A 461,373-nucleotide genomic window follows, 5' to 3' on the forward strand; every position below is an offset into this window, starting at 1 on the left:
TTTGTTTCGCAGACTGTGTGCCGCTATATTTTATAGCTCCGAATTACCACTGTATTGGTCTTGCTCATGCAGGATGGCGTGGTACAGTTGGAAACATTGCAGGAGAGATGATTTCCGCTTTTAAAAGTGAAGGAATACGAGAGAGTGAGATTTTTGTTACTATCGGACCATCAATTGGCGAATGTTGCTATATTGTAAATGATGAAGTTATTGATTTAGTAAAAACGGTGCTAGATGATAGGTCAGGAAGTGCGTATAATGAAGTTGAAAAAGGTCAGTATACGCTGAACTTGCAAAAAGTGAACAAGCATTTGCTTTTACAAGCAGGAATTGCAGAAGAAAATATTCTTCTTTCCTCACGCTGTACAAGCTGTGAAAGTGAAACATTTTTTTCACATCGCCGTGATGAAGGAAAAACAGGAAGAATGTTTAGTTTTATTGGATATAAGGAGAGTGTCAACCTGTGAACGTTGCACAAAATGCCGCACATATACATAGCAAAATAAAGGCAGCGTGTGAGCGCGCTAACCGTAACATTGACGAAGTAAAACTCGTTGCTGTGACAAAGTATGTTTCAAAAGAAACAGCTCAAAAAGCGTTAGACGCTGGCGTGGTTCATTTAGGAGAAAACCGCAATGAAGGATTTCTAGACAAATATGAAACGCTTGGTGAAGAAGCTGTTTGGCACTTTATTGGTTCCCTGCAGACGCGTAAAGTGAAAGATGTTATTGATAAAATCGACTATCTTCACTCTTTGGATCGTTTGTCTCTTGCAAAAGAAATAGAGAAACGAGCGGAACACCCTGTAAAATGTTTTATTCAAGTCAATGTATCGAATGAGGAAACAAAGCACGGTTTAAAAAAAGAAGAGGTTATTCCATTCGTGCAAAAGCTGTCAGACTTTCAGAAAATTGAAGTGATAGGCCTCATGACAATGGCTCCGCACATTGAAGATCAAGAGAAGCTAAGACACTACTTTTATGAACTTCGACTGTTAAAAGAAAAAATTACAGCTCTAAATCTTCCATCCGCACCTTGCACAGAGTTATCAATGGGCATGAGCAATGACTATGAGATAGCTGTTGAAGAAGGCGCAACTTTTGTTCGTATCGGAACCTCGCTTGTTGGAAAAGAATTTTAAGAAGGAGAGGTAGAACAATGGGAATGAAAAGTAAGTTCAAAAACTTTTTTGCTCTTGAAGAAGATGAATATGTAGAGGAAGAATATGAGCAAAGAAGATATGAGGAAGAACCAAGGGAGCAAGAGCCAAGAGAGATGAAACAGCAAACGCAAAACCAAAATCAAAATGTTATCAGTCTTCAAAGCGTACAAAAATCTTCAAAAGTGGTGCTTTTTGAGCCACGAATGTATGCGGAAGCACAGGATATTACAGATCATTTAAAAAACCGAAAAGCAGTTGTAGTAAATTTGCAGCGCATTTCCCGCGATCAAGGCGTGCGCATTGTAGACTTTTTAAGTGGAACAGTTTATGCATTAGGCGGAGATATTCAAAAAGTAGGAACGAATATTTTCCTATGTACACCAGACAACGTTGACGTTACAGGAGCCATTAGTGACGTAGGTGAAGAACAAGTAACCAATAATAAGAGGTGGTAGCTCTGTTAATATTAAATATTTTAGATAATGTGATTCAAATCTACACATGGGCCTTAATCATTTATGTATTAATGTCATGGGTTCCTAATTTGAGAGAAAATGCTGTTGGTCAGTTTTTAGGGCGCATTTGTGAGCCATATTTGGAAGTGTTTAGACGTATCATTCCACCGCTTGGAATGATCGATATTTCACCAATTGTAGCGTTTTTCGTTCTAAATTTGGCTCGCATTGGATTGCACCAAGTGTTTATGATGTTTTTATAAATTTTAAAGCAAGCAGAGTGGTATAATGACAGAACTTTATCAGCATTTCAGAAAAGAAGAGCACGAGTTCGTTGACGCTGTGTTAGAGTGGCAAGGGCAAGTATTAAATCAATATAGCCCAAAGCTCACAGACTTTTTAGATCCCCGTGAACAGGATATTGTGCATACAATTATCGGAAGTGAAGGGGACGTAAAAGTTTCTTTTTTTGGTGGCTATGAAGGGGCAGAAAGAAAGCGTGCGCTTTTATTTCCAAGCTATTATGAGCCAAGTGAAGAAGACTATGAGCTTGAACTTTTTGAAGTCAAGTACGCGTCAAAGTTTGTCACACTAGAGCATCGACACGTACTTGGCACTCTAATGTCTGTTGGACTTAGACGTTCAAAGTATGGAGATATTATTGCTGGAGAAGAGCGGATTCAGTTTATTGTAGCTCGGGAGATGTCTTCCTTTGTGAAAATGAACATTTCAAAAATGGGAAAAACGTCTGTATCGTTACAAACCAAACCGCTAAACAGCGTAATGGACAACAAAGAAGAATTAGAACTGAAAGAAACGACGGTTTCATCACTTCGTCTTGATGCTGTTCTCTCTTCCATCCACAACATATCTCGGCAAAAAGTTCAAACTCTTATTAATGGTGGACATGCTAAAGTGAACTGGAAAACGCTTGAACAACCTTCTTTTGAATGTAATGAAGGAGATACTCTTTCTTTAAAAGGGCATGGACGAGCTCGTGTTGTTAGCATTAACGGAAAGACAAAGAAAGAAAAATGGCGAATAACGGTTGGTAAACTAAAATAATTGTTAAATAAGGCAGGAATGTGATGTAAAATGTTGAATATGACAATGTGTAGTTTAGATAGCCTTATTTGGTAACAGCGAAAACGCTGTAGTGAAATATACAAATTTAACTATGAACTTAATTGATGGAGGTGGCTCTTGTGCCTTTAACACCTTTAGATATTCACAATAAAGAATTCAACAGAGGATTTCGTGGATATGATGAAGATGAAGTAAACGAATTTTTAGATCAAATTATTAAAGACTATGAGCAAGTTATTCGAGAGAAAAAAGAAATTGAAGAACGAGTTCATGAACTAACAGAAAAGCTTGGTCATTTTACAAACATTGAAGAAACGCTAAACAAATCAATTTTAATTGCGCAGGAAACAGCAGAAGACGTTAAACGCAATGCTCAAAAAGAAGGAAAGCTTATCATTAAAGAAGCAGAGAAAAATGCGGATCGTATTATTAATGAGTCTCTTGCTAAATCTCGCAAAATTATGCTTGATATTGAAGAACTGAAAAAGCAATCAAAAGTATATCGTACAAGATTCCGTATGCTTATTGAAGCACAGCTTGAGATGTTGGATAATGATGACTGGGATCATATGATGGATTATCAAATGGTTGCAGCTGGTGAGGATGTTGACGGAGAGAAAGGCGAATAACGCCCTTTCTTATGAAGAAATCTTGACATCTCAAGGAGAATTATCATATAATACTCAATAAAATGCTCGATTACCCTACAGACGAAGAAAGGGACAGTAATTTCTTTTCAATTATGATCAAGCGAGTCAGGGATGGTGCAAGCCTGATATCAAAAAAGAAATGAACATCACCCTGGAGTTCCATGTTGAACTTATAGTAAACAATGGCGTTTCATTCGCGTTAAGAATGTGAAAGAGGATGAGCTGACTTTTTTCTATCGTCAACGAATCAATTAGGGTGGTACCGCGGGAAACCTTCTCGCCCCTTCATGGGGATGAGTTGGTTTCTTTTTTTATGCCGTAACGAGCGTTTATAGGAAATGACTAGAAGGTGGAGGTAAGGAAATGGAATATAAACAAACGCTTTTAATGCCGAAAACAGAGTTTCCAATGCGTGGTAATCTTCCAAAGCGAGAGCCGGAAATGCAGAAGAAATGGGAAGAAATGAGTATTTACGAAAAAGTACAGGAACGCACAAAAGGTCGTCCGTTCTTCGTTTTACATGATGGACCTCCATATGCAAACGGAGATATTCATATGGGGCATGCGTTAAATAAAGTATTAAAAGACTTTATTGTACGTTATAAATCAATGGCTGGTTTCCACGCTCCATACGTACCTGGTTGGGATACGCACGGTTTACCTATTGAGACAGCTTTAACGAAAAAAGGTGTAAAGCGTAAAGAGATGAGCATTGCTGAGTTCCGCAAGCTTTGTGAAGAATACGCTTGGCAGCAAATTGATGGACAGCGCGAACAATTTAAAGCACTTGGGGTTCGCGGTGATTGGGAAAATCCATATGTAACGCTTGAGCCGCAGTATGAAGCACAGCAAATTCGTGTTTTTGGGGAAATGGCGAAAAAAGGCTACATTTATAAAGGTCTTAAACCTGTATACTGGTCTCCTTCAAGTGAATCAGCACTAGCAGAAGCAGAAATCGAATATCAAGACAAACGTTCACCATCTATCTATGTCGCTTTTGATGTAAAAGACGGAAAAGGCGTTCTAACAGATGAGAAGTTTGTCATCTGGACAACAACTCCTTGGACAATGCCAGCTAACCTTGGAATTTCGGTTCACCCAGCGCTTGAGTACAGCATTGTTGAAGCAAACGGGAGCAAATATGTTATTGCTTCAGACCTTGTTGAATCGTTTACAAAAGAAGTAGAGTGGGATGAGTACAAAGTTGTTCGCACTCTAAAAGGAACAGAGCTTGAAAACATCACTGCTTCACATCCGCTATACGGCCGTGATTCCCTAATCATGTTAGGTGAGCACGTTACAACTGATGCTGGTACTGGATGCGTTCATACAGCACCAGGACACGGGGAAGATGACTTTATCGTAAGTCAAAAATACGGACTTGAAGTACTATGCCCTGTTGATGCAAAAGGGGTTATGACAGAAGAAGCAGGCGAGTTTGCTGGATTATTCTATGATAAAGCGAACAAACCAATTGTTGATAAACTTGAAGAAGTTGGAGCACTCGTAAAATTATCGTTCATTACTCACTCATATCCGCATGACTGGCGTACGAAGAAACCAACAATCTTTAGAGCAACGGCACAATGGTTTGCATCAATTAAAGACTTCCGCAGCGAATTACTAGATGCAATTAAAGAAACAGAATGGACGCCAAAATGGGGAGAAACTCGTCTTCATAACATGGTACGTGACCGTGGTGACTGGTGTATTTCTCGTCAGCGTGCATGGGGTGTTCCAATTCCTGTGTTCTACGCAGAAAACGGCGACTCTATTATTACAGATGAAACAATTGAACACGTATCAAGCTTATTTAGAGAACATGGTTCAAATGTATGGTTTGAACGTACTGCAAAAGAACTTCTGCCAGAAGGATTTACACACCCAGGAAGCCCGAACGGTGAATTTACAAAAGAACAAGATATTATGGACGTTTGGTTTGACTCAGGTTCATCACATCAAGCTGTTCTTGAAGAAAGAGAAGACCTTGTGCGTCCAGCAGACCTTTACTTAGAAGGCTCTGACCAGTATCGCGGTTGGTTCAACTCATCTCTTTCAACAGCTGTTGCTGTAACAGGAAAAGCTCCATATAAAGGCGTATTAAGCCACGGATTTGCTCTAGATGGTCAAGGACGTAAAATGAGTAAATCAATCGGAAACGTTGTTGTACCTGCAAAAGTCATGAAGCAGCTTGGAGCAGATATTCTCCGCCTATGGGTTGCATCTGTTGACTATCAAGCAGACGTGCGCGTTTCAGATGAAATTTTAAAACAAGTTGCTGAAGTATATCGTAAAATCCGCAATACGTTCCGCTTCCTTTTAGGAAACTTAGCAGACTTTAACCCAAGTGAACATCGCGTTGAGATGGAAAACTTGCGTGAAGTTGATCGCTACATGATGGCTAAATTAAATGAGCTCATCAAAAACGTAAAAGCAGGCTACGATAATTATGAATTTGCTTCTGTTTACCAAGCTGTTCATAACTTCTGCACAATTGATATGAGCTCATTCTACCTAGATTTTGCAAAAGATATTCTTTATATTGAAGAAGAAAGCAGCCATGATCGTCGTGCAATTCAAACCGTTCTGTATGATTCTCTTGTTGCCCTAACAAAACTTGTATCTCCAATTTTAGCTCATACAGCTGACGAAGTGTGGGCACATATCCCAGCGGTGGAAGAAGAAAGCGTACAGCTAACAGATATGCCAGAAGAGTTTGTTGTACAAGGTGCAGAGGAGCTTTTAACAAAATGGAGCAGTTTCTTAACGCTTCGTGATGATGTGTTAAAAGCACTTGAAGTAGCTCGTAATGAAAAAGTGATTGGTAAATCATTAACAGCTAAAGTAACACTATATCCAAGTGAAACAACAAAAGAGCTTCTTTCTTCTATTAAAGAAGACTTGAAACAAATTTTCATCGTTTCAGATCTTGAGATTGCTGGGAATAAAGACGAAGCTCCTGAAAATGCAGCTCGTTTTGATGAAGTAGCAATCACAGTAGAAAAAGCCGAAGGTGAAACATGCGAACGCTGCTGGACAGTGACAAAAGAGGTTGGAGAAAACAAGAATCATCCAACACTTTGCACACGCTGCGCAAGCATTGTAGGCAATATGGAAATTAAAGAAGCATAATGTTAAAAAACCTCCGTTTCTATGCGGAGGTTTTTTTATGGATAAAAGGCTTTTTTTACTGTCTTTAAGGAAAAAGTTGTGTTGCACATTTTACGTCCCAACCGGTCACACTATAACTACTCTTAACAACGACTTTAACAGCAGGGATGGGGGATAGCATGTATGAGAGCATTAGACATGAATTACTTGTAATGCGTGATGAGCTTAGGCAGAGTTTATACCGAAATACCGCTAGTACGAACCCACAAGTTAGACAATATATCCAAGATGATTTAGATGATGTTGAACGAGCGCTTTTAAAGTTGGAAATTGGTGTTTTTGGTGTTGATGAGAGCACAGGGGCACAAATTCCTTATCATAAGCTTTCAGCTCTGCCAACAGCCCGCACAGAAGAAGAAATTATATATCATTAAAATGGCGATAAAAGAGTTAGAAGTAGCACTTAAGCTTCTAACTTTTTTTAATGGGTTAAAAAAGGACACTTTTAAATTTGAATTTCAAATAGAGGCCAACTTGTGCTAAAATTCATAATGGTAATAAATTCGTCAAAATACTGGCAGAGAAACGCCTTTTCCTTTTTCCCTATCGTTTGAAGTAGGGTTCTTCTTATTTTTAGGAAGGGTGAAAAGGTAACTAGAGAAGGAGGAGCGGCTGTGTGGTACTATTTGATTGCTCTATTTGTTATTGCGCTTGATCAATTAACAAAATGGATTGTCGTTCAAAAAATGGAGTATGGAGAAAGCATTACGGTAATTGAAAATTTCTTTTACATTACATCCCATCGCAACAGAGGAGCGGCATGGGGAATACTAGAAGGGAAGATGTGGTTTTTTTACCTCATCACGATTATCGTGATTGGAGCAATCATTGTTTATATACAAAAACTAGGCAAAAAAGAAGCGCGTCTTAAAGTAGCACTTGCTTTTATGCTTGGGGGAGCTATTGGAAATTTTATCGACCGTGTCGTACGTAAAGAAGTTGTCGATTTTATTGATACATACATTTTTTCTTACAACTATCCAATCTTCAACATTGCAGATTCTGCACTTGTGATAGGAGTTATTCTTGTATGTGTGTTTACTTTATTTGATGGAAAAAAGGAGTCAAAATAAATGGAAGTTATTACGTTAAGTATGGAAGAAAGTCAAGCAGGACAAAGGCTTGATAAAGTACTTTCTTCTTCGATTGAAGGATCAAGAACGCAAATTCAGCAGTGGATTAAAGATGGAAACGTCAAAGTAAATGAAAGCAAGGCTAAAGGAAACTACAAAGTAAAAGTAAATGATACGATTGTTATTGAAATTCCAGAGCCAGAGCCGCTTGATGTTGTTCCGGAAGAAATGGATTTAGACATTTATTATGAAGATGAAGACGTGCTTGTTGTAAATAAACCGCGTGGCATGGTTGTACATCCTGCGCCTGGTCATGTATCAGGAACGCTTGTAAATGGGCTTATGGCTCATTGTAAAGACCTTTCAGGTATTAATGGCGTTATGCGCCCAGGTATCGTTCATCGCATTGATAAAGATACGTCAGGCCTTTTAATGGTTGCTAAAAATGATTTAGCACACGAATCATTAGTAAGTCAGCTTGTTGCTAAAACGGTAACAAGACGATATAAAGCAATTGTCCATGGAGAAATTGCTCATGAAAACGGCACAATTGACGCACCAATTGGCCGTGATAAGAAAGATCGTCAAAGCATGACAGTTACAAATGAAAACAGCCGTGATGCTGTTACACATTTCAAAGTGCTCGAAAGATTTAAAGATTTCACTTTTGTAGAATGTCAGCTTGAAACAGGTCGTACACATCAAATTCGTGTTCATATGAAATATATTGGCTTCCCACTTGCTGGAGATCCAAAATATGGACCAAAAAAGACTCTTGATATTGACGGACAAGCGTTACATGCGGGCATTTTAGGATTTGATCATCCGCGTACAGGAGAATACAAAGAGTTTGAAGCGCCGCTTCCTGAAGAGTTCAGCGACTTACTTGATTTATTAGCAAAAAGAAGTTGACAAACTCTTATAATGGTGACATAATCTTAAGTAGTTAAATAAGACCCTTTAACATCAGTCCTGTGAGGCTGAGAAGGAAACGGACCGCAGATGCAGCAGGCGTCTGCAAGCTTACTATACCCGGCATCCTCTCAGTCACGGACAAAGAGGATGCTTTTTTTATGGAATGAAGAAGTGAGGTGAACGCAGGTGGGAATTAAAGCAAACGTACTAGATGAGCAAGCAATCAGAAGAGCTTTGACACGTATTGCTCATGAAATTATTGAAAGAAACAAAGGCATTCAAGAATGCGTTCTTGTTGGCATTAAAACACGAGGCATTTACCTTGCAAATAGGCTTGCTGAACGAATAGAACAAATCGAAGGAAAGCCAATTCCAGTAGGAGAGCTTGATATTACTCTTTACCGTGATGATTTATCAAAAGCAACAGAAACAAATGAACCGCTTGTAAAAGGTTCTGACATTCCTGTAGAGGTATCAAACAAGACTGTCGTTGTTGTAGACGATGTCCTTTATACAGGTCGAACAGTAAGAGCTGCAATGGATGCACTTGTGGATATTGGTCGACCATCTCAAATTCAACTTGCTGTGCTTGCTGATCGAGGCCATAGAGAGCTTCCGATTCGCGCTGACTATGTTGGAAAGAACATTCCAACATCTAAGAGTGAAAAAGTAACGGTCAAGCTGAAAGAAGTAGACGAACTTGATGAAGTAACAATTATGGAAAAATAATAAACGTAAAAAACCTCCTTTTAAACGGAGTCCTGTGAGGCTCATAAAGGTGGTGTGATAGGATACGTCTATCATCGCCTCTTTATGCCCTCCGGTGTAAAGAGGTTTTTTATTTAAGGAGAGAAAAAGATGAAAAAACAAACGATTGGTGTACAGGAAAAGCCACCTTTAAGCAAATGGTTGCCCCTCAGCTTACAGCATTTGTTTGCTATGTTTGGATCAACGGTACTTGTACCATTCCTTGTTGGGCTAAGTCCTTCAATAGCGCTGATCTCAAGCGGAATTGGAACACTGACATTTTTGCTTATCACAAAAGGGCAAGTTCCCGCATATCTTGGTTCATCGTTTGCCTTTATCGCGCCTCTCATTGCGGCTCAAGCAAGCGATGGGATTCAAGGAGCGATGTTTGGGACATTTTTAGCTGGTGTGATTTATGCTATTGTTGCTCTTCTTATTAAAAAAACAGGCGTAAATTGGATTATGAAGCTTTTACCACCTGTTGTTGTTGGTCCAGTAATTATGGTAATCGGTCTTAGCTTAGCTGGCTCGGCGGTGAACATGGCAATGAATGATAGCGATGGAAACTACAACGGCAAGTTTTTACTTGTAGCACTTGTGACGTTAGGAGTTACAGTCATTGCTTCAACATACTTTAAAGGCTTTCTTGGCTTAATCCCAGTTCTTATCGGACTTATTGTCGGCTACGTCTTCGCTTTAGCGCAAGGACTTGTTGATTTTAAACAAGTACAAGAAGCAAGTTGGATTGCGAGGCCTGAATTTTCCGTCCCATTTCTGTCATATACGCCATCATTTTCTTGGCACGTAGCACTCATCATGATTCCGATTGCAGTTGTGACACTTTCAGAACATATTGGTCACTTGTTTGTACTGAACAAAGTAGTTGAAAAAGACTTTATCAAAAAGCCTGGTCTTCATCGATCAATCTTAGGAGATGGAGTGGCAACAATGATTGCTGGGTTAATTGGCGGACCTCCAAACACAACATATGGAGAAAATATCGGCGTGCTAGCTATTACAAAAGTATTTAGCGTGTTCGTTATCGGCGGAGCAGCTGTGATTGCAATCTTGTTCGGATTCGTTGGAAAGGTTTCAGCTCTTATCTCAAGCATTCCATCACCAGTAATGGGAGGCGTATCAATTTTACTCTTTGGAATTATCGCTTCATCTGGATTGCAAATGATGATTGATAAGAAAGTTGATTTAAGTGATAAGCGTAACCTTGTGATTTCATCCATCATCCTTGTAATCGGAGTTGGAGGCACAACGCTTAAAATTACACATCAGCTTGAACTTGATGGGATGACGCTTGCAGCAATCATCGGAGTTGTTTTAAACCTTGTATTACCAAAAGAGAAAAAAAAGCAAGAAGCACAACAAGCAGAAGTTATTGAAATCGAAAAAAACATTGTATAAAGTTACACCTTTTAAACTAAAGTCCTGTGAGACTTAAAAGGGTGTGTAGGTTTGCTATAGCCTAAAAACACCCTTTCCTTACACACAACTTGTGAATGGAGAGGGTTTTTTGTTAGCAAACCTCCTCACCTCCAAAAGAATAGGAGGAGAAACATGAAGAATTTAGTATCAATGGCTGATTTATCAGTTGAGGAAATTTTAGATCTTCTTGAAAATGCAGAAAAAATGAAACACGGTAAGTATGCAACGCAGCTTCAAAAGCAAACGTTCGTTGCAAATTTATTTTTTGAACCAAGCACGCGCACAAAATCAAGCTTTGAAGTAGCAGAAAGAAGACTAGGACTCGACGTTATTCCATTTGATGTAACAACGTCAAGCGTTCAAAAAGGTGAAACTCTCTATGACACTGTGCAAACTTTATCATCTATCGGAGTAGAAGCAGTTGTCATTCGTCATACAGAAGATGAGTATTACAAAGATCTCATCGGAAAGATTTCAATTCCGGTCATAAATGCAGGAGACGGATGTGGTCAGCATCCAACCCAATGTTTGCTTGATCTTATGACAATTAAAGAAGAGTTTGGCGTTTTTGAAGGACTGAACGTAGCCATCATAGGTGACTTACGTCATAGCCGGGTTGCAAGAAGCAATGTCGAAATATTAGGAAAGCTAGGAGCGAATATTCTTTTAGCAGGGCCTGACGAGTGGAAAGATTCTTCACTAGAAGGCACATATGTAACAGTAGATGAAGCAGTTGAAAAAGCGGATGTTGTTATGCTTCTGCGCATTCAGCTTGAAAGACATGAAGAGGACGAAGACCTACGTGCTTATCATGAACAATACGGGCTAACAATCGAGCGAGAAAAGAACATGAAAAAAGGAAGCATTATTATGCATCCAGCTCCAGTGAATAGAGGGGTTGAAATCGCCGATAAGCTTGTGGAATGTTCGCGCTCACGTATTTTTAAACAAATGGAAAACGGCGTCTATATTCGAATGAGCGTGCTTGCGCGTTCTTTACAAATGACTGAAAGGGGAATGAAATATGCAATTGCTCATTAAAAACGTAAAGGTACTAACAAATAACGGTCAACTAGAGGAAAAAGAAGTTCTCATTGAAGAAAACAAAATTGTTAAGGTGAGCAAAAGTATTTCAAGCGAAGCTGCTGAAATTATAGATGGAAAAGGCCAGCTTCTTTTACCGGGGTTCATTGATGCTCATATCCACCTTCGTGAGCCAGGCGGCGAGCATAAAGAAACGATTGAGACAGGAACGCTTGCAGCAGCAAGAGGAGGCTTCACAACTGTTGCAGCAATGCCAAATACAAGACCTGTTCCAGATACAAAAGAAGGAATGACATGGCTTGTTAATCGTATTGAAGAAAAAGGACATGTGCGTGTTTTACCGTACGGATCCATTACAATTCGCCAAGCTGGAAAAGAACTAACAGATTTTGAAGGACTAAAAGAAGCAGGTGCATTTGCGCTAACAGATGACGGAGTTGGCGTTCAATCTGCAGGTATGATGTATGAAGCAATGAAAAAAGCAGCAGCAATCAACATTCCAATCGTTGCACACTGTGAAGATAATACATTGATTTATAAAGGCTCTGTTCATGATGGGAAATACTCTCGTGAGCAAGGATTAAACGGAATTCCATCCGTTTGTGAAGCCGTACATATTGCAAGGGACGTTCTTCTTGCAGAAGCGGCGGGTTGTCATTATCACGTTTGTCATGTAAGTACAAAAGAATCTGTTCGCGTTATCCGAGATGCAAAAAAAGCAGGAATTAACGTAACAGCAGAAGTTACGCCACATCATCTTCTTCTAAGTGAAGACGATATTAAAGGACAAGACACATCATTTAAAATGAACCCACCACTACGAGCAAAAGAAGATCAACAAGCTCTTATTGAAGGACTTTTAGATGGAACAATTGATTTCATCGCAACAGATCATGCACCACATACAGAAGAAGAAAAGAGCGTTGGAATGGAACGTGCACCATTTGGTATTGTAGGCCTTGAAACAGCATTCCCGCTTCTTTATACAAACCTTGTTGAAAAAAATGTTTTAACATTAGCACATCTTGTTGAGTTTTTGACGGAAAAAGTTGCTTCAATCTTTAACTTACCGTATGGAACATTAGAAGAAGGCGCAATAGCAGATCTTACGCTTGTGAACTTAACAGAAGAAGAAAAGATTGATCCAAATGAGTTTTTATCAAAGGGTCGCAATACACCATTCAAAGATTGGACATGTAAAGGGTGGCCTGTTATGACAATTGCAAATGGAAAACGCGTATGGGAAAAAGGGAGTGTAACAGTATGAAACGTCAGTTGATTTTAGAAGATGGAACAGTATTTATTGGAGAAGGATTTGGTAGCACTAAAGAAATGATGGGGGAAGTTGTATTTAACACAGGAATGACAGGCTATCAAGAAGTTCTTTCAGATCCTTCTTACTGTGACCAAATCGTTACAATGACATATCCATTGATCGGAAACTATGGAATTAACCGAGATGATTTTGAGTCCATTACACCAGCTGTGAAAGGATTTATCGTTAAAGAAACATGCGATTTTCCATCAAATTTCCGCAGTGAATACTCACTTCATACGTTCCTAGAAGAGAAAGGAATTCCAGGACTTTCTGGTATTGATACAAGAAAGCTTACACGTAAGATTCGTACGGTTGGAGCAATGAAAGGGAAAATTTGTGGAATGGATGAAAATCCAGAAGAAGTAGCGGCAGCGCTTCGCGGCACAGATTTTGCCACGGATCAAGTGAGTCGAGTTTCTACAATGAAACCATATCCAAGCCCTGGTCGCGGTTTTAAAGTAGTTGTTGTCGATTTTGGAATGAAGCACGGCATTTTAAGAGAGCTAACAGAGCGTCACTGTGATGTTATCGTTGTACCGTACAACACAACAGCAGAAGAAATTTTACGCTTAAATCCCGACGGCATTATGCTAACAAATGGACCTGGAGATCCAAAAGATGTACCAGAAGCACAGGAAATGATTAAAGGAGTACTTGGGAAAATTCCTTTGTTTGGAATATGTCTTGGACATCAGCTTTTCGCTTTAACATGTGGAGCAGATACCGAAAAAATGAAATTCGGTCACCGTGGTGCGAACCACCCAGTGCAAAATGTTGAAACAAAGCAAGTGATGATTACTTCTCAAAACCACGGCTATGCAGTTCGAGAAGAAAGTGTAGAGAATACAGATCTTGAGATTACACATATTGCACTAAACGATGATAGTGTAGAAGGATTAAAACATACGAAATACCGTGCTTTTACAGTTCAGTTCCACCCAGAAGCGTCTCCAGGACCTGAAGATGCAAACAGCTTATTTGAACAATTTATCACAATGATGGAAGAAGAAAAGAAAGCGGGGAATCTTACATGCCAAAACGCGTAGACATTCAAACAATCTTAGTAATCGGATCAGGACCAATCATCATCGGGCAAGCAGCAGAATTTGACTATGCGGGAGCACAGGCGTGTTTAGCTCTAAAAGAAGAAGGCTATAACGTTATTCTTGTGAACTCGAATCCAGCAACAATTATGACAGATACAGAAATGGCTGACAAAGTATACTTAGAGCCGCTTACATTTGACTTTCTAGCATCCATTTTACGTAAAGAACGCCCAGATGCTATTCTCCCAACGCTTGGAGGACAGACAGGTTTAAACCTTGCAATGGAATTATCAAAAGCAGGAATTCTAGAAGAACTTGATGTTGAAGTGCTTGGAACGAACTTACAGGCAATTGAACAAGCGGAAGATCGTGAGCAATTCCGTTCTCTTATGAACGAGCTTGGTGAACCTGTACCAGATAGTGAGATTATTCACACACTGGAAGAAGCGCGTACGTTTGTTGAAAGCGTAGGTTTCCCTGTTATTGTGCGTCCAGCATACACGCTTGGTGGAACAGGCGGAGGGATTTGTAATAATGAAGAAGAACTAAACGAAATTGTCACAAGCGGATTGAAGTTAAGTCCTGTTACTCAGTGTCTTCTTGAGAAAAGTATTGCAGGCTTTAAAGAAGTAGAGTATGAAGTAATGCGTGACAGCAACGATAATGCAATTGTTGTTTGTAACATGGAAAACATAGATCCTGTGGGAATTCATACAGGAGACTCTATTGTAGTAGCACCAAGTCAAACATTAAGCGATAGAGAATACCAGCTTCTAAGAAATGCTTCTCTAAAAATTATTCGTGCTTTAAAAATTGAAGGAGGCTGTAACGTTCAGCTTGCGCTTGATCCATATAGCTTCAACTATTACATCATTGAAGTAAACCCGCGGGTAAGCCGTTCGTCTGCCCTAGCGTCTAAAGCGACAGGTTATCCGATTGCAAAACTTGCAGCAAAAATTGCTGTGGGGTTAACGCTTGCTGAAATGAAAAACCCTGTAACAGGAAGAACATATGCATGCTTTGAACCAGCACTAGACTATATTGTAACGAAAATTCCTCGCTTTCCATTTGATAAGTTCGAATCAGCAAACCGTAAGCTTGGCACACAAATGAAAGCAACTGGTGAAGTAATGTCAATTGGTCGTACATTTGAAGAATCATTGCTAAAAGCTGTGCGTTCACTTGAATCAAATGTTTATCATCTTACATTAAATGAAGCAGAAAGCATTGACAATGAACTGTTAGAAAAACGTATTTGTACGGCAGGTGATGAGCGCTTGTTCTACGTTGGAGAAGCTCTTCGCCGCGGCTACACAATCGATCAAATTCATGAGTTTAGCATGATAGATCTTTTCTTCTTAAAGAAAATGGAGAACATTATCAAGTTCGAAAAAGAAGTACAAGAAAACGAAAAAGACTATACAGTATTGAAAAAAGCAAAAGAAATGGGCTTTAGTGATAAAGAAATTGCGAAGCTTTGGGACATGAGTGAGCGTGACGTCTACGAGTTCCGCAAAGAAAACAAGCTTTTCCCAGTCTATAAAACAGTAGACACATGTGCAGCAGAATTTGAATCACAAACACCATACTTCTACGGTACGTATGAAGACGAAAATGAGTCAGAAATAACGGAAAAAGAAAGTATTGTTGTGCTTGGATCAGGACCAATCCGTATCGGACAAGGAATCGAATTCGACTATGCAACAGTGCACTCTGTGTGGGCTATCCAAGAAGCAGGATATGAAGCAATTATCGTCAATAACAACCCAGAAACGGTCTCAACAGACTTTAGTACATCTGACAAGCTGTATTTTGAACCACTAACAGTTGAGGATGTTATGCACGTTATTGAACATGAAAAACCAAAAGGTGTTGTTGTTCAGTTTGGTGGACAAACAGCGATTAACCTTGCAGAAGAGCTTGAAGCACGTGGTGTTAAGATTCTAGGAACATCCCTTGAGAGCTTAGACACAGCGGAAGACCGCGATAAGTTCGAAAAAGCACTAGCACGTCTTGGTGTACCACAGCCGCTTGGCAAAACGGCAACATCAACAGAGCAAGCTGTAAATATTGCTCGTGAAATCGGCTATCCGGTGCTTGTTCGTCCTTCGTACGTTCTTGGTGGAAGAGCAATGGAAATTGTATATAAAGAAGAAGAACTTTTATACTACATGGAAAATGCGGTGAAAGCACATCCGGATCATCCAGTGTTAATTGATCGCTATTTAACAGGTCAAGAAATCGAAGTTGACGCAATTTCTGATGGAGAAACAGTAGTCATCCCAGGAATTATGGAACACGTAGAGCGTGCAGGCGTTCACTCAGGGGACTCAATTGCTGTATATCCGCCGCAAACATTACCACAGGACATCCAAGATAAAATTGTAGACTATACGATTCGCCTTGCAAAAGGATTAAACATTGTCGGTCTATTAAACATTCAGTTTGTCTACTCAAAAGGTGATGTGTATGTGTTAGAAGTCAATCCACGCTCAAGCCGTACAGTTCCATTCTTAAGCAAAATTACGAATGTACCAATGGCAAACATTGCAACAAAAGTTGTTGTTGGAGCTTCATTAAAAGAGCTTGGTTATGAGTCAGGATTATGCCCTGTAAAACAAGGAGTTTACGTGAAAGTTCCCGTCTTCTCCTTCGCTAAACTGCGTCGCGTTGACATTACGCTTGGACCTGAGATGAAATCAACAGGAGAAGTAATGGGGAAAGACTTAACGTTTGAAAAGGCTCTTTATAAAGGATTTATTGCAGCGGGAATGAATATCCAACAGCATGGATCGGTGCTTATGACAGTATCTGACGGTGATAAAGAAGAAGCACTAGAGCTTGCTCGCCGTTTCCATGCGCTTGGCTATAAAATTTATGCAACAGAAGGAACAGCAGAAAACATTAAAAATGCAAATATTCCAGTTGAAGCTGTGAAGAAAATCAGCCAGTCACATGAGGAAAACCTGCTTGGCCTTATTCGTAGCGGTGAAGCAAAAATTGTTGTTAATACTCTTACAAAAGGTAAACAACCAGCACGTGATGGCTTCCGCATTCGCCGTGAAGCAGTTGAAAATGGCATTCCATGTTTAACATCACTTGATACAGCGAAAGCTATTTTAAGAGTACTAGAATCAATGGGATTTCAAACAGCACCAATGAACAAAAATGAAAAAGCACAGGAGGCTGTTCTTTCATGAATAAAAAAGGTGATATGACGATTGTTTCACAGCGTAATATAGCTAAAAACATCTTTGAACTAACGCTAAAAGGAGATCTTGTCCGTAACATGAACGAACCTGGACAGTTCGTTCATGTTCGGGTAAACAATTCCTACCTTCCTTTATTACGCCGTCCAATCAGCATTTCATCTATTAATAAAGAAAAAAACGAATGTACGCTAATTTATCGGGCAGAAGGAATGGGAACAGAGCTTCTTTCTAAAAAAATGGTTGGTGAAACGCTTGATGTATTAGGGCCTCTTGGTAATGGTTTTAAAATTAAAGAAATGGCTTTGAAGAAAACAGCCTTGCTTGTTGGCGGTGGCATTGGTGTTCCACCACTTTATCAGCTTTCAAAAGAATTAAAAGCAAAAGGAATAAATGTTATCCATGTTCTTGGTTTCCAAGATAGAGAAACGGTGTTTTATGAAAGCGAATTTGCAGAGCTTGGAACAACGTATATTGCAACAGCTGATGGATCCTACGGTGAAAAGGGATTTGTTACAGACGTTATTAGAAAGTACAATTTAGATTTCGATCATCTCTTCTCATGCGGGCCAACAATGATGTTAAAAGCCTTGCAAGAGGAGCATGGTCACAAAGATGTGTATCTTTCACTTGAGGAAAGAATGGGCTGTGGCATTGGAGCTTGTTTTGCATGTGTTTGTCGAGTAAGTGAAAACTCTACAGATTATAAAAAAGTGTGCAGTGATGGTCCGGTCTTTAAAGGGGGAGAGATTTTACTATGAACATGCTTTCAACAAAATTGCCAGGTTTAGATTTAAAAAATCCTATTATGCCTGCTTCAGGTTGCTTTGGATTTGGAGAAGAGTATGCAGGACTATATGATTTAAGTCAGCTTGGTGCGATTATGATTAAAGCAACAACACCCCAAGCGAGATTTGGAAATCCGACCCCGCGTGTTGCTGAAACACCTGCTGGGATGTTAAACGCCATCGGTTTGCAAAATCCAGGGCTCGAGCAAGTGATCGAAAAGAAAGTAAAATGGCTTGAACAGTACGATGTACCTCTTATTGCAAACGTAGCAGGAGCAACAGAAGAAGATTATGTGATTGTTGCAAGAGAAATTTCTAAAGCTCAAAATGTTCATGCGTTAGAGCTTAATATTTCTTGTCCAAATGTGAAAGCAGGAGGTATTACATTCGGTGTTGATCCAACTCTTGCAGCTGAGTTAACAAGAAAAGTAAAAGAAGTGTCAGAAGTTCCTGTTTATGTAAAACTTTCTCCAAACGTGACGAACATCGTTGAAATGGCTTTAGCTGTTGAAAACGCAGGAGCTGATGGATTAACAATGATCAACACGCTGCTTGGCATGCGACTAGATTTAAAAACAGGACAACCGATTTTAGCGAACAAAACAGGTGGCCTCTCTGGTCCTTCCATTAAGCCTGTTGCAATTCGCATGGTGTATGAAGTGAGTCAGAGAGTTGAGATTCCAATTATCGGTATGGGCGGTGTGACAAACGCAAGCGACGTTTTAGAATTTTTATACGCTGGAGCAAGTGCAGTAGCGGTCGGAACAGCCAACTTTGTTGATCCATACGTTTGTCCACAAATTATTGAAGAATTGCCTGAAGTACTTTCAGAGTATGGATTTTCACATATTGAAGAATGCATCGGAAGGAGTTGGAAGAAACGTGGAGGATTCGCTCATCTTAGCTCTTGATTTTCCAAACAAAGAAGAAGTTCATACGTTTTTAACTCCTTTTGGGGATGAAAAACTGTTTGTAAAAGTTGGAATGGAGCTTTTTTATAAAGAAGGACCAAAAATGATTGAAGAAATTAAAAGTATGGGGCACCATATTTTTCTAGACTTAAAACTTCATGATATTCCAGTAACCGTCAAAAGAGCAATGAGTTCTCTTGCTTCTCTTGAAGTTGATCTAGTCAATGTTCACGCACTAGGTGGAAAAGCAATGATGGAAGGAGCGCTTGAAGGGCTTGAAGCTGGGACAAGAAGTGGTAAAGCTCGTCCAAAATGTATTGCTGTAACCCAGCTTACAAGCTCAACAGAGGAGATGGTCAGAACTGAACAGCTTGGTTCTGTCTCACTGCAGCAAAGTGTTGAACATTTAGCAGGTCTAACGAATGAAGCAGGCCTTGATGGAGTTGTTTGCTCTGTTCACGAAGTAGAGAGAATTCATGAGCTTGTTCGCCCTGATTTTCTTACGGTAACGCCTGGTATTCGTCTTTTAGGAGACAATGCTCATGATCAGCATCGCGTTGCAACACCAGCTATTGCACGTGAAAAAGGCTCAAACTTTATCGTTGTAGGACGTTCGATTACAAGAGCAGAAAATCCTGTTGAAGCATATGGAAAAGTTCAAAAAGAGTGGAGAGGGATAACATCATGAAAAAGAAAATTGCACAACATTTATTAACAATTGAAGCTGTATGTCTACAACCTAACGACCCATTTACATGGGCATCAGGGATTAAGTCACCGATTTACTGCGACAACCGCCTCACTCTTTCATATCCTGAAGTGCGTCAGGATATTGCGCAAGGGCTTGCAAGTCTCATTCGAGAAAATTTCAAAGAAGTAGACGTTATTGCAGGTACGGCAACAGCAGGCATTCCACATGCAGCATTTGTTAGCGATGTGCTTAGCCTACCAATGTGCTATGTTCGTAGCAAAGCAAAAGAACACGGCCGTGGGAATCAAATTGAAGGACGAGTGACAAAAGGAGATAAAGTTGTTGTTGTAGAAGATTTAATTTCAACAGGTGGAAGCGTACTGAAAGTTGTGAAAGCATTAGAAGAGCAAGGCTGTGAAGTACTTGGAGTTGTTTCTATCTTCACTTACGAGCTTTCAAAAGCAGAAGAAGCTTTCAAAGAAGCGAACGTTACGTTAAAATCACTTTCTAACTATTCTACGCTAATCGGAGTAGCACGTGAAAAAGGTAGTATCACAGAAACGGATTTAGAAAAACTGAAAGAGTGGAAGAAAGATCCTTCTTCAACAGAATGGCTTTCGCTTGTATAAAGGGGATAAAAAGAGTCAACTAGGAATCTAGTTGGCTTTTTATATTTGAAAAAAGGAACATTACAACAAAAAGACCGTTCGTCAATAAAAGTGATGAACGGTCTTTTTAAAAAGTCTTATTTTCTTAGTTTTAAAACAAGTTCTTCGCTTGGCGTCACAAACACAGTTTGCTGCTGCTCATAAATCACAAACCCTGGTTTCGAACCACTAGGCTTTTTAACATGTCGAACTTTTGTATAATCAACAGGAACAGAACTTGATTGTTTTGCTTTGCTAAAATATGCTGCTAAATGGGCAGCTTCTCTAATCGCTTCTTCTGAAGGATTTGTATCGCGAATCACAACGTGCGAGCCTGGAATATCTTTCGTATGAAACCAAAGCTCATCTCGTCCTGCTACTCGATTTGTTAAATAGTCATTTTGTTTATTATTTTTGCCGACGAGAATGGAATACCCGTCGCTTGATTCGTATGCTTCAAGCTGCGGTGTCTGATTCTTTTGTTTTTTAGACACTTTCGTTTCTTTCTTTTTCTTCAAATAGCCTTCCTCTGTTAGCTCCTGTCGAATTTCAGCAATATCTCTATGTGTGGCAGATTCCATTTGTTGAATCAGCGTTTCAAAGTATTGAATTTCTTCTGTTGCTTTTTGAATTTGTTCCTGTACAACAGTAACCGAGTTTTTCGCTTTTTGATAGCGATGGAAATAATGCTGTGCATTTTGAGATGGCGTCTTTTGCGGATCAAGCTCAATTGTCACTGTGCCCGCATTTTCATCATAGTAGTTGATAACTTCTGCTTTCCCATCTCCTTGCTTAATCGCAAAAAGGTTTGATGTTAGAAGTTCGCCGTACAATTGAAACTTCTTCGCTTTTTCAGCATCATCAAGCGTTGTTTTGAGCTTTTTGATTTTCTTTTCATTTTTCTTTTTCTCTGTGTTCATAAATTGCAGGAGGTCATGTGCTTGCTGCTTTACACGATCTCGTTCTGCTTTTCCATAGTAAAAACGGTCAAGCGCTTCACTTAACAAAGAAAAGGTAGAAACTTCACCTTCTATATGTGTAAGAGGAATCATATAAAACGCTTCTTTTCCTTCATTTCTAATAATCTGCGGAGTGAACTCTTTCTCTTTAATCTTAGCCATAAGCTCAACAAAAGCTTTCGGTACTGTTGTGCGATTAGCAAGACCAGATGTGTGAATAATTTCTCTCGCTAAAAGAGGCGAAACTCCTTCAAATGTACTAACAAGCTGACCGTCTAGTTTACCGCTGTTGAAGTCCACTTTTCGTAACACTGTTTCCTCGTCTGCTTGGAATGGATTTTCCTTATTTTGAGCAGGTGGAAAAACGTAAGAATGACCAGGTAGAACAGTACGATGGCTGTTCACAGATGGTGAAAGGTGCTTAATGCTGTCAATAATCGTCTCTTTTTTATGATCAACTAAAATAATGTTACTATGGCGGTTCATAATTTCAATATAAAGAGCTTTATGCGTAACATCACCAAGTTCGTCACGGCCTCGCACTTCAATTTTTAAAATGCGATCAAGCTCAATTTGTTCAATAGAATCAATAATACCGCCTTCTAAATGTTTGCGAAGCAACATGCAAAACATCGGTGGCGTACTTGGGTTTTCATAACTTTCATTTGTTAAGTGAACGCGCGCGTAGCTTGGGTGCGCAGAGAGAAGAAGTTTATAGTTCGTTCCTCCCGCACGTACGCCAAGAATGAGCTCATTTGTAAAAGGCTGATACACTTTTGTTATGCGGCCGCTTTGTAACTTCTCTACTAATTCTTCTTTCATTGCATATGTAAACATTCCGTCAAATGACATTTTAACACTTCCTTAACCCCTATTTAAAAAACTTTCGTCTCTTTCTTTCTAATGTAAAGTATAGCATTTTTTTGGACGAGTCTGAATAAGCTTACCTTAGAAGAGATTAAAAGGCAAAGGGTGTGAACGTGTGTCATGAAGTGGCATGAAATGAGTGAGAATACTGTCCTGCACACAGCACAAACAAACAGAGAAAAAGGACTAGATGAAAAAGAAGCAAAAGGTCGAATAAGAGAACACGGCTACAATGAGTTAAAAGAAGCGTCCAAACCGTCTGCATTGCTTGTGTTTCTTGCTCAGTTTAAAGATTTTATGGTCCTTGTTTTACTAGGAGCAACTCTTGTTTCAGGTTTCTTAGGTGAATATATTGATGCTATCGCTATTATTGCCATCGTTTTGATTAACGGTGTCTTAGGTTTCTTTCAAGAACGTAAAGCCGAAAAGTCACTTGATGCTTTAAAAGAACTTTCAGCACCAAAAGTAAATGTGTTACGAAATGAAAAATGGAGTAAAGTGCCCTCAAAAGAACTTGTGAGAGGAGATATCATTAAATTTTCGACAGGAGATAGAATAGGAGCTGATATACGAATTATTGAAGCGAAAGCACTTGAGATTGAAGAATCTGCTTTAACAGGAGAGTCTGTTCCTGCTGTAAAGGAGACGAACCCGCTTCATGATGAAAATCTTCCCCTTGGTGATCAAACAAACATGGCCTTTATGGGAACGCTTGTGACAAGAGGGAGTGGGATCGGCGTTGTTGTTGGAACTGGAATGAATACTGCAATGGGACAAATTGCAGATCTTCTTCAAAATGCTGAAACAGTAACAACTCCGCTGCAGCGAAAGCTTGCACAGCTTGGAAAAATTTTAATTATCATTGCGCTTATTTTAACAGCGCTTGTTGTATTTGTTGGTGTATTGCAAGGTCATGACGTATACAGCATGTTTTTAGCTGGTGTAAGCTTAGCTGTTGCAGCCATTCCAGAGGGATTACCTGCTATTGTAACCGTTGCGCTATCGCTCGGTGTACAGCGAATGATTAGAAAAAAAGCAATTGTTCGTAAACTTCCAGCAGTGGAAACGCTAGGGTGCGCCTCAGTTATCTGTTCAGACAAAACAGGGACGCTTACGCAAAATAAAATGACGGTAACTAATGTTTGGGCAGGAGGAACAACATGGGGAGTCACAGGGACAGGATATGCACCAGAGGGGAAATTCAGGCTTGATGATCGCGATGTGAATCCTCAAAAATCAAGAGAGCTTTCTCAAGTTCTTCTTTTCGGATTGTTGTGTAACAACACAAACATTTTGCAGAGGAAAAAAGAGTATGTTCTTGATGGAGATCCAACTGAGGCAGCTCTTGTTGTAGCAGCTCGAAAAGCTGGATTAGAAAGAGAAGAGATGCTAAAGCAGTTTACAATTGTAGAAGAATTCCCATTTGATTCAACTCGTAAAATGATGAGCGTTATTATTCAAGACAAAGAAGGCAAGCGCTATGTTGTTACAAAAGGGGCTCCTGATGTTTTATTAACAACAAGCTCTCAAATATTATGGAAAGAACGTCTTGAATCGCTTTCTGTTTCTCGCTACAACGAAGTACACAAAGCTGTTGAAGATTTAGCAGCGCGAGCTCTTCGTACAATTGCAATTGCTTATAAGCCACTTTCAAATCATAATAAACTAACCGAAAAAGAAGCGGAATCAAATCTTACCTTTCTTGGCTTGCAAGGAATGATTGATCCCCCTCGCACAGAAGTAAAAGAAGCTGTGAAAGAATGTAAAGAAGCAGGGATTAAAACAGTGATGATTACAGGTGATCATGTTATTACAGCTCAAGCAATTGCAAAAGAGCTTGGTATTTTAACAAAAAACGGAAAAGTTCTTCAAGGAACAGACATTACGTCAATGTCAAAAGAAGAACTTGAAGAGATTGTAGAAGATGTGGACGTCTATGCTCGTGTCTCTCCAGAGCATAAGCTGAAAATCGTAAAAGCATTGCAAGCAAAAGGGCATGTTGTCGCAATGACAGGAGACGGAGTGAACGATGCTCCTGCCATTAAATCAGCGGACATCGGGATTGCTATGGGAATTACGGGAACAGACGTCGCCAAAGAAGCGTCATCTCTTGTTCTTCTTGATGATAACTTTGCCACAATTAAGTCGGCTATTAAAGAGGGGCGTAACATCTATGAAAATATCCGGAAATTTGTACGCTATCTGCTTGCTTCGAACGTTGGCGAAATTCTAGTTATGCTCTTTGCAATGCTTTTAGCGCTTCCACTTCCGCTCGTTCCGATTCAAATTTTATGGGTAAACCTTGTGACAGACGGACTTCCAGCAATGGCCCTTGGACTTGATAAACCAGAAGATGATGTGATGAAAAGAGGACCAAGACATCCAAAAGAAGGGATATTTTCTAGAGGCCTTGGATGGAAAGTAATCAGTCGAGGGTTTTTAATCGGAATTGCGACACTATTAGCGTTTATTATTGTATACGACGAGCAAACAGGGAACTTGGCTTACGCTCAAACAGTTGCTTTTGCAACGCTCGTGCTTGCTCAGCTTATTCATGTCTTTGATTGCCGAAGCGAGAAATCTATTTTTGATCGAAATCCATTCGGAAACATGTACCTTATCGGAGCAGTATTATCTTCTATTCTGCTTATGGCAATTGTAATTTATGTTGAACCGCTTCAAGCGATTTTCCACACGGTGCCAATCATTGGACGCGATTGGTTGCTCATCATCGCAATGGCGAGCATCCCAACATTCTTACTTGCAGGCTCATTTTTAACAAGGAAGAAGAAGTAAAAAAGGAAAGAAAAGACACGACAAAACAGGGGAGTTATTGTTTTGTCGTGTCTTTTTTTATGGTATAATGCAAAGGGTTATAAAGGAAGATTTCCTTTTATAATAAAGTGTTTTATAATGAATAATTAAATAATTTAACGAAAAAGTTACGTAGTAATGCTTAAAACATGAAAAGCACATATGCAAGGTTTTAAGATAAAGGGAAGCAATGGATGTGATAACATGGTAGTTAGTATGACTGGTTTCGGGAGAGGAAAAGCCGAAAGTGAAAAAAATGCGGTAACAGTTGAGATGAAGTCTGTTAACCACCGATTTTGTGAAGTGATGGTTCGTATGCCAAGACAGCTTGTTGATGTTGAAGACAAGCTTAAGAAAATTGTTGGCGAATCTATTAAAAGAGGAAGAATTGAAGTATTTGTCACGGTCTCTGGAGAGCGTTCGAGTACAAAAAGTCTTCAAACTGATTATTCACTTCTTCAACAATACGTTGAAGCGTTAAAAACGATTGAGAAAGAGCAAAATTTACCTCCTCAATCTCTTTCATTTCAAGACATCTTAGGAATGGAAGGTGTTTTCACAACGCATGATGAAGAAGGAGACAATGCAGAAGTTAAAGAACTTGTACAAGAGGCGGCAAGAAGAGCGGTTTCAGAACTTTATAAAATGCGTCAAAATGAAGGAGAACGGCTAAAAGAAGATTTGATGAACCGTATTTGTCAAATTGAAAAGAGCTGCGAGGAAATCGCGAAGCTTGCTCCAACTGTTTCAGAACAGTACCGAGAGCGGATTCAGAAAAAGCTTCAGGAGCATCTTGGTGACTCATTTGACGAGCAGCGTGTGCTGACAGAAGTTGCGATGTTTGCAGAGAAAGCAGACATCAGTGAAGAGATTACGCGCATTAATAGCCATATTAGAGAATTTAAGGAAACGCTTGAAAGCGGTACTCAAATGGGACGTAAACTTGACTTTCTTGTCCAAGAATTAAACAGGGAAGGCAACACGATAGGAGCAAAAGCTCATAGCAGCAGCATTGCTAGTTTAGTTATTGATATAAAGACAAATCTAGAACGAATTAAAGAGCAAGTGCAAAATATTGAATAGCCCCTTGTCAAAAGTACAGCGTTCATATATAAATGAAGCAGGGACTTTTGATACATAGGGTTTAAAACAAGAAAAAAAGTCTACAATGTTATCATTCATAAATGGTGAAAAATAGAGTGTGGAAGCTGAGGAGGCTTGTTGATGAACAGCAAGTTTATTAATGTTGGTTTTGGAAATTTTGTATCATCAGGGCGAATTATTTCTGTTGTGCACCCTGAATCAGCCCCAATTAAAAGAATGATTCAAGATGCAAAAGAAAGAAGTACACTTATTGATGCAACGCTTGGTCGGAAAACACGATCAGTTATTATTATGGACAGTGAACATGTTATTTTAGCTCCTGTTCAACCAGAAACCATTTCACAACGACTTGAATCAAAAGGTGAACAACTGACGGAAGGGTAAGGTGTAGCAATTATAATGAAAGAAAAAGGAATTTTAATCGTCCTTTCAGGACCATCAGGTGTTGGAAAAGGTACGGTACGCAAAGCATTATTTTCGGAGGAAGAGCTTTCTCTTCAATATTCTATTTCAGCAACAACTCGTAAGCCACGTGAAGGAGAAGTGCATGGCGTGGATTACTTGTTCAAAGAGCGCGTAGAATTTGAAGAAATGATCAAAAATGATCAACTGCTTGAATGGGCAGAATACGTAGGAAACTATTACGGAACGCCTGTTGAATATGTTCAAAAAACGCTTGATGAAGGAAAAGACGTATTTTTAGAAATTGAAGTACAAGGGGCAATGCAAGTTAAGAAAGCATTTCCTGAAGGGCTTTTCATCTTTTTAGCTCCACCAAGCCTTTCAGAGCTTCGCAATCGTATTGTAACAAGAGGAACTGAGTCTGAAGACCTTATTCATAACCGCTTAACAGCTGCAAAAGAAGAAATCGAAATGATGGATTCTTATGATTATGTAGTCGAAAATGACAAAGTCGAGCATGCTTGTGATAAAATTAAAGCAATCGTAACGGCAGAACATTGCAAACGTTCACGAGTAGCTCCTCGCTATAAAAAATTACTGGAGGTTGAATGATGTTATATCCATCAATTGACACACTTATGACAAAGCTTGATTCAAAATATACGCTTGTAACAGTTGCAGCAAAACGTGCTCGCAGCTTACAGGAATATAACGACCTTATGGTTGAAAATCCAGTATCAGACAAGTTTGTAGGATGTGCGCTTGAAGAAATCAATGCAGGTGTTCTACATTTTGAAAAATCGGAAAACTAAAATGAACGTAGAATAACAACCTATTATGATTAGGTTGTTATTTTTTTAAAAGATAAATGTAAAAGGTGGGAGAAGAACGTTGGAAGGAAAACGTATTGTATTAGGAGTAAGCGGAGGAATTGCCGCTTATAAAGCAGCTGCTTTAACAAGTAAGCTCATTCAGAGTGGAGCAGAAGTAAGAGTGATAATGACAGAATCAGCAACAAAGTTTATTACACCCCTCACATTTCAGGCACTGTCACGAAATCACGTTTATACAGATACTTTTTTAGAAAAAGATCCAACCGTTATTTCACACATTGATGTTGCAGATTGGGCAGACTTGATTATTGTAGCTCCAGCAACAGCTAATACGATCGGAAAGTTAGCGAATGGGCTTGGAGATGATATGCTTACAACAACACTTTTAGCTACAACGGCTCCTGTTTGGATTGCTCCTGCGATGAACGTGCATATGTATGATAACAAAGCTGTTCAGCGTAATATTATGACGCTTTATAATGATGGCTATCGCTTTATTGAACCATCAGCAGGGTATCTTGCCTGCGGGTATATTGGTAGAGGAAGACTTGAAGAGCCAGAGAAAATTGTCGAGCTTGTAAAAGAGCACTTTGCGCCGAAAAAAGAACAGCTTCTCGGTGGAGAAAAAATTGTGATTACGGCAGGGCCAACGCGTGAAAACATAGACCCCGTGCGCTTTTTTTCAAACCGTTCAACAGGTAAAATGGGCTACGCTTTAGCGCAGGCTGCTAAAGATCTTGGAGCGGACGTTACCCTTATTAGCGGCCCGACAAACTTAACGCCTCCAACAGGTGTTACATTTGTGGAAGTTGAAAGTGCTGCAAACATGCTTGACGCCGTTATGAACGTTTTTAACGATGCTTCTGTTGTCATTAAATCAGCTGCTGTAGCTGATTATCATCCAAAAGTAACTTTTGGACAGAAGATGAAGAAGAAAGACGGAGATTTAGCGATCGAAATGGAACGAACAACAGATATTTTAAAAACGCTTGGACAAAAGAAAGATGGTCAGTTGTTAGTTGGATTCGCAGCAGAAACAGAGCATGTTGAAGAATATGCTATGAAAAAGCTTCAAACAAAAAATGCTGACCTTATTGTCGCTAATAATGTTTCAACAGAAGGTGCAGGCTTTGGGGGAGATACAAATATAGTGACGCTCTTCTATAAAGATGGACATCATCAAGACCTTCCACTGCTTTCGAAAAAAGATGTGAGCGAAAGAATTATGAATGAAGTTGTGAACTTATTAAAGGAACGGTCAAAATGAAAGTAGCAAGTATTATTGTAGATGTTTTAGCAAAAGGAACGGATCGCCCTTTTGACTACATTATTCCACAAAGTCTAGAAGACATTGTTGTAAAAGGAATGCGTGTTATTGTTCCATTCGGTCCTCGTAAAATTCAAGGTTTTGTGATTAATATAAAAGAAAGTTCAGATGTTGCTCGCTTAAAAGAAATTGACGAGATGGTTGATCTTCAGCCTGTTTTAACAGAGGAGCTGCTTAGTCTTGGGAAATGGTTGACAGAAGAAACACTATGTTATGCAATGTCAGCTTTTCAAGCGATGCTTCCTGCAGCAATGAAAGCAAAGTACGATAAAGAAATCTCACTTCCTTCTGAAGAGGTAAAGCAACAACTTCATGAAAGTGTGCGGCCTCTTTTTTCAAAAGGAAGCATTAGGTTTAGCGATGTGAAAAACCATCCTGCCGCTCCTTATCTTTTAAAAGACATAAGTAAGAACTTTTTAGATGTCACGTATATTGTTAAAAATAGAGTGAATAAAAAAATGATGAGAGGCGTTATGCTCTCGTCTTCTATGAAACAAGAAGACATTGAAAAGTATAGGGATGGACTGGGCAAAAAAGGTGAAAAGCAAAAGGTTGTTCTTCAATATATGCTCGCCCAAAAGGAAAAGATGAGCGTAAAGCACTTGAAAGACGAGCTTGGGATTACAGATGCTCCTATTAAGTCACTTATCTCAAAAGGTTTCCTAGAAAAGATTGAGATTGAGCTGTATAGAAATCCATTTGCAGAAAGAGAGTTTCAAAAAACAAGCGCCCTTCCTCTTACAGAAGAGCAAAGCAAAGTTATTAAACCTATTCATACAAGTATTGAAGAAGATAAGCATAACGTATTTCTTTTGTATGGGGTAACAGGAAGCGGAAAGACAGAGGTATACCTTCAATCTATTCAGCGTGTTCTTGAAAAAGGAGAAGAAGCGATTGTTCTTGTTCCTGAAATTTCGCTCACACCTCAAATGGTCACAAGATTTAAAGGGCGATTTGGTTCAAAGGTCGCTGTCCTCCACAGTGGACTTTCAGCAGGAGAAAAATACGATGAGTGGCGCAAAATTCAGCGAGGAGAAGTGTCAGTTGTTGTTGGAGCTCGTTCTGCTATCTTTGCACCATTTAAAAACTTGGGCATTATTATTATTGATGAAGAACATGAATCAAGCTATAAGCAGGAAGAAAACCCGCGCTATCATGCAAGAGATGTTGCCATTTATCGAGGGAAGTATCACAATTGTCCTGTTGTTCTCGGAAGTGCAACGCCAACGCTTGAATCATTTGCGAGAGGAAGCAAAGGGAATTATAGACTTTTAACACTTTCTAAGCGTATGAATAATGCCCAAATGCCCGGAGTTGAAAAAGTGGATATGAGAGAAGAACTTCGTAATGGCAACCGTTCTATGTTCTCGACCGTTCTGTTTGAAAAAATGAAGGATCGATTAGCAAAAGGAGAGCAAATTGTGCTTATGTTAAATAAGCGCGGTCATTCTTCTTTTATCATGTGCAGAGACTGTGGTTTTGTGCCTACTTGTCCACATTGTGAAATTTCGTTAACATATCATAGACATCAGAACTTAATGAAATGCCATTATTGTGGACATCAAGAGCAACTTGCAATAAAATGCCCTGAATGTGAAAGTGATCATATCCGCTATTTTGGAACAGGTACTCAAAAAGTGGAAGAAGAGCTTACTAAGGTGATTCCAGAGGCATCTGTTGTGAGAATGGATGTTGATACAACGAGCCGCAAAGGCTCACATGAAAAGCTGCTTGCTAAATTTGAAAGTGGCCAAGCCCAAATCTTACTTGGTACCCAAATGATTGCAAAGGGCCTTGATTTTGAAAATGTAACACTTGTTGGTGTTCTCTCAGCAGATACAATGCTTCACCTTCCAGACTTCAGAGCATCTGAAAAAACATTTCAGCTTCTGACTCAAGTAAGCGGTAGAGCAGGGCGCCACTCTCTGCCAGGAGAGGTTGTTATTCAGACGTATACGCCTGAACATTACAGCATTGATCTTGCGAGTCATCATGACTATGATGCTTTTTATAAAAAAGAGATGATAATGCGAAAGATGCTGAAGTATCCGCCTTTTTATTATTTGGCACTTGTGACAGTAGCACATGAAAATATGGCTGTTGCAATGGGAGAAACGGATAAAATCGCATCCTTCTTACAAAACAAGCTGTCTTCTAATGCTATCATTCTTGGCGCTGTGCCATCTCCCATTGCAAAAATTAAGGATAGATATCGTTATCAATGCATGATAAAATATAGAAACGAACCAGACCTTTTTTCTTCTCTGCACTTTTTATTAGAGCAGTATAAAGGAAAAATGCAAAAGCAAAATTTAACAATAAACGTTGATTTGAACCCTTACGTTATGATGTAAAGGGAAAAATAGATAAAAAAATAGATATGAAAGGTTCAAAGAGCTATTTTAGTTTTTTGGACCTTTTTATTTGTTTTATAAAAGTGGTACAATGTAGTAATGAAAATAAGCGGATGCGGAGTTAAGTGCGAACAAAAGAAAGGCAGTGAACGAATTGACAAAAGTCGTATTTATGGGCACACCGGATTTTTCAGTGCCGGTATTAAAAACATTAATAGAAGAAAAATATAACGTTGTAGCGGTTGTAACACAGCCTGATCGACCAAAAGGGAGAAAGCGTGTTTTAACGCCACCTCCTGTAAAAGTAGAGGCAGAAAAACACGGTATTCCAGTGCTTCAACCCGAAAAGATTAGCGGTGAAGAAGAATACAAGAAAGTACTTTCGTATGAACCAGATTTAATTGTAACAGCAGCATTTGGCCAAATCTTGCCTTCTTCAATTTTAGATGCGCCAAAGTATGGCTGCATTAATGTACATGCTTCACTTTTACCAGAGCTGCGTGGTGGAGCGCCAATTCATTATGCTATTCTTCAAGGGAAAAAGAAGACTGGTGTAACAATTATGTATATGGTGCCAAAGCTTGATGCAGGAGATATCTTAACAAAAGTGGAAGTAGCCATTGAAGAAAAAGACCATGTTGGCACACTTCATGACAAATTGAGTGAAGCAGGAGCATCTCTTTTAAAGGAAACTATTCCACAGCTTTTAAACGGGGAATTAACACCTATTGCTCAAGACGACAGCCAAGCAACATTTGCTTCAAATATTAAGCGAGAGCAGGAAAAAATCGTCTGGACAAAAGACGGGGAAGAAATTTATAACCATATTCGCGGTTTACATCCTTGGCCTGTTGCTTATACAACGCTACATGGTGACGTGTTAAAAGTGTGGTGGGGAGAAAAAGTGGAGTCAGAGAAAAACGAAGCTCCTGGTACGGTTATTAAAATTGAAAAAGACGGTTTTATTGTAGCGACAGGAAACAGTACAGCTATTAAAATAACAGAACTTCAGCCTGCAGGGAAAAAACGTATGACGGCTGCTCAAGTTCTTCAAGGATCACTAATTGAGACTGGAATAAAGCTAGGGGACGATTATGAGTAACTACAACGTGAGACAAATTGCGCTTGATGTATTAATTGCAATTGAACAAAACCAAGCGTACAGCAACTTAACTTTAAATCATCAAATTAAACATCATAAGCTTTCAAATCTTGATGCAGGTCTTTTAACTGAGATCGTATATGGAACAGTGCAACGCAAGTTGACAATTGATTATTATCTATCGCCATTTCTAAAAAAACCGAAAAAAATGCAAACATGGGTTATTGTATTGCTGCGTTTATCGGCTTACCAAATGATCTATCTTGATCGTATTCCGTCACATGCTATTATTCATGAAGCAGTTGAAATTGCCAAAAAACGCGGTCATCGCGGTATTTCTTCAATGGTGAATGCGGTGCTTCGTAACCTTCAGCGTGAAGGTTTAGCATCAACGGAAGAGATTGATCATAAGTTGGACAGACTTGCTACTGAGACAAGTCATCCAAAATGGCTTGTGAAAAGGTGGAGCGATCAGTTTGGGTTTGATAAAGCAAAAGCCATTTGTGAAGCAAACCTACAGCCGCCAAAACAAACGATTCGTGTAAATACAAAATACTATAAGCGTGATGAAGTGCTTTTGCGTTTAAAAGAACAGGGTATTGAAGCTGAAAAATCTGATTTGCTTGCCGAAGCAGCAGAAGTGAAAAAAGGAAATGCTGCAAATACTCAAGCTTTCAAGGACGGACTCTTCACTGTGCAAGATGAAAGTTCAATGCTTGTTGCACATGCTCTAGATCCACAAGATGGTGACCATATTTTAGATAGCTGTGCAGCACCAGGTGGAAAGACTACACACATTGCTCAAATGATTCAAAACGGCAAAGTGACGGCTCTTGATATTCATAATCATAAAGCACTGCTTATTGAAGGACAGGCCGAACGTCTTCGCTTAGAAAATGTGGATGCAAAAGTATGTGATGCAAGAAAAGCGGGGAGCTTATTTGAAAGAGAGAGCTTTAATCGCATTCTTGTTGATGCACCATGTTCTGGCTTCGGTGTTATTAGAAGAAAACCGGACATCAAATATACTAAAACAGAAGAAGATGTAATGAAACTTCAGCAGATTCAGATTGAAATTTTATCAGCTGTTGCTCCACTTTTGAAAAAAGACGGTGTTTTAGTATACAGCACATGTACAATTGATCGTGAGGAAAATGGAGATGTTGTTCAAGCGTTTTTAGAAGCTCATGAAGATTTTGAGCTTCATCCACAGTTTAAAGATAGAATGCCTGCTAAAGTAGCTGGTAAAATAGAAAATGGGACACTGCAAATTTTGCCAAGTGATTTTGGTACAGATGGGTTTTATATAGCTTGTTTTCGCAAGAAAGTGTAAAATATGGGAAGTAGCATAAAGTGATTTTCTAAAAAAGGAGCTAGATTCCTTTTTTAGAAAATCATCAAGAGCTATGAAAATGAACTGAGGTGGAACTATGGGAGCCGTTTATTTAACAGACCAAGGTAAAGTTCGTCTTCATAACGAAGATTCTGGAGGCGTTTTTGAAAATAAGCATGGAGAGAAAATTGCGGTGATTGCCGACGGGATGGGAGGCCATCGTGCAGGCGACATTGCTAGTTCAATGACAGTTGAACAGCTCCATACTTTTTGGGAAGATAAAGCACCTTTTCATTCACCAGCAGAAGCTGAACAATGGTTCTTAGATACAATACATAAAGTTAACAAACAGCTTCTTCTATATGCCGAAAATCATGAAGAGTGTAAAGGAATGGGAACCACTTTTGTTGGAGCGCTTTGCACATCTTCTTTTTGTACAGTCGCTCATGTTGGAGACAGCCGATGCTATCTTTTAAACGAAAGCGGTTTTTCACAACTTACAGAAGATCATTCTCTTGTCAACGAGCTTGTTCGTAACGGTCAGATTTCAAAGGAAGATGCCGAGCATCATCCAAGAAAAAATATTCTTCTCAGAGCTTTAGGTACTGAGAAAAATATTGAAATAGATGTTAAAACTGTTGAAGTAGAAAAAGGAGATTTTTTACTTTTATGTTCTGATGGATTATCAAATAAACTATCAGATGAGCAGCTAAAAGAGGTTCTTACAAGTGAAACAAGCATTGAAGCTAAAGCAAAATCTCTTGTTGATGTAGCAAATGAATTAGGTGGAGAAGATAACATTACGCTAATCATTGTAGAGTTTGAGCATGAAAGCGAGTGATTCCAATGCTTATAGGTAGAAGATTAGGCGGGCGATACAAAATCCTAAACCCTATTGGCGGGGGAGGGATGGCTAATGTTTATTTAGCGCGCGACGTCATTTTAGAAAGAGATGTCGCGATTAAAGTGCTGCGCTTTGACTATGCAAACGATGAATCATTCATTAAACGCTTTCATCGAGAGGCCCAGTCAGCAGCAAGCATAGATCATCCAAATATCGTAAGTATTTATGATGTTGACGAAGAAGACGAAATTTATTACATTGTCATGGAATATGTACCAGGTCAAACATTAAAAGAATATATTGGGGAACATAGTCCACTTCATATTGAAAAAGCTCTTGATATTATGAAACAAATTACATCTGCTATTGCTCACGCTCATGAATTCGGCATTATACATAGAGACCTAAAACCTCAAAATATCTTAATTGATCATGATGATCGTGTAAAAGTAACGGATTTTGGAATTGCGCTTGCACTTAGTTCATCAACAACGATTACTCAAACAAATTCTGTACTAGGCACTGTTCATTACTTGTCTCCAGAACAAGCAAGAGGAGGACTTGCTACTAAGAAATCAGATATATATTCACTCGGTATTTTACTTTTTGAGCTTTTGACAGGAAGGGTTCCTTTTTCAGGAGAATCTGCTGTTTCCGTTGCGCTGAAACATTTACAAACAAATACGCCATCACCTAAGCGATGGAATCCTTATATCCCGCAGAGTGTTGAAAATATTGTATTAAAGGCAACTGCTAAAGATCCTTTTTATCGCTATGATTCTGTAGAGGAAATGGAATATGCTCTGTCTGTTGCATTAAATCCAGACAAGCTCAACGAAGAAAAATTTCAAGTTCCAGATGATGATGAAGTTACAAAAGCGATTCCAATCATCAAAGAAGATGATATAGAAGAGGATGAGCATACGCTTGTTCATCACAAAGAAAGCACGCAAGCGCCGACTGAAAACGTTCCCCAGGACAAGAAGAAACCTAAAAAGCGAAAGGGTAAAATCTTTCTTATTACATTTCTAACACTGCTTTTTCTAGCTGGAGCAGGACTCGCTGCAATAACGCTTGTGCCATCATTTTTAGCTCCAAAAGATGTTAAGATTCCTGAAGTTGCGGGGAAAGAATATGAAGAAGCGTTAAAGCTCCTTATTTCAAAAGGATTTGACGTAAGTTCTCCAATTGCTCAATCAAGTGAAACAATTGAAGAAGGAAAGATTATTCGTACAGACCCAAAGGAAGGCAGCACTGTTAAAGAAGGTGACCAAATTACTCTATATCAAAGTTCTGGAAAGAAGAAAACAGTCTTCGATGACTATACAGGACGAGACGTTGATGAAGTAAAGAAATTATTAGAGCAGCGTGGATTTAAAAATATTAATGTTGAAGAAGAAGAAAGTGAAGAACCAAAAGGTACCGTTATTGAACACGATCCAGATGAAAACGATGAGGTTATTGCGGAAGATACTGAAGTAAACTTAAAAGTGAGCAGCGGACCTCCTGCTATCGTTTTACAAAACTACGAAGGTTGGCAGGAAAAGAGTGTTCGTGACTTTGCTACAGCAAATGGATTAAAAGTATCCACCAAAGAAGAGTATTCAGACGAAACAGCAAAAGGACTTGTTGTGTCTCAAACACCAACTCCTGGTACTCAAGTTGAGCAAGGAACAACAATTAATATCGTCGTTTCTAAAGGAGAAGAGCCTAAACCTCCGAAGGAACATACGGTGGAAGTTACAATTCCTTACGAACCTTCTGAACCTGAGCCTGGAAATGAAGTGAATCCAAATCTTCAACAACTTCCACAAAAAGTCGATGTATATATTGATGATGCAAATCATGATAGCAATGTTCCATTTGAATCATTCACAATCATAGAGGATACAGTTAAAACGTATACCCTTACAGTGAAACAAGGTGAGACAGCAAGCTATAAAATTGTGAGAGACGATAAAGTTCTTCAAGAGGAGACCGTTCCTTACGAAGATGATGAATAAACAAGGAGTGACGTTATGCCAGAAGGCAAAATTATTAAAGCACTTAGCGGGTTTTACTACGTTTTAAGTGGGGATGAAACGATTCAGTGTCGAGGGAGAGGAGTATTTCGCAAACAAAAAGTAACTCCTCTTGTTGGAGATGAGGTAACGTTTCAAGCTGAAAATGATAAAGAGGGATATGTGCTCGGGCTAGAGGAACGCAAGAACTCACTTGTTCGCCCTCCTATTGCTAATGTAGATCAAGCTATTCTAGTCTTTTCAGCTGTTGAGCCAACGTTCAGTACTACATTGCTTGATCGTTTTTTAGTGCTTGTTGAGTCACATGACATCGAGCCAATTATCTGTATTACAAAACTTGATTTACTTTTAGAAGAGCAGAAAAAAGAGCTTGATGTTTTTGTTTCAGATTACCGTGAAATAGGATATGAAGTTCTTTTAACATCAACGTTAGATGAAAATAGTGTTCAGATGCTTCTTCCATATTTAAAAGATAAAGTAACGGTTGTAGCAGGACAGTCTGGCGTTGGTAAATCTTCTTTATTAAATGTGTTAGATCCAAGCCTTTCCTTAAAAACGGATGATATTTCAACATCGCTTGGGCGTGGAAAACATACAACAAGACATGTTGAACTCCTATCTATTGGAGGAGGATTTGTGGCGGATACACCTGGTTTTAGCTCTCTTGAATTTACTGAGCTTGAAGCAGAGGAATTACCATATTGCTTCCCTGAAATGGTTCAGGTGAGCGAAGGATGTAAGTTTAGAGGTTGCTTACATGTGAAAGAACCAAAGTGTGCCGTTAAGGAAGCAGTAGAAAACGGAGAAATTCCGTCTTATCGCTACGATCACTATTTAAGCTTTTTAGATGAAATTAAACAGAGAAAGCCGAGGTATTAAAATGATGAAAATTGCACCTTCTATTTTATCTGCTAATTTTAGTGAACTAGGAAAAGAAATTAAAGAAGTGGAAACAGCGGGAGCTGACTATATCCATGTTGACGTTATGGACGGGAAATTCGTTCCTAATATTACGATTGGTCCGCTTGTTGTTGAAGCAATTCGTCCAATTACAAGCTTGCCGCTTGATGTACATTTAATGATTGAAAATCCAGATCAATACATTCCTGCCTTTGCAAGAGCAGGTGCTGACATTATTTCTGTTCATGTAGAAGCATGTCCACACTTGCATCGTACAATTAGCCTTATTAAAGAACAAGGAGTAAAAGCTGGTGTTGTACTAAACCCTGCAACACCAATTGATTCTATTAAGCATATTCTTGAAGAAATTGATCTTGTTCTTTTAATGACGGTGAATCCTGGATTTGGAGGCCAAACATTCATTAAGAGCGTTCTTCCGAAAATTGAGCAGATTGCCCAACTGATTGAAATTCGAGGTTTAGATATTGAAATTGAAGTTGATGGGGGAGTCAATACACAAACTGCAAAGCTTTGTAGAGAGGCAGGAGCAAATGTTCTTGTAGCTGGTTCCGCGATTTATAATGAAGAAGATCGTGCAGGAGCTATCAATGTACTTCGGGAGAGTTACTAAAAGATCAAACTTTTGTTTGGTCTTTTTTTATAAAGAAAGGGGAGTCAACATGAAAATTAATATATTAGCAGGAGCTCCACAGGCAACAATACCGCCCCTTCAAGACAGTGAAACAAAATGGATTGGTGTTGACCGCGGTGTATATACATTAATGGAGCAAGGCATCATGCCTATCCAAGCGTTCGGAGATTTTGATTCATTAACAGAGCTGGAGCTTAAACATATTCAAGATGTTTTTCCTGAACTGAAAGTGTATCCAGCTGAAAAAGATGAAACAGATTTAGAAATTGCGATGAATTGGGCTCTTAACCAAGAAATTGAAGAAATTGATATATACGGGGCAACAGGTGGTCGTCTTGATCATATGTTTGGTGGAATTAGCCTTATTTATAAAGCTCTTCAGAAGAATGTACGTGTTCGTCTTATCGATAAACAAAATACTTTAACAATGTATAAGGAAGGAACATATAACATTAAAGCTCATTCCCTCTATAAATATATTTCCTTCGTCCCCTTTTCCCTTGAGGTTGAAAACCTGACATTAAAGGGGTTTAAGTATCCATTACATAAAAGATGTGTTCCCGTCGGTTCGACGCTTTGTATTAGCAATGAACTTATTCAACAAAACGGTACTTTTTCGTTTACAAAGGGCATATTAATGATGATAAGAAGCAATGATTAAGTTGCTTAGCTAGTGTCATAATAGAGCTCATAATGAATAGAATATACGGTTGTTGAATCTTATTTCGTCTCGCGGTGACGAGTAGGAGGGGAAAAAATGAAATTTTATACAATCAAACTTCCGAAGTTTCTTGGAGGAATTGTGAAGGCGATGCTCAATTCGATGAAAAAAGGGGAATAAAAAAAGCACCATTATATGGTGCTTTTTTTATTAAACGCGCTCAACTTTACCAGATTTAAGAGCACGAGCAGAAACGTAAACACGCTTTGGTTTACCGTCAACTAAAATACGAACTTTTTGAAGGTTAGCACCCCAAGTACGCTTATTAGCATTCATAGCGTGAGAACGTGCATTACCTGTACGAGTTTTACGACCAGTGATTACACATTTACGAGCCATATTGAGTTCCTCCTTACATAACTAACATCATTGACAATTATCAAAAATACTATATTACTTTACCATACGTCCTTTTATAATGCAATAGTGCGAGCTTAACCTTTCAAGAAAAATTCCTTGACAGTCCTATAAAAACAGGAAATAAGTCTAAGTTGCCGAAATGATAAAGAAAGCGATTAATAACACAATAGGAGTTAAACTTTCAAAAAGACTTCATGTATAGTAAAATAGCGTTAATCTAACGGAAGAAGGGAGACCCAATACTATGTCCATTGAAATGAAAACACAGTATGGTCAAATTGATATTTCAACAGATGTTGTTGCAACGATTGCTGGTGGGGCTGCTGTAGATTGTTACGGTATTATTGGAATGGCATCTAAAAATCAAATCAAAGATGGGATTTCTGAAATCTTAAGAAAAGAAAACTTTACAAGAGGTGTTGTTGTAAGACAGCTCGAAGATGAAATTCATATTGATATGTACATTATTGTGAGCTATGGAACTAAAATTTCTGAAATCGCTCATAATGTTCAAACAAAGGTGAAATATACGTTAGAACAAACAGTAGGTTTAACAGTAGAATCTGTTAATATTTATGTTCAAGGCGTTCGAGTAGTTAACGTGTAAGTTAGGAGGAAATGTTGTGTCAATAACAACGTTAGACGGAAAGCGTTTTGCAAGGATGATTCAGAGTGGTGCTCAAAATCTACAAAATAATGTAGAGTTTGTGGATGCTCTGAACGTATTTCCTGTGCCAGATAGTGATACAGGAACAAACATGAACTTATCTATGAGTTCAGGAGCTAAGGAGGTTGGCGCAAAAGAAACTGAAAATATCGGTGAAGTTGGACAACTTCTTGCTCGTGGCTTATTGATGGGGGCGAGAGGGAATTCAGGTGTTATCTTATCTCAGCTTTTCCGAGGATTCGCAAAATCAATTGAAGGAAAAACGGTGGTAGATAGCGAAGAATTTGCTTCTGCATTTCAAGATGGAGTTGAGACAGCTTATAAGGCAGTTATGAAACCAATTGAAGGAACAATTTTAACAGTTGCAAAAGAAGCAGCCGAAAACGCGCTTAATATTGCAAAGACGGAGAAAGATGTAACGCTGGTAATGAAGGCTGTTTTAGAAGAAGCAAAAGCTTCTTTAAAACGAACACCAGATCTTCTTCCAGTCCTAAAGGAAGTAGGGGTTGTTGATAGTGGTGGACAAGGTCTTGTCATTATTTATGAAGGATTTTTAGCTTCGCTTGAAGGAAAAAACTTGCCAAATGTGACGGAAGTTCAGCCATCTATGAACGAACTTGTGAATGCTGAGCACCATAAAAGTGCACAAGGACATATGAATACGGAAGATATTAAATTTGGCTACTGTACAGAATTTATGGTGAAATTTGATGATAATAAGCTAGCATCGTCTCCATTCTCTGAAGAAGCATTTCGCAATGATTTAAGTGAATTTGGAGATTCCCTCCTTGTTGTAGCAGATGATGATCTTGTGAAAGTTCATATTCACGCCGAACAGCCTGGTGAAGTTCTTACATATGGACAGCGCTATGGAAGCTTGATTAACCTGAAAATCGAGAATATGCGCGAACAGCACAGCACAATTATTCAAAAAACAGAAAAGCCTTCTTTACAAAAGAAACAAAAAGAGTACGGCATTGTAACGGTTGCAATGGGACAAGGAGTGTCAGCTCTTCTAGAGAGCATTGGCGCAACAGTAGTACTTCAAGGTGGGCAAACAATGAATCCAAGTACGGAAGACCTTGTTAAAGCGATTGAAGATACAAATGCTAAAAAAGTCATTATCTTACCAAATAATAGCAATATCGTAATGACAGCTGAACAAGCAGCAGAGGTCGTAGGAAAGGATGTAGTTGTTGTTCCCTCTAAAACAGTGCCACAAGGAATGACAGCACTGCTCTCTTTTAATGCTGAGCGTAATTTAGCTCAAAATAAACAAGAGATGACAAATGCTTTAGAACATGTAAAATCAGGACAGGTCACATATGCAGTTCGTAATACGACGATTGACGGCATTGAAGTGAAGAAGGACGATTTTATTGGTATCTCTGAAGGGAAAATTGTGACAAAAGCACATAGCTCTTTGGAAGCTCTTCAGCTTTTATTAGCTAAAATGATTGACGAAGATGATGAAATTCTAACTGTTCTTTACGGAGCGGATGTAAATAAGGAAGACATTGAAAAGCTTGAGCAACATGTCGAGGAAAACTTTGAAGATGCAGAGCTTGAAATTCATGAAGGAAAGCAGCCTGTATACCATTATGTTGTAGCTGTAGAATAAAGAGGGTACTCAACATTTTTGTTGAGTGCTTTTATTTGTGTGGAAAAATTTTTTTTTTTGCTAAAAAAGCGTAATAGGGGTTGTAGTGTCAGTATATCTGAGGTACATTATTGTTGCTTGCATCCCCTTTTTCTAAGTGCGTAATCATTTACGAATCTTGGCTAAGTTTGTTATATATAGTATAGTAATTTGATTTTCAGCTTAGAGAGGGATTACTATGAATATTTTAATTGGAACAATGTTACTAATTGTTGTTCTTGTGTTTTTTACGGTATTTAGCTATAAAGCACCATATGGAATGAAAGCGATGGGTGCTTTAGCAAATGCAGCGGTAACATCGTATTTACTAGAAGCTTTTCAGAAATATATTGGTGGCGATATTTTTGGAATTTCGTTTCTTGGTGAATTAGGACATCTTGCAGATGGAATGGCAGGAGTAGCAGCTGCTTCACTCGTTTGTTTGGCTCTTGGTGTTTCTCCCGTATATTCTTTAATGATGGGCGTAGCTTGTGCTGAAATGGGACTTCTTCCAGGTTTTTTTGCTGGATATATGATTGCTTTTTTAGTAAAAGTAATCGAAAAACGCTTTCCGGCTGGACTTGATTTATTAGGTTCAGTTATTATTGCTGCACCGCTTGCTCGGTTTATTGCAGTAGGGGTTACCCCGTTAGTAGACGCTACGCTTCTTAAAATTGGTGGCATTATTGACCAAGTAACATCATCAAGTCCTCTTTTAATGGGGGTTATACTAGGGGGAATTATTACAGTTGTCGCAACTTCTCCTTTAAGCTCAATGGCTCTAACAGCCATGCTTGGATTAGTTGGTCTCCCAATGGGAATTTCAGCGGTTGCTATTGTTGGGTCAGCTTTTTTAAATTATGTCCTGTTTGATCGACTTAAGTTTGGTTCGAAAAGAACAACCATTGCGATGACCATTGAACCATTAACACAGGCGGACCTTGTTGCTGCAAACCCTGTTCCTATTTATGTAACAAATTTTGTTGGAGGAGCTATATCAGGGGCTGTTGTTGCCATGTTTGGCCTTATTAATAATGCAACAGGAACCGCAACTGTTGTAGCAGGATTTGTTGTTATGTATGGATTTAATGACCCCGTTAAAGTAACAATTTGCGTGTTAATCTGCGGAGCGATTGGCATTATATGTGGATTTCTCGGTTCATATGTATTTAGAAACTTTAAAATTACACGCGAAGAAGAAGTCCGCGGAACAAAACATGAAGCAGCGTAGAGAAGCAATCAGGCAGCATATAGTACTATATGCTGTCTCTTTTTGAGAAATAAAAAAACTTCAGTATGCAGAGGAGAGAGTTTATGAGATTTAAATCTGTATTCGATATTATTGGTCCTGTGATGATTGGTCCATCTAGTTCCCATACGGCAGGTGCAGCCCGCATTGGAAGAGTAGCACGTACCATTTTTGGTGTTCAACCTGAGAGCGTTATCATTTCATTATACGGTTCTTTTGCCGAAACATATAAAGGCCATGGCACAGATGTAGCACTTGTTGGTGGCTTGCTTGATTTTGATACGTCAGATACTCGTATTCCGCTGAGCTTAAACTTGGCTAAAGCAGCTAAAATGGATGTTATGTTCATTGAAGAAGAAGCAATAAGCGATCATCCGAACACCGCTCGATTGCAATTAAAAGCAGGTGAAAAGGAAATGGAGATTGTAGGTATTTCTATTGGCGGTGGGACGATTCAAATTGTTGAATTGAACGGTTTTAAACTCAATTTATCTGGAATGAATCCAGCGATTCTTGTGGTACACAACGATCGTTATGGTTCTATTGCAGGAGTTACAAATTTACTTACCAAATATCATGTCAATATTGGCCATATGGAAGTATCGCGCAAAGAAAAAGGAAAAGTAGCGCTAATGGCCATTGAGACAGATGAAAATATTAGTGATGAAGTGATCGAAGAAATTAAAGGACTTCCGAACGTGTTACAAGTTACAAGAATGATGGATTAAAGAAATGGGGGAAACGACATGTTTCGTAATGTAGCAGAATTAGTGGAACTTGCTGAAACACAAGGTAAAAAGATTTCACACATTATGCTTGAACAAGAATGTGAAGTAACAGGATTAACAAAAGAAGAAATTTTAGAAAAGATGAGTCGCAATTTAACAGTGATGGAAGAAGCGGTTGAGCGTGGCTTAAATGGTGTTCAATCTGTTACAGGTTTAACTGGAGGAGACGCTGTTCTTCTACAAAAATATATTAAAACAGGGAAATCACTTGCAGGGGACCTTTTGCTTGATGCTGTAAGCAAGGCCGTTGCGACAAATGAAGTGAATGCTGCAATGGGAACAATTTGTGCAACACCAACGGCAGGAAGTGCGGGTGTTGTGCCTGGTACACTTTTTGCGGTTCAAAACAAACTCCATCCCTCTCGAGAAGAAATGGTTGAGTTTCTTCTTACAGCAGGGGCATTCGGATTTGTTGTAGCTAACAATGCTTCTATTTCAGGAGCGGCAGGAGGGTGTCAAGCAGAGGTTGGTTCTGCAAGTGGGATGGCAGCTGCTGCTATTGTAGAGATGGCAGGTGGAACACCCCAACAATCAGCTGAAGCAATGGCGATTACACTGAAAAATATGTTAGGCTTAGTATGTGACCCTGTTGCAGGTCTAGTTGAAGTACCGTGTGTTAAACGCAATGCAATGGGAGCTAGCAACGCGATGGTGGCAGCGGATATGGCGCTTGCTGGAATTACAAGCCGAATTCCTTGTGATGAGGTCATTGAAGCTATGTTCAAAATAGGTCAAACAATGCCTGTCGCGCTAAAAGAAACTGCGCAAGGAGGGTTGGCGGCAACACCAACAGGTCGCAAACTTCAAGAAAAGATCTTTGGTAGTTCGCTTACGAAAAGTGAATAAATTACAGCAATTATCTATTACAGCTTTAAAAGGGATCGGAGCAGAAACGAATGCATCGCTAAATTCGCTTGGTATTCTATCTGTAGGTGATCTTATTGAATATTTTCCGTATCGTTATGAAGATTACCGTCTTCGTGATTTAGCGGAAGTTAAACATGAAGAAACGGTAACAGTAGAAGGGATAGTACATGGCCCCCCAAATGTGATGTTTTATGGAAAGAAAAAATCACGATTAACTTTTCGCATGCTTGTCGGAAGATATGCCGTAAACGTAACCGCGTTCAATCGCGGTTTTTTGAAAAATAAATTACAGCTAAATGAAACGGTAACAGTAACGGGGAAGTGGGATAAAAATCGTCAAACAATCTCATTAAAAGAATTAAAAGTGGGTCCATTTAAAGCGCAGCAAGAAATCGAGCCCGTCTACTCTGTAAAAGGAAACTTAACTGTTAAGGCACTTCGACGTTTTGTTCGTCAAGCACTTAGCGAATATGGCGAAGAAGTAGCTGAGCTTTTACCAAAATCCCTTTTAGACAAATATCGTCTCCTAGAGCGTGAAGAGGCATTAAAAGTGATTCACCTTCCGAAAACGCACGAGGAACTTAAATATGCAAGACGACGCTTTGTATATGAGGAATTTCTTCTCTTTCAACTGAAAATGCAGGTGCTTAGAAAAAGAGAACGAGAAGGTACAAAAGGAATGAGTCAACATATTCAAGCAAAGGATATTGTAGAGTTTACAAAACAGCTTCCGTTTCCCTTAACAGGAGCACAAAAGCGTGTTGTAAATGAAATATTTGCTGATATGAAGTCACCGTACAGAATGAACAGACTTCTTCAAGGTGATGTTGGATCAGGAAAAACCGTTGTAGCGGCTATTGCGCTTTTCGGTACAGTAAAAGCAGGGCATCAAGGAGCGCTTATGGTACCAACCGAAATATTAGCTGAACAGCATGTTTCATCGTTAAAAGACCTCTTAGGTCGTGTAGGGATTACAGTGGAACTTTTAACAAGCTCTGTCAAAGGGAAACGTCGTCGTGAGCTCTTAGAAAAGGTAGAAAGCGGCGAAGTGGATGTTTTAGTTGGAACACATGCACTTATTCAGGGTGAAGTAATGTTTAAAAAGCTTGGGCTTGTTATTACAGATGAGCAGCATCGATTTGGTGTAAACCAACGTCGAACATTGCGCGAAAAAGGTGAATTTCCAGACGTTTTATTTATGACAGCAACTCCAATTCCTAGAACGCTTGCAATTACGGCTTTTGGAGAAATGGACGTCTCTGTTATTGACGAGATGCCTGCAGGAAGAAAAGCAATTGAAACGTATTGGGTAAAGCATGATATGCTTGAAAGAATTTTGCAGTTCGTGCAAAAAGAGCTTGTGAAAGGCAGACAGGCATATGTAATTTGCCCGCTCATTGAAGAATCAGAAAAGCTCGATGTACAAAATGCTATTGACGTTCATGCAACACTTCAGCAGTATTTTGGGGACAAATGGAATGTAGGTCTTATGCACGGAAAGCTTCATCCAGATGAAAAAGACGAAGTAATGCGGGAGTTTAGCGAAAATAAGACTCAAATTCTAGTTTCAACAACTGTTGTTGAAGTAGGAGTAAACGTTCCGAACGCTACAATGATGGTTATTTATGATGCAGAACGATTTGGCCTTTCTCAGCTTCACCAGCTCCGCGGCCGTGTCGGAAGGGGAAGTGAGCAGTCATACTGTGTATTGCTTGCGGATCCAAAATCGGAAGTTGGAAAAGAAAGAATGAAAATTATGACGGAAACGAACGATGGATTTGTTCTTTCTGAGAAAGACTTAGAACTTCGTGGTCCTGGTGACTTTTTTGGAAAGAAACAAAGCGGTCTTCCTGATTTTAAGGTAGCTGATATGGTACACGATTATAGAGCACTTGAAACAGCTCGTGATGATGCAACAAGGATTGTTAACAGTGAACAACTTTGGAAAGATAAGGAATTCACTCCGTTGTTAATGCATCTTGAAGAAACAGGTGCTTTAACAACAGAAAAGCTAGATTAATAGAATAAAGCTAGAGCTGTTCAAGACGGACAGCTCTTTTCTTCACGGAAAAAAGGTTGCAAAGCCTATCATTTGATTATATACTGCTATTAGTACCTAGTATTAAAAAGCGGATGGTGGAGCATGAGATTAAATAAAAAGGAACGGAAAAAGCAGTTACAAGAAACAATTGATCAAAACCCGTTTGTAACGGATGAAGAGTTAGCTGAACGTTTCTCTGTTAGCGTACAAACCATTCGGTTAGATCGCTTGGAATTGTCGATTCCTGAACTTCGTGAACGTATTCGGCATGTTGCCTCAACACAGCTAGAAAATAAAGTCCGTTCTTTACCAATTGAAGAGGTTATTGGTGAAGTAATTGACTTAAATCTTGATCAATCAGCAATTTCTATTTTTGATGTAAAAGAAGAACACGTTTTTAAGCGTAATCATATTGCACGTGGCCATCACCTTTTTGCACAGGCCAATTCACTTGCTGTTGCTGTTATCAATGATGAACTGGCGTTGACGGCTAATTCATCCATTCAGTTCCATCAGCCTGTTAAGCTAGCGGAACGTGTTGTAGCAAAAGCAAAAGTGAAAGAAAAAAGTGCAAAAAAGGAACGAACAACTGTTGAAGTATTAAGCTATGTTGGACAAACGCTAGTATTTTCCGGCCTATTTGAGATGTATCATTCAAATAGAGCAGGAGAGGGGGATCACAATGAAAATCACAATTGATGCTATGGGCGGTGATCATGCCCCAAAAGCGATAATTGAAGGGGCAGAGCGAGCGATTGCTCATTTCCCTGATTTACATATCATGTTAGTTGGGGATGAAAACCTTATTCATCCACATTTGAAAAATAAAGAACGAATTACAGTCTTACATACGGAAGAAGTTATTGAAGCAACGGACGAACCTGTTCGAGCAGTACGTCGTAAGAAAAAAGCTTCAATGGTGCTCGCTGCTCAACAAATTGCGGACGGAGAAGCAGATGCTTGTATTTCAGCAGGAAATACAGGTGCTCTTATGGCAGCAGGTTTGTTTATTATCGGGCGAATTCAAGGGATTGAACGTCCTGCTTTAGCTCCAACACTACCGACTCGTACAGGAAATGGATTTTTACTATTAGATGCAGGCGCAAATCCAGATGCAAAGCCAAATCATCTTCTTCAATATGCTATTATGGGAAGCATTTATGCTAAAAGTGTATTTGGTATTGAGTCTCCTCGCGTTGGGCTGTTAAATGTAGGAACAGAGGAGAAAAAAGGGAGCGACTTAACAAAGCAAGCATTTCCACTTCTTCAAGGTGCCGATATTAACTTCATTGGAAACATTGAGGGAAGAGACTTATTAGAAGGTGTTGCAGATGTTGTTGTAACAGATGGTTTTACAGGAAACATTGCGTTAAAATCAATTGAAGGAACAGCGCTTTCTATATTTTCAATGCTGAAAGAGACGCTAACAAGTTCATTTAAAAGTAAGGTCGCAGCAGGGATTCTAAAGCCGCAATTAAAAAAGCTTAAAACGCAAATGGACTATACGGAGTATGGTGGAGCCGGTCTTTTTGGACTTAAGGCACCTGTTATTAAAGCTCACGGTTCTTCAGACGATAATGCTATTTTTAATGCTGTGAGACAAGCGGTATTAATGGTAGAACAAAGCGTGCCTAAAACAATTGCTGAGCAAATCGCTGCCCAGAATAAAAAACAAGAACAAACCATAGAAAGTGAAAGGAAGGAATAAGCATGAGCAAAATTGCATTTGTTTTTCCAGGACAAGGCTCACAAGCTGTTGGGATGTTAAAAGATGTATACGCGGCATCAGAAGACGCGAAAAAGATGATTGATGAAGGAAATGAGGCGCTTGGCTTCTCACTATCAAACTTAATGTTTGAAGGACCAGCAGAAGACCTAACGTTAACATATCATGCACAGCCTGCTTTATTAACAGCAAGCGCAGTGCTTTTAAATGAATTAACAAAAGAAGGAATCAAGCCAGACTATGTAGCAGGACATAGTCTAGGAGAATACAGTGCCCTTGTTGCAGCAGGCTCTATTTCGTACATTGACGGAGTAAAAACGGTTCATACACGTGGTCAATTGATGAATAAAGCAGTTCCAGCTGGTGAAGGAACAATGGCAGCTGTGCTTGGTCTTGATGCAGAAGAACTTGAAAAAGTAACAGCTGAGATTAGCGAGAATGGTGATGTTGTACAACTTGCAAATATTAACTGTCCAGGACAAATTGTTATTTCAGGTACTGTTGCAGGAGTTGAAAAAGCAGGAGCACTCGCAAAAGAACGCGGAGCAAAACGTGTATTGCCTCTTAACGTAAGCGGTCCATTCCATTCTGCTCTTATGAAGCCAGCAGCAGAAGAATTTCAAAATGTGTTAGCTAACATTACAATTTCAAATGCGAGCGTTCCTATTGTAGCAAATGTAACAGCAGAACCAATGACAGAGGCAAAAGAAATTAGCGAGCGTCTAGTTGAACAGCTTTATTCACCTGTTCGCTTCCATGAATCAGTTGAAAGAATGCTGAATGACGGTGTTGATACATTTATTGAAATTGGGGCAGGAAAAGTACTGTCTGGATTAGTGAAAAAAGTGAATCGTCGTGCAACCGTTCATGCGGTATACGATATGGAATCATTACAAAAAACAGTTCAATCTTTGAAAGATGGTGAATGAGGATGTTAAAAGATAAAGTAGCTCTTATTACGGGTGGCTCTCGCGGTATTGGTCGTGCAACAGCGCTTGAACTTGCTTCATTAGGAGCAAAAGTTGCTGTAAACTATGCAGGAAGCGAAGGAAAAGCTCAAGAAGTAGTTGAAGAAATCAAAGCTATGGGTGGCGAAGCTATCAAAATCAAAGCAGACGTAGCTAACAGCGAAGAAGTTCAAGCTATGATCAAAGAAGTGATTGGAACATTTGGTTCTTTAGATATTCTTGTGAACAATGCGGGCATTACACGTGATAATTTATTAATGAGGATGAAAGAAGATGAATGGGATAGCGTAATTGCGACAAACTTAAAAGGAGTATTTCTATGCACAAAAGCTGTTTCTCGCCAGATGATGAAGCAGCGCAGCGGTCGCATTATTAATATTTCTTCTATTGTAGGTGTAAGCGGAAATGCTGGACAAGCAAACTACGTAGCTGCAAAGGCAGGCGTAATCGGATTAACAAAAACGAGTGCGCAGGAATTAGCAGCTCGAGGAATTACGGTTAACGCTGTTGCACCAGGCTTTATTGCAACAGATATGACAGACGAGCTTTCTGAAGAGGTGAAGAACGGTATTCTATCACAAGTACCACTTGCAAAGTTTGGCGAAGTTGCAGATGTTGCCAAAGTTGTTGCATTCCTAGCATCAGAAGGAAGTAAATATATGACAGGCCAAACGCTCCATGTTGATGGCGGAATGGTAATGTAAAAGAGCTTTTGAATTTTCTTTCTGAAGTTCTAGTAATTTGTTGAGGAATCCACTATAATGACTTGAGGGGAGGTGATAGTATGTCAGACGTATTAGAGCGCGTAACGAGTATCATCGTTGATCGCCTTGGCGTAAAGGAAGAGGAAGTGAAACTTGAGGCTTCTTTCAAAGAGGACCTTGGCGCTGATTCCCTTGACGTAGTTGAACTAGTTATGGAACTTGAAGATGAGTTCGAATTAGAAATTTCAGATGAAGATGCTGAGAAAATTGCGACAGTTGGTGACGCTGTTACTTACATACAGAACAAGCAATAAGCTGTCCTTACTTTTAGAAGAGTCCCGTTTATATAACGGGGCTTTCTCTACTTTTATCGAACATCTTCTCCATCATACCTTTAAGTTTTTGATTCACTGCGAAAATTTAAAGATGTGAAAGGGCTTCAGTACAATTGGAGACAACTTATTATGACGAAAACCTCCCTTTCTGGAGAAAGAGATGGAAAATTGAAAACGGAAGAAACCATTGGAGGTATTTATGGCAAGACATCGTTATTACCCTAAAAATCAAAAATTACAAGAAAAAATTAAAAAACAGTTTCAGGAACTTCAAGAGAAAATGGGTATTTTATTTGACAACGAAAAGCTGTTAACACAAGCATTTACTCATTCTTCATATGTAAATGAACATCGCAAAAAACCGTATGAAGATAATGAACGTTTGGAGTTTTTAGGTGATGCTGTTCTTGAGCTGACAGTATCAAAATTTTTATTTAACAAATATCCAGCAATGAGCGAAGGGGAACTTACGAAGCTTCGTGCTGCTGTTGTATGTGAACCATCTCTTGTTAAGTTTGCAAACGAGCTTGAGTTTGGCAATTACGTTTTGCTTGGAAAAGGTGAAGAGATGACAGGCGGACGCCAAAGACCTGCTCTTTTAGCCGACGTGTTTGAAGCATTTATCGGTGCTCTTTATCTTGATCAAGGTCTTGAGGTGGTCGAAAAATTGCTAGCACAAACTGTGTTTCCTAAAATTGACGATGGTAATTTTACGTATGCAATGGATTTTAAAAGTCAGCTGCAGGAGCTTGTTCAGCGCGACAGTCAAGGGCTTTTACAATATCAAATTCTTCAAGAAAAAGGCCCAGCACATAACCGTGAGTTTATTTCACGAGTGCTTCTAAACGGATCAGAGCTTGGTACTGGTATTGGCAGGTCAAAAAAAGAAGCAGAGCAAAAAGCTGCACAAGTAGCTATTACTGCTTTAACACTTTTGAAAGAACAATAAATCTATGATATACAACTTTAACAAAAGTAAGGAGGAAGTAAGATGTTCCTCAAACGACTAGACGTGGCGGGATTTAAGTCTTTTGCCGACAAAATTTCCGTTGATTTTGTTCAAGGAATGACAGCTGTAGTCGGACCGAATGGAAGCGGAAAAAGCAATATCACAGATAGCATTAGATGGGTGCTTGGAGAACAATCTGCCCGCTCTTTGCGCGGTGCAAAGATGGAAGATGTTATTTTTGCTGGCAGTGATACGAGAAAAGCATTAAACGTAGCGGAAGTAACGTTAACGCTTGAGAACAGCGAACAGTTTCTTCCTATTGATTATCACGAGGTAAGCATTACAAGACGTGTCTTTCGCTCAGGAGAAAGTGAATTCTTTATTAATAATCAGCATTGTCGTTTAAAAGACATTATTGATTTATTTATGGACTCCGGTCTAGGGCGGGAATCATTTTCTATCATCGGCCAAGGGCGCGTTGAGGAAGTGCTCAGCTCAAAATCTGATGAACGAAGAAAGATTTTTGAGGAAGCAGCAGGTGTTTTAAAGTATAAGCTACGTAAGAAGAAAGCAGAGCTTAAGCTTGTTGAAACGCAGGATAATTTAAACCGTGTGAGTGACATTTTATATGAGATTGAGTCAGGACTTGAACCTTTAAAAATACAAGCTTCTATGGCGAAAGACTATTTAGAGAAAAAGGCAGAGCTGAAAAATTACGATATCTCTTTGACTGTTTATGAAATTGAAGAACTTCATAAAAAATGGGAGAAATTAAAGCTTGAACACGATCATCATAAACAACTTTCTAGAACGTTAAGTGAGTCTATTACTAAGAAAGAAAGTCATATCGATGAAGCTCAGAAAAATATGAATGTGCTAGAGCAATCCCTAGAAGAGTTGCAAACGGTTTTATTAAACGTTAGTGAAGAGCTTGAGAAAATTCAAGGGCGGAAGCAAGTGCTGATTGAAAGAAAGAAACATGCTTCGAAAACGCAAGACGAGCTTGAGGAAAGTACAGAACACCTTGAGGAACAAGTAGCTTTCTTAGCTAAAAGTAAAGAGGAAGCATCAGAACTTCTAAAAACATATGAACAAAATGTTCATAGATTAAAAAAAGAGCTTTCAGAAAAGCAGGCTCTTTTTGAAAGTTATAGTGAAGATCTGGATGAAAAGCTCGAAAATTTAAAAAGTGACTATTTCGAAAAAGCACAGCAAGAAACGGCACTTCGCAATGAACGTCAATTTTTATTGAAACAAATCGAGCAAAATAGTGAAAGACAAAATCGTTTAAAAGAAGCGAACAAAGAGCTATTTAGCGAACATCAGAAACTTGAAGGAGAACATAAAAGTCTTGATGGAGAAGTTTCTACTGCGAAAGAGGAATTTGATCAAGCAGTTAATGAAAACCTAACATTAAAACGAGATGTTGAAGCTTTAACAGAAAAATATAGAAAAAAAGAATCGCTTCTATATCAAGCATATCAATATGTTGAACAAACAAAGTCAAAGCGCAGCATGATGGAAGATATGCAAGATGGATATACAGGCTATTTTCAAGGTGTAAAAGAAGTGTTAAAAGCTCGCGAAAGCGCCTTAACAGGAATTGAAGGGGCTGTGGCAGAGCTTATTACAGTTCCAAAAGAGGTAGAAACAGCGCTTGAAACAGCGCTTGGCGGGGCAATGCAGCATATAGTTGTTTCAGCAGAGGAACAAGCAAGAAAAGCGATTGCTTATTTAAAGAAGCGAGGTAGCGGTCGTGCCACATTTTTACCTCTTTCTACGATTAAAGGCAAAAGTATTCCTCATTCTGCTATTGAAACTATGCAAGGATCTCCTTCTTTCGTTGGAGTAGCCCGTGATCTTATTTCATATGAGCAAAAGTATGAAAACATTGTTTCAAACTTGCTTGGGACCGTCATTGTGACCAAAGATTTACGAGGAGCTAATGAGCTTGCTCGTCTTGTTTCACATCGCTATCGATTTGTAACATTAGAAGGAGACGTTGTAAATCCGGGGGGATCAATGAGCGGGGGAGCTTCTAAGAAAAACAGCTCATCTCTTATAGTGAGAAAGCGTGAGCTAGAAGACCTTGTTGCAAAGCTTGCTGAAATGGAAGAAAAAACAGGATTGCTTGAAGCAGAGGTTAAGGAACTTAAAACCTCACTTGCTCAGGCTGAAAAACAGTCCTTTGCACAAGGAGAGAAAGTTCAAACATTAAAAGAAAAGTACGAAGCTTTAAATGCCAAAATGAGCGAGCTTCTGTTAACTGAAAAAAATACAAAACGACGTCTTGAAATGTACAATAGTGACATGACACCGCTTTTTGAAGAGCAAGAACGCTTTAAGCAACGAGAAGCAGAGTTAAGGGAATCATTACAAGCTTCTCAGGAGGACATGAAGCATCTTGATGAAGAAATTCAGCTTGTTACAGAGCAGAAAAACTCGGAAAAAAGTTCAAAAGAAACTGTTCAAGGGGAGCTTACAAATCTGAAAATTGCCCTTGCAGAAGCGAGTGAGCGTCTTGTTTATCAGCGTGAAAAAGTAGAGCGTGCGGAACAGGATTTATACTCTTCTTCTACAGCTCTTTCTAAACAAAAAGATCAGCTTTCATTCTTAAAAGAACAGATGAAAGAAGGTTTTACGAGTCAGCATGATTTAGAAGATACGCTCTTAGCTAGAACAAACGATAAAGAAGAAACGGCTAAGCTTATTAGCGAACGCCGCAAGCAGCGCACAGAGCTTCAAGAAGAGCTTGAGACGTTCATAGCTGAACAAAAGGAACTTAAGCGTCAGCAAGAACAGATGATGGAAGCTTTGAAGGATGAAGAAGTGCAGATTAATCGCTTTGATGTTGAGCTTGATCAATATTTAAATATGCTGAGAGAAGAGTATATGCTGAGCTTTGAAGCTGCGAAACAGCAATATCCTCTTACTCTATCCCCTGAGGAAACGCGCAAAAAAATCAGACTTATTAAACTTGCTTTAGACGAACTTGGTACAGTTAATATAGGCGCAATTGAAGAGTATGAGCGAGTATCTGAGCGATATACGTTTTTAAGTGAACAAAAGGAAGACCTTGTTGAAGCAAAAGATACACTTCATCAGCTTATTGAAGAGATGGATACGGAAATGAAGAAAAGGTTCAGTGAAACGTTCACAAGTGTGAGAGAGCATTTTAAAGAAGTGTTTACAAAGCTCTTTGGTGGTGGACGAGCGGATTTAAAGCTCACTGATCAAGAAGATCTTCTAAATACAGGTATTGATATTGTGGCACAGCCACCAGGTAAGAAGCTGCAGAACCTTGCTCTTCTTTCGGGTGGAGAGCGTTCGTTAACAGCTATTGCGCTTCTCTTTGCTATTTTAAAAGTACGTCCTGTACCGTTCTGTGTGCTCGATGAAGTAGAAGCAGCACTTGATGAAGCAAATGTACAGCGTTTCGCGAAGTTCATCAAGACATTCAGTGAGAAAACACAATTTATTGTTATTACACATCGCAAAGGGACAATGGAAGAAGCAGACGTTCTTTATGGGGTCACGATGCAGGAATCTGGTGTATCTAAGCTCGTATCTGTCAAACTTGAAGAAGAAAAGCAGTATGTTTAAGAAAGGTGTGAAACGTTCACATGAGTTTTTTTAAGAAACTAAAACAAAAGTTTTCAGGAACTGAAGTAGAGCAAGAAGAAACAAAGAAATATGAAAAAGGGATGGAGAAAACAAGGAAGTCGTTCACAGGACGTCTTAATGACCTTGTTGCTCGCTATCGTAAAGTTGACGAAGATTTCTTTGAAGAATTAGAAGAAATTCTAATTAGCGCTGATGTTGGTGTTAGTACTGTAATGGACTTAATTGACGAGTTGAAAATGGAAGTAAAACGCCGTAATATCAAAGATTCAACAGAAATTAAAGACGTTATTTCAGAGAAACTTGTTGATATTTATTCAGGAGGAGAAGAACAGTTCTCTTCTCTGAATATTCAACAATCAGGCCTAAGCATTATTCTATTTGTTGGAGTAAACGGCGTTGGAAAAACAACAACAATTGGAAAGCTTGCTCATCAGCTTAAGCAAGAAGGTAAAAAAGTGATGCTTGCAGCAGGGGATACGTTCCGAGCAGGAGCAATTGAACAGCTTGAAGTATGGGGAGAACGCGTTGGTGTGGATGTTATTAAACAAGCGGCAGGATCAGATCCAGCTGCTGTAATGTATGATGCAGTTCAGTCAGCTCGTTCACGAGGAGCGGATGTATTGCTTTGTGATACAGCAGGACGCCTTCAAAATAAAGTGAACTTAATGAATGAGCTTGAAAAAGTAAAGCGCGTCATTTCTCGTGAAGTTCCTGATGCCCCTCATGAAGTATTACTTGTTCTTGATGCAACAACAGGACAAAATGCAATGAGCCAAGCTAAAACGTTCTCAGCGGCAACAGACGTGTCAGGCATTGTCTTAACAAAGCTTGATGGGACTGCAAAAGGTGGAATTGTTCTGGCGATCCGTAACGAATTGAGTATTCCAGTTAAATTCGTAGGCCTTGGTGAAAAGGTAGAAGATCTTCAGGAGTTTGATCCAGAGAAATATGTATACGGCCTTTTTGCAGGGCTTATGGAAGAAGACGAAGAAGAATAAAAAGACTGTTAAGAAAAAAACTTGACATTTGTTTTTAAAATAAGTACACTATTTGAGTGTAAAGGTTTTTCACTTAACAAGGGCGTGATTGGTTGTGCTTGAAAAAACAACAAGGATAAACTATCTGTATGATTTTTATCAATCATTATTAACTTCAAAACAGAAAAGTTATATGTCGCTTTATTATTTAGATGATTATTCGCTTGGAGAAATCGCTGAAGAATATGGCGTGAGTCGACAAGCTGTTTATGATAATATAAAACGTACAGAACAAATGCTTGAGCAGTATGAAGAAAAGCTCGGCTTGTTTCAGCGATTTCGTCAAAGAAAGCAGCTTTTACAAGATCTTCAAAAAGCTGTAAAACAGCATGATGAAGAGCAGACGCTTTCTCTTATTGATTCGCTTGAGAAATTAGATTAGGGGGCGGCATAGTATGGCATTTGAAGGATTAGCCGACCGTTTGCAAAGCACAATTCAAAAGATTAAAGGCAAAGGTAAAGTTTCAGAAGCAGACGTAAAAGCAATGATGCGTGAAGTTCGCCTTGCCTTACTTGAAGCAGACGTTAACTTTAAAGTTGTTAAAGAATTCGTCAAAAACGTGAATGAACGCGCTGTTGGGCAAGAGGTTATGAAAAGCTTAACGCCTGGACAGCAAGTTATCAAAGTTGTTAAAGAAGAGTTAACAAAGCTAATGGGTGGAGAAGAAAGCAAAATTGCTGCTTCAAACCGTCCGCCAACCGTTGTTATGATGGTTGGTCTGCAGGGGGCCGGTAAAACGACCACAACAGGAAAATTAGCAAATCTTCTTCGCAAAAAATACAATCGTAAACCTCTGCTAGCTGCTGCGGATATTTATCGTCCTGCAGCAATTCAACAGCTTGAAACGTTAGGAAAACAGCTCAGCATGCCCGTGTTCTCACTTGGTGATCAGGTAAGCCCTGTTGAAATTGCACGTAAGGCCATTGAGCATGCAAAAGAAGAGCATCATGACTACGTTTTAATTGATACAGCAGGTCGTCTTCATGTTGATGAGACGTTAATGGACGAGCTTAAAAAAGTAAAAGAAGTGGCACAGCCAGATGAAATTTTACTTGTTGTAGATGCGATGACAGGCCAAGACGCTGTAAATGTGGCAGAGAGTTTTAACGAACAATTAGGATTAACAGGTGTTGTTCTTACAAAACTTGATGGAGATACGCGCGGTGGTGCGGCTCTCTCTATCCGTTCTGTAACGGAAACACCGATTAAATTTGTCGGGATGGGTGAAAAACTAGATGCTTTAGAAACTTTCCATCCTGAGCGTATGGCGTCTCGTATTCTTGGAATGGGTGACGTGCTAACGCTTATCGAGAAGGCACAAGTGTCTGTTGACGAGGACAAAGCGCGCGAACTTGAACAAAAGTTACGTACGCAATCTTTCACATTTGATGATTTTCTAGAACAGCTTGGACAAGTGCGACAGATGGGACCGCTTGATGAAATTCTTGGAATGCTTCCAGGAGCAAACAAGATGAAAGGCTTGAAAAACGTTCAAGTAGATGATAAGCAAATTGGTCATATTGAAGCGATTATTCGTTCAATGACAAAGCTTGAAAAAGAACAGCCTGAAGTCATCAATGCAAGCCGTAAAAAGCGTATTGCCAGAGGTAGTGGTAGATCTGTTCAAGAGGTCAATAGACTTCTTAAGCAGTTTGATGAAATGAAGAAGATGATGAAGCAAATGACAAACATGTCAAAAGGCAAGAAAAAAGGATTTAAACTTCCTTTTATGTAGTGTTAAGAAAAAACACTTTACAAACAAATGCAGGATTGATAATATATTATCCTGTGTGAAACAATTTCGGAGGTGCTTTAATAATGGCAGTAAAAATTCGTTTAAAACGTATGGGATCTAAAAAGTCTCCATTCTATCGTATCGTAGTAGCTGATTCTCGTTCACCACGTGATGGACGTTTCATCGAAACAGTTGGAACTTACAATCCACTTGAGCAACCAGCAGCAGTTAAAATCAATGAAGAGCTTGCTCTTAAATGGTTAACAGACGGTGCTAAACCATCTGATACAGTACGTAACCTTTTCTCTAAAGAAGGTATCATGGAGAAATTCCACAACTCAAAATTAAGCAAGTAATGAAAAAAGGGGAGGGATAACCTCCCCTTTTTTTTACTTCTTTTATATAATAAAGATAAGAGGAGGGAGTGCGGGTGAAAGTTGTCCAAAAAGTGATTGTGAAACAAGTATTAACTGAACAAAGCAAGGAAAAGTTAAGGAATAAGTTTATTCTTGAACAAAAAGGGCTGCAAAATGAAATTGAGCAGTTGCGCTTTCAGTTGAAAAAGATTGAAAATATGAAAAAGCCATCAGCGGCATCGCTTGAAAAACAATTCGAAAAGGAACAAAAAACCCGTTTAGAAAAACTCCGCATTATCGATTTTCAGCTAGAACAGCTTAACTTGCTCCCCATTGGTAGTGAGCTTGAAGAAACAAAGCTAGATGCTATTGTGGAAGTAAAAGAAGGCGACAGCTGGGAAGAATTCAAAAGTTTACAAACGATTCTTGTTAAAGATGGAATTGTGATTGAAATTCGATAGAGGTGAAAAGCAATGGAAAAGTGGTTGAACGTAGGGAAAATTGTGAACACGCACGGAGTTCGCGGTGAAGTCCGCGTTATCTCTCGCACAGATTTTCCAGAAGAACGTTATAAGGTTGGAAATGAGTTATACATATTCAAGGGCAACGAAGAAATCAAAGTTGTTGTAGCAAGTCACCGTCAGCATAAAAATTTTGATCTTCTTACATTTGAAGAGTATCATAATATCAATCAAGTGGAGGCGTTCAAAAACTGTCTCCTTAAGGTACCATCTTCAGACCTTGTTGAATTAGAAGAAGGTGAATATTACTTTCACGAAATTGTAGGTTGTGAAGTATACACAGAGGAAGGAAATCTTGTTGGCACAATCAAAGAAATTTTAGCAACAGGAGCGAACGATGTTTGGGTCGTAAAAGCATCTGGAAGAAAAGACGTCCTTATCCCGTATATTGAAGATGTTGTAGCAGACATTAACGTCGAAGAGAAAAGAGTAATCATCAACGAAATGGAAGGGTTATTAGACTAATGAAAATTGATGTTTTGTCACTGTTTCCTGAGATGTTTCATGGTGTTCTTGAAAGCTCCATTTTAAAAAAGGCGCGTGATAAAGGAGCGGTTGATGTAGCTGTTACAGATTTTAGAGAGTACGCAGACAATAAGCATAAGACAGTTGATGACTACCCATATGGCGGTGGTGCTGGTATGGTATTAAAGCCACAACCTATTTTTGATGCTGTTGCTGATCTCAATAAAGAAGGCTCAAAAGCTCGCGTTGTTCTTCTTTGTCCACAGGGTGAACGCTATACCCAAAAAAAAGCAGAGGAGCTTTCAAAAGAAGAGCACCTTATCTTTGTTTGTGGTCACTATGAAGGATATGATGAGCGAATTCGTGAACACGTTGTAACAGATGAGATTTCAATTGGAGACTTTGTGTTGACGGGAGGGGAACTTGGGGCTCTTGTAATCATTGACAGCGTCGTACGACTTCTTCCTGACGTTTTAGGGAACAAAGCATCTGCTGTTGAAGATTCATTTAGTACAGGTCTTCTAGAGCATCCTCACTATACTCGGCCATCAGATTTTAGAGGGATGAAGGTGCCAGACGTCCTTACATCTGGGGATCATAAACGTATAGCGGAGTGGAGAGAAGAAGAATCACTGCGTAGAACATTCCTAAGAAGGCCTGATCTGCTCGAAAACTATGAGCTTTCAGAAAGCCAAAAGAAGATGCTGAATCAGATTGAAAAAACGCATCGTTCAGATGTTTAAAAGATATTGCATCTAGTGATGGGATGTGCTAAGATAATGTTTGTGGCTTTGGGCAGTGATGTCCAAGCTTTGAAAACGATGTTCCGCTGCAATGATGCGAAAGCATTGATAAGAGCATCTGTTGGAAGGAGATGAAATCATGCAACAATTAATCCAAGATATCACAAAAGAACAATTAAAAGGTGACTTACCTGCTTTCCGTTCTGGAGATACAGTTCGCGTACACGTTAAAGTTGTTGAGGGTACTCGTGAACGTATTCAGGTGTTCGAAGGTGTTGTAATCAAACGCCGTGGTGGTGGAATTAGCGAAACTTTCACAGTTCGTAAAATTTCTTACGGTGTTGGTGTTGAACGTGCATTCCCACTTCATTCACCAAAAATCGCTAAGCTTGAAGTTGTACGTCGTGGTAAAGTACGTCGTGCGAAACTTTACTACCTACGTAACCTTCGTGGTAAAGCAGCTCGTATTAAAGAAATTCGATAATCCAAAAAGGAGCTTGTCTGACAAGCTCCTTTTTTCAAATTTCTAAACTATTTTCTAAACTATTTAAGGCGAGTTTCGCCGATTTTTACATAAAGGTTGAATAATCATTATTTTTTTATGTATAGTAGAGAGGTACATTTTAGCTGTTTGGAGGATAAACTATGGCTCGTAAAAAAAATGAAACAGTAGAATGGATCAAGGCCATTTCGATTGCCGTCATTATTGCGGCAATTATTCGATTCTTCTTCTTCACTCCAATTGTTGTAGATGGAGAATCAATGATGCCAACTCTACATGATCAAAACCGCATGATTGTAAACAAGATATCTTATAAAATTGGTGGGCCTGATCGATTTGATGTTGTTGTCTTTCATGCTCCAGGTGGCAAAGATTACATTAAACGCGTGATTGGTTTACCAGGAGATCACGTGGAGTACAAAAACGATACGCTTTATATTAATGGAAAGGCGTACGAAGAACCGTATCTTGATCAATATAAAAGCGAACTTGACGACGGTATGCCGCTTACGGAAGATTTTAAATTAGAAGATACTCCCGGTGGCGATAAGGTCGTTCCAGAAGGCGAAATTTTCGTTATGGGAGATAACCGACGCAATAGCCGAGATAGTCGCGCGATTGGACCGGTTTCCTTGAAAAAAGTAGTTGGCACAACAAGCATTGTGTACTGGCCTTTTAATGAAATTAGAACGGTTGATTAAAAGTAGGTGAATAATAATGACCATTCAATGGTTTCCAGGACATATGGCGAAAGCTCGTCGCCAAGTTACCGAGAAATTAAAACTAATTGATATTGTTTTTGTGCTTGTTGACGCACGCATCCCTCAATCTTCACAAAACCCAATGATTGATGAGCTTATTGCAAATAAGCCGCGAATCATGCTGTTAAATAAAGCGGATAAAGCTGATCCAAAAGTGACGGAACAGTGGATTCAGTACTATGATGAAAAAGGGATTCCAGCTCTTGCTATTAACTCACAGAATGGCAAAGGAATGGACCGTATTGTCTCACTTTCTAAAACCCTTCTAAAAGAAAAATTTGATCGTATGAGACAAAAAGGAATTAAAAATCCACGTGCAATGCGAGCGATGATTGTTGGAATTCCAAATGTAGGAAAATCGACACTTATCAATCGCTTAGCAGGAAAAAATATTGCTAAAACAGGAGATCGTCCTGGAGTGACACAAGCACAGCAGTGGATTAAAGTAGGAAAAGAGCTCGAGCTTCTAGATACGCCTGGGATTCTCTGGCCGAAATTTGAGGACGAGCTTGTGGGATTAAAGCTTGCTACAACAGGGGCTATTAAAGATACAATTTTAAATTTGCAAGATGTAGCAGTTTATGCACTGCGCTTTTTGCAAGAGCGTTACGAAGCACGTTTAGAAGATCGTTATGGTGTTACAGAGCGTTATGAGGAGATTGTAGACCTGTTTGACTTTATCGGTACTAAACGGGGCTGTTTAATGGGTGGAGGTATTGTGGACTACGACAAGACAGCTGAGCTTGTATTGCGTGAAATTCGCGCAGATCGTCTTGGTCCCCTTACATTTGACTATCCTGAGGAACTCCATGAAAGTGAAGAGGAATAAATGAAAAGGATGCTTAAAAAGCATCCTTTTTTAATAGAAAAAAAAGAAAAAAGGACGATATAAAAGATGAGTGAAAGCATTAAAGAAATTAAAGCAAAGTTAGAAAAGGTAACGTCTAAAAGTGATCCATTTCTATTGCAGTGTGCAACAGACGAGCGTAAAGGTGTTCAAAAGCTAGTCCTGCAGAAAGAAAAGTGGTTTAAAAAACAAGAAGTGTTAGAAGAGCAATTTCTAGAGATGATGAAATATGAAAATACGCTTTATGCAAAAGGTATAGATTTAATCGCAGGTATTGATGAAGTTGGCAGGGGACCTCTTGCAGGTCCGGTCGTTTCAGCAGCTGTTATTCTTCCTCATGATTTCCATGCACTTGGTTTAACAGATTCCAAAAAGCTTTCTGAGAAAAAACGGGAAAGTTACTATGAGCACATTTTAGAGAATGCTCTTGCAGTTGGTGTAGGGATTATTGGACGAGAAGCTATTGATTCATTGAATATTTATCAGGCAACACGAAAAGCAATGGAAAGTGCTATTAGGGAGCTTGAGAGAGAGCCTGACTATTTGCTTATCGATGCAATGAAGCTTCCGAACGTTTCTATTCCTCAGCTTGATATTATCAGTGGAGATGCGAAAAGTATTTCAATTGCAGCTGCTTCGATTGTAGCTAAGGTTACACGTGATCGGTTGATGAAAAAACTCGGTGAAAAATTTCCTGAGTATGGGTTTGAAAAACATATGGGGTATGGAACGAAAGAGCACCTAGAGGCAATTGAAAAGCATGGGATTATTGATGAACACAGACGTTCCTTTTCACCAATTAAAGAGTATGTTGAAAGCTAGAGGTGAATTATGAATATTTCTTTTTGGCGCTCTTCGCTGTTAGAAGGAATTCAACATTCCACAGTGCTACCTCTTAGAGATGGAAGCATCGTGAAAGGAACCATTCAAAAGTTTTTTAAAGGAGACATAGCGCTTGTTTCTGTAAATGGCCAAAGTATTGTAGCTAAATTAGAGCGTTCTTTATCTGTTTTGCGTCCCTATTATTTTGAAATAGATATTAAAGACGATTTGCCAAGCTTAAAAGTCGTTGGAGAAGAGTCGGGGGATAAAAAAATGCAAAACATATTGCAAACACTAGGAACAGAAGGAAAGAAGGAAGAGAGTTTAGCCTCTTTTTTGCTTTCTAAAAATATTCCTTTTTCAAAAGAGTTTTTAACGACTATCGCTAAGGAAACATCACCTTCTTTTCCATCCCCTGAAAAAAAAGCCATAGAGATGATGATTGCGCGGAACTTTACGCCATCTAAATCTATTTTCCAAGCTTTAAAATCGCTAGGAGACGCTTCTCTTGCTCCACTTTTTAATGAACTCACAGCTCTCGCCGATCGTGAAGGGTATGGTGAAGAACTTGTTAAGTTTAAAGGTGCTTTTAGGCTAACAAAAGGAAGAGAAGTTCTATTACATTTAGTAAAGGGCTGGTTAGAAGGAAATATCCCTTTTCGTATTCTGCAACAGACAGGGGCAATTGAAAAAGGGGTTTTGGAACAGCAGGCATTAGTGAGCTTATCTCCTAAACAAGAAGAAGCAGAAGAAATTACCGCTATGAAAAAAACGCTTCTGAACAATTTGCCAACCATTGAAAAAATGCCGTTCTTTCACAAAATGGTAGAGAGCATTGAAAAAAGTCCTAACTTAAGAGGAAAGCTTACTCAAGAAGGAACCTCCTTGTTCATAAACGAAGAAGGAAAAGAAATTTTAATAGAGGTGAACAAGCTTCTGCAAACTTCTTTTCAATCTAGGGAGTTTCAACGTATATTATCAACCTTGTTTTCGTCTTTAGGTCTTACATATGAGAGTGAGCTAAAAGGAGAAAGCTCTGGAGAAGGATTAAAAGGAGCTCTTTTGAAAATGCTTGAGCAACCCCTACCACCTTTTTTAAGAGAACGAGCAGAAGAGATGCTGCATAAATTGACCGCTCTTCAGCTCTTGTCTTCTGACGAAGGACAAGGGCCTATTACTTCTCTGTACGTGCAGTTTCCACTCTACGTAAGGGAAAAGCTAACAGAAGTCTCCCTTCAGTGGAAAGGAAAGAAGAGAGAGGATGGAACAATTGATCCAAATTACTGTCATATTCTTTTTCACTTAGAGCTTTCTTATTTACAAGAAACGGTAGTCAGCGTCCGTGTTCAAAATCGAGTGATTATCATAGATATTATAAATGAGCATCAGGATATTAAACCTATTATGGAATCTTTAAAACCATCACTTCGTCTCGGTCTGAGCAAGCTTGACTATTATCTATCAGACGTAAAAGTTTTTGCAAGTAAAGATAAAACATCAAGTTTAGCTCAAGTATCGCATAGTGGATATAAAGGAGTGGATCTTAAGATTTGATGAAAAAAAAATCATACTCTAAAAAAGCGGTAGCTCTTGCCTATTTGAAACATGAGAAAGCACCAAAGATAGTGGCAAAAGGAGGAGGAGATGTTGCTCGGGATATCATTGAAAAGGCAAAAGAAAACAATGTTCCAATTCAAGAAGATCCGTCTCTTGTAAACTTGCTTCATAATTTAGAATTGAACGAGCGTATCCCAGAAGAGCTTTATGAGTCAGTAGCAGAAATTTTTGCTTTTATCTACAAAATGGATGAAAAAGCAAAAAAATAGAACAAATTTCTAAAGAAAACGCCATCATTTCTGAATCTTTTATAAATTTCGCAAGAATAGTAGACAAGTAGACTTCCATTTTATACAATGAAAGCGCAGTCTATTTTTTTGAAATGATGTTAGGAGGATGGGATATGAATATTCATGAGTATCAAGGAAAAGAGCTCCTTAGAAAATATGGGGTAGCTGTTCCAAACGGCCGCGTAGCGTTTACGGTAGAAGAAGCGGTAGAAGCAGCAAAAGAGCTAGGAACAGATGTTTCTGTTGTAAAAGCACAGATTCATGCAGGTGGCCGCGGTAAAGCCGGAGGGGTAAAAGTTGCGAAAAACTTGGATGAAGTTCGTACATATGCCGATGAGATACTTGGAAAAACGCTCGTAACTCATCAAACAGGTCCACAAGGGAAAGAAGTAAAGCGTTTACTTATTGAGGAAGGCTGCGATATCCAAAAAGAATATTATGTTGGAATCGTATTAGATCGTGCTTCTTCACGCGTGGTGCTTATGGCTTCTGAAGAAGGTGGCACAGAAATTGAAGAAGTAGCTGAAAAAACACCTGAGAAAATCTTTAAGGAATATATCGATCCAGCGGTTGGGTTACAGGGGTTCCAAGCGCGTCGATTAGCGTTTAATATTAATATTCCAAAAGAGTTAGTAGGTCAAGCTGTAAAATTTATGGCTGGTTTATATAAAGTATTTGTTGAAAAAGATTGCTCAATCGCTGAGATTAATCCACTTGTAACAACAGGTGATGGAAAAGTAATGGCGCTTGATGCAAAACTTAATTTTGATTCAAACGCTCTTTATCGTCAAAAAGATGTGTTAGAGCTTCGCGATTTAGAAGAAGAAGATGTAAAAGAAATTGAAGCATCAAAATACGACTTAAGCTACATTGCGCTTGACGGTAATATCGGCTGCATGGTAAATGGAGCAGGTCTTGCAATGGCGACAATGGACATTATTAAATATTCAGGCGGAGAGCCGGCAAACTTCCTTGACGTAGGGGGCGGTGCAACGGCTGAGAAAGTAACGGAAGCGTTCAAGATTATTATCTCCGATCAAAATGTAAAAGGGATTTTTGTTAACATTTTTGGTGGCATTATGAGATGTGATGTTATTGCTGAAGGTGTTGTTGAAGCAACAAAACAAGTAGGGTTAGATTTGCCACTTGTTGTTCGCTTAGAAGGCACAAACGTTGAGCTTGGCAAAAAGATTTTGAAAGAATCAGGTCTTAATATTACAGCTGCAGAGTCAATGGCTGACGGCGCTGAAAAAATTGTTGCACTTGTGAAATAAAGAACAGGAGGGGTAAAAATGAGCGTATTTATTAACAAGGATACAAAAGTTATTGTACAGGGGATTACAGGAGCAACAGGTTTGTTTCATACAAAACAAGCAATTGAATATGGAACAAAAATTGTTGGGGGCGTAACTCCAGGAAAAGGCGGCACAACAATCGAAGGAGTACCTGTTTTCAACACTGTTGAAGACGCAAAAAAAGCAACAGGTGCAAACGCGTCAGTTGTGTATGTTCCACCTGCTTTTGCAGCAGATGCAATTATGGAAGCAGTTGATGCAGACCTTGACTTAGTTATCACAATTACAGAGGGTATTCCAGTAATTGATATGGTGAAAGTAAAGCGTTATATGGAAGGAAAACGCACAAGACTTGTTGGACCAAACTGCCCAGGTGTTATCACACCAGAAGAATGTAAAATTGGTATTATGCCAGGATATATTCATAAAAAAGGTCATGTTGGCGTTGTGTCACGCTCTGGAACACTCACATATGAAGCTGTTCATCAACTTTCACAAGCAGGAATTGGCCAGTCAACAGCAGTAGGAATTGGTGGGGACCCTGTTAATGGCACGGACTTCATTGATGTGTTAAAAGCCTTTAATGAAGATGAAGACACATATGCTGTTATTATGATTGGTGAAATCGGGGGTACGGCAGAAGAAGAAGCAGCACAATGGGTGAAAGAAAATATGACAAAACCTGTTGTTGGCTTTATTGGAGGTCAAACAGCTCCAGCAGGCAAGCGTATGGGCCACGCTGGTGCGATTATCTCAGGTGGTAAGGGTACGGCAAGCGAGAAGATTAAAACGCTTAACGCATGCGGTATTAGCGTTGCTGAAACCCCTTCTGTTATGGGAGAAACGCTTATTAAAGTGCTAAAGGACGAAGGAATTTACGATAAGTGTAAAACGCACGATATTCCCGTAAGTTCATCACAGTCTTAAAATAGGAAGTTCAACCGTTACCATTTAGGTAACGGTTGGTTTTTATGGCGATTTTTAGAACAATTAAAGAGGTGAATTATGAGAGAAAAGTTAATTTTATTATCACACTGCAGAAGGATTGGATGGAAATCCATACTCAAACTTCTTCAGTATGATTCCTCCCTATCTTTTCTAAGAGAAGCTTCTCCTGCTCTTCTTCAAACCATTCTTCAACTTCCAAGTTCTTCAACTGAAATTGTCTATAAAGATTTGCAAACTATTCCAATACAAGATATTCTAAAGAAATATAGTGCTCAAAATATTCGTTGTATAACAATTACGGATCCTGAGTATCCTGCATTATTAAAGAATATTTATGACCCTCCATGGGTTCTTTATACAAAAGGAGATCACCGATTATTAAATAACAAATCCGTTAGCATCGTTGGAACGAGGACGCCAACAAGCTACGGTATAAAGGCTACAAAGGTTTTGTGCAAACCTCTCGTGGAAGAAGGCTGGACAATTGTAAGCGGTCTTGCAAAAGGGGTGGATGCGCTTGCACATAAAGAAGCTATTCTTCATGGAGGCAAAACTGTTGCTGTATTAGGAAGCGGGTTTTATAACATTTATCCAAAAGAAAATTGTTATTTAGCAAGTGACATCGCTAACGATCATCTGTTATTATCGGAATACAACCCTTTTATAAAACCGCATCGAGCGCATTTTCCGCTACGGAACCGTATTATTAGCGGTTTATCGTTTGGAACGATTGTCATTCAAGCGAAGGAAAGAAGCGGTTCTTTTATTACAGCTGACCAAGCGCTCTCTCAAGGAAGAGAGGTTTTTGCTGTACCTGGCTCAATCTTTGAGGAATGTTCAAAAGGAACAAATAAGCTTATTCAGCTTGGTGCAAAACTAGTATGTAGTGCTAAAGATATAACAAGCGAAATTCATTTCCAAGTAAAAAATGAACAAGAGGTTTGACAAAGTGCATATAAGTATTTAATAATAATGAAGATTTTATTCTACCTCTTTAAGGGAGGACAATAGTATGTCGGACTATTTAGTTATTGTAGAGTCGCCAGCGAAGGCGAAAACAATTGAAAAATATTTAGGGAAAAAATACAAAGTAAAAGCATCAATGGGACACGTTCGAGATCTTCCAAAAAGCCAAATGGGAATTGATACTGAACATGATTACGACCCAAAATACATCACTATTCGTGGAAAAGGGCCTGTTTTAAAAGAACTTAAGACAGCAGCTAAAAAAGCAAAAAAGATTTTCCTAGCGGCCGATCCGGATCGTGAGGGGGAAGCAATTGCTTGGCATTTAGCTCATAGTCTTGGCGTTGATACATCGTCAGACTGCCGTGTAGTATTTAATGAAATTACAAAAGATGCAATTAAAGCTTCTTTTAAACATCCAAGATCTATTAATATGGATCTTGTTAATTCTCAACAAGCTCGTCGTATTCTTGATCGTTTAGTAGGGTATAACATTAGCCCACTTCTTTGGAAAAAAGTGAAAAAGGGATTAAGCGCTGGACGCGTTCAATCTGTTGCAGTTCGATTAATTATTGAACGGGAGCAGGAAATCTCACGCTTTCAACCTGAAGAATATTGGTCAATTAACGCGAACTTCTTAAAAAGTGAAAAAGAATTTCAAGCATCTTTCACTGAAATGGATGGCAAAAAAATAAAGCTTTCATCAAAAGAAGATGTTGAAAAAGTTCTAGCCCGACTTGACGGCAATGAATTTTCAATTCAAAAAGTAGCAAAGAAAGAGCGCAAGCGAAATCCGGCGCTTCCTTTTACAACATCTTCCCTTCAACAGGAAGCAGCTCGTAAACTAAACTTTAGAGCGAAGAAGACAATGATGCTTGCTCAACAGCTTTACGAAGGAATTGATTTAGGGAAAAAAGAAGGAACAGTTGGTTTAATTACGTACATGCGTACAGATTCAACTCGTATTTCAGAAACGGCTCAAACAGAGTCTTATGAATATGTAAAAGATACGTTTGGTGAAGAATTTCTTTCAAAAGAAAAGCGGAAAGAAAAGAAGAATGCTAATACTCAAGATGCTCATGAGGCAATTCGCCCAACATCTATTCTGCGTTCACCTTCTGAGATTAAACAGTATGTATCAAGAGATCAACATCGCTTATACAAACTGATTTGGGAACGATTTCTTGCAAGCCAAATGGCACCAGCTATTATGGATACGATGGCTGTTGATTTAGTAAACAATGGTGTAACATTTAGAGCGAACGGCTCAAAAATTAAGTTTCCTGGCTTTATGAAAGTGTACGTAGAAGGAAATGATGATAAAGTGGAAGAAAAGGAAAAAATTCTTCCAGATATGATAGAAGGAGAACAAGCGTACTCAAAAGATATCGAACAAAATCAGCATTTCACTCAGCCGCCGCCTCGCTATACGGAAGCACGTCTTGTGAAAACGATGGAAGAGTTAGGTATTGGAAGACCTTCTACATATGCTCCAACGCTTGATACTATTCAACGCAGAGGATATGTTGCACTTGATAACAAAAGATTTGTTCCAACAGAGCTTGGTGAAATTGTACTGGAACTTATCCTTGAGTTCTTTCCTGAAACAATTGATGTGGAATTTACAGCCAAAATGGAAACAGACCTTGATGAAATAGAGGAAGGTAAAGTACAATGGGTATCGGTTATCGATGAATTTTACCGCGACTTCGAAATACGTTTAGAAAAAGCGGAAAAAGAAATGCGCGAAGTCGAGATTAAAGACGAACCTGCTGGAGAAGATTGTGAACTGTGTGGTTCACCTATGGTCTTTAAAATGGGCCGCTATGGAAAATTTATGGCATGCTCAAACTTTCCTGACTGTCGTAACACAAAGCCGATTGTAAAAGAAATTGGCGTTGATTGTCCGAAATGTGAAGACGGTCAAGTTGTGGAACGAAAATCAAAGAAAAAACGCCTTTTCTATGGCTGCACAAATTATCCAAGCTGTGACTTCTTATCTTGGGACAAACCAATTGCAAGAAAATGTCCAAAATGTGAAAGTCTCCTTGTTGAGAAAAAGCAGAAAAAAGGTGTTCAAGTTACGTGCACTGAATGTGATTACAAAGAAGAAACGCAAAGCTAGACCTTTTTCGTGGTGAGCACAACGTTGTGCTCACCACTTTATCTGTTACGGAGAAAAGAAATTACATCTGGAGGGAAACAAATGTCTGAAAAAATCGTTAATGTAATAGGAGCTGGACTTGCTGGAAGTGAAGCAGCTTGGCAGCTTGCTAAAAGAGGAATTAAGGTGCATCTTTACGAAATGCGTCCTGTTCGTCAAACAGCAGCACATCATACAGATAAATTTGCAGAGCTTGTATGCAGTAACTCGCTTCGTGCCAACACGCTTACAAATGCTGTTGGAGTACTGAAAGAGGAGATGCGTCATTTAGATTCTGTTATTATTTCCTCAGCTGATGCTTGTTCTGTTCCAGCAGGAGGAGCACTAGCTGTTGACCGACATGAATTTGCGGCACATGTAACAGAGCGTGTGAAGCATCATGAAAATGTAACGGTATTTAATGAAGAAATCACAGAAATCCCAAGCGGACCTACTATTATTGCAACAGGTCCATTAACGTCTCAAGCATTAGCTGAACAGCTTAGAAGTTTAACGGGAGAAGAGTATCTCTATTTCTATGATGCAGCAGCTCCAATTCTTGAAAAAGACAGCATTGATATGGATAAGGTATACTTGAAGTCTCGCTATGATAAAGGAGAAGCAGCATATTTGAACTGTCCAATGACAGAAGAAGAATTTGATCGTTTCTATAATGCGCTTATTGAGGCAGAAGTTGTACCGCTAAAAGAATTTGAAAAAGAAGTATATTTTGAAGGTTGCATGCCAATTGAGGTGATGGCTTCAAGAGGAAAGAAAACAATGCTTTTCGGTCCATTAAAACCAGTAGGTCTTGAAGATCCGAAAACAGGAAAACGTCCGTATGCCGTTGTACAACTTCGTCAAGATGATGCAGCAGGAACACTTTACAATATCGTTGGTTTCCAAACACATATTAAATGGGGACCTCAAAAAGATATCGTTCGCTTAATTCCTGGGCTTGAAAATGCAGAAATCGTTCGTTACGGTGTTATGCATCGAAATACATTTATTAATTCACCAAAACTTCTAAAACCAACATATCAATACAAAGATCGTGAAGATTTATTCTTTGCAGGACAAATGACAGGTGTTGAAGGTTACGTAGAATCAGCTGCAAGCGGACTTTTAGCAGGACTAAACGCAGCTCGCTATGTGTTAGGTGAAGAGCTTTTAGTTTTCCCTCAAGAAACGGCTCTTGGAAGCATGGCTCACTATATTACACATACAAGTGATAAAAACTTCCAACCGATGAATGCAAACTTTGGAATATTCAAGGATCTCCCAGTTCGCATTAAAAAGAAACAAGAGCGCAATGAACAGTATGCTAAGCGTGCACTTGAAATAGTTCAAAATTTTGTGAAAAATATATAAATTATTTGCGCGGGTTACTTAAAGTGTGATAATATTTAGTAGCCTTTGCGAGGTGAAGCAATGATAAATGTGAAAGAATCTTTAAATTGCTATCTTGAATATTTACAAATTGAGAAAAATTACTCACAATATACAACGCTGTGTTACGAGAAAGACATTTTATTGTTTATGGAATTTCTAGAGGAAGAAGGAATTAAAAGATTAGAGGACGTTACATATAGCAACGTTCGTATCTTTTTAACCAAGCTTCACGAACACAGCTATTCTAAGCGATCGATTGCCCGTAAAGTATCAGCTTTGCGAAGTTTTTATCGCTTTTTATCGCGCGAGCATACGGTAAAAGAAAATCCGTTTACAATGGTATCCCTCCCAAAGCGTTCGCACCGCAACCCTTCGTTCTTATATAAGGAAGAACTTGAACTACTTTTTGAAGTAAGCGATGTTTCTACACCGCTTGGTCAAAGAGATCAAGCAATCTTAGAACTTTTATATGCAACGGGAATAAGGGTAAGTGAGTGTGCTTCAATTATGTTGAGTGATATCGATATGTCAATGAAAACTCTTTTGGTTTATGGAAAGGGAAAGAAGCAACGTTATGTACCTTTTGGGAATTTCTCATATGAAGCCATAAAAAAATATAGAGATGAAGGTCGTCTAAAATTGCTCCCAAAGAGTAATATTGATTGTAAGGCACTCTTTGTGAATCATAGAGGTCAGCCTTTAACAGCTAGAGGCATTCGCTATATTTTAAACCGTATTGTTAAGAAAACGGCAGAGAACATTCATATTACTCCTCATTCTTTGCGTCATACTTTTGCAACGCATATGTTAAATGAAGGTGCTGACATGAGAACTGTTCAAGAACTTCTAGGACATGAAAATTTGTCAACAACTCAAATTTATACACATGTGACAAAAGATCGCCTTCGTTCTATTTATATGAATCATCATCCAAGAGCGTAAGCGACATAAAAGGATAATATGAAAAAAGAACACAAGAACATATGCTGAAGGAGAGATGTATATTATGGGTGACTTTCATGCTACAACGATTTTTGCGATTCAACACAAAGGCGGTTGCGCAATGGCAGGAGATGGACAAGTAACGTTCGGAAATGCTGTAGTAATGAAACATACAGCAAAAAAAGTACGTCGTCTTTTTCATGGAAAAGTGCTAGCAGGGTTTGCTGGATCTGTAGCAGATGCGTTTACTCTTTTTGAAATGTTTGAAAATCGTCTTGAAGAGTACAACGGTAATTTGCAGCGTGCAGCTGTTGAACTTGCAAAAGAGTGGCGCAGCGATAAAGTGTTACGCAAGCTAGAAGCAATGCTTATCGTAGCAAACGAAGAGCATATGCTACTTATTTCAGGTACAGGTGAGGTTATTGAACCAGATGATGGAATTTTAGCTATTGGTTCTGGTGGGAACTATGCGCTATCTGCAGGTCGTGCGCTCAAACGATATTCAGGTGAAAACATGTCAGCACGAGATATTGCTAAGGCCTCTCTAGAGATTGCAGGAGATATTTGTGTTTATACGAACGATCAAATTATTGTAGAGGAACTTTAAGGAGGGAAGAACAGAATGTATACAGAACTTACACCGCGTCAAATTGTTGAAAAACTTGATCAATATATTGTTGGACAAAAGGAAGCAAAAAAGGCCGTTGCCGTTGCACTTCGCAACCGTTATCGCCGCAGTAAGCTAAGCGAATCACTACGAGATGAAGTTGTGCCGAAGAACATTTTAATGATTGGGCCTACTGGAGTAGGGAAAACAGAGATTGCTCGTCGACTAGCAAAATTAGTTGGAGCTCCTTTTATTAAAGTTGAAGCAACGAAGTTCACGGAAGTCGGTTATGTTGGGCGTGATGTAGAATCAATGGTACGAGACCTTGTGGAAACTTCTGTTCGACTTGTGAAAGAAGAAAAAACAAACGAAGTACGCGGGCAAGCAGAACAAAATGCAAACCAACGCATTGTTGATCTTCTCGTTCCTTCTAAACGTAAAAATACTCAATATAAAAACCCATTTGAAATGCTTTTTGGTGGTCAAGCTGAAGGGGAAAAACCTCAGCAAGAAACATCAAACGACGATGCATCAAGCGAAATGGAACGTAAGAGAATGGCTCATAAGCTTGCACTTGGAGAACTTGAAGAGCATTATGTAACAGTTGAAGTAGAAGAACAGCAAGCTTCTATGTTTGATATGCTTCAAGGTTCGGGTATGGAGCAAATGGGAATGAATATTCAAGATGCGCTAGGTAATTTCATGCCAAAGAAAAAGAAAAAGCGTCGGTTAACAGTACGCGAAGCTCGCAAAGTGTTAACAAATGAAGAAGCACAGAAGCTAATTGATATGGATGAAGTAACGCAACAAGCAACAGAGCGTGCCGAACAGTTTGGAATTATTTTTATTGATGAAATCGATAAAATTGCTCGTAAAAGCAGCCAATCTTCATCAGGAGATGTGTCACGTGAAGGAGTACAGCGTGATATCTTGCCAATCGTTGAGGGTTCAACAATTATAACAAAGTATGGTCCTGTAAAAACAGACCACGTATTGTTTATTTCAGCAGGTGCTTTTCACGTTTCAAAACCATCTGATCTTATTCCAGAGCTTCAAGGAAGATTTCCAATTCGCGTTGAGCTTGGCAAATTATCAGTAGATGACTTTGTCCGTATTTTAGTTGAGCCTGATAATGCTATTATTAAACAATATACAGCATTATTGGAAACTGAAGGTATAAAAATTGAATTTTCTGACGAAGCTATTAAAAAGCTAGCTCAAGTAGCATTCGATGTAAACCAGGATACGGATAATATCGGAGCTCGTCGTTTACATACAATTATGGAAAGACTTTTGGAAGATCTTTCATTTGAAGCACCAGATGTAACGATGGAGAAGATTGAAATTACTCCACAGTATGTGGAAGAGAAACTTGGCTCAATTGCTAAAAACAAAGACTTAAGTCAGTTTATTTTATAAAGTCAGCCTTTTGGGGAAAGGGAACGCTTCTTAAAAGAAGAGGCGGATAGACTTTACAGGGAACAGAATTATTTACAATTTTCAGGAGGCAAAATCATAATGAATTTATTAGATAAAACAAGAAAAATTAATGCAATGTTACAGAAAGCAGCAGGAAAACCTGTTAACTTCAAAGAGATGGCTGAAACACTTCGCGAAGTAATCGAAGCAAACATTTATGTTGTAAGTCGTCGCGGAAAGCTTTTGGGCGTTGCAATTAATCAGCAAATTGAAAATGAGCGTATGAAAGAAATGTTTGAAACACGCCAATTTCCAGAAGAGTACACTAAAAACCTTTTCAATATTAGAGAAACATCTTCTAATCTAGATGTAAACAGCGAGTATAGCGCTTTTCCTAATGAAAACAAAGACTTATTTACGAGCGGTTTAACAACAATCGTACCAATTAACGGTGGAGGAGATCGCCTAGGAACTCTTGTATTAGCACGTTTAGAAGAGAAGTTCACAGATGATGATCTTATTTTAGCTGAATATGGGGCAACAGTTGTTGGCATGGAGATTCTACATGAGAAAGCTGAAGAAATTGAAGAAGAAGCTCGTAGCAAAGCGGTTGTTCAAATGGCAATTAGCTCACTATCTTACAGTGAATTAGAAGCGATTGAACATATCTTTGATGAGTTAAATGGAAACGAAGGCCTTCTTGTAGCAAGTAAGATTGCAGACCGTGTTGGTATTACGCGTTCAGTAATTGTAAATGCGCTTCGTAAACTTGAGAGTGCAGGTGTAATTGAGTCTCGTTCACTAGGTATGAAAGGAACGTACATCAAAGTTCTAAACAACAAGTTCTTACTTGAGCTTTCAAAACTAAAAGCAAACTAAGTAATAGTTATAAAGACTTAGGTCAATAAGCCTTTATTAGAAATAGCACTTACTAAAGTGCTATTTTTTTGTGCTTTAATCGTATCATTTTTTGTCGAAAGATCTTATAATGTTAAAGAAAAGTAGTATAACTAATTTTAGTATAACAAACAATTATTTATATTTTTAACAAATATTAATATTTTGCATATAAATTGTTAATTTCTTTTAAAGATTTCAAAAAAAAAAGTAAAGAAACTCAAGAAATTATAGACATATTATGTCCTTTTTCCTAAAATGGATAATATCGGTACGAAAAAAATGTCGAAAAGAGGTAAAGAGAGAAAACTATGGAACTTTTTTCACAGACAATGAGTTCAATCCAAACTGGATTAAACTATGCTTCGTTGAAACAGAAAACAATTTCAAACAATATTGCTAACGTAGATACTCCTGGATATAAAGCAAAAACGGTATCTTTTAAAAGTATGCTTCAAGCTGAGCAAGATAATCTTCTGAAAGCTACTCGCACGGACCCTCGTCATTTTGAATTTTCAACGTCCTCTTCTTCTCTAGGAGTTACAACTGGACATAATGCTTATCAATCAAACGGCAATGGAGTTGACGTTGATAAGGAGATGACAGATATGGCTCAAAATCAGCTTTATTATCAAGCTTTAGTAGACAGAATGAGCGGAAAATTTAACTCACTTAATACCGTCTTAAGAGGAGGAAATTAATTTTGTCAATTTTTAGTGGACTAAATGCCAGCGCCTCAGCCTTAACAGCAAATCGCTTAAGAATGGATGTTACGGCTTCAAATATCGCTAATGCGAATACAACAAGAGCGCAATATGTAAACGGAGAATGGCAACCATATCGACGTAAGATGGTAAATATAGCACCGGATAGTGAGAAACAGTTTTCAATCGTTTTTCAAAAAGCTTTAAATACAAATAGTACAGGTGTAAAAGTCACAGGAATTGAGGAAGATTCTGAACCTTTTAAACTTGTATATGAGCCAAGTCACCCAGATGCTAATGATCAGGGATATGTACAGCTACCAAATGTTGATCCATTAAAGGAAATGACAGACCTTATGAGTGCTTCTCGTTCGTACGAAGCAAACGTTACAGCACTTAATGCAACAAAAGGGATGCTAGTAAAAGCATTAGAGATTGGAAAGTAGGGTGTAACGATGATTAATGGAATTACAAACATATCATTGCAGAGTGAGGCGCTTCAGCCTAAAAATGAATCGGCTAGCACAAACCAGAGTTTTTCTAACTTTTTAAAAGACGCAGTAAATAAAGTTAATGAAGCTCAAAATGAGTCAGATGCTATGACAACAAAACTTGTGAACGGGGAAGATGTAGATTTACATAATGTGATGATTTCGTCTCAAAAAGCAAGCGTTGCCTTGCAGGCTGCTATTCAATTCCGCAATAAAGGAATTGAAGCTTACCAAGAAATCATGAGAATGCAGATCTAAATTTATTTTCCAAAGTTTAGCGGTTATTGGACTCTAAATAAATAGACAAGAAACATAACCGGGGGAAGAAAATGAAAGAAAGATTAACAAGAATTAAAGAGTGGAGTACTGGATTTTGGAGAGAGCGAAGTAAAAAGCAAAGATGGTTCTTGATTGCAGGATTAGTCATTATTTTAATGGCGATTATTGTTGGGTCTATGCTTGCTACCCGTGAAAAATTTGTTCCTCTTTATAGTAATCTTTCAGCTCAAGAAGCTGGACAAATTAAAACGGAGCTCGATGCAAAAGGGGTGTCCTCAGAGTTAAGTAACGGGGGGACAACCATTTCTGTCCCAAAAGAAAATGTAGATCCATTGAAAGTAGAACTTGCGTCTCAAGGCATTCCGAAAAGCGGAAGCATTGATTATTCCTTTTTTAGTGAGAGCTCAGGATTTGGAATGACAGATAACGAGTTTAGCGTCCTAAAGGTAGATGCAATGCAAACGGAGCTTGCAAATCTTATTAAAGAAATTGACGGAGTACAAGATGCAAGCGTAATGATTTCTTTACCAAAAGATAGCGTATGGGTGAGCGATAAAGGCGAAGAAGCTCAAGCTTCTATTGTTCTTACAACAAAGCCTGGCTATCAATTTGACGATCAGCAGATTCAGGCTCTCTATCATCTTGTATCTAAAAGCGTTCCGAATTTGCCAACAGATAATATCGCTATTATGAATCAATATTTTGAGTACTATGATCTGGCAAATAACACTGGGGAAAATCCTGAGGGTGGGGTCGCTTCTATACAGTCTCAGTATGCGATGAAAAAGCAGGTTGAACGAGATATACAAAGAGAAGTTCAAAAAATGCTTGGCGCGATGATTGGTCAAGATAAAGTCGTTGTCTCTGTTTCGACCGATATTGATTTCACTCAAGAAACAAGAGAAGAAAATCTTGTGGAACCCGTTGATAAAGAGAATATGGAAGGAATTGCGGTAAGTGCTGAACGTTTAACAGAAACATATACAGGAGAGAATGCTGCGCAAGGGGGAACTGCTGGGACCGGAGACGGTGAAGTTCCTAACTATGAGAGCAGTGAAGAAAATAGAAACGGTGACTATGAACGAAAAGAAGAAAAAATCAATAATGAAGTGAACCGTGTCCGTCGTCAGATTGTGGAAAGTCCTTATAAGGTAAAGGATCTTGGTATTCAAGTTATGGTGGAACCACCAAAGAAAAATGATCCAAATTCGCTTCCAAGTGGAAGTGTTGATGATATTCAACAAATTCTTGGCACAATTGTTAAAACAACAATTCAACAAGATGATGATGAACAAGCATTAACAGATGAACAAATCGAAGACAAAATTGCTGTATCTGTTCAACCTTTTAATGGAAAAACGGCTGTGGCCCAAGAAGCATCCCCTTCTATTCCACTATGGATGTACATTGCTGGGGGAATATTGCTTCTAGCTGTTATTATTCTAGCTTTCCTACTCATTCGTAGAAGAAAAGAACCAGAGTGGGAAGAGGAAGAATGGGAAGCAGCATATACATTAGAAGAAGAGGAAGAGGAAGAACAGCCTCTAACAGAAGAACAGCAAAGAAGACAGCGACTTGAAGACTTAGCACAGAGCAAACCTGATGAGTTTGTCAAACTTCTACGTTCGTGGTTAACAGAAGATTAGGAGGAAGACATTGTGGCAAGAGGGGAACAAAAAGGTGCGTTAACAGGAAAGCAGAAGGCAGCCATCCTTTTAATTACGCTTGGACCAGACGTTTCAGCATCGGTTTATAAACATTTAACAGAAGAAGAGATTGAAAGTTTAACATTAGAAATCTCAGCTCTTAAAAAAGTGAATTTAGAAACAAAAGATAAAGTGTTAGAAGAATTTGAACGTCTAGCTGTTGCTCAAGATTATATTTCTCAAGGCGGAATTGGCTATGCCAAAACCGTTCTTGAGAAGGCACTTGGAGCAGATCAAGCTGCGCTTATTATTAAGCGGTTGACATCGTCTCTACAAGTCCGCCCATTTGATTTTGCACGTAAAGCAAACCCAACTCAAATCTTCAATTTTATCCAAAATGAACATCCGCAAACAATTGCCCTTGTTCTTTCTTATTTGGAGCCCTCACAAGCAGGCCAGGTCTTATCTTCACTTCCACAAGAACAGCAGGCAGATATTGCAAGAAGAATGGCTGTTATGGATAGCACATCACCTGAGGTTATTAATGAAGTTGAGAAAGTCCTCGAAAGAAAGCTTTCTACAACAGTTACTCAAGATTATACCCAAACAGGCGGGGTTGAAGCTGTTGTGGAAGTGCTCAATGGTGTTGATCGTTCAACAGAGAGAACAATTTTAGATACGCTCGAAATTCAAGATCCAGAACTTGCAGAAGAAATTAAAAAACGAATGTTTGTTTTCGAAGATATCGTTATTTTGGACAACAGAGCAATTCAGCGTATTATTCGAGAAGTTGGTAACGAAGACTTGCTTCTTAGCTTAAAAGTATCAAGTGACGAAGTAAAAGAAGTTGTGTATCGAAATATGTCACAGCGTATGGTTGCTACTTTTAAAGAAGAAATGGAATTCATGGGACCTGTTCGATTAAAAGACGTAGAAGAAGCACAATCAAGAATTGTAGGAGTCATTCGTCAGCTCGAAGAATCAGAAGAAATTGTGATCGCGCGCGGCGGAGGAGATGATATGATTGTCTAATATTATTAAAAAGCATCATGGATTCCAACATGCTCAAGATGGAAAAAAGATAGGGATACAGCCTGTTCAATTCAAGATTGAAACCGTAGAAGAATTTGAAATTCAAAAGCAGCGAATGCGAGAGCAAGCTGAAAGTGAAGTTCAGCAAGCTCAAACAGAGGCAGAAAGAATACGTTTTAGAGCACAAAAACTGCTTCAAGAAGCAGAAAAAACGGTTGAAGAAAAGCGTAAAGAATGGCAAGTAGAATATGAACAGCTTTTGGAAAGAGCAAAGCAAGAAGGTTTTGAAAAAGGTTTTTTTCAAGGAAAGCAGGAAGCTGAAAATCAATATAAAGAGCTTTTAAAGGAAGCAGAAGCAACGGTTCATCATGTTCAAGACTCTTATTATCAATATATTGAACAATCAGAGATGGTGATTTTAGAGCTTGGGATGAAGGTTGCGAAGAAGATTTTGAATAATGAGCTTGAGGAAAATGAAGAGAAGTATATTCATGTTGTTCAAAAAGCAGTTAAAGAAGTTCGTGATCATAAGAATATTCATATATACATCTCGCCCAAATACTATACGCTTGTCTCTCAGCGAAAAGAGGAGCTTAGTCTGCTTTTAAGCTCTGATACTTCCTTGTTCTTTTATCCAAGTGAGGATCTTGGTGAAACAGATTGTATGATTGAATCTTCATTTGGGAAAGTAAATGCAAGCATCGACAGCCAGCTTACTGAAATTAAGAAAAGCCTCGTCGAAATGATAAAAGATGAGGAAACGATATGAAAGTAAAAGAAATTTTAGATAGGATAGAAGACATTTCTTCATTCAAACGATATGGAAAAGTTACGAGAGTAGTAGGGTTAATGATTGAAGCAAGAGGGCCAAGCACTTCTATTGGAGACATATGCTACATCCACTTACGCAATGGAACAGTACATATTAAAGCAGAAGTAGTAGGTTTCAAAGAAGAGTTTGTTATTCTTATGCCTTACAAAGATGTACGCGATATTTCGCCAGGCTGTATTGTTGAAACAACATCAAAGCCACTCCAAATCAAAGTTGGAGAAGCTCTTATTGGACGTGTGTTAGATTCGCTTGGTCAGCCGTTAAATGGTGAAGAACTTCCAAAAGGTCTTTTCAACGTTTCAGCTGAAAAAGATCCACCAAATCCACTTGAGCGCCCAACAATTCGCGAACCAATTGAAGTTGGAGTTAAAACAATTGATACACTATTAACTGTTGGAAACGGTCAGCGGCTAGGAATTTTTGCAGGAAGCGGAGTTGGAAAAAGTACCCTTATGGGAATGATTGCCCGAAATACTAACGCAGATTTAAACGTCATAGCGTTAATTGGTGAACGAGGTCGAGAAGTTCGCGAATTTATTGAACATGATTTAGGTGAAGAAGGATTAAAAAATTCCATCGTCATTGTTGCTACATCAGATCAACCTGCCCTAATGCGTATTAAAGGAGCTTATACAGCAACATCTATTGCAGAATATTTTAGGAATCAAGGAAAGAACGTTATGTTTATGATGGACTCTGTAACTCGTGTTGCAATGGCACAGCGTGAGATTGGGCTTGCGGTTGGTGAGCCTCCAACAACAAAAGGTTATACTCCCTCTGTGTTCGCTACCCTTCCAAGACTTTTAGAGAGAACAGGAAGAAACAAAAGGGGATCTATTACAGCTTTTTATACAGTTCTTGTCGATGGAGATGACATGAACGAGCCTATTGCTGATACAGTAAGAGGGATTGTAGACGGTCATATCGTGCTTGACCGAGCTCTTGCCAATAAAGGGCAGTATCCAGCTATCAATGTTTTAAAAAGTATAAGTCGGGTGATGAGCAACATCGTTACCGAAGAACATAAAGAGAAAGCGAATCGATTAAGAGATCTTCTCTCAACATATTTAGAAGCGGAAGACTTAATAAATATAGGGGCGTACAAAAGAGGATCTTCTCAGAAAATCGATGAAGCAATGACTTTATATCCTGAAATTATTAGTTTCTTAAAACAAGGAACAGATGAAAAAATACATTTAGAAGAAAGCATTGAAGAGCTGAACAACCTAGTATAAAAGGAATGAAAAATGTGAGCTTTCAGTTTAAATTTTCTAAAGTTATGGCAATTAAACAATCTGAAAAAGATCGGATGCTGAATGAATACAATGAAGCTGTTATTCAGTTTGAAGAAGTTGGTCAGCGTCTTTATCAATGTTTGAAACATAAAGAGAATTTTATTGATGAATATAATGAAGAAATGAGTATAGGTGTTTCTGTTGAGAAGTTAAAACAGTCTCAAAACTATATGGATTATTTAGAACGTGAAATTGAAGTTCTTCAACAAAAAATGAACATCGCTCGACAGACAATGAGAATTAAAGAAGTTAAGCTACGTGAGAAAAACATTGAAGTGAAAAAGTACGAAAAGATGGAAACAAAAGCGCTTATCCATTATCAAAACCTCCAACGAGAGAGCGAAGCAAAACAAATGGATGAAGTATCTATTCAGCAATACTTATTGAAAGGAATTAGGTGAGGGAAAGCTTATGAAAAAACAAAAGGCGGAGACAGAAAAAGAGCCAAAGCATAAAAAAGGGCCTCTCCTTTTTATCGTTTTCTTACTCTTTCTTTTTATTATAGGTGGAGCAGGGTACTTTCTGTTAAGCGCTAGTGGAGTTGATGTTAAAGGAAAAGTATTCTCAGCCCTTCCTTTCTTAAATGAAGAAAGCGACCAAGAGGCATCATCTCAGTCAATGAACTCATCTAACATGCAAAATCAGGAAACGGAAGCATTGCAAAAAAAGATAAAAGAGAAAGATCTTGAAATTGAAAATCTTCAAGTGAAGCTTGAGCGTGCAAAAGCAGAAACGCCAACTGAGGAAAATAGTGAAGAAACAAAAGCAAGCAAAGGGGAAGAGGAAGGCTATCAAACAGCGGAGATGAAGAACCTTGTTCGTTCATATGAATCAATGTCACCTAAAAATGCTGCCCTTATTATAAGCGAATTGAAAGAAGATCAAGCTCTAGATTTACTAGGACAACTAAAAACAGAAGCGCTCGCAAACATTTTATCAAAAATGGAGCCTGACGTGGCTGCTAAGTATACTGAACTTTTGGCAGAAGAAGCGAACGTTCAATAAGGAGAAAAGGAATGAAACTTACTACACCCGAAATAGCACCACTACATTCTTTAAAAACATCTCTTGAAAAAGAGCAGAAGATGACTTCTCCTCTTTTTCAAGGTTTGCTTCTTCAAGCAGGTATAGAACAGGGGCAACAAAGTCGTCAACATCTAGAAGAAAAAGAAAGCATAAACGATGATAATACAGCGGCATCAGAAGATTTAATAAGTCTTCTTTTTTATCAACATATAACGTCAGAGTCCGCAGTAGATAACCCTTTAGAATCAAGGATGCAAAAACTTGAGAAAATCTTCACAAAGAAGAGGGGATTAAATAATCACTTTCCTATTGATGAAAAGGGAACAGGCAAAGAGATTCAAGAAATACTGCAGATTGTTCAAATGCTTCAAAAAGAATTAATTCAGGGGAGCGCCCATGATGAATTGGTTTTTTTAATGCAAAAAAGCCCTTTATTTGCAAATATGAAGGAGACATTAACAAACGATGAAATGAAAGCTTTAAAAGTTTTTTCAAAGCTGTTGGAGGTTGTTCCAACAAACGTGAAAGATGAGATTTTAAAGGGATCATTTAAACTACCTTCAAGAGAAGAATTAGAGCTCATGCTTTCTCATATGGATCAGAAATTAACTACTCTTTCTCAGAAGAAAGAGTTCTCTTCTCCGTTTGCTTCTTTTCTTTTTCCCTCCTTTAAAAGAGGAGAAGAAGGAAAGGGAATATTAGATACTCAACATAACTTTTTGTCTACTATTCCAAGTGGGGCAATGAGTAAAGTCCACCAGCTTGTTTTTTATATTGGAAATAACGGTTCTTCACAGGAAGATGGGCTTGTACGGCAGCTTCAGCAAGCTTTTCAGCGCAGCTCTCTCTTTGTTCATGGAAATCAAACAAAGCTTCTCATTAAGCTTAATCCAGAAGAGCTTGGTACTATAACCGTTCAGCTTGTAAAACAACGGAATAAGCTCACTGCTACAATTGTAACAAGCACAGCGGCTACAAAGGAAATGCTTGAACACCATCTTCATCATTTGAAAAGTGCTCTAGCCCATCAAGGCGTACAGGTTGAAAAAATGGAAGTGCTTCAACAGTTTTCAGCCTCTGAGGGTTCAGATGCTGAGTTAAAAAGAGATTCTCGTGATGAAGAAGGAAAACAAAAAGAACAACAACCAAAAGAGCAAAAAGAAAAGAATCGCTTTGAAGATATTTTAAAAGAGCTTGAAATGATAGAAGAAATGTAGGTGCTAAAAGTGGAAATAAATAATCGCTTTTCTTATGAAATAATGCAAGCTGAGAAGGGGAAAACGTCTTCTTCAGGAAGCGAACTTGGAAAAGATGATTTTCTAAATATTTTAATGACTCAACTTCAAAACCAAGATCCATCAAATCCTGTTGATGATAAAGAGTTCATTGCTCAATTGGCGACTTTTTCGACGGTTGAACAAATCACAAATTTGAATACAACTGTTCAAAGTTTTATTGAAGAACAAAAACCGAACACGCTTTTACAACTACAGAGTTTAATAGATCAAAATGTGACATGGAGCTCAACAGAAGAGAACGGTCAAACAAAAAAAGAGCAAACAGGCATCATTAAAAGTGTTTATATGGATGATAATCAAATGATGTTCGAAACAACTGAAGGATTAAAAGGGAACACAGCGGACCTTAATAAAATAGGGGTGCAAAATGCTGATATTTTAGGAAATGCAAGCAATCTTATTGGACGAACAATAGGGTGGCAGGAAGATGGGTCTGAAAAAGAAGCTGCTGTTAAATCCGTTTCTTTAAAAAATGGAATTCTTCTTTTTGAAATGGAGAATGGAAATACGATTAAACAAAGTCAAATTACAAGAGTTTTATCATAAAAGTTTAGGAGGAGAATGTATATGTTACGTTCTATGTATTCTGGGATTAGTGGAATGAAAAACTTCCAAACAAAGCTTGATGTGATTGGGAATAACGTTGCTAATGTAAACACGGCTGGTTTCAAAAAAGGAAGAGTTCTTTTTAAAGATATGATAAGTCAGCAAGTTGGAAGCGCAAATGCTCCAACGAACCAAAATGGAGTGAATTTAGGCGGGATAAATGCAAAACAAATTGGTTTAGGTTCACAAATTCAGTCTATTGATACTCTTCATACAGAAGGAAGCACACAGTCAACAGGTCGAACGCTTGATTTGTCTATTGCTGGAAATGGATATTTCCGCGTTCAATCAGGAAATGGTGAAGAATTTTATACGAGAGCAGGCAGCTTTTATGTAGATGCTAGTGGCACCCTTGTTAACGGAGACGGCTATAAAGTTTTAAATACGAATAACCAAGCCATTACGATTGGAACAAATGCTGAAAATATCGCTATTGATACTTCAGGAAGAATCAATGTGAAAGTAAACGGTAACTGGAACGTTGTAGCAACACTAGGACTTACTCGTTTTTCTAATCCAGAAGGATTAGAGAAAGCAGGAGGATCATTATTCCAAACTTCTGCGAACTCAGGAACACCTTTGAATGGTACACCTGGCGCAGAGGGATATGGTGAAGTAATGTCAGGAACTCTTGAAATGTCAAATGTTGACTTGTCAGAGGAATTTACGGATATGATTGTAGCCCAGCGTGGTTTTCAAGCTAATACAAAAGTAATTACAACATCTGATGAAGTATTGCAAGAGCTATTAAACCTTAAACGATAGAATCATAGGAGTTGAGCATTTAGAATGATTATGCTGACGCGTCTAAATGGCAAAGAATTTACTTTGAATGCTTTATATATTGAACAGGTGGAAGCATTTCCAGATACAACGATTACGTTAACAAATGGTAAGAAGTTTGTTGTAAGAGAAACGGTCGAATCTGTTTCCGCTAAAGTGAGCGCTTTTTACGGAGAAGTTCATATTTTAGGTAAAAAGAACGTGCAGGGAGAAAAAGATTGATGGGTAAAAAAGTGAAAATCATAACGATTATTATTTTTCTTTTACTGCTTGCTGGAGGCAGTACTTGGTTTTTCCTGTTTAAAAAAGAAGGAAAAGCAGAAGAAGTGAAAGAGCCGTCTATTGATGAAGTTGTGGAGGCTTCTGTGGATATTGGTGACGTTACAACGAACTTATCAAGTGAAAATTATATAAAGATGTCATTTACTCTTCAAACGAACAGTAAGGAAGCAAAAGAAGAGCTAACAAAACGCGAATTTCAAGTAAGAGATATTATGATTAAACAGCTTTCAAATATGAAAGTAGAACAATTTCAAGGAACAGAAGGGATTTCTTCACTTGAACAAATATTGAAAAAAGAGATTAATAGTTTGATGCAAAAAGGAAAAGTTGTAAAAATTTATACAACCTCCAAAATAATACAATAAATGACAAAGCGTCTTAAGGAGGTGGGTATAGCTTGTCAAATGAAGTATTATCTCAAAGTGAAATAGATGCCCTACTTTCAGCTATTTCAGCTGGTGAGATGGATGCGGAACAACTTCGCAAAGAAGATCGTGCTAAAAAAGTAAAAGTATATGATTTCAAACGAGCGCTTCGCTTTTCAAAAGATCAAATTCGAAGCTTAACGCGCATTCACGAAAACTTTGCTCGCCTTTTAACAACGCATCTTTCAGCACAGCTACGTACATATGTACAAATTTCAGTAGCATCTGTTGATCAAATTCCATATGAAGAATTTATACGGTCAATCCCTAATATGACATTTTTGAACATTATTGAAGTTCCTCCTCTTGCTGGGAGAGTGCTTTTTGAATTAAATCCACAGGTTGCCTATGCAATGCTTGATAGACGTTTAGGTGGGACGGGCTCTAGTGTAAACAAAGTTGACACACTAACAGAAATTGAAACAAAGTTAATTACAGATCTTGTAGAGAAATCGCTAGATTCATTTGAAGAAGCTTGGAGCAGCGTGGCTAAAATGAAACCACAGCTTTCTGATTTTGAAGTAAACCCTCAATTCCTTCAAATGGTTTCTCCGAATGAAACAGTTGTCGTTGTTTCGCTTACAACTCAAATTGGGGATGTAAAGGGAATGATTAACATTTGTTTACCACACGTTGTACTTGAACCTATCGTCTCAAAGCTTTCCATGCACTATTGGATGCAGTCAACAAAAAAAGAGCCAACTTCTGAAGAAACAGAGCTCCTAAAAAAACGTGTGTATACCGCAGAGCTTCCTATTGTAGCAGAGCTCGGTCGAGCGAAAATTACAATTGAAGACTTTTTATCACTTGGAAATGAAGATGTAATTTGTTTGGACCAATCGATTGGTCAACCGTTAACAATTAAAGTAAATCATATACCTAAATTTAAAGCGCAGGCAGGAAAAATAGGACGAAAAATGGCTGTGCAAGTTTTAGAAAAATTGACGGGAGGGGAAAGTGATGAACAATGACAACATGCTTTCACAAGATGAAATAGATGCTCTCCTTCAGGGAAGTGACGATGACTATGAGAGCCTAGAGCAGGAAAACGTTGATCAGCTCTTAACAGAAGAGGAACGCGATATTTTAGGGGAAATTGGAAATATCTCTTTTGGGAGCTCTGCCACTACTTTGTCTACTTTATTAAATCAAAAAGTAGAGATTACAACACCTGGTATTTCCCTTATATATCATCATGATTTAGCAAAAGAATTTCCACATCCTTGTGTAGCTCTTCAAGTGGAGTATATAAACGGATTAAGCGGAGTGAACTTATTTATTATTTCCCAGAAGGATGCCACAATTATTGCTGATCTTATGCTTGGAGGAACAGGGAAAGATGCTGCCCCTGAGCTAAACGATATCCAGACAAGTGCTGTTGAAGAAGCAATGAATCAGATGATGGGAACATCTGCGACATCTATGTCAAAAGTATTTCAGAAAAAGATAGATATTTCTCCTCCAAGTCTAGAGCTATTAAATATCATGGAAGGAGAAGGTACAAAAGTCGTACCACCAGAAGAAACGCTTGTAAAAGTGGCCTTCAAACTTAAAATTGGCGAGCTTATGGACTCAGACATTATGCAGCTTATGCCTCTTCGTGTTGCAAAGCAAATGGTTGGAAGTTTGATCCATCGAGATATGGCACATAAAAATGATTCAAATGAATCGATAAAAATAACAGAAGAAAAAATGGCAGAGGAACAGAAAATAATGAAGGATGAAAAACAATACTTTGATTATGAGCAAGACCGTTCGATGAATACAGAAAAGCAAGATACTCCTTACGAGTCCCGTCCTTCGCAAACAGATGTTCAGCAGGCTACTTTTTCTGAATTTGAGCCATCTTCAATTCAAAAAACGGATACGAAAAACTTAGATATGTTATTGGATGTTCCTTTAGATGTAACAGTTGAGCTTGGAAGAACAAGAAGGTCTGTTAGAGAAATTTTAACTCTTTCATCAGGATCTATTATTGAGCTTGATAAATTAGCAGGTGAGCCTGTTGATATATTAGTAAATAACAAGCTTGTAGCTCAAGGCGAAGTTGTTGTTATTGATGAAAACTTTGGGGTGCGTGTTACAGATATCGTAAGTCAACGAGATCGTTTAAACAAATTAAGATAAGAAAATAAGATTGATGAGGGGGCAAGGGAATGTCGAAGCGGATTTTAGTTGTTGATGATGCTGCGTTTATGAGAATGATGATTAAAGATATTTTAACGAAGAATGACTACGAAGTTGTAGCTGAAGCTGCAGATGGACTGCAGGCTATTGAACAATATAAAGAGCATAAACCAGATCTTGTAACAATGGATATTACAATGCCTGAAATGGACGGCATTCACTCGCTGAAGGAAATTAAGAAAGTGAATCCAACTGCTAAGGTAATTATGTGCTCAGCAATGGGACAGCAAGCGATGGTTATCGATGCTATCCAAGCTGGTGCAAAGGACTTTATTGTTAAACCATTTCAAGCAGATCGAGTTATTGAAGCAATTTCTAAAACATTAGGATAAGATATGGAGCCAAGGTGTTCTCTGCACCTTGGCTATGAAATTTCATAGAAGAGGTGGCTTTTGTTGAAAGTGTTAAAAACGATAGCTGGTATTATTTGCGTGTTGTTTTTATTATCTCCATCCATAGCATTTGCAGCCAGCGAGCCATCTGTTAGTGATTGTCTAGAAAACAAGGAAAAGTGTGGGGAAACGGCTCAAACAACCAAAGATTCTAAAGATCAAAGTGAGAGCGCACATGATTTTGTGTCCGCTTGGGACTACGTCAAAGTAGTAATAGCTTTTATTTTTGTTATTGCTCTTTTATATGGAGTTTTAAAATTTGTAAACAAGCGGAACCATGGACTTCAAGCACATAAACTTGTTCAAAATTTAGGTGGAACAAACTTAGGAAACAATCGCTCTGTACAGGTGGTCAAAGTAGGAGAAAGAGTACTTGTGGTAGGAGTGGGACAAAACGTTGAACTTTTAACCCAAATTACGGATAACGAAGAAAGAGAAAAGCTTTTACGCGAATACAATGAGCTTGGAAGTAGCGAAACATATAAAACGCTTCTTCCTACTTTTTTGGAAAAACGCAAAAGAACACAAAAGGATTTTAAGACTGAATTTCAATCTCGTTTACAAGAAATGAAAAATGAAAGATCGGAGCTTTTAAATAAGATGGAAAGGAAAAACGGCGACAATGAGTGAGTTTGTAAATCTTTTCACCACGACAGACACAGAATCTGTATCAACAACAATAAAACTGCTTTTGTTGCTGACCGTTTTTTCTTTAGCACCAGGCATTTTAATTTTAATGACGTGCTTTACAAGAGTTGTTGTTGTACTCGCTTTTTTAAGAACAGCACTTGGAACTCAGCAAACACCTCCAACGCAGGTGCTTATTGGGCTCGCTTTATTCATTAGCTTTTTTGTCATGGCACCAACGTTTTCAGAAGTGAATAAAGAAGCGCTACAGCCATTATTTAACAACGAAATTAGTTTAGATGAGGCTTATGATAAAGCAGCACTGCCTATGAAGGAATTTATGACCAAGTACACAAGAGAGAAAGATCTTGCTCTTTTTTTAAACTATGAAGGAGCAGAAAAGCCTGAGTCGATGGAAGAAATTCCAATGCGTGCTCTTGTGCCTGCTTTTGCGATTAGCGAATTAAAGACGGCTTTTCAAATTGGTTTTATGATTTTTGTCCCGTTTTTAGTTATCGATATGATTGTCTCAAGCATTTTGATGTCAATGGGGATGATGATGCTTCCGCCTGTCATGATTTCTTTACCATTTAAAATTTTACTTTTTGTTCTTGTAGATGGCTGGAACCTTGTTATTAAATCCTTACTCTTAAGTTTTCAATAGGTGGTTACTATGAATAGTGAATTTATTATCTCGTTAGCAGAGCGCGGAATATGGACCATTCTTCTTGTAAGTGGACCATTGCTTTTACTCGCGCTCGTTGTTGGTTTGCTTGTTAGTATTTTTCAAGCAACAACACAAATTCAAGAGCAGACACTCGCTTTTATTCCCAAAATTGTGGCCGTGTTCCTTGGAATGATTTTATTTGGCCCATGGATGCTGTCTACAATGGTTGAGTTTACATATCAACTTTTCAGTAACTTGCATCATTATATAGGGTGATTGAAATGGAGCATTTACTTTCTATTCTCCCAACTTTTTTGCTAGTGCTTGTTCGCATATCAACGTTCTTTATTGTGGTTCCATTTTTCTCTTACAGGACGATTCCTTCATCGCACAAAATAGGATTTTCAGCTTTGCTCGCTATTGTATTAACAAGCACTATCGGAGCTGAAGCTATTCCAATTGACGGGCGATTTTTGCTTTTGAGTCTAAAGGAATGCATTGTTGGCATTAGTCTTGGTCTTATTGCTTATATTGCTTTTAGTGCTATTCAAACAGCAGGAAGTTTTATTGATTTTCAAATGGGCTTTGCAATTGCTAGTGTTATTGACCCTCAGACAGGAGCTCAAAGTCCACTTGTTGGACAATACTTATCTATTTTTGCCATGTTATTTTTATTATCAGTTGATGGTCATCATTTATTAATTAATGGTCTTTATGAAAGTTTTCAGCTTATGCCGCTTAGTCAACTATCACTTCACTTTGGAGAAGAGTCGTTTATTAAGACGGTCATTTATGGGTTTTCGTCTATGTTCGCTATTGCCCTTCAGTTATCGCTTCCGATTGTAGCTGCAATCTTCCTTGTTGATGTAGCTTTAGGGATAGTAGCCCGTACAGTACCACAGCTGAACATTTTTGTTGTTGGATTTCCTGTAAAGATTATGGTTACGTTTTTACTATTAATTATCGTCATTGGCAGCTTGTTTTCAGTTATGAAGGAAGTGTTTGATTTAATGCTTGAAGTAATGATGCAGCTCGCAGATCGCCTAGGAGGGGAATAATGTTAAAGCTTGATCTCCAGTTTTTTGCGGGAGAAAAGACGGAAAAAGCGACTCCAAAGAAAAGGCAAGATTCAAGAAAAAAAGGACAAGTAGTCAAAAGTCAGGATATCAATGCAGCCTTTGTTTTCTTGTTTTTATTTCTTTATTTTTCGTTTGGAGCCAAGTTTATACTAGAACAGTTTTTAGATATTTTAGCAGAAGGATTCTCACGTAATCTGCTCTTCGATATTACAGAACAAAACGTCATGAAAGTATTTATGGACCTTCTTCCTAAAATCGCATTCGCTGTTCTTCCTATTATGGCAGTGGCTCTTGTTGGCGGGCTTTTGACAAACTATGCTCAAATAGGGCTCTTGTTCTCTACTGAAACATTAAAATTTGATCTAAAAAAAATTAATCCCATTACGGGCGCTAAGCGAATTTTTGCCATGCGTGCCCTTGTGGAACTTTTTAAGTCTGTATTAAAAATTTTATGCATTGGGCTTGTCACTTTTTTTATTTTATGGGCGAACTTAAAAGAAGTTCTTCTGTTAGCACAAAAAGGTGTTCAAGATGCTATGACGACAATTGGAAAACTTATTTTTCAAATGGGGATTGCAGCGTCACTTGTGCTGCTTTTTATTGCGATTTTGGATTATGTTTATCAGCGCTACGACTATGAAAAAAATATTCGAATGTCCAAGCAAGATATTAAAGACGAGCATAAAAACACGGAAGGAGACCCGCAGATTCGTTCAAAAATTAAGCAGAAACAGCGGGCAGTGGCCATGTCACGTATGATGCAAGATGTACCTACAGCAGATGTTATTATTACAAATCCAACACACTATGCTGTTGCTTTAAAATACGATGAACAAAAAGCAGATGCGCCTTACATTGTGGCAAGCGGAGTTGATTTTGTTGCTCAAAAGATCAAAGGAGTTGCCGGACAACATGATATTACAATGATTGAAAATCGACCGCTTGCCAGAGGGTTATATGAGCAAGCTGAAGTAGGACAAGCCATTCCTGAAGAATTTTTTAAAGCAGTGGCTGAACTTTTAGCTTATGTATACCGGATTCAAAAAAGGATTTAGTATTCTAAACGAAGGAGGAAAGAAAAACGTGACAGCAAGAGATCTACCAATTATATTAGGCGTTGTTTTAATTATCGTTATGCTCGTTATTCCGCTTCCAACGTGGTTATTGAGTGTCCTGATCATGGTCAACATTTCCCTTTCACTTCTTGTTCTCCTTATGGCGATGAATATGAGAGAGGCATTAGAAATGTCCGTGTTTCCATCACTTCTTCTTGTACTAACGCTTTTTCGGTTAGGTTTAAACGTTTCGACAACTCGTTCTATTTTAGGTCAAGGGGAAGCTGGGGGAGTAGTTGAAACGTTTGGGGATTTTGTTGTAGGGGGAAACCCTCTTGTTGGATTTGTTGTTTTTATCATCTTAATTATTATTCAATTTGTGGTTATTACAAAAGGATCGGAGCGTGTTTCCGAGGTAGCGGCCCGTTTTACACTTGACGCGATGCCAGGGAAGCAAATGAGTATTGATGCTGACTTAAATGCTGGCATGATTTCGGAGCGTGAAGCTGTTGAACGCCGCGAAAAAATTCAGCGCGAAGCAGATTTTTATGGAGCAATGGATGGAGGAAGTAAGTTTGTAAAAGGAGATGCTATTGCAGGAGTGATTATTACAATCATTAATATTATCGTTGGAATGATTGTGGGAATGATGCAGCTTGGCATGTCTCTTTCCGAAGCTTCGACAACGTATACGCTCTTAACCGTTGGGGACGGGCTTGTGAGTCAAATTCCTGCCTTAATGCTTTCCACAGCAACAGGAATTATTGTTACAAGAGCAGCGTCTGACGGAAACTTAAGTCAAGATATTACAAAGCAGCTTTTTAGGCTACCTCCTGTTTTGTATATTACAGGCGGCACGATTATTTTCTTGGGGCTCGTTACGCCGATAAGCGATGTATTAACACTTCCTCTCGGTGGATTGATTGCTTTTGGAGGATATATGATCTCAAAACAGCAGGGCAAGGAAGAAGAAACAGAAGATGAGCTTGCTCGTGAAGAAATGCAGCTTGATGAGATGAAAAGTCCTGAAAGTGTTGTGAGCTTATTAAATGTAGATCCAATTGAGTTTGAATTTGGCTATGGGTTGATTCCTCTTGCGGATACGAACCAAGGAGGCGATCTTCTAGATCGAGTTATTATGATTAGAAGACAGCTTGCACTTGAACTTGGTCTTGTAATCCCTGTTGTCAGAATAAGAGATAACATTCAACTACAACCAAATGAGTATCGCTTGAAAATAAAGGGGAACGAGCTTGCGAAAGGAGAGCTTCTTCTTGATCATTACTTGGCAATAAGTCCTGGTGAGGAAGAGGAAGGAATTGAAGGGATTGATACAGTGGAGCCTGCCTTTGGCATGAAGGCAAAATGGGTAAATGAAGAGATGAAGGAAAGAGCGGAAATGTACGGTTACACAGTCGTTGATCCCCCTTCTGTTGTTTCAACACACATTACAGAAATCATTAGACAAAACGCTCATGAACTGCTTGGACGTCAAGAAACAAAACAGCTTATTGATCATGTGAAAGAAACATATCCAATTTTAGTCGAAGAAATTACGCCTGCGATTTTAAGCGTTGGTGATATTCAAAAAGTACTTTCTAAACTACTGAAGGAGAACGTTTCTATTCGGAACTTGCCCGTTATTTTCGAAACGCTAGCAGATTACGGGAAAACTTCCTCAGATCCTGATTTGCTTACAGAGTATGTACGTCAATCACTATCTCGTCAAATTACTTCTCAGCATTCAAATGAGAATAATGGGCTAAAGGTAATTACTCTGTCTGGAAAAGTGGAAAAAACAATGGCAGAAGGAGTACATCAAACAGAGCATGGAAACTATTTGTCACTTGATCCGACTGTTTCCCAAACAATCGTTCAAAATATTGCTCACGAAGTTGAACAGTCTTCACTTTACGAACATCATGCTGTTATTTTATGTTCACCAGCCGTTCGTATGTATGTACGTCAGCTTATTGAACGCTACATTCCCCAAATAGCGGTTCTATCGTATAACGAGCTTGAGCCCTCAGTTGAAGTGCAGAGTATTGGAGTGGTAAATATCTAATGAAAGTAAAAAAGTATAGAGTTAAAACAATGAAAGAGGCGATGGACAGAATTCGCGGGGAACTTGGAAGAGAAGCGGTTATTTTAAACTCAAAAGCAGTGAAGACGGGCGGATTTCTCGGGCTTTTTAAAACTAAAAAGCTTGAGGTCATTGCTGCCGTTGAGAGAGGAATTCAATCTGCCACTTCCGTAAAAAAAAGAGAAGAGAAGCTAAAACAACAAGCTGCTCCATCTCTTCAATACGAAGAGCTTTTATTAGAAATTAAGTCATTAAAGGAAGCTGTTTCGTCCTCTTCTGCGGAGAAAAAGTTTTCGAGCTACCCAGAGGCAGTCAAAGAAGTTTTTGTACATTTAGAGAATCAGGGAATACAAGAATCAATTATAGATGAGATGATGCCATTGCTTCTTGAAAAGTATTTTCTTGGAGAAGCAAACGTAGTAAAGGAAGCAAAACATTATATAAAAGATCTTATGATCCCGCTTTATACCGAAAAAAAAGCTAAAAAATGTATTAATCTTGTAGGACCAACAGGAGTCGGGAAAACAACAACTCTTGCTAAACTTGCGGCAAAGTATATTTTACAAGATGGAAAAAGCGTTGCATTTATTACAACAGACACGTACAGAGTATCCGCCATATCGCAGCTGAAAACATATGCTGATATTTTAAATGTTCCTCTTCTTGTTTGTTATAACAGAGGAGAATTTGAAAAAGCGCTCGAAAAATTTGTTTCTTATGACCATATCATTATCGATACAGCAGGACGAAATTACAGAGATGAACAGTATGTAAAAGCATTGCAAAGCTTCATTCCCTTTCAAAATAATATGGATACCCATTTAGTCCTAGCCTTAACAGCAAAGCAAAACGATATGGAACAGATTGTGTCTCGCTTTTCTTCATTGCCTATTCAGTCTTTTCTTTTCACAAAAAGTGATGAAACCTCGTCATTAGGAGCAATTATTAATATGATGCACAAGTATAAAAAACCAGTTTACTATATAACAAATGGCCAAGATGTGCCTGATGATTTACTTTCGGTTACAGAAAATAATATTGCAAATTTTTTATTTGAGGAAGAGTGATGATGAAAGATCAGGCAGAACATCTTAGACTAAAAATGCAAGGAATTAAAAAAACGAAAGCATTAGCTGTATTAAGTGGAAAAGGAGGAGTAGGAAAATCACATTTTTCCATTAACTTTGCTCTTTCTCTTCATAAACTTGGCTATAAAGTGCTTTTGTTTGATATGGATGTTGGGATGGGTAACGTAGAAATTTTAATGGGGATATCAACACAGTATACAATTGCAGATGTTCTACATGGAAATGTATCAGTACAAGAAGCTGTGTCAAAAAGTAGCTACGGCATTGATATCCTTTCAGGAGGAACAGGATTAAATACACTCGTTGAAATGGATGAGGGAGACATAACTCATTTACTTGCACAATTTGACGTCTCTTTTGTGCAGTATGATTATGTTATTTTTGACATGGGAGCAGGAATGTCAAAGAGCGTTTTATCTTTCTTAAAGGCTGCTGACGAAATTGTTGTGCTCATAACGCCAGAGCCAACGTCATTAATGGATGGATATGCTTCTGTGAAGTTTATGATGATGGAGTCCCTAGAAGGTCCTTATAATGTTGTAATCAACAAAACTTCTTCCTCACGAGAAGGAGAAATTGTTTTTGGACGAATAAATAAAGTGACTGAAAAATTTTTAAATGGTCAACTGAGCTATTTAGGGCGAATTCCGACCGATTCTGCAGTCACAAAAGCAGCGATGAAACAAGTACCATTTTCTATTCTCTATCCAAATGGAAAAGCGACAAAAGCAGTGGAAGAGCTTGCAGCATCTTTTGTAAACCCTTCTTCTACAAAATTTTTAAAAGATGGGTTTCTAGCTCGGTTAAAACATCAGTTTCTTGAAAAAAGAGAAAGATTATAAAAAAATACGTTTCTCGAAGTAGCTTGTAATTTAGAAAGTATTGAGGTGGACAGCATGGAGATGAATCAATATTTGGATATTTTTATTGATGAAAGCAAACAGCATCTTCAAAATATGTATGATTATCTTCTAAAAGTAGAGAACGGTACGCGAGAAGACGGAGTTGTGCACGAAATTTTTAGATCTGCTCATACGCTAAAGGGAATGGCGGCAACAATGGGCTATGAACATGTAACAGAGCTTACACATGGATTAGAAAATATTCTCGATGAACTTAGAAATGAAAAGATAGATTGGTCTAATGATCTCATAGATTTAATGTTTCAAGCGGTAGAAGAGCTTAGTGAATCCATAGATAAAATTATGAAAGGGGAAGGAGCCCCATTATTTAAAACAGATACGCTAACAGAACTTCATGAATTTCTATCTTACCCATCCCTTTCTAAAGAAGGAGAAGAAAAACCTCTCTCGTCTCTTTCTACAGATGATGATAGTATAATCAAAATCCAGCTTGCTGAAGATTGCTTATTAAAGGGAGCACGTGCTTATATGGTACTTCAGAAAATCAAAGAATATGCTACTGTTATTAAAACTTCTCCAAGCTTTGAAGAGATTAAAGAAGGTAATTTCACAGAACATTTTATAATTCATATAAGATCAGAGGAGCCCTTTTCACTTATTCAAAAAGAAGTGATGCACATGACCGATGTGAAAAACGTTGAGCTTCATATAAGAGAGAACAAAAAAGAAGATGTAGTCTCTTCTGATCACACGTCAGCTTCTGAAACCGTTCGAGTGAAGCTTGATGACTTGAATGTACTTATGAACTTAGTAGAAGAACTTGTAATTGATAGAACGCGTATTCAGCAAATGATTCAGCCTTTTTCAGATCATGATCTTGACGACACAGTTAAACATCTTTTTCGATTAACAAATGACTTGCAGCAAGTTGTCATTAACATGCGAATGGTTCCTATTGAAACTGCGTTTAAACGTTTTCCCCCAATGGTTCGAAACTTAGCTAGAACGCTTGGAAAGAAAATTCGTGTGAAATTGACAGGACAAGAGACAGCGCTTGATCGAACAATTGTTGAGAAAATTGGGGATCCTCTCGTTCATCTTATTCGAAATTCTATAGATCACGGAATTGAGCAGCCAGAACAAAGAAAAGAAAATGGAAAAGAACTAGAAGGAACAATAGAGCTTAGCGCCCGATATAAAGGAAGTCGTATTTTAATCGAGATTAAAGATGATGGAAGTGGAATAAATCGCCAGAGTGTATTAGCTAAGGCTATTAGTAAAAACATTGTTTCAAATCAAAAAGCAAACTCAATGCATGATGAGGATGTTTACCAACTTTTATTTACACCAGGCTTTTCTACAGCAGATGAAGTTTCCAACTTATCAGGCCGTGGTGTTGGGCTTGACGTAGTGCGAAACAGTATTGAAGCATTAGGTGGAACAACAAGTGTTACTTCTAATAGTGGACAAGGAACAGTGTTTTCAATTGATATTCCTGCTACGCTCTCTATTGTGTGCGCGATGCTCATTAAAATGAAAGAAGATATTTGGGCTGTTCCTATTTCTTCAATTGCAGAAACGCTTTTTATTGAAAAAGAAGAGATTTTACATATTGGAGAAGAACATGCTATCCATTTTCGAAATAAAGTGATCCCGCTTTTTTTCTTAAGTGAGCTTTTTGAATATAATGAGGAACAAAAGGAACGTCTTCATCACTATGTTGTTATTCTAGAAAAAGGGAAAAAATACGTAGCTCTTGTTGTAGACGGGTTTCTTCATCAACAAGATATTGTTGTCAAACCACTTAGTTCTTATTTAAAACATATTAGTCTTGTTTCCGGAACTACGATTTTGGGAGATGGCAAGGTAGCTCTCATTCTAAATCACAATGAGCTTTTTAAAGACAGAGTAAAGGGGGGAGATGGATGAAAATGCTTCAATTTAACGTAGGAAACAATGCCTATATCTTGCCGGTTTCACATATTCGTTCCATTGAAAAAATGCATACTATCACACACGTTCCACGAACATTTCCCTACATTAAAGGAGTAACAAACTTAAGAGGAGTTGTTACGCCACTTATCGACCTTCGTCTAAGGTTTGGAATGAAAGAAAAGGAATATGATAGTGCAACACGGATTGTTGTCGTAAAAGGTGAAGAAGGAGAAGTTGGGCTTATTGTAGATGAAGCTGTTGATATTTTAGATCTTGATGAACAAGGAATAGCTTCTCCTGCTGATGGAAGTTCCTATTATGTGAATGGAGCTGTGAAAAGGGACGACCAGTTTTTATTAGTTCTTGATATTAATAAAGTTTTAGAACAGTAGACTTTAAATGAGATAGAATGAATTGCAGTCTTTCCCTTATTGAAAAAGAAGAACAGGAAGCATATGATGAAAAAAATAGAGAGTTTGGTTTGAAATTTCTCTCTTACAAGGAGCATTTCAAGTGAGAAATAATCGAAAAGACGCGGTAAAGGTAGGCATTGCGGAAATGGGATTTGTCCGTGCACCATCCTGTATTTATACCGTCGGCCTTGGCTCCTGTGTAGGGGTCGTCATTTATGATCAAAAAGAAAAGATGGCTGCAATGGTACACGTGATGCTGCCTTATGCAGAAAAAAGCGGAGATAGAAATTTTAATAGAGCAAAATATGCTGATACAGCTGTGTACGCTTTGTGCGAAACACTGTTACAAAACGGTGGAAAGTTAGGAAATTTTCGAGCAAAAATTGCAGGTGGTGCCCAAATGTTTCAACATTACTCAACAGAGCATGATATGAGGATTGGGCCAAGAAATATTGAGGCTCTTAAACGATTCTTACAAGAAGTCAATGTCCCTCTCCTTTCGAAGGACGTTGGGGCCGAAGGGGAAGAACGATTAAATTTGATCCTGTAAGCGAAGTTCTTTTCATTTGAAGCGCCAACACAAATGTTAGAGAAATATAAATCTATGAGCGATGAACATTATTAAATTTTTGAAGCGGTAGTTTAGCATAACAGAATTCATTTAAAAATATAAGGTATTGAATTAAAGCTGTTTGCATGACGAGGAGGAGTCGAATGGCACAACCATCTCTAGAAGAACAATATTGGCTAAAATGGACACATTCACGAGACCCTCATGCCGGAAACATGTTGGTTCGTAAATATATGTCGCTCGTCCATTACCATGTTCAACGCATTTTAATTGGTATTCCAAAAAGTGTAAGTAAAGAGGACTTGTTCAGCCTTGGCCTTACAGGGTTGTATGATGCACTTGAAAAGTTTGATTATAAACGTGATTTGAAATTTGATACATATGCATCATTTCGCGTGCGTGGTGCTATTATAGATGGATTAAGAAAAGAAGATTGGCTTTCAAGAGGAGCGAGAGAAAGAGCTAAAAAGATTGAATCAAAAATTGAAGAGCTTGAGCAAGAATATTTACGTACGGTCGCTCCTAAAGAGATAGCAGCAAGTCTAGATGTAACAGAAGAAGAAGTGTTGCAAACAATGAATGAAGGTTTTTTCGCTAATATATTATCAATGGATGAATATATGAAAGAATCTGAAGACAAAGAACAACAAACATATTCTATTCGTGATGATAAAGCAGTTCTTCCTGAAGAAGAGCTTCTGAAGGAAGAAATGTATGAAAATCTTGCTAAAGTTATTGAAGGTTTAAACGAAAAAGAACAGCTTGTTGTGTCTCTTTTTTATAAAGAAGATTTAACATTTACAGAAATTGGTCATGTGATGTCTTTATCAACATCGCGCATTTCTCAAATTCATTCAAAGGCATTATATAAAATGCGTCACATGCTTACAAAGATAATGGAGCAGGCCTAAAGAAGACGAGCTCTTAATGCTCGTCTTTTTCTATGAAAAGGAAGGAGGAGAAAAATGGCGTTCTTTATTGTGATTTCTCTCATTTTACACGTCATATCATTCTTTTGTATTACGCTTCTTTATATGAAAAGAGGTGAAATGAAGAGAATAGAGCAAGAACAAAAACGCTCAGCAAAAGAACTCGAAGAAGCAATGGCTGCTTATTTACTTGAGCTTCAAGAAGAGCATCATAATCTCATTAAGAGTTTAAAAAAGTCGAGAGAAAATAATACAAAAAAACCAAACCGCACAGAATTTAATGCAGTTAGCAAACCTGAAGATCTCTCTGATCTTCTTCCAGCTTTTCAAATGCAAGAAGACACTGTTGAAATATATCTTTCAAAACTAAAGATAGAGGAGCTGGAAGGGGAGCAGTTGCGGAAAACAGTTTATTTTTTACATGATAGAGGTTTAACAAGTGAAGAAATTGCTAAACATCTACATAGAGGGGATGCGGAAATTCGCCTATTCTTACAATTTCGACAAGAAAATAGAATTTGAACTTGCTTGTGAATAGTGAATGTGCTATATTTATTTCTGGTGTTAATACACACGCTTAAAGATTTAGATAACGGTGCTGGCTCAACGTCAGTTTTATCTAAAGATGACTTAAGCGGAGGAACCCAAAAACCGTTAGGAGGAAAAATTAATGTCAGTAATTTCAATGAAACAATTACTTGAAGCAGGTGTTCACTTCGGTCACCAAACTCGCCGTTGGAACCCAAAAATGAAGAAATACATTTTCACAGAGCGTAACGGGATCTACATCATCGATCTTCAAAAAACTGTGAAAAAAGTTGACGAAGCATTCCACTTCGTTAAAGATGTAGCAGCAGAAGGTGGAAAAATCCTTTTCGTTGGTACTAAAAAACAAGCACAAGATTCTGTTAAAGAAGAAGCAGCACGTGCTGGTATGTACTTCGTTAACCAACGTTGGTTAGGTGGTACTTTAACAAACTTCCAAACAATCCAAAAACGCGTTAAGCGTCTTAAAGACATCGAGCGTATGGCAGAAGACGGAACTTTCGAAGTTCTTCCTAAGAAAGAAGTTGTAGGCTTACGTAAAGAGCTTGAGCGTCTTGAAAAATTCCTAGGCGGAATCAAAGACATGAAGCAACTTCCAGATGCACTATTCATCATCGACCCTCGTAAAGAGCGTATCGCAGTGGCTGAAGCAAGAAAATTAAATATTCCGATCGTTGGTATCGTAGATACAAACTGTGATCCAGACGAAATCGACTATGTTATCCCTGCAAACGATGATGCAATCCGCGCTGTTAAACTTCTAACTTCTAAAATGGCTGATGCTGTTCTTGAAGCTAAACAAGGTGAAGAAGCAGCAACTGAAACTGAAACAACAACTGCTTAATGAAGGAAAGGTGATAAAGGGGTAGCCTTTTATCACCTTTTTTTACAGATGATTACTTGATACATACCAAAACTAAGGAGGCAATATTATGGCGATTACAGCACAAATGGTAAAAGAACTACGTGAAAAAACAGGCGCAGGTATGATGGACTGCAAGAAAGCACTAACTCAAACTGAAGGGGATATGGAAAAAGCAATTGATTTCCTTCGTGAAAAAGGGATCGCAAAAGCTGCTAAAAAAGCTGACCGTATCGCTGCTGAAGGTCTAACACAAATCGAGGTTCAAGGTAATGAAGCTGTTATTATCGAAGTGAACTCTGAAACTGATTTCGTTGCGAAAAACGAAGGTTTCCAAAACCTTACTAAAGAAATTAGTGCACACCTTTTAGCTGCTAAACCAGCTAATCTTGAAGAAGCATTAGAAAGCAAAATGGAGAACGGTGAAACTCTTCAAGGTCATATCAACAATGCTATTGCTAAAATTGGTGAAAAACTTTCTCTTCGTCGTTTCGCTCTTAAAACAAAAGGCGACAATGATGCATTTGGTGCTTACCTTCATATGGGTGGACGCATTGGTGTATTAACAGTTCTTGAAGGAACTACTGACGAAGCTGTTGCAAAAGACGTTGCTATGCACATTGCTGCAATCAACCCTAAATACATCTCTCGTGACGCTGTTTCTGAAGAAGAAGTAGCTCGTGAGCGTGAAGTATTAACTCAACAAGCTCTTAACGAAGGTAAACCAGAAAAAATCGTTGCAAAAATGGTTGAAGGCCGTCTTGGCAAATACTTTGAAGAAATTTGCTTACTAGATCAAGCATTTGTTAAAGATTCTGATCAAAAAGTAGGTAAATTCGTTTCTTCTAAAGGTGCTACTGTTGCAGACTTCACTCGTTATGAAGTTGGCGAAGGTATGGAAAAACGTGAAGAAAACTTCGCTGAAGAAGTAATGAACCAAGTTAAAAAATAAGACCATTATATTCTTTATAAATGGGCAAATTATAAAGCAAAGAAGGGGGAACACGTTGTGTTCCCCTTTCCTAAAAAATGATATCGTACACTTGGGACGATGGAGGTTTAATATGAGTAGTGCAAAATATAATCGAATTGTATTAAAGCTGAGCGGTGAAGCATTAGCAGGATCACAAGGATTTGGAATCAAACCTGAAATCATCAAGTCTGTTGCTGCTCAAGTAAAAGAAATTTACGATTTAGGTGTTGAAATTGCCATTGTTGTTGGCGGTGGGAACATCTGGCGTGGTAAAATTGGTAGTGAGATGGGGATGGACCGTGCAAATGCAGACTACATGGGAATGCTTGCAACGGTAATGAATTCTCTTTCATTACAAGATAGCTTAGAAAATCTTGGAGTACAAACACGTGTGCAAACGTCAATTGAAATGCGCCAAGTAGCTGAACCGTACATAAGACGAAAAGCGATTCGCCATCTTGAAAAGAAACGCGTTGTCATTTTTGCGGCAGGAACAGGGAATCCGTACTTCTCAACAGATACAACGGCTGCTCTGCGTGCTGCAGAAATTGAAGCAGACGTTATTTTAATGGCTAAAAACAACGTAGACGGAGTATATAGCGCAGATCCAACTTTAGTACCTGATGCTGTAAAATACGAAACACTTTCTTATATTGAAGTGCTTCAACAAGGTTTAGCAGTCATGGATTCTACAGCTTCTTCACTATGTATGGACAACGATATTCCACTTATCGTATTCTCTGTTATGGAAGAAGGCAACATTAGACGTGTTGTTGTAGGAGAGAACATTGGAACAATTGTAAGGGGGAAAGAATAATGCCAAAAACAGTATTAAATGAAACAAAAGAGAGAATGGAAAAAGCGACAGGAGCTTTAACAAGAGAATTAGCAACAGTTCGTGCTGGACGTGCTAATCCATCTCTACTTGATAAAGTGATGATTGAATATTATGGTGTTCCAACACCATTAAACCAGCTTGCAACAATCAGTGTACCTGAAGCTCGTATGCTTGTTATCCAACCATATGACAAAACACAGCTTGCTGAAATTGAAAAAGCAATCATGAAAGCAGACCTTGGTCTTACTCCATCAAATGACGGCACCATCATCCGTATTACAATTCCTGCTTTAACAGAAGAGCGTCGTCGTGAACTTGTAAAACTTGTGAAGAAATACAGCGAGGATAGCAAGGTAGCCGTACGTAATATTCGTCGTGACGGAAACGAAGATCTTAAAAAGCTTGAGAAAAATGGAGAGATTACAGAGGATGATCTCCGTAGCTACACAGAAGACATTCAAAAGCTTACAGACTCGTACATCGAAAAAGTGGATGGTATTGCAAAAGATAAAGAAAAAGAAATTATGGAAGTATAATCTTTTTCACTGTAAAATATATTGTAAAAGACCCTCTATTGTTTACAGGGGGTTTTTTTGTTAATAATGGTAGTATGAAAAATATAAAAGGGGACCGAGCCTTTTTATACAAAAATTACAGAAAAAAAGATGATGTTTGCATAACGGGGGACTTTTGACATGATAAAGAAATTTCAACAGCTTTTAAAGGAGCAAAAGTCAAATACAGGTACGTATGAACAGCGTAAGAAACAAGTGATGAAAGGATCTATTCCAGAACATGTAGCCATCATCATGGACGGAAACGGACGCTGGGCTCAGAAACGAGCCATGCCGCGCATTATGGGTCACCATGAAGGAATGAAAGTTGTGCGGAAAATTACTCGTGCTGCCAATGAGTTAAATGTTAAAGTATTAACTCTCTACGCATTTTCAACAGAAAATTGGAAAAGGCCAAAAATGGAAGTTGAATTTCTTATGAAGCTTCCAGAAGAGTTTTTAAGCACATTTTTACCAGAGCTGATTGAAGAAAATGTCCAAGTAAGGGTGATGGGTAACAAGGAAAGACTTCCAGCCCATACGCTCAATGCCGTAAACAATGCAATCGAAAGAACGAAGGAAAATACGGGCCTTATTTTAAACTTTGCGTTAAACTATGGATCTCGTGATGAGCTTGTTTATGCGGTGAATAAACTGATGGAAGAAGCTGATCCAAACAAGGCTGTAACAGAAGCTGATATTCAGAAGCATTTGATGAGCGGAGACCTTAAAGACCCGGATTTGCTTATTCGCACAAGCGGGGAAATTCGCTTAAGTAATTTTATGCTATGGCAGCTTGCTTATGCTGAATTTTGGTTTACAGATGTTCTATGGCCTGACTTTAGAGGAGAACATTTTCTGTCAGCTTTAGAGGATTACCAAAATAGAGGACGCCGTTTCGGTGGCGTGAAGGATGTTGATAAAAAATGAGGCAACGAATCATTACAGGAGTCATTGCAGCCGCTATCTTTGTACCCCTTGTCTTAGTTGGCGGGTTGCCTTTTACACTGCTTGTTTATTTGTTAGCAACGGTTGGAGTTTTTGAATTATTAAAAATGCGAAAAATTTCGCTCCTATCTTTCCCAACGTTTATGAGTGTCTTGCTTATTTGGACGTTTTTGCTTTCAGAGGCAAATGGGTCGCTTGCTAATACGATATTTAAACATAAAGTAGAAGTTGTTTTGCTCGCTGTTTTATTGCTGCTGACGTATACTGTATTAATTAAAAACCGTTTTACATTCGATGATGCTGGTTTTGTTATTTTAGCAACCATCTATATTGGAATGGGTTTTTATTATTTTATTGCGATTCGCGAAGAACAGCTTTCTTACGTATTTCTTGCTCTTTTTGTAACATGGGCAAGTGATTCTGGAGCATATTTTATTGGGAAAAGTATGGGGAAACGAAAACTATGGCCTGACATTAGTCCGAATAAGACAATTGAAGGCTCAGTGGGAGGAATTGTTTGTGGAGTAATCGTAGCGCTTCTTTTTGCGTTTTTATCGCCGCTTACAGAGTCCCCTCTTCATCTTATGGTGATCGGTCTTGTTCTTTCTATATTTGGACAAGTTGGAGATCTTGTAGAGTCAGCGTTTAAACGCCACTATGGTGTGAAAGATTCAGGCAATATTTTACCTGGACACGGGGGAGTGCTTGACCGAACAGACAGCTGGCTGTTTGTTTTCCCTATTCTTTACTTTTTAATATAATTGAACGGGGTGACATACGTGAAGAAAATTGCCTTACTAGGTGCAACAGGTTCAATTGGAACACAAACGCTAGATGTCATTCGAACGCATCGTGACGAATTTTCACTCGTTTCCATGTCAGTAGGACAAAATATTGATAAAACACGAGAAATTTTAGCAGAATTTCAGCCTAGGATTTTATCAGTTTCAAAAAAAGAAGACTATGAGGTATTAAAAGACGAGTTTCTCAATATTACTATTGTATATGGAGAAGAAGGTTTGATAGAAGTTGCTACATGTTCTGAAGCAGATGTTGTTGTTACGGCTGTAATGGGGAGCGTTGGTCTTTTTCCCACAATAGAAGCTATTAGAGCGCGTAAAACCATTGCCCTTGCAAATAAGGAAACGCTTGTAACAGCAGGTCATCTTGTGATGAAGGAAGCTCAGGAGTATGGAGTAAGCATCCTTCCGGTTGATAGTGAACATTCTGCTATTTATCAATGTCTGCAAGGCGAAAATATGAAAGAGATTAATCGTCTCATTATTACGGCTTCTGGAGGAAGTTTTCGAGACAAAACAAGACAAGAGCTAGAAGGAGTAACCGTTGAGGAAGCCTTAAACCATCCAAACTGGTCAATGGGCGCAAAGATTACCATTGATTCAGCAACAATGATGAACAAAGGGTTAGAAGTTATTGAAGCACATTGGCTTTTTAACATGCCATATGAGAAAATAGATGTGCTTCTCCATAAACAAAGTATCATTCATTCTATGGTTGAGTTTCATGACCGTAGCGTGATGGCTCAGCTTGGAACACCTGATATGCGCGTACCTATTCAATACGCTCTTACATATCCAAATCGAATGGTGCTTCCTTCTACGCCTCTTAACCTCGCTGAGATTGGTACATTGGATTTTGCTAAAATGGATTTCGAACGTTATCGCTGTCTTTCTTTTGCTTTTGAAGCAGGGAAAACAGGAGGTACAATGCCAACTGTATTGAATGCAGCAAATGAACAAGCCGTTGCGTTATTCCTTGAAGGGAAAATTTCCTTCCTGCAAATTGAAGACGTGATTGAGAAGGCATTAAACTGGCATACTGTCCAGCAAAATCCTTGTCTTCAGACAATAAAAGAAGTAGATTTAGAAACAAGGTCTTACGTATTGTCTTTAATTTCTTAAAGGAGGTAATAGCTTTTGCCGACACCTATAGCGTTTGTACTCATTTTTGGGTTACTAGTTTTTGTTCACGAGCTAGGGCATCTTATTTTTGCAAAACGTGCTGGCATTCTTTGCCGCGAATTTGCCATTGGCTTCGGTCCAAAAGTTTTTTCATTCACGAAGAATGAAACTGTATATACAATTCGTCTCTTGCCACTTGGTGGGTTTGTCCGCATGGCTGGAGAAGATCCAGAAATGATTGAAGTAAAACCAGGTCAAATGATTGGACTAAAGTTCAATGATAAAGACGAGGTTAATAAAATCATTATTAACAATAAAGACGAGCATCCAGATGCAACGGTCGTTGAAGTTGAACGTATTGACTTAGAACATAAAATGTTTGTAGAAGGATATGAAGCTTCTTCAGAAGAAGGTCGTCTGGAGCGCTTTACCGTTAGTGATACATCGTTTTTCGTTAATGACGGAGAAGAAGTACAAATTGCCCCGTACAAGCGTCAGTTTGGTTCGAAAACGCTTGGACAGCGTGCAATGGCCATTTTTGCTGGTCCAATGATGAACTTTGTGCTTGCTTTCTTTCTTTTTGCGATTATCGGCGTTTTTCAAGGCTACACGGTAGATAAACCAATTATGGGAGAAATCACATCAGATGGAGCTGCCCAAGAAGCAGGCTTACAAGAAGGTGACGTTGTAAAAGCAATTGACGGGGAAAGTGTATCGTCATGGACAGACGTTGTAAGTAAAGTCGTAAAACATCCTGGGGAAGAAGTAACGTTTGATGTGGAACGTAATGGGCAGGCCGAAGAAATTAACGTTACACCAAAAAGTGAAAAAAGAGGCGAGGAAACAGTAGGGGTTATTGGCGTTTATCAGCCTGTTGAAAAATCCTTTTTCGGTGCGATTGCCAACGGTGTAACTGAAACGCTAACATGGACGAAAGAAATCGTTCTAACACTTGGAAAACTAGTGACAGGACAGTTCTCAATTGATATGCTTTCAGGACCAGTTGGAATTTATGTTTCAACAGAACAGGTCGCACAGTCAGGATTCTACTACTTGATGAAATGGGCTGCTGCACTGAGCATTAACCTTGGAATTGTGAACCTTTTACCGCTGCCGGCTCTTGATGGAGGACGTCTTCTGTTCTTCTTAGTTGAAGCGTTAAGAGGAAAACCAATTGATCGCCAAAAAGAAGGTATTGTCCACTTTATTGGATTTGCGCTTCTGATGCTCCTTATGCTTGTCGTCACATGGAACGATATTCAACGCTTTTTTGTACAATAAGATAAAAAGCGGCGTTTCCTTTTTGAACAAAAAGGACGCCGCTTCTCATATTTTTTAATTGATTATGGATAAAGGTGGAGAAACCATGAAACAAAGTGCAATGTTTATCCCAACGCTGCGTGAAGTGCCAGCAGATGCTGAAATTAGAAGTCACCAGCTTTTAATTCGTGCAGGATTTATGAGACAAAATGCAAGTGGTATTTACAGCATTTTACCTCTTGGTAAGCGCGTGCTTGCAAAAGTAGAAAAAATTGTTCGTGAAGAAATGGACAGAGCAGGTTCATCAGAAATGCTAATGCCAACACTTCAGCTTGCTGAACTTTGGCAAGAATCAGGACGCTGGAGTTCTTATGGCCCTGAACTTATGCGTTTTAACGATCGTCATAGTCGTGAGTTTGCTCTAGGACCAACACATGAAGAAGTTGTGACAAGCTTGCTTCGCGATGAAGTAAAATCATACAAAAAACTTCCGTTAAATGTGTACCAAATTCAAACGAAATTCCGCGATGAGAAGCGTCCACGCTTTGGTCTTTTACGAGGCCGTGAATTTATTATGAAAGATGCCTACTCATTTCATGCAACTAAAGAAAGCTTAGATAAAACATACGAAGACATGTTTGAAGGATATCGTCGCATCTTTTCACGCTGTGGTCTAGACTTCCGTGCCGTAATCGCAGATTCTGGAGCAATGGGTGGTAAAGATACGCATGAATTCATGGTGTTATCAGACATTGGTGAAGATACAATTGCGTACTCAGACACATCTGATTTCGCAGCAAACATCGAAATGGCTCCTGTTGTTGCTAATTATGAAAAAAGTTCAGAAGATGCTGCCGAACTTGAAAAAGTAGCAACACCAGACAGCAAAACAATTGAAGATGTATCAAAAGCATTGAACATTGAAAAAGAAAAATGCATTAAATCTCTTCTTTTTAAAGTTGATGAAGAGTATGTGCTTGTATTGGCACGTGGCGATCACGAAATCAACGACATTAAAGTGAAAAACTATCTTGAAGCAAAAGATATTATGCTCGCTCCTGCAAACGAAGTAAAAGATATCATTCAATGTGAAGTTGGTTCAGTTGGACCAATCAATGTGAAGAATGTAAAAGTAATTGCTGATAATGCTGTTGAGTATATTGTTAACGGTGTATGTGGGGCTAATGAAGACGGCTTCCATTTTACAGGAGTAAACCCAGGTCGCGATTTCCAAGCAGACTATGCAGACCTTCGCTTTATTCAAGAAGGAGATGCTTCTCCAGATGGAGAAGGAATCATTCAATTTGCTCGTGGAATTGAAGTTGGGCACGTCTTTAAACTTGGAACACGTTATAGTGAAGCAATGAACGGTACGTTCCTTGATGAAAATGGACGAGCACAGCCAATGATTATGGGATGCTATGGTATCGGAGTGTCTCGTACAATGGCAGCTATTGCAGAGCAGTATAATGATGAAAATGGTTTAGTATGGCCAAAACAAGTTGCTCCATATGATGTTCATGTTATTGCAGTTAACGTGAAAAAAGAAGAGCAAACAGAAGTGGCTTCAGCTCTTTACAACACACTTCAAGATCAAGGTTATGAAGTTCTGTATGATGATCGTGCAGAGAGAGCTGGCGTAAAATTCGCTGACTCTGATCTTATTGGTCTACCAATCCGCGTTACGGTTGGTAAACAAGCTGGCGAAGGTATTGTTGAAGTGAAAGTACGTAAAACAGGTGAATCTTTTGAAGCAAAAGTAGAGGAGATTCCAGAGCTTATTGAAAAACTTCTTGAACAATAAGAATTTTTAAAGAAAGAAAAGGAAGGTGCCTTTTGAAGAAAAGGTGCCTTTCTTTATGCTAAAATAGAAATCGAATAAAAATAACGGAGGGGAAAAATGAGCGAAGAAGCAGTGATAAAACAGCGTGAACGCTTTTCCATTCTTCTTCAGCAGCTTGAGCTTACGGATGATATGATTGTCCGTTATTTTGAGGGCGGAGAGCTTGAAAAAGTTACAGTTCACAAAGAACAAAAGCGCTGGCACTTTCAGTTTGTGCTTAATCGTGTTTTACCATTTAATATATATAATGAACTACTAATGAGAATGAACAAACAGTTTTCACATATTGCGACAACTTCTTTTACAATCAAAGCGAAAAATGAAGAATATGAAGATGAAGAAGTGAAAAATTATTGGAACCACTGTTTAAGTGAGCTTCAAGGAATTTCACCTATGTTTCTTTCTCTATTAAATGAACAGCATCCAAAAGTACAAGGACGTAAGCTTTGTCTTCACGGACGAAATGTTGCTGAAGCTGCAGCATTAAAACGGAAATATGGAGAGCTTTTGTCAGCTCAATATACAACTTACGGCTTTCCTGCTTTTCAAATTGAGACAGACGTTGTTGAAGCGAAGAAAGAATATGATGAGTTCGTAGAAAAGAAAAAGCAAGAAGACGAGCAAAAGGCTCTTGCAGCTTTAACTGAAATGAAGGCAAAAGCAGAACAGCGCGAGAGTGAAGGAGGAGCTATTTCAGGTCCGCTTACACTTGGTTATACAATTAAAGACGATCCTGTTTCAATTAGCCAAATTATTGATGAGGAAAAACGTATTACAATTCAAGGGTATGTGTTTCATGCTGAAACAAAAGAGCTACGCAGCGGTCGTACGCTTCTTACTTTCAAAATTACAGACTACACAGATTCGATTCTTGTGAAGATGTTTTCACGTGATAAAGAAGATGTACCAATGTTTCAGTCTCTTAAAAAAGGTATGTGGTTAAAAGTGCGCGGTAGCGTGCAGAACGATACGTTTGTACGCGATCTTGTTATGATTGGAAACGATGTAAATGAAATTCCTGCTAGGGAACGTCAAGATACAGCAGGGGAAGATGAAAAGCGCGTTGAGCTTCATCTTCATACGCCAATGAGCCAAATGGATGCTGTCACGTCTATTAGCTCACTTGTACAACAAGCAGCAAAATGGGGTCATAAAGCAATCGCTGTAACGGACCATGCTGTTGCTCAATCATTTCCAGAGGCATATGGAGCAGCAAAGAAAAATGGCTTAAAGATGATTTACGGGGTTGAAGTAAATCTTGTAGATGATGGGGTGCCGATTGCGTATAATCCGCAAAAACGGGATTTAGCTTCTGAAACATATATTGTTTTTGACGTTGAAACAACAGGGCTTTCAGCAACATACGATAAAATCATTGAGCTTGCAGCCGTTAAAATGCGTGAAGGTGAAATCATTGATAAGTTTGAGCGTTTTGCAAATCCACATCATCCTCTTTCAGCAACAACGATTGAATTAACGGGAATTACTGATGATATGGTTGAAAATGCCCCGGAAATAGAAGATGTATTAAAAGATTTTCATGAATGGATTGGCGATGATATTCTTGTTGCACATAACGCAAGTTTTGATATGGGCTTCTTAAATATGGGATTTGGTCGCATTGGACTTGGTAAAGCACAAAATCCTGTAATAGATACGCTTGAACTTGCCCGTTTGCTTTACCCGACAATGAAGAATCATCGTTTAAATACGCTTGCGAAAAAGTTTGACGTTGAGCTCGTTCAGCACCATAGAGCAATCTATGATGCTGAAGCAACAGGATATATTCTTGTAAGACTTTTAAAAGAAGCAATTGAAAAAGAAATAATATCACATCATCAGCTTAACGATTATATGGGGCAAGGAAATGCTTATCAAAGAGCACGTCCATATCATGCGGTGCTATTAGCGCAAAATGCCACAGGATTAAAAAACCTATTTAAGCTTGTATCCATTGCACACTTAGAGTATTTTTACCGCGTACCGCGTATTCCGCGCTCAAAATTGGAGAAATATCGAGAAGGTATACTCGTAGGAACTGCCTGTGATAAAGGTGAAGTTTTTGAGGCAATGATGCAAAAATCCGCAGAAGAAGTGGAAAAAGCAGCAGAGTTTTATGATTATATTGAAGTGCAGCCGCCAAGCAACTACAAGCATTTAATTGAGCTTGATTTGGTTCATACAGAAAAAGCGCTGCTTGAGATTATTTCAAATATCGTCAAAATTGGTGAAAAACTTGGCAAAACAGTTGTGGCAACAGGGAACGTTCACTATCTAAATCCAGAAGACAAAATTTATCGTAAAATTTTAATCAGCTCTCAAGGTGGAGCAAATCCGTTAAATCGTCATGAGCTTCCTGATGTGCATTTCCGTTCTACAAACGAAATGCTTGACTGCTTTTCTTTCCTTGGTGAAGAAAAGGCGAAAGAAATTGTAGTCACAAACACCCAAAAAGTGGCCGATTTAATTGAAGAAGTCAAGCCAATTAAAGACGACTTATATACACCCAAAATTGAAGGTGCCGAAGATGAGATGAAAAAAATGAGTTATGACAGAGCTCGTTCCATCTACGGAGAGGACCTTCCAGAAATTGTAGAAGCTCGTCTTGAGAAAGAATTAAAAAGTATTATTGGGCATGGATTCGCCGTAATTTATCTTATCTCACATAAGCTTGTTAAAAAATCGTTGAACGATGGATATCTTGTAGGTTCCCGTGGATCTGTTGGCTCATCCTTTGTCGCAACGATGACCGAAATTACCGAAGTGAATCCACTGCCACCGCACTATGTTTGTCCACAGTGTCAAACATCTGAGTTCTTTGATGACGGATCTGTTGGATCTGGGTTTGATTTACCTGATAAAGACTGTCCAAAATGTAATATTCCGTATACAAAAGACGGCCATGATATTCCGTTTGAAACCTTCCTTGGATTTAAAGGAGATAAGGTCCCTGATATCGATTTGAACTTCTCAGGAGAATATCAGCCAAAAGCCCATAACTATACAAAAGAGCTTTTCGGTGAAGATTACGTATATAGAGCAGGAACGATTGGTACAGTTGCTGAAAAAACGGCATATGGATATGTAAAAGGTTATGCAGGAGATCATGATATCCACTATAGAGGAGCGGAAGTTGATCGTCTTGTTGCGGGTTGTACGGGCGTAAAACGAACAACAGGTCAGCATCCAGGAGGAATTATTGTTGTTCCAGATTATATGGATATTTACGATTTTTCGCCAGTTCAATTTCCGGCAGACGATCGAAATTCAGAATGGAAAACAACTCACTTTGACTTCCATTCTATTCACGATAACGTGTTAAAGCTTGATATTCTCGGACACGATGATCCAACTGCTATTCGTATGCTTCAAGATTTAAGCGGCATTGATCCAAAAACGATTCCAACAGATGATCCTGAAGTTATGAAAATCTTTAGCGGTACAGAATCGCTCGGTGTAACGTCAGAGCAAATTATGTGTAAAACCGGAACGCTTGGCATTCCTGAGTTTGGGACAAGATTCGTTCGGCAAATGCTTGAAGATACAAAGCCAACTACTTTCTCTGAGCTTGTCCAAATCTCAGGCCTTTCTCACGGAACGGACGTATGGCTTGGAAATGCACAAGAGCTTATTCATAATAACGTATGTACGCTAAGTGAAGTAATTGGATGTCGTGATGATATTATGGTGTATCTCATTTATCAAGGACTAGATCCATCGCTTGCATTCAAAATTATGGAGTTTGTACGTAAAGGAAAAGGTCTTCAAGATGAGTGGGAAGAGGAAATGGCAAAAAATGGCGTACCTGACTGGTATGTTGATTCATGTAAAAAAATTAAGTACATGTTCCCGAAAGCCCATGCAGCTGCATACGTTCTAATGGCTGTTCGTATTGCGTATTTCAAAGTGCATCATCCTATTCTTTATTACGCAACATACTTTACTGTTCGTGCTGATGATTTTGATATTGATACGATGATTAAGGGATCTGCAGCAATCAAAGCAAAAATTGAAGAAATTTTAGCTAAAGGACTTGAAGCATCACCGAAAGAGAAAAACTTACTAACGGTGTTAGAAATTTCACTTGAGATGTGTGAACGTGGCTTCTCTTTCCAAAAAGTCGATCTTTATCGATCAAGCGCCTCAGAGTTCGTTATTGACGGTACGTCGCTTATTCCACCGTTCAACTCGATTCCGGGTCTTGGTACAAATGCTGCACTTAATATTGTAAAAGCACGCGAAGATGGAGAATTCTTGTCAAAAGAAGATCTTCAGCAAAGAGGTCGTGTATCTAAAACAATTCTTGAGTATTTAGACAACCACGGCTGCTTAGAATCACTGCCAGACCAAAACCAGCTTTCACTGTTTTAAGTTGTGATTAGTGGGTTTGCAACAAAATTATGGTTATGGTATAGTAGGTATGGTAATGCTAGACATAACGGTCGTAAAAGAGTGGGGAAACCCACTCTTTATTATTGGATAGACGTTGGATAAGTTTTCTATTCATTTCGTGATTTTATGGTTAGTAACAAGCACGATGATTATGTACTTGTTTTTTATCCCTGCTTTCTTATGTAAGCAGGGAATTTTTATCCTTACAATTGTAAAACTATAAGAGCATACCGCATGACTTGGGTAGGAAAAAAGATTAAACTTGAACAACGGTCTCTTTTAAAAGGAGGAATATGATGGGTGAGAAAGTGACAGAAATCGTAGAACAGCTTGCGACACCTATTCTTGAAGACTTAGGACTTGAACTAGTGGACGTTGAATATGTGAAAGAAGGAAAAGACTGGTTTTTGCGAGTGTTTATTGACTCTGAGAAAGGCGTAGACATTGAAGATTGTGGCGTTGTCAGCGAGCGTCTTAGCGAAAAAATGGATGAGCTTGATCCAATTACCCACAACTACTTTTTAGAAGTCTCTTCGCCAGGAGCAGAGCGTCCGCTTAAAAAAGCAGATGACTTTGAAAAAAATATTGGCAAAAACGTTTATGTCAAAACATACGAGCCGATCGAAGATTCAAAAGAATTCGAAGGTGAGTTAAAAAGCTTTGATGGAGAGTATATTACCCTCCTTATCAAAATCAAAACAAGAGTGAAAGAAATCGAAATTCCATATGAAAAAGTAGCACAAGCTCGCTTGGCTGTTACTTTCTAATGGGGAATGCGATAATTGAAAAAGGGGGACCAGGTTTACCATGAGTATCGATCTATTAGATGCTTTAGAAGTTCTTGAAAAAGAAAAAGGTATTAGTAAAAATGTGATTATTGAGGCAATTGAAGCCGCATTAATTTCAGCTTATAAACGAAATTTCAACCAAGCTCAAAACGTGCGTGTTGATTTAAACCTTGAAAAAGGAACAATGCGCGTTTTTGCTCGTAAAGACGTTGTAGACGCAGTTTTTGATCCACGTCTTGAGATTTCACTTGAAGAAGCAAAACAAGTAAATCCAAACTTCGAAATTGACGATGTTGTAGAAATGGAAGTAACGCCAAAAGACTTTGGACGCATCGCAGCTCAAACAGCGAAACAAGTCGTAACACAGCGCGTGCGTGAAGCAGAGCGTGGCGTTATTTATTCTGAATTCATTGACCGTGAAGAAGATATTATGACGGGAATTGTACAGCGCCAAGATTCTCGCTTTATTTATGTAAGCTTAGGTAAAATTGAAGCTCTTCTTCCTGTAAATGAACAAATGCCGAACGAGCAATATCATCCACATGATCGTATTAAAGTATACGTAACAAAAGTGGAGCGTACAACAAAAGGTCCACAAATTTATGTGTCTCGTACACATCCAGGTCTCTTAAAACGCCTGTTTGAAAAAGAAGTGCCTGAAATTTATGATGGTGCTGTTGAAATTCGCTCAGTTGCGCGTGAAGCTGGAGATCGTTCAAAAATCTCTGTTCATGCTGAGTATGATGAAATCGATCCAGTTGGCTCATGTGTAGGTCCAAAAGGGCAGCGTGTACAAGCAGTTGTAAACGAATTAAAAGGCGAAAAAATTGATATTGTTCGCTGGTCAGAAGATCCAGTGGAATTTGTAGCAAACGCACTAAGTCCTGCTAAAGTGCTTGAAGTTCTTGTGAATGAAGGCGACAAAGCAACAACGGTCATTGTACCGGATTATCAGCTTTCTTTAGCAATTGGAAAACGCGGGCAAAATGCTCGTTTAGCAGCGAAGCTAACAAACTGGAAAATCGATATTAAGAGCCAATCAGAAGCAGAAGCTGAAGGCATTTTAGTAACAAAAGAGGAGCCATCTTCTCCAGAAGCATTTGACTTAGACCATTCTGAGATGGAATAAGAGGTGTTAAGATAGATGTCTAGTAATAAAAGAAAAGTACCAATGAGAAAATGCGTAGCAACGCAAACAATGCTTCCAAAAAAAGAGCTCGTTCGAGTTGTAAGAACAACGGAAGGAAACGTAGAGCTTGATGTAACAGGCAAAAAAAACGGGCGTGGCGCTTACATTTCAAAAGATGAAGATGCTGTGTTATTAGCTCAAAAGAAAAATTTGCTTGGTACACATCTAAAAGCTGAAGTACCTGAGGAAGTTTACAGCGAACTATTAGAGCTTGCTCAAAAGGAGAAGCGCAGTTGAATCAAGAACAATGGCAATCATTTTTAGGGTTAGCTAATCGAGCGCGAAAAGTAATTTCTGGTGAAGAGCTTGTAATTAAAGACGTGCGCAGAAATGCAATTAGTCTTGTTATATTATCTCGCGATGCATCAGCAAACACCGCAAAGAAAGTTATGGACAAATGCAGCTACTATAGCGTTCCAGTCAAGCTTGTTGAGGACCGGTTCCTCTTAGGAAAAGCAATTGGGAAAGATAGCCGCGTTGTTGTTGGCATAACAGATGCTGGGTTTGCGAAAAAGATGAAAACGCTGCTTGATTAATTTTTGTGGGGGTGAAGTTTATGAGTAAAATTCGTGTTTATGAATATGCTAAAAAACACAATGTCTCAAGTAAAAACGTTATCGATAAACTAAAAGAAATGAATATTGAAGTATCAAACCATATGGCTACAATTGAGCCTAAGGCAGAAACAGAATTAAACAAAAAGTTCGCAAAGAACACAGGCAATCAAGGAGATTCCCGTAACAAACGTCCAGATAATAAGAAACAAGGTGGACAAAATCAGTTTAATAAAGGCAATAAAGGGAAAAAAGGTAAGAAGCCAAATCATCAGCAATCACATGCACCACAGCAAAAAGCGGCTCCAAAGCCACTTCCTGAAAAAATTACGTTCCAAGAAAGCTTGTCAGTTGCTGAGCTTGCTAAGAAGCTTCATCGTGAGCCATCTGAAATCATTAAAAAGCTTTTTGGGCTTGGTGTTATGGCAACAATCAACCAAGTGCTTGATAAAGATGCAATTGAGCTAATTGGAGCAGACTACGGTGTTGAAGTAGAAGAAGAAATTATTATCAATGAAGCAGAATTTGAAACGCTTGAAATCGAAGATAATGAAGAGGATCTAGTAGAACGTCCTGCAGTTGTAACAATCATGGGACACGTTGACCATGGTAAAACAACGCTTCTTGACTCAATCCGTAATACAAAAGTAACAGCAGGCGAAGCTGGTGGAATCACACAGCATATCGGTGCATATCAAATTGAAGCACAAGGCAAGAAAATTACGTTCCTTGATACACCTGGACACGCCGCGTTTACAACAATGCGTGCTCGTGGTGCACAAGTAACAGATATTACAATTCTTGTTGTTGCAGCAGATGATGGTGTTATGCCACAAACAGTTGAAGCTATTAACCATGCTAAAGCTGCTGGAGTGCCAATTATTGTTGCCGTGAATAAAATGGATAAAGAAGGAGCAAACCCAGACCGCGTGATGCAAGAGCTAACAGAGCATGAGCTTGTATCTGAAGCATGGGGCGGGGACACAATCTTCTGTCACTTATCTGCTCTATCTGGAGAAGGAATTGACAATCTTTTAGAAATGATCGTTCTTGTTACAGAAGTGGAAGAGTTAAAAGCAAATCCAAAACGCCGTGCATTAGGTACTGTTGTTGAAGCAGAGCTTGATAAAGGGCGCGGAAGTGTTGCAACACTTCTTGTTCAAAACGGTACGCTTCATGTTGGGGATCCGATTGTTGTCGGAAACACGTTCGGTCGCGTTCGTGCAATGGTGAATGATTTAGGTCGTCGCGTAAAAGTAGCGGGTCCTTCTACACCTGTTGAAATTACAGGTCTTAATGATGTACCACAAGCGGGTGATCGCTTTATGGTATTTGAAGATGAGAAGAAAGCGCGTCAAATTGGGGAAGCTCGTGCAACAAAACAGCTTGAAGCACAGCGAAGCGAAAAATCACGCGTAAGCCTTGATGATTTATTCGAACAAATCAAGCAAGGTGAAATGAAAGATCTTAATATTATTGTAAAAGCAGATGTACAAGGTTCTGTTGAAGCTGTCGCAGCATCACTTCAAAAGATTGATGTTGAAGGTGTAAATGTTCGCATCATTCATACTGGTGTAGGAGCAATCAACGAATCAGATATCGTATTAGCAACAGCTTCAAATGCTATTGTTATTGGATTTAACGTTCGTCCTGATGCTAACGCAAAACGTACTGCAGACGCAGAAAATGTTGATATCCGTCTTCACCGTATTATCTACAAAGCGATTGAAGAAATTGAAGCAGCGATGAAAGGAATGCTTGATCCTGAGTACGAAGAAAAAGTAATCGGACAAGCGGAAGTTCGTCAAACGTTCAAAGTATCAAAAGTTGGAACAATCGCAGGAAGCTATGTAACAGACGGTAAAATCGTACGCGACAGCGGTGTACGTGTCATCCGTGATGGCATTGTTATCTTTGAAGGAGAGTTAGACGCTCTTAAACGTTTCAAAGACGATGCGAAAGAAGTTGCACAAGGATATGAGTGCGGTATTACGGTGAAAAACTTTAATGATATCAAAGAAGGCGATGTTATTGAAGCGTACGTAATGGAGGAAATTGAGCGTAAGTGATAGGATACTTAACATTTGAGGCGATAATTTATGATGCCGCTTCTCTTAAGGAGAAGCGAGCTGTTTTGCAGCGCATTATAACTCGTATTAAAGGTAAGTTCAACGTATCAATAGCCGAAATTGATCATCAGGATGTTTGGCAACGAACGTCGATTGGTATCGTGACCATTTCATCTGCTAAAAACATATCGGAAAGGGAGCTCTACAAGCTTTTAGAGTTTGTAGACTCGTTTCCAGAGATAGAAAGAACGCTCACAAATATTGAGTGGTTATAAAAACGAGGTGAAATTTTATGAAACTCAGACCAACTAGAATTGGTGAACAAATGAAAAAAGAAATGAGTGACATCATTAGCCGGAAGATTAAAGATCCGCGTATTGGATTTGTAACGGTAACAGATGTTCAAGTTACAGGGGATCTTCAGCAAGCAAAAGTGTACATTTCAGTGCTTGGTGATGAAGAACAAAAGCAAAATACGCTAAAAGGTCTTGCAAAAGCAAAAGGATTTATCCGCAGCGAGATTGGCCAGCGTATTCGCCTTCGTAAAACTCCTGAAATTCTTTTTGAATTTGATGAGTCAATCGATTACGGAAATCGCATTGAAACACTAATTGGCGAGCTTCACAGAGACCGTAAAGATGATCATGAATAAATAATGATGAGAAGCCTGCCCAAGCGGCAGGCTTTATTTTTTGAGTAAAAGGAGTAGTGGACGTGGAAGGGATTATTGTTATTGATAAACCAAAAGGCATGACGTCACATGACTGTGTGTTTAAACTCCGCAAAATATTGCGAACGAAAAAAATCGGCCATACAGGTACGCTCGATCCTGAAGTAACAGGCGTACTGCCAATGTGCGTTGGGCGTGCAACAAAAGTTGTGGAATATTTAACAGCTTCATCTAAAACATATGAAGGAGAAGTAACGTTTGGGCGTTCTACAACAACGGAAGATGCGTGGGGAGAGGTTGTCGAAGAACGGGAAGTAACAGAAACATTTACAAAAGAGAGAATTGAAATGGTTTTTGAAAGCTTAACAGGCACAATCGTTCAAACTCCACCTATGTATTCTGCTGTAAAAGTAAACGGCAAACGTCTTTACGAATATGCAAGAAATGGAGAAACGGTTGAAAGACCAAGCAGAGAAGTAACAATTGAAAAATTAGAGATCATTGAAGAAAACTTGACAGGAGCGTTTCCAACTGTGCGTTTTCGTGTTACATGTAGTAAAGGAACGTATGTGAGAACGCTTGCGGTTATGATGGGGGAAGCGCTTGGTTATCCAGCGCATATGTCCTATTTGCGCCGCATTGGATCTGGAGCTTTCACAGAAGAGGACTGTGTGACATTAGAAGAGCTGAGCAAGGCTGCCGAAGAAGGAACGGTAGATAAATACTTCCTAAGCATTGAAAAAGCTCTTTCTCATTTGCCGAAATGGACGATAAATGATACATTAGCAAAGAAAGTGAAAAACGGAGCGGTTTTATCAAGACCTGAAGAAATTAGCATAGATACACCCCTTTGGCTCGTTTTGAACGAAGAGGGGAAGCTTCTTGCTCTTTATAAACATCATGAAACAAAAGAAGGTAAAATAAAACCCGCAAAAATTATTGACATTTCTTAATCTAAGGTAGAAAAAGGTGAATTGTGTTTTGGAAATCATACATCTGCAACATCCACATCACCTAGTGCGTGAACAACTTCCACCGCTTTCAATGGCGTTAGGATACTTTGATGGCATGCATTTAGGACATCAAAAAGTAATTATGACTGCAAAGCGTATTGCTGATGAGCTTGGGGTGAAAAGTGCCGTGATGACCTTTGACCCTCACCCTTCTGTTGTATTAGGGAAGAAAGCAGCACACGTTGATATGATAACGCCGCTTGAAGAAAAAGCACGTTTGCTTAAAGAACGCGGCATTGATTTTCTTTACGTTGTTCGCTTTGATCGTGACTTTTCTAACTTGAATCCAGAAGAGTTTGTTGAACAATATATTGTAAACTTAAATGTCAAGCACGTTGTAGCCGGCTTTGATTTTTCATATGGAAAGTTTGGAAGTGGTACAATGGAGACAATGAAAGAGCACGCAAAGGATAAATGTGAGTACACTGTTGTGGAAAAGCTTGAGGACGAAGGTGAAAAGGTAAGTTCAACACTTATTCGGAAGTTCTTACAAGAAGGAAGAGTCGAAAATATCCAAAAGCTTCTTGGAAGATGCTACACGATAACAGGTCGAGTTGTACATGGCGAAAAACGAGGAAGAGAGATCGGGTTTCCAACAGCAAACGTTGGAGAAGTTGACGGTTATATTATTCCTCGAACAGGCGTTTATGCTGTTGAGCTTGGCATTAATGGTCAGTTCTATGAAGGTGTGTGCAACATTGGCTATAAGCCGACATTTCACGATAAAAAGCCAGAGAAGCCAACAATTGAAGTGCATATCTTTGACTTCAAGAACATGATTTACAATGAAAAAGTCGTTGTAAAATGGCATAAGCTTATTCGAAAAGAGCGAAAGTTTTCTGGCATCGAAGCCCTTGTCTCTCAAATCAATCAAGATAAACGAGAAGCAGCAGCTTATTTTGCTTCCTTGAAGAGCGACGCATAAAACTTTCATTAGAATCCTTGCAATTCTAGGCGAAAAATAGTAATATGAACATTGAACAGAAATTAACCATTGCTTGGCATTACGATTCACCAACGTATTGCTAGGGAATTGGGGATTATTAAGAGGAGGTGAATAGGATGGCTATCACACAAGAGCGCAAGAATGAACTTATTGCTGAGTACAAAACTCATGATACTGACACAGGATCACCAGAAGTTCAAATTGCTGTCCTAACTGAGCAAATTACAAACTTAAATGATCATTTACGTACACACAAGAAAGATCACCATTCACGTCGTGGTCTATTAAAAATGGTAGGTAAACGTCGTAACTTACTTAACTACCTACGTAACAATGACATTACTCGCTACCGTGAGTTAATTAACAAGCTTGGTTTACGTCGATAATAGTAGAAAGCGGGAGAATGCTCCCGCTTTTTTCGTATGTACAATTATTGTGAGTCGTTGTTTTACATAAAAAGTTATGGATTTAATGCTTTCGTCTATACTAATAAGTATAAACAGCAAATAGTGCATGCATTCAGAGAGGAGTACAAAGAATGGAACAAGAAAAACGCGAGTTTTCGATCGAATTAGCAGGCCGAAAATTGACTGTTGAAGTTGGTCAGCTTGCAAAGCAAGCAAACGGAGCTGCTTTAGTTCGTTATGGAGATACAGTAATACTAAGTACAGCAACAGCGTCTAAAGAACCGAAAGACGTTGATTTCTTCCCATTAACAGTAAACTATGAAGAGCGTTTATACGCAGTAGGGAAGATTCCAGGAGGATTTATTAAGCGTGAAGGTCGTCCAAGTGAAAAAGCGATTTTAACAAGTCGTCTTATCGACCGACCAATTCGTCCGCTTTTTGCTGATGGTTTCCGTAATGAAGTACAAGTTATTAGCATTGTTATGAGCGTTGAGCAAAATTGCTCATCAGAAGTTGCGGCAATGTTTGGTTCATCTCTTTCTTTATCTGTTTCAGACATTCCGTTTGAAGGACCAATTGCTGGTGTTATTGTTGGTCGTATTGACGGAGAGTTTGTTCTAAACCCAACAGTTGAAGAGTTAGAGAAAAGTGATATTGAATTAACTGTTGCGGGAACAAAGGATGCTATTAACATGGTAGAAGCAGGAGCTAATGAAGTGCCTGAAGAAATCATGCTTGAAGCCATTATGTTTGGACATGAGCATATTAAGACATTAGTTGCATTCCAAGAAGAAATCGTTGCAGCAGTTGGAAAAGAGAAAATGGAAGTAAAGCTTCATACACTAGATGAAGAACTTCAAGAGGAAGTGCGCGAGCTTGCTGAAGCAGACTTGATTCCAGCAATTCAAGTTCAAGAAAAGCATGCGCGTGAAGAAGCAATTACAGCAGTGAAAAACAGCGTAGTTGAGAAGTTTGAAGAAAAAGAAGCGGATGAAAGCACCATTTCACAAGTAAAAGAAATTTTAAGCAAAATGGTGAAAACAGAAGTGCGCCGCCTTATTACAGAAGAAAAAGTGCGCCCGGATGGTCGTAACGTAGACGAAATTCGTCCACTTTCTTCTGAGGTTAGCAAGCTTCCTCGTACGCATGGTTCAGGGCTGTTTACGCGTGGACAAACGCAAGCATTAAGCATTTGTACGTTAGGAGCACTTGGTGATGTGCAAATTTTAGATGGTCTTGGAATTGAAGAATCTAAGCGCTTTATGCATCATTATAATTTCCCTTCGTTCAGCGTTGGTGAAACACGTCCAATTCGTGGACCTGGTCGTCGAGAAATTGGTCACGGAGCTCTTGGAGAGCGTGCGTTAGAGCCTGTTATTCCATCTGAAAAAGACTTCCCATATACGATTCGTCTTGTTTCTGAAGTATTGGAATCAAATGGTTCAACATCACAAGCAAGTATTTGTGCAAGTACGCTTGCAATGATGGATGCTGGTGTGCCAATCAAAGCCCCTGTAGCTGGGATTGCAATGGGACTTATCAAGTCTGGCGAGCACTATTCTGTATTAACAGACATTCAAGGAATGGAAGACCATTTAGGAGATATGGACTTTAAAGTAGCTGGAACAGCTAAAGGTGTTACAGCACTTCAAATGGACATTAAAATCGAAGGTTTATCTCGTGAAATTTTAGAAGAAGCATTAGAGCAAGCAAAACGCGGCCGCATGCAAATTCTAGAACATATGCTAAGCACGATTGAGGACCCACGTCAAAATCTATCTAGATATGCACCGAAAATCTTAACAATGACAATTAACCCTGATAAGATCCGCGACGTTATTGGACCAAGCGGTAAACAAATCAATAAAATCATTGAAGAAACAGGCGTTAAAATTGATATTGAGCAAGACGGTACAATCTTTATTTCTTCTACAGAGGAAGATATGAACAAAAATGCAAAGAAAATTATCGAAGACCTTGTGCGTGAAGTTGAAAAAGGCCAAACGTATTTAGGAAAAGTAAAACGCATCGAGAAATTTGGAGCATTTGTTGAGCTATTCCCTGGGAAAGACGGTCTTGTGCACATTTCTGAAATCGCGGAAGAGCGTATCGGAAAAGTGGAAGACGTCCTAGCAATTGGCGATGAAATTCTAGTTCGTGTTATTGAAATTGATAAACAAGGACGCGTTAACTTATCACGTAAAGTGATCCTTCGTGAAGAAAAAGAGAAGGAAAAAGAAGCGCAGTCTTAATAAAGATTGAAAGCTGAAGAATGCAAAAGAACAAGCTGGGAGAACCCAGCTTCTTTTTATGAAATGATAAGTGGTGTTAGTTCTACCTTGTCCTTCTTTTACATAATTTTGTGAAGAGGGGGGAAGATAATGAAAAAGCAATTGCTTCGTTTTATGCCATTTATTGTTTTTTGTATTCTTTTAGCTATTACATACAATACAACACATTATACAGTTTATATGCCAAGGGAAATTCATTTTGCAGGGGCTGTAAAAGATGCGCTCTATGAAGAGATTGAGGAGAAAGCAGAAAAGTATGAACGAGCTCCACAGGATGCTAAAATTGATCCTGTATGGAAGCTGACACCTGGATATAATGGTTTAGAGGTTGATGTTGATGCTTCTTACCGAAATATGAAGAAAAAAGGTGAGTTTGACGAAAACAAGCTCATCTATAAGCAAAATGCGCCGAAAGTCCATTTGGAAGACCTTGGGGCTTATCCCATTTATAGAGGGCACCCTGATAAACCAACTGTTGCTTTCGCGGTGAATGTAGCATGGGGGAATGAATATATTCCAACAATGTTAGAAGTATTAAAAAAGCATCGGGTCAAAGCAACTTTTTTCCTTGAAGGACGCTGGGCAAAGGAAAATACGGAGATGGCTAAAATGATTGTTGATGCAGGGCAAGAGATTGGAAATCATTCCTATTCACATCCAGACATGAAAACTTTAAGCAATGAACGAATCAAGGAAGAATTGACGAAAACAAACGATGTGATAGAATCGGTAACAGACCGTGAAGTGAAACTTTTTGCTCCACCGAGCGGAAGCTATCGCGATGATGTGGTAAAAATTGCTCATGATCTTGATATGCATACAATTATGTGGAGCGTTGATACAATTGATTGGCAAAAACCAAGTGAGGACGTTCTTGTTTCTCGGGTGATGGAAAAAGTTCATCCTGGTGCTATCGTGTTAATGCATCCCACAAAATCAACGGCTTCATCTCTTGATCGCCTCATACGCGAAGTGAAGGAAAAAGGGTATGACGTTAGAGATGTTTCAACACTCCTTAATGAAGAAAGACCAATTAAAACAGAGCAGCTACAAAATAAAAAAATGAAGAATGAGCACTAGAGGAGGTCATGTTTTGGTTGTTAAACATACGTGTAAAAATGGACTAAGAATTGTATTAGAAAATATCCCAACGGTGCGTTCCGTTGCGCTTGGTATTTGGATTGGAACGGGATCACGTAATGAAACGAAGGAGCTTAACGGCGTTTCTCACTTTTTAGAACACATGTTTTTTAAAGGAACAAAAACGAGAAGCGCGCGTGAAATCGCGGAAAGCTTTGATCGTATTGGCGGGCAAGTGAACGCATTTACGTCAAAAGAGTATACGTGCTTTTATGCAAAAGTTCTTGATGATCATGCAGATAAAGCTCTTGATGTTTTAGCAGATATGTTCTTTAATTCTGTGTTCGATGAAGAAGAACTAAAGCGCGAGAAAAATGTTGTGCTTGAAGAAATTAAAATGTATGAAGATACACCTGATGACATTGTTCATGATTTATTAGGTAAAGCATCTTACGGAAATCATGCGCTCGGTTATCCGATTCTTGGAGAAGAAGAGATGTTGAACACGTTTACAGGAGATACACTTCGCAACTATATGAAAGAAACGTATATTCCTGAAAATGTGGTTGTCTCTGTTGCAGGAAATGTTGATGAGAGTTTCATTAAGAAAATTGAAGAATACTTTGGGACGTTCGAAGGTGGAAAAGATGAAATTTCTTACAAAGCACCAGAATTTCATGGGGAGCGTATCCTTCGTCAAAAAGACACAGAGCAAGTTCACCTTTGCCTAGGATACAACGGATTGCCGATTGGACATCGCGATACATACAATTTAATTGTCTTAAACAATGTACTAGGCGGTAGTATGAGCAGTCGTTTATTCCAGGAAGTTCGTGAAAAGCGCGGTCTTGCGTATTCTATTTTCTCTTATCATTCTTCGTTCCGTGATAGCGGTCTTTTAACAATCTATGGCGGTACAGGCGGCCATCAGCTTGATGTTCTTTATGAAACAATTCAAGATACGTTAAATGATATAAAAGAAAACGGCATTACAGATAAAGAGCTAGAAAACAGCAAAGAGCAATTAAAAGGAAACCTAATGCTAAGCTTAGAAAGCACAAACAGTCGTATGAGTCGTAATGGTAAGAACGAGCTTATGCTCCGCAAACATCGCTCATTAGACGATATTATTCAGGCAGTAGATGAAGTGAATCATAAAAAAGTCCTTCAGCTTGCTGGGGATATCTTTGGCGGCACAACATCTCTTTCTTTAATTGGACCAAAAGGTGAGCTTCCAAAAGCACTTCAGTAAATTAATAAGCATGTTTCGTGTTGTCTCTTCTTATATATAGAATAAAGAAGAGAAAAGAGGAGAATGCGTGTGAGATTAAGTGAACTGAGTGGAAAAGAAATTGTTGATATGAAGAAAGCGGAACGCCTAGGTCTGCTTGGACAAACAGACCTAGAGATTGACGAAGAAACAGGCGAAATTAAAGCCTTACTCATTTCAACTGGAAAGTGGTTTAGTTTAAAAAGACAAAATTACGAAACTCGCGTGCCGTGGAGTCATATCGAAAAAATCGGTACAGATATGATTATGGTTGATATTGATACAATTCATGGGCAAAAGCATCCTACTGAAAAGTAGGATGCTTTTTTTTATGATTCACCTCTTTCATACCTCTAACATAAACTGTTTAAGAGATAAGAGGAAGCTGCTCTAGTGAGCGGGGACTATTGTTTAAAGAAGGTGAATGAGGGATGTTAACAGATGTACATGTAGCGGTCATTGGTGGTGATGCAAGGCAGCTTGAGGTCATCCGTAAGCTAATTGAGTTTGATGCAAAAGTATCGCTCGTTGGTTTTGATCAGCTTGACCACGGCTTTACAGGTGCAACGAAATATCAGCTTCATGAAGTAGCGTTTGAAGACGTTGATGCAATTGTTTTACCTGTTCCAGGCACAAATCTGGAAGGGCAAGTTGAAACAATTTTCTCAAATGAGAAAGTTATTTTAACAGAGGATATCTTAAAAGAAACAAAAGAACACTGTAAGCTCTATTCAGGGATTAGTAATGATTATTTGAACGCGATTACAAAAAGTGCAGGCAGAGAGCTTGTTCAGCTTTTTGAACGTGATGATATTGCGATTTATAACTCTATTCCTACTGTTGAAGGAGCTATTATGCTTGTTATCCAACATACGGATTTCACCATTCATAATTCCAATGTTGCTGTTTTGGGGCTTGGGCGTGTAGGGATGAGTGTTGCGAGATCTTTTGGTGTTTTAGGAGCAAAAGTAAAAGTTGGGGCAAGGCGCTCTGAGCATTTAGCACGCGTATCTGAAATGGGGCTCACTCCTTTTCACCTTTCAAATCTTGAAACTGAGATGAGCAATGTGGATATTTGCATCAACACGATTCCTTATCCTGTTTTAACAGCGGGAGCAATTTCAAAAATGCCTTCACATAGCCTTATTATTGACTTGGCTTCCAAACCAGGTGGAACAGATTTTCGCTATGCAGAGAAGCGCGGCATCAAAGCGATGCTCACTCCAGGACTTCCGGGGATAGTTGCTCCAAAAACCGCCGGTAAGATTGTTGCTAATGTTCTTTCACAGCTTCTAATGGAAGATGCACAAAAGAGAGGAGAGAGCACATCATGACATTAAAAGGAAAGAAAATCGGATTTGGTTTAACAGGATCACACTGTACGTACGAAGCAGTTATGCCCCAAATTGAGAAGCTTGTAGAACTAGGAGCTGAAGTTCTCCCTGTTGTTTCTCATACTGTGGAGCATACAACAACCCGATTTGGAAAAGGCGAAGATTGGGTGAAGCGCATCGAAGAGATTACAGGGAATAAAGCAATCAACTCAATTGTTGGAGCAGAGCCGTTAGGGCCAAAAATTCCGCTGGATTGTATGGTAGTAGCTCCAATTACAGGTAACACAATGAGCAAGCTTGCAAATGCAATGACAGATTCCCCTGTTCTAATGGCTGCAAAAGCAACGATGAGAAACAACGGGCCTGTTGTGCTTGGGATTTCTACAAACGATGCTCTTGGATTAAATGGGGTCAACTTAATGAGGCTTATGGCGAGCCGCAATCTTTATTTCATCCCCTTTGGGCAAGATGATCCTGAAAAGAAACCAAACTCAATGGTAGCACGTATGAGTCTTCTTACAGAAACAGTTATGCTAGCGATTGAAGGACGTCAGCTTCAACCTGTTATTGTTGAAAGATTCAGAGACGAGTAAATCTCATCGGGTGCCTATACGAAATAAAAGTATAGGGGCCCTATTGCTTGTTTTTGAAATTATGAGAAAAATTCCTTTATCCTTTCATAGCATAGTATGATAAGATAGTACAATAAAATAGTTAAACCATCAGTATTTTCTAATAAACAGAAATAGCAGTAGAAGAATGGTTGGAGGGAGATTATCATGGCAAGAAATTTACAAGTAGCAGTTGTAGGAGCAACAGGAGCTGTTGGACAGCAAATGATCAAAACATTAGAGGAGCGCAATTTTCCAATTGAGACATTAACGCTTCTTTCTTCAGCACGATCTGCTGGAAAAAAAGTAACGTTCAAAGGTGAAGAGCTGACAGTTCAAGAAGCAACACCAGATAGCTTCAAAGGTATTGATATTGCCCTATTTAGCGCAGGTGGAAGCGTCTCACAAGAGTTAGCGCCTCACGCTGTAAAACATGGAGCAATTGTCGTTGATAATACAAGTGCGTTTCGCATGGACGAAAACGTGCCTTTAGTTGTGCCTGAAGTGAATGAGGAAGACTTAAAAGAACATAACGGAATTATTGCGAATCCGAACTGTTCAACAATTCAAATGCTTGTTGCACTAGAACCAATTCGTGAAAAATACGGTTTAAATAAAGTTATTGTTTCAACATACCAAGCTGTTTCAGGTGCTGGAGCTGCTGCTGTTGATGAGCTTCACGAGCAAACAAAAGCTATTTTAGAAGGAAAAGAGTTTACACCGTCTGTATTACCGGTAAAAAGCGATAAAAAACATTATCAAATTGCTTTTAATGCAGTGCCACAAATTGATAAATTCCAAGACAACGGCTTTACGTTTGAGGAAATGAAAATGATTAACGAAACAAAGAAAATTATGCATATGAAAGATCTATCTGTAGCAGCTACTTGCGTACGTTTGCCAGTTGCAACAGGTCATGCTGAATCTGTATATATTGAAATTGACAATAGCGATGTAACAGTCTCAGACTTAAAAGCTCTTTTACAGGATGCACCAGGCGTTACGCTTCAAGATGATCCTGCAAATCAAGTATACCCAATGCCTGCTGATTGCGTTGGCAAGAATGACGTCTTCGTTGGACGTATCCGCCAAGATTTGGATGAAGCTCGCGGCTTCCATCTTTGGGTTGTTTCTGATAACTTGTTAAAAGGAGCGGCATGGAATTCTGTCCAAATCGCTGAATCTTTGATAAAATTGAACCTTGTTAAATAACAACAGGATTGTCAACGTTATGAGGTGTAAGAATGAAAATTATTGTCCAAAAATTTGGGGGGACTTCTGTTCGCGATGCTAATGGAAGAGAGCGAGCAAGCTATCATATTCAGTCTGCATTAGAAGACGGATATAAAGTAGTTGTCGTTGTGTCCGCAATGGGGCGCAAAGGTGAACCATATGCAACAGACACTCTTCTTTCGCTAATCGACAACAATAGACATGTAAGTAAGCGTGAAGTTGACTTACTTATGTCTTGTGGAGAGGTCATTTCCTCCATCGTATTTTCAAATATGTTAAATGAAAAAGGCATTAAAGCTACGTCTCTAACAGGGGCACAGGCAGGCTTTTTAACAAATAGTGATTTTACGAATGCAAAAATTATCGAAATGAAGTGCGACCGCTTAAAAGAAGAGCTTAAAGATCATGATGTTGTCGTTGTGACAGGCTTCCAAGGTGCTGATGAAAAAGGTGATACAACAACGCTTGGGCGTGGGGGTAGTGATACGTCTGCGTCTGCCCTTGGTGCTGCCATCGATGCAGAATTCGTCGATATTTTTACAGATGTGGAAGGAGTAATGACGGCAGATCCACGTATTGTCGAAAATGCTCGTCCTCTTTCCATTGTGACGTATAACGAAATTTGTAATATGGCATATCAAGGAGCAAAAGTGATTCATCCAAGAGCAGTTGAAATTGCAATGCAGGCAAAAGTTCCAATGCGAGTTCGTTCGACATATTTAGATTCAGAAGGAACGCTCGTTACGTCACACGGTGAGGCACACCAAAAAGGCAGCGATGTCAAAGAACGTCTTGTTACAGGAATTGCTCACGTGTCTGACGTTACCCAAATTAAAGTGCTAAGCAAAGAGGGCAACTACAATCTTCAATCTGAAGTGTTTCGTGCAATGGCACAGGAGAGCATCAGCGTTGATTTTATTAACATTTCGCCACGCGGTGTTGCTTATACAGTGCCAGACGAGATGACAGCTAAAGCTGTTTCTGTTCTCCAAACGCTTGGATATGATCCTTCAATTACGAAAAACTGCGCAAAAGTCTCAACGGTTGGCGCAGGGATCGCAGGCGTACCAGGTGTAACAGCTAAAATTGTTGCCGCTCTATCAGATAAAGGAATTCAAATTTTACAATCTGCTGACAGCCATACAACCATTTGGGTGTTAGTCAAGCAAGACGATTTAAAAGAAGCTGTAAATGCGCTTCATGAGGCATTTGAGCTTTCTAAATCAAATCCACAGGAAAGAAGTCAAGGAGTGAAACCATGATTGAATTTGGTAAAGTGGTTACGGCCATGGTAACCCCGTTTGACAACAAAGGAAACGTTGATTTTCAAAAAACAACACAGCTTGTGAATCATCTTATTGAGAATGGATCTGATGCACTCGTTGTAGCAGGAACAACAGGGGAATCACCAACTCTTTCAAAAGAAGAGAAAATTGCATTGTTCCGTCACGTTGTAAAAGTAGTAGACAAGCGAGTTCCAGTTATTGCGGGAACAGGAAGTAACAGTACACACGGTTCATTAGAACTAACAGAAAAAGCAGAAGAGGAAGGCGTAGATGGAATTATGCTTGTTGCGCCTTACTATAACAAGCCAAATGAAGAAGGTATGTATCAGCATTTTAAAACAATTGCTGAAAGTACAAAACTTCCGGTTATGCTTTATAATATCCCAGGCCGCTCTGTTATTAATATGAGCGTGCCACTTATTGTTAAGCTTGCGCAGCTTCCAAACATTGTAGCTGTTAAAGAAGCAAGCGGTGATCTTGATGCAATGACAGCAATCATTGCTAACACGCCGGACGATTTTAAACTTTACACAGGAGATGACGGCTTAACTTTACCAACGGTTTCTATTGGTGGAGATGGAGTTGTTTCCGTTGCTTCTCATATTATCGGCAGTGAAATGCAAGAAATGATTACGTCGCTTCAAGAAGGACATCCGCAAAAAGCGGCTCTTCTTCATCAGCGTCTGCTGCCTGTTATGAAAGCCCTTTTCATGGCACCAAACCCAACGGCAGTGAAAACAGCTCTTCAAGTTAAAGGTCTTGATGTAGGTGGCGTACGCTTACCACTTGTTCCTCTAACAGAGCAAGAGCGCGTGTTTTTAACAAAAACATTAGAAAGCATTGAATAGTAAAAAGCTCTACGCCTATAAGGCGTAGAGCTTTTTGTTTGCTCATTTTTTGAGATGAAGAAGCATGATTTTAGAGGAAATGTTCATAATAACAGTATTACTGAGTGTGAAAGGAGTTTCATTATGACCGATCAAAATCAACAGCCTGCAATGGAAAATGAACAGGGAGGACAAGAACAAAAAAGTGAGTTATTGGAGAAAATTCAGCAGCTTGGCCAAACAAATGTACCGCAAGCTCCTGATTCAAAAATTCACTGTTTGACGATTGTTGGTCAAATTGAAGGGCATATGCAGCTTCCACCCCAAAATAAAACAACAAAGTATGAACACGTTATTCCTCAAATCGTAGCAATTGAGCAAAACCCAAATATTGAAGGGCTTTTAATTATTTTGAACACGGTAGGAGGAGATGTTGAAGCAGGTCTTGCTATTTCTGAAATGCTTTCTTCTCTTTCTAAACCAGCCGTTTCGATTGTACTGGGTGGGGGGCATTCTATCGGTGTACCGATTGCAGTTGCAACAGATTATTCATTTATCACAGAAACAGCTACAATGACAATTCATCCTGTACGGTTAACAGGACTTGTTATTGGTGTACCTCAAACATTTGAATATTTGGATAAGATGCAGGACAGAGTTGTTCAGTTTGTAACTAAACATTCAAATATCTCAGAAGAAAAATTTAAAGAGCTTATGATGTCAAAAGGAAACTTAACCCGAGATATCGGAACAAACGTCGTTGGACGTGACGCGGTTGAATACGGTCTTATTGACGAAGTAGGCGGAGTTGGACATGCGATGAATAAGTTAAATGAACTTATTGACGCAAGAGGAAAGGAGAATCAACAGCTTCTACAATGATTCATTATACAATGCTTCCTAATGAACTTATTTTTGGAGGAGAAAATAGCACACTCGCAACTCAACAAATGATAAATGTAAATGGATGTCCGCTCGTTGTATCAAAAAATGCTAACAGCGATTATGAGGTTGTTCGCAATCTAAGTACAGACCCAAGCCACTACCTTGATTCACGCTATACTCCAGGAGCTATTATCCCCACATTACAATAAAATTGTTCCGCTATTAAAACATGATTATGGTATAATGAGGAGCATAGCCATAGAAAAGCAGCCATATTGGCTGCTTTTTTGTGCAACGTTGTTCTGATAATACATATGAAGGCCTTTTTCAGCAGTAGCGAGAAGCGTATGTAAAGATAGAAGAAAATGAGGGACAAGATTGGAGTGACAAAATGGCTAAACAAAAAAAGCGAGGAAAGACGAAAAAAGCGGATTGGAAGCATGTTATTAAAAGTGAGCTTATTGGGATTGCGCTCATTGCGCTTGCTCTGCTTGCCATGGCGAAGCTTGGCATTGTAGGTCGTTCTCTTGTTTTACTCGTTCGTTTTGTAGCAGGAGAATGGTATATGGTTCTTCTTCTCGGCTTAATTATTGTCGCTGGATATTTAATTTGGAAGAGAAGATGGCCAATCCTTATAAATCGTCAGCTTTTTGGAATCTATTTACTGTTATTGGCGCTTCTTTTATTCAGTCATGTTACGCTTTTTGAGAATTTAACGCGAGATGGACGATTTGCAAATCCATCTGTTTTATTGAATACATGGCAGCTTTTTATGCTAGAAGCAAGTGGGAATGAAGGAACAAGTGATCTTGGCGGCGGGATGGCTGGAGCCATTATGTTTGCTATCACGCATTTTCTGTTCGATGACTTAGGAACAGAGCTTTTTGCGATTATTATGATTTTAGCAAGTATTATTTTAATTACAGGAAAGTCGCTTCAAGAAACATTGTTTAAAATCTTTCATCCTCTTTTTGCGTTTGTTGTACGCGAATGCAAGGAAATGGTGGAAGATTTCAAAGATTGGTTGAAGCGTCCAAAGAAGAAAAAAACGTCTTCACAAGGAACGCGCTCGTCTCGTGCAAAGAAAAAGGAAAAAGAAGAGGAAGATGAGTCTGAAAGTAATGAGGCAGCGGCTGTTGAGGAAGAAACAACCCCAATTATCGCTCACTTTGATCATCAGGCACAGTCTGTAGCAGAACAACAAGAAGAAAAACCAACACAACCAATACAACAAACACAGCCCGTCGGTCAGCAGCGGGAGGAAAAGGAAGAGAAAACAGAAGGACACTCAGCTCCTGTGCCAATGACGTTTACAGAAGTTGAAAATGAAGATTATAAGCTTCCTTCTATCAATTTGCTTACAATGCCGAAAAACAGCAGTCAGAAGAAAGAGCATAAAGGAATTTACAAAAATGCGCGTAAGCTTGAGGAAACTTTCCAAAGCTTTGGAGTAAAAGCAAAAGTGGCAAAAGTTCATCTTGGACCAGCGGTAACGCGCTATGAAGTATATCCAGACGTTGGGGTGAAAGTAAGTAAAATTGTGAATTTAAGTGATGACTTAGCGCTTGCACTAGCAGCAAAAGACATCCGGATTGAGGCTCCAATTCCAGGGAAATCAGCAGTCGGTATTGAGGTGCCAAACGATGAAATTTCAATGGTTTCTCTTCGTGAAGTACTGCAAGCAACAGACCAAAATGAAAAAGCTAAGCTGCTAATTGCGCTTGGTCGTGATATTTCAGGTGAAGCGATGCTAGCAGAGCTGAATAAAATGCCTCACTTACTTGTAGCAGGTGCAACAGGAAGCGGAAAAAGTGTGTGTATTAACGGCATTATTATAAGCTTGCTTATGCGTACAAAACCACATGAAGTAAAAATGATGATGATTGATCCGAAAATGGTAGAGCTTAATGTGTATAACGGAATTCCGCACTTATTAGCACCAGTTGTAACAGATCCTAAGAAAGCTTCTCAAGCTTTGAAACGGGTCGTAAGTGAAATGGAAAGAAGGTATGAGCTTTTCTCTCATACAGGAACACGTAATATTGAAGGATATAATGAGCATATTCTTCGTCATAATGAAGATGAAGATGGAAAACAACCAACACTTCCATATATCGTTGTTATTGTAGACGAGCTTGCCGACTTAATGATGGTCGCTTCTTCAGATGTAGAAGATGCGATTACACGTCTTGCTCAAATGGCGCGTGCTGCTGGTATTCATCTTATTATTGCAACACAGCGTCCGTCTGTTGATGTTATTACAGGAGTTATTAAAGCAAATATTCCATCTCGTATTGCTTTTAGCGTTTCTTCTCAAACAGACTCACGTACAATTTTAGATGGGGGCGGAGCTGAGAAGTTGCTTGGACGAGGTGACATGCTATTCTTACCTGTTGGGGCTTCCAAACCTGTACGTGTTCAAGGCGCCTTTTTATCTGATAGTGAAGTTGAATCTGTTGTGAACTTTGTGATTGAACAGCAAAAAGCACAGTATCAGGAAGAAATGATTCCAAGCGATGAAGCAGAAGTAAAAGAAGAAGCATCAGATGAGCTCTATGCAGAAGCTGTCGATCTTGTAGCTCAAATGCAAACGGCTTCCGTTTCCATGCTTCAGCGCCGCTTCCGCATTGGCTATAACAGGGCAGCAAGGCTTATTGATGAAATGGAAGTGAGAGGCGTTGTAGGACCTTATGAGGGAAGCAAACCCCGCTCTGTTCTTATTTCAAAAGAGCAAGACGAAGAATTAGGATAAAAAGTATTCATAATTTTGTCGAAAAATGTTATAGTTATGGAAATTACTCATGCACTCTTTAGTAAACATAGTGGGGGAACGTCAGTATGTCGATAAAGACGGAAGGTCAGCATCTATATCTGCAAGTGATTGAGCAGTTAAAAAACCAAATTGAAGATGGCACCTATAGAGAGAGAGAAAAGCTTCCTTCAGAATTTAGTTTGGCTAAAAAGCTCGGAGTAAGCCGAGCAACGCTTCGTGAAGCACTCCGTATTTTAGAGGAAGAAAACGTAATTACAAGACGACACGGCGTTGGAACGTTTGTAAATACAAAACCAGCTTTTAGCGCTGGAATTGAACAACTTTCAAGCGTAACAGACATGATTCTTCAAGGAGGCATGACGCCAGGAACGATTTTTATTTCCTCAACAACTCAAGCATTAACGGACAATGATATGAAGCGGTTCAACTGTGAGGAAGATGAAGAAATTCTTCAAGTTGAACGTGTTCGTACAGCAGATGGACAGCCTGTTATTTACTGTATTGATAAAGTGCTTCAAAAGCATTTTAAAGAGCCGTTTGTATATAGTAGAGAATCGCTGCTAGATGCGCTTCATGAAAGAGCAGGGAAATTTATTTCCTATGCGGTTACTAAAATTGTTCCGCTTGGCTATCACGACAAAGTGTCACCTATTTTGCAGTGTGATCCAGAAACAGCACTGCTTGTTTTGAAACAAATGCATTATGATCAAAATGATGAGCCGATTTTATACTCTGTCAATTATTTCAAAGCAGATCAATTTGATTTTCATGTTTTGCGAAAACGTGTTTAGGTATAACATAAATAGAAGCTCTTCCTACATTTGGGTAGGAAGGGCTTTTTTTCTTGAAAAAGAGGTCTTCTTTTCGCTATATTAAAAGGAAGATTAAAAAAGGCAAACAAGATGCACAATAGAACTATAGCAAAAAAGACTGCTTATTCTGAAGGAGGATACGATTTGAAAATTTTATCAGAAACCAAACATGAGCTTGATGGCTTAGTGTTACATACAATCAAAACTGAAAAATATAAAACAAATACAATTCTTTTAAAGCTGAGCGCGCCCCTTGAAGAAGAAACGGTTACACATCGCGCATTGCTTCCATATGTACTTCAAAGTGCAACAGCTAGCCTTTCATCTTCAAAAGAGCTTCAAGGATATCTAGAAGACTTGTACGGAGCTTCTTTACAGGTGGACTTGATGAAAAAAGGTGAACATCATGTTATGACGTTTCGCGTTGATGTAGCAAATGAAAAATATTTAAGAGATCAAACACCATTGCTTGAAAAATCGCTGCGTTTGCTAGGAGATGTACTTACAGACCCTCTTTTAGAAAATGGAGTATTTAAAGAGGATATCATAGCAAAAGAAAAACGTGCTTTAAAACAGCGTATTCAAGCCGTTTTTGATGATAAAATGCGCTATGCTAACCTGCGCCTCGTAGAAGAAATGTGCAAAAATGAACCATATCATCTACATGTAAACGGCAGACTTGAAGATATTGAGGGAATTACGGCTCAAAGTCTTTACGACTACTATAAAAAAATGCTAACTGAAAATAGCGCTGATCTTTATGTGATTGGAGATATTCAGGAAGACGAAGTTGTTCAGTATACAAAAGATATTTTTTCGTTTGAAAAAAGAGACGCAAGTAAGATCTCATCTCCAGCTCAAATGTCTGTAGAGAAAGAAAATGTTGTAGAAGAGAAGCAGCCTGTTAAACAAGGGAAATTAAACATGGGGTATCGAACAAATATTGTTTATGGAGACGATGATTATTTTGCGCTGCAAGTATACAACGGTATTTACGGTGGCTTTTCTCATTCCAAACTTTTTGCAAACGTAAGAGAAAAAGAAAGCCTTGCTTATTATGCAGCGTCTCGTGTTGAAAGTCATAAAGGACTTTTAATGGTCATGTCAGGAATTGATATGAAAAACTATGACAAAGCGGTTTCCATTATTAAAGAGCAAAGTGACGCAATGAAAAATGGCGACTTTGATGAAAACACATTAAGTCAAACAAAAGCCGTAATACGCAACCAACTTTTAGAAACAGTTGACACAGCAAGAGGTCTTGTTGAAGTTATGTATCATAACGAGCTGACGGAAAATAAGGTTAGTATTGATGAATATTTAAAAAGAATTGAAGCTGTCACTAAAGAGGAAGTTGTTGCTGTTGCCCAAAAAGTTCAGCTTGATACAATTTATTTCTTAAAAGGAGAGGGTGGTGAATAAAATGAAGGAAATTACATTCGAAAATTTAAATGAAAAACTTTACTACGAAAAAATGGATAGCGGATTAGATGTGTATGTTCTTCCAAAAGAAGGGTTCAATAAAACATTTGCAACGTTTACAACAAAATACGGCTCAATTGACAATACGTTTGTACCGCTAGGAGAGAGCGAAAAAATTACGGTGCCGGATGGAATTGCTCATTTTCTAGAGCACAAACTTTTTGAAAAAGAAGATGGCGACGTTTTCCAGAACTTTAGTAAACAAGGAGCTTCAGCGAATGCATTTACATCATTCACAAGAACAGCTTATTTGTTTTCAAGCACAAATAATTTCGAAGAAAATTTTGAAACATTAATTGATTTTGTACAAGAACCATACTTTACGGAAAAAACAGTTGAGAAAGAAAAAGGAATCATTGGGCAAGAAATTACAATGTATGACGACAATCCAGACTGGCGTGCATATTTCGGTGTTATTCAAAACATGTATCATAACCATCCTGTTAAAATTGATATCGCAGGAACAATTGAATCGATTAGCCATATAACAAAAGATGACCTTTATACGTGCTACAATACGTTCTATCACCCAAGCAACATGCTTCTTTTTGTTGTAGGGCCGCAAAATCCGGAGAAAGTAATGGAGTTTGTTCGGGAAAATCAAGCGAAAAAAGATTATCAAGATCAAGATGAAATCAAACGTTATTTTGACAATGAGCCCCAAGAGGTAGCTGAGAAGAAACAAGTGTTAAAAATGTCTGTTCAGTCTTCTAAATGTCTTGTTGGAATCAAAGCGAAAAATCCGCATAGAAGTGGAGAAGAGCTTTTAAAATATGAACTAAGCGTAAATGTGCTTCTTGATTATCTTTTTGGAAAGAGCTCTTCACACTATGAGAAAATGTATGATGGAGGCCTTATCGATGAAACTTTCTCATATGACTACACAGAAGAGGGCGGATTTGGGTTTGCGATCATTGGCGGAGATACAGAGGAACCTGAGCGCTTGACTGAAGAAATCCAAAGTGTTTTGCTTTCCTTTAAAGATGCAGAAATAGATAAAAAACAGTTTGAGCGCATTTGTAAGAAAAAGATTGGTGGATTTCTCCAAGCGCTCAATTCACCTGAATTTATTGCAAATCAGTTCACACGCTATGCTTTTAACGATATGGATTTATTCCGTGTTGTGGAGACGCTTGAAGCATTAACAACAGAAGATATGACAAAGGTAGCAGAAGACTTAATTGATGAAAAGTGCTTTACCGTTTGTCAAGTGGTTCCTTCTTGAATTACCCATCACTCCATTTCTAAGAAAATTTGAAGTGAAATTCTGCTCGTTTAAAAGGATAAAAATGGCCCCCATTGAGTATCAATGGGGGCTTTCATAGGTCAAACAGAAAGGAAGAGGAGAAAAGTGAAAACAGTACTTATCACAGGAGCAAGTGGAGGAATAGGCAAAGAAATAGCACGTACGCTCTCTAGCCATTATCGACTTGTTCTTCACTATCATCGAAATGAAGAAAGCGTACGAGCCTTAGCTTTAGAACTTGAAAATCAAACAGAAGTGTTCGTTGTAAGTGGAGACTTAAGTAAGGAAAATGGCGTAACAGAGATTTTACAACAAATTGTTGTTCCAATCGATGCGCTTGTCTACAACTGCGGGAAAAGTCAATATGGTTTGTTAACAGATGTTAGTAACGAAGAACTAAGCGATATGCTTATGCTTCACGTTCAATCTCCCCTTCGTCTCGTGCGAGAGCTTCTGCCTTCTATGGTTCGTAAGCGTGAAGGATCCATTGTGCTTGTTTCATCTATTTGGGGATTAACAGGTGCTTCATGTGAAACTGTTTATTCAACTGTAAAAGGAGCTCAGAATGCATTTGTAAAGGCGCTGGCAAAAGAAGTAGGACTAAGTGGCATTCGTGTTAATGCGATTGCTCCTGGTGTGATTGATACGCCCATGGTTGCTGACTTTAACGAAGAAGAAAAAAGAATGATGGAAGAAGAAATTCCTCTTGGTAGAATGGGTCGTCCAGATGAAGTGGCAAATGTTGCTGAGTTTTTATTGTCGGATAAAGCGTCCTATATTACAGGACAAATTATTTCGACAAATGGTGGATGGTATACATAAAAGCCAAGAAAACAGACAAACTAAGGAACGAAACTACAAACAAGGAGGGTTCCTCATGTCTGTTTTAGAAAACTGGGATACGTGGAAAAACTTTTTAGGAGATCGTCTTCACCATGCTCAAAATCAAGGTATGGATAATGAAATTGTCTCAGAATTTGCTTATAAAATTGGCGATTACTTAGCAAACCAAGTAGAAGCGAAAACAGAGCAAGAAAAGATTTTAGCAGATCTTTGGAGTGTGGCTTCTAAAGATGAGCAACACGCAATTGCTAACATGATGGTAAAACTTGTACAAAATAACGGGTCACAAAAATAAGAGAGGAGTAATCCTCTCTTTTTTTGTGTATTTTTGAAAATATTGTTCATAAATTCATACTCATGGTTTATTATTTCTGTAAAATCATTTATATTAGAATACATAAACGTAGAAAAGAAACAGGCAGGAATGGAAAGAATTAATGGAGATAGGAGCACGGACAATGGAAAAGATTGAATGGTATTTAGAATATCAGATCCAAAAGAACCGTCCTGGTTTACTCGGAGACATTTCCTCTCTTTTAGGGATGTTAGCGATAAATATCGTGACGATAAACGGAGTAGACGATCAGCGCCGTGGTCTTTTGCTTCGCTGTGATTCTAACGACCAAATTAAAAGACTTGAATCTATTTTAAAGACGATGGATAATATAGTGGTAACAAAACTTCGTGAGCCAAAGCTTCGCGATAGACTTGCTGTCCGTCATGGTCGCTATATTCAGCGCGATGCGGATGATAAGAAAACATTTCGATTTGTGCGTGATGAGCTCGGTTTGCTTGTTGATTTTATGGCAGAGCTTTTTAAAAAAGAAGGTCATAAGCTTATTGGAATTAGAGGCATGCCTAGGGTAGGGAAAACAGAATCTATTGTAGCTGCAAGTGTTTGTGCGAACAAGAGATGGCTTTTTGTTTCCTCAACGCTTTTAAAACAAACGATTCGAAGTCAGCTTATTGAAGACGAATATAGTCCGAATAACTTGTTTATTTTAGACGGTATTGTTTCGACAAAACGGGCAAGTGAAAAACATTGGCAGCTTGTGCGAGAAGTGATGAGACTTGATGCAACAAAAATTATCGAGCATCCAGATATTTTTGTGCAAAATAGTGAGTATACACTCGATGATTTTTCCTATATTATTGAATTACGCAACTCTCCAGAAGAGGAAATTACATACGAACCCGTTGAAGGTCCATCCCTCATTGATGGGAATGGTTTTTCTATGTTTGATTTTTAGCATAATTGGTAGGTGTTAGCATTGACAGAGTTAGGAAAAAGGTTAAAGGAAGCACGTATTGAAAAAGGCTTATCGCTTGAAGATTTACAAAAGGAAACAAAAATCCAAAAGCGTTACTTGGCAGGGATTGAAGAAGGAAATTATGATTTAATGCCGGGGAAATTTTACGTGCGCGCGTTTATTAAGCAGTATTGTGAAGCTGTTGGTCTAAACGTTGAACAGACGTTTGAACAGTATCATGCTGACATACCGTCCGCACAGCACCAAGTTGCTCCAGAAGAGCTTTCTCGTGTGAAAACAAGAACAAAGGAAGTAGCTCCTAAAAATTCAAAAGTGCTTGATGCCTTGCCAAAAGCCATCATTGCGGCTGTTGTAGTTGGTGTCCTTGTCTTAGGATGGGTGATTGCTCTTTACATCAATAAAGACGATAAAGAGCAGGCAAACAGCAACGATTCGAAAGTTGAATCACAGTCAGAGCAGTCATCAGATGCGCAAAAAGAAGATAGTAACGATGACAGTGAGCAAGCATCAACAAAAACGGATGATAATAAGGAAGCAGAAAAGAAAGAAGACGCTAAAAAAGAAGAGGAAAAGGAAAAAGAGTCGGATAAAGATGAATCTAAATCCAAGCTTACAGCTGTAGAAGGTGCAGCAAATGCAGGCACATACAAGCTTGAAGGAGCAGACGAGTTTAAGCTTGAATTAACGGCTACGGCTACAACTCCTTCATGGGTAGGCGTAACAAATGGCAAAGGCAACTCTTTCTTTAGCAGCATGCTTCAAAAAGGCAAAACAGAAACCATTGATTTAACGAATGAGCAAGAGGTGAAAATCCGAGTTGGTTTTGCTCCTGGCGTTGAAGTGAAAGTAAATGGTGAAGTTGTTCAATATCCAAGCGATCCGAAGCAAAACGTAACGCAGAACGTTTTCATTCAATATGATGGATCTGAAGCGAATAGCGAATCATAATCGTTTCTATACGAGCTTGGTATGTACCGAATAACTGGAGGAATCAACTGTGAATTTACCAAATAAGATTACTGTAGCACGAATATTTTTAATTCCTATCTTCCTTATTATTATGTTAGCAGGCTTTGATTGGGGCACGCTACATGTTGGGGAGACAAGCTTACCTGTTGTAGATCTTGTTGGAGCTATTATTTTTATCATTGCTTCAACAACGGATTGGATTGACGGCTACTATGCCCGTAAGCTTAATATGGTCACAAACTTAGGGAAGTTTCTAGATCCGTTAGCAGATAAACTCCTCGTTTCAGCAGCTCTTATTGTTCTTGTAGATATTGAGCTTGCTCCAGCGTGGATGGTTATTGTTATCATTAGCCGAGAATTTGCTGTAACAGGTCTTCGTCTTTTACTAGCAGGTGAAGGAGAAGTATCTGCTGCTGGACAGCTTGGCAAAATTAAAACATGGGCTCAAATTGTAGCCATTGCTGCGCTTCTTTTACACAATGTACCGTTTTCTCTTCTTTCGATTCCGTTTGGAGAGATTGCTCTTTGGATAGCGGTTATTTTTACCGTTATTTCAGGGTGGGACTACTTTGTAAAAGGAAAGCACGTGTTTATTAACTCTAAATAAGAGGAAAAGGGATTTTAGACACTTTGTTTAAAATCCCTTTTACGTATATTTAAAGGAGACGATTTTGATGAATGCAGAAATCATTGGTGTAGGATCTGAGCTTTTGCTTGGACAAATCGCAAACACAAACGCCCAATTTTTATCAAAACAGCTTGCATCACTAGGTGTAAATGTATATTATCACACAGTTGTAGGAGATAATCCGAAACGTCTAGAAACCGCGATTGAAGCAGCTAAGGAACGCGCAGATCTTCTTGTTTTTACTGGAGGGTTAGGGCCTACAAAAGACGACTTAACGAAAGAAACTGTTGCAAAATCACTAGGAAGATCGCTTGTATCACACGAGGAGTCACTCTCTTCTATCAAAGACTATTTTGTAAAAACAAAGCGAGTGATGACACCGAATAATGAAAAGCAGGCGCTCGTTGTAGAAGGCTCAGATGTGTTATTAAATGATCATGGCATGGCGCCTGGAATGTATATTGAAGCTGACGGTAAAACGTACATTATGCTTCCAGGACCACCAAAAGAAATGAAGCCAATGTTTGAAAATTATGCGAAATCTCATATCTTAGACCGCCTTGGTGTGAAAGATCAAATTATTTCTCGGGTGCTGCGCTTTTTTGCGATTGGAGAATCACAGCTCGAGACGGAAATTGAAGATCTTTTAGAAGCTCAAAGCAATCCAACAATTGCACCGCTTGCAGGAGATGGGGAAGTTACACTTCGCTTAACAGCTAAGCATGAGACAGAAGAAGGGGCATTAGCTTTACTAAAAGAAATTGAAGATAAAATTCAAGAGCGCGTTGGCGAATATTTCTATGGATATGACCAAACAACATTGTTTTCTGAAGCACTCAAAAAGCTTGGTGAAAAGAACTGGACATTAGCAAGTGCTGAAAGCTTAACAGGCGGCTTGTTTAGTGAAAGAATGACAAGTATCTCAGGTTCTGGTGAGCATATGAGAGGCAGCATTGTCACATATCATGATAATATTAAAGAACATGTTTTAGGTGTGGACACTGACGTTCTTCAAAAACATGGCGCAATTAGTGAACAATGTGCGCGCCAAATGGCTGAGAAAATAAAAGAAAAGTTTAATACATCAGTAGGAATCAGTTTCACAGGAGTTGCAGGTCCAAACACAGCTGAAGGACATCCTGTTGGCCATGTTTTTGTTGGCCTTGCCATCGAAGGGAAAGAAACGGTTGTTCACGAACTGAACCTTCAAGGAACAAGAGAAGGGATTCGTAAAAGAACCGTCAACTATGGAGCATATTACTTATTAAAAGAGGACAGTGAGCTATAAAAGCTCGCTGTTTTTTACAGAGAAAAAATCGAATGAATGTTCGACTTTTTCCTTGGCAAATGACTTAAAAAGATGTATAGTAGTAATAGAAGCTCCCACCGAAAAATAAAGTGTGGGAGAGGAGATACTCGCTTTTTAAAACAGACTATTATACTAGCAATAGTTTTAATACATTGTGCTTTCAAAGCGCTAAAGGAGGAAATCAATTGAGCGATCGTCAAGCTGCGTTAGATATGGCTTTAAAGCAAATTGAGAAACAGTTTGGTAAAGGTTCTATTATGAAATTAGGAGAAGACACTGAACGTAAGATTTCCAGCGTTCCAAGTGGTTCACTTGCACTGGATGTGGCGCTTGGAATAGGTGGATATCCACGCGGACGTATTGTAGAAGTATATGGCCCAGAAAGCTCTGGTAAAACAACGTTTGCTCTACATGCAATTGCAGAAGTACAAGCGGAAGGTGGACAAGCTGCTTTCATCGATGCAGAGCATGCTCTTGATCCAGTTTATGCAAGAAACCTAGGTGTAAAAGTAGATGAACTTCTTTTATCACAGCCAGATACAGGTGAGCAAGCGTTAGAAATCGCAGAAGCTCTTGTACGAAGCGGTGCTGTGGATATTGTTGTTGTCGACTCTGTTGCAGCTCTTGTACCAAAAGCAGAGATTGAAGGGGAAATGGGTGACTCACACGTTGGTTTACAAGCTCGTCTTATGTCACAAGCTCTTCGTAAGCTTTCAGGTGCAATCAACAAGTCTAACACAATTGCTTTGTTCATCAACCAAATTCGTGAAAAAGTGGGCGTAATGTTCGGTAACCCAGAAACAACTCCTGGTGGACGCGCGCTTAAATTCTATTCTTCTGTTCGTCTTGAAATTCGTCGTGCAGAACAGCTTAAGCAAGGTAACGACGTTGTCGGAAACAAAACAAGAGTTAAAGTTGTAAAAAATAAAGTAGCACCACCATTCCGTACAGCTGAAGTAGATATTATGTATGGAGAAGGTGTGTCTAGAGAAGGCGAACTTTTAGATATCGGTTCTGAACTTGATATCGTTCAAAAAAGCGGTGCTTGGTACTCTTACAACGAAGAACGTCTTGGACAAGGTCGCGAGAATGCGAAACAGTTCTTGAAAGAAAATAAAGAGATTGCTGCTGAGATTCGTAGCCAAATTCGTCTTCACCATGGTTTAGATGAAGAAATGGCCCAACAGGCAGAAGAACAAGAAAGAGTAGAAGTTCCAGAATAAAAGGCTGATTTTTTCAGCCTTTTTTTTATAATAAAATATTGATATACATAGAGTAGAAAAGCTTTTAAGCATAAAAAGAGAGAGTAATGGAGAAAATGGAACTAGGTGGAAAATTACTCTCATCCTTTCAAAGAAAAGAATTTGAACAAATTGGAAGGCTTGACAATAAATTTTGCCACCTTTACAATTAATATGTATATCTTATATTAATGTAATGAATCAGTTGCTATGTAAAAAAGCGAATTGATGTTACAATGGAATAGGAGAACGGACACGTGCTCAATCAGCATGTGTTAACATGAGTCAAAAGCTTTGCTTACCGTTCGGCTCGCTTTGATATAAGACTCAAAACTCGGGTCGCTTTTTTTATAGCGACGGCTTTTTTTACAGGCCTTTGTATGTATATGGAAACATGAAAAATGTACATGCCGACAAGACAATTTATTTATAGCAAGAGGAGGTGAAAAGGATGGAAACTATTACAATCATCTCCGCTTTGCTTACCTTAATCGTCGGTATTGTTGTTGGGTATTTTATTCGCAGATCTATTGCAGAGGCGAAGATCGCAGGCGCGAAAAGTGCTGCGGAACAGATTGTGGACGAAGGAAAACGCGAAGCAGAATCCTTGAAAAAAGAAGCATTGCTAGAAGCGAAAGACGAAATTCACAAGCTTCGTACAGAAGCTGAGCAAGAAATTCGAACTCGCCGAACAGAGCTTCAAAAACAAGATAATCGCTTAATGCAAAAAGAAGAGAACCTTGACCGAAAAGACGAGACGCTAGACAAGCGTGAAACGGCACTTGAAGGGAAAGAACATTCTCTTACACAGAGACAACAACAAATAGAAGAAATGGAAAGCAAAGCGGAAGAAATGCTAGCTGCTCACCAAACAGAGCTTGAACGAATTTCAAGCTTAACGCGTGAAGAAGCGAAGCAAATTATTCTTGACCGCGTAGAGAATGAACTCTCACATGATGCGGCCGTGATGATTAAAGAAAGTGAACATCGAGCAAAAGAAGAAGCGGACAAGAAAGCAAAAGAAATCCTGTCGCTTGCTCTCCAAAGATGTGCAGCAGACCACGTTGCTGAAACAACAGTATCAGTTGTTAACTTGCCAAACGATGAAATGAAAGGACGAATTATCGGACGTGAAGGCCGAAACATTCGAACACTAGAAACATTAACAGGTATTGATCTTATTATTGATGATACACCAGAAGCAGTCATTTTATCAGGTTTTGATCCTATTCGTCGTGAAACAGCAAGAATTGCACTTGATAAACTTGTTCAAGATGGACGTATCCATCCAGCTCGTATTGAGGAAATGGTCGAAAAATCTCGTCGTGAGGTTGATGAGTACATTCGAGAAGTTGGAGAACAAACAACATTTGAAGTTGGTGTTCACGGACTCCATCCAGATTTAATTAAAATTTTAGGACGCTTGAAGTTCCGTACAAGCTATGGTCAAAACGTCTTAAAACACTCAATGGAAGTGGCTTTCCTAGCAGGCCTTATGGCAGCAGAGCTTGGGGAAGATGCCGTTCTTGCACGCCGGGCAGGGCTGCTTCATGATATTGGAAAAGCGATTGATCATGAAGTAGAAGGAAGCCACGTTGAGATTGGGGTTGAGCTCGCAACAAAATATAAAGAGCACCCTGTCGTCATTAATGCCATCGCTTCTCACCACGGTGACGCTGAACCAACATCAATTATCGCTGTGCTTGTAGCAGCTGCTGATGCGCTTTCGGCTGCACGCCCTGGAGCAAGAAGTGAAACGCTTGAAAACTATATTCGTCGCTTAGAAAGACTTGAAGAGATTTCAGAAGGTTATGAAGGCGTCGAAAAATCATTTGCAATTCAAGCAGGTCGTGAAGTTCGAATTATGGTGAAACCAGATACGATTGATGACCTTCAGGCGCATCGTTTAGCTCGAGATATTCGCAAGCGAATTGAAGAGGAGCTCGATTACCCTGGCCACATTAAAGTCACGGTTATTCGTGAAACAAGAGCCGTTGAATATGCAAAATAAATAACGCCAAATAGTCTCGGAAACATCGTTTCCGAGACTATCTTATTTCTATCAGCTTAAAACGAGAATTTGAACGTAGAAGGGATTTAATTATGAAGATTTTATTTGTCGGAGATGTTGTAGGCTCTCCAGGAAGAGAAATGATAGAAGACTATTTGCCACGTTTAAAGCAAAAGTTTTCTCCAAATATGATTATTGTAAACGGAGAAAATGCCGCACATGGTAAAGGAATTACAGAGAAAATTTACCGAGGCTTTCTAAATAGTGGAGCACACGTTGTTACACTAGGAAACCATGCATGGGATAAGCGCGAGATTTTTGATTTCATTGACAACGCAAAACAGCTTGTTCGTCCTGCAAACTTTCCAGAAGGAACGCCAGGAAAAGGGCTTGTTTTTTATCCATATCGAAATACAGAAGTCGCAGTTATTAACTTGCAAGGTCGCGCGTTCTTACCTCCAATTGATTGTCCATTTAAAAAAATCGATGAACTTATCGAAGAAGCCCGCAAGCGTACGTCTCTTATTTTTGTTGATTTTCATGGAGAAGCAACAAGTGAAAAACAAGCGCTTGGTTGGTACGTAGATGGCCGTGTTTCAGCTGTTGTGGGCACACACACACATGTTCAAACAGCAGATAACCGTGTTCTTCCAAAAGGAACGGCTTATATTTCAGATGTTGGAATGACAGGTCCGTATGACGGAATTTTAGGAATGAGCCGTGAAGCTGTTCTACGCCGTTTTCAAACAGCTTTACCAGTTCGCTTTGAAGTAGAGGAAGGTCGCAAACAGCTTAGTGCCGTTCTAATTGATATTGAAGATAAAACAGGCAAAGCGAAAAAAATTGAGCGCATTTTAATTAACGACGATCATCCATTTTTCGTATAAAAGAAGAGTCGCAGAGTTTCTGTGACTTTTTTTGCATTATTTGTTTTCGAAATTTTTAGAAAAAATAAAGAAACAGGCAGGAATATGTATGCGCTACCGTGAATATAGTATCAATGAAATTAAAGTTTTTCTACTAAACCTTCAATATACACTGTAAAAGATGAGGAGGATTCAAAGATGGAAATCTTAAAAGTATCAGCAAAATCAAATCCAAACTCAGTGGCAGGAGCACTTGCTGGCGTTTTGCGTGAACGAGGCGGAGCCGAGATTCAAGCAATCGGTGCAGGAGCGCTCAATCAAGCTGTAAAAGCCGTGGCGATTGCGAGAGGATTTGTAGCACCAAGTGGCGTTGATCTCATCTGTATTCCGGCATTCACTGACATTCAAATCGATGGCGAAGAACGGACAGCCATTAAGCTTATTGTGGAACCTCGCTAAAACAATGGATTTTTTTCATAAACGTTCATTCCATAACATAGATAATGGAATATAAAATAACCTGTTGAATATTCAACAGGTTATTCTAGTTGAAAAAGGAAGTGATAGGATGCTCGTTTTTGACGCACATTGCGATGCTTTATTAAAACTATGGAGCGACGAAAGAATTTCTTTTTTCCAAGATAAAAAAAGTCTGCACGTTACAGTAAAAGATCTGTGGCAAGGTGGAGTAAAAGTGCAGCTTTTTGCGATTTACATTCCTGAGCGGGTTGCGCCTTCTGATCGCTTCACAGTAGCCCTTAAGATGGTCGAAATCTTTCATGAGCGAGTTTTGTCTCATGAAAAGATGAAGCATGTGCGAAACAAGAGGGATATTGAAGCTTTAAAAGAAGGTGAAATAGGAGCAATGCTAACGCTTGAAGGATGTGATGCAATTGGAGTAGAAGAAACACATCTGAAAACATTGCTGCGGCTCGGCGTTTCCTCTGTTGGATTAACGTGGAACCATTCAAATGCCGTTGCAGACGGCATTCTAGAAGAGCGTGGAGCAGGCTTATCATCATTTGGTCGCCGTATTGTGAATCTTCTTGACGAAAATAAAGTATGGACAGACGTATCACATCTTTCTAAAAAAGGATTTTGGGACGTGATGGGGCTTTCTTCATATCCAATTGCTTCTCATTCTAATGCCTATTCGCTTTGTAGACATCCGCGAAATTTAGATGATAGTCAAATTAGAGCGCTTATTTCAAAAAACAGCATGATTGGCATCACTTTTGTGCCCGATTTTTTGCGTCAGGGAGGAAGGGCAACAGTAAGCGATGTGCTTCGTCATCTTGATTATGTGTGCAGTTTAGGAGGAGAACGAAATGTAGGATTTGGTTCTGACTTTGACGGTATTGATGAAACGGTAGAAGGCCTCGACAGAGCAGGAAAGTATGATCATCTTGCAAACACGCTTTTGCGTTATTATAAAGAAGAACATGTTCATCGCTTTTTATATCAAAATTTCTTCGATCATCTTCCATATTAATTAAGAGAACGGAAATTGCCTTTTCTAAGAAAGAAATTTTGTAAACACCTATGAAATATGGTATCTTTTTTAATAGCATGTTAGGAATTTAACCACTTTTTCATGTTTCTTAAAAGAGAGGGAAGCCTCTCTTTTTCGCGTGTCTATAAGGGATGCGTGCTTTATCTTGAAAGGAGAATACTTATGAACGAACAACAACGTCTTGAAGGAAAACAAGCGACGCCAGCGGACAAAAAATCCGTAAAGGAAAAAACGTCGGCAGACTTTGCAAAATACTTTGAATCTGTTTATGCTCCGCCATCTTTAAAAGATGCAAAAAAACGCGGAAAAGAAGAAATTAAATATGAGAATGACTTTAAAATTGAAGAAGAATTTAGAGGCATGGGTGAGGGACGTAAATTTTATATCCGCACGTACGGCTGTCAAATGAACGAACATGATACAGAAGTGATGGCTGGGATTTTCATGGCTTTAGGTTATGAGCCGACAGAAGAACAAGGAGATGCAGACGTTATTTTACTAAACACCTGTGCGATTCGTGAAAACGCAGAAAACAAAGTGTTCGGTGAAATCGGTCATTTGAAGCATCTGAAACGCCAAAATCCAGACCTTATTCTTGGCGTTTGTGGCTGTATGTCACAAGAAGAATCTGTTGTAAATAAAATTCTAAAAACGTTCCCACATATGGACCTTATTTTCGGAACGCACAACATTCACCGCCTTCCACAACTTTTAAAAGAGGCATATATGTCAAAAGCAATGGTTGTTGAAGTATGGTCAAAAGAAGGAGATGTAATTGAAAACCTTCCGCGCGTACGTAAAGGCCAAATTAAAGGCTGGGTAAACATCATGTACGGCTGTGATAAGTTCTGTACGTACTGTATTGTGCCATATACGCGAGGAAAAGAGCGCAGTCGTCGTCCAGAAGAAATTATTGCAGAAGTACGTCAGTTAGCAGCTCAAGGATATAAAGAAATTACGCTTCTTGGTCAAAATGTAAATGCGTATGGAAAAGACTTTGAAGATATGGAATATGGCTTAGGACACTTAATGGATGAGCTTCGCAAAATTGATATTCCACGTATTCGTTTTACAACAAGTCATCCTCGTGACTTTGATGATTATTTAATTGAAGTACTTGCTAAAGGCGGTAACCTTCTAGATCATATTCACCTTCCTGTACAGTCTGGAAGCAGTGCAGTATTGAAACTAATGGCACGTAAATACGACCGCGAGCGCTATTTGGATCTTGTTCGCAAAATTAAAGAAGCAATGCCAAATGCATCGCTTACAACAGACATTATCGTTGGCTTCCCAAATGAAACAGACGAGCAGTTTGAAGAAACAATGTCTCTTTATCGTGAAGTAGGCTTTGATAGTGCTTATACATTTATCTATTCACCACGTGAAGGTACGCCAGCAGCAAAAATGAAAGATAACGTACCAATGCGTGTGAAAAAGGAGCGTTTGCAGCGTCTAAATGCGCTTGTAAATGAAACTTCTGCAGCGAAAATGAAGGAATATGAAGGCAAGGTTGTCGAAGTATTAGTAGAAGGGGAAAGTAAAAATAACCCTGAAATTCTGGCTGGTTACACAGAGAAAAGTAAGCTTGTTAACTTTAAAGGACCAAAATCAGCGATTGGCAGCATTGTAAAAGTAGAAATTACAAAAGCGAAAACTTGGTCTCTTGACGGTGTGATGGCAGAGGAGATTGTTGAGGTGAAATAAGATGAAAAAGTATTCAAAAGAAGACATTCTTTTGCGTGCGCGCGAGCTTGCTGGAATGATTTCTGAAACGGAAGAAGTAGATTTTTTCAAGCGAGCGGAAGCAAAACTCAATGAAAATGAGAAAGTTCGTCTTACCATTAACGAAATTAAGCAGCTTCAAAAGCAGGCTGTGAATTTCCAACATTACGGAAAAACAGAAGCATTGCGCAAAACAGAAGCTAAAATTGATGCACTTCAAGAAGAACTTGATAACTTGCCGATCATTCAGCAGTTTAAAGATTCTCAAGGAGATGTAAATGATCTTCTTCAACTTGTTGCGACAACGATTTCTAAAAAGGTAACAGACGAAATCATTATTTCTACAGACGGCAATTTACTGAGCGGTGAAACAGGTTCACAAGTGAAATCTTCAAAAGGAACGTGTCATTAAAATAGAAGGACTCAAGCCTTTATAGGTCTTGAGTCCTTTGTTTTTGTCAAAAAGAATCAAAAAATGTGTAAGAGTACCTTACAAAAATAGAGAAATAGATGTAAAAAAAAGAGATAATCTTAAAAAGTATTTTTCAGAAAATTATAGACTTTTCCCGAAAAATATTTTAAAATCTACTCAGACCTATCCAAATGGATAGGTGGAATGAAAGGAGTCAGAATTTACAGAAAATAAAGAATAATTAGAATTCATCATTTAGAGAGAACAGAAGGGGGAAAAAAAGATGAGCAATGGTTTAGCAAGAAAAAAGAACATAGAAGAGATGATTGCTACATCGAGTAGTGGAAAAGGATTAAAGCGTGAGCTTGGCGCATTTGACCTTACGATGCTTGGAATTGGAGCCATTATTGGAACCGGAATTTTTGTTTTAACAGGAACAGGAGCTCTTACAGCAGGACCAGGACTTATGCTTTCGTTCGTTATTGCGGGACTTGCATGTTTGTTTGCTGCTTTAGCATATGCAGAATTTGCATCAACAGTGCCTGTATCCGGGTCTGTATACACATACACTTATGCAACATTAGGCGAATTTTTAGCCTTTATTATCGGTTGGGATTTAATTTTGGAATATTTGCTTGCGGTTAGTGCCGTTTCTGTAGGTTGGTCAGGCTACTTTCAATCGTTTTTAAGTGGAATTGGGATTAATTTACCGACTGCTTTAACAGCAGCACCTGGCTCTGTTGAAGGAGCAACAACATTTTTTAATCTTCCTGCTTTTATTATCATTATGGCCATTACTTTGTTAATTTCACTTGGGGTAAAAGAATCAAAACGTGTTAACAACATTATGGTAATTCTGAAAGTGTTAGTTGTTGTCTTATTTATTGCAGTTGCTTGCTTCTATGTAAAGCCATCAAACTGGGCACCTTTTGCGCCATTTGGTTTTAGCGGTATTTTCCAAGCAGCAGCACTTGTTTTCTTTGCCTTTATTGGATTTGATGCTGTAGCATCTGCAGCAGAAGAAACAAAGAACCCAAAGAAAAACTTACCGCGAGGCATTATGGCGTCACTTTTCGTTTGTACAATCCTTTACGTTATCGTAACAGCAATTATGACAGGTGTTGTACCGTTTATGAGATTTGAAGGCGCAATTGATCATCCTATCTCACTTGTACTGCAAATGTCAGGACAAAACTGGGTAGCAGGAATTATCGACGTTGGAGCTGTTCTTGGAATGACAACGGTTATGCTTGTTATGCTTTATGGTCAAACTCGCGTTATGTTTTCAATGTCAAGAGATGGTCTTATGCCAGCCAAATTATCTAAAGTTCACCCGAAATATAAAACACCATTTTTCGGAACTTGGTTCTTTGGAACAGTCGCAGCTTTAGTTGGTGCTCTTATTCCACTTGATGAGCTTGCGAAACTTGTAAATATCGGAACGTTAGCAGCCTTTATCCTAATTTCTATCGCTGTTCTTGTGTTACGTAAAACACGTCCAGATATGCCAAGAGGATTCCGCTGCCCAGCTGTTCCTTTAGTTCCAATTTTAGCTATCCTATTCTGCGGATTCTTAATCTCTCAGCTTGGATCTCAAACATTCATTCGTTTCTTAATCTGGCTTGTAATCGGAGTTGTCATTTACTTTGCATATTCACGCCGTAACTCAAAATTAAATGAAAAATAAGACACAAAAAAGAAGAGGAGAGCGTTTCCTCTTCTTTTTTTATTCATAAAAAAGGGAATAAAAAACATATTAAGAAAGAACGAAAGAATAAGAATAGCTAATTAAGACTAATTAAGAGAAAAAAGTTGAAATATCCCGAATTTAGTATGGCGAAATTAATCGATATTAGTTACTATTAGAGGGTATGTGAAATATAGCGCGTCTCAGCGTTAGGAAATAGGTAGGAGTGAAAAACATGTATGTTCTTATTAACATCATTGGAATTCTAGTTGTACTTGCACTTGCTTACATTAGTTCCCTTGATCGTAAAAAGATTAAATTATGGCCAATTGCCGTTATGGTTGTACTACAGTTCATCGTAACATGGCTTATGCTTACAACAACAATTGGAGGAACAATCATTAAAGGAGTCGCAGCTTTCTTCGTTTTCCTTATTGACTCCGCTCTAGAAGGCGTAGCTTTCATCGTCCCTGACCTTGTGCCACAAGATGGTTCAGGAACAATGTTCTTTATTGGTGTATTGCTTCCTATTATCTTTATTGTTGCATTTTTCGATATTCTAACGTATTTCGGAATTATGCCGCTTCTTATTAATGTTATTGGTTGGATTTTATCCAAGCTAACAGGAACGCCTCGTTTTGAAAGCTTTTTCGCTGCACAAGTTATGTTCTTGGGCAACAATGAAGCGCTTGCTGTTACACGTGACCAAATTAGCAAAATGAGTGACAAGCGTCTCCTATCTATGTGTATGATGGGAATGTCTTGTGTTAGTGCAAGTGTTCTTGGAGCGTACATGACGCTTCTTGATCCGAAATATGTATTAACTGCAATCCCGCTTAACGCGCTTGGTGCTCTTATCATGTCATCCCTAATTGTACCGTATACGGTTTCAAAAGAAGAAGACGTTGTGTACAAGCCTTCAAAAGCAGAACGTAAAAACTTCTTTGATGTGATCTCAACTAGTATGCTAACAGGTGGAAAGATGGCATTAATCATCGCAGCAATGCTCGTTGGTTTTACAGCTCTTATTGCCTGCATCAACGGAATTTTAGGTATTTTCAATGATAGTCTTACACTTGAATATTTATTCTCACTTATCTTTGCTCCACTTGCTTTCTTAATGGGAGTAGAATGGACGGAAGCGTTGAAAATCGCTCGCTTTATGGGAGAGAAACTAGCAACAAACGAATTTGTAGCAATGACAAACTTAAAAGAAGTATTAGGTACATTAAAACCGCATTCGCAAGCTGTTATTTCAACGTTCCTTGTGTCATTCTGTAACTTCTCAACAATCGGAATCATTCTAGGAAGCGTACAAGCTTTATTTGGTTCTGAAAAATCATCATATGTTGCGAAATATACATGGCGTTTACTTTTAGCAGGTATTCTTGTTTCTTGTCTTACAGCAATGGTTGTTGGTTTATTTGTACATTAAAAACCAGAAAAACTGACAGTAATAGAAGCAGTGGCGTGAATTTACGCCACTGCTTTTTTATGTATTTTTAGTTTGAACGGCTAGCTTTTTTCGTTCACCCATTTTAGATAATACAGGCACCCATTTTTTCTAATGCAATACGATGTATTTGAAGGAGTGATGAGGATGCCATGGCAACAAAAAATTAGGTATTTAATTGGTCAGCCTGTTGGGATTTCATTAACAAATGGGCAAGGGACTTCAGGTGTTTTGTGTGGTACATCTGGAAGAAAACTTCTTGTAATTGAATATTTATATCAAGCGCAATTTGCCTTAAAGCAATATGATTTTTATATGATTCAGGATATAAATGGATTTCCACCTTGTCAGAACCAACAACCATTATATTAAAGACAAGTCCTTCTATAGAGGGACTTGTTTTTGTTTATTTCGTAATTTAGATTATTAATGAAAATTTGTAAATTTTTAAGAGAAAAAGAGGAACATGAGTAATTAAATTAAGGCTGGTTTTAAACATATTATAATGGTTAATGTAACTCTGTTAATTCCTCTCCAAATGCCTCCTCTAACTTTATTAATTGTTTTCTTTATTTCAATAGAACCTGTTAGCATTATGTGGGCTGATTTTTTTTGATAAGTTTATGATCTTCAGAATAACTTACAAGAAAATCAATGAGTTTTCGATTAGCAAACGAAATGTAGCTGTTCTTTTTGACAGCAAAACCAAGTTCCCATAGTGGAGTGGGGTTAACAAGTGGAACCATCGTGATTTTGTCATGATTCATCTTACTGTAGATAGACTGCGGAAGAATGGCAATTCCAAACTCTTCTGCTACAAGTTCGCTAATTAAATCCCACTGTGAGCTTTCATATGGAACACTTGGTGTAAAACCTGCATTCACACATTCCCATATGATGCGATCATGAAGCGTAAACTGTTTGCTGAACAAAATAAATTTTTCTTCTGATAGCTCTTTTAAAGAGAGGGATGTTCTATTAGCGAATTTGTGCGTTTTAGCACAAAAGAAAGCAAACTCTTCTTGGATAAAAGGATAAATTTCAAATTTTGGATTGTTTACAGGCAGTACAATGATGGCAATATCCACTTTCTCTTCTTCTACAAATTCGACAAGTTTTTTTGCCCCAAATTCGACAAGTTCAAGTGAAATCTTCGGATATTGGTTATGAAAGCTCCTTGCGATTGATGGAAAGAACAGAGTGCCAATCAAAGGAGGAATACCGATGCGGATTGTACCTGTTGGGGAATTCATGAGGTTATCAAGACGAAGCGTTAAATCTGTGAGGGAAGCTGTTAGTTTGAGCGCTTCTTGATAGACAATTTCTCCTGCATCTGTAAGTTTAAGCTTGCGGGTCGAGCGATCAAAAAGCTCGACTTTGAGCTCTTCTTCAAGGTTTTTAACAATTTTACTTAAAGCAGGCTGTGAAAGGTGTACGTTTGCAGCAGCTTTTGTGAAACTTTCCTGCTCAGCAACCGCTACAAAATACTCCAGCTGGCGGATATCCACGGCCATCATCCTTTCTATTCTTTATTTTCATACTATTCATTCCATTTATTTATTTTACTTATTAATCGGAAAATTGTAAACTCTTACATAAGGAAAGGTAAAATTTCCTACGTTGGAGAAAGAAGAAATTGAGAGTTCTCTGCCATAAAAAATAAATATGTATGCGCTACCAAAACGCTGAATATGAAAAGATTATAGAAAGGAACGATGGCGATGAAAACGATTTACTCATCCTTTATAGAAGCCGTTTCTGACATCAAAGATGGAGATACTCTGATGGTGGGCGGATTTGGATTATGTGGTATTCCTGAAAATCTAATATTAGCTCTTGCTGAAACAGGAGCAAAAGATTTGACAGTGATTTCAAATAACTGTGGTGTTGATGACTATGGTCTTGGAATTCTTTTAAAAAATAAACAAATTAAAAAGATGATTAGTTCATATGTTGGAGAAAACAAAGAATTTGAGCGGCAAGTACTTCAAGGAGAGCTTGAAGTGGAGTTAACGCCGCAAGGAACGCTTGCTGAAAAGATTCGGGCAGGTGGGGCGGGTATTCCAGCTTTCTTCACACCAGCTGGCGTTGGTACCCCAATTGCAGAAGGAAAAGAAATACGTGAGTTTAACGGCAAAAAGTACGTGCTTGAAAAAGCACTCACGGCAGATTTTACTTTAGTCAGAGCAGAGCAAGGAGACAAGTGGGGAAATCTTGTGTATAACAAAACAGCTCAAAACTTTAGTCCCATAATGGCAGCAGCGGGAAAAGTTACCATTGCTGAAGTTGAGAAATTAAGTGAAGTGGGCTCTTTAAATCCAAACTTTATTCATACACCGAGCATATATGTTCAAGGACTTATCCAAGGTAAGCAAGAAAAACGGATTGAACGCTTAACAAAACGAGAAGCGGGGGTGAACTAAATGAGCAAAGGAATTCAAGATAAAAAAGCAGTCCGTGAGAAGATTGCGAGACGCGCTGAAAAAGAAATTGCAGATGGCTCTTACGTAAACCTTGGAATTGGTATGCCAACGCTCGTAGCAAATTATATTAGCGATAACAAACAGGTTGTGCTTCAGTCTGAAAATGGCCTTTTAGGTATTGGGCCATATCCTTTAGAAGAAGAAGTTGACGCAGATTTAATTAATGCTGGTAAAGAAACGGTTACAGCTATACCAGGTTCCTCTTATTTTAACAGCGCTGAATCGTTTGCTATGATTCGCGGTGGTCATATTGACGTAGCGATTCTAGGAGGTATGGAAGTATCTGAAAAAGGAGATCTTGCCAACTGGATGATTCCAGGAAAAATGATTAAAGGTATGGGAGGTGCAATGGATCTTGTGCACGGTGCCCGTAAAACAATTGTCATTATGGATCACGTCAATAAAGCCGGCGAATCAAAAATTTTGTCTCAATGTGAACTACCGCTAACGGGGGAAGGCGTTGTAGATCGTATTATCACAGAAAGAGCCGTTATTGATGTTGTAGACTCTGGGCTTTTACTTGTTGAAGTAGCAAAAGGCTACACAGTTGAAGAGGTTGTGAATTCCACAGAAGGCCGCTTAACAGTTAGTGATGATGTAAAACTTGATGCTTATTAAAGCAAGAGAATTTTAAGGGGAAGTTCTTTTGTTGATATATAAGGGGGATGAAAGCATGAGTTATTCAAAGGGGTTAGAAGGCGTAGTAGCAGCTGAAACGTATGTTGGTCATGTTGATGGAGAAAATGGAAAACTGATCTACAGAGGCTATATGGCTAAGGATTTAGCTGTAAACTACTCATTTGAAGAGGTAGCTTACCTTGTTTGGAATGACGCACTTCCAAATGAAAAAGAGTTGAACGAATTTAAAAAATCGTTAAAAGAGAATCGAAGTATTCCAGATTACGTTTTAAATATTTTACGAGTATTGCCAAAAGAAACGGAGATTATGAGCGTGCTAAGAACGTGTATTTCAGCGCTCGGCACAAAAGACTATGCGTGGCCTCCAAAAATTGATCAGGCGATGAAGCTAACGGCCATTACGCCAACAATTATTGCATACTGGTATCGCAAGCAAAATAACTTATCAATCATCAATCCGAACAGCGAACTTGATCATGTAGCGAACTACCTTTATATGATTAAAGGAGAAAAGCCGCGCGAGGACCTTGTTAAAGCATTGAGCGCTTACTTTATCCTTACAATTGAGCATGGGATGAATGCCTCAACGTTCTCAAGTCGGGTTGTTACATCAACAGAGTCTGATATGGTTTCAGCTCTTTGCGCCGCTATTGGTGCAATGAAAGGACCGCTTCATGGCGGAGCTCCTTCTGGCGTTATTTCAATGCTTGACGAAATTTCAAGCAAAGAAGAAATTGAACCATGGGTGAGAGCACGCTTAGATAAAGGTGAAAAAATTATGGGATTTGGTCACCGTGTCTATAGAACAAGAGATCCTCGTTCTGAAGCTTTGAAAACAGTTCTTCAAAGCGTGGCGAGTAAAAATAACTGGTTTGATCTCGTGCTCGAAGTTGAAAAAACAACGATTGCTCTTTTAGAGGAATATAAGCCGGGACGCGGCATTTATACAAATGTTGAATACTTTGCAGCAGCCGTGATGAAGTCCATTGACCTACATTCTTCTCTTTTTACTCCAACGTTTACAGCAAGCCGATTTGTGGGATGGACAGCACATATTCTTGAACAGTCGGCATCAAATAGAATTTATCGACCACAGTCTGTTTATAAAGGACCTGTTCCAGTTTAAAAGGGTGAAAAGAGCCGGCAGAGGCGTTCTCTGCCGGCTCTCATATAATAGATTCTAAAGTATTGGAGGGAAAGAGATGGATGTCATTATCATTCTATTTTCACTCGGGTTGCTCATGTTTATGGCTTATAGAGGGTACAGCGTTATTTTATTTGCTCCTATTGCTGCTCTTTTAGCAGTAGCCTTAACAAACCCAACTTACGTGCTCCCGTTTTTTAGTGAAGTATTTATGGTCAAGATGGTGGACTTTATTAAGCAGTATTTTCCTGTATTCTTACTTGGAGCCGTATTTGGAAAAGTAGTTGAAATGTCAGGGCTTGCGCGCATTATCGCTCAAACCATTATAAGTCTTGTGGGAGCAAAGCGAGCCATTTTAGCAACAGTTCTACTTGGAGCTATTCTTACTTACAGCGGCGTTAGCTTGTTTGTAGTTGTATTTGCTGTTTATCCATTTGCAAACAACATGTTCAGAGAAGCAAATATTCCGAAGCGACTTCTGCCAGCGGCAATTGCGCTTGGAGCGGTTACATTTACAATGGACGCGCTCCCTGGAACACCGCAAATTCAAAACGTTATTCCAACAACCTTCTTCAAAACAGATATTTATGCTGCGCCTATTTTGGGTTTTATTGGAACCGCTTTCGTTTTGTTTACAACTCTATTTTATCTTGAATGGCGCCGCAAGCAGGCTGCAAAGCGTGGAGAGGGCTATTCAGGGTCTCTGACAGAAGAGCAGCTTGCAGCATCCTCTGAGCTTGCAAAAGAAGAAAGCAAAGTAAGCGTTGAGTCTGTTACAACGGCAAAGAAGATTTTAGCTTTTGTACCTCTTGTCCTTGTTGGAGTATCGAACAAGTTTTTTACGGAAATGATTCCTAAATGGTATAGCGGTGGTTTTGACTTTTCAAAAATTGGACTTCCTACTTATAACGAAGTTGATTTATCAAAAGTAACGGGTATTTGGTCAGTAGAAATTGCGTTAGCGCTTGGAATTATTGCAACAATTGCGCTAAACTGGACGCCTGTTGTCCAAAATATGAAAAAAGGTCTTACAGAAGGAATTAGCGGCTCGCTTTTAGCTGTAATGAACACAGCTTCTGAATATGGATTTGGGGCCGTTATTGCTGCTCTTCCGGGCTTTTTAGTTATCCGTGACGGCATTTCACAAGCGTTCACAAATCCGCTTGTAAACAGCGCTGTAACAACAAACGTTTTAGCAGGGGTTACAGGATCTGCCTCAGGTGGGATGAGTATTGTTCTTGGCGTTATGGGGGAGAAATATTATCAAGTTGCTCAAGCTGCTAATATTGATTTAGAAGTTATGCACAGAGTTATCTCAATGGCATCAGGCGGGATGGATACTCTTCCACACAACGGAGCAATTATTACGCTTTTAGCTGTAACAGGAATGACCCACAAACAGTCATATGGAGACATTTTTGTGATTACAATTGTTAAAACACTTGCTGCGTTCTTAATTATTGCGGTTTATATGCTAACAGGTCTAGTTTAAACAAAAAAGGGAAATTTAGTGTGAGTAAAAACAGGACTTTTCTCACGCTGAAATTTCCTTTTTTTACGTTTAGCTCTCTCTCAAAAAAGCAATATATATACTAAGTTTTGAATTAAAGGAGGTTTTTTGATAGATGAGTCTAAACGAGATTTTTAATAAGCTAGAGCACGTGAAAACTCAGGCACCAGACAAAATCCTCACGCTGTACATTAACACAGATCGGCGCGATCAAGATCAGCAAGGCGGAGAATATAAAATAGCGCTTAAAACAGGATTTAAAAGACTAGAAGAGTACATGAAAAGAAGTGATGAAGAAGAGCAAAAAAGAGTGTGTGCTCTCCGTGGGAAAGTAGAAGGATATATAAGAGATCAGGAACGGAAGATGCCACGCAGTTTTGTAATTTTTGCATCATGCGACAGCGAAATTTGGGAGGTTCTGTCTCTTCAGATTCCTGTTGAAACAAATTTTTATTGGGAAGAACACCCTGTCTTAGAGCCGCTTCAGAGTCTTTATGAAACATACCCAAATACAGGAATTGTGCTGCTTCAGCAAACAGAAGTAAAAATTATTGATACAAAGCTTTCTAAAGTTCAAGGGGTTAAACATTATCAGTATGATCTTGATATAGATGATTGGCGCCTACATGAAGGACCTTCAAAAGCGGATATAAACATGGGTGGAGGAGCTAATGTAGCAAGTCAGAAAGACGAGTTTCAAGAGCGTGTTACCGCCAATCAGAAGCGCTTTTGGAAGAGCATGGGAAGCAAACTCGACAAAATTGCCGCAGACAATAAATGGTCTTCAATTCTTCTTGTAGGAGATAAGGAGATTGCAAAAACAATTGAAGGAAATATGAATAAGAGAATAGATGAGATGATTGAGAAAAACTTACTGAATGAAGAAGAAAATAAAGTCGTTCAAGAGCTTTTAAAAACGTCTTAAAAAGGAGGAGGGAGTTTCCCTCCTTTTTTATTTATGCCTTAAAAAGTTTCACTTTGAAGGAATGGTGGAATAGATAACCATAGAACTTGTCTAACTAGATTTTTAAAAAAGATAAAACGACGAAAAGATAAAGGAGGAGGCGCCATGAGTGGATCAGCACTTACTTTTTTAATTTCAGGAATTGTTAGCGGGATTATTTTGATTGGTGTTTCATATATTCTAGCACGACTAAACCCATTTAAAATGTTCTTTTCACGCTTGCTTTTACCAGGGGTTTGCCTGATAGGCTCCGCTATTATTACGATTCGCTTTTATTCAAACAATGAGACATTAAGTCAAGGAGGAGGAACTTATTTATACTTTGTGATTCCTCTAGGTGTTGCAGCCCTTATTGCTTTCATTATCTGCTTAATTATTAAGCCAACAGGACATAGTGAAACTGGTCAGCGTAAGCTTCATGACAAATCTTCATAATGAGAAACCTTGCTTCTGAAATGGCAGGGAAGTGAAGTTTCAAAGTACAGTGAAAAAGAGTTCGTGCACTTAAGTGCACGAACTCTTTTTTTTATATCTAAATTCATATTATGGTTGATTTTTAATGCTCTTGTTGCCTCACCAACTTTCAATCAAATCTCTTCCATTCTTAATTTAAAAAGCATATACAACTTTTTGGCAAGAAACTGCGGTGTATAAGGCATATCTCGATGCAACCATTTTACAATCGTTCCAATTAGAGCTGAAGAACTGTACCAAATCGCAATATCTACAGGAATGTCTTTCGTAGCAAGAAAGGAAGCACTTTCCGTTCGCTTTGTGATGATATCTGAAAGGGTATTTAACAAACGCTCCGTAAAAATTGGGGTTCGTCTAGAACCAAGAACAACTTTATAAAATTTAGCATTGTCAGCAATATACTCTAGTAGGTCGAGGAGCTTCAACTCTTCTATTTCTTTAGAGTCATCTTGGGAGCTTTCAGTGCTCATCATGATTTCCTCAATATCTTCTACCATTTCCTGTGCCATCTTCTCTAACATATCTTGAATATCACGGTAATGGAGATAAAACGTAACACGATTAATTGTTGCGCGTTCTGCAAGTCGATTTACGCTAATTTTGCGAACTTCCATCTCTTGTAGAAGATCAATTAAAGCATCCTTTATTAATTGACGTGTACGAATAACTCGTGGATCTATCCGGGTTTTTGCATGGTCTTTCATCAATAATCACCTTTCTCTTATTAAATGGAATTTACATTTTGCTAGGTTCTGTCTATTATTCTTGAGTTTATTAACACAAAGTGAAAGAACTGATAACTAATATACAGTTCTTGAAAAATTGTCTGTTGTCATAATTACTTTTCATAATGTAATTTATACAGTGTAAATTATTCAACACTTTGTAAAAAAAGTCTACTTTAAAATGAGAAAGGATAAGATAGGATTGAATAATCAAACGAAAACAGTTTCCAATTCGATAAAAAAAGGACCGATTATGTTTATTATGGTTTTAGGTGCTTTTCTTGCTACCTTAAACCAAACACTCATGAGCGTCGCTACTCCTGAACTAATGGTTGAATTCAACATTTCAGCTACAACAGCTCAGTGGTTAACGACGGGTTATATGTTAGTAAATGGTGTCTTAATTCCGATTACTGCCTACTTAATGCAACGTTTTACAACACGCGAACTTTTTCAAGCTTCCATGTTCATCTTTTTAGCAGGGACAATTGTTTCAGCTGTAGCATCAGGATTTTCTGTCTTGTTAACTGGACGTATGATTCAAGCAGCAGGTGCGGGGATTATTATGCCATTGCTTACACATGTTATTTTGACGATCTTCCCTCGTGAAAAGAGAGGAGCGGCCATGGGAATGGTCGGTCTTGCTGTTATTTTCGCCCCAGCAATTGGACCAACAATTGCCGGATATATTATTGAAAACTACAAATGGGAAACAATGTTTTATGGAATGATTCCGTTTGCCCTTGTTGTTATTGTATTAGGATTCATTTATCTCCGTAATGTATCTGATCGAATTAAAACAAAATTTGATATCTTAAGTGTTGCCCTTTCTACGATAGGTTTTGGGGCCTTACTTTATGGATTTAGCCAAGCTGGAAGTCTTGGATGGTCACATATAGAAGTGCTAAGCACAATAGCTGTCGGAATTTTGTCTCTTTTCCTCTTTTCATGGAAAGAATTAAGATCTCAAAATCCATTGCTTGATTTACGTGTGTTTAAATACAATATGTTCTCCTTAACAACTATCATTAATATTGCAGTTACGATGATTATGTATGCAGATATGATGTTACTGCCATTATATCTACAGGATATGCGTGGTTACACAGCTGTGGAGTCTGGTCTTCTTCTTCTTCCAGGTGCTCTTGTCATGGGCTTCCTTATGCCAGTGACTGGAAAGCTGTTCGATCGCTTTGGTGCGAAATGGTTAGCTATTATTGGCATGATTGTAACTATTGTGACAACTCTTGGTTTTATCAACTTAACGGATTCAACTAGTTATACCTATTTGATTCTCATGTCAACAGGACGACGCATTGGAATGGCCTTAATGATGATGCCGATACAAACTGCAGGCTTAAATCAGCTTCCACAACAATTAAATGCTCATGGAACAGCAATAAGTAATACAATTCGTCAAGTTGCCGGTGCTGTCGGCACTTCACTTCTTGTAACAGTGATGACAACCCGTACAGAGTCACATCTACAGGATATGATGCCTACACTTGTTACAAAAGGTTTGTCTCAAAAAGAGCTTATTACAGAAGCTTCTATCCAAGGGGTGAATGACGCTTATCTTGTGATTATTGGGATTGGTATTATTGGCCTGCTAATGTCCTTCTTTATTAAAAAAGTGAAACAGGCCTCTGAAGTAGAATCTAATAATCCTTCAGAAAAAGCAGTAGCAGAGAAATTAAGCACAAATTAAGGTGATTTGACTTTCTGGATAAATACCAGGCGATCCACAGTTAGAAATGAAAATTATGCAAAAAGCTCTCCTTTGATGAGGAGAGCTTCCTTTAATGATACCTATATTTTCCTTGGTAAATATACTTTTCTGATTCTTATCAAATTTAAATATGTAATAGCTATAAATACTACACTAATAGCTGATGGAATTATATAATAATGACTGTTAAACAATATATCATAGCGATCTAAAGGAGTAAGGTAGATGGCCGCGAAAAAGCTCATAGCCCCTAATATGACCGTTGTCATTAAATTTAAGTTTTTACCTTTTATATTTCTATAAATAAAAAGGGCATTAGTCATTAACATCCACATACTCAATACAAGGAGTGCGTGAGGAATTCTTTCTCTATATAAAGAGTGAAAGTTAAAAATTACAGCGGAAAGAATAATAAGAGCAACAATGGGTGTTATCATTAATATCTTCGTTTGAAAGGCTAAACCTTTTAGGGGTACATCATCTTTTAGACTAATGAGCTTATTCGCATTTATAAAGGAAAGAACGGAGAAAAGAATAGCTAAAACGATAGCAATAAACAAAAAAATCACTTCCTAAATGATAGAATATAAATATTATACTACAAATACATATTTAGGAAATTATTAAGTTGTATTTAAGGAAAAAAGAAATGACTGCGATTATTTTATACAGGTCATTTCTTTTTTGCCTTTTCGGTGTTTCGTCGTTATGTTCTTACTAAGTGGTCAGTAATCAAAAAATAAACCGATGAGCGGAACAGAGATGAGGACTATAGAAGCAACTGAAGCTTGAATTTGTCACTAAACATTTTAAGTTATATTTCACAACTTCTAGGTGTCTATAGAACAGGGATAAAAAATTGTAGGGATGTAGCTTCTACTAGGAGAGAAAATACTTACATCCAAGCATGTATAAAATGTAGATAATAAATGCCCCTATTACCGCATATGTAGGCTTAATCCAATGTGTTAAGATAAAAATTACGCTAATTAATATAACCGCACCAAAGGAGCCAAAGATGGCATTTTTTTGTGTGATTCTAAAATTCATGATATTCATATTTTTCATTTGTAAATGAATATTAACTAATGTCATGATAGGCAGTAATGTGATAATCCCTGACAAAAATAAATATTTGGATTTGCTTAAAAGGGAGGCACAGACCATAATTGTTCCACCTAAAAGAAATTGTAAAATATACCCCATTATATTCTCTCCTTACCATTCATACGTCAATTGAGTAATCTGTCCGTTTTGAATTATGTTCGTTTTTCATTTTATTTTCTTATGAGATATAAGTAAACTAAATATATGTGATAATAAATATAAGAAAAAATTATGATATGGAGAAGGAGTAATGAGCCTAAAAAAGTATCTTGCTTATATTACAGTCGTTGAGACGGGAAGTTTAACAAAAGCAGCAGAGAAATTGAACTATACACAACCTAACATTAGTCAAATGATTAATAGTTTAGAGGAAGAATACGGTTTTCCTTTACTGTTAAGACAAAAAAATGGCGTTAAACCTACTAAAAATGGATTAGCTGTACTACATGGAATGCGAGAGATTCAGAGAGGCTATAAGAATTTATCAGAAACGGTGAACGGAATCAATGGATTAGAAACAGGGAAAATTCGTATAGGAGCCTATACAAGCATCACTACAAACTGGTTGCCTAACATATTGAAGGAATTTAAAAGGCAATATCCATTTATAGAGATTCAAGTTTATGAAGGTAATGCATCTGAACTAGATCACTGGTTAGAAGAAGATCAAATCGATTTTGGAATTGGTACGGTTCATAATCATAAATGGGAGTTTCAAGCTTTATTTGAAGATCCTATTATGGTCATTATGAACGCACAACACGAATTAGTGAAAAGGGACTTCATTTCTCTAGAAGCAATAGAATCTGTAGAATTTATTCTTCCTTATTCAGATTCCCTCTTTGAAGTACATAATATATTTAAAAAGGCACAAATCAACCCTAATGTTGCTTATCAAATTAGGGGAGATGAAACTATCATTTCAATGGTACGTAGTAATTTAGGAATCAGTTTACTTCCAAAATTACTATTAAGAAGGTGTTCTACAGATATAGCCATTAAACCGTTAGAAACCCAGGTTTTTAGACAAATTGGAGTTTTACTGAATACAAAGAGGGGGGCACAAACGCCATCTGTAAATAAAATGGTTCATTTTATTCATCAATGGACGAGGAAAAATAACTAGCGAAAGACAAAGAGACTGTATGTAAATAATCTAAAACATCATTTTTCCTTTTTGGACGACTTTGTTCGGATGTCTTCTGTTTAAGGAGCTAAAAATGTTTCCTTAATAAAAAAAGAGCTCGCAATGTGCGGGCTCTTTTATTGCCTTTTATTCTTCATCACCTAGGATGAAATCTGGATCTAAATCTTCAAACTCTTCATCATCAACATCTAAATCAAAGTCGTCATCTTCAAGGCCGTCCGGATTCACGGCAACAACGAGCTTTGTTTCTCCAACAACTTCAGCTAACAGCTCTCTTTCCACTTGGACAAGCACTTTATGGCCTTTTGGTGAGATTGTTGCTTCAAGGCAGTTTGGCTGCTGAAGTACGCGCACAATTACATCGCACTCTTCATCATTAATTTGTTCGGCATCTCGGTAGCGAAGACGAATTGTATCTTTATACGATGTTTCCTCTGTCACAACTTCTGTTTTTGTATTATCATCATAAGAATACCATGTGTTAATATCATACGTTCCATCAACTTCTACAAGGTTTCCACGTTTTCTCGCTTTATATTGATGGTTGATAACCCAGCAACCGAGAATACTTGTTGGTTTATTCGGTGGTGTTAACGTATGAGATGACTGCGTAAACTTTCGGCCTTTGCCTGTAACAGCTTTTGTAATAATCTCTCTATAGTTTGCCATATTCAGCGAACCCTCCTCAACTATTTTCATTCTAGCTTATGCTCTGTATGAGGCGCTTTTGCTAACTTTTTTCAGAAAAAAACAAAAAAGCGCTATATGAGATTGTATGCAAGGACAAAGTAACGTTATGTCTCTTTCTATAGATTCTAGGGAGTTTATACCTTTTTAAAAAGTTCAGCGTTTTATGTTATAATACGGCTTGATAATAATAAATGAAGAGATGAAATGTGGGGATAATAATGGCAGGGTATACGCCAATGATACAGCAATATTTAAAAATCAAGGCAGAGCATGAAGATGCCTTTTTATTTTTTCGCCTTGGAGACTTTTATGAAATGTTCTTCAATGACGCGCTCACTGCGTCTCGTGAACTTGAAATTACGTTAACAAGCCGCGATGGAGGCGGAAGTGAACGCATTCCAATGTGTGGCATTCCATATCATTCTGCAAACGGCTATATTGAAAGACTTATCGAAAAAGGCTATAAAGTAGCTATTTGTGAACAAGTGGAAGATCCTAAAACAGCTAAGGGCGTTGTAAAACGAGAAGTTGTGCAAGTAATTTCACCAGGAACGCTTATGAATGAGAGCGGGTTGCGTGAGAAAGAAAACAATTATATTGGCAGTTTAACAGAATTTGAGGATGGGACGTTTGGCCTTTCATTTGCAGATTTATCAACAGGTGAAAGCTATGTCACTCTTTTAGCAAAAGATATTGATGCGGTTGTTGGGGAACTTTATACGAGAATGGTTCGTGAAATTGTCGTGTCTGAAAACTTTTCAGGCAGTGTTTTAGCACGTCTGAAAGAAAGTATGACAATGACGATTTCTTACTCGGAAGAAACCGAATCAGACGAAGAAATTGAGAAACTAACATCACACCTTCAACAAGACAAGCTTGTAAAAACGAGCGCACGTCTTTTCCACTACTTGCGTAAAACACAAAATAGATCACTTGATCACTTACAGCGTCCACTCTTTTACCAAATTGATCAGTTTATGAAAATTGACTTTTACTCTAAGCGCAATTTAGAGCTAACAGAGACGATTCGTTCTAAAGGTAAGAAAGGTTCACTTCTATGGCTTTTAGATGAAACAGTAACAGCAATGGGAGGGCGCTTATTAAAACAGTGGATCGACAGACCGCTTCTAAAAAAGGCAGACATTGAGCGCCGTCATACAATGGTTGCAACGCTTATGGAACAGTTTTTCGAAAAAGAAGAACTTCGTGACTTGCTAAAAGACGTTTACGATCTTGAGCGTTTAGCAGGACGAGTTGCCTTTGGAAATGTTAATGCTCGGGACCTTGTGCAGCTAAAAAAATCGTTAAACAACGTTCCAGCCATTGAAGAAGTGATAAAACGGCTTGATCAGCCATATGCAGAAGAGCTGTTAAATGGCTTAGATCGCTGTGAAGATTTAGCTTCTTTGCTCGAAGAAAGCATTGTCGAGCAACCGCCTCTTTCCATTAAAGACGGAGATATTATTTCTGACGGTTATAACGCTGATCTTGATCAATACCGAGATGCAAGCAAAAACGGAAAGTCATGGATTGCAGCGCTTGAACGAAGAGAGCGTGAAAAAACAGGCATCAAATCGCTAAAAATCGGCTATAACCGCGTTTTTGGTTATTATATTGAAGTAACTCGCGCAAATCTGCATCTTTTAAAAGAAGGGCAGTACGAGCGCAAACAAACCTTAACAAACGCGGAGCGTTTTATTACGCCTGAACTAAAAGAGAAAGAAACATTAATTCTAGAAGCGCAGGAGAAGAGCGTTGAACTAGAATATACGCTGTTTCTTGAAATTCGCGAACGTGTAAAAGAATATATTCCACGTTTGCAAAAGCTTGCGAAAGCGTTGAGCGAACTTGATGTTTTACAAGCCTTTGCGAAAGTGAGTGAAGAACGTCATTATGTACAGCCGTCATTTTCTGAGTCGCAATCATTAGAGCTTGAAAATGGTCGCCACCCTGTTGTCGAGAAAGTGATGAACTCTCAAGAATATGTGCCAAACAGCTGCAATATGTCTGATGACCGCTCTATTTTACTTATTACAGGACCAAACATGTCTGGTAAAAGTACGTATATGCGTCAAATTGCGTTAACATCTATTTTGGCTCAAATTGGCTGCTTTGTACCAGCAGATAGAGCAGTATTACCAATCTTTGACCAAGTGTTCACAAGAATTGGAGCAGCAGATGACTTAATTTCAGGTCAAAGTACATTTATGGTAGAGATGCTGGAAGCTCGCAATGCGCTCGTAAATGCAACACAAAACAGCTTGATTTTACTTGATGAAATTGGTCGCGGAACGTCTACATATGACGGAATGGCACTCGCTCAAGCAATTGTTGAATATATTCACGAATATATTGGGGCAACAACGCTGTTTTCAACACACTACCACGAGCTTACAGTTCTAGAAGACGAGCTGAAAAAGCTTTATAATGTACATGTAAGCGCAATTGAAAAGGATGGAAAAGTTGTTTTCCTTCATAAAATCAAAGACGGAGCTGCTGATCAAAGCTATGGTATCCATGTTGCAGAGCTTGCTGAACTTCCAGGCCCATTATTAGACAGAGCTCGAGTTATTTTAAAAGATCTTGAAGAAGGCAGCTTTGAAGTTCCAAAAGCACCTGTAAAAAGCATAGAAGATACACAACTTGCCCATAAAGAAGTGAGTGCAGCAAGGGAAGAAGTAGAAGAAGTTCAAGAAGAAATTAAAGAAGAAGCGTCACAGCTTTCATTCTTCCAAGAAGAAAAAGCAAGTGTACCAGAAGAAAAACTTTCGAAAAAAGAGCAAGATATTTTGAGAAAGCTAAAAGACCTTGATATTCTAGAAATGACGCCACTTCAGGCGCTAAATACGGTATATAGTCTGCAAAAGCAGCTGAAGAAAAAATAAGAGAGGGCTTTTCCTCTCTTTTTCTATATAGGAGGGAGAAAGATGGCACGAATTGTACAGCTCTCTGATGAGCTATCAAATAAAATTGCTGCAGGAGAAGTTGTCGAACGGCCAGCATCGGTTGTAAAAGAGCTTGTGGAAAATGCGATTGATGCTAACAGCACCGTCATTGAAGTGGAGCTTGTTGAAGCAGGATTAACGAAAATTCGGATTGTCGATAACGGAGATGGCATTGAAAATGAAGATTGCTTAACCGCTTTTCGACGTCATGCAACAAGCAAAATTAAAAATGAAGGAGATCTTTTTCGGATTAGAACGCTCGGCTTCCGCGGTGAAGCATTACCAAGTATTGCTTCTGTTTCAGAAGTAGATTTAAAAACAAGCTGTGGAGATGATGCTGGTACTCACCTTTATTTAAGAGGTGGGGAAGTTGTGACACATGAGCTCTACTCAAGTCGCAAAGGAACAGATATTACCATTACAAATCTCTTTTTTAATACGCCAGCACGTTTAAAATATATGAAAACCATTAACACAGAGCTTGGCAATATTACAGATATTATGAACCGTCTTGCTCTTGCGAATCCACACATTTCATTTAAGCTCCTGCATCATGATCGTAAACTGCTTCATACAAATGGAAATGGAGACGTGCGTCAAGTGCTTGCTTCGATTTACGGAATCCGAATTGCCAAAAACATGATTCCGATTAAAGCTTCTTCACTTGATTATGAAGTTGACGGCTATATTGCACTTCCTGAAGTGACAAGGGCTTCAAGAGCCTATATGTCGACGGTTATTAACGGCCGGCATATTAAAAACTTTGGCTTGTTAAAAGCCATAACGGCTGGATATCATACGCTTTTGCCAATTGGCCGCTATCCAATCGTATTTTTAAATATTAAAATGGACCCGCTTCTAGTCGATGTTAACGTACACCCAACAAAGCTTGAAGTTCGGTTAAGTAAAGAAGACGAGCTATTTTCTCTTGTTGAGGGAAGCATTAAAAAAGTATTTAAAAAAGAGCAGCTTATCCCAGAAGTGGCCACAAAAGCGCCTGTTACAAAAGCAAAACCGCAAAGTGAGCAAAGCGTTATGTCATTTGACTACAATGAGTCGCCTTCTGTAAAAGAAGAGAGGGTAGTAATGTATGAAAGAGCCCCAGAGCCGCCTCCAGCTGAAGAGTCTGTAAAAGAGGATTTAGCATGGTTAAATGAGCTTGAACAGGAAGAAGAAAGAAAGTTTAATGAAGCACTCAAGCCACAGCAAGAGAATCTCCTTGTTGAAAAAGAGCGTGTAGAGGAAGAAAGCGCAGAGGAAGAAGAATCCTCTTCTCGTGTTCCCACGCTTTATCCAATTGGTCAAATGCATGGAACGTACATTTTAGCCCAAAATGAGAACGGTCTTTATATTATTGACCAGCATGCGGCACAAGAGCGAATCAAATACGAATACTTTCGTGACAAGCTTGGTGAAGTAGAGCCAGAAGTACAGGAAATGCTTGTTCCGATTACGCTTGAGTATTCAGCAAATGAAGCTATTGTAATTGAGGAACACCGGGAAGCGCTAGCTAGCGTTGGCGTTTTTATTGAGTCGTTTGGTCACAACAGCTTTATCGTTCGCTCACATCCGCAATGGTTTCCAAAAGGAGAAGAAAAAGAAACCATTGAAGAAATGATTGAACAAGTGCTTTCAATGCGAAAAGTGGATATCATCAAGCTACGTGAAGAAGCAGCCATTATGATGAGCTGTAAAGGCTCTATTAAAGCAAACCATCATCTTCGTCATGATGAAATTTTTGCGCTCTTACAGTCTTTAAGGGCATCAAGTGATCCATTCACATGTCCGCACGGTCGTCCAATTATCGTTCATTATTCAACATATGAGATGGAGAAAATGTTTAAGCGGGTGATGTAAAAGAAAAAGGCGTAACCTCCTCTGGTAGGTTACGCCTTTTTCTTTTATTTTTTCGATGCTACATCTTTTTTTATTTTCCCTGCTTGAACTTTATAAATTACAATAAGCAAAATAAACCAAACAGGTGTAACAAATAGCGAAACTCGTGTATCCTCTGCAAGTGCCAATACGACAATAATAAAGGCAAGAAAAGCAAGAATTAGATAGTTGGAAAATGGATAAAGCGGAAGCTTAAACTTATTCACTTTCGCTAAATCGGGTCTTGTTTTGCGATATTTCAAATGACAAATAACCGTGATTCCCCAAATGAAAATAAAGCAAACAGTTGAAATACTTGTAATAAGCGTAAAGACGCCTTCAGGCATTGTATAGTTCAAAACAACGCCAATTAAAACAACAACAGCTGAGAAAAACAGCGCATTTGAAGGTACTTTATTAGCTGTAAGTTTTGCTAACGCTTCTGGTGCGTTTTTATCTTTAGCGAGTGAGTACATCATACGGCTTGTACTGAAGATAGCACTGTTACATGCAGAAGCAGCAGATGTTAACACAACAAAGTTAATAATGGTTGCAGCGGCTACAATTCCAACCGCAACGAAAACTTGTACGAACGGACTTTCCGCTGGATTAATAGCATTCCATGGATAAATACTCATAATCACAATAAGTGCTCCAATATAGAAAATTAATATACGAAGCGGGATATTATTAATTGCTTTTGGAAGAACTTTTTCTGGGTTTTCTGTTTCACCTGCTGTAAGACCAACAAGCTCAATTCCAACGAAGGCGAAGACAACCATTTGGAACGAAAGAATAAAGCCGTTCATTCCATTAGGGAACATGCCGCCATGGTTCCATAAGTTTGCAAATGTAGCTGGTCCTGAGTCGGTAGAGAAGCCTTTTAAAATCATGAAAATACCAATCACAATAAGAGCTAAAATTGCGATAACTTTAATTAAAGCAAACCAAAACTCCATCTCACCAAAAAGTTTGACAGTGGCAAGGTTCATAATTAATAAAATTACAAGCGCAATCAATCCTGGAACCCATTGCGGAACGCTCGGGAACCAATATTGTGTATAAAGGCCAATTGCGGTTAAGTCTGCCATTGCAATGGAAATCCAGCAAAACCAGTAGGTCCAACCGGTAATAAAGGCAGCCATATTTCCTAAATAGTCTTGTACAAAATCAACAAAAGAATGATACTCTAAATTTGTTAGGAGTAATTCTCCAAGCGAGCGCATAATTAAAAAGCAGATCATTCCTGTAATAATATAAGCAAATAAAATTGATGGGCCTGCAAGGTGAATGGACTTTCCAGCTCCAAGGAAAAGACCTGTTCCAATTGCTCCACCAATTGCTATTAATTGTACGTGTCGGTTTTTTAAACCTCTCGCCAGTTTCTGTTCTTGCATTTGTTTCCCCTCTTTCTCGTAACATCATCGCGTTTGACCGTAAAATTGATCATGTCAGCACGCCGTAATCTTCATCACATTCATTTAATTCCTTTTTACTGGCTTTTTTGTGTGCATTTCACCCATTTTCTCATTAAGTTATCAATGGCTGCAATAAAATATTATACCATTATCATAATTGATATTGAAAGATGACAATTTTTAAATTTTTAGATATAATATTTCATTTTAAGTAAAAGGAATAATAATTTTGAATAGTCTAAAATTTTAAGGTCTGTAAATCTATTAGATGTGAAGAGCTCTCATATTATGTAGTTGTAAAGGTATGTATGGTATATAGTGAGAAATCGTATTTAGCTATATCTTTGTGATTTCCCAACCATTTGATAAATATTGTGTCATCCTCCTTTCATTAAACCTATTATAGCGTATCATCTTTACAATTTCCTTACAAATATCCACTTTCCTCATTCTAAAGACTTCTTTTTCGACAAATTTCAAAGGGATTTTTATTTATAGCCTATAAATCTTTTATCCCTATAGTATTTTCTTCCTTCTTATAGAATCCAATTCCATAATTAGGTAACACGACTCTCTCATATTTGAATAGGATGTAGTAGTAGACACTAGAATTGAGCTATAGAGAGCTCTATTTTCTTCTTTCTTTGTAAGTGTGAAAGAGAGAAGGCAACATTGTCAAACAACTAGGGAGTGAATCATATGCCAGCCACTACTTTGGAATATCTGCTAGAGCGCTCGGAAAAGCGGCTAGTAGGGGTAAATGCTACAGTGGCAGCAAAAGCCATTGAGCTTATTAAACTTGCATATAGAAACGGAATTAATATTGCTGTTACACAAGGACTTCGTACTTTTGCAGAACAAAATGCCCTATACGAACAAGGACGGACAAAGCCAGGGAAAATCGTCACAAATGCAAGAGGAGGTCAGTCGATCCATAACTATGGATTAGCGTTTGATATTGCTATTTTTGATGATAACCAAAACGCGGTATGGACAGGAAATAATTACAATAGAGTTGGAAAATTAGGCCAGCAGCTTGGACTTGAATGGGGAGGAGCATGGCGATCTTTTAAAGATCTTCCACACTTTCAGTATACATTTGGACTAACACTTTCACAGCTTCAAGCAGGAAGAAGACCTCCATCAGGTGGAGCTGTTGCTCCTTCACAACCACTTCCGAAAAACTATCTTGAAAGGGGAGATAGCGGCACGCTCGTAAAAGGGCTGCAAGGAAAACTGCAGGCACTTGGATTTAGTGTTGGTTCAGGTGGGATTGACGGAGACTATGGAGCAGGAACGGAACAAGCGGTAAAAGCATTTCAAAAAAAATACGGTTTAACAGCTGACGGCATTGCAGGAGCACTTACATTAGCCAAACTTGATGAAGAATATAAAGCTTCTCAAAAACCAACGCCAACCCCGGCACCGAAACCAGCGCCAAAACCAACAACACCGCCAGCACAAGACCCGGCAAAGGAGGAACCAAAAGTGGATAAAAGTAAGTTACCAGCAGAACCTGCTGCACGAGAAGAAGTGAATGAAGCGATTGAACGTGGAATTACCAACGGAGCACGTCCACAAGATGAGGCAAAACGTCAAGATGCAATGGTCATGGCAAAAAGAGCAGGAGATTTCCAAGACTATCAAATTCAAAACTTATATACAACATTCCAACAAGTAAAAGCTAACCTACCGCTTCAAAAGCCAGAAGTATGGGAAGAAAAGCTTGAAAATGGTGATGTGTCACAGCAAGAAATGCTATATTTGATCGCTCAGCTTACACTTCGTTCATTTGGATAGAACTAAGGCGTGAATTTCATATGAAATTCACGCCTTGTTTTATAAGAATAACGTGTGGCAAGATAAGAATGAACTCGTGTCTATTTACATCGTTTAACAGAAGGGACATATCATGACCTATATTCACTTTTTTTGGATACTCTTTATCTGGCTTACAACCTACTTACCGTTTCTTACGCTTTTGGGTGTTATCGTAAGTTTTGTTAGAAGAAAAAGTAGGAAACGCTCATTTATCGCTCTTATCATCGCTGTTTTTCTACTCTACCATATGAATAGAAATGGACAAAATATAGAAAACCTCATTGAAAGCTTGTATGAGGGTTCTTTCGCCTCTGCTTTTCTTTTAATAGGCTATCTCTATTTAATATATTGGTGGTGTGCTTTTTTACATAGAAGAAGTAGGGAAAAGAAAGAATTCGATTTTCTTAAAAAAGAAGACTTATCTCTTGAGCGAGCCATCAAAAAAGGAAAGAGAGACAAAATCCTTACAGTTACGCTGACGATTGTCCTCGTTCTTTCAATTCCCTTTATTGCATTTGTGTATCCTCGTTATATGAAAGAAAAATCGGTTCTTATAAGTCAATCTCTTCTGATTATGAGCAAGGTGGAAATTGTGCAAGAAGGAAAACTACTCTCTATCTTTGGTGAGCAAAATATTAAAGTTTACTATGAGAAAGAAGGGAGTCCTCGCTATTCATTTCGTATAAACATAGTTAACGAAGGAAAGACCTTAAAGCCAGAGACTTTTAGCATCTATTGGCAAGATGAAAATCATGCATCACTTATTATTAACGATAAGAAAAATACGAGGGGAATTATCACTATTGATCTATTAAATAAGATGAAATAATAGCATGCTGCTGATTATAAAAAGCGCCGTTCATACAAACGAACAGCGCTTTTTAATGAGATATTATTTCTCAGTAAATGCTATTTTCACTCCAATGATTGTAAACAAAGAGCCTTGCAAAGCATTAATTTTTCGAGAAATTTTGGGGCTTTTACGTAAAAAGCGTCCAACTCCTTCAGCAAAAAAGCTAACAAGCGCAAAAATAACGAACGCTTGAACTAAAAACGTAAATCCGTACAGGAGCATTTGCAGTGTAACAGAACTATCGTAGTTAATGAACTGTGGGAAAAGTGCTAAGAAGAACAGCGACACTTTGGGATTCAAAACGTTCATAATAATGCCTTTTTTGTAGAGCGATTTACTTTCTAATGAATCCTCATTATTCATTGTCACATGCGTACTTTTGTCACGGAACGATTTATAAGCTAGATAAAGCAAATAAGCGGATCCTGCGTATTTTACAATTGAAAAAGCAAGAGAAGATTGATAGACAAGCGCTGAAAGTCCAATCGTTGCAGCCGTAATATGAACGAGCAGTCCTGTGCAAAGACCAAGTGTTGTAAAAATGCCGGCATTTTTTCCTTTGGCAATGCTTTGAGCAAGCACAAATAAGTTATCAGGCCCAGGCATAAGGGTAAGAAGCACAGCAACGCCTAGAAATGAAAGTAAAGATAATAAGTCCAATGTTGTCACCCTTCTTTCAGTTAAGATTTTTAGCATATTATAACATATATGGAGAGAGGGCTGGGAAAGAGAACAATAGGAACTTTCACTGTTTTCATTCGTAAATAATTGTAGGAGAAAAATGAGGGTAGGAGGGATTTTGGCTATCGAAGCATTCGTACTCGTATACGAGCTACAAGCGAAAGTAAAAAGTTAAAAAGAAGAGTAAAAAAGCTAGAAGAGAGATCAGGAAGTTATTCGTAAAAAGGGGAGAGAATGTTGGCTCATTGTGCAAACTGTGGCAGGAAGTGGAGTGCAAAAGACGTATGGAAACTTGGACTTCAAAACAAAGGAAGAGCGTGTAAATATTGTGGAAGAGAACAGTATATTTCCTTTAAAAAGACATCTAAGTATTTATTTTTAACAGATATGTTGGTGATTTTCTTCTTCTTACTTTTCCCTTTTGTTATAAAGCTCGGTAATGAGGGTGAAGACATAATCTAAAAGAAAACAGGTCTTTTTTTCCTTTAACGTAAAAGAGTTTTTTATTGAGTGGGGAACATTTGTTCGTTATAATTAAAGCATAAGGAGTTGAATCGTTATGCTACGATTATTACAACAAAGTTCAGAGTCGAAGAAACCGCTCGAGATTATTTATATGGCGGATAACGGCTCAATTACACAGCGCTCCATCATTGTATATGAAATCAACGCAACAAAAGTAAAAGCTTGGTGTTTGCTTCGCCATGAAAAGCGAACATTTAAAATAGACAATATTCTTTCCTGTGCGTTCAAGGAAAGAAAAAGATATGGATTAGCACGATAAGCCTCTAGTTTTGCTGGAGGTCTTTTTTTTGAGCTCTTTAAAAGTAATAATTTTCAATTTGTATTAACATATTGAAAAAGCGAGGTGCTGTTTGATAGCTGAATTTGAAACAATTACGCTCTTTCCCCCTGTTGCTTTTTCTCATCGTTGCGCTAGTTGGAGCGCTCTTTTTTCTTATTGTGATTAAGCGTTAGCGGCTTTTTAGTTGCCGTTTTTTCCGTTCTCTCTATTACAATATCCGCTTTTCTCTTGTACAGAATGGGCGTATTGGCTGATGAGCTAAACGGTGGAGGAGATTCTTTCTTTTCTTAATCATCTCTGTGCTAAGTATAGCTAATCTTGCTGTCTATTTTATAAAAGGGAGGGGTTTTAAATGATTAAAGGATTGTATGAAGCACATTTGCCTGTTTCAAATCTTGAAAAATCAATTGAGTTTTATCAAAAGCTAGATTTAGAGATTGCTTTTCGTGAAGAGAAACTAGCCTTCTTTTGGATTAAAAAAGGAGAGAGCTGGCTTGGACTTTGGGAAACTGAGCAAGTTCATATTCCGTATCATGCTTCCGTTCGCCACATTGCTCTTCACATTGAGGGGGAAGATATGGATTCCGCTAAAGATTGGCTGAAAGAGAGGGGAATCCAAGTAAGAACGGCATTTGGATTTGGGGAGGACAGACAGCCGCTCGTTTTACCAAATAGTCCGCAAGCACATGCTGCTCTTTATTTTAGTGACCCTGATGGAAATTCAATTGAGTTGATTTCACCACTGAGTCATAACGTAAAAGAGAACTTTAAAATGATGAGTTTAAAAGAATGGAAGGAAACCAAAAAGATGCCTTTTTAAAAGGCATCTTTTTTGATGGAAAAAGCTTAATTTTTTTAATTTATAAAGTGAAAGATAAATTAAATTTATAGTTCATTTTATAGGTGTTTTTAAGAGCGGAGATGAAAATTAAATCCCCCTCTAGAGGGATTTAAATGGGGGTTAAATCCAGAGTTGTTACCGATTTATGAATGAAGTTTGTCGAATTATTGAAAAGTGAAAAAAGGCCTGTTAATCGCTATCACTTAGTTTTCTTTTTTTATACAATTTGATGGAATCCGAGCTTGTTTCATTCGAGACATTAGAAAGGAAGGTGAAATTCCATGTTCAAAAATCGTAAAGCATGGTTGATTGTAATAAGTAGTTTAATCTCACTCGTTATTATTACTGTACTTGGAGTTCGCAGTGATCTTATCGTGTTAGATCCTAAGGGACCGGTTGGGGAGATTCAAAAAGATCTTATTATCTTTTCCCTTTATTTTATGCTTGCTATTGTTGTCATCATTTTTGCTGTATTTACGTTTGTGATTATAAAATATCGTAATCGAAAAAACTTCAATGACCGCGATTATGATCCAAATTTGCACGGCAGCACGAAGCTTGAAATCATTTGGACCCTTATTCCTCTTTTAATTGTTATTGCTCTTTCGATTCCAAACGCGAAAGCTCTTTATGATTTAAAAGAAGCGCCGAAATCTACAGCGCATAAAGAGCCGATTGTTATCCATGCAACGGCCGTTGACTGGAAGTGGATTTTTAGCTATCCAGAAGAAGAAATTGAAACAATCAATTACGTAAACGTACCTGAAAATCATCCGGTTTTATTCAAAATAACGGCAGCTGATTCAATGGCTTCTTTCTGGGTGCCGCAAATTGGTGGGCAAGTGTACGGAATGCCTGGCATGGTCAATGAACTTTATCTACAAGCTGACGAAGTTGGTACATATGAAGGCCGAAACTCGAACTTTACGGGAGAGGGAATGGCTCATCAGCAGTTCGACTTTGTGGCGCTGAATGAAGAAGAGTATAGCAGTTGGGTGGAGGAAACAAAAGAAACGGCTCCAAAGCTAACTGAGGAAACGTATCAAAAGCTCATGCTTCCTGATACAGCAGAGCGAACAACTTTTTCATCAACGCACTTAGATTTCGTTGATCATGGTCTTAACTCAACATATGCGTTGAAAGTAAGAGCAGATCACGGACTTATTGAAGAACCAATAGATGAAGGTGAAGAAGGTTCACATGAGCATTCGAACCATGGATCGCACGCTCATCACTAGGAAAGGAGGAACATATGATGTTTAATTTTATTAAAGAGCACTTAATTCTTGATGATCCGCTCATTCTCGGAGCGAACATTTCGATTTTGCTGACAACGATTGGGATTTTGTTTGTTCTTACATATTTCAAAAAATGGAAGTGGCTTTGGACAGAATGGATCACAACCGTTGATCATAAACGAATCGGAATTATGTACATTCTAGCCGCTTTACTTATGCTTTTCCGCGGTGGAGTTGACGCTTTATTAATGAGAGCACAGCTTACAGTTCCAAACAATGAGTTTTTATCTTCAGAGCATTACAACGAGATTTTTACAACTCATGGAACCATTATGATTTTATTTATGGCAATGCCTTTTTTACTTGGACTAATGAACTTTGCGGTCCCATTACAAATTGGGGCAAGAGACGTTGCCTTTCCGTTTCTGAATAACTTAAGCTTCTGGTCTTTCTTTAGCGGAGCGATTTTGTTTAACATTTCCTTTGTTTTTGGAGGTTCTCCTGATGCTGGATGGACAAACTATGCGCCGCTAGCAATCGAAGGAAGCCCTGGACCTGGTATTAACTATTATTTACTCGGTCTGCAAGTTTCAGGAATTGGTACCCTTTTAACGGGAATTAACTTTGTTGTAACGATCATTAAAATGCGTGCTCCGGGCATGACGCTGCTTCGCATGCCGATGTTTACATGGACAACATTAATTACATCATTTATTATCGTGTTTGCTTTTCCAATTTTAACGGTTACGCTTGCATTGATGACGTTTGACCGCCTGTTTGGTACGCACTTTTTCACTTTAACAGACGGCGGAAATCCGATGCTTTGGTCAAACATGTTCTGGATGTGGGGGCATCCTGAAGTATACATTGTTGTGTTGCCTGCATTCGGGATTTTCTCAGAGATTATTGCAACGTTCGCGCGTAAAACGCTCTTTGGATATAAAACGATGATTGTCTCGCTTGTAGTCATCTCGTTTTTAAGCTTTATTGTATGGGTGCATCACTTCTTCACAATGGGGGGAAGCGCAGCTGTTAACAATATTTTCTCTATTACAACGATGGCCATTGCGATTCCAACCGGAATTAAGCTGTTTAACTGGCTTGGAACGCTTTATAAAAGTAAGATCGAGTTTACAACACCAATGCTTTGGTCACTTGCATTTATTCCAACGTTTGTAATCGGAGGGGTAACAGGGGTTATGCTTGGAATGGCGGCAGCGGATTTTCAGTATCATAACTCGTACTTCCTTGTTGCACATTTCCATTACACATTAATTGCCGGCGTTGCGTTTGCTTGTTTTGCTGGTCTAATTTACTGGTATCCGAAAATGGTTGGCTACAAAATGAACGAAAGAATTGGAAAATGGGCGTTTTGGCTGTTTACAATCGGCTTTAACGTATGTTTCCTTCCACAGTTCATCCTAGGGTTTGATGGCATGCCGCGTCGTGTGTATACGTACGCTCCTGAAGATGGTTGGACGGGGCTAAACGTTGCATCAAGCGTTGGTGCTGCTGCGATGGGACTTGGATTCGTTGTGTTTGTATACAACATTTATTACAGTCACCGCTATGCGATTAGAGAAACAGAAGGAGACGTATGGGACGGAAGAACGCTTGAGTGGGCAACAACAACGTCTATTCCGCCTCACTACAACTTTGCGAAGATCCCTCACGTCCAAAATATTGATACGTTCTGGGATATGAAGCAAAGAGCGAAAAAGAAAACAAAGAGACAACAAGAAGAAGGAAACTATGAGCCTATTCATATGCCAAGCAATACCGGGACAGCTCCTGTTATGTGTGCCTTTTTCTTTGTCGCTGGTTTTGCTCTTGTTTTTGAACTATGGTGGATGGCGATATTAGGCGCAGTGGGAATACTCGGTTGTATGCTCGTTCGCTCAGTTCGTTCCTATGAAGAAGATAAAGGCTACTATGTAAGTGTTGAAGAAATTACGGAAGCGGAACAGCCGTTCCATAAGGAAGGGTGAGAAAATGGCACAGGTTAGTAACGCTGGGGAAGAAAACGTTCCTTTAGAATATAAATCGGGGATTGGGAGATTAAATATATTTGGATTTTGGATCTTTTTAGGAGCAGAAGTTGCGCTTTTTGCTACGATTTTTTCCGCCTATTTTGTGTTAGAAGGTGGAACAGCAGGAGGCCCCCTGCCTAGCGAGCTTTTTGATCTTAATAATACAATCGCTATGACGCTTATTCTATTAACAAGCAGTTTCACATGTGGATTAGCGATTCATGAGATGCGCAAAGGAAATAGGAGGGGAATGCTCCTTTGGCTCCTTGTGACGCTTCTGTTTGGTGGAGGATTCTTATACATGGAAGTGATGGAGTTTATCCATCTTGTTCATGAAGGCGCGACAATTGGGACAAATGCCTACTGGTCTTCCTTTTATGTGTTAACAGGAACCCATGGGCTTCACGTAACGCTTGGAATTGCGTGGATGATCCTAATCATCGCTGAAGTGATGAAGCGAGGGTTAACACCCCATACAGCGAAAAAAGTATTTGTTTCAAGCTTATATTGGCATTTCTTAGACTTTGTATGGATTTTCGTTTTCACGAGCGTTTATCTATTAGGGATGGTGAAATAATGGAACAAAAAACAGAAAAACATAGTCACTTTCCGTGGTCACACGTATTAGGTTTTCTATTATCGATTGCACTAACGTTTCTAGCCGTTTGGGTTGGGTTGTACACAAATTTATCAATCCAGACCATTGTTGCACTCGTGTTCCTGCTTGCGTTTATTCAAGCAGCCATTCAGTTGTTTATGTTTATGCATATTTCAGAAGGAGAGCACAAGCTTTGGCAAATTGGGAAAATGTTTGCATCAGGTCTCATTGCCATTATTATTGTTGCTGGAAGTGTGTGGGTCTTAACGTCTATGCACTAAAAATGGAAAGGGAGGCAAGTAAGGGATCTCCTTACTTGCCCCTCTAAAAAAAGGAGATGATGAGGAAAATGAACGGAGAACTGAATTTTTACAAAAACAAGCTAAAGGACAAAGGAGTCAAATTAACGCCTCAGCGAGCAGCCATCATTAGGCATTTGTTGCAGACAAAACTGCCGATAACAGCAGAGCGCCTCTTTCAAAATATGGCGGTAAAGTTTCCGAATGTGACGAAAAAAACGATTAATACGAATTTAGCTCTTTTAAAGGACGTTAGCGTTGTAAGAGAAATTAAAGAAGATGCTGGTCAGTCCCGCTATGAGATTATAACGAGGCAATTGTATCGCTATGGAATATCTTGTATAAGATGCGGCATTACCCTTGATTTTAGCAGTAAAGAAGAAGAAATGTTTGCGAAATGTGCGGACATGTTTGCCGGTTTTACACCATTAAACCTTAGCCTTACAATTGAAGGGCTCTGTGCTGATTGTGAACAGCATAAGGTAATCTAGTATAGTTTATATCTATTTCTCATCAGAAGGAGGGGAGAAGCTTTCGTTAAGCTGAATGAAAATACACTAGTTACGGTATGTAAAAGGAATAAGAAACAAAAAGCTATTGAACAACACCTCTTTTATAAAAAACAATCCACACGTTATCCTCTCTCATATTTTCCATAGAACAAACACTTGTTTATACTTTATCCCTATAATTGGAGGGGGTAGTCTAAAGAACTAGATGACTTATAACAAATAGGTCTATATGTTCTAAAATGAAACTTAAATATTCATTTTGGAATATTTAAGCTATAATACATATATTAGGATTTTTTCAGCTATTGGCTGTTGAGGCATATGTTCTCAGCAGTTTTTTGCGTTGAGCATTGTCAAAGTAATGAGAATTAAAAGGGGAATTAAGGGGAGAAATTCGAATATATTATAAAAAATCGAAAGAGGTAGAAGTATGCTACAAGAAGAAAAAAAGCGAAGTGAAATGATGCCAAAAAGCAACTTCAAGCTTTTTATGATGCTGCCGATTTTGTCATGGGCGCTTTACGATTTTGCAAACACGATTTTCTCTTCCAATATTACAACCATTTTCTTTCCATTTTATCTGCAGGAAGTTGTCGGAGACAGTGAACGAATGAACCAGATTGCAAGCACGTTCATTTCTTATGCAAATGCTGTATCTAGTTTTTTTCTTGTCATTTTTGCCCCCCTTTTCGGCGTGCTTATTGATAGAACGGGCAAAAAGAAAAAGTATGTGACGGCATTCACGCTTATTTCCGTCTTTTTTACGATGATGATGGGATTTTTAGCTCTGGGAGATGGGGGCGGAACAGTTGGGGGACTGCCGCTTTCATTAATTCTTGTAATCATTTGTTTTGTGATTGCCAAATTCTTTTATAACTCAAGCCTTGTGTTTTACGATCCGATTTTAGCCGATATTAGTACAAAAGAAAACATGGCGGTTGTTTCAGGATTTGGAACTGCTGTTGGCTATATTGGTACACTCGTTGGCTTATCGATTTATCCATTTGTGAGCAGCGGGAATTATCATGAAGCATTCATTCCGACAGCGCTCTTATTTTTATTGTTTTCTCTTCCTTTTATCTTTTTTACAAAGGAAAAAGAAGTGGAGAAAGAGATAGAAAAGGCTTCATTTTGGAGCGGCTACCGTGATATTAGCGCAACATTTAAAGAAATGAAAAGTTATAAAGCGATCTTTTATTTTATGATTGCGTACTTCTTTTTAAATGATGCGATTGCAACGGCTGTTGCGATGATGTCTGTCTACTCCACTGCAATTGTTGGGTTTGGAGCAGGAGAATTTATTTTGCTTTATCTTGTTTCAACAGTTGCTAGTATTATCGGTTCATTTATTTTCGGGTTTATTTGCAAAAAGTGGGGAGCATGGAAGTCAATTGTAGCGGTTGGGATCATTTTAATCGTGGCTCTTTCCTTTGCAGTTATCGCAACAAATTCTGCGCTATTTTGGGTGGCAGGAAGTCTTTTTGGGGTGTCACTTGGTTCACTATGGGTAACAACGCGCACGTTTATTATTGAACTTACGCCTCAAGAGAAACGCGGTCAGTTTTTTGGTCTTTTCGCTTTTTCAGGAAAAGTATCGTCTGTTGTTGGTCCATTTTTATATGGAACAATTACGCTCCTGTTAGCGGATTACGGAAACCTAGCAAGCCGGGTTGCGCTTGGTTCTCTCATCATTCTTGTGCTCTTTGGCTTATTTTTTCACCAGTTTGTTCGTAAACATAGAGCTTAAAAAGTTGAATTTTTTTGTTTATAAGAAAATTGAAATAATCTTTACAAAAACTTAACGTGTAAACCCCTTGTTCATTTAGAGAATTTCGCATATGATGGTATACAATCTCATATAATTGGGGGGAAAAGTATGTTTAAAAAGTTTTTGAAAAATATGATGGGAAGCGGCCGTCGCTATTCAAGCAGCGATCGTCGTCACCGTAGACCAAGTCGACGTTATTCAAGCAGTGATCGCTACAGAGGACGTTCGTACTCAAGCAGTGATTATAAAAGAGGACATTCAAAATATGGCCATCGCCATTATAAAGGTCGCTATCGTAGCGGAAGCTATAGCAGCTAAAAAATCCCCGTCGCTTTTTAAGAGCAACGGGGATTTTTTTAGCTTGCTGGCTTAATTTTATTGCCGATTTCTTTAATGGCTTCAACGTTTTTCTCACGATCAAACTCATTTTCACTTTTCGCTACGATAATTGTTGCAATTCCGTTTCCAATTAAGTTTACGATTGCGCGTCCTTCACTCATAAAGCGGTCAACGCCTAGAAGAAGAGCAAGACCCTCAAGTGGGATAACTTGCAGTGCTGCAAGCGTTGAGGCCAACACGATAAATCCGCTTCCAGTTACTCCTGCAGCGCCTTTTGACGTTAGCATAAGAACAAGGATAATCATAATCTGTTGACCAAGCGTTAAGTCAACGCCAAACACTTGCGCTAAAAAGACAACGGCCATTGAAAGATAAATTGATGTTCCGTCAAGGTTAAAAGAATATCCTGTTGGAATAACAAGACCAACAACAGACTTTGAGCAGCCATAGCGCTCCATTTTGTTCATCATACGAGGAAGAACAGATTCAGAAGAGCTTGTACCAAGCACGATTAGAATTTCGTCTTTAATGAAGCGTAAGTAGTTCCATAAGCTAAAGCCATACAGCTTACAAATAATATTAAGAACAACAAAGATAAATATGAACATTGTAATGTAAACAGAGAGCATAAGCTTTGCAAGCGGCAGAAGGGACGTTAATCCGAAATTCCCGATTGTATAACCAATAGCTCCAAACGCTCCAATTGGGGCAGCGCGCATCACATAACCGATAATTTTAAAGAATACGAGTGAAAGTTTATCTAATGATTCAATAATGCCTTTTCCTTTATCTCCAAGTGATGCTAAGCCTACTCCAAATAGAATAGAGAAGAAAAGAACTTGTAAAATATCGCCTTTTGCAAATGCATCAACCATATTAGAAGGAACAATATGAGTCACAAATTCAATCCAGTCGATGCCTTTTGCCTCTCCACTTTCTGTTGTGTATGCTGAAACGTCTCCTTTCTCAAGTGAATCATAATCAAGACCTGCTCCAGGTTTTACAAGGTTTACTACAACGAGTCCAATTACAAGTGCGAGTGTTGTGACAATTTCAAAATAAATAAATGCTTTTCCGCCAACTTTTCCGACTTTCTTCATATCGCCCATTTTTGCGATACCAAGTACAATCGTTAAAAAGATAATAGGAGCAATGACCATTTTAACAGCATTAATGAACGTGTCGCCGAGCGGCTTTAGTTCTTTTCCAATGTTTGGCCAAATAAGCCCAACAAGCACCCCCAGCGCGATGGCTGTTAGTACTTGAAACGTTAAATTTTTAAAAAGTTTCTTCATTGTATTTCATCCCCTTTGTCCCCTTAATCAACAACTCCATAGATAAATGATATCGCTTTCAAATAATTTTGAACATTTTATGAACTTATCGGACATTTTGGTCTTTTTGGTCTCAACCTTCTGTTTTAAAACTTAAAAAAGCAAAAGGGGATAAAAAGCTCTCTTTTTCGAATAGTTGAAGAATGGAAAATCTCCCGAAAGAACATCGAGCGATAGGCTAACAGAGATAGTGTGGAGGTAAACAAAAAGAGCCTCAGCATGCTGAAGCTCTTTTCTTACAGGCCCGTCTTCTAGTAGCGGTTTTCATCGTAAAGGTAGCGGTTAATAGGACGACCAACGCCTCCATACTGAATATCAATTTTAACGGCTTTTGTTTTCTCTAAATAATCTAAGTAGCGTCGGGCTGTTACCCGGGCAATACCGACACCGTTAGCAACTTCTTCAGCTGAGTGAGGCTCCCTTTGTTCTTTTAAATAATCGACAATAACAGTGAGCGTAAATTCATTAAGTCCTTTTGGCAAAAGGGAAGAGAAGTTTTCCGGTTTCGATGATGAATATAAAATAGAGTCGAGCTGCTCTTGCGATAACGTGCTTTCTGTGTTTATTCGCTTGTGATAGTTTCGATATTTTTCAAGTGCTTGCTGAAGACGTTCAAATGTGAATGGCTTCATAATATAATCAATAGCCCCATTTTGAAGGACTTTTTTGATCGTTTCGCCATCTTTTGCAGCCGAAACAACGATAATATCTGTTGTGAAATTTTCGTTCCGCAGTTTTTGCAGTGTTGCAACCCCATTTAGCTTTGGCATGAAAATATCAAGAAGGGCAAGCTCTGGATTTAGTTCCTTTAGCTTTTCTAACCCCTCCTCGCCATTGCTTGCTGTTCCAACAACGGTAAATCCTTGCACTTTATTAATAAATGTTTTATTGAGTTCTTGTACCATTGGATCATCTTCAATAATAAGAACTGAAACGTCATTTTTAGTCATTGCTGTTCCTCCATCCTAGAGTGGAAAGGTAATTAAAAAGGTTGTACCATAACCAACATCTGAAGTAACGGTAATCTCTCCGTCACCTTTATCAACAACTTGTTTTACAAGATATAAGCCAATGCCTTGACCGCTTTCTTTTCCTTTTGTAAAATGTCGGTGGAAAAGAAGCGGCACATCATCATCTTCAATGCCAATTCCATTATCCTCAACAAGAATCGCGCATACTCCTTCTGATTCATCAATGCTTACGTCAATTCGCTTCTCGGTGTGTGAGCTTTTTTCAAGGGCATCAAACGCGTTTTCAATTAAGTTGCCAAGCAGAATAACAAAATCGTGATAATCAAGGCCTGGGGGAAAGTCTGTAAGCGATGAGTTTGGATCAATCACAACATCAATATCAAGCTCTTTGCCGCGGCTTACTTTGCTTAAGAGCAGTCCTGACACAGCAGGATGGTGGATATGCTCATTAAGGAAGTTTGTGAGCTTTTCTTGCTCTTTTGAAATTTGAAAAACAAACTGAAGAGCTTCTGCTGTCCGCCCAAGTTGAATAAGGCCTGCAATGCTATGAAGCTTGTTCATATGCTCATGATTTTGCACACGCAGCGCATCGACGAAATTTTTTACGCCTGTTAATTCTTCAGCAAGTGCGGCTACTTCTGTGCGATCTTGAAAAATCGCCACAGCTCCAATGCGCTCATCATTTACTTTAATCGGAAAGCGATTGCTGAAAATTCGCTTGCCGCTCATTTGAATTTCCTGATTATGCACGTGACGATTTGAATAAAGAATCTCAGGAAGATGAGTGTCTTTTAATACCGAACGAATCGGCTTTCCGACTACCTCGCCTTGTACATTGAAAATGGAGCGCGCTTTCTCGTTAAAAATCGTAATCTCTTCTTTATTGTCAATCGCAATTACGCCTTCATTCAATGCATGAAATGTGGCTGTTCGTTCTTCAAGAATGCGGACAATTTCATGTGGTTCAAGCTTGAACATTTGATTTTTAATATGTCGTGCAAGCATAAACGAGCCAATGACGCCAAAAAGGAGGGTAATGAATAAAACAATGAAAATTTCTTTTTTCAAATTCATTAAAATATCCCATGTGCTAGGGAGTGTTTTACCAACAAGGACAACGCCAATTTGATTAAGCTCCTCGTCTTTAATCGGAACAAAAGCTCTCAAGGACGTTCCTAACTCTCCGCGTGCTTTTGATAGATAAATATGTTCAGCAAATGCTGCGTCTTCATCTTGTCCCTTTGATACTTTTCCTAGCAACTCATTTGCCGGATGAGAGTAGCGGATATGCTCCATATTCATCACAACGATATAGTCTGCTCCGTTGATGATTCTGAGCCGTTCAATAATCGGGTTCAGTTTCTTCCAGCCTTCTTTTTCCCGGAGCATTTCCTCGACCTCTGTGAGCTCTGCGACCGTTCTCGCTGTGTTCATGGAACGCATCCCAATTTCCTGTTCTTTTGTTTGACCAACAATCCCAACTAAAAAAATCCCGGCAATTAAAAGTGAAAAAAGAACAATTGCGTATGATAGAGTTGTAATTTTCCAACTTATTGATAGTTTTTTGAGCATGGCAGGATCCTCTCAAATAGAAAATAAATATGTTTTATAAGCTAACTTATCCTATAATAATAGTATGAAAAAGCGATAAAAAGAAAGGTAGGGATGATGTGAAAAAAACAATTCTGCTTATCCTTTTTTTGTTTACTGGTATTGTAACCGCTATCGGATTTGGATTCCATCATCTTTTTCCTTTTAAGGAACTTCCTTATGATGATGATCAGAAAGGATTAAGAGATCAAGTCTTAATTAAGTTCAGTCATGTTGTTGCCGAAAATACGCCAAAAGGGCTTGCAGTAGACAGGTTTGCTAGACTTGTAGAAGAAAAGTCAGACGGTAGAATCAAAGTGGCTGTTTTTCCAAATGGAAGTCTTTATTCAGATATTGAAGAAGTATCAGCATTAGAAGAAGGAACAGTACAGATGATTGCACCTGCAACTTCAAAGCTTCAAATGCTGTCACCAAAATGGGGCGTGCTTGACTTGCCGTTCATTTTTCCGAATGAGGAAGCTGTCCGACACGGACTTGAAGGATCCATTGGAAAAGAGCTGTTACAAACATTCGATGGAACAGATATCAAAGGACTTGCCCTGTGGTCTAATGGTTTTAAGCAGCTTACAACAAATGAGAAAGTGATTAAAAAACCTAAAGATGTGAGCGGACAAAAATTTCGGATTATGCAAAGTCCTGTCTTAGATGCTCAGTTTACGATGCTTCGAGCAGACGGTATTCAGCACCAGTTCAATGATACCTATTCTTTGCTTGATAGGAAGGAAATTGACGGGGAAGAAAATACGGTGTCTAACATTTATTCAAAAGGGTTTTATAATGTGCAGCAAAACATGACAATCACGAATCATGGCTATCTTGCTTATGCAGTGATGATTAATCGTTCATTTTGGGATGAACAAGATGAGGAAACGAAGAACATTATTTTAGAAGCCATGAAAGAAGCGACAGCGTGGAATGAAAATGAGGCGCTTGAAAAAAACAAAGAGCAGCTTCAGTATATCCGTGAAAACTCGTCAATGAAGATTCACACATTAACGAAAAAAGAGCGCAAAGAATGGCTTAACGCGCTATCTCCTCTTTATAAGAAATACGAAGAAGAATTCGGTCCGTCGCTCATGAAGGAAGCGATCAAGCTTAGAGACGGCAATTTTTAGCGTATAAAACCAAACTGCTCTTGAATATAGGGGAGCGTTCCGCGTAGAATACAAAATGAGACAAAAAACGTGAATGTACGTATAAATCTTGTCATATTGGATATAAGGGTTGAAGAACAGAAAAGTGGTGAGAGTTTGACAGAGAAAGAAAAAGTGGTCGTAATTATCGGTCCAACGGCCGTTGGAAAAACCGAGCTAAGCATAAAGCTCGCAAAAAAGCTGAACGCTGAGATTATATCAGGAGACTCGATGCAAATTTACCGAGGAATGGATATTGGGACAGCGAAAATTACGGAAGAGGAGATGGATGGTGTTATGCATCATCTTATTGACATTAAAGATCCGGACGAAAGTTTCTCTGTTGCCGAATTTCAAAAGCTTGTGCGCGAAAAAATGTGCGATATTACAAGTAGAGGAAAGCTGCCGATGATTGTAGGCGGAACAGGGCTTTACATTCAAGCGGCACTTTACGACTACGAGTTTACAAAAGAAAAAGCAAACAGTACGGTTCGCACGCGTCTAGAAGAGCGCCTAGAGCTTGAGGGAGCAGAAGTGCTTCACAGCGAGCTCCAAAAAGTAGATCCACTAAGCGCAGAGCGTATTCATATGAATAACACAAGACGGGTGATCCGCGCGCTTGAAGTATACGAAACAACAGGAACGCCGTTTAGTGAGCATGTTGACGAAGAAAAGCATGAGCTTCTTTATAATGCGGTCTTTATTGGACTTACAATGGAGCGAGAGCAGCTATATGCGAGAATTAACAAGCGCGTTGATATGATGATGGATAAGGGACTTTTAAAAGAGGTTTCAGATTTAATCCAAAGAGGAATTAATAAAGAGGCGCAGTCTGTTCAAGCGATAGGTTATAAAGAGCTGTACGATTTTGCGGAAGGTCGCACAAGCTTAGATGAAGCTGTTGAGCTCTTGAAGCGCAATTCAAGACGATATGCAAAACGTCAGCTCACATGGTTTCGCAATCGTTTGCCTATTCAGTGGTTTGACATGACAGACGCTCGTCCTTCTGAAAAGTTTGCTGAAATTTTTGCTTATATAGAAGGAAAATAGGATATAATCGAGAAATAGTTAGCTTATAGAGATAAAGAGGAGGCAATATCATGAAACAGTCAATCAACATTCAAGATCAGTTTTTGAATCAGCTTCGCAAAGACAACGTATTTGTAACAGTATTCCTACTAAACGGTTTTCAACTTCGCGGCCTTGTAAAAGGGTTCGACAATTTTACCGTTTTATTAGAAACGGAAGGCAAACAGCAGCTTATCTATAAGCATGCGATTTCGACGTTTGCACCAAACAAACCTGTTTCAATGGAATTCGAATAAATACAAGGCGTTCATGCCTATGTTTTACATAAAAGAGGCAACCTCCTGGGGAGGTTGCCTCTTTTTCTATTTATGCGCGAGAGATTATTTTTTGTTTTGTTTGGTTGAGATACTCTTTTTCAAGTTCTTGGAGAGAAAACTCGTAAAGATGTTTTCCATACTTTTTATATAACCCAACATTTAATAGTTTTGTGATTAGTTGATTTTTGCGGTCTTCTGCCGCTTTTTGTTTCACTTCATTCATATTTGACATTCCTTTCACAACTTGAAAGCATTTTCTCTAAAAAGGTTATTCCCACATTAACAAATTTCTAAACAACCTTAGATTTTTAACATGGATTTTTTTCTTTTAACATAAAGTGAAAGAAAGAGAGGTTTTTTGAAGATGTGAGAATCAGCACAAGAAGTAAAGAGGTGAACGTTCTTGGAGAGACCAGTTACGCTAAAAAATAACGGTCAAATTAACATCGTTTTAAATAATGAAACGCAAAAAACACATGGAACTCAAACTTCCTCCTTTATCCCTGTTGTAAAGCAAGAGGTCAAACATGAAGCCCTTCGCGATATCGAAAGAGAGATGGCAAAGCTTGTTGGCATGGAAGAAATGAAGCGAATCGTGAAAGAAGTGTACGCATGGCTTTATGTGAGCAAAAGGCGCGAAGAAATCGGGTTGAAAGCTGAAAAACAGGCGCTTCATATGATGTTCAAAGGGAATCCAGGCACAGGGAAAACAACAGTTGCGAGACTTCTAGCCAAACTGTTTCTTGAAATGAAGGTGCTCTCAAAAGGGCATTTAATTGAAGCAGAGCGGGCAGATTTAGTTGGGGAATATATCGGACATACGGCGCAAAAGACGCGTGATCTCATAAAAAAAGCAATGGGCGGCATTTTATTTATTGATGAAGCTTATTCACTTGGCCGAGGCGGAGAGAAAGACTTTGGAAAAGAAGCAATCGACACGCTTGTAAAACATATGGAAGACAGACATCAAGAGTTTGTGCTAATCTTAGCGGGGTATTCTCGCGAGATGGATAACTTCTTAATGCTGAATCCAGGCTTAAAATCGAGATTTCCGCTTGTTATTGATTTTAAAGATTATACAGTAAGTGAGCTTTTGCAAATTGCAGATAAAATGTTAAAAGAACGTCAATATGAGCTGACAAAAGAAGCGCTATATAAGCTTCGTCAGCATTTAAACGACGTAACAGGACAGTCAAGCCTTCAAACTTTCAGCAACGGCCGCTACGTCAGGAACGTGATTGAAAAGTCAATTCGCTCACAAGCAATGCGGCTCCTCACAACAAACAAGTTCGATCGTGAAGAATTGATGACATTAAAGAGTATTGATTTAATTTTATCAGACGGAGAAAAGGTGTCGTTTTGAGACGACACCTTTTCTTACATTTCTGTTCCTCTTTCTTGGCGAAGCGACCTGAAAGGCAAACGCCATTTATAAAAAAGAGAGCACATCCGAAGCCCAACAATTCCAACAAGAAGAACATAGAGGCTGATGGGCGTTGTTGCAATGTTAAGCCCGATGAAAAGCGCAGCCATCACAGCCCACACTGCATAAATCTCATCATGCAGTACAAGCGGCTTTCGTCTTGCAAGCAGGTCACGCACAAGTCCGCCACCACATCCTGTTAAAACAGCGGCTACAATAACAGCGCTAAGCGGGTGGTTCATCTCTGTTGCATAAAGCGCGCCTTGAATGGCAAATGCGGCAAGCCCAATCGCGTCCGTTAAGTTTCCCCACTTGTGCCAGTGTTTTAATAAATGATTAGGAAATAAAAAGACCAGTGTAATCGAAATAAGCGCAATGTGGAAATACATGCTTTGATTCCAAAGCGTGGAAACCGGAACGCCGATTAGCACATTTCGGATGGCACCTCCACCAAATGCGGTAACAATCCCTAAAATATAAACGCCCAAAATATCATACTCTTCTTCCATGGCGATAATCGCGCCGCTGATTGCAAACGCAATTGTTCCAATGATGCTTAACACTTCCCACGTCACGCCAGACTCAACCCCCATAATTACGAAATCATTCAAATTGTATGCCGATTTCTCTATTTATTCAAGAGGATATCGGGTATTTTAAAATAAAACCTTTAAAAATTTTGTAAACTTCCACACCTTTTTGCTATGATAGGATTGATTTAGCAATTAGGTGAATATATGAGAAGAAAGTAGGAAAAAGTTTGCATACTTTACAACGAAACGAAAAGGAAAAAACTGTACTTGTTGGCTGTCAGCTTCCAGGAGATGACGAAGTTCGCTTCGGCCATTCGTTAGATGAGCTCGAGTCGTTAACAGAAACGGCTGGTGGAGAAGTAATTTTGACGCTAACGCAAAAGCGTGAACGAGTCCATCCTGCTACATATATCGGAAAAGGAAAGCTTGAAGAACTGCTCGCAGCTGTTGAAGAAACAGAGCCTGATCTTGTTGTATTCAATGACGAGCTTTCACCAAGTCAGCTTCGCAACTTAACAGACATGCTAAGCGTTCGGATTATTGACAGAACGCAGCTTATTTTAGATATCTTTGCACAGCGCGCCGCAACGAAAGAAGGACACCTGCAAGTTGAGCTTGCACAGCTCAACTATTTATTGCCTCGCTTGTCAGGGCAAGGTGTGAATTTATCTCGTCTTGGAGCCGGAATCGGAACGCGCGGACCTGGGGAAACAAAACTTGAAACAGACCGCCGTCATATTCGCGGCAGAATTCATGATTTAAAACAGCAGCTGAAAACAGTTGTCGAACACCGCAAGCGCTACAGAGCGCGCCGTAAGGAAAATCAGTCGATTCAAGTGTCGCTTGTTGGCTATACAAATGCAGGGAAGTCAACGCTTTTTAACAAGTTGACAAATGCAGGAACATTTGAGGAGAACCAGCTTTTTGCAACGCTTGATCCGCTAACGCGCAAAACGCAGCTTCCATCAGGACTTGATATTTTATTAACAGATACAGTTGGATTTATTCAAGACTTGCCAACAACGCTTGTTGCGGCTTTCCGTTCAACGCTTGAAGAAGTAACAGAAGCCGATTTTATCTTACACGTTGTGGACAGCTCAAATCCTGATTACACAACACACGAAAAAACGGTACATAAATTACTTGAAGAATTAAATGTTACAGACGTACCGATGTTAACCGTTTATAATAAGAAGGATGAAGTGGATCCGGAATTTATCCCGTCTACAACAGAGTCTTTATTAATCTCGGCGCTTGACGCTAAGGATATTGAAGAGCTGAAAGCGAAAACGAGCGATCTTATCAAATCTTCGATGGAGCACTATAATGTAGAGCTTTCGCCAAGCGAAGGAGAGTGGCTGTCAACTCTAAAACGCGACAGCATTTTGGAAGGTTTTCATTTTAATGAAGAAAAAGAAGTATATGAATGCAGCGGCTATATCGCAAAAACACATCCGCTGTATGAATCATTGAGGGAGCGAGAAAAGTAATATGTTAGAAAAGTTGTACGGAACAAAATTAGCACGCATTGCAGAAGAAGTAGAATCACTCATTAAGGAAAGACACGAGGAAGTAGATCTAGTTGCTCAATACAACCAGCATCGCGTGTTAAAAAGTTTCCGTGAGCATCAAATCGGCGACGTGCACTTTACGCCATCAACAGGATATGGTTATGACGATATTGGAAGAGATGCGCTTGAACGCGTTTATGCTGATGTGTTTGGAACAGATGCATCTCTTGTACGTCCGCAAATCATTTCAGGAACGCATGCCATTTCAACAGCACTTTTTGGCGTGCTTCGCCCAGGGGACGAGCTTTTATATATCACAGGAAAGCCGTACGATACGCTTGAAGAAATTGTGGGCATCAGAGGCAAAGAAGGCATTGGCTCGTTAAAAGACTTTAACATTGGCTATCATGCTGTTCCGCTAGGAGATGACGGAAACGTAGATTTCGAAGCTGTCAAAGAAAGCATGAATGAACGCACGAAGATGATTGGCATTCAGCGTTCGAAAGGATATGGCATTCGTCCGTCGTTTACGGTTGAACAAATTCGGGAAATGATTACTTTCGTCAAAAACATTAATCCAGAAGTTATTGTTTTTGTTGATAACTGCTACGGTGAATTTGTTGAAACAATGGAGCCATCACACGTTGGCGCAGACCTTATGGCAGGCTCGCTGATTAAAAACCCTGGCGGCGGTTTGGCGAAAATTGGCGGCTATATTGCCGGTCGTGGTGACCTTGTTGAGCTTTGCTCATACCGTATGACAGCACCAGGACTTGGCAGTGAAGCAGGTGCATCACTATACAGCCTTCAAGAAATGTATCAAGGCTTCTTTATGGCGCCGCACACTGTGGCGCAAGCATTAAAAGGGGCGATTTTTACATCTGCGCTTCTAGAACGTCTTGGCATGAATACAAGCCCCAAATGGCATGAAAGCCGCACAGATCTTATTCAATCTGTTCAGTTTGATGAGCGAGATAAAATGGTTGCTTTTTGCCAAGCGATTCAATATGCTTCACCAATTAATTCACATGTGACCCCGTACCCAAGCTATATGCCTGGCTATGAAGATGACGTGATTATGGCAGCTGGAACGTTCATCCAAGGAGCAAGCCTTGAATTAACGGCGGACGGACCGATTCGTCCTCCATTTGTAGCATATGTACAAGGCGGACTAACATATGAGCACGTCAAGATTGCGATTCTGTCCGCTGTAACGTCGCTAATCGAAAAAGAATTGTTAGCTTTGTAACGCTTTCATAAAAAAGTTTTAGTTAATATATACAAAAGAAAAATAAAGTGAATTGCTGATGATGACCCTTTGTTTATAGCGGCTCTAAGGCCCTAGAACAAAGGGAAAAAACACTGCGTCTGAAAATTCATAAAAAATAATGTTAGAAAAACTAACATATAATTGACACAGGAATTCACATGTTCTACAATAAGGGTAGTTAAGTAAAGGAGGAACGAAATATGGGTGATAATATTCGTCGAAACATGCCTTTATTTCCAATGAGTATCGTTATGAAATTGACAGAACTATCAGCAAGGCAAGTTCGTTACTATGAGGAACACGATCTTATTGCTCCTGCGAGAACAGAAGGAAATCGACGTCTTTTCACATTTAACGACGTTGATAAGCTTCTTGAAATCAAGGAACTAATTGAAAGAGGCGTCAATTTAGCTGGAATCAAGCAAATTTTCGAAGTTCAAAAGGAAAAAGGCAAGTATACAAAAACAGAAGTAAAAACGCCGGACCAAGAGATGAGCGAAGAAGAGCTTCGCAAACTATGGCGCTCTGAAATTACGCACCAAGCGGGAAGACAAAACCGCACAGCGTTAAATCAAGGGGATATGTCACGCTTTTTCCATTAATAATGTAAGGGTTACTTCATTTTGAAGTATTCTAAATAAATTACTAGTTTTAGTTATTCAGGGGAGGATAAATGATGGCAAAGTACACAAAAGAAGACATTTTCAAAATGGCGAACGAAGAGAACGTAAAATATATCCGCTTGCAGTTTACGGATATCCTAGGAACGATCAAAAACGTTGAAATTCCTTCAAGTCAGCTTGAAAAAGCACTTGATAACAAAATGATGTTCGACGGATCTTCAATTGAAGGATTTGTTCGTATTGAAGAATCTGATATGTACTTATATCCGGATCTTGACACATGGGTAGTGTTCCCATGGACGTCTGAAAAAGGAAAAGTAGCTCGTCTTATTTGTGACATCTACAATCCAGACGGCACTCCATTCGAAGGGGACCCTCGTAACAACTTGAAGCGCATCTTAAAAGAGATGGAAGAGCTAGGCTTCACAGATTTCAATCTTGGACCTGAGCCAGAATTCTTTTTATTCAAGTTAGATGAAAAGGGAGAGCCAACTCTTGAACTAAACGATAAAGGCGGATATTTTGACCTAGCACCAACAGACTTAGGTGAAAACTGCCGTCGTGATATCGTGCTTGAGCTTGAAGAAATGGGCTTTGAGGTTGAAGCATCTCACCATGAAGTTGCTCCTGGTCAGCACGAAATCGACTTCAAATATGCAAATGCCCTAAGAGCATGCGATGACATCCAAACGTTCAAGCTTGTTGTCAAAACAATCGCACGCAAACACGGACTTCACGCAACATTCATGCCAAAACCACTTTTCGGTGTTAACGGTTCTGGTATGCACTGTAACTTATCTCTATTCAATAATGGAGAAAACTCGTTCTTCGATAAAGATGCTGACCTTCAGCTAAGCGCCACAGCTCGTCAGTTTATCGCAGGAATTGTTAAGCACGCAACAAGCTTTACAGCTGTAACAAACCCAACAGTTAACTCATACAAACGTCTTGTACCTGGATATGAAGCACCATGTTATGTTGCTTGGTCTGCACAAAACCGCAGCCCATTAATCCGTATCCCAGCATCACGCGGTCTTAGCACACGTGTTGAAGTACGTAGCGTTGACCCTGCAGCAAACCCATACTTAGCAATTGCTGTTATGCTTGCAGCAGGTCTTGACGGAATTAAAAACAAACTAACTCCGCCAAAACCAATCGACCGCAATATCTACGTTATGAACAAGCCAGAGCGTGAAAAAGAAGGCATCTCAGACCTTCCAGCAACACTTGCTGCAGCGCTTGAAGAGCTTAAATCAAACGAAGTAATGGTTGATGCCCTAGGAAAACACTTATTCGAACACTTCATCGAAGCGAAAGAAATCGAGTGGGATATGTTCCGTACGCAAGTACATCCATGGGAACGTGACCAATATATGACGCTTTATTAAGAGATTAATAAAGTGATAGAACCCCTTGATACTAACAGTATCAAGGGGTTTTCTTATGGATGGTTTTCAGTTCAAAGTTTACTTAAAAGCATTATTTCAACAGTGAGGGTATAAAATGCACGTCACTAGGTAAAATAGGCAATTTTGGTCCGATTTAATCATGAAAGGACAACCGATTTGAAGAAATAGTTGTTGAGGTCACGTAGGCATGCTAATATTATTCAAAAATAAATAATTATTTATTTTTGAATTCCCTTTGTTTATAAGCATTGGAGGGAATATGTTTCAAAAATGAATAATTACAATAATTAATTTGAAAAGGTGTTGAACATGAAACAAACGGACTGGAACGAAAATGAATTAATTCTTAATTCTTTAAAAGATGATTTGCTCGTAACAAATCGGGATGGAATCATTGTAAGAGCCAGTAAAGGTTCAGGTGATATTTATAATGTTAATTCGGAGGAATTGTTAGGTAAGTCGGTTTATGAGTTAGAATTACAAGGCTTATTCACGCCCAATGTTACATCAATTATTTTGCGGGATAAAAAGAAAGTAACCTTGGTGCAAACGACCAAACAAGGGAAGAAATTATTAGTCACCGGAATCCCTGTCAAGGATTCAAAAGGAGAAATCGTACGAGTCGTCAGCTATTCTCACGATATCACGGAGTTAATAGAAGTTAAGAAATATTTAGATTCCATGGAAGATGAAATGGGACGCGTAAAAACGGAATTGGAAATGCTCAGAAACAAACATCTGCTGACAGAAGGACTAGTGGCAAAAAGTGAAAAAATGCAAAACGTTCTTTCGACAGCTGTACAAGTTTCAGATGTTGATGTAAATGTGCTACTCCTTGGTGAATCTGGGGTTGGAAAGTCTCATTTAGCTAAATTTATACATAATAAGAGTCCCAGAAACAACGGAGCTTTTATAGAAGTCAACTGTGGGGCTATTCCTGATCATTTATTTGAAGCTGAATTTTTTGGCTATGAAGCAGGGGCTTTTACAGGCGCTTCGCGTAATGGAAAAGTCGGGCTGGTAGAGCTAGCTGATAAGGGAACGTTATTTTTAGATGAAATAGGAGAACTTTCTCTTATACACCAAGTGAAAGTATTAAAATTCATTCAGGAGAAACAATTTTACCGAGTCGGAGGTAGAAAGCTGAAAAAGGTTGATTGCCGGCTTATCGCAGCAACGAACAAAGACTTGGAAAAAGGAGTGAGGGAAAAAGAGTTTAGGGAAGACCTTTATTTTCGTTTAAGTGTCGTTCCAATCACAATCCCTCCGTTGCGAGATCGACCAGAAGACATATTCCCGATTATTACCCATTTTCTTCAGCAATTCGAAAAAAAGTACAACAGAACAAAAGAGCTTGATGAAGCTGTTACTCATAGCTTATTGACACATGAATGGAAAGGAAACATCCGGGAATTAATTAATATGATTGAACGTTTAGTGGTAACTTCTCCTACCTCGTTAGTTACTGCAGAACACTTGCCGCAATCGTTAAGAAATCAAGAGACACAAGGAATCTTTCAACGGGCAGACGGTCTAATCCTTAAGGATGCATTAGAATATGTGGAAAAAGAAATGTTATTAAAAGCAAAAAAGCAAAATAGAACCACGATTGAAATGGCGAATGCTTTAGGGATCAGTCAGCCTTCAGTTGTAAGAAAATTAAAAAAATATAACATTCAATAACTTCTATTTGGCATGAATCTTGCAATAGAAAGGGTAGGTGTTTTTTAAAAAATTCACCTACCCTACATTTGTTTAAGGAGGCCTTTTATGACTGAACCATGGAATCACTTAATGGATCATTTATCCGATCTGCTTGCTCCAAGTATGGCAAAGGATCATCCGAATCTTCCAGTTGTTAAAGCAGAAGGTTGCTATTATTACGGATTGGATGGAAGAAAATATTTAGATTTTACTTCAGGTATCGCGACAGCAAATACAGGCCATCGACATCCCAAAGTGATACATGCGATTAAAGAGGCGGCTGATCATTTGATGCACGGGCCGTCTGGAGTAATTATGTATGAGTCCATCCTTAGATTGGCAGAAGAATTAAAAACGATACTCCCTAAAGGTCTTGACTGCTTTTTCTTTGCTAATAGCGGAACAGAAGCGATCGAAGGCGCCATTAAATTAGCAAAACATGTGACGAAAAGACCTTATGTTGTTTCATTCATGGGTTGTTTTCACGGTCGCTCACTAGGCGCATTGAGCGTGACAACTTCGAAAAGTAAATATCGCAAATTTTTACAGCCTACAGGGCTTGTTTATCAAGTTCCTTATGCCAATCCGAAGGAATGTCCAGTTCATGAAGATCCGGAAGAATACTTCAAGAAAAAACTAGAAAATGACTTTGACATCCTTTTTAAGCACCAAGTAACCCCAGAAGAAGTCGCCTGCATGATTATTGAACCTGTACTTGGAGAAGGCGGATATATCATCCCTCCAAAAGGATGGTTGGAAAAAATCCGGGAAGTTTGTGATGAGCATGGCATCCTGTTAATCTTTGATGAGGTTCAAACGGGATTTGGAAGAACGGGGGATTGGTTTGCATCTCAAACATTTGGTGTAACCCCTGATATTATGGCCATTGCAAAAGGAATAGCATCGGGGCTGCCGCTGAGTGCAACTGTTGCCTCTAAGGAACTTATGGAAAAGTGGCCAATTGGGAGCCATGGAACAACCTTTGGCGGAAACCCAATTGCTTGTTCAGCTGCACTAGCTACGATTGAAGTGTTAAAAGAAGAAAATCTGATTGCTAACTCCAAAATGATGGGCGATTATGCAACTAAGAAGCTTACTGAATTAAAAGCTCAGCATCCTATAATAGGCAGCATTCGTTCAGTAGGTCTTATGATTGGTATTGAAATTGTTGATCCATATACAGGAGAACCAGATGGATATACATTGTTGGAGATTCTTAACAAATGCTTGGAAAAAGGAGTTTTATTCTATTTATGTGGCAACAGCGGAGAGGTCATTCGTATGATTCCCCCTTTAACGGTAACCAAACAGGAAATTGATACAGGCATCCAAGTGTTGAATGAGGCAATAATAGAAGTCAAAAAAGTGGCGAACATTCAACCTACAAGCTTTTAAAGTGTTAACACGTTGGGATTCTACTTGTATGACAGCAGTGAGACTAGAATCACGAACGAACGTTGGCAGCGATAGTTTGTGAGTGCTTTTAAAATGTGAATGGATGTCATTAAGTTAAATGGAAGGGGGCAAATTATGAATTTATTGGATACAGTTGTTATGCTCATGTATTTTGCGGTTTTGATTATCGCTGGATTTATTGGCTCCATTAAGGCAAAATCTTCGGAAGACTTTATGCTTGCAGGAAGAAATTTAGGAATGTTTATGTATCTGGGATGTTTATCCGCAGTTATTCTTGGAGGAGCTTCGACCATCGGAACAGCTCAACTCGGGTATGAACACGGGATTTCAGGTATTTGGTTCGTAGCGATGATTGGTTTGGGTATTATTGCTCTGGGAACAATTTTCAACAAACGGATTTCCTCAATAAAAGTTACAACCATAAGTGAACTGCTAGGAAAAAAGTACAATAAAGAAACTAGATATGTCAGTGCCTTAATTGCTACCATTTACACCTTAATGATAACCGTAACTCAAGTGATTGGTATTGGCTCTATCATCAGTGTATTGTTGGATTGGAATTTTATTCTTTCTATGCTTGTCGGGGGCAGCATTGTTTTGCTTTATACCATCCTTGGAGGCATGTGGAGTGTCACATTGACGGACATTATTCAATTTGTTGTTATGACAATCGGAATATTCGTTTTTATGTTACCAATCAGCCTTTCGGAAGCTGGAGGGATGGGAAAGCTTTTTTCGGAACTTCCAGCCTCACATTTTAATGTATTATCTATCGGGATTGGAGATATCTTTCAATACTTCTTACTATTTACGCTAGGAATGGTAGTCTCTCAGGATATATGGCAACGTATCTTTACGGCTCGTTCTCCCTCCATTGCTAGGAAAGGATCGGTCTATGCCGGTCTTTACAGCATTATTTATGCAATTGCTGGAAGCATGATCGGAATGTGTGCAATGGTTTTATTACCAAACATGGGAAATACTCAAAATACCTTTGCGAATTTCGCTATCGAAGTACTTCCTCCAGGGGTATTAGGGTTCGTGCTTGCAAGTGTTTGTTCTGCTTTGATGTCAACTGCATCCGGAACCTTGCTTGCATCTTCAACTCTTATTACGAATGATTTTATTAAAGTTTTATATAAAAATAAATCAGAAAAGGAAATCATATTTATTTCCAGGATTACGACGTTATGCGTTGGTGTCGTAGCCATTACGCTTGCTATTTGGATCCAAGACGTATTAGTAGCACTAGATGTCGCCTACGCGATTCTATCAGGAGCGATTTTTGTACCCTTTGTAGCGGCGCTATTTTTGAAAAATGTCAAACCAAAATCAGGGTTTTACGCCATTATCGTCAGCACTATTGTCGTCATGTCAGGGCTAATGATAGAAGGTCTTTCATCTAAAAACCCGATTATATACGGTATGGTTAGCGGCATTGTCGTAATTGTTGGCTTTACATTGGTGACAGTGAATAAAAAATCTTATCAGCAAGTAAATAAATGAGACTCTACAAATTTTTAGTTCAAGGTGAAAGACAGATATTGTTACAGAACATGCATGATTGATAGCTAATTATATTCATAAGGAGGACAACCATGTATAAACCTAAAGATTCATCTAAATCACCGCGTTTTTGCGGCACACGTACATTTATGAGATTAGAACCAATAAGAACAACTGAAGATGTTGATTTTATTGTTGCAGGAGTACCATTCGATACCGCAGCCTCTAATAGGACTGGTCAGCGTCTTGGCCCGCAGCATATCCGGAATTTTTCAGTATTGCTACGCCCGTACAATCCTGATCAGGATATCAATATCTTCGATTATTGTTCGGGAGTCGACTACGGTGATATTGATGTCATTCCTGGCAACATTCATAGAACCTATGAAAATATTGAAGCAGAACTAGACACCATTCTTGAAAAAAGAATTACGCCAATTTTAATGGGCGGCGATCATTCCATATCGCTCGGTCATTTGAGAGCATTTGCTAAAAAGTATGGCCCTGTTGCCCTTGTTCACTTTGATTCTCATGGTGATACGTGGGACAACTATTATGGGGAAAAATATATGCACGGAACGCCGTTTCGCAGAGCTGTTGAAGAAGGACTGCTTGATGTAGCTCACTCGATCCAGGTAGGGATGCGGGGACCGCTTTATGGACCAGAAGACATTGAAGACGCAAAAGATCTTGGATTTGAAGTGATTACGATGAAAGAAGTAAGGAAAATTGGTTTCGACAATGTGATGAAGCGAATTCACGAAAGGGTAGGGGACAAACCGGTGTTTGTCTCATACGATATTGATTTTCTCGATCCTGCTTATGCGCCGGGGACGGGGACACCGGAAGTTGGGGGTCCTACTAGTTATGAAGGATTAGAGTTTGTAAGAGGGTTAGATGGCCTTAACTTGGTTGGTTTTGATTTAGTCGAAGTTCTACCTTCTTACGACAGCGGCGAAATTACTGCTGTTGCCGCATCTTCAATTATTTATGAAATGATTACGTTGATTGCTTTAAAGAAAAGAAACGAGAACTTACAGCAGAGCGGAATATCGCCGTATTCCACTGGTCAACTATCCCGTTCCAACGACCGGTAAACGCCCAATTGATTCAACGAACCTTCACGAAATTCACCTAATGGAAATTTTACTTATTTCTAGGAGGAGAAAAATAATGAATAATACAACTTATTTAAAGATCCCAACGTTTGAAACAGCAGCAGAAGAGCGCAGGCATCGCAAGGAACGGCTGGTTGCTGCTTTCCGTCTCTTTTCCAAATTCGGTTTTGATGAGGGGGTAGCAGGTCATATTACGGTACGAGATCCAGAATATACAGATCATTTTTGGGTCAATCCGTACGGGAAACATTTCAGCCAAGTTCGCGTATCTGACCTTTTGCTTGTCAACCATAAGGGAGAAATTGTAGAAGGCGATCAGCCTCTTAATGGCGCCGCCTTTGCTATTCATTCAGAAATCCATAATGCTCGACCGGATGTAGTAGCAGCGGCACATGCTCATTCGGTATACGGAAAAACATGGTCTACATTAGGTCGATTACTCGATCCGATTACCCAGGATGCTTGTCAATTTTATAATGACCATGGGTTATTCGATGATTTTACGGGTGTAGTTTATGCGGCTGAAGAGGGACAACGAATCGCAAAAGCTCTCGGTCATTATAAAGCGGTTATTTTGCGTAACCATGGATTATTAACAGTAGGACAATCCGTTGATTCCGCTGCTTGGTGGTTTATTACCATGGAACGTTCGTGCCAGGCCCAGTTAATGGCTGAAGCGGCTGGAAAACCAATTCTCATTGACAAAAAACACGCAACGTTAACCGCTGAACAGACGGGAACCGAATATGAAGGATGGCTAAGCTTTCAACCTCTTTGGGAGAAACTGCAAAAGGAACAGCCGGATTTCTTGGATTAATATCAAATCTATCTGCATGTCTTTATTAACCAAGGGGGTGAAGTTATTTTTGCTCCCCTAATTTTCCGGTATTCCTATAAGGGGAAAGATAGGATGAGAACGGATTTTCTCGAAACTTTAAATAGAGCAGTTTCGACAGAAGAAGTAAGTGAGAATGAAGCTTTAAAGGTTGGACTTAAGTAAAAGAACCCCTTGATAGAGTATCAAGGGGTTCTTTTATGTGAATGATGAAAAAACGTCATTGGACGAGCTTACTAGATTTTATGAACTATGTGATAGCTTGACATGAGCAGCATGAAAAAGACGTTGTGTAAATGATTATGTGAAAATAGATCAAGTTAACCATTTGCCTCATTTAGAATACATTAGGAGTAATCGTTAATAATTTATAAATGGGGTAGGTTTGGTATGATAAATAATAATCAGTCTACGGGTTCTACGCTAGAGACGGAAGAAATTAAACTAGCTTCTAGCCTTAAAATAGCATTACTTGCAGGTCTCTTCTCAACTGTAGGAGATGCCCTTGCCACATATGCAGCAAAACTTGCTATTGAAGAGGAAATAGAAGTCCAGGTTACACAACAACAAGAAATAGACGAAGAAGACGCGCGTATAAAAAGGTTAGAAAAGCAAATTCAAGATTTACATGAGAAGATCAATCAGTTATCTAAATAAAGCCTCTAATATTGAAGGGTACTTATTTAACAGTATCCTTTTTTATTTTATTAATCAGTATTTCTCAAACTCTTTTTCACTCCCGCGGAAGACATTAACATCAATAAACTTTTCTTCCCCATCATATCCCTCTAACTTCTCTCGATCTGTATATTGCCAAAACGTCCAGGTTCTCTTATCAGATAACGAAGGTTTTGTAAAAACGTCTCTTATCCATATATCACACTGTTCGAAACTATCCTTAATATACAAATCATAAGCCTCCCTTGTTGTGTAAAGAATAACAGGCTGTTTATAATGTTCTTGGAGTTTTTTTACCATTGTTCGAAGTTCTTTCTCGACTTCCCTGCGATCTGGAGGGTTCTTTTTTTTATCCCCATAAAATTCAACATCAATAACAGGAGGCAAGGACCCTTTCTCACGAGGCACTGTCTTAATAAAGTTTCGAGCTTGCGTTATACCAGGACTGTCAAAGCTGAAGAAGTGGTAGGCACCAGTTCGTAAGGTCGTCCGTTTCGCGTCTTTCCAATTGGTTTCAAAATATTGATCAACATGACTGCTGCCCTCAGTTGATTTAATAAAAGCGAAGTCCACGTCTTGCTTCGCTAATGTCTTCCAGTTGATTTCTCCTTGATAAGCAGAAACATCAACGCCCCTCACAGGATAATCCCTTGCGCCACGAGCGTTAGGAATGAAGATTCCTTGATACCATAAAAAAACGAGCAGTAGTGTTGCAATAATGATAAAAAGGAGGAGGGAAACGAATCGTTTTCGTTTTTTTGTGTTTATATCTTCAACTATTGTTCTTCACTCCAATCCATGAATTCTTTGTTTGCTTTCTTTTGGTAATGAATGCTAAGTAAGATATTACCACTATTCTAATTTTCTTGCTATTTTAATTACTAGAATGATTCTTGCTCTATTAAAATTCTCTCATTCCAAAATAAGAGAAAAAAATCCATTATTATGAAAATAGTGTATAATTAAACTTAATTTTGTAAAAAATGGAGGATATTAAAGTGGGGAGCTCAAAAACAAACCTGTTGATTTTTGTTCTTTTACTAGCTTTTATTGGTGTAATGGTGGCAGGGCAAATGAAAGAGAGAAACATTGCAAGAGAAGCAAGAGCAGGAAGTAGTCAAGAAGAGATTGACAAGGCAATGGCAGCACTTGTTGAGCAAGATACAGAAGAAAAACATCCTTACAAAAATGAGAAAGTGGATTTTAAAGGAGAAGAATTTACATACTCACCGCTTGGTTCTAGCTTAACAGCAGGCTACTATGCTTCAAAAGAAGACAAAAAGTTTGCAAGTGTGTTAAGTGATTATATCCAAGAAGAGATGAACTATAAAGTATCATTAGAAGGACAGGGAGCACATGAAGCATTGCTAATGCACGGTCTTGATGCTGTTCCAGAGATTAATAAGCAAGAGCCTGATCTTGTTTCAGTTGAATTTGGGACAAGCGACTGCAGTGCAAAAAACAATATCCCCCTTGACACGTTTCAAAAGCAGCTAGACCTTCTTGTTGATGACTTAACAGGAGAAGGAACTTCAAAACCTCAAGTTGTACTCCTGACAACATGGAGTGCTGGAGAGCGCTGCCAAGCTTTTGATGAGGCCATCAAAACAGTTGGAGAAGAGCACGATTTTCCTGTTGTTGATCTTTCTGAAGTTTGGAGAGACAGTTCAAATGTAGGAAGAAAAGGCGTCCAAACGTATAACGGCGTTAGTGATAACCTTTATCCAAATGATCAAGGAATGAAAGTAATTGCGGGCAAGATTTTTGAAGAGGTTGAAGGATCGTTGAAAGAGAGAGGTTTAAAGGTAACTGAAAGTTAAGTGTGAGCTGTCCCTGGACAGCTTTTTTTATTGTGTTAAATATCATTCTTTGAAAATAAATAAAGAATAGAAAAGGCCATCGTCTAGTCCACTTTCACTACTGCTTTCATAAGATATCGTACATTAACACAGAAGGTGGTGGAAGTAATGAGCTCAGGTGGATCTGGAAAAGGCTTTGCGTTAGTTGTTGTTTTATTCATCCTACTTATCATCGTAGGGACTGCTTATGCTGGCGGCGGCAATGGCGGTGGCTATGGCGGCGGCTGTGGTGGCGGCGGCTTCTGTTAACAAATTAGATGTTAAATACGCACGAGAACAGGCAAATCTGTCTGTTCTTGTACGTATTCAAGGTCTCTTATCCTTCATTTCTCATTCGCTCTTTAAATTCTTTCGGTGAACAGTTATTGTATCTTCTGAACAATTTATAAAATTGAGCCATGTTAGGGATACCAACGTCATAGCCGATATTTTCAATGCTAAGATCACTTGTCACGAGTAACCGTTCAGCTTTTTTTATACGCTTGTAATTTACATAATCAATAAATGATTTGCCCATTGTTTTCTTAAAGTACTTAATGAAATAGTGGTAGCTTAAGTTTAATAATGAACATGCTTCTTCTACAGTAATCTTACTTTCTAAGTTGTCATCTATATAGGAGAGCACAGGCTGCAGGCGGTGTAAGGCAGCTTTTTCTGTATAGCTTAAAAGATTGCGTGTATCATGTCTAAGAAGTAGGAGCATAATTTGTTTAATCATTGAACTGATAGCGATTTCATAACCGTTCAGCTTTGACTGAGATTCTGTGAAAATCTTTGTTATTAAAGTATGAAACTCATTTTTTACAATTTCATTTTCTTCAAAAATATAATTCATTACATCTAAAGGCTGAGTAAGTTCAGAGAAGCAGTAGAGATAAGGCATTGTACTTTGGTCAAAGTGTTTCTGTAGATCAATTTGAAAGACAATATAGCGCAATTTATCCGTATAAAGCTGGTGAGTGCGGTGCAGTTGCGAAGCTCCAAAAATTCTAACATCCCCAGGACCGAGCACAGTATAATGATCTTTACTTTGAATGCCTAAATAGCCATCTATAATCGCGAGCAGTTCGACTTCTTTATGGTAATGCCAGCGATGCTCTTCCAAAGTCCTCATATCTCTTGTTCGATTATAAATTTCCCATATTTTTAAATAAAGCAGCGGATTTTGATAGACCACTTCTTCATTAACCGCTTCCAAATCTTGAACATTATTGCTTTTTACTAGAGAAATGCTACCCCCTCCTTTTTTAGAATATAACACATTTGGAGAGGGAGGGAATAGGATTTTTACATAGGATTTCCTCTGAAGAAAGAAACACAATAGCACTTTTGAATATAAAGAGAGCCAGATTCAGCATATTTTTCCCTGCTGATTTTTTTTATACTAATGACAAATCAATAAGAGAGGGGTTGTCGTAATGGTAAGAGTTACAGTATGGAATGAAAATCGCCATGAACAGAAAAATCCAGTTGTAAAGGAAATCTATCCTCAAGGAATTCATGGCACAATTGCAGCGTTTTTAGAAGAAGAGGGATTCCCTACTCGAAAAGCCACATTAGATCAAGAGGAACACGGTCTTACAGAGGAAGTCTTACAGGAGACAGATGTTTTAGTATGGTGGGGCCATCTAGCACATGATGAAGTGAAAGACGAAATCGTTGCAAAAGTAAAAGAGCGTGTCCTAGATGGAATGGGCCTCATTGTTCTTCATTCAGGTCATTTCTCGAAAATCTTCAAAACATTAATGGGCACAAGCTGCGACTTAAAATGGCGTGAAGCGGATGATAAAGAGCGCTTATGGGTAGTAGAGCCTAGCCATCCAATTACAGAAGGAATCTCTGAATTTATTGAGCTCGAGCGTGAAGAAATGTACGGAGAACATTTCGATATCCCAGCACCAGATGAGCTTATTTTCACAAGCTGGTTTGAAGGTGGCGAAGTATTTAGAAGCGGATGTACATATAAACGTGGAAACGGAAAAGTATTTTACTTTAGACCAGGGCATGAAACATATCCAACTTACTACAATAAAGAAATTCAGCGTGTAATTAAAAATGCTGTTCAGTGGGCAAAGCCAGTTGACCGAAAAAGACCGGTGTACGGGAACGCAAAACCGCTTGAACGTATCGCAGTTAAAAAATAAGGGAGACGAAAGGGGATCATAAGAATGGAGAAAATAAGAGTAGGCGTTATCGGATGTGGAAGCATTGCTCAGCATCGTCATTTACCTGAATATGGGATGAACAAAAATGTAGAGATTGTAGCCCTTTGTGACAAAAATGAAGAACGTGTTCATAGAGTGGCAGAAGAATATGGAGCAAAACCATATACGGATTACAGGGAGCTTATCGAAAGCGGCACTGTTGATGCTGTAAGCGTTTGTACACCAAACTATTTACACGCGGAAATCTCGATATATGCTTTAAATCAAGGTCTTCATGTGTTATGCGAAAAACCGCTGGCTACTTCTAGAGAAGAAGCGGAAGCGATGATCGAAGCAGAGAAGAGAAGCGGTAAGAAACTGATGATTGGTCATAATCAGCGCTTGGTTTCTTCACATCAAAAAGCGCGCGAGCTTATTAAAAACGGTGAGATTGGGCGCATTTTTAGCTTTCGAACAACGTTTGGACATGGTGGCCCAGCTCAGTGGAGTGTAGAAGGGAAAGAAAGCTGGTTCTTTAAAAAAGACGAAGCGATCATTGGCGCAATGGGCGATCTTGGCGTTCACAAAACAGATTTACTTCGCTATCTTCTAGATGAAGAATTCGCAGAAGTTGGGGCCTTTGTTGAAGACCATGCAAAAGACTATGGAGATACAGATGATAATGCTGTATGCGTATTAAAAACAAAGAGCGGGATTATTGGTACGCTCGCTGCAAGCTGGGCTTACATGGGGAAAGAAGACAACTCAACAATTATTTACGGTGAAAAAGCGATTCTACGTCTAGAAGAAGATCCAACGTACTCCCTCATTGTTCAATATGTAAATGGAGAAACGGTCAATTACCAGTTAGGAAAAATCCAGACAAATGAGGATGGCGGCCAACGCAGTACTGGCGTTATTGATGCCTTTATTCATTGTATTGTAGAAGACGAATCATCCCCAGTCTCAGGAGAAGAAGGATTAAAGTCACTTTCTGTTGTTCTCGCTGCCCTAGAATCAAGTAGAACAAAGAGAATCACAGAGATATAAGAGGTGAAGGATTTGAAAATCGGTATAATTGGCGCAGGCGGAATTGCGGTTAACAGGCATATTCCGGCATTTAAAGCGCTAGGTGATAAATGTACCCTTTGGGGACTAACTGACATTAACAGTGAAAGAGCTACAGAAGTAGCGAACGAGCACAATATTCCTCATGTATTTATCGATCACAGGGATTTATTAAAAGAAGTTGATGCTGTTTGCATTTGTACCCCAAATAAGTTTCATGCTCGATATGCAATTGAAGCATTAAATAGCGGTGTTCACGTGTTTTGTGAAAAGCCAATGGCGCTCTCCAAAAAAGAGTGTGAGGACATGATTGTCGCATCGGAAAAGTCCGGGAAGAAGCTTGCGATTGCTTATCATTACCGCTTTATGAAAGAAGCACAGGGGGCCAAGCGGATGATGTCAGAAGTAGGAACTCCGCTTGTAGCTCGTGTGAGAGCAATGCGTCGTCGCAAAGTTCCAGGGTGGGGCGTATTTACGAACAGGGAGTTACAAGGCGGTGGAAGTTTAATAGATTATGGCTGCCATCTACTTGATTTAGCTCTTTGGCTTATGGGAAACCCAAAGCATACGGCTGTTAATGGAAGCGTATACAATGAACTTAGTAGAACACCAAACGGACTAAATGAGTGGGGGACATTTGATCATAACACCTTTGATGTTGATGATCATGTGACAGCTTATCTTAAGTTTGAGAACGGCGCTTCCCTGCTTTTGGAAGCATCATGGGCTGCCAATATTAAAAGTGATGAAGAACATGTTAGCATCTCAGGAGTTGATGGAGGATTAAATGTGTTTCCATTTGAACTCTATACCTCTAAAAATGGAATGTTACTAAACAGCACTTCTCCTTGGAGCGAAGGAGAAGAGAATTATAGTCTGAGTCAGGCTAAAAATTTCATTGAGGCATGTAAGGGAGAAGCAGAGCTCGTCGTGAAACCTGAAGAAGCCCTCCAAGTCTCAGCCATTATCGATGAAATCTACCAAAAAAGTACAGTGGAGGGAAGATAATATGAAGCTTGGTGTATTTACCGTACTGTTTGCTCATCTCTCATTCGAAGAGATGCTAGATAAAGTAAAAGAAGCAGGTCTTCACGCCGTTGAGATTGGAACAGGAAATTATCCGGGAAATCATCATTGTCCATTAGATGAACTGCTCGAAGATGAAGCGAAAAGAAAGGATTACCTCCAGAAAGTAAGCGAGCGTAATCTAATCATTAGTGCGTTCAGCTGTCATGGCAATCCGATTTCACCAGAGAAGGGATTTGCCAGGGAGTCTGACGAGACGCTTCGTAAAACTATTAAACTAGCATCATTACTAGATGTTCCAGTTGTGAACTGCTTTTCGGGAACAGCGGGCGATCATGAAGAAGCCAAATATCCGAACTGGCCTGTGACACCTTGGCCAAATGAATATGGAGACGTCTTAAAATGGCAATGGGAAAATAAATTGATTCCATATTGGAAAGAAATTGGTGCATATGCAGAAGAACACGGAGTGAAAATTGGCTTAGAGCTTCACGGTGGCTTTTTAGTTCATACTCCATATACACTGTTAAAGTTACGTGCGGAAACGAACAATGCAATTGGAGCTAACTTGGATCCGAGTCATCTATGGTGGCAAGGAATTGATCCTGTAGGTGCGATTAAAATTTTAGCTAAAGAAAATGCGATTCACCATTTTCATGCTAAAGATACTTACCTTGATAGAGACAACATTAATATGTATGGCTTAACAGACATGCAGCCATATGGTGAAGTTCAAACACGTGCTTGGACATTCAGATCTGTGGGATGCGGGCATGATGTGAAAGAATGGTCAGATATGATGAGTGCCTTACGCACGTATGGATATGACTATGTTGTGAGCATTGAGCATGAAGATCCGATTATGTCTATTGAAGAAGGATTCCGGCGAGCTGTTACGAACTTACAAAGCGTTTTAATTGAAGAAACACCTTCTGAAATGTGGTGGGCATAGGGGAACATTCCCCTATAGCTCCATTAAAGTGTGAAAGGAGGAACAACGAATGAAGCGAGTTCTAGTAGGAATGTCAGCCTTAATGTGCACCTTTCTTTTAACAGGGTGCGGCAGTAGCGGAGCGAAGGAAGACGATGTCGTACACTTGGAGTTCTTTTCAAACAAATCGGAAAGCATTGGTACATATGAAGGAATGATTGAGAAATTTGAAAAGGAACATCCTGATATTGATGTCTCTCTTTATGCTCCACCAGAGGCTGAGACTGTGTTGAGAACGCGTCTTGTTAAAAATGATCTGCCAGACGTTGTCTCTCTAGGTGGGAATGCTCTGTATAGTGAATTAGCTCAAGCTGGTATTCTGACAAACTATGAAAATAGCTCTTTACTAAACGGAATTCAGCCGGCTTACATTGATATGCTAGAAGAGTTGGAAGGATCAGAAACAAAAGGAATTCATGGCATTCCATATGCGGCAAACGCAAATGCGGTTATTTATAACAAGGATAAAATGAAAGAGTTAAATGGGAAAGTACCCGAAACATGGGATGAATTTATCGCCCTGTTAGAAAAAGCGCAAGACGCGGGAGAAATCCCAATTTACTTCACATTAAAAGACGCGTGGACAGGGTTAATTCCATGGAATGCCGTTGGCGGAAACTTGCAGCCTGATTCTTTTGCAGAGAAAAAATCTAACGGAGAAGCAAGTTTTGAAAGCGATTACGAAGAAACAGCCCAGAAGACAAAGCAACTCTTAAACTATGGCCATAAGCATATGTATGGAATGGCTTATAACGAGGGAAATAATGCTTTTGCAAATGGTGAAGGTCTCTTTTATCTGCAAGGAAACTGGGCGATTCCGGAGTTACTTAAAGTAAATCCCGAAGCAAATCTAGGCGTGTTCCCTCTTCCTGTAAGCAACAACCCGGAAGAAAACGAACTTGTTTCAGGTGTTGATGTTCTTCTTTCAACGTTAAAAGACTCAAAGCACCCGAAGGAAGCGGAGATGTTCCTTGAATTTATGACAGAAGAAGCTCAATCGGAACAATACATGGAAGAACAATTTGCTTTTTCAGTAATCGAAGGACTATATCCGAGTGATCCTAAGCTAGCGGGTTTTCGAGAGAACTTCGAAAAGGGAAAGATTACAAGCTTCCCAGATCACTATTATCCAGTTGGCATGGGCGCTGAGAATTTAATTCAGGAGTTTTATTACCGCAAAAATGTCGACGCTTTTCTAAGGAAAATGGACAATGAGTGGGACAAAATTGAACGTAGACGATAAGGGGGAGGGAGAGCTATGCTCCATCGAGGCCGCATTTTTTACTTTATGACAATACCAGCACTGCTGCTGTTTTTCGTATTCCATACGTATCCAGCACTTCAAGGAATCTTTTATAGCTTCACAAACTGGAGAGGATATGGAGAGTGGGAGTTTGTTGGTTTGAAAAATTACTTCAATGTCTTCCAAGACTTTCGGGCCCTCCACGCCTATGGCTTTACTTTTCAATTTGCCATTGTTGGGACCATTTTAGTCAATATCTTAAGTCTAATTATTGCCCTAGGTCTTAATGCAAATGTTTACTTTCAAAAAACGCTTAGAGCGATCTACTTTATTCCGAACATTTTAAGTATTCTTATTGTCGGTTTTATTTTTAAGTTCATCTTTACACAGTTTTTGCCTCAGATTGCCACCTTTACAGGAATTGAGTCTCTATCACAGAGCATCCTAGGAAATCCAACTACAGCATGGCTTGGCATTGTCTTTATGGCGGTTTGGCAAGCAACTGCTTTTAATACCATCTTATATCTAGCTGGTTTACAAACGGTACCTGGCGATATTTATGAAGCAGCCGCAATTGATGGGACAGGTCCATGGAGAAGGTTTTTTAGCATTACTTTTCCCTTAATCGCTCCTTTCTTTACAATCAATATGGTTCTTTCCATGAAAGGCTTTCTCATGGTGTTTGATCATATTGTTGCGTTAACAGGAGGAGGTCCTGGGCAATCAACAGAATCGATATCACTGCTTATATACAAAGGTGGATTTGGCGGAGGAGAATTTGCCTACCAATCAGCAAATGCGGTGATTTACTTCATTATTATTGTAGCAATATCCGTTTTCCAACTACGTGTCCTTCAGAAAAGGGAGGTTGACTTGTAGTGATTAAGAAAAAGAAAAATGTGTTGGTTACAATCCTTCTGATTATTGGAACATTTGCTATCTTTCTGCCCCTATATTTAACAATTAATATTGCTTTGAAGTCACCAAGCGAGATGTCTAACCCATTACTATCTCTGCCGCAGGAATGGAGATTTCAAAACTTCGCAGATGCCATAGAAGCAACAAACTTTTTCCAAGCTTTTAAAAATAGTTTTCTTGTTACCTTTTTCGTTGTTGTTTTTACGGTGCTAACAAACTCACTTGTTTCTTATGCAATTGCCCGGAACATGCATAAAAAGTATTTCAAAGCGCTTTTCTATTATTTTATTAGTGCGATGTTTGTTCCCTTTCCAATCATTATGCTTCCGATTGTAAGACAAACAGCAATTTGGCATATGGACAACATAGTTGGCTTAATCTTTCTTTATATTGTGTATCAGCTTTCATTTAACGTTTTCTTGTATGTTGGGTATATCAAGTCCATTCCGATTGCGTTAGAAGAAGCGGCGATTATCGATGGCGCAAGTTCATGGGGGGTTTTTTGGAAAGTCGTCTTCCCTCTATTAGCACCAATGAATGCAACTGTTGCGATTTTAACTTGTTTAGCGGCGTGGAACGATTTTATGTTGCCGCTCGTCATCTTGTCTGATCCAAGTGATGCAACACTGCCACTCGCTCAATATATCTTTCAGTCTGAATTTAGCACAAATTACAATTTAGCTTTTGCTTCCTATTTATTAGCGCTCTTGCCGATGTTGATTGTCTATCTAGTTGCGCAAAAATGGATTATCAACGGTGTCACAAGAGGAGCGATAAAGTAAAAGGAACGATCTTGATTTAGGAAGGAGAAAAATATGGCTAAGTTAAGTTTGAATCATATTTATAAAATGTACGATAAAAATATTACAGCAGTAGAAGACTTCAATCTTGAGATCGGCGACAAAGAGTTTATTGTTTTTGTTGGTCCATCTGGATGCGGGAAGTCAACAACGCTTCGCATGATTGCAGGTCTTGAAGAGATTTCAAAAGGCGATTTTTATATTGATGGGGAGCGTGTGAATGACGTAGCACCCAAAGATCGTGACATTGCGATGGTTTTCCAAAACTATGCCTTATATCCGCATATGAGTGTTTATGGCAATATGGCATTTGGTTTAAAACTGCGCAAGTTCTCCAAAACAGAGATTGATCGTCGTGTAAAAGAAGCCGCTCGGATTCTTGGATTAGAAGAATACTTAGACCGCAAACCAAAAGCATTATCAGGAGGACAGCGGCAGCGGGTTGCGTTGGGACGTGCAATTGTGAGAGGTGCTAAAGTATTCTTGATGGACGAGCCGTTATCGAACTTGGATGCTAAGCTGCGTGTGCAAATGCGCTCTGAAATTGCCAAACTGCATCAACGCTTACAAACAACAACAATTTATGTAACACATGATCAAACAGAAGCAATGACAATGGCAACTCGTCTTGTTGTCATGAAAGATGGTATTATCCAGCAAGTTGGGGCACCAAAAGAAGTGTATGAGAATCCTGCTAATGTTTTTGTGGGAGGATTTATCGGTTCTCCGGCGATGAACTTTTTTAAAGGGATGTTAGAAGAAGGCGTCTTCGGAATTGGGACAACCCGTATTGGCGTAACAGAAGGAAAGATGAAAACATTGCGTGAAAAAGGGTATGTTGGAAAGGAAATGATTTTAGGCGTACGTCCAGAAGATTTCCATGATGAGCCACTCTTTATCGAATCTTCTCAAGATACCGTGATTAATAGCACAGTAGAAGTAGCGGAATTGATGGGAGCGGAAACAATGGTTTATTCACACATTGATGACCAAAGGTTTGTAGCACGTGTTGATGCTCGAACAGAAGTAAAACATGGACAATCTATTAAATTGGCTCTAGACATGAACAAAGCCCATTTCTTTGACGCGGAGACTGGACTTCGTATTTCGCTCCCTTAACAAAAAAAGAAGCTTTTACTCTTAGCGGAGTAGGAGCTTCTTTTTTATTGGTGGCATGTCTATGCGCCATTTCTCCTAATTCTGAAAATGGAATTTCCAAAAGATGATTGTTAACTTTCTGTGAAGGGTAAAGGGAAAAAAGAAAGGAGAAGGAAAAGATGAATAAACTTGGAATCGCTTCAATCTCTGTTGCTCTCTTTAATATCTTATTATTTCTTCTACTGCGCGGTCCAGGTGCAAACATAGGTCTTGTTGTGGGGATGTTTGGCGCGCTTTCCGTACTTGGGCTTGTGTTTGCTGTACTTTCCCAAAAGTGGCCATCTGTAGTGAGTGGGGCGGTGCTAAATGGAGGTGGACTAATACTTGCTCTCGTACTTTTTTTGACGGAAGGGGCTATCTCTTAAAGAGCTATAAATAACATAAGGAACGTGTAACTTCAACAGATTCTCGTTAAAATATTGTAAAAATCCTCCGAGGAAACTTAACTTTTAAATTACCAATTTATTAGGTATAATTTCCTTGAATTGTTAATTAAAAGGAGGAATAATTGATGGTTTTTAACAAGATTGATAGTTTTGTGAATCAAAATACCCAATCGATACTGCCCTACGCAAATTCGTCGTACCAGTCTATCGTATATGAAGGAGGTGAAGCGTATAAATGTCATGATACGCCGAAGAAGATTATTGAAGATGCTTGTCTTTTTGCAGGATCAACATATGGGGGGAGAAGAATTGTTGCAACCAAATTGTTAGGGTATCAACGCAAAACACCAATTCTTGTTTGTCCGCACCGAAGAATATGCTTAATGCCAACAGGAGCTCCTGAACGATTTATGGACTGTTCCTGGTTCTCGGTTTTACATATTGCTAAAATTATTAACAACTATGAAGGAACAAATCATCCAGCAATTCAGTTAAAAAGTGGCGTCTACATTTCTGTTCCAAATTCATACATCGTGCTTCGACAGCAATTCGAGCGAGCACAAACCTGTTTGAATTTTTTTACAGAACGAGAGAACGATTCTGGATACTTTTCAGATTAAAACGTTTCTTTCTAGCAAGTGTAGCACAGTAGGAGTGAAGAAAGTGTAAAGTAGTTATTAAGAGTAGAAAATGTAGCGGAAGACTTTGGGGAGAGTCTTCCTTTTTTTTATAGATAGAGACAATAACGAAAAATAGTAAAGTATGAGTCTTTTGTAAAAGAAAGGTACGCTTTTTATAAGAAAAAAGAGCGCTTTTTTATTTTGTAATTAAAAAAAGTGAAACAAAATAAAAAAGTTTTAAAGATCTGTGGAAAGTAAAAGAAAATAGTCGATAAGAACTATATGAACATTTTTAACATATTGTTCACTAGTTATTTTTAGTAACAATAAAAACCTTTCAACCCTATCTACAAAAGGAAAGAAAGCGCTATCTATAAAGGTTAATAAGAATTATAATAGAGAGAAAAGAAATTAATATTTTTAAAAAATAGCATAGATTAAAAGAACTACCCCAGAAAAAGTGGTGAAATTTCGACAAAAATTACCTCTTTCTCTGGGGATTTTGTAGTGCTATAATGATTAAATTTGGAAATGACGGTATAAATATTCCTTTTTTATGTCAAAAAACGCCAGAGGAGTGAAGTTATTGTTAGATATTCATTGTCACATTTTACACGGCGTTGACGATGGAGCAGAAAACGAAGCGGCATCACTCGAAATGGCTCGAGAAGCCGTTCGTGAAGGCATCACGAAGAACCTCGCAACTCCACATCACAAAAATGAAAGATATGATAATCGCAAAGAAGACATACTTTTAAAAGTAAAGAAACTAGACGATTTACTTCAAAGAGAAGAGGTTCCTCTAACCATCTTACCAGGACAAGAAACCCGTATTTATGGTGAAATACTTGAAGATATTGAAAAAGATGAGATTCTTACTTTAATGGAGAAAAAGGTAAAAACCTACTTAATTTAATCCTCTATGATTCAATTTTTTAGTGGAGGATAATTAAAATTACCTCTTTTTTTTTGTGAAAAAAATGTATCTACTATAGTAGAAGTAAAATACCTATTTTGCAGTCTAACTATACTAAATTGATAAAATACAAAACTTGGGGGAAATCATGGAAGGATCAATCAACTTAAGAGAGAGGTTTCAACCATTAAAGAAACATCTCTTACTCATTAGTATTATTACAGTTATTTTAACCATAGCAAGTGGAATAGTTAGTTACTTCCTTCTAACACCAATATACCAATCTTCAACACAAATTCTTGTGAATCAATCAAAAAATGGACAGCAAATTTATAGTGCTAATGAATTACAAACTAACCTTCAATTAGTTAATACATACAATGTCATTATTAAGAGTCCAGCGATTTTAGACGAAGTCATTAAAAAAGAGGATTTAAAAATGACTTCTGGAGCACTAAACAAATTAATTTCTGTTTCAAGTGAAGAAGACTCACAGGTTGTGAATGTTACGGTACAATATAAAAATCCGCAAAAGGCTGCGGATATCGCGAATGCAATTGCCACAACATTTCAAAATGAAATTAAAAAAATTATGAATGTTGATAACGTTAGCATTTTAGCAAAAGCTGAAATAAGCAATAACTCTTCACCAATTAAACCTAATCCTATATTTAATATGGCTATTGCCTTAGTAGTTGGGTTAATTGTTGGAGTAGGCTTAGCGTTCTTGCTTGATTATTTAGATAACACAATTAAAAAGGAACAAGATATTGAAAACCAGCTTGATCTTCCTGTATTAGGTACAATAACTACTATTAATGTGAATGGCAACACAAAGAACAAAGGAAGCCAAACAAAGATTAATGAAACAAGAGGTGAGTCAGTTGGCTCGTAGGGATAAAGATAAGGTTCTCCAACTTGAAAATAGAGATTTGATCTCTTTAACAAATCCAAAGTCGCCAATAGCTGAACAATTTCGAACAATTCGTACAAATATCGAATTTTCAAATATTGACGCGGATTTACGTACAATAGTTGTTACATCCTCCAGTCCAGCTGAAGGGAAATCAACAATAACTGCTAATCTCGCTGTTGTATTTGCTCAGCAAGGAAAGCGTGTTTTGGTAATCGACTCTGATTTACGTAAACCAACTACCCATTATACATTTCAAATAGAGAATCATATCGGGCTATCTAATGTTCTAACTAAACAAACAACACTAGAGGGAACGGTGCAGACAACTAACCAAGAAAATCTATGGGCTTTAACAAGTGGACCAATTCCACCTAATCCTTCAGAACTTCTCGGTTCAAGAAGTATGATCTCCTTATTAGAAAAGGCCAAGAGAGAATATGATATTATCATTCTCGATTCGCCACCTGTATTAGCTGTGACAGATGCACAAATATTGTCCAATTTAACAGATGGAGTGGTTCTTGTTGTTAGTAGCGGGAAAACACAAATAAATTCTGCGAAGAAAACAAAGGAACTACTTGAAAGTGCAAAAGCGAAAATTCTTGGTGTCGTATTGAATAATAAAAAAGTACAGAAAAATCAATATTATTACTATGGGGGAGAGTAGTCATACTTTGTCCCATCCCCCTTTTATTTGTTTTTTTAATGACAATTTTTCATTGGATATTTTAGAGGAGAATGAGAAAATTTAACAAAAGGTCTAATGGAGGTGAGTGATTTGATTGATATTCATAGTCACATTTTACCTGGCATTGACGATGGTGCATTGACGATGGAGAATGCGATTAATATGGCGAGGGTAGCTGTAGACGAAGGGATTACGAAGCTAATTGCTACTCCGCATCATCAGAACGGAATATTTTTTAATAGGAAACAAGATATTTTAAAGAGGGTAACGAATCTTAATCATGTGCTTCGAAGTGAGGATATCCCCTTAGAGATTCTGCCAGGTCAGGAGACACGAATTTACGGTGATTTATTAGAAGATTTTGAGAAGGGAGATATTTTAACTCTCAATCACACGCACTACTTATTTATTGAATTGCCTTCTGGGTATGTTCCAAATTATACGGAACAACTTTTGTTTAATATACAGTTAAAGGGATTGACGCCGATTATTGTACATCCAGAGAGAAATGCTGAATTTATGGAGAATCCGGAGAATCTACTTAATCTTGTTAAGAAGGGGACACTTACCCAAGTTACAACTAGTAGTTTGACCGGAAACTTCGGAAAGAAGATTCAGAAATTTTCAATGCAGTTAATTGAGGCAAATTTGACTCATTTTATTGCTTCTGATGCCCATAATATTTTAACGAGAAGTTTTTGTATTAAGGAATCTATCGCTGAAATAGATAAAGAATTTGGAAATCAGATAGTTCATTATTTTCAGGAGAATGCTGCTCTCCTTATACAGGGACAAGCTGTTTATAAACAAGAACCAAGTCCAATTAGGCGTAAAAAATTTTTAGGGATTTTTTAATTTACTTTTATGCTACCTAACAAGGGATTTAAAATTCATTAATTGCCAATGAAAATATTTTAACAGGTGGACCAATACCACCTTAAATTTTTTTAGATTTATAACGATTCTTTTGTCATGGTTCATGATGTTCAATTTTAGGGGTTGAATGAACTGAATTATTATATTCCACCTATTTTGATGCTTAGAGCTTGAATATCAAAACAATCTATTTATGACGTGCTTATAGGAATTCATTCGTAAGAGGATTGGCATAAAAAACAATTTACTTTTATGTTAATAAATAATAATTATTAGGGGAGGGAGAAAAGAAAGGTGACAAGCTTTGACAACTATCCTAAGTCTGTAAAAAAGGCCTTGCGTTACATTAAGCAGGATGCTCATCTATCCCAATTAAAAAACTTAGAAGAGATATTTTTACAGTCTATTAATCTTAGAAAAAAAGCTTTAGAAAACAAAACGGATTTCTCACATCTAGGAACTAATAAACACTAATTTTTTTATAAAACTTGAGCTTAATAACAGTTAGTATGAAAGGATGCATATTTATATGGGTGTGAAGGAAATCGAAAAAAAATTACTAGATGAGCCTACTATTAATAATATAAAAGTTCCCAGTGTTCATCGCTATTTAATATTCAAAAGCTTTTTTGACTTTGTTTTAGCATTAATAGGTATTATAATTACTTTTCCAATTTTGACTTTATTTTGTTTACTTATAAAATTAGAATCTAAAGGGCCTGCTTTTTACACTCAGGAAAGGGTAGGCATAAAAGGGACGAAATTTTATGTTATAAAGCTTAGATCAATGTATACAAATGCCGAGGCAAAAGGGGCACAATGGGCCTCAAAAGATGACCCTAGGGTTACCAAAATAGGAAAGTTTATTAGACAAACTCGAATTGATGAAATTCCTCAATTAATTAATGTGTTAAAGGGGGATATGAGTATAATAGGACCTAGGCCTGAAAGACCTTTTTTTACAAAACAATTTGAAAACGAAATCCCTGGCTTTATAAATAGGTTAGCTGTAAAACCAGGCCTGACTGGATGGGCTCAGGTGAATGGTGGATACGATATAACTCCTAAGCAAAAACTAGAACATGACTTATTTTATATTAACAATTTATCCTTTAAAATTGACTTGAAAATTTTTCTGAAAACAATATTAGTAGTTTTTACAGGTGATGGAGCAAGGTAAACTAAATTATTCATACATATCCTCCATTACTTTAAAAACAATTTTTAATAATTAGATCTGAAGGTGTTAATGTGAAAATATTATTTTTAACCCAATTTTTCCCTCCAGAAACTGGAGCTGCTTCAAAGAGGATACATGGTTTGGCAAGACATTTAGTAAATTTAGGACATGAAGTATATGTTGTAACTGGTATGCCTAATTATCCAAGTGGTAAAATAAAAAAAGAATATCAGGGCAAAAAATTTCATTTCGAAGAGATAGATGGAATAAAGGTTTTCCGATACTATGTTTATGTTTCTAATAAGAGAAACACTTTAAATAGGCTTTTCAATTACTTCTCATTAGTCTTCTCATCTTTATTTTTCCTATTTAAAAGAAAAAAAGTAGATATAATCATTACCTCTTCACCACCCTTATTTCTGGGAATATCAGGGGTAATTATGAGTAAAGTTAAGAGAATTCCCCATATATTTGACGTAAGGGATATTTGGCCAAATATAGCAGTTGAAATGGGGGAAATTTCCGAACAATCTAAAGCATATAAATTAATGAGCAGTATTGAAACTTATATATATAAAAATTCATCTATTTTAACAGTTGTAACAAAAGGAAAGAAGGAGACATTAGTTAGAAAAGGGATAGATAAAGAGAAAGTTAGATTAATAAGCAATGGTTTTGATGAAGAGTTTCTCGATTTCCCAATTAATCATCAAATTGCTGAAGAGTATGGACTTTTAAATAAGTTCAATTTACTCTACGCTGGAATAATAGGTATAGCACAAGGAATTGATTTAATCATTCAGGCAGCAGAAATATTGAAGCCATATAGTGAAATACAATTTGTACTCGTAGGAACAGGTGCTGAGTTAGAGAAAATGAAAAGCTTAGTAAAAGAGAAGAAGTTAGATAATATAGTATTTACTGGTGAACAACCACACATTAATATTAGATCATTCTTATATTATTCCCACGTAGCGCTTGTGCCACTTAAGAGTGATGCCTTAAAAGATAGCGTACCAACAAAGTTATATGAAGCTCTTGGAGCAGGAAGACCTGTTATTTTAAGCGCAAGTGGTGATTCAGAAGAGGTAGTAAAAGAGTCAAAAGGTGGCCTTGTTATAAAACCAGGTGATGTAAATATGCTTGTTCAGTCTATAGAAAAGTTGTATAAAGATAAAAGTTTTTATAATTATTGTAAGGAAAGTAGTAGAGATTATATTTTAAGTAATTATAGTAGAAAGTCAATTGCCAAAACATTTGAACAAGAACTTAAATCAATATTAAAAAGTAAATAAAAGATATAATATATTTATTGGTAAAATTATAAAAAAGAATAAAAGGGATTATTTATTCTTGGATAGGTGTAACAATGAGTAACTTGCAAAAGAGAATATCAAATTTATCAATATTACAAAAGATCCTACCTAAAATTAAAGAAAAAAACTTTATCTATAATGTATTTATTCTAGTTGGGGGTACAGCTATAGGACAAGGACTGACTATAATAGCTTCTCCCTTTCTAACTCGTTTTTACTCGCCAGAAGACTTTGGATTGTTAGCAACCTACGTCTCTGTATTATCAATTTTAGTAGTAATAGCTTCATTAAGATATGAATTAGCTATTCCACTACCTAAAAATAATACTGTAGCAAGTAATTTATTGGTTTTATCTTTATTTATTGTATTTATATTCACCTTAGTAATTAGCGTTCTATTAATATTTTTCCATGATTTTTTATTGAAGATACTGAATGCACCTTTATTAGAAAAATATCTATGGTTATTACCCATTAGTATTCTTGGAGCAGGAATCTATAAAGTTCTAAATTATCAGGCAATTAGAAAACAAAAATTTGGGCATATCTCAAAAACAAAAGTAACTCAAAGTTCAAGTCAAGTTCTCGTACAATTAGGAATTGGGGTAACTTTTGGAAGTCCTATAGGGCTATTTATTGGAGATGCTGTAGGACGTGCAAGTGGAAGTGGGACATTACTTAAGACGATACTACATGAAGATAAGGGAGATCTTAAGAAATGGTCGTTAAAGGGGATAAAGAGGGCTGCCATTCGATATAGAAAATTCCCTTTAGTATCAAGTGTTTCATCTTTATTTAATACAGCAGGGTTACAACTTCCTCAATTACTAATAATCACGCTTTATGGTGCCCATATAGCAGGTTTATTTAGCTTAGTACAAAGAGTCATTGGTTTTCCTATGACAATGGTAGGCCAATCGGTTTCTCAAGTCTATCTATCGGAAGTAGTAAAGATGGTGAATATCGGTGGGGGAAAAATGAGAACCATGTTTCTAAAAACTTCATTGAGACTTTTAGCTTTTGGTATAGTTCCCGTAACCATACTCTCTTTCTTTGGGCCTTCTATTTTTGCATTATTTTTTGGAGAAACTTGGCGTGAGGCTGGTGAGTATAGCAAAGTTCTAGGGGTGATGTTCTTACTGCAATTTATTGTATCACCTTTATCACAAACTCTAAACATATTAGAGTACCAAAAGTGGCAGTTGGGTTGGGATATATCAAGACTCCTAATGGTGTTGGCAGTATTTTTCTTATCTAATATGTTCCAGTTCACACCTTTAATTAGTATTGTTCTATACGGCGTGGTTATGTCGATAGCTTACATAGTACTGTATATTTTATCTTATATAGCAATAACCAAAGGTAGACATTTAAAAAATTAATTTAAGAGAGAATATTTTTAATTATTCATCTGTATTTTTTTGGAGGCTTTCCTATGAAAACTGTTTTTATGTTTCCAAATGATCCTAATCCTAGATTTATTAAAAGGATGAAGTTCACTTGTGAAAATGGTCTAAAGACCTATCTAATATACTGGAATCGAGGTATCAATACACCATATACATTACCTGACAATGTTGTTTGCTATCCAGTTAACCTCAAAGTGAAATTAGGGGATAGAATTAAGAAGTTTTTTCTCCTTCCTATTTTCCTGTATAAGGGGTTGATAAGGCTTATAAAAATAAAACCTGACATTATTCATGTTGGATTAATAGACATGTTATTTACAGCCACTATATATAAAACCTTTTTTAATAAAAAGGTGAAAATTATATATGAAATAGGGGATCTTCCCAAATTCATAATAAATAAACATTCAGGAATAAAAGAGATTTTAAGAAAATTTATTGTTTATCTTGAAAAAAAACTCTCTAAAGGAATAAGCCTACTGATTCTAACCTCCCCTTATTTTTGGGATGAGTATTATCAAGAATTTGTAGAAGAAGAAAAGTATCTTTATATAGCAAATGCACCTTCTAAAGAACTGTTTGGGAAGTTTAAGAAAAAAGATTTAAACGGAAGGATCGTAATAGGTTATATAGGCTTTGTTAGATATAAAAAGCAAATATTGAATTTAATTGATGCCGTTCGAAAGTACAAAGATACTTTTGAAATTTATATTGCTGGTGAAGGTCCTGATGCTAAGGAGATAAGAGAGTATATCGTAAATACAAATGCTGAGGATTTTGTAACAATGTCCGGAGCTTATAATTATAGTAGAGATATTCTGGATATATATTCAAAAGTTGATATAGTCTATTCAGTATACGATACTTCATTTGAAAATGTTAAATTAGCCTTACCAAATAAGCTGTATGAAGCAATCGTTTGTGAATTGCCAATGATTGTTGCCAAGAATACACAACTTGAAAAATTCGTTCTAGACTATAAAATTGGTTATTCAGTAGATGATCAAGATGTAGAAGATTTATCAAATCTATTAAAGCTTATTAAAGAAGACCCTAGAGTTTTAGAAAATGCTAGCCAACTAAGTCCAGAGATTAAAAATTCTAATTTCGTTGAAGAGTATAATAAAAAATTATTATTAAAATATAAATCTCTATTGAAAGAGATAGAGAGTAGTAAGTCCTTTAACTAAAGTAGTTTCTTGTTTATTAACTTTTAGTATATAAAATTCAAATTACAGTGAGGTATTTTAATATGGAAAAAATTTGTGTAGTAGGATTGGGGTATATTGGTTTACCAACGGCAGCTATATTTGCTAAAGCAGGATTTAACGTAGTAGGAGTTGATGTAAACGAGAACGCAATAAGCCTTATAAACAAAGGGGAAGTTCATTTAGAAGAAGTAGGGCTTCCTGAAGTAGTTAAAGATGTTGTACATTCTGGGAATTTGCGTGCTTCCTTAAATGTTGAAGAGGCGGATGTTTATATTATTGCTGTTCCTACTCCTATCCATGAGGATCATACAGCTAATGTTGATTATGTAATATCTGCGACAAAGTCAATTCTTCCTTTTGTTAAAAAGAATGATGTTGTAATCGTAGAATCGACAATTCCTCCTAGGACAATTGATGATATAGTAGCTCCTCTTTTCGAAGAAGCAGGCTGGAATCCTCGAGAAGACGTATATTTAGCACATTGTCCTGAGAGAGTACTTCCAGGTCGTATATTGATAGAGTTAGTTGAAAACACTCGTATTGTTGGAGGTTATACTAAAGAAGCTGCATACCAAGCTGCTCAAGTTTATCGTCAAATTGTCACAGGTGAGGTTATAGAGACACAAGCTGTTACAGCCGAAATGTCTAAGCTTATGGAGAATACGTATCGAGATGTAAATATTGCTTTGGCAAACGAGTTAGGTAAAATCTCTGCAAAGCTTGGAGTTAATGCTTTAGACGTTATAACACTTGCAAACAGACATCCAAGAGTAAATATTCATACTCCGGGACCTGGAGTTGGAGGTCATTGTCTTGCTGTAGATCCATATTTTATTATTGAAAAAGCTCCGGAGTTGTCTCCTCTTATATCTAATGCTAGAGAAATAAATAACTCAATGCCGGATTTTGTATTGCAATGTGTACAGAGCATTTTAGATAAAGATGCTAAAATAGCAGTTTTTGGCCTTACCTATAAGGGAAATATTGATGATGTTCGTGAAAGTCCAGCCATGGAAATTGTTTCTCTTTTAGCTGATAAAGGATTTGACCTTTCTATTTATGATCCACATGTCACAGAAAACCAGGTTAATTTCCCACTTCAAACCTTTGAAGATGCTATCTCAAATGCAGAATGTATTCTTGTTTTGACGGATCACAAAGAGTTTGAGGAACTAGATGAAGATTTAATCGTTTCAAAGATGAAAAACCCTGTTATCTTAGATACTAAAAACTGTGCAAATATCGTAAATGATTCTATCGCTTATTATAATTTCAATAACTTATTTGAACTTATTAATAGTAAAAAAGAAGTAACTGTATAAAATTTTTATAGAGTAAAACGTAAAACCTTTCCTTTTATTAGTATTATTTTAAAAATGGTTTATAAAAATCTTAAAGATAGAGGATGTCTTATGCCCCATACAAAGAAGAAGAAAGTTATGGTTATATTTGGTACTAGACCGGAGGCTATTAAAATGGCTCCATTAGTTCATGAGTTAAAAAATTATAGTGCTCTCGACGTGTATGTATGTGTTACAGCACAACACCGTCAAATGTTAGATCAAGTGCTTAAGGTTTTTAATATTCAACCTGATTTTGACTTGAATATTATGAAAGATCGTCAAACATTAGTTGATGTTACCACCCGCTCCCTTAATGGCTTAAATGACATAATTAAAGATGTTAAACCAGATATGGTGTTGGTCCACGGAGACACTACTACAACTTTTGTAGGAGGACTCGCTGCATTATATAATCAAGTAGCTATTGGTCACGTGGAAGCAGGCCTTAGAACTAATAATAAATATTCTCCTTTCCCTGAAGAGATGAACAGACAACTTACAGGTGTAATTGCTGACTTACATTTTGCTCCTACTAAATTAGCATTTGATAATTTAAGAATGGAAAACAAACCTGAAAACACTATATTTATGACAGGTAACACTGTGATTGATGCTCAAAAAACAACAGTTAATGAGGATTACCATCATCCATTACTAGATGAGATTTCTGGTTTGCGAATGGTACTTATGACTGCACACCGACGTGAAAACCTAGGAGGTCCAATGCGTAATATATTTCATGCTATTCGGAGATTAGTGGACCACCATCAAGATATAGCTGTAATTTATCCTGTTCATATGAATCCTATAGTAAAAGATGCAGCTGATGATATTTTAGGTAATCATCCGCGGATTAAGTTAATAGAGCCACTAGACGTTATAGATTTCCACAACTTTATGGCTCGTTCTCATCTTATTCTAACCGATTCAGGTGGTATTCAGGAAGAAGCCCCTGCTTTAGGAGTTCCAGTGTTAGTTTTACGTGATACAACGGAGCGTTCAGAAGGAATTATAGCTGGAACTTTAAAGTTAGCAGGCACAAATGAAGATGTTATTTTCAATCTAGCCAATGAGTTATTAACAAGCAAGGAAGCTTATCAAGAAATGGCTCATGCAGCTAATCCCTATGGAGATGGAGAAGCTTCTAGAAGGATTGCAGAAGCCCTACTATATTATTTTGATTTACAATTTAATAAGCCTGATAATTTTAAAAGTGAATTATTAAATAAATAAATTTCCATTTAAACACAATTCATTACAATTGATATAAAATGAATTTTTAGTTTCCTCTTATTACGTTTAAATAGTTAAATCTACATAATAACTAAGGAACGATTAATTTTCCTTAGTTATTATACTTATAAACATTAAACTTTAAATATAAATACTATTTATTAGGGTGTCGCTTTTGTTTAAATTTATAATTTCAGGAGAAATGTTTTTTGCCCTATTTTTATTAGCAGGGTATTTTAAAGAAGCATTTCAATTACCTATAGACCTAACAGCTGCTTTTTTTGTTCTATCAATATTAGTTGCAATTAAAAGGTTGATTCGAACGTTACTTATTAGTAAGGCTAACTATAGAAAAAAACTTATAAGTAAAAAAATTATTACACACTTTGTTCTTTTTTTACTTCTTTTTGGTTTCATCTTGTTTAGCAATTTTTATACTTTAGGATCTAATTATTCAATCCAAAAGACCCTAAAGTTTTCAACACTAACAACTTGGGCTTTCCTTGGTGTATATTTTCTTATTAATAATAAAACCAATTTGCGTAACTTCTTGAAATCTCTAGCAATAATCTCACTAGTTATGGCTTTATATACTGTTAGTGGCCTGAAAGGAAATTCAGATCCAACCGGTGGCTTTACTTCTGTTGCAGGTGATAATTACCTAGGTTTAGGGAGGGCAAGTGGTTTAGGAGCATTAATTTTTATCTCTCTCTACGTTACTGCTAATTCTACAAAGATTAAAAGACTTTTATCTATATGCAGTGTTCTTATCATTATAACGGCTCTATTGTCTTCTGGATCAAGAATGCCATTAATATCATTTATTATTGTTTTGCTTATTGTATTCTTTGCCTCATTTAAAATTCGAAAAGGGCTTATCCATATAAAAAAAGGAACTGGTTATTTCTTAGCTCTTCTTGGCTTAGGAATTGTATCTATCTTATCTTTAGCATCTACTGGTGCTTTTGATACAGTAATAAGAAGAGTAAGCATCCTTTTTACGGAAACAGGGGGAGGAACGTCTGCAGAAGGACGCCTTGAAAGATACGAAACTGCATATGAAGTTTGGACAAACCATCCTTTCTTTGGAACAGGAATTGGAAGTTTTCCTCTTCATTTTAGCGGATTAGATGCGGCAGGTTATCCTCATAACATAATTCTAGAGTTTTTGTCTGAATTGGGGTTAATAGGACTTTTAATTTTCACGCTTTTTATACTTTATCCTATATATATCCTCATAAGGAAGGGTAAAACAACATCAGTTTTTCTGCATTCAGAAATCTTAACCGTCTTATTTTGTTTTATGTTTTTATTCCTGAATGCTTGTACAACTGGCGATATAAATGATAACCGATTGCTTTTAACCTTTAACTCGCTAATATTAATATCTTTAATTCTTCATACTGACAATAGGGAGTCTTCCCTAAAAACTTAAATTCTTTAGAGAAGATGTATAAAAAATAAAAAGCCAAATTCTAAAAAGAAAAATCAAACTCAGCGATAAATCCTAGCTCAAATTTTACCACTTTATGTTAGAGTGGCAAAATTTGAGTAAATAGGATTAAATATAAAAGCTGGGTTTTTTTTATATGCATAGATACATATGAAATATTATATATTTATACAAACTTATATAAAGGAGTAATCAAATGTCTATAAATAAAAAAGTCATTTTTGGGTCACTTTGCCTATTAGTTATAATATTATCCATTTGGATTTTAACCAAGTTTCAAAATCAGAAAAACGATTCCTCGGAAAAGGCAATACAAACATTGATAAATCAAAAAGCTGGAAAAACAGTAGTTCTACCTTCTGGTAAAGACTACAAAATCAATTCAACCTTAAAGATTCCAGACAACACTACAATAATAGGTAATAATGCTAAAATATATAATGATTCTAAGAACATAACCTTACTCTCAATTGGTAATAATGTTAAAATATATAAATTGGAGATCGAGGGTTCAGGCAATTCAGAATATAATGAAAATTCTAAAGCCATTGAATTTGTAGGAAATGCATCAGGATACAATTCTTCACTTCTTTTAGAAAATTGCTATATACATGATATATCTGGCTTTGGTCTTTATTTAAAGTTTGCCAAGAATGTAACAGTTAATAATTCTCGTTTTTCAAGAATAGGGTATTCAGGGATACATGGTTCGTCTGTAGAAAATGTGAAAATTAATAAAGTTAAAATAAAAACAATTGGGCCTGGTAAACCTTCTAGTATCTCTGGTAAAACTATTGCATATGGTATCACCTTTACACAATCTGATCCTTCTTTCCCTCGAAGCAAAAATTGCATAGTTACTAATTCTACTATAGAAGATAACTTGGCATGGGAAGCACTTAACACCCATGGTGGATTAAATATATCATTTATCAACAATACTACAAAAAAAAGTAAATATGGGATTGTAGCTGTTCCTATAGAGATGAAAAACCCTAAAGGCATAAGTGTTAAATCCAATGCTCCACAAAATATTAAGGTCATAGGCAACAAACTTTACGGAACGGGAAAAGGTTCTGCTGTAGTGATACAAGGGGCATATAAGGTAGACCCTGAAAGTGGTACTGTTGATATTAAAGAACCTGCGGAATATGCGAAAGACAGCGTAATAGCTGATAATACAAGTGTAAACTTTGGTCAAAAAGGGAACGAAGCTCGAGGGGCTATTTACGCTCGTGAAACGTTAAATCTCAGCGTAATTGGAAACTTCATAGAGAAATCCTATATGAATGGGATCACACTTCACTACGCTAACCAAAACTTTAGGGTAACAAATAATAAAATTAAATCTACTCGGACTACAAATACCAAACTACCTGTTGGTATACTAGTAAAAGGAACCTATAATCAAGGGATAATTAATAAGAATAAAATAATTCAAAGTAATGGAAAACCAATAAAAGAACTTTATATAGAAAATATAAAAGAGAATAAAATAATAACAAAACAAGATCAAGAATATAAATAAGTTAAAACCTGTCCTCAAAAGCATATATTACGAACACGTTACTAGAAGAAGTACTGTGGGGTTCGTGCATGCATTGTATTCACTTCGTTGGCAATTTGAGATTTTGTTTAAAATATGAAAGTCATTTTTTGAAATTGATGAGTGCAAGAATAGGAAAAGGAAACGCCGAGAGTGCCGTTTTAAAATATATTAATGAGTATATTTCTCTATAAATTACATTGTTAATTAATGTATTATCCCTTATAATTTATGCGATAGGAAATTATGAGGAGGTCATTAGTTGGGGTTTAAAGTAGTTAGTATCATTCTAGTAATTTTACTCTTCGCAGTAGTAATAGTAGGGGAGGTGAAAGTAAAGGTCACTGATACGCATACAGCGAGTGAAACTGTTACTTCTAACGATAACATGGATTTCAAAACGGCAATAGAGGAAAAAGAAGAAGAGTTTACCTCTATTGACCAAGATCTCCTGTCCAAATTAAAGTCAAACAATATGGATAAAATCATCAAACGATATGAGCTAAAAGATTCCAGGACCATACAATTGGCTGATAACTTGTTGAAAAATGAAATTTATTTAGGCGATAAATGGGATCCTGTAACAATCAATCAACCTACATGGTTAGAAGATCCCTATAATGATAACAGTTGGGTACTCTATTATCAAAGTTTAGACTTTTTGCCCTATCTGCTAAATGCCTATGAAGAAACGGAGAAACTGGAATACTTAGAAAAGGCAAGCTTTTTTGTTTTTGGGTGGATAAAAAGTAATAGAGAGATCTATGATTCTAAAAGTGAATTCGCTTGGAATGACCATGGAACTGCAAACCGTGTGTTAAATCTAATTCAGTTTTGGAAGTCTTATAGGGAAAGTAGTTTATATAAGGAAACAGATGCTAAAGAGCTCATCTATTCTTTGGTACAACATGGTAATTACCTAAACCACGATGGTAATTATACAAAGTCTAATCATGGGATTATGCAGGATCAAGCGTTAATGGAATTAAGTGTTCTTTTTCCTCAATTACCTAAGGCGAAAGAATGGTTTGAGAAAGCCGATAATAGATTATTAGAGAGTGTTGAAAGGGACGTTGCACATGATGGTGTACATAAGGAACACTCCCCGAGTTACCACACTATGGTTAAGGGTCTTTTTACAGATATTAAAGGCTTTATGGAACATTATGACCGATATCATGGTGAATTTGATATGGCATTAGAAAAAATGGAGAAATACCAAGAGTATATAATAATGCCGGATAAAAAGTACCCTACTGTAGGTGATTCCGAAAATACTAAGGTATATGGTGTCAATGAAGTCCCCATACTTAAGGACGCTGTTTTTAAAGATGGGGGGGTAGCATTCTTTAGAAATAATTGGAGTACGGCCGAAAATCCGTTATATTTTATGTTTACTGCTGCATTCCATTCAGGAGTTCATAAACATGCAGACGACTTATCTTTTATTTTGTCATATGGCCAAACCAATTACTTCGTTGATTCTGGAAAGTATAATTACGCCAGTAAAGATCCATATCGGCAATATGTAACCAGTGTCTTCGCCCATAACTCTATAGCGGTAAATGGTAAATCATACGCACCTGATACACGTAGGATTGGACAATCTGAAATCACTGGATTTGAAAGTACTCCATCTTATAGTTTTGTTTCAGGACGCCACACGTTATATGATAATGTAAAGTTTGAGCGAACCGTGATTTATCTTAAGCCTAGTAATATAGTTATCCACGACCAGATTTTAAGTGGTGGAGAAAATAAATACTCTCAAATCTTCAACGTTGGAGAAAATGTAGAAGTAAACAAAATTAGTAATCAGGAGTTTTTACTAGAAAGCAAAATAGACACGACATCGATTAAACTTACACAACTTTCATCTGATGATTTGGAAGGAGTAGACATTTATAATGGATCGGAGGATCCAATTCGAGGCTGGCAATCAAATACCTTAAACGAGAAACACCCTATAACATCAATTTCTTTTAATAAAAAAGGTGAAAACCAATCGTATATAACTACGATTAATTTGGATAGAAGTGATTCGGTGAAAAATGTTAAATACTCTTCCAAACGGGACTCCTATGAAATTGAAATGGATAATAACACGAAAATAAATATTAGCAAGTTGAAGAAGGAAACAGAAAGATAACTTAAAGGACACCTATAGGGTGTCTTTTTTGTTTTTGAGCAGGCATCACCCACTGGTGAGTTTCCCTCTCTTTGAACATATGCACGGCTTTTATGCCACACAGCATGTAAGTAGCTGTACGAAATAACTTTAATCCCCGCATCGAACGAACTTCTTTCTTAATAAAACGGTGATCTTGCTCCACAATATTATTGAGATACTTAACTTATCTTAATTGTTTGCCTTCATTCATCTGTTTTCCTTCTTTTAATTCTTGAATCACTACGGGATAGGCTGAGTTCTGTCCATGGTTATCACACGAGTTTTGGAAATATATATAAAACCCAAGGCTCTCTAAAAAAAACGCTTGGCTACTTGTTTATTTCTTAATTCAAGTAGATAAAAACCAATGGTGTGTCCTTCTAAATAGGCGGTACGATATAAGTATATCCATTGCTTTTTTTACTTTAATATGGATTTCAACGCCTCTCCATGAGTAATTTGTTGACTTGTGATGCAGACGTACCCTTTCTTCTAATTCAGGTCCATATTGTTGCATCCAACGTGTAATCATTGCGTGAACCATAGATACCCCTCATTCCTCCATTATTTCACGAAAACTGAGGTTTTACCGTAGGTATTATCTTACCATTAATAAAATGACATTAGGATGATAATGTTTCCATTTGAATAACTTTTGATTGCAATGCAATATAAAAGGGACCTATTGGTCCCTTTTATGATACTTTTTGGATTTTTTTATCTCTCACGTTATTTGAACTCACCCCAATTTTACCTACAATATATTGACCGACTTTAAATTTATTAAGTAATTTCACCGTTGCGATAGATAATACAGTAGTCAATATAAACAAAATTGGAATATAAATGTATATAGGGAGTGAATAAATAGGTTTTAGCCAATACAAAAAGAACATGTGTGTCAAATAGATACCGTAGGAGTATTTGCTAATTATCATTAATAAATTTGGAACCTTAGATAGTAACGAAGTAATATAAAATAATGCAAAGATAACACTACATGTATAGAAAATCATATCTGGTCTTTTAGATGATCTCGGGAAAAAATCAAGGTATGTAAAGAAAAAGACAGCAAGTAGGGTTACAAATGGCATTATCAATATAGCTTTTTTATATTTACGTACAAAATGCTTTACTCTGAAGTAGTCAACCCCACAATAATAACCTAGGAAGAAGTAGAAAATCCAACCAGGGAAAGGAATCCAGTATAATCTGGTCCAAACATATTGGAAAAACGGGGTATCAATTGGTTGAACAAATTTAAAAAAACTAAGGTAAGCAACGTTAATTAGTAACGAAATTAAAAGAACTTTTTTAGAAGAAAACTTATTTATTATTTTTCGGATAAATAAATGTAAAAAGTAAAATTGGAATATTATCAATACGAAATATCCATGAAAATCTCCAAGGAAAACATTTTTTGAGGATTCAATCAGGAAGGTATTTAATGAAAGTTCTATACCTCCATTGTAAATATCCATAAATGAGTAAAGAAATCCCATAATAATATAAGGTACTAGGATAAGTTTTACTCTTTTTATTATGAAGTTATCTGGTATTCTATCTTTATAGGAATGAGCTAATAATAGTTCTGAAATAAAAACAAAAGTAGGAGTTCCGAAGTAAAAAATCATTGCTAATGCTGAATATGCAAATATTTCAAAACTTGAGATCACTTCTCGATATCCTTCAATTCCGAAATTGACAGAATGGAGAAAGACGACAGATAGACATGCAATGGCTCTAATTATAAATATCTCATTTATGTGTTGCCTTTTCATTAATACACCTCTTAATCTTATATAATGAAAAATATTACCACGATATAGGACAAAAGTATAATGTTTTTTTATTGGATAAGGTGAGTCTTTTTTCACCTTAAGTTTGCTTCGCCTTTTAATAACAACGAGTTGACGCTTTTTTCTGCTATGAACGAGCATAATGGTCATATCCATCACTTACTTTTAATTAACTTGTGACTCTATAAAAAACGAAAACTAACAGATAGTTCGTAAAATAAACGTCCATAAAAACTTTTACGGACCACTATTTCTTGTTAGAAATTCAGTTTCCCTAATGTTCTTTCAAGTTTAAAATGGAATTACGAACGTTCTTTAAAAAGTACATATATTTGTGGACGTTTAAGGGTAAGAAGTTAACAATTGAAGAGAGTGTCTAGATTAAATGCCTAGTTATAGCAGATTGATGGTGAAATATACATATGTGAGGAAATAGGTTATGAGATGATTTGATGAACTCTGTGAAAGAGTATCTGCCTGTTCTAATTGCCATTCTTAGTGCTTTACTTATACGCAAGACGTAATAATAATTTTATGAACTTTCATATCCAATCCAAAGAAAGCTTAGAAGAACTGTTAGAGCCAATGTACTTATGTTTAAAGAGTATAGTAAATATAGAGTATATGTACAAAAAAGAAGAAAATTTCAAAAAATGTTTGAGGATTATAAACCTTATAAAATTCCCACTCATAGACTTTATAGCCAATTACTTATTTCGTTATATAAGGATTAAAACTGATATCATCGAATTTTGAATTCAACCTTTCCCTATGAGGGCTTTTTTGTACTAGGTATCTAAAGAATAAAGACATCACAGAAAGGATGTCTTTATTTTTCTTAGCGAAGCATTTGAAGCACGTTCTGAGGTTGCTGATTTGCTTGAGTAAGCATTGCTTGAGAAGCTTGAGAAAGAATAGAATTCTTTGTTTGAGCCATCATTTCTTTAGCCATATCAACGTCACGGATGCGAGACTCAGCAGATGTTAAGTTTTCATTTTGAGTGTTTAAGTTGTTAATTGTATGCTCTAATCGGTTTTGAACCGCACCAATGGTAGAACGTTCAGATGAAACTGTTTTAATGGCTGTATCAATAGAATCTAATTGTTTTGTGAAATCAGTAGTTGTGAAATCAGTAACATCAATTTGATCAATTTTAACATCAGTACTTCCAAGAGTTTTTGCGCTCATATCTCCAATAGAAACAGAGATTGTTTGGACTGCATTAGCACCAATTTGGAAAGTTTGGGCGCTGAATGTTCCATCTAATAAATTCTTTCCATTAAATTGCGTTCTGTCAGCAATTCCTTTACTAGTTCCATCAGTAGTTCCACCAATTTCATCTTGTAAAGCTGTAATTTCTTTTTGAATAGCACTAAGATCATCAGTTCCTTGTGTTCCTGTATTACCAGCTTGAACTACTAGTTCACGCATACGTTGAAGAATATCATGAGTTTCATTCAATCCACCTTCAGCCGTTTGAAGAAGAGAGATTCCATCTTGTGCATTTTTAGATGCTTGATCTAAGCCACGAATTTGTGAACGCATTTTCTCAGAGATTGAAAGGCCTGCTGCATCATCTGCTGCACGATTAATACGAAGACCAGAAGAAAGCTTCTCCATGTTTTTAGACATTGCGTTGTTGTTTACACTTAGACGATTGTAAGTGTTTAAAGCAGAAATGTTGTGATTAATTCTCATTACTACTACCTCCATGTAATAGATCTATTATTTTGGCGGGCACGTCCTTGTGCCCATATGAGTTGCTCCTGTCAATTGAGCAGGAAAATTGTTTACTATAAATCCTTTAAGGAACTTCTAGAAGAATGACATTATGTATAATCCTTAATTCTTTTTTTATATCGGACTAAAGGGAGGAGATGTTAAGCTTTTTTGGAACAAATTCCATATCTTTATTAAGAAAGATAGATTTTTTCTAAGTGGTAGTAGAGAGAACTAATAATGAACTGTATAATGCGGTAAGATATTTTACATATTAAAGCAATCCTATTCTGGAGAAATATAGTTTAGGAGATTAAAATAATAGGTATTGGGATTACACTCTTGGCTAACTATTAAGAGATACATATTAAGGAGAACTAACATGAAAAACATTTGGGATACAGAATACGAAACAAAAGCACCTGTCACAGAAAGAGAAGTGATAGAAGCTGAGAAAAAGCTCGGCATAAAACTTCCGGAGGCTTATATTGAGCTATGTAAAATCCACAACGGAGGCTCCATCATTTATGATTCTTTTCCAACATCAGTACCAACAGGATGGGCAGATGATCATATCAGTGTAACATCGATTGTGGGAATTGATGAAGAAGGCATTTTATCAAGTTCTTACTATATTGAAGAGTGGGAGTTGCCGGAAAACATCTTATTACTAGAAGGTGATGGGCACTGGTGGATTGCGATGGATTACAGAGAGAGAAATGAAAATCCACCCATCATTTATATTGATTTAGAAGCAAGTGTTGATCCTTTTATTCTAGAATTAGCTCCGGATTTTAAAAGCTTTGTAGAGGGCTTATATACACATGAAGATTGATGGGGGAAGTTCAGCAGGAGGTTGCTGAGCTTTTTTATTAATATAATAGAAGTAATAGAGGAAACTAGGAAAGGGGGAGAAATCTTGCTAACAGTTAATGAATTAATTAGAAGCATATGGTATGGGCCAGCATCTTCTGTTGGAGAAACTCAAAATATTGGAGCGTCTTTAACAGAGGAAGAGAAGCTAATTTCTCTCATCCTGTTGTTTAAGAGCGGAGAATTTTCTTTGAAGCCTGTCTTCCTTCATCCTATGAATAGCACTGAAAATGAAAAGCTTTTAAATTTATGTATCCATGTGTTCTGTTCCGTATGTACGCATGAAGATTTGCGAAAAGTAGAAAACTTGAACTTTCTATCCCAGGTATCAGAGGATAATGCTTATGTTTTTGCATCATGTGCAAGAGAGACGCTATCTCCTGAAGTTGTTCCGTATCTTTTAGCTCTACTAGAAGAGTGGGACGATACTGTTGTGGAAGAAGTGATCCGAGATAGTCTAGATCATATGATGGACTACACAGAGAATCTTGATTGGAACGCTCCTGTTGATGAAATTGGCTCTTATTATATGGAGTGGATGAACACTCTTTCGCCGACTTTCTACTATATATAATGGAGGGCCTGTTTTTCCAGGGAATCTAACAAAGTCTCTTGTCCAAAGAGCATTTGCTATAAGAGGGGAGAATACACCGGTAAAAATGAAGAGTGTTCCTATTTTGTTATCAGTATGGAGCGGTGCGAAATGTCCCCTTCAATATAAAAAAGTAATGGATGAAGAAGTATTTCAACAGCTTATGAATTATATAGATACTCTAGCAGAAAGAAGTTGGGAAAGAGGCCGGAAATATTTCTACGGGAATAGTGTGGAGGGCCCCCTTTAGTTTATGAGAAAATTCATATAAAGAATTTAAAAAAGGAGTCAGATTCTCATGAACATTTTAGTCACAGGCGGAGCAGGGTTTATTGGCAGCAATTTTATTCAGTATATGATAGAAACTTATTCAGCGTATTTCATTGTTAATTATGATGCTCTTACATATGCAGGGAATTTAGATAATTTAAAAGAGATTCATCATCACGAGCATTACACGTTTATAAAGGGAGATATCAATAATCGGGAGCTTCTTGATACAGTTGTCAAAGAGCATGAAATTGAGGTTATCATAAATTTCGCAGCGGAATCACACGTTGATCGTAGCATTACAGAGCCAGATGTTTTTATTAAAAGCAATGCCCTAGGAACGCAAACGCTGTTAGACATCGCAAAAGAGAATGAGATTAAAAAGTACGTTCAAATTTCTACAGATGAAGTGTATGGCTCATTAGGAAAAACGGGCTACTTCACAGAAGAAACGCCGCTTGCCCCAAACAGTCCATATGCGGCTAGTAAAGCAGGAGCAGACATGCTTGTCAGTGCTTATTATAAAACATATGAACTGAATGTGAATATTACACGATGCTCCAATAATTATGGTCCTTATCAGTTTCCGGAAAAGCTGATTCCATTAATGATTACAAATGCCATGGAAGGAGAACGGCTACCAGTCTATGGAGATGGAAAGAACGTCCGAGATTGGCTGCATGTTAGAGACCATTGCACGGCAATTGATCTTGTTATCCATAAAGGGGTGGCTGGGGAAGTCTATAATATTGGTGGAGGCAATGAAAAAACGAATAATGAAATTGTTCATTTTATTGTGGAGAAACTAGGTGTTTCAAGAGAACTCATTCATTTTGTAGAAGACAGACTTGGTCATGATCGTCGCTATGCGATTGACGCAACAAAAGTGGAAAAAGAATTGGGGTGGAAACCTACATACACATTTGAAAAAGGAATGGACGAAACAATTCGGTGGTATGTAGAGCATGAAAAGTGGTGGCGAAAGATTAAAAAGAACTAGCAGGGTGGTTTACAACTGCATGGTAAAGATTTCATAGAACAATTAGCCCTGAAACTATGTTGTCCTCAAATTCGTAAATATATTGGAAAGATATTTTGTTATTAAAATCTATAAAAGAAAAAAGATTTGTCGATATAGAAATAAAATACTGTATAGAAATGAGGGCATCATGAAAAAGTCAATCCTGCTTATTCCCGTTCTGGTCGGTGTTATAGCATCCCTATTTTCATTCTCTTTATCTTTTGCGGTAAAGCTTCCAGCTCACACCAATAAAACGAATTTTATGATCCACTGGTTAGAACGTTCGCTTCTTTATGGATTTTTTGTATTTTTAATCTTGTTAATCGCGCTTGCTCTCGTTCATTTTCGTCATGAGCGTACATCTCACGCTACGGAACTTAAAGAAAAAGATAGACGGTATGGAAAGAACGGAGCTCCACGAGAAATCCACCATCTAGATTAATGAGTGGAATGCTCTAGTATTCTTAGGTTAGGGCTAGCTCATATGCCAAGCCTTCCACATAAACTAATATCAAAGGTTATGGTGGAAGGAGGGCACGTATAATGGATAACTCATCTGACAAACAGAAAGGCATTCCTGACTCACTAGTGGATTCGTTAGTTCATGATGTATTAAGGAAAAACAACCTTGATCCAAGAAAAGTGAAGGGACACTTATCCGGCGATCAAAAAAGAATGCTTCAAGAGCTTTTTGGAGATTTACAAGAGCAAGTTGAAGCGTATGTAAATAAACCGAAGTTAAAGAGAAAAAAGATTCAAAAGCCAAAAGAAGATGAGAAAGAAGAATAAAAAAAGAACACCTTTTGATAGGTGTTCTTTTGGTTTTTATGGACAAGTTCTTATCCCTCCGTGTTTTCGTCAGCTCTGTATTCCAAAAGGTCTCCAGGCTGACAATCTAAAGCCTTACAAATTGCCTCTAAAGTGGATAATCGAACCGCTTTTGCTTTTCCATTTTTCAAGATAGAAAGGTTAGCCATTGTGATGCCAACCCGTTCTGAAAGTTCTGTTACACTCATTTTTCTTTTCGCTAACATTACATCAATATTGATTATAATCGCCATTATGTTCACCTCAGACCGTTAAGTCATTTTCTGATTTTATATCGATGGCTTCTTGTAAAAGCTTTTGAAGAACAGCCGCAAAGAATGCGATAACTAGTGAAGCAAAGATAGGGACCATTCCAATTAGGATGAGACCTGGGGCATCGTCTAGCTCTGCTACGAAAAAGACGAATGGCAGCATGATCACATACAAGCTACTAATTATAATTGCACAGTATTTTATTTTTTGTAAAGCTCTTACAGAGATTTGGGAGAACGCTTTGTTTTTGTCAATGTAGCTCAAAAGTCGGAACGCCTGATACAACGCAACGAAAAACGGAATCGCTGACACATACATAATAATGACAATGGGATAGAGTATATGGGCATACTCTGGATTTGCTGGATGATTCGCTAAGTAATATAAGCCAAATATACATAGGGCAAGAGCTGGAGTTCCAATCAGAAAAACAGCTATTTTTAAAAAGATGGTTGAACCTCGTTTCATAAAAACACCTCACTGATTTATTGTCCATTTGAATTTAACACATTTTTTATCGAAATACAATAAATAATTAATGATTATGGTTATATTTTTATTGCTATGTGAATCTTTCTTTGATTTTAACCAAAGAGAAAAAGCATCTCTCATATAAAGAAATGCTCTATAAAACTATTTCATTTATAACCCTTTCAATTAATCCATTAGTTCAAGATTAAAGGCAAGGATCATGGACTTTGTGAAAAATTAGTCTGTCTATGATTTTAAAATAATGTCCTTTAAGCCGTTTTATCAGTAATGAGAATAGGATTAGAGAGTGGGACTTTGTTCGTTAATCGCTATAAGGGAAACGCTTATCTCTCACATAAGATATAGCAGAAGTTTTAAGAGGAAAGTAGAAAGTAGTTCTTTTGAATCTCGGAACGTTTGTTCTTATTAGGTATAAAGGTCTTGTTGGCTTAAAAAAAGCAATCCTTCTTCCTATCCAAATTTTCCATATATTCCTTTAAAATAGTAGTTGGAAAAGAAAAGGATTTGAGGAAAAAGGAAGGAGAGGATCGATTGGGCTACGATGTATGGGGCGGCGTAAAAAATGTAGCGAGTGATGCTTGGGATAAGACTAAAGACACAGCTAATGATGTCAAAGATAAATTGGAAGAGGCAAAGGAAGAAGCAGAACGTCAACTTCTCCGGGCTAAATATTTGGCTCAAGCAGAAGCATTGGATAGCTATGCAAATAATGTAAGAAAAGCGCTTGAAGACTTTAACCAAGCGCCTCAAGAAAATGCGAAAGCTTATAATGCGCATGCGGTTGATTGGCAAGGGAAGAAAAAAGAAGCCTATGATGATTATCAAAATCAGCTTCGCACAGTGGCTGGTGAAGCCCGTGTTGATGGCCAAAATCTTATCATTGAAATCGAGAAGAAAGCCGCTCAGCTCAGAGAAAAGGCAGGTAATCTTGCATGACAAAAAATGGTGGATATACAATTGAAGTTGATCCAGACAAGCTTGATGAATTAGCAAGCGGAATTGGTACAGCGGAAATGAAATGTAGCTTTGCCCTAAGTAAATTAAAGTGGGGCATGGGAAGCATAGCCGCTGATATTGCCGGTGTTGGCGGCGGTAATATTAATCACCTTCAAGAGAAGTTTGAAGGCTCTATTAAAAAATATAAAGACCTACTAGATGATTCGCAAGCATTTGTGAAGAAAACAGCGGCAGACGTGAGACAGCTTGATCAATCATGGCAAGCCAAACTAGGACGGACAGTTGGAGAATTCTCAGGTTGGTACGATCTTCAGCGCACGTTCGGCGAGTATGACCCACAAACAGGTGAAAAAATTACAGGAGGTCAGCGTGCTGAAGCGGGAGTTATGACGATCCTCAACTTCTCGCCAGGAAAAGCCATTGGCGTTGCTGCTAAAGGTGGAAAGATGGCCAAAACGGCAAAGATTGGACAGGAAGCTTCAGCCCTTGGTAAAATAAAAAGTGGTAGAAAAGCCGTTAACCCTGCTGTTTTTAAAGACTTCTTTTCTGGCGCATGGAATAGTATGAAGGGTCGGTTTAGGTCGGCTAAGGAGTACATAGTTAAGGGGAAAGAAGCGGTTAAGCGAGTTCGAGAGAATATCGGTAAGGTAGAGGTTCCTGTAGGTGTGCGTGTTGCGGATACGGGCGTAGGGATGAGAACTATAGTGCCGGAGAAAAGATCTATTAAAGATCTTACATCCCAATTTGCCGTTAAGGTTAAAAGTAATGCAACAAAAAAAGTTGATCCAAAGTATGATAATCTACCAAAAATCGATCATCGTGGTTACCCTTATACTGAACTTGATGAAGTTATTGCAAAGGGATATAATGCTGAAGGAAAAGTTGCGGAACGCTGGGTAGTACCTAAGGGATATGAAAGTGTTGAACATTTTCTTAAGCATGTTGATGATAAAACTATTAAAGAATACGGGTATGATAGTGTAGAAGAATTTAAAACCGTAACAGGTTTGATTGACAAGCATTTAAATGCTTCTTCAAGGCATAGTATTATAAATAAGTCACTGGCAGGAAGTACACATGAAAAAGGTGTAGATTATGATGTTTTAGGTCTCCCAATATTTAAAGGGGATGCTGTAAAATTTACTACTAATTTGCGGGAGGACTTATTTATAGCTAGGGACCCTGATCAATTTGGAAGTTGTACCAATGCTCTAAAGGAGGCAATTGATAAAGGGGAAATTTCAAAAGACTTGTTTACAGAGAAGCAACTTGCTCAAATTAATCGTGGAAAGGCAAAAATCCAAGATCTCACGTGGCATCATCATCAAGTACCTGGAAAAATGCAGCTAGTTGTAACCAATATACATCAGGCTAATCATTTAGGTGGAAATAAATTATGGGGAGAGGGAATTAGATGAGAAAATTAAATTGGGAATTTGCGGATGAACCTGTTAGTGAAGAGTTTGTTAGGAACATTGGAAAAGAGTTGGGATATGAGTTTCCAGAAGATTATATTAAGTGTGCAGCTAAATATAATGGAGCGAATGTAGAGCCGGAAGTATTCGATGTAGAGGGTAAAGAAAGAGTATTCGGAGCACTACTAACTTATGATAAATCCATTGGTGAATACATTGTGAATATTTACAATGACTATAAATCTACCTTACCTAAGGGATTGGTTCCTATCGTATTGGATCCAGCTGGTAACTTAGTTTGTTTTGATTATAATGATAGTTATAATAGTCCTATTGTAGTTTTTTGGGAACATGAAAATGCAGGTGAAAAGGAAATAATTATGAAAGAAGAGGGATTAACGGTAGACGAAGTAGAAAAAGTAGCTAGAGAAAATGTGTTTTATGTAGCAGATACATTTACAGATTTCCTTAATAAATTACATGATTAATAAAGAAAGGATTGGAATGTAATTATTCCAATCCTTTTTTATTAATCACTCAAATATTATTATCTATTACTTTCTTCTAATACTAAAGAAGTAATAAGTAGTAAGAAGACAATCTTATTATAACATGTTGTTGATAATATTAAGGCAGTAAGGGAGATAGAAGGAGAAAGAGATGACATGGTTAGAATCCAATCCTTAAAGAACTAGGTGATATTGCGAAAAGGAGGCGTAATTAGGAAATGGATAATAAACAGGTTGCAAAGGAAATTCGTTCAGCTATAAAAAAAGGTGACGCTGAAAAAGTAGTCGAATTAATCAACTCTGATACGGAACTTTTAAATATGATGACTCCTTTTGGGACATGGCTTCACGTAGCGGCTTCTAGAGGACAGTTAGACATAGCTAAAAAACTAGTAGAACTAGGTTCAGATATTAATATGGTAGGGGGAGTTTATAATGGCGGTGCGTTAAATGTGGCTGCTTCTGCAGGTCACATTGATATAGTAGAGTATTTATTATCTTGTGGAGCTCATATGGACGTCAGTGAACCAGAGAAAAATCCGCTATTTGGTGCTATAAGTAATGGACATGTTGATACCGCAAGACTATTAATTGAGAGTGGCATAGATACAGAGGTTAAATATAATGGTGAATTCATGAAAGATATGGATGCATTAGCTTTCGCAAAAGAACAAGGTCAAAAAGAAATTGTAAAGTTATTAGAAGGCCAAAAAGATCATTCTGTTAATATGCCTGAAATAAAGGGTAATTATCACGATATAATTTTAGATCATATAACTAAATACTTTGGACCTGTTAAAACTACTATAAGTGAAATTGTTCCTGGTAGTAGAATATCGGTAAATGTCCATGTAATTCCTCCGTCAGTGGACAAAGGTTTCTTAACACTTGTCACTACAGGAATGAGTGATGAGCCTATGGATTATTCTAAGGAAGAAAATGTATTTAAATATGCAGAGTTGTTATTAAAATTACCTCCTGACTGGAAGATTGACAAAGATTATATAGGGAATCAAGAGTATTATTGGCCTCTTAGTTGGTTAAAGAAAGTGGCCCATATTCCGCATGTTTATGAAGGTTGGCTTGAAGAAGAGGTTATTCTGCCAAATGGAGAGCCTCCACAACCATTTGCATCAAATACGAAATTGTCATGTATAATGATATGTCGCCCTTCAGAAAGTGGATTGGATAGTGTACATACTGCACAAGGAAAGGTGCATGTTTACACACTTGTTCCTATTTATGAAGAAGAAAGAGATTTAGCTTTAGAGAAAGGCCATGAATATTTACTGAAAAAAATGCATGAGAAAGGTATTTCTGATGTATTAGACATAAATAGGGTGAATGTTGGTAGAGAATAGTTTTTATAATTGCATATAGGAATTTAGTATGTAAGAAAAAGATTGGGGTAACATCCCAATCTTTTTTGCTTTACCATCACTTCATAGAATAAGATGAAGTTTATAGAATACGAACCTTTAGGTTTACTATCTTCTAGGGATGAGGATAAACAGTTTGTCTTGAACTATATTAATAATCAAAGAGATCAAGATTAGAATAACCTTAACTTTAAAAAGTGTAGGGTATTTTATATGTCTTATAGTAGAAGGTTAGATTCTCTTTTTAAACTGAACATTTTAGTAAAAGCACTTAATTATCTATAATAGATATTAAGTGCTTTTTACTTCTAAATAGTAAAACCTACTAGGTAATGTTGGTGATTAAAAATAAAACTAACAATGAAATTGTAATTACAAAGTATAAACTTTTTGATAGGTTTTAAGGAAGAAGTCCGCTTTCTAAAGGTAAAGTTAAGATGGAAGGCAGCGGAGAAAGTAAAACGCGGATTACTATTATATATATTTCGAAGGGGTGTAAAAAGATGCTACTGCCGGGGGAATTTAAAAGGCGTTGGGATGCTAACAAAAGTGGCCCTCTTATTAAATTTAATAATAAAAGTTTAAGGAACACGAATTTTTCAGACGAGTTAAAACAGTTTTTATGTAGAGGAGGATTACCTAAATCTCCCCCACCATATTTAGAGTTGAGAGGGGTACTAAAGCCTATTACAACAGTATTTAATATGCCAAAAGAGTTTCAGCAGTATTGGTTTCTGGGGTCAACTGGTTCAGGGAATCCGATATGTATAACTGAGGAACAAGAAAATGTGGTATTCCTTGATAGTAGTGATCATTATAAAGAGGTGTTAATAAATCGTTCTCTATCTCAATTTGCGGAATGTTTATTAGTTTATTCAGAAATGATTGATAAGGCGATAGATGCAAACGGTGAGGATGCTTTTGTTGATAATGATATACCAGATTCGGTGATTAAGTGGTTGAAAAAAGAATTAGAAAGAATTGATGTTAAGTGTATGGAAGAAGGATGTTTTTGGTTTGATGAGATTAAGGATTTGTTTGAATAGCCTATCCGAATAATATTATAAGGTTGTTGTAAGGATACTTTAAAAGTGTGAATCCTGAGGAATTTAAAGAGGTCTTAGAAGGGACTATTCAAAGATATAAAGATTCAGGTAAGGTTAATTCTTTAGATCTTGAAGTTTAATTAGGAGAGTGAAAAAATAGTATGAAAGAATTTGAAGATAAATTTAGTGAATTACAAGGGGATATGATCTCTATATGCATGGAATTCGTTGAAGATCGAGCGGATAAAGTATATGTGTATGTTTCATGTGAAAAAGGTGTGATATCAAGCAGTTTTTTTTATTCCATTAACAATACATATGTAGAAGCTCATAAAGTGAATGATGCACTGAAGGACGGGGATCAAACTATTGATGTATCTCCAAAACGAGGGTTTATGGTATTAGATATTATCAACAGTAATATTAGAAAAATTAGAGAATTATGCAAAGAATATGAAAGAGACATGCCAACGGAGATGAAAATGATATACGATGTTAAGAGTGGAGGGGTTCAAGCCGAGTACAACTATGATTTAGTTCATACTATTGATGATGTAAAAACATCTAGCGCTTTTGCCGATGAATGGTTTGAAGAGATAAAAAATAATAATCTTTAATAGGAAGATTAGAATACAGTGTTTTTCTAAATAGCATGGTAAATTAGGAGGTCACAAAATGAGTGTGTCCATTTATTACACTGCACAACGTAAACAAAAACTTACAGACTATGAGCAAGAAGCTATTAATAAATTAATTGCGAATTACTCGGTTGATGAAGAAATTGAAAAATATACCCGTACAGGTGAAGGATATAATTGGACAAGCTTTTACGTTTACAATCCTGAAAATCCAACAGAAGAGAATGTTATTTTCGAAGGTTCAACCCAGCTTCCTGATAACAGTGAAGAGGCTATGTGGGAAGGTGTTCAACATTGGTCTGCATTGCTTTCACAAATTCGCTGTGTGATTTCGGATGCAGAATGGCATGTACATATCGATGACCACGTACTCTTTTGGGATGATAAGTATTTAGAATATGATTTGTCGAAATAAAGGTAGTGTTAGAAGCTTTGAAAATTATTTGGAGTAAAGGTGATAGTAACCTAGCTTTTATATTCATTAAAAGGAGGTTTACAATGATCATAAACGATAAGATTTTTGGTACCCTTTATCATGAATGTGGGTGGACAAACTATACGACTATTAACTTTCTTGGAAATGAACTTAAAATAGATTTAATAGTTGAAAGTGATGAAGATGGCTTATTCGATTCCCACTTTATGAAGAAGAACGTCAGCTTGCGATGGAAAAGGGAGAAGTGTATTTGCTAGAGAAATTAAGAAGTCAAATTCCTGATTTATATATTATGAATCCTAATCGAATCAATGTAGGGTGTACATGTTAGGTACTGTTAAATCATTAAGATCACATGACCAAGTAGCAGGAAGCTATTATTGATATCAAATTATAGAGTGACAACACACAAGTTGGATATTTGTTGTCACTGGTTTGAAAAGGAGACATCTTCAGGGGATAATGTCTATAATTTTCTTAATGATGGAACAAAGGAAAAGGGCCTTTTTATACGATTGCAAAATAAAAGAGGATGATTAGATGAATGGAGTAAAGTGGAAGTACCTTGAAAGACCAGTTAATGAGCAAGAGATAAGAAAAGTTGAAAAGGAATTGAACGTAATCTTTCCCGCTGATTATAAACAGTGTGTCCAAATCAACCACGGGGCATCACCAGAACACTTTGTATTAGATGTAGAAGGAACAGAGCGAGCATTTGGTAGTTTACTTATGATTAACACACCTGAAAGTGCAAGTGATATAGTAAGAACTTATGAAAGCTATAAGGATACTCTTCCAAAAGATATTATTCCATTTGCTGATGATCCAGGAGGGAATCTTATCTGTTTTGACTATAAAGAACGCAAGGGGAATCCTATTATAGTATTTTGGGAACATGAAGAAGCATGCGAGAAAGAAATATTAATGGAAGAAGAGAACTTAACAGAAGAAGAAGCAGAACAAGTAGCAAGAGAGAACGTTTTTTATGTGGCAGATACGTTTGCTGAGCTTCTTCAAAAATTACGTAAGTATGAGGGGAACTGAGTTTTTGAAATAACATAGTTTCTCCATTATTATTCGTACAATCTTTGGTGCTTTAAAATAGAAGAAAACAATTTCCTAGTTTATATCATTGCTTATATAAAAGATTTCATGGTGCAATTGAAACCTTTAAAAAATCGTGTTCAATATAGAGTACCTATGGTTGGAATATTAGAACTTACAATAGTAAAAATACAAGAACAATGATTATGAGAACGTTTAGCATAAGGAGGCATATCTCTAGTGAAATTTAAAATAGCTCACTCCTTTCCAGCTACAAATGAACAAGACATTCAAGCTTTTGAAAAAGGGTATAACTTGTCTCTACCACTCGAGTATAAAACGTTCCTTCTCCAACATAACGGAGGACAGCCAGAGCATAATAAAATAAAGATGTACGATGCAAAGTATGATGCTTCACTTGGAACGATTGTAAAATCCTTTCTGTCATTATATAAGGAAGCGGAAGATAACTTAGAGGCAATGTATGTGAAATATGCTAAAGGAAAGATTATTCCATCTAAGTTTCTTCCTATTGCTATTGCTCCAAGAAAAAATCTTCTTTGTTTATCATTACGCAAAAAGGATTATGGTGTCGTATATTATTTTGAAATTGATGACTTTGATAAAGAGAATTTAAAAGAGGAAGGAAGAACATTAGCAGCCACTTCATTCTTAAAATTTTTAGATGCACTTGCTCTTGAATATGATATGATACCAAATCCAGCAGAACTTGTTCCGCTTCCACCGCCCCAAAAGAAAAAGGAGCTGGAGAAAAAAGATGTAACAATCGGGAACATCCAGTGGTGTGATGTGGAAGAGATTACAGAAGAAGAAATTCATAAAGTAGAAGAGAATCTCGACGTCATCTTCCCAACGGATTATAAGGAATATGTAAAGAAGTGCAACGGAGGTTTTCCGAACAGAGATGAGTTTTATTTTGATGATGGCTGTTGCAGTGTGTCTCTTCGAAATTTAATTAGTCTTCATCATGATATGCTTGCTACGTATGAAGACGTTAAATCCTATATTCCAGAGAAAGTGATTCCTTTTATGGAAACGAGAAGCGGTGATTTTTTTTGCTTGGACTTCCGGGAAAGTTTAACGTCTCCTCCTATCGTCTATATGGATCATGAAGAAGAAGGAGACGAGTCCATATCAGCGCTTTGTGACACATTTACAGAGTTGATTACAGGATTAGAATTTGAAAAAGATTAGTTTAGTAAAAAGAGTATTGAAACTAGCTTTCAATACTCTTTTTTTATAATCTAACAGCCGATGATTTTTTAATAGATTACTAAAGTGGAAATAAGTGTTAGAATTAGATGGAAAATGTAGTAAAGGAGCTCTAACATGATAAAAAGCAAAAAGTGGCTCATAGCCATTACAACATTTATCTTTCTTCTAGTAATAGGACTCTTTCTTTTCTTAAAGTGGTCTGAACCAGCCTTTAATAAAGAACTTCCAATGTCAATTTCGATTGATCATGAAAGTAAAGACTTAGGCGCAGAAGATGCTGCCTACATGTTCCTGTCAGATCTTCTGGATCCTTACAAAGAACCTGAAGCTCCTTCATGGAAAAAGCTTGATGATGTACGTTTTGATGAATTTCAACTGCTTGCAGGTGACAATGAGGAGGCAGCCGTAGCGGTCACATTTTGGGTTAAACCAAAAAATAAAACATGGAGTATTTTTCATAATTGGGGCAGCATGGAGAAGGATGGAACGATTCGGGATATTCACTGGACGATGAGACTTAAGAAAAGGGGAGACAACACATACGAGCTTACAAAAATCGAAGAAACATCAGGCGCTGTAACAGGGCTTCCGGCGGTCGAAAACCAGTATCAAAAGGAAGCCGGTATAAAGGTAGTAAACAGTGATATGAACTACACGCTGGATCATAACAAATTACAAGTTACCTATAATGGTGGGGAAAGTTGGGTGAAGGTTCCGCTTGGGGTTGATCAATTATTTCAAGGGGACTATAGTGGTTCAAAGGATACATTGATTGAAGGAAGTTTTGTTATTTCACCAGAGAAAACAGCCTTTGTTTTTGTAGAAGGCGGTATGGAAGCTGAACGGGTAAGCATTCTCTACTCTAATAATAAAGGAAAGACGTGGAAGACGAGCCGAATTTCAGAAGAGTTTGCGTCTGTACGACTTAGAACAATTGGCTTTACGTCTAAAAAGGATGGCTATCTGATTCTTACATATGACAGAACAATGGGATTTGAAGCACATACGGTTTTTAAGACAAATGATGGTGGAGCAACTTGGAAAAAAGCTGGCTCTGTTCCTGACGTCAGCAATCATGTAACAGATGGAATATTTATTAATGACAAGCTAGGATTCCTTTCATTTGGTACAAAAAATGAATTAAACAAAGAGGGAAGTCCTTATTTATTTCGAACAGAGGACGGCGGGACAACATGGAATGAAGTTGAAGTGCCAATGCCTCCTGAGTATCAAGGAATCTTTGTTGTTGCTGAGCCACCAACTTTTGATGGGTCACAAGGAACGTTGCTTATCAATCAGGGACCGAGTGGGGATTATCAAGGAGGAAACGTTCTAGCGAGGTTTATTTCAATCGACAAAGGGAAGACATGGAGCTTTGCTAATCTAGTGGATCCTGATCAAGTCCTTGAGGGTGAAAAATCAAGATTATCATCAGAAGAGAAATAGCATGAGATAGTCACTTATCTTTTACACATTTGATACGTAAATTTAGTCTAAGAACTGAACTGTAGGATAAGAATTACATCTACTATAGATACGTTAAAACCAGTAGCTCTCACATCAGAGCTGCTGGTTTTTTATATTCTTCTTAGAATAAAAATGAAGCGTTCCATTAAAAGGATTTATTTAAGTTTATTATTTATCATTACTTTATTTTTAATTAAATTAACAAAAATAAACATAATCTCTTTTCCTTTTCCCTCATTTTTAAAATTAGAAAATAAGAAATAGGTTAAAAAATCCTCATCAAATTCTCATCTTTATGTCATTTCATTATAATTTAGCTCATTTAAGATAGAGGTAACTTCAAAAGAAGCAAAGATTCGCTGTTTCTTAAGTTTTTTAAAAATTTTGTAAATTTTATGTTGATAATGTTAAAAGAATTTAAAATTACTGTTAATGAAATAACAAAGATCAAAACATCGCCGTTTATATACACCATTTGCTTGGAGAACAAAATTTAGTATGGGGAGCATCTAACGAATAAATCATAAAAAAAGAAGATTAGATGCCCGCAGAGTCCCATCTTGACATAGAAAACTAGATTTTGATGAAAAAGGATAATAATCAATACTTAAAAATGGAGGTTATGGGCGTTCATGAATTTAAAAGCATTCAGAGGATATTCCTTACACAATTTACGAAAAGACGTGCTATCAGGAATTGTTGTTGGTATTATTGCAATCCCTTTAGGATTAGGATTTGCGATTGCATCTGGTACAGATCCAGCTACAGGCCTTTACACAACGATTGTAGCAGGCATACTGATTGCTCTTTTAGGAGGATGTAGATTTCAAATTGGAGGGCCCACTGGTGCTTTTGTTCCAGTTTTATTAGGAATTGTGTTGCAATTTGGGTTTGAGAATTTACTGATTGCAGGGTTTATGTCAGGGGTCTTGCTCATCATCTTTGCGCTATGTAAAGTTGGCAGTTTAATTCAATATTTCCCGAAAGCCACCATCATTGGGTTTCAATCAGGAATTGCGGTCATTATCTTTGCAGGCCAAATTCCAAACTTTCTAGGGTTACACGATATTGAGAAATCTGAGTATTTTCATTTAAATATGAAGGAAATAGCAGGGAACCTCCAGTTTTTAAGTTCTTACAGCATTTTAACAGCGCTCATTTGCTTAGGGATTGTGTTAACAATACCACGCTTGTTCCCTAAGATTGGGAAGCTTTCGTATCTATTAGCGATCATTATCTCAAGCGTTGTTTCATCCCTCTTCTTTTCTGGAAAAGTTGAAACAATTGGTTCGATTTACGGGAAAATTCCGAGTCAGATTCCGATGCCACAGCTGCCTGAGATTACAGTTGAAAAAGTGATGATGCTTCTTCCATCTTCATTTATTATCGCCATTCTTGTTGGACTGCAGTCGTTATTAACGGCTCGCGTAGCAGATGAGATGACAGGAGTGAAGCATGATAGTCGAAAAGAGTTAATTGGTCAAGGCGTAGTAAACATGGTTGCGCCAATATTCCAAGGCATTCCAGCAGCAGGTGAGATTGCTCGAACTGTAACAAATATTAAAAATGGAGCGTCTTCCCCAATTGCAGGAGCAACACATGCAGTGTTTGTGTTAATCGTTGTTGTATTACTTGCTCCATATGCTTCATTTGTTTCTCTTGCTAGTTTGGCACCTGTTTTAATGGTTGTGGCATGGAGTATTAGTAAGAAAGAACAGTTTGCAGAGATTGTCAAAGAAAAATCAAGTCATTCCCTTGTGCTAATCGTAACGTTCCTTTTAACCGTGTTTACAAATTTAACAATCGGAATTGGAACAGGATTAGGATTATCACTCTTGTTTTATCTCATAAGCAAAGTAAAAGCGTATCAAAAACAAGTAAACAATGCCCTATAGGAGAAAAAGCCTGAATTCACATGTTGAATTCAGGCTTTTTTTAGTATGGGTAATTCTTCACTTTATAGGGGTGAAGAAAGGAAAAAAGAGGTGCTTTCAAGAATGAGTTAGTAAAGAAGATTTCAATATAAAAGGAGAGATGCTGTGATGAATAGGAAAATGGAAGATATGGATAAAAACGTAGAGATGAATGCTTTTATTGCCGAACTAAAAGAAAATCAAAGAAAAATAGAAGACAAGAACGAGTATTACGATGAAGCGAAAGACAGAGAGGACATTCAGAGCTATTATAGCGGAGTTGATTTTGAGAAAACGGGTAGTAAAGAGCTATTCACAAAGTTAAACGATCTTGTGACACGTACGCATCATACGAAGCTTCCATACAGCACAGAGACGAGAAATTATCTTTATTCATGGGCAGATCTTCAAGAAAACGGCAAGCTTAAAAGTATCTATTCCGGCCAACAGCAAAATCCAGAAGAAGTGATAAAAGAAGATTATAAAGCTTTCTTAAGAAGAGAAAAGGCATATAACACACTGGTAACAAAGGATAAAAGGGACGAAAAGACGCTTGAGGTGATGAAAGAGTCGATTGAAAAAGAGAACAAATATAATTGTGAGCATGTTGTGCCACAATCATGGTTTGATAAAGGAAATCCAATGAGAGGAGATTTGCATCACCTTTTTGCATGCGAGCCTAAGTGTAACTCCTCAAGATCGAACCATCCTTTTTACGATTTTGCTGACTATTCTCCAGAAGCCAGCGTGAAAACGATTAGAGAAACGTGCGGGAAGTATGAAGAAAACAAGTTTGAACCTGAGAGCGGCAAAGGAGAAGCTGCCCGAGCTACTCTTTATTTCTTACTGAGATATCCAGGAGAGATTCGTAACTACAAAGGAGAAGATATTACGATGCTCGTAAAATGGCATAGAGATGATGAAGTCTCTCTTTACGAAAAACACCGCAATCGAGCAATTTGGGAGAAACAAGGAAACCGCAATCCTTTAATTGATTTTCCGCAATATGTGAGTAAGATCGATTTTGCATTGGGCTTGATGTAGGGAGGGGATGGCACTTTTTATACTTTAAAAAAAGATAGGAGATTGTGAGAATGCTATGCTATCTTTTTTATAGTGAAAAGTATAATGAGTCATAAGAGGTGCTAGCAATGGAAACATCGTACGTTTTAAAAATACCTGATAAGAAATTTCAAGATTTTCATCTTCTCTTTTGTGGATACGCGGTCTGTGAGCCTCTTCATCATTTTGGTCCTGCTGTACGTCCGAACTATATTATTCATGTTGTTTTATCAGGAAAAGGCTATTACTATGTTGGTGAGGAGAAGTATACGCTTGGAAAAGGACAAGGTTTTTTAATACTGCCTGATGTGTTAACAAGATATGAAGCAGATGAGGAAGATCCTTGGACATATATATGGATTGGATTTGATGGAACAAACAGTATGGAACATCTGCGCAATATTGGACTTGGCGCTGGTAAGCTGTTTTTTCAATCCCAAAGTACGAGAGAGTTAGAAGAAGTTGTGATGGATATGCTTCAGTATAAGAAGCTAGATGTGAGGGACGAGTATCGGATTCAAAGTTTGCTTTATCTATTTTTCTCTCTTATTGCGAACAGTTCATCAGACTTTTATAAGGAAGAAACGTCGAAGGAAAACGACTATATTACAAAGTCGATTGAATTTATCCAAACGCACTATAATGAAAAAATTAAAGTAACAGACATTGCCCATTATGTTTCTTTAAATAGAAGCTACTTAACAACATTATTTCGTAAAAGAACTGGAGTGTCTATTCAGCAATATTTAGCACAGTTTCGTCTAACAAGAGCTGTTGAGCTTCTTGCGCTTACAGACTTATCGATTGAGCAGATTGCCGAGTCATGCGGCTATAGTGATCCGTTAGTTTTTTCAAAAGCGTTTAAAAGAGAGAAAGGTATTTCACCTACAAAGTACAGAGAGCGCGAACGGCTGGAAGGAATGAACACGAGGGAGAAAAGAGAAGGACTACGCTAAAAAGTGCGTAGTCCTTTTGTACTTTTTTATTATTGTGCTCTTAATACGTAGAGTACCGAACTGAAATCGCTTGGCGGTTCATTTCCTTGAAGATCTTGACCAGCAGAAGCATCTGAAGTGAGGAGTCCGATATTCATCAATTCGGAGCCGCTAAAATTCTCGTTCAGCTTTTCAATGTGGTAGCTCTTAAGAGGATCTAGTCCTTTTAAAGGAAGTCTGCGGAATCTGCCGTTTACTTCATTTAATACTTTATAATAGCCAACAATCGCTTCTTTCTTATCCTCTGACACAACCATCCAAGCCGTGAAATTGCCTTCAAAAGGGCTAAGCAAGCGGTAGAACGTTCCTTGAGAAAGAAGGGGACGGTATTGTTTGAAAAAGGCAACTTGCTTTTTCATTTCTTCTCGTTCTTCTTTTGATAGCTTTGTAACATCTAATTCATATCCAAACGAGCCAAAGTAGGCTACATTTGCTCTTGTTTCAAGAGGCGTCATGCGGAATGCTTGCTCATTTGGCACAGCTGAAACATGAGCGCCCATGCTTGATAAAGGATAAACAAGCGATGTTCCATATTGAATTTTCAACCGTTCAATGGCATCTGTATCATCACTTGTCCATGTTTGCGGAGCATAGTAAAGCATACCCGGATCAAATCGTCCGCCACCGCTTGCGCATGATTCAAATAAAACGTGTGGAAAGGCTGAGGTTAATCGCTCATATAAATCATACACACCTAAAATATAGCGATGGAAAACTTCTCCTTGTCTTTCAGCACTGTAGGCTTGTGAATATACTTCAGTCATTGAGCGGTTCATATCCCATTTAACATATGAAACAGATCCGTCTTTCAGGATGTTTGCCATCATCTCATAAATATGATCAACAACTTCTTTTTGAGAAAAATCAAGCACAAACTGATTGCGTCCGTGAGAAACTCTGCGCTCTGGTGTTTCAATTATCCACTCTGGATGTTCTCTGTATAAGTTGCTGTTTTTATTGACCATTTCAGGTTCAAACCATAATCCAAACTTCATGCCAATCTCCTCAATCTTTCTGGCTAATCCAGAAATCCCGCTCGGCAGCTTCTCGCGATTTTCAACCCAGTCCCCAAGTCCTCGTTTGTCATCATTTCGTTCCCCAAACCAGCCGTCATCAAGGACAAAAAGTTCAATTCCGTCTTCTTTGGCAGCCTGGGCAAACTCCAAGATTTTTGCTTCATCAAAATCAAAATAAGTGGCTTCCCAGTTGTTGATAAGAACAGGTCGGGTTTTATCGCGCCACTCTCCGCGCACAAGACGATTTCTATACAAACGGTGATAAGTTTGGCTCATAGCATTTATCCCTTTATCACTATAGACAATCACGGCTTCTGGTGTTTGAAACTCTTCGTCCCCTTCTAAGTGCCATGTAAAACCATGTGGATGAATGCCCATTATAACTCGTGTTTGTCCATGTGTATCAACTTCTGCTTGTGCTAAAAAGTTACCGCTATACACTAAGCTAAATCCCAGCACTTCTCCTTGAAACTCATCTGAGTGTGGACGTTTGAGCGCTATAAATGGGTTATGTTGAAGGCTTGAGTTACCTCTGATGCTTCCAACAGATTGTATCCCTTGTTCGAGCTTTCGGTTTTTAATGTGACGCTCGCGTCCCCAAGCACCTGAAAGCTGAATCCATTCATAATCATCGTGGGGCAAATCAAGGTTGACGCTCATCGCAGTTGTAAGATCAACGCTTTCTGTTCCGATATTTTTAAAACGAGCACTTCTAGCAATCGCATTTTCCCCTTCAAAAATCGTATAAAGTAAAACTAACTCAACAGAGATTACGGAATCTAGTAATGTGATTTGAAGTGTTGTTGCTTCATCATCGTGTTCTGTATACGTTGCAGGCAAATTTGCTAGTTTTGGTTTCCCGCGATAAATTTCATGTGTTTTATATTCGAAGTTCGTAATTCGACTGCCGTTTTTTTGTTGAATTTCAAGAGCAGGTTGTCTGAAATCAGATGTTCCGTAAGAGGGATACTCTTGTTTAAGATGATCGAGAGAAAAATATAAGTTGCCTTGGAACGGATAAGCGGTCATTGGACGATGCTGCATTTCAACTAAATAGTCAAAAGAAGCTCTGTGCGGTACTCTTTTACCAAAATAAAGCTGCCCAAGCTGGTTGTTTTGAAGCACTTTCATAATATAGCTTATTTCGTTATTGTAGAGGTGAAATTCTTTCTTTTCTTCATTATAAATAATCGTCATCATAATCAACCTTTCTTAGCAAACAATATTTTAGTGAATATTTTGAATATTCTCTTCGCTGTTCTCAATGCTTGCGTTTTTCTCTTTCAAGCTGCTCACAATCTGACTTAAGTAAGAGCCTTTTAGCTTATAAGCTTTAAGATAGATAAAAAGACTAAGAACAGCGAAAAGGAGCGGAATGGCAATCATTAAAATGCGCAGTCCCATTACAGTCCCTGGGGTTTGGACAGCGTCTGGCACATAGCCAACAAGAGAAAGACCAACGCCAGTAAGAAGTCCTGAGACTGCTTGAGCGGCTTTCATCAGAAATGTTTGGGTAGAGACAATAATACTTTCAGAACGAATCCCAAATTTAAGTTCACCATAGTCAATCACATCTGCAATTGACACGGTTGTAATCCCAAGGGAAAGACCTGAACCAAATTTCAAAAGAAAGCTGCCAATTATAATAAATACTGGACTTTGCGGTGCAATGTATCCGCCAGCTAAAATGGTGACGAGTCCGATTCCAACAAGACTGCATGCGAGTGTAAACACCTTAGTACGATTCAATGCTTTCACAAGTCTTGGGAAGAGGAGGAGAGAAAGCATTTCCGCTGTAATCATAAAGTTGAAAATGGAAAATAAGTGTTCAGCTCCTGTCACATATTTAAAATAGTAGATAGTGACACCGTTTACAATTTGCATGGCGAGATTAAAAGAAAGTAAGATTCCGATAAAAGCGACAAGCTGATCATTTTTGGCAAGCAGCTTTCCAATCTGTTTGAATTTAATTCGTGGCGCATTTCTATTTGTTGGTTTTTCAGGAACATTAAAAACAGTAACAGCAATTGTTCCAATAAAGATGATAGCGATTACAACTGCAGAAACCGTAAACCCTGTTTGACGATCTCCACTGCCACCAAAGGAGCGGTCAAAGAAATCAATCATATAAAGGCCAAACGTTCCAATTAACATGCCAGCAAGACTCGCAAAAAATCGTGGAATAACAGAGACTTCCTCTCGTTCACGCGGGTCATTTGTTAAGCTTGGCAACCAAGACCAATACGGAATGTCCATAATGGTATATGTCATGCCGTAAAGGAGATAGGCAATTGAAATATACACGTAAAGCTCTGTTGTAGAGAGGCCAAAGTTTGTAAATAAGAGAACAAAAATAACGGAATTTACAAGTGTTCCAATCACAATCCATGGCCTGAATTTTCCGAATCGTGAGTGTGTATTGTCCACAATCATTCCCATAACAGGATCGTTTGTTGCATACCATATCCGAGCGATAAAAAATAGTGTTCCAACAAATGCTGGTGAAAGCCCTAATACGTCTGTAATGTAAAACATGAGATAAATTCCGACTAAGTTTACAACAGCATCTTTTCCAATTGCTCCTACCCCAAATGAATACTTTGCTTTTGCAGATAGTTTTTCCATTCCCCATACCCCTTTGTAATCCCTTACATAACATTTCATATGTTCGAGAGAATTGTAGTGCGTGCATTTAGTATAGATGCGGAAGAAACAGAAAAGTAGGGTATTATGTTTTAACTATCAGTCAAAATGTTAGATATATAGGAGAGATAATAGAGCAATGAGAAAAAAGAACAGATTTTGTTTCAGCAGTTTTTAACAGAAATATCGAAACCTTTTCTTTCCTAGAAGTAAAAAAATTAGTTAAAAGAGCAATGTGGTATGATAAATGAAGATGAAAAAGTGTATAGTTTATTTTAAACGAGATAAAAGGAGCAAAAAATGGCGACGATCAAAGACATAGCGAAGCGAGTAGGTGTTTCCATTGCTACCGTTTCACGGGTATTGAACTATGATAAATCTCTCTCTGTTAGTGAAGAAACGAAAGAAAAGGTATTTCAAGCAGCAAAAGAACTTCAGTACAAAAAGAAAGGCGGACGCAAGCTTGCTCAAGCATACAAATTCGCAGTTGTAAGCTGGTATACAGAAGAAGAGGAGCTTGATGATCTTTATTATCACGCGATAAGCTTAGGGGTGGAGAAAGCATGTGAGGCTCACAATATTGAGCTTATGAAAGTGTCAATGGAGAACCTGAAAGAATCAGAAGAGATAGACGGCATTATTGCGATTGGGAAGTTTAGTTTACCTCAAGCCGAAAAGCTTAAAGAAAGATCACCACATCTTGTTTTTGTGGACTGCTCACCAGATGAAGATGTGTTTGATGCCGTGATAAGCAATTTTGAAAGAGCGACTGAGAAGGCTTTGCAGTATTTTCTAAATCAGGGACATACGCGTATCGGTTATATTGGTGGAATGGAATCGTATCGAGATCAAACGGCTCTTATTCAAGACCCCAGAAGCCTTAGTTTCGAGCGCTTCTTAACGGAGAAAGGTCATTATGATTCATCGCTTGTTTACATTGGAAACTTCTCTGTAAATGATGGTTATGCTCTCATGAAAAAAGCGATTAGTGACCATAAAGAAAATCTCCCAACAGCCTTTTTCCTTGGAAATGACTCAATGGCATTTGGAGCATTGAAGGCCCTGCATGAAGAGGGAATTCCAGTTCCAGGAACCGTTAGTGTCATTGGAGTGAATGATTTTAGCGTATCCAAACATGTTTATCCTCCATTAAGCACTGTTAAAGTTTTTACAGAACTTATGGGCAAAACATCTGTCGATTCGTTAATGGAAAGACTTGAAGGAAGAGAAGTTCCAAAAAAAGTCGTGCTCTCAACCGTCTTAAACATTCGTGAAAGCACAAAGTAAAAAAGCTTGGAATAGAAATATTCCAAGCTTTTTTCTGTGTTTTTAGTAAAAGTTTTAGTAAAAATATTGCTCTTTTTTACTTTTTAACTTAAAATGAAGGAGAATTCTGACATTATAAAATGCTTGTAAGGATAATAGTGAAAATGCTAGATGATAAAGGAAAGAGCTATTGGAGGGAGAAGAAGTGAAAACAGAAGAGTTATTAAATAAATTTGATGAGCTTTTTCAAGGAAGAGATGGGCGTTTATTTTTTTCACCAGGAAGAATTAATTTAATTGGTGAACATACAGACTACAATGGCGGGCACGTTTTTCCATGTGCCATTACATTTGGTACTTATGGAGTTGCTAGAAAGAGAGAGGACCGGGAAGTGAGATTGTATTCACTTAACTTTCCGGAACAAGGAACAATTACGTTTTCACTTGATGACCTTCATTATGAAGAAAACGATGGATGGGGGAACTATCCTAAAGGAATGATTCACTATATCAAGCAAGGGGGATGGACGCTTCCGTCTGGCTTAGATCTTATGATTTATGGAAATATTCCAAATGGAGCAGGTTTGTCTTCTTCAGCTTCACTTGAGATGCTTATTGGCGTTATTGTAAGCGAAATGTTTCAGCTTCACATAGACCGCCTAAAACTTGTTTCACTTGGAAAGAAAGTAGAAAACGAGTTTATTGGAGTCCAAAGCGGAATTATGGATCAATTTGCGGTTGGAATGGGAAAGAAGGACTGCGGCATTTTGCTCGATTGCAATACGTTAACATACAAATACATGCCTTTAAATCTAGAGGATCATCAAATTATTATTATGAATACAAACAAACGAAGAGAGCTTGCGGATTCTAAATATAATGAGCGCCGGGGTGAATGTGAAAGCGCTCTCTATAGGCTGCAGAAGAGCCTTTCAATCGAATCGCTTGGAGACTTAACGGAAAGTGAATTTGAACAACATCGTTATCTTATAAATGATGAAGTGCTAGAGAAAAGAGCCAAACATGCTGTCTATGAAAATCAAAGAATTCTGCGCGCTTTTCAAACATTAGAACATGGTGGATTAGCTTCGTTTGGATCTTATATGAATGAATCACATCGCTCTTTGCGTGATGACTATGAAGTAACAGGAATTGAGCTTGATACATTAGTAGAAGCTGCATGGAAAAGGGACGGAACAGTTGGAGCACGAATGACGGGAGCAGGATTTGGCGGCTGTGCCATTGCGATTGTCAGAGAAAATAAGACAGAGGAATTTATTAGAGTAGTAGGCGAAGAATATGCCAGGAAAATAGGGTATGAGGCAACTTTTTATGTGGCGAATATTGGAGAAGGTGCAAAGGAAATTACGCAAGAAGTGCTGCGTTAAGTGCTGTAATTTATAAAGACAGGAGTGAAGAAAGTGAACATTTTTAGCGTCATCCAAAGCCTAGTTGAAAAAGCATTCGCAGTAAACTTAATCGAGTCCGAAGACCGTATCTATGCGAGAAATCGACTGCTGTCACTTTTAGGTTTTGAAGGGTTCCCCGAGCATATGGAAGAGACAGAGGAAGGAGAGATTCCAGACTTAGTCGAAAAACTTGTGAGTTATGCTGTTGAAAAGAACCTCATTTCAGACCTGTTAGACCAAAAAGAAATGTTAAGTAGTGACATTATGAACGTGTTCTTGCCAAGACCTTCAGAGATGAATCGCACTTTTTATGAACTCTATAAGAAGGATCCAGCACACGCTACAAACTACTTTTATACATTGAGTCAAAACAGCAACTATATCCAAACAAAACGAATTGCTAAAAATATTGCCTATAAAGTGAACACAGATTATGGTGAATTAGATATTACGATTAACTTGTCTAAGCCAGAGAAAGATCCAAAACAAATTGCTGCTGAAAAACAAAAAAAACAAACGGAATATCCGTATCCAAAATGCTTGCTTTGTATTGAAAATGAAGGATACGAAGGGAGAATTGGTCATCCAGCACGTTCGAATCACCGAATGATTCGAATGAACTTAACGAATGAAGAGTGGTTACTTCAATATTCACCATACGTGTACTACAACGAACACTGCATTGTTCTATCAAGCGAGCATCGTGATATGAAAATAAGCAAGAGCACATTTACAAGATTGCTAGAATTTGTGGAAAAGTTTCCTCACTATTTTATCGGCTCAAATGCAGATCTTCCGATTGTAGGGGGATCTATCCTAACGCATGATCATTATCAAGGTGGAAACTATGAATTCTCGATGGCAAAAGCGAACGCAAATCATGTGTTTACCCTAAAAGAGTTTCCAAACGTTCACGGAGCAATTGTTAACTGGCCGATGTCTGTCATTCGTCTTCGTAGTCAAAATAGAGAAGAGCTTGTCCGATCTTCTTTCCTTGTTCTGGAGACATGGAAAAACTATAGTGATCCTAGGGTTAGCATAGAAGCCTACACAGGAGACACTCCTCATAATACGGTTACACCGATTGCAAGAATGCGGGACGGTCAGTTTGAAATAGACCTTGTTCTACGGAATAATCGAACAACAGAAGATTATCCACTTGGCATCTTTCATCCTCATGAAGATGTTCATCATATCAAAAAAGAGAACATTGGTTTAATTGAAGTAATGGGTCTTGCGGTATTGCCCGCTCGCCTTGAAAAAGAGCTTAAAGAAGTCGCTCAGTTTTTACTAGGTGAACAAAATGAAATTGCTACGTATCACCTTCACTGGGCAGAGGAAATCAAAGAAAAGTATGGAGATCAACTCCTAAAAGAGAACATAACAGAAGCCCTTCAAAAAGAAGTTGGGATGAAGTTCTTGCGTGTTCTTGAAGATGCAGGGGTGTTTAAACAAGATAGAGAAGGAAGAGAGGCATTCCGAAATTTTATTGGACTTTTAGAGGAAAAGACTTCGTGATGAGCGAAGTCTTTTTTATAGTTTACAGATTTCGCTAAGAATCTATCGAAGGAAAAAGAATAATTGATTTTTCTACAAAAAACGTGAGAATTTAAAAAAATGAAAGGGAAGTACTCTGGAAATGATATATGAGAATATTATTATTATGGAAAACAAATTGATATCGCTTTCAATTTAAATTTAATATATATAAATAAAGAGTAAAAAGTAAGAAAATATACAGCAATTAGAAATGTCATAATTTGTAGAATGATAGAGTCTTTTGTGGTTCTAAAGACTTATAAAACATGAAAATAAGATTTTTATTTGTCGAATAGAGGAAGAAAAATATACATATATTAATAAAATTAACTTTATGTTATGTTTAATAACATAATATATAAATAAATGGTAATTTAACATTGTTTAGCAAAGAAAAAAGATATTTAAGTAAAGTTAATTAAAGATAATTAAAGATAATTAATGTAATATAATGGATATTGTTGAATATTTTTTACATTTTTCGATGTCAAAAAGAACGTATTGTGATAATATATCCATATATATAGGTGATTTCTGCTTTTTAATAAGACTTTATACCCTTATTGTGAAAAGGTAGACAAGAAGCAGGGCTAGTAGGAGTTTTCAGCACTGTGAGAGGAGAAAACATGAGCGCGATAGCAGGTATATATGAATGGAATGAAAATGAAATTCATGTAGAACAATGTCAGGCAATGATGGAAGAGTTAAAAAGATATCGTGCTGATGATATTGGGACATGGAAAAAAGGTGGTCTGTTTTTTGGGTGTCATGCTCAATGGATTACAGAGGAATCTATTGGAGAGAAACTACCATTTTATGATAGTGAACGAAAGCTTGCGATTACAGCAGATGCTATCATTGACAATCGAGACGAATTATTTAATAGATTAGGAATAGATATACAATATAGAGCTTCTATCAAAGATAGTGAACTTCTCCTGCATGCTTATTCTAAGTGGGAAGAAGACATGCCAAAGTTTCTCGTTGGCGATTTTGCGTTTATGATTTGGGATGAAAAAAAGGGAAAACTGTTTGGAGCCCGCGACTTTTCAGGATGTCGCACGCTTTATTTTTTTAATAATGAGAAGATTTTCACTTTTTGCACAGCTATTACACCGCTTTTCTCGCTTCCTTTTGTTTCAAAAAAGTTAAATGAAGCGTGGCTAGCTGAGTTTCTAGCTATACCAATTACATTTGAGTCAACAGATTCTTCTTCAAGCGTCTACGAAAATATTAGACAGCTTCCTCCAGCACATAGCATAACGGTAGAAAAGGGGAGAGTAAAACTTACTCAATATTGCGCGCTTGATATGGGGAAGAAACTAAAGCTTTCTTCAAACGAAGAATATGAAGAAGCTTTTCTTGAGGTTTTTAAAGGAGCAGTAAAGTCTCGGTTGAGAACACATCTTAACGTTGGGGCTCATCTAAGTGGAGGCCTTGACTCTGGATCTGTTGCAAGTATCGCAGCACGAGAGCTGCGAGCGCAAAACAAATCATTGCATACATATAGTTATGTGCCCCTTGATGACTTTGAAGACTGGTCACCGAAAAGCCGAGTAGCAGATGAAAGACCTTTCATAAAGTCAACGGTGAACTTTGCCGGCAATATTCAAGACAGCTATTTGAGCTTTCCAGAGAAAAGCTCTTTTTCTGAAATTGATGATTGGCTTGATGTGCTAGAAACACCGTACAAATTCTATGAAAATAGCTTTTGGACGAAGGGGATTTTTGAACAAGCCTCACAGCAAGGAATAGGTGTGATATTAAATGGACAGCGTGGAAACTGGACAGTTTCGTGGGGACATGCTCTTGATTATCAAGCAATGCTCTTGCGAAAACTTCAGTTGAGAAAATTCAGCCAGGAAGTTCGGATGTATAGTAAAAATCTTGGGGCAAAAAGGTCAAGAGTACTTCGTGTTGTGGGGCGTAAAGTGTTTCCAAAGCTAAGAGGAGCTTTATCCAAAAACAAAGAAGTACCTTTTCAAGGAATGATTAATGAAAAATTAGCGAGTCGGTTTAACGTTTATAATAAATTAGCTTCACATGATATTCAAAAAAATGGGTTAATTCAAAAAACCCCATATGAAATACGAAAAATTCAATTTCAGCGTCCATACTATTGGGCTCTCAACGGAGCATATACAACAAAGCTCTCCCTCCGATACGGCATATGGGATAGAGATCCAACAAATGATCTGCGCGTTGTACGTTTCTCCTTATCAGTTCCAGAAAGTCAATTTGTTCAAAATGGACAAGACCGGTCACTCATTAGAAGAGCAATGAAAGGCTATCTTCCAGATGATGTTCGGCTAAACCAACGAACACGAGGGATTCAAGGTGCGGATGGAATTCAAAGGATGCTTCCACAATGGAATGTGTTTATAGGAGAATTAGAAAGAGCTTTAACGGACGACTATCTATCAGAGTATTTAAATATAGAACTCTTAAAGGAATCGTTAGAAAACATACGTCATGAACCTTCAGCTGATCAAGTATTTCGGAATGATTTTCGAATTTTAATGAGAAGCTTGATTCTCTATCGATTTCTTCAAAAAAACTTTTGAAAGGGGGTGACATCGTGGAGAAAAAACAATGGGAAAAGCTTGAAGTAGAAGTATTGGATGTAAACAAAACAATGGCAGGGCCTGGGCTAAGCTACCCTGATGCAGTGCAACCAGATCCAGATCCAGAGGACGCAATGCATCATGATAGTTAATTGGATATGAAATTATACGTTCATTACCCTTATACACGATAAGGTGTATAAGGGTCTTCAAAATTTGTGATGAGCGGAGTGAAGATAATGAGTATAACGCAGACCGTTTATGCTTATAACGCTTTTGGACTAAACATATGGAGTGAAGTTCATCTTCCTGAATTACCTTCTGGAAAGTTTGGGGAAGATTCAATAGATATATGGATTAAAAAAGGTTCTTTACCAGAAACATGGGTGCAACGAGAAGATCGGAGCCGAGTTGTTGTTGATGGGGATTCTGTTATATTTGAGTCCCAAAAAAACGCTTTCTTTCGTATCACGAAAGGACGAGAAATTACGGTTGTGCCTTTTGAAGGGGTTGATGAGCGCAAAATAAGGCTCTATCTTCTTGGTTCGTGTATGGGCATCTTACTGATGCAGCGTAAAGTAATGCCTCTTCATGGAAGTGCAATAGAGATTAATGGGAAAGCTTATGCATTTGTTGGACATTCCGGAGCAGGGAAGTCAACTTTAGCAGCAGCTTTTATCCAAAAAGGCTATAAGTTACTAAGCGACGATGTCATTCCTGTACGCCTATCAAAAGAGCGAGTGCCAATCGCTTATCCTTCTTATCCACATCAGAAACTTTGGGAGGAAAGTTTAGTTGGATTTGGAATCAATTCAAGTGGCTATCAATCACTGTTTGAAAGGGAGACAAAGTATGCAGTCCCTGTAAAAGAAAGTTTTTATGATAAGCCTATCCCACTTGGCGGCGTTTTTGAACTTGCAAAAGGAAACACAAGTAAAATCCGGTTTAAAAAAATTGGAACGTTGGAGAAGTTCCGCGTTTTACTTCAGCATACGTATCGTGATTTCTTAATTGACAGACTTAAGCTAGCTGAATGGCATTTCAAACATTCGATGGAAGTTGGGAAAAGAACACCGATTTTTGAACTTAGGCGACCGTCAGAAGGATTTACAGCACCAGAGCTTGTAGATGAAATTTTAAAAGTGATTCAAGAGGAGGAAAAAGCGTGAGCACATTATCGTTAAAACATCACGTTGTTCAAGGCGAAGGAAACATCGCAAGTGATATGGATCAAGAGAAAGTGATGCTAAATATTGAAAATGGCAAGTACTATAACTTAGGTAACATTGGTGGAGCCATCTGGGATGAAATGAGTGAAGCTATCTTAGTTGAAGAGCTTATTGAAAAACTTCTAAATAAATATGACGTGCAAAGAGAGCAGTGTGAAACTCACGTTTTATCTTTTCTTTCACATTTACAGAGCGAAAAACTGATTAAAGTAATGTAAAGGAGTGAAGAGAGTGAAACTAATCCATAAATTAAAAACATTCTCAAAGCTAGAATGGGAGCAGCAGCTTTTACTTTTAGAAGCTTTCTTTTATTTAGGTTATGGACGGTTTTTAAAAAGCAGGCCATTCGCTAAAGTAGCTCCAACGCTAGGTGAGTACATGGAAGAAACGGCAATGATCGAAAATCCTTCAAATGAGCCAATGCTACGCGATATTTCCTATGCTGTTCATAAAATGAGCAAGTATACTTTTTGGGAAAGTGAATGCTTAGTAAAAGCAATTGCCGCAATGAAAATGCTCCAGCGACGAAAGATTGAAAGTACGTTATATTTAGGCACAGGAAAAGACAAGGACGGGCGCTTAATTGCTCATGCGTGGCTGCGCAGCGGTCCGAAATATGTAACAGGAGCAGAAACTATGGAGAACTTCACGATTGTTGGAAAGTTTTCGAGAATCATTGGCGAATAGTGAAAATCCTTTCTGCATTTATAAGTATCGGTACATGTTAAACAATGTTTAGCATTTTTTTATAAAAAATAAAAAAACCTCTAGAAAATGGTGAGGTGAATAAAGTGAATGCCTTTCTTTACTATATTAAAAGAATGCATCATTTCTCAGGAAAAGGTTTGTATGTGAACGTTGTGGGGCGTGCGCTTGTCAGCTTGCTTGAAGGAGCAGGAATATTGCTCCTTATTCCACTTATTAGTCTTGGAGGCTTCGTGCAAGTTGAGAATGTCTCAGGGAAACTTATGGAGCTTTTTCATTTTTTAACTCGTATTCCCGAATCGTTTTATTTGCCCTTTGTGTTAGGCTTATATCTTTTTATTGTTGTGGGACAAACCTTTTTACAGCGTTATTTGTCAATTCGTGATGCTCGCATTCGTGAAAATTTTAGCAGACATTTGCGATTAGATATATACAGTTCTCTGTTAAATTCAAGATGGAGTTTTTTCTTGAAAAAACGGAAATCAGACTTAGTTAACTTATTAACGGCAGAGCTTGCCCGTGTACTTGGGGCGATTAATTATTTTCTTCAGCTTTTATCTCATATTATTTTTACCGTTATTCAAATTTGTATTGCGCTCTGGCTCTCTGCCGGGTTGACGTTGTTTATTTTAGCGTGCGGTCTTGTTATTGGATACTGCTCAAAAAGCTTAATTAAACGATCAAACAAGCTTGGCAAGCAAACATCAAAGCTTGGTGAAAGCTATATGGCGGGCATTACTGATCAAATCAACGGAATCAAAGATATTAAAAGCAATACATTAGAACGTAATCATGTGAACTGGCTTCAGTCTCTAACGGAAAAAATGAGTGAAGAACAAGTCAACTATGTGAAATTAAGATCAGATTCACAGCTTATTTATAAACTATCATCAGCTTGTCTTATCGCCCTCTTTATCTTTGTTTCTCTAAAATCTTTTGGTGCTCAGCAGGATCAAGTTTTACTTCTAATTTTAATTTTCTCACGCCTTTGGCCAAAGTTTACAAGCATTCAGTCGAACATAGAGCAAATTGCAGCAAGTATTCCTTCTTGTCGCTTAATTCATGAGTTTTTACAAGAATGCAAAGAAGAGCAAGAAGAAATAGCAGTTAGCGATGAGAGAGAAATGAAAGGATCATTTCAATGTCGAAACGTTTCATTTCGCTATAACAAAACGAAAGAAGAATTTGTGTTAGATAATATCAATTTACATATCCTACAAAACCAAATTACGGCTATTGTAGGACCTTCAGGAGCAGGGAAGAGTACGTTAATTGATTTGTTAATGGGATTGAATACTCCAGAAAAAGGAGAAGTCTTAATTGATGGAGCTCCTCTTACGGAAGAGAATCTTTTAGCACTTCGGAATTCGATTAGTTATGTTTCACAAGACCCGTTTTTATTTAATACGTCGATTCGGGAAAACTTACTCATGGTGAAAAGTACGGCAAGTGATGAAGAAATGTGGGAAGCGCTTCAATTTTCGCAAGGATATGAGTTTGTGAAAGAATTGCCTCATGGTCTTGATACAGTGATTGGAGACAGAGGGGTAAGACTTTCAGGTGGAGAGCGACAGCGTTTAGTCCTAGCAAGGGCCTTATTGAAGAAACCGTCTATTTTGATTCTTGATGAGGCAACAAGTGCGCTCGATGTGCGCAACGAAGCCAAAGTAAGCAGAGCAGTTGAAGAATTAAAAGGGAGGATGACCGTCATTATTATTGCCCATCGTTTATCAACGATTCGCAATGCAGATGCTGTGGTTGTCTTAGAAAAAGGAAAAATTGTTCAGCAAGGAAGTTACACACAGCTGTCAAAGGAGAGAGGACATTTATTTAGCGAGCTTCTTCAAAGTCAGGCGCAAGCTGTTCAATAAAGGGATGGTGAAAGGTATGGAAAGAAACGGTGAGCTTGATTTATCATTGCTGCCAAGAGAACTAAAAGTGATGTTAACTATTTTAAATCATCGAGAAGGAAATCTAGTTCTAGAACAAAATATTGACTGGAACTATTTCTTGCAGCTTGTGAAGCATCATCGCATTTATCCATTAGTATATGCGAAATTAGGAGAGCTAAGAGATCCTGCTGTGCCTCCATTTGTAATGGAAGTGTTAAAGAGAGAATATCAAAAAAATACGTTTTCAATGCTTCATTTAAGCGCAGAGATGGAGCGGGTAAGCAAACTGTTCAGTGAACAGAATATTAAGCTTCTGTTTTTGAAAGGTCCTCCAATTGCCCAGGATATTTACGGAGATATTTCGCTTCGAACATCAAAAGACTTAGATGTATTAATTCAATTTGAAGACTTAAAAAAAGCAGAAGATGTTCTAACTGGACTTGGCTATGAAAGGGAAAACCGCTTTTTTTCGCTTGCGAGTGAATGGAAATGGCTTCATCACCATATTATTTACTTTCATCCTCAAAAAAAGATTCAAGTTGAAATTCATTGGCGTTCACAACCCTTTCCAATTAAGCAGCCAACATTTCATGAGCTATGGGAGCGGAGAAGAAAAAGCGAGCTAACACGTTCGCCTGTTTATTTCCTAGGAGAAGAAGACTTATTTATTTTTCTTATTGCTCATGGAACAAGACATGGATGGTTTAGATTACGCTGGCTTGCTGATGTTGACTATATGATGCGAAGAAAACAACCATTCAAGAAAGTCGAACAACTTCGCTCACGAAAACAATTTAACCTTGTTGGGCAGGCACTCCTTGTTTCCTCTGCTTTTTTTGAAACCCCTATCCCAGAGGAAGCAAAAAGTATTATAGAAGAAAAGCGAGCAAAAGAGCTGGCGAAGCTCGCTGTTCCATGTGTTATAAATATGAGTCAAAATTATATGGAAAGAGAGACAAAAAGAGAAAAAACATATAAAGGAAGCATGTTTGTCCTATTCCTTACTAAACTTCTCAAGATGAAAAGCATCCTTTTTCCACATCGATATATCTACGAAACAGGAGCGGTATCGCAACGATGGTTTCAAGTCTTAAGATTTTTATACCCTCAAGCTTCTGAGGAAGATCAGCTAAAACTGCCAAAAGCACTTAAAATTCTTTATTTCCCGCTTCGTCCTTATTTATGGGTGAAAAGAAAATCAGCAAGCTTAGAGGGAGAAAAATCGAAAAGGTTTGAAAATGTACAATAATTAGCTTTTATATAAAAATAGCAGAGGAATGTCTTATACGAGGCAAGGTGTATAAGGTATTCCTTTTTATCTTTAAAATATACTTTTTTAATTGATTTAATAAAGGGTGTAAAAGAATATTTTTTTAGATTTATGGAGAGAGTCTGCTGCTAAAAGAAGCTTGAAAATATCTCTTTTAGCCGTAAAGAATGTAAGTAATTAGCCTAGCAAAGAAAATAATGAAACAAGTGAAAAAAGTCTATCATTTTGTTGCAAAGTAGGGGCATTAACCCTGCTTTTTTAGTTTTTCTTTAACAAAACAGTGAAAATAAGCACTATATGTCAGGAAACGTCATTATTCTACAAAACTTCCCACATAAGAGGAGAAAGATGCTACAATAAAAAGGCATTTTGAATAATGAGGAGATCTCGAAATGGCACAACACACCGAACTGTATGAGGATTATTTTAATGATCACCGTTTAAAAGTAACAACATACCTTTATCGGATCATCGTTGTTTTTTTAGGATTAAGCTGCGTTTGGAATACGTTTTTTTATCTTTTCCAAGCCAACTTCTCGAGAGCTAGTTTACCATCTTTTTTAATTTGTTTAGCTCTTTTAATTATGATGGGGAGTTTAAAAAGATATATTGATTTTAAAGCTAGCATCTATCAGCATATGATTCTTATCTATTCTGTTGGACTGCTCATTGTTGTATATTTTCAGTCAAGCTACTCTGAAGCATGGAGCTTTTTCTTACTTCTCCCGCTTCTTGCTGGCATATATGGAGAAAAGAAGACGCTTGTTTATTATTCATTGATTGGATTAGGTCTTCTCACATTCTTTAGTATAAAGCTACCTAAAAAGAACTATACGGCAGACGGCATTGATATTTCAAATCGCATTTTATTGTATATTATTTTATCAACATTAAGCTTTCTCGTACTGCAAATGCTTCATCTTATCTATAGAAGACAAGTGAACCTTGTAAAAGACTCAACAGAGGCAACAATTGAAGAAATTGTGAATACGTTTGTTGTGGCAGTAGAGGCAAAAGACGTTTATACATATGGTCATAGTGAGCGCGTCAGTCAGTATGCTGTTGCTCTTGCAAGCTCCTTGCCAGATTATTGTGAACAAGACTTGAAAAGAATAAAACTAAGCGGACTTCTTCACGACGTTGGGAAAATTAACGTTCCCGAACATATTTTAATGAAAAAAGGCAGACTGCTTGAAAAAGAATATGAAACAGTTAAAACTCATTCAACTTCTGGAGCTCAAATGATTGAGCGAATGAGCCGACTACAGCGTTTAAAAGCAGGGGTTCTTTATCATCATGAACGATGGGATGGCACAGGATATCCTTCAGGTTTGAAAGGAAGAGACATTCCGCTAGATGCTCGAGTTCTGGCTATTGCGGATGCGTTTGATGCGATGACAACGACCCGCTCTTATCGACAAGGAATTAAATTTGAAGAGGCTTTTTATCGTTTAGAGTTAGCAAAAGGAACACAGTTTGATCCTTGGCTGATCGAATCCCTGAAAGACGTAAAAAATCGATTTAGAGAAATTTATGATGGATTAGAGTGTGGCCGAAAACAGAGAGAGAAAAGAATAGAAGGTTTGTAGGAAGCGGAAGTGCGCTTCTTTTTTTTATCGATTTAAGGGAGAGATTGCTAGAATAGGTTTGCTCTGGAGTGGAATGAGGTAAAGGAAAGAGTATACCAGTACAACAACCGCTCTCTTAAATCTATTGCTAACGATTTATCATATAACTGGCTATGGCGGTAAAAATAAAAAAACGAGGTGAGCGTTTTATGAAAAGTACAGGTATTGTGAGAAAAGTAGATGAACTAGGCAGAGTTGTGCTGCCGAAAGAACTTAGAAGAACCTTTTCTATTCGTGAAAAAGATCCGATTGAGATTTTTATTGATGAAGAAAAAATCATTTTGCAAAAATACAAATCTAACTTGGAATGTATTATTACAGGAGAAGTGTCTTCAGATAACAAAGTGTATCCAGGGAATATTGTGCTAAGTGATGAAGGTGCGGAAATATTAAAAAAAAAGCTAGAGAATAAGCTCCAGGAAAGTTAAAATAGTTTATATTGTATCGAAAAAGAGGAACGGTGGAAAATTCCAACGTTCCTCTTTTTGTGTGAAATAGGATTATGAACGGTATTTTTTCATCATAAAAAATTCTACGAGTGGTAGCGTAACCATACCAAGGGCAAGAACTCCTGCTAATAACGTATTTATTTCCCCTGTTAGGATATCCTCAACTAAGACGGCAAGGAATAGAAAGAGAAGCAGGAGAAAGTAACTTATTTTAGAGCTTTTTTCAGCTATTTTTTGTTTCTCTTCCTCACTTCTCTCTATTTTTGTGGTGATGGTTGGAAGGTACAGCATAAGTAACATAGAGAAGAAAAGGAATTCATTAAATTCAATCTTTTCTCCTGTTATAATTTTAAAAATCGTATAAGAAGTCCCAAGCAGAAAAGCTGTGATGAAAATGATGAAGTTTGTTTTATTCATTTTCCCCTCCTACATAATATTCCATATATAGTATAAAGAAGAAAAACAGGGCGTGTCAAAGTAGTTTTAAAGAATTCAATCAAAAGAAGCACACTCTCAACGAGAATGTGCTTCTTTAATTGAATGGTAGATAACGAGTTTTACAAATAGATTAGAGATGAGGAATAACAAATCCTCCATAGGCAAACGCGGCAATAATCATAAATGCAGGGTGAATTTTAAACTTCGCGAGTGCTAAAAGAGAAATCAGTCCGATGATTAGCGATTGCCAAATCCCAATTGAACCAACTGCATCTTTGATCATATCCCATGTTAGTAAAAGCATCATAATAGCAATTACAGGCTGAACAAGAAGGGTCATCCCTTTGACAACTTGAGACTGACGATGGCGCTGCATAAGTTTGAGAAGAAGAATAAGAGCAATGGCCGATGGAAAAACAGTCGCAAATAAGGCAATGAGAAATCCCCACCATCCAAAAACATCGTAGCCAACATATGCCGCAATCTTTGTTGCAATAGGTCCAGGGAGGGCATTGCCAAGAGCAAGCATATTTGAAAAATCGGCATTTGTGAGCCAATGATAGCGATCAACAACTTCTTCATACATCAGCGGAATTGAAGCAGGGCCTCCGCCATATCCAAGTACATTAGCAATAAAAAAACCTAAAAACAAGCTAAGTAAAAGCATCATACGGATAACCCCTTACTTTTTGAATTTTTGTTCTCCCATTTATTTTTAAGTTTAAAATGCATGGTTCCATAAGCGAGAAAGATAACGATGACAAATGCGGGATGAAGCGCAATTGTTTGGAGAAGAAGGAAGGTGACTATAAAAAGGATACAGCCAAGTATTTTTCCTAATCCTTTGACTGCTTTTGCGGCAAATTCGTATGCCATAAGGCCAAGCATTACAGCAATAACAGGCATAACAGCGGCAATCATGCCCGCGACAGCGGCTGAGTAGCTTAAAACGTTCACAACAGTAAGTAAGACCACCATTGAAAGACACGTAGGGAGAATATGAGCGAGCACCCCAACGATTGCTCCAAGGGCTCCTTTTTCCCTGTAACCTAAATAAGCGGCCATTTTTGTTGCGATAGGTCCTGGTAACGCATTTGCAATGGCTAAAATTTCGCCAAATTCATCATCTTCAATCCATTTGTACCGCGAAACAGCTTCATGGCGGATAAGCGGAATAACAGATGGGCCTCCCCCAAAGCCCAATATCCCTGTGCGCACCATTGCAATAATTAATTCTTTATAAGCATTCACTTTTATTCCCCCTTGTTTGCCATTGTTATAGCTTCATTCCCATTCTGCTTTTATAGCGTTTAATAAGTGTTTGACAGTCAACGCTCACAACGCCTTGCATTGGATAAAGCTTTTCAGTTAAAAAGCGCTCCATTTCTCCGTTGTCTGCAAAAATGCCGTGCATATGAAGTTTGCTTGGTCCTGTCATATGATACAAGCTTGTGACAGCATGCTCCTCTGAAAGTTGTTCAGCAACGGCTTCTAAATATTGGGGTTCAACTTCCACATTGAAAAAAGCAGAAACATGGATCCCAATCTTAGCTGGGTTAATGATCGCCGTGAACTTTTCGATAACACCCTTTTCCATCAAGTTATTGATGCGCGCCTGTACAGCAACGCGCGATAACCCAACTTCTTTGCCGAGATCTGTATAAGAGACTCGGCTATTTTCATGAAGAATAGAGAGGATGGTTTTATCAACATCATCCAAAATTAAATTAGGTACGTGATAATCATAATGCAAGGAATTTCCTACCTCACTTTCGTTATGTAATTGTATAGAGAGAAAAACATTCTATTTATAAACATATTACCACTTTATTTTTCTGAATCAACAGAAAAATTAAAATATAATTACTAAACGTAAAAAAACAATGGAAGAGAATCTAACAAGAATAAACCATTTGAGAAAAGAGCTGGATATAATTAATTCATAATTTTCAGAAAATAGAGGTGAGCGAAATGAAGAAAAACAATCCAGCTCTTGTTATCTTTTTATTCTTCTTAGGATGGGTGTTCATGTATGCAGATCGAAATATTCTTTCCCCTGTTATGAGTGATATTGGGAGGGAGTGGAATTTAAATCAAACAGAGCTCGGCCTTATGTCTACCGTCTTTTTTGCTTCATATGCGTTTATGCAAATTCCAACAGGGTTTTTAGCAGATAAGTTTGGACGAGTGAGAGTCCTTGTGACAGGTTATATCATTTTTGGGGTTGCTACATATCTAAGTGGAGCCGTCACAACGTTTGCTTTATTCCTTCTTATGCGTGCTCTTACAGGATTAGGAGAAGGAACATACTATGGGTCACAGTATGGCATCTCTTCTAACATTACTCCGAAAAAATACCGGGGCCTTGTGTCAGCTCTTATTAACAGTGGAATGGCATTAGGAATTTCACTTGGTCTTATTGCGGCAAGCTATTTTACTTACACATTAGATAAAGGCTGGCAATTTTCATTTTACTTGTTTGCCATACCAACTGTCATTGTGGCCATTTTAATTGGTGTCTTTGTTCGCGATGGCAATAAGGAAGAGAAAGTTTCAACTGCTGTTCCAACTGAAAACGTAAGCCTTAAGCAGCTTTTTACTAAAAACCATATATGTGTCTATATTATTATCTTCTGCTCTCTTTACGGATTTTTCGGAATGTTAACATGGCTGCCATATTATTTGCAGACAGCTCGTGGTGTTGATGGATCACAAACAGGCATTATTGCTTCACTTGTTCCATGGGCATCCATTCCAGGCGCCATTTTCTTTGGTTATATTTCAGATCGTGTGAAAAGCAAAAAGCCTCTTATTATCTCTCTAGCTGTTGCAGGAGCTTTCCTGCAGATTGTTATTCCTTATACAGAAAGTTATTCACTTCTCCTTACAGGGTTAGTCCTCTATGGCTTACTTGGAAAACTAGCTCTTGACCCTGTCCTAATCTCGTACATCGCAGACATTACACCAGCTTCTATGTATTCAAAGGTTTATGGATTCTTTAATTTTAGCGGCATGCTTTCTTCCATTTTTGCGCCATATATTACAGGCTATTTTGCAGATCGAACAGGAAGTCTTGAGCTTGGTTTTTACTTATCTGGAGCATTATTACTTGTTGGTGCTGTCGCTTTTCTGTTCACAGACAAAGGGCCAAAAGAAAGTCCAGTTTCACCACTAGCTGTGAAAAAGAACTATAAATCAGGGGAGGAAAATCTAATATGAATGAAGCAATTGTTGGAACAAAGTCAATGGTCGTTAGTCCACATTATTTAGCCTCTGGAGCAGGAGATAAGATTCTCCAGCGAGGCGGAAATGCCTTTGATGCGGCTGTTGCGGTGAGTGCTTGTTTAGCAGTTGTGTATCCTCATATGACTGGGCTTGGTGGTGATTCATTTTGGCTTATGCAACAGAAAGAAGAGGGAAAAGTGCGCGTTTATAATGGAAGCGGAAGGTCAGGTCGTGAAGTGACAAGAGATAAATACCGGGGAGAAAAAGCAATTCCAACAAGAGGGATTAAAAGTGCGATTACCGTCCCAGGTATGGTTGACAGCTGGGATGCCGTTTTGAAAAAATACGGGACGATGTCACTAGCAGAAGTTTTGGAACCAGCTATCAGCTATGCATTATTTGGCTTTCCTTTTTCCAAAGATCAGCATGAAAACACAATGAACAATTTAAAGTTATTCCTAGAACAGCCTGACACTGCTACTGTTTTCCTTCCAAATGGGCGTGTGCCACATGTAAATGAAAAATTCGTTCAAAAGAACCTTGCTTATACGTTAAAAGAGCTTGCTGAAAAAGGGCGGGACTTCTTTTATAGGGGAGAACTTGGAAAACGAATTGTGAGGAGTCTTCAAGAAAAGGGAAGTTTATTAGAGTTTGAAGATTTCGCTGAGCATCAAGGCGCATGGGTTGAACCACTTTCAACAACATATCGCGGCTATACGATGTACCAAGTGCCACCAAATTCGCAAGGGTTTGTTGGATTAATGACGTTAAATGTGCTAGAAAACTATGATTTACGGTCTATCCCGCACGGCTCCTATGAATATTACCATCTGTTAGTCGAAACATTAAAACGAACGTTCCAAGATCGAAATGAATTTTTGACAGATCCTCACTTCTCAGCCATTCCTCTTCAGAATTTGTTAAGTAAATCGTATGGAAAAGAAATAGCGAATGAGATTACTTTCGAAAAAACAAACGATGTGACAACACAGCCAATTGGAAATGATACAGCTTATGCCGCAGTTGTTGATGAACAAGGAAATGCGGTGTCATTTATCCAAAGCCTCTATTTTGAATTTGGCTCAGGTGTAATCGCAGGAGATACCGGTATCCTTATGCAAAATCGAGGATCATTTTTCTCTCTTGATGAAAATCATGTGAATACACTAGAACCAAAGAAACGAACGTTCCACACCCTAATGCCCGCAATGGCTTGTAAAGACGGAAACCCTTCTATTTTATACGGCACACAAGGTGGAGAAGGGCAGCCACAAACCCAAACCGCCCTTATTACAAGAATGATTGATTACGGAATGAATCCCCAAGAAGCGATTAGCTCTCCACGCTTTTTATGGGGAAGAACATGGGGAGAGGAAACACAAGAGTTAAAAATCGAAGGACGCATTAGTGAGGAAGTGGAAAAATCGTTAGCTCGTGCTGGTCATCTTGTAAAAAGAGTGAGTGATTTAGACGGAGTGATGGGGCATGCACACGCCATTGTTATTGATGATCAAGGGTTTTTACATGGTGGTGTAGATCCAAGGAGTGATGGAGGTGCGTTTGGGAGATAAAAGGACAAAAAGAGGTTGGATAATTATCCAACCTCCTTTATTATGGTTTCTCTAGTTCCTTATAATAAGCTATTTTCTTCTGAATTTCTTGAAGGTTTCCCTCTAGTTCTTTTATTTCCTGTTGCACATTACGGTAATGTTCTTCTAGTAATTTACGACGAGATGAAGCCGTTGAATTCCCTTGACTTCTAAGGTCTGAAAATTGTTTCATCTGAATCATTGGCATTCCTGTCTTACGTAAACGAAGTAAAAAAGCAATCCAAGAAAGGTCTCCTTCACAATACTGACGATAGCCGTTTTCATCTCGTTTGATATGTGAAAGCAAACCAATTTTTTCATAGTAGCGTAACGTATGAACAGAAACCCCTGTTATGTTAGCAACTTCTTTAATAGTTAATACATTTTCCATAATATTCATTATAGCATAGAAAAAGCCTTGCTTTAGAGCGCGCTCTAACCGATAGGATGAAAATATCTTATTAAAGGAGGAAGCCATTTAATGAATGAACGTTATGAGCGTGGATGGGAAAGATTAATGAAAGTAGATGGAGAAGGAGGAAAAGGAGTGATAGAGTCTTTAAAGGAAGTTGCTCCTGATCTTGGTCAATATGTTATTGAATTTGCATTTGGAGATATTTATTCACGGGGAGAGCTTGATTTAAAACAGAGACAACTTGTTACTCTTTCTGCACTTACAACTCAAGGAGGATGTGAACGGCAGCTTCGTATTCATATTAATGCATCTTTAAATGTAGGATTAACTCCTAGTGAGATTGTTGAAGCAATTATGCACTGTGTACCATATACAGGCTTTCCAAGAGTATTGAACGCCATTTTTGTTGCAAAAGAAACCTTTATAGAAAGAGACATAAAAGTAAAGTTATAAGTAAAAGACCGTTTAGCAGGGAATGACTGCTAAGCGGTCTATATTGAAAGGGATTAACTTTTAGCTTTCCCACTTTTACTTTCTTTCATACTTAACACAACTCCGAAAATAACGATAATGCCTCCAATAATTTGAGCTGTGCGAACCACTTCATGGAGCACAATGACAGAAAAGATAACTCCAAAAATCGGAACAAGATTCATAAGCGTTACAGCGGAACTTGAAGATAATTTTCGTAAACTATAATTATATAGAAGAAAAGCGACAACAGAACAAAATATTCCAAGATAAAGAAGCACTAAAAATGATTCCATCGTCGGCATTTTCCAACTTGATTTTTCAATAAAAGCAACAGGAATAAAGGTAATCGCTCCTGCTAATGTTTGGTAAAAGGAAATCGTAATCATTGAATATTTTTTAACGACTTTCCGTGTTGTAAAGTTATAAAAAGCAAATACGAAACCTGCTAAAACTAAAATCACGTTTCCAAGTAAGGCATGCCCGCTTTCCGCTACATGCGGATTATAAGAAATTTGATAAACCCCAATAAGTGCAATTAGAATGCCTATCCCTTTAGCCCAGGAGATCTTAACTTTATAAAATATAAATTCAATAAGAGCGGTAATAGCTGGATAAGCGGCAATAATAATAGCAGCATTCGAGGCTGTTGTAAGTTCAACACCGATATTTTCCATTGAAAAGTAAAGCGTTGTTCCTAATACACCGCTTAGTGACATTACGCCAATGTCTTTAAGTGATGGAATTGTTTTGTCTTTTTTTAGGAGCATGATGATTCCTAAAATGATGGCTGCTACCATAAAACGTGCTGCACCAAGTGTAAGTGGAGAAAATGATGCATAAGCTATTTTTGTACCTACAAACGACGTACTCCAAAAGAGAACAGCAATAAGTGTAGCCATTATGTATAATGTAAGGCCTTTTTTCACTTTTTTTGCTTTCACTTTTGGTTCATACTGATTCAAAACCGTATCCATTCTACCCCTCCATTGAATCTAAAAGTAGTTGCTACGAATGTAGCGACTATATATAACTTATAATTATCGCCATTATCTGTCAAGGGCAATAATGATATAATAGCTCTAATAGTGCTCGGATAATGAAGGAGGAAAACATGAAAGTAGACATTATTAAAATTTTGCAAGATCTGAACTTTACGGAGTATGAAGCAAAAGCATATATAACGTTGTTAGAAAAATCACCATTGTCAGGGTACGCGATTTCTCTCAACTCAGGGGTGCCTCGCTCTAAAATTTATGAAGTACTTGGTGGTCTTGTTGACAGAGGAGAAGTCATGATAAGTCATGAAAATCCGGCTCTTTACACTCCGCTTCCTCCACATGAGCTCATTAACTTGAAAAAACGAAGGGCAGAAACCTCGTTTGAAGTAGCGGAAGAGGCGCTTGAGCATTATTCTTATGTTTCATTAAATCGAGAAAACATTTGGAACATTACAGGGCATGAAGCCATTATTAATCGTGCCAAAGAAGCGATCAAAGAAGCAAAAGGACGAATTCTCCTCGAAATCTGGATGGAAGATGCAGAAGAAATACGCAAAGAACTCGAAGAAGCGGCTGGGCGTGGTGTGCAAATCTTAATTGTTTCTTACGGCACACTTGGTTTTGATTTCGCGGAAGTATATGAACATGATGCGAGTGATGAAATTACCGAAGAATATGGAGGACGCTGGATTGTTTTAAGCGTTGATGATCAGGAAGTTGTAGCAGGCATTCTCTCACTTGGTGACGACAGCCGTGCTGCATGGACAATGCATCCAGGTCTTGTGATGCCGATTACAGAAGTGATTGTACATGACTTGTATATATACGAGATGATGAAAGAACATCGCGACACATTGGAAAGAAGTTTCGGCCCGAATCTGATTGAGCTTAGAAATCGCTTTAAGTTTGGCTCGTCTGGGTATAGCGTTGCAGCGAGGTTGGGATTGATTGAATAAAGAAGGAGCTTCCGTTAGTTAGCGGAAGCTCCTTCTTTTATATAAATAATGAAGAACGAGAAACAGGTCCAGAAGTTAACTCCTAGGATGAAGTCATGAATAGGAGGGGAGCGATTTTGTTAGCTATTATTCCTCCCCCATCACTTCACCAAGCACAATCACAAGCAAGACTAACAAAATGCGAATGAGTTTGTCTTTGCCTACTATTTTTAATAAAAGAGCTAAAACAATTCTGATAAGCGATCAACAATTCTAAATAGTTCACATATACGATGAAATCCATTCCTTTAAATGGAGAACTTTATTATTTTGAAGTCACGCATTTCGAAGATAAAAGTGAGCAAGATGAAGAAGGTTCCTATGAATATTATTATTCTGGAAAGGACATTAGCTTTGATTCAAAAACAATGTCCATTAACGGCCGGATATATGATGATGAAAAAGAGATTGGTCATCTCTCTAAAAGACCAAACTTTGCATTGGGAGAAGATGTTAAAATTTTAAAAGCATACTTACATAAGGAATATAATGTGAAACGATTTAAATCAAGTAATGAGGAGTTGTCCTCTACATAAGGGAATTAGTGCTTTACTTCTCTATACATGTAGGTATTCAGTTATCATATTTATGAAAAAGAATATTTTGTACGTGAAGGAAAAAATTATAAAATAATTGGTTCTTTTCTTACCAAGAAAAGGATATTTCTCTGTATAATATATCTTAGAGACGTGTTCATAGTCTTAAACAATAAGATGATAGAAACGGGGAGATAAGGATGACAATATCAAAACAAGTAATCACAAAACCTTTACATGGAACAGCAAATGATCAAAATACATACCATTTTATGCAAGAGAAAACAACAATCCTTGTATCTGGTGACCAAACAAATGGTGCATACTGTGTAGTGAAAGTACAAGAACCTCCGAAAATGGGACCGCCGCCACATATCCATGCGAATGAAGATGAACAATTCCACATTATTAAAGGAAGCTTCACTTTCTTTGTTGGAGAAGATGTCATTGAAGCAAAAGCAGGAGACTATGTGCATGCTCCAAGAGGGATTAGACATTACTTCGTTGCAGGAGATGAAGTGTCTGAAATGTTTGTAACCGCATCACCTGCTGGCTTCGATAGCTTTATTAAAGAACTAGGAAAGCCTGTTAATGAAGATGAAGGATTACCAAAAGCTGAGCCACCAACTCCAGAGCAAATGAAACAATTAGTGGAGGTCGCGGAGAAATTTGGAATGAATTTTACAGACCTAAAGTAAGTGTATAAAAGGGAAAAACTTAGAATTTACTTCTAAGTTTTTTTATTTTTAATAGGGAATGATGAAATCTTTCACTTAATATAATTAAAAATGATCTTTGTAAGTAATTTAAAAATATAATATGGTAAAATATGAAACAGATGGAATAAAAAAACGTCATTTCTTAGGAAGACTTTTCAGAGGAGTAATCATTAATGAGAAAAATGTTAAATCCCATTTCAATTTTACTTTTTATCATTCATTTTTTTATTTTATACTTGTGGCTTTTTGAATGGGAAAAGCTATATACGGCTCCTTGGTTATGGGGATGGGGAATTTCAACTTTAGGAGGAGGAGTGATTTATTTTACTCACTATAAGAAGTCGACAGATCATATCGTGTACAAAAAGCTGCTTCTTTCTTCAACTTTTACAATGGTTGCGATTGCGGTATTAAGCTTTTTAGTTGATAGTACAGTGGACTCCATGCCATAGATAAAAAAGATACATAGGAGCAATACAGTGAAGAAATATATTTTCCTTTTTATGTTTTGTCTACTAGTTGGACAAATGCTAGGCTACAAAGATATTCGTCATAAAGAATTGGAACGTTCTCTACATACGGCATTGCAGGGTGATGTTCATAATGTCAACATAGCGTCTTTAACAGATTTTCAGTGGGATAAAGCGTATGTTTTTCCCCCATATACAACTCTTGAGGTGATGAGGGACGATCTCGGGGTTCAAAGCTATAAGGATTGGAGCGGCTTAGGTTTTCGAGATGATATTAATTTGCTTGTATTTTTACATGGAGATCAAATTGTTCATTATGCTGAAATGAATATAAAAGATGGACACTTTGTTCAAAATGAGGAACTTTCCTTTACGCCCTCACACGCCACCCTGACTGTTCGAAAATTTTAGACTATATTAAGAAACATCTAACCTAATTAAAAAAGGCTAGATGTTTTATTTTTGCAAAATATAGTGGTATCTTTTGCAAGAAAATTCTTATATTAAAAGGTAGGGAAAAACGTTTACGAATTTTTTCACAAAGTTGTTGACAGTCCAATCTAAAACCACTATTATTATATAGACCAATTGTTATAATTGGAGAAGGAAGGGTAGGATTGGATGAAGAAAGGGAACACAAGAGACGTCATCTTACATACGGCGTCTGAACTGTTTCAGCGTCAAGGTTATCATGGCACTGGACTAAACCAAATTATCGAGAAAAGCGGAGCACCAAAAGGATCACTTTATTATCACTTTCCAAATGGGAAAGAAGAAATTGCTATCGAAGCGATTAAATTAATGGGGCAACATATATTAGAGAGCGCCCGAGAAGATTTAAGCGAGAAAGACACAGCAATAGAAGCTTTTCAACATCATGTAGCAAAAATTGCCGATGTTTTTGACGGAAAAGCTTGTGTAGATGGACTGCAAATTGGTTTGATTGCTTCTGAAATGGCATCATCTCACGAGTCCATTCGTCTTGTTTGCAAATCTGCTTATGAAGACTGGCAAGCACTTTATACAGAATGTTTACAGCGATTTGATTTTGAAACAGAGCGAGCAAAAGAGCTTGCTGTTGTCATCAATTCGCTGCTTGAAGGTGCGTCTATTTTGTCACAAACAAATGAGAGCGGTTGGCCGCTTCGAGCTGTCGCAAAACAGCTGCCAGCTTTGCTTGTTCATTAACATATAAAAGAATTATGTAAGAGAGAGGGGAAAACAGATTAATATGAGTAATCAACAAAATGCAGCAGCGAATTCTAACATCAAAGCGCTGCCGATTATTACATCATTTCTTATTGCTGGATTTATCGGCTTGTTTAGTGAAACAGCCTTGAATATGGCCCTAAAAGATTTAATTACAGGGTTTGGAATTCATGAAACAACAGCACAGTGGCTTACAACAGGCTACTTATTAACATTAGGGGTCCTTGTCCCAATTTCAGGCTTAATTTTGCAGTGGTTTACAACAAGACAGCTTTTTATAACATCGCTAGTGTTCTCTATTATTGGGACATTTATTGCAGCAATTGCTCCAACGTTCAGCGTTTTAATGATTGCCCGTGTTGTGCAAGCCGTTGGAACAGCTTTGCTTTTACCACTTATGTTTAATACGATTCTGGTGATTATTCCACCACACAAACGTGGAAGATCAATGGGGATTATCGGGCTTGTGATTATGTTCGCGCCAGCTGTTGGGCCAACTGTTTCAGGCTTAATTTTAAAAAGTTTAACATGGCACTGGATTTTCTGGATTTCACTACCGTTACTAATTGTAGCATTAGTGTTTGGTGCTTTCTTTATGCAAAATGTTACAAAACCAACAAAGCCAAAAATCGATATTTTCTCAATCGTTCTTTCAACAATTGGGTTTGGTGGAATCGTATATGGGTTCAGTAGCGCTGGTGAAGGCGGCGGCTGGGGAAGCTCAAACGTTATTTTTGCCATTGCAATTGGAGTTGTTGCGTTAGTTGCCTTCTCTATTCGTCAGGTGAAGATGGATAAACCAATGTTAAACTTAAACGCTTTTAAATATCCAATGTTCGTAATCGGACTTCTCTTAATTTTAGTTTGTATGATGGTTATGCTTTCAGCGATGATGATTCTACCATTGTACTTACAAACATCATTAGCATTATCAACATTTGCCGCTGGTCTTATGCTTCTTCCAGGAGGAATTATTAACGGAATTCTTTCCCCTGTTATGGGTGGATTGTTCGACCGTTTTGGTCCTAAATGGCTCGTTATTCCTGGTCTTGTTATTGTGGCAGGAACAATGTATGGTTTCTCAACAGTAACGCTTGAAACATCAACAGGCTTTATTGTTGGTTTACACATCGCGCTTATGATTGGTATTTCAATGATTATGATGCCTGCTCAAACAAACGGGCTTAATCAGCTTCCGCCTGAGCTATATCCAGATGGAACAGCTATTATGAACACATTACAACAAGTAGCAGGAGCGATTGGTACAGCAATAGGAATTTCAATCCTTTCTTCAGGATCAAGAAGCTTCCTTGAAACAGTATCTGATCAAAAAGACCCGCTCAATCAACTGCTTGCGTTTACAAACGGTGTTCAACATGCCTTTATCTTTGCGATTATCGTTGCTGTTATTGGTTTAGTTATCTCGTTCTTTATTAAGCGAGTAAACGTTGAACAGCGCGCACATTAATAAAAAGCCGATGCTTATGCATCGGCTTTTTTTGGTGTTTATTTAAGTATTAATATTTGATTCCATTCGGAAGTATTGCTATAATCGAAAGGGAACAAATGTTCGTTTTGGTTATAAAGGTGAGAAAAGCGTTTAAAAGCTTATTGAAGAAGGATATTTGAAAAACGAGAACGACCGTTTTAGAATGGGGTTTCCAAAACGAAAATTGATGATGGAGGTATTACATATGTATGTAACGATTGCAGACTTTATTAGAGAGTGGAACAAAGAAGCCTTATTAACTCAAAAGGTTTTAGATGGTTTGACAGACCATTCGTTAAAACAACAAGTTTATCCAGAAGGTCGTACATTAGGAAGAATTGCGTGGCATTTCACAACAAATATTCCAGAATACTTAGCTCATTTCGGGTTAAAAATAGATGGGTTGGAAAAGGCAGGAAATGTCCCAACTTCCGCCAAAGAAATCGCTGAAACCTTTAAAAATGTAAGTTCTTATGCCTCCAAAATCATTGAAGAACAGTGGACAGATGAATCACTAGAACATATACAAGAAGCGTTCGGAAGACAGGAATCAAACGCTATGATTTTAATGGGATTAATTAAGCATATTGTTCATCATCGCGGACAAGTTACGGTTTTAATGCGTCAAGCAGGGCTAAAACCTTTTGGGGTTTATGGACCACCAAAAGAAGATTGGCTTCATTTAGGTGTGGAAAATCCACCGCTTTAATAGTGTGATGAACGGTTCGTTAGGAAGAGAAGGGAGGAAACCCTTAGAGGTGGGTTTCCTTTAATTTTGATTTACTATCAACATTAAAATGTAATAGAACCATTATTTAAGAAAGTTGTCTATCGAGAAATTCGCGCATATTTACAACTTTTCCGCTTTGGATCGACTCATCAGCAGCACTTGCGACTGCAATAGACCAAAATCCTTCAGCAGGAGTGGCTGCTTTTGTTTTTTCTCCAGCAATCGCATCAACAAACGCCCTATGTTCATAGTACGTTCCACCATTATGACCGCTATTTTGAATGGTTTCAGGATAGCATGGATTAGTAATTTTGGCAGGAGCACTTTCTCCACAAAGCACTTCTAAATGTGTAGATGGTTTATGATATGGAAGAAAATCTTCATTTTCATATCCATATAGTCTTCCTCGGTCTCCGCACAGCGTTAAATCTTCATGAAAAAGGGGGGAGAACATGCACAAATTAAAAGAAGCATGTATTCCATTTTCATAAATAATGATGACGTTTGCATGATCTAATATATCAGCTTTCTTTCCTTCATATTGAAAGTCTTTAAAATTGATAGCGTTTCCACCTGTTGCATAAATAGAAAAGGGTTTAGCATTTGCAAATAGATTTAATAAATCAAAGTAATGGCAGCATTTTTCAATAAGAGTTCCGCCTGAAAGTTCTGAAAATTTATTCCACTGCTCGACTTTATCTAAGAAAGGAAGGCGGTGTTCTGTCATCGTCATCGTTTTTATATTTCCAATTGAGTTGCGCTCTCTTGCCTCATAAAGGGCTTCTTGGTAAAGCGCTTTGTAGCGATATTGCAAACCAATTTGAAAAACGTTCTGATAAGACTCAGCCCATTGTTGAATGATCCATGCATCTTTCAGCGTAGTTGCCATTGGTTTCTCAAGTAAAATATGTTTTCCAGATTTCATTGCTTCTTCCACAATTTCTTTATGTGTATAATTTGGGGTGCAAATAATGAGTCCATCAACATCAGAATCTTCGCACGCTGCTTTCAAATCATCATAAACATGGACAACATGACCCGGAAAGCTTTCCTCAATCATATGAAGCGCTTCTTTAACACTTTTTTGATTAGGATCATATATGCCGTGAACTGTAGCTCGTCCTTCTAACATCGTTGCTTTAATATGCTCATGGCCAATCATCCCGGCACCAATAATGTTAAACTTATAAAGAGGTGTTTCTTTTTTATAAATATGTTTGTCTTTTTCACGCAAATAGTGGCTGTTTAGAAAACCCGAAAAAAAGGTGCTATGACGTTCAAATTCCCCCATATCCATGCCTCCTGTTTTTTAGAAACTCTCATTAAAGTATAAAAAGCTTTGTTAGAAAATACAACAGAGGTTATTTATGTTCTTATTAATATATGTTCTAAAAGATAAAATGATATAAAAAAAGACTCACATTGTGAAAATGTGAGTCTTCCTTCATTTAGTTAAGAAACTCTTGTAGAGCTTTTTTATTTTCTTCTTTATCAATACTTAACACAGATCCAACGTCTTCACGGGCATTTTCAAATGTACCGTCAAGAGGGAGGCGAAGTGTTTTAACTTCCTTTGTACTTCCTGTAGCAAAGTCTTTTCCAAGGAGTAGAAGTGTTTTTTGATCAATGTTTGTATCAACATACGGATCTGTAAGACCGAGCAATTTTGGAAGTTTGAAGACACTGCCGATGCTTGCGGCTTCTTTTTTCAGTTTTGTTAGCACTTCTTGCTGACGTTGAACGCGTCCAAAGTCACTTAAACTATCGTGGCGGAAGCGAACATAGCCAAGAAGTTTGTCACCATGTAATGTTTGTTTTCCTTCATGAAGAGTCATACCAATACCAGAAGACATTTCTTCTTCAACTGTTACAGTAATACCGTCTGGAGCAATCGCATCCACGACTTTTGGGAAGCCTTGAAAGTCTACGACAGCGTAGTAGTTAATATCAACGCCGAAGTTTTCTTCAATTGTTTTACGTAAAAGCTCAGGGCCGCCAAAAGCAAAGGCAGAATTTAATTTTTGTTTCCCGTGTCCTGGAACGTCAACATACATGTCTCTCATAAGGGAAACGATTTTAGGTTGTTTTGTGTCTTGATCATAGTGTGCAATAAGGATGGAATCTGTACGAGCGTGGTCTTCACCTCGTGAATCACTTCCAAGCAAAAGGACATTCATTTTTCCGTTGTTAGGAAGTGAACCATTAAAGTCATAAAGCTCTCCGTCTTTTGCGAAACTTCCATCCTGAGCTTCAGAGAGTCCTATTTTATATTGAATAAAGCTGTAAATTCCTCCAGCAACAACTATAAGAAGGATAAGCGCTAGAATAATGCGGCCCCATCTTGGTCGACGTCTTCTTTTTCTATTTCTTGTTCTTTCCAATGTGCTTTTCACCACTTTCTCTATCATGATGCCAGTAGCATTTGTACTCTTAAGCAAACATTGTATCAAACTTTTCTTTGTTTGGCATCTGATAAGAGAAAGAGCGTAATCAGATTTCTTGCGCGCATTCTTTCTGCTAGTGTATATTAGGATATACTTTATAGGAAAGGAGAGGAGAAAATGAATCGTTATTTATTTCAATACGAAGTGCTTTCGCTAAAGAAAGAAGGAGAGTTTAGCGTTGTTGCGCAAAGTGAAGAAGAAGCAGCATCTCAAATTCTAGAGCGCGTGGCAGATATTGAGTTTACAGATGAAGATGATGTGAAGATTGGCAAACTGATCAAAGTTATTGAAGCAAAAGATCATTATTACGAGTGCGAAGGTTGTACATGATCATTACATAGCGTAAAAAATCCCTCTTCCTTATTTAAAGAGGGATTTTTTACGCCTTCTAATGAATCGAGCGATATACGCCAATAACTTTTCCTAAAATTGAAACATTGTTCAAAATAATAGGAGCCATTGTCGCGTTTTCAGGTTGTAAACGAATATAGTTTTCTTCTTTAAAGAAACGTTTTACTGTTGCTTCATTTTCTTCTGTCATAGCAACAACAATATCGCCGTTGCTCGCTGTTTGCTGTTGTCTCACAATTACCATATCGCCATTTAGAATTCCAGCTTCAATCATACTATCTCCCACAATTTCAAGCATAAATACGTGCTCATCAGGAGCTGCATATTTATCAGGTAACGGAAAATATTCTTCAATGTTCTCTATCGCTGTAATAGGCTGTCCTGCTGTTACTTTACCAATAACCGGAACATTAATAACATTATTTTTTTGAACATCGTTTGTTTGATCTAAGTCCAGAATCTCGATTGCACGCGGTTTTGTAGGGTCACGTCGAATTAATCCTTTGCTTTCAAGGCGAGCTAAGTGCCCGTGAACCGTTGAGCTTGATGCAAGTCCGACTGCTTCACCAATTTCGCGTACTGACGGGGGATATCCTTTAAGTTTTACACATTCTTTTATATGACTCAAAATCTGTTGCTGTCTCTTCGATAACTTTGTCATTGGGATTCACCTCAAATCTAGCTCAATCTTACTAGGATTATAACATGGTTTTTTCATAGATACAAACATAAGTTCGAAAAAAATCCGTTGACAATAAAAGAATGAAAGAGATAAAATAAGAACGTATATTCCGAACATACATTCTTAAGGGTGGGAGAAAGATGAAAAAGAGGACTAATTCACTTACATACTATGTCACATTTTTTGCAGGACTTGCACTTTTTTCATTTATTATATTGAACGTGTCAAAAGAGCCAGAGCTTGATCAATATGCCATTGTTACCGTTAAAGCAGGCGATACGCTTTGGGGATTAGCGAACGAGTATCAAGGGAATCATCAGCTTTCAACCGTTGATTTTATAGATTGGGTCGAGAAGCAGAACAATATAGAGAAGAAAGACCTTAAAGAAGGCGAAGAAATTTATATTCCAGTTTTAAAAGAAAAACTAAACAATGCGCTTGTTGCTAAAACACAGTAATAGATTCTTGCTGTTTTCTTTTCTTTCGTGAAATAATAGATTAAAAACACTGTGTAGGGGCGAAATATGAGAGCGATTATTTATTGTCGGGTAAGCACGGAAAAAGAAAGTCAAACAACATCATTAATAAGGCAAAGGGAAGAGTTAGAAGAGCTTGCTAAAAAGCACGGTTTTGAAATTATAAAAGTTATTGAAGAGCGTCATAGTGGATATGACGTTGAACGTGATGGAATTATTGAAGCACTTACTCTTTTTCAAGAAGGAAAAGGAGATGTGCTTCTTGTACAGGATGATACAAGACTTGGACGTGGCAACAGTAAAGTAGCGCTTATGCATGAACTGAAAAAAGCGGGTGCTAAAGTTTACACGTTGAATGAACAAGGTGAGCTTTATTTATCTGAAAGTGACACAATGGTTTTAAATATTTTAGCTGCTGTTGAAGAATATCAGCGCCAAATTGTTCGTTTTAAAATTAAGCGGGGAATGAAGAGAGCTGTAGAAAACGGATATAAACCTGAACTAAACTTAAAAAATAGAACAAGCGGTGGACGAGACAAAAAAGAAGTTCCGATTGAAGACATTATAAGACTTCGCGCTAAAAAGCTGACGTTTTATGATATTGCTTTAACGCTAAGAGGATTAGGGTATGATGTTAGCAAAGCAACAGTTCACCGTCGCTATCAGGAACATATGAAAGAACAAGAAGAGAATGAAAAAATGGACATTGAAATAGAATAAGGTAACTTACTTGCTAATTTACCCTCTCTTTTGTACGATATGTACATAAACGAGAACTTTTTATAAGGAGAATACAATGTTATCAAAAGATAAAATTGCTCGAATTAATGAGCTTGCAAACAAAGCAAAAACAGAAGGTTTAACAGAAAAAGAAGCTTCTGAACAAAAAAATTTACGACAAGAATATTTACAAACTTTTCGTAAATCAATGACCAATTCCTTACATTCGGTCAAAATTGTCGATCCAGAAGGCAATGATGTTACACCGAAAAAGTTAAAAGAGAGTCAAAAACGTAACAAATTAAATTAATGGGTTATCATAAAAAGGTTAGAGGAGAAATAGTGCTATACTCTGACCTTTTTTTGTATTTTATGAGTGAAAACATCGTTAATAAGAAATGCTATAATTGCTATTGAATTGTTGTACAAATCAAGGCAATATTAGTATGATAGAGTTATTATTAGATTTTTGTTAGCAGAAAGGAAGGAAAGAAAATGTCACAACGTATTGAAGATTTATCAATTACTACTATTCGCACACTTTCTATTGATGCAATTGAGAAAGCAAACTCAGGACATCCTGGAATGCCAATGGGCGCAGCTCCAATGGCATATGCTTTATGGACAAAATTTATGAATCATAATCCGAAAAACCCTGAATGGTTTAACCGCGATCGTTTCGTGTTATCAGCGGGTCACGGATCAATGCTTCTGTATAGCCTTCTACACCTTTCAGGCTATGATCTATCAATGGACGAAATCAAAAACTTCCGTCAATGGGGAAGTAAAACACCTGGACATCCAGAATACCGTCATACAGCTGGTGTTGAAGCAACAACAGGTCCATTAGGACAAGGTATCGCAATGGCTGTAGGTATGGCTATGGGTGAAAGACATTTAGCAGCAACTTACAACAAAGAGAACTTTGACATCGTAAACCACTATACATATTCAATTTGTGGAGACGGAGACCTTATGGAAGGGGTTGCAAGCGAAGCTGCTTCACTTGCTGCACACTTACAACTTGGTCGTCTTATCGTTCTTTATGATTCAAATGATATCTCATTAGATGGTGAACTTGATCGTTCATTCTCTGAAAACGTAGAAGGTCGTTTCAACGCATATGGATGGCAAGTTATCCGTGTTGAAGACGGAAACAACATTGAAGAAATTAATGCGGCGATTGAAGAAGCACAAAAAGATACAAAACGTCCAACATTAATTGAAGTGAAAACAGTAATTGGTTATGGTTCTCCGAACAAGTCTGGTACCTCAGGTGTTCACGGTGCACCACTTGGTGAAGACGAAATGAAGTTAACAAAAGAAGCTTATAAATGGACATTTGAACAAGATTTCCACGTGCCTGATGAAGTGTACGAGCATTTTGAAAGCACAATTGTTCAAAAAGGACAAGAAAGCGAAGAAAAATGGAACAAGCTTTTTGCAGAATACAAAGAGCAGCATGGCGAGCTTGCTGAGCAGTTCGAAAAAGCTTTAAAAGGCGAAGTAGATGTAGACTGGAACAGCATTTTACCAAGCTTTGAGGCTGGTAAAGAAGTTGCAACACGTGCATCTTCAGGAGACGTGTTAAACGCGATTGCTGAAAACATTCCATCTTTCTTCGGCGGCTCTGCTGATTTAGCTGGTTCAAATAAAACATCAATTAAAAAATCTGGTGACTTTACAGCAGAAGACTACAGCGGACGTAATATTTGGTTCGGTGTTCGTGAATTTGCGATGGGAGCAGCTTTAAATGGTTTAGCTTTACATGGCGGTTTAAAACCATTTGGCGGTACGTTCTTCGTATTCTCTGACTACCTTCGTCCAGCAATTCGTCTTTCAGCTTTAATGGGAACACCTGTAACATACGTGTTCACACATGATAGCATTGCTGTTGGTGAAGATGGTCCAACACATGAGCCTGTTGAACAACTTGCATCATTCCGTGCAATGCCTCATCTTTCTGTATTGCGTCCAGCAGATGCAATGGAAGTTGGAGCAGCATGGCGCTTAGCAATTGAATCTACTGATCAACCAACAATGCTTGTGCTTACTCGTCAAGGTTTGCCAACGCTTGATATTACGCACGAAGAAGCATACGAAGGCGTTTCAAAAGGTGCTTACGTCGTTTCTCCTGCACAAAAAGAAACAGCAGATGCACTTTTACTTGCGTCAGGTTCTGAAGTAGGTTTGGCTATGAAGGCACAAGAAGAGCTTAAAAAAGACAATATCGATGTTGCAGTTGTTAGCATTCCATCATTTGATCGTTTTGAAGCTCAATCAGCTGACTATAAAGAAAGCGTACTTCCAAGCGCTGTAACAAAACGTCTTGGTATTGAAATGGGATCTTCATTCGGCTGGCATAAATATGTAGGCGGAGAAGGCGAAGTCCTAGCAATTGACGGTTTCGGTGCTTCTGGCCCAGGAGAAAAAGTATTAGAAGAATACGGCTTCTCTACTGAAAATGTTGTAGCTCGCGTGAAAAATTTACTAAACGCATAAAATCTACAGTAATGAAAAAAAGACTGTCGTTATGACAGTCTTTTTTTCAATTCGACAAAACAAGTGCTTCTCCTCGTCAGCGATAGACAAGCCTTTTTTCTTTTTCCCTATATAATAATAGGAAAAGACGCAAAGGGGAGAATGAGCGTTGAGAACTTATGAACTCTATTCAATTAAAGAACCGTTTTGGGCTCACTACGGGGCGAGACCAGAAATGATTGGCGGTCTTTTAAAGGAATTTAAATATAAAGAGCATGTTTACTATAAAGAAATTGAAAAACAAGTACGCTATATTACAAACCTTGTGCCGGTTTTAGAAGTGCGTGAATATTTACGAGATGGGTTTGCAGGGCTTCCTCGCTTTCGGGTATTTATGAGAGGCTCACTTCTTGTTTGTCAACAAAACGGAAGTGAAGCTGCTCTTTGCATGAATGATCACCTTATGATTTTACATGCAAACGGTCCGTATAAAATAGAGCATCTTGTGTTAAAACTGTTAGCAACGTATGATTCTCGCTATTTTATTACAAATTCTGAAAACGGACACTACAATTGGTTGAAAAGTCCTGTTGAAGAACAAAGAAAATTTGGGTAAAATAGAGAAATTGTAGATGAAGTGTTGTATAATAAAACGTGTTTTAGTACACTGTAATGTAGACAACATGAAGGAGGAAATATAACTATGTGGGTACCCATTCTAGTTGGTGTTCTAGCATTACTTGTTGGAATAGCACTAGGATTTTTCATTGCTCGTAAATATATGATGAGCTACTTAAAGAAAAATCCACCAATTAATGAGCAAATGCTCAAAATGATGATGATGCAAATGGGCATGAAGCCGTCGCAAAAGAAAATTAACCAAATGATGAAAGCTATGAACAGTCAAATTGACAAGTAATTTGTCTTCATCTTTACAAAGGACAAGCATTTGGTTTGTTTCTCGATTGTGAAAGCTACCATAATAGCGGAATCCGTCTGAAAATCACTTTTTCTATTGTACAGTATCACAATAGAGAGGGTGGTTTTTTTTATGTTAAAACAGTTGGAGATATATGGTATTATAAGGGTGATTGTATATTTTTAACTGGGTATATATATAAAGGGGGAAGTAGATGGGAAGCTTTGCTATCGGAGATGCTATTTATCAACTATTGATGATGATTCTTCTTCTAGCCATTGTAGGTTTTATCCTAAAGTTCATCTTAAAGATGATAAGGCAACAAAAAAAGAAACAGCAATATTTAGCACGGTTGGAACAGAAAATAGATCAATTGTCTGAGAAAGTTGACCGAAAAATGTAAGGCTAGAAATATCCATTCTCTCCTAGCTTCTTCTTTTTTTGAAAACCTTTGAATAGAACAAGGAGAAAGAAGGAGAGAGAACGAAACATAACATAAAAGATACCTGTCTCACTTCGTTTAGAGAGTAGGACATATGAAAGATTGAAACTAAAACTGGAGGAATGGAAAAGAGTGAACACGTTTAAATTTCCGCTACCTTACTTTGTTTTATTTATCATTTTCACTTTCATTACTTATGTTACGTTTGATTGGGGGATTTTTGTAGTTATTGGAGTGCTCCCACTGCTTGCTATTTTACTTGCTGTTCTTTGCCATGAGCTTGGTCATTTCTTATTTTGTAAAGCAAATGGTTATACATTTGAACGCTTTGTAATTGGTCCCCTTGTTGTATCTAAACAGAGGGATAAAATCCAAGTGACAGAGAACAAGAGCTGGGTTAACTGGGGACAAGTTGTGATGACGCCAGGGATGTCTGAATATGAAAAAATGAGAAAGAGATATATAGGTTATTTTTTGTCAGGAAGTATGCTTAATGTTCTCATTTTTATCGGGTCCTTTGTAGCTTTCTTCATAAATGGTTCTTTCTTCTCTATCCTTCTTGGCCTTTCTAATCTTGTTGTAGCTGTTATATCGCTTACACCAGCAACATATCATAAAGAGTATTCTGATGGGTATAGTCTTACTCTTTTATTTAAAAATGACAATACGAGTCGCCTCTACACGAATATGATAAAAGCTCGTCACTATTTAGAAAGTGTGGAGAAGGTAACAGAGCTTCACAATGAGGCTTTCTCTAAAATGAAAAAAGAGTTGTTAGATCAAATGAAAACGCTTGATAAGGATAATAGTGTCCAGATTGATTTAGTTTGTCTCACAATGCTTTATATAAGTTCTTACTACCTTCTACAAGAACGGTACCGAGAAGGGGCAGGACTCTTAAAGAAAGTTTTCTCCTCCTCTTTTGAAAGTATATACAAACGTCAGCTTCTGGCTAACTATCTTTTTATGCAAAACATGATTTATGAGTATGAGGAAGTCTATGAGGAAGAGGTATCACTAGACGATAGAAGTGAGCGAATTTCTTCCTTGAAAATCAAAGCATGTTTTCATCAAAGAAGCGGTCAGCGAAAGCTTGCTGTTCAAACGCTTAATAAAGCCTTACAGCAAGTTACATTTGTGAAAAGTCCAGCAATGACAGGAGAAATAGAAACAAAGCTTTTACAGAGTATGAAAGGAAAAGTAACGGATTTTTCAACTTCTCATAAGGAAGAATACGATTCCGTAAGTGAAGTGCATAAAATGTAGAGAAGAGACGCCTATTTTGACGGCTGACCACAGGGATATGATGAAAGAGATGAAAGAAGTAAGGGCAAGCCTAGAAAGCACAATACCCTAAAATAAGCGCTTTGCGTCCTGCTCTGCACTTATCTTTTTTGAGTAGTTCATAGTTTGTTTCCTTTCTTATCGTAAAAATGTCAAAAAAGAGAGGGACACTAGAAAATATCTTTTAAAAAATAAAGCACGTTCTCGGACTTTAGATTTATCAAGCCGTGAACGTGCTTACTATTGAAACATTTTTTTGCTGTAGTTCATTGTGTGAAGATGTTGCTCATATAATTTGGTATATTGATTAAGTAAGTGATCGAGTTCCTGACTTCCTTGAAGGGCAGGATCTGAATTTAATCCTGTGTGTTGAACAATTTTTGCTAGCTCTGATCGTTTTTTCTCGATTTTCAGTAACATTTCCTGTTTTGACACGCTCATTGTCCTTTCTCCTTAAGGTTGTTTTTATTATACTAGATTATGGAATTCAAGAAAAGGAATTCAGGGAATTAAAATAAAAATTGTTAGATATGGTATTTTTATACTACATGTAAAAGTAGAGCAAAAGGAGGAGGAACATATATGGTTTCTGATATTAATCTTTTCCTTGCCTTTGGCGCAGGTGTTTTGTCGTTTATTTCTCCTTGCTGTCTACCATTATATCCAGCCTTTCTTTCTTATATAACGGGGGTTTCAGTTGAGAAATTAAAAGAGGGAGAGCGAGCCGGACGGAAAATGGCGATGTTTCATACGCTTTTCTTTATTTTAGGCTTTTCCGTTATTTTTATTGCCCTTGGGTTTGCCACATCTTTTGTTGGAACGTGGTTTCATAATTATCAAGACTTTATTAGACAAATAGGAGCAATTTTCATTGTGTTTTTTGGGCTGATTGTGCTTGGTATTTTAAAACCTACTTTCTTAATGAAAGATCGAAAACTTAGTTTTACAAAGAGGCCAAGCGGGCTTCTAGGTTCGTCTTTAATTGGTGTTGCCTTTGCAGCAGGATGGACACCGTGTACAGGGCCTATTCTTGTATCTGTTATGGCGCTTGCTGCAACAAATCCAGGTTCAGGGCTCCTTTATATGACAGCATATGCTCTTGGTTTTTCAATTCCTTTTTTTCTCCTGTCTTTCTTCATTGGAGGAGCGAAATGGATTAAAAAATATAGCCGCCACTTCACAAAGGTGGGGGGAGGCTTGATGGTAGCAATGGGGGTTGTTCTTTATTTTGACTGGATGACCAAAATAATTGTGTACTCTACAAGTCTCTTTGGAGGATTTCAAGGGTTTTAATGGTGGAAAGCATCGAAAAAGGTCTTATTGGTTGGTAGAGTAAAACATAGAATGTACGAGGATTTTTTTAGGAGGCTACAAGAGTGGCAAGTGTTCTCATCATGGATGATTCCCAATTTATTCGGCAAACTCTTGCACGGATTTTATAAACAAGCGAATATAAAGTCGTAGGAGAAGCAGCGCCAGGGTCAGAAGCCATTGACAAGTATCGACTTCTTCGCCCTAACCTTGTGATTATGGTTGTGACAATGCCTGAAATGGATGGAATTCAAGCATTAAAACGTATACATAGTGAATTTCAGGATGCACAAATTGTGATGTGCTCAACTGTTAGTCAGCAGAAGATGATGGTCAAAGCAATTGAATCTGGCGCTAAAGATTACATTGTCAAACCATTTCATAAAACAACAGTACTTGATACCGTTCACCGGTTGTTTCGAAAACCTGTTTAACAGATGTTAAATAGGTTTTTTTTACGCGTTTCTTCACTTTTTAGAATGTGACGCAATCCCTTGAAAGCCAAGGGATTGGCAGGTTTTGAGTCTCTGAAAAAAAATAATAAAAAAAATTATGAAAAAGTCTATTTCCAACGAAGAACTTGAGTGGTAAAATAATATCGATTCAATGGATAATTGAAGATCTTGAAGGTACGAAGAGGTGGGTCTTTTGAAAGAGATTATCTTGATTTTGCTGCTGCAGCTTGTGTATGTTCCTGTTTTAACATTAAGGACGCTTCTGCTTGTTAAAGGGATGAGTACGTATGCTTCAGTTTTCGGTTTTTTGGAAGCTCTTATTTATGTTTTTGGATTATCCCTTGTTTTTAGTGGTGATCAAAGTACAGCTGCGATGGTTGTATACGCAGTAGGCTTTGGTGTTGGAATCTTAATTGGAAGCTATGTTGAAAATCGACTAGCGATTGGCTTTACAACATTTATTGTGAATTTGGACAATAAAAATGAAGAGCTTATTGCACGTCTTCGCCAAGAAGGCTTTGGTGTAACGGTCTTTGAAGGTGAAGGAAGAGACAGCGTACGCTACCAGCTTGAAATTCTAACAAAGCGAAATCGAGAAGTCGAACTTTTTCGTCTTATTGAGGAGTATGACGCGCGTGCTTTTATTATTTCTTACGAGCCGCGTAAATTTAAAGGTGGCTTCCTTTTAAAAAGCCTAAAGAAACAAAAGGTGAAAAAGAATGCTGTAACGCCAGAAGGAAGTTCTCCAACTTCGCCACATCCTTAATATACGGACACAAGCAAAAGAAAGATCTTCTTTCAAATAAAAAAGGTGTCCCTCTTCTTTTTTAACGTTATATTGGTTATACTAGTAGTATAACTTTATCGAAAAAAGGAAGGATTATAATGGTCAATACAGTTACGATCTTTTCAGCGATAATTGCAACATTAATGGCTCTTACTGTTATTGTGGTACGGATTAAAGCCTCAAAGAAACCAACAAATGCTAAAAAAATTATCCTGCCGCCATTTTTTATGAGCACAGGAGCACTTATGTTTATTGATCCGTTTTTTCGAGTTTCTCTATCTGAGTTTTTAGAAGCTATTCTTTTAGGTATGCTCTTTTCTATTTTACTTATCAAAACATCAAAATTCGAAATACGAGATGAAGCTATTTATTTGAAACGATCTAAAGCTTTTGCGCTTATCCTTATTACGCTTTTAATTGTAAGAATCGGTCTTAAATCATATTTAAGCATGTCCATTGATATTGGGCAGCTTAGCGGCATGTTCTGGATTCTGGCCTTTGGTATGATTGTGCCTTGGCGCATTGCAATGTATCGTTCGTACCGTAAGTTAGAGCAAGAAATGTTCAATAAAACAAAAATGGTATAAAAGAAAAGCGGCCGATTGGCCGCTTTTTATATTCTTACGTGAAAAATTGCTGATATTGGGCGAGGTCGATTTCTTTTTCTTTTAACTTTTTGCGAAGAAATTTATGGTCGCGTTTTGGTGTTGCAATGATGTAGCCTTCAATGATAATATCATCTGTCAGTTCCTTTACTCGGCGTTTGAAAGCAAGATGTCCTATACTTCCAGCAATCTTGTTGCGAGCTACATCACGAAATAGCTCTGGAACAGGTTCAACAAGCTCTTCAAGCAGCTGTTTTTGTTCTTTGCTCCATAGTTGTCGAGTTTGTTTAATATAGTAGTCTTCCCAGTCTAGATCGCTCATACCGTCTTCTTTTGGGAGGCGTTTTAAAAACTTGCGAAACATAAAAAAACCGCCAATTGCAAATAGGCCAAAAAGTATGATTACCCAAAAAAGAATAAACCATAAGAACCACCCTGACAGCATATGATCACCCTTTATTTATAAGTTATCTCTATTTTACTTCATGAAAACAGGATTTTCCATGATTGATTCTATCGAAAAAAACAATTATGCTACATATGAAATGAAAGATGAGGTGATATAATGTTTGCATTCTTAACAGCAATTGGGTTTTTGGGCCTCATTTTATACGCTACAACGTTTATGTATGGAGTGTTTAAAAAAGAGAAAAAAAAGAAGTCACCGCTTATTATTAGCTTTCTTGTGATGGTTATCGGTTTAATCGGACTTCAGCTAACATAAAAAGGGGACGTTAAGCAACACGTCCCTTTTTAGCGGCTAGTAATAGGGATATGAGAAGAGAGGGTAAAATCAGTACGAGTTTTAGCTATAAAGATTTCTAAAATAGACTTATGAAAAACAGCGCGAATTTCTCGCTCCTGTAAGCTGAAGGGAAAATCAATAATTTGTTCTATCTTCTGCTCATTTGAAAGAGAATGAAAAGCTGAAAGCTTAAGCGCATCTTCCTCTAGCAGAAGGGAAATATCCTCTCGTTCATAACCAATAAGTTCGGCTTCAATAATATAGTGTTGCTCTGTTTCAAAAAGATCAATACGGGCATAGTTTTGTTCAACATAATGCAAAAAAGGGTGTGAAAACACATAATCTACCCATGCATTAAAATCGTCGCTAAGCTCACTTTCATTGTGAGCGTTTTCCTTTTTCATTATTCTTCCTCCACCATTCTATTCTTCCTCGTACAGTGTATTCTGCAAGGGAATAAATGGTGTGTAAAAAGAGAACAGGATACCAAAAGGTATCCTGTTTTTTTACATGTCATGATGACTGTGTTGTTTTTGACGCGAGTGCTGTCTGTTTTTTACTTTATGTGAGCCGCTCAATGGAGCAGGCTGACCGGGGTTATCACCTTTTGGTGCGTTTTTTCGAATATCTTTACCGTTGTTTTTGTTCATTGTGGGCCTTCCTTTCTCTTGTAAAGGATGAGCAGAACTGCTCTCTTATAGGATGAGAAAATGAAGAAGTTTTATGTATGGGAAAAGGGGGCAATAGACGTGGGAAGTTTGGTAAATGATAATAAAAAAAAGAATGTTTTCTTTTCTTTTTTTCGGGAAAGAGAGAAAAGATCGAACTTCCAGAAAAAAGAAAAAATAATCATAAAAAACAGACCATTATAAATTATTAGATAAAATTGTAGAAAAGTAAACTTAATAATAAGTAAAACTTATAATAACTAATAACATTCTTTTTATTTACTTATGTATGAGGTTATATTAAGATAAGTTTGAGAGAAGTTTTACAAGGTGGAAAAGTCTGCTGATACATATTACTTAAGGGGGTAATCGAATGAGCAAAGATTTATTCAATGCACGTTCATCATTTACTGTAGATGGAAAAACATATCATTACTATCGTTTGCAAGCGCTTGAAGAAGCAGGAGCAGGAAAAGTTTCAAAACTTCCGTACTCTGTGAAGGTTCTTCTAGAATCCGTTCTTCGCCAAGCAGACGGACGCGTAATTACAAAAGAACACGTAGAGAATTTAGCAAAATGGGGCACATCAGATATTAAAGATATAGATGTTCCATTCAAGCCTTCTCGCGTTATTCTCCAAGACTTTACAGGTGTTCCGGCCGTTGTTGACCTTGCATCTTTACGTAAAGCAATGGCAGATATGGGCGGAGATCCTGATAAAATTAACCCTGAAATCCCAGTTGATCTTGTTGTTGACCATTCTGTTCAAGTTGATAAAGCAGGAAGCGAAGATGCACTTCGTTTTAATATGAACCTTGAGTTCGAACGTAATGCAGAGCGCTATAACTTCCTTAACTGGGCACAGAAAGCATTTAACAACTATCGTGCAGTTCCACCAGCAACAGGGATTGTTCACCAAGTAAATTTAGAATATTTAGCAAACGTTGTGCAAGCTGTTGAAAATGAGGATGGAGAAGTTGAAACATTCCCAGACACGCTTGTTGGAACAGATTCACATACAACAATGATTAACGGTATCGGTGTTCTAGGATGGGGCGTTGGTGGTATCGAAGCTGAAGCAGGTATGCTTGGTCAACCATCTTACTTCCCAGTACCAGAAGTTATCGGTGTTAAACTAACAGGAGCACTTCCAAACGGAACAACAGCAACAGACTTAGCGTTAAAAGTAACGCAAGTACTTCGTCAAAAAGGCGTTGTTGGAAAGTTTGTTGAATTCTTTGGCCCTGGTATTAAAGGTCTACCGCTTGCAGACCGCGCAACAATTGCCAATATGGCACCTGAGTATGGCGCAACATGTGGATTCTTCCCTGTTGATGAAGAGTCACTAAATTACATGCGTCTAACAGGTCGTAAAGAAGAACAAATCAAACTTGTTGAAGAGTACTGTAAGAAAAATGGCCTCTTCTATACAGAAGGTACGCCAGATCCAACGTTCACATCCGTTGTTGAGATCGACTTAAGTGAAATCGAAGCTAACTTGTCTGGACCAAAACGTCCACAAGACTTAATTCCACTTTCTCAAATGAAAGATGAATTTAATAAAGCCCTTGTTGCACCAGCTGGAAACCAAGGATTCGGCTTAGAAGCAACAGAGAAAAATAAAGAAGTAACGGTGAAATTTAATGATGGCCGTGAAACAACAATGAAAACAGGCGCAATTGCAATTGCTGCAATTACGAGCTGTACAAATACATCAAATCCATACGTACTTGTTGCAGCAGGTCTTGTTGCTAAGAAAGCCGTTGAAAAAGGTCTCATCGTTCCTGAGTATGTGAAAACATCACTAGCACCAGGATCAAAAGTTGTAACAGGTTACCTTGAAGAAGCAGGACTTCTTCCATATCTTGAGAAAATCGGTTTCAACGTTGTAGGTTATGGCTGTACAACATGTATCGGAAACTCTGGTCCACTTGAGCAAGAAATTGAAGAAGCAGTAGCTAAGAGCGATCTTCTTGTAACGTCTGTTCTTTCAGGTAACCGTAACTTTGAAGGACGTATCCACCCGCTTGTGAAAGGAAACTACTTAGCATCTCCACCGCTTGTTGTAGCATATGCACTAGCTGGAACGGTTGATGTTGATCTTCAAACAGATTCATTTGGAAAAGATAAAGATGGAAATGAAATCTACTTCAAAGATATCTGGCCATCTATGACAGAAGTTGATGAAGTTGTGAAGAATAACGTAACACCAGAATTATTCCGTAAGCAATATGAGCGTGTGTTCGATGATAATGAACGTTGGAACGATATTAAAACAAGTGAAGAACCTCTTTACACTTGGAATGATGATTCAACATACATTCAAAATCCACCGTTCTTTGAAGGGTTAACACAAGATATTGAAGAAGTAAAACCACTTGTTGGTCTTCGTGCAGTTGGTAAATTTGGAGATTCTGTAACAACAGACCACATTTCACCAGCAGGTTCAATTGCGAAAGAATCACCAGCAGGTCGCTATCTTCTAAACAACGATGTTGAAATTCGTGATTTCAACTCATATGGATCTCGTCGTGGTAACCACGAAGTGATGATGCGCGGTACATTCGCTAACATCCGTATTCGTAACCAGCTTGCTCCAGGCACTGAAGGCGGTTATACAACATACTGGCCAACAGGCGAAACAATGTCTATCTATGATGCGTGCATGCGCTATAAAGAAGACAACACACCACTTATCGTAATGGGTGGAAAAGACTATGGAATGGGAAGCTCTCGTGACTGGGCTGCTAAAGGAACAAACCTTCTTGGCATTAAAACAGTTATTGCAGAAAGCTTCGAGCGTATTCACCGTAGCAACCTTGTTCTTATGGGCGTGCTTCCTCTTCAATTTAAAGAAGGCGACAGCGCTGATAAGCTAGGTTTAACAGGAAAAGAAACGTTCAACATTGTGATTGATGAAAATGTAAAACCACGTGACTTCGTCAAAGTAACAGCAACAGATGAAACTGGTAAAGTTACAGAGTTTGAAGCACTTGTTCGCTTTGATAGTGAAGTGGAAATTGATTACTATCGTCACGGCGGTATCTTACAAATGGTACTTCGCGACAAACTTCAATCTAAATCAATGGCATAATGTTTTGAAAGAAGGATTCTTCAGAGAATCCTTCTTTTTTTATGGGCGAAAAAAGGAACAAGAGAAAGAAAAAGCGAAGTTTTATAAAAAGTATGGATTAAAAAACACATGCATATATACATATTATTGAGAAAGAAGGTGAGAGACTTGTGGAGAAAAGGATTAGCTGTTGCATTATTGCTTATTATGATTGGTTATACAGGATGGCAAATGATACAGCCAAAAGAAAATAAAGCAAACAGTTCATATGAGAATGGAAATGTTGAAAATAACCAAACCTCAATGGGAATTGAAGAAGGGAAAATGGCTCCATCTTTTACACTCTCTTCCCTAAGTGGAGAGGAGATTGCCCTAGAGCACTTGAAAGGAAAAAAAGTAATTATTAATTTCTGGGCAACATGGTGTCCACCTTGTAAAAAAGAGATGCCTGAGATGCAAAAAATAAGCGAGGCTCATGGAGAGGAAGTTGAAATCCTAGCGATCAACTCAACAGACAACGAAAAAAGTGTAAAAAGTGTAGAAGATTTTATTGAAGAAGGAGGATATACTTTTACTGTTTTACTTGATCCAGAAGGGGAAGTGAACGGAAATTTGTATAAAACTGTGGCATTCCCAACCTCTTATTTCATTGATGAAGAAGGCAAAATTGTTAAACGTATCAATGGACAGCTCACTGAAAAAGAGATGCTCAAATTTATTCAAAGTTAAAAAGTCTGAAGGTTTGTATGAGTCGCGTTTTTCTGGGGATAATGAAAATACAAAGAATCTTAGAAAATGGAAGGAAGAGAAAAATGCGAAAAGTTAGAAAACGTTCATTTACACAGCTTTTACATGAAAACAAGCAGGCGTTATTAAATGATAAGGAAGCATTGGATAAATTGGAAGAGCGTCTTGAAGCACGTATGAGTCGGGAAGAAGGATAAATACGTACATAGTTTTCCCTCGTCTTGGTTATAGTAAAAGGCGAGGGGGGAAGAACTATGAGCAATGCAAAACGCGATAGCGAACACTTTGTTCCAAACCATATTGGTACACAACCTCGTGCTGCAGGTGGAAATAAAGGGAAAAAGATGCAAGATAAATCAGGCAAACACGCCCAAGTGATGCAAACAAAAGGCGAATAACCAACATAAATGGGACATCTCCCATGCTCATCATAAAACAGTTTCTTCAACTACCATTGTTATTCATCAAAGGAGGAAATGAAAAATGGCATGGCAACAACCAAATCCAGATGATCGTAGTGATAACGTAGAAAGACTTCAAGAAGCAATTAACAACACAGTTGAAAACATGTGCAAAGCAGAAGATGCTCTTGACCATGCTTCTGAAAAGGACCGTGCTGATATTGAAGCGAAAAACCATCGTCGAGAAGAAAGCCTTACAGCGATGCGTAATGAAGTAAAAGAAGAAGCCGCTGACCGCGAAAACGGCTATTCGTAAAGGAGAAAGGCTGCGTAATGCAGCCTTTCTTTTTTTATTCAAAAAGAAACATGTGATAAAATAAAAGAGAAAACTTAGAAGATAGAAGGGAAAATTATGATTTTATCCAAAAAAGATATTGAAGTACGCTATGCTGAAACAGATCAAATGGGCATTGTATATCATGCAAACTATGTAATATGGATGGAAATTGGACGCACTGCATTGATTGAAGAGCTTGGATTTCGCTATGCAGATATGGAGAAGGATGGGATTCTTTCGCCTGTGCTAGAAATTAATGCTCAATATAAAAAGCCCGTTAAATATGGAGAAGTAGCTTCTGTACATACATGGATTGAAGAATATGATGGAGTGCGAGTAACATATGGCTATGAAATCTATAATGGTGACGGTGATCTATCTGTTATTGGCTATAGTAAACATGCGTGTGTAAAAAAAGAAAACTTTCGCCCAGTTTCAATGCGAAAGTATTTTCCAACGTGGCATGAAGCTTATTTAAAAGCAAAAAAAGCGTAGAAGAATATTCTTCTACGCTTTTTCTTATTTGTTGTAGTGAAATAGAGGTTCTTCCCCTTGTTCATCAAGTGTAACTGATACATCATGCTCATCAAAGAACCAGAGATCTTCATCTTCGATAAAGAAAGTAATTCCATTTTGTTCGTCAGAAGCGCCAATTTTAAGCGGGTCGTCTGATTTCACGCCAAGGGAAAATCCTTTTTGAACAGTGCTGCAGCCACCATAGCGTACGAAAAAGCGAACTTTACTTCCGTTATCGATATGTAAAGCTTCCTTGTACCAGTTTGCTGCCTCTTCTGAAACAGTCAATTTCATGCTAATCAACTCCCTTTCTTAGCTCTTCTCCCTTTCTTCATTATAAGAGAAATAAAAGAGAATGAAAAGGAATTGAGCATTTTTTAATAAAACGTTGTTCTAAAAGATATATATTAAATTTTCCTAGAGCCTTTATGGATTATACTATGAAGATTTTACTGCCTCGTAACGCTGGAGTGCACGTTCACGAGCTTCTTTATGGTCATCAATTGGATGAGGGTAGTCTTTTCCAAGTTCAATACAAGCTTCTTTTAAAACTTCAGAGGGTGCTTCCCAAAGCTTATGAAGGTAGCGCTTTGGAAGGTGCTCAAGTGCTGCTCCTTTCTTTCCTATGTAAGTAAAGGTACTGTGTTTAGGAAGGATAAACAACTTTCAATGTGTTTCTTTTTCAATCTTATAAAGAAGAAAATGAAATGTTTCCTTTGACAATATTTTCCCCTTCACATACTCCTTTTACATGTAACGTTTCTCCTTTTTCTTCTACAGTTAAAGAAATGGACTGTCCTATATATAAAGGAGAAAGAAAGGTCATGTTATACTGCTTGACGTATGAGCGTTTCGGGATGGAAGAAGACAGAGCAGCCATTACTTTCCCCATCGAAAGCATGCCATGCCCAATTCGGTCTTTGAACCCATACTTTTTTGCTTCTTCTTTGTTCATATGAATGGGATTATAGTCAGAAGATACCTTTGCATAATTGTTGATATCTTCTTCGCTTACAAAAATAGTATAAGTTTTCATTCTCTTTCTCCTTTGATTAGAGTTGAGGAACATGTTGCAACTTGATTTCCTTTTTCACTAAAAATGGTAAGCTTTTGTTCGTAAAAAATATAGCCGTGTCGTCTTTTCACTTCTTTAAAGGTATATTCGCACATGTAGTTTGTATCGATGTATAGGGGTTGATTATAGTCGAAAGATTGTGTTCGATGAACAACTCCATGGAATAATACTTCTTTCGGTTTAAGGAATAAAAAAGGCATAGAAGGAGGGAGGGGAATCGAGGCAAAACCATGTTGTTTGGCGTCCTCTTCAGAAAAATAGATACCTTCTTTTTCGTTAACTGAGTTAGCATACTCTTGAACATCTTGCTTTGTTATCAGAATCGAAAATTTACCATCGATCATTTTATCACCTCAAATAATATAGAGAGCCCAAGTCCTCCAGCAATTCCAGCTGAAGCTATAGCATAGCGGGCGTTTCTCTTTTGTCCTTCATAAAAAAGGCGAGTAGCAAGCATGGCACCTGATGCTCCGTACGGGTGACCAAGGGCGATTGCTCCGCCTCTTACGTTAAGACGTTCTATTGGAATGTGAAGTTCCCGAGCGCATGCCACAACTTTAGAAGAAAAAGCTTCATTAATTTCAAATAAATCAATATCATGAACAGTTAAATTTTGTTCGTCAAGCAGTTTACGTATTGCTTTAATGGGTGCTTCTCCAGGGAAGTGAGGATGCACGCCAACTGAAGCGGTACCGAGTATTTTAAGCCCTCTGTACATGTTAAGTTCTTTCGCTCGTTCCCCTTCCATCACAACGGTAACACAGCTGCCGTCACTAATGCCTGCACAGTTTGCTGCTGTAACTGTTCCATCACGTAAAAAAGAAGGAGCTGCGCGCGAAAAGAGTCGCTCACTAGGTGGTTTACGAGTTAATGTTTCATCGCAATCAATCCCAAAGAGAGGGAGGATTTCCTCTTTTAAACTCCCGTTTTGAAGAGCTTCATATGTCCGCGTATAGCTGATGCGGGCATACTCATCTTGCTTCGCACGTGTAATACCGTATTTTTGAGCCACATATTCTGCAGCAAGGCCCATATCAGGATCCCCAATTTCATCAGGAGAGAATCTCGCTCTTTGTTTGTAGGAAGAGGTGCTTGTACTTTCTGAACCTCCAGCTAAGTAGCATGTTCCACTGCCGCTTTTAATCAAAGCAGCTGAGAGGCGAATAGCCTCAAGACCACCTCCGCATTGACGATCAAGTGTTAAGCCAGGGATACTTGGGGAAAGCCCTCCTTGCAAAAGAGAAAGGCGGGCAAGGTTTCCGCCTGGACCAATTGTATGAGCTAAAATAACTTCATCAATTGTTCCAGGAATACAGCGCGATAGCTCGTAAAGGAGAGGAGCTGTTAATTCTTCTACATTTTTTGTCTTAAAGACGCCATTTTGACGCCCAATTGGCGTTCGTTTTGCTTGAACAATTAAGGCTTCCTTCATTGTATTTCCTCCGTTTCTAGGTGATTTTTTAACGCTTGCCGAGCAATCTTTCCGCTTGATGTATACGGAAGTTCCTTCACAAACCGCCATAACCTTGGTACTTTATACGAGGAAAGGTGCTTTCGTACAAAGGAAGAAAGTTCTCTTTTTGAAGCATTTCCTACAATAAAAGCAAGTGGTTTTTGTCCCCAATAAGCGTCAGTTACTCCAATGACTGCTGCTTCTTGTACATTTTCATGTTTCTTTAATATTTCTTCAATTTCTTCAGGGAAAATATTTAAGCCGCCATAAAGAATCATATTATGCTTTCGCCCGATAATGTAAAGAAAGCCTTGTTCATCAAGATAGCCCATATCATCAACGGTCATCCACTCATTAGGAGAGTCTATTCCGTCTCCCTTTAAATAGCCAAGAAAACGCAGCTCGCTTTTTACGTAAACAGTTCCAATTTCACGAGGAGGGAGAATTTCTCCTTTATCACCGACAATTTTAACAGAAACATGCTGACAAGGTGTGCCAACAGAAGAAGCATGATTTCGATTTTCATTATTCAACACAGAAACAAAGCTAAGTTCAGATGCTCCGTAAAATTCGTAATGCTTCATAAAAGGAAAAAGGGCAAGAGCTTTTTGACGCGTGGACGGTTCCCATTTTGCACCTGAAGAGAGCATTTTAAAAGAGGAATTCACTTTTTCTCCTTTAGAAAGCAGTGCCTCAATCATTGTTGGAACACTGTATACGGTTGTTATATTTTTGGATTTTAGGAGAGAGAGAACAGCAGAAGGAGAAAATCTCTCCAGAAGATGGACGGTTCCTCCGAGAAAGAGCGTGCTAATAGCTCCATACAAAAATAAAGAATGAACAAGTGGTCCTGGTACAAGCACGCATTCTTCACTATGCATATGAAAATCTGTTTTGTTGCAGTCAAAGCTTTTTACCCATGACTTCTGTGAGCGTAGAAAAGCTTTTGGTTTTCCTGTTGAACCTGATGTGAATCCCATATAGAAAGGGGAAAGTGGGTCAACAGAGAGAACAGGAGAAGGTAATGTTTTCTCTACTTCTATTTTCCAATCCTCTACTAAGGCGAATTTCTTTGTAAAAGAGAGTTTCCTAGAAAGAGAGGCGGAAGTTAGTAAAACGTGTGGAGAAGAAAGAGAAAGACGTTCTTCTAGTTCCATTGGTGATGAACGGGGATCAAGCGGAATAGCTGTCCATCCCGCTCTTGATGCCCCAGTGAATATTTGTAAAAATTCTAGACTGTTTTGGAGCAAAAAGGCCACTTTTAAAGGTTTCTTTGAATAGTTTTGAAACCATCCTGCTGTTTTTTGAATTAAATTGTTCCACTCTTTATAAGAAAGTGTTTCTTTCGCTGTAACAAGGGCAGGACGAAGCGGACTTCTGTCTGCATATTTTTCATATGTACTTGTAATATTCATGGTTATTCCACCTTTAAAAACGAGCACTCTACGATGCTTTAGATGTTGTTATTTTTAACTTTGGTCGTAATACTCGCGCTAATTTTAAAATGAAAAAGGAAGCAGCGGCTGCCTTAATAAGGTCGCCAGGTAAATAAACAACGCTAAGCTTTAGTGCATGAAGAAAAGAGATATTCATAAAAGCGGCCTGTACAGGAACACCAACTGCATAAGTAGTCAAAATACCTCCTACTATTGTAGCACTGAAAATGTTTAAAAAATTCTGTTTCTTTATTGTTTTATGTACAATAAAACCAACAACAAAGGCAGCAAGCGGGTAGCTTAATATAAATCCTCCGCTTGGACCAACAAAAACACTAAATCCGCCTCGTCCACCTGTTAAAAGCGGCATGCCTGCTGCAATTAGAAGAAGAAAAAGTCCTTGACTTAAAGCGCCAAGCCTTGCTCCAAGTAGTCCTCCAGAAAGCATAACAACAAAGTTTTGTAGCACAATAGGAACAGGTGTAAAAGATAGCATAATAGGTGGGAAAAGACCAAATACGCCCATAATGGCTGCCATCATACTCACAAAAGCAAGTTCTTTTGTTTTCATTATTCGAAAACCTCCTTAATGTATTTGTTAAGAGTTTATAAGAAAAACGGTTTTTATGTCAACTTATTTTTTATTTTGGTTTACGTAAAAAAGAAAAAGACCTAGCAAAAAGGACTCTTTTCGTTGAGAGAAAGATAGGGTAGTGTAAAAGAAATTCAGGAGGAGGTGGCTGTTGTGTTATTAGAAATTGCGGTAACAACAGTGGAAGATGCGCTTATTGCTCAAGAAAATGGTGCAGATCGAATGGTTGTCATGTCATCTGTTGGAAATGAAGGTGTAACGCCAAGCTTTGGACTTGTTGAAGAAATTAAAAAATTTTCATTTGTTCCTCTAAGCGTTCTTATTCAACCACATTGTCAAACATATGCGTATAACAAGTATGATGTAAAAACAATGTGTCGTGACATTGAAATGATGAAGGAATTAAAAGTAGAAGGAGTATCTTTTGGATGCCTAACAAAAGAAGGAGAAATTGACAAACAGATGTTAGAGCTTCTCTTATATAGAGCAAGAGGGATGCATGTTTCTTTTCACAATGCCTTTGATTTTATAAAAGATCAAGGAGAAGCTTTGGAACTTCTTGCCCAATATAAAGAAGTAAAAAGTGTATGGACATCAGGGCGTGAGCGAACAGCTTTAAATGGTCTTCCACATATTAAAAGGCTTTTAAAGAAAAGCAATCGTCCACATTTAACGGGATGCCGAGGGTTAAAACCTGAGAATTTAAAGGCTTTTTTAGATGTTACAGATGTTGAGGAAGTTCACTTGTTTTCAGGTGTTCGAGAATCTTGTCATGTGAGAAAACCAATTAGTGCAAAAAGTGTTGCAAAAGCAAAAGAAATTGTTGAATTGATAAACAAAAAACGTGAAAAATGAGTAAGGGGATTTTATAATGAGTAGTAGGAGGTGTAGAGTATGAAGAAATTAACATCAAAAGAAGAGTTTCAGCAAGCTATTGCAGGTGATGAAATAAACGTTGGGATTTTTACAACAACGTGGTGCCCAGACTGCAAGCGCCTTGATATGTTTATCGACGATATCATTAATAAACACGACGATAAAAAGTGGTTTACCGTTGATCGTGATGAGCTTGAAGAAGTGGCAGACGAAAACCAAGTAATGGGTATTCCATCACTTCTTGTATATCGAAACGGAGAAAAACTGGCGCATCTACATAGCGCTAATGCTAAAACTCCAGAATCTATCGAAGAATTTTTGGAGTCTGTAAAATAAAAAAAGAGAGGCATAATCCTCTCTTTTTTTATGTGCGAAGCGATATAAACCGCAAAGATTGACTTAATACGGCTAGAACAACAGACATATGGTTTTCTCCTTTTGCTTCGACAAAAGAAAAAGAAAAAGAGCTGCTGTTTATTGCTGAAAATCGTTTTGCAAGATCCTGTGCGTCTGTGACCATATGGCTTTTTTCTTCTGAACCAATGCTCACAAATAGCTTTTTATGTAAAGTCTCATTATGGAGGTTGTTCCTAAACTCTTCTTCTTTTGCTAAGATAGCGCGCTCGTTCCACCAAAGGGAAGGGCTGCTTGCAATATAAGCGCTAAAAAGAGAAGGTTTTGTGTAAAGCGAATAAAGAGTAAAGAGTCCACCAAGTGAATGACCGAAAAGTGCTTCGTTTTCAGTATCAATCCGATAGTTTTCTAAGATCTGAGGTTTCAGTGTTTCCTCTAGAAAAGCTAGAAAAGTATCTGCTCCTCCTGTTTCAGACCATGGTTCGCCGTTTGGTTTCTTCGGTAATTTAAGAGAAGAAGAGGGGGGAGTAAAATCATAGCATCTTCTCTCAGAAACAAAGTCTTCACGTCTAGCGTCCCCAATTCCAACTACAATCATAGGTAAAACATTTGTTTTTGCAGAACGTCTTGCTTGAAGTCTAACAGCATCCCGAAATGTTCTAAAAAAAGCATTGCCATCAAGAACATATAAAACAGGAAATCCTTGCTCTGGGGGAGCTGTATCAGGGACATAAACAGAAATTTGATATGAAACTCCTTCTTTAGAATGAAGGTTGAAAGAGTCTTCATTATGATTGACAGACTGAATAGAAATCATCTTTTTTCTCCTCTCATCATTAGTTTGTGATATATACTTTTTCAAATGATTCTTCTTGTTTTTTTCCAATGCTATCATATCCAAAGCAAACAGGTGCGCCATTATACGGATCAATCATAATGCGTGCTTCAATTTCAAAAACTTCGCGCAGCACATCTTCGGTAATAATATCTCGCGGTGCGCCTTTTTGAATGATTTCTCCGTTTTTCATCGCCACAATATAGTGAGAAAAACGAGCTGCATGGTTGATATCATGAAGAACCATCACAATTGTGCGCATTTTATCCCTATTTAGATTTTCTACAATTTCTAACACCTCAAGCTGGTGGGCCATATCGAGATATGTTGTTGGCTCATCGAGAAGAAGCACTTCTGTTTCTTGCGCAAGTGCCATTGCAAGCCATACTTTTTGGCGCTGCCCTCCTGATAGTTGTCCAATTTCACGATGTTTAAAAGAAGATGTTCTCGTTACTTCCAGGGCCCAGTTGATCATTTCTTTATCATAAGAAGATAGCTTGTTTTTATTTGTACGATGTGGATAACGTCCATATGAGACAAGTTCTTCTACTTTTAATTCACTTGGTGCAGTTGGTGTTTGAGGAAGAAGCGATAAATTTTTAGCAATTTGTTTTGTTGCCATCTTGTTTAGATTCTGGCCCTGTAAATATACGTTTCCATGTTGCTGTTTTAAAATACGCCCCATTGTCTTGAGCAACGTTGATTTTCCACAGCCGTTTGGACCAATAATTGTAGTGATTTCTCCTTTTGGGATGGTTACATTAAGATCTGTAAACACTGAGAACTTTTCATAGCTTGCCGCTAGATTTTCCGTTCGTAAAATACTCATTTTATTCCTCCTAAGCTTTTGCTTTTGAAAGTAAATAGAGAAAATAAGGAACACCAATAATCGATAACACGATACCAACCGGAAGCTCAAGTGGTTGAAAAATGGTTTTTCCAATATAATCAGAAAGTAAAACAAGCAGCATTCCAATTCCGCCACAAACAGGAATAACGCGTCTATGGTGAACACCAACAAGCCTTCTTGCAATATGTGGAGACAAAAGGCCAACAAAAGCAATGCTTCCTGAGACAGCTACACATGCACTAACAATCCCAATACTTCCTAATAGTAAAAGTACCTTCTCTTTTTCAACTGAAACACCCAAGCTTTTAATACTTGATTCTTCAAGCTGAAAGAGGTCGAGCAAATGAGCTTTTCGATATAAAAGAGGGATAAGAATGAGCAGCCAAGGCACGATAGAGAGAACATAGTGCCAGTTAGCATCGTAAATACTTCCGGAAAGCCAGACTGTTGCCATTTCAAAATCAGAGGAGTTCATTTTAAGAGAAAGATAGAGAGAAAGAGCTCCAAACCCTGAGCTAATCGCAATTCCGGTTAAAATCAGTCTTCCTGTATCAATTCGTCCGTTTTGCCATGAAAATATGAAAATTAAGAAGGCGGCTAAAAGGCCTCCACAAAGTCCAAAAATTGGCATAATCATGAGGGAAACGAAGCCGGAATTAGCTATTTGGCCTTGGAAGAAAAACATAAATAGAACAATTGCTGTTCCAGCTCCTGAATTAATTCCAAGTATCCCTGAGTCTGCTAGTCCGTTGCGCGTTACCCCTTGAATAACGGCTCCTGCAATTCCTAATCCTAAACCAACTAATCCGGCAATTAAAATACGTGGAAGTCTAAAATCAAATATAACAAGATCGTATTTAGGATCCTCATTGATGCGTAAAAGCGTCTCTACTACGTTTCGTACCGTCATTTCGAACGCCCCGCTTGTTAAGCTAAAATACCCTGTTGTTAAGATTAATAGCAACAGAATGATAATTGTAAGCGTATAGCGCTGCCATGAATCTTTAGGCATTTTTTTCGCCCCCTTTCTTTTTCACAAGATATAGAAAGAAAGGAATGCCAATAAGGGATGTAACAACTCCAATAGGTGTTTCAAAAGGATAGTTTACAAAACGACTTATCACATCACAAAGAGCAAGAAAAACAGCTCCAATAGCTCCTGCACAAGGAATGAGCCATTTATAATCAATCCCAACTAAAAATCGAGTCATGTGAGGGATAATAAGGCCAACAAAGCCAATCTTTCCAACAAGTGCAACAGTTGTACCGGTTAAAATCACAACCGCTAAAATTGCTAGGGTTTTAATCAATCCTGTACGTTCTCCTAAATTGGTAGACACTTCATCACCGAGTGAAAGAATTGTGACAGATTTAGAGATAAAAAGAGCAAGGAAAATTCCGATAATCCCAGCCGGCACAGAAAGAGTTAAAACGTCCATATCGACACTATGAAGCTTCGCATTGTACCAAAAACTTATATTTTGGGACACTTGAAAATAAGAGGCAATAGCAGAAGAGATGCCGCTTAAAAATGTTCCAATGACCGTTCCGATGATGGCAAGACGAATTGGAGACAAGCCGTTTGGAACAAGAGACCCAAAGCCAAGGACAAGTGCTGCCCCAAGAGCAGATCCTGCGATTGAGTAAAGAATCATTGTTGTTGAACTTAAGTTTGGAGAGACCACCATCAAAATCGTAATTACAAAAGCAGATCCATCTGAAACCCCCATAATAGAAGGAGAGGCAAGGTAATTTCGTGTAATTCCTTGCATAAGTGCTCCTGATATAGCTAGAAAAGCCCCGACAAGCAGGGCTGCTAGCACTCTCGGCAAACGAGAGGTGAGAATAACATTGTGATCAACATTCGATGGGTCATAATGCATGAAAGCATCCCAAACGCTAAGAATACTAATGTCTTTTGCTCCATATAAAATGGATAATAGAATCGTAGCAATTACAAGAAATGGAGTGCTACATAAAATTAGAATAGGAATAGCGCTTGTTTTTAGCATATGTGAACGCACCTTACATTATTTTGTTAAGTCTTTCTTTGCTGCTTTCAAGAATTCTTGTTTACTATAGGCTGTTCCACCTTGGAAAAGAGGATCAACAGAATTTACGAATACTTTGTCATCTTGCACTGCTTTTATGCTTTTCCAAATGGGGTTTTTCTGAAGATCTTCTAATGCTTTTGGTGTTTTAGCATTCTCGCTATCTGCAAACTGAACAAAAAGGTAATCTGGATTAATATCTGCAAGTTTTTCAAGTGAAACAAGCTCTTGTGCTTTTACAGGTTTAATTTCTTCTGGTACTTTGATGCCAAAATCATTGTATAGAGAAGAGTTAAAATATACATCTTGTGGGTAAACATACAAGTTACCACCACGTACGCGTACAAGAAGTACTTTTTTATCTTTTACAGAGCCACTAATATCTTCTTTTAACTGAGCTGCTTCTTTTTCATAGTCGCTAATAATCTGTTTCGCTTTGTCTGTTTTCCCTGCTAGTCCTCCTAAGAGAAGCAAGTTATCTTTCCAGTTTGCTGAAACGTGAGAGTATGGAATGGTTGTAGCGACTTTATTTAGCTTTTCAGTCACGTTCTCAGGAGATTTTGATGTCCATAAAATCACGTCAGGATCCACATTGAGAAGTGTTTCTTCGTCAGGCTGCATTTTTTCCCCAATGCCTGTAGCCCCATCTAAGTCTTTTGCTAAATATTCAGGTATTTTCCCACCTACTGTAATTGTTGCTGCTGGTTTAATGCCAAGCACTGCAGAATCTTCCATCGATTCTAAGCTTGCTGCTGCAATTTTATCCACGTTAGCAGGGAGAGTGTACTCTTTTCCTAAATATTTGATCGTTTGTTCCTTTGCGCTCGTCTCTTCTGCTTTTGAATCAGACTGCTGAGCTGTTTTTTCTGTGTTGCATGCAGCAAGTCCTAGCGTAAGTAAAGTAGACATTCCAATTAGAGCAATTTTCTTCTTCATGTTCCTAACCCCTTTTATATTTTTTGTATGTACAGCTAAAATAGCGTGTTCTCCTTTCTGAATTCATGATACTGATAATCATTATCATTATCAATATAGCGAGAAATCTTCTAAAATTCAAGGAAGAATTTGAAAAAAATAAAAATAATAAGCTTCTTTAGATAACGTGTTTAGGTCTTTAGACTTAGAAAATAAAGGAAAAAGAAGCGTGAAAGAAGAGAAAACTCTTTATATATAAGGGGGATTCTAAAAAAAAAAATAGCTCTAGGATTTTAAAGAAAGATAGTCGAAAAGTTGTTTTTTTTCTTTAAGAAGTTTGAGAGGGTTGACGAGAGTAGTTGAGAAGTATTATCATTTGAACTGTTCAATCGATAGTGAAAATCATTATCAATTGATTAAGCACTACTAAGATAATTTTTCAGCATAGAAGAGAAGGAAGTGAAGATATGGGTGAAGGAAAGCCTAGTGTTGCCCTTATAACAGGAGCAGCTCAAGGGATTGGGAAAGAAGTAGCAAGGAGATTTGCTCAGGAAGGGTTTTTTGTTGCTTTATTGGATCAAAATGTTCAAAATCTTCACGCTGTTGAAGAAAGTTTAAAGAGTGAACATTATCAGGCAAAGGCTTTTTCAGTAGATATTACAAAAAGCAAGGATGTTGAAGAAATAATTGATGATATTGAAAAGAATATAGGGCCTATTGAATGTTTAGCAAATGTTGCAGGCGTTCTTCGGATGGGAAAAACAGTTGAACTTAGCGATGAAGATTGGGCGGCAACTTTTGCAGTCAATACAACAGGAGTATTTGTTATGTCTCGAACAGTGAGCCGCTATATGATCAATAGAAGACGTGGCTCTATCGTAACAGTTAGTTCAAATGCAGGCCATATGCCAAGAATAGATATGGCTGCTTATGCTTCATCAAAGGCAGCTGCAACGATGTTCACGAAATGTCTAGGATTAGAGCTTGCTCAGTTTGGAATTCGTTGTAACGTTGTAGCTCCAGGATCAACGAACACAGACATGCTGAAATTGCTATGGGAAGACGAAAAAGGAGAAGAAAACCTTATCAAAGGTTCCCTTGATACGTATAAAACGGGTATACCTCTTCACAAAATAGCAACTCCATCAGATATTGCAGAAGCCGTTTTATTTCTATCGTCTGACAAAGCAGGTCATATTACGATGAATAGTTTGTGCGTCGATGGGGGCGCAACCCTAGGTGTATAACCTTAAAAGGAGGAACAAAAGATGAAGCAAAGCGTAATGGAGGAAGCTACAAAACCATTGCTTGAACAGTATGAGAAAGGAGACTTTTTCTTTTCTTCACCAACAAAAACGTTACTTGGAAAAGGAAAAGTAAAAGAAGTCCCTTTTACAGAAAGAAACGAAATACCAAGCACAGTAAAAGAATTATTACATAATGCAAAACAACAAGGATATGAGAGGCCAATTGCTGTTGGAGCCATTCCATTTTTGCCGTCTCAATCGTCTAAACTTATCATTCCTGAACATGTTCATATTGAAGAAACAGAAAAAGTGAAAGAACACGATTTTTCTAACGAGGACATTCAATATGAAGTACGCTCTTTTCCAAGCGGAGAAGAATACGAAGAAGGAGTGAAAGCTGGATTACAAAGTATCCGAGAGGGAGAAATCAACAAGATTGTTCTAGCTCGCTCCTTGTTAGTATCCGCTTCAAAAGCAATTAACGTACCAGAGCTTTTATATAAGCTCGCTTCAAAAAATCAGCATGGTTATACATTTGCCGCTAACGTTAGTGATGAGGTAGATAACAAAACGCTTGTAGGAGCAAGTCCCGAGCTTTTAATTGCCAAACGTGGCAACCAAATTGTTTCAAATCCTCTAGCAGGCTCAAGACCGCGAAGCAAAGATCCGATTGAAGATAAACGAAGAAGTGAAGAGCTTCTTTCTTCTGAAAAAGACTTATATGAACATGCGTTTGTTGTTCAAGAAATTACTCGGGCACTTAAGCCATATTGTAAAAATCTACATGTACCAGAAAAACCAGAACTGCTTCATACCGAAACAATGTGGCATTTATCAACAGTGATAACAGGAGAAGTAGCAGATGACAGCATTTCTTCGCTTGATCTTGCTCATGTGCTTCATCCAACACCTGCTGTATGCGGGACACCGACTGAACAAGCTCGTCAGAAGATTCAGGATATTGAGCCGTTTGACCGTAGCTTTTTCACTGGCACTGTAGGATGGTGCGATGAAAATGGAGATGGAGAGTGGATTGTAACGATTCGTTGTGCTGAAGTATTAGAAGAATCTCTTCGTCTTTTCGCTGGTGCTGGAATTGTTGAAGGTTCCATTCCAAGCGAGGAGCGAGCTGAAACAGCGGCAAAGTTTAAAACAATGCTGCGAGCAATGGGAATTAATGAGGAGGAAAAAGAATGACGTCAGGATTTCCAACGTGGCCGGAAGAGCTTTTTCATTTTTATGAAAAAGAATGTTGGACAAACGAAACGTTTGGCAGCATGTTGAAAGACCGCGCTAAAACATATGGAGAAAAAATCGCTATAAAAAGTAATACAAAAGAGTTGAGCTATAGGGAATTAGATCAAAAAGCAGATGAGCTTGCCGCTGGATTTCAAAAGCTTGGATTGAAAAAAGGCGATAAAGTCGTCTTGCAGCTTCCAAATGAAGCAGAGTTCTTTGAAGTATGCTTTGCTTTATTCCGGTTAGGTGTTCTTCCTGTTTTTGCTTTGCCGTCACACCGCTATAGTGAGATTCAATATTTTTGTGAGTTTGCAGAAGCTGCTGCTTACATTATTTACGATAAGCACGGTGGATATGATTACCGGAAGCTTGCACGTGAAGTCCAAAAAGAGACTCCTTCTTTAAAACATGTCATTGTAGTAGGAGAGGCGGAAGAGTTCCTCTCACTTAGCGATATGTATGAAAAAGGGGCTTCTTTCACAGAGGATGTTGAACCAAATGACTTTGCTTTTCTCCAGCTATCAGGAGGAAGCACAGGACGCTCAAAACTGATTCCGAGAATGCATAATGACTATATTTATAGTTTAGTAAAAAGCAATGAAATTTGCGGAATGAATGAAGATAGCGTATATCTTACCGTTCTTCCTGTTGCGCATAATTACCCCTTAAGCTCACCAGGTGTACTTGGAACGCTATATGGTGGAGGGAAAGTTGTTCTTGCGAGAGATCCTAGCCCTGATGAAGCCTTTGCACTTATTGAAAAGGAAAACGTCACAATTACAGGTGTTGTTCCTCCTGTTGTGCTTATTTGGCTAGAAGCAAGAAAAACGAGAAATGAAGATTTATCAAGTTTACAAGTGATACAGGTTGGCGGTGCTAAGCTAAGCGCTGAGGCGGCGAAACGAATTTCTCCTGCATTTGGATGCACGCTTCAACAAGTGTATGGAATGGCGGAAGGTCTTGTAAACTATACGCGTCTTCATGATTCAGACGAGCGAGTTATTTTCACCCAGGGAAAGCCGATGTCAGAGTACGATGAAATTCGTATTGTGGATGAAAATGACCAAATCGTTGGAATCTCTGAAGTTGGTGAACTATTAACTCGTGGTCCTTATACAATTCAAGGTTACTATAAAGGCGGTTCTCATAACGAACGAGCATTTACAAAAGACGGATTTTACCGTACAGGTGACCTTGTCAAAGTAGATGAAGAGGGTTACATCACAGTAGAAGGACGTCATAAAGATCAAATTAATCGCGGCGGAGAGAAAATTGCAGCTGAAGAAGTAGAAAACCATCTGCTTGCACATGAGGATGTCTATGATGCGGCGATCGTTTCTATGCCAGATCCGTTTTTAGGAGAGCGTTCATGCGCTTATATTATCCCGTATCGCGAGGGAGTGAAAGCAGCAAGTCTTAAAAAGTTTCTAAAAGAGATCGGACTTGCGGCATTTAAAATTCCAGACCGAATTGAATTTGTTCAAAAATTCCCGCAAACCCCGCTTGGAAAAGTGGATAAAAAGAGTTTACGACAAATGATTGAAGAAAAGCTTAACCAACAAACTTTAGTATAAAAAAGGAGTGATTTTGATGGGTCTTCCATCTATTACATCATACAATATGCCAACTGAAAAAGATTTTCCAAAAAACAGAGTAAACTGGACGCCTGACGCAAGCCGTGCCGTCCTACTTGTACATGATATGCAGGAATATTTCCTAAATTCCTTTGATCGAGAACAGTCGCCAGTTCCCGAGCTTGTAGAGCACATTGCTTTATTGAAAAAAACGTGCGATAACCTCGGAATACCTGTTGTTTATACAGCCCAGCCTGGAAACCAAGATCCGCGTGATCGTGCGCTGTTACAAGACTTTTGGGGAGAAGGATTGAAAGATGATCCAGAGCAAACGTCAATTTTAAAAGAGCTGTCACCTTCAGAAAAGGATGTTGTGCTAACGAAGTGGAGATATAGTGCTTTTAAACGCACGGACTTGTTAGAGAGAATGAAAAAAGAGGGACGCGATCAGCTTATCATTTGCGGTGTTTATGCACATATTGGCTGCTTGATAACGGCAGGGGAAGCATTTATGGAAGATATCCAAGCCTTTTTTGTTGGCGATGCACTTGGAGACTTTTCTTTAGAGAACCACAATATGGCGCTGAAGTATGCTTCAGAACGATGCGCTTTTACATTATCGACAAACAATTTAATTCATCAGTTAGAAAGCAAAAAAGGAATAGACGTAAAAGGAAAGGTAGCTTCTCTTCTTGAAATTTCACAATCAGAAATCGATGACAATGACGATTTAACAGATCTAGGATTAGATTCTATTCGGATTATGAGTCTTGTAGAAGAATGGAGAGATTATAACGAAGAGATTACCTTTATGACGCTTGCAGAGCAACCAACGATAGCCACATGGACGAAACTGCTTTCCCAAGGCAAAGAAAAAACGTTTGCAAAAGTAGAATGAGTAGGGAGCTGATGAGATGAAGAAGAGTGAAAAAACGCGCTGGGCCCTGTCCGGCGCGCAATCTGGTATTTGGTTTGCACAACAGTTAGACCCGAAGAATCCAATATACAACACAGGTGAATACATAGATCTTAATGGTGATATAGATATCACAAAGCTTCAAGAGGCAATTAAAGAAGCTGTTTCAGAAGCTGATGCCTTGCACGTTTCTTATTCAGAGGATGAAAACGGACCTTTTCAAATCTTCGATGAATCAAAGCCTGTGAACGTACATTACATAGATTTAAGTCATGAAGAAAATGCAGAAGAGAAAGCAAAGAAGTGGATGCGTGAAGACTTAGCTAAGCCTATTTCACTAGAGAAAGATCCTCTTTTTTTACAAGCTGTTTTTAAAATAGAGTCCAAGCGCTTCTTCTGGTATCAGCGTATTCACCATATTGCTATGGATGCATTTGGTTTTTCGCTTCTCACAAAAAGAGTAGCAAGCCTTTATACATCTCTTCTCAAGGGAGAGAAAGAGGTAGGAACCTTTTCTCCTTTCACCAACGTATTAGAAGAAGATGTAGCGTATTACCAATCAAAGAAGTTTCGCGATGATGAAAGCTTTTGGATGAACTATTTTGAAGATAATCCTGATGTTGTGAGTTTAGGGGAAGAGGTTTCGAATCCTTCTTCAGATATTGTGCAACATACCGTATATTTGCCGAGCAACATGGTTAGAGAAGTAAAATCATCTTCTGTCTCAAGCAGAAACTGGCACGAAACGATTACAGCAGCTCTCGCGGTTTACATCCATCGTTTAACATCGACAAAAGACGTTGTACTATGTTTGCCAATGATGAACAGGTTAGGGTCTGCTGCTCTGCACGTTCCAACGATGGCTTTGAATCTTCTTCCTCTTCGTCTTCAGATTACTTCGAGCATGAATTTCTTAGACGTTATCGAAGCTGTTTCAAGCGAGATGCGAAAAATACGTCCACACCGTCGCTACAGACATGAGGAGCTACGAAGAAAATTAGGAAAGGTCGGTGGGAATGAACGTATCTTTGGTCCACAAATTAATATTATGCCTTTTCAATATGCGCTAAATTTTGGAGGATATAAAGCTACTACGCATAAGCTTGCAACAGGTCCAGTTGATGATATTACTTTTAATGTGTATGACCAAGAAGATGAAAATGGTCTGCGTATTGATGTAGAAGGAAATGCTTCTATCTATACAAAAGAAGATATCGCCCTTCATAGCGAACGTTTCTTACAACTCCTTCAAATGTTTATGGAAAGCCAAACATCTCTTACCGTTGGAAAAGTACCTCTTTTGCTTGAAAAAGAGCAAGCGCAGTTAGCGGAATATAACGATACCACTGTAAAGCTTCCACCTCAAACGCTAGTAGAACTCTTTGAACATAGTGTAGAACAATATGAGGGAAGAACGGCTTTTTCAGACAGCTCTGTTTCGCTTACATATAAAGAAGTAAATGAAAAAGTAAATCGACTTTCTCGTTTGCTAAGAGAGCACGGAGTAAAGAGTGAAGATTTTATTGGAATTATGATGGATCGATCGGTGGACATGGCTATTTCAATGCTTGCTGTATTAAAAGCAGGGGCTGCCTATGTTCCAATTGATCCAGAGTATCCAGCAGAACGAATCTCTTACGTGCTTCAGGATGCAAAACCTTCGCTTGTTCTAACAGATGAGAAGTCTGCCCCTTCTTTAGATGATCAAACAGTAGATCGTTTTGTACTAGATGAAGAACATGTTCAGTATAAACTCGCCTCTTATGAGGATGCTCGGGAAGAAATCCTTCTCGTTTCAGAGGAGTCTCCTGCTTATATGATTTATACCTCTGGTTCAACAGGAAACCCAAAAGGTGTTGTCATTTCAAGAAAGAGTTTAGTTAACTTTTTGCATGCTATGCAGCATGATGTTTCGATGAAAAAAGAGGACAAGTTGCTCGCTGTAACAACTATTTCGTTTGATATTTCAGCTCTTGAACTTTACCTTCCTTTTTTAAGCGGCGCACAGTGTGTGATTGCGAAAAAGGAAGAAGTACAAGATCAAGCACAGCTTGCGTCCCTTCTACAAAAAGAAGCAGTGACGGTTATGCAAGCCACACCAACGTTGTGGAGAGCCCTTCTTTCCTATAGTAGAGAAGCCGTACGAGGACTTCGCGTGCTTGTCGGAGGAGAGGCACTACCAGGAGATCTCTTAGGTCATTTCCGAGAACTAGATTGCGAAGTTACGAACTTTTATGGTCCAACTGAAACTACGATTTGGTCGTCTTCTGTCACATTCTCTAAAGATGGTAACGAGACACCAAACATTGGGACACCGATCTTAAATACAACAATGTACGTGTTAGACAGCGCCTTACAGCCTGTCCCGTACGGTACGCTTGGTGAACTTTATATTGGAGGAGAAGGACTTGCTCACGGATATTTTAATAGACCTTCTTTAACAAGCGAACGTTTTATTGCAAATCCTTTTGAACCTGGAACAAGAATGTATCGCACTGGTGATATTGTACGGTTTAGTAAAAACGGTTCACTTGAATATGTAAGCAGAGCGGATCACCAAATCAAAATGCGCGGCTTCCGAATTGAGCTGGGAGAAATTGAAAATGTGATTTCAGCTTATGAGACTGTATCTCATAGTACAGTTATTGTACGAAAAACAGATGCTGGCTCAGATCAGCTTGTTGCTTATATTGTTCCTCTAGAGGGAGAAGAAGTTGATACGCGAGCACTGCGTCAGTACGTTAGTGAACAATTACCAGAATATATGGTTCCAGCTATCTTTATGACGATGGATAAGCTTCCGCAAACTCCAAATGGGAAAATTGATCGCAAGGCTCTACCAGAGCCAGATGTTTCGGTTCTAGAAGGAAGAGCGCCTCGTACCCCTCAGGAGGAGATGCTAAGAGATTTATTTATCGATGTACTAGGGGTGACAAGCGTTGGAATTGACGATGACTTCTTCCATCTTGGAGGTCACTCTCTATTAGCCTCTGTTTTATTAATGCGTATTCGTAAGACGTTTGGTGTGGAAATTAGTTTACGCGCGCTTTTTGATCATTGTACAGTAGCCGAGCTTGCCGTTCTACTAGAAGAGGGAAAAGCAGCTCGACCACCGATTCAGAAAGTGAATTACAGTGGGGAAGTGCCACTTTCCTTTGCACAGCAGCGTTTATGGTTTCTTCATTATCTAGAAGGATGGAGTCCAACGTATAACATTCCAGTCGTTTCTAAAATTAAAGGGGAACTTGACGTTACGTCGCTAAAATCAGCAATTGGAGACGTAGTTGAACGACATGCCCCACTTCGCACTCTTTATAAAGAAAGAGAAGGAGTTCCTTATCAAGAAATAAGGGAGGAACGCTTGTTACCTTTGACAGTAAAAGAAGTAGAAGAACGCGAACTTGATGAGAGGCTTCAAGAGGCTATTCGTTATTCGTTCCGTCTCTCAGAAGAACCGCCGTTTCACGTTTATCTTTTTAGCCTAAATAAACAAGAGCACGTACTGTTGCTGTTATTCCACCACATTTCTTGTGATGGATGGTCGCTTGCACCAGTGATGAAAGATTTAGCGTTTGCATACAACGCTCGTTGTCAGGAAGAAACGCCTAGCTTTACACCGCTACCTGTTCAATATAGGGACTATACGTTATGGCAAAAGAGTTTTCTAGAAGGAGACCGAATTGAAGAACAACTTTCATTTTGGAAAAAAGAGTTGGCACAGTTGCCAGAGGAGCTCGAGCTTCCAACAGATTACCCGCGACCAGTTCAGTCAAGCTATCAAGGTGGAACAATTCCATTTTCAGTAGAAAGCAAGCTTCATCAAAAACTTAGTGCAATTGCGAAAGAAAATGGCACAAGCTTGTTTATGGTACTGCAAGCAGGACTTTCCGCTCTCTTTACTCGACTTGGAGGAGGAGAAGATATTGCTATTGGATCACCTGTTGCAGGAAGAAATGATGATGCTTTAACAGAGCTTGTTGGCTTGTTCATTAATACACTTGTTCTTAGAACAGACACGTCAGGAAATCCTACATTCCGCGAATTGCTTGGACGCGTTCGCAAGGTGAATTTAGATGCATACGAGCATAGTGATATACCATTTGAACGACTAGTAGAAGAATTAAATCCAACGCGTTCAAGATCAAAACACCCTCTATTTCAAGTTATGCTAGCTCTACAAAATACGGCAGAACCTTCTCTTACGCTTAAGGGAACAGAAGCAGAAGTGGAAATGCCTAATGTAGGAGCTTCAAAGTTTGATTTAACAATTGAGCTGCGCGAGCAGTATGACAAGAACGGAAGTGAGCAAGGAATTCACGGCTTTTTAGAATATAGCAAAGATCTGTTTACAGAAGAGAGTGCCATAAAAATGGTGAAAAGATGGTGCAAACTTTTAGAAGAAGCCGTAGATCATCAAGATGAGCACATTTCCTTCTTAGATATCTTAACAGAGGAAGAAAAAACAAAGCTAATAAAACAACCAAGCATCACTACTCAAGACGGTCCGGCTACAATTGCTCAATTATTTGAAGAGAAAGCACATCTCTATCGTGACAATATTGCGCTTGTGTTCGACGGAGATTATTTAACTTATAGAGAACTGAATGAACGAGCAAATAGACTTTCACGCTCTCTTATTGAAAAAGGAGTCGGTCCTGAAGACTTTATTGCTTTAAGTTTCCCAAGATCTGTAGAGATGATTGTCAGTATTTTAGCCGTATTAAAAACAGGTGCTGCTTATGTTCCACTTGATCCAACATATCCAAGTGACAGACTAGAGTTTATCTTGCAAGACACAAAACCTTCAGGTCTTCTCACATTGTCTAACAGCACAATCACGATTTCGGCTGAAGATGGATTCACGCTTTATTTAGACAGAGAAGATGTAAGCTCTTATTCTTCTTATAATGTGAAAGATGAAGAACGACTCTCTTCATTGGAAAGAAATCATCCTGCTTACGTTATTTACACATCAGGTTCAACTGGAAAACCAAAGGGAGTTGTGATTCCACATCACAATGTAATCAGACTATTAGACTCAACAGAAGAATGGTTCCATTTTGACGAGCATGACACTTGGACAATGTTCCATTCCTATGCTTTCGATTTTTCCGTATGGGAGATATGGGGAGCGCTTCTTAGAGGAGGAAGGCTTGTTATTGTACCGCATACTGTAAGTCGATCTCCAAAAGAGTTTCTTCAATTGCTTGTGCGTGAGGGTGTCACGGTTCTGAATCAAACGCCTTCTGCTTTCTATCAATTTATGAGGGAAGAAAGAGAGAATGAGAACCTAAGAGGAGAATTGAAGCTTCGATTTATTATATTTGGCGGTGAAGCTCTTGACCTCTCGCGTATAGAAGAGTGGTACAGCCGTCATGAGGAAAATAGGCCAACGCTTATTAATATGTATGGAATTACCGAAACGACCGTGCATGTAAGTTTCCTAGAATTAGGTCTTGAAAGCCTTTCTCATCATGGAAATAGCCTAATTGGTGAAAATATAAAAGATTTAGGGATCTATGTTTTAGATGATTACCTGCGTCCTGTTGCTCCAGGCGTTATTGGTGAAATGTACGTAAGTGGAGAGGGACTTGCAAGAGGTTATTTAAATCGTCCAGGGTTAACTGCAGAGCGATTTGTAGCTAATCCATATGGCAAAGAAGGTTCTCGTATGTATCGAACAGGAGATAAAGCTAGATACCGTCACGATGGAACGCTTGACTATATAGGGAGAGCGGATCATCAAGTGAAAATTCGCGGTTTCCGAATTGAGCTTGGCGAGATTCAGTCTGTATTGCTTCAGTCTGAGTTTGTCGAAAGTGCTGCTGTTGTTGTCGGAGGAGATGAAATTTCAACGCAAAAGCTAATTGCTTACTATATTCCTACTTCTCATGGAGAAGGAAAAGAAGAAGAAATTCGCGCTCACGTAAGAAATCACCTTCCTGATTATATGGTTCCAACAGCTTTCATTGAGATGGAAGAGTTTCCGCTTACAGTGAATGGAAAACTTGATGTCAAAAAGCTTCCACTCCCAGACTTTAACTACAAAGGAGAAGGAGATTATCCACGTACGCCAAAAGAAGAGCTGCTCTGCGATATCTTTACGCGCGTCCTTCAGTTAGAACGTGTTGGCATTCATGATAATTTCTTCAACCTAGGAGGACATTCACTTCTAGCTGTTGAGCTTATTTCAAAAATTCGAGATGCTCTTGGTGTGGAATTAAATATTGGACATTTATTTGAAGCCCCAACCGTTTCTGGGCTTGCAAGACAGATTGATGAAGGTGGAGAAGAGAATTCTCTCAACGTTCTTTTACCTCTTCGAAAAAGCGGACAGCGCAACCCTGTTTTCTGCGTACACCCTGCTGGAGGATTAAGCTGGTGCTATGCGGGTCTTATGACAGCTTTATCTGTTGATTATCCAATCTATGGACTGCAGGCGAGAGGAATTTCAGAAGATAATGCATTCCCACGTACGCTTGATGAAATGGCAGAAGACTACGTGAACGAAATCCGCACCGTTCAACCTCATGGGCCATATCATCTTATTGGTTGGTCACTCGGCGGAAACGTTGTGCATGCTATGGCCACAAGACTTCAACGTGAAGGAGAAGAAGTACGTCTTCTCGCTTTGCTTGATGCATATCCGAGTCATTTCTTACCATTAAAAGGAGGACCTGATGAAGAAGAAGCTCTTATCGCTCTTTTAGCGCTCGGGGGATATGATCCAGATCACTTTGGAGAAAACGAACCACTCACAATGGAAAGCGCCATTAACATCCTGAAAAAAGATGGAAGTGCATTAGCAAGCCTTAGTGACGAAACAATCGTACGCTTGAAGGAAACGTATCGAAACTCGGTTCGTATTTTAGGAGAGTATAAGCCACAGTCCTTTAAAGGAAATCTTATGTTCTTTAGATCAACGATTATCCCAGAATGGTTTGATCCTATTTCACCAGATGCATGGAAGACGTATTTAGATGGGGAAATCGAGCAATATGACATCGATTGTCGTCATAAAGATATGTGCCAGCCGAAGCCTCTCGCTGAGATAGGCGAGCTTTTAGCACAAGCGCTTGAAAGAATTGAAAATGAAGGAGAGAAAACGCATGTCAAATCCATTTGAACGTGATGATGAACTGTACGTTGTATTACTAAATAAAGAAGGACAGTATTCTTTATGGCCTGCTTTTCTAGATGTTCCGCTCGGCTGGGAAATTTCTTACCGAGAAGACACGAGAGAAAAGTGCTTAGCTTATATTAATGAAGAGTGGACAGATATGCGTCCACTCTCATTAAAAGAATCTTTAGCAAGCGGAGTTTTAAAATGAGAAAAGAGCTTCATCCGAAAACAGTCATAAGCATTATTTATGTAACAGCAATGTTTATGGCTGCTATGGATGGCACAATTGTGAATGTAGCGTTATCAACAATAAGCAGAGAATTCGGCATTTCCCCGTCTGCGACAAGTTCTTTGAATATAAGCTATATTACGAGTCTTGCGGTTATTTTGCCTCTTTCAGGATGGCTTGGAGATCGGTTCGGGACAAAGCGGATTTTTATTCTTGCGCTGAGTTTGTTTACAGGGGCGTCCATTCTTTGTGGGCTTTCAAATAGTTTAGGTGCTCTAAATGTTTCTCGTATTCTCCAAGGGATTGGAGGAGGACTTTTAACACCTGTTGGAATGGCAATGCTTTTTCGAATTTTTTCAAAGGAAGAACGAGCGAGAGCATCTCGCTCGCTGCTGCTTCCAATTGCCGTTGCGCCTGCCATTGGTCCTGTTGTCGGTGGGTTACTTGTTGACATGGCCTCATGGAGATGGATTTTTTATATTAACGTGCCTTTTGGCCTTTTTACGATTATCTTTGCACTCCTTTTCTTGAAGGAGCATAAGGAACAAAAAGCAGGTAAATTCGATGCTTTTGGTTTCTTACTAAGCGCACCTGGTTTATGTTTTTTACTTTATGCCCTTATTGAAGCTCCGAGTGAAGGTCTTTCCTCTACGGTTTTAATAACAGGAATTGCTGGCATTGTTTTATTAACATTCTTTGTTTTGCTGGAATTAAAAATCGAGCAGCCTATGCTTTTTCTTCGCCTTCTTGCTGAAGACAATTTTAAGAAAATGTGCCTGATTTCTTTTTTAGCTTCTGGCGGACTGCTTGGGATGCTGTACGTTTTTCCTCTCATGTATCAAAGTGCGCTTGGAGCTTCTGCGCTTGAGAGTGGGCTTGTCCTTTTTCCAGAAGCATTGGGTCTTATGCTTGCATCAAGACTTGTTCCTTTTTCAAACAAAAAATGGGGAGCCAAAAACGTCATTTCCACAGGCCTTTTAGTTGCTGCACTTCTTTTTGTTTTATTAAGTTTTGCAGGATTAATCGCTAATCCATGGGTGTTTCGTATCATCTTATTTGGGATAGGAGTTTCACTTGGACATGCTGTTGTAACTGTGCAGTTTACTTCTTTTGCCAATGTTTCTTCTTCTTCAATGGGGCGGGCTACAACGCTTTTTCAAGTGCAAAATCGATTAGGCTCTTCCATCGGATTAGCTGTCCTTGCAGGAATTATTGCTTTATTCCAATTTGGATCGTCGTCAAGAGAAAGTTTACTTCCTTATCAAGCTTCATTAGGAGGAGCAGCTCTTATTTTATTTATCGCTTTTTTAGTTTCCTTAACAGTAGGAGCACGCGAAAATACTACAGTAAAACATAAAAAAGGAGCAGAACTTGCTCAAATTAAAAAGTAAAAAAAGAGGAGAATCTTCTCCTCTTTTTCACATGAAAGGAAATCAATATGGTCGAAGTGTACTTATGCAAATTACCACATCCTTTACAACAAAAAGAGCTAAACTTCTTGTTGCAAGGAGTATCGCAAGGGAAAAAAGAAAAGGTCACCAAGCTTTATCATCTTAGTGACAAATATCGTACAACTCTTGGTGAACTTCTTCTTCGGTTTCTTTATGAGGAAAAACATCCATCTCAGCCAATGTGTACGTTTACTCAAAATGCTTATGGAAAACCATATATTAAAGAAAACCCGGCCTCCTATTTTAATATTTCTCATTCGGGGGATTGGGTTGCTTGTGCTTTTCATGATTGTGAAGTAGGGATTGATATTGAAGAAGTGAAAGAGAAAAATGAGGAAGTTGCAAAAATAGCTTTTACAAGCGAAGAATATAAAAGAATCATGAAGGAGGACAAGGAGTATTTTTACGAGCTTTGGGCATGTAAAGAAAGCTATGTAAAAGCCGTTGGAAAAGGATTTGCGATTAGTCCTGATACTATTTCTATCAAAAGGAACGATGAAGGAGTAACCTTTTTCTGTGAAAAAGAAGAACATGAGATTCAAGATTTTTTCTGCCAAATATATGATCTTGACGGTTATAAGCTAGCAGTTTGCGCTGAGAGAGCAAGAAAAGAAGAATTTCTTCCTCCCGTTGTCGTCTCCTTCGCTGAGATTCTTTCTTTTTTAACATAAAAAGACTCAGGCCTTATTAAAAGCCTGAGTAATAGACCATTCACCCCTTACGTATCATACGAGAGTCACATATGATATGTTCACTATAGCAAGGTTTATGAGCATTGTGAAAAAGCTTGTTAGAAAGCCTTCCCCTGTTTTTATTTCCTCACCTATTTTCTTTTCAAAATATGTAGGATATACTAGCTTTAGCCAACTTTCTGAAATAGAGAATGTGTTTTTACAGAACGAGCTTTTCTCTTTTGTGAGTGAAAAAGAGGAGAGGTCGTATTCTTCATAAGCAGAAGTTCATTCATATAGAAGAAAGGCGGAATCTTTAGAAAGTAGAAGGAGGAAAAGAAGTGAAAAAGCTTTATATGCTTTTATTTGCCGTTGTACTCGTGCTTAGTGCATGTAATTCAGGCGGCAATGACAATAGCAGTACGAAAAACAATAGCGCTTCTGTACAGCAAGACAAAGTTTATCCAGTCTCAATAGAGGATGCGCGCGGTGAAAAGGTTAAGCTAGAAAAGCAGCCGAAAAAAGTCGTTTCTCTTATTCCAAGTAATACAGAAATTTTATATAACATTGGAGCAGGGAAACAGGTTGTCGGTGTGACGGATAATGATACATATCCGAAAGAAGTAAAAGAGAAGGAATCTGTGGGCGGCATGGAGCCAAACGTAGAGAAGATTATTGCTTTAAATCCGGATCTTGTTTTAGCACATGCTTCTACAATGGCAAGCGGTTCAGATCTTTATAAACAGCTTGAAGATGCAGGAATTAAAGTGTTTGTGGTTAAAGATGCTCAAACATTTGATGCTACATACCAATCAATTGAAACAATTGGCGCTTTAACAGGTCATGTTGAGAAGGCAGAAGAAACGATTGCTGACATGAAAGAGAGTGTCAAAGAAATTACCGATAAGGCAAAAGAAGTGAAAGACAAGAAAAAAGTCTGGGTTGAAATTTCTTCTGACCTTTACACTACAGGAGAAGGGACGTTCATGAACGAAATGTTAACCCTTATCGGAGCTGAAAATGTAGCGAAAGATCAAGAAGGATGGGTACAGCTTTCAAAAGAAGATGTTGTGGCCTTAAATCCCGATGTGATTTTAACAACCTATGGAGCAGCAGATAAAAACGCAGTAGCAAATATTAAAAAGCGTCCTGGTTTTGAGGCTGTTAAAGCTGTAGAAACAAACAGCATTACAGATCTCAATTCTGATGAAGTAACGCGTCCTGGTCCACGCCTTGTTAATGGATTAGAAGATATGGCTAAAGCCGTATATCCAGAAGTCTACAAGTAAGAAGAGTAGGTTGGTCTCCAGAGGGGACTGGCCTTCTTTATGGTTTTAACCGACAGAACATTTAGAAAAGTTTCGCGTTTCCATATTGAAGAGAAAAGGAGAAAGAGAGTGGATATTTCATTAATTATTTTTGCACATCTTGCTGCTATTGTTCTCGCTCTTTTCATTGATTTTATTGTAGGAGATCCTGAGAATTGGCCACACCCTGTTCGCTTTTTTGGAGCCCAAATTTCATGGTGTGATCGCCTTTTTAATAGAGGGAAACACCGAAAATTGAAAGGGATCACCCCACCGCTTTTTTTATTTTTTTGGACTGTTATAGCGAGTGGAATCTTCATTTATTTTTGCTATCATTTATCATACATATTTGGCATTGTAATTGAAGGCCTTCTTATTTCAACAACAATTGCCAGAACATCACTTGCAAAGGCAGCTCTTGAAGTTCATGAGCCGCTTAACGCAGAAAATATAGACGGAGCTCGTGCTAGTGTTGGAATGATTGTAGGAAGAGATACAGACGCGTTGTCAAAAGGGGAAGTAACGCGTGCTACCGTTGAAACGGTGGCTGAAAACGTAAGTGACGGCATAACCGCTCCTCTTTTCTTTGCTCTGTTTGGCGGAGCTCCTCTTGCTTTATTTTATAGAGCAGTGAACACGTGTGACTCCATGGTAGGGTACAAAAATAAGCAGTACATGGAATTTGGTTACTGCAGTGCCCGGTTAGATGATTTACTAAACTTAATTCCGAGCCGCACAACAGCATTTGCTCTTGTATTAGGCTATATTCATAAAAGTAAGTATACGTTAAAAGAAGTCTTATCGATTGTTAAACGTGATGCCCGCAAGCATCCGAGTCCAAACAGTGGTTTTTTAGAAAGTGCTGTTGCAGGACTTTTAGGTGTTAGGCTTGGTGGGGTGAATACATATAAAGGAGTTGTCTCACATCGAGCACATATGGGAAACCCTGATCAAGAACTGAAGGCGTCTATGATTAAAGAGACCATTCAAATTATGAACCGAGGGGTTCTTTATTATTCTTTTTTTATTTTAATTGGAGGTGGCCTTTTTGTTGCCCTCACATGGAGCTAACCCAAAAAACTTTTTAAAAGCACTCAATGTTCAAGATCGAGAGCTTTATTATGATTTTAGCGTGAACGTTAACCCACTTGGTATTCCTTCTTCTCTTTACGAAGGAATAGAAGAAAGAAATCAATCGATGTTTTCATATCCAGAGCAGCATGCAGAAACATTAGCAAGTTATATTGCTTTAGGAGAAAAAACATCTAGTGAAAACATTTTGTGTACAAATGGAGCAGCAGAAGCTTTTTTCTTAATTGCTTCTCTTTTTGCAAACAAAAAGGCAAGCATTCTTCAGCCAACATTTGTAGAATACGAGCGGGCATGTCTTGCATATGGCTGTACAATACGGCATCTTTCCTTAGAGGAAGAAAGAGGCTGGCAGTGGAATATTGAGACTGTTTTAAACGAAATAGAGAAGGTTGACATTTTATTTGTTTGTCACCCTAACAATCCGACTGGTATGATGTATCCTGAAAAAGAATGGGAACTCGTTTTAGAAAAAGCGAAAGAAAGTCGAACAACAGTTGTAATTGATGAAGCCTTTGCTGACTTTACAGGTGAAAGTTATTCTTTTGTTTCTTATGTGCAAAAAGAGTATCCTGTTATAATTGTGCGTTCTCTTACGAAAATGTATCATATTCCAGGCGTGCGTTTAGGTTATATTATAAGCAATAAAGAAACAGTCAAAGCACTGCAAGAAAAGCAGCCGCCATGGAGCGTGAACGGAATGGCTCAATATATTGGGGAGAAGCTTATTAATGAGCATGAGTTTGTAGCTGAAACAGTTCAATATGTGAAAACCGAGCGAGAATTTATATTTCATAGGTTAAAAGATCTTGGCTTTTCTTTTACGCCATCGTATACGAATTACTATTTATGTAAAGTACCAGAAGAACTTGAAGGAAGAACCTTTTTATCATATCTAGCTCAAGAAGGAATTGTTGCAAGACATACGGAAAATTTCCGCTTGTTAGAAGGGCGTTACATTCGATTAGCAGTGAGAACACGGGAGGAAAATGAGCACCTTTTACACGTGCTCGGGAAGGCTAAGAAACAATGCTCATTTTTCTAACAGGAGGCGTCCGAAGCGGGAAATCTACATATGCAGAAGTTCTTGTTGAGCGTTTGCTTGCTAAAGAAGCCGTATATATTGCAACAAGTAAAAAAACAGATGCTGAAATGGAAGAAAGAATAAAAGCTCACAAGCTTGCGAGAAAGGAAGGGTGCGTGCCTTGGCGTACATTAGAGCAGCAACACGGCATGTCTGCTCTTTTTCCCTCTTTAAAAGAAACGGACGTTGTGCTCCTGGATTGTGCCACAAACTGGCTTGCTAATGAACTGTTTACACCGCCTTCTTACAATTGGCCGTCAAACTGGGAATGGATCGTGGCTAATATGGTGGATGAAGTCAAAGCATTGCATAAGAAAGTACGTCATCTCATCATTGTATCAAATGAGATTTTTCAAGGAGGATATGAAGAAGGAATAACGACAAGGTATATGGAAGCACTAGGTTGTTTACATGTGGAAATTGTTAAAAGAGCAGATGTCGCAGGAGAGATTGTGGGAGGAATTCCTAGGCTGAAAAAAGGACAGATACATCTATGAAAAAACTCATTGAAATTATTAAAATTGGGCTGAGCTTTTTTACAATCGTTCCAGCAGGAAAAAGAGTAGAATGGACAGAGAGGAAAGTAGCTGGAACGCTGCTCTTTCTTCCTGTTTTAGGTGGCGTTTTAGCCTTCTTATTGAGCGGCGTTATAAAAGGGGAAGAGCTGTTTTCTCCGCTTGTCTTTTCACTTCTTCTCCTTTTTATTCCAATCATCATAACAGGAGGGCTTCACCTTGATGGATGGATGGATGTTAGTGATGCATACTTTTCTCATCGAAATCGCGAAAAAAAGCTTGCCATTTTAAGTGATCCAAATGTAGGGGCTTTTGCGGTAATTTCCCTTCTTGTTTTGCTTTCTTTTCGGTTTATGGCTATTTATGAGCTTGTTCGTGTTGCAGAAGTTTCATTTCCCCTTCTTGTGATGATTCTAAGTGGTGCTCGACTTTCTTCCGCTTTTTTACTTATGTATACAAAGTCCGCAAAAGAAAGTGGACTCGCTTTTTATTTTCAAAGTGGAATTACACCTCCTATAAAAAGAGGATTTTGGATTGAAGTACTGCTTTTCTTCGGAGTTTGTGCTTTTGTTTCTCCGCTACTTTGTTTCGTTTTGGGTGGAGCTCTTTTGCTCTATACATTTTGTGCTCGTATCTTTTTTCACCGCCAGTTTGGAGGGATTACAGGAGACAGTATCGGGGCAACGATTGAAGGAGGGGAAACTTTTTTATGGATCATCATGTGGTTATTTCAGCTGTTCGTCATGGCATAACAGCATATAATAAAAGGAAAGCATATATGGGATGGAGCAATCCACCGCTTTTAGAGGAAGCGTTAACGAAGATTACTCCTTATGAAAAAGAGGATGTACTTGTTGTAGGAAGTGATTTGAAACGTTGTGAAGAAACAGCAGAGGCTCTCTTTCCGAAAGCTCCTTATCATTCTTTTAAAGAGTGGCGTGAGCTACATTTTGGAGAGTGGGAAGGAAAAACGTATCATGAACTAAGAGATGATGTACAGTACCGAAAATGGGTGGATCAGCCCTTTACACGTGAAATACCAGGCGGTGAAACGTATACAGACTTCAAAGAGCGCATCAATCAAGCTCTTTTTTATAGTTTAAACGGGTTAAAGAAAAGTGGAAAAACAAAGTTAGTTATTGTAACACATGGAGGAGTGATTCGCTCTTTACATGAGCGTTTTTTAAAGGAAAACAATGTGTTTTGGAACTTGAATATTGGTTATACAGAAGCTATCACATGGAAGATGACATATGAAAGAGTAAGGAGGGATGAGGCGTGCATTTCGTATTCGGAGGGGCTTTTAACGGAAAGCGTCAGTGGATAGATGAATATTATGAAATGGAACAGACGGAGACTCTTTCATTTCAGCATCTCAGCCGCTCTGTGGATTTTCGGAAGAAAGTGTACATAGTAGAAGGATTTACTTTATGGGTTAGAGAAAGGATAAAAACCCTCTCTATTGAGGAAACAAGAGGTCTTGCTAGGAGAATCATAGAGAAGATAAAAAAAGAGGAAAAAGACAAAGGAGCTCACTTTGTTTTAATTGGGACAGAAGTTGGCAAGGGAATTGTGCCAATGGAGCCGTTAGACCGTCATTTCCGTGATGTTTGCGGGTATATTTATCAGGATATGATCAAGGCAGCTTCAACAGTTGATTACATTTGGTATGGAATACAAGAACGATTGAAAGGGGAATAAGAGATGGACATTTATACGAAAACAGGTGACAAAGGAAAAACAAGTTTAATAGGAGGACGCGTTGATAAAGACGATATGCGAGTTGAAGCATATGGAACAATTGATGAGTTAAACAGTTTTGTTGGGCAGGCAGCCTCTCTTATTGAAGCGAAAGAGCTGGAGGATATGAAAGAAGAGCTGCTGACGATTCAGCACGAGCTTTTTGACTGTGGCAGCGACCTTGCATATGCGAAGAAAGGACACCCGTTTAAAGTGAGCGATGAAATGAGCGAGAAGCTTGAAAAAAGCATTGATCGCTATATGGAGGAATCTCCAGCAATTGAACGATTTATTCTCCCGGGGGGCACACAGCTTGCTGCAACGCTTCACGTTTGTCGTACAGTTACAAGAAGAGCGGAGCGTTTTGTTGTTACAGTAAGTAAAGAACACGAAATTAATAAAAGTGTCTTATCTTATCTTAACCGTTTATCAGATTACTTTTTCGCAGCGGCACGGGCTGCAAATGCACGAGCAAAGGTAAGCGATGTTGAATATGTAAGAAGTGCTAAAGTATTTAAGCCAAATAATACGAAGTAAATGCTTATCTCATGCTATAATAATAAAATTATAGTAATGAGAAAGGATGAGGATAATGGAAGAACAACGAACAAAACTTGATAGCCACGGCGTTGCTTATACCGCCGCGGCTTATATGATGTGGGGAATTCTTCCGCTATATTGGAAGTTGCTTGAAAGCGTGCCTTCAGGGGAAATTTTAGCATATCGCATTTTATGGTCTTTTATTTTTATGATTCTCCTTTTAGCGTTTTCACGTAGCTTTCAAAAGGTAAAAGAACAGTGGAAGTTAATGACAAAAGGGCAGATTATCGCCTTGGCAGGGGCTTCAATTTTGATTAGCATAAACTGGTTTGTTTACATATGGGCTGTAAATGCTAACTTAGTTGTTGAAGCGAGTTTGGGGTATTATGTAAATCCGCTCGTTAGCGTCTTACTTGGCGTTATCTTTTTAAAAGAAAAACTAAATTTTTGGCAATTGATCGCGGTGTTATTAGCGGCTGTTGGGGTTGGAATCCTTACTTTTCAATATGGAACTTTTCCATGGATTGCCCTTTCCCTTGCTTTGAGCTTTGGATTTTACGGACTTGTAAAGAAAAAGTTAACGTTAGAGCCAAAGGTTGGTCTAACACTTGAGACACTTTTTGTGACGCCCGTTGCTCTTTTTTATGTGCTGTTTTTGTTTGCAAACGGACATGGCATTTTAATGGACGTTTCATTATTAACGTTCATTCTTTTAGCAGGAGGTGGAATTGTAACAGCTGTTCCTCTTCTTTATTTTGCAAAAGGAGCTCAACGCATTCCACTATCAATGGTTGGTTTTTTACAGTATATTGCGCCAACTATTATGCTTTTTGTAGGAACGGTTGTATTTCATGAACCTTTCTCTTCCTCACAGCTTTTAACTTTTATGCTGATTTGGATTGGCTCGATTATTTTTTCATTGTCTAAAACGAAGTTTATGCTTTCTCATCAACCGCGCTTTAAAAAGGAAAGTTCGCTTCATTAATGAGGAACCCCACCTGAGGAAAACAGGTGGGGTTTTTTTAGTAGTTTCTTGAGTGAAAGTGGGCATTAAGCTGCCCTTGGAGCATTCTGTTGCGGATTTCATTTGTTTTGTTTTTATTCTTTTCCTCACGGCGAGCAAGCTCATGTCTTATTTCTTTTGTTTGAACTCCTTCCTCAATTTTATCAGCAATATCCATTAATCGCTCTACATCAGAAAAAGAATATTTTCGAATACCAGTCGACGTTCTCTCAGGAAAAAGAAGCTGTCTTTTCTCATAATAGCGAATTTGTCGTTCGGACAAACCTGTTAGTTCTTTCACAATCCCAATTGACATCACTTTTTTATCACGGTATGAAGCTTCTTCTGTTTTCATATACCTTCACCTCTACTTAAGATAGATGATAATTTTGAAAAATTGAAAAAATTAGGTGGAAAATTCTCTATGTGAGAAATTATAACATTTTGTAAAAATAAATGTAACTACTTATGTTAAGAAAATTAACATACTAATAGTTATTTTTTTAAAAACAAGATAAAGTAAAAAAAAAGAAGTGGAAGGAAGAAGCGAGTGGAACATTCAAAAAAAGAGGAAATCGTTGGGTTAGCAAAGCGAATTATTGAGCTTGATATAGAACGAGATGAAATGTGGGAGGAACTTACAAGACTAACAGGAGCTCACGCTCATGAGATTCTCCGCTACCTCCAAAATAGCTAAATATAAAAAACACGACAAAGGTGTCGTGTTTTTTATATCGCGCTGTTCAGACCTTGTTCAAGGATTTGAGGCTGCAAGTTTTCGCCAATAAAAACAAGAGACGGTTTCGCTTGTAGTTCAACAGGCATTAAAAGAGGCGTGCCATATGCATACTGAAGCGAATATAATTTATCGTTTCCTTGCAGTCGCACGTATCCTTTAACACGATAAACAGACTGCGGCAAGCTTTTTAAAAAATCTTCAAGCTTTGCGCCATTATACGCGCTGTCTTCATGATAAGCGAAAGTTTCAATATGCAAATGATGGTGCATATGTGTCGGTTCATGTGAAGCCGTACGTGAGCGTGTTTGCGTAAGAATATATGAAAGTGGGACGCGTGCTTGTGTTGTTAAAATCGTTTTAGCTCCCTCATTTAACATTTGGACTTTCATAAGCGTATTTGCTTTTTCATCCTCTGTCAGCAAATCTTCTTTATTTAAGAGAAGAAGGTCACCGTGTCGAATTTGTTCCAAAAAGAGCTTTTGCGCACGGTTTGAAAGAGAATCAAGCTCAAGTAAAAGTTTGCTATTTACAACCGTAATAATAGACCGAACTGTAATACGCTCTGAAAGAGAAGGGGTTATACATCCGTCAAGCACCTCAATAGGATGAGCAATGCCTGTTGTTTCAATGTAAATGGCGTCAAGGGTATAAGAAGAAATCATTTCTTCAAGCTGCTCTTCAAGCTGTCCTTGAATTGTACAACATACACATCCATTTAAAAGTTCTGCAAGAGGAACTTCATTTGGTAAAACTTCCGAATCCACAGCTGTTTCTCCAGCTTCGTTCATTATGACGCCAACATTTCTTCCGTGCTCTTTTTCTTCTTGAAGAAGTTGGCGAAGAAGCGTTGTTTTGCCGCTTCCTAGAAATCCGGATAAAATAAAAACGTCTACTTTTTTCATGCTAAAGTCTCCTTTATTGTTTCCGTAGGTTTATTTTATCATATGAAAATTAAAGATGGGGAAATAGTATCTTTATGAAAAAGCAGGAATTTGTAGTTTTTTGTCGTATAAAGAAGAGAAGGAGGGATGATAAATGAAAATCTTAGTAGTAGGAGCTGGCGGTGTTGGCGGCTATTTCGGAGCTAGACTTGCTGAGAGTGGTGAAGACGTTACTTTTTTAGTTCGTGAAAAAAGGGCAAAGCGTTTGCGTGAAGATGGACTTGTTGTGAAAAGCATTCATGGCGATATCCACATTCAACCTTCTCTTGTTACGAAAGAAACTCCAGAGATATTTGATGTTGTGCTTTTGTCTACAAAAGCTTATCATCTGCAAGAAGTTATGGAGGATTTAACAGGATTTGTGGGAGAGGAAACGGTAATTGTTCCTCTTTTAAACGGTTTTGCGCACGTAGAGCAGCTTGAAATGAAGTTCGGAGCCGAGCGAGTAAGCGGAGGTCTATGCTTTATTGAAACAACCCTAAATGAACACGGACATATTATCCAGACGAGTGGAGTACATAAAATTACCTTTGGAGAACGAACAGGTGTAGGCAGTGAACGGATGGATAAACTTGAACAAGCGTTTGCGAAAACAAAAGCCATGTATAAAAATAGTGATCGTGTATTGAGGGATATGTGGAATAAGTATTTGTTTATTACAACTCTTTCAAGCGTCACAACGCTAACTCGAGCACCAATTGGGGCTGTTTTAGAATCAAAGGATGGCGAACAGTTTGTAGAGGCGTTGATGATAGAAATTAAAATGGTGATGGATGCCATTGAGGCTCCTTTGAGTGAAAACATTGTGCAAAGGCATATGGAAACAATGCATAAGCAAGACTACGGGATGAAATCTTCCATGCAGCGCGATATGGAAAAAGAACTTCCTGTAGAAGGAGACCATCTTCAAGGTTATTTGTTGCAAAAGGCAAAAGAACAAGGAATGCGCTGTCCATATTTAGAAGCGGTATATCAAAACTTAAAAGTATATGAAGTGCAAAAAAATAAACGAAGCCTCTAAGGGTTCGTTTATTTCAGCTCTTCAATTAGGTATGGAACCATAAGAATGCCTATAATACAGCATGTTGTAACCATACGATGCATCTCAATGATGCCTACAATGAATAGCATTGTGGAGAGGTATGTTTGCATAAGCTTTAACGTCCACCGTTTTTCCTCGAATAAGACGTCACTTAGAATGTATACTAAAAAGATTATAAAACCAATAATACCTATTGTAGTTTGTGAAAGATGAGGTCCTAATTGAGTAAAGGCCACTAAACTGAATAGTAAAAGAAAAGCGACACCTTTCATTAAACGAATACGAAAATCGTTACGCATATTTGCTGCACCTTCATAGATGAAATTAACAAGTTGTGACACGTTCATTCATCCCCCTTTTCTTTTAATCTATCCGTTATATTAATAACGTAACATAAAAAGATGAATTGTATGTAAAGCAGATATTAGAAATTAATTAACTTCTTGTTAAGAATAGATGTTTTTTATACCACAATAAAGTCTAAAAAAGCAACAGGTTATCCAATTTATTAGACGAAAGAAGAGTGAAAAAGTTTCTTTAAAGATGAAAAAATAAAAAACGAAGCCTAACTATTCGCAGTTTATGCGATTTTGCGTTAAAATAAAACTGGCTTTATGGAATTAAGCTTTTGCTAAAGGAGGTTTTAGAATGGAAGTCATTAAGGCAGAGGATGTTAAAAAACATCTTTCTACGTTTTTTCATAAAGAAGTTTACGTGCATTTAGAAACAACGAATGGAGCGTATGCTTCACATTTTAACGATAAAGCAATGAATGTTGGAGCATTTATTAGAAATGCGCGCGTAAACATTCAAACAGGTAAAATCATAGGGCAAGGTCCGTACAGAGTTGGTCTTCAAGTGAATGACGGCTGGGTTTATGCAGAAGGCCTTACACACTATGAAGTAGATGAAGAAGGGCGTCTTTTACTTGCAGGGCACGATGATCAAGGTCGATTAGCCGTTGCTCTTCAGCTAAGTGAAAAGCCGTTTACATAAGGAGCTGAAAGAAATGGAACGCTTATTAGTCATTTTTCCACATCCAGACGATGAAGCTTTTGGAGCAGCAGGAACGATTGCGCTCACAAAGCAAAGTGGTGGATATGTAGCATATGCATGCACAACTCTTGGAGAGATGGGACGCAACATGGGAAACCCTCCGTTTGCAAACCGTGAAACACTTCCAAAGATCCGAAAAGAAGAGTTAACAGAAGTTGGCGAAATCCTAGAGCTAGATGAGCTTCGTATGGTGGGCCTTCGTGATAAAACGCTTGAGTTTTTAGATGACGAAGTGTATGCAGACGTTATTGGCAACATTATTGACGAGATTAAGCCAACGACAATTATTACGCATTATCCTGGATATGCTGTTCATCCAGATCATAATGCAACAGGAGCGGCAACAGTAAGAGCGGTCAAGCGTCTTCGTCCAGAAGATCGTCCTCGCCTTCTTTGTCACGCTTTTTCTAAAGACCGCCTAGAAGCGATTGGTCATCCTGATGTTGTTCATGATGTAAGCAGTGTGAAAGATATCAAAATTGCAGCAATTAAAGCACACCGTTCTCAAACACAAGGAATGCTTGGAGCAATGGACTTTAACAATATCGAACAAAGTCCTGAAATTTTAAAAATGCTTGCTCGTGAAGAGTTTTGGACGTATTCTTTTGATGATGAAGGAAAGTAAAGAAGGAAGCAGATGTGGTGAACACATCTGCTTTTTTTGTGTTGTAATAGGTATATAAGGGAATGGAGTTGTGGAAAAGAGGAATGAAAAATCTTATATTATTAGCGCTGTGTCGCTGTTTTTAGCAGAAAATTTATTTGTGAAAAAACTTTTCAGACTGTAAGTCCCGGGTTTTTGATCTCATTTGAAGGGAAAAGAAAGTATTTTAGAATAGTAGAAGATATTATATTTCTGTTCTTGCTTTTTCGATAGTGAGAGGAATTGATGAGCGGAGTGTCTGCATGCTTGACAAAACAAATATAATGATCATTATATCCTCTTAAGCCTGCTTCTCATTATTCTGATTATCATGACTATATGTCATCTTATAAAAAAAGAAGCTTTTAAACAAAAAGCTTCTTTTTTTTATAAACTTGTTCTTCTCTCTGTACATAAAACATCAATAATAATAAGGGGAATGTGAAAATCTATGCACAAGAGTACATAAAGGAGGAAGGATATGAAAAAATGGTGTGGAATTTTGGTGATGTTGGTATTAATCATAACAAGGGCCGTTAACGTGTCAGCCGAGGGGGCGAGTACATTAGAAACAAAAATTGAACAAGTGTTACAACATAAAGATTTAAAGGGTGGGATAAGTTCAATTAGTATAAAAAAGGCCAAAAGCGGAGAAGTACTGTATGAAAAGAACAGCTCAGTTCGAATGAAAATTGCTTCTAATATGAAACTCTTTACAGGGGCAGCAGTGCTTGAAACATTAGGTGAGGAGTATAAATTTCACACAGAGCTTTGGCATGATGGAAAAGTGAAAAATGGTGTTTTAAAAGGGAATCTTTATTTAAAAGGAAAAGGAGATCCAACTCTTGGATTACAGGAGTTACAGCAGTTTTCAGCGTTATTACACGAAAAAGGAATCAAGAAAATTGCGGGAAATATTATTGGAGATGAAACGTGGTATGACGATGTTCGGCTTTCAGAAGATATGATTTGGAAAGACGAATCATATGCATATGGCGCTCAAATATCAGCGTTGACGTTCTCTCCTGATTATCGCTATGAAGCGGGAACAGTTATAGTGGAGACAACACCAACCAAAAATGGTAAGAAAGCTCACATCTCTATATCCCCTAAAACGGACTATGTGAGAGTGATGAATGAAACGAAAACAGGAAAAGGAGAAACAGATTTAGAAATTGTCAGAAAACGGAATGAAAATGTTATTGTAGTAAAGGGAATTATCAAGGAGGGAGAGGAATCTGATCAAACAGCCATTGCTGTCGAGGACCCTGCTTTGTATACGACTTCTTTATTTAAAGACGCTTTAGAGAAGAACGGAATAAAAGTAACAGGAAAAGTGAAGAAAGAAGAAACACCTCAAAAAGCTCAATTGATGGGAGTAAAGGAATCTCCGCCACTTGGGGAAATTTTTATTCCGTATATGAAACTGAGTAATAATACAATTGCAGAAATTTTTGTGAAAGAAATGGGAAAAGTACAGTACGGTGAAGGAAGCTTTGAAGCCGGTTTAACGTCTTTGGACCAAACACTTTCTGAGTTGGATGTCAATGTAGACAATATGATGATTCGGGATGGTTCAGGCCTATCACATGTGAGCGGAGTGCCAACAGACGAAATTTCTTCCCTTCTTTTTCATGCTAGGCAAAAACCTTGGTACGATAATTTTTACGAATCTTTACCTTTAGCAGGAGATCCAGATGAATTGATAGGGGGAACGCTCGATGAACGGATGAGAGGGACTGCTGCAGAAGGAAATGTAAGAGCCAAAACAGGATCTATTACAGGTGCTAGCTCTCTTTCAGGATATGTAACAACAGAAGCTGGAGAGGAACTTATTTTCTCAATCGTTTTTAATGCTTTTCTAGCAGAAGATGTAAAAGATATTGAAGACAAAATTGCGGTTATTTTAGCTTCTTTAAAATAATAAAAAATTAGATCAAAAATGAATAATCTGAAAAATAGTCTTGCACAAAGGGGAAAATCGCGTTATTCTTATTAACAATTCCTCAGTCGAGGAGACTAATTTTATAATGTCCATGCAAGAGGTGCTGTACATACGCTGCAGCTTAAAAGGGAAGAGCGGTGAGAAGCCGCCACGGTCGCGCCACTGTGAAGGGGAGTTTCTATCATAGCCACTGCGAAAGCGGGAAGGGATAGAAGAACGATGAACCTAAGTCAGGAGACCTGCCACTTGTTTGCGCTTTATACCTACGCGTTCATAGGGAGGAGTGAAGGTTTATGTTGAATAGATGGATCCGTTTCAACAGTTCTTAAAGTCGCCTTCTAACTCTCTTTTTTGAAAAAAAGGGAGTTTTTTTGATAGCTAAAAAGACAATAGAGACGGAGGAGAAAACATGACAGTATACAGTTCAAATATCGGATATCCAAGAATCGGAGAAAAAAGAGAGTGGAAGAACGCGCTAGAGAGTTTTTGGGAAGGAACGCTTGAAGAAAAAGAGTTTAAAGAAGAACTAGATCGCTTATTTTTAGAAGGAATTCGCGTGCAAAAGGAAGCGGGAATTACGCATATTCCTGTTGGTGATTTTAGTTTGTATGATCATGTCTTAGATTTATTATGGACGTTTGATCTTGTGCCAGATCGGTTCAAAAATGTAAATAAAACACCACTTGAAACGTATTACAGCATGGCTCGTGGAACAGACGGGTCGGAAGCAATGACAATGACAAAATGGTTCAATACGAACTATCACTATATTGTGCCGGAGTTTGAGAATGTTACGCCTTCTTTAAAAGAAAATCGATTTTTAGATTATTGGAAAAAAGCAAAACAGAAGCTTGGTGTAAATGGAAAAGTAACTCTTGTAGGGCCAGCAACGCTCGTTCTTCTTGGGAAAGGATATAAAGAAACAGAAAAAGCATCGTGGATTCAGCGTCTTATCCCGCTTTATCAACAGCTTTTGCAACAATTAGATGCAGAAGGAGTAGAGTGGGTCAGCTTAGAAGAACCAATTTTTACATCCCCATTAGATCAGGAAGTATGGAAAGTGATTGAAAACGGCTATGCTGAAATAGCGAAGAGCTGCAAAAATACGAAGTTGCTTCTTCAAACATACTATGAAGCTGTTTCTGATTATAAAAAGGTTCTATCCCTCCCTGTAGATGGTTTTGGACTTGATTTTATTCATGATAAAGGGGAAACAAAAGAACAGCTGAAAAAATGGGGCTTTCCAAAAGGAAAAGTATTAGCAGCAGGAGTTATTGACGGACGAAATGTATGGAAGGCTAATTTAACAGAAACGAGTGCTGAAGTTAAAGAGCTTCTGAATTTAATCGATGGGGACCTCTGGGTACAGCCTTCATCAAGCTTACTACATGTTCCTGTTACAGCCGAGAATGAAAGTCTTCCGAGCTTTTTAGAAGGAGCGCTAAGTTTCGCTAAGGAAAAGTTAGGAGAACTAAAAGCATTAGAAAGCGGAATTGAGAACAATACATCGTTTAAAGATTATGATAAAAGCTTTGAAGCTTTCGTTGCAGCACCATTGCGTCATAATCATAAAGTTCAAGAAGAAATTAAGGAGCTTGCACAACTTAAGGCAACGCGTCCACCGTATGAGTTAAGAGCGAAGAAACAGCAGGAAAAGTTAAAGCTACCGCTTTTACCAACAACAACGATTGGAAGTATGCCTCAAACAAAAGAAGTGCGAAGAACACGTTTAAAATGGCGGAAGAAACAAATTACAGACGCACAATATGAGCAGTTTATTCAAGAAATGACCTCCCGCTGGATCGATATTCAAGAGGACCTTGGATTAGACGTTCTCGTGCACGGAGAGTTTGAGCGTACAGATATGGTCGAATATTTCGGTGAAAAGCTGGACGGTATGGAAGTAACAAAGTTTGGCTGGGTGCAGTCTTACGGTTCACGTTGCGTAAAACCACCTCTTATTTACGGAGATGTATCACTTAAAGAGCCAATGACGGTGAAAGAAAGCGTATATGCTCAAAGTTTAACAAATAAGCCTGTAAAAGGGATGCTAACAGGTCCTGTTACCATTTTAAACTGGTCTTTCCCTCGTCATGACGAGTCAAAAGAAGTGGTGATGAATCAAATCGGTCTTGCTATCCGTCAGGAAGTATTAGCATTAGAAGACGCAGGAATAGCTATTATTCAGATTGATGAACCTGCCCTTCGAGAAGGCCTTCCATTGCGAGAAGAAGAGAAGGAAGGGTATCTAAAAGCTGCTGCATATGCATTCAGACTTTCTGCTTACGGGGTGAAAGATGAAACGCAAATTCATACTCATATGTGTTATTCTAATTTTAATGAAATTATGAATACAATTGATGACCTTGATGCAGATGTGATTTCAATTGAAACATCACGCAGTCATGGCCGTCTGCTTCAAGCATTTGAAGATTTTCATTATGAAAAAGAAATTGGACTTGGCGTATATGATATTCATAGCCCGCAAATTCCAAATGAAGAGGATATTATCTCAAACATTAGAGCTTCTCTACGTGTATTAGACGAAAAACAATTTTGGGTTAACCCAGATTGTGGTCTAAAAACGCGTAAAGAGGAAGAAGCGATAAAATCACTTCAAGTCCTTGTTAAAGCAACAAAGAAATATCGTTCGAGTCTAATAGAAGCTTAATAAAAGAGCACCGTTCAGATGAACGGTGCTCTTTTATTGGAGGAACCTTTCTGAAAAATGGATTGTATCGAAAATTCGATGTGCCAACAGATCATATCCTTGCTGAGAAGGATGAATATCAATCTTATTTGGTAAATAGGTTCTTCTGTTTTGTGAAAACAAATTCTCTGTTGAAACGTAATAAACATGCTCCTGTGAAGAGGCTGCTTTTTGCAGGGCTACATTAAGGTCTAAAACCCGCTGTTTCAAGTTTTGTTCTTGAAAGGGATTGTCAATGTTTGAAAAAGGAAAATAATATCCAACAACATAGACGTCACTCGTTGGGTTAAGATCTCTAATTCGTTTTAAAATGGTTTTCATGTTTTGCTGTGTTTGCTGTAATAAGCTCTCCCATTCGCTATTGCTAAGCGATACCATATGTTGGCGGTGTGGAGCAATATAATGAAGAAGATCATTTGCTCCTGCCTGTACAGTAATAAGAGATGCATTTTCAACAGAATGAAACAAGTTCTCGTGTTTGCTATACGCATTAACCTCTAAATCTTGAAGAAGATTTGCCGTTGTGTAACCAGGTACAGAAAACTCTTTTGAAAATGCAACAGAACGGCCTTCCTGTTCAAGGAGAGGAACGAGTTTATCACTATACCCTTCGCCAACTGTTTTATATGGATTCATGCCTTTTGCTAAAGAGTCACCAAGAGCTACGTAATTTACGTCATGTACAGAGCCGTAAGCATGGGAAAATGGGACAACAAGAAATAAAGACAGTAACAACATTACTTTTTTCAACTACATCACTCGCTTTTGTCATCTAAAAATCGTTTGCGAATATGTTCCGGTGGGATTTCGCATAAAGTTTTTTTGGGAAACAATCGATAACGGTTTCGCGCTATAATAGAATAAAACTTATCTCGAATAGGAATGGGAATTAAGATGAACCCATATAAGAGATTATAAGGAAACGAAAGCTTGCGGGCAATTTTAAGTGCTGCAGTAGATTTACTATAGACTTTCCCGTTTGTTATGTAAATAAAGCTATCAAAGTCATCCTTTGGAAGATTGAATTCCTCGAGCAGCTTTTGTCCATATGATGACTGAAGAGAAGAGAATGATAAAAGCTCACTGTGATCTCTTTTGATTAAAAACATAACGCTGCTATTGCAAAATGAACATACTCCATCAAACAATACGATATTATTTTCCATCCTTTGTGTCTCCTTTTTATTCTTTCCTTTATTTGCATGTTTTAAAGATGAAAGAAAGGGAAAACCGTGCATCTTGTTATTAAATTTTATCATAAGTAAGTGACCTTACTATAAGATCGATATGTTAGCGGGGGGACTTCTCTCATATTCAACTGCTTAAAAGTGCCTTCAACAGGTATGAAAGAGCGTACTTTAGCCAATGTACTTCAAGATAATGAACAGCAAGGAGAAAAACGCGAACAGCAAACAAAAAATATACCTTTCCGAATAGAAGAATGGAAGCTTAATGGAATGATAAAAAAGCAGGTTGCTTTAAACAAGGCAGCCTGCTTTTTTCATTAAATAAAGAAAAGAGATGCAAGGGCAATACCAGTAATAGCCCCAAGAGCAACTCCATACGCTGCTCCATATCCGTATCCATACCCATATCCACCAAAGTAACCAAAGCCACCAAAGCCACGGCCGCCCTGCATTGGCTGAATAAATACTCTGCGCTGTGTTACATTCAAAATTCTTCCTACGTGTGTGCGTCCATGACGGTCATTAATGCGAACCATACGACCTCTGTAGCGACAGCATAAGTCATAATATTGCATAGCTTTTCCTCCTTTTCTCTTAGCACTATTAACATATGAGAGAGAGAAAGGAGGTGTATAAGCACTTATCTCTATTTTTCTTTTTTAGCTTGAATAATTCGATAGTCTAGCACACTTTCAAAATCTTTAATTCGCTTCTCGTGCCCATCGAGAAAATCATACAGTTCTTTTTCAATATGTGGAGAGAGAATAAATTCTGTTCCATGCTCTATGTCTTCATTATTTGTAGCGAGAGAGGGAAGAGGAGAAAGAGTAATAGATGTGAATCCTACTTCTTTAAGAGACTTGCGCCAATCTTCTATTGAAAGAAGCGATTTTAAGTTGTAAAAAGATGAAAGATCTTCTCCTTGGCTTTTTGTCATTTCAGGTTTTTTTAACATTTCAATAGCTAGTAATGTTCCATCAGGCTGTAAGACTCGATAAGCTTCTTTTAGTCCTTCTTCAAGATTCATAAAGTTTAAGACAGACTCATAAAGAACAAAATGAAACATGTTTTCGTCGTAAGATAGATTTTCAGCATTTTCTTCGCGTACTTCAATTGGAATAAGGAAATCATCAAACCTTTTGGCTGCTTTCTCAACCATTATTTTGTTGATGTCACAAGCATCAACAAAACAGTTATATTCGAGAGAAAGAAATGCAGCAGTCTGCCCTGTACCACAGCCAACATCTAGTACACTTGTATTTTCATTAATTTCGTACTGATCAAAAATATGCTTTGTAAGAAGTAACCCTCCAGGATGAGCTCCGCCAACACCAAAATTAGCCAGAAAATCAAGATAAGTGTACTTTTTCATCTTATCACCTCTCTAGAGATTAGTCTGCTCTAGCCTATGTTAAAAAGAGAGGATAGGGAACGAAATATAAAAATAAGGTTGAATTTTCCGAAATTTTTAAATATAATAAACTTTATATCTTGTTAGGGGAGTTGACATCATTGAGAGCACTTGAGAAAATTAGTTCATTTGCTAACAGCACATTTGCCTTATGGGTTGTGCTATTTTCGTTATTATCTTTTTTATATCCTTCATCATTTGTTTGGATCAGTAACTACATTTCGATTTTATTAGGAATCATTATGTTTGGGATGGGATTAACACTATCTTTAGACGATTTCAAGGCCGTACTTAAACAACCAAAAAGCGTTCTCATCGGAGTCCTAGGGCAGTTTACTATTATGCCTAGTCTTGCTTATGGACTTGCTCTTTTATTTCAGCTTCCTCCTGAAGTTGCAATTGGAGTAATTTTAGTTGGATGTTGTCCAGGAGGAACGGCTTCTAATGTTATGACTTACTTAGCTAAAGGAAACACAGCATTAAGCGTTGCTGTTACGAGTGTTGCTACCCTTATTGCCCCATTTTTGACTCCTGTTTTAATTATGCTTTTTGCAAGTCAATGGCTTGAGGTTTCCGCATCCTCTCTTTTAGTCTCCATTTTAAAAATCGTGTTGCTTCCTATTATATTAGGTATTATCGTGAAGCTTTTATTTAAAAACGGAGTTGAAAAAAGCATAAAAGCTCTACCGCTTATTTCGGTTATTGGAATTGTGGCTGTTGCAGCAGGTGTTGTTGCTGTTAATGCAGAATCAATTGCAGATGCAGCTTTAAAAATGATTTTTATTGTTATGCTTCATAACTTATTTGGTCTGTTTTTCGGCTGGCTTCTTGCTCGTCTTTTCCGTTTAGATGAAGGAAGTCAAAAAGCTCTTTCTATTGAAGTTGGAATGCAAAACTCAGGGCTTGGAGCAGCGCTTGCCCTAGCACATTTTAGCCCAATTGCGGCTGTACCGAGCGCCATTTTTAGCGTATGGCATAATATTTCAGGACCGCTTCTCGCCACATATTGGGGAAAAAAGCACGAGCGAAAAGAAAAGCGTCAAAAGGAAGAACAAAAGCATGTTGTATAAAAGCAGCTCTTTAAGAGCTGCTTTTATTTTTCCTTTATTTACTGTTTTAGAAGATATATGATAAAATAAAACACATAAAAAGGAAGCGAACACTTGTCCGTTCTGGGAATCTCATACTATAATAAGAATATGGAAGGTCGTTACATACAAAAAGGAGGAATTTTATGAGTGAAAAGCGCAATCCAAGCGGTTTCTTAGTAAAACAGCGTGCATTTCTTAAGCTTTATATGATTACAATGACAGAACAAGAACGATTGTATGGTTTACGTTTGCTTGATGTATTACGAGAAGAATTTCGTCCTTTCGGATATCGTCCGAATCACTCTGAAATTTATAAAGCCTTGCACGACCTTATTGAAGATGGGGTTTTGGAACAAGTGAAAAAGAAAAAAGAAGGCATGAAGCTTCAAGAAGTTGTATACTATCGATTCGCTGGTGAGAATGGACATGAAAAAGCAAAAAAATATAAGCGTCAGCTTAAAGTAGAGTTAGACAGATGTCAATCAATGATTCAAAAAGCGGTACGCGATAATTTTGGTATAAAATAACCCTAGGAATGTTCCTAGGGTTGTTTCTTATATTACGAAGCCGATTTTTCTAATCCTGTTTTCTTTTGTGCATTTTTTTGTACATAAAGCAGTCTAAAAGCAAGACCAATAGCTCCTACGGCTAATCCTGTAATAAGACCTACCCAATACCCAAATGCGTGAAGGTTTGTAAAATTAGCGAGAGAATATCCAACAGGAAGTCCGATAACCCAGTAGGAAACAAGCGCCATTATAAAGGTTATATTAACATCTTTATGTCCACGAAGAATCCCTTGAATAGGTGCTTGAATAGCATCAGAAATCTGAAAGAAAATCGCATATATTAAAAAGACCTTAGTAAGCGCTAGTACGTTAGGATCTGTTGTATAAAGAGATGCGATTGGTTCACGCATAATATATAGGAAGATACCGTTTAAAATAGCTAGGGATAAAGCAATTATAATACCTAAATGACCATATTTTTTAGCATCATAAGGTCGCTTTGAGCCCATCTCAAATCCGACCACAATTGTTAGCGCCATCGATACACTTAAAGGAATCATATATAATAAGGAAGCAAAATTCATGGCTGCCTGATGTGAAGCAATTGTAATCGTATCATAGACGCTAAGGAAAAGCGTTACTGCTGCAAAAATACTTGTTTCAAAAAAGATAGAAAAACCGATAGGAAGACCAATTTTTAAAATGGTTTTCCATTCTGCAAAAGAAACGCGATAAGCGCTTTTAAAAAGACGAAATTGCCTGAAAGGTTCTTTTTGCGAGACGGTAAAAATGGCAATAAAGCAAATCACCCAGTAGGTAATAGCTGTAGCATATCCAGCTCCAACTCCTCCTAATTTTGGTGCTCCCCATTTCCCGAAAATGAGCAAATAATTTAATACAAGGTTAACAGGAAGCGCAATAAGAGTAATTGTCATACTTACGCGTGTTTTTCCTAATGCATCGATAAAGGAGCGAATTGTTGTGTAAATAAAAAGAGGAAAAATGCCCAATGATAAAGCAATTAAGTAATCTTTTGCAATGTGATGAACGTCATTTGTAATGTCCATCATATGAAGAATGGGGTTTAAGAGAAATGCTCCAGCTACGATGACTAAAATGGACATTGCAATAGCTACATAAATCCCTTGAATAACGGAAAAAGAGACGCGTTTTTTTTGCTCTGCTCCAATCAGTTGAGCTACAATAGGAGTGACTGCTAGGAGAATACCTGCAAGACCTGTATAGATAGGCATCCAAATACTTGATCCTATTGCAACACCCGCTAAGTCTTTGGGACTTGCTTTGCCAGACATTGTTGTATCAAAGAATGTCATGAGGTACATACCAATTTGGGTAATGAAGATTGGAATTAAAATGGATAAAAGCTGTTTGAGTTTTTCACTTGTTGTAAATGTTTGATACAAAAAGAATCCTCCCATCTTTTGGTGAATCGTATTCATCCCATGAATTCTAGGAGGTTATTGTATTTTTGTCAACCATTTTTTACATAAGCAGACGAGCCACAAACTTATAAATTTTTTTATTTTCATGAAAGTAGGAAGAAAGGTATAAGAACACTCAAAAGAACAGGATGTGAGCTATATGGATTTACAATTGAACAATAAAAATGTACTCGTAACAGGAGGCTCAAAAGGAATCGGAAAGGCAATCGCAAAAGCATTTATTGAAGAAGGAGCAAATGTAGGAATTGCAGCTCGTTCAAAAGAACAACTTGAAAAAGCGAGAGAAGAGCTTGGAGATGTAAGGATATATGAAGTAGACCTCTCTCAACAAAAAGAAAGAGAGAAGCTTTTTCATCATTTCTTAGAAGATTTCAAAAAAGTGGACGTTTTAGTTAATAACGCTGGAGGAAGCAATGGGGGAAGTGCGTTTGAAACAGAGCTTGATATGTTCTACGAAGCAATGGAATTAAACTACTTTGCTCCTGTTCATTTAAGCAAGTTAGCAGGAACTCATATGAAAGAAAACGGAGCGGGCAGCATTATACAGATTACATCTATTTTTGGACGAGAAAGCGGTGGAAAAGTAACATATAACAATGCAAAGGCAGCGCTCATTAGCTTTACAAAGGCTTTTGCAAATGAATGTATTCCTCATAATGTCCGCGTTAATAGTATTGCTCCTGGAAGCATTCTTCATCCAACAGGAAACTGGCAAAAACGCCTTGATGAACATCCAGAGAAAATTAAAAAGTTTATCGAAGAGGAAATTCCTGCAGGTCGATTTGGAACGGTGGAAGAAGTAGCTAACGCTGTTTTGTTTTTGGCATCGCCAAAGTCATCATGGCTTGTTGGAACAAGTATTAATGTAGATGGCGGTCAATCTCGTATGAATTTCTAAATATAGGAAGTAAAAAACAAGATAATGCCTTATTATCTTGTTTTTTACTTTTTTATAGGTCCATAGTATGTTACTAATAATACATTTATGTTAAAAATATTACAAATATCTTCTTAACTTCGCTGCTTATTCGTGATATGATAATAAAATCAAAAATTACAAACATGTTACAAGTAAAAATAGAAGCGGGGCTTAATTATGAAGAAAGTGTGTGTTGTTCTGTTTTGTGCGTCTCTTTTATCATTAGGTCTTTCCCCATATATGTTAAAAGCATTCGCACAAGACTTAACAAGTATTCCAGTTGGGAACGAAGGAGAAGAGTCTTTTCGAATCATGGGATACTATTCAGCTAACGATAATGTAGATCTTGAAAAAGCAATCCAATGGGAGAGCGTCACTCATGTTATATACGGTAGTTTATATATGGAGAAAGATGGGAGAATCCCTTCACCTCAAGATACAGAGAAATTAAAAGAGCTCGTCTTAAAAGCACATGAACATGGAGTGAAGGTGCTTATAGATTTGAAAGAAGCGGATGCTAGCGCATACGCGGCTCTTCCGGCAGAAGAAACTATACAAAAGACGTTTAGTGAAGAAGTAAAAAATCTTATTCAAACATATGGAGTAGACGGCATCAACGTTGACTGGGCATCTCAAGGTGAAAAAGAAAAGCAGTTGTTTTATATTGAACTTATTCATGAGCTTGATCAAATTTCGAGCGAAAGCCAAACATTGCTTACCCTTTCTGTTCGTCATTCTAATGATAAAGCCAAAGCAAGTGAATTAAGTGAAGAAGTAAAAGGTATCTTAGCTGCAGTGGATTGGGTAAACATTATGCCTACTAATGACACTGAAACAATGTCTTACGAAGAGTCAAAGCAAACAATTGCCTATTGGACAGAGCAAGTAGGAAATGGAAATAAAATAACACTTAGCATTCCAGTTTCTGAAAACTTAGAGCCTGTTGAAACTAAATCATTAGCACAAGAACAGAGTAAACCAAAAGATGCAGAAGAAATGCCTAAAACAGAAATAAAAGAAGAAACCCAGGAAACTCAGGAAACTCAGGAAATGAAAGAAACGAAGGAAGCAAGAGGCACCCAGGAAACTGTGCAAGAAAAGACAAATCTAGCGCTTAACAAAACAGGTGGCGTAATTGTATTAGAGAATGAAGAAAATGCCGAGCAGAACGAAACAACCCTTAAGCAAATTCATAGTACAGTTACAGAAACAGAGGAACCAGAAGAAACACAAACAGAAAACAAAGTTAAAAATAATATGCCAAAAAGCATAAAATGGCAGCCAATGAAAACTTATGAACAAGGTGAAATTGTTAAACATAATGGTGTGCTTTATATGGCTCAGTGGCCAGTGCAAGAATTTGAACCAGAGAAAAGTAATGTAGCATATTCGCCTTGGGTTGTAGTGGGAACAAATATGGGAAGTGTTTATGCATTATTGCATTTACAAAAAGAATGCTCTAACTTTTATTGCTTTAAGTAAACTTAAAATGGGAGAAGACCCTCATATATATATGAGGGTCTTTTTTTGATTACCAAACTTTCTCTATTGTGAAAACAAAGCAAGCGGGAATAGTAAGAGTATCATCAGCTTTTATAGAGCAAGAAAGGTGAAGAATAGTGAAAGAATCAGCAACATGTAACAACTCATCAAAAGAAAATGTTCCTGGGGTCCTATGCTTAATTTCAATTGCTACAATTCCCCTTGTAATGACATTGGGAAATTCAATGCTTATCCCGATCCTACCAACTCTAGAGAAAGAGCTTTCTATTAGTTCTTTCCAGTCAAGCCTTATTATTACGCTCTATTCCGTAGCTGCTATTATTTTAATTCCCGTTGCAGGCTATCTTTCAGATCGCTTTGGACGAAAGAAAATCATTATTCCAAGCCTTATTATCTCTTTATTAGGTGGGCTTGTTTCTGGGTATGCAGCATGGCAAATTAATGAACCTTATATGATGATTTTAATAGGTCGGATACTGCAAGGAGTTGGGGCCGCAGGGGCTTCTCCTATTGTGCTTCCTCTTGTTGGAGATTTGTATAAAGACGAAAAAGAAGTTAGTGCAAATCTAGGTATTGTGGAAACCGCTAATACATTGGGTAAGGTTGTTAGCCCTATATTAGGGTCCTTACTAGCTTTAGTTGTATGGTTTATGCCTTTCTTTGCTATTCCTGTTCTTTGTCTAATTTCCGTTGTGTTTCTTTTTTTCTGTGTGAAAGTACCAAAACAGCAAGATGAACCATTACCACTTAATGAATTTTTAAAAAAAGTGAAAAGAATTTTTAAAGAAGAAGGTCACTGGTTATACAGCATTTTTATTGCTGGTATTATTTTAATGTTTATTTTGTTCGGTTTTCTTTTTTATTTAGCAAACAGACTTGAGAAAGAATTTGGAATGGTTGGTGTTGATAAAGGGCTTGTGTTGGCTATCCCGCTTGCAGCTCTCTGTTTAGCGTCGTTTATAACCGGAAAAGTGATTAAGCAAAACAAGCTTCTTATGAAATGGATTACAGTAATTGGACTGCTACTCACCGCTGCTTCGTTATTTATTGCATCCTTTTTCTCTTCTTTTGTTGTGCTTGTTGGTCTCTTGGTGTTAACAGGAATTGGGATTGGAAGTTCATTACCGAGTCTTGACGCCCTTATTACAGAAGGAATTGGCAAGGAAGAAAGAGGTACAATTACGTCCATTTATAGCTCTATGCGTTTTGTTGGAGTTGCCCTTGGTCCTCCTGTCTTTGCTATTTTAACAACTCATATGGATAAGGGTCTTTTTTTTATAAATGTTGTGCTTAGTCTTATTGGAGGAATTCTCGTATGGTGGCGAATTCAACCAGATAAAGAATGAGGAAGCATCCTTATACAGGTGCTTCCTCATTTTTTATCTTAATAGAAATTTTATAAAAACTGAAACAAAATAAAAACAAAATCGTCTATATATAGGGAAAAGGCAAATAGAGAAAAAAGACAGAACAAAAAAGTGTTGTTGTTTTCTCATTAGCAGATATTGTTTGTTGTATTCTTCAATCACATCCCGTATAGTGTAAAACGTTCTGAGAAAATTCACAGGTGTTTTAAGGAAACGGCAGGAGTTTTATCGGAGAAAAACAAATAATATATATACTACTTAGAGATAGGACAACATATATTAATTCCTAGCTCCACTCACTTTGTTCGATTTATGAAAGAAAATAAAAAATGAAGCATACTTTTAATCGGAAGAGGGTAAAGGGAGTTAGAATAAAGTGCGGCTTTAAGATATGAATAGGTAAAATGGGCTATTTGTAAAATAAAAAGAATAACGTATAATAGGAAAACCTACAAAAAAAGCTCTTTTTCCAAAAATATCATTTGACTTCTATCAGCTAAGCGGTAGAATAGTGGCATACTGTCCAAAAAGCTCTCTTTTATTCTGTTAGGGAGTTTGTCTTTTTTTGTTGCGTTCATTTTCTTATAAAAAAAAGGGAACGTTAATTGTAGAGAGGTGAAAGTATGAAATCGTTTTTCAGGAAAGGTCAACAATTTTTGAACACGCATTTAGGACTTTTCCTATTTATTGCGGTTCTATTTTGGTTAAAAACTTATGCAGCTTATCAACTTGAATTTGATCTTGGAATAGACAATTCAATGCAGAAGTTTTTATTATTCATTAACCCAATCAGTTCTTCTTTATTCTTTTTAGGAATTGCGCTATTTTTCAAGGGGAAAGCGCAGTATAGAGTATTGATTGCGATTAACTTTGTATTAACATTTATTCTATTTGCGAATATTGTGTTTTACCGCTTTTTCAATGACTTCATTACGATACCGGTTTTAAGACAAACTGAAAACTTTGGTAAACTAGGCGGAAGTGCACAAGCATTAATGCAACCAACAGATATTTTGTATTTTACAGATACAATCATCTTAATTGCACTTGTTCTATTTAAAGTTGTTAAGCCACATACGGAGAAATTTAGCCGTCGTGGAATTGTAGCTGTTTTTACAGCAGCGGTTATGATTTTTGCAGGAAACTTAGCTCTTGCTGAATCAGATCGTCCACAGCTTCTAACGCGTGCGTTTGATCGTAACTACCTTGTGAAATATCTTGGTGCTTACAACTACACAATTTATGATGCAATTCAAAGTACAAAATCATCTGCTCAACGCGCTTTAGCAGACAGCAGTGATGTTACAGAAGTAGAAAACTTTACAAAAGCATCTTATGCAGAACCAAACCCAGAATACTTTGGTCAATTGAAAGGAAAAAATGTGATTTACGTTTCACTTGAGTCCCTTCAATCATTTATGATTGGCTATAAGTTAAATGGGCAGGAAGTAACACCGTTTTTAAATAGCTTAGCCAAAGATAGTAATACTTTATACTTTAAGAATCTGTTCCACCAAACAGGTCAAGGTAAAACATCTGATGCTGAGTTTATGATGGAAAACAGTATTTATCCATTACCACAAGGTTCTGTGTTCTCAACAAAAGCTGAAAACACGTACCAAGCTTTACCGCAACTATTGAAGGAAAATGGATATAAAGATACAGCGGTCTTCCACGGAAACAACAAAACGTTCTGGAACCGTGAAGAGAACTATAAAGCATTTGGCTATGATCATTTCTTTGATGAAAGCTACTACAATATGGTAGATGGTCATGTCTTAAACTACGGTTTAGAAGATAAACCATACTTTAAAGAATCAATGCCATATTTAGAGTCATTAAAACAACCGTTCTATACGAAGTTTATTACGTTATCAAATCATTTCCCTTATCCATTAGGTGATGACAAAAAGACGATTGCACCAGGAGATACAGGTGACTCGTCTGTTGATAACTACTTCCAAACAGCACGATACATGGACGAAGCTTTAGAACAGTTCTTTAATGACTTAAAAGAATCTGGTCTTTATGAAAACTCTGTAATTGTGATGTATGGTGACCACTACGGAATTTCTGAAAACCATAAAAAAGCAATGAGCAAAGTTATGGGTAAAGATATCAACGACTTTGAAGAAACACAGCTTCAGCGTGTACCACTGTTCATTCACGCACCAGGACTTGAAGGCAAAGGTGGAGTGAAGGATACGTACGGCGGACAAGTCGATGTAAGACCAACTGTAGAACACTTACTTGGAGTCGATACGAAAAACCAAATTCAATTTGGTACAGATCTTCTATCAAAAGATCATCAGCAAATCGTACCGTTCCGTAACGGAGACTTTGTAACACCAGAATATACGCAAGTCGATGACAAAGTGTACGACAACGCAACAGGAGAGAAAATCCCAAGTACAGATGAAACGAAAAAAGACCAAGAGCTTGTACAGAAGAAGCTAGAGCTTTCAGATAAGCTTGTATATGGTGATTTACTCCGTTTCTATGACTTAAAAGGGTTTGAACAACCGAAGCGTTCATCATTTGATTATTCAAAAGATGATAAATTAGCACAAGAACCTGGATTCCTTGAAGAAGAGAAGAAAACTCTTGAACAAGAAAAACAGGAAAAAGAAGCTGAATATAAAGCTAAAGGTTACGGTCTTGAAGCGAGTGAAGAACAAGCGAAAGACGGAGCAGATTTTGAGCCAGCAGCGGCAGGCTCTGAACTTCAAGGAACTGAAACGCCACAAACTAAAACTCAGGAATCTGAAACTCAAGAATCTGAAGCTAAATAAAAAGTGTGAGGGAGCATATCCCTCACACTTTTTTTATAAGTTTAAAAGCGGAAAAATGAAACTTTAGAGAGAGAAAAAACGTATAACATAGTGAAGAAACACCGAAAGCAAACTCGTTCGAATATTTAGATGAAGTGTGCTATTATGAAAGAAAATGTTCGCTAATAGGGAGGAAATTTTAAAGTGATCAAGCGAATCATTCAAACGTTGCTGTATTCAGGTTTAGCTGGATTTGTAACAATCGTTGGAGCGGCGTTCTTTTTAGATATTCCGCTGTTCTTTTCTATATTAATTGGGATAGGAACGTGGAGTGCAACGGTTCTCCTCTGTTTATGTTACTTTCTTTTGCGTCGGAATTTCCGTTACGATCCGTTTAAAGAGCAAAAAGCATATGTTGACCATCATGTAAAAGAAGCGAGAAAATCACTTCGTGTGTTAAGTCAGTCTCGTTTTAAAGTAAAATCAATGCATGTATGGATTAAAATTAACAAACTTCAAAAAGTTGGTCGCTCCATTATTGATATGGTTGATAAAGAACCTGCTCGATTTTATGAAGCCCAAGACTTTTTTAAAAAATACTTGCCTTCTACGGTCAAAATTGTTGATCGATATACATTTTTACTTGCGAAGCCAACTAAAAATGCAGAAGTGAAAATTGCGCTAAGTGAAACAGAAGACACGTTAGATGAATTAATTGTGAAATATGATGAAGTTCTAACATCTAGCATTAGCCAGGATCTAACAGCGCTCGAAATTGAGCAGAGTCTTCTTCATAACGGCTATGGAGAAAATAAACCACCAGCAGGGAAATGAAAAGGGTGATAAAATGAACGAATTCAAAGATAATTCTTTAAGCAGTTTTGATGATTTATTAAATGACCCATTTAAAACAAACGAATCTTCAACTGAGCTCTCTAAAGAAGAAAAAGGAGAGGTAAAAGCAATTGAAAGGCTTTCTCCTCAATATAAAGAAAAAGCAATTAAAATTTCAGAGCAAATTAATCAAAATGATCATCAGGCAATTTTGCAATATGGAGTTGCTGCACAGTCCGAGCTTTCTAAGTTCTCTCAAGGTGTGCTTCAGCATGTTCAGGCAAAAGATACAGGACCAGTAGGAGAAGTGCTGACAGATCTTATGGGGAAAATTAAACAGCTTAATCTTGATGAGCTATCAGGTAAGAAACAAGGAAGAGTGGGCCGCTTTTTCTCTACTATTTCTCGTTCAGCAAAAGGTATTTTCCCAAAGTACAGCAGCTTGCAAGTGGAAATTGAGAAAATTGCTGATCAGCTTGAGCACACAAAGCAAGAGCTCTACCGAGATCTTCTTATGCTTGAAAAGCTCTATGATAAAAACAAAGAGTACTTTGATGCATTAAATATCTATATTGCAGCAGCTGAACATAAACTAGAACTTCTTGAAACAGAAACACTTCCAAAGCTTGAACAAGAAGCGTTAAAAACGGATAATTATTTAACTGTGCAAGAAGTAAACGATGTAAAGCAGTTTATGACTCGTCTTGATAAACGAACGTATGATCTGAAGCTGAGCAGACAAATTGCTATTCAAAGCGCTCCTCAAATTCGAATGATTCAGGAAGTAAATCAAACACTTGTAGAAAAAATACAAAGCTCTATTCTAACGGCAATTCCTCTATGGAAAAATCAAGTTGTGATTGCTCTTACGCTTTTAAGGCAAGAAAAAGCAATGGAAGCGCAGCGTGAAGTAACAAACACAACGAATGATTTATTGTTAAAGAATTCAGAGCTATTGAAGAAAAATACGGTTGATATTGCAAGAGAGAACGAGCGTGGGCTTGTTGATATTGAAACGCTCCAAAAAACGCAGGAAAATTTAGTTGAAACATTAGAAGAAGTGCTTCAAATTCAAGCAGATGGCCGGACAAAACGGAAGGAAGCTGAACGAGAATTACAGCACATGGAAGATAACTTGAAAAAACGTCTTCTTGATTTAACGTAAAGAGCCTATGTTTAAAAAAAGTAAGGTAGAGAGAGAAGGAGAAAAGGGTTTTATGAGAAAGTCCAAGGCACTGCAGTCAGGTGTTTTAATTTTACTGTTTTTAACGATACTTTTCATGCTTTCAAAAGTATCCTTTGTAATCACACCAATAATAAGTATGATTACAAATATTTTGGCCCCTCTTATTATCGCGGGCGTTCTGTATTATTTGCTGCGCCCGATCGTTTTTTTACTAACGCTTTTAAAAATTCCGAGAATCCTAGCTATTCTGCTTGTTTTCTCGGCTTTTATTACAGGAGTAACAAGCGTTGGAACATACTTATATCCGATTGTATCTCATCAGCTTGCTCAGTTTGTGAACTTTTTGCCAAACGTTGCTCGGGATATAACGGATAATATTCAAGACCTTCAAACCCTTCCATGGTCTGATGAACTTAAAGCTCGCCTTGCTAATAATGATCTTGAAAAGCGTGCAACTGAGATGCTCGGTGAAGTAGCAACAACACTTGGAAATAGCACAATTCAAATTATTGACTTTTTACGCAATACCATTATCGTCATTATTACAGTGCCATTTGTCCTCTTTTATATGCTGAAAGACGGACACAAGCTTCCAAAGACTTTTTCACGCTTTATTCCATCAGCTAAATATCGTGAAGTAACGTATGATGTATTAAAGCAAGCAAGCAGTACATTAAGCGCATATGTGCAAGGACAAGTTATTGTTAGCTTGTTCGTAGGGGTTTGTGTTTATATCTTATATCTTTTGCTTGGGCTTGATTATGCGCTAATTTTAGCTTTAATTGCGCTGTTTACGAATCTAATTCCGTTTGTAGGCCCTTTTATTGGCACAGTGCCAGGCGTGATTGTCGGTTTTATTCAAGAGCCTCGGCTTGCTCTTTACGTGATTATCGGGATTATCATTATTCAGCAAATTGAAAGTAACTTAATTTCTCCACAAGTTATGGGGAAAAAGCTTGATGTGCACCCTGTAACCGTTATTTTACTTTTGCTTGCATCTGGAAGCTTCTTCGGATTTGTAGGCCTGCTTCTTGCCCTTCCAACATATTGTGTACTAAAAGTTGTTGTTATGAAAGTGTATGAACTGCTGTTTCCATACTATAATGTGCACGAAGAATAAAAACACTTTTACATGTTTGAAAGCTCGGAATAGGGGAACCAACCTAATATAAGTTAGTACAAACTATTAGGAGGTTTTGCAAATGGAAAGAGCAGAAAAAGCAGTACGTGAAAAAAGCCAAGAAGAGAAAGAGCAAATTCTTCAAAACTTTGCGGAATTCAAGAACTACTTAGGTGATAAAGTAGAAAAGGGTCAAAAGCTTGGATTAAGCGAAGAAGCTATTGCAAAGTCAGCGAAAAAAGTAGCAGACTATCTAGCGAAGAATGAAGAACCTAAAAACCGTGAAGAGTACTTACTACAACAACTATGGAAAGTTGGCGAAGAAGAGGATCGTCATCACTTAGCTCGTATGCTTGTTCGGTTAACAGACGAAACAAATTAAAAAAGTCGGTGCATCAGCACCGGCTTTTTTTAGGGTCTCTAAAATATTTTAAAGCATAAAATATACGTTTTTAGTTGTGAAGAAGCCTCTATTTTTAGTAACATAGAAACAGTGGTTTGTTTTATGAGAAAGGGGCTTTTTATGGAAGACAGTAATAAATGGTCGTCGCGGCTAGGTTTTATTCTAGCATCCGCTGGAGCGGCGATTGGATTAGGTGCCATTTGGAAGTTTCCGTACGTAGCGGGAACGAGCGGAGGAGGCGCATTTTTTCTTTTATTTATCATTTTCACACTTTTTGTTGGGCTACCTCTTTTACTTGCTGAATTTGTAATTGGACGTAGTACTGGAAAAGAAGCAGTTAGTGCTTATAAAGCGCTCGCTCCAAAAGGATGGCCGTGGATTGGAAAACTTGGAGTAGCAAGTAGCGTTTTGCTTTTAGCTTTTTATAGCGTTGTAGGCGGTTGGATTCTGCTTTACACGATTTTAAGTATTTCTGGAGATTTACTTGGAAAAGAGTATGGTCCACTTTTTGATACAATTATTGCTAACCCTTTTGTTGTAGTTGGAGCTCAGGCGGTCTTTCTACTCATTAATATTATTGTTGTATCTGTTGGCGTTCCAAAAGGGATTGAGCGTGCAAACAAGTATATGATGCCTGCTTTATTTATTTTCTTCATCGTGCTTGTTGTTCGTTCTCTAACTCTTCCGAATGCAATGGAAGGAGTTCGCTTTTTTCTAAAACCAGATTTTAGTGCGATTACAGGCCAGTCTGTTTTATTTGCGCTTGGACAATCGTTCTTTGCGCTTTGTGTTGGACTTTCTTGTATGGTTACGTACAGTTCATATTTAGATAAAAGCGTCAGCCTTACCCGTTCAGCAGGGAGCGTGGCTCTTTTAAATATTTTTGTGTCGCTTCTCGCAGGGCTCGCTATTTTTCCTGCTGTATTTTCATTTGGAATCGAGCCAACTGCAGGACCAGGTTTATTATTTGTTGCTCTGCCATCTGTGTTTGAACAGATGCCGTTTGGGGTTGTTTTCTTAACCATCTTTTTAATTCTATTTTTATTTGCAACGTTAACCTCTTCTTTTTCAATGCTTGAAATTATCACTTCTGCATTAGGAAAAGGAGAGGTAGAGAAACGCAAGAAATTTTCGTGGATAGGGGGGACTATCGTCTTTGTTGTAGGCATATTCCCAGCTCTTTCCTACGGAGCTCTCAGTCATGTTACGCTATTTAATAAGAATATCTTTGATTTGTTTGACTTTTTAGTAAGCAACATGATGCTGCCGCTTGGAAGTTTAGCTATCTCGGTTTTCGTTGGATATCGCATGAAACGAGAAACTCTCTTAGAAGAATTTCAAGCTGGAAGTTCAATTGGAAAACGAGTGTTCATTTTGTGGTTGTTCTTACTCAAGTATCTTCTGCCTGTCATTATTATTGTGGTTTTTTTAGGCGGATTACCTATTTGGAAATAATAAAACTTCTAATTGCTTATCTCTGTTTTGTTAAAACCCACCCAATGAGTAAAAAAGTCGGGTGGGTTTTTTAGTTCTTTTTACCCCTTTTTCGAATTCTATTATGTAGTTTGGTAGTCAATGTGAGACCTTTTCCATATTTCCATCCTTCTGTAAGAAAGATAAAATATGTATATTGAAAGAGAATTTGCTATAAATTTTACCATTTGGTAAGAAGGTACTCTTACAAACCTTGCCTTATGAAAAAAAGAAAGAAAGGAAGGCAATTGGCATGAGTTATGAAAAACAAGCAACGCAGGGAACGCCTGCTTATATTATTTATTTGCTAGATATTAGTGCCTCAATGAACGGGATGATGAAATCTGGTCAAGGTGAAAAAAAGCGAATTGACGTTGTGGCGTCAGCCCTACAATCTGCTATTCGGCAAATGGTATTTCGTTCTACAAAAGGAAGTCGGTTGAGCCCGCGCTATCGCGTATCTATCTTAGCATATAGCGATTACGTTTTTGATGTTTTGGGGGGCCCGAAAGGAATTGATGAGCTCGCTGGTAAACCACCGCTTAAAAATATCAAAACGCAACGCTTTACAAATACAGCGAAAGGCTTTCAGGCTGTGGAAGATCTCCTAAAGGAAGAACTTCCACATCTTCAAGAATGTCCTGCTCCACTTGTATGTCATATGACAGATGGAGAATTTACAGGAGAAGATCCAGAAGCAATTGTTAAAAGAATACAAGGATTAACTGTAAAAGATGGTAATGTGCTTGTTGAAAATATTTTTATTTCCGATGACATTTTAAAAGAACCTGTTTTAGACCCCAAAAAATGGGATGGTATTCAAGAGCAAACAGCGTTTCTTGATCAATATGGAATGAAGCTAAAAAAGTTATCTTCTCCTATTCCTGAAAGTTACCGAACAATGATGAATGAAACAGGATATAGCATTAAAGAAGGAGCAGTCATGATGCTTCCTGGGGCAAATGAAGATCTTGTGTCCCTTGGCTTTCAAATGTCGGCTGCAACTCCTGTTAGATAGGAGGAAACCATGAACTATTTTAAAAGTAATCAGCGAAAAGAAGAAGAGCTATCTTTTTTTAATACTGACTTCTTTCAGCTTTGTTATGGTTTCTACAGGGCTCGTGAAACAATGGAGAACGAAGAAAAGAGTCAGGATTACCTTGTCTTTCAAGAAGAACATGGCACACTTGCTTTTGCTCTTTGTGATGGTGTTAGCTTGTCTTTTTATGGAGATGCTGCAGCACAGTTTTTAGGAGATAAGCTTGTTGCTTGGCTTATGGAGCAAGATGAACTTCTTTATGAAGAAGGAGAGGCTCTTTTTCATGCTTATTTAGAGACGTTAACAGAAGAAGCTACAAAATATATAGAAGCTGTTCCTGTAAATTCACATCTTCCCCCATTAGTGAAAAGTGTACTTGAAGAAAAACGAGATAACGGAAGCGAGGCAATGTTTGCTTGCGGGCGAATTGATGCCCTCTCTAACGGACTATATCGTTTATTTTTAAGCAGTGGAGGCGATATTAGAGTACGCTTTTTTTTAGATGATGGAGAGGAAGTTTCTCAAAGTAAATTAGAAACAGGAGTAAGATGGTCAACGAAAAGAGGGCTTATAGGTGAAAAAGCCCATACAGTGATTCAAAAATCATGTGCGTTTCATAAACTTCTTCTTTATTCGGATGGTTTGGCTCTCCTAGATGAAAAAAGACTAGGAAATGACGAGATAAAAGAAGCTATCTCTCATAGCTTAGCCACACCTGAAAGTGATGATATCTCTCTTTTAGAAATTACGTTATAGGAAGTGATGAGATGGAAGAAATTATTATAACGTTCATTCATGGAAAAGAAGAGCTTGATCTGCTGCTTCCAAATGATATTGAAGCAAAAGAAGCAGCAAGCCTTCTAGCAAAGCATTTTCAACATGCGTATAAAGGAATGGAGCCACCAGAGATTGAATATTCTTTCGACCAAAAACAGTGGTATAAAGCAGATTCAGAAGAAACGCTAGAACACGCAATGATTTGGGACGGTGTATTCTTGAGACTCTGTAAACAAGGAATGTCTTCATTACCAACTATTTATGAAGGAAAAGATGAACAAATTGAAGAGCTTGTAGAACGCTCTGATGATTATGTGTGGAAAATGATTCAATAAGGAGGACGTTATGAGAAAATCACCGTACTTTAAACGTTCACCTCGTTTAAAGCTTGCTTTGCCAACAGGGAAAATGGTTGTTCATAGTCCAAAACAAGAACCGCAGGAGCCGAAATTTTCATTTGAATCAATGGTTATTCCTATATTTCTAACGGCTGCAACGGTTGGGATTATGTTTTGGCTGTCCAAAACGGTTATGAACAACAGTATGTATCCCATTTTTATGCTTGCGATGAGCGTACCCATGATTGGTTCTTACACAGCTACAATTGTGATGCATTTTCGCAAAAAGAAAGCACATAGAAATGAAGTCGAAACATTACATAGAGAATATCTAGAGCAAATTGAAAAACATCAAAAAGAAATTGAAGACATCCGTGCTGATCAAGAAGCGTTTTTACGTCAGCATAATCCACATCCTGATCATTGTTTGGAGCGGATTCACCAGCGTAAAAGTACGCTTTGGGAGAGAACGCCGCAAACAGATGACTTTTTAGAACTTCGCGTAGGAATCGGAAAACGACCGTTTCAAATGGAAATAGAAGTACCAAATCAGCAAGGATATGATGTAAACCCGCTTATTGCGGAAGCTCAAAAATTACAGGAGCATTATCGTGAAGTTGTGGGAGTACCTGTTACAATTCCGTTAAAAGAAAAGCGTGTCGTTGGTCTTGTTGGAGACAGAGCGGAAATTTTAAACTTAGCACGCGTTCTTTCCTTACAGCTTGTGACACATCATTCACCTGAAGAAGTGAAAGTTGTCTCAAACTACAGTGAAGAAGAGGAAGAAGAATGGTCGTGGATGCGCTGGCTGCCACACACGTGGAGCCCAGGGCGAAAGCTACGCTATATGGCAAAAGGGCAAGAAGAGACAACAGAGCTGTTTGAGACGCTTTACAGCATGTTAAATATTCGTAGACTTGAAAAGGGAGCCGACAATAAAAAAGAAGCACATGTGCCTGAGTTTGTGTTCTTTTTAAGCGACTTAACGCTCTTAGAGGATGATCCATTGCTTCCTCTTCTTTTAAATCAAGAAGAAGAAATTGGAGCTTGTACGTTTTTAATGTCTCCTGAAAAAGAGACGCTGCCAATGGAATGTGAACTTATTATTGAAGTGAAAAATGGCGTGGCTAAGCTTTACGAAACGTTTGCTGGTGAAGATGAAATTCAATATTTCACAGGCTCTGAAAAAGTAGCGATTGATCAGTTTTCTTTAAAGGAAGCAAAAGAAATGGCCCGAGCAAGCGCACCGCTTCGTGTAAAAGAGTCGGCGTCAATTAATGTACCGAACGTGCTTACTTTCTTATCAATGTACGAAAAACAGCGTGTGGAAGAATTAAATGTGCTTGATCGTTGGAATGAAAACCGTTATCCACTTACGCTTCCGGTTATTATCGGAGTGAGGGAAGGAAATAAACCCGTTTTCTTGAACATCCACGACAAAATTGAAAAAGGTGGGCATGGCCCCCACGGTTTAATGGCTGGAACAACAGGGTCGGGAAAAAGTGAAGTCATTCAGTCCATCATTTTATCACTTGCCCTAACATACCATCCGCACGAGCTTTCTTTTATGCTTATTGACTATAAAGGCGGAGGAATGTCCAATACGTTTGACGGTCTTCCCCACGTTGTAGCAGCGATTACAAACTTAGAAGATCCAAATCTGATTCAACGGGCTAAAACTTCCCTTCGAGCAGAGCTTGAACGCCGGCAAAAGCTGTTTAATAAAGCAGGGAATCTTCAGCATATTGATGAGTATTTCAAATCAGATTGGCGTTTTAAAGAGCCGCTTCCACATTTGTTCATTGTTATTGATGAATTTGCTCAACTGAAAAAAGAGCAGCCTGAATTTATGGATGAGCTTGTTAGCATTGCCGCAATTGGACGTACACTAGGTGTTCACCTTCTGCTTGCAACCCAAAAACCAACTGGAGTTGTTAATGATAAAATTTGGAGTAACTCGCGCTTTAAAGTGTGTTTGCGTGTACAAGATGAAACAGACAGCCGAGAGATGATTAAAATTCCGAATGCAGCAGATATCAATGTGCCAGGACGAGGCTATTTTCAAGTTGGAAACAATGAAGTGCTTGAATATTTCCAATCTGCATGGAGTGGGGCTCCGTATCATCCAGAGAAGGAAGAACAAGAGCGCCAAATCGAGATTGCTAAAATTGAGCTAAATGGAGCGCGCTCCTATTATGAAGCTCCAAAATCTGAAAAGGAAACAGAGCAAAAGCAAATCAATGCGCTTATTCACTATATAAGCAATGAAGCAAAACTTGCGAGTGTCGAACCATTACAAGGACCGTGGCAGCCGCCACTTCCGCAGTCATTACCAATTACTGACCTCATTGAATCTGAAAAGTGGAGTGTTGAGCGCTGGAAAGAAAAGAAAGAAGGTTTGATGATTACATCAGGACTAATTGATGATGTTCGCAATCAAACACAGTTTCCAATTTCTATTGACTTGGAAGCAGGACATTTTCTTATCTACGGGATGCCTGGTTCAGGAAAAACATACTTCCTTCAGTCTGCGCTTTTATCCTTGTTTTTTAACTATGCGCCAAGCGAGTTAAACGCTTATATTATTGACTTTAGTCGTCAGTTTCATGACTTTAATTACTTCCCGCATGTTGGGGACGTCATTGGAGAAGAACAAGAAGAAAAAATGATGCGCTTGTTTAAATTTCTTCAAAAAGAACTGCGTTTACGTATTTCTCTTTTCTCTGAGCATGGAGTAAGTTCACCTGTGAACTACCGACGTTTAACAGGGGAAGAGCTACCTGCTATCGTTGTAGCGATTGATGGCTACGCGACATTTAGAAAGACATTTGAAGCAGAAAATGAGCAGTTTGAGTACTTGCTTCGAGATGGAGCAAAATATGGCATTTATTTCATCACAAGTATTAACCAAGCAAATGATATGTACGAGCGATATCGCAATAACTTCCAATCAGCAGTAGCTTTTGAGCTCGCAGATCGTTCGGATTTCCATTTTGCAGTTGGAAGACCTGACTTTGCTGCAACAGATTTGCCGCCAGGACGAGGATTTATTAAAGGAAGCACTCCACCATATATGTTCCAAGCAGCAACGCCGTATGAAGGAGAAGACGAGCTTGAGAAAATGAAATTCCTGCAGAGCTGGGGAAAAAGAATGAAGGAAGAAAATAAAGGAAGCGAAGCATTCTCAATTCCGCTCGTCCCAAAACTTGTTACACTAAAGGACCTTTATAACCGAAGAGATCGAATTAAACCGAAAACATTGCCATTTGGACTTGAAAAAGAAGATTTAAATGTTCTATCGCTTGATATTGAAGAGGAGAACCACATTATTGTCTCAGGACGCGTTGAGTCAGGAAAAACAGCTCTCCTTCAAACACTGATTTTAGGAATGGGTAGACAGTTTAGAAGTGATGAGATTGACATATATCTTATCGAACTTGAGCCAAAGCGTAATGGAATGCTTACACTTGCTTCTCTTCCACATGTAAAAGGCTATGCAACAGATCTTACGCAAGCAAATGAGCTTTTCGATGAAATTGAAAGAGAACTTTCAACGCGAGAAGGTGCATCACTTGATTTCGGAAGTTTCCAAGATGAAGAAGGCCCAACATACAAACCGCTCATTATTGTTGTTGATGATGGAGAGAACTTTATGAGCCAAGTTTCCATGGACTTTAACATAAAACCAAAGCTTGAAAGTATTACCAAAACGGCTCGGCAAAAAAATGTCCACTTTATCTTTGCAGGAAGTGTAGGAGGATTCACAGCATACGGCCATGACACATGGTTTGTAAACCTTAAAAAGAAATTTACCGGCATTTTACTCGGCTCAACAATGTCAAATGACCTTTATTTCTTTAATATGAGGTTAACACATAGTGAAACAGACCAAGAGCTTCCAGCAGGAGAAGGTTTTATTATAAGAGGACAGCATGAGAAGATAAAAGCAGCTCTTCCATTTCTCGACAAAGAAGAACAAAAAAGCTTGCTTACGAAGTTATCGAAAACTGAGGAATTTGTTGAATAATGTCGAATTAGGTGTGTATAGAACTAGAACTATAGAATTATAAAAAATGCTAGTTTAAAGGGAGTTTAGTAGTATCTTCCTTAGTTGTCTAGTTATAAAGGCTTAAATTCCTCTAAAACTATTTAGTTTCCTATCAAGTTATAATATATTATTTCATGTAATATATTTACTCTATTTGAATATAAAGGAGCTGCAAAATATTATGTCAATGAAAATTCTTGTTTCACCAGAAGAACTAGATGGAATTTCAAGACAGTTTAAAAACGGTGCAGATCAAAGTCGTCAACAATGTTCAACTTTAAGAAACGCACTAAATTCGCTTGATGGACGCTGGGATGGAGCAACAAAACAACGTTTCTTCACACAGTTTGAACAGTCTCAAAAACATATGGAAGCATATACACAGTTACTTGATTCGATTGGTCAAGAGTTAGCTGATATCGCAACACGTTTCCGTCAAGTTGACGGTCAATAAGACCATGATTGGAGGAAGGCTAGCTACAGCAAAGGTAGCTAGCCTTTCTTACGATAAATCAAAGGGCCGTTATTCAAATAAAGAGTAAATCGTTTTAACTATAAAAAGAATTGAGGGTATGCTTATGAGCTTTCATCCGGAAGTTGGCGATGAGATTAAGCTTTTCTCGACATCCTACTCATTTACAAAACATCCTGCGGTTGTTGGAATAGATATGCCTTACGGACAAGAAGGCAGACAAGGGACCGTCTATCAGCTTAAAACAACAAAAGCAGGGAGAAAAGACTTTGTAGCTCTTAAAGTATTTCGCGACCGCTTCAGAGGCCCCAATCAAGTAGGGGTTGCTCAAGATATTAAGCCATATGCTGAACTGCCTGGCCTTCGCGTTTGCGCGCGAAAAGTCGTTGAAATAAAAGAACACGAGCACTTGCTTTCCACTTATGAAGATTTGCAATATTCCCTAATGATGCCGTGGATTGAAGGTCCAACATGGGCAGACATTATTGTGGATGAAAAAAAGATAACAAGTGATGAAAGCTTATACATAGCATGTATGTTTACGTACATTTTACGAGAGTTAGAGCAGCGCGAACTTGCACACTGTGATTTGTCCTCAAGTAATATTATTCTTCCATTCTTTTCAACTGAACGAAGAGATGGGGTTGGAAACATTGAATTTGTTGATGTTGAAGAAATGTATGCGCCACATCTGACAAAACCAAAGTCTTTGCCAGGCGGATCTTTCGGATATGCTCCTTACTATATTAAGGAAGGAAAATGGTGTAAGGAAGCGGATCGTTTCTCAGGAGCTGTACTACTAGCTGAGATGGTCTCTTGGCATAGTGATGAAGTGAGAAAAAATAAAGCAGACGATGCAAGCTACTTTAAACCAGATGAAATTGGTCAAAACAATGATCGATTTAAGCTTCTATTAAAAACAATAAGTGGAACGCTTGGACCAGAAAGCAAGAACTTGTTCAAGAAAGTTTGGAAGAGTAAGAGGTTAGAAGATTGTCCAACATTTAAGGAATGGTATGACCTTTTCCCTGAAAATGTTAGAAATCGAGTTGAAGAAGATGTCACACGCATTCAAGGTGAAAAAGGGGATAACGAATTATCGGTTCAGGATCACCTTGACATTGCGGCGAAATTTGAAGGATTAGGTCAAAAAGACGCAGCAGAGCTTGAATATCGCTATGTTGTTCATCATTTTCAAGAACACAAATCAATTGTTAAAGAGATTGAGATGTTTCTTGATCAGCCTTATGAAGAAAGCAACAGGCTCTTCATTGTCCAAGACTACCTAGAGGCTGCTGCTCATTTTGAGAAGCTTTATGACTATGACCAAGCGCTTCTTTTTTACAAACGAGCAAGCATGCTGCCAAGCATTGAACCTGCATTTAAAACAGAGCTTCAGTTCATTATGAGTGAGCTTGCTGAAAAACGGGACGAGGAGTCAGGACAAAAATCAACGACTGAAACATTTCAGGAACTACTGAAAGAAGATGAAGAAAAGCGTCCTGTGACGCCAATTCAAACAAGACCCTTTACACAAGAAGCAAAAAAACCTGCCAAGCAAAAGGTTGGCACATTTGTTAAAAAGCGCTGGATCATGATTTCTGTTGTGACGCTTGTTATTGTCACAATTGGCGTTACTGTCTGGGCTTTCCGTTATTCAGCAAATGAGAAGTGGGAAACAACGCTTGCTCATGGCACAGAAGCATATGAAAAAGGCGATTACCTTCAAGCAGAAGAGTATTTTAAGAGCGCAATGGAGCAAAAGAAAGAGCCTGAAGTATATTTAAAGCTTGGTCAACTTTACTTAGCAACAGGTGAAAATGATAAAGCATCAACGCTTTTTGATGAAGCATTTCAGCAAAAAGAGCTATCGAAAAGCAGCCAAAAAGCAAACTACCTAGCAGGACAGTCTTACTATAGAGAAAAAACGTATGCAAAAGCAATCACCTATTTTGAACAAGGATATGAAGCAAAGAAAAGCTCGTACTATAACCGCCTTGTTCATGATTTAGTTGAAAGTTATATTGCGATTGGCAAGTTGAATAAAGCGAACTATATTGTTGAAGATATTCCGCAAGATGATGCTGAAAGTCAGGCTCTTTATCAATATTTAAAAGGCGAGCTTTTCTCTATTGTTGAGCGCTATGATGAAGCTCTTACGTACTATAAGAAAGCAGTGGAGCTTGAAGGAACACGAGATCGCCATGTTGAGGCCCTTTCAGATACGTATGCACTTATTAATGAGATGCCAAGTACAACAAATGAACAAAAGCGAGCGAACTATGAAGAAGGCATAAGCATTCTAGCTGTTGTGTTAAAAGAAGAGCCGAAGAACGAACAGCTTTTAGCACGTCTCGGACGCATGCATTATGATTTTGGACAACTGCTTACAGAGCTGAATGATAACGGAGCTACAGCGCAATATCGAAAAGCGCTTGATGATTATAAAACAGCATTAGGTCTTGGGGTGAAAAGTGAGAACCTTCTTATTAACACCGCTCTTGCTAGCAACAAAGTGGGAGATAAAAAGGCAGCTGAAGCGTACTTTAAAACAGCGCGCGAGGACTATCCAAACAGCAGCAATACACTGTTTGTATATGCTAAATTCAAGCTTGGTGAAAAGCAATATAAAGAAGCTGAAACTTACTTCAACCAAGTAATTGAAATGAATGATAACGAAGAATATGTTCAGTCTTCAAAAGATGCTGTTCAAAAAATGAAAGAAGGTAATTTACTTTAATTGGGAGGGAAAACAACATGGAAGAACAACAAAATGAGAAAATGTCACCAAAAGCAAGATGGATTATTGGAGGCATTGTTACCATCTGTCTTGCTGTTCTGATCGTAGTGGCAATCCAGCTTAATAAAAAGCAGGAGCCAGAAGTAGCGACAGAAGCAACGCAAGATAAAAAAGAAAAAACAGCTGATGAACAGATTGGAAGCGACCTTGAGAAAGCCTTAAGTGAATTAAAGAAAGATAAAAGCAGTGAGGATAAGAAAACAGCCAGCAAAGATAAAACAACGGCAACAAAATCAAGCGACCCGTTTGCTTATCTTTTTAACCCATCAAAATCAGATGATCCTTTAACATTTCTAAGCATTGATCCAACAGACCTTCCGGATGTTCCAGAGCCTGTTGTGAGTAAGACAGAGGATGTAGCAGGGGTGCAGGATGACAAAACGCCGAATGGTCCTGTTGCTGTGCTACCAACGGATTTAAATCAGACCCCATTACCGGATGTTGATGATCCAAAGCTTTCGGGAGGGCGTTTAGATTTAGGGGAAGATAAGGACGATGATGATACTGTTTCTAGTGGTTCACCTTTAGATGGTATTAATGGTGATCCGACAACGCCGGATGATAAGCCGACAGATCCAGACGATAAGCCGACAGATCCAGATGATAAGCCGACAGATCCAGATGATAAGCCGACAGATCCAGATGATAAGCCGACAGATCCAGATGATAAGCCGACAGATCCAGATGATAAGCCGACAGATCCAGATGATAAGCCGACAGATCCAGATGATAAGCCGACAGATCCAGATGATAAGCCGACAGATCCGGATGATAAGCCAACAGATCCGGATGATAAGCCGACAGATCCAGATGATAAGCCGACAGACCCGGATGATAAGCCGACAGACCCGGATGATAAGCCGACAGACCCGGATGATAAGCCCCTTGAGAATGTTTCTATTGCTCTTCAAGAAGAAACATATGACCGTTTAATATCTTATAAAGAACAACAGCAAATATATAATGCCCTTTATTATGGGAATAAAGAGAACTTAAAAGATCAAAAAATTGTTACCTTATTGGACGAGATGCTTAAAAATTACAATAATGCAAGTGATACGGATATTACGGCTCGTCAGCTTATTCAATCTTTAAACCAATCTCAGCTTAATGATGAGCAAGCTAGAGTATACAATGCACAGCTTGCAAAGCTTAAGGAAGAAATTGAAAAAGTTACGCGTGAAGAATATGTTGATGTTTATGTTATTAACGAAGGAAGCTCCAAAGATCAGCTTTATTACGCTGGTACATTTAAAGACCTTTTAAATGGAAACAAGGATGAACTGGAGAAAGCGAAAAACAGCGAGATGGCTTTAGCAGATCAAAAAGCAAATGAAGCTGCTGAGAATTTAAAAAATAATAAGCTAGATGAGCTGCAACGTAAAGCTAATCAAAAAGCCCTTATTGAAGCAATTAATAGCTATCAACTTATTGCAAATTATTCAACCGAGGCTGATAACGAAGCAGAAGCTAAACGAAACGAAGCACTCCGCATCCTTAGCGAATCAGTGGAAGTTTCAGATGAGCCTGAAATAGAAAATAATGATACAACTAAAGTAGAAACAGATGATGATAATAAGACTGAACCAAAAGTTGATGATCAAAAAGAACTTAAAAAGTCTCTTGATCAGTTGATGGAAGACGGGGAATATATCCAAGTTCTTCAACAAGCTTCAGCATATGTAGAACAGTATCCAGAATTGGAAGATACTATCAAGGAAGCAAGTGAGAAGCTTCTTGAACAATCTATTAAAGATATGAAGAGCAATAATGCTTATAAATATGAGGATACGAAGAAATATCTCTCCCAAAGCTATGCTGCTTTAACTGGACTATCAACAGTACCAAGTGAAGTTAGTGAAAAAGCACAAGATGAGTTTTACGGCTATCGCTTAGTTATGCAAGCTGAAAAACTAATTGACGAAGATCCAACACAAGCCGTTATTTTTGCTCATGAAGGCTATAAACGTCAGGAAACAAATGGAGCAAAAGATGTTCTACAAAAAGCGAACACAGCTTTAAGTGAAAAAGCGGTAGGCATGGAGCAAGAGCAAGCTGAACGTGCATACGAGATCTTAACAGTAACAGCCCAAGATGTAAATGAGGATATTGCGCAAACCGCTGTTGATCGTAAGACAGCTTATGGATATGCTGCAACTGGTAAAGATCTTCACGAAAAAGGTAATAATCAAGAAGCTATTGTCTACTTTAGTGAAGCAAACAGACTGTATCCAGAGAAAGACTTGACATCGACAATAATGAAGGAAACGGCTCAAGCATTGTTAGATGAAGTAGGTACAGAAGACGTTACCGAACAAATTAAGATCTACAATTTGTTAGTAAACGTAAAAGGTCTTGATGAAAGTATAAAAACTCAAGCAGAAAGTCGTAAGACAGTGATTGATATACTTGATCGAGTAAACACTTTAGAAAAACAAGAACAAAATGTAGAAGAACGCACACAACAAGTGTTTTATTACTTAGATGAAGCAGTTGGAGCAGCAGAAAACTCAGGCTGGTCTGATGAAGAAAAAGCAAAAGTTCAACAGCGTTATGATGCTCACATAAGCAGTATGCTAGAACAAGCTCAAACATGGAGTACAGGAAGTGAAGAAGAGCGAAAGAACGCAGCAGTTTATTATAAAGTTATTGCTGAAAAGGGCACGCACGTAGGAGAAGAAACAGTAGCAAATGCTAAAGAAGCGTTAACTGAGCTTGGATATAAGTAATAAAGGAGAGGCCGGAGAAATCCGGCCTTTATTCTATAAAAAAGTTATAGGTTAACAGTAAAATAGAATGTGAGGGACATGATGATAGAGTACGAAAAATATTTAGAAAGAGTAAAGGAATATAAACATAAAGGAGGATGTGAGAGCGATGACTGGAAGAAGAATGATAGATCGATGGGAAGGCGACAATAAGTCATTTTTAACAGTAAATATACAAAAACGAGTTTTGCCTACGCTTTACGGGGGTATCATTGGCGATATGTTAGGAGTTCCTGTTGAATTCAAAAAGAGAGGCACTTTTCATATTGATGATGTAACAGGATATGGTACATACAATCAGCCACCTGGCACATGGTCAGACGATACATCGATGACTTTATGTTTGGTTGAAAACTTAATTGAACAAGGGAATCTAACAGACTTGATGAAGAAGTTTGTGCAATATGAAGAACAAGGCTACCTTGCCCCTCATGGGAAAATGTTTGACATCGGAATCGCGACCGTAAAGGCCATTAGACGTTTTAAAGGTGGAACCCCAGCAGAACATTGTGGGGGAACATCAGAATACGATAATGGAAATGGAGCAATCATGAGAATTGCTCCATTGTCTCTTCTCTTAGATAATGAGTTTAACTTTGTGAAAAAAGCTGAATTTATAAAACAATATACGGAAATAACGCATGGTCATCCTAGGGCTATAGTAGGTTCTATCATTTATATAGAGTTATTGTTAAGACTATATTTAAATAATCCGCTAGAACAGGGTATAAAAGATATACAGTTGCTCTTTAAAGAAAACTTTGATGAAAATCATATCTATCTAAAAGAGCTTAAAAACTATGAAAGAATTTTTCAGGAGAACTTCTTAGAAATTCCTAAAGAAGAAATCCGCTCAAGTGGCTACGTTGTTCATACACTAGAGGCTGCAATCTGGTGTCTAGGAACAACGTCTTCCTTCAAAGAAGCAGTTTTAAAAGCTGTAAATTTAGGAGAGGATACAGATACAGTCGCCTCTATTACAGGATCGTTAGCAGGAATGTATTACAAAATGGAGGGTATGCCAGAAGAATGGCTAGAGAAAATAGCACGAAAAGATAAAGTGGATGAACTTATTAAAGGCTTCTGTAATTTTAGAGTGGATAAAGCAGTTATGGAAGAGTATGATGGATGGTAAATGTAGCAATTAAAATACATTCTTACAATGTGTTCATTAATAAAAACCTTAGTTAGTTTAGAACTAGCTAAGGTTTTTATTATATTTAGGTGAAAAAAACTATTATGAACACTATATTAACTAGAAGAAAAGCAGGAAGGAACGCCAAAAGAAGCGAAAATATTTAAATGATTAAAAGAAGAGAGAGTGTACTATCTTTTTAAAATAGGGTTTAAGGAGAGTTTATCATGAAGAAACTAGGCTGTTTTCATGCTCACCATTCTAATATCGAATATATTGAAAAAGCACTAGGAAACTATAGTATCAAGCTTATCCATTTTGTAGATCCTGGCTTTGATGGTCGTAAGGGAGAGAGTGATTTTACAAGTGAGCTAGTCCACAAAAGGATTAAAGATATGCTGAATTGGATAGCAGGTTCAGGTGTTGACGGAATCTTGGTTACATGTACGTTTTTCACTACTCATTTTCAAGGGGAGGAATTAGAATGTCCTGTTCCCATAATAAACATTGATACTCCTTTATTTCATGATATTTGTGAAAGAGAAGGTTTGCAAACATTGATATTTACTAATCCTGATACAGTTGAAGGCACGATGAATCAACTAGTTGAATTTGCTCGCAGAGGTAAGAAGAAAATTAAAGTTATACCACATCTTGTAGATAATGCTTTTAACCTTATTATGACGGGAGAACAAGAGAATTATAGAGCTCTAGTAGAAGAGAAATTAGAAGATTATATAGAAGAGCATATTGACAAGACACTTTCGGTTGCTCAACTTTCTATGGCCTCATCAGCTGAAAATGTGGAAGGAAAAACAGGTGTTTTCGTTGGAAGTCCCGTGAAGTCGCTCGGGAGGTATGTAGAAAAAGCTCTAAATTATAAATGTGATATATTACCATAGATTATACTTTTAAGTTTTAGAAGTCTGAGATTAAGAAGACTTAAAAGCACAAGGTTTGAAGATGCTGACTTTCATTGTTACATAGTTTTATGGGATCTCCCCCACTACAATAAGTAAAATATTATGCATTTTAGTGAAGGAAATGACGTATTAGCTACTTCCTTAATATATAAACACCCCTAATAAGCAAAAAATTGAGGTGGGATAATGGGGCTAAAGGATGAATTGCTTTCATTTTTAGATACAGAGACGTATAGCTTGAATTTTGAGAATCCTAGTAACCGGTTGACGGCAAAAATTATAGCAGAGATGTTTTGTGTGAAACGAAATACGGTGAGTCATTACTTAAACCAATTAGTTAATGAAGAAAAAGTTATTAAAGTTAATACAAGACCTGTTTACTTTATAAGTCAGTCAATATTTGAACAACAATTTTTCCCCCTTCCATATTATACTTTCAATAGTTTTCAAGAAATATTAGAATATAGTAAAGAGATAAAAGGGAAAGGGGATATTTTTGAACGTTTAATTGGATCAAAGGGCAGTTTGAAAAAGGCAATTGAGCAAATTAAATCGTCTATTTATTATCCAAGTAATGGATTACCTATTATTTTATGCGGACCAACTGGTGTTGGAAAAAGCTATACAGCAGAACTTATGTATCATTACAGTATAGAAAAGCAGGTTATCCCTGACGATGCACCTTTTATCAGTTTTAATTGCGCACAATATGCCAATAACCCCGAATTAATGTCGAGCAATTTGTTTGGCTACGTAAAAGGAGCATTTACAGGAGCGGATAAGACGAAAGAAGGGATGCTCAAAGCTGCAGATGGGGGCATTTTGTTTTTAGACGAAGTCCATCGATTAAATGCTGAAGGCCAAGAAAAACTATTTACTTTTCTTGATCAGGGAACTTATCGTCGGATGGGAGAGAGTGAAGGTCAGCACAAAGCAAATGTTCGGATTATATTTGCTACAAATATGGACCTTGAAGGAAACTTCCTCCAAACATTCTTGAGAAGAATTCCAGTTCGCGTAGTAATCCCGGGGCTTGATGAACGAGGAGATAAGGAGAAAGAACAATTTATTTATTTGTTTTTAATTCAAGAAGCAAGAAAGCTAGGTAAACCAATTAAGATTACGAATAAGGCCCTTAATACATTGTCTAAATATTATTATATTGGAAATATTGGTGATTTGAAAAATACAATTAAATATATCTCGGCTTCTTCCTTTGCGAAGAAGCCAAATACGCAAGAAGTGTATATTACTTTGCGCGATTTACCTGACCAAGTTATTAAATATGCCCTTGAATATAAGGGAAATAAATACGAGAAAGATGGAGTTGTCACTATTCATCCTCATACAACCTTGGAGCAGCTTTATGAGACAAACACGACCCAACTACAGTATATAAAACAATCATATGAAAAAATTATTGAGCTTTTTAAATATAGTCAAATAGGAAACCGGAACCTTGACCAAACAACCTTTAATCAAAATATTATTAATGAAATTCATATGCTCTTTGATAAATTAATTTTTAATCATTCCAAGGAGAGAGCTGGAATGCTATTAGAGTTAACAACAGTAAGTGTTCAAGAGATTATTCAACATTTAGAGAGTGATTACAATGTTAAATTTACAGGAAACAGTATTTATGTAATTGCTTACTTTTTTTATTTTAAAGAAAACAAAGAGATTATATGGTCTGAAAAACAAAACAATATTATTAATAAGTTAGATCAATACGTGAAAACATTTTTTAAAACAGAATTTCAATTAGTACAACGCTTTTTACATCTGTTAGAAAAAGAATTAGATGTAACAACCTTTAAAATGGATGAAATATTTTTAACTTTTTATGTGAAAAGTTTGGAGATAGAACAGACAAATCAGCAAATTAAGTCCATCATCTTAGCACATGGTTATGCAACAGCAAGCAGTATTGCAAATGTTGCAAACCGTTTACTGAGAAAAAATGTTTTTGAGGCTTTCGATATGCCGATTGATATTTCAGTAGAAGATATTGTAGCTAAAGTGTTGAATTATATTGAACATCATGATGTATCAAAAGGTCTTGTTATTTTAGTTGATATGGGGTCTTTAAAAGATATTTATTCTCAGTTTAAAAAGCATATGAATGCACCTGTGGCTATCATTAATAATGTTTCTACCCAAATGGCCTTATTTCTCGGAAATATGTTGGAGGAAGGTGTCTATTTAGAGGAAATAATTGAGAGGTTACGTGCAGAGAATGAAACAGAGTACAGTATTATTTACCCTCAAAAAGAGAAAGAAAAAATTATTATCGCTTCATGCTTAACAGGGATGGGGACAGCTTACCAAATTCAAAAATTACTTGAATCAAGTATTCCAGAAAATTTAAATATCAAAGTAATTGCTTATGATTATAACCGGTTAAAAGAATCAGGAGTATCAGAAACTATTTTTCAAATATATGACGTATTAGCAATAGTAGGGACTGCAGATCCTAGATTAGAAGGAGTTCATTATCTTTCCCTTGAGGATATTATTTCTGGACAAGGAGAGGAAATGATGTGTGAGATTTTTCAACAGGTAGCTGATGAGGAATATCTTAAAGAAATCAATGATAGTTTAATTCGCCACTTCTCACTTGAACGTGTTATTGATTCCATCACTATATTAGATTCTGAGAAAATTCTTATTCAAGCAGAGAACTTTATTAATCTCCTAGAAATACGATTAAACAAACGAATTTCTAACGATAAAAAAGTTGCTTTATACGTGCATATAAGTTGTTTAGTTGAAAGGTTAATCCGTCAGATTCCAATTGAAACATATCCATATATGGATGAGTTTATACAGTGTCAAAAAGAAACGATTAATCATATTCAAGAATCATTTAGTGTCATAGAAGATATTTATAATGTCAAAATTAATATAGCTGAGGTTGGCTATATTTTTGATTACTTGCGTGCAGAATCCAGCTATAACACAGATTTTTAACTAATTATATTAGGATATAAAGGGCGTGCCACTAAGTTGGCACGCTTTTTGCATTATAAATTATTAAAGAGATAAGAAAGGCGGTGAAAAAATGAGATACTTTTTATTTGCCTCACATGGTCGATTTGCAGAAGGAATACTTCATTCAGTTGAAATGATAACAGGGAAGCACGATAATATTTGGACGTTGTGTGCTTATATTGATGAGCATAGCGATATAAAATCACAAATTCAAGAATTTCTAAGTAAAGTTGCTGATAATGATGAATTGGTTGTTATTACTGATATTTTTGGAGGAAGTGTTAATAACGAGTTTATGAGCCAATTAGATGATAAGCGGATTCACTTAGTAACAGGGCTCAACATTCCGCTTGTTATTGAACTTATTACAATGAACAACATAGAAGTGAATACTGAAAAATTAATTAAGACAGCCTTATATAATTCAAAGAGAACTATAAAATACTGCAATTTAGAGTTAGAAATTTCCCAACTAGATGAAGAATTTTAATAGGGAGGAAGACATTTTATGATTAAACTTTTACGCGTTGATCATCGATTACTACATGGACAGGTGGCTTTTTCTTGGACTCAGAACATAGGAGCAGACTGTATTTTGATTGCAAATGATGACGTTCTAGTAAACGAATTGCGTAAAACAACAATTAAGTTAGCAAAACCCCATGGAGTAAAATTGGTTATTAAAAATATAGAAGATTCTATAAAGGCATTAAAAAGCGGGATTACAGATAAATACAAACTATTTATTGTTGTAGAGTCCGTTTCAGATGCTGAAAGAATTGTAAGTGCTTATAGCGAAATTAAACAGGTTAATTTAGGCGGAATTAAAGCAAGAGAAGGGGCGCGCAATATTTCTAAAGCAGTAAACCTTTTACCAGAAGAGGAAGAATTAATAAGAAAGATGGTAACACAAGGAGTTGAAGTTGAGATCCGTCAAGTTCCAAATGATAGAAGAGTGCTGGCACACCATGTATTATAAAAGGTCTTTCATATAGGGGGGATTCAAATTGATTACAGCACTGTTACTTGGTTTAGTTGCCTTTATAGCACAAAGTGAATATGCCCTAGGAACCAGCTTATTATCCCGGCCACTTGTAACAGGTTTATTAGTCGGGATTGTTATGGGAGATATTAAAACAGGAGTCATTATGGGAGCGACTTTGGAATTAGCTTTTATTGGTTCTTTTTCAGTTGGAGCCGCAATCCCTCCTGATGTTGTCACAGGCGGTGTTCTTGGAACGGCATTTGCTATTTCATCAAATGCTGGTCCAGATACAGCATTGTTACTAGGATTACCCATTGCTACTCTTACGCTTGTTCTAAAGAATATTTATTTAGGGCTATTCTTACCTGCTCTATCCCATAAAGCAGATAAGTATGCTGAGGAAGGTAATACAAGAGGAATCGAAGCTATGCATTTAATAGGAGGATTCGGGCTTTCTTTTATGCTTGCAGCTATTGTTACGACTTCATTTTATGTGGGATCTGATGCTATTAAGCATGTATTAGATGCTATTCCTAACTTTATTCAAACTGGGTTAGAAGTTGCAACCGGAGTTTTACCAGCTCTTGGATTTGCAATGTTAGCTAGACTGTTAATTAATAAGAAGGTTATTCCCTACTTTTTCTTAGGATTTTTAATTGTTGCTTATTTAGAAATTCCTATAACAGGTATTGCTTTACTTGGAGCTATTGTAGCCGTAATTATGGTGAACGTTATGCAAGTTCAGAAGGCCAATCTTGCAACAAATCAAGGGGGAGTGATAGACGATGACATCGATGAAGACTTCTAATAATGAACAAGTGAAAGAAAATATAAATGAGATAGACATAAATAAAAAGGATCTTAACCGCGTATTCTGGCGTTCTTTTCAAATGGAATTCTCATGGAATTATGAGCGGCAAATGAATTTAGCTTATACGTATGCAATGATTCCCATCTTGAAAAAGCTTTATAAGAAAAAAGAAGACCTTTCTGAATCCTTGAAAAGACATCTAGAATTTTTCAATACCACTCCTCATATCGTTACGTTGATGCTAGGTGTGTCAACAGCTATGGAAAAACAAAATGCAGTTGATCCTAATTTTGATTCTTCAACAATTAATAGTGTAAAAGCTTCATTGATGGGCCCTTTGGCAGGTCTAGGGGATTCACTTTATTGGGGAACACTGCGGTTAATTGCCACAGGAATAGGCACATCACTTGCCTTGCAAGGAAATATACTTGGCCCTATTTTATTTTTACTCATTTTTAATATCCCTCATATTGTTCTTCGCTTCATTTTTACACGGTTAGGATTCAAGATGGGGACTGGTTTTCTGCAAAATCTACAAAAAAAAGGGACGATGGAAAGTCTTACATTTGGCGCTGCAATACTTGGATTGATGGTTATTGGAGGAATGAGTGCTTCTATGATTACGCTTGAAGTTCCTCTTAAAATTGGCAGCGGGGAAAATGCTACAAAGGTACAAGATATATTAAACAATATTATGCCTGGATTACTCCCATTGGGTGCTTTTGGCATCATGTATTGGTTGCTAGGAAAGGGAGTTAAAGCAACGTCCATTCTTCTAGGAATTGCCTTAGTTGGAATATGTGGAGTGTGGATCGGAGTTTTTGGTTAAGAGATAGATTTCTAATAAAGGAAAGGTGATTAATGTGCAAGAGACAATGATGACCTATGTTCACGAAGAACAACAGGTTTGCAGGGAAATCTTAAATAATTACGAAAGAAACTTAGCCTCATTTCAGCAAATAATCAATAAGAAAAAACCAAGAAACTGGCTTATTCTTGCAACAGGTTCAAGTGCTAACGCTATGCTAAGTGTCAAATATTATATAGAAAAAGTGGCAGACGTGTCTATTGAGATTCAAGAACCATTTAACTTTGTCCATTACGGAAAAATTAGACAATCAGCTGATTTCGTTCTAGCTGTATCCCAAGGGGGACATAGTTATTCAACAATTGAAGCATTAAAGAAAGTTTATCGTGAAGATAGAGTTCCAACTGCTGTATTAACATCTAAATTGGATAGTCCTATTGCAAAATATGCTGATACTGTTATTGATATTGGGTGTGGGGTAGAGAAAGTTGGTTTTGTAACGAAAGGATTTACAGCGACTGTCCTCACTTCTCTGCTCATGGGGATTTTAGCGGGTGTTTCTTACGGAGAAGTAGGAGTAAAGGAAAAACAAAGAAAACTTGACGAGCTGAATAAAGCTATAGAGCATATTCCTATCATTATTCGTAAAACAGAACAATTTTATACTCAGCATTGGAAGGAATTAAATTCCATTCCTCGTTTTGCCATTGTGGGATATGGCCCGTCAGTTGGGACAGCAAAGGAAGGGGAGACAAAGTTTACTGAAACCATTCGGGTTCCTACTCAAGGCTTTGAGCTAGAAGCCTATATGCACGGTCCCTATTTAGAAGTCAATAAAAATTATAGTTTGATTTTCTTGAAAACGGGTGGAGTGCTTGCAGAACGTATGGAAAAATTGAAGGAGTATTTTTCATCTTATACAGAACATTGCTTTTCTATCTCAATGAATGAAGAAAGTGAAAGAGATGCAAAAACGTTATCTTTAGATATTGAGAGTAATGAACTTTTAAGCCCATTATTTATGGCCATTCCTCTTCAAATATTAGCCTATAGAATTACTACTGGAAAAGGGATAGATTTAGGAGTACGTATCTTTGATGACTTCGATAAAGTTTTAAAAAGCAAAGTTTAATTATAAAAACTAGTAATATAGGAGGAAACAAGATGTTGAAATTTGATGAAGAACTATATTTAAAGAATGGTCACATCACTTATGAGACTAGAGAAGAAATCGAGAAAATAGCGAATGAAATTTCTGAAGAAGGGTTTAGTAACATCTTTTTTATATCAGTTGGTGGGTCTATCTCCATCATGTGGCCGATTCAAGAAATGTTAAAACAAATGACTAATATTCCTGTATTTTCGGAACAGGCAGGAGAAGTGGTTCTAACAGGGCACAAACAATTAACAAAGGACTCTATTGTTATAATGGCTTCTAAATCTGGAGATACAAAAGAGACAGTAGCTGCTGCTGAATGGTGCAAGATAAATGGTTTTCGAGTTGTTTCATTAGTAGGAACTCCAGAAGCTCCTCTAGAAAAGGCTAGTAGGTGGGTTATCCCAAACAAAGCGAAGAATGGAGTAGAGTTTGAATACATGCAGTTATTTATGTTTGTATTTAAATTACTTTATAATGCTGGCGAATTTGATGATTATCCGGCATTCGCTAATCAGATAAAATATCTTCCAGATAATTTATTAAGAGCAAAGCAAAAGTTTGAACCTGTTGCAGATGAAATTGCTCAATCTTATCATGATGAACAATATAACATCTGGATAGGAAATGGAGAAATGTGGGGAGAAGTATATCTCTTTTCTATGTGTATCCTTGAGGAGATGCAGTGGGTGCGAACGAAGGCTGTTTCCTCATCTGAATTTTTTCACGGAACACTAGAGCTAATAGATGAAAATGTTCCTGTTTTTCTAGTTAAAGGTGAAGGAAAACGAAGAGTTCTTGATGACCGAGTGGAAAGGTTTTGTAAACAATATACGAAAAAGCTCGTTGTTCTTGATACAAAAGATTATGAGCTAACAGGGATTGATGAAAAGTTTCGATGGATTTTAGCACCAACGATCTCTTCCGCTCTTTTAGTAGATCGTCTAGCGCGTTATTATGAAAAATATACAGGTCATGATTTGGATATGCGTCGTTACTATCGACAGTTTGATTATTAAAATATATTTTTAAAGGGGTAGCTCCGAGGGAATTTGGAGATTATCTCCTTTTATACTGAGTTAAATATAGTTGTTATGTAGAGAAAGTTTATGTAAGCTAAGAAAATTAAATGAAGATAAGCGGAGTGAATGGAATTTTTGAAGAATTACTCAGTATGTTATTATACGAATAAGCTGTATTTATTCTTCTAAAAAGGTAGTGAAGCACTTTGGTAAAACTCATTTTATTTGCGAACGCTATCATCTTTTATTTATGGCTTATTCTCCAGATTGCTTTAGACGTAAGCGTTACTCGTAATTTATTAAACTACCTCATTTTAATTCTTATGTTTTTCTTACTTATTAAACACCTTAAAAAGAAAAGTCGGAAAATGGTGATGTTATAAAAGTTGCGTTACCAGCTGTCATTGTCATATTTATATTGTTGATTTTAATTCAAGTAGCTTTACAGGAAAATATTGTTCAAAATCCACTGAACTATGTGATTGTAGCGACCATTTTTTTCTTGCTATAAAGTATATAAAAAGCAGAGTACAATAAGAAAAGCCCAAGACACAAAGTCTTGGGCTTTTCTATTCATTAATACGTTTTATCTCCATTAAAAATCGAATTTTTCACGATTACATAATCAACGTTACGAATAGCTTCTAACTTATTGCCACCAGCATAAGAAATAGAAGACTGAAGATCCTGTTGCATTTCTGTTAACGTATCTTGAAGAGCACCTTTATGTTCTACGTACATTTTCTTTCCTTCAACGTTTTTCTTTTCGCCTTTTTGGAATTCTGAAGCTGAGCCAAAGTATTCTTTGTAGAGCTTGCCATCTTCTCGTACAACAGACTCTCCAGGAGACTCTTCATGACCAGCAAATAGAGAACCAATCATAACCATAGCAGCACCAAAGCGAACAGATTTTGCGATGTCCCCGTGCGTACGGATTCCGCCATCAGCGATAATTGGTTTGCTTGCGGCTTTTGCACACCAGCGAAGAGCAGCTAGCTGCCATCCTCCTGTTCCAAAGCCTGTTTTAATTTTTGTAATACATACTTTTCCTGGACCGATGCCAACTTTAGTTGCGTCTGCACCAGCGCGCTCTAATTCACGTACTGCTTCAGGCGTTCCAACGTTTCCAGCAATAACGAATGTAGTTGGTAAAAGGTTTTTAATATGTCCAATCATTTTAATCACGGCGTTTGAATGACCGTGGGCAATATCAATTGTAATATATTCTGGCGCAAGACCTTCATCCGCAAGCTGTTGAACAAATGTGTACTCTTCTTCTTTAACACCAACGCTAATAGATGCGAATAGTCCACGTTCTTTCATATCTTTTACAAAGGAAAGTCGCTTTTCTGGTTGGAAACGGTGCATTACATAAAAGTAACCGTTTTCTGCTAAGTAAACAGAGATTTTTTCATCGATAATTGTTTGCATGTTTGCAGGAACTACAGGAAGTTTGAACGTACGACCGCCAAACTCGACCGTTGTATCACACTCAGAACGGCTATTTACTACAGACTTAGCTGGAATTAACTGAATATCTTCATAGTCAAATACATTTTCCATTAGTTACACCTCTAAATACGAATATTTATATTTAAATTCACTTTCAACGTTCGTTAAAAATATACTTCATTTTGAGTGAGTTGTCAAACTTTTATAATATTTTTATTTTTCGAAAGGAAATAATATTTTTATAAGGATTTGAACATAAAAAGTAGGGAAGTAAGCGCTATATTCCTCTTTTCTTTTCTTCATTTAATTATTTCTATAGTTAAGAGGGAAAAGGCGTATTGTTCGGCTTTTTGAAGATCAACTAAAATAAAATGTGTAGGCGGGATGTAAATTAAAATACTTTCTGTTTATTTCTTTTTTAGCATCTTCGTTAAAAATGAACTTATTCAGATAAATTTAAAATAGAAGAATCAGTTTGGAATAGTGAAAGGAATAGACCTATGGAAAGAAGGGAGAAGACGAACCTTCCTATTTCGAACATAAGGCATATATTATAAGGGTGATGTGTAAATAATGTAGCATCGAAGTGCATGATCTTTATAAGAAAAATGATAGGATGTTATGAGAAGAAGTTATTTTCTAATGTTTTGTTAGGTGACCAAAAGGTTTTTCAATAAGCCTCATTTCTTTGATAATCTTGTACATAAGAGAAATAAAAAACCTAGCTTACCTGTAAGCTAGGTTTTTGCGCTGTTATTTTGCTGTTTTATTAATCATATTATCTAAGTATTCTTTAATAGCTTCAGGATTCCCAGAAATTTTTTGTTCTCTTTCTTCATCTTTGCGCAGTTTTTGAAGCGCCTTTTTTAACACTGTTTCTGCCTGACTTTGGGGAACAACTACAACACCGTCCGCATCACCAACAAGGATGTCGCCTTGACTGATTGAAACACCTCCGCAAGAAATCGGCACGTTCAATTCACCTACGCCTGCTTTTCCGCTTGCCGCAACAGCTGTACTTTTACAGAAAACAGGGAAATTCAGTTCTTTAATTCCAACAACATCTCGAACAGCACCGTCTACAACAAGTGCACTAGCCCCAAGCGTTTGCATCATTCCGACAACAAAATCTCCCGCAATTCCACGGTAGCTGTTTCCTTTTGTATCTATAATAATAACGTCGCCTTCTCTTGCTTGTCGTATGGCCTTTAAGACGGCAAGGTTATCTCCAACAGGCATCTTAACGGTTAGGGCTCGTCCGGCAAATTTGTACTCTTCTTTTAATGGTTTAATAGCTGAGTCCAAGTTATTTAACCCATCCATTGCATCTGATATACATGTTGTTGGTACTTCCTTAAACTGATTTATAATGTAGTCCATCCCTTTTCCCCCTGTACAGTTTAGTAGAAATCAAAAAAGTGGCGAGTTAGACAAGCTCAATAGGAAGATTGTTTTTCCAAAAAACGTGTGACATCGCTCGTTTTGCTCCTTCTTCATCTTCTCCATGTATTTCAACTTGAAATGATTGAGAATTAAGTACTGTATACGTTAGACCAAGAATACTTTTGGCATCAATCGTTTTATCATCTGTTTTGATGACAATGCTTGATTGAAATTTATTTGCTGTTTCGTTAATCTCCACAACAACTTTTGCTAATGATTTATTTAATACCATCTTTCACACGCCTCTCCAAATGTGTTCACTACTTTGTTAGACGGTTTAGCTTCTCTAAGGGTGTTATAAATGTCTACAATGTTCATTATATAATCATTTCCATAGATTATGAAAATAGAAAAAAAGAATGAATAACCATTAAGAAAACTTATCACAAAACTGGTAAGGTGAGAGAACATGTTAAAAAGAAACGGGGCGGAATTTGTTTACTGAATATCAGTAATAAATAATAAAAAGAAAGTATAAAAGAGAATAAGGGGAGGGGAAAACACCTTTTAATGTACTTGTTGATCTCTTAGTAAGAAAACTACAGAGTGAAAAATCTTAACAAATATGTTATATATGAAGCATTATTTTTTTTAGCTTTATAAGCATACTAATGAAAAAGATTTCGGATGCTTATAAAGGGAGAAATAAGTTTTAAAAGGAGAGGTAAGATGCGTAGAAGCTATACCGTATTCTTTTTATGTTTATTTATCGCTTGCATTACAGCTGGATTAGGATTTGAACGTCATTTTGATTATGCGATGCTCATTGGAACTGCTCTTGGGATTTTCTTTTTAATTTGTGCAGCTTTTGTGATGGGGAAAAAACGAAGAAAGTCAAAATTAGAATAAAAAAGAAAGGGCATAAAACCATTTTATGCCCTTTCTTGTGTCCACTGAAAAATGCCTTTTATTAACGCTTCTTTTCGTTGTTCAAACTGCTTGCGACGATGTCCATTCGCGCCTGATGGATGAGGGAAACCTGTTAAGAATGCTTGTTTAATTTTTCCTTCTTGGACTAAGTTTGTTAGAACGCGGTCAACAGCTTTTCCAAGAGGAATAACAAGGGTTTTAGAAGGTAACTGTGCAAGCTCCTCTGGGAATATAGTGTATGCGTAAGACGACAAAAGTTTATTTTTATCAATCATAGGCTGAGAACCTGTATAGTTTTTCCCTTTATAAAAAGCAGGATATTTGATAACCGATGTTGTATGAAGAATGTTTCGTTCTGTTGAAAAAAGAGAAGCAGCATCCTTTATCCCCAGAGCTGTCGGAAGACCGCATTCTTCTAACATGTGAATTAAATTTCTTCTCATACTTCCCGCAAAGCTTCCCGCTATTTTTGATTTTTTTAATCCTTCTTCTAATGAATGTCCATTAGCTAGTTCACTTCTCAATGTTTCATACGCCATTTTCATTTGCTGGAATCCTGGTGTAATCCCAACGATAATCACTTTGGCATCCTTATTGATATATTCATTATGCGGGGAATAGTAGATTTCAACGTTGTTTTCTTTTCCGGCGAGAAAAGATGAATGAAGCAGATGCTCACGCGAAAGTGATTGATTTAAAGGTAAGTTATAAATTGCTTCTAAGTAATCGCTAATCTTTTTTATCATGTTGTCGCACCTTTTTCTTTCTGTTTTACCCTGAACGAGCATCATTCATTCAAAACGGAAGGTTAAGCTGTGCTGGGACATCTTTATGAAAGTCAGGAGTAAAGTGTACTTGAAAAGCATACTCTTCTTTTGAAAAGCAAAGAAGATGGCTATTCCATTTAGCATTTTCTACTTTCTCTTCTAGCTCTTTTATAAAGGACAAGTCAGGTGTGCCAAACGTCACAACCATACGTGGAGGTAAAGCTTTTAAAGCAATCGGAATCCATGGCCTTGTTTTAGAAACAACAACAGCATGAGCGGTTCCGCTTATTACAAAGTTAAATATATCTTGATCCCGCTCTGTTTTCATAGTCAGTTTATTTTTTAGCCACTCTCTGAAAACAGGAACAGAAGAAACGGGAAAACCAACTTCTCTTATGTACATAATAGGAAGATCTCCTACTGGTTTTAGGACTGTTTCATTAACACTTTCATGAGCAATAATTTCTAAAAGATGACCGTCCCCGTCTCGGAAATAAAGGTTTCTTCGTCCGTTCTCGTCATCAATATATTCACCATTTTCTTGCTCTAGGAGAAGCAAGCGGGATTCACGTAAAAAAGATGCGGATTCATAGAATAGCGAATATGGCACTTGAAACGCGACATGAGCAGGTGATACAGGAATATATTCTTCTTTAAAACTTAGCGTTGTATAAGAGCTGATCTGAAAACGGATAAATGTTGAAGATTCATAGAGGATAGGGAAGTGAAGGCGCTCTTTGTAAATTTGTTTAACACCTTGAATGGATAGGGTATGGAGCTGGACATCAGAATAGTGAGTAATCATGGATAGGTCTCCTTTTAAGTAATAATAGCCTTTGTACTAAAATAATAAATTAAATTTAAAATCAGAATGTATTATAGTTTTTCAACTATTTCGTTATGGATAAATGAAGGTTCTAAAAGTCTAATCTTGTTGTAATAGGAGACTGTTTTTACAGAAATACCGCAGAACAAAGTCACTTTTCTAGTGGGATACCTCCTCAACGCTGCTCTTTCTTTTAGTATACAATACTCAGTCGTTTTTGGGATAAAATGTATTTGGTTATAGTTGTCTTTCTTTCTACATTGCTATTAAAATGAAAGAAAAAATAGGGAGGAAGAGTGTTTATGTTTTTGAGGAAAGTAAGACTACTACGCCATAAAGTGCCTAGTTTCGAGGAATTCCCTTTTTCAATTCCGGTCATTGGAGCGCTTGAAGAGCTCGATTTTAACACAGGCGTAACTTTTTTTGTGGGAGAAAACGGCTCTGGGAAGTCCACACTATTAGAGGCTATTGCATCAAATTGTGGCTTTCATCTCTCTGGGGGCGCTAAAAATAATCAGTATAGCACGTATGAACAAAAACCGATGTTAGATGAATATATTCGCTTATCATGGATGCCAAAAATCTCGAACGGTTTCTTTTTAAGAGCAGAATCATTTTATAATTTTGCTACCTATCTTGATATCCTCCAGAAAGAACATCCTGATCAAGATATTTTTAAAGCGTACGGAGGAAAATCTTTGCATGAGCAGTCACATGGAGAATCATTTCTTTCGCTTTTTTCACATCGCTTTAATGAGAAAGCTCTCTATCTTTTAGATGAACCAGAAGCAGCACTTTCTCCAGCGAGACAACTTGCATTACTGAAAATAATTCATGATCTTTCTAAAAAAGGGAATGCGCAATTTATCATTGCTACGCATTCTCCTATTTTATTAGGCTATCCAGAGGGAGTTATCTTGAATTTTGATTCTTCTTCCCTTGAGGAAATACGTTATGAAATGACAGATCATTATCAAATTACCCATTATTTTTTACAAAACCGGGACAGAATGCTTCATCATTTATTGACAGAAGAAGACGAAACAAAATAGAAAGAAGGTGTAATATGCTAGAGCATTTTTTATCGCTAAGTCCAAGGAGTCAAGTTGCTTGTTTAGTTCTATTAAGTGAGAAGGTTGTAGATCGGTTAAGGGGGACAGAAGGGTATCCAGAAGCAAAAAGAGCGCTGAGACGCTGTGCGGACTGGTCGAAAGTTCAAAGAGAAAAAGGAGATAATCTGTACTCATTGCTCGAGGATGGAAGCGATGAGTCAGGTTTATTTAATTATACAGGGTATATAGATATGGAAGAGGAGACTGAACAGGTTTGGGACTGTGTTGTAAGTACAGTAGCATATACTGCTTATTGGGCTTATGCCTATGAGGGACAGAAGTATGTTCCTCAAACGCTTGAAAGCATTGATGAAGAGCTTATCGAACATTTTTTGGCGGGATTTTATGCGCTTGATCCGAGTTATCAGCAAATAGTGGCTGAAACTATTGCCGAGGTAGAAAGCTTTCTTATATAAGAAAATTCACAATGCCAGGCGATTCTTCTTTGTAGTTTTTAAAATTCGTTTTATAATAGAAAAGTTACTCCTCTATAAAAGATATCGTATAGGGGATGAGTTGTAATAAGGAGGTTTTCTGGATGAGAAAGATCTATTTACTTTCGCTTGTACCCTTTATTGCTATATTAGGGTTTCTTCCCTTTGTAAACAGAATAGAGCCTTTTGTATTAGGGTTACCCTTTAATATGTTTTGGATGGCCTTATGGACAGCGTTAACATCAGTCATTCTAGGCATTATGTACAAATTAGACCCGCGGAATCGGGAAGGGGAAGAAAAATGAATTTGGCACTTTTTATTATTTTAGCATTTTTACTTTTAGCTCTTTATTTAGGTATCCGTGCTTCAAAGGGAAAAGAAATGAACTTAGAAGAATGGACAGTAGCAGGCCGCGGATTTAGTGGAATATTTGTTTTTCTACTGATGGCGGGTGAAATTTATACAACGTTCTCCTTTTTAGGAGGAAGCGGCTGGGCGTATGGAAAAGGAACGCCTGCTTTGTACGTTATGATCTATATTACGCTCTCTTATGTTCTCTCATATTGGCTTCTTCCAAGTATTTGGAGATATGCTAAAGAACATAATTTAGTTTCTCAATCAGATTTTTTTGTAAGTAAATATAAAAGCCCGTATTTAGGTGTGCTAGTAGCAATCGTTGGTGTTATTGCGATGATTCCTATTATTGTTGTTCAGCTTAAAGGGCTTGGAATTATCGTGTCACAAGCTTCATATGGAGCCATTTCTCTCTCAACAGCTGTTTGGGTAGGAGCGATTTGTCTGACGGTGTATGTGATGATTTCGGGAATTCATGGTTCTGCATGGACAGCGGTTATTAAAGATTTTATGATGGTTGGTATTATTGGATTTTTAGGAGTGTATCTACCCCTTCATTATTATGGAAGTTATCATGATATGTTTCAAGCCATTTACAGTGTAAAACCTGAGCTTTTAAAGCTACCAGATGAAGGCTATAGCGTTTCTTGGTTTATTTCAACCGTTATTTTACTTGTGCTTGGTTTTTATATGTGGCCACAAGTGTTTAGTTCAACATATACAGCCAAGAGTGGAAAAGTCTTTCGCAGAAATGCGATTATTAGTCCACTTTATACACTTATGCTTCTTTTTGTCTTTTTTGTAGGATATGCAGCTGTTTTAAAAGTTCCGGGCTTACAGGGGGGAGACGTTGATTTAGCTTTATTAAGCTTATCGATTCAGACATTTGATCCATGGTTTATTGGAATCATAGGAGGTGCTGGGCTGCTAACAGCGCTTGTGCCTGGCTCCATGATTTTGCTCAGTGCTTCAACGCTATTATCAAAAAATGTTTATAAAGTATTCGTTCCGTCTGCCCCTGATGAGAGAGTTGTTAAATTAGCTAAAATGCTTGTTCCTTTTATTGCTCTTATTTCGGTTTATTTTACACTAAATGAAGGAACAACTCTCGCTACAATTTCACTTATGGGCTATAACATTATGACGCAGCTTTTTCCAAGTTTAATTTTTAGTTTGAGAAAACGCAACTTTGTAACAAAGCAAGGAGCAGCAACGGGTATTATTGTTGGACTTGCTACTGTAACTTACATCACGTTAAGCGGAACAACGATTGCCACATTGTTCCCTAACATTCCTCAGGGAATAAAAGATTTAAATATTGGATTCATTGCATTATTTATTAACGTAATTATAACGATTATTGTGAGTTTAATGACGAAAAAGCTAAATAACAGGCAAAGTAACATATAATATATTCTTCATTCCTTTCATGAGCAGTAGGTCAAAGTGTCAGGGAAATAACTAGCTTTTAACAATCCAGTATCCATCAAAAAAACGGTCTGAAATTAAATTCAGACCGTTTTTTATTTAAGCTTCAACGCGTGTGAAAAAGTTTGGTAAATAGTCTTTATGAGCTTCTAGCATTTCATCTAAAATGACTTTAGCCATTTTATCAGATGGTACAAGCGGGTTAATTGTTAAGGCAAGAAGAGCCGTGTCATAGCTTCCTGTTACAGCAGCTTCTGCGGCAACGCGTTCAAATGATTTAATTTGGCTAACAAGTCCTTGGGCAGCAACTGGAATTTCACCATTCACAACAGGACGAGGCCCTTCTTTTGTAATAACGCAGCTTACTTCAACAGCAGATTCTGCTGGGATAAATGAGATTGCTCCGTTATTGATTGTGTTAACAGGTTGAATATCTCGCTTATCGTTATAAATAGAAGAAATTAAGCGAACAGCTGCGTCACTATAGTAGGCACCGCCACGTTCTTCTAACTGAGGTGGTTTTACGGCTAGATTTTCATCTTTGTACAGTTCAAACAGTTCAGTTTCTAGCTTTTTCACAACTTCCGCACGTGTTGTGCCTTCTTCAAAGTTTTTAAGCTCTTTTTGCAGCGTTTGTTCTTTTTTATAGTAGTACAGGTGGTATGGGCATGTGAGCGCATTCAAAGCTTTTAAGAATCCAGGCTCCCATTCTTGACCTTCGATGTTTTTCACAAAGCTGCTGTTTTCAGGATCTGACAGCTTTTCAATTACTTGTTCTTTTACGCTAACACCATCCAAATAAACATCTAACCCATATACCATATGATTTAAACCAGCAAAATCAATAGAGATTCGAGAATGATCGACGTCTAATAATTTAGCAATCCCCATTTCCATTCCGATTGGTACATTGCACAAGCCAACAATTTTCTTGTGATTGCTATAGCGAAGAACAGCTTCAGTTACCATACCAGCTGGGTTCGTAAAGTTAATGAGCCAAGCGTTTGGACATAGTTTTTCAATATCGTTTACGATATCTAAAATAACAGGAATTGTGCGCAGGCCTTTGAAAAGTCCACCTGGTCCATTCGTTTCTTGTCCTAATACGCCATGTTTTAATGGAATGCGCTCATCTTTTGCACGAGCATCAAGAAGACCAACGCGAAGCTGTGTTGTAACAAAGTCAGCATCTTTTAATGCTTCCTTGCGGTCTAAAGTTAAATGAACTTCAATATCTAATCCAGCTTTTGCAATCATGCGTTTTGCGAGATTGCCAACAATCTCTAGTTTTTCTTTTCCTTCTTCTATATCAACAAGCCAAAGCTCTCTTAGCGGTAATTCATGATAATGTTTAATAAACCCTTCTACTAGTTCAGGTGTATAGCTTGAGCCTCCACCAATAGTTACAATTTTAATTCCTTTTGACATTGTGAAAACCTCCAATAACTAAAATTGAGTACACATTAAGTGTAATCGCTTTACTAAAAGGGAGTAAATAGAGAGAGGGCGTTTAGGTTTTTATGACGTTAAAAGGCATTTGTTACATTTCCGAAACACTATGTTTCATGTTATTCTTAAAAGGAAGGAGGGAGAAAATGTTTTCAAGTGAAATGATTTCTTCGTTTAATGAACTTGAAACTGCTTTATATAACTACATATGTAAAAATGGCGAAAAAGTCGTATATATGCGAATTCGTGATCTTGCTAACGAAACGCATGTTTCAACGTCCACTATTTTACGATTTTGTCGGAAAATAAACTGTGAAGGTTTTTCAGAGTTTAAAGTAAAATTGAAGCTTCATTTAAATCAATCGCAGGAAGTTAAAGTAAAAAGCAGCCAATATGCTCTCTCTGAGTTTGTAGAAAGAATTGAGAGTTTTCAAGAAGGAATAAAGAGAGCCGTCGATCTTATTACAAGTTGTGATAACGTTATTTTTATTGGAACAGGAAGCTCGGGGATTTTAGCTGAATATGGCGCTCGATATTTTTCGAGTATCGGAAAGCTCTCTATGTATGTAAAAGATCCTTATATGCCTATTCAGGCAAATTTTTTACATAATAGTACAACAATAGCTCTGTCTGTATCAGGGGAAACTAGCTTTACCGTGTCCCACATTCATCAGTTAAAAGAGAGCGGAAGTCATATTGTGAGTATTACGAATAACAAACATTGCACAATGAGCAAGATGGCTGATGTGAATATTTCTTATTATGTAAACGAAGAATGGATAAATGGAGCGAATATTACAACACAAATGCCTGTTGTCTATCTTTTAGAAGAGATGGCGCGTGAGGTACACCGTGTTTCAACAAGAGCAGAAAATTAGAAGCTTTTTCTTTTAATTGTGTAAGGTTGAACAAATTGAACGTTGTCTCAATGGAAAAGGTCATTTACAATAAAAGAAATCAATTATTTTGGGGAGGTAGTATTTACATGGAAAGCAAGAAGTTTACTGGTTATGTTGGCACCTATACAAAAAGAGGAAGTAAAGGGATCTATTCCTTCACACTTGATGTGGAAAATGGAACGCTTTCTTCTGTGAAGGAAGCGGCACATGTGGATAATCCTACATATTTAACATTAAGTAAAGATGAGAAATATTTATACTCTGTAGCAAAAGTAGGCGAAGAAGGTGGACTTGCTTCATATGCTGTCACTGGAGGAGAACTGAAAGAACTTAATACAGTAACAGCAGAAGGAGCACCTCCTTGTCATGTAACAACAAATACTGAAAATACAGAAATTTATACAGCAAACTATCATAAAGGCACAATTGAGCTATATGAAGTTAATGAGCAGGATGGCACTGTAAATACTGCACTTGACATTGTTGCGCATGAGGGATCTGGTCCACATGAAAGACAAGAAAAGCCTCATACACACTATGCAGGACGAACGCCTGATGAAAAATATATACTTGCTATTGATCTAGGAAGTGATCAAATTGTAACATATGTAAGAGAAGGTAAAGAACTTAAGCAAGTAGCTACACTTTCTACGAAAGAAGGAAGTGGTCCACGTCACATTGCATTCCACCCAAATGGAAAGTATGCATATGTTATGACAGAAATTAGCTCAGAAGTTATTGTACTTCGCTATGATGAACAAAGCGGTGCATTTACAGAGCTTCAATACATTTCAACTATTCCGGAAGACTTTACGGAGAACAATCAAGGAAGCGCTATCTATTTATCACATGACGGACGATTTGTTTATGCAGGGAATCGCGGTCACAATAGCATTGCTGTATTCAAAGTTCACGGTGATTCAGGGTTGCTTACATTTGTGGAACATACGTCAACAGAAGGAGACTGGCCACGTGATTTTGTATTAGATCCAACAGGAGAATTTGTGGTCGCTTCAAACCAAGAGTCAGACAATCTTGTTCTGTTTAGAAGAGATGAAGAAACAGGAAGGCTGTCCCTTCTTCAAAAAGATGTAACTGTTCCAGAGCCGGTATGTGTGAAATTTGCGACACTTCCACAATAAGAATAAAAAATAAAATCGGTTTTGGGAGAAATCCCAAAACCGATTTTATTTACGTTGTTCATTTAAATAATGATGCCAAATGTCTTCTTCTTCCGCTGATGTTTCACCAATGAGCGTAGAAAAATCAACTTTTCGGCTGAAAAGGTCTTTCAAAAGATTGAACTGCTGAAAAGATCCTGAAAATTTTGTGAGAGAAGAAGAACGAGCAATTTTTTCTAAATTTACTATTTCTGAACCTCTCAGCTCTAAGTCTTTAAGCTGTGGAAGGGTTGCTAATGCTTCGGCATCTTTTACAATACAATCAGAAAAAGTAAGCTGTTTCAGTTTCTTCATCTTTTTCATAAAATCAAGATGAAGAAAAGATCCTTCTGAAATCTCAAGCGTTTGAAGGTTTGTTAGTTGTTCAAGAACTTCTATTTCTTCTTGCTTTACATTTTGCAAGCTTGAAATAGACAGGTGTTTTAATGTCTTTATTTTTGAGAGAGCATGAAGTTGCTCACTGTTTTCAATAGAAACAAAAAGAGACTGAATAGATAGCTGTGAAAGTCCGCTGTAATTAAGATGGCCCATCTCTTTTAAGTGAAGAGTTTTTAAGACTGGAAATGAAGCAAGCTGTGATAAATCTTTTAAGGCTGTTGCGCTTACGTTTAATTCCTTTAAATGAGGAAGATGACTAATTGATCTTACATCCTCAACAGGGGTATGTGCTAAAAATAACTTTTTTAACCCATTCATCCTTGCAAGAGGACTTAAATCTTTCACATTATTGCCACTTAAAATAAGCTCTTTCATTTCTGTACATAGAGAAAGAGGTGAAAGATCATCTACCTTTGGACCTCTTAGAAAATAAAGTTGTTTGCTTTTTATAAACCGCTGTGGAGACAAAGAGGTTTCATCAACAATTTCTCTCCAGGATGAGTTAAGCGAACTATACCACTTTTCTAGCTCGTTTGGTGATGTAGAAGCAAACTGAGGACGAAGTACTGGAAGACTCATATCAGACAGCTCATCAAAAAAATGATCGCCATCGCTGTCTCCATATGACCAGGATACTGTGTCATCCTCATTATATATCGTATAATTTCCGCTTCGAATTGTTTTTAACATAAAGCGAAGAAAGTCATTCAGGCTTTGGGCAATAACATATTTTGTTTCTTCATCTCGTCCAAAATTAATAACTTGGCCTTTCATTCCTTGCACATCAGGCGAGAGATCAACGCCCATATTATTGCCACCGAAATCTTTGCTAATAGGGATCCACTTAGAGTTTGTATATAGTTCTTCTATCCAGCCAGTTGGCACTGAGTAAGAATCAATTTCTTCATTTAAATCAGTCCCTATACTTTTCCATACCCTCCATTCTTCTAGAAGCCCATCTAATGAAAGAAAAGGAAGACCAAAGAAAAACCCTGGCCCATTTTCTTCTTCTCCATCACTATAAAGGTATAGTTGCCGAAGTTCGTTTGGAAACGTAACGCCAATTTCTTTTTCTACTTCTTTTATCTTTTCCTCTGAGGCAGGAGGATTAAGAAAGGAAGAAAATAAAGGGGTCATTTCTTGTTCGAGATCCTTCATAAGAGCATTCATACCGGTTTCTCCTTTATCTTTTTCTTTTTATCATACAATAAATAACCATTCCCATAAATAGTGAAAAGGTGATAAATAGTGGTAGAAGAATAGCTGCTCGCTACATTTTTAAAATAAGTCGTTTTCAATATAGAGTGTTTTGTTGTATAATGGATAGCGTTGGCTTGCAACCAAATCTACAATTGAACAGGATGTTTTAACTATGGAAAACAAACAATATAGAGTATTGCTTTATTATCAGTACGTAAAAATCGAAAATCCAGAAGAGTTTACGGCTGAACATTTAGCATTTTGTAAAGAACTTGGGCTACTAGGTCGTATTCTAGTTGCTGATGAAGGTATTAATGGAACCGTTTCTGGAACAGTCGAACAGACTGAACAATATATGAAAAAAATGCACGCGGACCCACGTTTCGCAGATATGGTCTTCAAAATTGATGAAGAAGATGAGCATGCATTCCAAAAAATGCACGTTCGTTATCGTCCAGAGCTTGTAAATCTTCAGCTGAACGAAGATGTTAACCCACATGAGTTAACAGGAAAATATCTTGAACCAAAAGAATTTTATGAGCAAATGCAAGATGACAATACGCTTGTTATTGACGCACGTAACGACTATGAATATGATGTTGGTCACTTCAGAGGAGCGATCCGTCCGGATATCCGTACGTTCCGGGAGCTTCCTGATTGGATCAAAGAAAATAAAGAAATGCTTGATGGTAAAAAAATCTTAACGTACTGCACAGGTGGAATTCGCTGTGAGAAATTCTCAGGTTGGCTTGTACGTGAAGGCTTTGAAGATGTTTCTCAACTTCATGGTGGAATTGTAACCTACGGTAAAGACCCTGAAGTGCAAGGTCAACTTTGGGATGGCCAATGCTATGTGTTTGATAAACGTCTAACAGTTCCTGTTAACAGAGTAGAACACGTTATTGTTGGGAAAGACTACTTTTCAGGCGAGCCTTGTGAGCGCTATGTAAACTGTGCAAACCCAGAATGTAACAAGCAAATTATCTGTTCAGAAGAAAATGAACATAAATATATGCGCGGCTGCACGCACGAATGTCGTGTGACACCAAGAAACTTATATGTAAAAGAGTACGATCTTTCAGAAGAAGAAATTCAAGAAAGATTAGCTGTTATTGAACGTGAAGAAGCAGCAACGAAATAAAAAATCCTCCTTTTTAGGAGGATTTTTTTATACACATTTAAGCAAGCTATAGCGCTGTGTTAAGGCGTCTAAGCGATGTTTAACAAGCATATGAAGTTCAGCTTTGTACACAGTACCTAGGGCTTTTTTGACGTTCATTTTTATAATAAAGGCATTAATTTGGTCTTTTACATAGTTCTTTACTTGATTTTCGTAGAATAAATGTTTTGAACGAAGTTTTTGTTCTACGTCGCGTACTAAGGAGAAAGAAAATTGAACAAGTTCATAGTCAGGTTGAAGCATGAAATCTTGGATTCTCATAAGATAGCCTCCTTATTTACATTGTTGTAATAAAGTTTACAAAAAATCAATAGAGAAGTCACTCAAAAGTTGTCGAAAATAAAATAATAAAAAATCACTCTTTATATGTATGATAAAAAGGGAAAGAGGTGTACAAAAGAGGTAAATAAATATTATACCCACATTTTGAAGGGGCAAACAACAAAGCACATTTTCTATTATATATAGAAAATATACTTTGTTTCTTAATCGTAAAATAATTACGGCTTTTTAAAAAAACTCCATGTCAGTTTCTTTTCCACTATTTTTATTTTTAAACTTATTTAATTTTACTAAAATAAGATACTTCCTCCAAGTTAGAAAAGGAGGAGTTTTGACCACTATTATAGGAATAAGGAAACAATTTTTGGAAATGGAAGGGTAAAAAAAGTTTTTTATCGTGTTTAGGGAATAAGAAAAAGAGAAAAAATTTATGATGAGAAGGGAGCAAACAATCTAAAGCAGATTGTTTGCTCGTTTATCATCCTTTTGAAATAATGGAAAGAAATACAGGGAAAAGGAGTTTGATACATATGAAAGTATTGCTTATTGGCGCTAACGGAGGAGTTGGACAACATATCGTGCCACTTCTTCAAAACAGTACAGAGCATAGTGTGCGTGCAATGGTCCGCAAAGAAGAACAAGCTGAAAAATTAAGAGATAATGGCATTGAAGCTGTTGTGGCAAGTCTAGAAGGCACAGTGGACGAGATCATAGAAGCGGGAAAAGATTGCGATGCATTTATCTTCTCAGCAGGTTCAGGTGGAAGTACAGGAGAGGACAAAACTCTTCTAGTAGATTTAGATGGTGCGGGAAAATCTATCGAAGCGGCTGAAAAGCTTGGAATTAAACGATTTGTGATGGTAAGTGCTCTTCAAGCCCATCACCGTGAAAATTGGAACGGAAACTTACTTCCATACTATGTTGCGAAGCATTATGCAGATAAAGTACTGGAAAGCAGTTCACTGAACTATACAATTGTTCGTCCAGGGGGCCTTCTAAATGATGCTGGAACAGGTAAAGTTAAAGTTTCGGAAAATCTAGAAAGAGGATCTATTCCACGTGAAGATGTGGCAAAAACAGTTGTAACGGCTATTACAGAAGAAGCAACGTTTAAACGTGGATTTGATTTAGTTTCTGGAGATCAAGACGTTTCAGAAGCATTACGTTCTTTATAAGTAAAAAGACTAAAAAAGAGAGAAGGAGGCGTCCTTCTCTCTTTTTTTTGAAAAATAAGCAAAAAAAACTATAGATCGAACGGACTATATAGAAATCTATTTACATCCCTTTATAGAAAAAGGTAAATGTTAAAGAAAACAATAACTATAAACCCTATTATAGCAATAAATGTTCGTATTTTTCTACATTGGTAAAAAGGAGGGGGATATCCTTCTTTTGGGTATTTTACACTATGAAAAATGGTTTTTATATAGGATATAAAAGGAAAAGGTATATGAAAAATAAGTAAAATTACTTACATGATTTACCTTGACCAGCCCCAAATTGTTACTTATTATGGAAAAAGAAGTTTTTAAGAACTCTTATTCAGCGCTGATACATAAAAGAGTGAAGGGAACTAAAAAATACATATGGCAAATTCAGGTGAGGAATTGTGCTTTAAGTAACAGGAGGAGAACGCGTGATGTGGAAAAAATTAAGTGTTGTAGGGATGAGTTCGGCACTAGCTTTAAGTTTAGCTGCATGTGGGTCTGAGTCAAGTTCGACAGAGGGAAAATCTTCAGCTAAAAGCGATGTTATTGAGGCCTCGATTAAGGATGCAACATACGTTATTTCAAGTGAGGACGATGGTCAATCTGTAGACTCTGAAACAGGTCTTCTTGAGGTCGATGTGAAAGTTACAAACAAGACAAATTCTTCAATTATGCTTGATTCATATGATGGAGTTAAGCTTTATGATGGGGACGAGCAAATAGAACCTGAAAACGTATATGATACAGAAGTAGGCTTAGATGACGATAGCAGCGGCACTATTGGCGGCAAAAAAGTCAAGAATGTAAAGTACTACTTTAACGTTGAGAAAGATAAAAGTTATGAAGTTGGTTTAAAACCAAGAACAAAAGACGTGGAAGATGAAGCTGAAGAAGTGATGCTCAAGCTAGATACAAAGAAATATGATGATAGTTTTGAGGCACTTCAAGATCCTGCAAAAGCAGTTGAAGCATATGTGAAAACTCTTTACTTTGGTGAAGAAGATAAAAACTATGACAAACTAGTTTCAGCAGATAAAGAGAAAATAGAAGAACAAGCAAAAGAAGCATTTGTTGATAGAATGAGCACAGCAACTAGTGGTACAAATGTAGATGACTCAGAAATGAATAAGATGTATGACGCTTATAAAGCGACGCTTGCAGAGAAGGCAAAACTAGAACCGAGAGTTGTAGCAAGAGGAAAAGATAAAGCAGAAGTGAAATTAAAGTATTCAAGCGTTTCTCTTTCTGACGTTTATGATGCTCTAGGCGATTATGCTAAGGAATACATGGAACAAAATGCAACATATGATCGAGAAGCCGCTTATGGATATGCAGTTACAAAATTTGATAAGATTATGGAAGATACAGATGCAAAGAACAGTTCATACGACATGACTATTGACTTAAAACTGAAAGACGGAAAATGGGAAATTGACTCATCTGCCGTAAAAGATTTTAACACAGCATTTGGTGAAGGACTGCTTTAATAAGGGGAGTAAAGATGAAGAAGTGGATACTAACTAGTGCCGCTATCGTCCTTTTACTCGCAGTAGGGACAAGCATTATAATTCAACGAAACACACAAACTCCTGAAGAAGCAGTCAAAGAGTTTGAGAAAGCTGTTTCAACAAAAGATACGGATTTATTGGGTGAGCTTATTGTTCCAGATAATGAAAAAGCACGGATCAATAAAACTTCCCTACAAGCGTTTGCAAACTATTTACAATCTAATAGTAGCAGTCTAGAAGCAATTGAAGATAGCTTGGACGAGCAGCTTAAGGAAAAAAACTTTACTGAAACGAACTCACAGGTGAGTCTTGTGGAAGACGGAAAAGAGCTGTTGTTTTTTCCAAAGTATAGATTTGAAGTGAAAACAATGGAGCTTGTCATTAGAGGAGAACAAGAAGGCGAGAAAGTAACTCTTTCCTCCAATGGATTTAAAAAGGGGCTTCCAAAAGAGAAAGATTCTCTATATGGTCCATTTCTTCCGGGAGAATATATGTTTAAACTATCGGTAAAAACAGATCTTGCTACATTTATTGAAGAACGTAAAAAAGAGCTGTGGGGAACAGGTAAAACAAGTCTTCTAATTGACTCTGAAAAGATGGCTCAGTCTGATGAAAAAGTGAAAAAAGATTTGGTTTCGGCAGTAGAGCTGTTTAACAAAGATTTTTCACGCTACGAGACATCTGAGTTTCAACTTTCTGCTTTTTCAAACGCCACGCAAGAATTAAAGAGTGGCGAGTCCAATTATGGAGAAGGATTTGAAGAGGTCAAAGATGCCTTAGATGAAATTCAGTCTCAATATGAGGGAGGCATTGTTGATCTTGATTCTCTTGATATTTCGTATTTCAATGGAAAGTGGAAAGCAAATGCATCTGCAGCTGTTTCCTATATGAATAAAGTCAAGGCTAGCGGCGGAAAAGAATTTGAAGATTTGTCCTACGGAGCGCTTCGTGACTATCAGTTAATTTACAGTTCAGAGAAAAAACAATGGCTGATTGATGGCATGGACGAATATGATTACGATGATGACGAAGTAGAGAACTGGGAATATATCCAGGAGACAAATCCCACTAATCCTGTCTTCAAATGGACACGTGATGGGAAAAAAGATGAAGGTAGTTATTACTAATATAATAGTAGAAAAAAAGCTCTTGTTTTTAAACAAGAGCTTTTTCTGCATTTTCTTACAATTTTTTACATTTTTTTCATAACTCCTTAACAATTAGCGTGTAGAATAAGCTGAAAGAAAAGGAGGAGAGAAAATGAAAGGACTTAAAGCTTCCCTAGCTCTTTTTACAGCAGCAAGTGCTTTTATAAGCAGTGCTTCTTTGGTACAAGGTGAAGAAAGAGAGTTAACAGTAGACAGAGAAGATGATGCACTTCAAATAAAAAAAATCGCAAGCTATGATAGTGGATCTGGTGAAGGCGGCACCGAAATATTAGCTTATGACATACATACAAAAAAAGCGTTTGTAACAAACAGTACAAAAAAATCTATTGATATTGTTGATTTTTCAACATTAAACAAGAATGAAGTCCTATCTTTAAAACCTTCCGCAAGTATTTCTTTAAAACAATTAGGAATTGAGAATGCGGATGGAATTACAAGTGTTGCAACACATCCGAAAGCGAATTTTATAGCTGCTGCTGTTCCGAGCAGTCCGAAGCAGGAAAATGGTTATATTGTATTGCTTGATAAAGAAGGAAATTTTTTAACAAAGATTGAGGTAGGGGCTTTGCCTGACAACATTGTTTTTACTCCGGATGGAGAGACTCTTCTCACTGCAAATGAAGGTGAGCCAAGCAGTGATTACAAGCAAAATCCAAAAGGGTCTGTTTCCATTATTAATATAAAAGAAATCAGTAATCTTAAAAAAGAAGAAATCAGGAAAGCCAATATTAAAGCGATAAACATCTCTTTTCAAGATGTACCAATTCGGGGAGACGTGAGAAAGAATTCAAAAGGCACTTTGATGGAACAGCTTGAGCCCGAGTATATTGCAGTTGATGCGAAAAGTGAGTATGCATATGTATCTCTTCAAGAAAATAACGCGATTGCAAAGCTGAACTTAAAAACGCAGAAGTTTGACGAGATTGTAGGATTAGGAGTGAAAGATCATTCCCTCAAAGAAAATGCCCTTGACGGAATGAATAATGGGAAAATTAATATTGAACCCCTGCCTGTTTTAGGAATGTACCAACCAGATGCGCTTGATTATTTCCAAAAAGGCAACAAAGGATATATCGTAACTCCAAATGAAGGAGATGCCCGCGACTATGAGGCTTATGGAGAAGAGAAAACCATCAAGGAACTTCTTAATAGCGGGGAGAAAATCGAACTAAATGCCAAACACTATAAAGGTTTTACTCAAAAAGAAATAAATCAAATGGTCCAAAATGGGCTTTTCAACGAGAAAGAGCTTGGAGATTTAAAAGTAAGCATTGAAGAAGGGAAAAATAAAGATGGAGTCTATGAGTCTCTATATTCTTTTGGAGGGCGTTCTTTTTCCATTTGGGATGCTGAAACATTAGAAAAAGTATATGATAGTGGCTCACAGTTTGAAGATATTACGGCTAAGGTTTATCCTGAAACGTTTAATTCCTCAAATGATAAAGTAAAACTAGATAATAGAAGTGATGATAAGGGGCCAGAGCCAGAAGCTGCAGAAGTAGGGAAAATTGGTGGTCAAACTTATGCTTTCATTGGTCTTGAACGGATGGGAGGCGTGATGGTTTATAATATCTCAAATCCAGCAGAAGCACACTATACAACGTACTTTTCAAGTCGAGATATGTCAGAAGATGTGAAAGAAGATTCCGCGCCTGAAGGGATAACGTTTATTGATCAAAAGGACAGTCCAACAAAGACGCCGCTTTTAATCGTTTCTAACGAAGTATCAGGTACTGTTGCCCTGTATGACATAGAAGGAAAAGCTAAAGAATTTAAAGATGTTCCAAAAACTCATTGGGCATACACATATATTCAAGAACTTGTAGAAAAAGGTATTGTAGATGGAAAAGACGATGGTACTTTCTCTCCTCAAGAAGAAGTAACACGGGCTCAGTTTGCTAAGATAGTAAAAAGAGCGTTAAATATCCCGTCTGTTTCTCACACTGCTCCTTTTAAAGATGTTCCAGCGTGGGTAAGTGACGATGTTAATGCGCTGTATGAAGCAGGAATTATCCAAGGCAAAACTAAAGAAATTTTTGCGCCTGAGCAATCCATTACCCGTCAGCAAATGGCTCTCATGATTATGAGAGCATATGAATGGAAAAAGGGAAAGCTTTCTCATATTAAACAAGCACCATTTAAAGATAGAGGAATGATTTCAGCAGAAGCGCAGGAGAAAGTTGATGCTCTTTATACATTAGGAGTTATGAGTGGGAAGAACAGCGGCAATTTCTCACCATATGAATCGTCTTCACGGGCTCAAGCTGCAAAAGTACTCTCAAAACTCTTATCTTCTCTAGAATAAAAAGGCAAGCCTAATAAAGGCTTGCTCTTTTTATTATTTTACATCTTGGACTTCTTTTGAAACATTTTTCATTGGTTTCGGTTTCTTTACGTTTTGTGTTAGGCGATCAATCTTAGCAATATCGTAAACGCCTGCTCCAACGATCTCTGCTACATCTTGAAGTTTTTCTTTACTAATCTTGTCGATCGTATCATCTGGGGTATGATACCATGGCTCTGTTGGCTCATGAATAAATAATGCAGATGGTATACCAACTTCAGCGAAAGGAACGTGGTCGCTTCGGTCTCCTTGTCCATATGGAGTTCGTTCTCCATTCAATCGTTCACTAGCATCGCCTGCAACATCTGTTACTGTGTTAGGCTGCCCACTTACGGTATTCATCACAAGATCGCCTGCGTCTTTGCTTCCAACCATATCAAGCTGGAACATTGCACGTGTTCTAAAAATATCGTTTTGTCCAAGCGAATCTACGTATTTTGTAGAGCCGATAAGACCATTTTCTTCTGCTCCAAATGTTACAAAACGAAGTTCAGTATCTGTCTTAGCTTTTGCCATCACTCTAGCTAGCTCTAGCGTTACGGCAACACCTGATGCATCATCATTTGCTCCTGGAGCTCCTTCAACAGAGTCATGATGGGCCCCAACAACGACAATTTCACCTGTATCTTTTTTCTGATTTGAAGCTTTTTTCGTTGCAATTACATTGTGAGAAGTCCGTGTTTCTAATTTTGAACCTTCAACTGTGACTTCAGCATTTACAGTTTCTCCATCTTGAAGCTTTTTAGCGAGTTTTTCACCAACATCTTTTGGTAAAGAAAGAGCAGGAACATAAGCATCATTAGCTCCACCGAGCGTTCCATTTAACTCACCGTCTTCATTGTTATAAATAATTACCGCTTCCGCTCCTTTTTTGGCTGCATTTAGTACTTTCTCAGCAAAAGAGATGTTTCCACGTTCAATTAAGGCAATTTTTCCTGACAAATCAAGGTCTTTTACATCGTCTTCAGTACCTAATCCAACGTACTGAAGCTCACCCGTTGCTTGTCCATTCGCTGTATATGTCAAAGCTTGAGGAGTGTACTCTGTATTAGCGTCTTTAACGTCTAATGAAAGCGTTGTTGGTGGAACATATGCTTCAAAAGTAAACGGCTGAATTTGAACATTATATCCATACGAAGAAAATTTCTGCTGTATGTATTGAACAGCATTGTATTCAGCAGGAGTGCCTGCTACTCTTGGTTGTGAAGACAAACGGGAAATATGACTGTATATGTTATTAACATTAACACCTTGAACGATTTTTTGATCTTCTTTTGTAAGGGCGGATGTTTCAACTTGTGAAGCTGCAAACGAAGAGGACGGGATTCCAAAAGTACTTGTTGCTAGTCCTGCTACAAGTGCGGCAGAAAGTAGTGGCTTTCGAAAAGGATATCGTTTCATAAAAAAACCTCCTATTTTTTACTATTTTCATTATTAATGTTATAATATTTTAAAAATTTAGTTAAGTTAGAAAAGTACTAGTTGTAAATGATTTGTAATGAATATAGTAAAATAGAAATGTAGGGATAATTTATCACATTAGTAAATACTAGGATTAGTATTCAAAGGTTAAGATTAAGAAAGGAAATGCAGGAAAAAGATTGAAGTATAGCCATTAAAAACATGTGGTTTATTTTCAATAAATAAAGGAAAATGAGTATAGTAAAAGAATGATAGGGATTAAATGGAATGAGTTTTAAAGAATATAGGTCTATTTATACAATACTTTTATCCTGTTTTTATTAAACCTAGAATATTTTAGCCGATGTAAAAAAGAGAGGTAGAGTTTATGGAGGTGTACAGCGGTGGGAAACAGAATTACGTTAGATTATAATGCTCAAAGCTTACGATTTTTATTGGAAATGATTTGTGAAAAGAAAAACCAGTTTACTCACCAAGATCTCGTTTATTGGTGTGATAAATTTGTCATTAAATATTATAAATATGAAGAGCACTCATACATAGAAGATTTACGAGATCAGAAAATAAAAGAAGAAGCCACAGCTTTTCAAGTGGCGCAAAATATAGGATGGCAATGGTATGTACACATTGCTCAACACTATACACCGCTTGAAGTTGTTCAAGCAGACTTAAATACTGTTCAACTGCCTCTTGAACTTTTTCAAAGTTGGCATGAACAGATGAATCTTTCACGAAATTGGGAAGAAGTTTTTGAAGCGCGTTACGAAGAGAAGCAAAAGGAAGAAACGACTCTTTCAAGAATTAAAACATATGGAAGACGTAGAAAGAGAGATATTTACAGAGAAATAGAAGAAGGAAAAGTAGAAGGCCAGTTTTATTAGGTCTTCTGCTTTTTTTCCGCCATAATTTTGCTAGTTTTCAACATGTCGTGGGAAAAACAGTTTGTTCTTATATAAAAGAAAGAATTATATCTTATTTCATCAAATATTGTCAAACGATTTATAGGTTGGGAACGTTTGTGAAGCGAAGATAGCGGGGAATACATTTATATCATAAAGTGACGTGCTACAAGAAACGTTAAAAAAGGGAGGGAGACAAATGAAATACAAAGTAAAACATTGGCTAAGACTAACAACGGACGAACGCTACCTTTTACTTTTGGCAACTTCAATGATACAAAAAGAAAAACGTTAATAAAATAGAGGATAAGTCCGCTGCTAGTCTTCATAATGAAGAGAGCAGCTTTTTTGTGAGGAAAACTTGATATAATGAAAGAATAAGAGCAGAAAAAAGGAGAGATGAGGATGAAAATTGATACTGTATTTTTATGTTCTCCAAGCAAGGCAGTAAGTGAAGATGCTTATGTTATAAATGAAAAACAAAACATTTATGGGGTCTTTGATGGAGCAACACCTGTCACTCCTTTTCAAAATAGCAAAGGGCAAAATGGAGCATATTTAGCTTCGCGTTGCTTTCAAGCGTATTTTACTGAAGAGGTGAGACAAGAGGAGAGTTTGTTAGAATCCGTTGCTAAAGCAAATAAAAAGTTATTAGAGATGATGAAAAGTCATCATATTTCAATTCATAAAAAAGAAGAACTTTGGTCAACGTGCGTAGCCTTAATCAAATTAGAAAAGGAGAAAATTCAGTTTTCACAGCTCGGTGATTCGATGATTGTAATGGAAAATAAAGAAGGCAAAGTTACTGTTCTCACAAAAGATACGGTAAAAGGGATAGGATCCCGTGCAAAACAAAAAAGAGAAATGGAGCGTTTAAAAGGAAAAGAGAAATACGATGAAGATTTTTACCACAAAAACTCTCTATATTCTTTGCGTTATAACCGAACACTAGCGAACACCCCCAATGGCTATTCTGTTGCAAATGGAAAAGAAGAAGTAAGAAAGTATATTCAGTATGGAGAGATTCAAAGAAATGAGGTTAGCTGCTTATTACTTGTAAGCGACGGATTTTTTCATCCATCAGAAAGTTTAGAAACTACATATCAACATATTCGTTCCGGAGGATTAGAAAGCTATGCATACAAGTTGGCGAAGTTAGAGAGTGAAAATAACCTATACTCAGATGATAAGACAGGTATCTTGCTTCAGTTTTAAGAGAGAAGAGGGGGAGTAACCATGGCTCGACATGCAATCGTAACAGGATCTTCAAGCGGGTTTGGCTATGCAATTTGTTTAAGGCTTGCACAAGACGGGTTCTATGTATATGCAACAATGAGGACTATTGCAAAAGGAAAAGAATTGCTCGAGGAAGCTGAACGGCTCCATATTAAGCAATATATTACTATAAAAGAACTTGATGTAACGAGTGAAACATCGCTTGCAGCTTTTCGCGAAGAACTAGCACAAGTAGATGGAGTGGACGTGCTTGTCAATAATGCAGGATACGCAGGAGGCGGATTTGTTGAAGACTGTGAGTTAGCAGATTTTAAACAACAGTTTGATACAAATGTGTTTGGAGCTATTGCTCTTACAAATCTTGTTTTACCAATTATGCGACAAAATAGAAAAGGCACTATTATTAATATTAGTAGCATAAGTGGAAAAATAGGATTTCCGGGCCTTTCTCCTTATTCCTCTTCAAAGTTTGCGCTTGAGGGATTTAGCGAAAGTTTACGTCTTGAAATGAGACCATTTGGTGTTTATGTGGTGCTAATAGAGCCAGGATCATACAATACAAACATATGGACAAAAGGAAAAAAGGTCGCAAAAAGAGAACAGTCTGCATACGTGGCGCAAATGAAGAAAATTGAAAATTACATTGAAGGTGGAAAAGATCGTTTAGGAGACCGGAGCGAAATAGCTGATCTAGTAGCGAAAATCGCTAATCATCGCTCTCCATCGCTTCGCTATGCTGTTGGCAAAGGAGTAAAGCTGAGCCTTTTGGCAAAAACAATACTCCCTTGGAAGTGGTGGGAAAAGATTATGTTAAAGCAGTTAAAATAAGTCTGCTTATAAGGAAGTGCTCATTTTTTTAAAAAAGTATTGTCCGAAGTGGTGATAATGATTATAATTATCAATGAGAATAAAAATCAATCACAAATTTAAACGTGTATATAAAAATAATAACGTGTTAATAGAAAACTCTAGAATGGAAGAAGAGGTGGAACGGGATATGTCTATTATGGAAACGAAAGAGCTGTCTATTTCTTACGGAGATCGTAAAATTGTAAGCGACTTAACAGTGGAAATCCCAAAAGGAAAAATCACCACAATTATTGGACCAAACGGATGCGGAAAATCAACAATCTTAAAAACAATGTCACGTATTTTAAAACCAACGTCAGGCGATATTTACTTAGATGGTAAAGCTATTCAAAAGCAATCTACAAAGGAGATTGCGAAAAAGATGGCAATTTTACCCCAAATTCCAGAATCTCCAGGTGGATTAACAGTAGCTGAACTTGTTTCATATGGACGTTTTCCACACCAAAAAGGATTCGGAAAACTGAAGGAAAGCGATAAAAATATTATTTATTGGGCTCTTGAAGTAACAGGGATGTTAGAGTTCAAAGACCGCTCTCTTGAAGCTTTATCAGGCGGTCAACGTCAGCGTGTTTGGATTGCTATGGTTCTTGCGCAAGAAACAGATTTGCTTTTGCTTGATGAGCCAACTACTTATTTAGACTTAGCACATCAATTAGAGATTTTGCAACTTCTTCAAACGCTTAATCAACAGGAGAACAGAACAATTGCAATGGTTATTCATGATCTTAACCATGCAGCTCGATTTGCTGATTATATGATTGCTGTAAACAGTGGAGAAGTTGTATGTAAAGGAACACCTGATGAAGTGATGACCCCTGAAGTATTAGGAAAGGTTTTTGGAATTGATGCGGAAATTGTGCGTGACCCAAGAACAAACAAGCCTGTATGCTTAACATATGACTTGATGCCAGCAATTGGTGCTAAAACACCTGCTGCAGTCTAAAAAAAGGCGGAGTTTAGCCGCCTTTTTTGCATGTTGAGAAGATATAAAAGTTAGCGATGTTCTTCTTGAAGTTCTAATAGGATATTGAGCTGCTCTTCCAATCGATTTGTTTTTGGATTATGAGGTCCGTAGAACTGCTGATAAAATTCTAGCTGTTGTCGCGTTGAATTAATTAAAATCTCTAGCTCATCTATTCGCTCCATAATTAGATACCCCCTCAAATTAATAATATCAATAAAAGGATGATATTAGGAGTTGTTACAAAAAATGATAAAAAGGGAATATTTTTAGTTGCTTAAAAGGGTCTAATCGTTAGTCGTAAAGTCACCTTAAAAAGAGGAGTTTGGGACTTTTTTCATGATAGGTTATTAAAAATATCTTCTTGATTTTGTTTCTGAATAAAAATGATTTATACTAGGTAGTAATCATCTTTTGGAGATGGTGTTCAAAAGCCACGTTTCTTGAATAAGAGCGTGGCTTTCGCTTGTTTTATAATGAAACTAATGAATTTCTTATATAACTAAAATAACTGCATTCTGCCTTTTTTCACTTTCACAATTGGAGTAGACTTGTACTGGACATATTTTCTTTTTCTCTTACTTAATGTTTAAAAGAATAAAACGTGGAATAGTAAAAGAAAAGAGAATAAAATATTATAGAAAGAAGATGTTTAACATGATGGCCTTACATAGTCGTTCACCCCGAAATGAAGGTGACCTGACGTGAAAGTTGTTCCTTTTCTCATTACAATAGCAATAGGAGTCCTTATATGGTTTATTCCAGAACCTAGTGGGGTAGATCCGAAGGCTTGGCATTTACTAGCCATTTTTGTTGCTACAATTATTGGTTTCATTCTTAAACCATTGCCGATGGGATCGCTTGCTATTTTGAGCTTAGCTGTCGTTGCGGTGACAGGTGTTTTAACAATTGACCAAACATTAAGCGGATTTGCCAATACAACAATTTGGCTAATTGTGATTGCCTTTTTCATTTCACGCGGCTTTATTAAAACAGGTCTTGGCACACGTATTGCTTACTTGTTTGTGAAGCGATTTGGAAAAAAGACGCTTGGACTGTCGTACTCACTCCTTGTTAGTGATTTATTGCTTGCTCCTGCTATTCCAAGTAATACAGCACGCGCAGGAGGAATCATTTATCCAATCATTGCAGCTTTGTCAGAGACATTTGGCTCAAGACCAAATGATGGAACAGAGCGTAAAATGGGAGCATTTCTTTTAAAAGTTGGTTTTCAAGGAAACTTAATTACTTCAACAATGTTCCTAACAGCCTTTGCACCTAATCCACTTTCAGCAAAACTTGCTCATGATGTAGCAGGTGTTAACATTACGTGGACAGGTTGGGCCGTTGCGGCCTTTGTTCCTGGAATTATTAGTTTGATTGTAATTCCACTGTTAATTTATAAAATTTATCCACCAGAAGTCAAAGAAACCCCAGAAGCTGCTTCTATCGCAGAAGGAAAGCTTGCCGAAATGGGACCGATGAAGAAGGAAGAAAAGTTTATGATCGGCGTTTTCTTTCTTGTTCTGATCTTATGGATTTTTGGAGAGTCTTTCAATATTGCGTCAACAACAACAGCTCTTATCGGTTTATCTGTTTTATTACTCACAGGCGTATTATCTTGGGACGATATTAAAAATGAGAAAGCAGCATGGGACACGCTTGTTTGGTTTGCGGCTCTTGTAACGCTTGCAACCTATTTAAATGAGCTTGGTCTTATTCCATGGTTCAGTGATGTGATGAGTAACGTTGTTAGCGGATATTCTTGGATCTTAGCGCTTATTATACTTGCTATTATTTATTATTACTCACACTACTTTTTCGCAAGTGGGACAGCTCACGTTAGTGCGATGTACGCAGCCTTTTTATCAGTTGTTCTTGCTGCTGGGGCTCCAGCAATGCTTGCAGCTTTATTGCTTGCTTTCATTGCCGGTTTATTTGGAGCAACAACTCACTATGGTGTAGGACCTGCACCTGTATTATTTGGAGCAGGATATATTCCGCAAAATAAATGGTGGTCAATTGGTTTTATCATTTCAATTGTTCATCTCATTATTTGGATTATTATTGGGGGTCTATGGTGGAAAATCCTTGGACTATGGTAAGAAAAGAAGAATAAGCTGCTTGCTATAGCAAGCAGCTTATTCTTCTTTATTTGCATAGATTTGTTCCGTGCTTCTCGAGTATATTTCAATCATATTTCCAAACGGGTCCTTACAATATACCATATAATAAGGTTTGTTCTCTTGAAGCTGCCACGTCTTACTTACGCGCTCTCCGCCTGTTTTTACAATCTTGTCCGCTAGGTCATCGACGTTTTTATGAATCACACAAATATGAAAAAAACCAGGTGTCCATGGCGGAGGGGGCGTTCCTTCTGTTTTTGGGTGCTTGAACTCAAAAAGTTCAATGCCCACTCCATTTATAGCACTAAGATGAGCATTTCGTTTATGCGTAACTTCAGCACCAAATAAATCTTGCCCTAGCTCACCTTTTTCTCCAGGTTTTACTTTCATTGTGTAAGGTCCTGCAATAAGCTCAAAGCCCAATACGTCTTCATACCATGAGATAGCTTTATCTAAATCTGATACAGCTAAACCAATGTGTGTAATAGCAACCATAATATTACCTCCTGTTTCTTATCTTGTTGCCTTTTTGGGAGGATGATAAACACGAGGAGTAGAATTAAATTAACAGACGCTTGTCCTTCTCAATTTTTCCTTTTAAAAGCTTAAGTTCCTCACCTTCAGTAAGCAAATCAATAAGAACTCCGTTGAAAATATCATGATTTTGTTTCTTGTAATTAGATTGAAGATAACGTACTCTGTACCATTTTTGATCATGTTCAAAGTACATATAGCGACCATGAGTATAATCTACCCAAAACTTCACTTTCCTTCCATTTAGTAATTTAGGAACATACCCCCATGTTCGTCCTTGATGAGAAAGTGACATAAGCGGTCTAGAGGTATTGATGGCTTCATAATAAAGTTTATGTTTTATATCAAATAGCATCATTTTCTATTTCCTCCTCTAGCTTTTTTAAAATTATAGTAGAGAAAGCGTTCATTTATGTTTGTTTAGGACAACTTTTTCGTTTTAGGAAGCAATTTTGAATAGAATTTTTGAAAAACAGCTATACTGATGTTACATCACTAACAGGAGGACAAAAACATGAAGGAACGTTGCAACGTATGTAAATTAGAAAAGAAACCACATAAACAAACAAAAGAAAACCGATATTGTGAAGATTGTTGGGACATTATTAATAAAAAATATGCGGTAGAATCATAAAAACCCTTCTTAATTGAAGGGCTTTTATCGTTTATAAAGAGTTTTCAGATAAGGGAGAGAAATCTTCCTCTTGTTCTGACACATGGTTCTTTTCAATTGGTGAGCGTTTATGATAACGTCCAAGTACTGCACTCATCATGAAAATAGCAATAAAAGAATAGAGAACATGAACAATTCCGAATACAAAGATTGCTCCACAAAGAATCATGAGATCTGTTGTAAACATCGTTTTTCCTGGATTAATACCGTATTTTTTATCAAGATATACACATAGCATGTTAATACCGCCAAGCGATGAGCCATTTCGGAAGAGAAAAATTAGCCCAATCCCAATAAGAATTCCTGCAAGAGGCGAGGACAGAAGAGGATGAGGAAGTGAAATAGGAAGCCATTCAGAGAAGAAGTCAGAAAGAAAAGAAAGAAGAGTTACGCTGACAAAACTTCGAATGGTAAACAGCACACCAATTTGAGTAATAGCCATAAAATAGAACGGCAAGTTAATAATAAAAAATAAGATGCCGAATGAAAGTCCTGTTAAAGGGTGTAAAACCATACCAAGTCCAGCAGTTCCCCCCATTACAAGATGTGAAGAAGTTAACAAGTTAATTCCGAGAGAAACGGCTATGCAGCCAATTATAATGGAGACCCAACGTTTTATGCTTTCCATACTTATACTCCTTTACTTTCTTGATTTACTTTATCAGTATAAGATAGTCAAGAATAGAAGAAAACAACTTTGTTAGATAATATGACAAAGAAATAGTGATTTTAGAAAGAAAGATGTAGTTTTCTGAAAATTTTGTTATGTTTCTTAACATATAGTTTAAATATCTTGGAAAAAGGGCATAAAGAGAGATATCTCTATAATAGAACACATATTTTATAAGGGAAAGGAGGAGAGAAAAATGAAAAGCTCAACAATAATGAAATGGATTACAGGTGTATGTGAGGCATTGCTTGGTATTCCTTTTTTAGGAGGACTCTTTGTTCTTGCAAACGGGTGGGCTCCACTGCTGTTTATGGGAATTGTTCATTTAATTACTCTTCTTTTATCTGTAAGAGATAATGAAAACAAGTATGGAAGTATTTTTGGAATTATCACTTCTGTTGTAGCATTAATTCCTGTTGTTGGAATGATTATGCATATTATAAGTGCTTTAGTTTTATTTGTAGCAGCAATTCGCTCTCGTCGTAAAACTCAAGTTATGTAGAGGTTTACATATAGAAGTGAGGAAAGGCAAGCAGAAATGCTTGCTTTTTTTATAGTGGGGAAAAGCGGAAAAACGAGTAAAAAAGGAACAATTTGTGTTTTTTCGACATTTAATGAATAAACTATCGGTATTTGTCAATGTTAATAAGTGAACAAATTGTGAAATTTATGTGTCTAAAACATGAACTTTTTATTGAAACCTGTTCAATAATATGGTAATTTTAAAAAAAGGAGCTGATTTTCGTGAGAGTAAAAAGAGAAAAAGGCCAAACGAACGAAATGACGGAAATGTGTAAACTGATCGCTTCTGGAGAACTTTTTGTGGGGGTAATTGTCTTTGGTTTAAGTTTTATTGCAAGCGATTACAACAAAGATCATATTCTTACAATGCTCGGATTAGGAATTATGGGAGCTGCAATGGCGATGTTTGGATTCGGTTTGTTTCTCGGATTAATGGATGGAATGAAAAACGAAAAAAAATTAGCGGCTGAGTACAAGCTGGCACCGCTCAAGCCAAGCCGCCATACATTAAAAGAGAAAAATCCCGACTGGAAACCATTGCCTTAAGCAATGGTCTTTTTTTTTTTAGGGAGAAATTATTTCGGTGGAAATGGCAAGAGAAAAAATTCACAAGATAGTTTGCTTTTAAACAAGAAACTTTCGGTGTGGTTTAACATATCGTTTAAGCTCAAATGTCAGCTGTTTTCTTATCGTTGTTTCCTCTACAGCTTTAGCAATGTCCCTAGCGTCCGGGAAAATACCAAACTCGTTAAACCGAACACGGATATCTCCTTGAAATAAGAGCTTGTCTTCTTCTGTTTTAACTGTAGAAGAAACAGATACTTCCTTTGTTCCTAAAGAGTCAACAGTACGGGGATAAACGTCTGTAAGTTTAAATTTAAAGATATACTCCATTGTGATTTCCTCCTTTTTTATAGAAGAAAAGCTCCCTTCTTTTGAAGAGAGCTTTTAAGTTGCCTCTGGCGGCGGTGTTTCGTTGTTCTTTGAACGCAGTTTAATAAAACGAACAAGATTTAAAACAACGGTTTTACAAACCGCATAAACAGGGACAGCTAAAATCATGCCGAGGATACCTGCTAAGTTTCCAGCTACAAGTAGTAAAATGATAATTGTAAGAGGGTGTGTGTCAAGTTTCTTCCCAATTACAAGAGGAGAAATGACATTTCCATCAATTTGTTGAACAATAACTACTACGATGATCACAAAAATCGCTTTTGATGGGGAATCCAAAAGGGCGACAATAAGAGCGGGAGCAATACCAATGAACGGTCCTACATATGGGATAATGTTTGTAAGTGCTGCAATAATCCCAAGAATAATAGCGTAAGGAAGACCGATAATTAAGTAACCAATAAAGGTTGCAAGCCCAACGAACAAACAAACAATCATTTGGCCTTGAATATATGTTGCAAGTGTTTGATTTGTATCTTTTAGGATTTTTAATCCTTCACTACGATAGCCTGTTGGAATGAAATTCATCAATGCTTTTGGAAATTTATCGCCATCGCTAAGCATGTAGTACAGGATAAAAGGAACGGTAACAACAGTAAGCGTTACATTTGTTAATACACTAAAAATAGTTGAAAAACTGTTTGATAAATGTTCAGGAAGTGATGATCCTACATTCAACACCGTGTTTTGAATTTTTTCAATTGATACATAATCTTGTTCAACTACCCATTTAAATGCTTTTGAATTGGATAACTCATTGATGAATCCTTGCGCTTGGTTTATGTATTTAGGCATATTGTCCACTAAATCATTCACCTGACTTGAAAGAGAAGGTCCAATAAGTGAGCTAACTAATGTAATCACACCAATAAATAAAACATAAAGAGCTAAAATGGCAAGCGCTTTTGGAAATTTAAGTTTTTGTAAAAAATGCACGATAGGGCGAAATAAAAAATACAAAAATCCCGAAACAAGAACAGGAAAAAATAAAGTAGATACAAAAATGACGATAGGATTAAAGATAAATGAAATTTTTGTACAAACAAAAATTAAAACAGCAATCATCAGTAATTCAAACGTCCAAAAATGAAGCTTTGACTTAAACAAAATCTTTCCTCCAATCACAAAAAATAAAAGGGATACCTCTTACTACTCGAAAATTTACCATTTTCCATAAATAGCGTCAATATTGAACATGTTTATCGTAAAGTAAGAAATTTTACTACTCTCTATTATACCTTTTTTTAGAAAGAAACACAGAAAAACGAAAGAAGAAAAAGTTATTAGAAAAATAAAAATATTGAATATTTTATCACAATGAGTATATAATAAAACAAACCACTAACAATACTCATTTATGTGCAGATTACATGCATGTAGTTGAGTATTTTATTTTGTAAATAACGCAAACAGAAAAGAGGTCTAGCACCTCTTTTTTGTTTTTTTTATAGCTCTTATTCCATCTCTTTTCTTAAAAAAGAGAACAAATTCTATTTTCATCTCTTCTCATATATGGTATGATTACAATGTTTTTGTCGGCCCCGACTTTTCAGAAGAGGAAAGTCACTACAACTACAACTGAATATTGATAAAGGAGTGTTAGCATGAACACACTACGTAAACAATGGTTTGGAAATATTCGAGGAGATGTGTTAGCTGGCATTGTTGTAGCTCTCGCTTTAATACCAGAAGCTATTTCCTTCTCAATTATTGCAGGCGTTGATCCTATGGTAGGACTGTATGCATCTTTTACAATGGCAGTCACTATTTCTATTTTTGGCGGAAGACCCGGGATGATTTCCGCTGCCACAGGCGCAATGGCTCTTGTAATGGGAAGTTTAGTTTCTGACCACGGTTTTCAGTATTTATTAGCGGCTACAATTTTAACAGGAGTGCTTCAAATTCTATTTGGCGTTTTAAAACTGGCTCGCTTTATGAAGTTTGTCCCACGCTCAGTTATGATTGGATTTGTGAATGCATTAGCTATACTTATCTTTATGGCTCAACTTCCTCACTTTAAAGGGGAATCTTGGCCAATGTATGCTTTACTTATTGGTTCTTTAGCTATTATTTATCTTTTTCCGCGCGTTACTAAAGCAATTCCGTCTCCGCTTATTGCAATTATTGTGATTACACTTGTAGCTGTATGGACGCATGCAGATGTTCGTACTGTCGGAGACATGGGGACACTTACAAGCTCTCTCCCTGCCTTTTTTATACCAGACATTCCGTTGAATTTTGAAACGTTGAAAATCATCTTCCCTTATTCATTAGCACTTGCGCTTGTAGGGTTATTAGAATCGCTCTTAACGTCTCAAATTGTTGATGACATGACAGATACGGAGAGCAATAAAAATCAAGAGTGCAAAGGACAAGGTGTTGCAAATATTGTAACAGGGTTTTTCGGAGGAATGGCAGGATGTGCGATGATTGGACAGTCTGTTATTAACGTGAAATCAGGTGGGCGCGGACGTTTATCTACGTTTGTTGCCGGGATGTTCCTTATGTTTCTTATTCTTGTATTGAGTAACGTTGTTGTTGAAATTCCGATGGCTGCGCTTGTTGGTGTGATGGTGATGGTATCTATAGGTACATTTGATTGGAGTTCACTAAAAGGATTCACAAAAGTGCCGCTTACAGATTCAATTGTGATGGTTGTAACCGTCATTTCGGTTGTTGCTACTCATAACTTATCAATTGGTGTAATCATAGGGGTAATATTAAGTGCCATCTTTTTCGCTGGAAAAATTTCTAAAGTCCATGTCAAAAAGAATTTTGGCAATAATGGAGAGAAAATCTATCATATAGAAGGACAGCTTTTCTTTGTTTCGGTTACAGATTTTCAAAAATCATTCGATTATAAAGAAGATGTTCAAAATGTAACAATTGATCTAACAAATGCTCACATTTGGGATGACTCAGGAGCAGCAGCTCTTGACAAAGTAGTTCTAAAATTTCATGAGCAAGAAACAGACGTGAAGCTCGTTGGTTTAAATGAAGGAAGTGCAAACCTTCTGAAACGATTAGCTCCACAGCATAAACTATAAAAACGGTAGTTGTAGTTGATAGTTGGGTTGCGAAAAGTGACAAAATTCAAAGAAAAGGATCCTTATATAAGGATCCTTTTTTATCATATTATAAATTTGTCCTCTCATAAACTGCAGAGAATGCAAAAATGAGGAGGGGCTTTGATGTCATATGAGGATTATCAACATGAGTATTTGTCTGAAGAAGAAAGATTAAAGATGACACCACAGCTTATAACGCTTGTCGATCCATACGTATATGAAGCACTTCAGTCTCTTGATGAAAAAGATGTTGTTATTGAAACAGCTCGTGGAACTGTCAGAGGAAAAGTGAAGAAAGTAAAGCCTGATCATGTTGTTGTAGAGGAAAAAGGAAAAGACTTTTATGTGCGCATTTGCCAAATCATTTGGATTATGCCTGACTGAAAAGGTCTACCCTGACTTTTTCAGTCAGGGTAGATTTATAATAGCGCTTTCATGCGTATAAATGACAACTTACAAATTGCCCTGAGCGAATTTCTCTTAGTAAAGGTTGTCTAGATTTGCAAGCTTCTTGAGCAAAAGGGCATCTTTTATAAAAAGGACAACCGTTGGAAGGAGATGATAAACTAGGAGGCGCTCCTTTTAAAACAATTCTTTCACGCTTATAAATTGAAGGAATTGTTGACATTAAAGCTTGTGTGTATGGATGAATCGGTTCTTCGTATATTTGAGATACGGTTCCTTTTTCTACTATTCTTCCTTTATACATAACTGCTACTTGATCGCTAATGCAATAACTAGCATTTAAATTATCTGAAATAAAAAGATACGTAATTGCTCTTTTCTTTTTTAGATGAGAAAGGGTATTTAAAACCTGTGATTGTACAGATAAATCGAGTCCAGATAAGGGGTCATTCAAGATTAAAAGCTTTGGTTGTAGTATGAATGCACAAGCAATGTTAACAAGCTGCCTTTCCCCGGGAGTTAATCCTTGGATAGGGTGATAAGCTATATGAGCTAAGCCCATGCTATTAAGTAAGTGGGAAGTGAGGCAATGTCCGTTCGTATTGCTACGCATTTCGTGAGTTTCTAAAACTTTCTCTAACATTTTGAAAACGGTATAGCGTTTGATCCATTTAAAGCTTGCTTCTTTGTCTACATATTGAATATCTTTTTGCAATTTCTTATCTTTCTTTCGGACGAGTTTTGTGTGCGCCCATACGGGCATATAGAGAATCTCCTTAGACAAGAGATGGGAGTCTGCGCTTAACCCAGTTACCACCTTGCTTACCTACAAGGGGAAACCCGGAGGGGACCAGAGCATGCAAGGAAAGCCCTAAGTTACCAAAATGACCTAGGTACGACTGAGGGGCAAGGTAAAAAATGTTGTGAACAAGGATGAAGGCTAAACTGCTTCAACCATAGTCCAAAGTGGAGTATCGTCGCCCGAAGTGAAGGGTCATTGAAACGCTTCGCAGTCAAAGAATGGAAATGTTACCGAAGTTTCTATTGAACATACGTGATACGTATGGCAGACCAAAGACTGACTAACTTGGATAACAAGTAACGGACGAAAGTGGCATCCGAAATCATAACTAGTCTAGTTTCTATATGTGCTAAATGGGGATTACCTAACCTGGAGCGCCCCGTAAGGAGGCTATTGAGGATGATACCAAGTGTAAAAAAGCAAGGTATGTGGCTCATGAAAATCCAATATGGTAACGGAGTTCTCGTAGTAGTCAGAGCGAGGGAAAGCCTCGTACAAGGCGAAGGAGAACAGTCTTTTCAACTAATATTAAATTGGGAAGGGGCGTGAGGCTCTTGCGAAGCCCAAAAATCGTATTAGAAAATCTAGCATCTCACAGTAACAAAGCAGGATATAAATACAAGAAAATATATAGAAATCTGTATAACCCATTATTTTTCCTTGATGCCTATCAAAATATATACGCCAGCGAAGGAAACATGACTGCTGGAACAGATGGAAAGACCCTTGATGGAATGTCTACGGAAAGAATCTCAGAGTTAATTGATAAATTACGAGATTATTCTTATCAGCCAAAACCAGTAAGAAGAGTTTATATTCCAAAGAAAAATGGAAAAAAGCGTCCGTTAGGCATACCTTCGGTAGAGGATAAGTTAGTTCAAGAAGTCATAAAAAACCTATTAGAATCTATCTATGAACCAACTTTTAGTAAGTTTTCTCATGGCTTTCGCCCTGAAAAGAGCTGCCATACAGCTTTAATTCAGGTTAAAGGCACGTTTACTGGGAGCAGATGGTTCATCGAAGGTGATATTGAAGGCTTTTTTGACAATATTAATCATCATATTCTTATCTATACCCTAAGGAAGAGAATAGATGATGAACAATTTATTTCGCTTATATGGAAGTTTCTTAGAGCTGGTTACTTGGAGGATTGGAAGTTCCATAAGACGTTTAGTGGTACACCACAGGGTGGTATTCTTAGCCCTCTATTAGCAAATATCTATCTAAATGAATTAGACAATTTTATGAGTAGGTATAAGTCAACTTTTGATATAGGAAAGGCTAAAAGGGCAAATCCAGCTTATTCTAAAATTCAGCATCAAATAAGTGGGGCTAAGAAAGAACAAAGGGAAGCTAAAGAAAAAGATGAAGTACGGGAAAAAGAGTTGAGTAATAGGATACGTCAGTTATTAGCTGAAAGAGAACGCACTCCCCAACGGTATCCAATGGATGAAAACTACAAACGAATTCAATATGTGAGATACGCAGATGACTTCCTCATAGGAGTCATCGGGAGTAAGGAAGATGCGTACAGAGCAAAAAAGGACATCGCTAATTTCTTGAAATCTGAACTTAAGCTAACCTTATCCGAGGAAAAAACACTTATAACAAATACGAGGCATAAGGCTCGATTTCTAGGTTATGACGTTAAAGTTGGGCGAGATTTTCACTCTAAACGACGAAGTGATGGAATAAAAACAAGAGCATTTTCGTTAAAGTGCGAACTATATATGCCTACTGATCTTGTATATAGTCGCTTATTTAAAAAAGGGGCAATAAAGGTCAACCAAAAGACAGGGAAATGGAAACCAATGCATCGCCCAGAATTAATTAAACTGGTTCCTCTTGAGATTTTAAGGAACTATAACGCCCAAATACGTGGAACCTATCAATATTATCAACTGGCAGTGAATGTATGCCACTTAAATAGTTATAAGTATCTCCTTGAATATTCTATGTATAAAACGTTAGCAAATAAGTACCGTACTACCTTGAGTAAAGCTAAACAAAAATTTATGGTGAACGGAATATTCCAAGTTAGTTATATGACAAAGTCCGGTAAGAAAACGGAAGTGCTTTATGATAAGGGATTTCGTAGAAATAAAGCTCCTATAACTAAAAAGGATATAGAAAAATTTCCTTCGGAAATATCGTATCAATCCCGAACATCGCTTATTCAAAGGTTGATGGCTAATCAATGTGAATGGTGTAAGGCTGAAGAAGGCTCAATGGAAGTTCATCATGTTCGAAAGTTAAAGAACCTTAAAGGGAAAAAGAAATGGGAAAGACAGATGATAGCAAGGAACCGTAAAACAATGATACTTTGTCGAAAGTGTCATCGTGACCTGCATAACGGGAAGCTAGACTGAAAGGACGGAGAGCCGTATACCTTGAGAGGGGTACGTACGGTTCGGGGGGGAGTTCTCGGAAACCTAAGACCGAGAGGTCTTAAGGCGCCGGGTTCTTACCCTACAATATCTCTTCCTTCAAATAAGATTTTTCCAGTTGTAGGAGTAAGTAGTTTGCCTATAATTCGTCCAAGGGTCGATTTGCCGCAGCCACTTTCACCAATCAAACTGAAGGTTTCTCCTTTAGAAATAGATAAAGAGATGCCGTCCACTACTCGTAGGACAGAAGTATTATATAGTTTATTTTTAATATAATGTTTTTCCATATTATAAATTTCAATAAGTGAGGGGGATGCTTGCATAGGAAATCCTCCTTTTTGAATTCTTAATAAAAAAAGAGATACTGTAAAGAGGTAGGCATCCTCTTTTAGTATCTCCTCCGGTTGACCGGTTGAATTTTAAAGTTATCTAAACTGATCGAATTAGTTGGTTTAAAAAGAAGATACCTCACAATATCTTAATTGTCAAATGTTTATGGTTCTTTGTGAGAGGGGATCGTGGTTTATTTTTACATAGTTTAGTAAAAAAAAGGTTGACAAATAAATTTTCTTTTCTGTATATTATTACTCAAAGTTACTAAAGTTCATTATTCCGATTGTTTTTATGGGTTTTCAGGAGGGATAAGGATGACAAACTTTCAAAATCAACACTTAGACACAAAAGCTATTCATGCAGGTCAAGTTATTGATTCTACTACTTTTGCACGTGCGGTGCCTATTTACCAGACATCGTCATTCTCGTTTCAAGATAGTGAGCATGCAGCGAGTTTGTTTGATTTAAGTGAAGAAGGATATGTTTATACGAGAATCACTAATCCGACTACAGACGTTTTTGAAAAAAGGATAGCAACTCTTGAAGGAGGCATAGGAGCATTAGGAGTTTCATCAGGTCAGTCTGCAACCGCTTTTTCCATCTTAAACATTGCTTCTTCGGGGGATGAAATTGTCGCTTCGAGCAGCTTGTACGGTGGAACATATAATTTATTTTCAACGACGCTTTCCAAATTTGGGATTACTGTGAAGTTTGTTAACCCTGAGAATCCAGAGAATTTTAAGAAGGAGCTAACAGAGAAAACGAAGGCTATTTTTGCTGAGACCGTAGGAAACCCAAAAGGAGATGTGCTAGATATAGAGGCAGTAGCTACCATTGCTCACCAACATAAAATTCCTCTGATTGTCGACAATACGGTTCCAAGTCCTTATCTTCTTAGACCGATTGAGTTTGGAGCAGATATTGTAGTGCATTCTGCGACAAAGTTTATAGGAGGTCATGGAACAACGATTGGAGGAATTATTGTTGATAGTGGGAAATTTGACTGGGAAAAAAGCGGTAAGTTTCCAGACTTAACAAATCCTGATCCAAGTTATCATGGGTTAGTATACACAGAGGCTGTTGGTGAAGCGGCTTATATTACGAAAGCTCGTGTTCAACTTCTAAGAGACTTAGGTTCAGCTCTTTCTCCTTTTAATTCTTTTTTGCTTTTACAAGGTTTAGAGACGTTGCATCTTCGACTGCAAAGACATAGTGAGAACGCTCTTCAAGTTGCTAGTTTTCTTGAAGGTCATGAACTAATAGACTGGGTCAGCTATCCGGGGCTTAGCAGTCATTCGACGAACAAGTTAGCTAAAAAGTACCTTCCAAAAGGGCAAGGAGCAATCTTGACATTCGGTATTAAAGGGGGTCGAAAAGCGGCAACAAAACTTATTAATTCTGTTCAGCTTTTTTCTCATTTAGCTAATATTGGTGATTCAAAGTCACTGATTATTCATCCTGCAAGTACAACACATCAGCAGCTAACAGAAGAAGAACAACAATCATCTGGCGTCACTCCAGAACTTATCCGTCTTTCAGTCGGAACAGAATTTATCGATGATATTTTAAAAGACTTAGATGATGCGCTTAGAGAAAGTCAATCCTAGCCGTTTATTTTGTTTTATAACTGAGTTGACTTATAAGAATAGTAAGTATATACTAAAGAGAATTTAGGAGCCGATCGAGCAGACGAAGGTCCGACCAAAAAAAGGGTTGGATCTTTTTTATTTTTAAAAAGCGGTTAAAGAAGATGGAAAAGGAAAAATGCTATTCTTCTTTGTATTAACTTTGTGAATCATTTTTTTGATGATCACAAAGCAGTGTCAGGAGGGAAAGAATGTTGAATCATAAAGAACACCTAGTACAACAATTGCTTGAGCTTGGTATTTATAAAAAGGGTGATTATCATCTTTATGAACTAAGCGTTTCAGAGCTTGAAGTAGAATATTATAATCAGTTAAATAACGAAAAGCCAATTGGATAACCAAAAGCCTACTATTCACATAGTAGGCCTTTTTTGTTCAAAAATAAAAGAGGTGAAAAGTTGATATATCCTGTTATAGATGGTGCAGAGTCTTTTTTTATAAAAGGTAACTCAGTTGGTCTTCTCCTTCTCCATGGATTTCTGGGAACACCTCAAAGTGTGAAAGACTTAGGAGAACAATCTGCTGAACTAGGTTATACCATGTATGCTCCTCGTTTAAAAGGACATGGAACGCACTATAAAGATGTGGAAAAAGGAACGTTTTTTAATGAAGAAAAAATGCATCAATTAAACTATAAAGGAACATTTTTTTCTGTTCGTGGGCCGCTTAATATTGCAAGATCTATACAAGGTCAACCTGTTATCGTTCAAGCCGGCTCTTCTCCTTCAGGTCAACGTCTTGCCGCTCGCACAGCGGAAGTAGTTTTTATCCATAAAGACAGCAAAGAAGAAGCAAAAAAGTATTATCGAAGCTTAAAAAGTCAGATGAAAACATTTAATCGTCACCCTGAGAGTTTGGCCATTCTTCAAGGGATATCACCAATTATTGGCCGGACAGAAGCGGAAGCTCACGAAAAGTATACTGAACTACAGCGTCTTCTTTCACCCTACGAAGGGCTGCAATTTTTATCAGGATATATGGGGAATATTGACTTTACAAAATACCCTATAAATATGCTAGCATCAGAGATTAATTTCCCAAAAGTAAACGGCATTCAAAGTCAGTTTGATGAAATGAAGCGTATTATGAAAGAAGAAAAATTAACCGTTGGGGATTTATACTATCGTTTTGTTGGAGCGGGAAGGAAGGATGCGTTCGTAGGCACGCCTCACCAAATTGCTGATGAAATGGAGAGATGGATAGAAGAAGGAGCTGCTGACGGATTTATGCTTCAATGCCCCTTACTTCCGGAAGGATTAGAAGATTTTGTTCAATATGTTGTGCCTCTTCTCCAAAAGAAAGGAATATACCGGCGTGAATATGAGGGAACAACGCTAAGAGAACATTTAGGCCTTAGGAAACCCAAAAATCGATACGGTCGTTCAGTATATAAAGGAAGCTTATAAAAAATAAGAACGGATTTGAAACAAAATCATACTATACCTATAGAAATTAAATGATTAAAAATGTTTGTTCTTTATGAATTTTAAACCGTATATTTTATCGTTACTTTGCTTAAAAGGAGCAGATAGTATGACCATTTTCCGAAGCGTCCATGACCTCATTGGCCGAACACCTCTTTTAGAAATTACGCATTTTTCTTTTCCTCCAAAAGTTCGGTTATTTGCAAAGCTTGAATATTTTAATCCAGGAGGAAGTGTGAAAGACCGTCTTGGCCAGCATCTTCTTCAAGAGGCCTTCCAGAGGGGACTAGTACAAAGCGGTGGAACCATTATTGAACCCACTGCAGGTAATACAGGAATTGGGTTAGCTCTAGCTGCCATTCATAAAAATGTGAATGTGATTTTTTGCGTACCGGAGAAGTTTAGTATAGAAAAACAGGAACTAATGAAAGCGCTAGGAGCTACTGTAGTGAACACCCCAACAGAGCTTGGAATGAAAGGGGCCATTCATAAAGCGCAGGAGTTGTTAAAGGAAATTCCAAATTCATATGCTCCGCAGCAGTTTGCGAATGATCAAAATCCTGAAACATATTATAAAACATTAGGCCCTGAAATATGGAATGAATTTGGGGGGGACATTGACGTATTTATTGCTGGAGCAGGCACTGGTGGAACTTTTATGGGAACGGCTAAGTACTTAAAAGAGCAAAAGAAAGAAATTAAAACAGTGATTGTAGAACCTACAGGCTCTATTCTAAATGGAGGAAAGCCTGGTCCTCATAAAACAGAAGGAATAGGGATGGAATTTCTTCCTTCATATATGGATCCTTCTTATTTTGATGCTGTTCATACGGTAGAAGATCACCATGCTTTTACAATGGTTAAAGAGTTAGCCCGCAAAGAAGGGTTGTTTGTTGGAAGTTCATCTGGCGCCGCTTTTTATGCGGCACTACAAGAAAGTAAAAAGGCAAGTCAGGGATCAAACATTATAGTGATTTTCCCTGATTCAAGCGAACGCTATTTAAGTCAGCACATATATGGAGGAGAGTAGCATGATGAAGAAAACTAAGCTTATTCACGGTGGAATCTCGACTGACAAAGAAACAGGAGCGGTTTCTATTCCTATATACCATTCAAGTACGTATAAACAAGAAGAACCAGGTGAGCCGAAGGAATATGAATATGCTCGAACAGGAAATCCAACCCGTTTTGCTGTAGAAGAACTTATCAAAGATTTAGAAGAGGGAGAAAGAGGCTTTGCATTTAGTTCGGGAATGGCTGCCATAACATCTGTTGTTCTTCTGTTTCAAAAAGGAGATCATTTTCTTTTAAGTGATGATGTGTACGGAGGCTCTTTTCGGGTCATTACGAAAGTGTTAAGTCGCTTTGGCATTGAGGCGACATTCATAGATACAAGTAAGGTCAAAAACATAGAGCCGGCGATTAAAAAAAATACAAAGGCCATCTTTATTGAAACACCAACAAACCCATTACTAAAGATTACAAATATAAAAGAAGCGGCCGCAATTGCCAAGCGCTATAACCTTCTTACGATTGTAGATAACACGTTTAGTACGCCTTATTGGCAAAATCCAATTAAGCTTGGAGCTGACATTGTTCTTCATAGTGCTACAAAATATCTTGGTGGGCATAGTGATGTTGTAGCAGGATTAGCGGTGGTGAATAACAAGAAACTAGGAGATGATCTCCATTTCGTTCAAAACTCAACAGGAGCCATACTTAGTCCACATGATTCATGGCTTCTTATGAGAGGCATAAAAACGCTTGGCATTCGAATGGAAGAACATGAGCAAAACGCAAGGGAGATTGTAGACTTTTTAGTTCAGCATTCAGAAGTGAAGAACGTGTACTATCCCGGTCTTTCTTCTCATCCAAATCATTCACTAGCTGTAAACCAAGCGCGAGGATTTGGTGGAATGATTTCGTTTGAAGTAGAGACAGAGGAAAAAGCAAGAGAACTAGTAAAGAAAACAAAATATTTCACACTTGCTGAAAGTCTTGGAGCTGTTGAGAGCTTAATTTCGATTCCAGCTCTTATGACCCATGCTTCAATTCCAAAAGAAAGACGTGAACAATTAGGCATTACAGATGGATTAATTCGTATTTCAGTAGGTCTTGAAGATAAAGATGACTTAATAGATGACTTAAAAAAAGCCTTATCTTTTCAATAATGTAAAAAAGACAAAGTGACCTTTGTCTTTTTTTTTTTGTGGAGGGGGAGAGCTTTTTCTTTATTTCCGCTCATAACGTTGACATGCTTTATAAAGGCCTATATAATACAGAACGGACTTTATAAGAAACGGTAAAACTTTAGACAGCAAGAGAAAGGAGGAGCCATATGAAAACTGTTTATAAAGATCTTTTACTCATTATAGTTGGATCTCTTCTTGTTGCAGCTTCGATTGATTTTTTTGTTGTACCGAATAAGCTTGGGGATGGAAGTTCTGTTGGAATTGCTCTTGTTCTTTATTATCTTTTTCATATCCCAACAAGCGTTAGTACTTTTGTTGTTAACATTGTGTTTATTGCTATTTCAGCTAAGTTTTTGACGAAAAGAACAATTGCTTACACTGTATTAGGAGCCTTTATGACATCTGTATTCCTGAGCCTTGTTGCTTTCATTCCATTTAAAGTAGAAGATATGATTTTAGGTATTGTATTTGGAGCTCTTTTAATGGGGGCTGGGCTTGCTCTTATTTTCATTGCAGATGGTTCTACGGGAGGAACAACACTTCTTGCCTATTTGCTGAACTATACAAAAGGCTACAATATTTCTAAAAGTATGTTTTATATGGATAGCTTAATTATCTTGGCATCTGTTGTTGCAATTGGTGTACACAATACGCTTTATACGTTCATTTTTGTGTATTTGTGCGCTAAGATTGTGAACATTTTTATCGAAGGATTTCATAATAAAAAAGCTGTGACAATTATGTCTGCAAAACACGAAGAAATTGCAAATTACGTAACAAAAAATTGTGGACATGCCGCTACTATTTTTTATGGATACGGTTTTTATGAAAATAAAAACAAGCATATTATCTATACGGTTATTAAAAAGAACGAGTTGTTAAAAGTAAAGCGAAATGTAACTAAAATAGATCCTCAGTCTTTCATTGTGATTCATGATGTAAAAGAAGTTGTAGGAGGCAAATTTGGATTTATAAGCTCTTCTGCAAAATGAACAAAAAGCTTTTAAGGTGAACGATCATCTTAAAGGCTTTTTGTTGTTTTGATAGGAAACAGGAAATAAGAAAAGACAATGGGTGAATGAGACAATCCCTTTTTATCATACAACGTAATAGACAGCATTGTTGTCATAAGGAGGGTACAACTATGATTAAACGAATAGATAAGCTGCTTATCGATTTACCCAAATCTGTACATCCAGATGCTAATGCTGCTGCTGCCGTGCAGGAGCTTCTAGGCGGAAAATTTGGCGAGATGTCAACGCTTAATAACTATATGTTTCAATCTTTTAACTTTCGTCATAAAAAGAAGTTCCGTCCTTTTTATGAACTGATTGCAAGTATCACAGCAGAAGAGTTCGGGCATGTGGAGCTTGTCTCAAATGCGATTAATTTAATGATTGAAGGAACAACATTTCCAGAAGATCCAGACCTTGCTCCAATGAGGGATGCGAAGGATAAACGAAACACGCATCATTTTATTGCAACAGCTCAAACAGCAATTCCTGCTAATTCAATGGGTCAGCCGTGGACAGGAGATTATGTTGTAACAAGTGGGAATTTGATCTTTGATCTTTTGCACAACTTTTTTCTTGAGTGTGGAGCACGCACGCATAAAATGCGCGTATATGAAATGACAGATCATCCTGTTGCGCGGGAAATGATTGGATATCTGCTTGTACGAGGTACAACACATGCGGTTGCTTATGCAAAAGCACTTGAAGTTGCAACAGGTGTTGATGTAACAAAGTTGCTTCCAATTCCAGACCTCGAAAATAAGCGTTTTGATAGCGCTCGGAAATTTGAAGAGCAAAATGTTCATACGAAACTATATACATTTAGCGATGCGGATTATAAACAAATAGCGAAAATTTGGAAAGGACCTCATCCATCAGATGGAAAGCCTGTTCAAGTTGTAGATGGAACGCCAAGAGGAGGAACAATTCCGGACTTAGAACCCATTACAGAAGAGTTTGCACCAGGTATTTCAGAGGAAGACTTTATAAAAATATTAGCTCGTTTAAAAAGCTCTGCTGGCATATAACATATTGTCCCTATTCAATATAGCAGGAGTAGAGAGAAGAAACATAAAGAGATGCTTCTTCAAGGAAAAGACTTGAAAACAAATGGAAAGCAACCCTTACCTTAAGTGTGACAGAACAATTCATTGTTCTGTTATTTTTAATACAAAGAGAAAACCCTTTCATAAAAAGTGTTTCTAGCCTATTCTTAATACATAAGAAGGGGGATTAAAAATGGGGGAAGAGATTTCTATGCGACATAGTGCAGAATGGTGGAAAGCCGTTGCTCACTGTATTCATGATGGGATTCTTGTTATTGATAAGCATGAAATTGTAAGAATGATTAATCCAGAATACACGAAGATTACAGGAGTGACACAAGATATTATTGGAAAACCGCTCAGTGCATACAGACGTGGTGCTAAGCTTCCACAAACATTAAAGGATAGGAAAATAAGAGCAGGAGTGTATAGAAAAACCGCAGACCGAGAATATATGGTGGATATGGCCCCTATTATATTAGATGGGGAAGTTGTGGGAGCTGTTTCAGTTTGTAAGAGCTTAACAGAAGTAGACAAGCTTTCTCAGGAATTAAAAAGGCAAAGAGAAAAGGTTGAAACATTAAAAAGCCGGATGAATAGAGCTTATGAAGCAAAGTATACGTTTGAAGATATTATGGGTAAGAGTGATAAGGTGAAAAAAGCCATCTCGATTGCTGAAAAGGCTTCAGCCTCATCTTTTCCTGTTCTTATAACAGGGGAGAGTGGAACAGGAAAAGAGCTATTTGCTCAAAGTATTCATAATAAAAGTGAGCGAAGTGGACGGGCATTTGTTCCTGTAAATTGTGCAGCCATTCCATCTTCATTGCTAGAAAGCGAGCTTTTCGGATACGGAGAAGGAGCATTCACAAATGCGAAAAAAAATGGAAAGCCGGGACTTTTTGAGGTAGCGCATGAAGGCACACTATTTCTAGATGAAATAGGTGATATGCCCTCAAGTCTGCAGGCTAAACTTCTTCGTGTTTTACAAGAGAAAAAGCTGCGAAGAGTAGGAGAAACAAAAGAGCGAGAAATCGACGTGAGAATTATTGCTGCGACACATCATAATATCGAACAGCTTGTGCATAAAAACCATTTTAGAGAAGATTTATTTTATCGATTAAACGTTATTCGCATTGAAGTTCCTCCTTTACGAGAGAGAAAAGAAGATATTTCTATACTTATTGAATCTCAAACTTCTGAATTTACTTCGTACATTTTTGAGGAGGAAGCTGTGCGCGTTTTAAGAAGTTATGAGTGGCCAGGAAATATTAGAGAGTTAAAAAATACTGTAGATTATGCTATCTGTATGGCAGATAACGAACAAATTACAGTAGAAAACTTACCCTCATTTATTGTAAAGAAAGGAGAAAAAAACAAAGAAGAAAGTGAAACATTGCAAGAAATGATAAGAAGAAGAGAAAAAGAATATATTCAAAAAGCATTAAGTACATGTGGATATAATATTGAAGGAAAGAAAAAAGCAGCGGAGTTATTAGGTATCTCTCTTGCTACTTTGTACAACAAGTTAAAAAAGCTTAACATGTGAGATTTCTAAAAGGTTAGAAAGTGTTCTAACCTTTTAGAAATCTTTTCTTTTTCTCTTCGTATAAAGGAAATTCATTTTCGAGAGACGAGAGGAGTTCTAGAAATTTAGAAAACTATAAGAAAGCGTTTTCTAAATAAAATTACCGTTAGAGAATTTCTTTTCTTTAAAAACTGCTGTTTTTGAGAAAGAAACATTAGAAATGATCAGGTTGGCATGCATCTTGCACTATATAAAGTAAAGAAAGGATGTAGAGGAAAGGAGAGAAGGGATGAAAAGAACTCACTTTAAAAAGTTTTTTATAGCTAGTACAGCTGCTTGTTGTTTTTTTTGTATATCTGAAAGTACAAAAGCACAAAGAGTTATCGATGGAGCTCATAGTGTTACAGTAGAACAATTCAACGGAGAAAATGGGAACTGGCTTACAACAAAGAATCCTGAACAGCTTCAAAAAGCAGGAGGATTATCAGGCGCCACATTATGGGGAGAGAAAGAAGATAAGACAGGGTTTTATCGCTACTACAGTCCAAAAGAGGTGAAAGGAAAAGAAATTCGGGGAACGTTTGAAGACGCTCGTTTTGTTATTCGAGTTCCTAGAGACTGGAATGGAAAGCTTGTTGTTTCAGCTCCAGGAGGAAATGCGAGTGAAATGTCTAATGATCTTCTCTTCAGTGATTACGTATTAGAAAAAGGATATGCATATGCTTCAACAGATAAAGGAACATTTGGTGGAGACAATGCGCTTGTTTCAAAAGACGACTCTCTAGCAGAATGGCATATGAGATTTCGGCAATTAACGAAAGCCGCTCAGTCGTATTTATCAGTGCATTATAAAAGTAAACTTATCGCTCCTGAATCTGAAGGAGCAGGGAAACTTGTTTCATTAAAGCATCCTATTCCAACATATGCTGTTGGTTACTCTAATGGTGGATATGTTGTACGCTATGCTCTTGAGCATGATAATGAAAAAACTCCTCTCTTTGATGGTGGAGTTGATATGGCAGGAGTGCTATGGAGAGCAAATGAACCCAACTTAATTACCTCTTATACACAAATTGTTCAACATGCAGGAGTTGCTCTTTACGGGGAAGGCAAGAAGAAAGAAAAAGCCATTGAAGAGATGTATGAAGCAGGTCTTCCTAAAGGAACAGAAAACTACTGGTTTTATTCAGATCAGCATAAATGGTTCAATACGTTAAATAGATATCGAGATGAGCTAGATCCAACAGCCAAGAAAAAAATACCGTGGCAACAGTATACGAACTATGATCAGTTTGGGCTGCGCAACAGGTCCAATGACTATATTTTTAACAGTTATCATTTTGATAAAAGACCAGACGAGGTGAAAAGAACAGTGAGAGAAATTGAGAATACAGGCGAAATTAAAGCCCCGCTTATTACTGTCTTTGGAACATGGGACGCTGTTTTATTCCCTGATGTTCATGCCTATCCGTATGAAAAGCTTGTTAAAAACAAGGGAAACAATGATTATCGTCTTTATATGATTGAAAAAGGTGCGCATTCTGATGCTCTTGTACGTAGTGAATATGACATTCAAAAAGATAGACAGCCACTCGCCCCTTATGTTCATCAGAGCTTTGACCTTGTTGTTGAGTGGGTAGAGAACAGCGCAAAGCCACCAAGAAGCCAAAAAATTGCTACCCCACAAAATAGACTCAAAGTAGAAAGCATTCAAAGTGGAAAGGAAATAGAACCTTATTAGCCGAAAAAAGATAGGGGGAAAAACATGATCGCATTGTTAGGTTTATTAACAATCGGAACTTTTCTTTTTCTCATTATGACAAAACGGGTTTCTGTTTTAGTTTCTTTAGTACTTGTGCCAATTTTGTTTGGCTTAATTGGAGGATTTGGCCGTGACTTAGGAAATATGATGTTAGACGGACTTATCCAAGTCGCCCCAACGGGAATTATGATTGTTTTCGCTATTTTATACTTCGGCTTAATGCTTGATGCAGGGCTGTTTGATCCAATGATTGCAAAAATAGTGGCTGTCGTAAAAGGTGATCCCTTAAAGATTGTAGTAGGCACAGCTTTACTGACACTAGTTGTCCATCTAGACGGAGACGGAGCAGCAACATTCATGATTACAATTTCAGCGCTTTTACCAATCTATAAAAAATTGAACATGAATCCTCTTATTCTTTCAGGAGTTGTAGGCTTAGCTGCAGGAGTTATGAACATGACGCCATGGGGAGGGCCAACGGCAAGGGCAATGGCAACACTTGATGCCCAGTCTTCAGATATCTTTAATCCTATTATTCCGGCAATGCTTGGGGGAATTGTCTGGGTTCTATTTATCGCATATATATTAGGGAGAAAGGAACAGAGAAGGCTTGGGATTTTAAAAATCGATGAAGATTACAAAATGCTGTCAGAACAAGCAGCAGCTGTTGATGAAAGTGCAAAACGTCCTAATCTGTTTTGGTTCAACGTTTTATTAACTTTAACTTTGCTAGTTTCTCTTATTTGTGAACTGCTTCCAATGCCTGTTTTATTTCTTGTAGCCTTTGTTATAGCTTTGTTTATTAATTATCCTCATCCAAAAGACCAGCAAGAAAGGCTTACGAATCATGCAAGCAATATTATTGTTGTTTGTACAATGATTTTTGCTGCAGGTATTTTCACAGGAGTTTTGACAGGAACGAAAATGATTGAAGAGATGTCTATATCACTTGTCTCTATTATTCCAGATTCACTTGGGGGATATCTTCCTGTGCTTGTTGCTATAACAAGTATGCCTCTCAGTCTAGTTTTTACTCCTGATGCGTATTATTTCGGAGTTTTACCCATTTTGAGTGAAACTGCTGCAAGCTTTGGAGTAAACCCACATGAAATTGGAAGAGCAGCTATTTTAGGACAAATGACAACAGGATTTCCGCTTAGTCCTCTAACGGCATCTACTTTCATTCTTATTGGACTAACAGGAGTAAGTCTAGTTGATCATCAGAAATTTATTTTTAAATGGGCTTTTGGTACAACGCTTGTTATGACTGTTCTCGCTCTTTTAACAGGAGCTATTTCTATTTGAGGTGATAAATATGTTAAGAATCGGATCTGGAGCGGGGTTTTCAGGAGATCGGTTAGAACCTGCGCTTTTATTAGCACAAAGTGGGAAGTTAGACTATCTTGTTTTAGAATGTTTAGCAGAACGCACAATTGCTCTTGCTCAAAAGCGGAAGCAAAAAAATGAAAAAGAAGGGTATGATCTTCTTTTAGAAAAAAGAATAGAGCTTCTTTTACCTTCACTTCATAAACATAATGTTCGTCTTATTACAAATATGGGCGCTGCAAATCCCATTGAAGCTGCAAAGAAAGTAGTCGAGATTGCCAAAAGACTTAATATTCCTGTGAAAGTAGCAGCTGTAACTGGTGATGATGTTTTTCACAGCATTGATTTGACAACACCTTCTTTAGAAACAAATGAGCCGTTGTACTCGTATCAAAAAATTGTATCTGCTAATGCATACATTGGTATAGAGGGAATTATCTCTGCTTTAGAGAAGGAGGCGGACATTATTGTCACAGGTAGAGCTGCTGATCCTTCCCTTTTTTTAGCTCCTATTGTGCATCACTATGGTTGGTCATTGACAGATTACAATAAGCTTGGGCAAGGAACAGTTATTGGTCACTTGCTTGAGTGTGGGGGGCAAGTTTCAGGAGGATATTTTGCAGATCCTGTTAAAAAGCCAGTACAGGACCTTGATACATTAGGATTTCCGTATGCGGAAATTGAAAAAGATGGAAGAGCAATTATTAGAAAGTTAGAGGGAACGGGAGGGGAAATAAATTTAGCAACAGTGAAGGAACAGCTTCTCTATGAAGTACTAAATCCATATGAATATATAACTCCTGATGTACGTGCTGATTTTACTTCTGTCCATTTAGAACAAGTAGAAAAAGATGCTGTTCTTGTCTACGGAGGGAGGGGAAGCGAGAAGCCTGAAAATTTAAAAGTAAGTGTTGGCTATCATGCCGGTTTCATTGGGGAAGGAGAAATTTCTTATGGCGGAGAGCATGCACTTAAACGAGCGGAACTTGCAGGAGAAGTTATAGGAAGACGTCTAAATGATTGTTTTTCAGATTTTCAAATCGATTATATCGGCTGTTCTTCGCTGCACCACTCATCATTTAATCATAGAAACCAACCATATGAAGTTAGGATGCGAGTTGCAGGAAGGACAGATACGTTAGAGAGGGCAAGGTTAATAGGAGAAGAAGTTGAAGCTCTTTATACGAACGGACCTGCTGGAGGTGGAGGAGCTAGAAAATATGCTTATGATGTTATTGGGATTGTGTCATCTTTTATACCTCGAGATAAAGTAAAGCTAAGTATAACAGTAGAGGAGCATATAACACATGAAAAAACTATATGATATCGCTCATAGTCGAGCAGGTGATAAAGGGAATACGCTTATGCTTTCCCTTATCCCTTACAATGAACAAGATTATCAGTTGCTTTGTGAAAAGATAACAGCAGAAAAAGTGAAAAAACATTTAGAAGGAATTGTAGAAGGTAAGGTTATCAGATATGAACTCCCTAATATTTCGGCTTTACAATTTGTGTGCTATAACGCTATGGGCGGAGGGGTAACAACATCATTAAGCATTGATACACATGGAAAGAGCCTTAGCTATGCTCTATTGGAAATGAAAGTTGATATGTAAGAAAGTCCTGCCTTGTAGGCAGGATTCTCTTACATAATATTAAAATCTGTCACAAGAGAAACAACATTTCCTTTTTCATTAATTCCCCAATATGAGGCATAAAATCCATCTCCATATCCGGAAGAGAAGATTAGGGCATTAAGGTTATATTCTTCATCAAGGATTAAATTTCCCCACATATCATCGTGTTCTTCAAGTTTTTCTTCTAGAATGTCATCATAGAAGCTAATAAAGTCATCTCCAAGCTCGTTGATTTTCTGTCTTTCGAGCTCTTCCATCTTTAGTACAGCACTTCCATCAGCAAAACAGCTTAAACCTGTATCAACAGGATGGCCAAAAATCATATTTTTCTTAAGATTTTTAATATGTTGACCAGGTTTTGTTGCCATTTCAAAGCGAACTGGCTTTTGAGTTGAAAACGTAATAAGAGCTCCGGCGACAGAGTTTTCTTTATCTAATAGTAAAGAAACAGGATATGAGCCAGGTTGAACGTTTTTTTGGAAAGCGGTACCTTCCTCAAAAAAGTTAGGATCACATGCAACGATATTTCCAGATATAATGGTAATGTTCTCGATAGATTGATAGTATAGGTTTTCTTTCTCATGAAGAAGAAAAGAAAGTAGCTCTTGCATATGTTTTCATCCTTTCTAAGCCAATAGTCTTTCCTAGTATAACAGCAAACAAGAAAAGAAATTTCAATTCTATACGTTTTTAGTGAAAATAGTACTAAAAAAGTGTTTGCAAGCGCAATCATTCTGTTGTATACTAAGTTCATAGATAAGGATTGTTACTGTTCGGCAGGCAAAACCTGAATTCATTAGAGTGTTATAGGCTTCTATAATGCTGTCATGAGTTCGGGTTTTTTTGTTAGCGAACAAAATTTCAGTGACAAGGTGAATCATTATGCGCATAAAGAAAATTTTTAACAATAACGTTATTCTTTCAGAAAGTGAACATAATCAAGAAATAGTTGTAATGGGAAGAGGACTCGCTTTTCAAAAGAAAGCAGGAGACGAAGTTGAGGAAGAGAAGATTGAAAAAACATTCGTTATTCACTCAGAATCTACTGCTAACAAATTATCTGAACTTCTCAAAGATATTCCGTTTCTCCACTTAGAAGTATCAAATGACATTATTGAATTAGCTCAAGAAAAACTATCATGTCAGCTTAATGAGACGGTATACCTTTCATTAACAGATCATATTCATTTCGCACTAACCCGCTTTAAAGAAGGACTTATCATTAAGAACCCGCTTTTATGGGAAGTTAAGAAATTTTATAAAGATGAACACGCTGTTGCCCTTCTTGCACTAGATTTGATTGAAGAACGTACAGGCATTCGTTTACCAGAAGATGAAAGCGCATCAATTGCTCTTCACCTTTTCAATGCCCGCCAAGATTCATCAGGTATGGAAGAGACAATGGAAATGACAAATATCGTGAATAGTGTTGTAAATATTGTGAACTATCACTACGGTATTTCCTTTGATGAAGAGTCTATTAATTACAATCGTTTTATTACACACTTACGCTATTTTGCTTATCGAATGCTACGCGGGGAGCTTGAGCATGATGAAGAAGAAAATTCTCTCTATGAGCAAGTGAAAAATCAGTATCCTGCAGCAGATGAATGTACAAAAAAAGTACAGAAATATTTACAAAAAGAGTATAATGTTAAAATGACGAAAGATGAGTTATCATACTTTATTATCCACATTCATAGAGTTTCTAATCGAGAAAAAAATAAATAACGACACTCATTTAGGATTGTTACTGGTTAGCAGGCAAAACCTGAAGAGAACAAAGAAAAGACGATGCTCTTTTCGTGTTCCCTTCAGGTTTTTTACGTTAAAAAGGAGGAAAGAGCTATGGATAACAAGCAGCTTGGTAATGAAATTGTAGAACTAGTTGGTGGAGAAGGCAACATTATATCCCTTGTCCATTGTGCAACACGCCTTCGCTTTAAGCTTCGAAAGCATAGCGAAGCAAATAAAGATGCCCTAACGAATCACCCAGAAGTGATTACAGTTGTTGAAAAGGGAGGGCAGTTTCAAGTTGTAGTTGGAAACCGCGTTGGAAAAGTATACAGCGAGATTATGAAAAACCATGCGATCAAAGGTGGGGATGAAGGAGCAGAAGGCGGCGGAGAAAAGGTTAGCGTTGTCTCTCGCGTCTTTGAATATATTTCAGGCACGTTCTCGCCGCTTATTCCCGCTTTAGCAGGAGCAGGGATGATTAAAGCCCTCCTTGCCGTGTTAACTCTTTTAAACGTGTTGGATGCTAAAAGTACAACATATGCCGTTTTAAATGCCGCATCTGGAGGAGTATTTTACTTTCTCCCAGTCTTTGTCGGTATTACAGCAGCACGGAAATTAAATGCAAATCCATTTGTAGGGGGAGCCATTGCAGCAGGACTTTTGGAACCTAATTTTACGGCTCTTATTGAACAGAGTGGAAATATAAACTTTTTAAATATTCCACTTCTTGCAATTGATTACTCTTCAACGGTTTTCCCGATGCTGATTGCGATTGCGATTTATGCGATGCTTGAGAAAGTATTAAAAAAGTACACGCCAGATACAATTCAATTATTCTTTGTACCAATGATCAGCTTGCTTATTATGGTTCCTTTGACAGCGCTTGCATTCGGTCCTTTTGCTGAATATGTAAGTGCCGGCATTGGATCAGGCATTGTCTTTATGCTAGATAAATCAGCAATTCTTACAGGGATTTTAATTGCTGCTGCTTGGCCAATCCTCGTTATTTTAGGGGTTCACTGGGGAATTACGCCAATTTCGATTGCAAACTTTTCACGTGGCGGAGATATGATTAACCCAATTACAGCAGCTGCCACATTTGCTCAAATGGGAATTGCACTTGGTGTTTACCTTCGCGCTCGCAAAAACAAAAATTTGCAGTCCCTTTCAATTGCTGCCCTTTTATCAGGACTATTCGCAGGGGTAACAGAGCCCATTCTTTACGGAATTATCCTACGCTATAAAAAGCTTATACCAATCTTACTTGCATCAGGTGGACTTGGAGGGGCCTTTATTGCAGTGTTCGATGTAAGAGTCTTTACATTTGTATTTAACAGCATGTTTACAATTCCTGCTTATTCTCCAATGGTAGGATATGTGATTGGAATTAGTATTTCATTTGCAGCAGCAACTATTTTAACCTTTATTATCGGTGCTGAAGGTAAAAAGAAAGAAGGAAAAAAAGAAGAAGGAAAAGCAGAGGTAGCAGCAACTGCAGAACCTGCTGTGACTAATATGAAAAACAGTCAGAAGACTGAACTTTCTTCTCCATTAGTGGGAGAAATGGTTCCATTAGAAAATGTAGAAGACCCTGTTTTTTCAAGCGGCGCAATGGGAAAAGGTGTAGCTGTTGAACCAACAGAAGGGATTGTATATGCACCGTTTGATGGAGAAGTATCTATTTTGTTTCCAACAAAGCATGCAATTGGCTTAAAAAGTGATGATGGGATCGAACTACTGATCCACGTTGGACTTGATACAGTACAGCTTGATGGCAAACATTTTTCAGCATACGTTTCTCAAGGAGAGAAAGTGAAAAAGGGAACTAAGCTTGTCACATTTGATATTGAAGGTATTCAAAAAGAAGGATACCAAACAACAACGCCTGTTATTGTAACAAATACAGATCAATATTTAGATGTTGTGCCATCAACATTTAAGCATGTGAATAGTAAAGAGCCTGTGTTTACCGTTATAAAATAATAAACCGAGAGGAAGATGAAATATGGCTACATTTAAACCAACATTTCCAAAAAACTTTTACTGGGGTGGAGCAACTGCTGCTAACCAAATTGAAGGAGCATTTGATAAAGATGGAAAGGGATTATCAGCTGCAGACTTTGTAGAATATATTCCAAAAGAAGAGCGCACAAAAGATAATGCAATGGAAATCACCTCAGAACAAATTCGTAAAACACTTAGCGGCGAGAGTACAGGACGTTTTCCAAAACGTGAAGGAGTAGACTTCTATCATCGCTATAAAGAAGATATCGCTCTTCTTGCTGAAATGGGTTTTACAGCTTTTCGACTTTCTATTCACTGGTCAAGAATTTTTCCAAACGGCTATGATAAAGAGCCAAATGAAGCTGGTCTAGCTTTTTATGATCGCGTGTTTGATGAACTCGCAAAATATAACATTGAGCCAATTGTAACGTTATCTCATTATGAGACACCATACGGACTAACAGAGAAATATAATGGATGGGCAGGACGTGAAGTGATTGATCATTTTGTACGCTACGCGGAAACGGTCTTTACTCGCTACAAAGACAAAGTAAAGTTTTGGATTTCATTTAATGAAATTAACGTGATTACATTAAGTCCATTTACAGGAGGAGGGATTGTGTCAGACCGTGAGGAAAATCCCGTACAAACGAAATACCAAGCTCTTCACCATCAGTTTGTAGCAAGTGCTCTTGTGACGAAAAGATTGCATGAAATTAATCCAGAAGGAAAAATGGGTTGCATGCTAGCAAGAATGAGTCACTATGCAAATACACCAAACCCTGAAGATGTCTTAAAAGCTCAAAAAGACAATCAAGATAACTTGTTCTTTACAGATGTCCATGCAAGAGGAGAATATCCAAAATATATGGAGCGTTTCTTCATTGAAAATGATATTAAAATTATCAAAGAAACAGGAGACGATGAAATTATTAAACAGTATCCTGTTGACTATATTACAATTAGTTACTATATGTCTATGCTGTCATCCTCTGCTCCTGAGGGAGAGCGCACAGATGGAAACTTGATGAATTCTCTTAAAAATCCTTATTTAGAAGCATCTGATTGGGGTTGGCAAATTGACCCTGTTGGTTTGCGAATCGTGTTGAATGATATGTATGACCGCTATAGACTTCCAATCTTTATTGTTGAAAATGGCTTAGGTGCATATGACAAAGTAGAAGAAGACGGATCAATTCATGATACGTACCGTATTGATTATTTACGCAAGCACATTGAGCAAATGAAAGAAGCGATAGGAGATGGAGTGGAACTGCTTGGTTATACATCTTGGGGACCAATTGATTTAGTTTCGATGTCAACGAGCGAAATGTCTAAACGATATGGCTACGTTTACGTTGATAAAGATGATGATGGAAATGGTACATTAGACAGAAAGAGAAAAGATTCGTTTTATTGGTATAAGAAAGTCATCGCAAGCAATGGAGAAGAACTATAAGAAACGAAAAAACCGGTATGAACTTACATGCCGGTTTTTTAATCTGTAAATAAAGATTGTTTATTTTATATGTAATGGAGAAGGAGGGATTTTGGATGCTAAATCTATAGGGTGAAAAAAGAGAGTATTTTTGTGTAAAACGGGAACAGTGATAAAAGATGAAGTTTTTTCTACGCGATTTTCAGAAAGTATGAAAAGTTTGACTGCTGAACGAGAAAGAAGGTAAAATGAAAATAGAATGAATATTCATTCTTACTTAAGAGATGCTTGTTGAGAGGATGGACATCATGCAAAATAAGCGCGATAAAATTATGGATGCTGCACTCGAGCTTTTTGCAGAGCGAGGTTTTAACGCTACAACAGTTCCGACAATCGCTTTAAATGCTGAAGTAGGAGCAGGGACCATTTATCGTTATTTTGAGCATAAAGAAGCTCTTGTTAATGCTGTTTTTCAGCGGTGCGTAGAAAGCTTTTCACACCATTTACAAGAGAACTATCCGAGTGATTCCGGTATTAGAGAACAGTTTCGACACCTGTTTTTTAAAGTAGTTGGTTTTGCCCGAGATCACGTTTATGCTTTTTCATTTTTAGAAAGCCAAAGCAATGCGCCCTATTTAGATTCAAAAAGTATTGACATTTTCCAAGAAATGATGGATTTTTTCTATCAGTTTTTAGAGGAAGGAAAGAAAGTAAATGTTATTCGCTCTGTACCAACAGAAGCACTGTTTGCGATTGTGTACGGTGCATATGTTGAGATAGCAAAACTTTTGCGTAAAAAAATTCTTTCAGAAAGTGATCAACTTATGAATAGTTTAGAAGCGTGTTGTTGGGATGCGGTGAGAGTGTAGAAATTCTACCGCTTTCTTATTAAGAAGAAAAGAATGAACATTCATTCCGCTACATTAATTTATGAAAATAGAATGATAGATACTTATATTTTTCGTCAGTCTATCTTATGAAACAATTGCACAAAAAAGAGGAGGCTTTTCTCATGGAAAAAGAACGTACTATTCCACAACCTAAAACTTATGGACCGTTAGGCAGCTTGCCGCTTATGGATAAAGATAAGCCAATGCAAACATTTATGAAAATTGGTCAGGAACTAGGCCCTATTTTTCAATTTCAATTTCCACATGCTTTAGGAACATTTGTCTCGGGACATGATTTAGTTGCTGAAGTATGTGATGAAGAGAAGTTTCAAAAGCAGCTAGGAGTGTCTCTTACAAGCGCTAGAGAGTTTGCAGGTGACGGACTTTTTACAAGTTATACAGAAGAGCCGAATTGGAAAAAAGCCCATAATATTTTATTACCAAGTTTTAGTCAACGCGCAATGAAAGGTTATCATCATATGATGCTTGATATTGCAACACAGCTTGTTGAAAAATGGGAACGTCTAAATAAAGAAGAAGAAATTGATGTACCAGAAGATATGACTCGTCTAACATTGGATACAATTGGTCTTTGCGGTTTTGGTTATCGTTTCAATAGCTTCTACCGAGAAGGAGCTCATCCATTTGTAGATAGTATGGTAAGAGCATTGGATGAATCAATGAATAAAATGAATCGTTTACCTATTCAAGATAAGCTCATGGTGCGTAAAAAACGTCAATTTCAAGAGGACAAAATGTTCATGTTTGAACTCGCTGATGAGATTATTAAAGAGCGTAAAAAACAAGGGGAGGTAGATGGGGACGATCTTCTTGCCCATATGCTAAATGGAAAAGATCCTGAAACAGGAGAGAAACTAGATGATGAAAATATTCGCTACCAAATGATTACGTTTTTAATTGCGGGTCATGAAACAACGAGCGGTCTTTTATCATTTGCGATTTACTATCTTTTGAAAAATCCGCGCGTGCTCAAGAAAGCATACAAGGAAGTTGATGAAGTATTAACAGGAATGCCGACTTATGAAGATGTAAGAAAGTTAAAATATATTCGAATGATTTTAAATGAAGCCCTACGACTTTGGCCAACTGCTCCAGCTTTTTCTCTTTATGCGAAAGAGGATATTATGCTCGGAGGAAAATATCCAATAGAAAAGAACCAAAGCGTAAGCGTTCTTTTAGGAAATCTTCACCGAGACAAAAGAGTGTGGGGAGAAAATGTGGAAGAATTCCGACCAGAACGGTTCCAAGATGAAGAGAAAATTCCACATCATGCGTACAAACCGTTTGGAAATGGTCAGCGCGCATGTATTGGTCAACAGTTTGCACTGCATGAAGCAACGCTTGTACTAGGAATGATCCTGCAAAGATTTAATATTGTAGATCATAGAAACTACGAACTAAAAGTAAAAGAAACGTTAACATTAAAACCTGACAATTTTACAATTAAAGTAAGCACTCGCGAGCGCGAATATGCAGCTCTAAACGAGCATAAAAGCGAAAACAAAGCAGCTGAAAAAGTAGAACAAGACGTTATCATTGAAGAGCATAACACACCGCTTCTTGTTCTTCATGGATCAAATTTAGGCACTGCTGAAGGAATTGCAAATGAACTTGCTGAGCTTGGCGAGAGATACGGTTTCTCCACAACTATTGCCTCTTTGAACAGTTATAGTGGCAAGCTACCAATATCAGGCGCAGTCTTAATTGTTTCAGCTTCCTATAATGGAAAAGCTCCAGATAATGCAACGGAGTTTGTGAACTGGTTAGAAACGTCAAAAAATGATTTATCAGGTGTTCACTATGCTGTGTTTGGATGTGGTGACAGAAACTGGGCAAGTACGTATCAACGGATACCGAGAGTAATTGATGAAAAAATGACTAAGCTTGGTGCAGAACGGATTGTAGATAGAGGAGAAGGAGATGCAAGCGGCGACTTTGAGCTTCATCTCGATGAGTGGAAAAATCAATTGACGAAAAAAGTGAAAGAAACATTTAACGTCGAAGAAACGAAAGAAGTAGCAGAGAAAAAAGGATTGAACGTGACATTTGTAAAAGAAAACGTTCAGCATCCACTTGTCAAAACGTATAAAGCACAAGAAGCAGAAATTCTGTTAAATAAGGAGCTTCAGAGAGAAGAAAGTGGCAGAAGTACACGTCATATTGAAATCTCTTTACCAAATGGAGTTTCTTATAAGGAAGGAGATCACCTCGGTATTCTTCCGCAAAATAGTGCTGAGCTTGTTAATCGAGTATTGAAGCGTTACGGATTAGACGGCAGTGAAAGCATTATATTAGAAGGCGATGTATATGGACTTCAACACTTACCGTTGAATAAACCTGTAAGAGTGCGAGATGTTTTGACTTTTAATGTTGAATTGCAAGAACCTGTTTCAAGAAAAGCACTACAAGAGTTAGCAGAAGCAACCGTTTGTCCGCCGCATAAATATGAACTTGAAGCCCTTCTAGGAGATCACTATAGTGAAAACGTGACGAACAAACGATTAACAATGCTGTCTCTTCTTGAAAAATATGAAGCGTGTGAATTGTCATTTGAGCGCTTTTTAACACTTTGTCCACCGTTAAAACCGCGCTATTATTCTATTTCAAGTTCACCGCTTAAGAGCAATCAAAAAGCAAGTATTACAGTAAGTGTAGTAGAAGGAAAAGCATGGAGTGGAGATGGAATGTATCATGGTGTTGCTTCATCTTACCTTGCTCAATGTCAAGCAGGTGAAAAAGTGATGATGTTTATTAATACACCTCAGTCTCGGTTTGAGCTTCCAGCTGACGAAAGTAGACCACTTATTATGGTTGGACCAGGAACAGGCGTTGCTCCGTTCAGAGGATTTTTACAAGCCAGATCCCTGTTAAAAGAGAAAGGAAAAACACTCGGAGAAGCCCATCTTTACTTTGGTTGCCGAAATGAAGCCCATGATTTTATTTACAAAGATGAACTTGAAAAAGCAGAAAGTGACGGTATTGTAACCCTGCATACGGCATTTTCAAGAATGGAAAGCTGTGACAAAACGTACGTTCAACACTTAATAGAACAGGATGCAGCAGAAGTGATTTCTATTCTTGTTGAAAAAGAAGGAGCTCTTTATATTTGCGGAGACGGCAAAAGTATGGCTCCTGCCGTAGAAAGTACGTTGAAAAAGGCATATCAAGACATAAAACATAAAAGTGAAGAGGAAGCAGAGCGTTTTCTTCTCGATTTAGAAGAACAAGGCCGCTTCGCAAAGGATGTTTGGGCAGGATAAATAGCAAAAGGAGCTAACTAAAGTTAGCTCCTTTTATTGTATATCTTGAATGCCTGATAAACGAATCGAAAAAATATTTTGCTTTTCATCTTTCAGAAATAAAGTTTGATCTAAGAGGTTAAGATTATGAACGCGCCCTTGACAAGTTTGCAGAAGCCCATCTTCATAATAATTAATTGTAAGCAACCGGTTTTTTCGTAGCGCTTTTAAAATCATGACATTCTCCTTTGTTATTTATATTAAAATTTTTAATCTTTTATAGAATTTCCTTACTTTTATTATATACAAAAAAGGTAAGCGTTTTCAATAAAGTTATGAACAATTTGTGAATCATTGTGCAAAAGAAAAAATCAGGAAATTGTATAGCGTGTAAACAGCTTAAAAACAAGCTCTTTTCGTGTAGATACACCTGTTTTAAGAAAGATAGATTTTAAATGATCTTGCACTGTATAAGGAGAAAGAAAGAGATCATTCGCTATTTCTTTAGTTGAAGAACCTTTAATTAAATAATCTAGGATATTACTTTCACGTTTTGATAAATTATAATCCTTTTTATTAATGGTTAGAATATCTGTTGGAGAGGCCTGAGAGATATTTATGGCTATGTTGAAATCCTTTTTATCTTTTATTAAGAGTAAAGAGGAAAGCGTTAGAAATCCGTACTTTTGAAGAGCAAGTAGCGTATGTGCTGACCCTTCCTCACTTCCTAGCGGCCAGTAGCAGAGGGCTTGAATTGACTTTGGCAATTTATTCCCCTCTAACGATTCAGAAGCTCTTAGGGCATCTAACATCTTTATACCTGTTTTTGTGTAAGATATCAGTTTAAGATCAGGAGAAAATAACAACATTTTAGGTTGTAAAGAAACGGGTTCTAACAATAAATGATAAAAGGTCTGAAGTCCACGACCAATCGAGGAAGAAAGGTTTTCAATAAGCTCTTTTTCTTCACTTTGAAAGTGTTCTTATGTTTTGAATAACGTTAAATACCCAAGACATTGATTTTTATATACCAAAACAGCACGAAGTTCGTCCTTGAATCCGGCGGGTTTTAAGATTGATGTGTATCTGTAACTTTTCTTAAGCTGTTCATCCTTTTGTTCACTTAGCACAGCTGCTCGTATTTCTTGATGAAAAAGTCTTGCATAGTGATTTACGTCTTATTGTAAATATTCATTTTTTAAAATCTGATGATGAATACTTTCAATGTTATGCTCTGTAACAGCTCCTATAGAAAGTAATGTGTGAGGGTCTACTGCAGACAGGCAATATGCTTCAAAAGAGAGTTCTTGCTGTAAAAGAGTGATAACACATTGCCGGTATGTCCAAGATGATGTGCATGTTTTTTCTAAGCGATGTAAAGCTGTGTCAATTTCACGCCACTTTTTCATATCATTGCTCCTGATATTTTTATTTCCCCATGTTTCTAGGATCGTCTTTTTTTCTTCTTCTTTATAATTGAGAATAGTTCTTAATTAATTTTATCGAAAAGAGTAGAGATTAGAAAGACTTTATAGGAGGAGAAAAGATGAAGGAAGTAAGCAATATGAATTGGTATAGTGATGAAGTATATAATTATCAAACAAAAATACCCTTGAAAATCCCAGGATATGATGAACTTTATAAGATGATGAATTATCTTATGTCAGTATATGTCTCCTCAGAAAACAAGCATATTCATATGCTTATCGTTGGGGCTGGAGGAGGACAAGAACTTATAACTCTCGGGAATAGAAATAAGGGATGGACATTTACAGGAGAGACCCTTCTATAAAAATGCTTCGTATCGCCCAACAGCGCACTAAGAAAGTAGGGGTAAACGCCAATTTTATACATGGAGAGGTAGAAGGTATAACAGGGAAATTTACAGGTGCAACTTGCATGCTTGTACTTCACTTTTTGAAGGAAGCAGAACAAGAGAAGTTGCTAAAAGAAATAAGTGAGCGATTAAAAAGTGGAGATCCTCTTTTTGTAGCTTCTATTGTTGGTGAAAAGGGAAGCGAGTTTCAATGGCAAATGAAAGCATGGAAAGAATACATGCTTTCAAACGGAATTCCTATTGAAGAGTGGCTTAACTTTGAAAAATCAATCGATAATACCATTCGTCTTATTTCAAGTGCGAAAATGAAGCATCTTTTAAACAGATCAGGATTTACAGAAGTAACAAAGTTTTATAAAGGTTTTTTAGTAGAAGGATGGGTGGGGGTAAATGGATAAAAAGTATTTTAGTGGTTCTTTTTTCCTGTCTTTCATAAAAAAAATTGATAAAAACTAAAAAGATTAAATTTTTTTTAGTAAAATCCATTGATATAAGAAATATTTTTCCTTATAATTGATTTATAGATTGAAAGTGCTTTCAGCAAACAGTACGTTTTGAAAGCGCTCGCCATATACTAAAAATTTGAAATTCAGACATGATATACAACAGGAAGGGGAATGAACCTTGGATTTCTATCTACTAATTATGACGCTAATATCTATTGCAATTGTAGTTGTTGGAGTTTCGGTGTTCAAATGGCATGCGTTCATTAGTTTGCTTGTAGCTAGTTTATTTCTGGCTATAACATCAGGACTCTCGTTAGATAAAATTGTAACTTCTTATGAAAGCGGTGTCGGCAGTGTACTCGGACACCTAGTTGGAATTTTAGCACTTGGAACAATTTTAGGAAAAATGATGGCTGAATCAGGAGCCGGTATGAGAGTTGCTGACTTCTTCATTCGATCTTTTGGACGTAAGAAGCTTCCATGGGCAATGCTTATTTCAGGATTCGTTATTGGTATTCCGGTCTTTTTTGAAGTAGGAATTATTATCTTAATTCCACTTGTTATTTCGATTTATAAAACAACAAAGCAAAATATCCTATTAATTGCACTTCCAGTTATCGCAGGTCTTTCAATTGTGCACGGAATTGTACCTCCGCATCCTGGGGCAATGACAGCCATTGGAATTTATAACGCAGACCTTGGCAAAGTTTTAATTTATGCTCTTATTATTGCCATTCCAGCTGCAATTGTGGCCGGACCTGTTTTTGCAAAATGGGTTCATAAACGAGTAATTCCAGAAAAAGAGCCTGAGCTTATTCGTATTAATACATCATCAAGCAGTTTACCAAGCACAGGCGTTTCGTTTTTCGTTATTTTACTTCCGATTCTTTTAATGGTTCTGTCTGTTGTAGCACCTACAGTTGAAGCGTTACCAAAGTTTGTTATTCAGGCATTAGAGTTCATTGGTAATCCACTTGTAGCTCTTTTACTTGCTTGTTTTGCTGCTTTCTATCTTTTAGGATTCCGTCAAGGCATGGATAAAAATATGGTGAAAAAGCTTACTGAAGATGCTGTACTGCCTGTTTGTTCTATCATTTTAATCGTTGGTGCTGGTGGAGGATTTAAACAAATTTTAATTGATAGCGGTGTTGGAGAGTCAATTGCTCAGATGGCTGAGCATCTATCCCTTTCACCGATTGTCCTTGCCTTTTTAGTAGCTGGCCTAATTCGTATTGCAACAGGTTCTGCAACTGTTGCCCTTACAACAGCCGCTGGTATTGTATCACCTGTTGTGGCAAACATGACAGGCGTAAACTTAGAGCTGCTTGTTATTGCAACAGGCGCAGGTTCACTTATGTTCTCACACGTCAATGATGCTGGTTTCTGGCTTGTTAAAGAGTATTTAGGTTTAACTGTAAAAGAAACGTTCAAAACATGGACTGTACTTGAAACACTTCTTTCCTTCATTGCTTTTGCAGGCGTGTTAATTTTCGATATCTTTGTATAAGCAATAAAAAAGGCGTTCTTCTCTTTGAGAAGAACGCCTTTTTTTATTTTTTTCCATTTATAATTGATTTTAAATTATTGTCTGTGTATATTGTATATATAGTATATATACAGTATTAACAAAGGAGCTCTCATGCGAATACTTATTTCAAATCATTCAAAAGAACCGATTTATGAACAAATTACAAAGCAAATTCGTGAGGCTATTATGACTCACGAAATTTCACAAGGAGAAAACTTGCCATCCATTCGTCAGCTTGCCAAAGATTTAAGAGTGAGTGTTATTACAACAAAACGTGCTTATGAAGAATTAGAGAAAGAGGGATTAATCTACTCTATCGTTGGAAAAGGGTCTTTTGTAGCAGAGCAAAATCCAGAGCTATTGCGAGAGAAAAAGCTGCGTGCGATTGAAGCACATTTACTAGAAGCAATTGAAAACAGCAAAGGAACAGATATTACGCTAGCACAGTTAAAAGAAATGCTTGAACTTCTTTATGAGGAGGAGAAATAGTGAAAAACGTCATTGAACTAAAAAATATAAACAAAACATACAAAGAGTTTAAAATCGAAAATTTGTCTCTTAATGTAAAAAGGGGATTTGTGACTGGATTTATTGGCGCAAATGGAGCGGGAAAATCAACGACGATTAAGCTAATTATGAACCTTATTAAAAGTGATTCTGGCTCTATCTCTGTATTTGGAAAAGATTATAAAAGTCATGAACGAGAAATTAAACAGAAGATTGGCTTTGTGTTTGATGAAAACGTATTTTATGAAAGATGGAACTTAAAACAAATCAAACGCTTTATCTCAAAAGCTTATAAAAACTGGCATGATAAAACGTTTTATGAATATGTGGAACTGTTTGAACTTCCTCTAAATCTAAAAATTAAAAACTTCTCCAAAGGAATGAAAATGAAGGCCTCATTAGCTCTCGCGCTTTCGCATAAAGCTGAACTCATTATTATGGACGAGCCAATGTCAGGATTAGATCCAGTTGTGCGAAGGGAAATTCTCGATATTTTATATGATTTAATGCAAGATGAGCAAAAAACGATTTTCTTTTCCTCACATATTACGACGGACTTAGATCGTATTGCCGATTACATAACGTTTATTCATAAAGGAAAGCTTATTTTTAGCGAGGACGTACATTCTATTGCTGAAAACTACGCTATTATCAAAGGTGAAACGAGTCTTCTAGATCAAGGTGTAGAAAAAGAGCTTGTTGGGATGAGAAGAACACATACAGGGTTCGAAGGTCTAACATCTAACAGTCAAAAAGCAAGACTTCTTTTTGGGGACTCGGTATTGTTTGAGCGTCCATCATTAGATGACATTATGTACTTTACCGGAAAGGGGACTATTCATGGGTAATTTATTGTTAAAAGATTTATTTCTTAATCGTTATAGCATTTTATTATCCTTCGTTGTCTTTGCATTGACACTTGCAAACGGAATCGATACATTCTACTGTTTTTTTCTTACTCTCTTATTTTTGATTGGAACATTTACTCAATATGATGGTCTCAATAAAGTTGATATGTTACTGAATGCTCTCCCTTACAGCCGAAAACAAATTGTTTCGTCCCAATATATTGGTGTTATCGTTTGTATTACTTCAATGCTGATTGTATTATCAGGTGCGCTATACATCATTAATTTTCTTTTTGATCAATCTTTTTCTTTACTAAGTTTAAAAAACATTGGATTATTATATGCTGTTGCATTATTAGATGCAGCCTTTTTCGTTCCAATCTCTTACATTGTGCCACCCAAATATCTTCTTATGTCTTTTGCGATTTTTGGATTGCTCACAGGTATAATAATTGTGCCTGCGATGCGCTTTTATGAAGACTATGTATTGAAGTTTATCGCAAATTACGGTCATAATCTCTACTATATTAGTGGAGGTATAGCGATCCTTCTTTTCCTCCTATCATGGTTCTTCACCATTCAAATTTATAAAAGAAAAGATGTTTAAAGCCTGCTTGCAACAGGCTTTTTTTTATATGACAAAAACACAAATTTAACCTTTGTACGAACCTCTTTAATATGCGTTGGATATGAATAAACAAACGTTAATATTCCGAAAATAGAGATTGACACAAAATGGCCCTATTGAATATAATGAAGTTAATACATGAACATATGCTCATATAAGGCGGTTAAGTCTTTTGATCTTTATTCATAGGAAAAATGTATTTTTATGAAGAAAGTAAGGTGAGGGCTAGTGGAAGATCGAAGAGAAAGAGTGAAGCGAGAACTTTTGTTAGAAGGTCTTGATTGTGCGAACTGTGCAATGAAAATCGAAAATGGAGTAAAGTCACTAGAAGGTATTGATCGGTGTACAGTGAACTTTGCGACTAAAATGTTGATATTTGATGTAGAAATGAACGAAGAAGAGAAAGCACTAGAAAGTGTTAAAAAGAAAGTACATTCACTTGATTCACATATTAAAATTAAAGAAAAAGGTGTAGAGACGCATACACTCTACTTGCATGGTCTTGATTGTGCGCATTGCGCAGGGAAAATCGAGTCAGAGATGGGCAAGATTCCTGCTGTTCAGAAAGCAAGCGTTGATTTTGTTTCAAAAATGCTTCATATCACGCTCGCTCCTGAAGATTCCTGGAATAGAGAAAAAGAAAAAGTTATTCAAAGAATTAATAAAATTGAATCTGGAATCACAGTTGAAGAGGAAGAAAGTGCTTCAAAGGAAAAGAATGAGCACGGGCGTTCGATATTATGGCGTTTAGGTGGAGGAGTTTTACTAACAGGAATAGCGATGTTTGCTTCTTTACCGTTTCCTTTTGAATTTGCACTGTTTCTTATCGCATATGCTATTGCTGGCGGAGACGTTGTGTATAGGGCGATAAGGAACATTATTAGAGGGCGCGTGTTTGATGAGCATTTCTTAATGACAATTGCAACGATTGGGGCGTTTCTGATTGGCGAATATGCAGAGGGCGTTGCTGTTATGCTTTTTTATCAAACTGGTGAATGGTTCCAGAGTCTAGCTGTTAATCGCTCTCGCAAATCAATTAGCGAAATGATGAACATTCGTCCTGATTATGCAAATCTTAAAGAAGGTGAAGGGAACAAGAAAGTCTCACCAGAAGAGGTGAAACAAGGCGATATTATTGTTGTGAAACCAGGTGAAAAAATTCCTTTAGATGGAATGGTCCTAAATGGAAGTTCATCAGTCGATACTTCCGCTCTTACAGGAGAATCGCTTCCACGTGAAGTTGAAAAAGGAAGCGAAGTGCTGAGCGGTTTCGTAAATAAACAAGGTTTATTAGAAGTAACGGTTACAAAAGAATACGGAGAATCAACAGTTTCGAAAATATTAGATCTTGTTCAAAATGCGAGCAGCCGAAAAGCTCCAACTGAAAATTTTATTACTAAATTTGCCCGTTATTATACGCCTATTGTTGTCATTATTGCTTTTCTTCTCGCTTTCTTGCCTCCACTCCTTTTCACAGGGGCAACATTAGCTGACTGGACATACAGAGCACTTGTCTTTCTTGTTATCTCATGTCCATGTGCGCTTGTTGTTTCTATTCCACTAACGTTTTTTGGAGGAATTGGAGCAGCATCTAGACGAGGTATTCTTGTAAAAGGTGGAAACTATTTAGAGGCACTAAATGATGTGAGGTATGTTGTGTTTGATAAAACAGGAACACTCACAGAAGGTGTATTTGAAGTTGTTCATGTACATGCTGAAAAAAGCTTTACGAAAGAACAAGTCCTATATTATGCGGCATATGCTGAGCAACATTCTAATCATCCAATTGCAGAATCAGTAAAGAAAGCATACAACGGTAAAGTGAATGAAGGGTTAATTACAAGCTATAGTGAAAAAGCCGGTCATGGGATTGAAGCAGTTGTAGATGAAGAACAAGTGTTAGCTGGAAATGAAAAACTTATGAATTTGTATTCTATTTCTTATAGCAGAGCAAGTGAGTATGGAACAATTATTTATGTTGCAGTAAATAATCGATATGCAGGCTATCTTGTTATTTCCGATAAAATAAAACAAGATGCTAAAGAAGCCCTAAAGTCTTTAAAAAGGCTTGGTATTAAAAAAACAATGATGCTTACAGGAGATCAAAAAAGCGTTGGAGAAAACGTTGGAAAACAATTAGGGATTGATGAAGTATATGCTGAGCTTTTACCCCAGCACAAAGTTGAAAAAGTAGAAGAGCTTGACAAGGCTAAAGAAAAAGCGGAAAAACTGATTTTTGTGGGTGATGGGCTCAATGATACGCCTGTTCTTGCTAGAGCTGACGTTGGGGTTGCAATGGGAGGACTTGGATCTGATGCAGCGATTGAAGCAGCAGATATTGTTATTATGACAGATGAGCCTTCTAAAATTGCTGAAGCAATCTCTCTTGCTAAACGAACAAGAAAAATTGTATGGCAAAACATTAGCTTTGCTCTTGGCGTTAAGGCAATTTTTCTTCTTCTTGGAGCGTTTGGAATTGCTACAATGTGGGAAGCTGTGTTCTCAGATGTAGGTGTTACGCTTTTAGCTGTCTTAAATGCGATGCGAATTTTAAAAAGATAGGGAGGAAAGCCGAATTTTCGGCTTTTTTTCTTGAAAAGAAAAAAGGAGAAAGAAAAGGGTTTCTGCTATACTAATGAAGAATACTAGTTTAGAAGAAACTGATAGGAACGAGGTGATGAATTGAAAAGTAACCAAAGCTTTCGTTTGAAAGTAGCTGCTCTTATTACAGGGGTGTTAGCAATTGGTATCGCTTTTTTTCTTTTATCAGCAAACAGTAATTCAACTAAAACAAGTACAACTTCTTCAGAGGATGAAATTGCTCATTCCTTTTCCTTGAACAACCAACCGTTGCTTGGTGAGGAAGATGCACCTGTTACAGTTGTTGAATTTGGAGATTTTAAATGTCCAGCATGTAAAGCATGGGGAGAAGAGATTTTTCCAAAGCTTCAAAAAGAATATCTTGAAAAAGATAGCGTGAATTTTTCATATGTAAATGTGCTTTTCCACGGAGAAGAGTCTGAGCTAAGCGCTCTAGGAGCTGAATCGATATTAAAGAGAGATCCGCAGTCTTACTGGAGTTTTCATAAAGCTTTATTCAATGCCCAACCAACGCAAAATCATAATGAAAAATGGGTAACTGTTTCAAAGCTTACAGAGATTGCAGGAAACACAACAAATGTGGATCTTGTGCAGTTTAAACAAGATATCGAGGCAAAAAGTATGCTTTCAGATGTTGAAAAAGATATGTCTCTTGTGGAGGATTATCATGTTGTTTCAACTCCAACTGTAATGATTAATAACAAAGTTGTAGAAGATCCGTTCAACTATAGCGAAATTCAAAAAGCAATTGAGGAAGAACTAGAGGAGAGTACATCATGACTGAAAAAAACAATCGTTCCATCATCTTTTTATACGTTGCTTGGCTTGCTTCTATTATTGCAACGTTAGGAAGTTTATATTTTAGTGAAGTACGCGGATATGTGCCATGCGAGATGTGCTGGTATCAGCGCATTGCTATGTATCCTTTAACAGTAACAATGGGGATTGCTGTTTTTAAAAGAGATCTGGCTGTTAAAAAATATGTTTTACCAGCCTCTATTATTGGCGGGCTGATTTCTGTTTTTCATTATTTAGAACAAAAGGTACCAGGGTTTGCGGCCATTAAACCATGTTCAATGGGTGTTCCTTGTAGCGGAGAGTATATTAACTGGTTAGGCTTTATTACAATCCCATTCTTAGCTTTCGTTGCTTTTCTTATTATCACAACTTGCTTATTGTTTGTAAAAAAGGAAGACTAAAATGAGCACAGTGGAAAAGGTGCAACCACTTTTGATTTTAAGCGCTATAATGATAGGATTCTTCCTTTCTAAAATAGCGCTTTTTGCTACATATGCATCCCTCTTTCTTTTGCTTTGATGCATGGTCTTTTTTTGATGTTTCATTTAAAGAAACAAAAACATCTTTATCACACCAATGCTTTCTAATATCAGCTCTTATTCTTAATTTCATCATAGGGCCTCTAGTGGCTTATGGAATTGGATGTATTTTCTTAGATGAGGAACCATTTATATTTCTCAGTTTTCTGATGCTTGTTGTTACACCGTGTACAAATTGGTATTTGCTTTCACAAAATTAGCAAAGGGCAATGTACCCCGTGCAGCTTCATTACTACCTGTAAATCTTCCTTTGCACTTATCCTTGGACCACTTTATTGAGCTCCCGCTGTTATCCTTTGTTGCTTATTTATTGTTGCAGAGAAAGGAATATCGGAATTAATATTTCTTTCTTTTTAATTGACAAATGCAGGAATTATTTCTATAATTTTATTGAACACTGGTCAATAAAGGGGAGAAATGATGTCACCTCGAAAAGCTGTAAAACATGAGCTAACAAGAGAAATGATATTAAACGTAGCGCGAAAGCTATTCGCTACAGAGGGATATAGTCATGTATCAATGAGGAAGATTGCTAAAGAGCTAGACTATAGCCATGGAGCGCTTTATTATCACTTTCAAAACAAGGCAGAGCTTTTTTCTGCGCTTGTTAAAGAAGATTTTTCACTTTTAGATGAAAAGTTTTATGAAGTGATGAAAAGAGAGATAAACGATGCCGAAAAACTTCAGTCTGTTCTTTTAACTTTTATTGAATTTGGCCTCACATATCCAAATCACTATGAGATTATGTTTCTTACAAAAGATAAAGAAGTAAAGTTTTATCAGCATAGTGGTCCAGAAGAAAGCTACAAAATGTTTGCAGAGGCCCTTAGTATACTTTCTAAAACAAAGCTATCGGTAAGTGAAGTATGGTCTATCTTCTTATCTCTTCACGGATTTGTAGCACACCACTCATACTGTGAGCAGTCGTTTGAAGAAGTAAAGGATATGGCAAAAGCACACGTTAGGTTTTTATTAAAAAAGATTTAAAAATAAAGGAGGAGTTTCCTCATTTATTTTTACCTTTAATTAACCAGTGGTCAAAAAATAAAAGGAAGTGATGGATATGAAGAAAGCTCTTGTTATAGGAGCAACAGGTGGAATGGGGAGTGCTCTTGTATATGAACTGATTGAAAGAGGAATTAAGGTTATTGCTTTTGCTCGAAACGAAAGAAAACTTCAGCGTTTTTTCGGAAAGGAAGAACTTGTTACAATACAAAAAGGCGATGTTTTTCATAATTTATCTTCCTCTGTTGCCGGAGCTGAAGTTATTTTCCATGCTGGAGCACTTCCGTATGACCAATGGCAAGAAAAACAGGAACCATTTATGGAGTGTATCATAAAAGCAGCAAAAGAAAACAAAGCGAAGCTTGTGGTTGTCGACAATATTTATGCTTATGGAAGAAGTAAAGGAGAGAAAGTGAGAGAAAATGATGAGAAAAGTCCTCATACAAAAAAGGGGAAGATTCGGCTTCGCTTAGAACACTTGTTAGAAGAATCAAAGGTTCCTTATCTGCTTGCTCATTTTCCCGATTTTTACGGTCCGCGAGCAGAGAATACCCAGATTGACTATTTGTTACAAAGTATTATTAAAAATAAAAAAGCAATGTTTGTTGGAAATCAAACAATAAAAAGAGAATATATTTATACTCCAGACGGAGCAAAAGCTCTTGTAGAACTTGCTCTTTGCGGAGAAGCTTATGGAGAAACGTGGAATATACCTGGCTATAGCGGGATTTCAGGAGACGAATTTCTTTCTTATATTAGAGAATATACAAATTATCAAAAACGAGTAGGAACAGCAACAAAGACAATGATTCGGCTTATTGGAATTTTTGATCGCAATATGAAGGAATTTATAGAAATGTTTTATTTAAATGAAGTCCCTTTGTTTCTAGACGGAACTAAATATGAGCATAAAATCGGAAAAATTCCAAGAACTCCTTATAAGGAAGGAATAAAACAAACAATTGATTATATGAAGAGGGAAAAGACGGGAAACGCTTCTTAAGCGTTTCCTGTCTTTTTTTTACAAAATTTGAGAAAAGAAAAGCTATTCTTCTTTTTCCTACACTAATTATGTGTAAGTCACATATATATAAAGGTATACCCATTAAAGCTATGAGGATTATTTAAGAACTTTTTCGTAACTTTCATATTTTTGCAATCGTTTTCATAAAAGGAGGAAAAAAGAGTGTTAAAAGCCTTGCAAGCATTTTTCTCTCTCGCACTTTGTCCACTGTTTGGTAGTCCTTCTGCATCAAGTGACTGTAATTTTGAAACAAGAGAAACGTTTAAGGAAGGGGAGTATGGAGGAAAAAGCTACAAGCTTTATGTTCCAAGTACGTATGACAAAGAAAAAGCATCTCCATTACTTGTTATGCTTCATGGCTGTACCCAGTGTGCAACGGACTTTGCGATTGGTACTGAGATGAATATGCTAGCGGAAGAACACAATTTTCTTGTCCTCTATCCAGAACAAGATGCTAAAAGTAATCCAAACAAGTGTTGGAATTGGTTTGAACCTCTTCATCAAGCGCGTGGTAGAGGAGAACCTGCAGCCATTGCCGGAATGATTGAAGAAATAAAAGAAGCATACACAATTGATAATCATAAAGTGTTTATTGCAGGAATGTCAGCTGGAGGAGCAATGAGTATTATTATGGCTGCAGCTTATCCGGAAGTTTTTTCAGGACTTGGAGTTGGAGCAGGATTAGAATATAAAGGAGCTACAAGTGTTTTTGATGCTTTAAATGTTATGAACAATGGAGGACCAAATCCGTTTGAACAAGGTTACTTAGCATATAAAGAAATGGGAGAAAGGGCAAGAGTTATTCCCACTATTGTTTTTCATGGAACCTCTGATACAA

The 461,373-nt window shown here is 37.8% G+C and carries 456 protein-coding genes, 4 pseudogenes, 1 riboswitch and 1 other annotated feature (2 of these 462 running past the window's edge); of the genes and pseudogenes, 382 read left to right on the top strand and 78 right to left on the bottom strand.

Features of this window, described 5'->3' with window-relative positions:
* The 20 genes from pgeF to pyrE all read left to right on the top strand — a co-directional run.
* Positions 1–467, top strand: partial view of a peptidoglycan editing factor PgeF gene (gene pgeF / locus B9N79_RS03400; RefSeq protein ID WP_019391737.1) — the 3' portion only. It extends 364 nt beyond the left edge of the window; 467 of the gene's 831 nt are visible here — the last part of the coding sequence; its start codon lies beyond the left edge, outside the window; it ends in the stop codon at positions 465–467.
* Positions 464–1,141: a YggS family pyridoxal phosphate-dependent enzyme gene (locus B9N79_RS03405; RefSeq protein ID WP_040056694.1), complete on the top strand. Its 678-nt coding sequence runs from the start codon at positions 464–466 to the stop codon at positions 1,139–1,141. Before pgeF ends, B9N79_RS03405 begins: the two co-directional genes overlap by 4 nt.
* Positions 1,142–1,158: 17 nt before the next feature.
* Positions 1,159–1,617: a cell division protein SepF gene (locus B9N79_RS03410; RefSeq protein WP_019391739.1), complete on the top strand. Its 459-nt coding sequence runs from the start codon at positions 1,159–1,161 to the stop codon at positions 1,615–1,617.
* A gap of 2 nt (positions 1,618–1,619) precedes the next feature.
* A complete protein-coding gene (locus tag B9N79_RS03415; protein WP_040057042.1) occupies positions 1,620–1,880 on the top strand; it encodes a YggT family protein in 261 nt (86 codons plus the stop codon).
* Between the two features lie 25 nt (positions 1,881–1,905).
* On the top strand, positions 1,906–2,682 hold the full coding sequence (locus B9N79_RS03420; protein WP_019391741.1) for a YlmH family RNA-binding protein: 777 nt from the start codon (positions 1,906–1,908) through the stop codon (positions 2,680–2,682).
* 140 nt (positions 2,683–2,822) lie between these two features.
* A complete protein-coding gene (locus B9N79_RS03425; protein WP_019391742.1) occupies positions 2,823–3,332 on the top strand; it encodes a DivIVA domain-containing protein in 510 nt (169 codons plus the stop codon).
* Between the two features lie 75 nt (positions 3,333–3,407).
* Positions 3,408–3,641, top strand: a binding site (T-box leader).
* Between the two features lie 75 nt (positions 3,642–3,716).
* Positions 3,717–6,485, top strand: a complete 2,769-nt coding sequence (gene ileS / locus B9N79_RS03430; protein ID WP_046217811.1) for an isoleucine--tRNA ligase — start codon at positions 3,717–3,719, stop codon at positions 6,483–6,485.
* A gap of 158 nt (positions 6,486–6,643) precedes the next feature.
* Entirely contained in the window at positions 6,644–6,898 is a 255-nt protein-coding gene (locus B9N79_RS03435; protein WP_040056691.1) for a TraR/DksA C4-type zinc finger protein, read from the top strand.
* A gap of 240 nt (positions 6,899–7,138) precedes the next feature.
* Positions 7,139–7,597, top strand: coding sequence for a signal peptidase II (gene lspA / locus B9N79_RS03440; RefSeq protein ID WP_019391745.1), 459 nt, complete (start codon positions 7,139–7,141; stop codon positions 7,595–7,597).
* Positions 7,598–8,509 carry an RluA family pseudouridine synthase gene (locus B9N79_RS03445; RefSeq protein ID WP_019391746.1) on the top strand — a complete coding sequence of 304 codons (912 nt, stop codon included), beginning with the start codon at positions 7,598–7,600 and terminating at the stop codon, positions 8,507–8,509.
* Positions 8,510–8,698: 189 nt separating this feature from the next.
* Positions 8,699–9,241, top strand: a complete 543-nt coding sequence (pyrR, locus tag B9N79_RS03450; RefSeq protein ID WP_019391747.1) for a bifunctional pyr operon transcriptional regulator/uracil phosphoribosyltransferase PyrR — start codon at positions 8,699–8,701, stop codon at positions 9,239–9,241.
* A 129-nt stretch (positions 9,242–9,370) separates the two neighbouring features.
* Positions 9,371–10,675, top strand: coding sequence for a uracil permease (uraA, locus tag B9N79_RS03455; RefSeq protein WP_040056690.1), 1,305 nt, complete (start codon positions 9,371–9,373; stop codon positions 10,673–10,675).
* Positions 10,676–10,828: 153 nt separating this feature from the next.
* Positions 10,829–11,737, top strand: a complete 909-nt coding sequence (locus B9N79_RS03460; protein ID WP_046217809.1) for an aspartate carbamoyltransferase catalytic subunit — start codon at positions 10,829–10,831, stop codon at positions 11,735–11,737.
* A complete protein-coding gene (locus B9N79_RS03465) occupies positions 11,721–13,007 on the top strand; it encodes a dihydroorotase (RefSeq protein WP_040056689.1) in 1,287 nt (428 codons plus the stop codon). The genes B9N79_RS03460 and B9N79_RS03465 overlap by 17 nt, the downstream gene beginning before the upstream one ends.
* Positions 13,004–14,104, top strand: coding sequence for a carbamoyl phosphate synthase small subunit (locus B9N79_RS03470; RefSeq protein WP_019391751.1), 1,101 nt, complete (start codon positions 13,004–13,006; stop codon positions 14,102–14,104). The genes B9N79_RS03465 and B9N79_RS03470 overlap by 4 nt, the downstream gene beginning before the upstream one ends.
* Positions 14,089–17,304 carry a carbamoyl-phosphate synthase large subunit gene (gene carB / locus B9N79_RS03475; protein ID WP_040056688.1) on the top strand — a complete coding sequence of 1,072 codons (3,216 nt, stop codon included), beginning with the start codon at positions 14,089–14,091 and terminating at the stop codon, positions 17,302–17,304. The genes B9N79_RS03470 and carB overlap by 16 nt, the downstream gene beginning before the upstream one ends.
* Complete coding sequence (locus B9N79_RS03480; RefSeq protein ID WP_040056687.1) at positions 17,301–18,074, top strand: dihydroorotate dehydrogenase electron transfer subunit; 774 nt, start codon at positions 17,301–17,303, stop codon at positions 18,072–18,074. Before carB ends, B9N79_RS03480 begins: the two co-directional genes overlap by 4 nt.
* Positions 18,071–19,012, top strand: coding sequence for a dihydroorotate dehydrogenase (locus tag B9N79_RS03485; protein ID WP_040056686.1), 942 nt, complete (start codon positions 18,071–18,073; stop codon positions 19,010–19,012). Before B9N79_RS03480 ends, B9N79_RS03485 begins: the two co-directional genes overlap by 4 nt.
* Positions 18,984–19,700: an orotidine-5'-phosphate decarboxylase gene (gene pyrF / locus B9N79_RS03490; protein WP_040056685.1), complete on the top strand. Its 717-nt coding sequence runs from the start codon at positions 18,984–18,986 to the stop codon at positions 19,698–19,700. The genes B9N79_RS03485 and pyrF overlap by 29 nt, the downstream gene beginning before the upstream one ends.
* Positions 19,697–20,332, top strand: a complete 636-nt coding sequence (gene pyrE / locus B9N79_RS03495) for an orotate phosphoribosyltransferase (RefSeq protein WP_019391756.1) — start codon at positions 19,697–19,699, stop codon at positions 20,330–20,332. The genes pyrF and pyrE overlap by 4 nt, the downstream gene beginning before the upstream one ends.
* A 116-nt stretch (positions 20,333–20,448) precedes the next feature.
* On the opposite strand, the gene B9N79_RS03500 is transcribed toward pyrE, so the two are convergent.
* Positions 20,449–22,161 carry an Rqc2 family fibronectin-binding protein gene (locus tag B9N79_RS03500; protein WP_046217807.1) on the bottom strand — a complete coding sequence of 571 codons (1,713 nt, stop codon included), beginning with the start codon at positions 22,159–22,161 and terminating at the stop codon, positions 20,449–20,451.
* Positions 22,162–22,296: 135 nt separating this feature from the next.
* Between B9N79_RS03500 and B9N79_RS03505 the strand changes: the two genes are divergently transcribed.
* The 15 genes from B9N79_RS03505 (at position 22,297) to spoVM (ending at position 38,703) form a co-directional block, all read left to right on the top strand.
* Positions 22,297–24,972 carry a calcium-translocating P-type ATPase, SERCA-type gene (locus tag B9N79_RS03505; RefSeq protein WP_026009506.1) on the top strand — a complete coding sequence of 892 codons (2,676 nt, stop codon included), beginning with the start codon at positions 22,297–22,299 and terminating at the stop codon, positions 24,970–24,972.
* Positions 24,973–25,194: 222 nt separating this feature from the next.
* On the top strand, positions 25,195–26,073 hold the full coding sequence (locus tag B9N79_RS03510) for a YicC/YloC family endoribonuclease (RefSeq protein ID WP_019391759.1): 879 nt from the start codon (positions 25,195–25,197) through the stop codon (positions 26,071–26,073).
* A 141-nt stretch (positions 26,074–26,214) separates the two neighbouring features.
* Positions 26,215–26,478: a DUF370 domain-containing protein gene (locus tag B9N79_RS03515; protein WP_019391760.1), complete on the top strand. Its 264-nt coding sequence runs from the start codon at positions 26,215–26,217 to the stop codon at positions 26,476–26,478.
* A gap of 15 nt (positions 26,479–26,493) precedes the next feature.
* Positions 26,494–27,108 carry a guanylate kinase gene (gene gmk / locus B9N79_RS03520; protein ID WP_019391761.1) on the top strand — a complete coding sequence of 205 codons (615 nt, stop codon included), beginning with the start codon at positions 26,494–26,496 and terminating at the stop codon, positions 27,106–27,108.
* Complete coding sequence (gene rpoZ, locus B9N79_RS03525; protein WP_019391762.1) at positions 27,108–27,308, top strand: DNA-directed RNA polymerase subunit omega; 201 nt, start codon at positions 27,108–27,110, stop codon at positions 27,306–27,308. The genes gmk and rpoZ overlap by 1 nt, the downstream gene beginning before the upstream one ends.
* Positions 27,309–27,387: 79 nt before the next feature.
* Positions 27,388–28,596, top strand: a complete 1,209-nt coding sequence (gene coaBC, locus B9N79_RS03530; protein ID WP_046217806.1) for a bifunctional phosphopantothenoylcysteine decarboxylase/phosphopantothenate--cysteine ligase CoaBC — start codon at positions 27,388–27,390, stop codon at positions 28,594–28,596.
* A complete protein-coding gene (gene priA, locus B9N79_RS03535; protein WP_046217805.1) occupies positions 28,593–31,010 on the top strand; it encodes a primosomal protein N' in 2,418 nt (805 codons plus the stop codon). Before coaBC ends, priA begins: the two co-directional genes overlap by 4 nt.
* Positions 31,011–31,164: 154 nt before the next feature.
* Positions 31,165–32,112: a methionyl-tRNA formyltransferase gene (fmt, locus tag B9N79_RS03540; RefSeq protein ID WP_094041192.1), complete on the top strand. Its 948-nt coding sequence runs from the start codon at positions 31,165–31,167 to the stop codon at positions 32,110–32,112.
* The gene (gene rsmB / locus B9N79_RS03545) at positions 32,105–33,445 is read left to right on the top strand and encodes a 16S rRNA (cytosine(967)-C(5))-methyltransferase RsmB (RefSeq protein ID WP_019391766.1); all 1,341 of its coding nucleotides are present in this window, start codon (positions 32,105–32,107) and stop codon (positions 33,443–33,445) included. Before fmt ends, rsmB begins: the two co-directional genes overlap by 8 nt.
* Positions 33,446–33,542: 97 nt before the next feature.
* Positions 33,543–34,286 (top strand): Stp1/IreP family PP2C-type Ser/Thr phosphatase, encoded by a 744-nt coding sequence (locus B9N79_RS03550; protein WP_040056682.1) that lies wholly within the window; start codon positions 33,543–33,545, stop codon positions 34,284–34,286.
* A gap of 5 nt (positions 34,287–34,291) precedes the next feature.
* Complete coding sequence (gene pknB, locus B9N79_RS03555) at positions 34,292–36,292, top strand: Stk1 family PASTA domain-containing Ser/Thr kinase (protein ID WP_026009508.1); 2,001 nt, start codon at positions 34,292–34,294, stop codon at positions 36,290–36,292.
* A 15-nt stretch (positions 36,293–36,307) separates the two neighbouring features.
* Positions 36,308–37,189 (top strand): ribosome small subunit-dependent GTPase A, encoded by an 882-nt coding sequence (gene rsgA, locus B9N79_RS03560; protein WP_046217804.1) that lies wholly within the window; start codon positions 36,308–36,310, stop codon positions 37,187–37,189.
* A gap of 1 nt (position 37,190) precedes the next feature.
* On the top strand, positions 37,191–37,841 hold the full coding sequence (gene rpe / locus B9N79_RS03565; protein WP_026009509.1) for a ribulose-phosphate 3-epimerase: 651 nt from the start codon (positions 37,191–37,193) through the stop codon (positions 37,839–37,841).
* A 49-nt stretch (positions 37,842–37,890) separates the two neighbouring features.
* On the top strand, positions 37,891–38,523 hold the full coding sequence (locus B9N79_RS03570) for a thiamine diphosphokinase (protein WP_046217803.1): 633 nt from the start codon (positions 37,891–37,893) through the stop codon (positions 38,521–38,523).
* 96 nt (positions 38,524–38,619) lie between these two features.
* The gene (gene spoVM / locus B9N79_RS03575) at positions 38,620–38,703 is read left to right on the top strand and encodes a stage V sporulation protein SpoVM (RefSeq protein ID WP_019391772.1); all 84 of its coding nucleotides are present in this window, start codon (positions 38,620–38,622) and stop codon (positions 38,701–38,703) included.
* A gap of 30 nt (positions 38,704–38,733) precedes the next feature.
* On the opposite strand, the gene rpmB is transcribed toward spoVM, so the two are convergent.
* Positions 38,734–38,922 carry a 50S ribosomal protein L28 gene (gene rpmB / locus B9N79_RS03580; RefSeq protein WP_019391773.1) on the bottom strand — a complete coding sequence of 63 codons (189 nt, stop codon included), beginning with the start codon at positions 38,920–38,922 and terminating at the stop codon, positions 38,734–38,736.
* 265 nt (positions 38,923–39,187) lie between these two features.
* On the opposite strand from rpmB, the gene B9N79_RS03585 reads away from it, so the two are divergent.
* The 116 genes and pseudogenes from B9N79_RS03585 (at position 39,188) to B9N79_RS04160 (ending at position 154,538) form a co-directional block, all read left to right on the top strand.
* Entirely contained in the window at positions 39,188–39,550 is a 363-nt protein-coding gene (locus tag B9N79_RS03585; RefSeq protein ID WP_019391774.1) for an Asp23/Gls24 family envelope stress response protein, read from the top strand.
* Between the two features lie 16 nt (positions 39,551–39,566).
* On the top strand, positions 39,567–41,231 hold the full coding sequence (locus tag B9N79_RS03590) for a DAK2 domain-containing protein (RefSeq protein ID WP_085117709.1): 1,665 nt from the start codon (positions 39,567–39,569) through the stop codon (positions 41,229–41,231).
* A gap of 217 nt (positions 41,232–41,448) precedes the next feature.
* On the top strand, positions 41,449–42,480 hold the full coding sequence (locus B9N79_RS03595; RefSeq protein ID WP_019391776.1) for a PTS sugar transporter subunit IIC: 1,032 nt from the start codon (positions 41,449–41,451) through the stop codon (positions 42,478–42,480).
* Between the two features lie 83 nt (positions 42,481–42,563).
* Positions 42,564–43,226: an L-serine ammonia-lyase, iron-sulfur-dependent subunit beta gene (sdaAB, locus tag B9N79_RS03600; RefSeq protein WP_019391777.1), complete on the top strand. Its 663-nt coding sequence runs from the start codon at positions 42,564–42,566 to the stop codon at positions 43,224–43,226.
* A gap of 18 nt (positions 43,227–43,244) precedes the next feature.
* Complete coding sequence (gene sdaAA, locus B9N79_RS03605) at positions 43,245–44,132, top strand: L-serine ammonia-lyase, iron-sulfur-dependent, subunit alpha (protein ID WP_019391778.1); 888 nt, start codon at positions 43,245–43,247, stop codon at positions 44,130–44,132.
* A complete protein-coding gene (gene recG / locus B9N79_RS03610) occupies positions 44,125–46,173 on the top strand; it encodes an ATP-dependent DNA helicase RecG (protein WP_040057040.1) in 2,049 nt (682 codons plus the stop codon). Before sdaAA ends, recG begins: the two co-directional genes overlap by 8 nt.
* Before the next feature lie 123 nt (positions 46,174–46,296).
* Complete coding sequence (gene fapR / locus B9N79_RS03615) at positions 46,297–46,893, top strand: transcription factor FapR (protein ID WP_019391780.1); 597 nt, start codon at positions 46,297–46,299, stop codon at positions 46,891–46,893.
* Positions 46,877–47,902: a phosphate acyltransferase PlsX gene (gene plsX, locus B9N79_RS03620; RefSeq protein ID WP_046217802.1), complete on the top strand. Its 1,026-nt coding sequence runs from the start codon at positions 46,877–46,879 to the stop codon at positions 47,900–47,902. The genes fapR and plsX overlap by 17 nt, the downstream gene beginning before the upstream one ends.
* A gap of 2 nt (positions 47,903–47,904) precedes the next feature.
* Positions 47,905–48,849: an ACP S-malonyltransferase gene (gene fabD, locus B9N79_RS03625; protein WP_019391782.1), complete on the top strand. Its 945-nt coding sequence runs from the start codon at positions 47,905–47,907 to the stop codon at positions 48,847–48,849.
* Positions 48,850–48,851: 2 nt separating this feature from the next.
* A complete protein-coding gene (gene fabG, locus B9N79_RS03630; protein ID WP_019391783.1) occupies positions 48,852–49,592 on the top strand; it encodes a 3-oxoacyl-[acyl-carrier-protein] reductase in 741 nt (246 codons plus the stop codon).
* Positions 49,593–49,672: 80 nt separating this feature from the next.
* Positions 49,673–49,906, top strand: a complete 234-nt coding sequence (acpP, locus tag B9N79_RS03635; RefSeq protein WP_019391784.1) for an acyl carrier protein — start codon at positions 49,673–49,675, stop codon at positions 49,904–49,906.
* A 220-nt stretch (positions 49,907–50,126) separates the two neighbouring features.
* On the top strand, positions 50,127–50,876 hold the full coding sequence (gene rnc, locus B9N79_RS03640) for a ribonuclease III (RefSeq protein ID WP_019391786.1): 750 nt from the start codon (positions 50,127–50,129) through the stop codon (positions 50,874–50,876).
* A 42-nt stretch (positions 50,877–50,918) separates the two neighbouring features.
* Positions 50,919–54,479 (top strand): chromosome segregation protein SMC, encoded by a 3,561-nt coding sequence (gene smc / locus B9N79_RS03645; RefSeq protein WP_046217801.1) that lies wholly within the window; start codon positions 50,919–50,921, stop codon positions 54,477–54,479.
* A gap of 20 nt (positions 54,480–54,499) precedes the next feature.
* Positions 54,500–55,498 (top strand): signal recognition particle-docking protein FtsY, encoded by a 999-nt coding sequence (gene ftsY / locus B9N79_RS03650; RefSeq protein WP_019391788.1) that lies wholly within the window; start codon positions 54,500–54,502, stop codon positions 55,496–55,498.
* 94 nt (positions 55,499–55,592) lie between these two features.
* Positions 55,593–55,919 (top strand): putative DNA-binding protein, encoded by a 327-nt coding sequence (locus tag B9N79_RS03655; RefSeq protein ID WP_026009511.1) that lies wholly within the window; start codon positions 55,593–55,595, stop codon positions 55,917–55,919.
* A gap of 13 nt (positions 55,920–55,932) precedes the next feature.
* Positions 55,933–57,273: a signal recognition particle protein gene (ffh, locus tag B9N79_RS03660; RefSeq protein ID WP_040056677.1), complete on the top strand. Its 1,341-nt coding sequence runs from the start codon at positions 55,933–55,935 to the stop codon at positions 57,271–57,273.
* A gap of 83 nt (positions 57,274–57,356) precedes the next feature.
* Positions 57,357–57,629: a 30S ribosomal protein S16 gene (gene rpsP, locus B9N79_RS03665; RefSeq protein WP_019391791.1), complete on the top strand. Its 273-nt coding sequence runs from the start codon at positions 57,357–57,359 to the stop codon at positions 57,627–57,629.
* Between the two features lie 74 nt (positions 57,630–57,703).
* Positions 57,704–58,090, top strand: coding sequence for a YlqD family protein (locus B9N79_RS03670; protein ID WP_040056676.1), 387 nt, complete (start codon positions 57,704–57,706; stop codon positions 58,088–58,090).
* Between the two features lie 12 nt (positions 58,091–58,102).
* Positions 58,103–58,615, top strand: coding sequence for a ribosome maturation factor RimM (rimM, locus tag B9N79_RS03675; RefSeq protein ID WP_019391793.1), 513 nt, complete (start codon positions 58,103–58,105; stop codon positions 58,613–58,615).
* Complete coding sequence (gene trmD, locus B9N79_RS03680; protein ID WP_019391794.1) at positions 58,615–59,358, top strand: tRNA (guanosine(37)-N1)-methyltransferase TrmD; 744 nt, start codon at positions 58,615–58,617, stop codon at positions 59,356–59,358. The genes rimM and trmD overlap by 1 nt, the downstream gene beginning before the upstream one ends.
* Before the next feature lie 139 nt (positions 59,359–59,497).
* Positions 59,498–59,842, top strand: a complete 345-nt coding sequence (gene rplS / locus B9N79_RS03685) for a 50S ribosomal protein L19 (RefSeq protein ID WP_019391795.1) — start codon at positions 59,498–59,500, stop codon at positions 59,840–59,842.
* A 161-nt stretch (positions 59,843–60,003) separates the two neighbouring features.
* Positions 60,004–60,561, top strand: coding sequence for a signal peptidase I (gene lepB, locus B9N79_RS03690; protein ID WP_040056674.1), 558 nt, complete (start codon positions 60,004–60,006; stop codon positions 60,559–60,561).
* A gap of 16 nt (positions 60,562–60,577) precedes the next feature.
* On the top strand, positions 60,578–61,450 hold the full coding sequence (gene ylqF / locus B9N79_RS03695) for a ribosome biogenesis GTPase YlqF (RefSeq protein WP_019391797.1): 873 nt from the start codon (positions 60,578–60,580) through the stop codon (positions 61,448–61,450).
* 66 nt (positions 61,451–61,516) lie between these two features.
* Positions 61,517–62,290, top strand: a complete 774-nt coding sequence (locus B9N79_RS03700) for a ribonuclease HII (RefSeq protein ID WP_019391798.1) — start codon at positions 61,517–61,519, stop codon at positions 62,288–62,290.
* A gap of 9 nt (positions 62,291–62,299) precedes the next feature.
* On the top strand, positions 62,300–63,844 hold the full coding sequence (locus tag B9N79_RS03705) for a hypothetical protein (RefSeq protein ID WP_040056673.1): 1,545 nt from the start codon (positions 62,300–62,302) through the stop codon (positions 63,842–63,844).
* On the top strand, positions 63,844–64,116 hold the full coding sequence (locus B9N79_RS03710) for an EscU/YscU/HrcU family type III secretion system export apparatus switch protein (RefSeq protein WP_040056672.1): 273 nt from the start codon (positions 63,844–63,846) through the stop codon (positions 64,114–64,116). Before B9N79_RS03705 ends, B9N79_RS03710 begins: the two co-directional genes overlap by 1 nt.
* Positions 64,117–64,250: 134 nt before the next feature.
* Positions 64,251–65,411: an ADP-forming succinate--CoA ligase subunit beta gene (gene sucC, locus B9N79_RS03715; RefSeq protein WP_019391801.1), complete on the top strand. Its 1,161-nt coding sequence runs from the start codon at positions 64,251–64,253 to the stop codon at positions 65,409–65,411.
* A gap of 18 nt (positions 65,412–65,429) precedes the next feature.
* Entirely contained in the window at positions 65,430–66,359 is a 930-nt protein-coding gene (sucD, locus tag B9N79_RS03720) for a succinate--CoA ligase subunit alpha (protein WP_019391802.1), read from the top strand.
* Positions 66,360–66,437: 78 nt separating this feature from the next.
* Complete coding sequence (gene dprA / locus B9N79_RS03725; protein WP_040056671.1) at positions 66,438–67,325, top strand: DNA-processing protein DprA; 888 nt, start codon at positions 66,438–66,440, stop codon at positions 67,323–67,325.
* 67 nt (positions 67,326–67,392) lie between these two features.
* A complete protein-coding gene (gene topA / locus B9N79_RS03730; RefSeq protein ID WP_019391804.1) occupies positions 67,393–69,471 on the top strand; it encodes a type I DNA topoisomerase in 2,079 nt (692 codons plus the stop codon).
* An 81-nt stretch (positions 69,472–69,552) separates the two neighbouring features.
* The gene (gene trmFO / locus B9N79_RS03735) at positions 69,553–70,860 is read left to right on the top strand and encodes an FADH(2)-oxidizing methylenetetrahydrofolate--tRNA-(uracil(54)-C(5))-methyltransferase TrmFO (RefSeq protein WP_019391805.1); all 1,308 of its coding nucleotides are present in this window, start codon (positions 69,553–69,555) and stop codon (positions 70,858–70,860) included.
* Positions 70,861–70,920: 60 nt separating this feature from the next.
* The gene (gene xerC / locus B9N79_RS03740) at positions 70,921–71,823 is read left to right on the top strand and encodes a tyrosine recombinase XerC (RefSeq protein ID WP_019391806.1); all 903 of its coding nucleotides are present in this window, start codon (positions 70,921–70,923) and stop codon (positions 71,821–71,823) included.
* Between the two features lie 64 nt (positions 71,824–71,887).
* Entirely contained in the window at positions 71,888–72,430 is a 543-nt protein-coding gene (gene hslV / locus B9N79_RS03745; protein WP_019391807.1) for an ATP-dependent protease subunit HslV, read from the top strand.
* 15 nt (positions 72,431–72,445) lie between these two features.
* On the top strand, positions 72,446–73,849 hold the full coding sequence (hslU, locus tag B9N79_RS03750; protein ID WP_019391808.1) for an ATP-dependent protease ATPase subunit HslU: 1,404 nt from the start codon (positions 72,446–72,448) through the stop codon (positions 73,847–73,849).
* A gap of 99 nt (positions 73,850–73,948) precedes the next feature.
* Positions 73,949–74,728 (top strand): GTP-sensing pleiotropic transcriptional regulator CodY, encoded by a 780-nt coding sequence (gene codY, locus B9N79_RS03755; RefSeq protein ID WP_019391809.1) that lies wholly within the window; start codon positions 73,949–73,951, stop codon positions 74,726–74,728.
* Between the two features lie 329 nt (positions 74,729–75,057).
* A complete protein-coding gene (gene flgB / locus B9N79_RS03760) occupies positions 75,058–75,447 on the top strand; it encodes a flagellar basal body rod protein FlgB (protein WP_040056670.1) in 390 nt (129 codons plus the stop codon).
* A 2-nt stretch (positions 75,448–75,449) separates the two neighbouring features.
* Positions 75,450–75,896 carry a flagellar basal body rod protein FlgC gene (gene flgC / locus B9N79_RS03765; protein WP_040056669.1) on the top strand — a complete coding sequence of 149 codons (447 nt, stop codon included), beginning with the start codon at positions 75,450–75,452 and terminating at the stop codon, positions 75,894–75,896.
* Positions 75,897–75,905: 9 nt separating this feature from the next.
* Positions 75,906–76,199: a flagellar hook-basal body complex protein FliE gene (fliE, locus tag B9N79_RS03770; RefSeq protein ID WP_019391812.1), complete on the top strand. Its 294-nt coding sequence runs from the start codon at positions 75,906–75,908 to the stop codon at positions 76,197–76,199.
* A 71-nt stretch (positions 76,200–76,270) separates the two neighbouring features.
* The gene (fliF, locus tag B9N79_RS03775) at positions 76,271–77,866 is read left to right on the top strand and encodes a flagellar basal-body MS-ring/collar protein FliF (protein ID WP_046217799.1); all 1,596 of its coding nucleotides are present in this window, start codon (positions 76,271–76,273) and stop codon (positions 77,864–77,866) included.
* 12 nt (positions 77,867–77,878) lie between these two features.
* Positions 77,879–78,898: a flagellar motor switch protein FliG gene (gene fliG / locus B9N79_RS03780; protein WP_040056667.1), complete on the top strand. Its 1,020-nt coding sequence runs from the start codon at positions 77,879–77,881 to the stop codon at positions 78,896–78,898.
* On the top strand, positions 78,891–79,667 hold the full coding sequence (gene fliH / locus B9N79_RS03785) for a flagellar assembly protein FliH (protein ID WP_046217798.1): 777 nt from the start codon (positions 78,891–78,893) through the stop codon (positions 79,665–79,667). Before fliG ends, fliH begins: the two co-directional genes overlap by 8 nt.
* On the top strand, positions 79,664–80,965 hold the full coding sequence (gene fliI / locus B9N79_RS03790; protein WP_040056665.1) for a flagellar protein export ATPase FliI: 1,302 nt from the start codon (positions 79,664–79,666) through the stop codon (positions 80,963–80,965). The genes fliH and fliI overlap by 4 nt, the downstream gene beginning before the upstream one ends.
* A 14-nt stretch (positions 80,966–80,979) precedes the next feature.
* Positions 80,980–81,426 (top strand): flagellar export protein FliJ, encoded by a 447-nt coding sequence (fliJ, locus tag B9N79_RS03795; RefSeq protein ID WP_019391817.1) that lies wholly within the window; start codon positions 80,980–80,982, stop codon positions 81,424–81,426.
* Positions 81,427–81,436: 10 nt separating this feature from the next.
* A complete protein-coding gene (locus B9N79_RS03800) occupies positions 81,437–82,030 on the top strand; it encodes a MotE family protein (RefSeq protein ID WP_046217797.1) in 594 nt (197 codons plus the stop codon).
* Between the two features lie 11 nt (positions 82,031–82,041).
* Positions 82,042–83,268, top strand: a complete 1,227-nt coding sequence (locus tag B9N79_RS03805; protein ID WP_040056664.1) for a flagellar hook-length control protein FliK — start codon at positions 82,042–82,044, stop codon at positions 83,266–83,268.
* A gap of 9 nt (positions 83,269–83,277) precedes the next feature.
* Positions 83,278–83,895, top strand: coding sequence for a flagellar hook capping FlgD N-terminal domain-containing protein (locus B9N79_RS03810; protein WP_123796582.1), 618 nt, complete (start codon positions 83,278–83,280; stop codon positions 83,893–83,895).
* 21 nt (positions 83,896–83,916) lie between these two features.
* Positions 83,917–84,720, top strand: a complete 804-nt coding sequence (gene flgG / locus B9N79_RS03815) for a flagellar basal body rod protein FlgG (protein ID WP_040056663.1) — start codon at positions 83,917–83,919, stop codon at positions 84,718–84,720.
* A gap of 24 nt (positions 84,721–84,744) precedes the next feature.
* Positions 84,745–84,960, top strand: coding sequence for a flagellar FlbD family protein (locus tag B9N79_RS03820; RefSeq protein WP_040056662.1), 216 nt, complete (start codon positions 84,745–84,747; stop codon positions 84,958–84,960).
* Positions 84,960–85,385 carry a flagellar basal body-associated protein FliL gene (gene fliL / locus B9N79_RS03825; protein ID WP_040056661.1) on the top strand — a complete coding sequence of 142 codons (426 nt, stop codon included), beginning with the start codon at positions 84,960–84,962 and terminating at the stop codon, positions 85,383–85,385. The genes B9N79_RS03820 and fliL overlap by 1 nt, the downstream gene beginning before the upstream one ends.
* A gap of 32 nt (positions 85,386–85,417) precedes the next feature.
* Positions 85,418–86,416 carry a flagellar motor switch protein FliM gene (gene fliM, locus B9N79_RS03830; RefSeq protein WP_019391824.1) on the top strand — a complete coding sequence of 333 codons (999 nt, stop codon included), beginning with the start codon at positions 85,418–85,420 and terminating at the stop codon, positions 86,414–86,416.
* Positions 86,406–87,572, top strand: coding sequence for a flagellar motor switch phosphatase FliY (gene fliY / locus B9N79_RS03835; RefSeq protein ID WP_046217796.1), 1,167 nt, complete (start codon positions 86,406–86,408; stop codon positions 87,570–87,572). Before fliM ends, fliY begins: the two co-directional genes overlap by 11 nt.
* 29 nt (positions 87,573–87,601) lie before the next feature.
* Complete coding sequence (locus B9N79_RS03840) at positions 87,602–87,964, top strand: response regulator (protein ID WP_046217795.1); 363 nt, start codon at positions 87,602–87,604, stop codon at positions 87,962–87,964.
* A gap of 69 nt (positions 87,965–88,033) precedes the next feature.
* Entirely contained in the window at positions 88,034–88,654 is a 621-nt protein-coding gene (locus tag B9N79_RS03845; RefSeq protein ID WP_239695521.1) for a flagellar biosynthetic protein FliO, read from the top strand.
* Positions 88,647–89,315 carry a flagellar type III secretion system pore protein FliP gene (gene fliP / locus B9N79_RS03850; protein ID WP_046217793.1) on the top strand — a complete coding sequence of 223 codons (669 nt, stop codon included), beginning with the start codon at positions 88,647–88,649 and terminating at the stop codon, positions 89,313–89,315. The genes B9N79_RS03845 and fliP overlap by 8 nt, the downstream gene beginning before the upstream one ends.
* Positions 89,316–89,324: 9 nt before the next feature.
* Positions 89,325–89,594, top strand: a complete 270-nt coding sequence (gene fliQ / locus B9N79_RS03855; protein ID WP_019391829.1) for a flagellar biosynthesis protein FliQ — start codon at positions 89,325–89,327, stop codon at positions 89,592–89,594.
* A 5-nt stretch (positions 89,595–89,599) separates the two neighbouring features.
* Positions 89,600–90,376, top strand: a complete 777-nt coding sequence (fliR, locus tag B9N79_RS03860; protein ID WP_040056656.1) for a flagellar biosynthetic protein FliR — start codon at positions 89,600–89,602, stop codon at positions 90,374–90,376.
* Positions 90,376–91,452, top strand: coding sequence for a flagellar biosynthesis protein FlhB (gene flhB / locus B9N79_RS03865; protein ID WP_040056655.1), 1,077 nt, complete (start codon positions 90,376–90,378; stop codon positions 91,450–91,452). The genes fliR and flhB overlap by 1 nt, the downstream gene beginning before the upstream one ends.
* A 28-nt stretch (positions 91,453–91,480) precedes the next feature.
* Positions 91,481–93,517, top strand: coding sequence for a flagellar biosynthesis protein FlhA (gene flhA / locus B9N79_RS03870; protein WP_019391832.1), 2,037 nt, complete (start codon positions 91,481–91,483; stop codon positions 93,515–93,517).
* A complete protein-coding gene (flhF, locus tag B9N79_RS03875; RefSeq protein WP_040056654.1) occupies positions 93,517–94,602 on the top strand; it encodes a flagellar biosynthesis GTPase FlhF in 1,086 nt (361 codons plus the stop codon). The genes flhA and flhF overlap by 1 nt, the downstream gene beginning before the upstream one ends.
* Positions 94,602–95,465 carry a MinD/ParA family protein gene (locus B9N79_RS03880; protein WP_063592705.1) on the top strand — a complete coding sequence of 288 codons (864 nt, stop codon included), beginning with the start codon at positions 94,602–94,604 and terminating at the stop codon, positions 95,463–95,465. Before flhF ends, B9N79_RS03880 begins: the two co-directional genes overlap by 1 nt.
* Before the next feature lie 54 nt (positions 95,466–95,519).
* A complete protein-coding gene (locus tag B9N79_RS03885; protein ID WP_040056652.1) occupies positions 95,520–97,415 on the top strand; it encodes a chemotaxis protein CheA in 1,896 nt (631 codons plus the stop codon).
* Positions 97,412–97,813 carry a chemotaxis protein CheW gene (locus tag B9N79_RS03890; protein ID WP_040056651.1) on the top strand — a complete coding sequence of 134 codons (402 nt, stop codon included), beginning with the start codon at positions 97,412–97,414 and terminating at the stop codon, positions 97,811–97,813. The genes B9N79_RS03885 and B9N79_RS03890 overlap by 4 nt, the downstream gene beginning before the upstream one ends.
* 166 nt (positions 97,814–97,979) lie before the next feature.
* Positions 97,980–98,404 (top strand): annotated as a pseudogene (locus tag B9N79_RS03895) (chemotaxis protein CheD).
* Between the two features lie 144 nt (positions 98,405–98,548).
* Entirely contained in the window at positions 98,549–99,316 is a 768-nt protein-coding gene (locus B9N79_RS03900; protein ID WP_046217792.1) for a FliA/WhiG family RNA polymerase sigma factor, read from the top strand.
* A 54-nt stretch (positions 99,317–99,370) separates the two neighbouring features.
* The gene (locus tag B9N79_RS03905) at positions 99,371–99,856 is read left to right on the top strand and encodes a hypothetical protein (protein ID WP_040056649.1); all 486 of its coding nucleotides are present in this window, start codon (positions 99,371–99,373) and stop codon (positions 99,854–99,856) included.
* 148 nt (positions 99,857–100,004) lie between these two features.
* On the top strand, positions 100,005–100,724 hold the full coding sequence (rpsB, locus tag B9N79_RS03910; protein WP_019391841.1) for a 30S ribosomal protein S2: 720 nt from the start codon (positions 100,005–100,007) through the stop codon (positions 100,722–100,724).
* 88 nt (positions 100,725–100,812) lie between these two features.
* The gene (gene tsf / locus B9N79_RS03915; protein WP_040056648.1) at positions 100,813–101,694 is read left to right on the top strand and encodes a translation elongation factor Ts; all 882 of its coding nucleotides are present in this window, start codon (positions 100,813–100,815) and stop codon (positions 101,692–101,694) included.
* Between the two features lie 112 nt (positions 101,695–101,806).
* Complete coding sequence (pyrH, locus tag B9N79_RS03920) at positions 101,807–102,532, top strand: UMP kinase (protein ID WP_019391843.1); 726 nt, start codon at positions 101,807–101,809, stop codon at positions 102,530–102,532.
* A complete protein-coding gene (gene frr, locus B9N79_RS03925; protein ID WP_019391844.1) occupies positions 102,532–103,089 on the top strand; it encodes a ribosome recycling factor in 558 nt (185 codons plus the stop codon). The genes pyrH and frr overlap by 1 nt, the downstream gene beginning before the upstream one ends.
* Before the next feature lie 237 nt (positions 103,090–103,326).
* Complete coding sequence (locus B9N79_RS03930) at positions 103,327–104,037, top strand: undecaprenyl pyrophosphate synthase (protein WP_231573084.1); 711 nt, start codon at positions 103,327–103,329, stop codon at positions 104,035–104,037.
* A complete protein-coding gene (locus tag B9N79_RS03935) occupies positions 104,034–104,816 on the top strand; it encodes a phosphatidate cytidylyltransferase (protein ID WP_040056647.1) in 783 nt (260 codons plus the stop codon). Before B9N79_RS03930 ends, B9N79_RS03935 begins: the two co-directional genes overlap by 4 nt.
* 18 nt (positions 104,817–104,834) lie before the next feature.
* Positions 104,835–105,977 (top strand): 1-deoxy-D-xylulose-5-phosphate reductoisomerase, encoded by a 1,143-nt coding sequence (gene dxr, locus B9N79_RS03940; protein WP_040056646.1) that lies wholly within the window; start codon positions 104,835–104,837, stop codon positions 105,975–105,977.
* Between the two features lie 15 nt (positions 105,978–105,992).
* The gene (gene rseP, locus B9N79_RS03945) at positions 105,993–107,258 is read left to right on the top strand and encodes an RIP metalloprotease RseP (protein ID WP_019391848.1); all 1,266 of its coding nucleotides are present in this window, start codon (positions 105,993–105,995) and stop codon (positions 107,256–107,258) included.
* A gap of 85 nt (positions 107,259–107,343) precedes the next feature.
* A complete protein-coding gene (locus B9N79_RS03950) occupies positions 107,344–109,041 on the top strand; it encodes a proline--tRNA ligase (protein WP_040056645.1) in 1,698 nt (565 codons plus the stop codon).
* Between the two features lie 96 nt (positions 109,042–109,137).
* Positions 109,138–113,451 (top strand): PolC-type DNA polymerase III, encoded by a 4,314-nt coding sequence (locus tag B9N79_RS03955; protein ID WP_040056644.1) that lies wholly within the window; start codon positions 109,138–109,140, stop codon positions 113,449–113,451.
* 317 nt (positions 113,452–113,768) lie between these two features.
* Positions 113,769–114,239 carry a ribosome maturation factor RimP gene (gene rimP, locus B9N79_RS03960; RefSeq protein WP_019391851.1) on the top strand — a complete coding sequence of 157 codons (471 nt, stop codon included), beginning with the start codon at positions 113,769–113,771 and terminating at the stop codon, positions 114,237–114,239.
* A 40-nt stretch (positions 114,240–114,279) separates the two neighbouring features.
* Positions 114,280–115,389 carry a transcription termination factor NusA gene (gene nusA, locus B9N79_RS03965; RefSeq protein ID WP_019391852.1) on the top strand — a complete coding sequence of 370 codons (1,110 nt, stop codon included), beginning with the start codon at positions 114,280–114,282 and terminating at the stop codon, positions 115,387–115,389.
* Between the two features lie 15 nt (positions 115,390–115,404).
* Complete coding sequence (gene rnpM, locus B9N79_RS03970; RefSeq protein WP_019391853.1) at positions 115,405–115,686, top strand: RNase P modulator RnpM; 282 nt, start codon at positions 115,405–115,407, stop codon at positions 115,684–115,686.
* Positions 115,683–115,985, top strand: a complete 303-nt coding sequence (locus B9N79_RS03975) for a YlxQ family RNA-binding protein (protein ID WP_019391854.1) — start codon at positions 115,683–115,685, stop codon at positions 115,983–115,985. Before rnpM ends, B9N79_RS03975 begins: the two co-directional genes overlap by 4 nt.
* A 20-nt stretch (positions 115,986–116,005) precedes the next feature.
* A complete protein-coding gene (gene infB / locus B9N79_RS03980) occupies positions 116,006–118,072 on the top strand; it encodes a translation initiation factor IF-2 (RefSeq protein WP_040056643.1) in 2,067 nt (688 codons plus the stop codon).
* A complete protein-coding gene (locus B9N79_RS03985; RefSeq protein WP_040056642.1) occupies positions 118,069–118,347 on the top strand; it encodes a DUF503 domain-containing protein in 279 nt (92 codons plus the stop codon). The genes infB and B9N79_RS03985 overlap by 4 nt, the downstream gene beginning before the upstream one ends.
* Before the next feature lie 17 nt (positions 118,348–118,364).
* Positions 118,365–118,724: a 30S ribosome-binding factor RbfA gene (rbfA, locus tag B9N79_RS03990; RefSeq protein WP_019391857.1), complete on the top strand. Its 360-nt coding sequence runs from the start codon at positions 118,365–118,367 to the stop codon at positions 118,722–118,724.
* Positions 118,725–118,786: 62 nt separating this feature from the next.
* Complete coding sequence (truB, locus tag B9N79_RS03995; RefSeq protein WP_040056641.1) at positions 118,787–119,695, top strand: tRNA pseudouridine(55) synthase TruB; 909 nt, start codon at positions 118,787–118,789, stop codon at positions 119,693–119,695.
* A 28-nt stretch (positions 119,696–119,723) separates the two neighbouring features.
* Complete coding sequence (gene ribF / locus B9N79_RS04000; protein WP_048896865.1) at positions 119,724–120,680, top strand: bifunctional riboflavin kinase/FAD synthetase; 957 nt, start codon at positions 119,724–119,726, stop codon at positions 120,678–120,680.
* Between the two features lie 137 nt (positions 120,681–120,817).
* Positions 120,818–121,087, top strand: coding sequence for a 30S ribosomal protein S15 (gene rpsO, locus B9N79_RS04005; RefSeq protein ID WP_019391860.1), 270 nt, complete (start codon positions 120,818–120,820; stop codon positions 121,085–121,087).
* A gap of 152 nt (positions 121,088–121,239) precedes the next feature.
* Positions 121,240–123,360, top strand: a complete 2,121-nt coding sequence (gene pnp, locus B9N79_RS04010; protein ID WP_040056639.1) for a polyribonucleotide nucleotidyltransferase — start codon at positions 121,240–121,242, stop codon at positions 123,358–123,360.
* Positions 123,361–123,489: 129 nt separating this feature from the next.
* A complete protein-coding gene (locus B9N79_RS04015; RefSeq protein WP_040056638.1) occupies positions 123,490–124,479 on the top strand; it encodes a polysaccharide deacetylase family protein in 990 nt (329 codons plus the stop codon).
* A gap of 13 nt (positions 124,480–124,492) precedes the next feature.
* Positions 124,493–125,731, top strand: coding sequence for a M16 family metallopeptidase (locus B9N79_RS04020; RefSeq protein WP_040056637.1), 1,239 nt, complete (start codon positions 124,493–124,495; stop codon positions 125,729–125,731).
* Between the two features lie 69 nt (positions 125,732–125,800).
* Positions 125,801–126,067 (top strand): YlmC/YmxH family sporulation protein, encoded by a 267-nt coding sequence (locus B9N79_RS04025; protein ID WP_019391864.1) that lies wholly within the window; start codon positions 125,801–125,803, stop codon positions 126,065–126,067.
* Between the two features lie 113 nt (positions 126,068–126,180).
* Positions 126,181–127,083 (top strand): dipicolinic acid synthetase subunit A, encoded by a 903-nt coding sequence (gene dpaA / locus B9N79_RS04030; RefSeq protein ID WP_019391865.1) that lies wholly within the window; start codon positions 126,181–126,183, stop codon positions 127,081–127,083.
* Positions 127,080–127,676 (top strand): dipicolinate synthase subunit B, encoded by a 597-nt coding sequence (locus B9N79_RS04035; RefSeq protein WP_019391866.1) that lies wholly within the window; start codon positions 127,080–127,082, stop codon positions 127,674–127,676. Before dpaA ends, B9N79_RS04035 begins: the two co-directional genes overlap by 4 nt.
* A 186-nt stretch (positions 127,677–127,862) precedes the next feature.
* Positions 127,863–128,906, top strand: coding sequence for an aspartate-semialdehyde dehydrogenase (gene asd / locus B9N79_RS04040; RefSeq protein WP_019391867.1), 1,044 nt, complete (start codon positions 127,863–127,865; stop codon positions 128,904–128,906).
* Positions 128,907–128,938: 32 nt separating this feature from the next.
* Positions 128,939–130,189, top strand: coding sequence for an aspartate kinase (gene dapG, locus B9N79_RS04045; protein ID WP_019391868.1), 1,251 nt, complete (start codon positions 128,939–128,941; stop codon positions 130,187–130,189).
* Positions 130,186–131,061, top strand: a complete 876-nt coding sequence (dapA, locus tag B9N79_RS04050; RefSeq protein WP_019391869.1) for a 4-hydroxy-tetrahydrodipicolinate synthase — start codon at positions 130,186–130,188, stop codon at positions 131,059–131,061. The genes dapG and dapA overlap by 4 nt, the downstream gene beginning before the upstream one ends.
* 150 nt (positions 131,062–131,211) lie before the next feature.
* Positions 131,212–131,922, top strand: coding sequence for a ClpP family protease (locus B9N79_RS04055; protein WP_162493192.1), 711 nt, complete (start codon positions 131,212–131,214; stop codon positions 131,920–131,922).
* A complete protein-coding gene (locus B9N79_RS04060; RefSeq protein ID WP_019391871.1) occupies positions 131,919–132,134 on the top strand; it encodes a YlzJ-like family protein in 216 nt (71 codons plus the stop codon). Before B9N79_RS04055 ends, B9N79_RS04060 begins: the two co-directional genes overlap by 4 nt.
* Positions 132,135–132,316: 182 nt before the next feature.
* Positions 132,317–134,677: a DNA translocase FtsK gene (locus B9N79_RS04065; protein WP_019391872.1), complete on the top strand. Its 2,361-nt coding sequence runs from the start codon at positions 132,317–132,319 to the stop codon at positions 134,675–134,677.
* Positions 134,678–134,763: 86 nt separating this feature from the next.
* Positions 134,764–135,489: a GntR family transcriptional regulator gene (locus B9N79_RS04070; RefSeq protein WP_019391873.1), complete on the top strand. Its 726-nt coding sequence runs from the start codon at positions 134,764–134,766 to the stop codon at positions 135,487–135,489.
* 165 nt (positions 135,490–135,654) lie between these two features.
* On the top strand, positions 135,655–136,932 hold the full coding sequence (gene yfmF / locus B9N79_RS04075) for an EF-P 5-aminopentanol modification-associated protein YfmF (protein WP_046217790.1): 1,278 nt from the start codon (positions 135,655–135,657) through the stop codon (positions 136,930–136,932).
* Position 136,933: 1 nt separating this feature from the next.
* On the top strand, positions 136,934–138,217 hold the full coding sequence (yfmH, locus tag B9N79_RS04080) for an EF-P 5-aminopentanol modification-associated protein YfmH (RefSeq protein WP_046217974.1): 1,284 nt from the start codon (positions 136,934–136,936) through the stop codon (positions 138,215–138,217).
* A 126-nt stretch (positions 138,218–138,343) separates the two neighbouring features.
* Positions 138,344–139,060: an elongation factor P 5-aminopentanone reductase gene (ymfI, locus tag B9N79_RS04085; protein ID WP_019391876.1), complete on the top strand. Its 717-nt coding sequence runs from the start codon at positions 138,344–138,346 to the stop codon at positions 139,058–139,060.
* 55 nt (positions 139,061–139,115) lie between these two features.
* On the top strand, positions 139,116–139,376 hold the full coding sequence (locus tag B9N79_RS04090) for a DUF3243 domain-containing protein (RefSeq protein ID WP_040056634.1): 261 nt from the start codon (positions 139,116–139,118) through the stop codon (positions 139,374–139,376).
* 163 nt (positions 139,377–139,539) lie between these two features.
* Positions 139,540–140,331, top strand: a complete 792-nt coding sequence (locus B9N79_RS04095) for a YmfK family protein (protein ID WP_019391878.1) — start codon at positions 139,540–139,542, stop codon at positions 140,329–140,331.
* A gap of 12 nt (positions 140,332–140,343) precedes the next feature.
* Entirely contained in the window at positions 140,344–141,300 is a 957-nt protein-coding gene (locus B9N79_RS04100) for a helix-turn-helix domain-containing protein (protein ID WP_240516643.1), read from the top strand.
* A gap of 49 nt (positions 141,301–141,349) precedes the next feature.
* The gene (pgsA, locus tag B9N79_RS04105) at positions 141,350–141,928 is read left to right on the top strand and encodes a CDP-diacylglycerol--glycerol-3-phosphate 3-phosphatidyltransferase (RefSeq protein ID WP_019391880.1); all 579 of its coding nucleotides are present in this window, start codon (positions 141,350–141,352) and stop codon (positions 141,926–141,928) included.
* Between the two features lie 67 nt (positions 141,929–141,995).
* Positions 141,996–143,237, top strand: coding sequence for a competence/damage-inducible protein A (locus B9N79_RS04110; protein WP_040056632.1), 1,242 nt, complete (start codon positions 141,996–141,998; stop codon positions 143,235–143,237).
* Between the two features lie 206 nt (positions 143,238–143,443).
* A complete protein-coding gene (recA, locus tag B9N79_RS04115) occupies positions 143,444–144,481 on the top strand; it encodes a recombinase RecA (protein WP_040056631.1) in 1,038 nt (345 codons plus the stop codon).
* A 469-nt stretch (positions 144,482–144,950) separates the two neighbouring features.
* Positions 144,951–146,510: a ribonuclease Y gene (rny, locus tag B9N79_RS04120; RefSeq protein WP_019391883.1), complete on the top strand. Its 1,560-nt coding sequence runs from the start codon at positions 144,951–144,953 to the stop codon at positions 146,508–146,510.
* Positions 146,511–146,602: 92 nt separating this feature from the next.
* Positions 146,603–147,397 (top strand): TIGR00282 family metallophosphoesterase, encoded by a 795-nt coding sequence (locus B9N79_RS04125; RefSeq protein ID WP_019391884.1) that lies wholly within the window; start codon positions 146,603–146,605, stop codon positions 147,395–147,397.
* 177 nt (positions 147,398–147,574) lie between these two features.
* A complete protein-coding gene (gene spoVS, locus B9N79_RS04130; protein WP_019391885.1) occupies positions 147,575–147,835 on the top strand; it encodes a stage V sporulation protein SpoVS in 261 nt (86 codons plus the stop codon).
* A gap of 109 nt (positions 147,836–147,944) precedes the next feature.
* Positions 147,945–148,868: a dipeptidase gene (locus B9N79_RS04135; RefSeq protein WP_046217787.1), complete on the top strand. Its 924-nt coding sequence runs from the start codon at positions 147,945–147,947 to the stop codon at positions 148,866–148,868.
* Positions 148,869–149,051: 183 nt separating this feature from the next.
* Complete coding sequence (gene miaB, locus B9N79_RS04140) at positions 149,052–150,596, top strand: tRNA (N6-isopentenyl adenosine(37)-C2)-methylthiotransferase MiaB (protein WP_019391887.1); 1,545 nt, start codon at positions 149,052–149,054, stop codon at positions 150,594–150,596.
* A gap of 1 nt (position 150,597) precedes the next feature.
* A complete protein-coding gene (locus B9N79_RS04145; RefSeq protein WP_040056629.1) occupies positions 150,598–151,026 on the top strand; it encodes a YlbF/YmcA family competence regulator in 429 nt (142 codons plus the stop codon).
* Positions 151,027–151,309: 283 nt separating this feature from the next.
* Positions 151,310–152,713, top strand: a complete 1,404-nt coding sequence (bcaP, locus tag B9N79_RS04150) for a branched-chain amino acid transporter BcaP (RefSeq protein ID WP_019391889.1) — start codon at positions 151,310–151,312, stop codon at positions 152,711–152,713.
* A gap of 235 nt (positions 152,714–152,948) precedes the next feature.
* Entirely contained in the window at positions 152,949–154,148 is a 1,200-nt protein-coding gene (locus B9N79_RS04155) for a NupC/NupG family nucleoside CNT transporter (protein WP_019391890.1), read from the top strand.
* Between the two features lie 165 nt (positions 154,149–154,313).
* Positions 154,314–154,538 (top strand): hypothetical protein, encoded by a 225-nt coding sequence (locus B9N79_RS04160; RefSeq protein WP_019391891.1) that lies wholly within the window; start codon positions 154,314–154,316, stop codon positions 154,536–154,538.
* A 221-nt stretch (positions 154,539–154,759) separates the two neighbouring features.
* Here B9N79_RS04160 and B9N79_RS04165 read toward each other — a convergent pair whose 3' ends face one another.
* Positions 154,760–155,674 (bottom strand): LysR family transcriptional regulator, encoded by a 915-nt coding sequence (locus B9N79_RS04165; RefSeq protein WP_040056628.1) that lies wholly within the window; start codon positions 155,672–155,674, stop codon positions 154,760–154,762.
* 213 nt (positions 155,675–155,887) lie between these two features.
* Here B9N79_RS04165 and B9N79_RS04170 point away from each other — a divergent pair, with 213 nt between their 5' ends.
* The 6 genes from B9N79_RS04170 (at position 155,888) to B9N79_RS04195 (ending at position 161,341) form a co-directional block, all read left to right on the top strand.
* The gene (locus B9N79_RS04170; protein ID WP_085117714.1) at positions 155,888–156,589 is read left to right on the top strand and encodes a CoA transferase subunit A; all 702 of its coding nucleotides are present in this window, start codon (positions 155,888–155,890) and stop codon (positions 156,587–156,589) included.
* Positions 156,590–157,267: a 3-oxoacid CoA-transferase subunit B gene (locus B9N79_RS04175; RefSeq protein ID WP_040056626.1), complete on the top strand. Its 678-nt coding sequence runs from the start codon at positions 156,590–156,592 to the stop codon at positions 157,265–157,267.
* A 55-nt stretch (positions 157,268–157,322) separates the two neighbouring features.
* Positions 157,323–158,414: a citrate synthase/methylcitrate synthase gene (locus B9N79_RS04180; RefSeq protein ID WP_019391895.1), complete on the top strand. Its 1,092-nt coding sequence runs from the start codon at positions 157,323–157,325 to the stop codon at positions 158,412–158,414.
* A 76-nt stretch (positions 158,415–158,490) separates the two neighbouring features.
* Positions 158,491–159,924 carry a GntP family permease gene (locus tag B9N79_RS04185; RefSeq protein ID WP_040056625.1) on the top strand — a complete coding sequence of 478 codons (1,434 nt, stop codon included), beginning with the start codon at positions 158,491–158,493 and terminating at the stop codon, positions 159,922–159,924.
* A 133-nt stretch (positions 159,925–160,057) separates the two neighbouring features.
* The gene (locus B9N79_RS04190; RefSeq protein ID WP_040056624.1) at positions 160,058–160,867 is read left to right on the top strand and encodes a VLRF1 family aeRF1-type release factor; all 810 of its coding nucleotides are present in this window, start codon (positions 160,058–160,060) and stop codon (positions 160,865–160,867) included.
* 144 nt (positions 160,868–161,011) lie between these two features.
* Complete coding sequence (locus B9N79_RS04195; protein WP_040056623.1) at positions 161,012–161,341, top strand: hypothetical protein; 330 nt, start codon at positions 161,012–161,014, stop codon at positions 161,339–161,341.
* Positions 161,342–161,493: 152 nt separating this feature from the next.
* Here B9N79_RS04195 and B9N79_RS04200 read toward each other — a convergent pair whose 3' ends face one another.
* The gene (locus tag B9N79_RS04200) at positions 161,494–162,084 is read right to left on the bottom strand and encodes a TetR/AcrR family transcriptional regulator (protein WP_040056622.1); all 591 of its coding nucleotides are present in this window, start codon (positions 162,082–162,084) and stop codon (positions 161,494–161,496) included.
* A gap of 223 nt (positions 162,085–162,307) precedes the next feature.
* Here B9N79_RS04200 and B9N79_RS04205 point away from each other — a divergent pair, with 223 nt between their 5' ends.
* Entirely contained in the window at positions 162,308–163,813 is a 1,506-nt protein-coding gene (locus B9N79_RS04205) for a DHA2 family efflux MFS transporter permease subunit (protein ID WP_085117716.1), read from the top strand.
* A 101-nt stretch (positions 163,814–163,914) separates the two neighbouring features.
* Here the strand turns inward: B9N79_RS04205 and B9N79_RS04210 are convergent, their stop codons facing one another.
* Together B9N79_RS04210 and B9N79_RS04215 are read right to left on the bottom strand one after the other, a co-directional pair.
* Entirely contained in the window at positions 163,915–164,403 is a 489-nt protein-coding gene (locus tag B9N79_RS04210; RefSeq protein WP_372450203.1) for a hypothetical protein, read from the bottom strand.
* A 310-nt stretch (positions 164,404–164,713) separates the two neighbouring features.
* Positions 164,714–165,040 (bottom strand): GlpM family protein, encoded by a 327-nt coding sequence (locus tag B9N79_RS04215; protein ID WP_019391902.1) that lies wholly within the window; start codon positions 165,038–165,040, stop codon positions 164,714–164,716.
* A 151-nt stretch (positions 165,041–165,191) separates the two neighbouring features.
* On the opposite strand from B9N79_RS04215, the gene B9N79_RS04220 reads away from it, so the two are divergent.
* Positions 165,192–166,067 carry a LysR family transcriptional regulator gene (locus B9N79_RS04220; protein ID WP_085117720.1) on the top strand — a complete coding sequence of 292 codons (876 nt, stop codon included), beginning with the start codon at positions 165,192–165,194 and terminating at the stop codon, positions 166,065–166,067.
* A gap of 147 nt (positions 166,068–166,214) precedes the next feature.
* Here the strand turns inward: B9N79_RS04220 and cotE are convergent, their stop codons facing one another.
* Positions 166,215–166,757: an outer spore coat protein CotE gene (cotE, locus tag B9N79_RS04225; RefSeq protein ID WP_019391904.1), complete on the bottom strand. Its 543-nt coding sequence runs from the start codon at positions 166,755–166,757 to the stop codon at positions 166,215–166,217.
* 239 nt (positions 166,758–166,996) lie between these two features.
* On the opposite strand from cotE, the gene mutS reads away from it, so the two are divergent.
* Both mutS and mutL read left to right on the top strand, forming a co-directional pair.
* Positions 166,997–169,663, top strand: a complete 2,667-nt coding sequence (gene mutS / locus B9N79_RS04230) for a DNA mismatch repair protein MutS (RefSeq protein WP_085117722.1) — start codon at positions 166,997–166,999, stop codon at positions 169,661–169,663.
* A gap of 42 nt (positions 169,664–169,705) precedes the next feature.
* The gene (gene mutL, locus B9N79_RS04235) at positions 169,706–171,580 is read left to right on the top strand and encodes a DNA mismatch repair endonuclease MutL (protein ID WP_085117724.1); all 1,875 of its coding nucleotides are present in this window, start codon (positions 169,706–169,708) and stop codon (positions 171,578–171,580) included.
* Between the two features lie 44 nt (positions 171,581–171,624).
* Here mutL and B9N79_RS04240 read toward each other — a convergent pair whose 3' ends face one another.
* On the bottom strand, positions 171,625–172,995 hold the full coding sequence (locus B9N79_RS04240; protein WP_046217780.1) for an amino acid permease: 1,371 nt from the start codon (positions 172,993–172,995) through the stop codon (positions 171,625–171,627).
* 720 nt (positions 172,996–173,715) lie between these two features.
* Here B9N79_RS04240 and B9N79_RS04245 point away from each other — a divergent pair.
* Positions 173,716–174,816: a peptidoglycan-binding protein gene (locus B9N79_RS04245; protein WP_063592704.1), complete on the top strand. Its 1,101-nt coding sequence runs from the start codon at positions 173,716–173,718 to the stop codon at positions 174,814–174,816.
* A 112-nt stretch (positions 174,817–174,928) separates the two neighbouring features.
* The gene (locus B9N79_RS04250) at positions 174,929–175,666 is read left to right on the top strand and encodes a hypothetical protein (RefSeq protein WP_046217779.1); all 738 of its coding nucleotides are present in this window, start codon (positions 174,929–174,931) and stop codon (positions 175,664–175,666) included.
* Between the two features lie 63 nt (positions 175,667–175,729).
* On the opposite strand, the gene B9N79_RS04255 is transcribed toward B9N79_RS04250, so the two are convergent.
* Entirely contained in the window at positions 175,730–176,350 is a 621-nt protein-coding gene (locus B9N79_RS04255) for a LysE family translocator (RefSeq protein ID WP_085117727.1), read from the bottom strand.
* Between the two features lie 258 nt (positions 176,351–176,608).
* Here B9N79_RS04255 and B9N79_RS04260 point away from each other — a divergent pair, with 258 nt between their 5' ends.
* From B9N79_RS04260 to B9N79_RS04305, 10 genes are all read left to right on the top strand, one after another.
* On the top strand, positions 176,609–176,833 hold the full coding sequence (locus tag B9N79_RS04260) for a hypothetical protein (protein WP_040057036.1): 225 nt from the start codon (positions 176,609–176,611) through the stop codon (positions 176,831–176,833).
* Between the two features lie 97 nt (positions 176,834–176,930).
* The gene (locus B9N79_RS04265) at positions 176,931–177,155 is read left to right on the top strand and encodes a hypothetical protein (protein WP_085117729.1); all 225 of its coding nucleotides are present in this window, start codon (positions 176,931–176,933) and stop codon (positions 177,153–177,155) included.
* 373 nt (positions 177,156–177,528) lie between these two features.
* Positions 177,529–177,996, top strand: a complete 468-nt coding sequence (locus tag B9N79_RS04270) for a VOC family protein (RefSeq protein WP_085117731.1) — start codon at positions 177,529–177,531, stop codon at positions 177,994–177,996.
* 302 nt (positions 177,997–178,298) lie between these two features.
* Positions 178,299–179,255: a cytochrome aa3 quinol oxidase subunit II gene (gene qoxA, locus B9N79_RS04275; protein ID WP_085117733.1), complete on the top strand. Its 957-nt coding sequence runs from the start codon at positions 178,299–178,301 to the stop codon at positions 179,253–179,255.
* 17 nt (positions 179,256–179,272) lie between these two features.
* Positions 179,273–181,243 carry a cytochrome aa3 quinol oxidase subunit I gene (gene qoxB, locus B9N79_RS04280; RefSeq protein ID WP_094041195.1) on the top strand — a complete coding sequence of 657 codons (1,971 nt, stop codon included), beginning with the start codon at positions 179,273–179,275 and terminating at the stop codon, positions 181,241–181,243.
* Between the two features lie 4 nt (positions 181,244–181,247).
* On the top strand, positions 181,248–181,862 hold the full coding sequence (gene qoxC / locus B9N79_RS04285) for a cytochrome aa3 quinol oxidase subunit III (RefSeq protein WP_085117737.1): 615 nt from the start codon (positions 181,248–181,250) through the stop codon (positions 181,860–181,862).
* On the top strand, positions 181,862–182,164 hold the full coding sequence (gene qoxD / locus B9N79_RS04290; protein WP_085117739.1) for a cytochrome aa3 quinol oxidase subunit IV: 303 nt from the start codon (positions 181,862–181,864) through the stop codon (positions 182,162–182,164). Before qoxC ends, qoxD begins: the two co-directional genes overlap by 1 nt.
* A 68-nt stretch (positions 182,165–182,232) precedes the next feature.
* Positions 182,233–182,673 (top strand): Fur family transcriptional regulator, encoded by a 441-nt coding sequence (locus B9N79_RS04295; RefSeq protein ID WP_046217777.1) that lies wholly within the window; start codon positions 182,233–182,235, stop codon positions 182,671–182,673.
* Between the two features lie 451 nt (positions 182,674–183,124).
* A complete protein-coding gene (locus B9N79_RS04300; protein ID WP_048896862.1) occupies positions 183,125–184,441 on the top strand; it encodes an MFS transporter in 1,317 nt (438 codons plus the stop codon).
* A 129-nt stretch (positions 184,442–184,570) separates the two neighbouring features.
* Positions 184,571–184,780 (top strand): hypothetical protein, encoded by a 210-nt coding sequence (locus B9N79_RS04305; protein WP_019391923.1) that lies wholly within the window; start codon positions 184,571–184,573, stop codon positions 184,778–184,780.
* A gap of 38 nt (positions 184,781–184,818) precedes the next feature.
* Here B9N79_RS04305 and dctP read toward each other — a convergent pair whose 3' ends face one another.
* From dctP to B9N79_RS04320, 3 genes are all read right to left on the bottom strand, one after another.
* On the bottom strand, positions 184,819–186,096 hold the full coding sequence (gene dctP / locus B9N79_RS04310; protein WP_019391924.1) for a C4-dicarboxylate transporter DctP: 1,278 nt from the start codon (positions 186,094–186,096) through the stop codon (positions 184,819–184,821).
* 290 nt (positions 186,097–186,386) lie between these two features.
* Entirely contained in the window at positions 186,387–187,085 is a 699-nt protein-coding gene (locus tag B9N79_RS04315) for a response regulator (protein WP_019391925.1), read from the bottom strand.
* 15 nt (positions 187,086–187,100) lie between these two features.
* Positions 187,101–188,678 carry an ATP-binding protein gene (locus B9N79_RS04320; protein ID WP_019391926.1) on the bottom strand — a complete coding sequence of 526 codons (1,578 nt, stop codon included), beginning with the start codon at positions 188,676–188,678 and terminating at the stop codon, positions 187,101–187,103.
* A gap of 98 nt (positions 188,679–188,776) precedes the next feature.
* Here B9N79_RS04320 and B9N79_RS04325 point away from each other — a divergent pair, with 98 nt between their 5' ends.
* The 3 genes from B9N79_RS04325 to hfq all read left to right on the top strand — a co-directional run bounded on the left by B9N79_RS04325 (position 188,777) and on the right by hfq (position 191,175).
* Positions 188,777–189,832, top strand: coding sequence for a DctP family TRAP transporter solute-binding subunit (locus B9N79_RS04325; protein WP_085117741.1), 1,056 nt, complete (start codon positions 188,777–188,779; stop codon positions 189,830–189,832).
* 135 nt (positions 189,833–189,967) lie between these two features.
* Positions 189,968–190,900, top strand: a complete 933-nt coding sequence (miaA, locus tag B9N79_RS04330) for a tRNA (adenosine(37)-N6)-dimethylallyltransferase MiaA (protein ID WP_094041197.1) — start codon at positions 189,968–189,970, stop codon at positions 190,898–190,900.
* A gap of 50 nt (positions 190,901–190,950) precedes the next feature.
* Entirely contained in the window at positions 190,951–191,175 is a 225-nt protein-coding gene (gene hfq / locus B9N79_RS04335) for an RNA chaperone Hfq (protein ID WP_019391929.1), read from the top strand.
* 70 nt (positions 191,176–191,245) lie between these two features.
* Here hfq and B9N79_RS04340 read toward each other — a convergent pair whose 3' ends face one another.
* Positions 191,246–191,419 (bottom strand): Fur-regulated basic protein FbpA, encoded by a 174-nt coding sequence (locus B9N79_RS04340; protein WP_019391930.1) that lies wholly within the window; start codon positions 191,417–191,419, stop codon positions 191,246–191,248.
* Positions 191,420–191,599: 180 nt separating this feature from the next.
* Here B9N79_RS04340 and spoVK point away from each other — a divergent pair, with 180 nt between their 5' ends.
* Complete coding sequence (spoVK, locus tag B9N79_RS04345) at positions 191,600–192,559, top strand: stage V sporulation protein K (RefSeq protein WP_019391931.1); 960 nt, start codon at positions 191,600–191,602, stop codon at positions 192,557–192,559.
* A gap of 14 nt (positions 192,560–192,573) precedes the next feature.
* On the opposite strand, the gene B9N79_RS04350 is transcribed toward spoVK, so the two are convergent.
* Positions 192,574–193,194: a trimeric intracellular cation channel family protein gene (locus B9N79_RS04350; protein ID WP_040056607.1), complete on the bottom strand. Its 621-nt coding sequence runs from the start codon at positions 193,192–193,194 to the stop codon at positions 192,574–192,576.
* A gap of 185 nt (positions 193,195–193,379) precedes the next feature.
* On the opposite strand from B9N79_RS04350, the gene hflX reads away from it, so the two are divergent.
* The 10 genes from hflX (at position 193,380) to B9N79_RS04400 (ending at position 205,201) form a co-directional block, all read left to right on the top strand.
* Entirely contained in the window at positions 193,380–194,642 is a 1,263-nt protein-coding gene (hflX, locus tag B9N79_RS04355; protein WP_046217774.1) for a GTPase HflX, read from the top strand.
* A gap of 1 nt (position 194,643) precedes the next feature.
* Positions 194,644–195,912, top strand: coding sequence for a methionine gamma-lyase family protein (locus tag B9N79_RS04360; RefSeq protein ID WP_048896861.1), 1,269 nt, complete (start codon positions 194,644–194,646; stop codon positions 195,910–195,912).
* Between the two features lie 221 nt (positions 195,913–196,133).
* Positions 196,134–196,535, top strand: coding sequence for a MerR family transcriptional regulator (locus B9N79_RS04365; RefSeq protein WP_019391935.1), 402 nt, complete (start codon positions 196,134–196,136; stop codon positions 196,533–196,535).
* A gap of 74 nt (positions 196,536–196,609) precedes the next feature.
* Positions 196,610–197,944, top strand: coding sequence for a type I glutamate--ammonia ligase (gene glnA / locus B9N79_RS04370; RefSeq protein ID WP_040056604.1), 1,335 nt, complete (start codon positions 196,610–196,612; stop codon positions 197,942–197,944).
* A 330-nt stretch (positions 197,945–198,274) separates the two neighbouring features.
* Positions 198,275–199,648 (top strand): sigma-54 interaction domain-containing protein, encoded by a 1,374-nt coding sequence (locus B9N79_RS04375; RefSeq protein WP_019391937.1) that lies wholly within the window; start codon positions 198,275–198,277, stop codon positions 199,646–199,648.
* 87 nt (positions 199,649–199,735) lie between these two features.
* On the top strand, positions 199,736–201,064 hold the full coding sequence (locus B9N79_RS04380; RefSeq protein ID WP_085117743.1) for an aspartate aminotransferase family protein: 1,329 nt from the start codon (positions 199,736–199,738) through the stop codon (positions 201,062–201,064).
* Positions 201,065–201,199: 135 nt separating this feature from the next.
* Positions 201,200–202,591 (top strand): sodium:solute symporter family protein, encoded by a 1,392-nt coding sequence (locus tag B9N79_RS04385; RefSeq protein WP_046217772.1) that lies wholly within the window; start codon positions 201,200–201,202, stop codon positions 202,589–202,591.
* A gap of 92 nt (positions 202,592–202,683) precedes the next feature.
* The gene (gene speB, locus B9N79_RS04390; protein WP_019391940.1) at positions 202,684–203,688 is read left to right on the top strand and encodes an agmatinase; all 1,005 of its coding nucleotides are present in this window, start codon (positions 202,684–202,686) and stop codon (positions 203,686–203,688) included.
* A gap of 76 nt (positions 203,689–203,764) precedes the next feature.
* Positions 203,765–204,526, top strand: a complete 762-nt coding sequence (locus tag B9N79_RS04395; protein WP_085117745.1) for a class II aldolase/adducin family protein — start codon at positions 203,765–203,767, stop codon at positions 204,524–204,526.
* Between the two features lie 408 nt (positions 204,527–204,934).
* Positions 204,935–205,201: a hypothetical protein gene (locus B9N79_RS04400; protein WP_085117747.1), complete on the top strand. Its 267-nt coding sequence runs from the start codon at positions 204,935–204,937 to the stop codon at positions 205,199–205,201.
* Positions 205,202–205,255: 54 nt separating this feature from the next.
* Here the strand turns inward: B9N79_RS04400 and B9N79_RS04405 are convergent, their stop codons facing one another.
* Positions 205,256–205,990 (bottom strand): glycoside hydrolase family 25 protein, encoded by a 735-nt coding sequence (locus B9N79_RS04405; RefSeq protein WP_085117749.1) that lies wholly within the window; start codon positions 205,988–205,990, stop codon positions 205,256–205,258.
* Between the two features lie 230 nt (positions 205,991–206,220).
* Here B9N79_RS04405 and B9N79_RS04410 point away from each other — a divergent pair, with 230 nt between their 5' ends.
* Together B9N79_RS04410 and B9N79_RS26440 are read left to right on the top strand one after the other, a co-directional pair.
* Complete coding sequence (locus B9N79_RS04410) at positions 206,221–207,042, top strand: SGNH/GDSL hydrolase family protein (protein WP_167555096.1); 822 nt, start codon at positions 206,221–206,223, stop codon at positions 207,040–207,042.
* A 147-nt stretch (positions 207,043–207,189) separates the two neighbouring features.
* Positions 207,190–207,270 (top strand): annotated as a pseudogene (locus B9N79_RS26440) (YjcZ family sporulation protein); the annotation flags it as partial.
* A gap of 127 nt (positions 207,271–207,397) precedes the next feature.
* Here the strand turns inward: B9N79_RS26440 and B9N79_RS04420 are convergent.
* On the bottom strand, positions 207,398–208,279 hold the full coding sequence (locus tag B9N79_RS04420; protein WP_240516645.1) for a helix-turn-helix domain-containing protein: 882 nt from the start codon (positions 208,277–208,279) through the stop codon (positions 207,398–207,400).
* 220 nt (positions 208,280–208,499) lie between these two features.
* On the opposite strand from B9N79_RS04420, the gene B9N79_RS04425 reads away from it, so the two are divergent.
* From B9N79_RS04425 to B9N79_RS04540, 24 genes are all read left to right on the top strand, one after another.
* Entirely contained in the window at positions 208,500–209,225 is a 726-nt protein-coding gene (locus tag B9N79_RS04425) for a ThuA domain-containing protein (RefSeq protein WP_085117757.1), read from the top strand.
* A 24-nt stretch (positions 209,226–209,249) separates the two neighbouring features.
* Positions 209,250–210,275: a Gfo/Idh/MocA family protein gene (locus B9N79_RS04430; protein ID WP_085117759.1), complete on the top strand. Its 1,026-nt coding sequence runs from the start codon at positions 209,250–209,252 to the stop codon at positions 210,273–210,275.
* A 12-nt stretch (positions 210,276–210,287) separates the two neighbouring features.
* Positions 210,288–211,301 carry a Gfo/Idh/MocA family protein gene (locus tag B9N79_RS04435; protein ID WP_085117761.1) on the top strand — a complete coding sequence of 338 codons (1,014 nt, stop codon included), beginning with the start codon at positions 210,288–210,290 and terminating at the stop codon, positions 211,299–211,301.
* 1 nt (position 211,302) lies between these two features.
* Positions 211,303–212,271 carry a sugar phosphate isomerase/epimerase family protein gene (locus B9N79_RS04440; protein WP_085117763.1) on the top strand — a complete coding sequence of 323 codons (969 nt, stop codon included), beginning with the start codon at positions 211,303–211,305 and terminating at the stop codon, positions 212,269–212,271.
* A 49-nt stretch (positions 212,272–212,320) separates the two neighbouring features.
* Positions 212,321–213,553 carry an ABC transporter substrate-binding protein gene (locus tag B9N79_RS04445; protein WP_085117765.1) on the top strand — a complete coding sequence of 411 codons (1,233 nt, stop codon included), beginning with the start codon at positions 212,321–212,323 and terminating at the stop codon, positions 213,551–213,553.
* Positions 213,554–213,568: 15 nt separating this feature from the next.
* On the top strand, positions 213,569–214,432 hold the full coding sequence (locus tag B9N79_RS04450) for a carbohydrate ABC transporter permease (RefSeq protein WP_019391953.1): 864 nt from the start codon (positions 213,569–213,571) through the stop codon (positions 214,430–214,432).
* 2 nt (positions 214,433–214,434) lie between these two features.
* Positions 214,435–215,253 carry a carbohydrate ABC transporter permease gene (locus B9N79_RS04455; RefSeq protein ID WP_205635665.1) on the top strand — a complete coding sequence of 273 codons (819 nt, stop codon included), beginning with the start codon at positions 214,435–214,437 and terminating at the stop codon, positions 215,251–215,253.
* A gap of 33 nt (positions 215,254–215,286) precedes the next feature.
* Positions 215,287–216,390: an ABC transporter ATP-binding protein gene (locus B9N79_RS04460; RefSeq protein WP_085117769.1), complete on the top strand. Its 1,104-nt coding sequence runs from the start codon at positions 215,287–215,289 to the stop codon at positions 216,388–216,390.
* 158 nt (positions 216,391–216,548) lie between these two features.
* Positions 216,549–216,794, top strand: a complete 246-nt coding sequence (locus tag B9N79_RS04465) for a hypothetical protein (RefSeq protein ID WP_046217756.1) — start codon at positions 216,549–216,551, stop codon at positions 216,792–216,794.
* 146 nt (positions 216,795–216,940) lie between these two features.
* Entirely contained in the window at positions 216,941–217,435 is a 495-nt protein-coding gene (locus B9N79_RS04470; RefSeq protein WP_085117772.1) for a competence protein ComK, read from the top strand.
* A 586-nt stretch (positions 217,436–218,021) separates the two neighbouring features.
* Complete coding sequence (locus tag B9N79_RS04475) at positions 218,022–218,351, top strand: CpsB/CapC family capsule biosynthesis tyrosine phosphatase (RefSeq protein WP_205635660.1); 330 nt, start codon at positions 218,022–218,024, stop codon at positions 218,349–218,351.
* A 148-nt stretch (positions 218,352–218,499) separates the two neighbouring features.
* The gene (locus B9N79_RS04480) at positions 218,500–219,246 is read left to right on the top strand and encodes a YveK family protein (RefSeq protein WP_085117775.1); all 747 of its coding nucleotides are present in this window, start codon (positions 218,500–218,502) and stop codon (positions 219,244–219,246) included.
* Positions 219,215–219,934 (top strand): CpsD/CapB family tyrosine-protein kinase, encoded by a 720-nt coding sequence (locus B9N79_RS04485; RefSeq protein ID WP_085117777.1) that lies wholly within the window; start codon positions 219,215–219,217, stop codon positions 219,932–219,934. The genes B9N79_RS04480 and B9N79_RS04485 overlap by 32 nt, the downstream gene beginning before the upstream one ends.
* 111 nt (positions 219,935–220,045) lie before the next feature.
* Positions 220,046–220,810, top strand: a complete 765-nt coding sequence (locus tag B9N79_RS04490; protein ID WP_085117779.1) for a tyrosine-protein phosphatase — start codon at positions 220,046–220,048, stop codon at positions 220,808–220,810.
* A gap of 315 nt (positions 220,811–221,125) precedes the next feature.
* Positions 221,126–221,305 (top strand): hypothetical protein, encoded by a 180-nt coding sequence (locus tag B9N79_RS04495; RefSeq protein ID WP_085117781.1) that lies wholly within the window; start codon positions 221,126–221,128, stop codon positions 221,303–221,305.
* A 55-nt stretch (positions 221,306–221,360) separates the two neighbouring features.
* The gene (locus B9N79_RS04500; RefSeq protein ID WP_085117783.1) at positions 221,361–222,011 is read left to right on the top strand and encodes a sugar transferase; all 651 of its coding nucleotides are present in this window, start codon (positions 221,361–221,363) and stop codon (positions 222,009–222,011) included.
* A gap of 71 nt (positions 222,012–222,082) precedes the next feature.
* Positions 222,083–223,306, top strand: a complete 1,224-nt coding sequence (locus B9N79_RS04505) for a glycosyltransferase family 4 protein (RefSeq protein WP_085117785.1) — start codon at positions 222,083–222,085, stop codon at positions 223,304–223,306.
* A 74-nt stretch (positions 223,307–223,380) separates the two neighbouring features.
* On the top strand, positions 223,381–224,709 hold the full coding sequence (locus B9N79_RS04510) for a lipopolysaccharide biosynthesis protein (protein WP_085117788.1): 1,329 nt from the start codon (positions 223,381–223,383) through the stop codon (positions 224,707–224,709).
* Between the two features lie 53 nt (positions 224,710–224,762).
* Positions 224,763–225,926: a glycosyltransferase gene (locus B9N79_RS04515; RefSeq protein WP_085117790.1), complete on the top strand. Its 1,164-nt coding sequence runs from the start codon at positions 224,763–224,765 to the stop codon at positions 225,924–225,926.
* 62 nt (positions 225,927–225,988) lie between these two features.
* The gene (locus tag B9N79_RS04520; RefSeq protein ID WP_085117792.1) at positions 225,989–227,269 is read left to right on the top strand and encodes a nucleotide sugar dehydrogenase; all 1,281 of its coding nucleotides are present in this window, start codon (positions 225,989–225,991) and stop codon (positions 227,267–227,269) included.
* 90 nt (positions 227,270–227,359) lie between these two features.
* A complete protein-coding gene (wecB, locus tag B9N79_RS04525) occupies positions 227,360–228,523 on the top strand; it encodes a non-hydrolyzing UDP-N-acetylglucosamine 2-epimerase (RefSeq protein ID WP_085117794.1) in 1,164 nt (387 codons plus the stop codon).
* A 175-nt stretch (positions 228,524–228,698) separates the two neighbouring features.
* Positions 228,699–229,958 carry an O-antigen ligase family protein gene (locus B9N79_RS04530; RefSeq protein ID WP_085117798.1) on the top strand — a complete coding sequence of 420 codons (1,260 nt, stop codon included), beginning with the start codon at positions 228,699–228,701 and terminating at the stop codon, positions 229,956–229,958.
* A 214-nt stretch (positions 229,959–230,172) separates the two neighbouring features.
* A complete protein-coding gene (locus B9N79_RS04535; RefSeq protein WP_085117800.1) occupies positions 230,173–231,504 on the top strand; it encodes a right-handed parallel beta-helix repeat-containing protein in 1,332 nt (443 codons plus the stop codon).
* Between the two features lie 280 nt (positions 231,505–231,784).
* Complete coding sequence (locus B9N79_RS04540) at positions 231,785–233,671, top strand: heparinase II/III family protein (RefSeq protein WP_085117802.1); 1,887 nt, start codon at positions 231,785–231,787, stop codon at positions 233,669–233,671.
* A gap of 1 nt (position 233,672) precedes the next feature.
* Here B9N79_RS04540 and B9N79_RS04545 read toward each other — a convergent pair.
* The 3 genes and pseudogenes from B9N79_RS04545 to hag form a co-directional block, all read right to left on the bottom strand.
* A pseudogene (locus tag B9N79_RS04545) lies at positions 233,673–234,302 on the bottom strand (IS6 family transposase).
* 85 nt (positions 234,303–234,387) lie between these two features.
* Positions 234,388–235,473 carry an acyltransferase family protein gene (locus B9N79_RS04550; RefSeq protein ID WP_167555098.1) on the bottom strand — a complete coding sequence of 362 codons (1,086 nt, stop codon included), beginning with the start codon at positions 235,471–235,473 and terminating at the stop codon, positions 234,388–234,390.
* An 856-nt stretch (positions 235,474–236,329) separates the two neighbouring features.
* On the bottom strand, positions 236,330–237,190 hold the full coding sequence (gene hag, locus B9N79_RS04555; RefSeq protein WP_085117808.1) for a flagellin Hag: 861 nt from the start codon (positions 237,188–237,190) through the stop codon (positions 236,330–236,332).
* A 403-nt stretch (positions 237,191–237,593) separates the two neighbouring features.
* Here hag and B9N79_RS04560 point away from each other — a divergent pair, with 403 nt between their 5' ends.
* The 6 genes from B9N79_RS04560 to B9N79_RS04585 all read left to right on the top strand — a co-directional run bounded on the left by B9N79_RS04560 (position 237,594) and on the right by B9N79_RS04585 (position 240,756).
* A complete protein-coding gene (locus B9N79_RS04560) occupies positions 237,594–238,046 on the top strand; it encodes an SMI1/KNR4 family protein (protein WP_085117810.1) in 453 nt (150 codons plus the stop codon).
* Positions 238,047–238,130: 84 nt separating this feature from the next.
* Positions 238,131–238,658 (top strand): Imm47 family immunity protein, encoded by a 528-nt coding sequence (imm47, locus tag B9N79_RS04565; protein ID WP_085117812.1) that lies wholly within the window; start codon positions 238,131–238,133, stop codon positions 238,656–238,658.
* A complete protein-coding gene (gene imm47, locus B9N79_RS26920; protein WP_139814832.1) occupies positions 238,651–238,926 on the top strand; it encodes an Imm47 family immunity protein in 276 nt (91 codons plus the stop codon). The genes imm47 (B9N79_RS04565) and imm47 (B9N79_RS26920) overlap by 8 nt, the downstream gene beginning before the upstream one ends.
* A gap of 48 nt (positions 238,927–238,974) precedes the next feature.
* Complete coding sequence (rfbB, locus tag B9N79_RS04575; protein WP_085117816.1) at positions 238,975–239,946, top strand: dTDP-glucose 4,6-dehydratase; 972 nt, start codon at positions 238,975–238,977, stop codon at positions 239,944–239,946.
* A gap of 169 nt (positions 239,947–240,115) precedes the next feature.
* On the top strand, positions 240,116–240,409 hold the full coding sequence (locus B9N79_RS04580) for a hypothetical protein (protein WP_085117818.1): 294 nt from the start codon (positions 240,116–240,118) through the stop codon (positions 240,407–240,409).
* A gap of 101 nt (positions 240,410–240,510) precedes the next feature.
* On the top strand, positions 240,511–240,756 hold the full coding sequence (locus B9N79_RS04585; protein WP_085117820.1) for a hypothetical protein: 246 nt from the start codon (positions 240,511–240,513) through the stop codon (positions 240,754–240,756).
* Between the two features lie 50 nt (positions 240,757–240,806).
* Here the strand turns inward: B9N79_RS04585 and B9N79_RS04590 are convergent, their stop codons facing one another.
* Together B9N79_RS04590 and B9N79_RS04595 are read right to left on the bottom strand one after the other, a co-directional pair.
* Positions 240,807–241,028, bottom strand: coding sequence for a helix-turn-helix domain-containing protein (locus B9N79_RS04590; RefSeq protein WP_040056574.1), 222 nt, complete (start codon positions 241,026–241,028; stop codon positions 240,807–240,809).
* 10 nt (positions 241,029–241,038) lie between these two features.
* Positions 241,039–241,515 carry a DUF2975 domain-containing protein gene (locus B9N79_RS04595; protein ID WP_085117822.1) on the bottom strand — a complete coding sequence of 159 codons (477 nt, stop codon included), beginning with the start codon at positions 241,513–241,515 and terminating at the stop codon, positions 241,039–241,041.
* Between the two features lie 555 nt (positions 241,516–242,070).
* Between B9N79_RS04595 and B9N79_RS04600 the strand changes: the two genes are divergently transcribed.
* From B9N79_RS04600 to B9N79_RS04665, 14 genes are all read left to right on the top strand, one after another.
* Positions 242,071–242,475, top strand: coding sequence for a hypothetical protein (locus B9N79_RS04600; protein ID WP_046217743.1), 405 nt, complete (start codon positions 242,071–242,073; stop codon positions 242,473–242,475).
* Entirely contained in the window at positions 242,472–243,914 is a 1,443-nt protein-coding gene (locus B9N79_RS04605) for an HNH endonuclease (protein ID WP_082864750.1), read from the top strand. Before B9N79_RS04600 ends, B9N79_RS04605 begins: the two co-directional genes overlap by 4 nt.
* Positions 243,911–244,399 carry an SMI1/KNR4 family protein gene (locus B9N79_RS04610; protein WP_040056572.1) on the top strand — a complete coding sequence of 163 codons (489 nt, stop codon included), beginning with the start codon at positions 243,911–243,913 and terminating at the stop codon, positions 244,397–244,399. The genes B9N79_RS04605 and B9N79_RS04610 overlap by 4 nt, the downstream gene beginning before the upstream one ends.
* 239 nt (positions 244,400–244,638) lie before the next feature.
* Entirely contained in the window at positions 244,639–245,781 is a 1,143-nt protein-coding gene (locus B9N79_RS04615; RefSeq protein WP_046217742.1) for a suppressor of fused domain protein, read from the top strand.
* 521 nt (positions 245,782–246,302) lie between these two features.
* The gene (locus B9N79_RS04620) at positions 246,303–246,845 is read left to right on the top strand and encodes an SUKH-4 family immunity protein (RefSeq protein ID WP_040056570.1); all 543 of its coding nucleotides are present in this window, start codon (positions 246,303–246,305) and stop codon (positions 246,843–246,845) included.
* 161 nt (positions 246,846–247,006) lie between these two features.
* Positions 247,007–247,462: an immunity protein YezG family protein gene (locus tag B9N79_RS04625; protein WP_040056569.1), complete on the top strand. Its 456-nt coding sequence runs from the start codon at positions 247,007–247,009 to the stop codon at positions 247,460–247,462.
* A gap of 58 nt (positions 247,463–247,520) precedes the next feature.
* Positions 247,521–247,898 carry a hypothetical protein gene (locus B9N79_RS04630; protein WP_052264208.1) on the top strand — a complete coding sequence of 126 codons (378 nt, stop codon included), beginning with the start codon at positions 247,521–247,523 and terminating at the stop codon, positions 247,896–247,898.
* 83 nt (positions 247,899–247,981) lie between these two features.
* A complete protein-coding gene (locus B9N79_RS04635; RefSeq protein ID WP_040056568.1) occupies positions 247,982–248,176 on the top strand; it encodes a hypothetical protein in 195 nt (64 codons plus the stop codon).
* A gap of 283 nt (positions 248,177–248,459) precedes the next feature.
* Positions 248,460–248,963, top strand: a complete 504-nt coding sequence (locus B9N79_RS04640) for an SMI1/KNR4 family protein (RefSeq protein WP_040056567.1) — start codon at positions 248,460–248,462, stop codon at positions 248,961–248,963.
* Between the two features lie 240 nt (positions 248,964–249,203).
* On the top strand, positions 249,204–250,178 hold the full coding sequence (locus tag B9N79_RS04645) for an SMI1/KNR4 family protein (protein ID WP_052264207.1): 975 nt from the start codon (positions 249,204–249,206) through the stop codon (positions 250,176–250,178).
* Between the two features lie 135 nt (positions 250,179–250,313).
* Positions 250,314–251,645, top strand: a complete 1,332-nt coding sequence (locus B9N79_RS04650) for a WD40/YVTN/BNR-like repeat-containing protein (RefSeq protein ID WP_085117823.1) — start codon at positions 250,314–250,316, stop codon at positions 251,643–251,645.
* Between the two features lie 653 nt (positions 251,646–252,298).
* A complete protein-coding gene (locus tag B9N79_RS04655) occupies positions 252,299–253,561 on the top strand; it encodes a SulP family inorganic anion transporter (protein ID WP_019391992.1) in 1,263 nt (420 codons plus the stop codon).
* A gap of 147 nt (positions 253,562–253,708) precedes the next feature.
* Complete coding sequence (locus B9N79_RS04660; RefSeq protein WP_085117825.1) at positions 253,709–254,623, top strand: endonuclease I family protein; 915 nt, start codon at positions 253,709–253,711, stop codon at positions 254,621–254,623.
* 107 nt (positions 254,624–254,730) lie between these two features.
* Positions 254,731–255,597, top strand: a complete 867-nt coding sequence (locus tag B9N79_RS04665; RefSeq protein ID WP_085117827.1) for an AraC family transcriptional regulator — start codon at positions 254,731–254,733, stop codon at positions 255,595–255,597.
* Between the two features lie 29 nt (positions 255,598–255,626).
* On the opposite strand, the gene B9N79_RS04670 is transcribed toward B9N79_RS04665, so the two are convergent.
* Together B9N79_RS04670 and melB are read right to left on the bottom strand one after the other, a co-directional pair.
* Positions 255,627–257,849 (bottom strand): alpha-galactosidase, encoded by a 2,223-nt coding sequence (locus tag B9N79_RS04670; protein WP_085117829.1) that lies wholly within the window; start codon positions 257,847–257,849, stop codon positions 255,627–255,629.
* Positions 257,850–257,879: 30 nt separating this feature from the next.
* Entirely contained in the window at positions 257,880–259,277 is a 1,398-nt protein-coding gene (gene melB / locus B9N79_RS04675; RefSeq protein ID WP_085117831.1) for a melibiose:sodium transporter MelB, read from the bottom strand.
* A 318-nt stretch (positions 259,278–259,595) separates the two neighbouring features.
* On the opposite strand from melB, the gene B9N79_RS04680 reads away from it, so the two are divergent.
* The 12 genes from B9N79_RS04680 (at position 259,596) to B9N79_RS04730 (ending at position 273,224) form a co-directional block, all read left to right on the top strand.
* Positions 259,596–260,582 carry a LacI family DNA-binding transcriptional regulator gene (locus B9N79_RS04680; RefSeq protein WP_046217732.1) on the top strand — a complete coding sequence of 329 codons (987 nt, stop codon included), beginning with the start codon at positions 259,596–259,598 and terminating at the stop codon, positions 260,580–260,582.
* Positions 260,583–260,766: 184 nt separating this feature from the next.
* Positions 260,767–261,948 carry a galactokinase gene (locus tag B9N79_RS04685; protein WP_085118071.1) on the top strand — a complete coding sequence of 394 codons (1,182 nt, stop codon included), beginning with the start codon at positions 260,767–260,769 and terminating at the stop codon, positions 261,946–261,948.
* 33 nt (positions 261,949–261,981) lie between these two features.
* Complete coding sequence (galT, locus tag B9N79_RS04690; RefSeq protein ID WP_205635661.1) at positions 261,982–263,487, top strand: UDP-glucose--hexose-1-phosphate uridylyltransferase; 1,506 nt, start codon at positions 261,982–261,984, stop codon at positions 263,485–263,487.
* 647 nt (positions 263,488–264,134) lie between these two features.
* A complete protein-coding gene (locus B9N79_RS04695; protein ID WP_085118074.1) occupies positions 264,135–266,072 on the top strand; it encodes an asparagine synthase-related protein in 1,938 nt (645 codons plus the stop codon).
* Positions 266,073–266,086: 14 nt separating this feature from the next.
* On the top strand, positions 266,087–266,224 hold the full coding sequence (locus B9N79_RS25750) for a paeninodin family lasso peptide (protein WP_139814829.1): 138 nt from the start codon (positions 266,087–266,089) through the stop codon (positions 266,222–266,224).
* Positions 266,225–266,311: 87 nt separating this feature from the next.
* The gene (locus B9N79_RS04700; protein WP_085117835.1) at positions 266,312–267,241 is read left to right on the top strand and encodes an aldolase; all 930 of its coding nucleotides are present in this window, start codon (positions 266,312–266,314) and stop codon (positions 267,239–267,241) included.
* A 56-nt stretch (positions 267,242–267,297) separates the two neighbouring features.
* Positions 267,298–267,519 (top strand): lasso peptide biosynthesis PqqD family chaperone, encoded by a 222-nt coding sequence (locus B9N79_RS04705; RefSeq protein WP_081496070.1) that lies wholly within the window; start codon positions 267,298–267,300, stop codon positions 267,517–267,519.
* Between the two features lie 13 nt (positions 267,520–267,532).
* Complete coding sequence (locus tag B9N79_RS04710) at positions 267,533–267,988, top strand: lasso peptide biosynthesis B2 protein (RefSeq protein WP_019392005.1); 456 nt, start codon at positions 267,533–267,535, stop codon at positions 267,986–267,988.
* 104 nt (positions 267,989–268,092) lie between these two features.
* Positions 268,093–269,877, top strand: coding sequence for an ABC transporter ATP-binding protein (locus B9N79_RS04715; RefSeq protein ID WP_085117837.1), 1,785 nt, complete (start codon positions 268,093–268,095; stop codon positions 269,875–269,877).
* A 16-nt stretch (positions 269,878–269,893) separates the two neighbouring features.
* Entirely contained in the window at positions 269,894–271,147 is a 1,254-nt protein-coding gene (locus B9N79_RS04720) for a nucleotidyltransferase domain-containing protein (RefSeq protein WP_085117840.1), read from the top strand.
* Positions 271,148–271,560: 413 nt separating this feature from the next.
* Complete coding sequence (locus tag B9N79_RS04725; protein WP_085117843.1) at positions 271,561–272,757, top strand: HD-GYP domain-containing protein; 1,197 nt, start codon at positions 271,561–271,563, stop codon at positions 272,755–272,757.
* A gap of 188 nt (positions 272,758–272,945) precedes the next feature.
* The gene (locus B9N79_RS04730) at positions 272,946–273,224 is read left to right on the top strand and encodes an AbrB/MazE/SpoVT family DNA-binding domain-containing protein (RefSeq protein ID WP_085117846.1); all 279 of its coding nucleotides are present in this window, start codon (positions 272,946–272,948) and stop codon (positions 273,222–273,224) included.
* A gap of 72 nt (positions 273,225–273,296) precedes the next feature.
* On the opposite strand, the gene B9N79_RS04735 is transcribed toward B9N79_RS04730, so the two are convergent.
* The 4 genes from B9N79_RS04735 to chrS all read right to left on the bottom strand — a co-directional run bounded on the left by B9N79_RS04735 (position 273,297) and on the right by chrS (position 275,436).
* Positions 273,297–273,662 (bottom strand): hypothetical protein, encoded by a 366-nt coding sequence (locus B9N79_RS04735; protein ID WP_085117848.1) that lies wholly within the window; start codon positions 273,660–273,662, stop codon positions 273,297–273,299.
* Positions 273,663–273,813: 151 nt separating this feature from the next.
* On the bottom strand, positions 273,814–274,350 hold the full coding sequence (chrA, locus tag B9N79_RS04740) for a chromate efflux transporter ChrA (RefSeq protein WP_026009526.1): 537 nt from the start codon (positions 274,348–274,350) through the stop codon (positions 273,814–273,816).
* A complete protein-coding gene (gene chrB, locus B9N79_RS04745; RefSeq protein ID WP_376752405.1) occupies positions 274,350–274,934 on the bottom strand; it encodes a chromate efflux transporter ChrB in 585 nt (194 codons plus the stop codon). The genes chrA and chrB overlap by 1 nt, the downstream gene beginning before the upstream one ends.
* A 25-nt stretch (positions 274,935–274,959) precedes the next feature.
* A complete protein-coding gene (gene chrS, locus B9N79_RS04750; RefSeq protein ID WP_040056555.1) occupies positions 274,960–275,436 on the bottom strand; it encodes a chromate efflux transcriptional regulator ChrS in 477 nt (158 codons plus the stop codon).
* Between the two features lie 218 nt (positions 275,437–275,654).
* Here chrS and B9N79_RS04755 point away from each other — a divergent pair, with 218 nt between their 5' ends.
* Positions 275,655–276,902 (top strand): MFS transporter, encoded by a 1,248-nt coding sequence (locus B9N79_RS04755; RefSeq protein ID WP_040056554.1) that lies wholly within the window; start codon positions 275,655–275,657, stop codon positions 276,900–276,902.
* The gene (gene ggt, locus B9N79_RS04760; protein WP_085117853.1) at positions 276,899–278,479 is read left to right on the top strand and encodes a gamma-glutamyltransferase; all 1,581 of its coding nucleotides are present in this window, start codon (positions 276,899–276,901) and stop codon (positions 278,477–278,479) included. The genes B9N79_RS04755 and ggt overlap by 4 nt, the downstream gene beginning before the upstream one ends.
* 40 nt (positions 278,480–278,519) lie before the next feature.
* Here the strand turns inward: ggt and B9N79_RS04765 are convergent, their stop codons facing one another.
* The gene (locus tag B9N79_RS04765; protein ID WP_040057023.1) at positions 278,520–278,888 is read right to left on the bottom strand and encodes a MerR family transcriptional regulator; all 369 of its coding nucleotides are present in this window, start codon (positions 278,886–278,888) and stop codon (positions 278,520–278,522) included.
* A gap of 90 nt (positions 278,889–278,978) precedes the next feature.
* Here B9N79_RS04765 and B9N79_RS04770 point away from each other — a divergent pair, with 90 nt between their 5' ends.
* Positions 278,979–279,365 carry a carboxymuconolactone decarboxylase family protein gene (locus B9N79_RS04770; RefSeq protein ID WP_085117855.1) on the top strand — a complete coding sequence of 129 codons (387 nt, stop codon included), beginning with the start codon at positions 278,979–278,981 and terminating at the stop codon, positions 279,363–279,365.
* 53 nt (positions 279,366–279,418) lie between these two features.
* Here the strand turns inward: B9N79_RS04770 and B9N79_RS04775 are convergent, their stop codons facing one another.
* The gene (locus tag B9N79_RS04775; RefSeq protein WP_019392016.1) at positions 279,419–280,360 is read right to left on the bottom strand and encodes a DMT family transporter; all 942 of its coding nucleotides are present in this window, start codon (positions 280,358–280,360) and stop codon (positions 279,419–279,421) included.
* 137 nt (positions 280,361–280,497) lie between these two features.
* Here B9N79_RS04775 and B9N79_RS04780 point away from each other — a divergent pair, with 137 nt between their 5' ends.
* The 8 genes from B9N79_RS04780 to B9N79_RS04815 all read left to right on the top strand — a co-directional run bounded on the left by B9N79_RS04780 (position 280,498) and on the right by B9N79_RS04815 (position 286,511).
* Entirely contained in the window at positions 280,498–281,340 is an 843-nt protein-coding gene (locus B9N79_RS04780) for a TrmB family transcriptional regulator (RefSeq protein ID WP_085117857.1), read from the top strand.
* Between the two features lie 272 nt (positions 281,341–281,612).
* The gene (locus tag B9N79_RS04785) at positions 281,613–281,915 is read left to right on the top strand and encodes a hypothetical protein (protein WP_085117859.1); all 303 of its coding nucleotides are present in this window, start codon (positions 281,613–281,615) and stop codon (positions 281,913–281,915) included.
* A gap of 200 nt (positions 281,916–282,115) precedes the next feature.
* Positions 282,116–282,613, top strand: a complete 498-nt coding sequence (locus B9N79_RS04790; RefSeq protein WP_040056550.1) for a cupin domain-containing protein — start codon at positions 282,116–282,118, stop codon at positions 282,611–282,613.
* A gap of 194 nt (positions 282,614–282,807) precedes the next feature.
* Complete coding sequence (locus B9N79_RS04795) at positions 282,808–283,086, top strand: hypothetical protein (protein ID WP_040056549.1); 279 nt, start codon at positions 282,808–282,810, stop codon at positions 283,084–283,086.
* A 27-nt stretch (positions 283,087–283,113) separates the two neighbouring features.
* Complete coding sequence (locus B9N79_RS04800) at positions 283,114–283,515, top strand: hypothetical protein (protein WP_048896852.1); 402 nt, start codon at positions 283,114–283,116, stop codon at positions 283,513–283,515.
* Positions 283,516–283,725: 210 nt separating this feature from the next.
* Positions 283,726–284,292 carry a TetR/AcrR family transcriptional regulator gene (locus B9N79_RS04805; protein ID WP_040056547.1) on the top strand — a complete coding sequence of 189 codons (567 nt, stop codon included), beginning with the start codon at positions 283,726–283,728 and terminating at the stop codon, positions 284,290–284,292.
* Between the two features lie 43 nt (positions 284,293–284,335).
* A complete protein-coding gene (locus tag B9N79_RS04810) occupies positions 284,336–285,781 on the top strand; it encodes a DHA2 family efflux MFS transporter permease subunit (RefSeq protein ID WP_040056546.1) in 1,446 nt (481 codons plus the stop codon).
* Positions 285,782–286,007: 226 nt separating this feature from the next.
* Positions 286,008–286,511, top strand: a complete 504-nt coding sequence (locus B9N79_RS04815) for a DinB family protein (RefSeq protein WP_085117861.1) — start codon at positions 286,008–286,010, stop codon at positions 286,509–286,511.
* A 106-nt stretch (positions 286,512–286,617) separates the two neighbouring features.
* Here B9N79_RS04815 and B9N79_RS04820 read toward each other — a convergent pair whose 3' ends face one another.
* Positions 286,618–287,823 (bottom strand): Gfo/Idh/MocA family protein, encoded by a 1,206-nt coding sequence (locus tag B9N79_RS04820; RefSeq protein ID WP_085117863.1) that lies wholly within the window; start codon positions 287,821–287,823, stop codon positions 286,618–286,620.
* Between the two features lie 157 nt (positions 287,824–287,980).
* The gene (locus B9N79_RS04825) at positions 287,981–288,940 is read right to left on the bottom strand and encodes an LCP family protein (protein WP_085117866.1); all 960 of its coding nucleotides are present in this window, start codon (positions 288,938–288,940) and stop codon (positions 287,981–287,983) included.
* Positions 288,941–289,093: 153 nt separating this feature from the next.
* On the opposite strand from B9N79_RS04825, the gene B9N79_RS04830 reads away from it, so the two are divergent.
* Positions 289,094–289,306 (top strand): hypothetical protein, encoded by a 213-nt coding sequence (locus B9N79_RS04830; protein WP_019392027.1) that lies wholly within the window; start codon positions 289,094–289,096, stop codon positions 289,304–289,306.
* Positions 289,307–289,364: 58 nt separating this feature from the next.
* Here B9N79_RS04830 and lexA read toward each other — a convergent pair whose 3' ends face one another.
* Entirely contained in the window at positions 289,365–289,988 is a 624-nt protein-coding gene (gene lexA / locus B9N79_RS04835; protein ID WP_019392028.1) for a transcriptional repressor LexA, read from the bottom strand.
* Positions 289,989–290,149: 161 nt separating this feature from the next.
* On the opposite strand from lexA, the gene yneA reads away from it, so the two are divergent.
* The 8 genes from yneA to B9N79_RS04875 all read left to right on the top strand — a co-directional run bounded on the left by yneA (position 290,150) and on the right by B9N79_RS04875 (position 296,313).
* Positions 290,150–290,467 carry a cell division suppressor protein YneA gene (gene yneA / locus B9N79_RS04840; protein WP_019392029.1) on the top strand — a complete coding sequence of 106 codons (318 nt, stop codon included), beginning with the start codon at positions 290,150–290,152 and terminating at the stop codon, positions 290,465–290,467.
* 66 nt (positions 290,468–290,533) lie between these two features.
* Complete coding sequence (locus B9N79_RS04845; RefSeq protein ID WP_040056542.1) at positions 290,534–291,205, top strand: YneB family resolvase-like protein; 672 nt, start codon at positions 290,534–290,536, stop codon at positions 291,203–291,205.
* Positions 291,206–291,281: 76 nt separating this feature from the next.
* Positions 291,282–291,515, top strand: coding sequence for a DUF896 domain-containing protein (locus B9N79_RS04850; RefSeq protein ID WP_019392031.1), 234 nt, complete (start codon positions 291,282–291,284; stop codon positions 291,513–291,515).
* 185 nt (positions 291,516–291,700) lie between these two features.
* On the top strand, positions 291,701–293,707 hold the full coding sequence (gene tkt, locus B9N79_RS04855) for a transketolase (protein ID WP_040056541.1): 2,007 nt from the start codon (positions 291,701–291,703) through the stop codon (positions 293,705–293,707).
* A gap of 148 nt (positions 293,708–293,855) precedes the next feature.
* A complete protein-coding gene (gene sirA / locus B9N79_RS04860) occupies positions 293,856–294,302 on the top strand; it encodes a sporulation inhibitor of replication protein SirA (RefSeq protein ID WP_019392033.1) in 447 nt (148 codons plus the stop codon).
* A gap of 81 nt (positions 294,303–294,383) precedes the next feature.
* The gene (locus B9N79_RS04865) at positions 294,384–294,605 is read left to right on the top strand and encodes a YneF family protein (RefSeq protein WP_026009529.1); all 222 of its coding nucleotides are present in this window, start codon (positions 294,384–294,386) and stop codon (positions 294,603–294,605) included.
* A gap of 214 nt (positions 294,606–294,819) precedes the next feature.
* On the top strand, positions 294,820–295,008 hold the full coding sequence (locus B9N79_RS04870) for a DUF4083 family protein (RefSeq protein WP_040056540.1): 189 nt from the start codon (positions 294,820–294,822) through the stop codon (positions 295,006–295,008).
* 171 nt (positions 295,009–295,179) lie between these two features.
* The gene (locus B9N79_RS04875) at positions 295,180–296,313 is read left to right on the top strand and encodes a site-2 protease family protein (RefSeq protein ID WP_085117868.1); all 1,134 of its coding nucleotides are present in this window, start codon (positions 295,180–295,182) and stop codon (positions 296,311–296,313) included.
* A gap of 258 nt (positions 296,314–296,571) precedes the next feature.
* Here B9N79_RS04875 and B9N79_RS04880 read toward each other — a convergent pair whose 3' ends face one another.
* The gene (locus B9N79_RS04880) at positions 296,572–296,772 is read right to left on the bottom strand and encodes an aspartyl-phosphate phosphatase Spo0E family protein (protein ID WP_019392037.1); all 201 of its coding nucleotides are present in this window, start codon (positions 296,770–296,772) and stop codon (positions 296,572–296,574) included.
* A gap of 141 nt (positions 296,773–296,913) precedes the next feature.
* On the opposite strand from B9N79_RS04880, the gene B9N79_RS04885 reads away from it, so the two are divergent.
* The 4 genes and pseudogenes from B9N79_RS04885 (at position 296,914) to B9N79_RS04900 (ending at position 299,471) form a co-directional block, all read left to right on the top strand.
* The gene (locus tag B9N79_RS04885; protein ID WP_019392038.1) at positions 296,914–297,624 is read left to right on the top strand and encodes a cytochrome c biogenesis CcdA family protein; all 711 of its coding nucleotides are present in this window, start codon (positions 296,914–296,916) and stop codon (positions 297,622–297,624) included.
* A 167-nt stretch (positions 297,625–297,791) separates the two neighbouring features.
* Positions 297,792–298,076: pseudogene (locus tag B9N79_RS04890) on the top strand (response regulator); the annotation flags it as partial.
* A gap of 214 nt (positions 298,077–298,290) precedes the next feature.
* On the top strand, positions 298,291–298,863 hold the full coding sequence (locus B9N79_RS04895) for a DUF2179 domain-containing protein (protein WP_019392040.1): 573 nt from the start codon (positions 298,291–298,293) through the stop codon (positions 298,861–298,863).
* A 119-nt stretch (positions 298,864–298,982) separates the two neighbouring features.
* A complete protein-coding gene (locus B9N79_RS04900) occupies positions 298,983–299,471 on the top strand; it encodes a CcdC family protein (protein ID WP_019392041.1) in 489 nt (162 codons plus the stop codon).
* Positions 299,472–299,505: 34 nt separating this feature from the next.
* On the opposite strand, the gene B9N79_RS04905 is transcribed toward B9N79_RS04900, so the two are convergent.
* Positions 299,506–299,934, bottom strand: coding sequence for a DUF2621 family protein (locus tag B9N79_RS04905; RefSeq protein ID WP_019392042.1), 429 nt, complete (start codon positions 299,932–299,934; stop codon positions 299,506–299,508).
* A 120-nt stretch (positions 299,935–300,054) separates the two neighbouring features.
* Here B9N79_RS04905 and B9N79_RS25980 point away from each other — a divergent pair, with 120 nt between their 5' ends.
* Complete coding sequence (locus B9N79_RS25980) at positions 300,055–300,213, top strand: hypothetical protein (RefSeq protein WP_167555099.1); 159 nt, start codon at positions 300,055–300,057, stop codon at positions 300,211–300,213.
* Positions 300,214–300,242: 29 nt separating this feature from the next.
* Here B9N79_RS25980 and B9N79_RS04910 read toward each other — a convergent pair whose 3' ends face one another.
* Together B9N79_RS04910 and B9N79_RS04915 are read right to left on the bottom strand one after the other, a co-directional pair.
* Entirely contained in the window at positions 300,243–300,638 is a 396-nt protein-coding gene (locus B9N79_RS04910) for an Hsp20/alpha crystallin family protein (protein WP_019392044.1), read from the bottom strand.
* Positions 300,639–300,740: 102 nt separating this feature from the next.
* Complete coding sequence (locus B9N79_RS04915) at positions 300,741–300,884, bottom strand: small acid-soluble spore protein P (protein WP_019392045.1); 144 nt, start codon at positions 300,882–300,884, stop codon at positions 300,741–300,743.
* Between the two features lie 391 nt (positions 300,885–301,275).
* On the opposite strand from B9N79_RS04915, the gene acnA reads away from it, so the two are divergent.
* The 6 genes from acnA to B9N79_RS04945 all read left to right on the top strand — a co-directional run bounded on the left by acnA (position 301,276) and on the right by B9N79_RS04945 (position 305,955).
* Positions 301,276–303,996, top strand: a complete 2,721-nt coding sequence (acnA, locus tag B9N79_RS04920) for an aconitate hydratase AcnA (protein WP_046217728.1) — start codon at positions 301,276–301,278, stop codon at positions 303,994–303,996.
* Positions 303,997–304,143: 147 nt separating this feature from the next.
* Complete coding sequence (locus B9N79_RS04925; RefSeq protein WP_019392048.1) at positions 304,144–304,704, top strand: TlpA family protein disulfide reductase; 561 nt, start codon at positions 304,144–304,146, stop codon at positions 304,702–304,704.
* 83 nt (positions 304,705–304,787) lie between these two features.
* A complete protein-coding gene (locus B9N79_RS04930) occupies positions 304,788–304,919 on the top strand; it encodes an FbpB family small basic protein (protein WP_019392049.1) in 132 nt (43 codons plus the stop codon).
* Positions 304,920–304,976: 57 nt separating this feature from the next.
* Entirely contained in the window at positions 304,977–305,120 is a 144-nt protein-coding gene (locus B9N79_RS04935) for an acid-soluble spore protein N (RefSeq protein WP_040056536.1), read from the top strand.
* Positions 305,121–305,205: 85 nt separating this feature from the next.
* Positions 305,206–305,439, top strand: coding sequence for a small acid-soluble spore protein Tlp (gene tlp, locus B9N79_RS04940; protein ID WP_019392051.1), 234 nt, complete (start codon positions 305,206–305,208; stop codon positions 305,437–305,439).
* A 96-nt stretch (positions 305,440–305,535) separates the two neighbouring features.
* The gene (locus tag B9N79_RS04945; protein ID WP_019392052.1) at positions 305,536–305,955 is read left to right on the top strand and encodes an acyl-CoA thioesterase; all 420 of its coding nucleotides are present in this window, start codon (positions 305,536–305,538) and stop codon (positions 305,953–305,955) included.
* A gap of 24 nt (positions 305,956–305,979) precedes the next feature.
* Here B9N79_RS04945 and B9N79_RS04950 read toward each other — a convergent pair whose 3' ends face one another.
* The 7 genes from B9N79_RS04950 to B9N79_RS04980 form a co-directional block, all read right to left on the bottom strand.
* The gene (locus tag B9N79_RS04950; protein ID WP_040056535.1) at positions 305,980–306,270 is read right to left on the bottom strand and encodes a HesB/YadR/YfhF family protein; all 291 of its coding nucleotides are present in this window, start codon (positions 306,268–306,270) and stop codon (positions 305,980–305,982) included.
* Positions 306,271–306,414: 144 nt separating this feature from the next.
* Complete coding sequence (locus B9N79_RS04955; protein ID WP_046217727.1) at positions 306,415–306,639, bottom strand: FAD-binding domain-containing protein; 225 nt, start codon at positions 306,637–306,639, stop codon at positions 306,415–306,417.
* A 25-nt stretch (positions 306,640–306,664) separates the two neighbouring features.
* Positions 306,665–307,012 carry a MaoC/PaaZ C-terminal domain-containing protein gene (locus B9N79_RS04960; protein WP_019392055.1) on the bottom strand — a complete coding sequence of 116 codons (348 nt, stop codon included), beginning with the start codon at positions 307,010–307,012 and terminating at the stop codon, positions 306,665–306,667.
* Positions 307,009–307,395 (bottom strand): FAS1-like dehydratase domain-containing protein, encoded by a 387-nt coding sequence (locus B9N79_RS04965; RefSeq protein WP_046217725.1) that lies wholly within the window; start codon positions 307,393–307,395, stop codon positions 307,009–307,011. The genes B9N79_RS04960 and B9N79_RS04965 overlap by 4 nt, the downstream gene beginning before the upstream one ends.
* Positions 307,392–308,483 (bottom strand): acetyl-CoA C-acyltransferase, encoded by a 1,092-nt coding sequence (locus tag B9N79_RS04970; RefSeq protein WP_040056532.1) that lies wholly within the window; start codon positions 308,481–308,483, stop codon positions 307,392–307,394. Before B9N79_RS04970 ends, B9N79_RS04965 begins: the two co-directional genes overlap by 4 nt.
* Entirely contained in the window at positions 308,480–309,919 is a 1,440-nt protein-coding gene (locus tag B9N79_RS04975; RefSeq protein WP_085117870.1) for an AMP-binding protein, read from the bottom strand. The genes B9N79_RS04970 and B9N79_RS04975 overlap by 4 nt, the downstream gene beginning before the upstream one ends.
* Positions 309,920–309,947: 28 nt before the next feature.
* The gene (locus B9N79_RS04980) at positions 309,948–310,511 is read right to left on the bottom strand and encodes a biotin transporter BioY (RefSeq protein WP_040056530.1); all 564 of its coding nucleotides are present in this window, start codon (positions 310,509–310,511) and stop codon (positions 309,948–309,950) included.
* Positions 310,512–310,685: 174 nt separating this feature from the next.
* On the opposite strand from B9N79_RS04980, the gene B9N79_RS04985 reads away from it, so the two are divergent.
* Positions 310,686–311,387: a copper homeostasis protein CutC gene (locus tag B9N79_RS04985; RefSeq protein ID WP_040056529.1), complete on the top strand. Its 702-nt coding sequence runs from the start codon at positions 310,686–310,688 to the stop codon at positions 311,385–311,387.
* A gap of 39 nt (positions 311,388–311,426) precedes the next feature.
* Positions 311,427–311,744, top strand: a complete 318-nt coding sequence (locus B9N79_RS04990) for a thioredoxin family protein (protein WP_040056528.1) — start codon at positions 311,427–311,429, stop codon at positions 311,742–311,744.
* Positions 311,745–311,772: 28 nt separating this feature from the next.
* Here B9N79_RS04990 and B9N79_RS04995 read toward each other — a convergent pair whose 3' ends face one another.
* Genes B9N79_RS04995 through B9N79_RS05015 form a run of 5 tightly spaced genes read right to left on the bottom strand, consistent with a single transcriptional unit; the run spans position 311,773 to position 316,434 of the window.
* Positions 311,773–312,579, bottom strand: a complete 807-nt coding sequence (locus B9N79_RS04995; protein WP_040056527.1) for an alpha/beta hydrolase — start codon at positions 312,577–312,579, stop codon at positions 311,773–311,775.
* A 19-nt stretch (positions 312,580–312,598) separates the two neighbouring features.
* Positions 312,599–313,426: an ABC transporter ATP-binding protein gene (locus tag B9N79_RS05000; RefSeq protein WP_019392063.1), complete on the bottom strand. Its 828-nt coding sequence runs from the start codon at positions 313,424–313,426 to the stop codon at positions 312,599–312,601.
* Between the two features lie 10 nt (positions 313,427–313,436).
* Positions 313,437–314,459, bottom strand: coding sequence for a FecCD family ABC transporter permease (locus B9N79_RS05005; RefSeq protein ID WP_019392064.1), 1,023 nt, complete (start codon positions 314,457–314,459; stop codon positions 313,437–313,439).
* A complete protein-coding gene (locus tag B9N79_RS05010) occupies positions 314,452–315,459 on the bottom strand; it encodes a FecCD family ABC transporter permease (protein WP_019392065.1) in 1,008 nt (335 codons plus the stop codon). Before B9N79_RS05010 ends, B9N79_RS05005 begins: the two co-directional genes overlap by 8 nt.
* Positions 315,460–315,477: 18 nt before the next feature.
* Entirely contained in the window at positions 315,478–316,434 is a 957-nt protein-coding gene (locus tag B9N79_RS05015) for an ABC transporter substrate-binding protein (RefSeq protein WP_019392066.1), read from the bottom strand.
* 446 nt (positions 316,435–316,880) lie between these two features.
* On the opposite strand from B9N79_RS05015, the gene B9N79_RS05020 reads away from it, so the two are divergent.
* The 17 genes from B9N79_RS05020 to rarD all read left to right on the top strand — a co-directional run bounded on the left by B9N79_RS05020 (position 316,881) and on the right by rarD (position 338,123).
* Entirely contained in the window at positions 316,881–317,660 is a 780-nt protein-coding gene (locus B9N79_RS05020; protein WP_040056526.1) for a 2,3-dihydro-2,3-dihydroxybenzoate dehydrogenase, read from the top strand.
* 21 nt (positions 317,661–317,681) lie between these two features.
* Positions 317,682–318,857 carry an isochorismate synthase DhbC gene (dhbC, locus tag B9N79_RS05025; RefSeq protein ID WP_040056525.1) on the top strand — a complete coding sequence of 392 codons (1,176 nt, stop codon included), beginning with the start codon at positions 317,682–317,684 and terminating at the stop codon, positions 318,855–318,857.
* Positions 318,854–320,473: a (2,3-dihydroxybenzoyl)adenylate synthase gene (locus tag B9N79_RS05030; RefSeq protein ID WP_046217723.1), complete on the top strand. Its 1,620-nt coding sequence runs from the start codon at positions 318,854–318,856 to the stop codon at positions 320,471–320,473. The genes dhbC and B9N79_RS05030 overlap by 4 nt, the downstream gene beginning before the upstream one ends.
* A gap of 16 nt (positions 320,474–320,489) precedes the next feature.
* On the top strand, positions 320,490–321,371 hold the full coding sequence (locus tag B9N79_RS05035) for an isochorismatase (RefSeq protein ID WP_046217722.1): 882 nt from the start codon (positions 320,490–320,492) through the stop codon (positions 321,369–321,371).
* Between the two features lie 16 nt (positions 321,372–321,387).
* On the top strand, positions 321,388–328,515 hold the full coding sequence (locus B9N79_RS05040) for an amino acid adenylation domain-containing protein (RefSeq protein ID WP_040056522.1): 7,128 nt from the start codon (positions 321,388–321,390) through the stop codon (positions 328,513–328,515).
* A complete protein-coding gene (locus B9N79_RS05045; RefSeq protein WP_040056521.1) occupies positions 328,499–328,720 on the top strand; it encodes an MbtH family protein in 222 nt (73 codons plus the stop codon). Before B9N79_RS05040 ends, B9N79_RS05045 begins: the two co-directional genes overlap by 17 nt.
* A complete protein-coding gene (locus B9N79_RS05050; protein ID WP_040056520.1) occupies positions 328,717–330,132 on the top strand; it encodes an MDR family MFS transporter in 1,416 nt (471 codons plus the stop codon). The genes B9N79_RS05045 and B9N79_RS05050 overlap by 4 nt, the downstream gene beginning before the upstream one ends.
* 47 nt (positions 330,133–330,179) lie before the next feature.
* Positions 330,180–330,863, top strand: a complete 684-nt coding sequence (locus B9N79_RS05055; protein WP_040056519.1) for a 4'-phosphopantetheinyl transferase family protein — start codon at positions 330,180–330,182, stop codon at positions 330,861–330,863.
* Between the two features lie 341 nt (positions 330,864–331,204).
* Positions 331,205–332,152, top strand: a complete 948-nt coding sequence (locus tag B9N79_RS05060; RefSeq protein WP_085117872.1) for an ABC transporter substrate-binding protein — start codon at positions 331,205–331,207, stop codon at positions 332,150–332,152.
* 108 nt (positions 332,153–332,260) lie between these two features.
* Positions 332,261–333,241 carry an adenosylcobinamide-phosphate synthase CbiB gene (cbiB, locus tag B9N79_RS05065; protein ID WP_040056516.1) on the top strand — a complete coding sequence of 327 codons (981 nt, stop codon included), beginning with the start codon at positions 332,261–332,263 and terminating at the stop codon, positions 333,239–333,241.
* The gene (gene cobD / locus B9N79_RS05070) at positions 333,222–334,304 is read left to right on the top strand and encodes a threonine-phosphate decarboxylase CobD (RefSeq protein ID WP_082023533.1); all 1,083 of its coding nucleotides are present in this window, start codon (positions 333,222–333,224) and stop codon (positions 334,302–334,304) included. The genes cbiB and cobD overlap by 20 nt, the downstream gene beginning before the upstream one ends.
* Entirely contained in the window at positions 334,289–334,840 is a 552-nt protein-coding gene (locus B9N79_RS05075) for a bifunctional adenosylcobinamide kinase/adenosylcobinamide-phosphate guanylyltransferase (protein ID WP_040056514.1), read from the top strand. Before cobD ends, B9N79_RS05075 begins: the two co-directional genes overlap by 16 nt.
* Complete coding sequence (locus B9N79_RS05080; protein WP_019392080.1) at positions 334,837–335,610, top strand: adenosylcobinamide-GDP ribazoletransferase; 774 nt, start codon at positions 334,837–334,839, stop codon at positions 335,608–335,610. Before B9N79_RS05075 ends, B9N79_RS05080 begins: the two co-directional genes overlap by 4 nt.
* The gene (locus B9N79_RS05085; protein ID WP_052264204.1) at positions 335,568–336,185 is read left to right on the top strand and encodes a histidine phosphatase family protein; all 618 of its coding nucleotides are present in this window, start codon (positions 335,568–335,570) and stop codon (positions 336,183–336,185) included. The genes B9N79_RS05080 and B9N79_RS05085 overlap by 43 nt, the downstream gene beginning before the upstream one ends.
* Positions 336,137–336,559, top strand: a complete 423-nt coding sequence (locus B9N79_RS05090) for a bifunctional adenosylcobinamide kinase/adenosylcobinamide-phosphate guanylyltransferase (RefSeq protein WP_019392082.1) — start codon at positions 336,137–336,139, stop codon at positions 336,557–336,559. Before B9N79_RS05085 ends, B9N79_RS05090 begins: the two co-directional genes overlap by 49 nt.
* Positions 336,560–336,562: 3 nt before the next feature.
* A complete protein-coding gene (locus B9N79_RS05095; RefSeq protein WP_040056513.1) occupies positions 336,563–337,135 on the top strand; it encodes a cob(I)yrinic acid a,c-diamide adenosyltransferase in 573 nt (190 codons plus the stop codon).
* 55 nt (positions 337,136–337,190) lie between these two features.
* Positions 337,191–338,123, top strand: coding sequence for an EamA family transporter RarD (gene rarD, locus B9N79_RS05100; protein ID WP_040056512.1), 933 nt, complete (start codon positions 337,191–337,193; stop codon positions 338,121–338,123).
* Between the two features lie 37 nt (positions 338,124–338,160).
* Here the strand turns inward: rarD and B9N79_RS05105 are convergent, their stop codons facing one another.
* Positions 338,161–338,496, bottom strand: a complete 336-nt coding sequence (locus B9N79_RS05105) for a MerR family transcriptional regulator (RefSeq protein ID WP_019392085.1) — start codon at positions 338,494–338,496, stop codon at positions 338,161–338,163.
* A gap of 195 nt (positions 338,497–338,691) precedes the next feature.
* On the opposite strand from B9N79_RS05105, the gene B9N79_RS25985 reads away from it, so the two are divergent.
* Complete coding sequence (locus B9N79_RS25985; RefSeq protein WP_019392086.1) at positions 338,692–338,838, top strand: hypothetical protein; 147 nt, start codon at positions 338,692–338,694, stop codon at positions 338,836–338,838.
* A gap of 32 nt (positions 338,839–338,870) precedes the next feature.
* Here B9N79_RS25985 and B9N79_RS05110 read toward each other — a convergent pair whose 3' ends face one another.
* Positions 338,871–339,782: a CobW family GTP-binding protein gene (locus tag B9N79_RS05110; protein WP_040056511.1), complete on the bottom strand. Its 912-nt coding sequence runs from the start codon at positions 339,780–339,782 to the stop codon at positions 338,871–338,873.
* Between the two features lie 133 nt (positions 339,783–339,915).
* Between B9N79_RS05110 and B9N79_RS05115 the strand changes: the two genes are divergently transcribed.
* On the top strand, positions 339,916–340,842 hold the full coding sequence (locus tag B9N79_RS05115; protein ID WP_046217716.1) for a ketopantoate reductase family protein: 927 nt from the start codon (positions 339,916–339,918) through the stop codon (positions 340,840–340,842).
* An 8-nt stretch (positions 340,843–340,850) separates the two neighbouring features.
* On the opposite strand, the gene B9N79_RS05120 is transcribed toward B9N79_RS05115, so the two are convergent.
* Positions 340,851–341,210, bottom strand: coding sequence for a hypothetical protein (locus B9N79_RS05120; protein ID WP_019392089.1), 360 nt, complete (start codon positions 341,208–341,210; stop codon positions 340,851–340,853).
* Positions 341,211–341,511: 301 nt separating this feature from the next.
* Between B9N79_RS05120 and B9N79_RS05125 the strand changes: the two genes are divergently transcribed.
* The 4 genes from B9N79_RS05125 (at position 341,512) to metE (ending at position 347,178) form a co-directional block, all read left to right on the top strand.
* On the top strand, positions 341,512–341,859 hold the full coding sequence (locus B9N79_RS05125) for a YojF family protein (protein ID WP_019392090.1): 348 nt from the start codon (positions 341,512–341,514) through the stop codon (positions 341,857–341,859).
* A gap of 13 nt (positions 341,860–341,872) precedes the next feature.
* On the top strand, positions 341,873–342,544 hold the full coding sequence (bshB2, locus tag B9N79_RS05130) for a bacillithiol biosynthesis deacetylase BshB2 (protein WP_019392091.1): 672 nt from the start codon (positions 341,873–341,875) through the stop codon (positions 342,542–342,544).
* 499 nt (positions 342,545–343,043) lie between these two features.
* Positions 343,044–344,486 carry a D-alanyl-D-alanine carboxypeptidase/D-alanyl-D-alanine endopeptidase gene (gene dacB / locus B9N79_RS05135; protein WP_085117874.1) on the top strand — a complete coding sequence of 481 codons (1,443 nt, stop codon included), beginning with the start codon at positions 343,044–343,046 and terminating at the stop codon, positions 344,484–344,486.
* Positions 344,487–344,588: 102 nt separating this feature from the next.
* A riboswitch (cobalamin riboswitch) is annotated at positions 344,589–344,768 on the top strand.
* Positions 344,769–344,916: 148 nt separating this feature from the next.
* Positions 344,917–347,178: a 5-methyltetrahydropteroyltriglutamate--homocysteine S-methyltransferase gene (gene metE / locus B9N79_RS05140; protein WP_085117877.1), complete on the top strand. Its 2,262-nt coding sequence runs from the start codon at positions 344,917–344,919 to the stop codon at positions 347,176–347,178.
* Positions 347,179–347,211: 33 nt separating this feature from the next.
* Here the strand turns inward: metE and B9N79_RS05145 are convergent, their stop codons facing one another.
* Entirely contained in the window at positions 347,212–347,967 is a 756-nt protein-coding gene (locus B9N79_RS05145) for a GDSL-type esterase/lipase family protein (RefSeq protein ID WP_040056507.1), read from the bottom strand.
* A gap of 5 nt (positions 347,968–347,972) precedes the next feature.
* Positions 347,973–348,383 (bottom strand): thiol-disulfide oxidoreductase DCC family protein, encoded by a 411-nt coding sequence (locus tag B9N79_RS05150; RefSeq protein WP_019392095.1) that lies wholly within the window; start codon positions 348,381–348,383, stop codon positions 347,973–347,975.
* 177 nt (positions 348,384–348,560) lie between these two features.
* On the opposite strand from B9N79_RS05150, the gene B9N79_RS25990 reads away from it, so the two are divergent.
* Positions 348,561–348,725, top strand: a complete 165-nt coding sequence (locus tag B9N79_RS25990) for a hypothetical protein (protein ID WP_156134332.1) — start codon at positions 348,561–348,563, stop codon at positions 348,723–348,725.
* Here B9N79_RS25990 and B9N79_RS05160 read toward each other — a convergent pair.
* Positions 348,722–348,979, bottom strand: a complete 258-nt coding sequence (locus B9N79_RS05160) for a hypothetical protein (RefSeq protein ID WP_019392097.1) — start codon at positions 348,977–348,979, stop codon at positions 348,722–348,724. The two genes, B9N79_RS25990 and B9N79_RS05160, sit on opposite strands and share 4 nt — an antisense overlap.
* 71 nt (positions 348,980–349,050) lie before the next feature.
* Entirely contained in the window at positions 349,051–349,776 is a 726-nt protein-coding gene (locus B9N79_RS05165; RefSeq protein WP_019392098.1) for a class I SAM-dependent methyltransferase, read from the bottom strand.
* A 140-nt stretch (positions 349,777–349,916) separates the two neighbouring features.
* On the opposite strand from B9N79_RS05165, the gene B9N79_RS05170 reads away from it, so the two are divergent.
* Both B9N79_RS05170 and B9N79_RS05175 read left to right on the top strand, forming a co-directional pair.
* On the top strand, positions 349,917–350,885 hold the full coding sequence (locus tag B9N79_RS05170) for a bile acid:sodium symporter family protein (protein WP_019392099.1): 969 nt from the start codon (positions 349,917–349,919) through the stop codon (positions 350,883–350,885).
* A 164-nt stretch (positions 350,886–351,049) separates the two neighbouring features.
* Complete coding sequence (locus B9N79_RS05175; RefSeq protein ID WP_019392100.1) at positions 351,050–351,433, top strand: replication termination protein; 384 nt, start codon at positions 351,050–351,052, stop codon at positions 351,431–351,433.
* A 32-nt stretch (positions 351,434–351,465) separates the two neighbouring features.
* Here B9N79_RS05175 and B9N79_RS05180 read toward each other — a convergent pair whose 3' ends face one another.
* On the bottom strand, positions 351,466–352,839 hold the full coding sequence (locus tag B9N79_RS05180) for an MATE family efflux transporter (protein ID WP_019392101.1): 1,374 nt from the start codon (positions 352,837–352,839) through the stop codon (positions 351,466–351,468).
* Between the two features lie 178 nt (positions 352,840–353,017).
* On the opposite strand from B9N79_RS05180, the gene B9N79_RS05185 reads away from it, so the two are divergent.
* The 25 genes from B9N79_RS05185 to B9N79_RS05305 all read left to right on the top strand — a co-directional run bounded on the left by B9N79_RS05185 (position 353,018) and on the right by B9N79_RS05305 (position 386,527).
* Positions 353,018–353,776: an SDR family NAD(P)-dependent oxidoreductase gene (locus tag B9N79_RS05185; RefSeq protein WP_019392102.1), complete on the top strand. Its 759-nt coding sequence runs from the start codon at positions 353,018–353,020 to the stop codon at positions 353,774–353,776.
* 198 nt (positions 353,777–353,974) lie between these two features.
* The gene (locus tag B9N79_RS05190; protein WP_085117879.1) at positions 353,975–355,279 is read left to right on the top strand and encodes a glycosyl hydrolase family 18 protein; all 1,305 of its coding nucleotides are present in this window, start codon (positions 353,975–353,977) and stop codon (positions 355,277–355,279) included.
* Between the two features lie 137 nt (positions 355,280–355,416).
* Positions 355,417–356,646, top strand: a complete 1,230-nt coding sequence (locus tag B9N79_RS05195; RefSeq protein ID WP_019392104.1) for an MFS transporter — start codon at positions 355,417–355,419, stop codon at positions 356,644–356,646.
* 644 nt (positions 356,647–357,290) lie between these two features.
* Positions 357,291–359,459 carry a lipoteichoic acid synthase gene (ltaS, locus tag B9N79_RS05200; RefSeq protein WP_040365577.1) on the top strand — a complete coding sequence of 723 codons (2,169 nt, stop codon included), beginning with the start codon at positions 357,291–357,293 and terminating at the stop codon, positions 359,457–359,459.
* A 183-nt stretch (positions 359,460–359,642) separates the two neighbouring features.
* Positions 359,643–360,272 carry a 5-bromo-4-chloroindolyl phosphate hydrolysis family protein gene (locus B9N79_RS05205; protein WP_040056502.1) on the top strand — a complete coding sequence of 210 codons (630 nt, stop codon included), beginning with the start codon at positions 359,643–359,645 and terminating at the stop codon, positions 360,270–360,272.
* A gap of 13 nt (positions 360,273–360,285) precedes the next feature.
* Positions 360,286–361,437: a toxic anion resistance protein gene (locus tag B9N79_RS05210; RefSeq protein ID WP_040056501.1), complete on the top strand. Its 1,152-nt coding sequence runs from the start codon at positions 360,286–360,288 to the stop codon at positions 361,435–361,437.
* A 52-nt stretch (positions 361,438–361,489) separates the two neighbouring features.
* Complete coding sequence (locus B9N79_RS05215) at positions 361,490–362,578, top strand: AI-2E family transporter (RefSeq protein WP_019392109.1); 1,089 nt, start codon at positions 361,490–361,492, stop codon at positions 362,576–362,578.
* Positions 362,579–362,660: 82 nt separating this feature from the next.
* On the top strand, positions 362,661–362,960 hold the full coding sequence (locus tag B9N79_RS05220) for a DUF3243 domain-containing protein (RefSeq protein WP_019392110.1): 300 nt from the start codon (positions 362,661–362,663) through the stop codon (positions 362,958–362,960).
* Positions 362,961–363,101: 141 nt separating this feature from the next.
* The gene (locus B9N79_RS05225) at positions 363,102–364,436 is read left to right on the top strand and encodes a sodium-dependent transporter (protein ID WP_040056500.1); all 1,335 of its coding nucleotides are present in this window, start codon (positions 363,102–363,104) and stop codon (positions 364,434–364,436) included.
* Between the two features lie 271 nt (positions 364,437–364,707).
* Positions 364,708–365,472 (top strand): vWA domain-containing protein, encoded by a 765-nt coding sequence (locus tag B9N79_RS05230; RefSeq protein WP_026009532.1) that lies wholly within the window; start codon positions 364,708–364,710, stop codon positions 365,470–365,472.
* A gap of 9 nt (positions 365,473–365,481) precedes the next feature.
* Positions 365,482–366,249, top strand: coding sequence for a hypothetical protein (locus B9N79_RS05235; protein WP_085117882.1), 768 nt, complete (start codon positions 365,482–365,484; stop codon positions 366,247–366,249).
* An 11-nt stretch (positions 366,250–366,260) separates the two neighbouring features.
* Positions 366,261–366,605, top strand: coding sequence for a hypothetical protein (locus B9N79_RS05240; protein ID WP_019392114.1), 345 nt, complete (start codon positions 366,261–366,263; stop codon positions 366,603–366,605).
* 10 nt (positions 366,606–366,615) lie between these two features.
* Entirely contained in the window at positions 366,616–370,635 is a 4,020-nt protein-coding gene (gene essC / locus B9N79_RS05245) for a type VII secretion protein EssC (RefSeq protein WP_085117884.1), read from the top strand.
* A gap of 202 nt (positions 370,636–370,837) precedes the next feature.
* The gene (locus tag B9N79_RS05250) at positions 370,838–371,110 is read left to right on the top strand and encodes a WXG100 family type VII secretion target (protein ID WP_019392116.1); all 273 of its coding nucleotides are present in this window, start codon (positions 370,838–370,840) and stop codon (positions 371,108–371,110) included.
* A gap of 124 nt (positions 371,111–371,234) precedes the next feature.
* Positions 371,235–373,868 carry a tetratricopeptide repeat protein gene (locus B9N79_RS05255; protein WP_167555100.1) on the top strand — a complete coding sequence of 878 codons (2,634 nt, stop codon included), beginning with the start codon at positions 371,235–371,237 and terminating at the stop codon, positions 373,866–373,868.
* A 17-nt stretch (positions 373,869–373,885) separates the two neighbouring features.
* On the top strand, positions 373,886–376,657 hold the full coding sequence (locus tag B9N79_RS26370) for a hypothetical protein (protein WP_205635662.1): 2,772 nt from the start codon (positions 373,886–373,888) through the stop codon (positions 376,655–376,657).
* A gap of 148 nt (positions 376,658–376,805) precedes the next feature.
* Positions 376,806–377,831, top strand: coding sequence for an ADP-ribosylglycohydrolase family protein (locus B9N79_RS05265; RefSeq protein ID WP_046217704.1), 1,026 nt, complete (start codon positions 376,806–376,808; stop codon positions 377,829–377,831).
* Positions 377,832–378,058: 227 nt separating this feature from the next.
* On the top strand, positions 378,059–378,733 hold the full coding sequence (locus B9N79_RS05270) for a hypothetical protein (protein WP_085117890.1): 675 nt from the start codon (positions 378,059–378,061) through the stop codon (positions 378,731–378,733).
* Between the two features lie 207 nt (positions 378,734–378,940).
* Positions 378,941–381,727: a sigma-54-dependent transcriptional regulator gene (locus B9N79_RS05275; protein ID WP_085117893.1), complete on the top strand. Its 2,787-nt coding sequence runs from the start codon at positions 378,941–378,943 to the stop codon at positions 381,725–381,727.
* Positions 381,728–381,818: 91 nt separating this feature from the next.
* Complete coding sequence (locus B9N79_RS05280) at positions 381,819–382,238, top strand: PTS sugar transporter subunit IIA (protein ID WP_046217701.1); 420 nt, start codon at positions 381,819–381,821, stop codon at positions 382,236–382,238.
* An 18-nt stretch (positions 382,239–382,256) separates the two neighbouring features.
* The gene (locus B9N79_RS05285; protein ID WP_046217700.1) at positions 382,257–382,727 is read left to right on the top strand and encodes a PTS sugar transporter subunit IIB; all 471 of its coding nucleotides are present in this window, start codon (positions 382,257–382,259) and stop codon (positions 382,725–382,727) included.
* Between the two features lie 28 nt (positions 382,728–382,755).
* Positions 382,756–383,541, top strand: a complete 786-nt coding sequence (locus B9N79_RS05290; protein ID WP_046217699.1) for a PTS mannose/fructose/sorbose/N-acetylgalactosamine transporter subunit IIC — start codon at positions 382,756–382,758, stop codon at positions 383,539–383,541.
* Complete coding sequence (locus tag B9N79_RS05295; RefSeq protein WP_376752404.1) at positions 383,519–384,373, top strand: PTS system mannose/fructose/sorbose family transporter subunit IID; 855 nt, start codon at positions 383,519–383,521, stop codon at positions 384,371–384,373. Before B9N79_RS05290 ends, B9N79_RS05295 begins: the two co-directional genes overlap by 23 nt.
* Positions 384,374–384,407: 34 nt before the next feature.
* Positions 384,408–385,484, top strand: coding sequence for an SIS domain-containing protein (locus B9N79_RS05300; protein ID WP_205635663.1), 1,077 nt, complete (start codon positions 384,408–384,410; stop codon positions 385,482–385,484).
* A 32-nt stretch (positions 385,485–385,516) separates the two neighbouring features.
* Positions 385,517–386,527 carry an SIS domain-containing protein gene (locus tag B9N79_RS05305; protein ID WP_046217698.1) on the top strand — a complete coding sequence of 337 codons (1,011 nt, stop codon included), beginning with the start codon at positions 385,517–385,519 and terminating at the stop codon, positions 386,525–386,527.
* Positions 386,528–387,106: 579 nt separating this feature from the next.
* On the opposite strand, the gene guaC is transcribed toward B9N79_RS05305, so the two are convergent.
* From guaC to B9N79_RS05320, 3 genes are all read right to left on the bottom strand, one after another.
* Positions 387,107–388,093, bottom strand: a complete 987-nt coding sequence (gene guaC / locus B9N79_RS05310; protein WP_085117895.1) for a GMP reductase — start codon at positions 388,091–388,093, stop codon at positions 387,107–387,109.
* Positions 388,094–388,735: 642 nt separating this feature from the next.
* Positions 388,736–389,362 (bottom strand): RraA family protein, encoded by a 627-nt coding sequence (locus B9N79_RS05315; RefSeq protein WP_040056492.1) that lies wholly within the window; start codon positions 389,360–389,362, stop codon positions 388,736–388,738.
* Positions 389,363–389,408: 46 nt separating this feature from the next.
* Positions 389,409–389,657, bottom strand: coding sequence for an HPr family phosphocarrier protein (locus B9N79_RS05320; protein ID WP_040056491.1), 249 nt, complete (start codon positions 389,655–389,657; stop codon positions 389,409–389,411).
* A gap of 437 nt (positions 389,658–390,094) precedes the next feature.
* Between B9N79_RS05320 and B9N79_RS05325 the strand changes: the two genes are divergently transcribed.
* The gene (locus B9N79_RS05325) at positions 390,095–390,274 is read left to right on the top strand and encodes a hypothetical protein (protein ID WP_040056490.1); all 180 of its coding nucleotides are present in this window, start codon (positions 390,095–390,097) and stop codon (positions 390,272–390,274) included.
* Positions 390,275–390,297: 23 nt separating this feature from the next.
* On the opposite strand, the gene B9N79_RS05330 is transcribed toward B9N79_RS05325, so the two are convergent.
* Both B9N79_RS05330 and B9N79_RS05335 read right to left on the bottom strand, forming a co-directional pair.
* The gene (locus B9N79_RS05330) at positions 390,298–391,041 is read right to left on the bottom strand and encodes a uracil-DNA glycosylase family protein (protein ID WP_040056489.1); all 744 of its coding nucleotides are present in this window, start codon (positions 391,039–391,041) and stop codon (positions 390,298–390,300) included.
* Positions 391,042–391,090: 49 nt separating this feature from the next.
* A complete protein-coding gene (locus B9N79_RS05335) occupies positions 391,091–391,867 on the bottom strand; it encodes a VOC family protein (RefSeq protein ID WP_085117897.1) in 777 nt (258 codons plus the stop codon).
* Between the two features lie 323 nt (positions 391,868–392,190).
* On the opposite strand from B9N79_RS05335, the gene B9N79_RS05340 reads away from it, so the two are divergent.
* From B9N79_RS05340 to B9N79_RS05355, 4 genes are all read left to right on the top strand, one after another.
* On the top strand, positions 392,191–392,940 hold the full coding sequence (locus B9N79_RS05340) for an AAA family ATPase (RefSeq protein ID WP_085117900.1): 750 nt from the start codon (positions 392,191–392,193) through the stop codon (positions 392,938–392,940).
* A 14-nt stretch (positions 392,941–392,954) separates the two neighbouring features.
* Entirely contained in the window at positions 392,955–393,416 is a 462-nt protein-coding gene (locus B9N79_RS05345) for an Imm6 family immunity protein (RefSeq protein ID WP_040056486.1), read from the top strand.
* A gap of 122 nt (positions 393,417–393,538) precedes the next feature.
* The gene (locus tag B9N79_RS05350; RefSeq protein WP_040056485.1) at positions 393,539–393,739 is read left to right on the top strand and encodes a DUF3311 domain-containing protein; all 201 of its coding nucleotides are present in this window, start codon (positions 393,539–393,541) and stop codon (positions 393,737–393,739) included.
* Entirely contained in the window at positions 393,736–395,199 is a 1,464-nt protein-coding gene (locus tag B9N79_RS05355; protein ID WP_085117903.1) for a sodium:solute symporter family protein, read from the top strand. Before B9N79_RS05350 ends, B9N79_RS05355 begins: the two co-directional genes overlap by 4 nt.
* 117 nt (positions 395,200–395,316) lie before the next feature.
* Here B9N79_RS05355 and B9N79_RS05360 read toward each other — a convergent pair whose 3' ends face one another.
* Positions 395,317–396,645 carry a 6-phospho-beta-glucosidase gene (locus B9N79_RS05360; RefSeq protein WP_019392140.1) on the bottom strand — a complete coding sequence of 443 codons (1,329 nt, stop codon included), beginning with the start codon at positions 396,643–396,645 and terminating at the stop codon, positions 395,317–395,319.
* A 167-nt stretch (positions 396,646–396,812) separates the two neighbouring features.
* Between B9N79_RS05360 and B9N79_RS05365 the strand changes: the two genes are divergently transcribed.
* Positions 396,813–397,544, top strand: a complete 732-nt coding sequence (locus B9N79_RS05365) for a MurR/RpiR family transcriptional regulator (protein WP_019392141.1) — start codon at positions 396,813–396,815, stop codon at positions 397,542–397,544.
* Between the two features lie 107 nt (positions 397,545–397,651).
* Complete coding sequence (locus B9N79_RS05370) at positions 397,652–398,707, top strand: lactonase family protein (RefSeq protein WP_040056482.1); 1,056 nt, start codon at positions 397,652–397,654, stop codon at positions 398,705–398,707.
* Positions 398,708–398,752: 45 nt separating this feature from the next.
* On the opposite strand, the gene B9N79_RS05375 is transcribed toward B9N79_RS05370, so the two are convergent.
* A complete protein-coding gene (locus B9N79_RS05375; RefSeq protein ID WP_085117906.1) occupies positions 398,753–400,294 on the bottom strand; it encodes an SMI1/KNR4 family protein in 1,542 nt (513 codons plus the stop codon).
* 202 nt (positions 400,295–400,496) lie between these two features.
* Between B9N79_RS05375 and trhO the strand changes: the two genes are divergently transcribed.
* On the top strand, positions 400,497–401,465 hold the full coding sequence (gene trhO / locus B9N79_RS05380; RefSeq protein ID WP_085117910.1) for an oxygen-dependent tRNA uridine(34) hydroxylase TrhO: 969 nt from the start codon (positions 400,497–400,499) through the stop codon (positions 401,463–401,465).
* 27 nt (positions 401,466–401,492) lie between these two features.
* Here trhO and B9N79_RS05385 read toward each other — a convergent pair whose 3' ends face one another.
* Positions 401,493–401,765, bottom strand: coding sequence for a hypothetical protein (locus B9N79_RS05385; RefSeq protein WP_019392145.1), 273 nt, complete (start codon positions 401,763–401,765; stop codon positions 401,493–401,495).
* A 551-nt stretch (positions 401,766–402,316) separates the two neighbouring features.
* On the opposite strand from B9N79_RS05385, the gene B9N79_RS05390 reads away from it, so the two are divergent.
* The 4 genes from B9N79_RS05390 to B9N79_RS05405 all read left to right on the top strand — a co-directional run bounded on the left by B9N79_RS05390 (position 402,317) and on the right by B9N79_RS05405 (position 407,976).
* Positions 402,317–402,961 carry an SDR family oxidoreductase gene (locus B9N79_RS05390; RefSeq protein ID WP_040056479.1) on the top strand — a complete coding sequence of 215 codons (645 nt, stop codon included), beginning with the start codon at positions 402,317–402,319 and terminating at the stop codon, positions 402,959–402,961.
* A gap of 464 nt (positions 402,962–403,425) precedes the next feature.
* On the top strand, positions 403,426–404,481 hold the full coding sequence (locus B9N79_RS05395; protein ID WP_019392147.1) for a DUF5105 domain-containing protein: 1,056 nt from the start codon (positions 403,426–403,428) through the stop codon (positions 404,479–404,481).
* Between the two features lie 14 nt (positions 404,482–404,495).
* On the top strand, positions 404,496–405,629 hold the full coding sequence (locus B9N79_RS05400) for a TcaA second domain-containing protein (protein WP_048896844.1): 1,134 nt from the start codon (positions 404,496–404,498) through the stop codon (positions 405,627–405,629).
* Positions 405,630–405,762: 133 nt separating this feature from the next.
* On the top strand, positions 405,763–407,976 hold the full coding sequence (locus B9N79_RS05405; protein ID WP_085117912.1) for a choice-of-anchor I family protein: 2,214 nt from the start codon (positions 405,763–405,765) through the stop codon (positions 407,974–407,976).
* Positions 407,977–408,009: 33 nt separating this feature from the next.
* Here the strand turns inward: B9N79_RS05405 and B9N79_RS05410 are convergent, their stop codons facing one another.
* Entirely contained in the window at positions 408,010–409,416 is a 1,407-nt protein-coding gene (locus tag B9N79_RS05410) for a DUF4910 domain-containing protein (protein WP_085117914.1), read from the bottom strand.
* A 404-nt stretch (positions 409,417–409,820) separates the two neighbouring features.
* Between B9N79_RS05410 and B9N79_RS05415 the strand changes: the two genes are divergently transcribed.
* From B9N79_RS05415 to B9N79_RS05430, 4 genes are all read left to right on the top strand, one after another.
* Positions 409,821–410,318, top strand: a complete 498-nt coding sequence (locus B9N79_RS05415) for a hypothetical protein (protein WP_019392151.1) — start codon at positions 409,821–409,823, stop codon at positions 410,316–410,318.
* 423 nt (positions 410,319–410,741) lie between these two features.
* Positions 410,742–411,551 (top strand): PP2C family serine/threonine-protein phosphatase, encoded by an 810-nt coding sequence (locus tag B9N79_RS05420; protein WP_040056477.1) that lies wholly within the window; start codon positions 410,742–410,744, stop codon positions 411,549–411,551.
* A 21-nt stretch (positions 411,552–411,572) separates the two neighbouring features.
* Entirely contained in the window at positions 411,573–412,400 is an 828-nt protein-coding gene (locus B9N79_RS05425) for an SDR family oxidoreductase (protein WP_040056476.1), read from the top strand.
* A 169-nt stretch (positions 412,401–412,569) separates the two neighbouring features.
* Positions 412,570–413,385 (top strand): ABC transporter ATP-binding protein, encoded by an 816-nt coding sequence (locus B9N79_RS05430; RefSeq protein WP_040056475.1) that lies wholly within the window; start codon positions 412,570–412,572, stop codon positions 413,383–413,385.
* Between the two features lie 50 nt (positions 413,386–413,435).
* On the opposite strand, the gene B9N79_RS25995 is transcribed toward B9N79_RS05430, so the two are convergent.
* Positions 413,436–413,588 carry a hypothetical protein gene (locus B9N79_RS25995; protein WP_019392156.1) on the bottom strand — a complete coding sequence of 51 codons (153 nt, stop codon included), beginning with the start codon at positions 413,586–413,588 and terminating at the stop codon, positions 413,436–413,438.
* A gap of 519 nt (positions 413,589–414,107) precedes the next feature.
* Between B9N79_RS25995 and B9N79_RS05435 the strand changes: the two genes are divergently transcribed.
* Positions 414,108–415,508 (top strand): anion permease, encoded by a 1,401-nt coding sequence (locus B9N79_RS05435; RefSeq protein ID WP_019392157.1) that lies wholly within the window; start codon positions 414,108–414,110, stop codon positions 415,506–415,508.
* Between the two features lie 36 nt (positions 415,509–415,544).
* Here B9N79_RS05435 and B9N79_RS05440 read toward each other — a convergent pair whose 3' ends face one another.
* The 3 genes from B9N79_RS05440 to B9N79_RS05450 all read right to left on the bottom strand — a co-directional run bounded on the left by B9N79_RS05440 (position 415,545) and on the right by B9N79_RS05450 (position 417,364).
* Complete coding sequence (locus B9N79_RS05440) at positions 415,545–416,024, bottom strand: VOC family protein (RefSeq protein ID WP_040056474.1); 480 nt, start codon at positions 416,022–416,024, stop codon at positions 415,545–415,547.
* A 64-nt stretch (positions 416,025–416,088) separates the two neighbouring features.
* Positions 416,089–416,421 carry a hypothetical protein gene (locus tag B9N79_RS05445; RefSeq protein WP_019392159.1) on the bottom strand — a complete coding sequence of 111 codons (333 nt, stop codon included), beginning with the start codon at positions 416,419–416,421 and terminating at the stop codon, positions 416,089–416,091.
* A gap of 307 nt (positions 416,422–416,728) precedes the next feature.
* Complete coding sequence (locus B9N79_RS05450; RefSeq protein WP_019392161.1) at positions 416,729–417,364, bottom strand: YitT family protein; 636 nt, start codon at positions 417,362–417,364, stop codon at positions 416,729–416,731.
* A 238-nt stretch (positions 417,365–417,602) separates the two neighbouring features.
* Here B9N79_RS05450 and B9N79_RS05455 point away from each other — a divergent pair, with 238 nt between their 5' ends.
* Both B9N79_RS05455 and B9N79_RS26850 read left to right on the top strand, forming a co-directional pair.
* Positions 417,603–417,908 (top strand): hypothetical protein, encoded by a 306-nt coding sequence (locus B9N79_RS05455; protein ID WP_085117916.1) that lies wholly within the window; start codon positions 417,603–417,605, stop codon positions 417,906–417,908.
* A 242-nt stretch (positions 417,909–418,150) separates the two neighbouring features.
* On the top strand, positions 418,151–418,474 hold the full coding sequence (locus B9N79_RS26850; RefSeq protein WP_019392163.1) for a hypothetical protein: 324 nt from the start codon (positions 418,151–418,153) through the stop codon (positions 418,472–418,474).
* 78 nt (positions 418,475–418,552) lie between these two features.
* Here the strand turns inward: B9N79_RS26850 and B9N79_RS05465 are convergent, their stop codons facing one another.
* Together B9N79_RS05465 and B9N79_RS05470 are read right to left on the bottom strand one after the other, a co-directional pair.
* Positions 418,553–418,822, bottom strand: coding sequence for a hypothetical protein (locus tag B9N79_RS05465; protein WP_040056473.1), 270 nt, complete (start codon positions 418,820–418,822; stop codon positions 418,553–418,555).
* A 54-nt stretch (positions 418,823–418,876) separates the two neighbouring features.
* Positions 418,877–419,986, bottom strand: a complete 1,110-nt coding sequence (locus B9N79_RS05470) for an AI-2E family transporter (RefSeq protein WP_040056472.1) — start codon at positions 419,984–419,986, stop codon at positions 418,877–418,879.
* 497 nt (positions 419,987–420,483) lie between these two features.
* Between B9N79_RS05470 and B9N79_RS05475 the strand changes: the two genes are divergently transcribed.
* Complete coding sequence (locus B9N79_RS05475) at positions 420,484–421,926, top strand: SulP family inorganic anion transporter (protein ID WP_085117918.1); 1,443 nt, start codon at positions 420,484–420,486, stop codon at positions 421,924–421,926.
* Between the two features lie 144 nt (positions 421,927–422,070).
* Positions 422,071–422,331 (top strand): YuzF family protein, encoded by a 261-nt coding sequence (locus tag B9N79_RS05480; protein ID WP_019392167.1) that lies wholly within the window; start codon positions 422,071–422,073, stop codon positions 422,329–422,331.
* 49 nt (positions 422,332–422,380) lie between these two features.
* Here the strand turns inward: B9N79_RS05480 and B9N79_RS05485 are convergent, their stop codons facing one another.
* Positions 422,381–423,115 (bottom strand): oligopeptide/dipeptide ABC transporter ATP-binding protein, encoded by a 735-nt coding sequence (locus tag B9N79_RS05485; protein WP_085117920.1) that lies wholly within the window; start codon positions 423,113–423,115, stop codon positions 422,381–422,383.
* Between the two features lie 438 nt (positions 423,116–423,553).
* Between B9N79_RS05485 and B9N79_RS26000 the strand changes: the two genes are divergently transcribed.
* Together B9N79_RS26000 and B9N79_RS05490 are read left to right on the top strand one after the other, a co-directional pair.
* On the top strand, positions 423,554–423,703 hold the full coding sequence (locus tag B9N79_RS26000) for a hypothetical protein (protein WP_167555095.1): 150 nt from the start codon (positions 423,554–423,556) through the stop codon (positions 423,701–423,703).
* A 5-nt stretch (positions 423,704–423,708) separates the two neighbouring features.
* Positions 423,709–425,523 (top strand): reverse transcriptase domain-containing protein, encoded by a 1,815-nt coding sequence (locus B9N79_RS05490; protein ID WP_205635664.1) that lies wholly within the window; start codon positions 423,709–423,711, stop codon positions 425,521–425,523.
* 95 nt (positions 425,524–425,618) lie between these two features.
* On the opposite strand, the gene B9N79_RS05495 is transcribed toward B9N79_RS05490, so the two are convergent.
* The gene (locus tag B9N79_RS05495) at positions 425,619–425,864 is read right to left on the bottom strand and encodes an ATP-binding cassette domain-containing protein (protein ID WP_085117924.1); all 246 of its coding nucleotides are present in this window, start codon (positions 425,862–425,864) and stop codon (positions 425,619–425,621) included.
* Positions 425,865–426,188: 324 nt separating this feature from the next.
* Between B9N79_RS05495 and B9N79_RS05500 the strand changes: the two genes are divergently transcribed.
* From B9N79_RS05500 to B9N79_RS05555, 12 genes are all read left to right on the top strand, one after another.
* Entirely contained in the window at positions 426,189–427,481 is a 1,293-nt protein-coding gene (locus B9N79_RS05500; protein WP_040056469.1) for a homocysteine synthase, read from the top strand.
* A 230-nt stretch (positions 427,482–427,711) separates the two neighbouring features.
* A complete protein-coding gene (locus tag B9N79_RS05505) occupies positions 427,712–427,858 on the top strand; it encodes a Fur-regulated basic protein FbpA (RefSeq protein WP_082864745.1) in 147 nt (48 codons plus the stop codon).
* A 60-nt stretch (positions 427,859–427,918) separates the two neighbouring features.
* On the top strand, positions 427,919–428,926 hold the full coding sequence (locus tag B9N79_RS05510) for an NtaA/DmoA family FMN-dependent monooxygenase (RefSeq protein ID WP_167555101.1): 1,008 nt from the start codon (positions 427,919–427,921) through the stop codon (positions 428,924–428,926).
* A 127-nt stretch (positions 428,927–429,053) separates the two neighbouring features.
* Positions 429,054–429,974, top strand: coding sequence for a PLP-dependent cysteine synthase family protein (locus tag B9N79_RS05515; protein WP_085117926.1), 921 nt, complete (start codon positions 429,054–429,056; stop codon positions 429,972–429,974).
* 1 nt (position 429,975) lies between these two features.
* Positions 429,976–431,115: a bifunctional cystathionine gamma-lyase/homocysteine desulfhydrase gene (locus B9N79_RS05520; RefSeq protein WP_085117929.1), complete on the top strand. Its 1,140-nt coding sequence runs from the start codon at positions 429,976–429,978 to the stop codon at positions 431,113–431,115.
* Between the two features lie 167 nt (positions 431,116–431,282).
* Positions 431,283–432,128: a YitT family protein gene (locus tag B9N79_RS05525; RefSeq protein ID WP_019392179.1), complete on the top strand. Its 846-nt coding sequence runs from the start codon at positions 431,283–431,285 to the stop codon at positions 432,126–432,128.
* Positions 432,129–432,280: 152 nt separating this feature from the next.
* Complete coding sequence (locus tag B9N79_RS05530; RefSeq protein WP_019392180.1) at positions 432,281–433,177, top strand: manganese catalase family protein; 897 nt, start codon at positions 432,281–432,283, stop codon at positions 433,175–433,177.
* A 211-nt stretch (positions 433,178–433,388) separates the two neighbouring features.
* Complete coding sequence (locus tag B9N79_RS05535; RefSeq protein WP_040056465.1) at positions 433,389–434,741, top strand: sigma-54 interaction domain-containing protein; 1,353 nt, start codon at positions 433,389–433,391, stop codon at positions 434,739–434,741.
* Between the two features lie 268 nt (positions 434,742–435,009).
* Positions 435,010–436,461 (top strand): alpha/beta hydrolase family protein, encoded by a 1,452-nt coding sequence (locus tag B9N79_RS05540; protein ID WP_085117931.1) that lies wholly within the window; start codon positions 435,010–435,012, stop codon positions 436,459–436,461.
* A 24-nt stretch (positions 436,462–436,485) separates the two neighbouring features.
* A complete protein-coding gene (locus B9N79_RS05545; protein ID WP_046217688.1) occupies positions 436,486–437,787 on the top strand; it encodes a CitMHS family transporter in 1,302 nt (433 codons plus the stop codon).
* A gap of 10 nt (positions 437,788–437,797) precedes the next feature.
* Positions 437,798–439,132: an acyclic terpene utilization AtuA family protein gene (locus B9N79_RS05550; RefSeq protein ID WP_040056462.1), complete on the top strand. Its 1,335-nt coding sequence runs from the start codon at positions 437,798–437,800 to the stop codon at positions 439,130–439,132.
* Positions 439,116–439,424, top strand: coding sequence for an AtuA-related protein (locus B9N79_RS05555; RefSeq protein ID WP_040056461.1), 309 nt, complete (start codon positions 439,116–439,118; stop codon positions 439,422–439,424). Before B9N79_RS05550 ends, B9N79_RS05555 begins: the two co-directional genes overlap by 17 nt.
* Before the next feature lie 29 nt (positions 439,425–439,453).
* Here the strand turns inward: B9N79_RS05555 and B9N79_RS05560 are convergent, their stop codons facing one another.
* Positions 439,454–440,056, bottom strand: a complete 603-nt coding sequence (locus B9N79_RS05560) for a DUF4241 domain-containing protein (RefSeq protein ID WP_040056460.1) — start codon at positions 440,054–440,056, stop codon at positions 439,454–439,456.
* A 271-nt stretch (positions 440,057–440,327) separates the two neighbouring features.
* Between B9N79_RS05560 and licT the strand changes: the two genes are divergently transcribed.
* From licT to B9N79_RS05585, 5 genes are all read left to right on the top strand, one after another.
* Complete coding sequence (gene licT / locus B9N79_RS05565) at positions 440,328–441,176, top strand: BglG family transcription antiterminator LicT (RefSeq protein ID WP_040056459.1); 849 nt, start codon at positions 440,328–440,330, stop codon at positions 441,174–441,176.
* Between the two features lie 117 nt (positions 441,177–441,293).
* Entirely contained in the window at positions 441,294–443,165 is a 1,872-nt protein-coding gene (locus tag B9N79_RS05570) for a beta-glucoside-specific PTS transporter subunit IIABC (protein WP_040056458.1), read from the top strand.
* Between the two features lie 22 nt (positions 443,166–443,187).
* Complete coding sequence (locus B9N79_RS05575) at positions 443,188–444,645, top strand: glycoside hydrolase family 1 protein (protein ID WP_040056457.1); 1,458 nt, start codon at positions 443,188–443,190, stop codon at positions 444,643–444,645.
* A gap of 287 nt (positions 444,646–444,932) precedes the next feature.
* A complete protein-coding gene (locus B9N79_RS05580) occupies positions 444,933–445,493 on the top strand; it encodes a TetR/AcrR family transcriptional regulator (protein WP_019392190.1) in 561 nt (186 codons plus the stop codon).
* 143 nt (positions 445,494–445,636) lie between these two features.
* Positions 445,637–448,795 (top strand): bifunctional cytochrome P450/NADPH--P450 reductase, encoded by a 3,159-nt coding sequence (locus tag B9N79_RS05585; RefSeq protein ID WP_046217687.1) that lies wholly within the window; start codon positions 445,637–445,639, stop codon positions 448,793–448,795.
* Between the two features lie 33 nt (positions 448,796–448,828).
* Here the strand turns inward: B9N79_RS05585 and B9N79_RS05590 are convergent, their stop codons facing one another.
* The 3 genes from B9N79_RS05590 to B9N79_RS05600 all read right to left on the bottom strand — a co-directional run bounded on the left by B9N79_RS05590 (position 448,829) and on the right by B9N79_RS05600 (position 450,183).
* Entirely contained in the window at positions 448,829–449,011 is a 183-nt protein-coding gene (locus B9N79_RS05590) for a YolD-like family protein (protein WP_019392192.1), read from the bottom strand.
* Between the two features lie 134 nt (positions 449,012–449,145).
* Entirely contained in the window at positions 449,146–449,541 is a 396-nt protein-coding gene (locus B9N79_RS05595) for a helix-turn-helix transcriptional regulator (RefSeq protein ID WP_167555102.1), read from the bottom strand.
* A gap of 411 nt (positions 449,542–449,952) precedes the next feature.
* Entirely contained in the window at positions 449,953–450,183 is a 231-nt protein-coding gene (locus tag B9N79_RS05600; RefSeq protein WP_040056454.1) for a hypothetical protein, read from the bottom strand.
* Between the two features lie 137 nt (positions 450,184–450,320).
* Here B9N79_RS05600 and B9N79_RS05605 point away from each other — a divergent pair, with 137 nt between their 5' ends.
* From B9N79_RS05605 to B9N79_RS05645, 9 genes are all read left to right on the top strand, one after another.
* Entirely contained in the window at positions 450,321–450,566 is a 246-nt protein-coding gene (locus B9N79_RS05605; RefSeq protein ID WP_048896842.1) for a hypothetical protein, read from the top strand.
* A gap of 2 nt (positions 450,567–450,568) precedes the next feature.
* Positions 450,569–451,009 carry a class I SAM-dependent methyltransferase gene (locus tag B9N79_RS05610; protein WP_182928775.1) on the top strand — a complete coding sequence of 147 codons (441 nt, stop codon included), beginning with the start codon at positions 450,569–450,571 and terminating at the stop codon, positions 451,007–451,009.
* Between the two features lie 226 nt (positions 451,010–451,235).
* The gene (locus B9N79_RS05615) at positions 451,236–452,564 is read left to right on the top strand and encodes a GntT/GntP/DsdX family permease (protein WP_019392195.1); all 1,329 of its coding nucleotides are present in this window, start codon (positions 451,236–451,238) and stop codon (positions 452,562–452,564) included.
* A 132-nt stretch (positions 452,565–452,696) separates the two neighbouring features.
* Positions 452,697–453,074 carry a GntR family transcriptional regulator gene (locus tag B9N79_RS05620; protein ID WP_019392196.1) on the top strand — a complete coding sequence of 126 codons (378 nt, stop codon included), beginning with the start codon at positions 452,697–452,699 and terminating at the stop codon, positions 453,072–453,074.
* Positions 453,074–453,940 carry an ABC transporter ATP-binding protein gene (locus B9N79_RS05625; protein WP_085117938.1) on the top strand — a complete coding sequence of 289 codons (867 nt, stop codon included), beginning with the start codon at positions 453,074–453,076 and terminating at the stop codon, positions 453,938–453,940. Before B9N79_RS05620 ends, B9N79_RS05625 begins: the two co-directional genes overlap by 1 nt.
* Positions 453,933–454,547, top strand: a complete 615-nt coding sequence (locus B9N79_RS05630) for an ABC-2 transporter permease (protein ID WP_167555103.1) — start codon at positions 453,933–453,935, stop codon at positions 454,545–454,547. Before B9N79_RS05625 ends, B9N79_RS05630 begins: the two co-directional genes overlap by 8 nt.
* 249 nt (positions 454,548–454,796) lie before the next feature.
* Entirely contained in the window at positions 454,797–457,130 is a 2,334-nt protein-coding gene (locus B9N79_RS05635; protein ID WP_085117943.1) for a heavy metal translocating P-type ATPase, read from the top strand.
* A 120-nt stretch (positions 457,131–457,250) separates the two neighbouring features.
* A complete protein-coding gene (locus B9N79_RS05640) occupies positions 457,251–457,949 on the top strand; it encodes a thioredoxin domain-containing protein (protein WP_040056451.1) in 699 nt (232 codons plus the stop codon).
* Positions 457,946–458,368 (top strand): disulfide oxidoreductase, encoded by a 423-nt coding sequence (locus B9N79_RS05645; protein WP_019392201.1) that lies wholly within the window; start codon positions 457,946–457,948, stop codon positions 458,366–458,368. The genes B9N79_RS05640 and B9N79_RS05645 overlap by 4 nt, the downstream gene beginning before the upstream one ends.
* Positions 458,369–458,405: 37 nt before the next feature.
* On the opposite strand, the gene B9N79_RS26450 is transcribed toward B9N79_RS05645, so the two are convergent.
* On the bottom strand, positions 458,406–458,579 hold the full coding sequence (locus B9N79_RS26450; RefSeq protein ID WP_240516649.1) for a hypothetical protein: 174 nt from the start codon (positions 458,577–458,579) through the stop codon (positions 458,406–458,408).
* Between B9N79_RS26450 and B9N79_RS26925 the strand changes: the two genes are divergently transcribed.
* The 4 genes from B9N79_RS26925 to B9N79_RS05660 all read left to right on the top strand — a co-directional run.
* A complete protein-coding gene (locus tag B9N79_RS26925) occupies positions 458,554–458,706 on the top strand; it encodes a hypothetical protein (RefSeq protein ID WP_372450210.1) in 153 nt (50 codons plus the stop codon). The two genes, B9N79_RS26450 and B9N79_RS26925, sit on opposite strands and share 26 nt — an antisense overlap.
* 220 nt (positions 458,707–458,926) lie before the next feature.
* Positions 458,927–459,493 (top strand): TetR/AcrR family transcriptional regulator, encoded by a 567-nt coding sequence (locus B9N79_RS05650; protein WP_040056450.1) that lies wholly within the window; start codon positions 458,927–458,929, stop codon positions 459,491–459,493.
* A 76-nt stretch (positions 459,494–459,569) separates the two neighbouring features.
* Entirely contained in the window at positions 459,570–460,514 is a 945-nt protein-coding gene (locus B9N79_RS05655; RefSeq protein ID WP_085117946.1) for an SDR family NAD(P)-dependent oxidoreductase, read from the top strand.
* Between the two features lie 183 nt (positions 460,515–460,697).
* Positions 460,698–461,373, top strand: the 5' portion of a protein-coding gene (locus B9N79_RS05660) for an extracellular catalytic domain type 1 short-chain-length polyhydroxyalkanoate depolymerase (RefSeq protein WP_040056448.1). Its footprint extends 341 nt past the window's final position; 676 of the gene's 1,017 nt are visible here — the first part of the coding sequence; the start codon lies at positions 460,698–460,700; its stop codon lies beyond the right edge, outside the window.

Source organism: Priestia filamentosa, assembly GCF_900177535.1.
Classification (GTDB): domain Bacteria; phylum Bacillota; class Bacilli; order Bacillales; family Bacillaceae_H; genus Bacillus_I; species Bacillus_I filamentosa.

Excerpts from the sequence above, each read along its gene's own strand:
- rfbB (WP_085117816.1), top strand. The coding sequence starts at position 238,975 with ATGAACATTTTAGTCACAGGCGGAGCAGGGTTTATTGGCAGCAATTTT.
- codY (WP_019391809.1), top strand. The coding sequence starts at position 73,949 with ATGAATTTATTAGATAAAACAAGAAAAATTAATGCAATGTTACAGAAA.
- ylqF (WP_019391797.1), top strand. The coding sequence starts at position 60,578 with ATGACCATTCAATGGTTTCCAGGACATATGGCGAAAGCTCGTCGCCAA.
- B9N79_RS05075 (WP_040056514.1), top strand. The coding sequence starts at position 334,289 with ATGCTCATTTTTCTAACAGGAGGCGTCCGAAGCGGGAAATCTACATAT.
- B9N79_RS04615 (WP_046217742.1), top strand. The coding sequence starts at position 244,639 with ATGGATAATAAACAGGTTGCAAAGGAAATTCGTTCAGCTATAAAAAAA.
- rpmB (WP_019391773.1), bottom strand. The coding sequence starts at position 38,922 with ATGGCTCGTAAATGTGTAATCACTGGTCGTAAAACTCGTACAGGTAAT.
- B9N79_RS04550 (WP_167555098.1), bottom strand. The coding sequence starts at position 235,473 with ATGAAAAGGCAACACATAAATGAGATATTTATAATTAGAGCCATTGCA.
- B9N79_RS04585 (WP_085117820.1), top strand. The coding sequence starts at position 240,511 with ATGGATAACTCATCTGACAAACAGAAAGGCATTCCTGACTCACTAGTG.
- B9N79_RS03585 (WP_019391774.1), top strand. The coding sequence starts at position 39,188 with ATGTCCATTGAAATGAAAACACAGTATGGTCAAATTGATATTTCAACA.
- B9N79_RS05000 (WP_019392063.1), bottom strand. The coding sequence starts at position 313,426 with ATGAGTATTTTACGAACGGAAAATCTAGCGGCAAGCTATGAAAAGTTC.
- B9N79_RS04180 (WP_019391895.1), top strand. The coding sequence starts at position 157,323 with ATGAGTTATTCAAAGGGGTTAGAAGGCGTAGTAGCAGCTGAAACGTAT.
- B9N79_RS05225 (WP_040056500.1), top strand. The coding sequence starts at position 363,102 with ATGGAAGACAGTAATAAATGGTCGTCGCGGCTAGGTTTTATTCTAGCA.
- B9N79_RS05590 (WP_019392192.1), bottom strand. The coding sequence starts at position 449,011 with ATGATTTTAAAAGCGCTACGAAAAAACCGGTTGCTTACAATTAATTAT.
- rpsB (WP_019391841.1), top strand. The coding sequence starts at position 100,005 with ATGTCAGTAATTTCAATGAAACAATTACTTGAAGCAGGTGTTCACTTC.
- chrA (WP_026009526.1), bottom strand. The coding sequence starts at position 274,350 with ATGCTTTTACTTAGCTTGTTTTTAGGTTTTTTTATTGCTAATGTACTT.
- B9N79_RS04935 (WP_040056536.1), top strand. The coding sequence starts at position 304,977 with ATGAGCAATGCAAAACGCGATAGCGAACACTTTGTTCCAAACCATATT.
- B9N79_RS04240 (WP_046217780.1), bottom strand. The coding sequence starts at position 172,995 with ATGCAAGAACAGAAACTGGCGAGAGGTTTAAAAAACCGACACGTACAA.
- B9N79_RS04200 (WP_040056622.1), bottom strand. The coding sequence starts at position 162,084 with ATGAAAGACCATGCAAAAACCCGGATAGATCCACGAGTTATTCGTACA.
- B9N79_RS05050 (WP_040056520.1), top strand. The coding sequence starts at position 328,717 with ATGAGAAAAGAGCTTCATCCGAAAACAGTCATAAGCATTATTTATGTA.
- hslV (WP_019391807.1), top strand. The coding sequence starts at position 71,888 with ATGGGTGACTTTCATGCTACAACGATTTTTGCGATTCAACACAAAGGC.
- xerC (WP_019391806.1), top strand. The coding sequence starts at position 70,921 with ATGATAAATGTGAAAGAATCTTTAAATTGCTATCTTGAATATTTACAA.
- B9N79_RS04695 (WP_085118074.1), top strand. The coding sequence starts at position 264,135 with ATGAGCGCGATAGCAGGTATATATGAATGGAATGAAAATGAAATTCAT.
- B9N79_RS05495 (WP_085117924.1), bottom strand. The coding sequence starts at position 425,864 with ATGCAAGCATCCCCCTCACTTATTGAAATTTATAATATGGAAAAACAT.
- B9N79_RS05410 (WP_085117914.1), bottom strand. The coding sequence starts at position 409,416 with ATGAAACGATATCCTTTTCGAAAGCCACTACTTTCTGCCGCACTTGTA.
- fliY (WP_046217796.1), top strand. The coding sequence starts at position 86,406 with ATGAACAATGACAACATGCTTTCACAAGATGAAATAGATGCTCTCCTT.
- B9N79_RS05350 (WP_040056485.1), top strand. The coding sequence starts at position 393,539 with ATGAGAAAGATCTATTTACTTTCGCTTGTACCCTTTATTGCTATATTA.
- rimP (WP_019391851.1), top strand. The coding sequence starts at position 113,769 with ATGGGTGAGAAAGTGACAGAAATCGTAGAACAGCTTGCGACACCTATT.
- B9N79_RS05275 (WP_085117893.1), top strand. The coding sequence starts at position 378,941 with ATGGGGCTAAAGGATGAATTGCTTTCATTTTTAGATACAGAGACGTAT.
- B9N79_RS03950 (WP_040056645.1), top strand. The coding sequence starts at position 107,344 with ATGAAACAAAGTGCAATGTTTATCCCAACGCTGCGTGAAGTGCCAGCA.
- fliQ (WP_019391829.1), top strand. The coding sequence starts at position 89,325 with ATGAATAGTGAATTTATTATCTCGTTAGCAGAGCGCGGAATATGGACC.
- B9N79_RS25980 (WP_167555099.1), top strand. The coding sequence starts at position 300,055 with ATGTTTGCATTCTTAACAGCAATTGGGTTTTTGGGCCTCATTTTATAC.
- B9N79_RS05125 (WP_019392090.1), top strand. The coding sequence starts at position 341,512 with ATGGAAGTCATTAAGGCAGAGGATGTTAAAAAACATCTTTCTACGTTT.
- metE (WP_085117877.1), top strand. The coding sequence starts at position 344,917 with ATGACAGTATACAGTTCAAATATCGGATATCCAAGAATCGGAGAAAAA.
- B9N79_RS04510 (WP_085117788.1), top strand. The coding sequence starts at position 223,381 with ATGAGTAACTTGCAAAAGAGAATATCAAATTTATCAATATTACAAAAG.
- B9N79_RS04845 (WP_040056542.1), top strand. The coding sequence starts at position 290,534 with ATGAGAGCGATTATTTATTGTCGGGTAAGCACGGAAAAAGAAAGTCAA.
- B9N79_RS03955 (WP_040056644.1), top strand. The coding sequence starts at position 109,138 with ATGAGCGAAGAAGCAGTGATAAAACAGCGTGAACGCTTTTCCATTCTT.
- B9N79_RS05520 (WP_085117929.1), top strand. The coding sequence starts at position 429,976 with ATGATGAAGAAAACTAAGCTTATTCACGGTGGAATCTCGACTGACAAA.
- B9N79_RS04245 (WP_063592704.1), top strand. The coding sequence starts at position 173,716 with ATGCCAGCCACTACTTTGGAATATCTGCTAGAGCGCTCGGAAAAGCGG.
- B9N79_RS05040 (WP_040056522.1), top strand. The coding sequence starts at position 321,388 with ATGAAGAAGAGTGAAAAAACGCGCTGGGCCCTGTCCGGCGCGCAATCT.
- B9N79_RS05440 (WP_040056474.1), bottom strand. The coding sequence starts at position 416,024 with ATGGTTGCTATTACACACATTGGTTTAGCTGTATCAGATTTAGATAAA.
- B9N79_RS04340 (WP_019391930.1), bottom strand. The coding sequence starts at position 191,419 with ATGAATGAAGTGAAACAAAAAGCGGCAGAAGACCGCAAAAATCAACTA.
- qoxA (WP_085117733.1), top strand. The coding sequence starts at position 178,299 with ATGTTCAAAAATCGTAAAGCATGGTTGATTGTAATAAGTAGTTTAATC.
- B9N79_RS03480 (WP_040056687.1), top strand. The coding sequence starts at position 17,301 with ATGAATAAAAAAGGTGATATGACGATTGTTTCACAGCGTAATATAGCT.
- B9N79_RS04365 (WP_019391935.1), top strand. The coding sequence starts at position 196,134 with ATGGGTGATAATATTCGTCGAAACATGCCTTTATTTCCAATGAGTATC.
- mutS (WP_085117722.1), top strand. The coding sequence starts at position 166,997 with ATGGCAGGGTATACGCCAATGATACAGCAATATTTAAAAATCAAGGCA.
- B9N79_RS04795 (WP_040056549.1), top strand. The coding sequence starts at position 282,808 with ATGAGAAAAATGTTAAATCCCATTTCAATTTTACTTTTTATCATTCAT.
- rny (WP_019391883.1), top strand. The coding sequence starts at position 144,951 with ATGGAAACTATTACAATCATCTCCGCTTTGCTTACCTTAATCGTCGGT.
- B9N79_RS05110 (WP_040056511.1), bottom strand. The coding sequence starts at position 339,782 with ATGAAAAAAGTAGACGTTTTTATTTTATCCGGATTTCTAGGAAGCGGC.
- B9N79_RS05390 (WP_040056479.1), top strand. The coding sequence starts at position 402,317 with ATGAAAGTATTGCTTATTGGCGCTAACGGAGGAGTTGGACAACATATC.
- B9N79_RS04055 (WP_162493192.1), top strand. The coding sequence starts at position 131,212 with ATGGAAAATGAACAGGGAGGACAAGAACAAAAAAGTGAGTTATTGGAG.
- B9N79_RS26450 (WP_240516649.1), bottom strand. The coding sequence starts at position 458,579 with ATGAAATTAAGAATAAGAGCTGATATTAGAAAGCATTGGTGTGATAAA.
- B9N79_RS04725 (WP_085117843.1), top strand. The coding sequence starts at position 271,561 with ATGGCACAACACACCGAACTGTATGAGGATTATTTTAATGATCACCGT.
- B9N79_RS04160 (WP_019391891.1), top strand. The coding sequence starts at position 154,314 with ATGCCATGGCAACAAAAAATTAGGTATTTAATTGGTCAGCCTGTTGGG.
- B9N79_RS05655 (WP_085117946.1), top strand. The coding sequence starts at position 459,570 with ATGAAGAAAGCTCTTGTTATAGGAGCAACAGGTGGAATGGGGAGTGCT.
- B9N79_RS03445 (WP_019391746.1), top strand. The coding sequence starts at position 7,598 with ATGGAAGTTATTACGTTAAGTATGGAAGAAAGTCAAGCAGGACAAAGG.
- B9N79_RS04980 (WP_040056530.1), bottom strand. The coding sequence starts at position 310,511 with ATGAAAACAAAAGAACTTGCTTTTGTGAGTATGATGGCAGCCATTATG.
- B9N79_RS05500 (WP_040056469.1), top strand. The coding sequence starts at position 426,189 with ATGACAAACTTTCAAAATCAACACTTAGACACAAAAGCTATTCATGCA.
- B9N79_RS05535 (WP_040056465.1), top strand. The coding sequence starts at position 433,389 with ATGGGGGAAGAGATTTCTATGCGACATAGTGCAGAATGGTGGAAAGCC.
- B9N79_RS05160 (WP_019392097.1), bottom strand. The coding sequence starts at position 348,979 with ATGCAATATTATGACTTATGCTGTCGCTACAGAGGTCGTATGGTTCGC.
- B9N79_RS04460 (WP_085117769.1), top strand. The coding sequence starts at position 215,287 with ATGGCTAAGTTAAGTTTGAATCATATTTATAAAATGTACGATAAAAAT.
- B9N79_RS04220 (WP_085117720.1), top strand. The coding sequence starts at position 165,192 with ATGAGCCTAAAAAAGTATCTTGCTTATATTACAGTCGTTGAGACGGGA.
- B9N79_RS04015 (WP_040056638.1), top strand. The coding sequence starts at position 123,490 with ATGAAAAAGCAATTGCTTCGTTTTATGCCATTTATTGTTTTTTGTATT.
- flgG (WP_040056663.1), top strand. The coding sequence starts at position 83,917 with ATGTTACGTTCTATGTATTCTGGGATTAGTGGAATGAAAAACTTCCAA.
- B9N79_RS04605 (WP_082864750.1), top strand. The coding sequence starts at position 242,472 with ATGACAAAAAATGGTGGATATACAATTGAAGTTGATCCAGACAAGCTT.
- B9N79_RS03905 (WP_040056649.1), top strand. The coding sequence starts at position 99,371 with ATGGCGTTCTTTATTGTGATTTCTCTCATTTTACACGTCATATCATTC.
- B9N79_RS26000 (WP_167555095.1), top strand. The coding sequence starts at position 423,554 with ATGATACCAAGTGTAAAAAAGCAAGGTATGTGGCTCATGAAAATCCAA.
- B9N79_RS04950 (WP_040056535.1), bottom strand. The coding sequence starts at position 306,270 with ATGAAATTGACTGTTTCAGAAGAGGCAGCAAACTGGTACAAGGAAGCT.
- B9N79_RS05540 (WP_085117931.1), top strand. The coding sequence starts at position 435,010 with ATGAAAAGAACTCACTTTAAAAAGTTTTTTATAGCTAGTACAGCTGCT.
- cotE (WP_019391904.1), bottom strand. The coding sequence starts at position 166,757 with ATGGCAAACTATAGAGAGATTATTACAAAAGCTGTTACAGGCAAAGGC.
- B9N79_RS04790 (WP_040056550.1), top strand. The coding sequence starts at position 282,116 with ATGACAATATCAAAACAAGTAATCACAAAACCTTTACATGGAACAGCA.
- B9N79_RS04320 (WP_019391926.1), bottom strand. The coding sequence starts at position 188,678 with ATGCTCAAAAAACTATCAATAAGTTGGAAAATTACAACTCTATCATAC.
- B9N79_RS05575 (WP_040056457.1), top strand. The coding sequence starts at position 443,188 with ATGGCTACATTTAAACCAACATTTCCAAAAAACTTTTACTGGGGTGGA.
- B9N79_RS03505 (WP_026009506.1), top strand. The coding sequence starts at position 22,297 with ATGAAGTGGCATGAAATGAGTGAGAATACTGTCCTGCACACAGCACAA.
- guaC (WP_085117895.1), bottom strand. The coding sequence starts at position 388,093 with ATGGAAAATGTATTTGACTATGAAGATATTCAGTTAATTCCAGCTAAG.
- B9N79_RS03885 (WP_040056652.1), top strand. The coding sequence starts at position 95,520 with ATGGAGATGAATCAATATTTGGATATTTTTATTGATGAAAGCAAACAG.
- B9N79_RS04625 (WP_040056569.1), top strand. The coding sequence starts at position 247,007 with ATGAAAGAATTTGAAGATAAATTTAGTGAATTACAAGGGGATATGATC.
- B9N79_RS04680 (WP_046217732.1), top strand. The coding sequence starts at position 259,596 with ATGGCGACGATCAAAGACATAGCGAAGCGAGTAGGTGTTTCCATTGCT.
- B9N79_RS05480 (WP_019392167.1), top strand. The coding sequence starts at position 422,071 with ATGTCATATGAGGATTATCAACATGAGTATTTGTCTGAAGAAGAAAGA.
- B9N79_RS03880 (WP_063592705.1), top strand. The coding sequence starts at position 94,602 with ATGATGAAAGATCAGGCAGAACATCTTAGACTAAAAATGCAAGGAATT.
- B9N79_RS03805 (WP_040056664.1), top strand. The coding sequence starts at position 82,042 with ATGAAACTTACTACACCCGAAATAGCACCACTACATTCTTTAAAAACA.
- B9N79_RS05320 (WP_040056491.1), bottom strand. The coding sequence starts at position 389,657 with ATGGTATTAAATAAATCATTAGCAAAAGTTGTTGTGGAGATTAACGAA.
- B9N79_RS05280 (WP_046217701.1), top strand. The coding sequence starts at position 381,819 with ATGAGATACTTTTTATTTGCCTCACATGGTCGATTTGCAGAAGGAATA.
- B9N79_RS05445 (WP_019392159.1), bottom strand. The coding sequence starts at position 416,421 with ATGATGCTATTTGATATAAAACATAAACTTTATTATGAAGCCATCAAT.
- B9N79_RS03550 (WP_040056682.1), top strand. The coding sequence starts at position 33,543 with ATGGGAGCCGTTTATTTAACAGACCAAGGTAAAGTTCGTCTTCATAAC.
- B9N79_RS04755 (WP_040056554.1), top strand. The coding sequence starts at position 275,655 with ATGAAGAAAAACAATCCAGCTCTTGTTATCTTTTTATTCTTCTTAGGA.
- B9N79_RS04810 (WP_040056546.1), top strand. The coding sequence starts at position 284,336 with ATGAGTAATCAACAAAATGCAGCAGCGAATTCTAACATCAAAGCGCTG.
- B9N79_RS05095 (WP_040056513.1), top strand. The coding sequence starts at position 336,563 with ATGGACATTTATACGAAAACAGGTGACAAAGGAAAAACAAGTTTAATA.
- B9N79_RS03890 (WP_040056651.1), top strand. The coding sequence starts at position 97,412 with ATGAAAATGCTTCAATTTAACGTAGGAAACAATGCCTATATCTTGCCG.
- glnA (WP_040056604.1), top strand. The coding sequence starts at position 196,610 with ATGGCAAAGTACACAAAAGAAGACATTTTCAAAATGGCGAACGAAGAG.
- B9N79_RS04305 (WP_019391923.1), top strand. The coding sequence starts at position 184,571 with ATGTTTAAAAAGTTTTTGAAAAATATGATGGGAAGCGGCCGTCGCTAT.
- B9N79_RS04270 (WP_085117731.1), top strand. The coding sequence starts at position 177,529 with ATGATTAAAGGATTGTATGAAGCACATTTGCCTGTTTCAAATCTTGAA.
- sucD (WP_019391802.1), top strand. The coding sequence starts at position 65,430 with ATGAGCGTATTTATTAACAAGGATACAAAAGTTATTGTACAGGGGATT.
- B9N79_RS04700 (WP_085117835.1), top strand. The coding sequence starts at position 266,312 with ATGAGTATAACGCAGACCGTTTATGCTTATAACGCTTTTGGACTAAAC.
- fapR (WP_019391780.1), top strand. The coding sequence starts at position 46,297 with ATGAGATTAAATAAAAAGGAACGGAAAAAGCAGTTACAAGAAACAATT.
- B9N79_RS04535 (WP_085117800.1), top strand. The coding sequence starts at position 230,173 with ATGTCTATAAATAAAAAAGTCATTTTTGGGTCACTTTGCCTATTAGTT.
- B9N79_RS05265 (WP_046217704.1), top strand. The coding sequence starts at position 376,806 with ATGACTGGAAGAAGAATGATAGATCGATGGGAAGGCGACAATAAGTCA.
- B9N79_RS05355 (WP_085117903.1), top strand. The coding sequence starts at position 393,736 with ATGAATTTGGCACTTTTTATTATTTTAGCATTTTTACTTTTAGCTCTT.
- ffh (WP_040056677.1), top strand. The coding sequence starts at position 55,933 with ATGGCATTTGAAGGATTAGCCGACCGTTTGCAAAGCACAATTCAAAAG.
- B9N79_RS05425 (WP_040056476.1), top strand. The coding sequence starts at position 411,573 with ATGGCTCGACATGCAATCGTAACAGGATCTTCAAGCGGGTTTGGCTAT.
- B9N79_RS04425 (WP_085117757.1), top strand. The coding sequence starts at position 208,500 with ATGGTAAGAGTTACAGTATGGAATGAAAATCGCCATGAACAGAAAAAT.
- B9N79_RS03510 (WP_019391759.1), top strand. The coding sequence starts at position 25,195 with ATGGTAGTTAGTATGACTGGTTTCGGGAGAGGAAAAGCCGAAAGTGAA.
- acnA (WP_046217728.1), top strand. The coding sequence starts at position 301,276 with ATGAGCAAAGATTTATTCAATGCACGTTCATCATTTACTGTAGATGGA.
- B9N79_RS05045 (WP_040056521.1), top strand. The coding sequence starts at position 328,499 with ATGTCAAATCCATTTGAACGTGATGATGAACTGTACGTTGTATTACTA.
- licT (WP_040056459.1), top strand. The coding sequence starts at position 440,328 with ATGCGCATAAAGAAAATTTTTAACAATAACGTTATTCTTTCAGAAAGT.
- B9N79_RS04070 (WP_019391873.1), top strand. The coding sequence starts at position 134,764 with ATGTCGATAAAGACGGAAGGTCAGCATCTATATCTGCAAGTGATTGAG.
- B9N79_RS05340 (WP_085117900.1), top strand. The coding sequence starts at position 392,191 with ATGTTTTTGAGGAAAGTAAGACTACTACGCCATAAAGTGCCTAGTTTC.
- B9N79_RS05370 (WP_040056482.1), top strand. The coding sequence starts at position 397,652 with ATGGAAAGCAAGAAGTTTACTGGTTATGTTGGCACCTATACAAAAAGA.
- B9N79_RS04520 (WP_085117792.1), top strand. The coding sequence starts at position 225,989 with ATGGAAAAAATTTGTGTAGTAGGATTGGGGTATATTGGTTTACCAACG.
- rarD (WP_040056512.1), top strand. The coding sequence starts at position 337,191 with ATGGAAGAACAACGAACAAAACTTGATAGCCACGGCGTTGCTTATACC.
- B9N79_RS05450 (WP_019392161.1), bottom strand. The coding sequence starts at position 417,364 with ATGGAAAGCATAAAACGTTGGGTCTCCATTATAATTGGCTGCATAGCC.
- dapG (WP_019391868.1), top strand. The coding sequence starts at position 128,939 with ATGAAAATTATTGTCCAAAAATTTGGGGGGACTTCTGTTCGCGATGCT.
- B9N79_RS05120 (WP_019392089.1), bottom strand. The coding sequence starts at position 341,210 with ATGAACGTGTCACAACTTGTTAATTTCATCTATGAAGGTGCAGCAAAT.
- B9N79_RS04385 (WP_046217772.1), top strand. The coding sequence starts at position 201,200 with ATGAATTTATTGGATACAGTTGTTATGCTCATGTATTTTGCGGTTTTG.
- fliF (WP_046217799.1), top strand. The coding sequence starts at position 76,271 with ATGAAAGAAAGATTAACAAGAATTAAAGAGTGGAGTACTGGATTTTGG.
- B9N79_RS04515 (WP_085117790.1), top strand. The coding sequence starts at position 224,763 with ATGAAAACTGTTTTTATGTTTCCAAATGATCCTAATCCTAGATTTATT.
- pnp (WP_040056639.1), top strand. The coding sequence starts at position 121,240 with ATGGAACAAGAAAAACGCGAGTTTTCGATCGAATTAGCAGGCCGAAAA.
- B9N79_RS26370 (WP_205635662.1), top strand. The coding sequence starts at position 373,886 with ATGGAAGAACAACAAAATGAGAAAATGTCACCAAAAGCAAGATGGATT.
- B9N79_RS05085 (WP_052264204.1), top strand. The coding sequence starts at position 335,568 with ATGGATCATCATGTGGTTATTTCAGCTGTTCGTCATGGCATAACAGCA.
- pyrE (WP_019391756.1), top strand. The coding sequence starts at position 19,697 with ATGAAAAAGAAAATTGCACAACATTTATTAACAATTGAAGCTGTATGT.
- fabG (WP_019391783.1), top strand. The coding sequence starts at position 48,852 with ATGTTAAAAGATAAAGTAGCTCTTATTACGGGTGGCTCTCGCGGTATT.
- essC (WP_085117884.1), top strand. The coding sequence starts at position 366,616 with ATGAGAAAATCACCGTACTTTAAACGTTCACCTCGTTTAAAGCTTGCT.
- B9N79_RS04580 (WP_085117818.1), top strand. The coding sequence starts at position 240,116 with ATGAAAAAGTCAATCCTGCTTATTCCCGTTCTGGTCGGTGTTATAGCA.
- B9N79_RS04775 (WP_019392016.1), bottom strand. The coding sequence starts at position 280,360 with ATGGATACGGTTTTGAATCAGTATGAACCAAAAGTGAAAGCAAAAAAA.
- B9N79_RS05570 (WP_040056458.1), top strand. The coding sequence starts at position 441,294 with ATGGATAACAAGCAGCTTGGTAATGAAATTGTAGAACTAGTTGGTGGA.
- B9N79_RS04660 (WP_085117825.1), top strand. The coding sequence starts at position 253,709 with ATGAATAGGAAAATGGAAGATATGGATAAAAACGTAGAGATGAATGCT.
- flhB (WP_040056655.1), top strand. The coding sequence starts at position 90,376 with ATGTTAAAGCTTGATCTCCAGTTTTTTGCGGGAGAAAAGACGGAAAAA.
- B9N79_RS04815 (WP_085117861.1), top strand. The coding sequence starts at position 286,008 with ATGTATGTAACGATTGCAGACTTTATTAGAGAGTGGAACAAAGAAGCC.
- B9N79_RS04395 (WP_085117745.1), top strand. The coding sequence starts at position 203,765 with ATGAATAATACAACTTATTTAAAGATCCCAACGTTTGAAACAGCAGCA.
- B9N79_RS05240 (WP_019392114.1), top strand. The coding sequence starts at position 366,261 with ATGGAAGAAATTATTATAACGTTCATTCATGGAAAAGAAGAGCTTGAT.
- B9N79_RS04850 (WP_019392031.1), top strand. The coding sequence starts at position 291,282 with ATGTTATCAAAAGATAAAATTGCTCGAATTAATGAGCTTGCAAACAAA.
- B9N79_RS04400 (WP_085117747.1), top strand. The coding sequence starts at position 204,935 with ATGATAAATAATAATCAGTCTACGGGTTCTACGCTAGAGACGGAAGAA.
- B9N79_RS04765 (WP_040057023.1), bottom strand. The coding sequence starts at position 278,888 with ATGGAAAATGTATTAACTATTAAAGAAGTTGCTAACATAACAGGGGTT.
- ggt (WP_085117853.1), top strand. The coding sequence starts at position 276,899 with ATGAATGAAGCAATTGTTGGAACAAAGTCAATGGTCGTTAGTCCACAT.
- B9N79_RS05525 (WP_019392179.1), top strand. The coding sequence starts at position 431,283 with ATGAAAACTGTTTATAAAGATCTTTTACTCATTATAGTTGGATCTCTT.
- rimM (WP_019391793.1), top strand. The coding sequence starts at position 58,103 with ATGGAAAAGTGGTTGAACGTAGGGAAAATTGTGAACACGCACGGAGTT.
- B9N79_RS05325 (WP_040056490.1), top strand. The coding sequence starts at position 390,095 with ATGCGTAGAAGCTATACCGTATTCTTTTTATGTTTATTTATCGCTTGC.
- B9N79_RS05305 (WP_046217698.1), top strand. The coding sequence starts at position 385,517 with ATGTTGAAATTTGATGAAGAACTATATTTAAAGAATGGTCACATCACT.
- hslU (WP_019391808.1), top strand. The coding sequence starts at position 72,446 with ATGTATACAGAACTTACACCGCGTCAAATTGTTGAAAAACTTGATCAA.
- sucC (WP_019391801.1), top strand. The coding sequence starts at position 64,251 with ATGAATATTCATGAGTATCAAGGAAAAGAGCTCCTTAGAAAATATGGG.
- asd (WP_019391867.1), top strand. The coding sequence starts at position 127,863 with ATGGCAAGAAATTTACAAGTAGCAGTTGTAGGAGCAACAGGAGCTGTT.
- B9N79_RS05210 (WP_040056501.1), top strand. The coding sequence starts at position 360,286 with ATGAACGAATTCAAAGATAATTCTTTAAGCAGTTTTGATGATTTATTA.
- B9N79_RS05235 (WP_085117882.1), top strand. The coding sequence starts at position 365,482 with ATGAACTATTTTAAAAGTAATCAGCGAAAAGAAGAAGAGCTATCTTTT.
- spoVS (WP_019391885.1), top strand. The coding sequence starts at position 147,575 with ATGGAAATCTTAAAAGTATCAGCAAAATCAAATCCAAACTCAGTGGCA.
- B9N79_RS04990 (WP_040056528.1), top strand. The coding sequence starts at position 311,427 with ATGAAGAAATTAACATCAAAAGAAGAGTTTCAGCAAGCTATTGCAGGT.
- B9N79_RS04440 (WP_085117763.1), top strand. The coding sequence starts at position 211,303 with ATGAAGCTTGGTGTATTTACCGTACTGTTTGCTCATCTCTCATTCGAA.
- rpoZ (WP_019391762.1), top strand. The coding sequence starts at position 27,108 with ATGTTATATCCATCAATTGACACACTTATGACAAAGCTTGATTCAAAA.
- B9N79_RS04375 (WP_019391937.1), top strand. The coding sequence starts at position 198,275 with ATGAAACAAACGGACTGGAACGAAAATGAATTAATTCTTAATTCTTTA.
- B9N79_RS03515 (WP_019391760.1), top strand. The coding sequence starts at position 26,215 with ATGAACAGCAAGTTTATTAATGTTGGTTTTGGAAATTTTGTATCATCA.
- B9N79_RS05005 (WP_019392064.1), bottom strand. The coding sequence starts at position 314,459 with ATGCCTAAAGATTCATGGCAGCGCTATACGCTTACAATTATCATTCTG.
- acpP (WP_019391784.1), top strand. The coding sequence starts at position 49,673 with ATGTCAGACGTATTAGAGCGCGTAACGAGTATCATCGTTGATCGCCTT.
- pknB (WP_026009508.1), top strand. The coding sequence starts at position 34,292 with ATGCTTATAGGTAGAAGATTAGGCGGGCGATACAAAATCCTAAACCCT.
- B9N79_RS05285 (WP_046217700.1), top strand. The coding sequence starts at position 382,257 with ATGATTAAACTTTTACGCGTTGATCATCGATTACTACATGGACAGGTG.
- B9N79_RS03800 (WP_046217797.1), top strand. The coding sequence starts at position 81,437 with ATGAAAAAACAAAAGGCGGAGACAGAAAAAGAGCCAAAGCATAAAAAA.
- B9N79_RS03700 (WP_019391798.1), top strand. The coding sequence starts at position 61,517 with ATGAGTGAAAGCATTAAAGAAATTAAAGCAAAGTTAGAAAAGGTAACG.
- dhbC (WP_040056525.1), top strand. The coding sequence starts at position 317,682 with ATGAAGCAAAGCGTAATGGAGGAAGCTACAAAACCATTGCTTGAACAG.
- B9N79_RS04915 (WP_019392045.1), bottom strand. The coding sequence starts at position 300,884 with ATGAACAAAAACAACGGTAAAGATATTCGAAAAAACGCACCAAAAGGT.
- B9N79_RS03900 (WP_046217792.1), top strand. The coding sequence starts at position 98,549 with ATGGCACAACCATCTCTAGAAGAACAATATTGGCTAAAATGGACACAT.
- nusA (WP_019391852.1), top strand. The coding sequence starts at position 114,280 with ATGAGTATCGATCTATTAGATGCTTTAGAAGTTCTTGAAAAAGAAAAA.
- plsX (WP_046217802.1), top strand. The coding sequence starts at position 46,877 with ATGAAAATCACAATTGATGCTATGGGCGGTGATCATGCCCCAAAAGCG.
- B9N79_RS04450 (WP_019391953.1), top strand. The coding sequence starts at position 213,569 with ATGCTCCATCGAGGCCGCATTTTTTACTTTATGACAATACCAGCACTG.
- B9N79_RS05645 (WP_019392201.1), top strand. The coding sequence starts at position 457,946 with ATGACTGAAAAAAACAATCGTTCCATCATCTTTTTATACGTTGCTTGG.
- rbfA (WP_019391857.1), top strand. The coding sequence starts at position 118,365 with ATGAAACTCAGACCAACTAGAATTGGTGAACAAATGAAAAAAGAAATG.
- B9N79_RS05105 (WP_019392085.1), bottom strand. The coding sequence starts at position 338,496 with ATGAAAACAGAAGAAGCTTCATACCGTGATAAAAAAGTGATGTCAATT.
- B9N79_RS04735 (WP_085117848.1), bottom strand. The coding sequence starts at position 273,662 with ATGAATAAAACAAACTTCATCATTTTCATCACAGCTTTTCTGCTTGGG.
- B9N79_RS05580 (WP_019392190.1), top strand. The coding sequence starts at position 444,933 with ATGCAAAATAAGCGCGATAAAATTATGGATGCTGCACTCGAGCTTTTT.
- yfmH (WP_046217974.1), top strand. The coding sequence starts at position 136,934 with ATGAAGGAAATTACATTCGAAAATTTAAATGAAAAACTTTACTACGAA.
- B9N79_RS04970 (WP_040056532.1), bottom strand. The coding sequence starts at position 308,483 with ATGAAGGAAGCCTTAATTGTTCAAGCAAAACGAACGCCAATTGGGCGT.
- qoxD (WP_085117739.1), top strand. The coding sequence starts at position 181,862 with ATGGAACAAAAAACAGAAAAACATAGTCACTTTCCGTGGTCACACGTA.
- B9N79_RS05215 (WP_019392109.1), top strand. The coding sequence starts at position 361,490 with ATGAGAAAGTCCAAGGCACTGCAGTCAGGTGTTTTAATTTTACTGTTT.
- B9N79_RS05620 (WP_019392196.1), top strand. The coding sequence starts at position 452,697 with ATGCGAATACTTATTTCAAATCATTCAAAAGAACCGATTTATGAACAA.
- B9N79_RS04485 (WP_085117777.1), top strand. The coding sequence starts at position 219,215 with ATGAAACAAGAGGTGAGTCAGTTGGCTCGTAGGGATAAAGATAAGGTT.
- B9N79_RS05295 (WP_376752404.1), top strand. The coding sequence starts at position 383,519 with ATGACATCGATGAAGACTTCTAATAATGAACAAGTGAAAGAAAATATA.
- B9N79_RS04215 (WP_019391902.1), bottom strand. The coding sequence starts at position 165,040 with ATGGGGTATATTTTACAATTTCTTTTAGGTGGAACAATTATGGTCTGT.
- B9N79_RS04315 (WP_019391925.1), bottom strand. The coding sequence starts at position 187,085 with ATGACTAAAAATGACGTTTCAGTTCTTATTATTGAAGATGATCCAATG.
- infB (WP_040056643.1), top strand. The coding sequence starts at position 116,006 with ATGAGTAAAATTCGTGTTTATGAATATGCTAAAAAACACAATGTCTCA.
- pyrH (WP_019391843.1), top strand. The coding sequence starts at position 101,807 with ATGAGTAGTGCAAAATATAATCGAATTGTATTAAAGCTGAGCGGTGAA.
- B9N79_RS05405 (WP_085117912.1), top strand. The coding sequence starts at position 405,763 with ATGAAAGGACTTAAAGCTTCCCTAGCTCTTTTTACAGCAGCAAGTGCT.
- B9N79_RS05220 (WP_019392110.1), top strand. The coding sequence starts at position 362,661 with ATGGAAAGAGCAGAAAAAGCAGTACGTGAAAAAAGCCAAGAAGAGAAA.
- trhO (WP_085117910.1), top strand. The coding sequence starts at position 400,497 with ATGGAAAACAAACAATATAGAGTATTGCTTTATTATCAGTACGTAAAA.
- B9N79_RS04720 (WP_085117840.1), top strand. The coding sequence starts at position 269,894 with ATGGAAAGAAACGGTGAGCTTGATTTATCATTGCTGCCAAGAGAACTA.
- B9N79_RS04905 (WP_019392042.1), bottom strand. The coding sequence starts at position 299,934 with ATGCTGTCAGGGTGGTTCTTATGGTTTATTCTTTTTTGGGTAATCATA.
- B9N79_RS05515 (WP_085117926.1), top strand. The coding sequence starts at position 429,054 with ATGACCATTTTCCGAAGCGTCCATGACCTCATTGGCCGAACACCTCTT.
- B9N79_RS04975 (WP_085117870.1), bottom strand. The coding sequence starts at position 309,919 with ATGAATATTACAAGTACATATGAAAAATATGCAGACAGAAGTCCGCTT.
- B9N79_RS03595 (WP_019391776.1), top strand. The coding sequence starts at position 41,449 with ATGAATATTTTAATTGGAACAATGTTACTAATTGTTGTTCTTGTGTTT.
- B9N79_RS05375 (WP_085117906.1), bottom strand. The coding sequence starts at position 400,294 with ATGAATGCTCTTATGAAGGATCTCGAACAAGAAATGACCCCTTTATTT.
- B9N79_RS05360 (WP_019392140.1), bottom strand. The coding sequence starts at position 396,645 with ATGTCAAAAGGAATTAAAATTGTAACTATTGGTGGAGGCTCAAGCTAT.
- B9N79_RS04785 (WP_085117859.1), top strand. The coding sequence starts at position 281,613 with ATGAAATCCATTCCTTTAAATGGAGAACTTTATTATTTTGAAGTCACG.
- B9N79_RS05420 (WP_040056477.1), top strand. The coding sequence starts at position 410,742 with ATGAAAATTGATACTGTATTTTTATGTTCTCCAAGCAAGGCAGTAAGT.
- B9N79_RS04730 (WP_085117846.1), top strand. The coding sequence starts at position 272,946 with ATGAAAAGTACAGGTATTGTGAGAAAAGTAGATGAACTAGGCAGAGTT.
- B9N79_RS04090 (WP_040056634.1), top strand. The coding sequence starts at position 139,116 with ATGTCTGTTTTAGAAAACTGGGATACGTGGAAAAACTTTTTAGGAGAT.
- trmFO (WP_019391805.1), top strand. The coding sequence starts at position 69,553 with ATGTCTGAAAAAATCGTTAATGTAATAGGAGCTGGACTTGCTGGAAGT.
- fliR (WP_040056656.1), top strand. The coding sequence starts at position 89,600 with ATGGAGCATTTACTTTCTATTCTCCCAACTTTTTTGCTAGTGCTTGTT.
- rplS (WP_019391795.1), top strand. The coding sequence starts at position 59,498 with ATGCAACAATTAATCCAAGATATCACAAAAGAACAATTAAAAGGTGAC.
- B9N79_RS05175 (WP_019392100.1), top strand. The coding sequence starts at position 351,050 with ATGAGTGAAAAGCGCAATCCAAGCGGTTTCTTAGTAAAACAGCGTGCA.
- B9N79_RS05080 (WP_019392080.1), top strand. The coding sequence starts at position 334,837 with ATGAAAAAACTCATTGAAATTATTAAAATTGGGCTGAGCTTTTTTACA.
- rsmB (WP_019391766.1), top strand. The coding sequence starts at position 32,105 with ATGAGTAACTACAACGTGAGACAAATTGCGCTTGATGTATTAATTGCA.
- B9N79_RS05400 (WP_048896844.1), top strand. The coding sequence starts at position 404,496 with ATGAAGAAGTGGATACTAACTAGTGCCGCTATCGTCCTTTTACTCGCA.
- B9N79_RS04155 (WP_019391890.1), top strand. The coding sequence starts at position 152,949 with ATGTATGTTCTTATTAACATCATTGGAATTCTAGTTGTACTTGCACTT.
- trmD (WP_019391794.1), top strand. The coding sequence starts at position 58,615 with ATGAAAATTGATGTTTTGTCACTGTTTCCTGAGATGTTTCATGGTGTT.
- B9N79_RS25990 (WP_156134332.1), top strand. The coding sequence starts at position 348,561 with ATGAAAGAGCGTACTTTAGCCAATGTACTTCAAGATAATGAACAGCAA.
- B9N79_RS05190 (WP_085117879.1), top strand. The coding sequence starts at position 353,975 with ATGAAGAAAGTGTGTGTTGTTCTGTTTTGTGCGTCTCTTTTATCATTA.
- hfq (WP_019391929.1), top strand. The coding sequence starts at position 190,951 with ATGAAACAGTCAATCAACATTCAAGATCAGTTTTTGAATCAGCTTCGC.
- B9N79_RS05015 (WP_019392066.1), bottom strand. The coding sequence starts at position 316,434 with ATGAAGAAGAAAATTGCTCTAATTGGAATGTCTACTTTACTTACGCTA.
- B9N79_RS04265 (WP_085117729.1), top strand. The coding sequence starts at position 176,931 with ATGCTACGATTATTACAACAAAGTTCAGAGTCGAAGAAACCGCTCGAG.
- B9N79_RS05115 (WP_046217716.1), top strand. The coding sequence starts at position 339,916 with ATGAAAATCTTAGTAGTAGGAGCTGGCGGTGTTGGCGGCTATTTCGGA.
- lexA (WP_019392028.1), bottom strand. The coding sequence starts at position 289,988 with ATGACAAAGTTATCGAAGAGACAGCAACAGATTTTGAGTCATATAAAA.
- dacB (WP_085117874.1), top strand. The coding sequence starts at position 343,044 with ATGAAAAAATGGTGTGGAATTTTGGTGATGTTGGTATTAATCATAACA.
- uraA (WP_040056690.1), top strand. The coding sequence starts at position 9,371 with ATGAAAAAACAAACGATTGGTGTACAGGAAAAGCCACCTTTAAGCAAA.
- B9N79_RS04300 (WP_048896862.1), top strand. The coding sequence starts at position 183,125 with ATGCTACAAGAAGAAAAAAAGCGAAGTGAAATGATGCCAAAAAGCAAC.
- B9N79_RS04830 (WP_019392027.1), top strand. The coding sequence starts at position 289,094 with ATGAATCGTTATTTATTTCAATACGAAGTGCTTTCGCTAAAGAAAGAA.
- B9N79_RS05330 (WP_040056489.1), bottom strand. The coding sequence starts at position 391,041 with ATGATAAAAAAGATTAGCGATTACTTAGAAGCAATTTATAACTTACCT.
- dpaA (WP_019391865.1), top strand. The coding sequence starts at position 126,181 with ATGTTAACAGATGTACATGTAGCGGTCATTGGTGGTGATGCAAGGCAG.
- B9N79_RS04910 (WP_019392044.1), bottom strand. The coding sequence starts at position 300,638 with ATGAAAAAGGAAAACGCTCACAATGAAAGTGAGCTTAGCGACGATTTT.
- priA (WP_046217805.1), top strand. The coding sequence starts at position 28,593 with ATGAAAGTAGCAAGTATTATTGTAGATGTTTTAGCAAAAGGAACGGAT.
- B9N79_RS05020 (WP_040056526.1), top strand. The coding sequence starts at position 316,881 with ATGGGTGAAGGAAAGCCTAGTGTTGCCCTTATAACAGGAGCAGCTCAA.
- B9N79_RS05630 (WP_167555103.1), top strand. The coding sequence starts at position 453,933 with ATGGGTAATTTATTGTTAAAAGATTTATTTCTTAATCGTTATAGCATT.
- ltaS (WP_040365577.1), top strand. The coding sequence starts at position 357,291 with ATGAAATCGTTTTTCAGGAAAGGTCAACAATTTTTGAACACGCATTTA.
- B9N79_RS04480 (WP_085117775.1), top strand. The coding sequence starts at position 218,500 with ATGGAAGGATCAATCAACTTAAGAGAGAGGTTTCAACCATTAAAGAAA.
- B9N79_RS05530 (WP_019392180.1), top strand. The coding sequence starts at position 432,281 with ATGATTAAACGAATAGATAAGCTGCTTATCGATTTACCCAAATCTGTA.
- B9N79_RS05315 (WP_040056492.1), bottom strand. The coding sequence starts at position 389,362 with ATGGACTACATTATAAATCAGTTTAAGGAAGTACCAACAACATGTATA.
- B9N79_RS04135 (WP_046217787.1), top strand. The coding sequence starts at position 147,945 with ATGCTCGTTTTTGACGCACATTGCGATGCTTTATTAAAACTATGGAGC.
- B9N79_RS03465 (WP_040056689.1), top strand. The coding sequence starts at position 11,721 with ATGCAATTGCTCATTAAAAACGTAAAGGTACTAACAAATAACGGTCAA.
- B9N79_RS04665 (WP_085117827.1), top strand. The coding sequence starts at position 254,731 with ATGGAAACATCGTACGTTTTAAAAATACCTGATAAGAAATTTCAAGAT.
- miaB (WP_019391887.1), top strand. The coding sequence starts at position 149,052 with ATGAACGAACAACAACGTCTTGAAGGAAAACAAGCGACGCCAGCGGAC.
- B9N79_RS05335 (WP_085117897.1), bottom strand. The coding sequence starts at position 391,867 with ATGATTACTCACTATTCTGATGTCCAGCTCCATACCCTATCCATTCAA.
- B9N79_RS05250 (WP_019392116.1), top strand. The coding sequence starts at position 370,838 with ATGTCAATGAAAATTCTTGTTTCACCAGAAGAACTAGATGGAATTTCA.
- B9N79_RS04960 (WP_019392055.1), bottom strand. The coding sequence starts at position 307,012 with ATGAAAACTTATACTATTTTTGTAAGCGAAGAAGATATCAACAATTAT.
- B9N79_RS04360 (WP_048896861.1), top strand. The coding sequence starts at position 194,644 with ATGTTAGAAAAGTTGTACGGAACAAAATTAGCACGCATTGCAGAAGAA.
- B9N79_RS05365 (WP_019392141.1), top strand. The coding sequence starts at position 396,813 with ATGTTTTCAAGTGAAATGATTTCTTCGTTTAATGAACTTGAAACTGCT.
- frr (WP_019391844.1), top strand. The coding sequence starts at position 102,532 with ATGCCAAAAACAGTATTAAATGAAACAAAAGAGAGAATGGAAAAAGCG.
- dctP (WP_019391924.1), bottom strand. The coding sequence starts at position 186,096 with ATGAAGAAACTTTTTAAAAATTTAACGTTTCAAGTACTAACAGCCATC.
- B9N79_RS03820 (WP_040056662.1), top strand. The coding sequence starts at position 84,745 with ATGATTATGCTGACGCGTCTAAATGGCAAAGAATTTACTTTGAATGCT.
- carB (WP_040056688.1), top strand. The coding sequence starts at position 14,089 with ATGCCAAAACGCGTAGACATTCAAACAATCTTAGTAATCGGATCAGGA.
- B9N79_RS05455 (WP_085117916.1), top strand. The coding sequence starts at position 417,603 with ATGAAAAGCTCAACAATAATGAAATGGATTACAGGTGTATGTGAGGCA.
- B9N79_RS04195 (WP_040056623.1), top strand. The coding sequence starts at position 161,012 with ATGAGTGGATCAGCACTTACTTTTTTAATTTCAGGAATTGTTAGCGGG.
- B9N79_RS04630 (WP_052264208.1), top strand. The coding sequence starts at position 247,521 with ATGAGTGTGTCCATTTATTACACTGCACAACGTAAACAAAAACTTACA.
- B9N79_RS04250 (WP_046217779.1), top strand. The coding sequence starts at position 174,929 with ATGACCTATATTCACTTTTTTTGGATACTCTTTATCTGGCTTACAACC.
- spoVM (WP_019391772.1), top strand. The coding sequence starts at position 38,620 with ATGAAATTTTATACAATCAAACTTCCGAAGTTTCTTGGAGGAATTGTG.
- B9N79_RS03570 (WP_046217803.1), top strand. The coding sequence starts at position 37,891 with ATGAAAATTAATATATTAGCAGGAGCTCCACAGGCAACAATACCGCCC.
- B9N79_RS05010 (WP_019392065.1), bottom strand. The coding sequence starts at position 315,459 with ATGCTAAAAACAAGCGCTATTCCTATTCTAATTTTATGTAGCACTCCA.
- B9N79_RS04650 (WP_085117823.1), top strand. The coding sequence starts at position 250,314 with ATGATAAAAAGCAAAAAGTGGCTCATAGCCATTACAACATTTATCTTT.
- B9N79_RS03470 (WP_019391751.1), top strand. The coding sequence starts at position 13,004 with ATGAAACGTCAGTTGATTTTAGAAGATGGAACAGTATTTATTGGAGAA.
- B9N79_RS04670 (WP_085117829.1), bottom strand. The coding sequence starts at position 257,849 with ATGACGATTATTTATAATGAAGAAAAGAAAGAATTTCACCTCTACAAT.
- B9N79_RS05485 (WP_085117920.1), bottom strand. The coding sequence starts at position 423,115 with ATGCCCGTATGGGCGCACACAAAACTCGTCCGAAAGAAAGATAAGAAA.
- B9N79_RS25995 (WP_019392156.1), bottom strand. The coding sequence starts at position 413,588 with ATGGAGCGAATAGATGAGCTAGAGATTTTAATTAATTCAACGCGACAA.
- B9N79_RS03930 (WP_231573084.1), top strand. The coding sequence starts at position 103,327 with ATGAAAGGATCTATTCCAGAACATGTAGCCATCATCATGGACGGAAAC.
- B9N79_RS04595 (WP_085117822.1), bottom strand. The coding sequence starts at position 241,515 with ATGAAACGAGGTTCAACCATCTTTTTAAAAATAGCTGTTTTTCTGATT.
- topA (WP_019391804.1), top strand. The coding sequence starts at position 67,393 with ATGTCGGACTATTTAGTTATTGTAGAGTCGCCAGCGAAGGCGAAAACA.
- B9N79_RS04145 (WP_040056629.1), top strand. The coding sequence starts at position 150,598 with ATGAAAAAGTATTCAAAAGAAGACATTCTTTTGCGTGCGCGCGAGCTT.
- B9N79_RS03500 (WP_046217807.1), bottom strand. The coding sequence starts at position 22,161 with ATGTCATTTGACGGAATGTTTACATATGCAATGAAAGAAGAATTAGTA.
- B9N79_RS04805 (WP_040056547.1), top strand. The coding sequence starts at position 283,726 with ATGAAGAAAGGGAACACAAGAGACGTCATCTTACATACGGCGTCTGAA.
- B9N79_RS04590 (WP_040056574.1), bottom strand. The coding sequence starts at position 241,028 with ATGGCGATTATAATCAATATTGATGTAATGTTAGCGAAAAGAAAAATG.
- B9N79_RS03710 (WP_040056672.1), top strand. The coding sequence starts at position 63,844 with ATGAAAAAAAAATCATACTCTAAAAAAGCGGTAGCTCTTGCCTATTTG.
- B9N79_RS05345 (WP_040056486.1), top strand. The coding sequence starts at position 392,955 with ATGCTAGAGCATTTTTTATCGCTAAGTCCAAGGAGTCAAGTTGCTTGT.
- B9N79_RS04880 (WP_019392037.1), bottom strand. The coding sequence starts at position 296,772 with ATGAGCGTGTCAAAACAGGAAATGTTACTGAAAATCGAGAAAAAACGA.
- B9N79_RS04110 (WP_040056632.1), top strand. The coding sequence starts at position 141,996 with ATGAATGCAGAAATCATTGGTGTAGGATCTGAGCTTTTGCTTGGACAA.
- B9N79_RS03935 (WP_040056647.1), top strand. The coding sequence starts at position 104,034 with ATGAGGCAACGAATCATTACAGGAGTCATTGCAGCCGCTATCTTTGTA.
- B9N79_RS04705 (WP_081496070.1), top strand. The coding sequence starts at position 267,298 with ATGGATCAAGAGAAAGTGATGCTAAATATTGAAAATGGCAAGTACTAT.
- B9N79_RS03410 (WP_019391739.1), top strand. The coding sequence starts at position 1,159 with ATGGGAATGAAAAGTAAGTTCAAAAACTTTTTTGCTCTTGAAGAAGAT.
- B9N79_RS03485 (WP_040056686.1), top strand. The coding sequence starts at position 18,071 with ATGAACATGCTTTCAACAAAATTGCCAGGTTTAGATTTAAAAAATCCT.
- dapA (WP_019391869.1), top strand. The coding sequence starts at position 130,186 with ATGATTGAATTTGGTAAAGTGGTTACGGCCATGGTAACCCCGTTTGAC.
- B9N79_RS05030 (WP_046217723.1), top strand. The coding sequence starts at position 318,854 with ATGACGTCAGGATTTCCAACGTGGCCGGAAGAGCTTTTTCATTTTTAT.
- B9N79_RS04930 (WP_019392049.1), top strand. The coding sequence starts at position 304,788 with ATGCGAAAAGTTAGAAAACGTTCATTTACACAGCTTTTACATGAAAAC.
- bcaP (WP_019391889.1), top strand. The coding sequence starts at position 151,310 with ATGAGCAATGGTTTAGCAAGAAAAAAGAACATAGAAGAGATGATTGCT.
- B9N79_RS04995 (WP_040056527.1), bottom strand. The coding sequence starts at position 312,579 with ATGATTTCTATTCAGTCTGTCAATCATAATGAAGACTCTTTCAACCTT.
- B9N79_RS04035 (WP_019391866.1), top strand. The coding sequence starts at position 127,080 with ATGACATTAAAAGGAAAGAAAATCGGATTTGGTTTAACAGGATCACAC.
- ftsY (WP_019391788.1), top strand. The coding sequence starts at position 54,500 with ATGAGTTTTTTTAAGAAACTAAAACAAAAGTTTTCAGGAACTGAAGTA.
- B9N79_RS05465 (WP_040056473.1), bottom strand. The coding sequence starts at position 418,822 with ATGGAGTATATCTTTAAATTTAAACTTACAGACGTTTATCCCCGTACT.
- B9N79_RS05165 (WP_019392098.1), bottom strand. The coding sequence starts at position 349,776 with ATGAAAAAGTACACTTATCTTGATTTTCTGGCTAATTTTGGTGTTGGC.
- B9N79_RS04900 (WP_019392041.1), top strand. The coding sequence starts at position 298,983 with ATGGTCAATACAGTTACGATCTTTTCAGCGATAATTGCAACATTAATG.
- fabD (WP_019391782.1), top strand. The coding sequence starts at position 47,905 with ATGAGCAAAATTGCATTTGTTTTTCCAGGACAAGGCTCACAAGCTGTT.
- B9N79_RS04965 (WP_046217725.1), bottom strand. The coding sequence starts at position 307,395 with ATGATCGATGGTAAATTTTCGATTCTGATAACAAAGCAAGATGTTCAA.
- B9N79_RS04295 (WP_046217777.1), top strand. The coding sequence starts at position 182,233 with ATGAACGGAGAACTGAATTTTTACAAAAACAAGCTAAAGGACAAAGGA.
- B9N79_RS04470 (WP_085117772.1), top strand. The coding sequence starts at position 216,941 with ATGGTTTTTAACAAGATTGATAGTTTTGTGAATCAAAATACCCAATCG.
- B9N79_RS05650 (WP_040056450.1), top strand. The coding sequence starts at position 458,927 with ATGTCACCTCGAAAAGCTGTAAAACATGAGCTAACAAGAGAAATGATA.
- B9N79_RS04065 (WP_019391872.1), top strand. The coding sequence starts at position 132,317 with ATGGCTAAACAAAAAAAGCGAGGAAAGACGAAAAAAGCGGATTGGAAG.
- tsf (WP_040056648.1), top strand. The coding sequence starts at position 100,813 with ATGGCGATTACAGCACAAATGGTAAAAGAACTACGTGAAAAAACAGGC.
- sdaAB (WP_019391777.1), top strand. The coding sequence starts at position 42,564 with ATGAGATTTAAATCTGTATTCGATATTATTGGTCCTGTGATGATTGGT.
- B9N79_RS04885 (WP_019392038.1), top strand. The coding sequence starts at position 296,914 with ATGGTTTCTGATATTAATCTTTTCCTTGCCTTTGGCGCAGGTGTTTTG.
- B9N79_RS05055 (WP_040056519.1), top strand. The coding sequence starts at position 330,180 with ATGGTCGAAGTGTACTTATGCAAATTACCACATCCTTTACAACAAAAA.
- B9N79_RS05395 (WP_019392147.1), top strand. The coding sequence starts at position 403,426 with ATGTGGAAAAAATTAAGTGTTGTAGGGATGAGTTCGGCACTAGCTTTA.
- B9N79_RS05430 (WP_040056475.1), top strand. The coding sequence starts at position 412,570 with ATGTCTATTATGGAAACGAAAGAGCTGTCTATTTCTTACGGAGATCGT.
- speB (WP_019391940.1), top strand. The coding sequence starts at position 202,684 with ATGTATAAACCTAAAGATTCATCTAAATCACCGCGTTTTTGCGGCACA.
- B9N79_RS04770 (WP_085117855.1), top strand. The coding sequence starts at position 278,979 with ATGAATGAACGTTATGAGCGTGGATGGGAAAGATTAATGAAAGTAGAT.
- B9N79_RS05605 (WP_048896842.1), top strand. The coding sequence starts at position 450,321 with ATGAAGGAAGTAAGCAATATGAATTGGTATAGTGATGAAGTATATAAT.
- B9N79_RS04945 (WP_019392052.1), top strand. The coding sequence starts at position 305,536 with ATGATTTTATCCAAAAAAGATATTGAAGTACGCTATGCTGAAACAGAT.
- B9N79_RS03420 (WP_019391741.1), top strand. The coding sequence starts at position 1,906 with ATGACAGAACTTTATCAGCATTTCAGAAAAGAAGAGCACGAGTTCGTT.
- B9N79_RS05230 (WP_026009532.1), top strand. The coding sequence starts at position 364,708 with ATGAGTTATGAAAAACAAGCAACGCAGGGAACGCCTGCTTATATTATT.
- B9N79_RS04655 (WP_019391992.1), top strand. The coding sequence starts at position 252,299 with ATGAATTTAAAAGCATTCAGAGGATATTCCTTACACAATTTACGAAAA.
- tkt (WP_040056541.1), top strand. The coding sequence starts at position 291,701 with ATGTCACAACGTATTGAAGATTTATCAATTACTACTATTCGCACACTT.
- B9N79_RS04825 (WP_085117866.1), bottom strand. The coding sequence starts at position 288,940 with ATGATAGAGAAAGTGGTGAAAAGCACATTGGAAAGAACAAGAAATAGA.
- B9N79_RS04780 (WP_085117857.1), top strand. The coding sequence starts at position 280,498 with ATGAAAGTAGACATTATTAAAATTTTGCAAGATCTGAACTTTACGGAG.
- fliL (WP_040056661.1), top strand. The coding sequence starts at position 84,960 with ATGGGTAAAAAAGTGAAAATCATAACGATTATTATTTTTCTTTTACTG.
- fliP (WP_046217793.1), top strand. The coding sequence starts at position 88,647 with ATGAGTGAGTTTGTAAATCTTTTCACCACGACAGACACAGAATCTGTA.
- B9N79_RS03705 (WP_040056673.1), top strand. The coding sequence starts at position 62,300 with ATGAATATTTCTTTTTGGCGCTCTTCGCTGTTAGAAGGAATTCAACAT.
- B9N79_RS05550 (WP_040056462.1), top strand. The coding sequence starts at position 437,798 with ATGTTAAGAATCGGATCTGGAGCGGGGTTTTCAGGAGATCGGTTAGAA.
- B9N79_RS04190 (WP_040056624.1), top strand. The coding sequence starts at position 160,058 with ATGAGTCTAAACGAGATTTTTAATAAGCTAGAGCACGTGAAAACTCAG.
- flgB (WP_040056670.1), top strand. The coding sequence starts at position 75,058 with ATGGAACTTTTTTCACAGACAATGAGTTCAATCCAAACTGGATTAAAC.
- B9N79_RS05555 (WP_040056461.1), top strand. The coding sequence starts at position 439,116 with ATGAAAAAACTATATGATATCGCTCATAGTCGAGCAGGTGATAAAGGG.
- B9N79_RS04445 (WP_085117765.1), top strand. The coding sequence starts at position 212,321 with ATGAAGCGAGTTCTAGTAGGAATGTCAGCCTTAATGTGCACCTTTCTT.
- B9N79_RS04185 (WP_040056625.1), top strand. The coding sequence starts at position 158,491 with ATGGATGTCATTATCATTCTATTTTCACTCGGGTTGCTCATGTTTATG.
- B9N79_RS04095 (WP_019391878.1), top strand. The coding sequence starts at position 139,540 with ATGGAAAAGATTGAATGGTATTTAGAATATCAGATCCAAAAGAACCGT.
- B9N79_RS03460 (WP_046217809.1), top strand. The coding sequence starts at position 10,829 with ATGAAGAATTTAGTATCAATGGCTGATTTATCAGTTGAGGAAATTTTA.
- flhF (WP_040056654.1), top strand. The coding sequence starts at position 93,517 with ATGAAAGTAAAAAAGTATAGAGTTAAAACAATGAAAGAGGCGATGGAC.
- fliI (WP_040056665.1), top strand. The coding sequence starts at position 79,664 with ATGAAAGTAAAAGAAATTTTAGATAGGATAGAAGACATTTCTTCATTC.
- B9N79_RS04620 (WP_040056570.1), top strand. The coding sequence starts at position 246,303 with ATGCTACTGCCGGGGGAATTTAAAAGGCGTTGGGATGCTAACAAAAGT.
- B9N79_RS05610 (WP_182928775.1), top strand. The coding sequence starts at position 450,569 with ATGCTTCGTATCGCCCAACAGCGCACTAAGAAAGTAGGGGTAAACGCC.
- B9N79_RS04560 (WP_085117810.1), top strand. The coding sequence starts at position 237,594 with ATGAAAAACATTTGGGATACAGAATACGAAACAAAAGCACCTGTCACA.
- rpe (WP_026009509.1), top strand. The coding sequence starts at position 37,191 with ATGATGAAAATTGCACCTTCTATTTTATCTGCTAATTTTAGTGAACTA.
- B9N79_RS04635 (WP_040056568.1), top strand. The coding sequence starts at position 247,982 with ATGATCATAAACGATAAGATTTTTGGTACCCTTTATCATGAATGTGGG.
- B9N79_RS05475 (WP_085117918.1), top strand. The coding sequence starts at position 420,484 with ATGAACACACTACGTAAACAATGGTTTGGAAATATTCGAGGAGATGTG.
- qoxB (WP_094041195.1), top strand. The coding sequence starts at position 179,273 with ATGTTTAATTTTATTAAAGAGCACTTAATTCTTGATGATCCGCTCATT.
- B9N79_RS04640 (WP_040056567.1), top strand. The coding sequence starts at position 248,460 with ATGAATGGAGTAAAGTGGAAGTACCTTGAAAGACCAGTTAATGAGCAA.
- B9N79_RS04175 (WP_040056626.1), top strand. The coding sequence starts at position 156,590 with ATGAGCAAAGGAATTCAAGATAAAAAAGCAGTCCGTGAGAAGATTGCG.
- mutL (WP_085117724.1), top strand. The coding sequence starts at position 169,706 with ATGGCACGAATTGTACAGCTCTCTGATGAGCTATCAAATAAAATTGCT.
- rpsO (WP_019391860.1), top strand. The coding sequence starts at position 120,818 with ATGGCTATCACACAAGAGCGCAAGAATGAACTTATTGCTGAGTACAAA.
- B9N79_RS04170 (WP_085117714.1), top strand. The coding sequence starts at position 155,888 with ATGAAAACGATTTACTCATCCTTTATAGAAGCCGTTTCTGACATCAAA.
- B9N79_RS05545 (WP_046217688.1), top strand. The coding sequence starts at position 436,486 with ATGATCGCATTGTTAGGTTTATTAACAATCGGAACTTTTCTTTTTCTC.
- tlp (WP_019392051.1), top strand. The coding sequence starts at position 305,206 with ATGGCATGGCAACAACCAAATCCAGATGATCGTAGTGATAACGTAGAA.
- qoxC (WP_085117737.1), top strand. The coding sequence starts at position 181,248 with ATGGCACAGGTTAGTAACGCTGGGGAAGAAAACGTTCCTTTAGAATAT.
- B9N79_RS04870 (WP_040056540.1), top strand. The coding sequence starts at position 294,820 with ATGGGAAGCTTTGCTATCGGAGATGCTATTTATCAACTATTGATGATG.
- B9N79_RS04465 (WP_046217756.1), top strand. The coding sequence starts at position 216,549 with ATGAATAAACTTGGAATCGCTTCAATCTCTGTTGCTCTCTTTAATATC.
- smc (WP_046217801.1), top strand. The coding sequence starts at position 50,919 with ATGTTCCTCAAACGACTAGACGTGGCGGGATTTAAGTCTTTTGCCGAC.
- fliE (WP_019391812.1), top strand. The coding sequence starts at position 75,906 with ATGATTAATGGAATTACAAACATATCATTGCAGAGTGAGGCGCTTCAG.
- B9N79_RS04430 (WP_085117759.1), top strand. The coding sequence starts at position 209,250 with ATGGAGAAAATAAGAGTAGGCGTTATCGGATGTGGAAGCATTGCTCAG.
- B9N79_RS05385 (WP_019392145.1), bottom strand. The coding sequence starts at position 401,765 with ATGAGAATCCAAGATTTCATGCTTCAACCTGACTATGAACTTGTTCAA.
- B9N79_RS05035 (WP_046217722.1), top strand. The coding sequence starts at position 320,490 with ATGGGTCTTCCATCTATTACATCATACAATATGCCAACTGAAAAAGAT.
- B9N79_RS04380 (WP_085117743.1), top strand. The coding sequence starts at position 199,736 with ATGACTGAACCATGGAATCACTTAATGGATCATTTATCCGATCTGCTT.
- wecB (WP_085117794.1), top strand. The coding sequence starts at position 227,360 with ATGCCCCATACAAAGAAGAAGAAAGTTATGGTTATATTTGGTACTAGA.
- lepB (WP_040056674.1), top strand. The coding sequence starts at position 60,004 with ATGGCTCGTAAAAAAAATGAAACAGTAGAATGGATCAAGGCCATTTCG.
- B9N79_RS03840 (WP_046217795.1), top strand. The coding sequence starts at position 87,602 with ATGTCGAAGCGGATTTTAGTTGTTGATGATGCTGCGTTTATGAGAATG.
- B9N79_RS05150 (WP_019392095.1), bottom strand. The coding sequence starts at position 348,383 with ATGGAAAATAATATCGTATTGTTTGATGGAGTATGTTCATTTTGCAAT.
- B9N79_RS05270 (WP_085117890.1), top strand. The coding sequence starts at position 378,059 with ATGAAGAAACTAGGCTGTTTTCATGCTCACCATTCTAATATCGAATAT.
- B9N79_RS05560 (WP_040056460.1), bottom strand. The coding sequence starts at position 440,056 with ATGCAAGAGCTACTTTCTTTTCTTCTTCATGAGAAAGAAAACCTATAC.
- rpsP (WP_019391791.1), top strand. The coding sequence starts at position 57,357 with ATGGCAGTAAAAATTCGTTTAAAACGTATGGGATCTAAAAAGTCTCCA.
- B9N79_RS04610 (WP_040056572.1), top strand. The coding sequence starts at position 243,911 with ATGAGAAAATTAAATTGGGAATTTGCGGATGAACCTGTTAGTGAAGAG.
- B9N79_RS05185 (WP_019392102.1), top strand. The coding sequence starts at position 353,018 with ATGGATTTACAATTGAACAATAAAAATGTACTCGTAACAGGAGGCTCA.
- B9N79_RS04125 (WP_019391884.1), top strand. The coding sequence starts at position 146,603 with ATGAAGATTTTATTTGTCGGAGATGTTGTAGGCTCTCCAGGAAGAGAA.
- B9N79_RS04060 (WP_019391871.1), top strand. The coding sequence starts at position 131,919 with ATGATTCATTATACAATGCTTCCTAATGAACTTATTTTTGGAGGAGAA.
- B9N79_RS05505 (WP_082864745.1), top strand. The coding sequence starts at position 427,712 with ATGTTGAATCATAAAGAACACCTAGTACAACAATTGCTTGAGCTTGGT.
- B9N79_RS04500 (WP_085117783.1), top strand. The coding sequence starts at position 221,361 with ATGGGTGTGAAGGAAATCGAAAAAAAATTACTAGATGAGCCTACTATT.
- B9N79_RS04820 (WP_085117863.1), bottom strand. The coding sequence starts at position 287,823 with ATGGGGGAATTTGAACGTCATAGCACCTTTTTTTCGGGTTTTCTAAAC.
- gmk (WP_019391761.1), top strand. The coding sequence starts at position 26,494 with ATGAAAGAAAAAGGAATTTTAATCGTCCTTTCAGGACCATCAGGTGTT.
- dprA (WP_040056671.1), top strand. The coding sequence starts at position 66,438 with ATGAGAGAAAAGTTAATTTTATTATCACACTGCAGAAGGATTGGATGG.
- B9N79_RS05255 (WP_167555100.1), top strand. The coding sequence starts at position 371,235 with ATGAGCTTTCATCCGGAAGTTGGCGATGAGATTAAGCTTTTCTCGACA.
- ileS (WP_046217811.1), top strand. The coding sequence starts at position 3,717 with ATGGAATATAAACAAACGCTTTTAATGCCGAAAACAGAGTTTCCAATG.
- bshB2 (WP_019392091.1), top strand. The coding sequence starts at position 341,873 with ATGGAACGCTTATTAGTCATTTTTCCACATCCAGACGATGAAGCTTTT.
- melB (WP_085117831.1), bottom strand. The coding sequence starts at position 259,277 with ATGGAAAAACTATCTGCAAAAGCAAAGTATTCATTTGGGGTAGGAGCA.
- rsgA (WP_046217804.1), top strand. The coding sequence starts at position 36,308 with ATGCCAGAAGGCAAAATTATTAAAGCACTTAGCGGGTTTTACTACGTT.
- hag (WP_085117808.1), bottom strand. The coding sequence starts at position 237,190 with ATGAGAATTAATCACAACATTTCTGCTTTAAACACTTACAATCGTCTA.
- sdaAA (WP_019391778.1), top strand. The coding sequence starts at position 43,245 with ATGTTTCGTAATGTAGCAGAATTAGTGGAACTTGCTGAAACACAAGGT.
- B9N79_RS03435 (WP_040056691.1), top strand. The coding sequence starts at position 6,644 with ATGTATGAGAGCATTAGACATGAATTACTTGTAATGCGTGATGAGCTT.
- B9N79_RS05600 (WP_040056454.1), bottom strand. The coding sequence starts at position 450,183 with ATGAAAAAGTGGCGTGAAATTGACACAGCTTTACATCGCTTAGAAAAA.
- rnc (WP_019391786.1), top strand. The coding sequence starts at position 50,127 with ATGGCAAGACATCGTTATTACCCTAAAAATCAAAAATTACAAGAAAAA.
- B9N79_RS05585 (WP_046217687.1), top strand. The coding sequence starts at position 445,637 with ATGGAAAAAGAACGTACTATTCCACAACCTAAAACTTATGGACCGTTA.
- yneA (WP_019392029.1), top strand. The coding sequence starts at position 290,150 with ATGAAAAAGAGGACTAATTCACTTACATACTATGTCACATTTTTTGCA.
- rnpM (WP_019391853.1), top strand. The coding sequence starts at position 115,405 with ATGTCTAGTAATAAAAGAAAAGTACCAATGAGAAAATGCGTAGCAACG.